General features: G+C 44.7%; 388 protein-coding genes, 6 tRNA genes and 1 pseudogene (1 of these 395 cut by a window edge). 189 read left to right on the forward strand and 206 right to left on the reverse strand.

Annotated features, from left to right (window positions below; genetic code table 11):
* From DXN04_RS22440 to DXN04_RS22485, 10 genes are all read right to left on the reverse strand, one after another.
* A protein-coding gene (locus DXN04_RS22440; protein ID WP_116855645.1) for a SusC/RagA family TonB-linked outer membrane protein crosses the window boundary here: on the reverse strand, positions 1-319 show its 5' portion. It extends 2,822 nt beyond the left edge of the window; 319 of the gene's 3,141 nt are visible here — the first part of the coding sequence; it begins with the start codon at positions 317-319; the stop codon falls past the left edge of the window.
* 35 nt (positions 320-354) lie between these two features.
* On the reverse strand, positions 355-2,109 hold the full coding sequence (locus tag DXN04_RS22445; RefSeq protein ID WP_116855646.1) for a RagB/SusD family nutrient uptake outer membrane protein: 1,755 nt from the start codon (positions 2,107-2,109) through the stop codon (positions 355-357).
* A gap of 13 nt (positions 2,110-2,122) precedes the next feature.
* Positions 2,123-5,200 (reverse strand): SusC/RagA family TonB-linked outer membrane protein, encoded by a 3,078-nt coding sequence (locus tag DXN04_RS22450; protein WP_158569107.1) that lies wholly within the window; start codon positions 5,198-5,200, stop codon positions 2,123-2,125.
* Positions 5,201-5,202: 2 nt separating this feature from the next.
* The gene (locus DXN04_RS22455) at positions 5,203-6,219 is read right to left on the reverse strand and encodes a DUF4961 domain-containing protein (RefSeq protein ID WP_158569108.1); all 1,017 of its coding nucleotides are present in this window, start codon (positions 6,217-6,219) and stop codon (positions 5,203-5,205) included.
* A gap of 7 nt (positions 6,220-6,226) precedes the next feature.
* Entirely contained in the window at positions 6,227-6,649 is a 423-nt protein-coding gene (locus DXN04_RS22460; protein WP_116855649.1) for a DUF5004 domain-containing protein, read from the reverse strand.
* Positions 6,650-6,667: 18 nt separating this feature from the next.
* On the reverse strand, positions 6,668-8,449 hold the full coding sequence (locus DXN04_RS22465; protein ID WP_116855650.1) for a RagB/SusD family nutrient uptake outer membrane protein: 1,782 nt from the start codon (positions 8,447-8,449) through the stop codon (positions 6,668-6,670).
* 207 nt (positions 8,450-8,656) lie between these two features.
* A complete protein-coding gene (locus tag DXN04_RS22470) occupies positions 8,657-9,469 on the reverse strand; it encodes an alpha/beta hydrolase (protein WP_116856004.1) in 813 nt (270 codons plus the stop codon).
* Positions 9,470-9,476: 7 nt separating this feature from the next.
* The gene (locus DXN04_RS22475) at positions 9,477-10,862 is read right to left on the reverse strand and encodes an SGNH/GDSL hydrolase family protein (protein WP_116855651.1); all 1,386 of its coding nucleotides are present in this window, start codon (positions 10,860-10,862) and stop codon (positions 9,477-9,479) included.
* Between the two features lie 11 nt (positions 10,863-10,873).
* On the reverse strand, positions 10,874-13,117 hold the full coding sequence (locus DXN04_RS22480) for a GH92 family glycosyl hydrolase (protein ID WP_116855652.1): 2,244 nt from the start codon (positions 13,115-13,117) through the stop codon (positions 10,874-10,876).
* Entirely contained in the window at positions 13,114-15,291 is a 2,178-nt protein-coding gene (locus tag DXN04_RS22485; RefSeq protein ID WP_116855653.1) for a glycoside hydrolase family 38 C-terminal domain-containing protein, read from the reverse strand. The genes DXN04_RS22480 and DXN04_RS22485 overlap by 4 nt, the downstream gene beginning before the upstream one ends.
* Positions 15,292-15,489: 198 nt before the next feature.
* On the opposite strand from DXN04_RS22485, the gene DXN04_RS22490 reads away from it, so the two are divergent.
* Complete coding sequence (locus DXN04_RS22490) at positions 15,490-17,991, forward strand: glycoside hydrolase family 2 protein (RefSeq protein ID WP_116855654.1); 2,502 nt, start codon at positions 15,490-15,492, stop codon at positions 17,989-17,991.
* 172 nt (positions 17,992-18,163) lie between these two features.
* Here the strand turns inward: DXN04_RS22490 and DXN04_RS22495 are convergent, their stop codons facing one another.
* Genes DXN04_RS22495 through DXN04_RS22505 form a run of 3 tightly spaced genes read right to left on the reverse strand, consistent with a single transcriptional unit; the run spans position 18,164 to position 20,949 of the window.
* Positions 18,164-18,994, reverse strand: coding sequence for a DUF1444 family protein (locus DXN04_RS22495; RefSeq protein WP_116855655.1), 831 nt, complete (start codon positions 18,992-18,994; stop codon positions 18,164-18,166).
* Positions 18,995-19,018: 24 nt separating this feature from the next.
* Entirely contained in the window at positions 19,019-19,843 is an 825-nt protein-coding gene (locus DXN04_RS22500; RefSeq protein WP_116855656.1) for a DUF1444 family protein, read from the reverse strand.
* 8 nt (positions 19,844-19,851) lie between these two features.
* Entirely contained in the window at positions 19,852-20,949 is a 1,098-nt protein-coding gene (locus DXN04_RS22505) for a DUF695 domain-containing protein (protein ID WP_116855657.1), read from the reverse strand.
* A gap of 303 nt (positions 20,950-21,252) precedes the next feature.
* Here DXN04_RS22505 and DXN04_RS22510 point away from each other — a divergent pair, with 303 nt between their 5' ends.
* Positions 21,253-22,125: an ATP-grasp domain-containing protein gene (locus DXN04_RS22510; protein ID WP_116855658.1), complete on the forward strand. Its 873-nt coding sequence runs from the start codon at positions 21,253-21,255 to the stop codon at positions 22,123-22,125.
* Between the two features lie 67 nt (positions 22,126-22,192).
* Here DXN04_RS22510 and DXN04_RS22515 read toward each other — a convergent pair whose 3' ends face one another.
* The gene (locus DXN04_RS22515) at positions 22,193-24,115 is read right to left on the reverse strand and encodes an outer membrane beta-barrel family protein (RefSeq protein WP_116855659.1); all 1,923 of its coding nucleotides are present in this window, start codon (positions 24,113-24,115) and stop codon (positions 22,193-22,195) included.
* 6 nt (positions 24,116-24,121) lie between these two features.
* The gene (locus tag DXN04_RS22520; RefSeq protein ID WP_116855660.1) at positions 24,122-24,442 is read right to left on the reverse strand and encodes a DUF6249 domain-containing protein; all 321 of its coding nucleotides are present in this window, start codon (positions 24,440-24,442) and stop codon (positions 24,122-24,124) included.
* Between the two features lie 114 nt (positions 24,443-24,556).
* On the opposite strand from DXN04_RS22520, the gene DXN04_RS22525 reads away from it, so the two are divergent.
* Both DXN04_RS22525 and DXN04_RS22530 read left to right on the forward strand, forming a co-directional pair.
* Positions 24,557-25,090 carry an RNA polymerase sigma factor gene (locus DXN04_RS22525; protein WP_116855661.1) on the forward strand — a complete coding sequence of 178 codons (534 nt, stop codon included), beginning with the start codon at positions 24,557-24,559 and terminating at the stop codon, positions 25,088-25,090.
* Positions 25,087-25,416: a hypothetical protein gene (locus tag DXN04_RS22530; RefSeq protein WP_116855662.1), complete on the forward strand. Its 330-nt coding sequence runs from the start codon at positions 25,087-25,089 to the stop codon at positions 25,414-25,416. Before DXN04_RS22525 ends, DXN04_RS22530 begins: the two co-directional genes overlap by 4 nt.
* Here the strand turns inward: DXN04_RS22530 and DXN04_RS22535 are convergent.
* Together DXN04_RS22535 and DXN04_RS22540 are read right to left on the reverse strand one after the other, a co-directional pair.
* Complete coding sequence (locus tag DXN04_RS22535; protein WP_116855663.1) at positions 25,387-25,737, reverse strand: response regulator; 351 nt, start codon at positions 25,735-25,737, stop codon at positions 25,387-25,389. The two genes, DXN04_RS22530 and DXN04_RS22535, sit on opposite strands and share 30 nt — an antisense overlap.
* Positions 25,738-25,891: 154 nt before the next feature.
* Positions 25,892-26,596, reverse strand: coding sequence for a DUF4198 domain-containing protein (locus DXN04_RS22540; RefSeq protein ID WP_116855664.1), 705 nt, complete (start codon positions 26,594-26,596; stop codon positions 25,892-25,894).
* A 171-nt stretch (positions 26,597-26,767) separates the two neighbouring features.
* Between DXN04_RS22540 and DXN04_RS22545 the strand changes: the two genes are divergently transcribed.
* The 8 genes from DXN04_RS22545 (at position 26,768) to DXN04_RS22580 (ending at position 39,277) form a co-directional block, all read left to right on the forward strand.
* Positions 26,768-27,838 carry a FecR family protein gene (locus tag DXN04_RS22545; protein WP_116855665.1) on the forward strand — a complete coding sequence of 357 codons (1,071 nt, stop codon included), beginning with the start codon at positions 26,768-26,770 and terminating at the stop codon, positions 27,836-27,838.
* Positions 27,839-28,031: 193 nt separating this feature from the next.
* Entirely contained in the window at positions 28,032-31,379 is a 3,348-nt protein-coding gene (locus DXN04_RS22550) for a SusC/RagA family TonB-linked outer membrane protein (protein WP_116855666.1), read from the forward strand.
* A gap of 5 nt (positions 31,380-31,384) precedes the next feature.
* The gene (locus DXN04_RS22555) at positions 31,385-32,833 is read left to right on the forward strand and encodes a RagB/SusD family nutrient uptake outer membrane protein (RefSeq protein ID WP_116855667.1); all 1,449 of its coding nucleotides are present in this window, start codon (positions 31,385-31,387) and stop codon (positions 32,831-32,833) included.
* Complete coding sequence (locus DXN04_RS22560) at positions 32,808-33,659, forward strand: DUF4843 domain-containing protein (protein WP_158569109.1); 852 nt, start codon at positions 32,808-32,810, stop codon at positions 33,657-33,659. Before DXN04_RS22555 ends, DXN04_RS22560 begins: the two co-directional genes overlap by 26 nt.
* Position 33,660: 1 nt before the next feature.
* On the forward strand, positions 33,661-35,079 hold the full coding sequence (locus tag DXN04_RS22565; RefSeq protein ID WP_116855669.1) for a PKD-like family lipoprotein: 1,419 nt from the start codon (positions 33,661-33,663) through the stop codon (positions 35,077-35,079).
* Positions 35,080-35,097: 18 nt separating this feature from the next.
* On the forward strand, positions 35,098-36,207 hold the full coding sequence (locus tag DXN04_RS22570) for a TlpA disulfide reductase family protein (RefSeq protein ID WP_116855670.1): 1,110 nt from the start codon (positions 35,098-35,100) through the stop codon (positions 36,205-36,207).
* 116 nt (positions 36,208-36,323) lie between these two features.
* On the forward strand, positions 36,324-36,911 hold the full coding sequence (locus DXN04_RS22575) for an RNA polymerase sigma factor (protein WP_158569110.1): 588 nt from the start codon (positions 36,324-36,326) through the stop codon (positions 36,909-36,911).
* A 245-nt stretch (positions 36,912-37,156) separates the two neighbouring features.
* Positions 37,157-39,277, forward strand: coding sequence for a cellulase family glycosylhydrolase (locus tag DXN04_RS22580; RefSeq protein ID WP_116855672.1), 2,121 nt, complete (start codon positions 37,157-37,159; stop codon positions 39,275-39,277).
* An 82-nt stretch (positions 39,278-39,359) separates the two neighbouring features.
* On the opposite strand, the gene DXN04_RS22585 is transcribed toward DXN04_RS22580, so the two are convergent.
* The 3 genes from DXN04_RS22585 to DXN04_RS22595 form a co-directional block, all read right to left on the reverse strand.
* A complete protein-coding gene (locus DXN04_RS22585; protein WP_116855673.1) occupies positions 39,360-39,605 on the reverse strand; it encodes a hypothetical protein in 246 nt (81 codons plus the stop codon).
* Between the two features lie 10 nt (positions 39,606-39,615).
* Positions 39,616-40,182 (reverse strand): DUF6934 family protein, encoded by a 567-nt coding sequence (locus DXN04_RS22590; protein WP_116855674.1) that lies wholly within the window; start codon positions 40,180-40,182, stop codon positions 39,616-39,618.
* Between the two features lie 277 nt (positions 40,183-40,459).
* Entirely contained in the window at positions 40,460-42,277 is a 1,818-nt protein-coding gene (locus DXN04_RS22595; RefSeq protein ID WP_116855675.1) for a sulfatase family protein, read from the reverse strand.
* 154 nt (positions 42,278-42,431) lie between these two features.
* Between DXN04_RS22595 and DXN04_RS22600 the strand changes: the two genes are divergently transcribed.
* Positions 42,432-44,789, forward strand: a complete 2,358-nt coding sequence (locus DXN04_RS22600) for an ABC transporter permease (RefSeq protein WP_116855676.1) — start codon at positions 42,432-42,434, stop codon at positions 44,787-44,789.
* Positions 44,790-44,802: 13 nt separating this feature from the next.
* Positions 44,803-47,163 carry an ABC transporter permease gene (locus tag DXN04_RS22605; RefSeq protein WP_116855677.1) on the forward strand — a complete coding sequence of 787 codons (2,361 nt, stop codon included), beginning with the start codon at positions 44,803-44,805 and terminating at the stop codon, positions 47,161-47,163.
* On the opposite strand, the gene DXN04_RS22610 is transcribed toward DXN04_RS22605, so the two are convergent.
* The 3 genes from DXN04_RS22610 to DXN04_RS22620 all read right to left on the reverse strand — a co-directional run bounded on the left by DXN04_RS22610 (position 47,160) and on the right by DXN04_RS22620 (position 50,680).
* On the reverse strand, positions 47,160-47,627 hold the full coding sequence (locus DXN04_RS22610; protein WP_116855678.1) for a hypothetical protein: 468 nt from the start codon (positions 47,625-47,627) through the stop codon (positions 47,160-47,162). The genes DXN04_RS22605 and DXN04_RS22610 overlap by 4 nt on opposite strands.
* 96 nt (positions 47,628-47,723) lie before the next feature.
* The gene (gene ppsA / locus DXN04_RS22615; RefSeq protein WP_116855679.1) at positions 47,724-50,237 is read right to left on the reverse strand and encodes a phosphoenolpyruvate synthase; all 2,514 of its coding nucleotides are present in this window, start codon (positions 50,235-50,237) and stop codon (positions 47,724-47,726) included.
* Positions 50,234-50,680 carry a MarR family winged helix-turn-helix transcriptional regulator gene (locus DXN04_RS22620; RefSeq protein WP_116855680.1) on the reverse strand — a complete coding sequence of 149 codons (447 nt, stop codon included), beginning with the start codon at positions 50,678-50,680 and terminating at the stop codon, positions 50,234-50,236. Before DXN04_RS22620 ends, ppsA begins: the two co-directional genes overlap by 4 nt.
* 222 nt (positions 50,681-50,902) lie before the next feature.
* Between DXN04_RS22620 and DXN04_RS22625 the strand changes: the two genes are divergently transcribed.
* Both DXN04_RS22625 and DXN04_RS22630 read left to right on the forward strand, forming a co-directional pair.
* The gene (locus DXN04_RS22625; protein ID WP_116855681.1) at positions 50,903-51,583 is read left to right on the forward strand and encodes a hypothetical protein; all 681 of its coding nucleotides are present in this window, start codon (positions 50,903-50,905) and stop codon (positions 51,581-51,583) included.
* A 52-nt stretch (positions 51,584-51,635) separates the two neighbouring features.
* Positions 51,636-52,193 (forward strand): hypothetical protein, encoded by a 558-nt coding sequence (locus tag DXN04_RS22630; protein ID WP_116855682.1) that lies wholly within the window; start codon positions 51,636-51,638, stop codon positions 52,191-52,193.
* 136 nt (positions 52,194-52,329) lie between these two features.
* On the opposite strand, the gene DXN04_RS22635 is transcribed toward DXN04_RS22630, so the two are convergent.
* From DXN04_RS22635 to DXN04_RS22645, 3 genes are all read right to left on the reverse strand, one after another.
* Positions 52,330-52,402: transfer RNA gene (locus DXN04_RS22635), tRNA-Lys, on the reverse strand.
* An 80-nt stretch (positions 52,403-52,482) separates the two neighbouring features.
* Positions 52,483-54,906, reverse strand: a complete 2,424-nt coding sequence (locus DXN04_RS22640; protein ID WP_116855683.1) for a penicillin acylase family protein — start codon at positions 54,904-54,906, stop codon at positions 52,483-52,485.
* 311 nt (positions 54,907-55,217) lie between these two features.
* A complete protein-coding gene (locus tag DXN04_RS22645) occupies positions 55,218-56,327 on the reverse strand; it encodes an aminotransferase class I/II-fold pyridoxal phosphate-dependent enzyme (RefSeq protein WP_116855684.1) in 1,110 nt (369 codons plus the stop codon).
* Between the two features lie 56 nt (positions 56,328-56,383).
* Here DXN04_RS22645 and miaE point away from each other — a divergent pair, with 56 nt between their 5' ends.
* Positions 56,384-56,980, forward strand: coding sequence for a tRNA-(ms[2]io[6]A)-hydroxylase (miaE, locus tag DXN04_RS22650; protein ID WP_116855685.1), 597 nt, complete (start codon positions 56,384-56,386; stop codon positions 56,978-56,980).
* A 27-nt stretch (positions 56,981-57,007) separates the two neighbouring features.
* On the opposite strand, the gene DXN04_RS22655 is transcribed toward miaE, so the two are convergent.
* Positions 57,008-57,436, reverse strand: a complete 429-nt coding sequence (locus DXN04_RS22655; RefSeq protein WP_147320036.1) for a hypothetical protein — start codon at positions 57,434-57,436, stop codon at positions 57,008-57,010.
* Positions 57,437-57,454: 18 nt separating this feature from the next.
* Positions 57,455-59,695 carry a patatin-like phospholipase family protein gene (locus tag DXN04_RS22660; protein ID WP_116855687.1) on the reverse strand — a complete coding sequence of 747 codons (2,241 nt, stop codon included), beginning with the start codon at positions 59,693-59,695 and terminating at the stop codon, positions 57,455-57,457.
* 204 nt (positions 59,696-59,899) lie between these two features.
* Between DXN04_RS22660 and DXN04_RS22665 the strand changes: the two genes are divergently transcribed.
* On the forward strand, positions 59,900-61,384 hold the full coding sequence (locus DXN04_RS22665) for an MFS transporter (RefSeq protein ID WP_116855688.1): 1,485 nt from the start codon (positions 59,900-59,902) through the stop codon (positions 61,382-61,384).
* Positions 61,385-61,426: 42 nt separating this feature from the next.
* Here DXN04_RS22665 and DXN04_RS22670 read toward each other — a convergent pair whose 3' ends face one another.
* The 10 genes from DXN04_RS22670 to DXN04_RS22715 all read right to left on the reverse strand — a co-directional run bounded on the left by DXN04_RS22670 (position 61,427) and on the right by DXN04_RS22715 (position 70,595).
* Complete coding sequence (locus DXN04_RS22670; RefSeq protein ID WP_116855689.1) at positions 61,427-62,410, reverse strand: GSCFA domain-containing protein; 984 nt, start codon at positions 62,408-62,410, stop codon at positions 61,427-61,429.
* Positions 62,411-62,414: 4 nt separating this feature from the next.
* Positions 62,415-63,260, reverse strand: a complete 846-nt coding sequence (locus tag DXN04_RS22675; protein WP_116855690.1) for a hydroxymethylglutaryl-CoA lyase — start codon at positions 63,258-63,260, stop codon at positions 62,415-62,417.
* 25 nt (positions 63,261-63,285) lie between these two features.
* Complete coding sequence (gene rlmB / locus DXN04_RS22680) at positions 63,286-64,074, reverse strand: 23S rRNA (guanosine(2251)-2'-O)-methyltransferase RlmB (RefSeq protein WP_116855691.1); 789 nt, start codon at positions 64,072-64,074, stop codon at positions 63,286-63,288.
* Between the two features lie 60 nt (positions 64,075-64,134).
* Positions 64,135-64,692, reverse strand: a complete 558-nt coding sequence (locus tag DXN04_RS22685; protein ID WP_116855692.1) for an NUDIX domain-containing protein — start codon at positions 64,690-64,692, stop codon at positions 64,135-64,137.
* Positions 64,693-64,994: 302 nt separating this feature from the next.
* Positions 64,995-65,948, reverse strand: coding sequence for a GNAT family N-acetyltransferase (locus DXN04_RS22690; protein ID WP_116855693.1), 954 nt, complete (start codon positions 65,946-65,948; stop codon positions 64,995-64,997).
* A complete protein-coding gene (locus DXN04_RS22695; RefSeq protein ID WP_116855694.1) occupies positions 65,932-66,846 on the reverse strand; it encodes an EamA family transporter in 915 nt (304 codons plus the stop codon). Before DXN04_RS22695 ends, DXN04_RS22690 begins: the two co-directional genes overlap by 17 nt.
* A 124-nt stretch (positions 66,847-66,970) precedes the next feature.
* Positions 66,971-68,368, reverse strand: coding sequence for a pyridoxal phosphate-dependent decarboxylase family protein (locus DXN04_RS22700; RefSeq protein ID WP_116855695.1), 1,398 nt, complete (start codon positions 68,366-68,368; stop codon positions 66,971-66,973).
* Between the two features lie 219 nt (positions 68,369-68,587).
* A complete protein-coding gene (locus DXN04_RS22705) occupies positions 68,588-69,091 on the reverse strand; it encodes a methylated-DNA--[protein]-cysteine S-methyltransferase (RefSeq protein ID WP_116856005.1) in 504 nt (167 codons plus the stop codon).
* 32 nt (positions 69,092-69,123) lie between these two features.
* Complete coding sequence (locus DXN04_RS22710) at positions 69,124-70,008, reverse strand: DNA-3-methyladenine glycosylase family protein (RefSeq protein WP_116855696.1); 885 nt, start codon at positions 70,006-70,008, stop codon at positions 69,124-69,126.
* 56 nt (positions 70,009-70,064) lie between these two features.
* Positions 70,065-70,595: an ArsR/SmtB family transcription factor gene (locus tag DXN04_RS22715; protein WP_116855697.1), complete on the reverse strand. Its 531-nt coding sequence runs from the start codon at positions 70,593-70,595 to the stop codon at positions 70,065-70,067.
* Between the two features lie 140 nt (positions 70,596-70,735).
* Here DXN04_RS22715 and DXN04_RS22720 point away from each other — a divergent pair, with 140 nt between their 5' ends.
* A complete protein-coding gene (locus tag DXN04_RS22720; protein WP_116855698.1) occupies positions 70,736-72,166 on the forward strand; it encodes an aminotransferase-like domain-containing protein in 1,431 nt (476 codons plus the stop codon).
* A 96-nt stretch (positions 72,167-72,262) separates the two neighbouring features.
* Here the strand turns inward: DXN04_RS22720 and DXN04_RS22725 are convergent, their stop codons facing one another.
* On the reverse strand, positions 72,263-72,532 hold the full coding sequence (locus DXN04_RS22725) for an ArsR/SmtB family transcription factor (RefSeq protein ID WP_116855699.1): 270 nt from the start codon (positions 72,530-72,532) through the stop codon (positions 72,263-72,265).
* A 220-nt stretch (positions 72,533-72,752) separates the two neighbouring features.
* Here DXN04_RS22725 and DXN04_RS22730 point away from each other — a divergent pair, with 220 nt between their 5' ends.
* A complete protein-coding gene (locus tag DXN04_RS22730) occupies positions 72,753-74,198 on the forward strand; it encodes an aminotransferase-like domain-containing protein (protein ID WP_158569111.1) in 1,446 nt (481 codons plus the stop codon).
* 131 nt (positions 74,199-74,329) lie between these two features.
* On the opposite strand, the gene DXN04_RS22735 is transcribed toward DXN04_RS22730, so the two are convergent.
* Positions 74,330-74,947 (reverse strand): MarR family winged helix-turn-helix transcriptional regulator, encoded by a 618-nt coding sequence (locus DXN04_RS22735; RefSeq protein ID WP_158569112.1) that lies wholly within the window; start codon positions 74,945-74,947, stop codon positions 74,330-74,332.
* A gap of 265 nt (positions 74,948-75,212) precedes the next feature.
* On the opposite strand from DXN04_RS22735, the gene DXN04_RS22740 reads away from it, so the two are divergent.
* The 7 genes from DXN04_RS22740 to DXN04_RS22770 all read left to right on the forward strand — a co-directional run bounded on the left by DXN04_RS22740 (position 75,213) and on the right by DXN04_RS22770 (position 80,461).
* Positions 75,213-75,731, forward strand: coding sequence for a hypothetical protein (locus tag DXN04_RS22740; RefSeq protein ID WP_116855702.1), 519 nt, complete (start codon positions 75,213-75,215; stop codon positions 75,729-75,731).
* The gene (locus DXN04_RS22745; RefSeq protein WP_116855703.1) at positions 75,732-76,394 is read left to right on the forward strand and encodes a hypothetical protein; all 663 of its coding nucleotides are present in this window, start codon (positions 75,732-75,734) and stop codon (positions 76,392-76,394) included.
* A gap of 15 nt (positions 76,395-76,409) precedes the next feature.
* Entirely contained in the window at positions 76,410-77,150 is a 741-nt protein-coding gene (locus DXN04_RS22750; protein ID WP_116855704.1) for a sensor histidine kinase, read from the forward strand.
* A gap of 141 nt (positions 77,151-77,291) precedes the next feature.
* A complete protein-coding gene (locus tag DXN04_RS22755) occupies positions 77,292-77,957 on the forward strand; it encodes a response regulator transcription factor (protein WP_116855705.1) in 666 nt (221 codons plus the stop codon).
* 195 nt (positions 77,958-78,152) lie between these two features.
* Complete coding sequence (locus tag DXN04_RS22760; RefSeq protein WP_116855706.1) at positions 78,153-78,731, forward strand: histidine phosphatase family protein; 579 nt, start codon at positions 78,153-78,155, stop codon at positions 78,729-78,731.
* A gap of 42 nt (positions 78,732-78,773) precedes the next feature.
* A complete protein-coding gene (locus DXN04_RS22765; protein WP_116855707.1) occupies positions 78,774-79,550 on the forward strand; it encodes an alpha/beta fold hydrolase in 777 nt (258 codons plus the stop codon).
* A gap of 80 nt (positions 79,551-79,630) precedes the next feature.
* Positions 79,631-80,461, forward strand: a complete 831-nt coding sequence (locus DXN04_RS22770) for an AraC family transcriptional regulator (RefSeq protein ID WP_116855708.1) — start codon at positions 79,631-79,633, stop codon at positions 80,459-80,461.
* Between the two features lie 44 nt (positions 80,462-80,505).
* Here DXN04_RS22770 and DXN04_RS22775 read toward each other — a convergent pair whose 3' ends face one another.
* Together DXN04_RS22775 and DXN04_RS22780 are read right to left on the reverse strand one after the other, a co-directional pair.
* Positions 80,506-81,309: a siderophore-interacting protein gene (locus DXN04_RS22775; RefSeq protein WP_116855709.1), complete on the reverse strand. Its 804-nt coding sequence runs from the start codon at positions 81,307-81,309 to the stop codon at positions 80,506-80,508.
* 181 nt (positions 81,310-81,490) lie between these two features.
* Complete coding sequence (locus DXN04_RS22780; protein WP_116855710.1) at positions 81,491-82,084, reverse strand: NAD(P)H-dependent oxidoreductase; 594 nt, start codon at positions 82,082-82,084, stop codon at positions 81,491-81,493.
* A gap of 90 nt (positions 82,085-82,174) precedes the next feature.
* Between DXN04_RS22780 and DXN04_RS22785 the strand changes: the two genes are divergently transcribed.
* The 7 genes from DXN04_RS22785 (at position 82,175) to DXN04_RS22815 (ending at position 87,653) form a co-directional block, all read left to right on the forward strand.
* Positions 82,175-83,080 (forward strand): LysR family transcriptional regulator, encoded by a 906-nt coding sequence (locus DXN04_RS22785; RefSeq protein ID WP_116855711.1) that lies wholly within the window; start codon positions 82,175-82,177, stop codon positions 83,078-83,080.
* Between the two features lie 25 nt (positions 83,081-83,105).
* Positions 83,106-83,633: a DinB family protein gene (locus DXN04_RS22790; RefSeq protein WP_116855712.1), complete on the forward strand. Its 528-nt coding sequence runs from the start codon at positions 83,106-83,108 to the stop codon at positions 83,631-83,633.
* Positions 83,634-83,867: 234 nt separating this feature from the next.
* The gene (locus DXN04_RS22795) at positions 83,868-84,746 is read left to right on the forward strand and encodes an AraC family transcriptional regulator (protein WP_116855713.1); all 879 of its coding nucleotides are present in this window, start codon (positions 83,868-83,870) and stop codon (positions 84,744-84,746) included.
* A gap of 275 nt (positions 84,747-85,021) precedes the next feature.
* Entirely contained in the window at positions 85,022-85,573 is a 552-nt protein-coding gene (locus DXN04_RS22800) for a phage tail protein (RefSeq protein ID WP_116855714.1), read from the forward strand.
* A 33-nt stretch (positions 85,574-85,606) separates the two neighbouring features.
* Positions 85,607-86,152, forward strand: coding sequence for a phage tail protein (locus DXN04_RS22805; RefSeq protein ID WP_116855715.1), 546 nt, complete (start codon positions 85,607-85,609; stop codon positions 86,150-86,152).
* Between the two features lie 29 nt (positions 86,153-86,181).
* Complete coding sequence (locus DXN04_RS22810; protein ID WP_116855716.1) at positions 86,182-86,757, forward strand: phage tail protein; 576 nt, start codon at positions 86,182-86,184, stop codon at positions 86,755-86,757.
* Positions 86,758-86,762: 5 nt separating this feature from the next.
* Entirely contained in the window at positions 86,763-87,653 is an 891-nt protein-coding gene (locus DXN04_RS22815) for a methionyl-tRNA formyltransferase (RefSeq protein WP_116855717.1), read from the forward strand.
* A gap of 15 nt (positions 87,654-87,668) precedes the next feature.
* Here the strand turns inward: DXN04_RS22815 and DXN04_RS35645 are convergent, their stop codons facing one another.
* The 4 genes from DXN04_RS35645 to DXN04_RS22830 are packed head-to-tail and all read right to left on the reverse strand — an operon-like array spanning position 87,669 to position 90,959.
* Positions 87,669-87,794, reverse strand: coding sequence for a hypothetical protein (locus tag DXN04_RS35645; RefSeq protein ID WP_262512515.1), 126 nt, complete (start codon positions 87,792-87,794; stop codon positions 87,669-87,671).
* Between the two features lie 19 nt (positions 87,795-87,813).
* On the reverse strand, positions 87,814-89,637 hold the full coding sequence (locus DXN04_RS22820) for an asparagine synthase-related protein (protein WP_116855718.1): 1,824 nt from the start codon (positions 89,635-89,637) through the stop codon (positions 87,814-87,816).
* Between the two features lie 3 nt (positions 89,638-89,640).
* Complete coding sequence (locus DXN04_RS22825; RefSeq protein WP_116855719.1) at positions 89,641-90,060, reverse strand: lasso peptide biosynthesis B2 protein; 420 nt, start codon at positions 90,058-90,060, stop codon at positions 89,641-89,643.
* Positions 90,057-90,959 carry a phosphoenolpyruvate carboxykinase (ATP) gene (locus DXN04_RS22830; RefSeq protein ID WP_116855720.1) on the reverse strand — a complete coding sequence of 301 codons (903 nt, stop codon included), beginning with the start codon at positions 90,957-90,959 and terminating at the stop codon, positions 90,057-90,059. Before DXN04_RS22830 ends, DXN04_RS22825 begins: the two co-directional genes overlap by 4 nt.
* An 83-nt stretch (positions 90,960-91,042) precedes the next feature.
* On the opposite strand from DXN04_RS22830, the gene DXN04_RS22835 reads away from it, so the two are divergent.
* The 3 genes from DXN04_RS22835 (at position 91,043) to DXN04_RS22845 (ending at position 93,285) form a co-directional block, all read left to right on the forward strand.
* Positions 91,043-91,318 (forward strand): PqqD family protein, encoded by a 276-nt coding sequence (locus DXN04_RS22835; RefSeq protein WP_116855721.1) that lies wholly within the window; start codon positions 91,043-91,045, stop codon positions 91,316-91,318.
* Complete coding sequence (locus DXN04_RS22840) at positions 91,318-92,466, forward strand: nucleotidyltransferase family protein (protein ID WP_116855722.1); 1,149 nt, start codon at positions 91,318-91,320, stop codon at positions 92,464-92,466. The genes DXN04_RS22835 and DXN04_RS22840 overlap by 1 nt, the downstream gene beginning before the upstream one ends.
* A gap of 93 nt (positions 92,467-92,559) precedes the next feature.
* Positions 92,560-93,285, forward strand: coding sequence for an SDR family oxidoreductase (locus DXN04_RS22845; RefSeq protein WP_116855723.1), 726 nt, complete (start codon positions 92,560-92,562; stop codon positions 93,283-93,285).
* Between the two features lie 39 nt (positions 93,286-93,324).
* On the opposite strand, the gene DXN04_RS22850 is transcribed toward DXN04_RS22845, so the two are convergent.
* Entirely contained in the window at positions 93,325-94,263 is a 939-nt protein-coding gene (locus tag DXN04_RS22850) for a helix-turn-helix transcriptional regulator (protein ID WP_158569113.1), read from the reverse strand.
* Between the two features lie 64 nt (positions 94,264-94,327).
* On the opposite strand from DXN04_RS22850, the gene DXN04_RS22855 reads away from it, so the two are divergent.
* Positions 94,328-95,860, forward strand: a complete 1,533-nt coding sequence (locus DXN04_RS22855; RefSeq protein WP_116855724.1) for an FAD-dependent oxidoreductase — start codon at positions 94,328-94,330, stop codon at positions 95,858-95,860.
* Between the two features lie 11 nt (positions 95,861-95,871).
* Here the strand turns inward: DXN04_RS22855 and DXN04_RS22860 are convergent, their stop codons facing one another.
* The 3 genes from DXN04_RS22860 to DXN04_RS22870 form a co-directional block, all read right to left on the reverse strand.
* A complete protein-coding gene (locus DXN04_RS22860; protein WP_116855725.1) occupies positions 95,872-96,114 on the reverse strand; it encodes an Atu4866 domain-containing protein in 243 nt (80 codons plus the stop codon).
* Positions 96,115-96,207: 93 nt separating this feature from the next.
* Entirely contained in the window at positions 96,208-96,687 is a 480-nt protein-coding gene (locus tag DXN04_RS22865; RefSeq protein WP_116855726.1) for an SRPBCC family protein, read from the reverse strand.
* 240 nt (positions 96,688-96,927) lie between these two features.
* The gene (locus DXN04_RS22870) at positions 96,928-98,496 is read right to left on the reverse strand and encodes a hypothetical protein (protein WP_147320037.1); all 1,569 of its coding nucleotides are present in this window, start codon (positions 98,494-98,496) and stop codon (positions 96,928-96,930) included.
* Positions 98,497-98,626: 130 nt separating this feature from the next.
* Between DXN04_RS22870 and DXN04_RS22875 the strand changes: the two genes are divergently transcribed.
* The 10 genes from DXN04_RS22875 (at position 98,627) to DXN04_RS22920 (ending at position 108,000) form a co-directional block, all read left to right on the forward strand.
* The gene (locus DXN04_RS22875; RefSeq protein WP_116855728.1) at positions 98,627-99,445 is read left to right on the forward strand and encodes an SDR family NAD(P)-dependent oxidoreductase; all 819 of its coding nucleotides are present in this window, start codon (positions 98,627-98,629) and stop codon (positions 99,443-99,445) included.
* Between the two features lie 136 nt (positions 99,446-99,581).
* Positions 99,582-100,460: a helix-turn-helix domain-containing protein gene (locus tag DXN04_RS22880; RefSeq protein WP_116855729.1), complete on the forward strand. Its 879-nt coding sequence runs from the start codon at positions 99,582-99,584 to the stop codon at positions 100,458-100,460.
* 108 nt (positions 100,461-100,568) lie between these two features.
* Positions 100,569-102,020, forward strand: coding sequence for a family 43 glycosylhydrolase (locus DXN04_RS22885; protein WP_116855730.1), 1,452 nt, complete (start codon positions 100,569-100,571; stop codon positions 102,018-102,020).
* A gap of 221 nt (positions 102,021-102,241) precedes the next feature.
* A complete protein-coding gene (locus tag DXN04_RS22890; protein ID WP_116855731.1) occupies positions 102,242-103,408 on the forward strand; it encodes a hypothetical protein in 1,167 nt (388 codons plus the stop codon).
* 3 nt (positions 103,409-103,411) lie between these two features.
* Complete coding sequence (locus DXN04_RS22895; RefSeq protein WP_116855732.1) at positions 103,412-104,158, forward strand: hypothetical protein; 747 nt, start codon at positions 103,412-103,414, stop codon at positions 104,156-104,158.
* Between the two features lie 161 nt (positions 104,159-104,319).
* Positions 104,320-104,856, forward strand: a complete 537-nt coding sequence (locus tag DXN04_RS22900; RefSeq protein ID WP_116855733.1) for an LOG family protein — start codon at positions 104,320-104,322, stop codon at positions 104,854-104,856.
* Between the two features lie 110 nt (positions 104,857-104,966).
* Entirely contained in the window at positions 104,967-105,860 is an 894-nt protein-coding gene (locus tag DXN04_RS22905; RefSeq protein ID WP_116855734.1) for an SDR family NAD(P)-dependent oxidoreductase, read from the forward strand.
* A complete protein-coding gene (locus DXN04_RS22910; protein ID WP_116855735.1) occupies positions 105,847-106,620 on the forward strand; it encodes an AraC family transcriptional regulator in 774 nt (257 codons plus the stop codon). Before DXN04_RS22905 ends, DXN04_RS22910 begins: the two co-directional genes overlap by 14 nt.
* 82 nt (positions 106,621-106,702) lie before the next feature.
* The gene (locus tag DXN04_RS22915; RefSeq protein ID WP_116855736.1) at positions 106,703-107,428 is read left to right on the forward strand and encodes an alpha/beta fold hydrolase; all 726 of its coding nucleotides are present in this window, start codon (positions 106,703-106,705) and stop codon (positions 107,426-107,428) included.
* Positions 107,398-108,000: a Crp/Fnr family transcriptional regulator gene (locus DXN04_RS22920; protein WP_116855737.1), complete on the forward strand. Its 603-nt coding sequence runs from the start codon at positions 107,398-107,400 to the stop codon at positions 107,998-108,000. Before DXN04_RS22915 ends, DXN04_RS22920 begins: the two co-directional genes overlap by 31 nt.
* A gap of 150 nt (positions 108,001-108,150) precedes the next feature.
* Here DXN04_RS22920 and DXN04_RS22925 read toward each other — a convergent pair whose 3' ends face one another.
* The 3 genes from DXN04_RS22925 to DXN04_RS22935 form a co-directional block, all read right to left on the reverse strand.
* A complete protein-coding gene (locus tag DXN04_RS22925; protein WP_233525664.1) occupies positions 108,151-109,113 on the reverse strand; it encodes a helix-turn-helix domain-containing protein in 963 nt (320 codons plus the stop codon).
* Between the two features lie 6 nt (positions 109,114-109,119).
* Positions 109,120-109,950 carry an SDR family NAD(P)-dependent oxidoreductase gene (locus DXN04_RS22930; RefSeq protein WP_116855738.1) on the reverse strand — a complete coding sequence of 277 codons (831 nt, stop codon included), beginning with the start codon at positions 109,948-109,950 and terminating at the stop codon, positions 109,120-109,122.
* A gap of 250 nt (positions 109,951-110,200) precedes the next feature.
* Positions 110,201-110,959, reverse strand: coding sequence for an SDR family NAD(P)-dependent oxidoreductase (locus tag DXN04_RS22935; protein ID WP_116855739.1), 759 nt, complete (start codon positions 110,957-110,959; stop codon positions 110,201-110,203).
* A gap of 170 nt (positions 110,960-111,129) precedes the next feature.
* On the opposite strand from DXN04_RS22935, the gene DXN04_RS22940 reads away from it, so the two are divergent.
* Together DXN04_RS22940 and DXN04_RS22945 are read left to right on the forward strand one after the other, a co-directional pair.
* Complete coding sequence (locus DXN04_RS22940; RefSeq protein ID WP_116855740.1) at positions 111,130-112,473, forward strand: TRAFs-binding domain-containing protein; 1,344 nt, start codon at positions 111,130-111,132, stop codon at positions 112,471-112,473.
* Positions 112,474-112,688: 215 nt separating this feature from the next.
* On the forward strand, positions 112,689-113,360 hold the full coding sequence (locus DXN04_RS22945) for a DsbA family oxidoreductase (RefSeq protein WP_116855741.1): 672 nt from the start codon (positions 112,689-112,691) through the stop codon (positions 113,358-113,360).
* On the opposite strand, the gene DXN04_RS22950 is transcribed toward DXN04_RS22945, so the two are convergent.
* The 4 genes from DXN04_RS22950 to DXN04_RS22965 form a co-directional block, all read right to left on the reverse strand.
* A complete protein-coding gene (locus DXN04_RS22950; protein WP_158569114.1) occupies positions 113,357-113,683 on the reverse strand; it encodes a toll/interleukin-1 receptor domain-containing protein in 327 nt (108 codons plus the stop codon). The genes DXN04_RS22945 and DXN04_RS22950 overlap by 4 nt on opposite strands.
* A gap of 183 nt (positions 113,684-113,866) precedes the next feature.
* On the reverse strand, positions 113,867-114,712 hold the full coding sequence (locus DXN04_RS22955; RefSeq protein WP_116855743.1) for a helix-turn-helix domain-containing protein: 846 nt from the start codon (positions 114,710-114,712) through the stop codon (positions 113,867-113,869).
* A gap of 6 nt (positions 114,713-114,718) precedes the next feature.
* The gene (locus tag DXN04_RS22960; protein WP_116855744.1) at positions 114,719-115,534 is read right to left on the reverse strand and encodes an oxidoreductase; all 816 of its coding nucleotides are present in this window, start codon (positions 115,532-115,534) and stop codon (positions 114,719-114,721) included.
* A gap of 220 nt (positions 115,535-115,754) precedes the next feature.
* Positions 115,755-116,153 carry a response regulator gene (locus DXN04_RS22965; RefSeq protein ID WP_116855745.1) on the reverse strand — a complete coding sequence of 133 codons (399 nt, stop codon included), beginning with the start codon at positions 116,151-116,153 and terminating at the stop codon, positions 115,755-115,757.
* A 219-nt stretch (positions 116,154-116,372) separates the two neighbouring features.
* On the opposite strand from DXN04_RS22965, the gene DXN04_RS22970 reads away from it, so the two are divergent.
* From DXN04_RS22970 to DXN04_RS22980, 3 genes are all read left to right on the forward strand, one after another.
* Positions 116,373-117,356: an aldo/keto reductase gene (locus DXN04_RS22970; RefSeq protein WP_116855746.1), complete on the forward strand. Its 984-nt coding sequence runs from the start codon at positions 116,373-116,375 to the stop codon at positions 117,354-117,356.
* Between the two features lie 115 nt (positions 117,357-117,471).
* A complete protein-coding gene (locus DXN04_RS22975; RefSeq protein ID WP_233525676.1) occupies positions 117,472-118,275 on the forward strand; it encodes an aldo/keto reductase in 804 nt (267 codons plus the stop codon).
* 378 nt (positions 118,276-118,653) lie between these two features.
* Positions 118,654-120,501: a glycoside hydrolase family 97 protein gene (locus DXN04_RS22980; RefSeq protein ID WP_199415113.1), complete on the forward strand. Its 1,848-nt coding sequence runs from the start codon at positions 118,654-118,656 to the stop codon at positions 120,499-120,501.
* Between the two features lie 97 nt (positions 120,502-120,598).
* On the opposite strand, the gene DXN04_RS22985 is transcribed toward DXN04_RS22980, so the two are convergent.
* Together DXN04_RS22985 and DXN04_RS22995 are read right to left on the reverse strand one after the other, a co-directional pair.
* Positions 120,599-121,858: an SGNH/GDSL hydrolase family protein gene (locus DXN04_RS22985; RefSeq protein ID WP_116855748.1), complete on the reverse strand. Its 1,260-nt coding sequence runs from the start codon at positions 121,856-121,858 to the stop codon at positions 120,599-120,601.
* A 543-nt stretch (positions 121,859-122,401) separates the two neighbouring features.
* Positions 122,402-123,214 carry a helix-turn-helix domain-containing protein gene (locus DXN04_RS22995; protein WP_158569115.1) on the reverse strand — a complete coding sequence of 271 codons (813 nt, stop codon included), beginning with the start codon at positions 123,212-123,214 and terminating at the stop codon, positions 122,402-122,404.
* Positions 123,215-123,286: 72 nt separating this feature from the next.
* On the opposite strand from DXN04_RS22995, the gene DXN04_RS23000 reads away from it, so the two are divergent.
* A complete protein-coding gene (locus DXN04_RS23000; RefSeq protein ID WP_116855751.1) occupies positions 123,287-124,534 on the forward strand; it encodes a S41 family peptidase in 1,248 nt (415 codons plus the stop codon).
* Positions 124,535-124,697: 163 nt separating this feature from the next.
* Here DXN04_RS23000 and DXN04_RS23005 read toward each other — a convergent pair whose 3' ends face one another.
* The gene (locus DXN04_RS23005) at positions 124,698-125,453 is read right to left on the reverse strand and encodes an alpha/beta fold hydrolase (protein WP_116855752.1); all 756 of its coding nucleotides are present in this window, start codon (positions 125,451-125,453) and stop codon (positions 124,698-124,700) included.
* Positions 125,454-125,561: 108 nt separating this feature from the next.
* Between DXN04_RS23005 and DXN04_RS23010 the strand changes: the two genes are divergently transcribed.
* Positions 125,562-125,909, forward strand: coding sequence for a winged helix-turn-helix transcriptional regulator (locus DXN04_RS23010; protein ID WP_116856009.1), 348 nt, complete (start codon positions 125,562-125,564; stop codon positions 125,907-125,909).
* Positions 125,910-126,304: 395 nt separating this feature from the next.
* Here the strand turns inward: DXN04_RS23010 and DXN04_RS23015 are convergent, their stop codons facing one another.
* On the reverse strand, positions 126,305-126,658 hold the full coding sequence (locus tag DXN04_RS23015; protein WP_116855753.1) for a winged helix-turn-helix transcriptional regulator: 354 nt from the start codon (positions 126,656-126,658) through the stop codon (positions 126,305-126,307).
* Positions 126,659-126,778: 120 nt separating this feature from the next.
* On the opposite strand from DXN04_RS23015, the gene DXN04_RS23020 reads away from it, so the two are divergent.
* From DXN04_RS23020 to DXN04_RS23050, 7 genes are all read left to right on the forward strand, one after another.
* On the forward strand, positions 126,779-127,810 hold the full coding sequence (locus DXN04_RS23020; protein ID WP_199415114.1) for an NADP-dependent oxidoreductase: 1,032 nt from the start codon (positions 126,779-126,781) through the stop codon (positions 127,808-127,810).
* Between the two features lie 11 nt (positions 127,811-127,821).
* Positions 127,822-128,262: a nuclear transport factor 2 family protein gene (locus DXN04_RS23025; RefSeq protein WP_116855754.1), complete on the forward strand. Its 441-nt coding sequence runs from the start codon at positions 127,822-127,824 to the stop codon at positions 128,260-128,262.
* Between the two features lie 739 nt (positions 128,263-129,001).
* Complete coding sequence (locus DXN04_RS23030; RefSeq protein WP_116855755.1) at positions 129,002-129,445, forward strand: cold shock domain-containing protein; 444 nt, start codon at positions 129,002-129,004, stop codon at positions 129,443-129,445.
* 231 nt (positions 129,446-129,676) lie between these two features.
* Positions 129,677-129,877, forward strand: a complete 201-nt coding sequence (locus DXN04_RS35865; protein WP_158569116.1) for a hypothetical protein — start codon at positions 129,677-129,679, stop codon at positions 129,875-129,877.
* 123 nt (positions 129,878-130,000) lie between these two features.
* Positions 130,001-130,237 (forward strand): RNA recognition motif domain-containing protein, encoded by a 237-nt coding sequence (locus DXN04_RS23040; protein ID WP_116855757.1) that lies wholly within the window; start codon positions 130,001-130,003, stop codon positions 130,235-130,237.
* Positions 130,238-130,264: 27 nt separating this feature from the next.
* The gene (locus tag DXN04_RS23045) at positions 130,265-130,537 is read left to right on the forward strand and encodes an RNA recognition motif domain-containing protein (protein ID WP_116855758.1); all 273 of its coding nucleotides are present in this window, start codon (positions 130,265-130,267) and stop codon (positions 130,535-130,537) included.
* Between the two features lie 10 nt (positions 130,538-130,547).
* Positions 130,548-130,739 carry a cold-shock protein gene (locus DXN04_RS23050; RefSeq protein WP_116855759.1) on the forward strand — a complete coding sequence of 64 codons (192 nt, stop codon included), beginning with the start codon at positions 130,548-130,550 and terminating at the stop codon, positions 130,737-130,739.
* A 158-nt stretch (positions 130,740-130,897) separates the two neighbouring features.
* Here the strand turns inward: DXN04_RS23050 and DXN04_RS23055 are convergent, their stop codons facing one another.
* From DXN04_RS23055 to DXN04_RS23075, 5 genes are all read right to left on the reverse strand, one after another.
* Positions 130,898-136,345: an Ig-like domain-containing protein gene (locus tag DXN04_RS23055; RefSeq protein ID WP_116855760.1), complete on the reverse strand. Its 5,448-nt coding sequence runs from the start codon at positions 136,343-136,345 to the stop codon at positions 130,898-130,900.
* A gap of 201 nt (positions 136,346-136,546) precedes the next feature.
* Positions 136,547-138,148: a RagB/SusD family nutrient uptake outer membrane protein gene (locus DXN04_RS23060; protein WP_116855761.1), complete on the reverse strand. Its 1,602-nt coding sequence runs from the start codon at positions 138,146-138,148 to the stop codon at positions 136,547-136,549.
* A gap of 17 nt (positions 138,149-138,165) precedes the next feature.
* Complete coding sequence (locus tag DXN04_RS23065) at positions 138,166-141,324, reverse strand: SusC/RagA family TonB-linked outer membrane protein (protein WP_158569117.1); 3,159 nt, start codon at positions 141,322-141,324, stop codon at positions 138,166-138,168.
* A gap of 86 nt (positions 141,325-141,410) precedes the next feature.
* Complete coding sequence (locus DXN04_RS23070; RefSeq protein ID WP_116855763.1) at positions 141,411-142,460, reverse strand: FecR family protein; 1,050 nt, start codon at positions 142,458-142,460, stop codon at positions 141,411-141,413.
* 68 nt (positions 142,461-142,528) lie between these two features.
* Positions 142,529-143,083, reverse strand: a complete 555-nt coding sequence (locus DXN04_RS23075; protein WP_158569118.1) for a sigma-70 family RNA polymerase sigma factor — start codon at positions 143,081-143,083, stop codon at positions 142,529-142,531.
* Between the two features lie 305 nt (positions 143,084-143,388).
* On the opposite strand from DXN04_RS23075, the gene DXN04_RS23080 reads away from it, so the two are divergent.
* Positions 143,389-146,004, forward strand: coding sequence for a M4 family metallopeptidase (locus DXN04_RS23080; protein ID WP_116855765.1), 2,616 nt, complete (start codon positions 143,389-143,391; stop codon positions 146,002-146,004).
* Positions 146,005-146,178: 174 nt separating this feature from the next.
* On the opposite strand, the pseudogene DXN04_RS23085 reads toward DXN04_RS23080, so the two are convergent.
* A pseudogene (locus DXN04_RS23085) lies at positions 146,179-146,307 on the reverse strand (helix-turn-helix domain-containing protein); the annotation flags it as partial.
* 264 nt (positions 146,308-146,571) lie between these two features.
* On the opposite strand from DXN04_RS23085, the gene DXN04_RS23090 reads away from it, so the two are divergent.
* From DXN04_RS23090 to DXN04_RS23100, 3 genes are all read left to right on the forward strand, one after another.
* A complete protein-coding gene (locus tag DXN04_RS23090; RefSeq protein WP_116855766.1) occupies positions 146,572-146,832 on the forward strand; it encodes a winged helix-turn-helix transcriptional regulator in 261 nt (86 codons plus the stop codon).
* 280 nt (positions 146,833-147,112) lie between these two features.
* Positions 147,113-147,874: an SDR family NAD(P)-dependent oxidoreductase gene (locus DXN04_RS23095; RefSeq protein ID WP_116855767.1), complete on the forward strand. Its 762-nt coding sequence runs from the start codon at positions 147,113-147,115 to the stop codon at positions 147,872-147,874.
* 79 nt (positions 147,875-147,953) lie between these two features.
* The gene (locus tag DXN04_RS23100) at positions 147,954-148,865 is read left to right on the forward strand and encodes a helix-turn-helix domain-containing protein (RefSeq protein ID WP_116855768.1); all 912 of its coding nucleotides are present in this window, start codon (positions 147,954-147,956) and stop codon (positions 148,863-148,865) included.
* Positions 148,866-149,150: 285 nt separating this feature from the next.
* Here the strand turns inward: DXN04_RS23100 and DXN04_RS23105 are convergent, their stop codons facing one another.
* Positions 149,151-149,915, reverse strand: coding sequence for an SDR family NAD(P)-dependent oxidoreductase (locus tag DXN04_RS23105; RefSeq protein ID WP_116855769.1), 765 nt, complete (start codon positions 149,913-149,915; stop codon positions 149,151-149,153).
* Between the two features lie 43 nt (positions 149,916-149,958).
* On the opposite strand from DXN04_RS23105, the gene DXN04_RS23110 reads away from it, so the two are divergent.
* On the forward strand, positions 149,959-150,381 hold the full coding sequence (locus DXN04_RS23110) for a winged helix-turn-helix transcriptional regulator (protein WP_233525665.1): 423 nt from the start codon (positions 149,959-149,961) through the stop codon (positions 150,379-150,381).
* Positions 150,382-150,488: 107 nt separating this feature from the next.
* Here DXN04_RS23110 and DXN04_RS23115 read toward each other — a convergent pair whose 3' ends face one another.
* Together DXN04_RS23115 and DXN04_RS23120 are read right to left on the reverse strand one after the other, a co-directional pair.
* Complete coding sequence (locus DXN04_RS23115; protein WP_116855770.1) at positions 150,489-151,448, reverse strand: polysaccharide deacetylase family protein; 960 nt, start codon at positions 151,446-151,448, stop codon at positions 150,489-150,491.
* Between the two features lie 4 nt (positions 151,449-151,452).
* Positions 151,453-151,851, reverse strand: coding sequence for a DoxX family protein (locus DXN04_RS23120; protein ID WP_233525666.1), 399 nt, complete (start codon positions 151,849-151,851; stop codon positions 151,453-151,455).
* 78 nt (positions 151,852-151,929) lie between these two features.
* On the opposite strand from DXN04_RS23120, the gene DXN04_RS23125 reads away from it, so the two are divergent.
* From DXN04_RS23125 to DXN04_RS23155, 8 genes are all read left to right on the forward strand, one after another.
* Positions 151,930-152,763, forward strand: coding sequence for an AraC family transcriptional regulator (locus tag DXN04_RS23125; protein ID WP_116855771.1), 834 nt, complete (start codon positions 151,930-151,932; stop codon positions 152,761-152,763).
* A gap of 148 nt (positions 152,764-152,911) precedes the next feature.
* Positions 152,912-154,570 (forward strand): serine hydrolase domain-containing protein, encoded by a 1,659-nt coding sequence (locus DXN04_RS23130; RefSeq protein ID WP_116855772.1) that lies wholly within the window; start codon positions 152,912-152,914, stop codon positions 154,568-154,570.
* A 953-nt stretch (positions 154,571-155,523) separates the two neighbouring features.
* Positions 155,524-155,682, forward strand: a complete 159-nt coding sequence (locus tag DXN04_RS34875; protein WP_158569119.1) for a type 1 glutamine amidotransferase family protein — start codon at positions 155,524-155,526, stop codon at positions 155,680-155,682.
* A 110-nt stretch (positions 155,683-155,792) separates the two neighbouring features.
* Positions 155,793-156,974, forward strand: a complete 1,182-nt coding sequence (locus DXN04_RS23140; RefSeq protein WP_116855774.1) for an alpha/beta hydrolase-fold protein — start codon at positions 155,793-155,795, stop codon at positions 156,972-156,974.
* Positions 156,958-157,203: a hypothetical protein gene (locus DXN04_RS34620; RefSeq protein WP_147320038.1), complete on the forward strand. Its 246-nt coding sequence runs from the start codon at positions 156,958-156,960 to the stop codon at positions 157,201-157,203. The genes DXN04_RS23140 and DXN04_RS34620 overlap by 17 nt, the downstream gene beginning before the upstream one ends.
* 12 nt (positions 157,204-157,215) lie before the next feature.
* Positions 157,216-157,776 carry an SMI1/KNR4 family protein gene (locus DXN04_RS23145; protein ID WP_116855775.1) on the forward strand — a complete coding sequence of 187 codons (561 nt, stop codon included), beginning with the start codon at positions 157,216-157,218 and terminating at the stop codon, positions 157,774-157,776.
* A gap of 128 nt (positions 157,777-157,904) precedes the next feature.
* Positions 157,905-158,471 carry a Crp/Fnr family transcriptional regulator gene (locus DXN04_RS23150; protein ID WP_116855776.1) on the forward strand — a complete coding sequence of 189 codons (567 nt, stop codon included), beginning with the start codon at positions 157,905-157,907 and terminating at the stop codon, positions 158,469-158,471.
* 58 nt (positions 158,472-158,529) lie between these two features.
* The gene (locus DXN04_RS23155; protein ID WP_116855777.1) at positions 158,530-158,904 is read left to right on the forward strand and encodes a VOC family protein; all 375 of its coding nucleotides are present in this window, start codon (positions 158,530-158,532) and stop codon (positions 158,902-158,904) included.
* A 727-nt stretch (positions 158,905-159,631) separates the two neighbouring features.
* On the opposite strand, the gene DXN04_RS23160 is transcribed toward DXN04_RS23155, so the two are convergent.
* Positions 159,632-159,716: transfer RNA gene (locus tag DXN04_RS23160), tRNA-Ser, on the reverse strand.
* Positions 159,717-159,864: 148 nt separating this feature from the next.
* On the opposite strand from DXN04_RS23160, the gene DXN04_RS23165 reads away from it, so the two are divergent.
* From DXN04_RS23165 to DXN04_RS35230, 3 genes are read left to right on the forward strand one after another with little or no spacing between them, the layout of a single operon-like run.
* Positions 159,865-161,898: a T9SS type B sorting domain-containing protein gene (locus DXN04_RS23165; RefSeq protein WP_116855778.1), complete on the forward strand. Its 2,034-nt coding sequence runs from the start codon at positions 159,865-159,867 to the stop codon at positions 161,896-161,898.
* A 27-nt stretch (positions 161,899-161,925) separates the two neighbouring features.
* Positions 161,926-163,632, forward strand: coding sequence for an amidohydrolase family protein (locus DXN04_RS23170; protein ID WP_116855779.1), 1,707 nt, complete (start codon positions 161,926-161,928; stop codon positions 163,630-163,632).
* Positions 163,633-163,691: 59 nt separating this feature from the next.
* On the forward strand, positions 163,692-163,817 hold the full coding sequence (locus DXN04_RS35230; protein WP_199415115.1) for a class I lanthipeptide: 126 nt from the start codon (positions 163,692-163,694) through the stop codon (positions 163,815-163,817).
* A 481-nt stretch (positions 163,818-164,298) separates the two neighbouring features.
* On the opposite strand, the gene DXN04_RS23175 is transcribed toward DXN04_RS35230, so the two are convergent.
* Positions 164,299-164,535: a hypothetical protein gene (locus DXN04_RS23175; protein ID WP_116855780.1), complete on the reverse strand. Its 237-nt coding sequence runs from the start codon at positions 164,533-164,535 to the stop codon at positions 164,299-164,301.
* Positions 164,536-164,662: 127 nt separating this feature from the next.
* Between DXN04_RS23175 and DXN04_RS23180 the strand changes: the two genes are divergently transcribed.
* Complete coding sequence (locus tag DXN04_RS23180) at positions 164,663-164,914, forward strand: hypothetical protein (RefSeq protein WP_116855781.1); 252 nt, start codon at positions 164,663-164,665, stop codon at positions 164,912-164,914.
* A gap of 153 nt (positions 164,915-165,067) precedes the next feature.
* Here DXN04_RS23180 and DXN04_RS23185 read toward each other — a convergent pair whose 3' ends face one another.
* Positions 165,068-165,478: a hypothetical protein gene (locus tag DXN04_RS23185; RefSeq protein WP_116855782.1), complete on the reverse strand. Its 411-nt coding sequence runs from the start codon at positions 165,476-165,478 to the stop codon at positions 165,068-165,070.
* Between the two features lie 54 nt (positions 165,479-165,532).
* Here DXN04_RS23185 and DXN04_RS23190 point away from each other — a divergent pair, with 54 nt between their 5' ends.
* Positions 165,533-166,015 carry a GNAT family N-acetyltransferase gene (locus tag DXN04_RS23190; protein ID WP_199415116.1) on the forward strand — a complete coding sequence of 161 codons (483 nt, stop codon included), beginning with the start codon at positions 165,533-165,535 and terminating at the stop codon, positions 166,013-166,015.
* Between the two features lie 122 nt (positions 166,016-166,137).
* Here the strand turns inward: DXN04_RS23190 and DXN04_RS23195 are convergent, their stop codons facing one another.
* The 4 genes from DXN04_RS23195 to DXN04_RS23210 all read right to left on the reverse strand — a co-directional run bounded on the left by DXN04_RS23195 (position 166,138) and on the right by DXN04_RS23210 (position 169,114).
* Positions 166,138-166,377: a hypothetical protein gene (locus tag DXN04_RS23195; RefSeq protein WP_147320039.1), complete on the reverse strand. Its 240-nt coding sequence runs from the start codon at positions 166,375-166,377 to the stop codon at positions 166,138-166,140.
* A 7-nt stretch (positions 166,378-166,384) separates the two neighbouring features.
* Positions 166,385-167,881, reverse strand: coding sequence for a S8 family serine peptidase (locus DXN04_RS23200; RefSeq protein WP_116855785.1), 1,497 nt, complete (start codon positions 167,879-167,881; stop codon positions 166,385-166,387).
* A gap of 184 nt (positions 167,882-168,065) precedes the next feature.
* On the reverse strand, positions 168,066-168,278 hold the full coding sequence (locus tag DXN04_RS23205; RefSeq protein ID WP_116855786.1) for a hypothetical protein: 213 nt from the start codon (positions 168,276-168,278) through the stop codon (positions 168,066-168,068).
* The gene (locus DXN04_RS23210) at positions 168,269-169,114 is read right to left on the reverse strand and encodes an AraC family transcriptional regulator (protein WP_116855787.1); all 846 of its coding nucleotides are present in this window, start codon (positions 169,112-169,114) and stop codon (positions 168,269-168,271) included. The genes DXN04_RS23205 and DXN04_RS23210 overlap by 10 nt, the downstream gene beginning before the upstream one ends.
* Before the next feature lie 353 nt (positions 169,115-169,467).
* On the opposite strand from DXN04_RS23210, the gene DXN04_RS35445 reads away from it, so the two are divergent.
* Together DXN04_RS35445 and DXN04_RS23220 are read left to right on the forward strand one after the other, a co-directional pair.
* Positions 169,468-171,366, forward strand: a complete 1,899-nt coding sequence (locus DXN04_RS35445) for a sigma 54-interacting transcriptional regulator (RefSeq protein ID WP_158569120.1) — start codon at positions 169,468-169,470, stop codon at positions 171,364-171,366.
* Positions 171,367-171,506: 140 nt separating this feature from the next.
* Positions 171,507-172,406, forward strand: coding sequence for a helix-turn-helix domain-containing protein (locus DXN04_RS23220; protein WP_116855789.1), 900 nt, complete (start codon positions 171,507-171,509; stop codon positions 172,404-172,406).
* Positions 172,407-172,485: 79 nt separating this feature from the next.
* Here DXN04_RS23220 and DXN04_RS23225 read toward each other — a convergent pair whose 3' ends face one another.
* The gene (locus DXN04_RS23225) at positions 172,486-173,547 is read right to left on the reverse strand and encodes an alpha/beta hydrolase (protein ID WP_233525667.1); all 1,062 of its coding nucleotides are present in this window, start codon (positions 173,545-173,547) and stop codon (positions 172,486-172,488) included.
* 283 nt (positions 173,548-173,830) lie between these two features.
* Here DXN04_RS23225 and DXN04_RS23230 point away from each other — a divergent pair, with 283 nt between their 5' ends.
* On the forward strand, positions 173,831-174,292 hold the full coding sequence (locus DXN04_RS23230; RefSeq protein ID WP_116855790.1) for a GNAT family N-acetyltransferase: 462 nt from the start codon (positions 173,831-173,833) through the stop codon (positions 174,290-174,292).
* Between the two features lie 190 nt (positions 174,293-174,482).
* Here DXN04_RS23230 and DXN04_RS23235 read toward each other — a convergent pair whose 3' ends face one another.
* The 7 genes from DXN04_RS23235 to DXN04_RS23265 all read right to left on the reverse strand — a co-directional run bounded on the left by DXN04_RS23235 (position 174,483) and on the right by DXN04_RS23265 (position 185,287).
* The gene (locus DXN04_RS23235; protein WP_116855791.1) at positions 174,483-174,956 is read right to left on the reverse strand and encodes an RICIN domain-containing protein; all 474 of its coding nucleotides are present in this window, start codon (positions 174,954-174,956) and stop codon (positions 174,483-174,485) included.
* A gap of 242 nt (positions 174,957-175,198) precedes the next feature.
* A complete protein-coding gene (locus DXN04_RS23240) occupies positions 175,199-176,614 on the reverse strand; it encodes an efflux transporter outer membrane subunit (RefSeq protein ID WP_116855792.1) in 1,416 nt (471 codons plus the stop codon).
* Between the two features lie 22 nt (positions 176,615-176,636).
* Entirely contained in the window at positions 176,637-179,804 is a 3,168-nt protein-coding gene (locus tag DXN04_RS23245; protein ID WP_116855793.1) for an efflux RND transporter permease subunit, read from the reverse strand.
* Between the two features lie 51 nt (positions 179,805-179,855).
* Entirely contained in the window at positions 179,856-181,043 is a 1,188-nt protein-coding gene (locus DXN04_RS23250; RefSeq protein ID WP_116855794.1) for an efflux RND transporter periplasmic adaptor subunit, read from the reverse strand.
* A gap of 386 nt (positions 181,044-181,429) precedes the next feature.
* Positions 181,430-182,311 (reverse strand): helix-turn-helix domain-containing protein, encoded by an 882-nt coding sequence (locus tag DXN04_RS23255; protein ID WP_116855795.1) that lies wholly within the window; start codon positions 182,309-182,311, stop codon positions 181,430-181,432.
* A gap of 321 nt (positions 182,312-182,632) precedes the next feature.
* A complete protein-coding gene (locus tag DXN04_RS23260; protein WP_116855796.1) occupies positions 182,633-183,067 on the reverse strand; it encodes a MarR family winged helix-turn-helix transcriptional regulator in 435 nt (144 codons plus the stop codon).
* 96 nt (positions 183,068-183,163) lie between these two features.
* Complete coding sequence (locus tag DXN04_RS23265; RefSeq protein ID WP_116855797.1) at positions 183,164-185,287, reverse strand: endonuclease MutS2; 2,124 nt, start codon at positions 185,285-185,287, stop codon at positions 183,164-183,166.
* A gap of 184 nt (positions 185,288-185,471) precedes the next feature.
* On the opposite strand from DXN04_RS23265, the gene msrA reads away from it, so the two are divergent.
* The 3 genes from msrA (at position 185,472) to DXN04_RS23280 (ending at position 188,000) form a co-directional block, all read left to right on the forward strand.
* Positions 185,472-186,128, forward strand: a complete 657-nt coding sequence (gene msrA / locus DXN04_RS23270) for a peptide-methionine (S)-S-oxide reductase MsrA (protein ID WP_116855798.1) — start codon at positions 185,472-185,474, stop codon at positions 186,126-186,128.
* Between the two features lie 114 nt (positions 186,129-186,242).
* Positions 186,243-186,923: a hypothetical protein gene (locus tag DXN04_RS23275; protein WP_116855799.1), complete on the forward strand. Its 681-nt coding sequence runs from the start codon at positions 186,243-186,245 to the stop codon at positions 186,921-186,923.
* 27 nt (positions 186,924-186,950) lie between these two features.
* Positions 186,951-188,000: an SGNH/GDSL hydrolase family protein gene (locus DXN04_RS23280; RefSeq protein WP_199415117.1), complete on the forward strand. Its 1,050-nt coding sequence runs from the start codon at positions 186,951-186,953 to the stop codon at positions 187,998-188,000.
* 130 nt (positions 188,001-188,130) lie between these two features.
* Here DXN04_RS23280 and DXN04_RS23285 read toward each other — a convergent pair whose 3' ends face one another.
* On the reverse strand, positions 188,131-188,352 hold the full coding sequence (locus tag DXN04_RS23285; RefSeq protein ID WP_116855800.1) for a hypothetical protein: 222 nt from the start codon (positions 188,350-188,352) through the stop codon (positions 188,131-188,133).
* A 92-nt stretch (positions 188,353-188,444) separates the two neighbouring features.
* On the opposite strand from DXN04_RS23285, the gene DXN04_RS23290 reads away from it, so the two are divergent.
* The gene (locus DXN04_RS23290; protein WP_233525668.1) at positions 188,445-188,864 is read left to right on the forward strand and encodes a hypothetical protein; all 420 of its coding nucleotides are present in this window, start codon (positions 188,445-188,447) and stop codon (positions 188,862-188,864) included.
* Positions 188,865-188,952: 88 nt separating this feature from the next.
* On the opposite strand, the gene DXN04_RS23295 is transcribed toward DXN04_RS23290, so the two are convergent.
* The 11 genes from DXN04_RS23295 to DXN04_RS23345 form a co-directional block, all read right to left on the reverse strand.
* Positions 188,953-189,978, reverse strand: a complete 1,026-nt coding sequence (locus DXN04_RS23295; protein ID WP_116855801.1) for a family 43 glycosylhydrolase — start codon at positions 189,976-189,978, stop codon at positions 188,953-188,955.
* A 66-nt stretch (positions 189,979-190,044) separates the two neighbouring features.
* Positions 190,045-191,547, reverse strand: a complete 1,503-nt coding sequence (locus DXN04_RS23300; RefSeq protein ID WP_116855802.1) for a SusD/RagB family nutrient-binding outer membrane lipoprotein — start codon at positions 191,545-191,547, stop codon at positions 190,045-190,047.
* Between the two features lie 3 nt (positions 191,548-191,550).
* Positions 191,551-194,706, reverse strand: a complete 3,156-nt coding sequence (locus tag DXN04_RS23305) for a SusC/RagA family TonB-linked outer membrane protein (RefSeq protein WP_116855803.1) — start codon at positions 194,704-194,706, stop codon at positions 191,551-191,553.
* Between the two features lie 33 nt (positions 194,707-194,739).
* Positions 194,740-195,735, reverse strand: a complete 996-nt coding sequence (locus DXN04_RS23310; RefSeq protein WP_116855804.1) for a FecR family protein — start codon at positions 195,733-195,735, stop codon at positions 194,740-194,742.
* A gap of 46 nt (positions 195,736-195,781) precedes the next feature.
* Positions 195,782-196,339, reverse strand: coding sequence for a sigma-70 family RNA polymerase sigma factor (locus DXN04_RS23315; RefSeq protein WP_147320040.1), 558 nt, complete (start codon positions 196,337-196,339; stop codon positions 195,782-195,784).
* 189 nt (positions 196,340-196,528) lie between these two features.
* Positions 196,529-197,287 carry an ethanolamine ammonia-lyase subunit EutC gene (gene eutC, locus DXN04_RS23320; RefSeq protein WP_116855806.1) on the reverse strand — a complete coding sequence of 253 codons (759 nt, stop codon included), beginning with the start codon at positions 197,285-197,287 and terminating at the stop codon, positions 196,529-196,531.
* Positions 197,284-198,654, reverse strand: coding sequence for an ethanolamine ammonia-lyase subunit EutB (locus DXN04_RS23325; protein WP_116855807.1), 1,371 nt, complete (start codon positions 198,652-198,654; stop codon positions 197,284-197,286). The genes eutC and DXN04_RS23325 overlap by 4 nt, the downstream gene beginning before the upstream one ends.
* Positions 198,651-199,967 (reverse strand): ethanolamine permease, encoded by a 1,317-nt coding sequence (eat, locus tag DXN04_RS23330; protein WP_116855808.1) that lies wholly within the window; start codon positions 199,965-199,967, stop codon positions 198,651-198,653. The genes DXN04_RS23325 and eat overlap by 4 nt, the downstream gene beginning before the upstream one ends.
* A 128-nt stretch (positions 199,968-200,095) precedes the next feature.
* On the reverse strand, positions 200,096-203,293 hold the full coding sequence (locus tag DXN04_RS23335) for a S41 family peptidase (protein ID WP_116855809.1): 3,198 nt from the start codon (positions 203,291-203,293) through the stop codon (positions 200,096-200,098).
* Between the two features lie 88 nt (positions 203,294-203,381).
* Complete coding sequence (locus DXN04_RS23340) at positions 203,382-203,834, reverse strand: GNAT family N-acetyltransferase (RefSeq protein ID WP_116855810.1); 453 nt, start codon at positions 203,832-203,834, stop codon at positions 203,382-203,384.
* The gene (locus DXN04_RS23345) at positions 203,806-205,266 is read right to left on the reverse strand and encodes an amino acid permease (RefSeq protein ID WP_116855811.1); all 1,461 of its coding nucleotides are present in this window, start codon (positions 205,264-205,266) and stop codon (positions 203,806-203,808) included. The genes DXN04_RS23340 and DXN04_RS23345 overlap by 29 nt, the downstream gene beginning before the upstream one ends.
* A gap of 349 nt (positions 205,267-205,615) precedes the next feature.
* Here DXN04_RS23345 and DXN04_RS23350 point away from each other — a divergent pair, with 349 nt between their 5' ends.
* Together DXN04_RS23350 and DXN04_RS23355 are read left to right on the forward strand one after the other, a co-directional pair.
* A complete protein-coding gene (locus DXN04_RS23350) occupies positions 205,616-206,662 on the forward strand; it encodes an AI-2E family transporter (protein WP_116855812.1) in 1,047 nt (348 codons plus the stop codon).
* A gap of 68 nt (positions 206,663-206,730) precedes the next feature.
* Positions 206,731-207,225: a DinB family protein gene (locus DXN04_RS23355; protein WP_116855813.1), complete on the forward strand. Its 495-nt coding sequence runs from the start codon at positions 206,731-206,733 to the stop codon at positions 207,223-207,225.
* A gap of 60 nt (positions 207,226-207,285) precedes the next feature.
* On the opposite strand, the gene DXN04_RS23360 is transcribed toward DXN04_RS23355, so the two are convergent.
* The 3 genes from DXN04_RS23360 to DXN04_RS23370 form a co-directional block, all read right to left on the reverse strand.
* A complete protein-coding gene (locus DXN04_RS23360) occupies positions 207,286-207,822 on the reverse strand; it encodes a DUF1877 family protein (protein WP_158569121.1) in 537 nt (178 codons plus the stop codon).
* Between the two features lie 165 nt (positions 207,823-207,987).
* Positions 207,988-209,913: an alpha-L-fucosidase gene (locus DXN04_RS23365; RefSeq protein ID WP_116856017.1), complete on the reverse strand. Its 1,926-nt coding sequence runs from the start codon at positions 209,911-209,913 to the stop codon at positions 207,988-207,990.
* Positions 209,914-210,070: 157 nt separating this feature from the next.
* A complete protein-coding gene (locus tag DXN04_RS23370) occupies positions 210,071-213,295 on the reverse strand; it encodes a TonB-dependent receptor (protein WP_116855815.1) in 3,225 nt (1,074 codons plus the stop codon).
* Between the two features lie 295 nt (positions 213,296-213,590).
* Between DXN04_RS23370 and DXN04_RS23375 the strand changes: the two genes are divergently transcribed.
* Positions 213,591-215,774 carry a catalase gene (locus tag DXN04_RS23375; protein ID WP_116855816.1) on the forward strand — a complete coding sequence of 728 codons (2,184 nt, stop codon included), beginning with the start codon at positions 213,591-213,593 and terminating at the stop codon, positions 215,772-215,774.
* A gap of 46 nt (positions 215,775-215,820) precedes the next feature.
* Here DXN04_RS23375 and DXN04_RS23380 read toward each other — a convergent pair whose 3' ends face one another.
* Positions 215,821-217,230, reverse strand: a complete 1,410-nt coding sequence (locus DXN04_RS23380; RefSeq protein WP_116855817.1) for an MmgE/PrpD family protein — start codon at positions 217,228-217,230, stop codon at positions 215,821-215,823.
* Positions 217,231-217,407: 177 nt separating this feature from the next.
* Here DXN04_RS23380 and DXN04_RS23385 point away from each other — a divergent pair, with 177 nt between their 5' ends.
* The 6 genes from DXN04_RS23385 to DXN04_RS23410 are packed head-to-tail and all read left to right on the forward strand — an operon-like array spanning position 217,408 to position 222,126.
* Complete coding sequence (locus DXN04_RS23385) at positions 217,408-218,274, forward strand: STAS domain-containing protein (RefSeq protein WP_116855818.1); 867 nt, start codon at positions 217,408-217,410, stop codon at positions 218,272-218,274.
* 26 nt (positions 218,275-218,300) lie between these two features.
* On the forward strand, positions 218,301-218,678 hold the full coding sequence (locus DXN04_RS23390; RefSeq protein ID WP_233525669.1) for an STAS domain-containing protein: 378 nt from the start codon (positions 218,301-218,303) through the stop codon (positions 218,676-218,678).
* Positions 218,659-219,072 (forward strand): anti-sigma regulatory factor, encoded by a 414-nt coding sequence (locus DXN04_RS23395; protein WP_116855820.1) that lies wholly within the window; start codon positions 218,659-218,661, stop codon positions 219,070-219,072. The genes DXN04_RS23390 and DXN04_RS23395 overlap by 20 nt, the downstream gene beginning before the upstream one ends.
* Positions 219,065-220,075, forward strand: coding sequence for an ATP-binding SpoIIE family protein phosphatase (locus tag DXN04_RS23400; RefSeq protein WP_116855821.1), 1,011 nt, complete (start codon positions 219,065-219,067; stop codon positions 220,073-220,075). The genes DXN04_RS23395 and DXN04_RS23400 overlap by 8 nt, the downstream gene beginning before the upstream one ends.
* Before the next feature lie 4 nt (positions 220,076-220,079).
* Positions 220,080-221,708, forward strand: coding sequence for an ATP-binding protein (locus tag DXN04_RS23405; RefSeq protein WP_116855822.1), 1,629 nt, complete (start codon positions 220,080-220,082; stop codon positions 221,706-221,708).
* Positions 221,709-221,718: 10 nt separating this feature from the next.
* A complete protein-coding gene (locus DXN04_RS23410) occupies positions 221,719-222,126 on the forward strand; it encodes a response regulator (protein ID WP_116855823.1) in 408 nt (135 codons plus the stop codon).
* Here DXN04_RS23410 and DXN04_RS23415 read toward each other — a convergent pair.
* Together DXN04_RS23415 and DXN04_RS23420 are read right to left on the reverse strand one after the other, a co-directional pair.
* On the reverse strand, positions 222,123-223,481 hold the full coding sequence (locus tag DXN04_RS23415; RefSeq protein ID WP_116855824.1) for an alpha/beta hydrolase family protein: 1,359 nt from the start codon (positions 223,479-223,481) through the stop codon (positions 222,123-222,125). The genes DXN04_RS23410 and DXN04_RS23415 overlap by 4 nt on opposite strands.
* An 18-nt stretch (positions 223,482-223,499) precedes the next feature.
* A complete protein-coding gene (locus DXN04_RS23420) occupies positions 223,500-225,389 on the reverse strand; it encodes an alpha-L-arabinofuranosidase C-terminal domain-containing protein (RefSeq protein ID WP_116855825.1) in 1,890 nt (629 codons plus the stop codon).
* Between the two features lie 177 nt (positions 225,390-225,566).
* On the opposite strand from DXN04_RS23420, the gene DXN04_RS23425 reads away from it, so the two are divergent.
* The 3 genes from DXN04_RS23425 (at position 225,567) to DXN04_RS23435 (ending at position 228,020) form a co-directional block, all read left to right on the forward strand.
* Positions 225,567-226,289, forward strand: a complete 723-nt coding sequence (locus tag DXN04_RS23425; RefSeq protein WP_116855826.1) for a hypothetical protein — start codon at positions 225,567-225,569, stop codon at positions 226,287-226,289.
* A gap of 614 nt (positions 226,290-226,903) precedes the next feature.
* Complete coding sequence (locus DXN04_RS23430; protein WP_116855827.1) at positions 226,904-227,137, forward strand: helix-turn-helix domain-containing protein; 234 nt, start codon at positions 226,904-226,906, stop codon at positions 227,135-227,137.
* Positions 227,138-227,681: 544 nt separating this feature from the next.
* Complete coding sequence (locus DXN04_RS23435) at positions 227,682-228,020, forward strand: hypothetical protein (protein ID WP_116855828.1); 339 nt, start codon at positions 227,682-227,684, stop codon at positions 228,018-228,020.
* Positions 228,021-228,098: 78 nt separating this feature from the next.
* Here DXN04_RS23435 and DXN04_RS23440 read toward each other — a convergent pair whose 3' ends face one another.
* Positions 228,099-229,505: a serine hydrolase domain-containing protein gene (locus DXN04_RS23440; protein ID WP_116855829.1), complete on the reverse strand. Its 1,407-nt coding sequence runs from the start codon at positions 229,503-229,505 to the stop codon at positions 228,099-228,101.
* Positions 229,506-229,633: 128 nt separating this feature from the next.
* Positions 229,634-229,864 carry a WGR domain-containing protein gene (locus DXN04_RS23445; protein WP_116855830.1) on the reverse strand — a complete coding sequence of 77 codons (231 nt, stop codon included), beginning with the start codon at positions 229,862-229,864 and terminating at the stop codon, positions 229,634-229,636.
* 157 nt (positions 229,865-230,021) lie between these two features.
* On the opposite strand from DXN04_RS23445, the gene DXN04_RS23450 reads away from it, so the two are divergent.
* On the forward strand, positions 230,022-231,839 hold the full coding sequence (locus DXN04_RS23450; RefSeq protein WP_147320041.1) for a helix-turn-helix transcriptional regulator: 1,818 nt from the start codon (positions 230,022-230,024) through the stop codon (positions 231,837-231,839).
* An 85-nt stretch (positions 231,840-231,924) separates the two neighbouring features.
* Here the strand turns inward: DXN04_RS23450 and DXN04_RS23455 are convergent, their stop codons facing one another.
* Complete coding sequence (locus tag DXN04_RS23455; protein WP_116855832.1) at positions 231,925-234,225, reverse strand: alpha-L-rhamnosidase-related protein; 2,301 nt, start codon at positions 234,223-234,225, stop codon at positions 231,925-231,927.
* Between the two features lie 186 nt (positions 234,226-234,411).
* Here DXN04_RS23455 and DXN04_RS23460 point away from each other — a divergent pair, with 186 nt between their 5' ends.
* Complete coding sequence (locus tag DXN04_RS23460; protein ID WP_116855833.1) at positions 234,412-235,200, forward strand: Cof-type HAD-IIB family hydrolase; 789 nt, start codon at positions 234,412-234,414, stop codon at positions 235,198-235,200.
* Here the strand turns inward: DXN04_RS23460 and DXN04_RS23465 are convergent.
* Positions 235,190-236,074, reverse strand: a complete 885-nt coding sequence (locus DXN04_RS23465; RefSeq protein ID WP_116855834.1) for an AraC family transcriptional regulator — start codon at positions 236,072-236,074, stop codon at positions 235,190-235,192. The two genes, DXN04_RS23460 and DXN04_RS23465, sit on opposite strands and share 11 nt — an antisense overlap.
* A gap of 89 nt (positions 236,075-236,163) precedes the next feature.
* Here DXN04_RS23465 and DXN04_RS23470 point away from each other — a divergent pair, with 89 nt between their 5' ends.
* The 7 genes from DXN04_RS23470 (at position 236,164) to DXN04_RS23500 (ending at position 243,734) form a co-directional block, all read left to right on the forward strand.
* Positions 236,164-236,898 (forward strand): SDR family NAD(P)-dependent oxidoreductase, encoded by a 735-nt coding sequence (locus DXN04_RS23470; protein WP_116855835.1) that lies wholly within the window; start codon positions 236,164-236,166, stop codon positions 236,896-236,898.
* 300 nt (positions 236,899-237,198) lie between these two features.
* Complete coding sequence (locus DXN04_RS23475; protein WP_116855836.1) at positions 237,199-238,053, forward strand: helix-turn-helix domain-containing protein; 855 nt, start codon at positions 237,199-237,201, stop codon at positions 238,051-238,053.
* A 78-nt stretch (positions 238,054-238,131) separates the two neighbouring features.
* Positions 238,132-239,199: an HlyD family secretion protein gene (locus tag DXN04_RS23480; protein ID WP_116855837.1), complete on the forward strand. Its 1,068-nt coding sequence runs from the start codon at positions 238,132-238,134 to the stop codon at positions 239,197-239,199.
* Between the two features lies 1 nt (position 239,200).
* Positions 239,201-240,760, forward strand: a complete 1,560-nt coding sequence (locus DXN04_RS23485) for a DHA2 family efflux MFS transporter permease subunit (RefSeq protein ID WP_116855838.1) — start codon at positions 239,201-239,203, stop codon at positions 240,758-240,760.
* 16 nt (positions 240,761-240,776) lie between these two features.
* The gene (locus DXN04_RS23490) at positions 240,777-242,075 is read left to right on the forward strand and encodes a TolC family protein (RefSeq protein WP_116855839.1); all 1,299 of its coding nucleotides are present in this window, start codon (positions 240,777-240,779) and stop codon (positions 242,073-242,075) included.
* Positions 242,076-242,078: 3 nt separating this feature from the next.
* The gene (locus DXN04_RS23495) at positions 242,079-242,777 is read left to right on the forward strand and encodes a siderophore-interacting protein (protein ID WP_116855840.1); all 699 of its coding nucleotides are present in this window, start codon (positions 242,079-242,081) and stop codon (positions 242,775-242,777) included.
* Positions 242,778-242,924: 147 nt separating this feature from the next.
* Entirely contained in the window at positions 242,925-243,734 is an 810-nt protein-coding gene (locus tag DXN04_RS23500; protein WP_116855841.1) for a helix-turn-helix domain-containing protein, read from the forward strand.
* A 61-nt stretch (positions 243,735-243,795) separates the two neighbouring features.
* Here the strand turns inward: DXN04_RS23500 and DXN04_RS23505 are convergent, their stop codons facing one another.
* On the reverse strand, positions 243,796-244,587 hold the full coding sequence (locus tag DXN04_RS23505; protein ID WP_116855842.1) for an HAD family hydrolase: 792 nt from the start codon (positions 244,585-244,587) through the stop codon (positions 243,796-243,798).
* 112 nt (positions 244,588-244,699) lie between these two features.
* Here DXN04_RS23505 and DXN04_RS23510 point away from each other — a divergent pair, with 112 nt between their 5' ends.
* Together DXN04_RS23510 and DXN04_RS23515 are read left to right on the forward strand one after the other, a co-directional pair.
* The gene (locus DXN04_RS23510) at positions 244,700-245,086 is read left to right on the forward strand and encodes a VOC family protein (protein ID WP_116855843.1); all 387 of its coding nucleotides are present in this window, start codon (positions 244,700-244,702) and stop codon (positions 245,084-245,086) included.
* 228 nt (positions 245,087-245,314) lie between these two features.
* A complete protein-coding gene (locus DXN04_RS23515) occupies positions 245,315-247,264 on the forward strand; it encodes a glycoside hydrolase family 97 protein (RefSeq protein ID WP_199415119.1) in 1,950 nt (649 codons plus the stop codon).
* Between the two features lie 79 nt (positions 247,265-247,343).
* Here the strand turns inward: DXN04_RS23515 and DXN04_RS23520 are convergent, their stop codons facing one another.
* Positions 247,344-248,126 (reverse strand): AraC family transcriptional regulator, encoded by a 783-nt coding sequence (locus DXN04_RS23520; RefSeq protein WP_116856018.1) that lies wholly within the window; start codon positions 248,124-248,126, stop codon positions 247,344-247,346.
* An 88-nt stretch (positions 248,127-248,214) separates the two neighbouring features.
* Between DXN04_RS23520 and DXN04_RS23525 the strand changes: the two genes are divergently transcribed.
* The 3 genes from DXN04_RS23525 to DXN04_RS23535 are packed head-to-tail and all read left to right on the forward strand — an operon-like array spanning position 248,215 to position 252,131.
* Entirely contained in the window at positions 248,215-249,513 is a 1,299-nt protein-coding gene (locus DXN04_RS23525) for a TolC family protein (protein ID WP_199415120.1), read from the forward strand.
* Positions 249,514-249,525: 12 nt separating this feature from the next.
* Positions 249,526-250,569: an HlyD family secretion protein gene (locus tag DXN04_RS23530; protein ID WP_116855846.1), complete on the forward strand. Its 1,044-nt coding sequence runs from the start codon at positions 249,526-249,528 to the stop codon at positions 250,567-250,569.
* Positions 250,570-250,574: 5 nt separating this feature from the next.
* Complete coding sequence (locus DXN04_RS23535) at positions 250,575-252,131, forward strand: MFS transporter (protein WP_116855847.1); 1,557 nt, start codon at positions 250,575-250,577, stop codon at positions 252,129-252,131.
* An 18-nt stretch (positions 252,132-252,149) separates the two neighbouring features.
* On the opposite strand, the gene DXN04_RS23540 is transcribed toward DXN04_RS23535, so the two are convergent.
* The 5 genes from DXN04_RS23540 to DXN04_RS23560 form a co-directional block, all read right to left on the reverse strand.
* Complete coding sequence (locus DXN04_RS23540; protein WP_116855848.1) at positions 252,150-252,740, reverse strand: TetR/AcrR family transcriptional regulator; 591 nt, start codon at positions 252,738-252,740, stop codon at positions 252,150-252,152.
* A gap of 135 nt (positions 252,741-252,875) precedes the next feature.
* Positions 252,876-253,820, reverse strand: coding sequence for a c-type cytochrome (locus DXN04_RS23545; RefSeq protein ID WP_116855849.1), 945 nt, complete (start codon positions 253,818-253,820; stop codon positions 252,876-252,878).
* On the reverse strand, positions 253,807-254,127 hold the full coding sequence (locus tag DXN04_RS23550; protein WP_116855850.1) for a DUF3817 domain-containing protein: 321 nt from the start codon (positions 254,125-254,127) through the stop codon (positions 253,807-253,809). Before DXN04_RS23550 ends, DXN04_RS23545 begins: the two co-directional genes overlap by 14 nt.
* A 15-nt stretch (positions 254,128-254,142) precedes the next feature.
* Positions 254,143-254,607: a hypothetical protein gene (locus DXN04_RS23555; RefSeq protein WP_116856019.1), complete on the reverse strand. Its 465-nt coding sequence runs from the start codon at positions 254,605-254,607 to the stop codon at positions 254,143-254,145.
* A 132-nt stretch (positions 254,608-254,739) separates the two neighbouring features.
* The gene (locus tag DXN04_RS23560) at positions 254,740-255,792 is read right to left on the reverse strand and encodes a beta-ketoacyl-ACP synthase III (RefSeq protein ID WP_116855851.1); all 1,053 of its coding nucleotides are present in this window, start codon (positions 255,790-255,792) and stop codon (positions 254,740-254,742) included.
* 282 nt (positions 255,793-256,074) lie between these two features.
* Between DXN04_RS23560 and DXN04_RS23565 the strand changes: the two genes are divergently transcribed.
* The gene (locus DXN04_RS23565; protein ID WP_116855852.1) at positions 256,075-257,886 is read left to right on the forward strand and encodes a glycoside hydrolase family 2 protein; all 1,812 of its coding nucleotides are present in this window, start codon (positions 256,075-256,077) and stop codon (positions 257,884-257,886) included.
* 131 nt (positions 257,887-258,017) lie between these two features.
* Here DXN04_RS23565 and DXN04_RS23570 read toward each other — a convergent pair whose 3' ends face one another.
* The 3 genes from DXN04_RS23570 to DXN04_RS23580 all read right to left on the reverse strand — a co-directional run bounded on the left by DXN04_RS23570 (position 258,018) and on the right by DXN04_RS23580 (position 262,690).
* Positions 258,018-258,674 (reverse strand): ExbD/TolR family protein, encoded by a 657-nt coding sequence (locus tag DXN04_RS23570; RefSeq protein WP_116855853.1) that lies wholly within the window; start codon positions 258,672-258,674, stop codon positions 258,018-258,020.
* 150 nt (positions 258,675-258,824) lie between these two features.
* Positions 258,825-259,736 (reverse strand): AraC family transcriptional regulator, encoded by a 912-nt coding sequence (locus DXN04_RS23575; RefSeq protein ID WP_116855854.1) that lies wholly within the window; start codon positions 259,734-259,736, stop codon positions 258,825-258,827.
* Between the two features lie 83 nt (positions 259,737-259,819).
* Positions 259,820-262,690 carry an AsmA family protein gene (locus tag DXN04_RS23580; RefSeq protein WP_199415121.1) on the reverse strand — a complete coding sequence of 957 codons (2,871 nt, stop codon included), beginning with the start codon at positions 262,688-262,690 and terminating at the stop codon, positions 259,820-259,822.
* Positions 262,691-263,025: 335 nt separating this feature from the next.
* Here DXN04_RS23580 and DXN04_RS23585 point away from each other — a divergent pair, with 335 nt between their 5' ends.
* Positions 263,026-263,229 (forward strand): DUF2188 domain-containing protein, encoded by a 204-nt coding sequence (locus DXN04_RS23585; RefSeq protein WP_116855856.1) that lies wholly within the window; start codon positions 263,026-263,028, stop codon positions 263,227-263,229.
* A gap of 149 nt (positions 263,230-263,378) precedes the next feature.
* Here the strand turns inward: DXN04_RS23585 and DXN04_RS35870 are convergent, their stop codons facing one another.
* Both DXN04_RS35870 and DXN04_RS35245 read right to left on the reverse strand, forming a co-directional pair.
* Complete coding sequence (locus DXN04_RS35870) at positions 263,379-263,483, reverse strand: fasciclin domain-containing protein (protein ID WP_394337844.1); 105 nt, start codon at positions 263,481-263,483, stop codon at positions 263,379-263,381.
* Positions 263,477-263,731: a fasciclin domain-containing protein gene (locus tag DXN04_RS35245; RefSeq protein ID WP_199415123.1), complete on the reverse strand. Its 255-nt coding sequence runs from the start codon at positions 263,729-263,731 to the stop codon at positions 263,477-263,479. The genes DXN04_RS35870 and DXN04_RS35245 overlap by 7 nt, the downstream gene beginning before the upstream one ends.
* A gap of 172 nt (positions 263,732-263,903) precedes the next feature.
* Here DXN04_RS35245 and DXN04_RS23595 point away from each other — a divergent pair, with 172 nt between their 5' ends.
* From DXN04_RS23595 to DXN04_RS23605, 3 genes are read left to right on the forward strand one after another with little or no spacing between them, the layout of a single operon-like run.
* Positions 263,904-264,422, forward strand: coding sequence for a hypothetical protein (locus DXN04_RS23595; RefSeq protein ID WP_199415124.1), 519 nt, complete (start codon positions 263,904-263,906; stop codon positions 264,420-264,422).
* Positions 264,423-264,433: 11 nt separating this feature from the next.
* On the forward strand, positions 264,434-265,624 hold the full coding sequence (locus DXN04_RS23600; protein ID WP_116855857.1) for a chromate transporter: 1,191 nt from the start codon (positions 264,434-264,436) through the stop codon (positions 265,622-265,624).
* On the forward strand, positions 265,621-266,346 hold the full coding sequence (locus DXN04_RS23605) for a superoxide dismutase (protein WP_116855858.1): 726 nt from the start codon (positions 265,621-265,623) through the stop codon (positions 266,344-266,346). The genes DXN04_RS23600 and DXN04_RS23605 overlap by 4 nt, the downstream gene beginning before the upstream one ends.
* Before the next feature lie 28 nt (positions 266,347-266,374).
* Here the strand turns inward: DXN04_RS23605 and DXN04_RS23610 are convergent, their stop codons facing one another.
* A complete protein-coding gene (locus DXN04_RS23610; protein WP_116855859.1) occupies positions 266,375-267,934 on the reverse strand; it encodes a DHA2 family efflux MFS transporter permease subunit in 1,560 nt (519 codons plus the stop codon).
* Between the two features lie 85 nt (positions 267,935-268,019).
* The gene (locus DXN04_RS23615; RefSeq protein WP_116855860.1) at positions 268,020-269,036 is read right to left on the reverse strand and encodes an MsnO8 family LLM class oxidoreductase; all 1,017 of its coding nucleotides are present in this window, start codon (positions 269,034-269,036) and stop codon (positions 268,020-268,022) included.
* Between the two features lie 96 nt (positions 269,037-269,132).
* Here DXN04_RS23615 and DXN04_RS23620 point away from each other — a divergent pair, with 96 nt between their 5' ends.
* Entirely contained in the window at positions 269,133-269,480 is a 348-nt protein-coding gene (locus DXN04_RS23620) for a winged helix-turn-helix transcriptional regulator (protein ID WP_199415125.1), read from the forward strand.
* A 272-nt stretch (positions 269,481-269,752) separates the two neighbouring features.
* On the opposite strand, the gene DXN04_RS23625 is transcribed toward DXN04_RS23620, so the two are convergent.
* The 3 genes from DXN04_RS23625 to DXN04_RS23635 form a co-directional block, all read right to left on the reverse strand.
* Positions 269,753-270,319, reverse strand: coding sequence for a pyridoxamine 5'-phosphate oxidase family protein (locus DXN04_RS23625; RefSeq protein ID WP_116855861.1), 567 nt, complete (start codon positions 270,317-270,319; stop codon positions 269,753-269,755).
* Positions 270,320-270,573: 254 nt separating this feature from the next.
* Complete coding sequence (locus DXN04_RS23630; RefSeq protein ID WP_233525670.1) at positions 270,574-271,128, reverse strand: DUF4172 domain-containing protein; 555 nt, start codon at positions 271,126-271,128, stop codon at positions 270,574-270,576.
* A 93-nt stretch (positions 271,129-271,221) separates the two neighbouring features.
* On the reverse strand, positions 271,222-272,325 hold the full coding sequence (locus DXN04_RS23635) for a hypothetical protein (RefSeq protein ID WP_116855863.1): 1,104 nt from the start codon (positions 272,323-272,325) through the stop codon (positions 271,222-271,224).
* Positions 272,326-272,451: 126 nt separating this feature from the next.
* On the opposite strand from DXN04_RS23635, the gene DXN04_RS34880 reads away from it, so the two are divergent.
* On the forward strand, positions 272,452-272,604 hold the full coding sequence (locus DXN04_RS34880) for a hypothetical protein (RefSeq protein WP_158569122.1): 153 nt from the start codon (positions 272,452-272,454) through the stop codon (positions 272,602-272,604).
* Positions 272,605-273,173: 569 nt separating this feature from the next.
* Here the strand turns inward: DXN04_RS34880 and DXN04_RS23640 are convergent.
* Positions 273,174-273,247, reverse strand: a tRNA-Arg gene (locus DXN04_RS23640).
* 104 nt (positions 273,248-273,351) lie between these two features.
* Between DXN04_RS23640 and ung the strand changes: the two genes are divergently transcribed.
* Positions 273,352-274,023, forward strand: a complete 672-nt coding sequence (gene ung, locus DXN04_RS23645; protein WP_116855864.1) for a uracil-DNA glycosylase — start codon at positions 273,352-273,354, stop codon at positions 274,021-274,023.
* 350 nt (positions 274,024-274,373) lie between these two features.
* A complete protein-coding gene (locus DXN04_RS23650; protein WP_116855865.1) occupies positions 274,374-275,123 on the forward strand; it encodes a lysophospholipid acyltransferase family protein in 750 nt (249 codons plus the stop codon).
* A gap of 90 nt (positions 275,124-275,213) precedes the next feature.
* Here the strand turns inward: DXN04_RS23650 and DXN04_RS23655 are convergent, their stop codons facing one another.
* Entirely contained in the window at positions 275,214-277,946 is a 2,733-nt protein-coding gene (locus tag DXN04_RS23655) for a putative LPS assembly protein LptD (protein WP_147320042.1), read from the reverse strand.
* A gap of 330 nt (positions 277,947-278,276) precedes the next feature.
* On the opposite strand from DXN04_RS23655, the gene DXN04_RS23660 reads away from it, so the two are divergent.
* The 3 genes from DXN04_RS23660 to DXN04_RS23670 all read left to right on the forward strand — a co-directional run bounded on the left by DXN04_RS23660 (position 278,277) and on the right by DXN04_RS23670 (position 283,124).
* A complete protein-coding gene (locus tag DXN04_RS23660) occupies positions 278,277-279,857 on the forward strand; it encodes an N-acetylmuramoyl-L-alanine amidase family protein (protein WP_116855867.1) in 1,581 nt (526 codons plus the stop codon).
* A gap of 202 nt (positions 279,858-280,059) precedes the next feature.
* Complete coding sequence (locus DXN04_RS23665) at positions 280,060-281,058, forward strand: MlaD family protein (RefSeq protein ID WP_116855868.1); 999 nt, start codon at positions 280,060-280,062, stop codon at positions 281,056-281,058.
* An 8-nt stretch (positions 281,059-281,066) separates the two neighbouring features.
* Positions 281,067-283,124, forward strand: a complete 2,058-nt coding sequence (locus DXN04_RS23670) for an OstA-like protein (protein ID WP_158569123.1) — start codon at positions 281,067-281,069, stop codon at positions 283,122-283,124.
* On the opposite strand, the gene DXN04_RS23675 is transcribed toward DXN04_RS23670, so the two are convergent.
* On the reverse strand, positions 283,121-283,393 hold the full coding sequence (locus DXN04_RS23675) for a hypothetical protein (protein ID WP_147320043.1): 273 nt from the start codon (positions 283,391-283,393) through the stop codon (positions 283,121-283,123). The genes DXN04_RS23670 and DXN04_RS23675 overlap by 4 nt on opposite strands.
* Before the next feature lie 49 nt (positions 283,394-283,442).
* Here DXN04_RS23675 and DXN04_RS35875 point away from each other — a divergent pair, with 49 nt between their 5' ends.
* The 7 genes from DXN04_RS35875 to DXN04_RS23710 all read left to right on the forward strand — a co-directional run bounded on the left by DXN04_RS35875 (position 283,443) and on the right by DXN04_RS23710 (position 289,991).
* Positions 283,443-283,616: a Na+/H+ antiporter NhaA gene (locus DXN04_RS35875; RefSeq protein WP_116855871.1), complete on the forward strand. Its 174-nt coding sequence runs from the start codon at positions 283,443-283,445 to the stop codon at positions 283,614-283,616.
* Positions 283,617-283,678: 62 nt separating this feature from the next.
* Positions 283,679-284,137, forward strand: a complete 459-nt coding sequence (locus DXN04_RS23685; protein ID WP_116855872.1) for a hypothetical protein — start codon at positions 283,679-283,681, stop codon at positions 284,135-284,137.
* A gap of 64 nt (positions 284,138-284,201) precedes the next feature.
* Complete coding sequence (locus DXN04_RS23690) at positions 284,202-284,714, forward strand: hypothetical protein (protein WP_116855873.1); 513 nt, start codon at positions 284,202-284,204, stop codon at positions 284,712-284,714.
* A 69-nt stretch (positions 284,715-284,783) separates the two neighbouring features.
* Complete coding sequence (locus DXN04_RS23695; protein ID WP_116855874.1) at positions 284,784-286,298, forward strand: NAD(P)H-hydrate dehydratase; 1,515 nt, start codon at positions 284,784-284,786, stop codon at positions 286,296-286,298.
* A 133-nt stretch (positions 286,299-286,431) separates the two neighbouring features.
* Positions 286,432-288,645: a sodium-translocating pyrophosphatase gene (locus DXN04_RS23700; RefSeq protein WP_116855875.1), complete on the forward strand. Its 2,214-nt coding sequence runs from the start codon at positions 286,432-286,434 to the stop codon at positions 288,643-288,645.
* A 246-nt stretch (positions 288,646-288,891) separates the two neighbouring features.
* Positions 288,892-289,305 carry an RrF2 family transcriptional regulator gene (locus tag DXN04_RS23705; protein ID WP_116855876.1) on the forward strand — a complete coding sequence of 138 codons (414 nt, stop codon included), beginning with the start codon at positions 288,892-288,894 and terminating at the stop codon, positions 289,303-289,305.
* 56 nt (positions 289,306-289,361) lie between these two features.
* Positions 289,362-289,991 carry an NAD(P)-dependent oxidoreductase gene (locus DXN04_RS23710; RefSeq protein WP_116855877.1) on the forward strand — a complete coding sequence of 210 codons (630 nt, stop codon included), beginning with the start codon at positions 289,362-289,364 and terminating at the stop codon, positions 289,989-289,991.
* Between the two features lie 19 nt (positions 289,992-290,010).
* Here DXN04_RS23710 and DXN04_RS23715 read toward each other — a convergent pair whose 3' ends face one another.
* The gene (locus DXN04_RS23715; RefSeq protein WP_116855878.1) at positions 290,011-291,009 is read right to left on the reverse strand and encodes a helix-turn-helix transcriptional regulator; all 999 of its coding nucleotides are present in this window, start codon (positions 291,007-291,009) and stop codon (positions 290,011-290,013) included.
* A gap of 94 nt (positions 291,010-291,103) precedes the next feature.
* Here DXN04_RS23715 and DXN04_RS23720 point away from each other — a divergent pair, with 94 nt between their 5' ends.
* The 7 genes from DXN04_RS23720 to DXN04_RS23750 all read left to right on the forward strand — a co-directional run bounded on the left by DXN04_RS23720 (position 291,104) and on the right by DXN04_RS23750 (position 299,424).
* Positions 291,104-291,319, forward strand: coding sequence for a hypothetical protein (locus DXN04_RS23720; protein WP_116855879.1), 216 nt, complete (start codon positions 291,104-291,106; stop codon positions 291,317-291,319).
* 145 nt (positions 291,320-291,464) lie between these two features.
* Complete coding sequence (locus tag DXN04_RS23725; RefSeq protein WP_116855880.1) at positions 291,465-293,843, forward strand: TonB-dependent receptor; 2,379 nt, start codon at positions 291,465-291,467, stop codon at positions 293,841-293,843.
* Between the two features lie 5 nt (positions 293,844-293,848).
* A complete protein-coding gene (locus DXN04_RS23730; protein ID WP_116855881.1) occupies positions 293,849-294,727 on the forward strand; it encodes a DUF4249 domain-containing protein in 879 nt (292 codons plus the stop codon).
* Positions 294,728-294,829: 102 nt separating this feature from the next.
* The gene (locus DXN04_RS23735; RefSeq protein ID WP_116855882.1) at positions 294,830-295,465 is read left to right on the forward strand and encodes a hypothetical protein; all 636 of its coding nucleotides are present in this window, start codon (positions 294,830-294,832) and stop codon (positions 295,463-295,465) included.
* 289 nt (positions 295,466-295,754) lie between these two features.
* A complete protein-coding gene (locus DXN04_RS23740; RefSeq protein ID WP_116855883.1) occupies positions 295,755-296,147 on the forward strand; it encodes a BlaI/MecI/CopY family transcriptional regulator in 393 nt (130 codons plus the stop codon).
* A gap of 11 nt (positions 296,148-296,158) precedes the next feature.
* Positions 296,159-298,171: a M56 family metallopeptidase gene (locus DXN04_RS23745; protein WP_116855884.1), complete on the forward strand. Its 2,013-nt coding sequence runs from the start codon at positions 296,159-296,161 to the stop codon at positions 298,169-298,171.
* A 119-nt stretch (positions 298,172-298,290) separates the two neighbouring features.
* Positions 298,291-299,424 carry a C1 family peptidase gene (locus tag DXN04_RS23750; RefSeq protein ID WP_116855885.1) on the forward strand — a complete coding sequence of 378 codons (1,134 nt, stop codon included), beginning with the start codon at positions 298,291-298,293 and terminating at the stop codon, positions 299,422-299,424.
* 111 nt (positions 299,425-299,535) lie between these two features.
* Here DXN04_RS23750 and DXN04_RS23755 read toward each other — a convergent pair whose 3' ends face one another.
* From DXN04_RS23755 to DXN04_RS23820, 14 genes are all read right to left on the reverse strand, one after another.
* On the reverse strand, positions 299,536-299,814 hold the full coding sequence (locus tag DXN04_RS23755; RefSeq protein WP_116855886.1) for an acylphosphatase: 279 nt from the start codon (positions 299,812-299,814) through the stop codon (positions 299,536-299,538).
* Positions 299,815-300,104: 290 nt separating this feature from the next.
* Positions 300,105-300,716, reverse strand: coding sequence for a 2'-5' RNA ligase family protein (locus DXN04_RS23760; protein WP_116855887.1), 612 nt, complete (start codon positions 300,714-300,716; stop codon positions 300,105-300,107).
* A gap of 213 nt (positions 300,717-300,929) precedes the next feature.
* Positions 300,930-301,691 carry a triose-phosphate isomerase gene (tpiA, locus tag DXN04_RS23765; protein ID WP_116855888.1) on the reverse strand — a complete coding sequence of 254 codons (762 nt, stop codon included), beginning with the start codon at positions 301,689-301,691 and terminating at the stop codon, positions 300,930-300,932.
* Between the two features lie 31 nt (positions 301,692-301,722).
* Positions 301,723-302,892 carry a putative sugar nucleotidyl transferase gene (locus DXN04_RS23770; RefSeq protein ID WP_116855889.1) on the reverse strand — a complete coding sequence of 390 codons (1,170 nt, stop codon included), beginning with the start codon at positions 302,890-302,892 and terminating at the stop codon, positions 301,723-301,725.
* Between the two features lie 72 nt (positions 302,893-302,964).
* Positions 302,965-303,216 (reverse strand): type B 50S ribosomal protein L31, encoded by a 252-nt coding sequence (locus DXN04_RS23775; RefSeq protein WP_072357075.1) that lies wholly within the window; start codon positions 303,214-303,216, stop codon positions 302,965-302,967.
* A 159-nt stretch (positions 303,217-303,375) separates the two neighbouring features.
* On the reverse strand, positions 303,376-303,867 hold the full coding sequence (locus DXN04_RS23780) for a YajQ family cyclic di-GMP-binding protein (protein WP_116855890.1): 492 nt from the start codon (positions 303,865-303,867) through the stop codon (positions 303,376-303,378).
* A 171-nt stretch (positions 303,868-304,038) separates the two neighbouring features.
* A complete protein-coding gene (locus tag DXN04_RS23785; RefSeq protein WP_158569124.1) occupies positions 304,039-304,755 on the reverse strand; it encodes a head GIN domain-containing protein in 717 nt (238 codons plus the stop codon).
* A gap of 34 nt (positions 304,756-304,789) precedes the next feature.
* Entirely contained in the window at positions 304,790-305,875 is a 1,086-nt protein-coding gene (locus tag DXN04_RS23790; protein WP_147320045.1) for a hypothetical protein, read from the reverse strand.
* Entirely contained in the window at positions 305,859-306,410 is a 552-nt protein-coding gene (locus tag DXN04_RS23795) for a hypothetical protein (protein WP_116855893.1), read from the reverse strand. Before DXN04_RS23795 ends, DXN04_RS23790 begins: the two co-directional genes overlap by 17 nt.
* Entirely contained in the window at positions 306,410-306,979 is a 570-nt protein-coding gene (locus tag DXN04_RS23800) for an RNA polymerase sigma factor (RefSeq protein ID WP_116855894.1), read from the reverse strand. Before DXN04_RS23800 ends, DXN04_RS23795 begins: the two co-directional genes overlap by 1 nt.
* A 174-nt stretch (positions 306,980-307,153) precedes the next feature.
* Positions 307,154-309,601, reverse strand: coding sequence for an outer membrane beta-barrel family protein (locus DXN04_RS23805; protein WP_116855895.1), 2,448 nt, complete (start codon positions 309,599-309,601; stop codon positions 307,154-307,156).
* Between the two features lie 267 nt (positions 309,602-309,868).
* Positions 309,869-310,297 carry a hemerythrin domain-containing protein gene (locus tag DXN04_RS23810; protein ID WP_116855896.1) on the reverse strand — a complete coding sequence of 143 codons (429 nt, stop codon included), beginning with the start codon at positions 310,295-310,297 and terminating at the stop codon, positions 309,869-309,871.
* Between the two features lie 2 nt (positions 310,298-310,299).
* Positions 310,300-311,598, reverse strand: coding sequence for a prolipoprotein diacylglyceryl transferase (locus DXN04_RS23815; protein ID WP_116855897.1), 1,299 nt, complete (start codon positions 311,596-311,598; stop codon positions 310,300-310,302).
* 191 nt (positions 311,599-311,789) lie between these two features.
* A complete protein-coding gene (locus DXN04_RS23820; protein ID WP_072356791.1) occupies positions 311,790-312,203 on the reverse strand; it encodes a BrxA/BrxB family bacilliredoxin in 414 nt (137 codons plus the stop codon).
* A 232-nt stretch (positions 312,204-312,435) separates the two neighbouring features.
* Between DXN04_RS23820 and DXN04_RS23825 the strand changes: the two genes are divergently transcribed.
* Both DXN04_RS23825 and DXN04_RS23830 read left to right on the forward strand, forming a co-directional pair.
* Positions 312,436-312,903, forward strand: coding sequence for an Hsp20/alpha crystallin family protein (locus tag DXN04_RS23825; RefSeq protein ID WP_116855898.1), 468 nt, complete (start codon positions 312,436-312,438; stop codon positions 312,901-312,903).
* 122 nt (positions 312,904-313,025) lie between these two features.
* Positions 313,026-313,865: a hypothetical protein gene (locus DXN04_RS23830; RefSeq protein WP_147320046.1), complete on the forward strand. Its 840-nt coding sequence runs from the start codon at positions 313,026-313,028 to the stop codon at positions 313,863-313,865.
* Between the two features lie 445 nt (positions 313,866-314,310).
* On the opposite strand, the gene DXN04_RS23835 is transcribed toward DXN04_RS23830, so the two are convergent.
* On the reverse strand, positions 314,311-315,708 hold the full coding sequence (locus DXN04_RS23835; protein ID WP_116855900.1) for a type III PLP-dependent enzyme domain-containing protein: 1,398 nt from the start codon (positions 315,706-315,708) through the stop codon (positions 314,311-314,313).
* 235 nt (positions 315,709-315,943) lie between these two features.
* On the reverse strand, positions 315,944-316,576 hold the full coding sequence (locus DXN04_RS23840; protein WP_116855901.1) for a WbqC family protein: 633 nt from the start codon (positions 316,574-316,576) through the stop codon (positions 315,944-315,946).
* 326 nt (positions 316,577-316,902) lie between these two features.
* On the opposite strand from DXN04_RS23840, the gene DXN04_RS23845 reads away from it, so the two are divergent.
* Positions 316,903-317,358, forward strand: a complete 456-nt coding sequence (locus DXN04_RS23845; protein ID WP_116855902.1) for an LEA type 2 family protein — start codon at positions 316,903-316,905, stop codon at positions 317,356-317,358.
* Between the two features lie 68 nt (positions 317,359-317,426).
* Here the strand turns inward: DXN04_RS23845 and DXN04_RS23850 are convergent, their stop codons facing one another.
* Positions 317,427-317,804 (reverse strand): heavy-metal-associated domain-containing protein, encoded by a 378-nt coding sequence (locus tag DXN04_RS23850; RefSeq protein WP_116855903.1) that lies wholly within the window; start codon positions 317,802-317,804, stop codon positions 317,427-317,429.
* A 39-nt stretch (positions 317,805-317,843) separates the two neighbouring features.
* Positions 317,844-318,482 carry an orotate phosphoribosyltransferase gene (gene pyrE / locus DXN04_RS23855; protein WP_116855904.1) on the reverse strand — a complete coding sequence of 213 codons (639 nt, stop codon included), beginning with the start codon at positions 318,480-318,482 and terminating at the stop codon, positions 317,844-317,846.
* Positions 318,483-318,650: 168 nt separating this feature from the next.
* On the opposite strand from pyrE, the gene DXN04_RS35650 reads away from it, so the two are divergent.
* Positions 318,651-319,277: an NUDIX hydrolase gene (locus DXN04_RS35650; protein WP_116855905.1), complete on the forward strand. Its 627-nt coding sequence runs from the start codon at positions 318,651-318,653 to the stop codon at positions 319,275-319,277.
* 29 nt (positions 319,278-319,306) lie between these two features.
* Here the strand turns inward: DXN04_RS35650 and DXN04_RS23865 are convergent, their stop codons facing one another.
* The 8 genes from DXN04_RS23865 to DXN04_RS23900 all read right to left on the reverse strand — a co-directional run bounded on the left by DXN04_RS23865 (position 319,307) and on the right by DXN04_RS23900 (position 324,945).
* Positions 319,307-319,738, reverse strand: a complete 432-nt coding sequence (locus DXN04_RS23865) for a hotdog fold thioesterase (protein ID WP_116855906.1) — start codon at positions 319,736-319,738, stop codon at positions 319,307-319,309.
* Positions 319,739-319,756: 18 nt separating this feature from the next.
* Positions 319,757-320,227, reverse strand: coding sequence for a pantetheine-phosphate adenylyltransferase (gene coaD / locus DXN04_RS23870; protein ID WP_116855907.1), 471 nt, complete (start codon positions 320,225-320,227; stop codon positions 319,757-319,759).
* A 7-nt stretch (positions 320,228-320,234) separates the two neighbouring features.
* Positions 320,235-320,786: an RsmD family RNA methyltransferase gene (locus tag DXN04_RS23875; protein WP_116855908.1), complete on the reverse strand. Its 552-nt coding sequence runs from the start codon at positions 320,784-320,786 to the stop codon at positions 320,235-320,237.
* A complete protein-coding gene (locus DXN04_RS23880) occupies positions 320,777-321,652 on the reverse strand; it encodes a DUF3822 family protein (RefSeq protein ID WP_116855909.1) in 876 nt (291 codons plus the stop codon). The genes DXN04_RS23875 and DXN04_RS23880 overlap by 10 nt, the downstream gene beginning before the upstream one ends.
* Positions 321,653-321,721: 69 nt before the next feature.
* Positions 321,722-322,477 carry a tetratricopeptide repeat protein gene (locus tag DXN04_RS23885; protein ID WP_116855910.1) on the reverse strand — a complete coding sequence of 252 codons (756 nt, stop codon included), beginning with the start codon at positions 322,475-322,477 and terminating at the stop codon, positions 321,722-321,724.
* An 80-nt stretch (positions 322,478-322,557) separates the two neighbouring features.
* The gene (locus tag DXN04_RS23890; protein ID WP_158569125.1) at positions 322,558-322,941 is read right to left on the reverse strand and encodes a dihydroneopterin aldolase; all 384 of its coding nucleotides are present in this window, start codon (positions 322,939-322,941) and stop codon (positions 322,558-322,560) included.
* A gap of 25 nt (positions 322,942-322,966) precedes the next feature.
* Positions 322,967-323,920 (reverse strand): thioredoxin-disulfide reductase, encoded by a 954-nt coding sequence (gene trxB / locus DXN04_RS23895; protein WP_116855912.1) that lies wholly within the window; start codon positions 323,918-323,920, stop codon positions 322,967-322,969.
* Between the two features lie 167 nt (positions 323,921-324,087).
* On the reverse strand, positions 324,088-324,945 hold the full coding sequence (locus DXN04_RS23900; protein ID WP_012793808.1) for a sigma-70 family RNA polymerase sigma factor: 858 nt from the start codon (positions 324,943-324,945) through the stop codon (positions 324,088-324,090).
* Positions 324,946-325,270: 325 nt separating this feature from the next.
* Between DXN04_RS23900 and DXN04_RS23905 the strand changes: the two genes are divergently transcribed.
* The 3 genes from DXN04_RS23905 to DXN04_RS23915 are packed head-to-tail and all read left to right on the forward strand — an operon-like array spanning position 325,271 to position 329,546.
* Entirely contained in the window at positions 325,271-326,296 is a 1,026-nt protein-coding gene (locus tag DXN04_RS23905; RefSeq protein WP_116855913.1) for a threonine aldolase family protein, read from the forward strand.
* 45 nt (positions 326,297-326,341) lie between these two features.
* Positions 326,342-328,993, forward strand: coding sequence for a valine--tRNA ligase (locus DXN04_RS23910; RefSeq protein ID WP_116855914.1), 2,652 nt, complete (start codon positions 326,342-326,344; stop codon positions 328,991-328,993).
* Positions 328,994-329,051: 58 nt separating this feature from the next.
* On the forward strand, positions 329,052-329,546 hold the full coding sequence (locus tag DXN04_RS23915) for a hypothetical protein (protein ID WP_147320047.1): 495 nt from the start codon (positions 329,052-329,054) through the stop codon (positions 329,544-329,546).
* A gap of 37 nt (positions 329,547-329,583) precedes the next feature.
* Here DXN04_RS23915 and DXN04_RS23920 read toward each other — a convergent pair whose 3' ends face one another.
* From DXN04_RS23920 to DXN04_RS23930, 3 genes are all read right to left on the reverse strand, one after another.
* Entirely contained in the window at positions 329,584-332,373 is a 2,790-nt protein-coding gene (locus DXN04_RS23920) for a TolB-like translocation protein (protein ID WP_116855916.1), read from the reverse strand.
* A 202-nt stretch (positions 332,374-332,575) separates the two neighbouring features.
* The gene (locus DXN04_RS23925; RefSeq protein WP_116855917.1) at positions 332,576-334,006 is read right to left on the reverse strand and encodes an L-serine ammonia-lyase; all 1,431 of its coding nucleotides are present in this window, start codon (positions 334,004-334,006) and stop codon (positions 332,576-332,578) included.
* 146 nt (positions 334,007-334,152) lie between these two features.
* Entirely contained in the window at positions 334,153-334,638 is a 486-nt protein-coding gene (locus DXN04_RS23930; RefSeq protein WP_116855918.1) for an FKBP-type peptidyl-prolyl cis-trans isomerase, read from the reverse strand.
* Positions 334,639-334,803: 165 nt separating this feature from the next.
* Between DXN04_RS23930 and DXN04_RS23935 the strand changes: the two genes are divergently transcribed.
* A complete protein-coding gene (locus tag DXN04_RS23935) occupies positions 334,804-335,589 on the forward strand; it encodes a 2OG-Fe(II) oxygenase (protein WP_116855919.1) in 786 nt (261 codons plus the stop codon).
* A gap of 38 nt (positions 335,590-335,627) precedes the next feature.
* On the opposite strand, the gene DXN04_RS23940 is transcribed toward DXN04_RS23935, so the two are convergent.
* From DXN04_RS23940 to DXN04_RS23950, 3 genes are all read right to left on the reverse strand, one after another.
* Positions 335,628-336,755 (reverse strand): hypothetical protein, encoded by a 1,128-nt coding sequence (locus DXN04_RS23940; protein WP_116855920.1) that lies wholly within the window; start codon positions 336,753-336,755, stop codon positions 335,628-335,630.
* 150 nt (positions 336,756-336,905) lie between these two features.
* A complete protein-coding gene (gene groL, locus DXN04_RS23945; protein ID WP_116855921.1) occupies positions 336,906-338,540 on the reverse strand; it encodes a chaperonin GroEL in 1,635 nt (544 codons plus the stop codon).
* Positions 338,541-338,594: 54 nt separating this feature from the next.
* A complete protein-coding gene (locus DXN04_RS23950; protein WP_072356767.1) occupies positions 338,595-338,876 on the reverse strand; it encodes a co-chaperone GroES in 282 nt (93 codons plus the stop codon).
* A gap of 355 nt (positions 338,877-339,231) precedes the next feature.
* On the opposite strand from DXN04_RS23950, the gene nusB reads away from it, so the two are divergent.
* The 6 genes from nusB (at position 339,232) to DXN04_RS23980 (ending at position 345,685) form a co-directional block, all read left to right on the forward strand.
* Positions 339,232-340,128: a transcription antitermination factor NusB gene (nusB, locus tag DXN04_RS23955; protein WP_233525671.1), complete on the forward strand. Its 897-nt coding sequence runs from the start codon at positions 339,232-339,234 to the stop codon at positions 340,126-340,128.
* A gap of 14 nt (positions 340,129-340,142) precedes the next feature.
* Entirely contained in the window at positions 340,143-340,577 is a 435-nt protein-coding gene (locus DXN04_RS23960) for a DUF1573 domain-containing protein (protein ID WP_116855923.1), read from the forward strand.
* A gap of 41 nt (positions 340,578-340,618) precedes the next feature.
* A complete protein-coding gene (gene yajC / locus DXN04_RS23965) occupies positions 340,619-340,966 on the forward strand; it encodes a preprotein translocase subunit YajC (RefSeq protein ID WP_233525672.1) in 348 nt (115 codons plus the stop codon).
* Positions 340,967-341,039: 73 nt separating this feature from the next.
* On the forward strand, positions 341,040-341,636 hold the full coding sequence (gene coaE, locus DXN04_RS23970; protein WP_116855925.1) for a dephospho-CoA kinase: 597 nt from the start codon (positions 341,040-341,042) through the stop codon (positions 341,634-341,636).
* An 81-nt stretch (positions 341,637-341,717) separates the two neighbouring features.
* Complete coding sequence (locus DXN04_RS23975; protein ID WP_116855926.1) at positions 341,718-344,564, forward strand: DEAD/DEAH box helicase; 2,847 nt, start codon at positions 341,718-341,720, stop codon at positions 344,562-344,564.
* 26 nt (positions 344,565-344,590) lie between these two features.
* On the forward strand, positions 344,591-345,685 hold the full coding sequence (locus tag DXN04_RS23980) for a glycoside hydrolase family 5 protein (protein ID WP_116855927.1): 1,095 nt from the start codon (positions 344,591-344,593) through the stop codon (positions 345,683-345,685).
* A 170-nt stretch (positions 345,686-345,855) separates the two neighbouring features.
* Here DXN04_RS23980 and DXN04_RS23985 read toward each other — a convergent pair whose 3' ends face one another.
* On the reverse strand, positions 345,856-345,981 hold the full coding sequence (locus tag DXN04_RS23985; RefSeq protein WP_116855928.1) for an alanyl-tRNA synthetase: 126 nt from the start codon (positions 345,979-345,981) through the stop codon (positions 345,856-345,858).
* Between the two features lie 134 nt (positions 345,982-346,115).
* Positions 346,116-349,313 (reverse strand): protein translocase subunit SecDF, encoded by a 3,198-nt coding sequence (gene secDF / locus DXN04_RS23990; protein WP_116855929.1) that lies wholly within the window; start codon positions 349,311-349,313, stop codon positions 346,116-346,118.
* Between the two features lie 256 nt (positions 349,314-349,569).
* On the opposite strand from secDF, the gene DXN04_RS23995 reads away from it, so the two are divergent.
* The 5 genes from DXN04_RS23995 to DXN04_RS24015 all read left to right on the forward strand — a co-directional run bounded on the left by DXN04_RS23995 (position 349,570) and on the right by DXN04_RS24015 (position 355,147).
* Entirely contained in the window at positions 349,570-350,754 is a 1,185-nt protein-coding gene (locus DXN04_RS23995) for a serine hydrolase (RefSeq protein ID WP_158569126.1), read from the forward strand.
* A 40-nt stretch (positions 350,755-350,794) separates the two neighbouring features.
* A complete protein-coding gene (locus DXN04_RS24000; RefSeq protein WP_116855931.1) occupies positions 350,795-351,511 on the forward strand; it encodes a DUF4397 domain-containing protein in 717 nt (238 codons plus the stop codon).
* A 56-nt stretch (positions 351,512-351,567) separates the two neighbouring features.
* Complete coding sequence (locus DXN04_RS24005; protein WP_116855932.1) at positions 351,568-353,187, forward strand: S8 family peptidase; 1,620 nt, start codon at positions 351,568-351,570, stop codon at positions 353,185-353,187.
* A gap of 103 nt (positions 353,188-353,290) precedes the next feature.
* On the forward strand, positions 353,291-354,490 hold the full coding sequence (locus DXN04_RS24010) for a pyridoxal phosphate-dependent aminotransferase (protein WP_116855933.1): 1,200 nt from the start codon (positions 353,291-353,293) through the stop codon (positions 354,488-354,490).
* 135 nt (positions 354,491-354,625) lie between these two features.
* Positions 354,626-355,147, forward strand: coding sequence for a DUF7935 family protein (locus DXN04_RS24015; protein WP_449384899.1), 522 nt, complete (start codon positions 354,626-354,628; stop codon positions 355,145-355,147).
* Positions 355,148-355,267: 120 nt separating this feature from the next.
* Here the strand turns inward: DXN04_RS24015 and DXN04_RS24020 are convergent, their stop codons facing one another.
* Complete coding sequence (locus DXN04_RS24020; RefSeq protein ID WP_116855935.1) at positions 355,268-356,194, reverse strand: peptidoglycan DD-metalloendopeptidase family protein; 927 nt, start codon at positions 356,192-356,194, stop codon at positions 355,268-355,270.
* A 123-nt stretch (positions 356,195-356,317) separates the two neighbouring features.
* On the opposite strand from DXN04_RS24020, the gene DXN04_RS24025 reads away from it, so the two are divergent.
* Together DXN04_RS24025 and DXN04_RS24030 are read left to right on the forward strand one after the other, a co-directional pair.
* A complete protein-coding gene (locus tag DXN04_RS24025) occupies positions 356,318-357,865 on the forward strand; it encodes an acyl-CoA mutase large subunit family protein (RefSeq protein ID WP_116855936.1) in 1,548 nt (515 codons plus the stop codon).
* 106 nt (positions 357,866-357,971) lie between these two features.
* Positions 357,972-358,868, forward strand: a complete 897-nt coding sequence (locus DXN04_RS24030) for a class I SAM-dependent methyltransferase (protein WP_116855937.1) — start codon at positions 357,972-357,974, stop codon at positions 358,866-358,868.
* Positions 358,869-358,957: 89 nt separating this feature from the next.
* Here the strand turns inward: DXN04_RS24030 and DXN04_RS24035 are convergent, their stop codons facing one another.
* Positions 358,958-359,788, reverse strand: coding sequence for a M57 family metalloprotease (locus tag DXN04_RS24035; RefSeq protein WP_116855938.1), 831 nt, complete (start codon positions 359,786-359,788; stop codon positions 358,958-358,960).
* A gap of 466 nt (positions 359,789-360,254) precedes the next feature.
* Here DXN04_RS24035 and DXN04_RS24040 point away from each other — a divergent pair, with 466 nt between their 5' ends.
* Entirely contained in the window at positions 360,255-363,014 is a 2,760-nt protein-coding gene (locus DXN04_RS24040; RefSeq protein WP_116855939.1) for a S8 family peptidase, read from the forward strand.
* A 71-nt stretch (positions 363,015-363,085) separates the two neighbouring features.
* Here DXN04_RS24040 and lpdA read toward each other — a convergent pair whose 3' ends face one another.
* The 7 genes from lpdA to DXN04_RS24075 all read right to left on the reverse strand — a co-directional run bounded on the left by lpdA (position 363,086) and on the right by DXN04_RS24075 (position 371,297).
* Positions 363,086-364,492 carry a dihydrolipoyl dehydrogenase gene (gene lpdA / locus DXN04_RS24045; protein ID WP_116855940.1) on the reverse strand — a complete coding sequence of 469 codons (1,407 nt, stop codon included), beginning with the start codon at positions 364,490-364,492 and terminating at the stop codon, positions 363,086-363,088.
* Positions 364,493-364,675: 183 nt separating this feature from the next.
* A complete protein-coding gene (locus tag DXN04_RS24050) occupies positions 364,676-365,347 on the reverse strand; it encodes a LolA family protein (protein ID WP_116855941.1) in 672 nt (223 codons plus the stop codon).
* A 108-nt stretch (positions 365,348-365,455) separates the two neighbouring features.
* Positions 365,456-368,053 (reverse strand): FtsK/SpoIIIE family DNA translocase, encoded by a 2,598-nt coding sequence (locus DXN04_RS24055; protein WP_116855942.1) that lies wholly within the window; start codon positions 368,051-368,053, stop codon positions 365,456-365,458.
* A gap of 253 nt (positions 368,054-368,306) precedes the next feature.
* On the reverse strand, positions 368,307-369,743 hold the full coding sequence (locus DXN04_RS24060) for an alpha/beta hydrolase family protein (protein WP_116855943.1): 1,437 nt from the start codon (positions 369,741-369,743) through the stop codon (positions 368,307-368,309).
* 8 nt (positions 369,744-369,751) lie between these two features.
* The gene (locus DXN04_RS24065) at positions 369,752-370,153 is read right to left on the reverse strand and encodes a DUF423 domain-containing protein (RefSeq protein WP_116855944.1); all 402 of its coding nucleotides are present in this window, start codon (positions 370,151-370,153) and stop codon (positions 369,752-369,754) included.
* Entirely contained in the window at positions 370,146-370,655 is a 510-nt protein-coding gene (locus DXN04_RS24070) for a shikimate kinase (RefSeq protein WP_116855945.1), read from the reverse strand. The genes DXN04_RS24065 and DXN04_RS24070 overlap by 8 nt, the downstream gene beginning before the upstream one ends.
* Positions 370,656-370,682: 27 nt before the next feature.
* Positions 370,683-371,297, reverse strand: a complete 615-nt coding sequence (locus tag DXN04_RS24075; RefSeq protein ID WP_116855946.1) for a 4'-phosphopantetheinyl transferase family protein — start codon at positions 371,295-371,297, stop codon at positions 370,683-370,685.
* A gap of 33 nt (positions 371,298-371,330) precedes the next feature.
* Between DXN04_RS24075 and dcd the strand changes: the two genes are divergently transcribed.
* Entirely contained in the window at positions 371,331-371,867 is a 537-nt protein-coding gene (gene dcd, locus DXN04_RS24080; RefSeq protein WP_116855947.1) for a dCTP deaminase, read from the forward strand.
* Positions 371,868-371,966: 99 nt separating this feature from the next.
* Here the strand turns inward: dcd and DXN04_RS24085 are convergent, their stop codons facing one another.
* From DXN04_RS24085 to DXN04_RS24105, 5 genes are all read right to left on the reverse strand, one after another.
* Complete coding sequence (locus DXN04_RS24085; RefSeq protein WP_116855948.1) at positions 371,967-373,928, reverse strand: c-type cytochrome; 1,962 nt, start codon at positions 373,926-373,928, stop codon at positions 371,967-371,969.
* Between the two features lie 28 nt (positions 373,929-373,956).
* A complete protein-coding gene (locus DXN04_RS24090; protein WP_116855949.1) occupies positions 373,957-375,411 on the reverse strand; it encodes a 3-keto-disaccharide hydrolase in 1,455 nt (484 codons plus the stop codon).
* Positions 375,412-375,786: 375 nt separating this feature from the next.
* A complete protein-coding gene (locus DXN04_RS24095) occupies positions 375,787-376,431 on the reverse strand; it encodes an START domain-containing protein (RefSeq protein WP_116855950.1) in 645 nt (214 codons plus the stop codon).
* A 189-nt stretch (positions 376,432-376,620) separates the two neighbouring features.
* On the reverse strand, positions 376,621-377,727 hold the full coding sequence (locus DXN04_RS24100; RefSeq protein ID WP_116855951.1) for an AAA family ATPase: 1,107 nt from the start codon (positions 377,725-377,727) through the stop codon (positions 376,621-376,623).
* The gene (locus tag DXN04_RS24105) at positions 377,711-378,421 is read right to left on the reverse strand and encodes an RNA ligase family protein (RefSeq protein WP_116855952.1); all 711 of its coding nucleotides are present in this window, start codon (positions 378,419-378,421) and stop codon (positions 377,711-377,713) included. The genes DXN04_RS24100 and DXN04_RS24105 overlap by 17 nt, the downstream gene beginning before the upstream one ends.
* A gap of 215 nt (positions 378,422-378,636) precedes the next feature.
* On the opposite strand from DXN04_RS24105, the gene DXN04_RS34885 reads away from it, so the two are divergent.
* On the forward strand, positions 378,637-378,810 hold the full coding sequence (locus DXN04_RS34885) for a hypothetical protein (protein WP_158569127.1): 174 nt from the start codon (positions 378,637-378,639) through the stop codon (positions 378,808-378,810).
* Positions 378,811-378,916: 106 nt separating this feature from the next.
* Here DXN04_RS34885 and DXN04_RS24110 read toward each other — a convergent pair whose 3' ends face one another.
* Positions 378,917-379,759 (reverse strand): 3-keto-disaccharide hydrolase, encoded by an 843-nt coding sequence (locus DXN04_RS24110; RefSeq protein ID WP_116856022.1) that lies wholly within the window; start codon positions 379,757-379,759, stop codon positions 378,917-378,919.
* Positions 379,760-379,862: 103 nt separating this feature from the next.
* Between DXN04_RS24110 and DXN04_RS24115 the strand changes: the two genes are divergently transcribed.
* The 3 genes from DXN04_RS24115 to DXN04_RS24125 all read left to right on the forward strand — a co-directional run bounded on the left by DXN04_RS24115 (position 379,863) and on the right by DXN04_RS24125 (position 381,729).
* Positions 379,863-380,492, forward strand: a complete 630-nt coding sequence (locus DXN04_RS24115) for a hypothetical protein (RefSeq protein WP_147320049.1) — start codon at positions 379,863-379,865, stop codon at positions 380,490-380,492.
* A 107-nt stretch (positions 380,493-380,599) separates the two neighbouring features.
* Complete coding sequence (locus DXN04_RS24120) at positions 380,600-381,328, forward strand: SRPBCC family protein (protein ID WP_116855954.1); 729 nt, start codon at positions 380,600-380,602, stop codon at positions 381,326-381,328.
* A 98-nt stretch (positions 381,329-381,426) separates the two neighbouring features.
* Entirely contained in the window at positions 381,427-381,729 is a 303-nt protein-coding gene (locus DXN04_RS24125) for a YtxH domain-containing protein (RefSeq protein ID WP_116855955.1), read from the forward strand.
* Positions 381,730-381,887: 158 nt separating this feature from the next.
* On the opposite strand, the gene DXN04_RS24130 is transcribed toward DXN04_RS24125, so the two are convergent.
* Genes DXN04_RS24130 through DXN04_RS24145 form a run of 4 tightly spaced genes read right to left on the reverse strand, consistent with a single transcriptional unit; the run spans position 381,888 to position 385,219 of the window.
* Entirely contained in the window at positions 381,888-383,129 is a 1,242-nt protein-coding gene (locus DXN04_RS24130) for a peroxiredoxin family protein (RefSeq protein WP_116855956.1), read from the reverse strand.
* A gap of 39 nt (positions 383,130-383,168) precedes the next feature.
* The gene (locus DXN04_RS24135; protein ID WP_116855957.1) at positions 383,169-383,846 is read right to left on the reverse strand and encodes a YggS family pyridoxal phosphate-dependent enzyme; all 678 of its coding nucleotides are present in this window, start codon (positions 383,844-383,846) and stop codon (positions 383,169-383,171) included.
* Positions 383,847-383,870: 24 nt separating this feature from the next.
* Positions 383,871-384,068, reverse strand: a complete 198-nt coding sequence (locus DXN04_RS24140; protein WP_116855958.1) for a hypothetical protein — start codon at positions 384,066-384,068, stop codon at positions 383,871-383,873.
* An 11-nt stretch (positions 384,069-384,079) separates the two neighbouring features.
* A complete protein-coding gene (locus DXN04_RS24145; protein WP_116855959.1) occupies positions 384,080-385,219 on the reverse strand; it encodes an acyl-CoA dehydrogenase in 1,140 nt (379 codons plus the stop codon).
* Positions 385,220-385,459: 240 nt separating this feature from the next.
* Between DXN04_RS24145 and DXN04_RS24150 the strand changes: the two genes are divergently transcribed.
* On the forward strand, positions 385,460-386,407 hold the full coding sequence (locus DXN04_RS24150) for an arginase (RefSeq protein ID WP_116855960.1): 948 nt from the start codon (positions 385,460-385,462) through the stop codon (positions 386,405-386,407).
* A 39-nt stretch (positions 386,408-386,446) separates the two neighbouring features.
* Here the strand turns inward: DXN04_RS24150 and DXN04_RS24155 are convergent, their stop codons facing one another.
* Together DXN04_RS24155 and DXN04_RS24160 are read right to left on the reverse strand one after the other, a co-directional pair.
* Complete coding sequence (locus tag DXN04_RS24155; protein WP_116856023.1) at positions 386,447-389,062, reverse strand: MGH1-like glycoside hydrolase domain-containing protein; 2,616 nt, start codon at positions 389,060-389,062, stop codon at positions 386,447-386,449.
* A 16-nt stretch (positions 389,063-389,078) separates the two neighbouring features.
* Positions 389,079-390,164 carry a DUF3810 domain-containing protein gene (locus tag DXN04_RS24160; protein ID WP_116855961.1) on the reverse strand — a complete coding sequence of 362 codons (1,086 nt, stop codon included), beginning with the start codon at positions 390,162-390,164 and terminating at the stop codon, positions 389,079-389,081.
* Positions 390,165-390,181: 17 nt separating this feature from the next.
* On the opposite strand from DXN04_RS24160, the gene DXN04_RS24165 reads away from it, so the two are divergent.
* A complete protein-coding gene (locus tag DXN04_RS24165; protein WP_116855962.1) occupies positions 390,182-391,060 on the forward strand; it encodes a fructosamine kinase family protein in 879 nt (292 codons plus the stop codon).
* Here DXN04_RS24165 and DXN04_RS24170 read toward each other — a convergent pair whose 3' ends face one another.
* Positions 391,061-393,070, reverse strand: a complete 2,010-nt coding sequence (locus tag DXN04_RS24170; RefSeq protein WP_116855963.1) for a response regulator — start codon at positions 393,068-393,070, stop codon at positions 391,061-391,063. It abuts the gene before it with no gap.
* A gap of 191 nt (positions 393,071-393,261) precedes the next feature.
* On the opposite strand from DXN04_RS24170, the gene DXN04_RS24175 reads away from it, so the two are divergent.
* The 3 genes from DXN04_RS24175 (at position 393,262) to plsX (ending at position 395,039) form a co-directional block, all read left to right on the forward strand.
* Positions 393,262-393,795 carry a YceD family protein gene (locus DXN04_RS24175; RefSeq protein ID WP_116855964.1) on the forward strand — a complete coding sequence of 178 codons (534 nt, stop codon included), beginning with the start codon at positions 393,262-393,264 and terminating at the stop codon, positions 393,793-393,795.
* Between the two features lie 65 nt (positions 393,796-393,860).
* Complete coding sequence (gene rpmF / locus DXN04_RS24180; protein WP_072356725.1) at positions 393,861-394,055, forward strand: 50S ribosomal protein L32; 195 nt, start codon at positions 393,861-393,863, stop codon at positions 394,053-394,055.
* A gap of 42 nt (positions 394,056-394,097) precedes the next feature.
* Positions 394,098-395,039, forward strand: a complete 942-nt coding sequence (gene plsX / locus DXN04_RS24185) for a phosphate acyltransferase PlsX (protein ID WP_116855965.1) — start codon at positions 394,098-394,100, stop codon at positions 395,037-395,039.
* A 116-nt stretch (positions 395,040-395,155) separates the two neighbouring features.
* Here plsX and DXN04_RS24190 read toward each other — a convergent pair whose 3' ends face one another.
* Both DXN04_RS24190 and mazG read right to left on the reverse strand, forming a co-directional pair.
* Positions 395,156-398,932, reverse strand: a complete 3,777-nt coding sequence (locus DXN04_RS24190; RefSeq protein ID WP_116855966.1) for a sensor histidine kinase — start codon at positions 398,930-398,932, stop codon at positions 395,156-395,158.
* Positions 398,926-399,687, reverse strand: a complete 762-nt coding sequence (mazG, locus tag DXN04_RS24195; protein ID WP_116855967.1) for a nucleoside triphosphate pyrophosphohydrolase — start codon at positions 399,685-399,687, stop codon at positions 398,926-398,928. The genes DXN04_RS24190 and mazG overlap by 7 nt, the downstream gene beginning before the upstream one ends.
* A 162-nt stretch (positions 399,688-399,849) precedes the next feature.
* Between mazG and DXN04_RS24200 the strand changes: the two genes are divergently transcribed.
* Positions 399,850-402,111, forward strand: coding sequence for a Tex family protein (locus tag DXN04_RS24200; protein WP_116855968.1), 2,262 nt, complete (start codon positions 399,850-399,852; stop codon positions 402,109-402,111).
* A 55-nt stretch (positions 402,112-402,166) separates the two neighbouring features.
* Here DXN04_RS24200 and DXN04_RS24205 read toward each other — a convergent pair whose 3' ends face one another.
* Genes DXN04_RS24205 through DXN04_RS24215 form a run of 3 tightly spaced genes read right to left on the reverse strand, consistent with a single transcriptional unit; the run spans position 402,167 to position 404,440 of the window.
* Positions 402,167-402,685, reverse strand: coding sequence for a hypothetical protein (locus DXN04_RS24205; protein ID WP_147320050.1), 519 nt, complete (start codon positions 402,683-402,685; stop codon positions 402,167-402,169).
* Positions 402,686-402,719: 34 nt separating this feature from the next.
* Entirely contained in the window at positions 402,720-403,499 is a 780-nt protein-coding gene (locus tag DXN04_RS24210) for an enoyl-CoA hydratase-related protein (protein ID WP_116855970.1), read from the reverse strand.
* Between the two features lie 8 nt (positions 403,500-403,507).
* On the reverse strand, positions 403,508-404,440 hold the full coding sequence (locus tag DXN04_RS24215; protein WP_116855971.1) for a DUF3667 domain-containing protein: 933 nt from the start codon (positions 404,438-404,440) through the stop codon (positions 403,508-403,510).
* Between the two features lie 144 nt (positions 404,441-404,584).
* Here DXN04_RS24215 and DXN04_RS24220 point away from each other — a divergent pair, with 144 nt between their 5' ends.
* From DXN04_RS24220 to DXN04_RS24240, 5 genes are all read left to right on the forward strand, one after another.
* Positions 404,585-405,436, forward strand: a complete 852-nt coding sequence (locus DXN04_RS24220; protein ID WP_116855972.1) for an RHS repeat domain-containing protein — start codon at positions 404,585-404,587, stop codon at positions 405,434-405,436.
* Between the two features lie 201 nt (positions 405,437-405,637).
* Positions 405,638-405,710: transfer RNA gene (locus DXN04_RS24225), tRNA-Gly, on the forward strand.
* A 52-nt stretch (positions 405,711-405,762) separates the two neighbouring features.
* A tRNA-Leu gene (locus DXN04_RS24230) sits at positions 405,763-405,848 on the forward strand.
* A 251-nt stretch (positions 405,849-406,099) separates the two neighbouring features.
* A complete protein-coding gene (locus tag DXN04_RS24235; RefSeq protein ID WP_116855973.1) occupies positions 406,100-406,879 on the forward strand; it encodes a caspase family protein in 780 nt (259 codons plus the stop codon).
* 190 nt (positions 406,880-407,069) lie between these two features.
* On the forward strand, positions 407,070-408,422 hold the full coding sequence (locus DXN04_RS24240; protein ID WP_116855974.1) for a hypothetical protein: 1,353 nt from the start codon (positions 407,070-407,072) through the stop codon (positions 408,420-408,422).
* 136 nt (positions 408,423-408,558) lie between these two features.
* On the opposite strand, the gene DXN04_RS24245 is transcribed toward DXN04_RS24240, so the two are convergent.
* Complete coding sequence (locus DXN04_RS24245) at positions 408,559-409,410, reverse strand: DUF6759 domain-containing protein (RefSeq protein WP_116855975.1); 852 nt, start codon at positions 409,408-409,410, stop codon at positions 408,559-408,561.
* A gap of 288 nt (positions 409,411-409,698) precedes the next feature.
* On the opposite strand from DXN04_RS24245, the gene DXN04_RS35250 reads away from it, so the two are divergent.
* Positions 409,699-409,860, forward strand: coding sequence for a hypothetical protein (locus tag DXN04_RS35250; RefSeq protein ID WP_199415126.1), 162 nt, complete (start codon positions 409,699-409,701; stop codon positions 409,858-409,860).
* 71 nt (positions 409,861-409,931) lie between these two features.
* On the opposite strand, the gene DXN04_RS24250 is transcribed toward DXN04_RS35250, so the two are convergent.
* The 4 genes from DXN04_RS24250 to DXN04_RS24265 form a co-directional block, all read right to left on the reverse strand.
* Positions 409,932-410,720 carry a Fic family protein gene (locus tag DXN04_RS24250; RefSeq protein ID WP_116855976.1) on the reverse strand — a complete coding sequence of 263 codons (789 nt, stop codon included), beginning with the start codon at positions 410,718-410,720 and terminating at the stop codon, positions 409,932-409,934.
* Positions 410,720-410,956, reverse strand: coding sequence for a hypothetical protein (locus DXN04_RS24255; RefSeq protein WP_116855977.1), 237 nt, complete (start codon positions 410,954-410,956; stop codon positions 410,720-410,722). The genes DXN04_RS24250 and DXN04_RS24255 overlap by 1 nt, the downstream gene beginning before the upstream one ends.
* A gap of 275 nt (positions 410,957-411,231) precedes the next feature.
* Positions 411,232-411,765, reverse strand: a complete 534-nt coding sequence (locus DXN04_RS24260) for a dihydrofolate reductase family protein (RefSeq protein WP_116855978.1) — start codon at positions 411,763-411,765, stop codon at positions 411,232-411,234.
* A 72-nt stretch (positions 411,766-411,837) separates the two neighbouring features.
* Entirely contained in the window at positions 411,838-412,572 is a 735-nt protein-coding gene (locus DXN04_RS24265) for a helix-turn-helix transcriptional regulator (protein ID WP_116855979.1), read from the reverse strand.
* A gap of 443 nt (positions 412,573-413,015) precedes the next feature.
* Between DXN04_RS24265 and DXN04_RS24275 the strand changes: the two genes are divergently transcribed.
* The 3 genes from DXN04_RS24275 (at position 413,016) to DXN04_RS24285 (ending at position 416,609) form a co-directional block, all read left to right on the forward strand.
* The gene (locus tag DXN04_RS24275) at positions 413,016-414,047 is read left to right on the forward strand and encodes a hypothetical protein (protein WP_116855981.1); all 1,032 of its coding nucleotides are present in this window, start codon (positions 413,016-413,018) and stop codon (positions 414,045-414,047) included.
* A gap of 283 nt (positions 414,048-414,330) precedes the next feature.
* Entirely contained in the window at positions 414,331-415,110 is a 780-nt protein-coding gene (locus DXN04_RS24280) for an SMI1/KNR4 family protein (protein WP_116855982.1), read from the forward strand.
* Between the two features lie 155 nt (positions 415,111-415,265).
* The gene (locus tag DXN04_RS24285; RefSeq protein ID WP_116855983.1) at positions 415,266-416,609 is read left to right on the forward strand and encodes a thioredoxin domain-containing protein; all 1,344 of its coding nucleotides are present in this window, start codon (positions 415,266-415,268) and stop codon (positions 416,607-416,609) included.
* A 114-nt stretch (positions 416,610-416,723) separates the two neighbouring features.
* Here the strand turns inward: DXN04_RS24285 and DXN04_RS24290 are convergent, their stop codons facing one another.
* A complete protein-coding gene (locus tag DXN04_RS24290) occupies positions 416,724-417,563 on the reverse strand; it encodes an SGNH/GDSL hydrolase family protein (RefSeq protein ID WP_116855984.1) in 840 nt (279 codons plus the stop codon).
* A 269-nt stretch (positions 417,564-417,832) separates the two neighbouring features.
* Here DXN04_RS24290 and DXN04_RS24295 point away from each other — a divergent pair, with 269 nt between their 5' ends.
* From DXN04_RS24295 to DXN04_RS24305, 3 genes are read left to right on the forward strand one after another with little or no spacing between them, the layout of a single operon-like run.
* Positions 417,833-418,306, forward strand: a complete 474-nt coding sequence (locus DXN04_RS24295; protein ID WP_116855985.1) for a Panacea domain-containing protein — start codon at positions 417,833-417,835, stop codon at positions 418,304-418,306.
* Between the two features lie 2 nt (positions 418,307-418,308).
* On the forward strand, positions 418,309-418,761 hold the full coding sequence (locus tag DXN04_RS24300) for a hypothetical protein (protein WP_116855986.1): 453 nt from the start codon (positions 418,309-418,311) through the stop codon (positions 418,759-418,761).
* Positions 418,762-418,790: 29 nt separating this feature from the next.
* Positions 418,791-419,846, forward strand: coding sequence for a hypothetical protein (locus tag DXN04_RS24305; RefSeq protein ID WP_116855987.1), 1,056 nt, complete (start codon positions 418,791-418,793; stop codon positions 419,844-419,846).
* 163 nt (positions 419,847-420,009) lie between these two features.
* Here DXN04_RS24305 and DXN04_RS24310 read toward each other — a convergent pair whose 3' ends face one another.
* The 10 genes from DXN04_RS24310 to DXN04_RS24355 all read right to left on the reverse strand — a co-directional run bounded on the left by DXN04_RS24310 (position 420,010) and on the right by DXN04_RS24355 (position 438,977).
* The gene (locus DXN04_RS24310) at positions 420,010-420,693 is read right to left on the reverse strand and encodes a porin family protein (protein WP_116855988.1); all 684 of its coding nucleotides are present in this window, start codon (positions 420,691-420,693) and stop codon (positions 420,010-420,012) included.
* A gap of 3 nt (positions 420,694-420,696) precedes the next feature.
* Positions 420,697-421,416 (reverse strand): outer membrane beta-barrel protein, encoded by a 720-nt coding sequence (locus tag DXN04_RS24315; protein WP_116855989.1) that lies wholly within the window; start codon positions 421,414-421,416, stop codon positions 420,697-420,699.
* 343 nt (positions 421,417-421,759) lie between these two features.
* Positions 421,760-423,718 (reverse strand): alpha/beta hydrolase-fold protein, encoded by a 1,959-nt coding sequence (locus DXN04_RS24320; RefSeq protein ID WP_116855990.1) that lies wholly within the window; start codon positions 423,716-423,718, stop codon positions 421,760-421,762.
* A 114-nt stretch (positions 423,719-423,832) separates the two neighbouring features.
* Complete coding sequence (locus DXN04_RS24325) at positions 423,833-424,846, reverse strand: non-reducing end alpha-L-arabinofuranosidase family hydrolase (RefSeq protein WP_116855991.1); 1,014 nt, start codon at positions 424,844-424,846, stop codon at positions 423,833-423,835.
* A 29-nt stretch (positions 424,847-424,875) separates the two neighbouring features.
* On the reverse strand, positions 424,876-426,123 hold the full coding sequence (locus DXN04_RS24330; protein WP_116855992.1) for a glycoside hydrolase: 1,248 nt from the start codon (positions 426,121-426,123) through the stop codon (positions 424,876-424,878).
* Between the two features lie 218 nt (positions 426,124-426,341).
* Positions 426,342-428,126 carry a RagB/SusD family nutrient uptake outer membrane protein gene (locus tag DXN04_RS24335; protein ID WP_116855993.1) on the reverse strand — a complete coding sequence of 595 codons (1,785 nt, stop codon included), beginning with the start codon at positions 428,124-428,126 and terminating at the stop codon, positions 426,342-426,344.
* 18 nt (positions 428,127-428,144) lie between these two features.
* Complete coding sequence (locus DXN04_RS24340; protein WP_158569133.1) at positions 428,145-431,312, reverse strand: SusC/RagA family TonB-linked outer membrane protein; 3,168 nt, start codon at positions 431,310-431,312, stop codon at positions 428,145-428,147.
* A gap of 221 nt (positions 431,313-431,533) precedes the next feature.
* Positions 431,534-432,661, reverse strand: coding sequence for an endo-1,4-beta-xylanase (locus DXN04_RS24345; RefSeq protein WP_116855995.1), 1,128 nt, complete (start codon positions 432,659-432,661; stop codon positions 431,534-431,536).
* Between the two features lie 252 nt (positions 432,662-432,913).
* Complete coding sequence (locus tag DXN04_RS24350; protein WP_116855996.1) at positions 432,914-437,002, reverse strand: hybrid sensor histidine kinase/response regulator transcription factor; 4,089 nt, start codon at positions 437,000-437,002, stop codon at positions 432,914-432,916.
* A 172-nt stretch (positions 437,003-437,174) separates the two neighbouring features.
* Positions 437,175-438,977, reverse strand: coding sequence for a 3'-5' exonuclease (locus tag DXN04_RS24355; protein WP_116855997.1), 1,803 nt, complete (start codon positions 438,975-438,977; stop codon positions 437,175-437,177).
* Between the two features lie 92 nt (positions 438,978-439,069).
* Here DXN04_RS24355 and DXN04_RS24360 point away from each other — a divergent pair, with 92 nt between their 5' ends.
* Positions 439,070-440,959: a family 16 glycoside hydrolase gene (locus DXN04_RS24360; protein WP_116855998.1), complete on the forward strand. Its 1,890-nt coding sequence runs from the start codon at positions 439,070-439,072 to the stop codon at positions 440,957-440,959.
* Here the strand turns inward: DXN04_RS24360 and DXN04_RS24365 are convergent.
* Positions 440,952-442,550, reverse strand: a complete 1,599-nt coding sequence (locus DXN04_RS24365) for a DUF6377 domain-containing protein (protein WP_116855999.1) — start codon at positions 442,548-442,550, stop codon at positions 440,952-440,954. The genes DXN04_RS24360 and DXN04_RS24365 overlap by 8 nt on opposite strands.
* A 222-nt stretch (positions 442,551-442,772) precedes the next feature.
* Here DXN04_RS24365 and DXN04_RS24370 point away from each other — a divergent pair, with 222 nt between their 5' ends.
* From DXN04_RS24370 to DXN04_RS24385, 4 genes are all read left to right on the forward strand, one after another.
* Positions 442,773-445,760 (forward strand): SusC/RagA family TonB-linked outer membrane protein, encoded by a 2,988-nt coding sequence (locus tag DXN04_RS24370; RefSeq protein ID WP_116856024.1) that lies wholly within the window; start codon positions 442,773-442,775, stop codon positions 445,758-445,760.
* 10 nt (positions 445,761-445,770) lie between these two features.
* On the forward strand, positions 445,771-447,501 hold the full coding sequence (locus DXN04_RS24375) for a RagB/SusD family nutrient uptake outer membrane protein (RefSeq protein ID WP_116856000.1): 1,731 nt from the start codon (positions 445,771-445,773) through the stop codon (positions 447,499-447,501).
* A 22-nt stretch (positions 447,502-447,523) separates the two neighbouring features.
* Complete coding sequence (locus DXN04_RS24380) at positions 447,524-449,656, forward strand: TIM-barrel domain-containing protein (protein ID WP_116856001.1); 2,133 nt, start codon at positions 447,524-447,526, stop codon at positions 449,654-449,656.
* Between the two features lie 167 nt (positions 449,657-449,823).
* Positions 449,824-449,896, forward strand: a tRNA-Gly gene (locus DXN04_RS24385).
* The last annotated feature ends 168 nt before the right edge of the window (positions 449,897-450,064 follow it).

Raw genomic sequence — 450,064 nt, forward strand, 5'->3', positions numbered from 1 at the left:
CCACCTCATCCAATGCCTGGTTATCTGAAGCCAATGATATATCGATGCCCTCATTCTTGCCGGCGACACTCAGCTCCCGGGTCACATACCCCAGGTAGCGAAATATAAGCACATTGGAAGAACCTTTCAGTGTGAGTTTGAATTTACCGGCTGCATCGGTGATCGTACCATTTGTGGGCACTCCTTTTTCAGCCACCGTTACCCCCGGCAATGGTCCCTGGATATCCCGCACTGCGCCGGATACCACCCGGTGCTGCGCCAGCAAAACCCCGGGGAGTAAATTTATAACTATACAAATCAGCAGTATTATTTTCCGCATGTCTGATTGTTTGTAATTTTTAAGAATTGAGTAGCTTACCATCCCGGGTTTTGTTTCATAGCCGGGTTCTTCGCCACTTCATTATAAGGGATGGGATACAGGTATTGTTTGTCTTTGAACACCGTGGTCAGGATATTCACATAATTATAAGTATAAGCCACCCCATTCTTAACGATAGAGATCCCCGTACGTGGCTGGTTCATGACAGTACCCGCTATCTTCCAGCGACGAATATCAAAGTAACGGTGCTCTTCAAAGGCGAACTCAATTCTCCATTCATTCTGTATAACTGCCCTCATTTCTGCCTGCGTCATGTTGGGTGCCAGACCATAGTTGCCATCATCCCCTGCCGCAATACCTGCCCTTGCCCTGATAGCATGCAACTGGTCGTATACATCGGACTGTGGTGCCGCTTCTACTTCGTTGCGTGCTTCCGCATAGGCCAGCAGGATCTCTGCATAGCGCATGACTACCCAGTCAGAAGGATGATTGCTATAGGTGGTGGCCGCTTCAAAGTCACCCATGAACTTGCGCATGTAGTAGCCACTTTCTGTTTGTTGCAAAGAGGAATTTGGCTTGCTCTTTCCGCCCTCATAAGTATCTACTGTACTGCTCAACCAGGTAGCACCATTGTAAAAGATCGTCGCATCAAAACGGGGATCACGCTTTACATCGTTCAGTAAGCTATAAGGATCAGCAGCGAGATAGCCGGAAGCAGGGTCCGTAATAGGCAGGCCATTCTGCATAGGGAATGCATTCACCAATTCCTGGGTAGGACTGGTATTCCCGGTACCACCCGCCTGGAAACCAATAGGACCATTCCTGGTTTCAATACCTGTAGAGTTATTGCCCGGACGGATAAAGATCAACTCACTGTTATTCTGATCCAGGAAAATATGTTTGAATGAAGGCAGGAGCGAATAAACACCCAGGTTCATTACATCCTGTGCTGCCTGTGCAGCCAGTGACCAGCGGTTTACATCATAGTTGGTATAACCGGTCAGGGCATTGCCACTCTCAACGTTTCCACCATTGAAGAGCGGACTTGCAGCAAGTAACAATGTTTTTGCCTTCAGTGCCAGCGCAGCACCTTTTGTAGCACGATAGTTATCCCCGCCTGATAAGGGTGCTGAGATCAGGCTATCCTTGATCGCATCGCATTCACTTACGATATAGCTGATACAATCAGCAAAGGTATTACGGGGAATTTCGAGGTTGTCTTCGATGTTGTAGACTTTATCTCCCAGCAATGGTACACCCCCATAGCGTCTTACCAGTTCAAAGTAAAAGTACGCTCTCAGGAAACGGGCTTCGCATCTCCATACCTGTGCAGTGGTCGCACCATTGGACAAACCACCTTTTACAGGGACTACACCAATACCATTGATAAAGATATTGGCATTGCGGATGCCTGCCCAGAATGCATCCGGCACGCCGGAGCTGGTAGGTGCCTGGGAGAGGTTTGTACCCTCCCAGTAATTCTCTGCACCGGGAAAGTTGAAAGAAGTTACCGCATCGGTAGCAATCAGGGTAACAGGGATATTACTACCTGTCTGAGAAGACACCGCATCGTCAGCAGCTGCATCGAGGTAGTCACCACCTGCACGGTTATGTCCATTCTTCACAATGGCATAAATACCATACAGGTAAGATTGTGCATTCACACCCGCAGAATCCAGCGGATCGAAGACATAGTTGCCTGTCACTTTATCTACCGGGAACTGCTCGTACTTTTTGCAGCCACCTATGATGACCGCGAGTAAGAGTATTTTATGAATATAATTTTTCATGGCTCAATCTCTTTTATAACTTAATACTAACACCAGTGCTTACTACCCTTTGCAGCGGATAACTGTAAGGTTGTACCTCTGGATCCATGCCTTTAAATCCTGCGATGGTAAAGAGGTTTTCACCATCCACGAATATTTTGAGGCCGGAGATGCGGATTCTCTTCAGCAGACTATAAGGCAGTGAATACCCGATTTCTGCATTCTTAAGTCTTACGTAGTTACCATTCTTCAGGTAGAAGGTAGAGAACATGGTATTGTTGTTCGTAGCGGATACTGCCAGTCTGGATAAAGTCGCTTCATTGGCAGTTTCCGGTGTCCAGCGGCCCGTTGCATTTTCATACACCTGGCCATTGGTGGTGTTATAATCCATACCGAAATGAGTCACGGCATTGTTCAGTGCACTGATCTGCCTGTTGCCTACTCCCTGTATGAGGAAACTAAAATTGAATCCCTTGTAATTACCCCCCAGGGTGATACCGAAGAAAGCCAGTGGTTTGGTACCACCGATGGTAGACTGGTCAAATGCATCAATGACCCCATCCCCATTCAGATCTTTGTACTTGATATCTCCGGGTTGCGGAGTATAACCGGCAATGTGTGCACTACCGGCGGCATCTTCTGCATTCTGGTAGAGGCCTAGTGAGGTATAGCCATAAAATGTACCTGATACCGGCAAACCTGTTCTCCTGTTCCAGGCATAAGGAGTAGCCAGTTCATCGTTGTAGATGATCTTAGAGTAAGCCAGGTTACCATTTGTAGTCACGAAGTAGTTAAAATTGCCCAGGTGATTATTGTAGGTAAGTGACAGTTCAAAACCATGGTACTGGTTCTTACCGATATTCTCCAGGGGATAACCTGTACCCAGCAATGCAATAGAATTACCACGGTAGCCCAGGATATCTGAATACACATCATGGTAGTAATCTGCTGCCAGCAATAAGTGATTCCGGAAGAAAGAGATGTCCGTACCTACATCAAACTTATTTCCTTTTTCCCAGGTGATATAAGGATTGGCCAGGGAACCTTCATACTGATAATATACGGTGGTATAACCGGTACCTACCTGGTAGTTTTTACTATTGTTATTGGAAGAGTAGGTTTGAGAATAAGCGTAGTATAAAGATGCATTCAGATCAATATTGGCATTACCTGTTTTCGCATAAGTGGCTCTCCATTTCCAGCCACTGATCCATGGCAGGTTTTCTTTGATGAAGTCCTCATTGCCCATTTCCCAGCCCAGGCCTCCACCGTAAAATAATCCCCAGCGCTTGCCATCAGGATAACGGTTATTGCCGCTACCTATCAGGGTGGCGTTCACAAAGTATTTTTTGTTGTAATCATACCCTATTCTGCCACCCGCATTGGTAGTGGTAGATGCCAGGTCATAGTTGGCTACGACAGACTTACGGTCATACATCAGCTGCGCATCCACATTGCTCTTTTCGAAGGTCCTGTTGTAGTTCAGGCTACCCTGTGCATATGACTGACGGGAAGTAAATACAGTACGGAAAGCATTGTTCTGTGAGGTAGTGGTACCATAGATCACATAAGCGCTGTCTATATAACCGTAAGATGGATTCTGTAAACTCCTGTCCAGCGCGGTGATAGACTGGTAGGCCAGGTTGCCCTTTATCTTGAAGGTCAAACCCTTCAACACGCTATTCAGGTTATAATTCAGGTCTAAATTCGCAAGAATGTCATTCGTGTTATTCTGGGTGTAGCCGGAATACTGTGCTCTTGACAGGAGGTTGTTGCTGTACGGACCACCATTCCCACCTATGTTGTTCCCACCAAAGGTACCATTGCGGTTGTAGATGGGATAGGCATTATTAGGCGTAGAGAAGAGCGCATTCAGCAGGCCATTGTAATCATTACCAGGCTCACGGGTGTTCTGTACACGACCGAACAATTGCAGGTCTACATTCAGGTTCTGGTTCACCTGTACCCCGATGTCGGAGTTGATGACATAACGTTTCAGACTATTGTTCGTGCTGTAAGAGATATCCGGACTTGTTTTGAAAATCCCCTCCTGGTCAAAGTAACTGAGAGATACAGAATAGCGGGCTACGTTGGTACCACCATTCACATTCAGTTTGTAATTGGAGATCGGTGTGTAATCTTTCAGAATAGTCTTGAACCAGTTGATATCAGGATGACCATAAGGATCGGTATGATTCTTATAAGCATTGAAATCTTCTGCGCTGTACAGGGCTGGCTTACCATCATTCATCAGCGTTTCGTTCAGCAGGTAAGCGTATTGATAAGCAGGCAATGGTTTGGGTAAGCCTATTGACTGCTGCATCCCTGTCTGCGCGGTGAAAGTGATATGCGGGCGGCCCATCTCCCCTCTCCGGGTAGTGACCAGCATTACCGGGCGGGAACTGTTATTGCCTAATAATAAGGTAGACAAACCATCTTTCAATATAGAAATAGACTCGATGGACTCAGGATCGATAGAAGATATTTCTCTTTGTACCCCGTCAATCACAGTCACCGGCGTTTGCCCGCGTACACTCAGGCTAATCTCAGAGTTATCAGTAGAGCGGTTATTATTGGAAGAAGCATTCACAAGTGTTTGTCCGATGATGGCGGAAGAAGAGATCTCACTAACATTGAAAGAAGTGAACCCGCTGTTTTGTTTGGTATACACACCTGCCAGCTGGCCGGGAAAAGCGTATACATATAAGGATGCAGGTGTAGTAGTCAGCTGTTTGGTATAGATGGTAGACACGGAACCCAGTACTTTGGAGCGGTCTACTTTTTCATACAGCATGTCTATCTGCTGCGGAGATTTTAAGAAGGCATCCGTCAGCTGCACCGTCATTTCGGCACTGGCTTTCAGCTCACGGGTATAGTAGTCTTTCCACAGGAACACAAGCACGGTACCGGGAGGGGTCTCTACATGAAACTCCCCGTTTGCATCAGTAAATACTTCTTTCTTTGTATCCTTCACCATGACCTTTACGCCGGCCATAGGTTCGCTGAATTCATTGACAACAGTGCCATTGATGCCGGACTTCTTTGTGTCCTGTGCAAAGATCTTTTGTTGCGTTATGGCAAACAGGCAGATCAGGCAAAATATGTAGCGCATAATCATCCACATTTAAATTTGTAAGTGAAAGGAGCAGTGGTGTTACCATATCCCACCTGTTTGGTGCCGGTCTTATCTGTGATGAAATAAGTCATGTTGGTAAGGGTCTGGTTATCGCTGATACCGAAGAATGAGCGGGGCCAGATCGTAATTTCATAGCGGCCACTCCCAACACCTTCCATCAGTGTTTTAGCAGTCTGTTCGCAGATGGTAATTGTCTGACCATCGTTGGTAGTGCCGGTAGCACAGAGGTACACTTCATCACTGCCGGAGAGTGCTGTCTCAGTTACATTAGAGTCGAATGAGATGGTGACCAGGTCATTGTCCAGCGACTTTGGCGGAGAGATTGTAGTGAGTTGAGGATTGCAGAAGTCAACCAGGTCGCCGCTGCCACCCGTTACGGTAAAGCAGTCGCCTATGTACTGGTTGTAATATTCTGCAGTAGGACCATAGCCTTCATCGAAATAGGTATCGGAGGTAAAGCCATTGGTGGTATTCGCTACTACATAAGCGAGTTTTACAACAGTTGGATTATCATCAGCACCTACTTTCAGGTTGATGAAAATGGAACCGGTGATCTTGTCGCCATTGGCATAGGTAAAGGGATTATCGCTTTGCATGACCACCCATTCCATATCGTCGATCAGGTTGCCGGCGATGCCAAAGGTAGCTCTCATATAATCAGGCCAGTTCTTGCCATCTCCGTGAGCAGCAAGCGTAGTGAGTGGTACCATGGTGAAGGAGCCATCGCCCTTGCTGCTCTTGTAGGTAGCGGTCATATTCTGTGTACCTTTCCAGCCTTTGGGCATCAGTACACCGAGTATCAGGCGGTCGCTACCCCCGGAGTTGCAGGATTCATCAATATCCAGTTGGATGGGAACTACATCACCTACCTTGGCGGACGCAGGGATGGTAACTTTAGAAATCTTTATATGACAGAAGCTGAAGACTATGCCGATAAGGAGTAATGCGGACAGCATCCAGATCTTACGTCCTTTGATATTTAAACGTGGAAGCATAAAATTATCAGTTATCTTTTTCCAGTGTGTAGATATATGCATTCAGATCACAGCCAGGCACGAAAGTGAGATTCAGCTGCCGGATACCTGCCGTAGTGATGTAATTGAAAGAAGTGGCGACAGCCGTTCCTCCCTGCGGTGTGAACGTGATCTTGAACGGATAGGCAGGATCATCCAGGGAATAGGTGCCGTTTGTATTCACGAGGAAAGGAATTTTGTTTACGATGGTATAGTTACCGGCAGAATCGAACTTCACGCGGAATTGTGTGAAGTCAAATGCGCTGGTGATATCAGTACCGTTCCTGGTAGCTTTCAGGACCTTCCAGCTGCCGGAGATGTTTTTAGGCGCTTCGCCTACGGGAGAGATCTCTTCCACCTTGCAGGCGTACAGCAGCAGACAAAAGGTTGTAAGAATAAAATAACATTTCATACATGGAATGATTAAAGATTAGTAACCCGGATTCTGTACCAGTTCTGAAGATTTACCTGTTTCAGATAAAGGGAATGGCCACAGGTACATAGCAGGACGGAAATTGTGTTTGGTCACATTGAAAACCTTGTAGCTTACAGTGCCATTAGCACGGTCTACTTCCATGCCCTGTGATTGAATATTTTCCGTCTGCGGAGCAATCTTCCATCTTCTTACATCCCAGAAACGATGGCCTTCGTAAGCAAGTTCTATCCGTCTTTCATTTTGAATATAGGTCCTCATTTCTGACTGGGAAAGGCCTGAAGGAAGCTGATAGGGATCCAGGCCGGCACGCTCACGGATAGCTTCAACAGCCGCATATACATTGCCGGTAGGCCCTTCGAATTCATTGGCAGCTTCGGCATAGTTGAGCAGAATTTCAGCATATCGCATCAGGGGCTGCACCCTGTCGGAACCATGGTTGATCGTAGCTGCGATGGCTTCAGGATCCAGCATCTTGTTGTTGTAATAACCCGTAAGTGTACCCTGGTGAACGGCATCCTGGCCAGTAGAAACACCATTATAGGTGCCCACATAAATATTTACAGGAGCCGAACCGTTTGTCTGACCATTGCTGGTACGTACCAGCAATACCGTTTGATCGTGGATAATGCTGTAATCCAACCGCGGATCACGGTTCTTGTAAGGATCATTCGGATCATAACCGGAAGATGGATCAGTAATGAGTTTACCATTCTTCATAGGAAAGGCATCCACCAATCCCTGGTAAGGGAAAGAACCCTGGCCATTACTACCTCTTGACGGGGGCAGGAACAGGTTTTCGAAGTCACTGTTGCCCGTAGGGCGCATGAGCTGGAAAATGTATTCCGTGTTCACACGCTGTGGGAACAGGCCCTGGAAACCGTAACCCGGACTGCTGGTCTGATAATCATTTTTGGTGTTCAGTGTATAGGTGCCCAGTGTGATCACAGCCTGTGCTGCATCTTCAGCCAGTTTCCAGCGGTTCATGTCAGCTGTAGGATAACCTACCAGGGCTGGATCTACACTTACACCACCACCTGGCCCCGCATCGGCCGGTAAGGTAGTACCATTAAATAAAGGGCTGGCTGCATACAACAAGATCCTTGCTTTCAATGCCAGGCAGGCACCTTTGGAGGCGCGGCCATAGTTGAGACCGGATTGTGTAACAGGCAGAATAGAACCGGCAGCATCCAATTCGGAGAGAATGTAGTTCACACATTCCTCGTAGGTGCTCCTTTTTGCCACAATAGGCTTATCATAGGATAGTAAAGTATCGCCTACAAGCGGTACACCCGCATAGTGTTGTACAAGTATGGCATAATACCAGGCACGCAGGAAACGGGCTTCCGCGATCATCTGTGTTTTATATGCCTGTCGCAAGGGTGCATTGCCAATGTTCTTCAGCAGTACATTGACAGCACGGATCTGTGAATAGCAGGTTTTGTAAGGCTCTTCTCCAATAATACCTGCGTTGACAGTCCCCGTGGCAAACTGCGTAGCTGGTGTGGAAAAGGCGTGAGAAGGCTCGGCTTCATCACAGGCAGCTTCCAGTCCGCCACATGTAATGAAGTTGTAGGAGAAGCGGCTAAGACTTGCGCTCAGTCCTACATTGGAGTAAATGTTGGCAAGGAATCCCACAGTCCTGGAACTATCGCCAAATACACTTTTTTCATCCAGGTTCGTGGTAGTGGTGGCTGCCAGAAATCCTTCCTTTCTGCAGGAAGAATATATGAGAGCTGTTGCCATTAGTATAAAAACGGGAATACAGCGTTTTATCATAAATGGGCGTAATTTATTTGTATCAGAATAATTGTAGTGATAACGTGGTATAGTTTCTTATGGTTCACTCTTTTAATCAGTTAAACCGATTTAGCAAAATAAAAACGTGAAATCCTTATCCCCCTCTTTTTCTTAGTCCTGTTCTGGTTGATTATTTGTTATGCCACTAAAGTACAATTGTTAAACCGGTTTAGCAAATTAAAATTGTTATTTTTTCTTATTGAAATAATTATGGAAGAACAATGCCTGATATTGAATAGAATTGGACCAGTATTCCCATGTATGCCCACCGGGTCTTACGGTATAATCGTGTGGAATATTCCGCTCCAGCAGCTTTTCATGAAGCCTGTCATTACAATTATGGAAAAAGTCTTCCGATCCGCAATCGATGGTAAGCTCCAGTAAATTCGGCGTGAGGAGGTAAAGCATGTTAATCACACTGTTTTGCTCCCAGCGCTCCGGGCTTTCACTATATTTGCCGAGCAGTTTTTCCAGGTCCCAGTTCAGGGGAAAGGGACGCAGATCTACTCCCCCGCTCATACTCCCTGCAGCACCAAAGGTATTGGGATGGCGGAAAGCAAGGAATAAGGCACCGTGTCCTCCCATACTGAGGCCCGTAATTGCCCTGCCACTTCGATTGGCTATGGTGGAATAGTGCTGATCAATCCAGTTGATCAGCTCTGTTCCAACATAAGTTTCATACTTAGATCCTTTCTTCACTTCACTATCAATGTACCAGCTGCCAAAGTCCCCATCAGGGCACACTATGATCATATGATACTGATCTGTCAGCGTGGCAAATGCCGGATCCTTTGTAATCCAGTCACTGTAGTTGCCACTATATCCGTGTAACAGGTACAATACCGGGTAGTGCTGACTGCTGCTATAATCAGACGGGGTAACGACCACCGCCTTGATTTCCTTGTGCATCGACGCACTGTAGGTATGTACAGTATCTACTTTTGCAGCTGACAGCCGAGTCGTGCTCAGTATAAAAAGTAACGATAAGAGATGTCTCATATTCAGGTTATCTTGCTGCAACAAGGGTTACTTTGTGCAACTGAGGTTTATTGATTTCGTAAATTTTATTGATCAGTACATCCTGCTCCTGTTGCCATACCTCACGTAAGGATTTGTAGCGTGAGCGGGTATAGTTATCCCTGTTACCTGCCACAAAAATGTTGCTGGCAGCAAAGGCATTCACGGAGTCCATAGCAGCATTGTTATCTTTGTACAGCAGGCCTTTACCTTTCAGGAAATCGTAGTTCATCCAGGCATACATCCTGGTCCTTCTTTCAATCTCCCAACGCTCTTCGTTCATTTCACGGATTTGAATCGCCTGCTGGTATTCCGGGGTACGGGTGTTTTCTGCCAGGTTGATTCCGGCACCGAGTTCACTGGCATCGTAGGCACCTACCTCTTCGCCATCCATAAGCAGCTTGTATTTACCGGCTTTCAAACCGCTTACCTGCAGTATTTCCTGGTTAAACTCTTTATTGAAAGGCACCACTTTCAGTGCATCGGCTTGTTTGTGCAACTGGCCCCAGCCACGTGGAATGGTATCCAATGGATAAGGCAGAGACTGTGCAAGGTAATTGAAGCTCACCCCATCCGCAGTAGTCGTTACCTTGCTAATCTGGCAGTTGGTAGCGGTTTTCACCTGTTTGCCTGCTGCATCTACATGAATCACTGCAACGGGTTTGTTCTCCAGCCCCTGCGCTTTCAGGAACAGGTAAGCCATGACCATATGCCCATCGTTGTCAGGATGAATACGATCACTGGGAGTAAGGCTGAAAGTGGAATCCTTCTGTTGCTCACGTTGATTGATACTCATCATCGGATGGTAAAAATCTACGAAAGCCCAGCCATTCTTCTTCGCCGCCTGCTCCTGGAAAGCGACTATTTCTGTCAGGGCCTCGGTTTTATTAGGAAATCGGTTCTTATCGTTGAACTTAGAAGTGTAATCATATGGAGAACCACCGATAAAGATCTTCCTGATATCGGACCTTTGCTTCAGTTTTTCTTCAATTTTGCCATAATATTTGTAGGAGTTGGCAATTCGTTGCTGCATGGTATCCTTACCATCTGCACGGTACCATTCAAAATATCCTGAATCGTTCATACCCCAGGTCAATGTGAGCACGGTGGGTTTCTTCGACAATACATCCTCATCAAAACGCTCATAGATCTGCTGCGCCACATCTCCGCCAATCCCTGCATTCACACAGGTGATCCTCCTTTCAGGGAAATGCGTCATGTAATACAACCAGATATAGGAATGGTAGTGTCCCCCATCTGTGATACTATTGCCAACGAATACAACACGGTCCCCTTTCTGAAAAGGTGCCGCCTGTCGTTGCGCGCTCGCCGTCATTGCACCGGCAGCCATGAACAGAATCAGTAATTTCTTCATGTGGATTTTAGTTATTTAGTGATACCCCATTGCTCATTGGGAGATGGGCCCATTACAAGTTCCAGTACGCCTCCTTTTACAAGCTCCTTATAGTCGATATGACATTGGTTAAAGGGCTTTCCGTTCAGGCGGGCGCGCTGTATGTAAATATTTTCAGGTGAATTGTTTATAGCTTTAATGGTAAAATTGCCAATGACAGCCTTGTCAAATACAGGACTGGTGATTTCCTGGCGGGTATCGCCCGGGCATACCGGATGAATCCCAATGGCAGCCAGCACATACCAGGCAGACATCTGGCCTACATCTTCATTACCTACCAGGCCCTCTACCCCATCGTGGTAAGCACGGCGGCAAATAGCCCTGGTCCATTTCTGTGTGAGCCATGGTTTATTCAACCTGTTGAAAAGGAAAGGCACATGGTGCACCGGTTCATTGGCATGATTGTAATAGTCATTCCACATCATGTTGTCAGGTGTCTTATCAAAGAAGGATTCCAGGTCGTTTACAACCTTGTCCCTGCCCCCCATGAGTGTGACCATCCCATCTACATCCTGTGGTACGAACCATCCCTGCTGATAAGGGTTTGCTTCAATACAACCATACCATTGTTTCAACCGGCCCTCTGCCGGCCATGGCTGCCAGTTCCCATCTTTATTTTTGGGTCTGAACCATCCTTTCTCTGTATCGAAAATGTTTTTATACGCAGCACCGTCCGCAGCATATTTTTCGTGTAGCCAGCTGGCCAGCTGCCCTACACACCAATCAGTATAAGCATATTCCAGGGTATAGGCGATACTCAGGTCCCCGGGCGTGTAGCCCAGTTCACTGTTGCCAAAACGTTTTTGAGAGTTCACAGAGAGCTGGTAGGCCTCCTTCACATTGTATTTACGGATCCCCTTTGCATACGCATCCGTGATCACTGATATAGCCGGGTTACCGATCATACAACCGGAATAGGCATTCAGCAGTTCCCATCGTTCCAGGTAATCCTTATTCTTCTCTTTCGCCAGGGTCACAAGAGAATTGATCAGGTCATTGATGAGTGAAGGATTGATGATCGTCTGCAGCGGCATCTGGCTCCGGAACACATCCCAGCCACTAAACACAGAGCGCTTATGGAAAGTGCCGCCGGTATGAACCTGCCCATCTCCACCGGTATATTTACCATCTACATCTTCTACAATGCGGGGATCAATCATGGTATGATAGAGGGCAGTATAAAATACTTTCTTTTCTTCGGCAGTGCCACCGGATACCATTATTTTAGAGAGTGCCTTGTCCCAGCTGGCATGTGCACGGCTCCTGACCCCATCGAAACTCCAGTTTGTGATTTCATGTTTCAGGTTATTTTCCGCCCCCGCCATGCTGACGAAGGAGATGCCTGCTTTCATCAGGACCTGTTCACCAGCTTTCGTATCAAATTCAGTATAGAAGCCCAGGTGCTTCCCCTCTTTCTCTTTGATCTTTGGCAGTACCTCTGCTTTGGCCACCTGCTGCTGATATTTGTCACTGCTTACATCCTCCAGTTTGCGGGCCCAGCTATCGGGAATATCAGCGCTCCATACGCCATAGTTGCGGAGTGGCTTGCTGAATACAGCATAGAAGTATACGGTATAATCGGCATGACCTTCGCCATTCCCCCAGCCACCTCCATCGGGGGTGCATTGCATCCAGCCGCTGAAAGTGCTGTCATTGACAACTTTGACATATTGTTTGGTAGAAGTCCCTCCTACCCTGCGGGCAAGATCGATTTGAATACGGGACTGATCATTAGCAGGAAAGGTAAAGCGGAGCATACCACTGTGCGGGCCAGCCGTCATCTCTGCCTGGATATGATTATTCAATTCTACGGAATAGAACCCCGCAGCCGCCTTTTCTGTTGATTTGATATAGGGAGCCCGGTAACCGTCTTTACTGGTCTTTAAAGGCCCCAAAGAGGGCATTACGAGGAAATTACCCAGATCTCCATTCCAGCCTATACCGCTCATCTGGGTAAAGGCAAAACCTTCGATGCTGGTATGCTCATAACTATAACCTGAGCCATTGTCTCCACCTGTAATAGTATTAGGGCTTACCTGCACCATGCCATAAGGAGTCGTAGCACCGGGAAAAGTTTTTCCCAGGCCATGATAAATACCTGCTGCACCTACACTGGTACTGGCACCGATGAATGGATTGACATAATCAGCAGGAGACTGGGCCATGGTCCTGCCGGCAATTAAAAAGAGTATGAGTACCTGCCTGAGTTGCATCATTGTGGATTTATTGAAAGTGTACGAATAGCAAAACGCGGTAAATCTACTACTACGTCCTTATTGTTCATAATTGCTTTCGTGTTCCCATTTAATTCTATTAGTTCAGCGCCGGCGATTGCCTTTTTGAAAACAAGGCGGGCCCGCGTTGGTTTGGTAGACGGATTGTAAAGCCTGACGATCAGATGCCCATCTTTCCAGGTCATAGAGCTTACCTGCACCGGGGCACCTGCTAATTGAAAGATTGAATTATAATCCGCCAAAGGATCATTCCACAGGTTATTTTCAGCAGGAATATTGCCCGCTTCCCAGTTACCCTTATGTGGTACAATCGCGTAATTCACCGTGGTGGGACCATCTATAGTATAGTTCCTGCCCCAGAGGCCCATTCCGGAATACTGGATATTGAGTCCTAAAGGGAAACTGCTCCCATGCGTATAACTGGTGGTATGATCAGAGAACAGGGCCATTCCATACTGCCCATCGGTGATATCCACCCAGTTCAGGATGACATTGTTTTTGATACTATCCCAGCTATTGAAAAAGGTATTGTCCAGTTGGCTTTCTGTCACATCAAAAGGAGCATCTTTGGAAACATGCACATGCTTTAATGTAGAGGGGAATACCACCAAAAGATTACTACTGTCATTATAAAAAGGCTTTTCCCGCATTTCCCATTTATATGCACTTTTCATGGGTTGACCGATTCCTGTATTTTCCTTCCAGTCAATGCGGAGTTCAAAATCAATCTTAGGGTCGCCTTTCGCAATCCTGATAGTTTGTGTAAAAGGTGTACCTGCAATCAGGCCCTGCATTTCCAGCCCGTTTGCTAACCTGGTAGTACGCACCTTTGATTCCATGGAAGAATGCCTACCGCCCTTATCATAAAAATTACCACGCAACTCGTTGAAGCCATTCATGGCAAATGATTTATTGAGCTTTTTTGCAAACAAACCAGTGATCACACCACCATGAACTGTATCAATAGTAATCCGGTACATATCATTTTCCAGCTGGTATCCATTTTTGATACGGGTAATGCTGGCCTTATCCTGTTTGTCACTACCTGGTGCTATCAGGCTGTCACAAATATGATTTGTCTGTGCTGTCCACTTACGAACCTTATCTGCCCAGGTATCTCCCGGGTTTCCATTGTATGGAACAATCCAGCAATCATGATGCTCTGCCAGCAGCAAGGTACGCCATGCAGCATCAAATGCTGCCTGTGGCCATTGCATACTCCCATTCCATACAGCCATGGCAACCAGCCTCTCTGTCTGTAGAATTTTATTTTCCGCTGCACGCACCTGTTGCGCGATCCTTTGCGTGACCTGCGAACCCCATACCAGGTTGACCAGCAGATCTTCCTGTGATACCTGCCAGCGGGTAGCGCTATCATTATTCACTACCTGCTCAAAATAATTACGCCACGTAGTATACCTCGCCTTAGTCCCCATAAAAGGCCCATTCTTCCAGCCCGCATCCTGCAGGGTCATACCAACAGGATGTAAAATGCCATTCTCCTTTGCACTTTCTAAATAAGCAGGACTATTATTCCACGCGATCGTTTGCCAGGTAGATTCATTGGACAGCGCTTCTCCGGCATAGCGGGGAGATGTGAGGATTGCACTGCCATCCGGACCTGTCCAGTATACCTTTTCACCGCCATGCGCACGGGTATAACCACCAAAGCAGGTATTCGGATTCTTTAAAGAAGCATATCTGAAACCAAAAGAAGTAAGGATCTGTGGTAAAGCACTTGTGAAACAAGGCTCCTCGGATGAATAAGTGGTAAATTCAGCTTTGGGAAAATACGTTTTCAGCTGCTGCATACCATATTGAAACTGCCTGATAATGCTTTCGCCGGAAACGTTGTATAAGTATGCCTGTGCGTAAGAAGGATTTACGTATTCAATCCTACCTGCGTCGAAGAACTTTCTAAAATCATTAAATGCCGAAGAATCAACCTGGATAGCACGTGCCCAGGTTTCCGGTTCAATTTCTATATTAATATTCCAATCCGGGTGCTGTGCCAGCTGATCGGCCATGAAGCGGGTATTCCAGTCGGGATAATGCCCCCAGATGCCCCCGTGGTAGCCATCGATATACCAGGCCTGCTGCGCAAAGGCAGTTCCACATATAAACCATGCCAGTAGCAGGGATAAGGTACTTTTCATAAACGTGAAATTCGCTAAACTGATTTAGCAAATAAAGAATAAAAGAAATTAACCCGCAATAATATTAACATATTATTTTTATTGTAATACTTATAAATCTATTTATTATATATTTAAGAAAATCACCTAAACCGGTTTAGCAAATATTTTTTATTCTCATTGCTAAACCCTAATCTTTGTGGAAATATTTTACCACTTATGAAATCAATTGCATTGTTGCTATTATTCCATGTTACTGGTACAATTCTATATGGTCAGCAACTTCACTGGAAAATTAGCCCGCAGGCAGATACTAAAGAGCAGGCCGCGGATATTGCCACAACAGGATTCAACGATAAAGACTGGGTGCCCGGCATCGTTCCCGGCACCGTATTTTATGCCTATGTAAAAGCAGGAAAAGAATCGGATCCGGATTATGCGGAAAACATTTATAAGGTGGATAAGTCGAAGTATAATCGTCCTTTCTGGTACAGGACTGAATTCGCCTCACCCCGCCTTCAGAAAAATCAGCGTGTATGGCTGAAATTTAATGGTATTAATAAATATGCCAGCATCTATCTCAATGGTAAACTGTTAGGCAGTACACATGGCCATATACAGCGAGGTAGCTTTGATGTCACAGATCTGTTAAAGGGTAAAAACGCCATTGCCGTATTAGTGGCACCTCCCAGGTGGGACCCCGACCACGATCATCCGCTGGCCAACTGGGAAAGCCCTACCTATATCTGTAGCGGCAGCTGGGACTGGATGCCGGCAGTACCCGGTTTGAACAGTGGAATCACAGACACCGTAGCGCTGACTATCAGCGGCCCTGTCAGCATCTCAGATCCATGGGTACGGGCTGTCATGCCGGATACCACCCAGGCCACTATTCACATTGCCGCACAGCTGACAAACTCCTCTCCTGTTGCCATCAGTGGCACTTTAAAAGCAGTGATCACACCTGGTAATATTACCATCAGTTCCAACAGGATAACACTGTCCCCTGGCAGTCAGCAGAACATTTCCTTACCACAGCAACTGCTGTTACATCCCCGTCTCTGGTGGCCAAATGGTTACGGTGACCAGTTCCTCTATTCCTGTAAACTGTCTTTCGAAACAGCCACTCCTGTTATACAACAATTCGGGATCCGGAAAGTAACCAGCGATACCACATCCTTAAATGGCCCGATGCGCCTGTACATCAACAACGTACCCATCTTTGTGAAAGGTGGCAACTGGGGTATGTCTGATTACATGTTGAAAGTAAGAGGCAGGGATTATGAACCACGCATCCGTATGCACGCAGACATGCATTTCAACATGATCCGCAACTGGACAGGCGAAGTGACTGACGAAGCTTTCTATAAATATTGCGATCAATACGGTATCATGGTGTGGGATGATTTCTGGCTGAATAATATCGGGGGGATTGATAGTCTGCCGATGTTCTCAGACAACGTAGCCGAAAAGCTCAAAAAGCTCCGCAACCATCCATCTATCGTGATCTGGTGTGGGGCGAACGAAGGTACTCCCGGCAGCAATGCACATGGCGATATCAGCAATGCCATCACCGCTGCCATCAAACAATATGATGCTGATGATAAACTCTACCTGCCCCGTTCCAACGCCAGTGTAGACAATCCTAACTTCTCCATCCATGGTAGCAGTAAAACCCTTTCCGGCAGCGGCATCTGGGCCAATGTGGATCCTAAGGTTTACTTCACGGACCCACACAATGGCTACCTCTTCTCCAACAACAGCTGGGGTATGCGTAGTGAACTAGGTACTGCCACTTTCGTCAATGCGGAAAGCTTTAAGAAATTTATGCCAAAGGAATTTTGGGTCGCACCTACTCCAGAAGCTGTGAACAGCAAGGATAATATGTGGGCCAGGCATTTCTTCTGTACTGATTTTGCGCTGGGTGGTGGCGCTGACCCGGTAAAGTATATCAATGATATCAATAAGAAATACGGTCAGGCGAACTCCCTGGAAGATTTTTGTAAGAAAGCACAACTGCTGAACCTGGAAACAATGAAAGCCATGTTCGAAGGCTGGAATGACCATATGTGGAATGATGCCTCCGGTATGTTGATCTGGATGAGCCAATCAGCTTATCCGACGATGATCTGGCAGACCTACGACTATTATTATGATCTGACCGGCGCATACTTCGGTGCCAAATCCGCCTGCGAGCCCCTGCATGTACAGTGGAACCCCGCCAGCAAAATGGTGAAGGTGATTAATAACCTGAACTATGCCTTGCATGACTATACCGTTGAAGCCAGCATTTATAACAGTAAGGGAGAACGCATCTCCAACAAGAAAGCAGGTGTAAATGTAGCGGCCAATAATATCAGTGATGTGTTCACCACGATGGAAGATTCTACAGGCTTGTCTTTCCTTCGCCTGCAATTGTATAAGGGGAAACAGTTATGCTCAAAGAATGAGTATATAGTCGGAGACTATACCTTGTTGAATAAGCTCCCGGGGTCAAAACAAGCGCTTTCCATTACAAAGAAAGACGCACACACTTTTATCTTAAAAAACAAATCGACACAGGCACCTGCCGTTGGGATCCGCCTACAGCTGCAGGACAGCAAAGGCAATCAGATCCTGCCTGCCATCATCAGTGATTCCTACTTCTCATTGATGCCCGGCGAAGAGAAAACAATTCAGACAGATGTGGCAGGAACCTTAGTCGCCACACCTTACAATTAATATAAAAGAGCTTGTATCAACAGCCATTTGAAGGCATTGAGAATTAAAAAACAAAATTCTCTCCGCCAGGTAGCCGGATTAATTCCCGGCACTTTTACTCTTGATACAAGCTCTTTTTTCTTTGAAAATAGTTTTCATTCTCCTTGGCGGATTCCCTCTTTCATGCATGTTTTCATTGGTACTTCTCAAATCGTTCTCCATTCCACCTGAACAGTTCCTTTGAAACAGGCTGTACGCCTCCCATATGAACACTCTTCAATTCCTTCTTTACCCATGCAATCCCTTCGGCATCTTCGCTCCCGGCTATATACAGGTAATCAGGATAAGGAATCGCCATAATGATATCTCCCTTTACATCCACATACTCCTTCATCCATAACTGGGGGAATAAAATCATAGCTGCTTCATACTGTGCTTCCGTGGTAAACAAATATGCCTTCCCGGATTTGCTGTTGCCCTTATGGATTTTAGGCAAGGTGGCGGTATAAAAGTTCTTAACAGCCAGGGCTTTCAGACTGTCTTTCGTAATCTGCAGACTTTCAAAAGCCGCATTTGTGATGTAACTAAAGCCTTCGCTGCTGTTCACTGCATACAAAATGACCATTTGATCATTGTATGGCTCATATACCAGGGGGAACGCCTGATCTTTTGCTCCCTGGCTGAGACAGCTGGCAGGCTTTATGACCGGGATCACCTTTGCAGGATCAATCTTTGTACCCTGGTCAGTAATGAGGCCGGTCGCAGCAATAAAATGCTGCACAGCACTATCTGCCTTGTCCGGTGCCGACATATATTCCTTGTAGAATGCGGACAGGCTCACATTGTCTCTCTTGCCACTGTTCTCTATAAAAAGGGTTTGCTTGTTTAAAACTGTCACATACAATGCCGGGCATTTTGATATCAACGCAATCCTGCATTTAGCTGCAAAATCCGCCTTCGACAGGAGGCTGGAATTGCAGGAAATGGCCAGCATACAGGATAGGGATAATAATAAAAAACGCATAGGTCAAATTTGACCGGCAAGGTATCAATACTTTTCAAATGTTGACCCGTTCCAACGGAACAGATGATCAGAAACAGTATAATTGCCTGTAGCATAACTTTCTGATGCATAGCGTTTTAGCGTATCCAAGCCCGCTTTATTCCGGCTACCGGTGATGAAGATCAGGTCTCGGTTGGGAATGGCAACCACAAAATCGCCGTCTACCGGGCAGTCATCCATCCATAAAGCAGGCAATAAGATCAGGCTCGCCTCATAATTCCCACCGGCACCGAGCATATACCGTCCATCTTTGCTATACTTTTCTATTTCGGGTACCTGCCTGTAGAAATTTGCCAGGGCCAGTTCATGTAAACTATCAGCAGTGATCCCAATGCTGTCAAAATCCTTTTTTGTCAGGTATTTAAAGCCCTCTGGCAGGTCTTCGGCATAAACGATGACCAATTGATCGTTGTAGGCTCTTGTTGCCATTTCAATAGATTGATGGCCCTTTTTCAACTGGTCGATATAGTCAACCGGTTTTATAATGGGTATAATTGAAGAAAGCTCCATCTTCTTCTTCTCCCCGTATAACAGGGTGGATGGCGCTATAAACTGCTCCAGCACTTTTGAGAGGGAATCAGGTTCCAGCTGGTAAGACCTGTAAGCATTATCCAGGTAAAAGATGTAGTTGCCTTCTTTTGTTTCGGAGGTGATACTTAAATCCTTATTTAGCACAAATGATACTTTGGGATGTTTTGCCTGGAGCGCCTTTAGATAAGCATGTGCAAACTCATCCTTATTCAACACATGATTTTTAGCATTGCAGGAGGCAAATATGATTGCCAGCAGTAGTACTACGATTATTCGCATATGGTGTATTATTCTATTTCTTCTACGTTCCAGTTTTCCAGTCTGAAGATATCCAGCGACTGCCAGTATTTATCCTTATACACATCCCACTCAATCTCTATTTGCTGTTCATATTTTTTACTGACAACATCCGCTGCCTTTACCGGGCCACGGAATTCCCGGCAGGTAAAATAGATACTGCGCCGGTTCTCAGACGTAACACGACCAATATCCATAAAATCACCTCCTGCTAATAATGTCCTGATTTCCTCCTCGATGGTTTCCATAAGGACCATGGTCTTTTCCCCGGGCAGACCTGCATTGTCATCATCAGGGTATTTAAGAATGTATTCCAGTATCCAGGGATAAGAGGCCGGGTATTCATATTGCATTGCACCTGCATTCACCACCAGCAGCATAGGGATGCCATTGGGATCTTCTGCTGTCAGCCCGGAATAACTATCTCTTTCCTTATCAAAATTAACCCCATCGTACTTCTCTACAAACTCCTTCTCACGCCAGTCTATATACGCTTTCAGTTTATATATAGGAATCAGCTCCTTTTCAGCGTCTTCCCTACCTGCTATTTCTATAGCATCTATCACGGTGGCGGACTTGATCTCCCCCAGGTAACTATCAAGAAAGATGTATACCCCCATTACCATCTGCTCCCTTTCTTCGGGTGTATATTGGTCGTGTACCACTGTAATGCTGATCTTGTCGGGATATTGAGGATCTTCATTTGCATAAAAGAACAGGGTCTGGTAGTCAAACCGGAGATCCCCCATGCCAATGGATTGTGACTCCGTCAGGGTAGCCGGTTTGGCGGCCAGGAAATTCCACCCCGGAATAGCCGGGGCAGCAGCTACCAGGTCTTCAATGAAAGGTATATTCTTTATTTTACCATCAGCTGTCAGAATTAATTCTGCAGTGCCCTTGTGCATACCTGCCAGGAAAAAATACCCCTCCCGGATTTTTGATAAGCGTTCAGCCAGTGGGTCAAACAGCTTCTCCTGGATGTCGCCTTTTTCCTGTAGTACCTTAAAAAAGTCCCTTTCATGCTTTTTGAACCAACTCCAGAAATCGGTATTGGGGTTGGGTTGTTTCAGAAAATCAAATAGTCCCATGGGGTCACGAATCTTTTAATTAAGGCGAAAGTTAGTGTTTTGTCGGCAGAATAGCTACACCGGCTTCTTCGGTTGAACCCGGGATGGTCGCACACCAACCGGCAGCCGGGGTGAAATTGATAAAATGATTAAATTTGCGCCGCACTATAAGAAAGCATCCGCAATGTACCGGCTGCGATTTCAATTAATTAAATCATTGAGGTGGTATCAAATGTAATTGCCAGGCATTGAGCATTTAAAAAAAACATAGGTTTCTCTGTCGGGAATTACATTTCATACATCCTCTGCATAACAGGACCAAAAATGAAGATTGCATACATTACCTATGCCGGAGAGATCAGGTATTCCGCCGCCAATGGTTTCAATGAGATGAGTGATTTATTACCCTTCCTGCAAAATAAAGGTTTGGATATTGAGGCCGCTATCTGGGACGATCCTACGGTAGACTGGACCAAATACGATGTAGCCATATTGAAGACCCCATGGGATTACCACCAGAAGATTGATGCCTTCAAAACCTGGCTGGATAAGATCGAATCTCTAAATGTCCGCCTGCTGAATGACTACAAAATCGTGCGCTGGAACCTGGATAAACATTACCTGCAGGAGATCATTGCAGATGGCTTTGATGTGATTCCTTCAGCGTTCCTGCCCCAGGGATGGAAAGGTGATCTGCTACCTTTGTTCGAATCCTTAAAAACCAGTTCAATCATTATCAAGCCCTGCATCAGTGGGGGTAGTAAAAACACCATTGTCGTGCACAGGCAGGATGCGGCCGCCAGTATTGACAAGGTAGCCACTTTGCTGACTGAGGGCGACTACATTGTACAACCCCTGATGCAGGAAGTACAGAACGGTGAATGGTCTTATATCTTCTTTGATGACACTTACAGTCATACCATCCTGAAAAAGCCCAAAGCAGGCGATTTTAGGGTACAGCAGATCTATGGAGGTACTATTGACACCCTTTATCCCGGTCCGGAAGAAATAGCTCATGCTGCCACTTATGTAGAGAAATATGCCAAAGGCTGCCTGTATGTGCGTGTAGACGGCTTAATGGTGAATGGTCATTTTGTATTGATGGAACTGGAACTGATAGAACCCTTCCTGTATTTGTCATACGGAGAAAATGCCGTGGAGCAATATTATCAGGCTATATTGTCCCAAATAAACTAGCACTCATTTCATAATTACCCTTCGATCCCTGACCATTAATTACAAACACGCCTATATGAAATGATTGTTAGATACCCTTTCCATTTGACAGGTCGTTATTATTAATGGTAGTCTTACTCTTATTGATATGACCTGTCAATTTTCCAAAGCTATAATTCATGGTTATATTAAATGACCTGAAGTAATTCTGCGTATTACTTACCTGGTAAAAGTTACTACCGGTAGTATGCGAAATGCTATGCCTGTACTTTGTAAAAGGATTACTCACACCGGCATGCAGGGTTAACTTACCTGCCAGCAGGGATTTGCTGAGGGCAAAAGACGAGGCCACCATCCCATTCGATGTGCCCTGTAAACCTGTAGGGTTCTTACTTAAGAGCGTACCATCCACGTTGGCCTTCCACCCTTTTTCAAAATTATATACAGTAGAAATATTCAGGGCATATGTCAGCAATTCCTGCTTTCCTATCCAGAAGTAAATGACATTCCCATTCATATTTAAACTTAAATGCGATGTAAGCGTAAAACCGGCATAGACAAATGCACTCAGGCCGGCTATATCCCCCGCGTTTGCAAAAGTACTGGTCGTGACCATGGTACTGGAATCATAAGTAGTTACAGGCATATCAGCATTGTGTAACCAGGTATAATCGAGTCCGGCCATTTTGCCACCGATATTATATCCTGCACTTACTGAGTGCACAATCACTGGCATCAATGATGGGTTGCCGGTAAATATGAAGTACGGATTCTGCCTGTCTACAAATGGATTCAGCCTGTTGATACCAGGGCGTTTCATGCGTTGGGAAAACCCGGCGTTGAATTGATGTTGGTTTTTAAATGTCTTGCTCACACTGATATTCGGGAAGAAATTATTGTAAGACCTTGTATCGGTAATTGTACGTTCCCATCGCAGGCCACTCTGGAAGCTCCAGCTTCCAAGGCTAAACTGATATGCATGATAGGCCGCCAGTACCTGCTGGGTATAATCAAAGTCATCGCTCCTGCTGTCTCTGAAAATTCCTTTTACGCCAGCCTCAATGGTTATCCCCGACAAGGGGTATACATAATCAAGCTGCAGCGTATTTTCATGAGCCGACAGCTCATTCGTATTGAGCGAATTATCAAGTTCACCTTCAGTAATACTATGGCGGAAAGAGATAGTCAACACCCTGTATCTATTCCGCCTCCCGCTCAGCTGGTAATCCACTACCGCATCCATGCCACTATTCAGGTTACGGTTGGTGCTCTTACCTACATCCGAAATCCATTTATTGCCCAGCATCCGGCTCTTGTTTATATTGAACCTGGCACTAACAAGATTAAGACTATCCGGCTCAAAACTCCCTTCCAGGCCCAGGTAAGCTGAGCGCCCATGAGACTTTTCCTGGCTTTCCTGGTTCAGCACACTGCCGGTGATGACATTGGTGCTTACAGGGTTCCAGGTATAATTGCCTCCTGTAAAGACAGAGCATCCTATTTTTCCCTGCTTCCAGGTAAACGAGGTGCCTGCTCCTGGTCCGCCAACAGGCCACTTGCCTGAAAGGTTCACATTCCCCTTAAATTCATCCTTTATCCTGGGTATGGTAACAATGTTAATCACTCCTCCTGCTCCTTCCGCATCAAACCTCGCCGGCGGCACAGTATACACTTCAATACGGGCAATGGTGGATGCAGGCATGCTTTTCAGGATGGTCTTCAGATCCCGGTCAAACATAGCAGAGGGCTTTCCATTGATCAGGACCCTGAAATCGTCATTCCCTTTCAGGGTCAGTTTATCATCGGCATTTACGGAGAGATAAGGGATCTTTCGCATCAGGTGCAGCAGATCAACAGAGGTATGCTCAGGGTCGGCCTGTACATCATACAGGATCATGCCGGCCTTTTGTTTGATCACAGGTTTATCGGCTTTCACTGCTATTTCCTTTAATTGATGGACAGAGGTATCCTGTTGGAAGAACATTCCAATCAAAAAGAGTGTAGTAAGCATGGGAGGTTAAGCGCTTCTGCGGGAAATGAGATAGTAAATAATCAGGCTGATGCCGCTAAATAAAAAGACCATAGAGAGGTAGCTGGTGTTCTTCTCGACACCCATCGCTTTCAATTGTGCACCGGCCAGGATGCCCAGGGCGATGCCTACTGCCAGCAGGCCATATTTCAGGGACTGCCCTTCTTTAATAAACATAGAGGCATCTGCTCCTTTTTCCAGAATATTCATTCGCTCCCTGTGCCGGGATACCAGGTAGATATAGGCAATCCCAAATATAGCAGCAAATGCAGCTAAAGAAACAATACAATCCCTTGTTATTTCATTCATATTCCGTTAGTTTTATTGCTGCCTATATGAGCATCTGGTCAACCATTTGGTTACAAATTTCTGGTTTTTTATTTTTTTTGTAACCAAATAAAGGGAATACGCCACTAATAGGATATGACGATCAATAATGAGCAGATATATATTAACCGGATCAGGGACGGGGACTCTTCTGCATTTTCCTTTATTGTGGACAAATACAAGAATATGGCTTATACCATAGCGCTAAAAATGATCCGGGACCCGGCAGCAGCAGAAGATGCTACACAGGAGAGTTTCATCAAAGCCTACGAAGCCATAGATACCTACAAAGGAAATGCGAAATTCTCTACATGGCTCTATACGATCGTCTATAGAACCTGCCTCTCCATTCTCAAACAAAAGAAAACACTGCCCCTGGATGATGAGGAATACAACAACAGGATGGATGATCAGCCCCCCGCGCTGGAGGCCAGTGAGCAATCAAAGTATATTTCCAGGGCGATCAGTGAACTCCCGGCAACCGAGGCCATCGTGATCACCCTTTATTATATGAACGGGAACTCGGTCAGGGAAATCAGTAAAATTACCGGTCTGTCAATGCCCAATGTCAAGATCCAGTTGTATAGAGCAAGGAAGAAACTGGAACACAAACTAGCAGGATTATTATGAAACTAGATAAACTTTTAAAAACAGTGGAACAGGATCAGCCCTCTGCTGATTTCACCAGGAAGGTAATGAACGCCTTGCCGCAAAGGAAAAAAACGCAGCCACTCATCAGTAAAAAAACGGGTTGGACAATTGCTGCAGGTATTGCGGCCTGCATAGGTTTGCTTTTAATTACAAATACACCTTCTACAACCCACCAAAGCTGGATGAGTCAGATCTTCGCCTTATTGCATTCTGATTACTTCCTCGTCATCCCTATTGTGCTGGCCGTTAGTCTTATATTGTGCCTGGATTATTCGCTACAGATATTGAGAAATCGTTTCTCTTAGTGTCTTCAATAAAAATGGCTTAATAATAGCGCCTGCTGCCCCTACTTCGGCTGCTGCTTCCTTTACTTCCGGGTATGCAGACATAATCAATACAGGTACTTCTTTATAGGTGTCATCACCTTTTATAAAGCGGCAAAGCTCAATTCCATTCGTGCCTGAAATATTCCTGTCTAATACAAAGAGATCCGGAGCTGTTACTTCTTTTTGTAAAATGGCCTGGCCTGTCGCATACATCTGTATCTCATAGTTCTCCATTGATAGCGCCAAGGCAAATGCATCCCGGATGGGTTCGTCATCCTCTATCAGGATTATTTTTTTCATGCCTGTGTCTTTGCCCACAAGGTCTTTAAAAACTTTGGTTTATTTGTCAATCTCATCCTGGCCCGTACATTTTAGGCAGTTACTAAACGAAAATAAAATAAAAATGGCCTGGACCATTCCAGACCATTTCAATAATCAAACTGCCATGTGTGATTTATTTCTTTACATTGATACTATGCGTTACAATGTGTACAACTGATTTATAAGGCTTGTCATGATGCGTACCTGCTGATTTCTCTGTATAAGAAGCTTCCAGGAGGTATTGCCCTGCCTGTAATGGAGTAAAACCAGCTACCCCGTTTGTACCGCTTTTCAATTCCTTCACCCATCCGTCAGCTGAGATGACTTCTACTTTAGCATCTGCCAGTGGCGCTTTATTTTTATATACTGTCACGGGCACACTGCCAAAGCCTTTCGGCTCCTCCGCAGCAGGTACTATTGACAATAAAGTACCGCCTGCCAGTTGGGAGGCACTCTCCTTACCTACTACCACCGTAGCAGTCGCATAGTATTCTATCTTTGTTTCTCCGTATATTGTCTCCACGGTATGACTGATCGTTAAGGTATAAGTACCTTCTGCAGCAGGTGTAAACTGGCCATTCAGGCTTCGGCCGTCTGCCTTGAGGTTAATTTCCTCGCGGGCACCTGCAGGGGTGATCACAAACAATTTAACATCCTTCATATTGCTGAACCAGTTGCTGACAGAGTCTCTTTCATTTGCGGCATATTCTCCCAGAAAGACCCGTACCTCCTGTGGCTTGTTCTTAGTGCCTTTCAGGGCGGTTTCAATCCAGACTGCATGGGCAGATGCCAAAAAAGCGCACAACAGAAGCGCAATACTGAGGGTGATCTTCTTCATTTTGAGTGAAATTTTGCCGCAAAATGCATAAATCCGGATGGATGAGGTACGCTAATCGGAAATTTCATTTACGCAAAAGGGAAATTTGTGCGCCCACAGACCAGAAAAAAAATTTTTAAAAACCTATATGACCTTTTCAACCCTTTCTTGTCTTTAAAATATACCACCATAATGAAGGAAAATCAATCACTAATCGAACTACTGGAGAAATATCAGGCGGGGACAATATCTGAAGAAGAAAAATCGAGGCTGGAATCCTGGTATAATCAGGAGGCTGCCGCAAAAACAGCTTCTATAGATAATGATGACGTACAGGAAAGCCTGCAACGCATCAGGGCCGGCTTGCCCCTGCCAAAGCAGGTGAGCATCTGGCCGCGATTGACTGCTGCCGCAGCTGTGCTATTATTGGCGGGAGCTACCCTGCTCTATTTTACACATAAACCAGCAGAGCATGTACTGGCCAGCAAAGCAGCGCCTGACATCCATCCCGGTGGTAACCGTGCTATCCTGCAACTGGCCTCCGGCCAGCAAATAGCGCTAAACGGCCAGCAGCAAGGTATTGTAGTCAAAGGGAAACAGGTACTATATAAAGATGGGAATGAGGTCACCAACGCTGTAGCAACCAACACTATTCAATATATGCAACTGATCACCCCAAGGGGTGGTCAATACCAGATTACTCTGCCGGATGGCACCCAGGTATGGCTCAATTCCGCCAGCAAGCTGACGTATCCGGATCATTTCGAGGGGGAAAAACGACAAGTGGAATTGGATGGTGAAGCCTACTTCGCTGTCAGCAAGGGCACACAACCCTTTATTGTTAAGAGCCGTGGACAGGAAGTGTATGTATTGGGTACAGAATTTAATATCATGGCCTATGCCGACGAACACGACATTCAGACTGCCCTGGTATCCGGTGCGGTGAAGGTAAACGAAACCCTGCTTAAACCAGGTTTTGAAGCTCATTATTCACCTGAAGGTATCCAGGTAGTACAATCAGATCTGCAAGTAGTAACAGCCTGGAAAAACGGCCTTTTTTACTTCAGGGATGCCAGTTTACAAACCGTCATGAAACAGCTGCAACGCTGGTATGATATAGAAGTTACCTATCAATCAAATCGAAAAGGAGATGAATTTAATGGACAAATACCGCGGGACAAACCGCTGCAAAAGGTTTTGGAGATTTTAAAACTTTCAGGGATCAACTTTAAAATGGATGGCCGACAATTAATCGTATACTAACTTATTAAACATGAACATCGTATCTCGCCCGCCGTGATAAATATTTTATTTATCTGATTTCTCGCGTACCACAACGAAGAAAAAAGCTGGTAAGTGCAGCAACACCTACCAGCGGAAAACAATGCCTTGCTATCCCGCATGTCGAAGGGCCGGATAGCGACTGGCTATGCTTTTATTAAAATCAACCAAAAGTATGCTTTTTAATCTTTGGGCTAAAAACTTTATTAGCCGGAAATCGCTGTGTGCCAGCGTTTCACTAGTCCTGGTACTCATTTTTTTAGGTAGTCAGGCTTTTTCACAGGTCACTATCTCAGCCAAAAACATTCCTCTCGATCAGGCATTCGACCAACTTAGTAAACAGACAGGCTATACTTTCTTTTACAACAACAAAGACATCCGCAAACTTGGGAAAGTAGATGTAGCATTTAAAAACGTAAGCCTGGAAACAGCTATGGGACAACTGTTAAAAGGCCTGCCGCTCAACTGGCATATCGTAGACAAAACAGTCGTAATCAGGGGCACTACACCTACCCCCGTTCAGGATACACTGAAAGAAATAACAGGTATCGTCCGCAACCGGCTCAATGAACCGCTGCCCCGTGTAAGCATCCGGGTACAAAATGAAGTCTACCAAACTAATAATGAGGGGGAGTTCAAAATAAAAATGGTAGATGAAAATACACCCATCTCCTTTAGCTTCATCGGTTATCAGTCCGCCGTATACAGAGCCGGACAGGCTAAAAACGGCCGGCTCAATGTCGTACTCGATGATTCTAAAATCGGACTGAACGAAGTAGTCGTAAACGGTTACCAGGAAATACACCGCGACAACTATACAGGTACTGCTGTAGTAGTAAGCGGGGAAAAACTGAAGGAACTAAGTCCGCAAAACCTCCTGCAGGGTATGCAAATGGTGGATCCCTCCTTCAAGATCCTCAACAACAATTTCAATGGTTCCAACCCGAATAGTATGCCGGTGATCAATGTGAGAGGCTCCTCTGCCCTGCCCACGGGTAGTGATGGCATACTGAGAAGGGATAATATTACCAGCTCTGTAAACCTGCCGGCATTTATCCTGGATGGCTATGAAGTAAGCCTGGAAAAAGTATTTGACCTGGATATGAACCGCATCGCCTCTGTCACCCTGCTCAAAGATGCGGCAGCTACTGCCATCTATGGCTCCCGTGCGGCAAACGGTGTCCTGGTCATTACTACCAAAGTTCCTGCCAATGGGAAACTGCAGGTTACCTACAATCATGAAACCAATGTCAATGGCCCGGATCTTACAGATTATCATGTATTAAATGCCAGCCAGAAATTAAATTACGAAGTGCAGGCCGGTGTTTATGATGCTAACCAACAAAATGTACCACAGGATGCCCTGGATGAACTCTACTACGAGAAATTAAAAAATGTAGCAGGTGGTGTGAACACCTATTGGCTCTCCCAACCCCTGCGCACAGCAGTTGGTCAGAAGCATGGCGTTTACCTGCAGGGCGGTGCCGAGCATTTCAGGTATGGCATCGATCTCCGCTACCAGACACGCCCCGGTGTTATGAAAGGATCCTCCCGTGATCAATATTCCGGTGGTATGAACTTTAGCTATAACCTGAGTAACCGGATCAAATTTCAGAATGAACTCACCATCACACAGGTAAAGGCAAAGGAATCGCCCTATGGCAGTTTTTCAGATTATGTAAAAACCAACCCTTACTACCGCCTTACTGACGATAACGGGAATATGCTGCGTGAACTGGAAACATGGAGTGACAGGAATGGCAGCGGCGGTGCCTATCAATACGACCATGTGCTGAATCCAATGTATAATTCTACCCTCAGCAGTTTTAATAATAATAACTATACAGAGATCATCGACAACTTTGCCGCTGAATTCGAAATTGCCAAAGGCCTGCGCGTAAGGGGACAAATGAGCATGACCAGCCGGCAAACAAATGGTGACAATTTTCTCTCTCCCCTGGCAAATGAGTTCTACTTCTATGCCGCCTCCGAAACTGATCAGAAAGGTTCCTATACCAGCAGTAAAACAAAAGAAACTTACTGGGATGGAAATATCCGTCTGAACTATGTAAAGCAACTGCAGGATCATAGTATTAACCTGGTAGCAGGTGCCAATATCAGGACCGAACTGTCCGACTATTCATCTTTTACAGCTATTGGATTTCCTAATGACCGCTTTACCAGCGTAGGCTTTGCCAAGGGATATGCCGATGGTGCTCATCCCAGCAGCGATATCCAAAAGTCAAGGTTGTTCGGCGACTTTATCAGCACTAACTATTCTTATAAAGACAGGTACCTGATGGATGCCACTGTTCGTACAGATGGCTCTTCCAAATTTGGTACGGACAACAGGCTGGCTCCTTTCTGGTCCCTGGGTGTGGGATGGAACCTGCACAAAGAAGCCTGGTTCGACAACTCTGCCATCAGCCAGTTAAGACTCCGCTTTACCACAGGTCTCACCGGTTCTGTACAATTCAGTCCCTATTTATCCCGCACTACCTATACCTACAACCAGGACAACTGGTATTCATCCGGCATCGGGGCTACTGTCAACAATTACGGGAATAATAACCTGGGCTGGCAGAAAACCCGGAGCACAGATTTTGGCTTTGACCTGGGATTGTTTCACGACAGGATCTTCCTCTCTCCCCGTATTTACTATAAGCTCACGAAAGACCTGCTCGCTGATATCAGCATCGCCCCTTCTACCGGCTTCGGCTCATACAAGGAGAACCTGGGCGATATGGAGAACCGGGGCGTTGAACTCAGTCTGCGTGCTGTCGTAGTACAAAATAAAGACTGGGGGGTAAACATCTATGCCAACCTCGTACACAACACGAACAAAATCGTTCGTATTTCCAATTCCCTGGAAGCATACAATGATAAGGTAAACCAGGAACAGGCAAACAACCCTAATTACAAAGGCGTACCATTGCTCCGCTACAAAGAAGGACAATCCTATGATGCTATTTATGCTGTTCGCTCACTGGGCATTGATCCTGAAAACGGGAAAGAGGTTTTCCTGAAAAGGGATGGAACACTCACCTATCAATGGGATGCACGCGATGTAAGAGTGGTAGGTGATGCTACCCCGTTTGCCCAGGGTTCATTCGGAGGCACATTTCACTACAGGAAATTCATGATGAGCCTGAACTTCCAGACAGAGTTTGGCGGCGATATTTACAACCAGACCCTGGTAGACAGGGTTGAAAATGCCAACCCACGCTATAATGTAGACAGCCGCGTGCTTGCTGAGAAATGGAAGAAACCCGGTGACAGAACATTTTACAAAAGCATCACCGACTGGGGCCAGACACAGGTATCCTCCCGCTTCATTCAACCAAACAATGTATTGTCGCTACAATCTGTTTACTGCTCCTATGACCTGCGTATAGTAAAGAGAATGGTACGACTGGGAATGACCGCGAATGACATCCTCCGCTGGTCATCAGTAGAACAGGAAAGAGGGATTGATTATCCCTTTGCTCGAAGTGTCACCTTTTCATTACAAGCTCAATTCTGATTATCATGCGATTAATAATTACAACACTTATACTGGCGCTGACATTTACTTCCTGTAAAAAATGGCTGGATATTCAACCGGAGAGTGAGATCTCTGACGAGGTCCTGTATTCAACCCAGGAAGGTTTCCAGGAAGCACTGATAGGGGTATATTCAAAATGCACCGAAGAGGGGCTTTATGGCAGGGAACTAACGGCAGGCACGCCCGAAGTACTGGCACAGAACTATACCCTCACAGACAACGATGCATATTATTACCTGAAGACAAGCAAATACCTCTACACGGATGCTGACTTCATCTCCAGGAAAGACAACATCTGGCAGGGACTTTACAACGCCATTGCCAATTGTAACTTACTGTTATCCAATATTGACAGCAAGCAAAAGATCTTTACCGGAAATAACTATGCACTGATCAAAGGTGAAGCACTGGCACTGAGGGCTTACCTGCATTTCGATCTGCTGCGCATGTTTGCACCGGTTTCACCTGCAGCAAAAGGTATCCCTTATGTAACAAAATATTCAAAGGACATTACTCCCTTATCAACAGTGGGTGCAGTGCTGGACTCAGTTATCAATGACCTGGGCAAGGCAAAAGAACTGTTGGCAATAGATCCTATTATCAGCAAAGCGTATATCATAGGCTACCCTACACAAACCGACACAACGCTGAATACGGAAGAAAGTAATCCTCAACTGTTCCTGCAAAACCGCCGCCACCGCCTGAACTATTATGCGGTATGTGGTACCCTGGCCAGGGTCTATCTCTATAAGAATGACAAGGCCAATGCACTCACCAATGCACTGGAAGTGATCAATTCCAAAAAATTCCCATGGACGAATAACACCGATTTCCTGGCCGTGGATGATGATAAAAAAGATCGTATTCTTTATAAGGAATTATTATTCGGCTGGTATATTCCAACATTGGCGAAGAGCTATAAGAATGGATTTTTCCTGACTGGTACCAGTGGCATCCACCTCTCTGAAAATGCAGGCCAGTCTATTTATGAAACCGGTGGCGCAGGTGCAGATGATCTGCGCTATAAAGAATGGTTTGTATCCAGCAGCGGATCTACTTCCAATACTCTGAACATTACCAAGTACCTCCATAATACGGATAATACCGCCACAGATGCGAACCTGCATTATATGATGGCACCTGCAATCCGCCTGAGTGAAATGTACTACATCGCAGCTGAATGCAGCAACAATGTAGACTACCTGAATACAGTACGTACCCACCGCGGTATTGGTAGTCCTGTCACCGGCGACCTGATTACCGCATTACTGAAAGAATGCCGCAAAGAATGGTATGGCGAAGGACAGATCTTTTACATGTACAAGCGCCTGAATCATGACATTGCCAACCAAAACGGGGGCAATATTCCGGCATCAGACAACATATTTGTATTACCACTTCCAAACGATGAAATACTTTATGGCGGAAGATAAAAAAGACTACACCATGAAAGGAATCTATATCATTCTCCTGATGAGTCTCTTTGCAGCATGTAAGAAAGCAGAAGAATTACATTATGACCATGCTGCCAATATTCATTTTAATTTAATCGGTAATGATAAGGATAGTATCGTATATACATTTGCCTATACACCTACCCTTTCACAGGATACTATCTATCTGCCCGTACAATTGGCGGGGATCCAGGTAGATAAGGACCGGACCTACAATGCCTATGTGGAAACAGACTCCTCCACCGCGAAAGCAGGTGTGCACTTTGAGCCACTGAAATCAGGCTATCTATTGCCTGCTAATACAGGCGTGGCACTCCTTCCTGTGATCATTTACAACGTAGCTGACCTGGTAAATGAATCTGTATCGCTCATGATCAAACTCAAAGGTACCAATGACCTGGGTATTGAAATACCAACAGGGGATGATGGCAAAAGCCTGCTAAAAGCGAAGATCGTTTTCTCAGCTATGCTGGAAAAACCTAACTGGTGGGACATGTGGCTGGGCAGCTATTATTCCCGTACCAAACACCAGCTCTTCCTGATTGTAACAGGTGTCACCAGTCTTACGACGGCAGGAATCGATGCCCCCCGTAATCTTTACCTGGCAAACCTGCTGACCACCATGCTCAATGATCCATTTAAATGGGTGGCGAATAATCCTGCCAAAGGCTACATCCTGGAGCCCAGTGGCGATAATTATTATTTCTACAATCCGGAAAACCCGGCCAGGAAGATGCTGCTGCGTAAAAATGCAGCTGCCGGTAAATATTATTTCATTGACGAAAACGGCGAGGAGGTAAACTAATATGAAAAATCATCTCACAGCAATCATCTGTTTTCTGCTCCTGACAGCATGTTACAAAGACAAGGGCAATTATGATATCAATATGCCCCCGGCGCCCACTGTCAGCGGACTCGATTCCGTTTATAGTGCAGTGGTGGGCGATAGCCTGATCATTACACCAAAAGTGAGCATCGAAAGCAACGATTCTCTGGTACTGGAATGGCGTATCAGCGCACCGGAAGTAAAATCGGGTTTCCTGTATTATACCGGCCCTTCCCTGCGTATGCTATTTTCCTTACAGGCCAACTTATATACCGCCCGCCTGACTGTATATAACAAGAAAAATGGTATCCGGTATTTTTATCCGTTCGAGATCCAGGGGATGACTGACTTTACCGCCGGTACAACGGTGCTGAGCATCGAAAATGGTGTAACAAAATTATCATTCATTACACCGGGAGGCGTATTAAAACCGAATATCTATGAAACGGTGAATGGGCATAGTCTGCCGCCTGATCCTATGAATTTGTTTTATATGAAGGACCAGCTGCAGGGAAATATGGCCCTGGGTTACTGGATCATTTGTAAAAACGGTGGGGTAAGACTGAATGTAAGCACCCTGCAGGATGACCCTACCTATCCTAATACACTGGCGGCTAATTTCTTTGCTCCACCAGATAGCATCGTAGTAGGATCTGCCCAGGAGGGTAACAGGGCATTCCTGACGGGTGTCATCAATGATAAGTTCTATGCCGGGTATACACTCACCTGGAACCAGGCCGCTATCTATGGCATGTTTGGAGATTATGCGACAGGTAGCTACAACCTGGCACCTTCCTTTATCTCCAGCTTTATCAATGGCCAGTACTCCTACATCGCATTTGAAAAAGATAAACAGCAGTTTGTACGCATCAGCGGTACTCCCTATTTCTATGGTACACAGTATACAACTACCAGTACCACTGCCTTTGATCCTACCAATGTAGGTATGTCACTCATACACATGGAGCAGATCAACAGCGGAGATTGCTTTGCTTACTGCAAAGGGAGTGATGGTGTTGTATATGAATTGAAATTTACAGTGAGTTTCACCACCAGTCCATACACATTCACCCCGGTACATAAGCGGGCCTTTATACAACAGGCGCTGATCAATGAAAGTACCAAATGGCAGGCGGCAATCAATGGCGTACTCTATATCGCATCCGGCGAAAAAGTATACCGCTATAATCCACTTAACCAGGAAGTACGTGCATTGGAGACGACTTTCGGCGGCAATGCAGTTTCTATGATCAAGCTTTCTGACAACCAGGATACGCTGATCGCAGGAGCAGGCAACTCTCTCTATTACATGGATATCAGCACTGGTAAATACGGTGTGCTCTCAAAAACAATAACAGGTATTCCCGGCCAGCCAGTAGACATGGCATGGCGACCATAAATTTAAAATCATTCCAACATGCATAAATTCATATTTACCCTGCTGCTGCCTGTAATTGGCGTAGCACAACAAAAAAGTTTTAATATCCAGGGTACAGCCCCAACTACTAAAAATGGTTGCAAAGTATACCTGAATTATCAAGCTGACGGCAAGCTGATCTTAGATTCTACCGTAGTAAAAAACGGGGCGTTTTCATTCAAAGGTGGTGTAGGTGAATTGTCTTATGCCCGCATGGTCTTCGATCACGAAAACAAAGGAAGCTACTGGGTCCTGAATATGGGAGACCGCTTCTATTTCTACCTGGCGAATGAAAACTACAAAGTGGCCGTAAAGGATTCACTGAAGAAAGCAGTAATCACCGGTTCTCCTACCCAAAAGGCCTATGCCGCCTACCTGTCAAAAATAGGTGGTGGGTTTATGAATATTATCGATTCTGCCAACCAGGAAATGAGTGCCGCGGATACCGCTGCGATTCCGGCTATCAGGAAAAAGTACGACAGCAAATTTGCTGCAATGCGGGAAAAAGAGAGAAAATTCATAAACGAAAATCCAAATTCCTACTTTTCCATCATCGCACTGACCGATGTGGCGAACAGGGCACCGATGAGCGAAGTGGAATCCCTGTTCAACAGCCTGGGCGAGAAAGTACGCAATACTACCCCTGGTAAGGAAATGAAGTCAAGGATCGTAGCGACCCATACCATCCAGGTAGGCCTCGCAGCCCCCGACTTTGAGCAACCTGACGTAAACGGTAAGGCGGTAAAACTCTCCGATTTCCGTGGTAAGTACGTACTGGTCGACTTCTGGGCCAGCTGGTGCCACCCCTGCAGGGAGGAGAATCCTAACCTGAAAAAGGCATATGGAGCACTGAAAGACAAGGGCCTGGAAGTACTGGCAGTATCGCTGGATGACAAGCAAACCCGGAATGCCTGGATCAAGGCCATTGAAACAGACGGCCTGCCATGGGTGCATGTTTCAGACCTGAAAGGCTGGCAGAACCAGGTGGCGGTATTATATGGCATACGAGCCGTACCGCAGAATTACCTCGTTGATCCTGAAGGCAAAATCGTTGCCCAGAACCTGAGAGGTCCGGAACTGACCTCCAGACTGGCTGCCTATATACATTAAATGTCCTCGCAATTCCCCTATTTCACAGGTGTATCATATTAATCTATGATACACCTTTTTTTTTATCATTATTTTTTATACTTTTCTTTCGACCTTGTTCATCTAACATTTTATACTTGGCAAAACCGGACATTTCGCTAACATTACTACCAGACAATCAACTGCTGCAATTACTTGCAGCAGGAAGCCAGGCGAGCTATACCGTCATTTATGCCCGGTATAGTGAAGTACTGTTCAGGCATGCCTGCCATATGCTGGAAGACCGGGCAGAGGCGGAGGATGTGATCCAGGAAGTGTTTCTCATGCTGTGGACCAAGAGAGCGGAAGTGGCCGGTACTAAAACATTGTCCGCCTACCTTTACACCAGCGTACGCAACCGTATCTTAAACCACCTTACACATCAGAAAGTAGTAGATAAGTACCTGGATAGCATGCGTACTTATGCAGAAGCAGGGGGATATACTGCTGACGAACAATTGCGGGAAAAGGAACTGGCTGCGGTCATTGAAAAGGAGATTGAGGCGATGCAGCCTAAAATGAGGGAGATCTTCCTGATGAGCCGTAATGAACAACTGTCACATAAATCAATCGGGGAGCTGCTAAATATTTCTGATAAAACCGTGAAACAACAGGTATATAAGGCCGTGAAACAACTGAAAGGCAGGGTGGAAAATTTCCTGAAAGTAATCCCTTTACTGCTTTAAACCCTTCCCAGGACCTCGTAGATCATCACCCGCTTACATACTTTCCCGTCGTCCACCCTTTGCGCGGTCAAAATTACGCTATATTTGACCCCATTCCTATGTGCGTTTTTTCTGTCCCTATCATTTAAAAACCACATGAAAACTGAATCAGGCCTATCCTATGCAGGTTTTTTTCCTCCCATATCATTAAAACCCGCATCAGACGCTAAAGGATAGCCTATGTCTATCAAAATAACCTAATCAAAATGAAAAAAACAGCTATCTTATTGATTAACCTGCTCTTAGCAGTTTATTGCTCCGCCCAAACCCCTGTTTCCATCAATGGCCAGTTGAAAGTAATTGGTACCAAACTCTGTAACAGGAATGGTTACCCCATTCAACTCAGAGGTATGAGTACCCACGGCATCCAATGGTATGCCGGTTGTATCACCGATGCATCGCTGGACACGCTCAAAAGCGACTGGGGTGCGGACATCGTTCGCATTGCCATGTATGTACAGGAAGGTGGTTACGAAACCAATCCTTCTTACTACACCTCCCTCGTTAAAAGCTATGTTGACAAGGTCACTGCCCGTGGCCTCTACGCCCTTATCGACTTTCATATTCTTAGCCCCGGCGATCCTAATTACAACACTGACAGGGCGAAAACTTTTTTTACCGACATTGCCAATACCTACAAAAACTACAACAACGTATTGTATGAGATCTGCAATGAACCAAACGGTGTAAGCTGGGCTACTATTAAGAACTATGCAGACCAGGTCATTCCCTTAATCAGGGCGATCGATGATGATGCGGTCATTTGTGTAGGCACCAGGGGCTGGTCTTCACTGGGTCTTTCAGAAGGCAGTACTTCACAGGAGATCCTGAACAACCCGCTCTCCTATGCGAACGTGATGTATAGTTTCCACTTCTATGCCAGGAGCCACCAGGATTATTACATCAATCATCTCGACTGGGCATCTGATCGCCTTCCTATCTTCGTGACAGAATTCGGTACACAGGAAGCAACCGGTGATGGTCCTAATGACCTCACGATGAGTCAGCGCTACCTGGATCTTTGCAAAAACAAGAAGATCAGCTGGACAAACTGGAACTTCAGTGATAATCCTTACAGTGGCGCAGTATGGAATAGCGGTACCTGCTCAGGAAATACCTGGACGACCAGTCAGCTGAAAGAAGCCGGTGTATTCATTCGCAACAATATGCGTACAGCCGATGATTTTGGTTCCGGCAATAATAACGGAACAAATATCGCCCTTGGCAAAACAGTGACAGTTTCCTCAACCGAAGTCGCTGCCACCTCTCTCGTTGCTGCCAATGCAGTAGACGGTAATGCCACTACCCGCTGGGCAAGCGCTGCTGGTTCCGACCCGCAATGGATCACGGTTGACCTGGGGAATACCTATAGCATTTCAGCTATAAAGATCAATTGGGAAGCTGCTTATGGCAAGAACTTCCTCGTGCAGGTCTCTGCCGATAATGCTAACTGGACGACGCTGAAAGATGTGCAGGGCAATACCTCGCTGAGCAATGAATATACAGGACTGAGTGGCACTGGCCGTTTTATCCGTGTGTATGGAACTGTACGGGGTACCATTTACGGCTATTCAATCTATGAACTGGAAGTGTATGGTACACTTGCCAATACTGCTAACCTGGCATTGAATAAAACAGTCACTACTTCTTCAGTAGAAGCAGCCGGCCTGGAAGGCAATTATGCAGTAGATGGCAATACGGCTACCAGGTGGTCTGCCACACTCTATGCGGACCCGCAATGGATCACGGTCGACCTGGGTAATACTTACCTTGTATCCGAAGTAAAACTAAGCTGGGAAGCGGCTTATGCAAAAGACTACCTGGTCCAGGTATCTGCAGACAATACTAACTGGATCACGGTAAAAACAATTTCAGGTAATACAAGCCTGGTAAATGATCATACCGGCTTATCAGCAAGCGGCAGGTATGTTCGTATCTATGGTACTGCCCGTGGATCTGCTTATGGTTATTCTATCTATGAACTGGAAGTGTATGGTACCGGTAACAGTGCAAAACAAACAGTAAGTACCAGTAGCAAGGTGTATGGTACCGACAGCATTGCAAAACAGGCTGTAAGCAGCAGCAGCAAATTGCAGGATATCATCATCTACCCTGTTCCTGCACACGACCAGGTGATGATTACGCTTCCTGCAAGTGAGCAGAAAACCTACATCAGCCTGGGCGATATGAACGGTACAAAATACCGTAGCATTGCTACCAGCGAAAGCACTTATAATATGGATATCAGCAAACTGCCTGCTGGCATCTATTTCATCATGATCCAACAGGGAGATCAGCGAACAATCAGGAAAATCGTAAAACAATAAACGAAAACGGCCACGCACTGGTATGCCCTCAAAAAAGCCCACCCTTTTAGGTGCACTTCTCACTGCGTGGCCATTTTCATTTTCAATCCTGCGCTGTCAAATCCAGCTCTGGGAAATCCTCCGCTGTCAAAACCACCCTTTGCATTATCCCATCTTTAAAAATGAAGCCTCTATCACCCGGCTTTAGCTTGCGCTTTTTTTTAAAACAAGGTAATGGAGGATTTTTTTTCCACTCCCTGAATTCCTCAAATTCTTTGATGAATCCTTCCAGGTTCTCCTCCATATACTTCCTGACATACTCCTGGATGCTTTCTTTTTGTTCTTCCATAACTAACTGTTTATTGTGTTTTTAATTTAAAAACGATGTAATTGTACAAATTGTCAACCGGAATATTCAGCTCCCTGCTTAACTTTACCGTTTCCGGGTAAATTTTATTAAAATCAAATGGACTGTCGTATTCCATCGAAGCAGGACAGTTCAACCGTACGTATAAATTCACCCCACAAACGTCAAAGTCCCGGTTTAGCTGGTCAAATTCCCACATAATTATTGCATATCGCAAATAATCCCTGGTATCATCATTGCTGTTCATGCCTATACTACGATCAGGATAAAATTTTAAATATTCCAGCATGAAACGCATAATCGATGAAAAGATCAATCGATAATCCGCATATACAAATTCCGAGCGGTTATCAATCCGGCCTTTATTATCTACAGGTCCAAATTTTAAATCATAAACATTCTCTATCAAATCATGCGCTGTTCCACTAATCTCGACCCGCATATTAACCATTCTTCCATCATACAAAGCAGCCTTAAATTCTAAAACAGCTGCTTCCCCAATTGCAGACGCACCTTTATCGTAATGGGCATCAAGATTACTTCTTTCAAATTGTGACATTTTTTATGGTTTTACATTAAACAATGAATGAATGCAGGAACTTATCTCCAATCTGCCCGGATAGTAAAAACAAAAAACACCCATGGCACGGATTACTCCGTACCCCAGGTGTTATGTAATAATTTATCGCAGGAAAAATATTATCGACTGATAACTATGCTTAAGTTACAGCAAAACTTTTAAACAAAAAAAATCATATATATTAATCAAAAACCAGGGAAATTCGCTCAGCACCCGTAATCAGCATTATTATTTTCAAAATGATCTATCTCCATTTCTATTCATTCATCGTAAACCTCAAATCCGTTATCGCCCCCTCAAATGTCTGCAACTTTCCTCCCAGCTCCTCTCCCTGCACCTTTCCACAAGTCACATAGCCCCCCTTTATCTTCATCAGGTTTTCCTTCACCTGTGCCGTCAATATAACGTTATTATCAAACTGAATTTCCAATGCGCCCTTCTCCGACAACTTACACACCAACTGCCCCTCTTTCGCCGTCAGCACCTCACTATGCAAGTCTGTACCATCTCCCATCACTACTCCTATTCTTCCCTCATATGCATACAATTTAAAATTCCCAAAATAATCACACACTACTCCCCCCTTATCAATCCCGCCCAAATACGCCGTCACGACCAGCACCTCTGGTGTCCATAACTTTTTATTGAAAGAAAGATCCGCTGCACTCCCATATTGCTTTATGGTATAACTCCTGTCAAAAAACACGGGCAATGTCCCGGACAAGATCATCTCCTCCGTCTCTCCCTGCCGCTTCAATTCCTTATCCAGCAAATCCCTTAACGCTGATGTCCGCATACCGGTGTCCACCAGGTTCTCAAACTCATCCCGATCATTATTCAAATCATATACCTCCTCCGGCGGATGATAACTATACCTGTCCAACAAAAACTTCGCTTTCGCATTCGTCTTTGCCGCAGCTACCCAGGTATCAAAATAATAAGCATTCCGCTCCACCTTATCAATATGCGTGATAAACTGTACACCAGGATGATAATTCCTGATATAATGAAAACCTTCCGCCGTAATCACCGTTCTCGCCGGCGTATAATTATACCAGAAATGCGGCTCCATCGATGTTTCCGCAAAAATATAGGCATGATGCGCGTTCTTCTTGCCTAACAATACATTCTTAAATGACTCCCCATCCAGGCTATCAATCGCTTTCCCTCCTCCCAGGTCTACCATTGTAGGTGTCAGATCGACCAGTGAGACCAGCGCATCAGATACTTCCCCGGCCTTCACCATCCCCGGCCATCTCACAATCAATGGTACCCTTAATCCCTGGTCATACACTGACCACTTCGCCGATGGAAACTGTGCTCCCTGATCGGATATAAACAGCATGACTGTATTCTTTTTCTGGCCGGCCTTATCTATTGCCACCATTACCTCTCCCAGCAAACTATCTGCTGCTTCGATACTTTGGTAATACGATGCCAGCGCATTTCTCGTCGCTTTTGTATCCACCAGGTAGTCGGGTAACTTCAATTTGTCCGGATCAAAACGCCTGTTCGGGAACCAGGGCACATGCGGTACCCAGGGCGCGACTATCAAACAAATCGGCTGCTGCCCTTTTTCTTTGAAATGACTTTCTATCATATGCACCGTCTCCTTCTTTCTATCCAATCTTGTCTCTATAGGAGCATATTGACCAAACTCCTCTCCTATCCGTTCAAATGGAAAATTGTGCAAAGGAAACACATCCGTCTTTCCTGAAATAACTACCCTATACCCCAGTTCATGCAGGTACTGTGGTAAATTTGGGGTATTCGGCTTTACCGTAAAATGATTCATCTGCGCCCCATTGTGAAAAGGATACATCCCTGTAAACATCACACTTCTTGATGGCGTACAGATCGGCGATGCCGCATATGCCCTGTTAAAACGCATCCCCTCTGAAGCAAGGGCATTCATATGCGGAGTCCGCACATCCACATTACCATAACAACCTACATCCTGCTGATTCAGGTCATCGCAAATAAAAAGCACTATATTAGGCTTACTCTGGGCTAAAACGGAAGATGCCTTCAGTAAAAGGCAGATCAGTAGCGTTTTTAAACGTGGGTAAAACATAAGCCTAAAATATAAAAATATGTATCATTATTGTACAGTATTTGTCCGCAAGCGGACAATTCCCCTGCAAATTTTCACTATAATGACCTAATATTTAACGCTTTATGTTCCGGCATTACCTTTGACACGGACGGTACAGATTGAATTAATCACTATGTTTAAAAATTACTTCAAAATTGCATGCAGGAGTCTGTTGAGAACAAAAACGTTCTCTTTTATTAATATCACCGGACTTGTAATGGGCATGTCCTGCTGCATGCTGATCTGCCTCTGGCTCTACAATGAAGTAAGCTTTGACAGGTTCCACCAGCACCGCGAAACTATCTACCAGGTCTATAACCGTGCTCCAATAGACGGCAAAATTTTTTGCTGGAACTATACGCCTAAACCGCTCGCTGCTGCTCTTCGGCAGGACTATCCAGGCGTAGCCAATACCTGCCGTACCAGTACAAATACCTTTGTAACGGCAGCAGGTGACAAAAAGATCTCTTCAAAAGGAATGTTCGTCGATACATCCTTCCTCAACATATTTACCTTCCCCTTACTAAAAGGTAATAAGACCACCGCACTGAATGATCCTCATAGTGTGCTGCTCACCGAAAAGATGGCGAACAAAATGTTTGGCACTACTGACGTAATCGATCGCCTCATTACTATCAATGACGAGCCTTATAAAGTAAGCGGGGTACTCAAAAACCCACCCATCAACAGCACTTTTGAATTTGACTACCTGCTCTCCTGGATGTACCTGCAAAGTATCGGACAGGATGACCAGTTCTGGGGCAATAACAGCATATCTACCTTTGTACAACTGGCACCCAATGTTAGTGAAACTGAAATGGATGCCCGTATTAAAGAAGTTACGATCAAACATTCCAAAGGAGAATTGCCGATAGAGGTCTTCCTGCACCCGATGACCAAATGGCATTTGTTCTCCAAATTTGAAGAAGGAAAGATCACAGGTGGCCGTATTGAAATAGTCCGCCTGTTCGGCTTCATCGCTGCATTCATACTGCTCATCGCCTGTATCAATTTCATGAACCTCAGTACCGCACGCAGTGAAAAACGTGCGAAAGAAGTAGGAATCCGCAAAGTAGTCGGTGCCATGCGGCAATCCCTGATCAGCCAGTTCCTGGTAGAGTCAATCCTGCTCACCACTATTGCCGGTATCCTGTCTGTCATACTTGTATCCCTGGCATTACCTGTGTTCAACCACATGATCGACCAGGCACTCACACTTCCTTATACAAGTCCTGTGTTCTGGAGCCTGGTAGCAGGATTTATTCTTTTCACCGGACTCCTGGCGGGTAGTTATCCTGCATTCTTTCTTTCCTCCTTTAGTCCCGCCGGCATCTTCAGGGCTTCCTTCAAAAAACTGAAGGGCAATGTAAGTCCCCGTAAAATACTGGTGGTACTGCAATTCTGTATTTCCACTATCCTGATCATCGCTACAGTTATTATCGTACGGCAACTGGATTATGCACGCAACAGGAATGCCGGCTTCACAGGAGGTTTACTGATGTATCATGAACTTAACAAGGAGATCGTTAAAAACCGCGCCCTGATAGAAAGTGAATTACTATCATCCGGTTTAGCTACATCTGTTAGTGAGACCGATTCCAAACTCACAGAACAATATAGTTCTACCTGGGGCATCTTCTGGAAGGGCAAGCCCGAAGGGGATAATACGCTCTTTGAAAGAAAAGCCGAAGATGGGGGATTAGTAAAAACTGCAGGACTTAAATTGATCATGGGCCGTGATATTGATTTAGTAAAGTACCCTACTGACTCATCAGCGATGCTGATCAATGAAACTGCCGCTAAAATAATGGGCTTCAAAAATCCCATTGGTGAAACTGTTAGAGACAATGACAGGGAATACCATGTAATAGGTGTATTTGGTGATATCCTCTTTGGTTCTCCCTTTGAAAACAGTAAACCTGTGCTCTTAACGGGGCCAAAATCTTCCTACATGAATAACCTGCATGTGAAGTTATCTCCCGCCACTGATGTAGTCAGACAAATACAGGAAGTAGAAAAGATCTTTACAAAATATTGCCCCAGCTACCCCTTCGAATATCATTTTGTGAATGAGGATTATGCTAAGAAATTCCAGGACATGCAGCGCGTGGCAAGATTAACCACCCTGTTTGCCTTGCTGACTATCTTCATTTCCTGCCTCGGTTTATTTGGCCTGGCCAGCTACATCGCGGAAGGCAGGGTTAAAGAAATTGGCATCCGCAAAGTATTGGGTGCTTCTGCGATGAAGATCATGACATTGCTGACGAAAGACTTCCTGGTACTGGTCGCTATATCACTGGCTATTTCAGCACCCCTCGCCTGGTACGGCATGCACAAATGGCTGCAGGGATATGCTTACAGGATCAGTATTGACTGGTGGATCTTCGCTGGCGCTGGTGTGATCGTAATGCTAATATCATTGATAACAACCGGCTATCATGCATACAGGGCAACGCTGACCAACCCCGTAAAAAGCCTGAGAGCAGATTGAAAAACTCATTGTTATGTTCAAAAGTTACTTTAAAATAGCATGCAGGAACCTGCTGCGAACCAGGACCTTTTCACTGATCAATATCACAGGATTAGTACTGGGTATCGGATGCTCTATGCTGATATGCTTATGGATCTACAATGAAGTAAGCTATGACAAGTTCCATGAGCATAAAGATTATCTATACCAGGCCTGGAACAGGGGTACCTACGACAATAAACTGCAATGCTGGAATGCAGTTCCTAAGCCACTGGCAGCAGCACTAAAGAATGAATATGCAGGGATTGTCAATACCTGCCGCACAGACTCCCGCTGGTTTGTCACCAAGGTCGGTGATAAGAGATTGTCTACAAATGCACTTGTAGTAGATCCCTCCTTCCTCTCCATGTTCAGCTTTCCACTCATAAGGGGAAATGTAAAGACAGCACTCAGCGATGTATTCTCCATCGTCATCACGGAGAAGATGGCAGCTAAAATGTTTGGAACAGCCGACCCGATGGATCAGATCATCACGATCAACAATGATCGCTTTAGGGTAACAGGGATCTTAAAAGATCTGCCATTAAACAGTACCTTCAAATTTGAATACCTGCTGCCATGGAATTATTACATTTACCTGGGAGGCAATGATGATCAGTCCTGGACCAACAACTCGGTAAGTGTATTCGTCCAGCTTACACCTAATACGACAGCAGCTGCCATCAATCAGCAAATAAAAGATATTACAAACAAACATACCGGCGGCAGGGAACAGACAGAAGTGTTCCTGCACCCGATGAGCAAATGGCATTTGTATTCAAAATTTGAAAACGGCCAGATCACCGGCGGTCGTATTGAAATAGTAAGGTTGTTCGGCATCATCGCCGCTTTTATACTCCTGATTGCCTGTATTAATTTCATGAACCTCAGTACAGCGCGTAGTGAAAAGCGTGCGAAAGAAGTCGGCATCCGCAAGGCAGTCGGTGCACAGAAACAATCCCTGGTATTTCAGTTCCTGCTGGAGTCGGTACTATTGGTCAGCATCGCCGGCATCATAGCAGTAATAGCTGTATTCCTTTTATTGCCCGTCTTCAATTTACTCATCAACCAGGAGCTGGTTTTACCGGTTCGCAACTGGATCTTCTGGCTCACACTGGTGGGCTTCATTTTGCTGACAGGTCTACTTGCAGGGAGCTATCCTGCCTTCTTCCTTTCTTCATTTCACCCTGCGGGCATCTTCAGACGGACATTTAAAAAAGGGAGAGGTACCATTAATCATCGAAAGGTCCTGGTAGTATTACAATTCTGTATTGCTATCACACTAATTATATCTACGATAGTGGTAGTCCGCCAATTACAGTATGCGCGTAACAGGAATGCGGGGTATAATGGCGAAAAACTGATGTATCACTGGACAAATACGGAGTTGGATAAAAATTTCCAGTCCCTGAAGCAGGAGCTGTTGTCCAAAGGGATTGCCATCTCGGTGACCCGTACGGCATCGCAGTTGACAGAGCCCTTCAGTTCATCCACTACTGTATCATGGAGAGGGAAAGATCCTGCTAACAATACGGATTTTGAACGTGGTGCGCAGGATGAAGGTTTAATACGTACAGCAGGTATGACATTAGTACAGGGCCGGGATCTTGACCTGGGCAGGTTCCCGGGCGACTCAACGGCAGTAATTATCAATGAATCTGCCATGAAAGCGATGGGATTCAAAGAACCGATTGGAGAAGTGATCCATGAGTTTAATACAGATTACCGGGTGGTAGGAGTATTTAAAGATTACATCTATGGTTCTCCTTATGAACATACACATCCTATGATCATAGTTGGCGCAAAAAATATGTACTTCAACGTGATTCATATGCGGCTGGCAGCAGGCGGGGATATGGTGAAACAGGTACAGGAGGTAGAAAAGCTCTTTGCAAAATACAATGCCAGTTATCCATTCGAATATCATTTTGTAGATAAAGATTACGAAGTGAAATTCCTGGATATGACGATCGTAGCACGACTGACCACCTTGTTTGCTGTACTGACAGTACTGATATCCTGCCTGGGTTTATTTGGACTGGCCAGTTATATGGCAGAAGAGCGGATCAAGGAAATTGGGATTCGTAAGGTACTGGGTGCTTCGGTAGTAAGAATTATCAGTTTGCTGACGAAAGATTTCCTTGTACTGGTAGGCATTGCACTCCTGGTAGCGGCACCTCTGGCCTGGTACGCGATGCATGAATGGCTGCAGCGATATGCTTACAGAACGATGATCGAATGGTGGGTGTTTGTAGGCACTGGTTTGCTGGTAATTGTTATCTCGCTGCTGACCACCGGCTACCATGCATGTAAGGCGGCACTGACGAATCCTGTAAAGAGTCTTAAGGCTGACTAAAATAAAGAAAGAATGGTTCTTTCTTCTTTGTTAAAAAGGAAGGTATCCCCTTCCTTTTTCCCTTGCAGTAATTTGGCTAAGGGTGATAAGGGAGATAGGAAAAAGATGGTCTCTTCATTGATTGTTTGTTTGCCTAAGCCTGCCGCGATGAAAAAGGATGTTCCTTTACATTTGATGTAGGCACCGGCCTGGGCGCTGGTGTAGATTTTCTCAGTGTTTACTTTTTGCAGCCTGTCAAGTTCTGATTTGTTTTCTTCCTGCTGGCGGGCATGCATGTCTTTTTCCAGGTGCCCCATGGCCCGGCCGGTTTCGTATTTATCGCCTGCGGAGCTTTTCTCTTCATTGTTGGCGGCCTCCTGCGCATTGGCGATCATTTGCTTGTTTAATTCAATTCGTTTGTTGATTACTGCTAACCCTGCCTGCTTTAAAGTAGTTTTAAAAGCAATCATTTCCTGGCTCGTCATAATTATTCAAATATTATTGTTTACCAGCACTCATTTCATAATTACCCGTCATCATTGACTATCGATTACAAACACCCATTTATGAAATGAGTTCTATTATTTTCCATTTTCACTACTCAGTATTTCTATAAATCCCTCACTGCCGTTCACCCGGATCCGCATCCCGTCTTTAATAATCTTCGTTGCATTGGCAACTCCCACCACTGCCGGCAGTCCATACTCCCTGGCGATAACTGCCCCATGCGTCATCAAACCGCCTATTTCCGTCACCAACCCTTTGATTGATACAAATAGCGGTGTCCAGCTGGGATCAGTAAAAGTCGTGACCAATATATCTCCCTCTTCCAGGTCTGCGTCTTCCATCTTCAGGATTACCCTGGCCCTTCCCTCTATGATGCCCGCGGAAACAGCTAATCCAACAAGGGCATTGGCAGGAAGATTTTCCAGTTTATAAACACTGCTGATGATCTCCCCGTCAGAAGTCATCACTCTTGGTGGTGTCAACTTTTCAAAGATCTTAAATTCTTCTTTACGTGTATCGATCAATTGATCATCCAGCTGATGCGTACGCACTACTTCCCGCAGTTCATCAAAAGTGAGGTAATAAATATCTTCTTTCTCCCGGATCACGCCTGCCTGCACCAGTAACTCCGCTTCTTTTAAGATCGCCTGTTTATATATAAAATACCGGCAGATCTTAGCATACTTCGGGAACTCCCTGTAACCGATAAAATTCCGGATCAGGCTGATTTTTTCTTTTGTTTCCGCAGCCTGTTCCGAATTCAGGCGGGATAATAAATCTCTGGCTTTATTCTCAGCTTCCAGTTTGCCTTTCTCAAATTTACGCCGGCTCTCGCCCGGTGCAAAGTTCCGGATATTGCTCAGGATCAGTGGTGCCAGCATGGCCGGTTGCTCACTCCAGCGGGTTTTCGTAATATCAATTTCTCCTACACAGCGCATGCCATACCTGTCAAGGTAATCAGTAATCGCTTTCCAGGCCGTAGGATTTAACTGCTTTAATTCAGCTAAAAAATCCTGTTCATGAGCCTCCTGTAAAAAAGCAATGACTTCCGGGAATGGCCGCATCGCATCAGCGACATCGAGCAATGCCAATCCCATTTCTGACGTAATATTATTCGGTACAGATTGAGAAATAATATCGGCTACACCTTTTTCACCCAGCCATTCGAACATTTTCTCATTGACCCAGGCAGAGGTCTCCATCCCGGCCATAATGACGGCTAAACTTTGTTGGTTAGAGAGGTTTCTTTTTAAGGTTTCCAGGTCATGCTGAATGAAATCAAACAAGGCGACTCCCTGCTGCGTTTGGATAGAGTTCCTTAATTCATCTATAGATGCCCTGGCCGCCTGAATCAACTCTGCTACAATTGCCGGATCATTTTCAACTTTCGTTTGAGGGCGGGGAGGCATCGTATCCGCTGATGGTTTGATAAAACCTTCCCGTTCAACTATCGTGATAAGTGCATCCCTGAACAAAGGATCATATTTCCCAAAGGTACCTATCAGCATTTCCCTGCTGGCAGGCGCTGATAAATGCGGGGCCACATCGATGTACAGGCGGCCTCCCGCTGTACACATGCGGGCAGGAGTGGTCATTAAGAAGAAAGATAATCCCAGGGGCTTCATGGCATCGGTCATCATCTGGTTATGCCCGACAGAAAGGTAGACATGATTTTCCTGGTCATCGGACACCGGAATGGGATATAAGGTCGTAATCGGCCGGCTCTGTACAATATAAAACTCCCCGTTTGCCAGGCACCATTCAATATCCTGTGGCTGGCCAAAATAAGCCTCTATTTTACGTCCAAGAGCATTTAGTGATATACATTGCTCATCGGTCAGAACAGGCGCATTTTGCCTGTCTTTATCAATTTCCTGTTGGATCGTTCCTCCTGTTTCGGCAGCTACAACCTGTAAATGCTTATCAGCAATCTTTTTTTCAATTATTATCCCCTCTTTCACCTTATAATTATCCGCATTCACAAGCCCACCTACCAGTGCCTCTCCCAGTCCGAAACCGGCATCAATAGACAACACTTTTCTATGGCCTGTCACAGGGTCTGCGGTAAACAGGATGCCGGATGCTTCCGGGAACACCATTTTCTGAATAATCACCGACAGGTATACTTTGGTATGATCAAAGCCATGTTGCTCCCGGTACACAACAGCCCTCTCTGTAAACAGGGATGCCCAGCACTGACTGATATGTGTAATGAGCTGGTCCTTTTTGATATTCAGGTAGGAATCCTGCTGCCCTGCAAAGGATGCCGTGGGCAGATCCTCCGCTGTGGCACTGGAGCGTACCGCATAGGTACTTTCTTCACTTAATAAGGAAACAGCCTTTACAACCTGTTCCGGCACGGGCACACCTTGAATAGCGGCCCTGATCTTTGCAGCCGAAGCAGCAATATTGTCTTTATCAATCCGTATTGATATGTGCGCAATGATGTCTTTATATACATCTGTTGTAATACAATATCCTTCCGGCACCTGGATCCCTTCTATCCTGGAAAGTGCTCCCAGCCTGGCACCCTTGCCTCCAACCAATGGCAGTTGAGTATGATCTATTTCCTTAAAATCCAGTATCATAATTTATCAGTTGTCTCATTCATAATCTCAATCGCACCGGAAAAATACTTTTCAAGTACTTTCAGTTCTTTATTGTTGAAGGAAGCAATCAGTTTTTCAGACTGACTGCGGTACTGCCTGTACAAAGGCTCCAGCAAAGCCATGATCTTTTTGGTATCCGGTACGATCATCACCTTTCTTCTATCCTCTTCCGCCAATTGCCTTTTGACCAGCTTCTTCTTTTCCAGCCTGTCTATCAAGCCGGTTACCGCACCGGTAGTCAGCCCGGAAAGCCCGGCCAACTCACCGGCTGTCATTTCGCCTTTCTGTAATAAAAAGCCCAGGTACTTATGATCAGTACCTGATAGCCCCGCCTTCCGGCCAATAGCCTCATGCATTTGAATGGAGGTGTAGGCATATGCCTGACTGAGTCTCCTGATCTGGGTGACGACATCCGTATCCATAAATATATCTTATTCGGTAAATATCTTAGTTGCTAAGATAATATTTTTTCAAATAAAAATTTCATGAAAGAGGGAATTCAGCAGGGAGAATGAAAACTATTTTCAAAAAAAAGGCACTACTTTTTATGTATGCACAGTTAAACCAAATCTGAGCTAACAACCCGGTCTCTTAGAAGATCCTAAAAAATTATCGTAATTTTCTCCCAAACCTATGCCTGAGGAATGAACTATAAAATTATCAAGGACGAAGCTGTACTGCGTGCATTTATTGATTGGTTGCCGGTACTGGAAGATAGTGAAGTCTACTATGTATCCCTGCTTGCCAGAAGCAAATATTCAGCTGCTATCAAGTCGGATAAACAACAATTGAAACGCTTCACCAGCCGGAAAGAGGATCTGTTTAGCAAAATCTGGCAACTGGAATGCCCGGTGGGGGCATACACACACAAAGGTGAGCCTGTTCCACAGGAAGCCCTGGCTATCTATATCACCCCGAACCCAAGAAGTATGTATGATGCCCTGTTCGGATCGCTGACGGCCCTGGCAAAAACAATACAGCACCAGAACAAGTCTGCAAACCCTCACCAGGAAGTGATGAATGAAATTCAAAAATCCAAAAGCAGGAGTTGTTTTGTGGATTTTGATTTTGATTATAAGGATGAGAATTTTGGAGAGGAATTAAAGGCGAAGATCTTTGAGCGGATCGGTCATTCTGCTAAGGTGAGCTTTGTGGAGACCAGGGGCGGTTTTCATGTATTGATTGACCCGACTACCGTGGAGGTGCCTTTCAGGAAACGCTGGTACCAAAGTATTATGGAGCTACCCTATGTAGATCAATCCGGCGATCAGCTGATTCCTGTGCCGGGATGTGTACAGGGTGGCTTTATGCCTGTACTTTTATAAATGAAAGAATAAGTTTTAGAAAAACATTCATCAGTAACCCAAACAATGATTTATGAACTCATTTTTTAAATCCCTGCCTGTCATTGCAGCAATAACATGTTTTGCCTGCAAGGCCCCATCACACGTATACGAGTTGCATAAAATGAAAGACTTTAATATCGGAGCAGCAAGTGCCTTTGTCAACCAGGTCCGGCGTCTGCAGCCTATTGATAATATCTCCATCCTCGACACAAGGTATGACGGCAACGAGTTCAATGTAAATCTGCAAAACATCTTTTTAGACACCACCCAGGCGGACCAGGCCAATTATTATAATTACAGGAGGAGAGCGGCGGAAATAAATGTTCCTGCAGATAGCCTGTATAGTTGCCTGCAACTGTTTGACAAAGCAGGTGTGAATGAATTTGTCAGGAATAAAGACTTTTTTCTTTTCAGGGTGGTTGTAGGCTTCACGACCAACAAGGGCTATTTGTATACGGAAAATGAAAAGGCAAAAAGTGGAGATACTTTAATAGCCACATCTGCCAGGAACAGGGGCTATGAATACAAAGTGATCTTGCAAAAGCAATTGGATAAGCATTGGTTTGAATACTATGAAGCACCGATGTAAAGGGGAAGCGATGGATCAAATTGAATTCCTGCGGAAGCCTGAAAATTTTCCAGGTGCTGCTAAAGTTAGCTGAAGAAATGACAAACAATGACTACAAATAAAAAGCCCGACTTCGCTGAGAAGCCGGGCTTTTCTGTGATCCCGTTGGGACTCGAACCCAAGACCCATACATTAAAAGTGTATTGCTCTACCAACTGAGCTACGGAATCATTCCCTTTCTTCGTGATTGGGAGTGCAAAGATAGGAATTAATTAATTTCTTCCAAATCCAAACGCAATTATTTTTTAAATTAATTTAAAATCATCCTGTACTTCACCGCCGGATCCTCCCGCTGGTCGGGCTTAAACAGATGCAGCAGGTAATATTTTCCATTCACCCAATCCTGCACTGCATTATCATAATACGGACTACCCGGGTTCCCGCTTTCCCCGCCAGGATAGATCCCATAAGCTTCTACAGGATCTCCCATCTGCACAATCATTCTCCAGGATGGCCCGTGATTTTCTTTGATACAATTCACGATATGCCGGCCACCGCCTGTATACAAGTGATATGCACCAAACGGAACAATACTACGGGTGATGTGCCTGATGTCAGTACCACGGTAACGCCCCCACTCTAATTTATTTTTCCCTTCCAGCATTTTTGCGGTGTCCGCTGCCTTGGCCAGGGCTGCGTACATCAGGCCGGACAAAGTTTCTTTTTCCGGTGTGTTGATATTGTCTATGAAGTGAAAGGCTGTATCCTTAATTAATAAATTCAGGGTTGTTTTTTCCCATGGCATTTGATAGGCATCTTCTCCGAACTGTGCCATATCATCATTCCATATCTCGCTTTGCAAATTGTTCCAGACTAACTGAAACACTGTAGCAGCCTTGCTATCAGCAGTGCTTTGCTGGTTCCACGATGTAAGGAGTGCCCAGTAGTTTTGTTGATCAGGTGTCAACGATGCCTTGTTCAGGTGCGCACCAAATACCGGAAGCGCAGCCCTTGCCAGCAGGTTGGTGTAGTCATTTTGTAAGGCCATCATATCCTGGATAGTGATCTGGCTGTCAGCCGCCAGTACCTCATTGATACGCTTGCCGCGGAACAGGTCATAACCCCCGACGAAATTATAAGGATAGGTATCATCTGTCGGATTTTGATTGGCAGAACTAACAAAACCTCTTGCCGGATTATGTAAATGTGGCAATTCGTTTTGAGGAATATACCCCTGCCATGCAAAGGTACTGTCATCGCCAGGCATAACAAATTTCCCCTGGTCTTTCCAGCGCAAAGGATACTTTCCATTATGCCAGATGGCGATATCGCCGGCCCTCGAAGCAAAGGCAAAGTTCTGCGCAGGACATTGGTAGTCTTTGATCGCAGCGAGGTAATCGTCGTAATTCTTTGCCCTGTTGAGGAGCAGGAAAGTACGCAGCTCATTCGAAGGATCATGGGCTTTCCAGCGCATGGCCAGGAACTGGAATTCTTCTTTCTGGTGCTCAGGGAATGTGTTATCATATGCGACGGGACCCCATACGGTATATGCCACCGTGTCGTAGAAAGGTTTTTGGCCCCTGATGTTGATTTTTTCTATGCGAAGGTCTGCATCCCGATATGCTCCCTTGAACAAATATTGCTTACGGCCATTGCGGAACTGCAATTTGTAGAAGTCTTTTACATCTTCTTCCCCATTGGTCACACCCCAGGCAATGTCGTTATTGAAACCAATGATTACTCCCGGTGCACCAGGCAATGAAGCGCCATAGGTATTCATTTGCGGCGTATGGAGTTGAATTTCGTACCAGAGTGAAGGCAGACTCAGACCCAGGTGTGGATCATTACAAAGGATCGGTGCCCCCGAGCGGGTTTTGGAACCTGCGACTGCCCAGTTGTTACTGCCATTGTCCGGATCAGGTTTTTCCTCTTTGAACTTTTGTAAAATTCCCGCCAGTTTGATGATGCTATCCGGCGGAGGTACCGCCTTCAGCGTAGCCGGATCGAATTGTGTGTTTTTAGGCACGATCGGGTCCAGGCTATCATTGAAATCAGGATACATCAGGTTGAAATCCTTCAGGCTGAAGAGGCGGCGGGCATTGGTGTATTCCAGGTCTTCAGCTTCACCGGCCAGGTCGTTTGCCATCAGTTTGAGCAATATGGCGGACTTCAGGGTGGTCCATGCCTCTGGTTTGTAATCCAGGAGCTTATATTCTATAGGCAGTGATGCCTTGCTCAATGAGGCGATATAAGTATTTACACCGGCAGCGTAGGATTCCACAGCTGTTTTGGTGAGGGGATCCTTTTCCATTTCCTTCAATGCAACCTCTGCACTGTAGATCATACCACGACGGCGTTGCATCCTGTCGTAATCCAGCATTTTAGGGCCTAAGATTTCGGACAGGCGGCCAGAGGCGGCAAAGATCTGCAGCTCCATTTGCCAGAGACGATCACGGGCATGTATAAAACCTTCTATATAGTAAGCATCCGCTTCATTCTCTGCAAAAATATGAGGCACCATACGGTCATCCAGCCATACTTCGGCTTTACCTGTAAGTCCAGGGAGGTCGATGGTTTCATTATAGTCTTTGCTGATAGGGGTAGCGTTTTGCCAGAACCCTTCCTGGGGGCTGAGTAAAGGGCCTACAGGAGGCAGGGCACCCCATTTCTGGGACAAAGCGAAAATGAGTACGGCGGTTATTCCGGTCGAAATGGCGAATGGTAGAATTCTCATAGCAAGGAAGTGAATAGCTAATATACAGAATTCTGGGAGCAGCGAACCGCAAAGCCATCGAAAGGCGCTTAATTTTTTAAAAAGAGCGAGGGTATTGTCGATCCTTGCCGGATTTAACCCTCAGATAGGGGTAACCTGCTAATAAACCGGCTATGATCCGCAGGTAAGCCGCCTCTTTTAGAATGCAGGTTATTGGCGGATTATATGCGGGTTATCTGCGGGTTATCTACGGGTTATCTCCCTTAGAAAGCGCAAGGAGAGCCAAAGTTGACCCTTTTGAGCCAACTAAACCCAATAGCATCAGCTATTTACTACTTAGTCAGGACGGCTATACACCTGTCCACTTCCTCTTCTGTGTTGAAACTATGCAATACGATCCGCAGGCGCTCCCCGCCTTTTGGCACGGTGGGGTGTAAAATAGCCCTCACATCCAGACCTTCACCCTGCAGGCGTGCCGCCAAATCGCGGGCAGCGGTGTTTCCGGGGCTCAAAACGACCTGGATAGGCGTTTCGCCAGGCAATGTATCCAGCGCAGCCACTCCCTCCCGGAAACGGGCGATTAAGGCCGATAAATGAGCTCTTGCCTCCTGCATGTAAGGGAACAGATCGTAACTGGCCATGATAGCTGCCATCGCGGTAGGCGGCAGGGCCGTGGTATAGATAAATGAGCGGGAAAAATTGATGAGAAAATCGCGTAAATGAGCGGACCCCAACACCACTGCGCCATGACAACCTACTGCCTTGCCAAAAGTGTGTACCCTGGCAAAACATTGCCCCTGCAATCCCAGGTGCTGTACCAGGCCTTCCCCTTTGGCCCCCACTACACCGGTAGCATGGGCCTCGTCCACCACCAGGTAGGCCCCTGCCCTTTCACAAATGGATGTAATGGCGGATAAAGGCGCAAAATCACCATCCATGGAGTACACTGACTCTACCGCTACAAATACATTGCCGCCAGCATTGGCCAGCTTCTTCTCCAGGTCCTGGGGATCATTGTGCAGGAATGAAAATGCCTGTGCTTTTGAAAGGCGGATGCCATCGCGGATACTTGCGTGAATCAGGGAATCATAAATGATTGTATCTCCTTTCTGAGGCACTGCACTAAACAAACCGAGATTGGCATCGTAGCCGGAATTGTAAATCAGGCCAGCGGCACTCTGGTGAAAGGCGGCCAGCATGGATTCGGTTTCTTCTACCCAGGCATAATTGCCGGCAAGCAAGCGGGAACCGGTGCTACCATGTGCAAAAGGACGGGCTGCCAGGAGCTGGTGCACCGCTTCCTGCATGGCCATACTCTTTGCCAGGCCCAGGTAATCGTTGGAACAAAAGTCTACCATACCGGGAGCCGGCAGGCGTAATTGCCGGAAGGCATGCTGTTCTTTGCGCGCTGCGAGTTGCGTTAAAAGAAAATCTTCTTTCATCTTTCAAAGCTAAGTAACTTTGCGGACGATAATTAATGAAAAGCAACTTAACGCGCATGAGTAAAGTATCCATCCTCGGACTTCATCTTCCTTCTGACCCACGTTGGGTAAACCTGGCCGCTATTTCTCTGGAAGAAGTGCTGACTGACCATGCTTTTTGTGAGCAAAAAGCTGCAACTTCCTGTATTTCGCTCATCCAGCGTTATCCGCACAGGGACAGGCTGGTACAGGAACTGGCTCCGATCGTGACGGAAGAATGGGGACATTTCAGGCAGGTATTGGCGGAGATGAGGAAACGTGGTTTCCAGTTAGGAAAACAACGAAAGGATTTATACGTAAATGAACTGATGCTGCACCAAAATAAAGGCGGAGACCCGGATACAGTTTTCCTGGATCGCCTGCTGACCTTCGCGCTGATTGAGGCGCGTAGCTGCGAACGTTTCAGATTGCTGAGTGAAGGGCTGGAAGATGAATACCTGCGGGAGTTTTATCGGAAATTTATGATTTCTGAGGCGGGGCATTATCGCCTGTTTATAGACCTGGCTAATGAATATCTGCCGGAAGAAAGGGTGAAGACACGCTGGCAGGAATGGTTGAATATAGAGGCGGATATTATGGATAAGATGGAGGTGAGAGGAGATAGAATGCATTAGCATATAAAAAAGAGTGCGGCAGGATGATCATCCTGCCGCACTCTTTTTTATCAGATTTCTGCCCTTGAAACTTAGCTGGCAAAGCCAGTAAATAATCACTGCAATGAATAACATCAGGCCTACATACCATCCCATGTAAGGATCGTTTCCCAAACCATCATTTTCCGATATATACGTGTTATTTTGTGCATTATAATATATGGGAATCTGCTCTCCAATTTTAAAATTGATGCTGCAGCCAGGGCATATAGTAACTTTTTGTATGCCCCCATTATGTCTAAAACTTACAGTACCATTCCGTTTTGAAGAAGGAGCATATACATCAGTTATATTGACAAGCACCCGATTCTCTTCCTTAATTGTTTCATTACGGTTTTGAACCTTCCTATAAGCAGAACGCATTGCAAGAAAGGAGATGATAACAATTATCAGCGTTGTAATTAATCTTTGGTACATGCTGGCGGTATCTCTTTATTAAAAATTAAACCCAATATTGACATAAAAACGTAAACGGCCATCCTGGTCGCAATACATCATCGTCCCTTCTATAGGCCCCATGAACGTGGAGTAGCCGGCAGAAATACCGTAGCCACTCAGGTAATTATACCGCTGATTCACATCCCCCATAAAATCATACACTGCTGCACCTACTCTTGGTGTGGTAAAGATATTCTTAGTGACTTCATACTGGTAAGCCAGTTGCAGCGTAGCTGCTGATGATGTATTGACCTCCCCTTCGAGGATCCCGACAAATGGTAATTGGTTGCGCAGTACGTTCGCAAGTCCCCCGATCAGAAATGCATTGATCGGGCCTTGCCTGTGATTAAAGTTCACACCGCCACCCGCCTGTATTTGCAAAGCACCCCGGTAGCCAAAAGGAATATGATACTTTGCCTGTAACATCGCCCGCTGGTAATCGGCAAAACTGAAATTGGTAGAATCCAGTGGTTGTTGCACCCCATCGCGGAAGGCTCTGAAACCCGGGTTTTCATTATAGATCCAGCCTGCTTCGAATTGCAGGTCCAGCCCTTTGCGCGGGTAGATTTTCCTGTCGAGCGAGTTGATGCCCGCATATAAGTAGCTGTTCAACTGCGTGCTGTTGCCCCGGATCTCCTGCTCCTCTGAATAGCGGGGGTTCAGGTTCTGGAATTCCCAGCGCGTGCCGACACCAATTGCCATAATACTATTCAGCGTATACTGGAAATGGATGTCTGTACTTAGATATTTACTATGATAATCCTGCTTTGCTTTCAGGTTTTCATATTGTGTCATGGAGTTATCTTCGAAGTAGAAACCCAGGCCCACGCCAAAGTTCCTGTCATGCCCGGTGTATTTAAAGTACTCTGCCTGTACCCGTGGATTTTCGCTGATAGCAGCTGTTACAAATGCGCGGGAGTTAGGTACGATAAAGTTGCGCTGGGTAATATTCACGATTGCGCTGGCATTTGTAAAACTGTTATAGCTCAGTGCGAACTTCACATACGTGAGCGGGTTCTCTTCCACATTTACGTTCATGATGGTCTGGCGCTTGCCATCCGGCACCAGGTCGTAAGTGATCATTTTATAGAAGCGGGTACCGAATACATTCAGTACGGCTTCTTTGATATGCTGGGAGGTATAGCAGCCACCGGTTTTGAGACCAAGCCGGCCTAAAAAGAATTTCTCATCCGAGTGTTTGAGGCCATTTACATGGATCGCTGTCAACTCGATATCGGCCGTGAATGGCAGGCGGTCTTTTTCGAAAGGCGGCAAGGGATACAGTTCCTGCAGGGAATCTGCGAGGTGCTTGAAGATAGGGTACATCTCCCTGCCTTTGCGTTTACCAATTTCGATGATGGAATCAATACTCCCAAAGCTGGCAGCACTGTAGTTTTCCAGTTTATGCTGGATGAAGATATCGCAGAGTTGTTTTTCGTCTTTGAAGTCGTCCGCATCTTTGTAGAAACCTAGTTGCTGAATCACATCCAGGGGTGTCTGTAACTGATCTGATTTGCGGAGCCCTTCTGATACATTGGAGCCGATGACGATGTCCGCTCCCATTTCCTTGGCAGTGATCACGGGGAAGTTCCTTACCACGCCTCCATCTACCAGTTTACGGTCCCCGATATTAATGGCCGTGAAAATAGATGGAATGGCCATGCTGGCACGGATAGCAGTAACTATGTCGCCTGTATCGAGGGTGACAATGGCACCATTTGATACATCGGTAGCGATACATTTGAAAGGAATATTGAATTGAGAAAAATCCCTGGTACCATTGGCCGGCCAGCACATACGGGCGAGTTCCAGCCATAGCTGTTCACCAGCAATAACCCCGGAGGCGAGTTTAGGCTTGCTGTATTCAAAAGGAATTTCGATAATGTATTTATTATACTCTTTCTTTTCTTCGTAAGAGATGTCGGTGAGTACGGGTTGGTTGGTAAAGAGGTTGTTCCAGTCGAGTTCCCTGGCCATTTTCTCGATGGCGCTACCGGAATAGCCCATGGAATAAAGGGCTCCCACGATGCTGCCCATACTGGTGCCGGTGAGGTAGTCTATTTTCAGTCCTGCGCTGTCGATGGCTTCAAGGATGCCGATGTGGGCCAGGCCTTTGGCACCGCCGCCGCTGAGGGTAAGTCCGATTTTGGGACGGCCCGCCCCTGACTGCTGTGCAAAGATGACGGCAGGCAAAAAAACGATCCCTAACCAACAAACAAATACCCTTCTGAAACGCATATATCTTGACGGTGTAAATCCTTAATTGACCCGAAGGTAGCTGAATAAGTTTAAAATAAAAGTGACTTTACCCCATAGCGGGGATCTGTCCAAAATCTACGGCATAAGTGCGTCTTCTAAAAATATAATATTTACGTTTTTTTTATTATTTTATACAACTATTTGTAGCATTTCAAACTATTAGGACTACATATATTCTCACGTATGAATAAACACACGACCGCGCACAACATCTGGCAGGTGATCCTGGCCTCTTCGGCTGGTACCCTGATAGAATGGTATGATTTCTACATCTTTGGCAGCCTGTCTGCAATTATTGCTGAGAAATTCTTTCCCCCCAGCAATCCTGATCTTGCCTACATTATGACACTGGCCACTTTTGCGGTGGGATTTGTAGTCAGGCCTTTTGGAGCGATTGTGTTCGGAAGACTGGGGGATATTGTCGGCAGGAAGTATACTTTCCTGCTCACACTACTCATAATGGGTGGGTCTACATTTGCGATAGGCCTGGTACCCGGCTATGCGGCTATCGGGGTACTGGCACCGATAATTGTATTGCTGCTAAGGCTCTTACAGGGATTGGCGCTGGGGGGTGAATATGGAGGTGCGGCTACTTACGTGGCAGAGCATTCGGCGCATGATAAACGAGGGTATTATACCAGCTTTATACAGACGACGGCTACCCTGGGATTGTTTGTATCCCTGGCGGTGATCCTGATTACCAGGAGCAGTATGACAACAGAACAGTTTAATGACTGGGGCTGGCGGGTGCCGTTCTGGTTGTCCGTATTGCTGGTACTGATGTCTTATTATATCAGGATCAGGTTGCAGGAATCGCCCGAATTTGCGCAGTTGAAGGCGGAGGGAAAGACGGCGAAAAATCCGATCAAAGAGAGTTTTGGGAAGAAGGAGAACCTGAAAGTGGTGTTGCTGGCATTGTTTGGTGCGGCCATGGGACAAGGTGTGATCTGGTATACCGGGCAATTCTATGCTTTGTCGTTTTTGCAGAAGACGATGAATATTGAGTTTGTGCAGTCGAATATTATTATCGCGGTTGCGTTGGTGTTGGGTACACCGTTCTTTATTTATTTTGGAAGATTGTCGGATAAGATCGGGAGAAAGAAGATTATGATGACGGGGATGCTGATAGCGGCATTGTCGTATTACCCGATTTATGCGGGGATGGATAGGATTGGGAATATAAGTTTGAAGACGGAGCTGAAGGCGAAGTATACGATAGAAAATACGATGTCGAGAAATGAGAAGATGCAGAATGTAGAGAAGACGGTGAGGACGAAGATGTATGATGACGACACAAAGGTGAGAGAGGTGGTGGTGAATACGGACGGGAAGGAGGAAAAGAAGACGGAGGTGGTAGTGGGCACTGCTGGCTTGATCCAGCTAGTGTTGCTGGTGTGGGTGCAGGTGATATTCGTGACGATGGTATATGGGCCGATAGCGGCGTTCCTGGTGGAATTGTTCCCTGCGAGGATCAGGTATACTTCTATGAGTTTGCCTTATCATTTGGGGAATGGGGTATTTGGCGGCCTGTTGCCGACGGTGGCAACGATATTGGTGACGGAGACGAAGAATCACCTGGCGGGCTTAGTGTATCCGATTGGGGTGGCGCTGATTTGCTTTGTGATTGGGGTGGTGTTTATAAAGGATAATATGATTTCGAAGGAATAAGTTTTTCAGGAAGCGTTTCCGGGTCTTCAGACCCGGAAACGCTTATTTTGCCTGGGAACTAAAGCGATTGAGAAGGTGCTGCAGTGGCAAAGCCGGGTGCTGTTGCATCAGTTGCTCCACCTTCTTTATATAAGTATTAATAAATTGCTGGTGCTGTTTGCCTTCCGGGTTGAAAGGACGATGCGCTGCCGCCCTGTTCAGTTCAGCAAGCTGCGTGAGCAGTGACTGGTCAGCAGTGGCGAGACCTGCCTTGATGAAATGTTCCCAGACATAGTCGATGGCCATTTCATTCGGGTGTACAAGGTCTTCTTTGTAAAAGCGGTAATCCCGCAAGTCATCCACCACCAGTTCGTACGCAGGGAAATAAAAGAGGCGGTCGAATTTATTGACCATATGATGTACCGCCTGTAAGAGGATCGCCTTGCTCAGGTTATTCTCCACTACCCCATCTCTTACATATCTCACCGGACTGATTGTAAATAAGATCTTCACTTTCCTGTTCCTGAAAAACAGGCGATGCATTGCATTGTCCAGGGCAGAAATAATATCCTGTGCCGTCAGCATTTTTTTATAAAAAGCCGATGCTGGTGCCTTATGACAATTGCCCACTACCTTTCCGCTTTCCTGCAAGGTGTAGGTGTGTGCAGAACCCAGGGTGATCATTAACCAGTCCAGCTCTTCCAGTCTTTGGGTGGCCGCTTCCTGTTGGGCGTTGATGCCTGCCAGTACTTTATCGGGATCTACACCGGAAAAACGGCTGTGGTGATCCCAGCTATGCCAGAGGTCTCCCTGCTGGAAGAGGTCTTCGTGGGTATAAATCTTATTGTCAAGGTACGTGTGAATCGATTGTGTGATACTGACAGGATTGTACAATATGCCATGCGGATTGACAAGTGCATCGAAGTAATGCCCCTGCAGGCGCGCGCCTATTTCTTCTGCAAAGCAGGACCCCATGAGCAATAAGCGATCTGAATATTGCAGGGGCGCCGGAAAAGGCGTAACCGGAAATGTAAGGCGAAAGTTCATGGTACTAATAGAAAATGCGATCTGCTATACGCTGGGCGGTTTCTAAAGCCGCCAGGTCGAGTTGTAAAGGCTCATGCTGTTTCAGGCAGAATTCCAGCAGGCGCTCAGTGGCGAGGTTGCCTACCAGTTCATCTTTAGCCATGGGACAGCCTCCGATCCCTTTGATCGCGCTATCAAATCGGCGACATCCTTCGGTATAGGCAGCGGCTACTTTCTCCTCCCAGTTGTGGGGAGCAGAATGGAAATGCGCGCCAAACTCCACGACAGGATATGCTTTTATGAGTGTGGAAAATAGTTGTGTAATGATTTCAGGTGTGGCCACACCTACGGTATCAGCCAGTGAAATGGTGACGATATCCATTTCGACCAGTTTTTCGACCCATTCCAGGGCGATGGCAGCATCGTATGGGTCACCATAAGGATTGCCGAAGCCCATGGAAATATAGATGACCAGTTGCTTGCTGTTTTTGATACAGAGCTCCTGCATGGTATCTACGAGTTCCAGTGAATCGGCAATCGTTTTGTTGGTATTGCGTAACTGAAATGTCTCTGAGATGGAGAACGGGTACCCCAGGTAAGCGATTTCTTCATGCACCACGGCTTCTTCAGCCCCTCTCTGGTTTGCGACAATTGCCAACAGGCGACTTTTGGTAGCGGAGAGGTCCAGTTGTGACAGGACTTCTCTGGTATCGGCCATTTGTGGAATGGCTTTGGGAGATACAAAGCTGCCAAAGTCTATCGTATTGAAACCAACGCGAAGCAGGGCGTTCAGGTAGTTTACCTTATCGGCGGTGTCGATGGACCGGTGCCAGCCCTGCATTGCGTCGCGGGGACATTCAATGAGTTTCATGGTGGATGATGTTATGATATTGAGTTTAGATGCCTCTCTGCTTCATCGCTTCGTACAGGATAATCCCTGCTGCCACTGATACATTAAAAGATTCAAAATTGCCGCTCATCGGGATGCGGAACTGAACGTCCGTCGCCTTCAGGAGAGCAGGATAAACGCCTTTATCTTCCGATCCCATAATCACTGCCACCGGTTCATTCAGGGGCAGGTCATAGAGTTTGGCTTCGGCTTCCATTTCACTGGCTACGACCTTAATACCATTCAGGTGTAAGGTATCGATCGCTTTCAGGAGACTATTTACACGGCAGATGGAGATTTTCTCCAGTGCACCTGCCGAGGATTTGATGGCTTCTTCATTGAGTGCTGCGATCCCTTTGTCAGGGATGATGATGGCCTGCGCGCCGCAGCATACTGCACTACGGGCAATAGCGCCGATGTTCCTGACATCTGTAATACCATCCAGGATGAGGAACAGGGGTGTTTCGCCCGAGTCGGTCACGTGAGAGATCACATCCTGGAGGTCAAGGTAGCTGATATGCCCTGTAATGGCAATACAGCCCTGGTGATTTGCCTGGGTAAGGCTGTTCAGCTTTTCTGTCGGTACCAGGTTGATGGGAATATTATATTGTGCAGCCAGGCTTTTGATCTGGGGGATAATGTCCCCGCTGGCAGTGCGTAACAGGTAAATGCGCTCGATGGCTTTCCCGGCCTGGATGGCCTCTACTACCGGCTGCCGCCCTATTACCATGGCCGAGGCCTTAGGCCGGGGCGCATGCTGCCGGAAACCGGCAGGCTTATGTCTTCTGTGTTCCATTGCCGCAAAGATAAAGATTTACGGCTGGTGTTCCAGCGGGTGAGGGAGAATCAACAAAAACTATAACTCCCCTTCCAGCTGCATCAGCCTTATCTTCAGGATGGCTGCTATCGACAGGGAATCCGTTATCTCATGCCGCTTTACCATCTGGTATGCTTCTTCGAAGGGAATCTTCCGGATATGCAGTTGCTCCGTCTCCTCCGGTTCTGCTTCGCGCTGCTCCAGCTCACGAGCCAGGTAAACGACACCGGCTTCATCTGAAACAGAATTGGACAGGTGCATTTTGATAATCGGCTCCCAGCTATGGGCAATGAGTCCTGTCTCTTCCAGCAGCTCTCTTTTGGCAGATGCCAGGGGATCGGTACCCAGGGGGCCACCGCCTTCGGGAATCTCCCAGGAGAAGGCATCGATGGCAAAGCGAAACTGACCTACCAGGTAGATATTTCCATCTTTGTCGTAAGGAATGACACCTATGGCAGCATTTTTAAAATGAACTACGCCGTAGATGCCTCTGCCGCCGGAGGGGTTCAGCACCTGGTTTTCGGTCACGCTGATCCAGGGATTGTCGTATTCTACTTTGCTGGACAGTACTGTCCATGGGTTATGATTCAGATCCATAATGTACAAATGTAAGATTTGTGACAAGGATTGTGCCGGGCCCGTGGGTAAAAGTAAAATGGGGGTAATTTAAAAAGGACGGGGGCTGATTAAAGGGAACGAATGGAGAAAAGCGGCATTGCATGCATGAAAATGAGAGAGTAGGTAGCACTCATTTCACAGATAGGTGGTTATAATTGATAGTCAGGGTTGAGGGGTAATTATGAAATGAGTTCCGGTTATAAAAAAAACGTCCCGCGCAAAGGCGGGACGATGTCAACCAGATGAACGGCGGTAAATACCTTTGATCATCATACCTAAATCTAAATCGTATCTTTTTTCAGATTGAATAATTCGTTTATTTGCGATAAGTGGTGCTTCATATGTATTAGATAATCTTCGATCAGGTAACGCAGTGTCACCGGCTCGTTTTCGTTTACTTTAACTGTATGCTGCAAGACTTCTGTTGGTATAGTCCGTATCGTTAGTACAAGGTGCTGATTAAAAACGGACCACAATTTAATTAAATTCTGCCAGTTCATGAACTGCCATGCCTGTCCCTTTGTCCAAAATTCCTGATCATATCCCGGAATTTCCAACAAAGATATCTGTTGCGCGCGTATTATCCGAACGTTATTATTAATTGCTGAATCGACCAGGTGTCCCAATATTTCTTTTATACTCCATTTACCTCTCCTTAAGCGCACTGCCGCTTCCCGGTCGCTAATGCCTGAGAGCAGCTGTTCCCAGCCGGTGACAAGGCTTGCCAGCTCCGTGGCCACTGCATACTGCGGGCTTTCTTTACCAAAGGTATATTCCATCTTAATGTTGCTGCGTTGGTATCTCCCCTCTTCTACAGGAATTTCCCTGAAGCCGAATTTTTCATACATATTTAACGCAGGTACCAGGATCGTATTGGAATATAACACTACTTTTTTATATCCCTGTTCTTCAGCCAGGCGCATTATTTCTTTTACCAGCTGCCAACCTATCTTGTACCCCTGAAACTTTTCATCCACTGCCAGTTTCGTCATTTCCGTAGTTGCTGCATCTATGGGTTTCAGGGCGACAGTTCCCACTATTTCATCTCCTGCTGCCGCAAAGATGATTGTACCGCCTTTACCCAGTATATACTTATCTGCCTGTTGCAGAGACTCAGCATCCGCAGGCTCGAAAGTGAAATACTTTTCTATCCAATGCCTGTTCAGTCTCTCAAAGTGTGGTAAGAGGGCAGGCTCACAGCCTATCAGCCGGATTGTATCAATTGCTGTGTTCATACTTCCTTTTATTTTTATTGACGGATACATTTACCATATAGACACCGGCCAGGGTAACGAGGCAGGATAAGGCGGTTGTCCAGTTGAGTTGTTCTTTTAAGATCAGCCAGCCCAGTGTAACGGCTACGATCGGATTGATATAAGCGTATACTGATGCCAGTGAGGTAGGCAGGTTATTGAGGGCAAAGACATAGGATGAATAACCTACGATAGAGCCGATAAAGACCAGGTACAGGAGGCTTTCCCACAACTCAATGTTCATGGATGATGCTGAAATGCTATACCCCATGAGTGACACTGTGATGAGCATAACGATGCCGCTGAAGAACATCTGGAATCCTGCACCATAGAGGAAGTTTACTTTTAATGCCCAGCGGGCGGTGAGTACAGAACCAATGGCCCAGCTGATGCAGGCGATGAGGGTCAGGAAGATCCCGAGTCTGAACGCCGGGTTGGTAAGACTTGAGAGGTAGTTATAAAAGATGCCCGCTACCCCCAGTAACCCGATGATCATCCCAATGATTAATAAGGGTGACAGGCGGGTACGCTGTACCATAAAATAACTGAAGATGGTAATCCAGATGGGTACGGTGGCTACGACGATGGCACAGAGTCCGCTGGGAATATATTGCATGGCCCAGGTAATGAGGCCGTTGCTGAGGCAGAGCATCATGACACCTATTACGAATAGGCGGGAAAGCACAATCTTGTCGGGCAGGCGGTATCCTTTGAGCAGGAAATAGCTGATGAGGATGATGCCGGCTGCGGTTTGGCGAAGGCCTGCCAGCATAAGACCGTGCATGTGCCGAACGCCTACGCTGGATGCGAGGTAGGTGGTACCCCAGAAAAAACTGACCATGGCCAGGGCAATATAGGCGTTTGTGTTAGACTTTTTCATTGTGTGCGATGTTTTGAAATCAGATTAAAGCGGTTATTGCCCTTATGGGTTGAGATTGTCGGAAGATTTCTGTTAATAATATTATGGCCTGGTAGAAAAGGCATTCAATAAATGTAATCCTGCGTTAATGGACTGAAATGAGCTGCGACATCTCCTCCCACACCAGATCCACATCTTCCGCTGTTGTACGCCAGTTCACCAAAGCTGCCCGGATACCGGGTATTCCCTGGTAAACCGTAGGTGTCATCACCACCTTCCCGTTTTCATTCATGGTTTGCAGGAATTGCTTTATAGCCGCCGGCAGCTCCCCGGCAGGTACATTGAGTGTAAAGCATGCTACACAAAGGTTTACAGGCGCCAATAAACGGAAAGTATCGCTGGCTTCAATCAATGCACCCAGTTTCTTCGTAAGCCGCACATTATTCTCTACTATATCCGCATAGCCATTTGCACCATACGCCATGAGGGTATGCCATGCCGGCAAAGCTCTCAGGCGGCGGGAGTTTTCAGGCGTATAATTGCTATATACAAAAAACTCATCGGGGTCAGGCAGGTAGCTGGCACCTACATTTCTGAAAGCGGCCATTTGCAGTTTGGGATGACGGGTAAAGATCATAGCGGAATCGTAAGGTACGTTCAGCCATTTGTGTGCATCGATGGTGATGCTGTCTGCCACTTCCCAGCCCTGCAATAAATTGCGATACGCAGGATGGCAGGCGGCAAATCCACCGAAGGCAGCGTCTACATGGAGGTAGAAACCATATTGCTGTTTGAGTACTGCAAGTGATTGCAGGTCATCGAAGTCCACCGTATTCACTGTACCTGCGGCAGCAACGAAGATCAAAGGTTCCCCGGTGTGAGCTTCGAGGTAGGCGGTGAGTGCGGTAAGATCTACTGATTCCCTGCCGGGCAGGGAAGGAATCTTTACCAGCGCGTTGCGGCCTATGCCCAGCATGGCCATAGATTTCACGGTACTGGAGTGTGGGGTACAGGAAAGAATTTTTATACCGGGCAATGCGGCGATGCCTTCCTGCGCCACGTCTGTACCATACCTGTTGCCCAGCCACTGGCGGGCGATAGCGAGGCCTGAAAAATTGGACATGGTGGCACCGGAAGTGAATACGCCGGTATATGCATCCGGCAAACCGAAGAGTTGACGGAGAAAAGAAATGGTTTCTCCTTCTATATAGAAAGATGCGCCGTCTTTGTTGGCGGCATTCATGTCATATACGGATGTTAACCAGTCACCGGCGATGGCTGCAGGTGTAGCGCCACCGGTCACGAAGCCCCAGTAACGTGCACCGGCGTTGCCGGCGAGCATGTGTTCGTAGCGGGTTTTGAAGATGTTCAGCGCCTGGGAAGCACCGACACCCTGTTTGGGCAGGGATAATGGCGTAAAGGCACCTTTCGCCACATCGACGGGCAATTTGTCTATACCGGCCAGGAAGGCCGAGCTGATATCTTTGGTCTGTTGGAGCAGTTGATCCATTTGCTGGAGGTCCTGAAAGAGTGTTTCATTCATGGCGGTAGGTTTGAGACCACAAAAATGAAATAAAAAGACAATAAAAAACAGATTCAGTTTTCCGAATTTCGACCAGATCAGATGGATAAGGGGTCATTACAACCGGGTAAAATGGTTGATTGTTACCCGGATCTGAAGGGCTTTATTTTAGAAAAAAAGGTTGATGGTAAGCCGAATCTGAAGGGTTTTATATTTTAAAAAAAAGAAGCCGCTGTCCTGTTAGAACAACTGCCCCTGTTGTCCAAACCTGTATTTCATTTCATGTTCCAACAACCACTTCTTCCGCCAAAGGCCTCCCGCATACCCGGTCAATGTTCCATCGCTCCCGATCACCCTGTGACAAGGCACTACCACCCACAGCTGGTTACGCCCGTTCGTGGTACCTACCGCACGAATCGCCTTTGGATTATTCAGGTCTTTTGCCAGCTGTAAGTAAGTAGTGGTCTGCCCGTAAGGAATAGTGAGCAATTTGTCCCACACGGACTGCTGGAAGGCTGTTCCCACCTGTGCAACCGGAATTGTGAAATTGCGAAGACTGCCCGCAAAGTAGGCTTCCGTTTCAGCTACACATTGCAGGAATACATCGGGTAGTTCCGTCTTGTGTAGCAAAGGCAGATCGGTTTTATCATTGTCCCGGATGCTGAGTGCATTGATGGTTGTATCTGTTCCAGCGATGAGCAGACTGCCTACGGGTGTCGGGGTAAAGTAGTGGTACTGTTCCATATTGGTTAATAGCGTTTTTGAATAAGATTGATTTACTGCTGTAAGGATCTCCATAAATAAAAGGTAGCATAAGCAGCATGCTGCTGCCAGTGCTGTGTATATTCCTTTATCTCAGCCAGTGAAGGCTTTACGGCCAGTTGCAATTGTTGTTTCAATGCATTGTGTAGTCCGGCATCTTCCAGTGGCAAGGCTTGCCAGTAACGGCTGAATTTCATCAGTACGTAATTGGCCGACCAGTTACCAATTCCTTTGAAGGAGATGAGGTATTCGCGGGCGGCGGTGTAATCGAGTGATTGCAACTGTGTAAGACTAAGGCGTTCTTCGGCCATTGCCTTTGCGATAGAGATGATGTAATCAGCCTTGCTGCGGGAGAACTGCATGTCAGTGAGTGCGGCAGGTTCCAGTGCAGCAATGGTAGCCGGCTGTGGATATACGTAGTAGGTTTTGCCGAGGGAGGTAATAGCATCTCCGTAAGCATGGATCAAACGTTGTTTGAGTGTATATGCAAAAGAGAGATTGATTTGTTGTCCGGTGATGGTCCAGGTGAGGGCTTCGAACAGTTCGGGAATGCCGATGAGCCGGAGGCCTTTGTATTGCTGAATAAGGGGCGAGAGAATTTTATCCTTTTTTGCGAAGGTGTAAAACTCATTGAGGTCTGCATCGAGGTGCAGCCAATGGCTGATGTAGTTCTTAAGACAGGCAGGATCTGCGGCTGTGTTGGTTGTTACCTGCAAACCCTGTTTTTTGGGAGCATCTGTGATCGTAGTGAGCACAGGGGTATTGTTCACCACAATTACTTTGCGGAGGGTATTACCTTCTACTTCATGCAGGCATTCCTTATCAGAACGACTGAGGAAAACGAGGCATTCATCGAAGGAAAAATTAGCGTGATCGGTAACTGGTATGGTAAATTTCATCAGCGCGTTCTATTATTATTGAGTACTTCGGCAAATAATGGCTGCCCATCGTGATGCTATGGCTTACATCGCTTACAGGCCCTGTAACCATTCTTCAGTGCATCGTCCTTATTATCATAAAAGATCACATTGTCCGGCCTGGGATTGGCAGAACAGGAAGGTTTGCAGAAGATGCCCGTGGTTTTTACAGCCGTATAAAATACCCCGTCAAAGGTTTTATCCTTACTGAGCAGGGCCTGCAGCATAACGGGCTGCGTCAGGGGCATTCCCTTTTTGTATGCAGTATCGTCCAGGAATACCCCGTGATCATTATCAATTGAATGCGCTCCCCATTGAAGATAGGCATCCACCCAGTCTTTAAAGGCATAGAAAGCAGATTTGCTGAGATAGCCGTAGCGCTCGCGGCCTGCCTGGTAAATGCGGATCCAGCCGGTATCTTCCAATAACTGCAAGTGCTTGGAGACCGCCTGGCGGCTGATATGACCGAAGTGATCATTGATCTGGTTTATATTGAGAGGGGCTTTGCGCAGGAGTTCGAGCACTTCTCTTCTGAGGGGGTCGGCAATTCCTTTAAACAACTCATCCATTTGAGCAACTTTTTAGTTGCACTAAATTATGCAATTTTTTAGTTGCGCAAAATAATTCTTCCAATTATTATCCACTTGAAAAGATTAAAAGCAAACAGTTCAATTTTCCGTACATTTGACCATATCAGAATATTCTTTCCATGCTAAAAACTGCTGATCATCTTTACCTGCAGATTGCAGATAATTTAGAGCAACTCATTACCAGGCAGGTGTTGAAAATGGGAGATAAACTCCCTTCTGTGCGTAATCTCAGTGAAGAAAAAGGCGTGAGCATGAGCACGGCCTTCCAGGCTTATTATCACCTGGAAAGCAAGGGCATGATTGAATCCAGGCCTAAGTCAGGATATTATGTCACCTTTTGTCCGCGGCGCATGCCGGAAATACCGAAGCAAACGGAGGCTGTCAAAAAGCCATCGGAAGTAACGGTGCATGAAATGATTTCCCGGATGTATTTACACAATTCCAATCCGGAAATCTTAAAGTTTTCATCTGCGGTATTTCCTGTAGCGCAGTTACCTACCGCGAAGATGACGAAGGCAATGGTGCAGGCCATTCATAGACTGCCCAATGGGGGCCTGATGTATGATACGCTACAGGGCAATGAGGACCTGCGCAGGCAAATTGCCCGGATGTCTATTGGCTGGGGGGGTGCGGTGACGGAAGATGATATTGTTATAGCGGCGGGTTGCTCTGATGCTTTATCACTTTGTCTTTCGGCGGTGACTCAACCGGGGGATACGATTGCCGTGGAAAGTCCGACGTACTATGGTTCTTTGCAACTGGCAGAAAACCTGGGACTAAAAGTGCTGGAGATTCCTACCCATCCCCTGACAGGTGTAGACTTAGAATACCTGAATAAGGCGATTCCTAAGTTTAAGATCAGGGCTTGTCTTTTTGTGACGAACTTCACCAATCCTCTTGGGGCCTGTATGCCGGATAGTCATAAGCAGGAACTGGTAAGGATATTAGAAAAATATGATATACCGCTGATTGAGGATGACATTTATGGTGATATGTACTTTGGCAAGGAAAGGCCGGGTGTATGTAAAACCTTTGATAAAAATGGGTTAGTGCTGTTGTGCAATTCATTTTCGAAGTCACTGGCCCCGGGATATAGGGTGGGCTGGACCCTGCCGGGGCGATATAAAGAAAAAGTTTTACGTATTAAACGTAACCGTGCTATTTCCTCTCCTTCCCTGCCGAGTGCTGCCATTGCGTGTTTTCTGGAGAATGGGCGTTATGAGTACCATTTAAGGAGCATGCGGCAGGCCTTGCATACACAATTTATGCGTCACCTGCAGGCTATTTCAGATTATTTCCCGGAAGACACCTGTGTAACCCGCCCTGGCGGGGGATTTGTATGCTGGATAGAGCTGAATCCAAAGATCAATGCCTTTGAATTATATGAACAGTCTTTGAAGCACAAGGTCATTTTTGCCCCGGGCCGGATCTTCTCCCTGCAGGACAGGTACAATAACTGCCTGAGAATTAGTTATAATAATGCATGGAGTAAAACGGTGGAAGACGGGTTAAAGACGATTGGCAAGCTGGCAAGAAAGCTAATGGTTTAAGGCATTAACTGGCAAGAAAGCTAATGGTTTAAAGCATTAATTGGCAAGAAAGCTAATGGCTTAAGGCATTAAAAAGTAAGTTATTGGCCTGAGGCATTAACTCAATTGTGAAAAAAAGGTAGAAAGATACTTCATCATCTCCTTATTAATTGTCAATTGTACGTTTCTTCCGGTCTTATCATATATTAATATACCGCTGTCTACCAATATCTTAATATGGTGGGAAACCGTGGGTTGGGACAAGCCAGTCAGCTCTGTGATATCACAACACTGTATAGCAGGCTGCCTGGAAGCCGCCAGCAGTATGGACAAACGGTGTTTATCGGCAATTGCATTTGCTGCTTTCTCTATCATTACTGCATCCATTAGGTAAAAGTATGATAAATCTGCCAAAAGACAGGAGCTGCCTGTGTATCACTTTCATTTACCCTTTAAAAGCGTATTCAATCTCCCCGGGCTTACCTATAGCAAAGCACGGGGGTATTGGGCCCTGGAAAAAAACTTTTAAAAAGCCCCCCAAAATTACAAATCGTTAACAACCGTAACTTTTTCTACTGCGTATATGGTAGAACACCTTAAGCCAACCATGAAGCATCATAGTCAGGTACATCTACAATTGTCAGTGAATAGTGAGGTTCCGATTTATCAACAGATCAAATCTTACATCATTAACGAAATCAAGCGGGGGCGACTGTTGCCCGGCGCTCAGTTACCAGGTAGCCGCGTTCTTGCACAGCAATTACGTGTGAACCGGAACACCGTCATTCTCGCGTATGAGCATTTAGCCGCTGACGGCTGGATTGCCACTCAATATAAGAGTGGTACACGGATCAGTGATCCCATTCCCCAGGAGCTGGTGCCCTCAGGTTTCCCTGAGGCAGATGCCAAACCTGCGCTGGACATCACTTTCCGAAAGTTTGATCCACCACAGCCCTTACCTTATAATAATGGTACATTCGATACCGTATTCGACGATGGTCAACCAGATGGACGTCTTTCGCCAATACCGGAACTCACCCGCGAGGTGAGGAAGATCCTGCACCAGCAAACGAGCAAATCGCACCTGAAGAATTACAACGAAAGGGGCAATGAGCAACTGTTGCAGGAAATTAACCTGGTATTGAACAACGACAGGGGGCTTGCTGCGGTACCTGAGAATATATGTGTTACACACGGGCACCAGGATTCCCTGTTTCTCGTAGCGCAGACACTGATCTTCCCGGGTGATCATGTGGCTGTAGAGCATCCGGGCTATCAGCCTGCATGGGATGCTTTCAGGCTCACGGGCGCTCATCTTCATTATATTCCTGTTGATGAACATGGGATTGACGTAGAGGCACTGGCAGTAGTATGTCAGCATACTTCGCTCAAAGCCGTGTACATCACACCGCATCACCAGTATCCGACTACGACTACCCTGCCGGCAGCAAGAAGGCAGCAGTTGCTGACACTGAGTGAGCAATATCAATTTATGATCATTGAAGATGATTATGATCATAATTATCACTTCGATGCACAACCGGTATTGCCGGTAGCTGGTATGCCGCATGCAGACAATGTGGTGTATATCGGTAGTGTAGCGCCTTCTATCCCCCTGAGTTTTGTGTATGGCCCGGTTGAGTTTATCCATTCACTGGCTTCGTGCCAGATGGTGGTGAGTCAGCAACGGGATCGCCTGCTGGAACAAGGGATGGCCAACCTGATGGCTGAGGGCGAGATCAGGAGGTACCTGCAGCAGTCACACGCTACGTACAAAAAGCGACTGGCATTGTTTTCGGGGATCCTGGAAGTGAATTTTAACGGGATTGCGGATTTCACCGTTCCCAAAGGCGGCCTGGCTATCTGGATGCAACTGCATCAGCCGGTTCAGGTATCCCAGTTGTATGCAGCGGGGATCTATATTGTAAATCCATATAGTTTTTATGCGCCGCAATTTACCGGGCAGACAGGGCTAAGACTTGGATTTGCATCGCTGGAAGAGCATGCGATTGTAAAGGGCTTAGATAAGTTAGCGAAAATCTTACAACGATAAAGCCTCTTCTACCTTTGGTTTGAAGGAATGCGTTCAGATTGGCTTCCTGTACAACTTTATATCGATACGCCCTCTTATACTTGGATATGGAGATTAACCGGAAAAGGCAGTGTCACTGCCTTTTTCTTTTTTTATGACAAGGAAGAATGGTACATACAGTCTATCTGTAATTCTGCCGAAGTAAGTGCCTTATTCAGGAACAGGCAATTATGCTGTCTCTTTTTATTCCCCTGGTAGTGGGCACAGGTATAGCACATTCTTTGTAAGCCCCCACTCTCTTTATTCATCAGTCCTGCTATCATTGCAAACAGGGTTTGATAGAGATTATTCTTTTCAAAACCAGGACGTTTTTCCAACACTTCAGTTAATGGTGCTGCATATTCCTCAGCTTTGGACAGGAGTTCCTGGCCGGCTTCCGTGGGAGACATGGAGAAACTACGTCTGTCACGTTTGTCAGGTTGCATATTCAGTAAACCTTTTGAGACAAGGGAGGCGACTGCATCGCTGATGGTAGGCCGGCTTAGTTGTAATTCGGTGGCGATGTGTGCCACTTTGTTCAGTTCTGCGGGATGGTAGCCTATGAAAAGCAGGATCTGTAACTGAAGGGGGGTGAGTCCCAGGGTACGCGCCTGCTCCCATTGAAGGGCTTTCAGCATGTCGCTGAGCCGCTGTAAAGATAATACAAGTCTGGCATCCAGGCTATGAAGCTGCTGTTCCGGACTAAAGTTGGATGGTTTTTTCTGTGGCATGTAAGGGTGCAAAAGTAAAGTGGTTAAAATTGAGAGATAAGGTCCAGATAGAACTATTTTTAACGCAAAGTGGTTTGGTGGGAATGTGGTTATGTATGAGAGAAAATAGATACCCGTTCGCCCTGGCGGCTTAGGTGCCGGGGGACACAGCCTGTAGTCAGTAGAATAAGTTATATTTACCATTGTAACATAGGTATTTATACGCTTTTCTTTATCACCCCATTCTTCTAGCTTGCATTATCAATCATTATAAAACCGCTTATTTATGAAGCACCACAAATCCATCCGTATCTTTACGCCGGTTTTACTACTGCTATGTTTTAGCAGGTGTACCCCCAGGAACCCCGACAATTTTAAGATTCCGCTGGATAAAGCGCGCGCCAGCCGTCATGTGATTTCCCTGCAGGAAGCTGAGAACCTGACGAATGGATTTCAGCGTGGTAAAAAAGAATTGCAGGCACGCCTGCAGGGCAATTATCTGGATAGTGCCTTCAACCTTCCTGATGCTGAAATGTTTAACCGGGATGCGATTGCTGCCCTGCTCAATGCCAAAGGAGCAGATGGGATCCGCATTTACCTGGGCAGGGATGAAAAAGGCCAGGTAAGGCTGGTGCTGCTGCCGGTAGATCGCAAAGGTAATGATATCCATACCACCCTTGTAAGCCGTGAAACCGCCCTCAATGTACCGGGGATCCAATCAGCCAACGCTCAGGGCAACCTGCAGGCAATGGAAAGCGGTCAACGTTGTCCTCCACTTTGTAAAGATGTCGTACAACCCAAATAAATGAATAATCTAGGTGCATTCTTTGTCAGCCAGATTGTAATTATTCCATTAGTGATAGGGCTGATACGCTTCAACAAAACTGTATCGAGCTATCAGCCCTTCCTCCTTTTGCTTGCCCTGGCTTTCATTTCGGAATCTATCAGCTTTATATGCATTGAAGTATTGAACACCAGCAATGCTATCCCTTTCAACCTTTATGGGCTGGCAGAATGTATGGTTGTACTGTATCAGTTTTATGTATGGGGTTTTCTCAAGCGGAAATTCCGGCTCTATATCGTACTGGTCACCGGTCTCACGCTGGGTTGGGTGACGGAAAACCTCCTATTTGCACAGATTGAAAATTTCAGTCCCGTTTTCAGGGTGACATATGCTTTTATTGCCGTGCTGCTTAGCATCAATGAAATCAATTACCTGATTGTACAGGACAACAAGAACCTCCTGCGCAATTCGCGCTTTCTCATCTGCATGGGGTTTATTATCATTTTTATTTACCAGATCATCTATGAAGCCTCTTTCTTTGTGGGATCAGACACGATATTGACACTGAAGATTGTTTTTATGTTCAATTATATCAATGCTTTTGTAAATTTGATCTACGTGCTCGCTGTGTTGTTTATCCCCGTCAAGACTGCATATTACTTTAAGAAACACTTTGAAGCGTAGCATCACTATTGCCCCATGGATGATAAGATCTTTTATACGACCGTATTTATTTCACTGCTGATAGCGGTCATTATTATATTTTTTGTCGTCTCCATTATTCTTTACCATCGCCGGTATATACAGCTGCAAAGAGAGCGGATTGTAGCGGAAATCACGATCCTGGAAAATGAACGTAAACGTATTGCTGCTGACCTGCATGACAGTATGGGTCCCCTCCTTTCTACCATCAAGTTGAACATCAACAGCATCCAGGTGAATGATGAGCATGACAAAATGGTGATTGCAAAATCGGGCACTTACATTGATGAAGTGATCAGGGGTTTGCGGCAAATCTCTCACAACCTGCTGCCAGCTACGCTGGAAAGAAAAGGGCTGGCGGATGCGCTGCATGAGTTTATCAGGCAGGTGAGTGTGAAAGCGCAACTGGATATACGATTTCATACTTCCGGTCAGATCAGTATACCGCCGGAGAAAGAGATTCATGTATTCCGGATTATACAGGAGATTACGCATAATACCCTGAAGCATGCTAAAGCGACACAGTTGCAGATCGTACTGAGCCGGGAGGATGGGTTCTTCCTGGTGCTGGTGAAGGAGAATGGGATAGGATTTGATGTGAGAAAGGTCAAAGCGGAATCGACAGGGTTAGGGATGAAAAGTCTGGCGATCAGGACGGATATTCTGAATGGGAACTTGTCGATTGAATCGGCACCGGGACAAGGAACTAATTATTTCATCAGGATTCCGGTGGGATGAGTAAGGCATGATGCATTAAAGCCTGGTAAAGAGTGATAAGGGGCTGAGGAAATGGTGAATGAACAATTTCATTAAAATTCCCGCAGGATGATGTAATTTTACCCTCATACCGATACCATTACCCCAAAAGATTCAACTAACATGTACGACATCCGATTAGTGATAGCCGATGATCACGAGATATTCCGCGATGGCCTGGCACTGATGCTTTCCAGACAACCCAATATTAATCTGGTAGGTCAGGCAGGCGATGGCAGGGAATTGCTGGAACTATTGGCAACAACGGAAGTGGATGTGGTCATGACTGACCTGAAGATGCCCCTGATGGATGGTATTACCGCTACCCGCACTTTATTGCAACGCTATCCCCATGTCAGGATTATTGCCCTTTCTATGTTTGACGAAGAAGAGCTGATTGTGGAAATGCTGGAAGCAGGAGCCAAAGGTTACCTGCTTAAAAATGCTGACAAACAGGAGATTATTGAAGCGATTACCAGTGTTTTTGATGATAAGATTTTTTATTGCAGGCAGACGAGTTCCAAGCTGGCGGCAATGATTGTAAAAAGTAGGTTCAACCCTTACCGTGATGCACCACCGATAACTTTTACAGACAGGGAAAAAGAGATTATCAGGCTGATTTGCCTGCAGTACACGGCGCAGCAGATCGGGGAGAAAATCTTTTTGAGTAAAAGAACGGTGGAAGGGCATCGTACAAGGATCCTGGAGAAGATGAATGTGAAGAATACGGCGGGTGTGGTGGTGTTTGCCTTGAAGAATAACCTGATCAGCGAAGCGGAATTGTTGTAAAAGCCACTTTCCTCTTAATACTCATTTCATTATTACGCCTCAATCATTGACTATTAATATTAATTATAAATACTCATTTATGAAATGAGTCCTGATAAATTATCACCCAATACGCCTTCAGCTGATTCTGAACGCCCCCTATTGTAAAAGCCCCCCTCCTTGATTACATTTGTGTCCTATCAACAATAAGGACCTATGACACGTATCACGATCATCCGACACGGGAGTACTTCATGGAACAAGCAAGGCAGAATGCAGGGCAGCACAGATATACCGCTGGATGAAGAAGGTATCGAACAGGCCCGGAAACTGGGAGCTAAACTGGCCACTGAACAAGGCTGGGACCTTATTTTCACCAGCCACCTGTCCAGGGCTAAAAAGACCGGGGAAATCATTGCGGAAGCCATCGGCCTTTCTCCTGTATTGACAGACGAAAGACTCCGGGAAGTTTCCGGGGGCCTGACAGAAGGCACGGTGGAAGAAGACAGGATAGCCAAATGGGGACCTGACTGGCGACAACTGGACCTGGGCATTGAAGCCCCTGATGCAGTACATGAAAGAGGGGTCTCCTTTATGAAGGACCTGCTGGAAGAACATGCCGGCAAACAGATTCTCATTGTGAGTCATGGAAGCTTTATCCGTCACATGCTCCGCCACCTGACACCGGATTTTGTGTTGACCGAACACCTGCAGAATACAGGGGTATCAAGGTTTGTAGTGGAAGATACAAAATGGTCCTGCGACCTGTACAATTGTACGAAGCACCTGGATTAAGAGATTTATCCTATATTGAGCCCTACACCCAATTCCCCCGTTATGCAAGCTACTACTTCCGGGTACGCGCCCGCCAATGGTTTAGACCTCTATTACGAAATTTATGGCAGTGGAGAGCCGCTGGTTTTGATTCACGGCGGTGGATCGACTATTGAAAGCAATTTTGGTTATTTCATACCCCTGCTGGCGGCTGACAGGCAGATTATTGCCATGGAGCTGCAGGCACACGGGCATACTAAAGACAGGGGTACACCTACTTCTTTTGAGCAGGATGCTGATGATGTAGCTGCATTGCTGGCATTTTTAAAGATCCCGCAGGCGGAGATCCTGGGCTTTAGCAATGGCGGGAATACCGCGATGCAATTGGCAGCACGCCATCCGCAGCTGGTTAAAAAACTGGTGATAGCATCCTCATTTTTCAAAAGGGAGGGCCTGTTTAAAGGATTCTTTGATTTTATGAATACGGCAAGTCTGGCGAATATGCCCATGGGACTGCAGGAGGCATACCTGGCGATCAATAATGATCGTGCTGCGCTGGAGATCATGCATAATCGTGACCGGGACAGGATGATAGCATTTACAGACTGGCCGGATGAGATGCTGCGGAATATTACGGTGCCTACCCTGATTATTGGAGGGGACCAGGATGTAATGACCCCGGAGCACTTTGTGGAGATGTTCAGGTTATTTCCGAATGCACAGCTGGCGATCCTGCCGGGCGGGCATGGAGGCTATCTCGGAGAGGTAACGCAAAGGCATTTGTCAGGTGAGCAGCCGGAAATAGCGGCGAAGCTGATTTTAACGTTTTTGAAGGGCTGAGGATCAACCCTGTTTTTGAAGCGCCGAGGATAAGCCCTGTTTTTGACATTTCCTTTCTCATTGTTATGTAACTTGCAGGCATGATCAAGTACAGGCAATTTGAACCGGTAATCATTGAGACAAGGGAAATCCTGACAGAAGCATATACTACTCATAGCCACACCTATCATGAATTCTTCCTGATCCGGTCCGGAACAGGCAAACATATATTCCGCAACCAGGAGGTTTCTTTCCAAAAAGGAGACCTCTTTTTTATTGCGCCAGGTGAGCCACATTCCTTCGTTATTCCCCGTGCAGCTAAAGCGACCCTGATCAAATACAGTGATGACCTGCGCTCTCTCCTGAAGACCTATGTCAACAAATGGGATATTGACGGCGTAGTCATGGCCAGTGCCAAATCGCCACTGAATGCATTCATTTCTTTGAGCACTGAAGACAAGGTGATTGTGACCCATATCTTCAATGCGCTGGAAGCCATGAAAGACCAGACGATGCTGAATGAACAACTCATCCTGCACCAGCTGGTTTCCCTTATTGTGATCATGGAACGGAATCTTACTGACAGGCGTTATCCTAATTCTGACAAACTTATTGTAGACCAGATGGTCAAGCATATCCATAAGCATATGAAGCAGCCATTGCTGCTGACTTCACAGCACATGTCGGCGTTGTTCAACATTCCCGTTACTTATATCGGCACCTATTTTAAGCGGCATATGGGGCAGTCATTGAAGGCATATATCAATGAGTGCAGGATGGTGATGATAGGGCGCATGATCAGGAAGAATGATGTTCCGATTTCAGTGATCAGCCATGACTTTGGGTTTACGGATGAAAGCCATTTCCTGAAAACGTTTAAGAAGTTTTACCAGATGAGTCCTACGGCCTATAAGAAAGCGGCGTTATCGTAATGGACGGTGGTTCCGGAATGACAATTTTACAGAGAACAGGGGATCTAACTTTTCATCGTTGCTGAGCGCTCCATCATAGACCGGTCCTCTGTTTCCCCGTGTTTCCAGTAAGCATAAGCCTGCCAGTTTTCCCGCTTTATACCGTGGTGCTTACGGAGTTTATCCTGTATTTCATTGACTGCTTTGTGTTCTGCAAAAGTATAGAGATATGCACCTGTGTTCAACTTGTCAGCAATAGTATCAAATGCCGCCGGTAAATTGGAACGCTCACCGGGATGGGCATTAAACAACCAGGTCACACCAATAGCAGCAGGTTTATTTAATGGTAATACATCGGCTTTCTCATGCACTTCTATATAGGCATGCCCTTTTGCAGCGGGATCTAATTTCTCCAGCAAGGCACTAATCACAGGCAATGCACTATGATCTCCAAAGAAATAATATTCATCGGCAGGCTTCATTAATTTTTTCCTGCCTGCTTTCATCAGCACACCCAGTTCATCGCCAGGTGCGGCATTCATCGCCCATGCAGCAGCAGGTCCGGGGTTTTCATGTACAACGAAGTCAATCGCCATCTCCCCTTTTTCTGCATTGAATGAGCGCATGGTATAGGTTCTTATCACCTGGTTAGGATAATCAAACAGGCCGCGTGTAGCCATATCTGGTAATTCAATACGTACTGATTTATTTTTTGGGAGGATGATCTTGTTGTTGTCGCCGGTTTCGGCTTGCTGGTAGATCAGGATATCATCGCCAGTAAGGATGATGCGGATGTAATGAGGGCTTAGTTGTTCCCTGCGCTTAACTTTCAGGATGGCCCGCATGAGGCTGTTGGGATCGGTTTGCATTGTTGATTAATTTTCAACAAAATTCCGGATAGTGTGGCAGGTATTTTGGTAAATTTTAAATAAACGCTGGTAAATATTTATTATCCTGGGAAAATAAAGAGGTGGTATTCAAAAGTAAATGGGCTACTAACTTTCAGAAATATACACATCATTTCTAAAAGCCAGCAGCCACCATAAAATTTTAGTTTTTAAATACTTTTTCCAGGTGTGCGTTATACCTGTTCAGATCTGTATTGATATCTGCATTCTTCTCTACGTCATGAAAGTGCAGGCTCTCCAGGGGAGTCATACCTGTAAATGCGTTCATGCGATGGAAGCCAAAGAGCACGCCTTCATCCACAGACTTTTCCTGGAAGAATTCACCAGGCAGGGTGAAGGCAGTAGCCGGCGCATTCCAGGAGGTAGTGAGCAGGTATTTACGACCCTGCAGCATCCCACCTGTACCGTAATTGACAGCAGGGTTTTCTGCTTTACGGCCATCACTGCGATAGATGCCTTTGCCCTGGCCGGCAGTAAACACTACATCAAGGTACTTCTTGAACCCATGTGGTAATCCAAACCACCATACTGGTGTATGATAGATGACTGTATCTGCCCAGACGAAGTTTTCCACTTCCTTTTCCGGAACGTAGTCACTGTTGATATCGGTGTAACGTACTTCATATCCTTCCTTCGCGCCAAAGAATGCCTGTGTGGCATCTGCTATTGTTTTATTAAAGCGGCCGCCGGAGTGACCGAATACCTGTCCGCCATTTATTACGAAGATCTTTTTCATTGTCATTTTCGATTTACAATGCAAAACTAGGACGAGGCTATCTACTATTAAAATAATATAAATTATACCTTTGCATCATAATTCTGATAGATGGTAAATCTTGAATGGTTCCGAACCTTTAAAACTATATATGAGACTGGTAGTCTCACAGGCGCTGCAGAAGCGCTATACGTGTCGCAGCCGGGGATCAGCCTGCACCTCAGTTCGCTGGAAGCGTATGTCGGGCATAAGTTATTCGACCGCAGTTCCCGTAAACTGATTGCTACTGAGCGGGGGAAGCTGCTGTACAATTATATTCTCGAGGCCCTGAATAAACTGGAGGTAGCAGAGCAACACTTTCATCGCAGTACGGAAGCAGAGCGGCCTACGGTGAGTGTGGGGATGTGTTTTGAGACGTTTCAGTTTACGCTGGAGCCGTACCTGCCTACCTTGCCTTTTAATGTGATCATTAAGTTCGGGGAGTACCCTGAAATGCTGAGTGACCTGGATGCGGGAATCCTGGACCTGATTATCACGCCGCAGAAGGGTGATTATCCGCAATTGCGTTACGAGCCTTTTTTCAAGGAAAGGATCGTGGTGGTGGCTGGGGCAAAGACCAATACCGGCAGGTTTAAAAAACTGCTAAAAAAGGGCGATAAACAGGAAATACAGGACTGGCTGAAATCGCAAACCTGGTATGGTACGACGGGAGATATGGAGCACCTGAGGCGATTCTGGTTCAATAATTTTGACAAGCGCCCGGATTTTAAGCCTAATTATATTGTACCAAATATCTGTTCCATCTTACGTTGCCTGAGTGTAGGTGAAGGCATTGCCGTAGTACCGGATTTTCTGGCCCAAAAAGAGCTGAACGAGGAAAAGATAAGGGTGATATGGGAAGGCAGTAAGATCCATGAAAATACGCTCTATTTTGGCACCAGGAAGAAGAGCATCTACGAGCAGGAGATTGCAAAGGTAAAGGAGATCTTTTTGCGTGAAATGGTAAAAGGTGATTAAATTCGGTTTCTAAAACCTGTAATTCATGAAAGTAGCAACGATGTACCTCCTTGCGGTATTGCTGAGCGCCACCAGCATTGCCAAAGCACAGACGCAAAACGAAGCGCTCGTCAAAGAATGGGAAAGGGCGAAAGCTTACACAAAAGAGTACCTGGATGCGATGCCGGAGAAAGATTTCGGGCTGAAACCTACCCCAGAGATGCGTTCTTTTGCCGACCAGTTTCTACACCTTACAGATGCGAACTACGCCTTCATTGCTGCGGCCAGCGGACAGAAGAGCCCAGTAAATCCCGGTGATTCAGAAAAATCTACTGACAAGTCCAAAGCGGCAGTTACCAAAGCGGTGATGGACGGGTATGATTTTGCGATTGCGAGCATTCAAAAGATTCCTGCTTCGCAGCTGAATGACAAGATAAGTCTGTTTGGGAAATTTGAATTAACGAAACAACAGGCCATTGAGAAAGCGTTTGAGCACCAGACGCATCACAGGGGTCAGGCCACGGTTTATCTCAGGCTGGCCGGGGTAAAACCACCACAGGAAAAATTGATCTGATGAAATTAAAGAGGTTGAATCAGTAAAATCACCACAGGAGAAATTGATCTGATGAAATTAAAGAGGTTGTATCAAAAGTAAAATTCCCGGAATTTAATCCGGGTACCTGAAGGAGAGAATTTTTGTTTATGTAATTCTCAATGTCTTCAGATTACTTTTGATTCAGCCTCTTTTTAGTTACAAAAAGTTGAGGGGTATATACGGAAACAGCATTGGAAGATTTAATTTTAGGGCATGAATACGCTGCCAGTACCTGTTTATACTTTAGAGCAGGATGAGTTTATGAGTAACGGTCAATTTAAGGTCTATCACTTTGAAGGCGATTTTCCTGACCGCTCGGAATTGTTGATCCCTCACCGTAAGGACCATTACCTGATCGCCTTTATCCGGAAGGCGGGCAGCCGGCAATGGATTGATATGAATTCTTTTGAACTGAAGGAACATACGGTCTACTTTTTCGGACCGCACCAGGTGATTGTGAAGGAAGAGATCAAACAACTGTGGAGTACAGGCATTGCCTTTACAAAAGAGTTCCTGTCACTACATGGCAACAGTGCTTTATTACAGCTACCCCTGATCGTAAATCCTTATAATGGATATGCGCTGGAGCTAACGGCCACTGATATCATTTTCATCGAAGAATTATTACAAAAGATCATTGCGGAGTACAGGCAAAAGGGGGACTGGCAGCAGCGGATGCTGAGTGCTTACCTGACCGTGTTGCTGACATACCTGAGCAGGCTTTATACAGCCCAATACAAAGGCGATGAGCTCAGCAATGAACAGCAATTATTAAAACGCTTCCAGGCAAAGATTGATGAATTCTATCAGCAATACCATGAAGTGAATGATTACGCATCAATGCTTAATATTTCTGCGGGTCACTTAAGTGATGTGATAAAGAGTCAAAGTGGCAAGCCTGCTATCAAGCATATTCATGATCGTTTGATCATGGAAGCAAGGCGCTTGCTCTTCCATACAGATCATCCACTGAAGGACATTTCGTTTCATCTTGGCTTTTCGGATACTTCTTATTTCAACCGATTTTTCAAACGTGAAACCGGCCTTACTCCTGCCGCTTACCGGGACCAAACGAGGGCGATATACCCTTAAGCATTAAGGTCCAATAATTCAAAATATATTTTTTGCGTTTAGGGTCATTTTGTAACTTCATCGAAGAAGGAAAAGGATGTCGTGTAGCCGGCATTTAAAATTAACAATGATTGAATAAATAATTTTTAGATTTTAAACTTTTCCTATCTTCGAACTGTTATAATTGTTTGTAAACGATCTTAATTTTTTTTTAATCCCTTAAAATAATTCAATCCCAAACACCACGTTTTATTTAGAAACCCTTTTTTATAACCACGTATTTAATCATTAACATTATGGATGGTTTCATCGGCGAAATCAGGGCATTTGGCTTTAATTTCGTGCCCACAGGTTGGCTTCCATGTGACGGGAGCACCATTTCAATTTCATCCCAGCCTACCCTCTTCGCCATTATCGGTACCCAATTTGGGGGAAACGGCACAAGTACTTTCATGCTGCCTGATTTAAGAGGCGTATCTGCTGTCGGCGTAAATGTGCAACAGTCAGGATACAACGTTCCAGGTATTACAGGGGGAACGGAAACAGTTACACTTACGACCAACACTATTCCGGCGCATAACCACCTTGTCGGAGCCGTGACGCGTTCCAGCGCTGCACAGGTATCAGCGGCTACGAATGTTCCGGGATCTGGTTCTTACCTCACCAATGCCTATTCTTCAGGACTTAGTCAGGGTATTATTGCTTATGCTGATACTGCAGGAACAAGCGCTCTCAACCCCCAGAGCATTAGCCTCAGTGGCGGAACTCAGGCACACAATAATATGTCGCCCAACCTGGCTATGACTTATTGTATTTGTGTAGAGGGGATATTTCCACAACACCCCTGATTTATTATTTTTTTACCCCAATTCAATTATCTTATGGAAAATTATCTCGGAGAGATCCGTGCGTTTAGTTTTGGGCAAGCCCCCATAGGCTGGTTACCCTGCAGCGGACAACTCTTACCTATTGCTCAGAACCAGGCCTTGTTTGCATTGCTCGGCATCTATTATGGCGGAAACGGCACCACTAATTTCCAGTTGCCTAACTTAAACGGAAGAACTATTATTGGCACAGGTACCAGTAAGAGTGGTACCAATTATCCTATTGGTCAGGCGGGTGGTGCAGAAACTGTAACCTTGACCCTTAACCAGTTGCCACAACACAATCACCTGGTGCGCACCAATAATGTTTATGATCTGGGTAGCCCTTCTACCAACTTCTTAGGGAATCCGAATATAAAAGGTACATCACCTGTCAGTAACAAAGCCAATGTCAATTTATATTCCCCGAATCCTGGTACCCTGACACAAATGGGCCCTTGTATTAGTTCTGCAGGTAGTAACCAGGCCCATGAAAACAGGCAGCCCTACCTGGTGGTAAATTATTGCATTGCCACACGTGGCATCTTCCCATCCAGGCAATAGCATTTCCCAATAACCTCAAAAAATAATTTATGGATAATTACATTGGAGAGATAAGAATTTTTGCCGGCAATTATGCTCCGGTAGGCTGGTCATTCTGTAATGGCAGCCTGCTTTCGATTTCTGTTAACCAGGCATTGTTCGCACTTATTGGCACAACATATGGTGGCGATGGCATTAATACTTTTGCCTTACCTGATCTGCGTCAGCGAATCGGTTATCACCAAGGCACCCTACAGGGAGGAAGTACCTATACCCTTGGGCAACAATCAGGCGTTGCAAATGTAACCCTGCTTTCTTCACAAATGCCTTCCCATACCCACAACCTGGTGGCAAGCAGCGACAATGCGACTACCGGGGATCCTACCAATGCATTCCTTGCGAATACAAATGGTACTACCAGTACTCCTCCACCTCCTACCCCCTACCCTGATGTAAAATTGTATACGACTTTACCATTGCCATCAGGACCTACAGCGCCGAATGTGACCCTTGATGCTGCTACTTTATCTGTTACGGGCGGCACATTACCGCACGATAATATGATGCCTTATGTAACCATTAATTATATCATCGCGCTGGAGGGTATATTCCCCAGCTTCTCATAACTGGTATGACTATAGGAATTATTACAAGCAGTGATCAGTTTCTATCACTGGCGTACACACTTGCAAATAACAATTTGCAGGTGTGTATCTATTATGCCCAGGGGCAGGATGCTTATGTAAACCAGAAGGTGCAGGCACTTGCAGCACGTTTTCAATTAGTATGCGGCCAACAGCAGGAAGATGTATATAACTGGCTGGAGCAGGTAAAACCCGGTATTGTGTTTGTATATGGCTATCCATTTTTACTGGATGTAGCAAAATTTTCTATTCCTGTATTTAATATACATGCAGGGGCGCTTCCCGCTTTCAGGGGACCGGTGCCGGTATTCTGGCAGTTGAAAATGGGAATGCCACAGCTATGCCTCAGTATCCATGTATTAAGTTCAAGGTTTGATGCAGGTACTGTAGTTTGGACGAAGCAGATTGCTGATCAGCCCCATTATACCTATGCACTGGTGCACCAGATCTTTAGTCAGCTGGTGGTGGAGGGCGTATATTATATTTTAAATGCGGTGCTTTCAGGAAAGTCACTGGATCCGGTACCGGCTCAGGGGAAGGGAGCCTATCAAAAGCGCCCCCAGGCAAAGGATGTGCAGATTGACTGGAGCAGGATGCCGGCCAAGGAAATATGTAACCTGATCAGGGCCTGTAATCCATGGAATAAGGGTGCGGCGGCGAATATGAATAACCAGCAGATTAAGATCATGGATGGTTTAGTGACCGGGCAAACGACGACTTTGCCCCCAGGCAGCGTGGTCAATGAAGGAACACAATTGTGGATAGCTGCTGCAGATGGGCAGTTCGTCCAGGTCAATATGCTGCTACTGGAAGACATGTTTATACCGGCGTACCAGGCTGCTTATTATGGAATTAAAAAAGGACTCATTTTGCAATGAGTCCTTTCTTTCTAATCAGGCGCTTATCTCTGATCCGAAATCAAAACCGGCAGCACCGCCTCCGAGGGTAATGTCGTTTACTTCGTAAACTTTCAAATCTGGTGCTGTCCATACTGGTTTTTGGGTTGTTTGTTCGTTCATGATTGTTTGATTTAAATGATTAGGGTATCAAAAATCCTTTTTGGGCCAGTTCAGCCAATATTTCGCTGGCTATTACTGATTGATTTGTTCTGAGGATAGCCATGTCTTTTCTGTTTGTGTGATTTAATGTTAGTCCATCCCTGGATAGATAACGCTGGAATGCCAGGATATGTTTATCCGAAGCTCCTATTTCCCGGATGTAATCTCCATGTTTGTGTACACGGGAAATATAATCGGGGGAATACATGCCCTTGTCTCTTCTCCACAGTACTTCGTCTGGCACAATGCCCTGCATGGCATGCCGGATAAAACTTCTTTTGTATCCTCCTTTTACGTACAGGTGGGCCGGCACATCAATCATGAATTCCATGATTTTTTTGTCCAGCAATGGAACGGCGCTTTGCATGCCAAACCGTTCATTGCGTTTTGCAAGCATCGCAGGGAATATGCCTGTTCTGCCACTGCGGAGATTGCCACACATATGAGCGGTGATATCATCTACTCCGTTAAAGGATAATCCTGTCTTATATCTCTGGAAAAACTGATGCTGCAGGAAAGGGGCTTCTACTGGTTCCGGTTTTCCCTTTTTCCTTGCCTGCACAACTACTTCTCTTTTGATGATATCGGGTATTTTCTTTTTTTCTTTATGAGAGAACTGCCTGATTAATTTCCAGGCAGTGAGCAGGTGTCCGCTTTTTACCAGGTTGCAGATAACAGGATTACCTTTCCATGATACCCAATGATCTCCGCCGAAGCCGGTATAGAGCAGGCCTACCTGTTTTTCCTTTGCAGCTTCCAGTATTGCATGGTCCATGTAGTAAAACACGTTGGGGAATGTTTCATCCCTTTCAAAGGCTGCAACAATGCCATCAAAAGGACTATAGGAGTTAGCTGTTACATATGTCTGGATCAGATTCGGGCAATGGTTGCCAATCAGTTCTATATATCTTCGTTCATCATCTTCTTCGGGGTGGTGTTTTTCAGGTAGGATGGAAGAAAATGCATAAAGTGCCTGGTTTTTTTGCTGCAATATTTTGGAAAGGATGCAGGCAATGGTTGATGAATCGAGGCCTCCACTCAGGGTGATGCCAACAGGTTTATCGGTACGGAGCCGGTTGCTTACGGCTTCATAAATGAGTTCCTGCAGGCATTCCTGCCAGTCCTGATCCTTTTTAAATTTATACCTGCCGCCGATGGGTTCCCAGTATTTGCGGATGGTCATCATGCCATTGGCTAATACCAGGGTATTGCCACCGCATAAGGTCCAAACGTCGGAATCGTAGGTAGCGGCGGGGCAGGATTGACGAAAGTAGTATTCAATCAGGCTTACTTCGTTAAACCTTGCGGGGGATGGTTTGAATGCTTCAACGCCTTTCTGTTCGCTACAGAATATAAAGACTTCGGGGGAATCGTAATAATAGAGTGCACGGAAACCAATATGGTCTGTAGCCAGGAAGCATTGTTGCGTGACTTTATTCCAGATGCAGAAGGCGAACTCACCTTCCAGGTGAGTGACACATTCTTCCTTCCATTTTTTCCAGGCATGCAGGAGCAATACGATATCGGTACAGTTGGCCGGTGCGCCGGTTTGCTGCAACAGGTAATGCCTGTTATCAAGGCGAATGTCTGCAGTAATCACAAGGTCTTCAGTCAGCAGCGGCATGCTTTGCCTTCGTTCTGCCTCATTCATGGCTAATTTGAATTGGGCCAGGGCAACGTATGGTGCTGACCATACTTCTATTCCGTCGATCGCCCTGTGTTGCAAAACTTTACTGATAAGTTGAACTGTGCCTGGTGGCAGCAGGTTGCGGCTTTTATTGATGATCCCGAATATTGCACTCATAGTTCAACTTTTGAAACAAGCAATAACAGTAAATTGTTCTAAATGTTTATTTCCGGTTACGATATAGTGGCCGCATTGTAACCAGGCATGTGCATTGAAGTTACCTTGCTGTTTGTTTTTGCTGACTCCAAAAAAGACAATGCTTTTCATCCGGCGGATTTTAAGCATAAATTTTCCTGCAAGGGCCTGTTCAAAACATTCGGTACGCCAGGGAGATTTGCGGCCTGCCAGGCGGATGGCTGTGCCTATACGGAGCAGTAGATCATCCTGGACCTCTTGCAGGCCTTCATGATCCGGGGAAGGAAGAATTTTCTTACCTAGGATGGGAGCTAGTTTTCTGAAGGGTAATAATAAGAGCATTGTTCTGGCAAGAGCCAGCCACAACCATGCTTCAGTGAACATTCTCATGTCTGTTTTATTCATATAAGCGAGCTTACATGCGAGAGCAAATCATCAGGGGCGCAATTTGCAGGTCTGGCTACCAGGTAGACAGCAGCATTTTGCAGGAGTTGCGTGATGGTCCTGAATTTTAGCACGCGCATTTTGGGGGAATTGAAAAAAGAAGGTTTATAGATATGTGCTACTACGGCTTCAAAGGCTTTGCCACCGCTGAGCTGTTCGGTTGAAAACTGGTTATTGTCACTTATTTCTAACAGGATAATTTTATTGATGGGATATTGATTAGGGTCAAAGTCATCGTGGAAGAAGAAGCCATATTTTTCCATGCCTGGCATGATGGGGAAAGAACGGTCTTCGTATGCTAATGCCTGCATACTTTGCTCCCAGAGTTTGATCATTGGGTAAGATGCAATGCCATGTGTAGGTGAATTGTCCCGATTGGCAAGCACGACTATGTCATCACTGAAAAGACGGTATTGCTTATTCATCAGGCCCGCCAGTGTAGTAGACTTCCCGGCACCGGAACGGCCGGCAATGAGGGTGAGTTTGCCATCGATCAGTATGGAGCCGGTATGCATGGGAATAATGTGCCTTTGTTGTAAGATGCCTGCCATGCCAGCATTGAGTACGAACAGGCGCAGGACTTGTGTTTCAACTTCATCATTGTCCGGCTGGATGATAATGGTATCTCCCCCACTTACATAATAACTCCCTATACCCTGTACCGTGAAGAGTAATTCCCGGTCATTGATGGTATACGAAATTCTGCCTGTGCTGAATGAAAAGCCATCCGGAGGATCGGGCATCGGGCCCATCCGGATGTTTACCTGAGCCTGCTCAAACGTGGAATCAGCAACTAGTTCAGGAAAGGGTATTTCAGATATTATCTTAAAACCAAAGCCCCAATAATTGTAATCAGACATGTGGAACGTTCGCAATTATAGTTATTTGAGATAATGCAATAATACTTATTTTTACAAAATAACCCTCTTTCAAAATAATTTACATGACACAACATGATATAGTCCACCGTAATGAAAAACAATTTATGATCAGTAATCTCGGGAATGAAATTGTATTAATGGATATCCAGCAGGGGCATTATATTAATGTGAACCCGGTAGGCAGTGTGATCTGGAATAAGCTGGCAGTTCCCATCATGGTGAAAGACCTGATTCACTCACTGGTAGAAGAGTATGGAGTATCTACCGCACAGTGTGAGGATGACACCCTGAAATTTTTGCAAAAATTGCAGCAGCATCATATGCTTAATGTACAATAATGCAGATTGAAGCAATCAGTAAGGCCAATTCCCCGGAAATAGCCTGCGTGGTTTTATGCTGCAGGATATTTATAAAGACGGCTTCGGCTGAGGAGCTGGAGCAGTTTGTGCAGGCACATGAGATGGATTGGGACGAGGTGTATAAGTATGCTGCTTTTCACCGGGTACGACCTATCCTATATAAGGTCCTGGATAATTGTAAAATTCCTGCACCCGTCCTTGGCAGGTTTCGCAATTATTGTCGGGCATTATCTGTTTTTGCTTTTGAAAGGCAGGTAGAATCTGCAAGGATTCAGCAGGTCTTAGGGCAGCAGGGAATTGTGGTTAGAATGTACAAAGGCCTGGATTTTACAAAGCTGGTGTATGGTGGGGATATCGGTATGCGTGAATTCACGGATATGGATATGATGATTGATTCCAGGCAGTTGCCAGAGCTGGCAAAAGTGATGACTGCGGAGGGATATGAATGTAGTCAGATTGAATATTTACGACGCTTTCCTGAGCATTATGTAGCCAACAAAAAGGACATTTGCTTTTACAAGCGAAGTCCCATGGGGAAATTATTTGGATTTGAGTTTCATCATCGACCGGGAAATTTCCTGATGGATCAATCTATTGGGTTTAGGGAGTTGCTTGGGCAGGATTATCTGCATCATTCCGCTCCGTTTTCGCAGGAGCAATATTACAGGCTGATGTTGTTAAATCATGGTGCCAGTGATTATTTCCCGAATTTAAGATCCCTGGTGGATATGGCGCTGTTGTCACAAAAAGGCATTGGGAGTGTGCCGGAGCAATTACGGCGTGTAGAGCGGCTATCGCAGGAATTATCAATGCGCCTGCTGGATGGTCCGGCAGCGGCGACTCCAGCCGATAATGTGGTCATGCGATGTGCAACACGGATTACTAAATTGCAGCTAACTGTTACCCTCCGTTCTGTTTGGGAGAGAAGATATATGCATATCAGGTTTAGTGCTTCTTTTTCTGATACCTTTCGCATGGCGATGAAATTTTTGCATTACTTAATGTTGCCAAATGAACTGGATATTAACGGTGTTCAGTTATTTTCATTTAAGTTATATTATTTAGCTAAAATGGTCAGATGTGTAAATTTTCCGGGAAGATTTAAGAAGGTTTTTAGCAGGGTCTGATCATAAACCGGAAAATGTACCATGAAAACCGTTGGATGTGTTCCTGCCGCGGGGGTGGCGGACTGTAATTTTGTGCCTGTTAAATTATTAATTATGAAAATAGTATTGATAACAGGAGCAAATAAGAGTATAGGTTTTGAAACGGCAAAGCAATTATTGGAGCAGGGGTATTATGTATACCTTGGCTGCAGGGATATGGAGAAAGGTCAGCAGGCGGTGAAACAGCTGCAGGCCTGGGGCCTGGACCGGGTAGAGCCATTGCTGATCGATGTGGATAATTTAGCCTCTATACAGGCAGCAAGAACTAAGGTAAAGGCATTGGATGTGTTGATTAATAATGCAGGGATTAGCGGAGGGATGCCGAAGAGTAGTACGGAGACCGAGATTGGAGTATACAGGGAAGTGTTTGAGACCAATTTCTTTGGCGTGGTGGAGGTGACACAGGCATTTATAGATTTATTAAAGCAGTCAGCCGAGCCGCGTATTGTGAACGTGACTTCGGGGCTGGGGTCGCTGACCTGCCAGAGTGATCCGAATTATGTGCATTATAAGGTGAAGCCGGTGACCTATGTGGCATCTAAGGCGGCGTTGAATGCGTATACAATTGTGCTGGCTTATGAGCTGCGGGATACGGCGTTCAAGGTGAATGCGGTGGATCCTTGTTATACGGCTACGGATTTTAATAATCATAGTGGACCGGGTACTGTGCAGGATGCGGCGGCAAGAGTGGTGAAGGCTGCGATGATGGGTCCGGATGGGGCGACCGGGCAGTTCTTCAGTGACGATAATGCACCGGAGACGGGGATTAGTCCATGGTAATTTATAGAGAGCCGTCTCTTTTCCGGGAGGCGGCTTTTACTATTTTCTCAGGGAATTTGGCGTAATACCGAATTTCTTTTTAAATGCGCGTTGAAAATGCTGGGAATGTGTATACCCTAATTCATAGGCAATTTCAGAGATGGTTTTCTCTGTTTCTTTGATCAGTTTTTGTGCCTGTTCCAATCTTAGGTTCAATGCATAGTTCAATACAGAGGTTCCATAGAGCTGTTTAAAACCGGCTTTCAATTTATATTCGTTTAGCTGTGCTTCATTTGCCAGCTGCTCCAGGGAAGGTGGCTCCTGATACGATCGGGCTAAGATGCCGGCTGCATAATGCAGTTTCTCTATATCGGAATTTCTCAGTTTCAGACCACTGTGGTCTTTGGGGGTATGCAGCATTGACTCCCATTGCAGGCAAAATAATTCATTGACTACACTTTCAAAATAGAGCTTTTGTAACCGGGCTTGTTTAGGTGATTCCCAGAGATGATTGAGGATATGCGCGATCCTGTCAGCGAAACGATGATCGGGCGATTGGTGGAAGAGGGCTTTGCCTGCCGCCAGTTGAGTAGCCACATGGGAAAACTCAGGCAGGTATTCATGGAACAAGAAGAGCGCCTTGTCAATAGGCATGAGAATACTGATAATGCGATACTCCCCCTTCCCCATCAGTTGATTTTCCTCAAGTGTATCCGGATTAAAGAGGAAGCTATGGCTGCCCTGTGCGAGCACTCTTTTTTCGAACAAACCGACTTGCGTTTGTAAAATATTCCCTTTGACAACGAATGTAAACTCGGCCCATCCCGGACTATTGTAATGCTTCCATGAAGGAGTAGCTGCTACAGTAGTCATCGCGGCATCTGAAATGATAAAATCAGTGCCTTTATAAATTTGTAATACCCCGCTCCTGGCCCCAATTTGCCCTTCTATCTTTTTGTATTCAAACGTTTTTAGCTGTTGCAGCAGTTCATGGTACATTTTAATCCGTTTTGTGCACAATACATGGTGGTCTTCTTCCTGAAATTTGCATAAAAATAGATAAATGAAACAAGATAGCACACAGGTCATCATTGTAGGTGGTGGTATTACGGGCCTGACAGCCGCATTGTATTTAGGGCAACAGGGAGTCAGTTTCATTCTGATAGAAAAGCACAGGGGCACTTCTATACATCCCCGTGCAAGGACAATTGACACCAGGACTATGGAATTGTACAGGGGACTGGGACTGAGCGAAGCCCTGCGGGAGGGTGGTAAAGCACTGGCACCTGCCTGGGGAATACTGAGAGGTACGAACCTGGTGGAGACACTGGCGACTACTCAATCTGATGTGATCGGGAAGGCGAATTTTCCAAAGACCTTTGCTGCGATGAAAGCATTGGCAGAGAAATCACCGGAAAGTGTGTGCAGGTGTACCCAGGATATCAGTGAAGCAATTATTTATGCCAGGGCAGTGCAGCATGGGCTGGATCTACGATTCAATCATGAGCTGCAGGCATTTCAGCAGGATACGGACCGGGTGGAAGTGCTGGTAAAAAACAGGGAAACGGAGGAAGTATATGCGATACATGCACAATATATGATTGCGGCAGATGGTGCGAATAGTTTTGTAAGAAAACAACTGGACATTCCATGCACCGGGCATGGTGCCTGGATGGATCTCCTTAATATCTATTTTGAGGCTGATCTGGGCGCTTTGGTCAAAGGACGGGAGTTTAGTCAGTTCCTGGTAGATACGCCTGAAATCACCGGCTTTTTACTGGCTATTAACAATACTGACCGATGGACCTTCCACTTACATCGCCCTAAGGAGCAGGCGATAGAAGAGATCCTTCGGAAAGTGATTGGGATACCTGATTTAAAAGTAACTGTGCTGAGTACCCTGCCCTGGCAATTGACGGTGCGGATTGCAGCGCAATTAAGGGTGAACAGGATTTTTATTGCCGGCGACGCTGCGCATACCATGACGCCTTATGCGGGCAAAGGGGCCAGTGCAGGGGTCCAGGATGTACATAACCTGGCCTGGAAACTGGCGGCTGTTCTCAGGCATCAGGCGGGAGATGCGCTATTGGATACTTATCAAACAGAGCGACAGCCGGTAGGAGCCTTCTATGCGAATTTATCAGGAGAAATGGCGGGCAGGAATGGGCTGATTGATGAATCGAAGCTGTTGCAATATGGGGAGAAACTACTGGGGTTGCCGGATTACGGGTACCAGTCTACAGCGGTTGTGAGACCATCCGATGCTGCATTTAACTTCTTTAAAGGGGAGCCTGGCACCTGTATTCCCCATATGTGGCTGGATGAAGCACGTACACAATCAACGCTGGACTGGATAAAGGGTCAGTTTGTACTGGTGGCGAACGGGCATTTTGAATATTGGGACTCTGCGTGTAAAATGGCACCTGGGGTACGGCTGGTAAGACTGCCGGCGAATGAGGAATGGATGTCATTGACCCAGACTACGCCTACGGATGCCTTATTGATAAGACCTGATGATTTTGTAGCGGCCAGGCTGAATATTCTGCAACCATACCAGCAGTTGTCAGCAACCTTGTTAAAAGTTTGCGGAGCTTAGGTCCGCAAACTTTATTTTTCCCTGTAGAAAATGTATCCTCCGTGATGTAAGGTATCTTCATCTACGAATTTACCATCTGCTGTAAAGCCGGTATCATCCCAGTAGTCGATATGATCACCTTTGATTTCATAGCGACCGGTGTAGGCGCTTTGCCTGTTACCGCGTGCTTCATCATATCTGCCATTTGGCAGGAGTTCTTGCCTGATGTACTTATCAGCAGTCATCCACATACCCAGGTATTTTTGATTATCCATCGTGTTATAATTTGATAAAGCAAAATTAGCCTGTGGGGGTGGGTGGATGATTGCGTGGGGGAAACAAATACTTACAAAATTCAAACAGGCTGATTAGGCGAGCAGTTGATCCAGTGTTTCGTAAGTGGCTTTCATGCCATCTTCCATACCCATTTCGAGGATTTGTTCCAGGTCAGCCAGGGATTTGAAAGTAAGTACACTCTGCACAAGGGTCCTGTCACCCTGATCGGTGAAGGTGATGGTCCAGTCGGCACCGGGGATGTCTGTATTAATGTTTCCTTCTTCATCACAAAAGGCATCGGCGTATTGGAGTTCCTGGATGGGATGGATGGTTTTGTATTGGGTCATGCCCCAGTATTCGGTGCCGTTGGGTTCTACCATGGCGTAATGCCAGTGTCCGCCTTCACGGAAGTCCATGGATTTAGTCCGGGTGCTCATGGGAGGTGGCGCAAACCACTGTTCCAATAATTCGCTTCGGGTGTAGTGATCCCAGAGGCGTGCGTGGTCGGCCAGGAACTCACGTTGGATGGTCAGGGTGTTATTTCCCCTGTCAGGGGTGTAATTGAATAACATGATGAGGTAGTTTTATTTATTAATTGCGACAATGTTTGCGTCTGCCAGATCTTTCTTTTTGTCTACTAAGTGAATGCTGCAGCTAACAGGTATCTCACATGGGTTAGACTAAAGGTAATTATATCTAAGATATCATGGGAATTTACAAAATGTTGTTATAATTTTTCATTTTTGGGCAGAAAGGAATTATTGGTATGGGTCATATACCTATTGTTGTACACAACCCTGAATGGAGCGAGGTTATAGGGGATAGTGTTTTTGGGGCAATATTTCACCCTTTTCATTAAATCTCAGGCAGGGGTAACGATTATCTGTCCGGAGTGGCTGTCCCATTAGCTTTTCTACTGTAGCATAATAACACAGTATTGTATGATCCGGCAGTAATACCCACCTGGACTCCCCGCCATCATGCGTTTCGAGGATGAAGATGATTCCCTGTTCAATAAAATCCCGGGGGAAGCGATAATTGCATCCGCAGTGATGGTATTCAAAATTTCGTTTAGAATACAGTGGGTCATAATATGGAGCGGCTTCATCTTTTTTCACATCATCGTCATACTGAGCCCATTTTTCGGGGGATGAATTGATAGCGTTTATATTGTATTCATTTATAGGTTTGCTATCAAAGAAGAGAATGTTTAACTGGTCATTCGGGTGTGTAACAAGATAGTGCTTTATAAAACTATTTGATTGTACCCTTCCGACTACGTTTTTATATGCTGCTAAAACGGAGTCCCTGCTGTAGAGGGTTGCTCCTGTTTTAGAAAGGATTAATTCAATACTAACATTCGGCAACATCAGGTTATTATGAAGCATTACCTGCATTTTATTACCATTTCCCCAATATGCCCCATAGCCAATGATTCTATCAACAGAATTAATCTGAAAAGTGGGTTTTAATTCATCCATCTCCTTATCATAACTGTATCTTTCCTGTTGATTCAATGTCCTGCTGTTAGTTTCTATAATACTGTTGGCCATCCGGGTCAGGAGATTTTTCCCGGTGACAGGTGGGAATATTTTATCATCCCGTTTGAGAAGTTTCACAATGTTACGATCGAGGCCATAGTCAAAAAACTGCCGTCCATTCTCATCAGTCCAGGGAGAATAAGTGCCCCATACTACTTTCTTAGAACTTAGCTGGTTGACAATTTTACCATTGAAATAACAGGTGATAATATATTGAATGCGGGAGGAATGATGCATGTCATAATTCGTTCCCTCCACCAGATAGTCTTCCAGTTCCTTTTGGTAATTCCTGATGCTGGTAAGTTCCGAAAAAATAAATGATCGCTGTACTTCATTCCAATGATACTCTGCTGTGAACTTTGTGAGCTGAAGGACTTGCTCAGGATTTGCTTTAATCCAGGGCGTATCAATACCAAAACGTTGAAGGCTGACAATGTTATCTTCGGAATGGTGGATGCTATTCATCAGTTTTTTGACCCATGACAATGGAATGACCCTTTTTTCTTCCAAAGGTTTTATTTTTTCTTCATTATGTCTAAGGCTGTTTGTATCAATCCGGTGTCCTTTATATTTTACATATTTTTCAGGCGGATCGGCAAAAAGCGGCAGGAGTATTTTTGCAGGGAAATTAATGGGATGTCTTTCTACATATTTGTTGCCTTCCTTTACTAATAAAAACCGCATGTCAACACGGACGGAATCATCAGTGGTCTCTCTGGTCCAGCCTGTGTTCAAATGGCAATAACTGGTAATTACGATGCTATCGGGCAGGGTTTGTGCGCCTGCACTGTAGAAGATAAACAATAAAGGAAGGAAGTAAAATTGAGGCAGGGATTTCATGCATTTGAACATTTCTCATCCTAAGGTAGCCATTCCTGCCAATATGTAAAAATGTATAAAAACTTCCTACATCCGTATAAAATCGTCTTCCGCCACTGCCCTAGTTTTGTGTTATCAAATAACAAAACAAATGGCAAAGACAATATTCATTACCGGGGCTTCCCGTGGTTTTGGTAAATTATGGGCAGCAGCATTTTTAGAGAAAGGGCATAAAGTAGTTGCAACAGCGCGAGATCTGCGATCACTGGATGATCTTGTAAATAAATACGGCACCAACATCCTTCCTTTACAACTGGATGTCAATGACCGTGCAGCAGATTTTGCGGCCATCGCCCAGGCAAAGCAACATTTTGGCAGTATTGATGTGCTGATTAATAATGCAGGCTATGGTTTGTTTGGCAGTATTGAAGAAACTACCGAGCAACAGGCGCGGGAGCAAATGGAGACGAACTTCTTTGGGCTACTCTGGCTCACACAGGCCGTACTGCCGGTAATGCGTGCACAGGGACATGGCCACATCATCCAGCTTTCCAGTGTACTAGGCCTGGTCACCGTACCGATTTTAGGGTTATATAATGCTTCAAAGTTTGCCGTAGAAGGTCTCAGCGAATCCCTGGCACAGGAAGTAAAGGCATTTGGCATCAACGTTACCCTGGTGGAACCTAACCAGTTCGCTACAGACTGGGGCAGTGCTTCTGCTGCAGTGACCACACCTATGCCTGAATATGACGGTGCAAGAGCCTGGCTACAGGCAGCAGCATCAGAAGATAAGATTGGTATTCCGGAAGCGACAGTTCCTGCGATTTTACAACTGATCGACAGTGAAAATCCTCCATTACGTCTTTTGTTGGGCAAGCAGGGGCATCCCTGGACGAGACAGGTGTATGAGGGCCGTTTTGCGGAGTGGGATGCATGGCAGGAAATTGCTGCCGCCGCTCATGGTAAATAAGCCTATCTTTGACTTGAGGTTGTATCAAAAGTAATTTGATGAAATTTGGCATTCGATAAAACGAATTTCCTTCACCAGGGGTCCGAATTAAATCAGGAAATTTACTTTTGATACAACTTTTTCTAACTTCTATTTTATGCAGCACTTCAGCAGCCTCGCAGATATGCATCGTTTTAACGGCATCGACTTGCCGGAGAACCCGCTTTTTAGCGCTATACGATGTGTGAATTCATGTAACCTGGGTGACAGGGAATTTACGTCCGACTTCTATATGATCGCCCTGAAAAAACTGAAATCGGGCGTGATCCTGTATGGACGTACCAGGTATGACCATGATACAGGTAGCATGTCTTTTTACAAACCAAGACAGGTGGTTGAATTTAACAACCTGCAATTTGAGGAAGACTCGTTTCTCCTGTTTATTCATGAGGACTACCTCCATGGGCATAAACTGCATAACGAAATCAATAGCTATGGCTATTTTGATTATGAAATAAATGAAGCCCTGCACCTCTCGCCCAGGGAGGAACAGATCATGTGGGATCTCTATTATAAAATAGAAGGAGAATACCTGAACAATACGGATGAATATAGCAGAGATATCATTTTGACACATATTGATTCAATGCTGAAATATTCACAGCGTTTTTACAAGCGACAATTTATTAACCGGGCAAAGCTTTCCGGCAAAACAGTATCTGCGTTCCAGGAAGTGATGACTAAATATTTCAAAGAAGGTCAGGGGTTGCCGACTGTAAGTACGCTGGCTGCACAGCTGAATATATCTCCCAGGTACCTGAGTGACCTGCTGAAACAGGAAACGGGGAAGACGGCGATGGAGAATATTCATATTTACCTGATCAATGAGGCCAAGAACAGGCTGAAGACCCATCAGCAAAATATATCGGAGATTGCATATGAGCTTGGATTTGAGAACGTACCATACTTTTCCAGGTTATTCAAAAAAGAAACGGGCATCAGTCCCAACCAGTTTAAAAAACAGCTGATTAATTAAAGAATTTAATTAAATTTATTGTTAATCCTACCCCTACTATTGCTGCTTTTTACAGCGCTTAGAACCTGGCGCTTTTATTTTTTTTTGAACCCTATAAATTGAAAACCCATGGGAAATTCCACAAAATTGCTATTGTATGCAATTGTACTCAGCGTTTGTATCGGTGCCTGTAAGGACGATAACAAACTCAGTCGGCCCGCAGCGCTGGCCGCATCCTCCACAAGTGCAAGTTTAGTTGCTTCGGCCGCCCTTGATCTGATGAGCGGCAATCCTATTTTACCGGTTCCTACTGCCGATCCGGACATCCTGTATGCGAATGGCAAATATTACATTTACACGACTGCTACCGGCCCGAACAACAGCCAGTTTCATGCCTACTCCTCTGCTGATTTACTCAGCTGGAATGATGAGGGTGTGGTATTGGACCTGAATAATGTAAGCTGGGCGCATACCGGTGGCTGGGCCCCCTGTGTTGTAGCCCGTAATGGTAACTTTTACATGTACTTTACGGCTGCCAAGCAGATAGGGGTTGCCGTGAGTACGAGTCCTACCGGCCCTTTTACTGACAGAGGCAGTGCGCTGGCTACCGGCGATGGCACGGACCCTATTGATCCGATGGCCTTCATTGATACGGATGGGCAGGCTTACCTGTACTGGGGTAATACGACCTTTAACGTGCAGCCATTGAATGCAGATATGATCTCGCTGACCGGCACCCGTACCCATGACAAGCCATCCAACTATTTCGAGGCTCCCTACATGCTGAAGCGGAATGGTGTTTACTACCTGATGTATTCTATCAATGACTACAGGAATGACGACTACCATGTGGAATACGCTACATCCGGTACGCCTATCGGCCCCTGGACGACCAAAGGGCGAATTACATCTCCGACCGGGAATATAAAAGGCCCGGGACATAATGCTGTGATCCGGAAAGCGGGATGTAGTGATGAGTACTATTTTGTATATCACCGCAGAACAAGTACGAATGTAGATGAAAGACAAGTGGCGATTGACAGGATGTTTTTTGATGGTTCCGGTAATATTCAGCCTGTACGTATCACGACTTCAGGAGTGATAAAATACGATGGTATTTGCTATGCACCCAATCCTGTTGCAGATGGTACTTATGCGATCAGGTGTAAGGTCAATACCACCACAGGAGCAGGTTTATATCTCGATATACCGGGGTGCTCCGCCGACAATGCGGATGTAAAGACCTGGACAAGGACCGCTTGTGACGGACAAAAATGGACGCTCACCTACCAGAACAATGGTTTCTATAAGATCATTTCCGCATTGCCTAATCATAAATCACTGGATCTGAATTCCTGTGGTCTGGACAGGGGTACCAATATTATGGTATGGGACCAGTTGTCAAATGATTGCCAGTTGTGGAAAATAGAGGCATTGGGTAATGGGTATTACAGGATCTGGGCGAAAGGAAGTAATAACGTGATGGACCTGGCGAATAGCGATCCGACACCGGGAGCGGATATCAGGTCATGGACATGGAATGGAGCAGATGCACAGCAGTTTAGTTTTGAGGCACCGTGATATCAATTATTATACGCCTCCAGGTTTAGCGACCTGGAGGCCTTAAGGAACCCTGATCAACAGCAGGAAATCTTCGGTGTTGTGGTTAAAAACACCGTTTAGCCTGGTAGAAAGAATTGAGCGCATTGGGATCATTTCAACGATGTTTTTATTAAGCAGGAGAAACAAATATCAATAAAAGAATATATCTTCATTGTTTGTTGTCAAAAACCCTGATACCTATGTTCGAAAACCAGATTACCACCAGCAGAAATGTGCTCGTTGTATTACAGAAAGAAATGAATGCAGAAACCCGCTATTTAACAGATCATTTTTGTGGGGAAGTAGTTTATAGTCTTGCCGAAGTGCCTGAAGGCAAGAGAATTTATGTTTGTGGGGATGTTTCAGGCATCCATGATACCTCTTTTTTAGTTATAAAAGAGCTCTCCGATAATTATGAGGGACATGGTACCCTTATTACCCTGGGCGAAGTACCGATTGTGATCAGTAAGGCTGGTGTGTTTTTCAGGAAGTTCTTTCCGGAGGATGATTACTTTAACAGAATTAAATCAGAACATGCATTCCAGGAACTGACAGAATCCAATAAGCCATCAAAAGCATTGAGGAAAGGCATCTACCTAACCAACATTACAAGGGATGAAAAGGAGGTGCTGCATTATCGCCTATTGAGGTGCTCCAGTAATTTAACCGGGCCTACTGATAATTTCAGGACGACTGACCATAAAATTATAAATGCACTGAATGAAGCCGTCAAATATGTATTTGAAGAGAAGACGGAATTGAATCATGTATTGGCACAGATCTACGAAAATAAAATAACAGGGGAAAAGGAAGTGAAGTCAAGGATTAAGGCGCATTCTGACAAAACGAAGGATATGCCTAAAGAGGGATTGATCGTCTTTTGTACATTTTATGACGGTACTGATCTGGATCAGTTTAAGGTGCCTGACACTGACAGGTATGACAGGTGCCATAAGAAAGTCAGCGCTTTCACAAAGTTGCATTTTAAGTTAAAGAATACGGTGGAAGATGCATCTTTGGATAAGGAATTCAGTGTAACATTATACCCTAATTCAGTGTTTATGATCCCACTTTCTACTAATCGATTATATACACATGAGATCAGGCCTTCTGTGCTGGGTGCGGACGTTATTCCGACCAGGCTGGGTTATGTGGTGCGGTGTTCAAACATGGAGGCGCAGTATATGGATAAGCAGGTGTATATTAAGGAGAATGGAGAACTCATTAAGTTGGAATTGATGACGGAGGATGGGCAGTATGATCTGAAAGGTTCGTATTATGAGGAGAATATTTCAGAGAAAAGTATTCAATATGGGAAAGTACATTTTAGTATGAATGCGGGAGATTATGAAAAACCTATTTATTAAGCAATGTTTTCGAAAATCACACTGGATATAAAGGAGAATTTATTTAATGAGTTGTTGGAATCGGTCAATTTTGATGCAGTGGCGAAAGGGAGAATGGGGAATCACCTGGTAAAGGAAGATGAACAGGGGGTACCGATTGTACGAACAACTACAAAGTATAATAAGGCGGCCAATACTTTTTCTGATCTGCATTGCAGGCTGGTTGATTGTATTAATGCCACATTGGAGGGGATACCTGTACAGCATTTTAATAATGCGCTGACAGAGGTGTATGACCGTACTTATACTAAGATGGGGTTTCATTCTGACCAGGCTTTGGATTTGGATCCTCATTCATATATAGGTGTCTTTTCCTGTTATGAAAGGCCAGCCGAACATGTGCGGCAATTAATTGTGCAGGATAAGGTAAGTGGGGAGGAGTCAGCGTATGCCATGACGCATAATTCTGTCGTATTGTTTTCGGTAGAGAACAATACAAGGTTCCTGCATAAAATTGTATTGGACGGAGCAGCTAATTCCAATAACAGGTGGCTGGGGATTACATTCCGGGTTTCAAAGACGTATATACAATTTGAGGGGGATGTGGCCCGGTTTGCGGATGGAGAGGTATTGACATTGGCTACTGATGTGCAGGAGAAGGAGTTTTACAGGTTGCGGGGTGAAGAGAACAGGAGTTTGGGATTCAGGTATCCGGAGCTGCGGTATACAATTAATAAGGCGGATATGATAAGGCCTGAAAAATTTAAATAGATGGAACATTCCGGGAGTTGGGAAATAGGGAATGGGGCCAACCCGGCTTTATTATAAGGATATGCAATTAAGCGCTTGATGGAAAGAGGGAATGAGGAGTTGAAAAAGATGATTGAAAGCGCATTTTACCATATTGGTGAAAGAAATTTTTACATTTGCGGATGATTTCAACATTCAAATCTGCCGCTGTATTTTGCGGTTCTAAACCCGGCTTGCATCCTCTTTTCGCACAACATGCATCTACACTTGGGAAGTTGTTGGCCCTGCACAGGGTTACCCTCATTTATGGGGGTGGTAATACAGGACTGATGGGCATAGTAGCAAATGAAGTACTGGATAATGAGGGAGAAGCCATTGGAGTGATGCCGGATCTTTTAATTCAAAGAGAATTCAGGCATGATAAGTTAACCCAGTTCCATATTGTGGAAGACATGCACGCAAGGAAGAAGTTGATGTACAGTTTATCGGAAGCGGTGATCATTCTGCCCGGTGGCATTGGCACTTTTGACGAGATGATAGAGGTAATGGCCTGGAATAGCCTGAGCATTCATAATAAGAAAATCTATGTCATTAATTCAGATGGATTCTTTGATCTGTTTATACAGCAAATGTACAAATTGCAGGAGCATGGATTTTTATATTCGGATGTATCGGCTGCATTTGAGGTAGTGAGTTCCCCTGAGATGATTTTCAAATGAATTTCATAAACGACAAATTGAGATGGACCTTTTACAACAGTAAATCTGGACTTTTCAGGAAAGCGAGTTGAAAATTTTACAGGCAATTTTGTACTGTAAAATTTTTAGCAATGGAAAAACACAAGGCATACATTATTACAGGGCCTACCTCCGGAATTGGATTAGCTACTGCATTGGAACTTGCAAAACACGGTACGCTGATACTCGTGGGCAGGAACAGGGAAAAGCTTGAGAGTGTGCAGAAGCAAACAGGGAATGCTATACCGGTGGTGTGTGATCTTTCGGATCTGACGAGTGTAAAAAGTGCGGCCAGGGAAATTATTGGTCTGCAAGTTCCTATCGCAGGATTGTTGAATAATGCCGGAATGATGTCTTCTAAAGCGGCAAAGAATGCGCAGGGCTGGGACCTGACATATGCTACTAACCACCTCGGGCCATTTGCACTGACAGAAGCATTGGTGCCACATCTTCCTGATGGGTGTAATGTTGTTTTTATTGCTTCGGCTATTGAAGATCCTGCGCGTAAGCCTGTAAAAATGATGGGGATGAAAGGAGGTCGTTATATCTCTGCTGCTGCGAGTGCAGCCGGGAAATGGAAAGAAGGCGGGACTAAAATGCCGGGTATTGATGCATATGCCACTTCCAAACAGTGTATCTTAGCAGCAGCCCTGGCTTTTGCAAGGGAAAATCCAAGATTACACTTCAATGCCATAGAGCCGGGTATAACAAGAGGAACAGGATTGGGTGCGGCGGATGTGAATGCTTTCGTTCATTTCCTTTTTGGCCATTTGATGGCGATCATTCCTCCTTTTTCAAGGTATAGCAGTACGCCTGCCAGGTCGGCAAAAGTAATCTGCAAAGTACTGACCGATCTATCCGGCAAATCAGGGCTTTATTATAATGAAAAAGGGGTACCCATGCGAGGGTCTGATGAAGTGATGGATCCAATATTCCAAGACCGGGTTGTGGCTGAAACAAGAGCCTTATTACATGAAAAAAGCTAAGGACATTTCACCTGAACATTTCATTGCAGAACATTTCTTTGTGTATACCATCAAGGGAACAATGAACCTGTTTGACGGCAATGAACATCGTGCACTACAGGCCGGGGATAGCTGTATAGCGCGCAAAAACCGCCTGGGGCGAATTCATAATGTAAGGGAAAATGATGAACTGGAAAAAGTGATCATTGCCTTTGACGAGAAATTCCTGCAGTCGTTCCAGGAAAAACATAAGCTCAGGGCGGCTAAGTTTAAGCCTGTAAATACCTTTATACAGCTTAAGCAACATCCCCTCCTACCCTATTATATTGATTCTCTACAACCCTATTATAAGCATGGAAATTTGCTGGCACCTTTTGGCGAGGTGAAACGCGAAGAACTATTACTGATCCTGCTGAAAAGTCAGCCCGAATTAGCAGGATTATTCTTTGATTACGGAATGCCTGGTAAGATAAACATTGAAGCATTCATGAGCAGGAACTATCAATTCAATATCAGTATTGAGCGTTTTGCTTTTCTTACGGGGCGTAGTTTATCTGCTTTTAAAAGAGATTTCAAGCAGGCATTCAATGAATCGCCCGGTCGCTGGCTGGTATTGAAACGATTACAGGAAGCTTATTTTCTTATTGAGAAAAAACATAAAAAGCCGTCGGAGATTTATCTTGATTTGGGGTTTGAAACCCTGTCTCACTTTTCCTATGCGTTCAAGGCACATTTTGGGCTTACACCTACCGCACTGCTTGCACGGAGGGGTGGACAATAGTTTGTGACACTGGACAATAATTTGTGACCCTGGTCACGGCAGTAAAAAATCCCTGTATTTACTTTTGTTTCAAATTGTAGATATGAAACAAAGTATGGTTTTACTTCATGGCTTGTTTGGTCAATTGAGCAACTGGGATGATGTTGTTGAACAATTCGGGCAATCCTACGATATGCATGTTCCATCACTGCCTATCTATGACACGCCAAAGGATGAGCCCCTCCTCTTCTTACTGGAATATGTTGAGCATTACATGGAGGCAAACAGGCTGAGGGACATCATCCTGGTTGGTAATTCACTGGGAGGTCATATCGCGGTCTTATATGCTGCCCGGCATACGCATAATGTTCAAAGGCTGATCTTAACGGGGAGTTCAGGTTTGTATGAAAACACGAATATGGGCAGTTTTCCAAAAAGAAGTACGGCAGCTTATATTCAGGCGCGGGTTGAATACACCTTTTACGATCCCGCTGTAGCTACGGCAGCATTGGTTGCACAGGTGTTAAGTATTACTACAGATCCTCAAAAGTGCCTGGGGGTTCTCCGGGTAGCCAAATCTGCGCAGCGGCATTATGTAGCTGATCTTTTACCACAAATAACTGCGCCAACTTTATTAATTTGGGGGCGTGAAGACAGGATCACCCCTATGCAGGTAGCTAAGGAATTTGAACACCTGATTCCGGATACCCAGCTGGTGGTGATTGATGCATGTGGGCATGCGCCCATGATGGAAAAGCCGTATGACTTTAACTTTGCCTTGCAACAATATTTAAATTTATGCCATTACCATCCTACTACCAAAGGCTAATCAAGAAATACCCGCAGGTCTCGGTCGAAGAGTGGCAATTGCTCGATCAACTGGCGACTGTGCGGCATATCAAAAAAGGGGAGCATTTTCTGCGGGTGGGAAAAGTAGCACGTAATGCGGCGTTCATCTTATGCGGGCATTTTAAATATAGCTTTACCGGTGATGATGGTAGTGAGAAGATCCTGAAATTCGGCTTTACGGATGATTTTCTCACCAATTGTCAGAGTTTTAATAATAATAAGCCTTCTTACCTGAACATTACGGCCCTGGAGGATGCTGTGATCCTGAGATTTAATATTAACAACGTTCGACCTTTGTATGACCTGCATTGCAGTATACTGCATGTAAATATCCAGGTATACCAGGATATCATGGAAGAACAGGCGGAACATCAATACATACTTTCACTCAAAAGTCCACTGGAGCGGTATCGCTTCCTGATGCGCAACCGTCCACTGATCATACAGAAGATCTCCCTGACGAATATTGCCAGGTACCTCTTTACCAGCAGGGAGGCCCTGAGCCGGGCAAGGGTAATGATGACCAAAAACCTGGGGGGCTCGCTTACCTGATTCATTACCCGGGCATTACTTACTTATCATTTCATCACTACCTTTTTAACCAAATTGAAGAGAAAGTGAAATTGAAAATAAGCGTCATGGCGGTTTTCATTGTCTTACTAACAGGCAAGAAATATTATTCTCCTATTCTTGAAATGACAGCTAGTTAAATGACTGCCTGAACTGCAATGGAGAAATCTTTGCTTTTACCTTGAAAAACTTGCTGAAAGATTGGGAGTGCTCGAAACCCAGCTGGTAAGCGATTTCAGATGCAGACAGGTTCGTGGTGGATAATAGTTCCTTCGCTTTTTCAAACAGTTTCTCCTGGATCAGTTGTTGTGCATTCTGGCCGATGAGGGAACGCAGCATATCACTCAGATAACCTGTAGAAAGATTTAATTGCTCCGCAAGGTATTGAACGGTAGGTAATCCCGGTGTATCATTCTCAAAGTAGTTATTCAACAATTCTTCTACACGTTGTAATAAATCGTTGTGCACGACCTTGCGGGTGATGAACTGACGCTTATAAAAACGATTTGCGTAGTTCAGTAATAACTCGATGTGGGAGATGATTACATCCTGGCTAAAATCGTCTATCCTGCTATTGAGCTCAGTGTCGATCATGGTAAAGATGCTATGGATGGTCTGCTTTTCTTCTTCTGAAAGGTGTAATGCCTCGTTAGTAGAATAAGAAAAGAAGCCATATTGCCTGATCTTTTTGGCAATGGGGTAGTTTAACAGGAAATCGGGGTGGATCAGTAATACGTAATCGGAACAGGTGGCAGCGTGTTCGTCATTGCCACCGATGATCTGACCCGGGGCGGCGAACAGCAGCCCTCCTTCATCAAAATCATAGTAGCTCTGGCCGTAACGTATTTTTCCGCTCAGTTTGGGTTTATAAGAGATCTTATAATATTTCAGTACATGGGTGCCTAATGGTGCGTGTTCCATCAGGCTATTGCGCCCATTGAACAGACTTACCAGGGGATGCTTCGGGGCAGGTAAGCCTGCCATGCGGTGCATTTCAGTCAGCGAGTCCGGGTGATGGAATGAAGGTCCTTCTTTTTTCATATTCTTTTGCATTAAAGAATGATAACCGGCACAAAGGTCGGTTATCATTCTCATATTATCTTATTTTGATTCTCCCTGTGCGGCCACAGAGATGTCATTCCAGGCTTCCCAGGTGGCGATGCGTTCTGCATAGGCTGCGCGTACATCCGGCAGATTGTGACTACCCAGGTTAAAGCGCAGCGGCGGATTTTCTGCATCCACGATTTTGAAGAGGGCGGCTGGTGTAGCATCCGGATTACCTCTTTCCATGCCCCTTAACTGGCCGAAAAACTGCTGTTTAAAATCATCATAGATGTCTAGTCCCGCAGCAAATTTTAAGGAGTCCTGGCTACCGAATTCCGTAGCATAAGCGCCGGGCTCTAAAATTGTCACTTTGATTCCGAACTGGCTTACTTCTTTTGAAAGACTTTCGTGCAGTGCTTCAAATGCCCATTTGGATGAACAGTAATTACCGATTACGGGCATTGCCAAATGACCGAGTCCGCTGGAGGTGCCTAGTATGTGCCCTCCACCCTGTGCTCTCAGCAAAGGCAAAGCAGCCTTAATGACGGCCAGGGGGCCGAATACGTTCGTGTCGTAAAGTGCCTGCATATCTTCCGCACTTGCTTCTTCGATGGTACCTACCAGGGAATATCCTGCATTATTGAGTACGATATCAAGTCTGCCGAAATGGGAATGGGCCTGGGAAACAGCTTTTTTCACCTGCTCCGGATTTGTAACATCCAGTTCCAACGTTAACACATTTTCGCCATACTTATCTTTGAAGTCAGCGATGCTGGAGAGCTTTCTTGCTGTAGCTGCGACCTTATCCCCACGCTGAAGTGCTGCTTCTGTCCAAACTCTTCCGAATCCACGGGATGCCCCTGTAATAAACCATATTTTACCTGCCATGTTGTTGATGTTTTTAATTATAGAACAAAGATCGGCAGGTATCGTTTAGGGGGTGTAGCTTTATCAGGGGACTTTGTAGCCAAATCAAAAATCTGGTATTTTTTGTGTTTAAATCGGGAAGAGCTTGTAGCAAAAGTAATTTGAACGGATTGAGGGTTAGAAAAATTCTCTCCATCCATTGAATCCGGGTGATTTTACACTTTTGATTTGATGCAAGCGATCTAAATGTGCCATAAAGTGTAGCTGGAGCTTACCACGGAATGTTTAAATTTTCCCAGCGGGTATAGGTGCCACTGGGGCCATCGGGGCCAAGTAAGGCAATCCTGACCACCTCCCTGGAGCCATCTTCGATGGTCTCAGTTCCCTGGAAATTATTCAGCGCTGTCTTTGTGAATTCTGGTGATACCAGGTTTACCTTGATACCATCATTCTCATGCTCGATCATCATAGCAAGGGCCATGATATTCATCGCACTTTTAGAGCCGGCATATGCCGGGCTGAACATCTTCCTGTATGGGAAAGAGGGGTCAGCATTTAAGGTGAGAGAACCGGCACTGCTTGAAACATTTACAATACGGGCATCGGCAGAGCGTCTTAACAAAGGCAGCATGGCCTGGTAGACAGCGAGGGCACCAAATACGTTTGTTTCCCAGATGGCGCGAACTTCGTCAAGAGAGACAGTGCTGGTACCATATAAAGATGCATAATTTTCAAGCGTTACATCATTTCTGTCTGATCTTGAGATGGCAGCGTTATTTACGAGCAGATCCAGGCGGCCGAATTCAGTACGGATCCGTTCCGCAGCAGCGGCGATAGAAGCGGCATCGGTGACATCAAGCTGGATGGCAATGCCACCTACTTCCTGAGCGGCGGCCTGGCCACGTTCAAAGTTACGTGCGCCCAGCAATACTGTAACGCCATTTGCTGCCAGTTCTTTAGCTACCTGTTTACCTACGCCCTGGTTGGCACCGGTTACGAGGGCGATTCTTTTGTGAGCAGTATTTGTCATAGTTCAGTTTTTTAGTAGTACAAAGGTCAATGTAAGGCGGGTGATGGGTGTAGGTAAATTGGGGGAATTTGTAGGCGAAATGGGGGTGTGAGGGATGAAAAATACAAACTAGTTGGTATTGTCTGCCAGTTGAATTAGGGGGATCTTTAGTATAAGTAATATTTCTTATAATGAAACCATTGTGCTTTGTCATCATGCCTTTCAACAGGAAAAAAGATGCTGAAGGAAACGAGATTGATTTTAATGCAATATATGACACTTTAATTGTGCCTGCCATCGAAGCGGCAGGTATGCAGGCGATCAGAGCTGATGAGGAGACGGTAGACGGCATTATTCACAAACCTATGTATGAGCGCCTGATTCTTTGTGACTACGCAGTGGCAGACCTTACCACGTCCAATGCCAATGTGCTTTATGAACTGGGCATCCGGCATGCCGTAAAACCGCATACAACGATTAATATCTATGCGAATGGGTCTCCATTGCCCTTTGATGTAAATTCGGTTCGTTGCATGCCCTATTCTTATGATAAGAAAAAAGGACTTACAAAGCCGAAAGAGGATATGGAGAGCCTGACAGGGAAATTGAAAACAGCTAAGAAGAGAAAGGATACTGATAGCCCTATTTACCAGTTGGTAGACGGTATATCATTTCAAAACAGCGTAGCGCATCAAAAAACAGATATATTCCGCGACCAGGTGGAATATAATGTGGAGATGAAGAAAAAGCTAAAAAAAATAAGAAGCAATAAAAAGTACAGTACTGCACAGATACTGGAGGAGCTGGACAAAATTGAAATAGATCCGGAAAACGAGGAAGCAGGTGTATTAATTGATTTCATGATTTCTTACCGCTCTTTGGGAGCCTATCCCAGAATGATCGCTTTTATAGAAAACATGCCCAGCCATGTCAAAAACACAGTCATGGTACAGGAACAATTGGGTTTTGCCTATAATAGAACCGGTGAAAAGGAAGAGGCCATAAGGGTGCTTGAAGGGGTATTAAAACAAAATGGTCCCAGTAGTGAAACATATGGGATCTTAGGAAGGGTTTATAAAGATCTCTATGATGCCGCGATTATTGATCAAAATATAGCAAAGGCCAAAGGGTACCTGGATAAAGCCATTGAGACCTATCAGAAAGGCATGGAGGCAGACTGGCGGGATGCGTACCCTGGAACAAATTTATTGACTTTATTGTACGTAAAAGGAGACTTTGAGAAAATCCAGTCACTGGCATGTGTGGTAGAATATGCAGTACAAAGAAAACTGGCTAAATCTGAAGATTACTGGGATTATGCTACGCTGGTAGAAATAGCGCTGGTGACAGGAAATGAAAGAAAGGCGCTTGAGAATTTTGAGAAAGCGATCGTTTGTGACAAGGATTTGTGGATGCTGGAGACTACTGTAAATACGCTGGACCGGATGCTGAAGGTGGCTCAGAAGCGAAAAGAAAAAGCCACGCTGATAAAAAAGGTATTAAAGCTCTTCAATGAGCAGATTAAGAAATGGTGATATGATTAATAATTAGCTCCCACATCAAACCACCTGTTTTATTTTACGGGACGTTCGACGGATGGAATTCTGATTTACAGTTTTTTATGATGAACCGGGAACACTTTTTTAAGGGGCGGGTAGTCACCTGGAGGTAAGTGCTTACATTTGGTAACTAAATGTAGATAATTTTGTAGCCTGGAGAATAGTTATTACCAGTCATTTAAAAAGTTAATATGAAAGTAGAAATCTGGAGCGATATTATGTGCCCATTTTGTTATATCGGGAAGCGGAATTTTGAAGCTGCATTGAATAATTTTCCGAATAAAGAATTGATTGAAGTAGAGTGGAAGAGTTTTCAGCTGGATCCGACTATCCCGGAAAAGCTACCCCAACAGGCATCTATTTATGAGTATGTGGCGGAACGAAAAGGAATGAGTTATGAGCAATCCAGAGAATTACATCAACAGGTAATTCAATATGCGAATAGCGTAGGGCTTACATATAACTTTGATAAGGCCATCGTGGCAAATTCGCTCAATGCTCATCGGATTATACAATTTGCGAAGACGAAAGGTTTGGGTGACCAAGCAGAGGAGCGGTTCTTTTATGCTTACTTCACAGAAGGGAAAAACTTAGGTGATATTAGCACGCTGAAGGAATTGGGCAAGGAAATCGGGTTGGCGGAAGCGGAGGTGGATGAAGCACTGACAAACCCGGTGTATGTACAAAAGGTGCATAGTGAAGTCAATGATGCGCAGGCATTGGGGCTGAGAGGGGTTCCATTTTTTGTAATTAACCGCAAATATGGGATTGCGGGTGCGCAACAGCCTGCTGAAATAGGGAGAGCACTGGAAAAGGCGTTTGGAGAATGGCAGCAGGAACATGCTTCCTCAACTAAAATTTAATCATTATTAACAAAATTTCTGCCTTTCAACTTTTCAGGAATTGCTTCATTAGGAAAACGGCAATTACTAAATGAGCAATTCCTGAACGATTCAAGTTTACACCATTCACTCTGAACGGAATATGGGGACATGATGAGAATACAGGCATCAGTGCGTTTTAGTGCACGGATAATTTTTTCAGGGAATACATCGCCGATCTTTATTGTGCTTTTATCGAAGAACGTATGGTAGCCTGCCTGGTTGAGAGCAGCATTGAGCGTTCTTGCAAATGCCTCGTCTTCCCGGGCATAACTGATGAATAATCGGGGTCTTAATGCAAACATAAAATGGGATATCATCAAATTTATTACGATATTGATAAAATAAAAAAAAGAACTTTAGCGCCCAGGACCATTCTCTTGTAGTATCTTTCAGCCGCTTGTTTGAGGCTAAACCAATGGAGTTTAGAAAGTCGTTTAAAAATTAACTATTTGACGATATTTATTTTGGCAGGAAGAGAGATGCATTCACTTCCCGGGATTTTTGACTACCTGCTGGAAACCCTGTTCGGTTAACTCGGTTGGAGTCAGGCCATATTGTTTTTTGAATGCGAAGGAAAAGTGAGACAGGTTTTCAAAGCCCACTTCAAGATATACATCTGACGGGCGTTGCCTTTTCTTTGAGATCAGGTAATGGGCTTGCTCTAAACGCTTTTGCTGGAGCCACTTTTCCGGTGTTGTGTCGAAGATTTTTGTAAAATCTCTTTTAAAGGTTGAAAGGCTGCGTCCTGTGAGTTTAGCAAACGACAGTAAGGGAATGTTATACTTATAATTGTGGTTCATAAACGTTTCCAGGTCTATCTTGTGTGGCTCCTGGAAATCAAACAGGAAATTCTGAAAGAGGTCTCCTGCCTGAAGTAACAGCTCAATTGCTTCCAGTGTTTTAAGTTCCGCAATCTTTGCTGTCAGGTTCTTCGGGTTGTCAAGATATGGTAACAATGAATCAAAGAAACCTTTTAAAAATACGTTTCCTGTCAGGTCGATCAAAGCTTTATCTTTATAGGTGCTTTGCCTGGGAATGTTATTTTTTACTGCATATTGGTGTAAAGTGTTTTGGTCAATAAACAGGCAGATTAATGAAGGTGCTTGTCCATTTTGATCCGCTTTTTTCAGTTTTTTGAATAACTGGTTTCTACGCATAAGACAGATGGCACCTTTTTTCATGACGAATGCTCCTTCGTTTGAGAAATAATACGATTCCCCTGAGAGCATTATCCCTAAAGCGTGGTCGGGAAAATAATGTTCGCTACTTTGAACTTTTTGATAGCCACAGGCATACAGGACATTATGTTGAAGAAAAATATTGTTTTCCATTGTTTGTTATTTTATCTGGCTCATTATTAATTTATCCATCAGCTTATCGGATAAAAGCTTACTTAAGATAAATAATGCCCTTGAATTCATATCCTTCACCGTATACCTGGTTTTTGGCTGTGCTGCTTCGATCCCTTTTTTTACGAGATTCGCTATAACTATAGGTTCTGCGAGACCAGTGGATAATTTGGTAAATGCTTTATGTGTTTTAGCTGCAAGTTCTTTGTAAGCTGTATGTCCTGATACCTTCATTAAACTATCTGTAGCGATAGTTCCCCATTCCGATTTAGTAGCTCCTGGTTCAACCACTATGACATCGATACCGAATTGCCGGACTTCAATACGCATACTATCGCTCAATGCTTCCAATGCAAACTTGCTTGCATGATACCACCCACCTAATGGAAATGCAATTTTACCACCTACTGACGAGATATTTACTATTTTACCATATTTATTTTCCCGCATTTTGGGTAACACCAGCTGGGCCAGGCGCATGGCACCAAACACATTTACTTCCAGCTGATAGCGGGCATCTGCAATGGGTACGTCCTCTATTGCACCTTCCAAACCAAAGCCTGCATTGTTTATTAAAATGTCAATGCGCCCTGCTTCATCCAGAATCCGGCTGATCACGTCCCTGATACTTTCATCTTTTGTAACGTCTAATACAAGAGGTTTGATTCCATAGGATTCAAGATCCTGCATTTTTTCCATCCTGCGTGCAGCGCCATACACATTGTAGCCATTTTGTGCTAAGAGGATAGCCGTAGATTTACCAATTCCAGCCGAAGCTCCGGTAACTAAAACTACTTTTTTCATTGCTATAAATTTTATGGAGCAAAGATAATTGGGGATCGTGGCCGGGTGGTTTGTTGAAAAGTCCAGTTTTGTATGCTGAAAGGGTCAAGGCTGGGGCCTGATAATGCAAAAAAGGCTTCCAGATTTACATCTAAAAGCCTTAAATATTTTGAATTTAACGGAATTGCTTATGAGCCGGGAGTGGAATGCCTTCTCATCTACATCGCTATGGAAGGAATGTTTAGGATGCTGAAGTAACTGCTTCTTCTGTACCCAATAACTCATTAACCGCCTGGTGCAATTGCGAGCGGGTAAATGGTTTTCTGAGAAAAGCATCCGCACCATTTTCCAATGCTACATCCTGAGCGGCCGCATCAACACCGGAAATCATAATCACCTTGGTGGCTGGATGTTCTTTTTTTACAAAACTAAGGAAGTCAATGCCAAAACCGTCAGGCAGGCGATTGTCCAGTAATATTAAAGATGGTGATTCCTGTAGAAGATATTCCTCAGCTTTGGCAATGCTTTGTACATGTTCTACTTCCATATCTTTTCCGTCGAGAAGTATGTTTAAAAGCAGGCACAGGTCACCTTCGTCATCAATGATCAATACTTTGCGGGGAGTAGTTTTATTTGTCATACTTGCATTTTTAATGTGATAGCTAATTAAAAAAGCATGCCAAATATAAACAGAGGGGAAATTTACCTCCTGCCACCCGGCGGGCGCTACAACACCAGGTACAGCCCAATTCTTTTTATGCCTGGCATTCCTAATCAGTAATATTGGTAGGGAACTCCGTAATTTGTATACAAGATGCCCCGCCCTTTCTCTACACTTTTGCAGTAGAAAACATACAATATGAAAACACGACAATTAGGAACCTCGGGGTTAGAAGTATCCGAACTTGGTTTTGGCTGCATGGGGTTGAGCCATGGTTATGGTCCGGCAACCAATGAAAACGATGCCATTGCACTCATTCAAAAAGCTTATGAATCGGGCATTACTTTTTTTGATACGGCGGAAGTGTATGGACAGGGAGCCAATGAACAATTGCTGGGAAAAGCATTGCGTGGTGTACGTGATAAAGTGATCTTTGCTACCAAATTTGGTTTTAACAACGGCAGGAATACAGATGGTTTGGATAGTCGCCCGGAACGTATCAGGCAGGTGGCAGAAAACTCACTGCGGTATCTGCAAACCGATTATATCGACTTGTTCTATCAACACCGCGTGGACACGAATGTGCCTATTGAAGACGTAGCGGGAACCGTAAAAGATTTGATTGCTGAAGGCAAAGTAAAACACTTCGGTATGAGTGAGGCCGGCGTGCAAAGTATAAGAAGAGCACATGCCGTACAACCTGTAGCTGCCCTGCAGAGCGAGTACTCTATGTTCTGGCGGGAACCTGAAAAAGAAATTATTCCATTGCTTGAAGAACTGGGTATTGGCTTCGTGCCGTTTAGCCCTTTGGGCAAAGGATTTTTAACAGGTAAGATGAATGCGAACACGGAATTTGAAAAGTCCGATTGGAGAAATGTCATTCCCCGTTTTTCCAAAGAAAACCGCGAAGCGAATCAAAGCATTGTAGACCTGGTCATAAAGATTGCAGAAGCACATAATGCAAGACCGGCACAGATTGCGTTGGCATGGTTGCTGGCAAAAAAGCCGTGGATTGTACCGATTCCCGGTACTACAAAAATGGCTCGCCTGGAAGAAAATATAGGTGGTGTAAATATTACTTTAAGCGATGATGATTTAGTAAATATTAATAAGGCTTTGGATAATATCAGTCTCCAGGGAGAACGCTATCCCGCAAGCCTGGCCGGACTGCAAGGTAAGTAGGTCATCCGGGATTTTCCCGGATGGCGAAAGCCTATGGCCTTCGGTTGTGTTCAATTTGCATTTAGGTTAATAATTTTTGTACTGGGGTTAAAAGGAAAAATTTTGGATATAAGTGATGAACATTACATTAAATAACGGCATAGAGATGCCGCTGCTTGGTTTTGGCACTTACCTGCTTCGGGATGGAGTAGCGTGTGAGCATGCTGTGTTGAATGCTTTAAGTACTGGCTACAGGCTGATTGACACGGCTGCGGCATACAATAATGAAGAATCGGTGGGCAGAGCGATTAAAAAAAGTAATGTCAAACGGGAAGAGATCTTTGTGACTACGAAATTTTTGCCGGCAGATGACTCCGCGCATGAAAAAGCAAAGCGTTCATTTGAAGCATCCTTAAAGAAATTGGGTCTTGACTATATTGATCTGTACCTGATTCATATTCCGCAGGGGGATGTCAATTCCTCCTGGAAGGCAATGGAAGAATTATATAAAGAGGGTAAAGTAAGGGCGATAGGTGTAAGTAATTTCAATATGGATCAGGTGCAGCATTTATTGAAGCAGCATCGTGTGGTGCCAGCAGTCAATCAGGTGGAGACGCACCCATTTTGCCAAAGGACAGCAATGCAGGAAGGTTTGAAATCTCAGGGGATCCGGTTGGAGTCATGGGCACCTTTTGCGCAGGGTAGAAACGAGCTTTTTAATAATGAACTTTTAAAGGCGATATCAAGCAAGTATAATAAGAGCATCGCCCAGGTGGTGTTACGATGGTTGATTCAAAAAGAAGTGGTGGTTATTCCGAAATCGGCGAATATGAAAAGGATCAGGGAGAATTTCAATGTATTTGATTTTGAGTTGACTTTGAGTGATATGACAAGTATAGAATCGTTGGATAGAGGTAGAGGGTTAATTTATCACGTTTGAAAGAGTAGCAGGGCAATAAAGATTCCATAGATCTTTTTCATAGAAGAAGAGGGGTTTAAGAATTGACATTCGTCATTTATAAGGTTTTAAAACGGCTGTAAGGAGGATTATTGGCATTTTTGAAGATATTTTCGCTGACAATATAAATAGCATGACGGACAATAGATAAGTGACCAATAGTAAAAAGAGACATGCATTATTCCAGCAACTTTGATTGGGAAAAGGCGGGCTTGAGTGGACGAATCATTTATTTCCCGGTTCTTGTTGCAATTCAGTTCATCATTGATTACTTTAGCCACGTTTTCAGTCCGTTTTTATCTTCAATGTTACATGATGAAATATATTAAACAGGGTCTCTTAGCTTTACTTTTATGCGGTATGGGGATAGTTACCGTACGTGCTAATGGAAAAGAAAAAACTGTCCAGATCAAAAGTCCTCATAAACAGGTTGCTGTTAATGTGTTTGTTGAAAATGACAGACTTTCTTATACTGTTCTATATGCAAACGAAAAAGTAATTGATGTATCTCCATTGGGTCTTACTGTGGACAGTGTGGATCTGGGGTATAAGACTCACATCACTGGCGCTGGCAAATTTAGTTCGTTAAATGAAAAATATTCTGTTTTTGGGAATCACTCATCAGTTATTAATAATGCCAATGAAGCCAGTATTCCATGTGAAGCCGGAGGCAGGCAATTCAATCTCATTATAAGGGTATATGATGACGGGGTGGCATTACGTTACACGATTCCAGCTGGAACAAAATATATAGAAGGTGAATCGACCTCCTGGAATCTTCCTGAAAGTACATCCAAAATTGCATGGTCCGGTTTTAGTCAATCTTATGAGGCCTTTAGTCATGTAACCCAGTTAAGTGAAATTCCGGAAAATCAGCCTATCATGGGGCCACTTACCTTTGAGGTATCTGGCAAATACTTGTCTATATCTGAGGCTGATTGTATTAACTTTTCAGATATGTCATTTATGAGAAGGGATCATTTATTAAAAGCATATTTTCCCTTTGCAAAAAATGGGTGGAAGGTTGAACACTTAACGGATAATGGTCCTGCTGTTCCTGATGGCTCCTATAAAGGACAAAAGGTAAGCCCATGGAGGACAACTATCATTGCAAAAAATTTGAATGACCTGATTAACTCTGATCTGTTGACGAATGTTTGCCCGGCACCACAGCAGGGACGTGATTTTTCCTGGGTAAAACCGGGCAGGTGTTTATGGCAATGGTGGAGTGTAGGTGCACCGAAATTTGAAGATCAGGCCAACTGGTACGATGCGGCTGCCAGGTTAAAATGGGAGTACTACCTGGTAGATGATGGCTGGCGGGATTGGAGAAAAGATGGGAAAGACCAATGGACCTTATTAAAAGAGGTGATTGACTATGGAAAGAAAGTGGGTGTACAATCAATTGTTTGGGTTGATTCAAAGGAATGTAGAAATGCTGTAGATCGGCGCAAATATCTTGAAAGAATAAAGGCCTTAGGTGCTGTAGGTATTAAAATTGACTTTATTCCTGATGCGACGGCCGATATGATGCAATGGTATGCAGGCACGATGGAAGATTGTGCTGAACTAAAGTTATTGCTCAATTTTCATGGTAGTGTAAAGCCTACAGGATTGAGGCGTACTTATCCGAATGATATTACAAGAGAGGCTGTTCGGGGCAATGAATACCAGATATCAAGGTATAGCAGGGTAATGCCTTTTCAGCATTACGTGTGCCTGCCATTTACCCGCCTGATGGCAGGGCCTGCGGATATTACACCTGTTATCTTAAACCCGGAGGAATTGAAGAGCAAGCAATATACCTGGGCGAATGAATTTGCTCAGGCGATTGTTTTCTTATCTCCGGTAACGCATTTCTGTGATCAATATAAATTTTATCTTGAAAGCCCGATGTTTGATCTGTTTCAGACTATTCCTACTGTCTGGGATGAAACTAAGGTATTGTCTTGTACCAGTATGGGGGAGGTTGTTGGTTTTGCGCGTCGTAAAGGGAATACATGGTGGATTGGAGTGATGAATGGCGAAACTGGGAGAATGGTAAAAATTCCGCTGTCATTCCTGTCAAAAATGACGGAGGGTACTCTTATTTATGATACACAATCTAATACGGCTGTTGACAGGGAGAAGAGGACCTTATCTCCTCATGATACCTTAAGCGTTAAACTGGCTCCGGGAGGAGGGTTTGTTGCACGGATAGGTCTATAAGATCAGGAACAGGTCGTTTTTCATCCTATAGTAATTGATGGTTTTCTGTGGCAGCATATGTTTGCAAATAGGCGGCATTTTGAGAACGTGATTCTCATTACCTGAACAAAGACAGGTTTATTCCATCGCCCATTAAACGATAACCCAGTTCGTTAGGATGAAGAAAATCATTCGCTCCGGCTTGTACCTCATATTGTAAAATGTCTTTGTCATTGGGATCTCTCATCAACTGATCAAAGTCGATGACTGCATCGAAATGGTTTGGGCTCCGGATCCATTCGTTGACCTTGTTGCGAGCGGAATTTTTGTAGCTCCCATAATAGAAGCTTTTTTTGAAAGGCATGATGGTGGCACCGTACACCTTTATTCCTTTGGCGTGCGCCTGATCTATGAATTGTTGATAAGCGGCAATGAGATTTTGTGCTATGTCATCAGCAGATAAACTGTCCCGTGCACCGCCAAGGTCGTTAATTCCTTCGGCCAGAATAAGCCATCTGACACCTTGCTGATCAAGTACATCATGTTTGAAACGTAGCAATCCGGTAGGTCCTAATCCCCCTTTAAGAATGGCATTACCACCGATGCCCATATTGATTACACCTACCTGGTCCGTAGCTGGATTTTTTAGCAAATTCTCTGATAATATATCGGGCCAGCGATTTTGTTTATTGGTTCCAGAACCGCGTCCATCAGCGATTGAATCACCGAAAACGACAACTGATCCCGTTTTATTTGTGGCTGCTACTTCAATTCCTGCAATAATGTACCAATGATCAATATTGATTATATCCGTGGAGGTCTCACCGGGTTTGACAGGGTTGCCGGCAAACAGATAAGAGGTAGTTCGGGAGCCGCCATGCCCTGTAAGAATGGAAGGGGCTTCGCCAAAAGAAATAGTGATAGCGATTCTGGCCCTTGGCTTTAGCCCAAACGATTTGGGGTCGGAATAAATTTCTGTACCTGCTTGCAAAATAACTTCCTTTTTCCCTTTGAAGGTTAACCATGCGATGGTTGACGTTTCAATCGCACTGCTATCTTTCGCAAGTGCAATCTGTACCGATCTGATCCTGAGCGGGCTATTTCCAAATTTATTGGAGAACTTCAGTCTTAGCTTATCAGCACCGATTGAGACGCAGACAATCTGTCTTAAGACATGGTTGGCAATTCCTGGTTTCGGGGGCATATCCTTAGGTTGTATTTCCAAAAGTGCCGTTCCCCAGGTACCTACCCATTTCGTGTTGTCTTCTTTTTGATGTTGGCTAACGGGAGGATTAGCTGATACAGAAATAACATACAGCAACAATAGTGTTATCCAAATAAATTGTAGGATTCCGAGGGTTTGATATCGTTTTGTCATGATAAATAATCAATATTTGATCGTTAACGTGGTCAGGTAGAATTGTTTTGATTAATATGTAATCGACAATTTTGATTTAAAAGATGGAAAGTGCTTAATTTAATCAACAAACAAGGGTTCATGCTACCAGGGGCCGGTCATTGTTTGTGCGATAGTTATTTTTACATACGAAATAAGTTTCGTTCTGATGAAATTAATAAAATTATCTATAACCTCCCCCTCCTACCCTCTTTCTTTTTTAACTGCGTAATGAAAATGAGATCGGGTTATTTTAAAGGGACCATAAATATTTATTTCTAAAAATAATTTGGTTACAAGTGAAACGGGGTGCGGCTGGCAATTATAGCCCCGGTGATCATCGCGGATCGTTTCATCACTCACATCTTTCCCTGTACTGTGCAAAGAGATTTTTATAGATATCCGGACCTCAAGATTCAGATATCTATATTTTTTTTATTGATGATAGCTTTTAATTCCACCAAAGACATGCCTGTCAATCTGGATTATCAGGGGGCAACTTTCTAACCAGTTTATGGATAATATCTAAATAAGATCAATGAAATGTTCCGTCATCGGATTCATTTCATTAAAATACACTCCTGGTGCCGCCCCGACAACCTTCCTGAAATCCTTATTAAAATGTGCCTGGTCATTATATCCCAGGTCATACAGGATATTATTATAATTCAGGCGGGAAGATTTATATCGTTTACTAAATGTTTTAATCCTGATAATGCCTGCATATTGTTTGGGGCTCATGCCTACAAGATCAACAAATTTTCTCCTGAAATTTCTTTCGCTCATCAGGTGGGCATGATGTAAAATGCCAATGTCTATGTTCCCACCCGCGGCGTGAATATTATTTACTGCATGCAATATATTATCGAGATGATATTCCTGTTGGCGCTGTGCGATATGTTTTATGAGGAGCTGCTCAAGCACTTGATGTCTGGCTATTTCCGTAGGCAATGTTACTAGCTGTTCCAGCAAAAAATTGATATCTTTTCCAAAGATATCCGCGGCATCGAATGTGGAGGCTTTTATATGCTCCAGGCTGTCTTTCACAAAAAAATGTGCTGTGCCGGGCTGGAATACAACGCCTACCAGGTGAACTTTCCCTGCATAACTAATAAAACTCCTGTCCGGGTAGAGTCCTGTCAACGATACACCCGGCATGTGCTGAAATTGTACACCGTCACGGGATAAACTTACGGCATCACCTAAATTAAAAACAAGGTCCAGTGTACCATCGGGCAGGCGACGATGGATATTATTGCTGCCCTCATCGTCAAGGACAGAATAAAAACATTGGACATACTTAGCCAGGAAAAGAGGGCTGGTTTTGATGATACCCATAAAAGATTGGCCGATTTGTACAAACAAATATATAGCATTAAATTCTAACATTGTGCCTGATAAAAAATCAATATGAAGGCATTAGCATACCTATTATTATTAATGGCTGCACCTGCTATGGCGCAGAATTTTGGGAAGAGTGAAAAATCCAGGATCATTGATTCCGTTTCCCGGAAGTTAAGAACGCTGTATGTATATCCGGAGGTGGCAGAAAAGATGGCTAAGCAGCTATATACGAACAATGGGAATGGTCAATACGAAAATATTAAAGACCCTGTTGCATTTGCCGACCGGTTGACGACTGACCTGATAGGGGTTAGTCATGACAAGCACCTGCGTGTATATTTTGATCCCCGTCCTGTGGAAAAGCACCCGGTGATGGAAGATAACCCCGAGGTATCCCGGGCGAAAAACTTTGGCTTTAAAGAGTTGAAGATCCTTGATGGGAACATTGGCTATCTCAACCTGAGCTATTTTGAGGACCCAGGCAAAGGTGGTGCAACAGCCGCTGCGGCCATGAGTTTCCTCAGTAATGCAGATGCTGTTATCATAGATCTGCGCAATAATGGAGGCGGTTCTACAGATATGGTGCAGTTGCTGGCCAGTTACTTCTTTGAGGGGGAACCCAGGCCGCTGACAGATATTTACTGGCGGCCGACCAATAGTCTTGTACAATATAAAACGCTTCCTTATGTGCAGGGAAAGCAGTTGCCTAAAGCAGCTATCTACCTGCTGACGAGTCAGCGTACTTTTTCTGCGGCGGAAGACTTCAGTTATAGTTTGCAGAACCTGAAACGCGTCACCATCATTGGGGAAACTACAGGAGGTGGGGCTCATCCTGTAGAGCAGGTGGAGTTGAGTGAGCACTTCTTTATTATTGTTCCGGAGGGTAGGTCTATCAGTAGCATTACGAAAACTGACTGGGAAGGTACGGGAGTAAAACCTGATTTTGAAGTAGCGGCAAAAGATGCTTTATTGACTGCACATTTAAAAGTGTTGAGCAAGGCAGCGGCTGATAATTTTCCGGCGCAATGGGCGCTAATGGATATAAAGGCGAAGATTAATCCGGTAGCGTTATCTGAAGAGAGTTTGAAAGCGTATACAGGTACTTATGGAGAAAGGGTGATTTCTTTGGAGAATGGGCAGTTGTATTATGCAAAGGCAGGGGGGGCTAAAAGTCGTTTGATTCCGATGGATAAGGACTTGTTTTCCATGGAGGATAAAGATTATTTGAGGATTAGGTTTGAGCGGAAGAATGGAGAGATAACAGCGTTTACGAGGTTATTCGAGGATGGGTCAGCGGAGGTGAGTAGTAAATAATGTGGGAGAGGCTTGTTGACGGCTTTAAGATCCTGATTTTATTATAATGTAATCATGGCTTATGGTTTAACTATAAGCCATGATTATATTTTATGGTCAACTTCATGATCCGCTGCTATAGTGGACAGGATGCCACATCGCATCGTTTAACTATAATCATTTCTTAATTTTCACCAATAACGGATTCCAATTTATTCACCAGGTTTTCCGGCTGCTCCCGCATAGCATAGTGGCCTCCTTCTAAGGTATAAATTTTCCAATTTCTTGACCTGGCCCTGGAAATACCCATCTTGTCTATTACCGGGCTAACTGCTCCGTCTTTTGTCATCGCAATAAAAACTGCCGGTATTTTTTTTACTAAGGGGTTGCTGATTTTTATCGGCTCCGTAAAAGTTTTTAAGGGTTGTGGCACATCGTAAGGCGGATTGGGGGTTGGTGGATATGGTGGTACTATAAAATCACCCTTAATATTTGGTTTCATCATCATATCCCAAAGCCCACCTGCCTTTGCCAATTCCTCAGCGCTCTCACCATCATTTGGAACCATTGCGTCAAGATAAACCAACTCCTTAATGCGGTCAGGCATTTGCTCTGCTACACCTGAAATGACCATGCCTGCATAGCTATGGCCTACTAAAATAATGTTATGAAGATTTTCAAACTTAATCAGGTTTACTATATCGGCGATATAGGTACTAAGATTGATATTGGCATTGGACGAGTTTACACGTTCACCAAGCCCGGTCAGTGTAGGGCGGTATACTATTTCTCCCCTGGTCCTTAAAATAGCATCCACTTTCGAATAGTCCCAGCCCCCATCGAATGCACCAGGGACAAATAGGAAAACCCGGGGTTGGCGCGACTGTCCTAAACAAATTGTATTGACGGAGATAAAAAATAAGAGCAGTAATTTTTTCATGTTCTTTTATTATTAAGGGGCAAATTAATTACATTTGGTTCCGAAATTTTAGTTGTTACCCATGGGTAAGTAGTTACTTTTGGGTAAGTACTTTTAATAATGATGCCCATGAAAACAACAGGAACTGATTGTCAATATGAAATGATCGCGGCACAAGATGCGCTGGAATTAATTCAAGGAAAATGGCGAATTCCCATTGTTCTTTCTATCGTATATGGTAATAAAAGATTTGGCGAAATACGAAGAGCGGTTTCAAATATATCCCCCAAAATGTTATCGCAGGAATTAAAGGCACTGGAGGAAAATAAAATAATTACCCGCCAGCTTTACGACACTATGCCCATCACGGTTGAATACTCACTTACCCCACTTGGTGCATCCATGAGGCAACTCTTAGTAGAATTATTAAATTGGGGGACCTGTTTCAGGAAAGCATTGATCGATAAAAATAATTGAATTCATTCGTTTTGATTGATAAAAATACGCGTATTAAAATGTGTATTTGTAAGACTACTTACAGAAGGCGATGAATAAAAGTTTGAGTGGGTAGCGTCTTAATCATTGCAATTCAAAGGATCTTGTTAAAAGCATTATGCGCTTTATGGTGTATAAATTGGGTGGGTGAAAAAGGCAGGAATTCTTTATATTTATACAGGTACGGAGCGTATGGCAATCGTTTAAAGCAAAATATGACTGTTCCCTTGCCTAATCCACTTTAAATAAGTTATTATAAAGAAAATTCTTCCATTTGTTTTAGTTGTTTTTTTGTTATCATGTAATCGCATTCAGCGTGGTTTTTCCCGTTGAGGCTTTTTTTGGTGTGTAAAGTTGTGCTATTAATTTTTCAAACCCTATATTGTTTTTACCTGTTCCTTTTCTATCTGTTTATCTCCCCAATCTTTTAAATATTGAATAAAAGGAATAAGCTCCTGTCCTACCTCTGTCAATGTATATTCTACTTTGGGCGGGACTTCGTGGTATACTTTCCGCTGGATTAAATTGTCGGCTTCCAGTTCTCTTAAAGTTTGTGTCAGCATTTTGGTCGTAATGTCGGGCATCGTCCGGCTCAATTCGCCGTAACGTAAAATGGAATGTTCGTGGAGATACCATAAAATCCTGCCTTTGTATTTACCTCCAATGCGCTTAAAAGCATAATCTACGGAACAGGTCGTTTCCTCCGGGCAAGTTTTTTCCTTCTTTTTCATTTTTTATATTATTGATTATCAACTATACATTACTTTGGGTATGTAGGATACAAAAAAGTACATACTTGCTACAAATATACTGTCATTTTAATTTTGTCACTCGATTAAATACTATTTAAAATGAGTACTGAAAAGAAAAATAACAGACCGACAGTGATGAAAGCAATAAGACAACATGAATTTGGCGGACCAGAGGTGCTTCGGTATGAAGATGCGCCCGTTCCGGAAGTCGGAAAAGGAGAAGTACTGGTAAAAGTGAAAGCGATCGGGTTAAACCCTCCTGATTGGTATTTACGTGACGGGTACAAAATGTTACCTCCGGAATGGCAACCCGAAGTGCCGTTTCCTATCATCCTGGGGACGGATATTTCGGGGGTTGTGGTTGAAGTTGCGGAAGGTGTAAAGGAGTTTGCTGTGGGCGATGAGGTGTATGCTATGGTACGGTTCCCCAGTTACGGAGATAGCCGGGTGTACGCGGAATATGTAAATGTAGCGGTTTCGGACCTGGCATTGAAACCTAAAAACATTGATTTTGTTGAAGCCGCCGCTGCACCGATGTCATTGCTTACGGCCTGGCAGTTCCTGATTGAACTTGGGCATAACGAACCTAATCCACTGCAGCCTAACCGGCACGAACCGGTACCGCTTTGGGGTAAAAAAGTAATGGTAAACGGTGCTGGCGGCGGCGTTGGACATTTTGCTGTACAGTTGGCCAAATGGAAAGACGCACATGTGATTGCTGTTGCTTCTGGAAAACAGGAGCGCGTTCTGCGTGAACTTGGTGCTGATGAATTTATTGACTATACTAAAGTAAATGCTGATGAAATTGTGTCTGATGTAGACCTGGTAGTTGATTGCGTTGGTGGCCCTGCGACAGGACGTTTTTTGAAAACACTTAAAAAAGGAGGTGCTTTATTCCCGATTTTTCCATTGGGTTTTTCCGGTGCAGCGGAGGCAGAAAAATTAGGTGTTAAGGTATCTGCAACACAGGTGCGCTCCAATGGTGCACAACTGTCTGAACTGGCCGGCTTGATTGATAATGGTACTATCAAAGTGGTCATAGACAGTGTTTTTCCTTTAGCCGATGCCCGTAAAGCACACGAAAGAGCGGCGAAAGGAAATATACAGGGAAAAATTGCATTGACTGTTTAATAGACGAAACTATGGATCATAAGGAATTAGCAGACACGATTGCTTTAAGAGCACTCATTGATAAAATCTCGATGCTTGGGGATAAAAAGGATTTTGTACATCAAACGGAATTGTTTTCCGAAAATGCCATTTCTGAAACGGTGGCGGGAGGCAAAATCATTTTAAAACTGGAAGGGAGAAAAGAAATGGCAGAGGCATTTGAAAAGTTTCTCAAGGATTTTGACACGGTTTATCATTTCAATGGGCAACAAACGGTTAGGATAAATGGAGATACTGCAACCGGATCCTGTTATTGTTTTATTACGTTGATAGGTGATGAAAATGGCAAAAAAATAAAAACTACGGTAGGTGCTACTTATGAGGACGAGTATATTCGGGTGAATGGTCAATGGCTTGTCTCCAAAAGAGTAGGTAATTTCAATTGGCAGGATAAAGCAGCAATCAATTACTGAAAAAGGTTGGTGAGGGGAAAGATAAAGTTTATCAGCAATCTGATGGACGGTGGGCTTACTGTAACTTGAAGTCCGGATGGATGTTACTCATCCATCCGCAGACTTCGGTACTTTGGTCTTTTTAACGCTTCGCTATACGATAAGCCTGGCATGGAATAAAGAACGCCTTAATACGGGGGCGTAATAAGTTTATAATAAGGGCCAAGAGAGAGGATGAGCGTGTCCTCTGAAATGTTTTATTTTTTTATCCGCGTAATATCTGTTACCTTCACGACTTATGGCGTAAGTCTTGCTTCTCTGATTTGTATCGTTTCACCCTTTCTTCTCAGTCTTCGCTTTTCCGGTTGCCAGATGTTCCGACAAATAATTATGGAAAATCTTTTCCTTTAATGGGGTTGTGCCGATTGCTATCTTAACATGACATGAGCACTGCCATTCTTTTTGTTTCCCGGATACAATGTTCATAATGCGCAGTTATGGTGCCGTAATCATATTGCTCATCATATTTAAATACCAAACAGGCCGCTACGATACAGTTGCCTGGTAATAATGTGTTGTTTTAGCTCATTATTACACCACCGCTAAAATATTAGGGTGGCTAAATGGTATTTAACGATTATGCAGAAGCAGGTTACCTGAAAAACATCCAGAACCTGATAGGTTTCGTGGTACCTGTATTAAAAGTACCTGCTCACCTGCACTAATAAAGTTTACTCATTTCTAAAGAATATCAATATACATGGCCGAAACATTTTTAAAAAAGGAACTGGAAAAGAAAAAAGCAAAAGAACGGAAGGAGAAAGTCGAGAAGATGCAGCTGCGCAAGCTCAACAACAAGAAAGGGAAAAGCCTGGATGAAATGATGGCGTACCTGGATGAAAACGGGAACCTGACTTCCCGGCCGCCGGATATGCGTAACCGTATAGAAATAGACACTGCGGATATTATACTTGGGGCAGCACCGCAAGGCAGGGAACATGACGTACAACGGTCCGGTTTTGTACTGTCTTTTGATGAAGTTAAAGGATATGGATTTATCAGCGACAGCCAAAGTAAAGAGAGCATTTTTGTACATAGCAATAATATTTCGCAATTGCTGAAAAAAGGAAATAAGGTCAGTTACGAATTGCAAAAAGGGCCTAAGGGCTTTAGTGCTGTAAATGTACAGGTGTTAAGAAAATAATAAACACAGGCGGTACAAAAAGCACAATGCTTTGTAGCGCCTGTATACTTTCCTCTCTTGCCGGATTGTCAATACCCGCAGTTTTTCTACAGCAATATATTTATGAATTATACGAATTAGATAAGGGATTATACAATATTATTACGTACCTTCATGGGGATATTGGTTTTCTGCCATAGCCCTCTCTGAACTGCAATCGTCTCCGCTTCCTTTTCAGTTTTTGCGTCTCAGTTGCCATTTTATATTTTTTCAAACAGCAATTATGAACATTTTCATAAGGAACCTGCGTCGCATTACATCAATGAAACAATTACTGATCTTTTCGCAGAATTCGGGGCGGTCAAATCCGTAAAAATCATTACCGATAATTTCACAAACCACCCCGGAAGGTTTGCTTTGTTGAAATGGCAGAAAAGGTTATTGAAAAGCTAAATCATACCAGTGTGTAAATGCAATCTATAGTCGTGAACGATGCACGTCTCAAAACGGCAACTCCACATCTGTGCGGTCGCACGAGAAACTAACTATTCATCAGCAAGCTATAAAACATTCTTCATGAAAATATATATCGGGAATTTACACCTAAAGGCATCAGAAACAGAACTGACCAAGCTTTTTGAAGCATTTGGCAATGTTCATTCAGCAGGTATAATAATGGACAAAAAAAACGGCCAATCAAGGGGTTTTGGATTTGTGCTGATGGAATCTCAGGAGGGAGGAATGAAAGCGATACATGCGCTTAACCAGCTAAATTATAAGAATCAGTACCTGGAAGTAAGTGAAGCTATGTAAACCAGGTATGCAAAAGTTAAAGTCACCATGAAAATATTCATAGGCAATTTGGGAAAAGAAATTGCATCACCAGATCTTTTCCAACTGTTTTCAAAGTTTGGTAAAGTAATGTGGGCAGATATTGCCAAAGACGGTAATAATGATCCCCGTGGATTTGGGTATGTTTATATGCATACAGCAACAGCAGGAGACAGTGCCATTGCTGCACTGAACAAGAAAAAATTCATGCAGCAGTACCTTTCGGTAAGCGAGGCGCTAGGGAACGAAAAAACTATAGGAAAAACAATTTTTTATCAATAAATCAATAACAATGCAAGAAGGTACAGTAAAATTCTTCAACGCTACTAAAGGTTTTGGCTTTATTACGCCTGCTGATGGAAGCAAAGACATCTTTGTTCATGTAACGGGCCTGAGTGATGAGATCGGTGAGAACGACAGGGTGTCTTATGAAGTACAAAACGGCCAAAAGGGATTAAATGCGGTGAACGTTCGCGTTCTTTAAACCACTATAATTTATTTTTCAGCTCTGCGCATGCGCAGAGCTTTTTTTTTGACCGCATGATCCGGTTTTGCCTTCGAATATTTATGGCCTCCCCTATCTATACAAAAAAAAGCTGCCTCATTTATTTATGAGGCAGCTTTTCAACATTTAAATATTGCTTAGTATTTCACAACTTTCATCGTTTTGTTTTGAGTGCCTTGCCTGATATTTATATAATAAATACCCGGTTTCAGATCCTGGCCAAGTTCGTAATTAACGCCGGCATTTATTCTTGTAGAATAAACCGGGCTACCACTGTTATTAACAATAGTAAGAAACGCTGCTGCTTTTGAGGAAGATGTCAGTTTTATCTTAAACACGCTGTTGGAAGGATTTGGATATACTTCTGTTGCAAAATCCATTTTAACAGGGGTGTTTAATTTATTGCTGGTTATTGCAATCGTGTTTTGATTTGCAGTCACACTTTGCACCGTATCTCCTGGTTGTAAGGTCCGCACCTCAATAGCCGCTATTGAGCCACTGTAAGGATCATATAAGCCTTTTTTAGGGTAAAAAGTTACCTGTATCAAACCGGCGTTGTCTGCTGTTGCCTTTATAGTCTTGATAACAGCGGTATTCAACCGGTTACCTGCGGCCTGGTAGATGTTAAAGTCCGTAAGGCTATCAAGGCCATTGGTAGCTTTTACGCTGAAAATTCTGTTATTCTTTTCCGTATCATGTGGTTCAACGAAGTGTAACCGGATGGCATACATAGTGTTAGGAGTTAGGCCACGCAGGTAATAGCGCATTTGGGTGATATTGTCTTTGAAGATGCGTATATATTCATATACCTGGGGAGGAGCGGGATCGGTTACATACGATAGATCTACCTGTGAAGTCACTCGTTGTACCCATGTATAACCTGCATGCCATAGATTATTAGGACCGGTAGGGCCTTCAGGAACATATTGCGCAAAGGTGGTATTGGCATAAGGACCGGCAGGTGTTACGGTGGTGCCTGCATTGATACCATAAACTGCCGATTTATTTGTCTTTAAAACTTCTATGCAATAATCATCTACCCATACAGTGCCGAATCCTACCTTGGATATCCAATAAGTAAGTCCTGTTGCACTGTCTGGTACATTGATTGTATCTCTTATCTGGGCCCAGTTTTCCCGGTATGCAATCACATTATCAATCTGTTTTGAATATACGGTACCAGTAGCACTGTCCTGGCTATTTACAAATCCAATACCATATCCAGCCCACCATGGGTAACCGGTGGCATCCTTTTCTACTTTCACCCATTGGGTAAACACGATGACGCTACCACCTCTTACCGGGATGGAACCTTTTATGTTCAAGGCGGTGCTTGCTGTTGTAGCACCGAGTGTCACGGCTTTATCACCGGAATGGCCTTTTCCGCTAACAGCGTATGCAGCGCCTACAGTAGCAACGGATTCTTTGTAGGAGATCCAGTTAATAAGACCGCTTTCAAAACCATTATTCGGAATTCCTCCACATGAATCAAACGGTACCACTGTTACGGGTAAGGTGGCTGAGACACCGGAGTTATCGAGGGTGTTGACAGTAATCGTCAGGGTGCCGGGTTTGATGGCAGTGACAAGACCTGTACTGTCAACTGTAGCTAACGATGCATTTGAACTACTCCAGGTTACTCTTTTAATCGAGGTATTGGCCGGCTGGAAGGTGACTTTTACCCGCAGCGTATCCATTGCCCCAATAATGGCGTTGGATGGTTGTAATGTAAGGTTAGTGGCCTGTACATTGGCTACATGAATATTGGCTTGTGCAACAATAGCCGGATTGTCTGCTGCGGTGGCGGTTACGATTACGTCTCCTTGTTTGATACCACTGATAGTGCCACTACTGTTCACCTGGGCTATGGTTGTATCTGAGGATGTCCATAACACTTCTTTATTGCTGGCTTTTGCCGGGTTGAAGATGGCATTCAGCTGGAAGGTTGATCCTACAAATACATTCACGGAAGTAGTATCAAGTGTTAGTGACGAAACAGGGATATAGATAACCGTATAGGTTTTGGCAGCCACAAAATTGCTCTCAACAGATGTAGCGGTGATAGTCACTGTGCCGGCAGCTTTTCCTGTTACCACTCCATTCAGGTCTACAGTAGCTATGGCATCATTGGAAGACTTATATACCAGGTTCCGGTTGGTGGCATTGGCTGGTGTGGTGGTCAGCTTCAGCGTGTCCTTATAGCCAACATAGAGATTGCTGCTGTCTGAATAGACACTGATTCCTTGTAATGGAATGATAGAAGCTTCCAGCGCGGCTATAGAAGCGCTGTAAGGATCATTGGGGCCAGCTTTGGGAATGAATTGCACCGTGATTACACCGGCGTTGTCAGCTTTTGCCTGAAGGGTACGTGTTATCACGGTATTCAGCTTATTGCCTGCGGACTGGTAGATGTTGAAATTCATAAGGCTGTCGCCGCTGGTTCTCACGTTAAAGATCCGGGTGGCTTTGTCTGCGTCGCTGGGCTCAACAAAGTGCAGGCGGAGCGCATAGTTGGCATTCGGAATCAGGTTACGGAAATAATAACGCAGCTGGGTCGTATTAATTTTGCCAATGCGCATATACTCATATACCTGCCTGGGAGCAGGCGATGTTACCTGGCTAAGGTCCATCGTGGCCGCATTACGGACGATCCAGGTGTACCCTGCATGCCAGAGTTTATCGGTGCCGGTTGGCCCTTCGGGTATATATTGGCCAATTGTTATATTCTGATAGGGTGTTGGCTGACTTCCCGCGGGGGCCGTGGTACCTGCGTTGATGGCAGTCACAATGGTGTTCACAATCAGTTGCGAGGTTCTGGACGAGCCTCCGTCTGCTGCGGAGACGGTGAGTGTAGTAGTGCCGAGTTTTAAGCCGGTCACCATACCGTTTGCATCCACTTTTGCGATTGTACTATCCGCCACCGACCAGTTCAGGGTTTTATTTGTGGTGTTGGCAGGCATAATTATAGCCACTATCTGCTGGGGTGTATTCATAGTACCATACAATATACTGTCCGTCGTAATACCGGTAGATATAACCGGAGGGATGACGACAATTTGCCGGGTGCTTATTTTCCCACCATCAACCGATGTGACGGTAATTGTGGCGGTGCCTGCGTTTACTCCGCTCACGTTGCCATAAGCGTCCACTTTAGCGACTGAGGTATCGGAGGAGCTCCAGGTGACGGACGGGTTGGTGGGATAGGCGGGCGTGATTTTTACGTTCAACTTTACAGAGAATCCTCTTGTAAGGGTATCTGATCCGGAATTGACTATTTCTACAGACTGCACAGGACCGGCCACCGGGGAGCCAAAATAGATACCATTTCCACTGATGGCAACAAACATTCTTCCTTTGTTGTCTGCCGTAATATTCTGCACGATACCTGGCACCCGATCTGAGATAGTCGTCCAGGTACGACCGGTATCGTCAGAGCGGAAGGCACCGTGTGTAATGCCGTTAATAGGAAGGAGCTGGCTTGTAGCATATAAAGCCACGTGTGCACCTGCAGTTGTATCAGACATGGTGGCGGCTATCCATTTGGGTTTAAATGATGCTCCACCTACCTTACTGAATGTTTTGCCAGTGTCAGAGGTATGATAAAGGGCGCTGTATTCAGGATGTGAATCATCGTAAAATGCTATCCAGACATCGCCTGTTTTCCCCGGCGTAACATCAATATTGGAGGTAGTGGCATAGGAAGAACCATTTGGGTTACTGCCGGCATTTGCGGTAAGGCCGGTAGCAGTTGTTTTTTGGAATGATTTTCCACCATTGGTACTGACATAAAACGCACCGCGGTCCCAGATATAGAAATAATCGCCGTTCACCTTATCCGCTACGAGATGGTTTTCCCCTGGATAGAGGGTCCACTGCACCCCTGAGGGTAAGATGCCCGAAGAAACACCGGTGGATTTTGTCCATGTAGTGCCAAGATCTTCTGACCAGTAGACATTACCTGGACCATTCGCATCTATCTGGGTAAGCCAGACGATATTCCTGCGATTGGCTGACACGGCCACACGCCCGCGCAGACCAGGTGATTTTGGAAATATAGTATAGGTATCGCCACCATCGGTGGAGTAACCTGCGTGTGATAGATTGACGTCATAAGTTTCCGCGCCGTCGCAGCCAACACGAACAACGAAATTAGGGTCGGTATACTGGAAAGCTACCGCCTGCATATTAAACGCGGTATTAATACCATTGTGTAACGCAGTATTGGAAAGGGCACCCTGGTTCAATGGCTCAGTAAGGGAACGGTGGTGAGCGCCTCCTACATCAGCGGTAGCAGTGAGCAAGAGGTTCTTACCACCTGGCGGCGCCACCATAGGTCCTGTTACCATGATCTCTTCAAGGCCTACTACGCGGATCTTCCAGTTGGAAACAGGGGCAAAGATATTATCTGTACTCAGTACGTCCAGCATATCGTTGATCCATACTCTGTCCGGGTAAAAAGGATCCCAGGTAAATGCAGCTGCGTTATGCCCAGGTGAATTGTAGTATAACCCGTCATTCGCTGAGTGTGGCGCTTCAGAATTATCGCGGGTGATCTTTCCTTGTGAGTAATAGCCTGGGGCTCCGCCACGCCTTGAAATATAATAAGGATTTTTTTGCCAGAGTCCCCGGGTACTTACAACAATATCATCCGAATTAGCGGGATTCACGGCCACTTTTGAGAAGTATTGGTTGGCATTATCTAAAATTACAGGAGACACGTCCTGCCAGCTGCCGGCTTTGTATTTGAACACACCCTTTTTAACACTACTGGAGCCGGCAGATACATACAGGGTTCCATCTGTATGAATCGTCGCCTGACCGGGAGCCTGTGGACTGTTACTCATTAGCGTAAAAGAGGCTCCGCCATCTTCTGATACCCATACACCGGTGTACCGGCCAATGTAAATCCGTTTCGTGACATGCTGACCATTCACCACAACTGTACCAGCGCCTGGGTCGAAAAGAATGAATGCACAGGCACCCGACGTACTGACAGCGTTTACCTGCAACCAGCTTGTACCGGCATTTTCCGTTTTCCAGGCGCCATTCTGATCTGTAACAACCCATACAATGTTGCTATTGGAAGGATCGACCTGTATACGGTTTGCATATTGTTGTGTACTGTTCGGGTGTACGACAATCGGAACATGGAGATCCGTCCATGAGTCACCCCTGTCCGTACTCTTCAGGATAGTACCAACAGCACTTGAACCCTTGCCAGGTGCAGGGCCTGCGCTATTCTCCACCGTAGCATACAGAATATTACCTGTAGCATCGTTTGGGTCAACGGCAAGGCTACCGCAACGCTGGTTGACTTCCCAATTCCAGTAGTTGTCCGGTATTTTTTTAAATAACATTAAATGCTCCCATTTCTGCAGGTCCTTATTCCATCGGTAAGGAGTGCCTACATCAGTGGTAATAAAATAAAGGTCGGGCACCTTAGGGTGCGCTACAAAAGAAGGTACCGATCCGGAACCACCTATCCGCACCTGGTTCCAGGTGTACAATTGCGCGTGTACACCTTGCAAAGCGGCCAGGCAAAAAATTGTTAACAGCAATGTGTAGTAGACTTTTTTCGTCTTCATAATAGTGGAATTATTAAGGATTGATTTAGATGGTCTTCATATATTTCATCTGTTACATCATTTCATAGCAACGTATACGAATGTTTGTCAGGGAACAAACATAGGTTACCAATGGACCATGCCTGGTCTTTAAGACCACAACCTGATCATCATTATCTTTTCATACTATGTTTCCTTGCGTCGGTTAACCTTTAAAGGGTATCAGTTCCAGCCATTTTTAATGTCTTTGGCCACATTAGGATTGTAATTTTTTTCTACATCGGGAATAGGGAACAGCAGGTGTTTATCAAGGAATGGTTGTGTGCCACTTCCGGGTTCAACAGCTTTTTCCGCATTGATAGTTTGCTTGATAATTCCCCATCTCAGCAGGTCGAAATATCGGCATTGTTCTCCACACAATTCAAGCTGGCGTTCGCGCATTAATATTTTCATGGCATTGGTCTGATCTCCCAGATTTGCATACAAAACGGCATGAGAACGGGAGCGTACACTGTCGATCAGCGCAAGTGGGGCATCGCCTGTATTACCCTGCTGTATATAAGCTTCGGCCAACATTAGCATCACGTCTGCCAGGCGGATCACCTGCCCGTTGATAGGACTTTTAGGATCACCATATTTTTCCACGAGATTGTAATATTCGTATTTCTTCCAGCGATAGTCACCCTGTGGATCGCTAGCGTCAAAAGGAAAATTCTTTGCACCGGCAGCACATTGCTGGCAGTACATGGTGTCTCCTCCTGAAGCGGCAGTGCCATAGAAGGTGGATCTGGCACGTGGGTCAGTATATGAATTGCCTGTTAGCGGGTCAGGATAGGTAAATGCTTTCACAGCGGAATTGCTGATGTATACGTTCTTCCAGTCATTCCAGCCATATTCCATAGCGCGGCCACTATGTGTTTGTTTTCCTACTTGTTCTGCACCATTTCCAAACATATAGTAGGGGGATCCAATGGCCCAGTCGGTCCACTGCTGATTCATGATCTGAAAGATATTTTCTGGTGTGTTCTGATTCACCGTGCTGAAAACATTATCAAATGAGGGATCGAGTTTATAGGTATACGGTGTATTCATCAGCTTTTCGAAGGAAGATTGTGCAAGCCCCCATTTCTTCTGGTAAAGATAAACCTTGCCGAGCAGCGCTATTACTGCACCTTTGGTTGCCCTGCCTAATTCTACGGCAGGATATACAACGGGCAATTCTGTAGTTTCCTCCGCTTCTGTCAGATCTTTCTCTATCTGCTTCCATACGTCAGCAGCTGGACTACGGGATAAATAGTTATTTTGAATCGTCGTTTGATAATCGATATATAACGGTACATCTCCCCACAAGGTTACTAAATGGAAATACGCATATGCCCTGAGAAACTTAACCTCTGCCAGGTATTGATTCAGTTTCGCCCGGTCTGAGGTGGCTGTAGGATTCCAGGCCGCTGCCCGGTCTATCACCAGGTTAGTGCGGAATATCATCCGGTAGAGGGAACTCCATAATGCACTCAGATCTGCGTTGTTGGTACCAAAACTATAATCGCCCAGTTCCTGCTCTGCACCGAGCAGAAAGCTGGCACGCTTTGCTTCATTCCCCATCAGGTCAAAAATGTAGTAATATTCTCTGGCCCACAATCCAGGATGTAGCAGGGTAGCGTAACTGGCAATAGTTGCCTGGTTCAGCGCTCCGATGTTGGTGAAATAGGTATCATATGCATAAGCACTCTGGTCTACCAGGTCGAGACGCGATTTTTTACATCCGGAAAAAGTCGTTATCAGCCCGGCTATCAGTAATAATTGATGTATATATTTCTTCATAAAATCACTTTTAGAAATTAAAACCCTAATTGAATACCTGCCAGGAAAGTTCTTGGTTGTGGTACCTGCCCCTGGTCAATACCGCGTGCAAACAGGTAGTCGCCCGCTATTTCCGGATCGTATCCGGTATACCTGGTGATGGTAAACAGGTTTTGTGCTGCAATGTAAATGCGGAGCGATTTAACTGAGGCTTTAGTGAGATTGTTTAATATCGGTAAAGGCGCATTGTATCCGATAGTAATGTTCCGTAAACGCAGGTAACTTCCATCTTCCAGCCACCAGTCGGATGGACGGAGATTTCCGTTGCCTGTTACATTCTGACCTATTCTGGGCAAAGCAGCTACATCGCCGGGCTTACGCCACCTATCCAGGATGTCAGTGCCGGCATTGTGTCCTGTAGACATAAAGCTGGTATTTAGTTTTAAGCCATTGAGCAGTTTTAGTCCGGCAATACCTGACAATACCAGGTTCAGGTCAAAGTTTCTAAAAGTGATACCGGCATTGATCCCGTAAATGTATTTTGGCATAGCATTGCCTAATATTTCCTGGTCTTTTGCAGTAAGCACGCCATCGCCGTCAATATCTTTATAAATAAAGTCACCCGGCAACAAACCATCCTGGTACTTTGTTCCTGGTTTGCCTGTTTTTTTTGCAGCCGCATTGTTGAGCTCAGTTATTTCTCCATCATCCCTGGCCACATGATCATGCCGGTAACCATAGAAGGAACCGATAGCACTGCCTGCTGCTGTATAAGTGGTGGCGGGTACTGGCGTAAAGGCACCAGCCTGGATAGGGGCTGAAAATTGATCACCTAACGATAACACTTCGTTGTGGTTAACAGCTCCGTTTACACTCACATTGAAACTGAAATTGTCATTGATCTTATCTTTATACCCGACGGTCAACTCAAAACCTTTATTTCGGGCATCTGCTGCATTGACTGTTTTACGGGGCTGGGTACCCGTGAGACTTATACCTATACTGGCTGGCAGGAAAGTTGTTACAAGCAGTCCGGTACTTTTGCGGTCATACCAGTCAGCTTCAACGGTGAGGCGGTTTTGTATGAAGGCCAGTTCGATGCCTACATCTGTTTGATTAGTTTGTTCCCATTTTAAATCCGGGTTGCTTACTGTTGTGAGGGTAGTCCCGGATACGAATGTTTCCGTACTGCCAAGGGAGTACACCAATGCGCCGCCGGGTGTACCCTGGTAGGTTTTTGCGGTATTCAGGAAATTGGGAATATTGTTGTTACCGGTTTGTCCCCAACTTGTGCGTAGTTTTCCATCCGATAATACAGGGAATACATTTTTAATAAATGGTTCTTCTGAAAAGCGCCAGGATAAACCAACGGCAGCGAAATTACCGTAACGGTTGTTAGGTCCAAAGTTAGATGCACCATCGCTTCTATAACTGGTGTTCAGTATATACTTATCATTATAAGTATAGTTCAACCTGCCGTAGTAAGATATCAGGGAAGGGCGTGAGTAGTTTGAATAACTATTGGTAACGGATTGGGAAGAAGCCACGCCCACATTGGTGATATTGTCATTCGGTTGCCCGGTACCTCTAATGGAAGAGCCGTTCGTGATTCCCGGATCAATATAGCTTTGCCCCGCGATCATAGATAACTGGTGTTTGCCGGATTGCCTGTCGAACGACAGGTAGTTTTCAATCATGTAGTAGGAGTTTTCCGTAAAAGTCAGCATGGCCTGGCGGGCCTGGTTCAGGAAATTTGAAGCCTGGTACTGTTTCTGATAGCTGTTACTCCGGCTGGAGTTCACTTCTGCTGCAAACTGTGAACGGAATTTTAATCCATTGATGATACGTATTTCTGCTGATAGTTGAGGAAAGAAGGCCAGTGATTTACTGCTTTGGCTTTTCATGGCAATCTCCTGTAATGGGTTGGTGGCATTGCTGAAGTCATCAATATTAGAGAGAATAGAATATCCACCCTGGACAGATGGGTCCAGGATAGGTTTATAAGGGGCATATTGTATGGCATTAACGATATTGGCGTAGTTGCCCTGGCCTGTATATTGCCGGACAATAATATTCTGTGTAAACCGGAACCTGCCAAGCGTTTCTTCGAGCGCCACACGTGCCTGGAATCTCTTATTGGTAGCATTCGTTAATATTGCCTGCTGATTGATATAGGTAGCAGAAACGCTATAGTTTACTTTTTCTCCACCGCCGCGGATGTTCAGGTCATTTTCTGATACCAGGGCATTACGGAAAATGGCATCCTGCCAGTCGGTACTATCCTGTAAAACAGTTCCTGTGTTAAACTTCGCCGGCAACACAGTATTTTTGGTAGCAGCGAGATCTCTCAACGCGTCCACATATTGGGCTGTATTGAGCAGGTCCATTCGTTTCCAGGCCCTGGCAATACCCCATTGCGAGGTAAAGCTGATGCGTGGAGGGCCGGTCTTTCCTTTTTTAGTGGTGATAATCACTACACCATTGGCGGCTGCGGAGCCATAGATAGCTGTGGAAGATGCATCTTTAAGGATGGTGATACTTTCTATATCCTGGGCATTGAGTGTATTAAAAAGGTTTTTGGTGCCCTGGATACCATCCACTACATAGAGAGGATTGATATCGGTGAAGCTTCCGGTACCCCTGATAATGATCTGGGCATCTGCACCGGCACCACCATTGCTTTGTAGTACCTGTACGCCGGCGGCTTTACCGATGATTAATTGCGATGGGTTGGTGGCAGTTACCGCACCGGCTTCTTTCACAGTTACTACGTTGAAGGCACCCACCACATCTTTCTTTTTGGCATTACCATAGCCGATAACAACAATGTCATTTAGCGCCGATACACTTTTGACTAAACGTATTGAAAAGGTGAGAGTAGCGCCTGGTTTCAGGAGCACGTTATTCAGCCGATGGGTTTCAAAACCCATGTAAGAAACGGTGAAAGAGTATTTTCCATCAAGGGGTAATCCGGAAAAATGAAATACGCCATTGCTGTCAGTTACCACACCAGCGGTATACTTTGTTGTTTCATTGAGTGTAACTACGGAGGCATTGGGAAGAAGGTCTCCCTGATCTGTACGCACAGTGCCTGTCACCTGCACGCGATTTTGTGCGCGGATGTTCATTGAAACGGCTGCCACCAAAAACATTGATAGCAGAAACAAACGCCATTTGGGTCGATAGAAAATCTTCATAACTGGAACGTGTTTTTTAAGTGCATGGCATAATAAGCCAGGGCCGCTAAAAGCGTCCATTTGTGGGATAGCACTATGTTGGTGAATTATTTCCTCTTAATTATAAATCCGCTATCATTCCTGATCAGTTTCAGATTATTGGGAAGCGTCAAATCAGTAAGGATCGTTTCGAGTGAATCCTTTCGTTCAAATTTACCATCGAAGTAAATATCCATTACATCTGAGGGGTAATAGTAGATAGCTATTCCATAGTAATTGCTTAATTGATCCAATACCTGCGACATTGGTTGATTATTAAATTTATACCAGTCCGGTTTCGTATAAGTTGTGCTATCGCTGCCAGCTCTTACTAAAATATCCGCATCCCTGGTTTTGAAGTTAAACACAAAAGTTTTCCCTGTTTTGCGGTAGTAATTGAGTTCTTTCCCAGGAGTAAGTACAATATCGTTGATGACTTTTTTATTATTGATTGCGCCTTGCACCAGTACTTTCCCACTGTTGAGTCTTATGACGATCATCTCTTCGCCCGGGATCGCTTTTACATGAAAAAAGGTGCCCAACGCAGTCGTATAAAGTTCATCGCTGTATACTACGAAGGGATGTAATTTATCAGGCGCTACCCTAAAATCTGCTTCTCCTGTCAGGTAAATGTTCCTGTTTTCCTTGAATTCCTTATTATATATTATGGTTGCTGCCGGCAACAGCCTAACAACAGAACCATCCGGTAATGGGATGGACATGGTTTTACGGCTGGTGTTTGTGGTCAGTTGCTGTTGTCCGGATGGTATCTTTACGGTCATTCCGGTAATAAAGGTAGCCGCTTTTTGATTGTCACGGCGGAGGATTAATACGGTGCCACCCACTAATACGCCAACTGTTAATGCAGCAACGGCCAGTCGTTTAGCCCATTTCTTCCAGTGATGAGCAGATACAGTCTGTTGATGAATATTTTTCAGCCATTTCCGGGAAACGATTTCCGGGAATGGCCGGTCCTCCTGTAATTGCAGGAATTCCTTTTCCGGCAGGTATGTCTCCTGCATATCAGGATGTTCCTGCAGGTAATGCGCCACCATGCGGGCTTCCTCCGGCGTGCATTGATTGTTGAAGAACCGTTTTAATAATTCATCATTTATCATATTATATACGGCTGATACATAGTAATACGTTTGTGACACGCCAACTACGTAGTGTGATTCAAAATATTTTAAAACCTGCTAAGCCAGGCCAGGAGAGAGAGCATAGGTCCGAGATAATGTCTTATCTGTTTAATGGCCTGGAAAATATGTGTTTCTACCGTCCTGGATGATAAGGAAAGTTCGTCTGCTATCTGTTGGTAACTCATGCCCTTAAAGCGACTCATTTCGAATACCTTGCGACGCATTGGTGGCATTTTTTTCAAGGCATTCGCCAACTTCGCCTGTAATTCTTTTTCCTCTATTTTCCCCCAAAGGTCATCCAGAGGCAGCGTATACTTGTCTATTACATGGATGACCTTTTCTTTGTAAACTGCTTCCTTACGGAGAAGATCGATCAGGGTAGTACGGGCAATGCGGAACAGTTGTAACTCTATGGTGAGATCATCTGCGAGATTTTCCCGGTAGTTCCAGCATTTGATAAATGTAAGCTGCGTGACCTCCTCTGCAATGAAAGAAGACCTGGTCTTTTGGAGCACAAAGTAGAAGATCCTTTTGTGCCATGAATAATAGACTTCATTAAACACCAAAAGATTACCTTGTTTCAAAGCAGCTATAGTATTCAAAACGTGGAGATTTACTAAAGCAATTAAATAAATAAATGCGGAAATTCCTAGAGGTGCAGTCTATAGTTCAATAGTCGGTTTATGCTGTGCCCGGTACAGAAAAGGAGAAAACTTACCGACCACTGGTAAAACGAAACAAGACAGCTTTAATTGTTTATTTTTTCTTATCTTGTAGTAAATATCAAGGGACAATATAACGAACCCGTTATTCTTTAATAATAACCCTAATTACCTTTTAGTACATGTTAACTTTTTATAAAACCCACATCCGCTGATTTTTATTAACCAATAATTGCTTTCATCACATGAAAAAGACACTCCTCTTTTTTATAGGCTTTTTACTGCCTATAACTTACAGTTATGCCCAAACCCCTAAGACCAATGACACGCTTTCTATTTCAAAAGATATTCATGGTAGAATATCAGCACTATCATTTAAAAAGGATTCTCTTAACCAGAGAAGAATGGCTAATGACAAGGACTTCTTAAATAAGATTACTGGTATCCGGACAGGCATTGATGAGTTCAGGCTGATCAATTCAACTGTCGACAAGCAAAATATTACGCACAGAAAATACCAGCTTTATTACAAAAACGTAAAAATAGAATATGCTCAATTTATGACTCATGGAAGTGAAAGTTTACAATCATTGAATGGGACAATGGAAAGTATTCCTGATCTGAATGTGTCACCCGGAGTCGATGCTACTCAGGCAATTCAACTTGCGATGGGTTATGTGAAGGCGGATCAATATGCCTGGCAGGATTCTTCATTGGTGCAGTATACCAGAAAAACAAATCCGGGTATAAATCTTCAGCCTGTGCCTGAATTACTGATTACAAGGTTCGGTATTAACAATAAGGATTCATTCTGTCTGGCATGGAAGGTCAACATTACATCCCTGAAACCCACTCTTAAAACAGGAAATGTATACATCAACGCCAGTAATGGCAGTGTTGTAAAGTTTGTATCTGGCATATGCAATTTCAGCACGCCTACCCAGTTTCCCAACACTAACAGGCAGGCTGCAGCTGTTTCGACAACCGGCCAGTTCAGGACCAATGCCCCTGGCTATGTAGAAACGCTATATTCGGGTGTACAGGGAGTCGTTACAGACAGCTATTCAGGAGGATTTAGATTAGCAGAGGTAAGAAATGGAGTATCTATTCATACGTTCAACCTGAATCTGAATTATAACCCGGTTAACCTTACCGAATTTTCAGACAACGATAATGTTTGGGGAGCCTCAGAACATTCAGCAGACCGGCAGGCATTCGATATACATTGGGCCGTTGAAAACCTGCTTGACTATTACAGCACTGTATTGAACAGGAATAGTATGGATAATAATGGTATAGCCCTTCGCACTTATGCTCATTGGGGGACTATAGACAATTCCCCGTATACTGCATCAATAGTAAATGCCGCATATATTGGGTCTTTTGATGCTACTTTTTTTGGAGATGGCGGTTTGAGTGGAGGTGTCACATATACTCCCCTGACGAGTTCTGATATTGTATATCATGAACTCAAGCATATGGATATTAACCACCTATCAATGTTGGAATATGCAGGTGAAAGTGGTGCCCTCAATGAAAGCCTGGCTGATATTAATGGTGCGGTGATTGAATTCTGGAAATCGCCCAATAAAATACGCTGGTCTATGGGGGAAGAAGTAGTGAGTCCTGCTACAAGATTTCTAAATGCACCCAACAATTCCGGATCAGGTCATCAGCCAGATACAAAATCAGGTACCTACTATATTGATCCTACCGGATGTAACCCTTCTAATACAAACGATAATTGCTATGTACATACTAATAGTGGTGTAATTAATTATTGGTTTTACCTGCTTAGCGAGGGGGGCAGTGGTACCAATGATTTAAATAATAGTTTTAATGTTACGGGCATAGGTATTGAAAAAGCTGCCGCCATTGTACATCAGGCTGAATATCACCATCTCCTGGCAAACACACAATTCTCAGACTGGAGAGACCAGGTGATTGCATCTACCCGGGAATTATATCCAGGTGGTTGCGAAGAAATACAGGTAACAAATGCTTTTTATGCGGTAGGTATTGGTAGTGCCTATGTTTATCCAACCATGACTTTAGGTAATACTGCTATTTGCGGAAGTACGACCGCTGCTCTGAGTTCTGTTCCAAATAACAGCACGGTGACATGGTCCGTTACACCAGCTTTGGTGACATTAAGCGCAACGAGTGGGGCTGCTATAACTGTTACACCTGCATCCACTACAGCTGGTACAGTAACATTGACGGCACAGGTCACGTTACCATGTGGAACTTCTTTTAATGTGACAAAAAGTGTAAAAGTAAATGCACCTACATTAACCGGTTCTTTAGTCAGGCGCGCGTCGACGGGTGTATCATGTGGTTGGGATGTGTATATTAGCCTACCGGCAGGAGCTGATTATGTAGAACAACAGTTTGGTGGTGCGTGGGTACCGGTTGTTACTAAATATAACTCATCTACTGGCGGATATGAATGTATACTGGATAATGCATTGCCTGGTCCGGCAACTTATAGTTTTACTATACGGGCGGTAAATGGTTGTGGTACTTCGGCTGCTGTAACGAAGACCATTAATTTACAGGCACGTCCCGGTAATTGTGCTTCAAGGCTGGCAAATCTGACGGATAGTACGAACAAAAATCTTCCGGGTACATTAGTTTATCCTAATCCGGCTAATGGCAAGGTGACTGTATCTGTAAATGCTGATGATGTTATACAGGCTATTGAGGTGTATAGTTTCCAGGGGAGTTTGGTACAGCGGATTAATAAGCCGGGATCGAATAGTGTAAGTGTTGATTTTTCGGGTAAGGCTTCCGGAACTTATATAATCAGGATAATTAGTAATAAACAGGATGTAGATAGAAAAGTCGTGATTCAACATTAAGTTGTATAAAGAGGAAAGCCTGCAATTTCTGCAGGCTTTCCTGTTTTCATTACTTTTAGCGGCTGTTTTGATAAGAAGATTGGATAAAGGCGAAGGTATAAGGGTTTTGCTTTTTAGCGGAGAAAGAGGGATAAATATAGAGATGGCGGAAATTTAAAGAGTTATCAACTTGAATCAGCTACACGATTGCCTGAAGGCTAAAGGCGACCAACATGTTTTGCTTTTGAAAAGTCTGCTGAAAGCCTGTGAATGTTCAAAACCAAGTTCATAAGCGATTTCACTGATGGAAAGATCTGTTGTGGAGAAGTAAGCGTTTTTGACAATGTTGTAACCGAAAATGAAAAAACAAAAAGGGATATTTAAATGCGGCTACCCGAAAAATTATTTTTAAGTTGTTATGCCCATTAATCACTTATCTTTAAAACCACACACTCCGTACTACGAATATTTGCGGCCAAGGCCATTGTTGTTTCAAAGTCATTAAAAGAAATATAAGCGGCTTAATGTTATTGATATTCAACTATACTTCTATCATTATTTAAATGCCGTTTCGCTCTAAGGCATGTCATGGAACGTAAAGTGGCTTGGCGGATAGCCATATTGCTTCTTAAAAGCCCTAAACGGTATTCCGATCTTTTGCGGGATATCAATGGTATTTCAGGAAAGGTACTTAGCAGGGAGTTAAAGGAAATGGAGGCTAACCAGCTGGTTAAGAGATCGGTTAGCAACACGCAATCTAATGCCGTTTTTTATGAACTGACGGAATATGGGGAGACCACAAAGTCGATCATCGCTGTCCTTGCGGAATGGGGAGAAGCACAGCGGTAGGTTATTATTAATAACAAAAATATTGATAAATAGTAATTTTCATGACCGGGTGGAAGTAGAAACAGTCACCGGGAAAAAGTTAGCCACTACCCTACGATCTTTCGAAAGCAGTCTTGTTTTGTTTGCCTCAAGCCTCCTTAATAATTGGATATTTTTTGATCTAATTGCCGCCATGCCATTAGCGGTTTCATCTTAATACGACAATATGACCAAGGATTTTGTTACAACTATCCTTGATTCTGTTAAACCTGAGCTTTGCCTAATACTGACTTTTGTTCTTATGGAAGATCAAAATCAGCAACAACTAATCGCATTGGTTACCGGTGCCAACCAGGGCGTAGGTAATGAAATTGCAAAAGCCCTGGCTGCTAACGGCTACATCGTTTATATGGGTTCCCGTAAACCGGAGAACGGGGAAAGCGCTGCAGCAGCGATCGGTGTTCAGGCCAGAGCGGTCCAACTCGATGTTACCCGGGAGGAAAGCATCCGCGCCGCTATTGCTAAAATAACTAAGGAATATGGCCGCCTTGACCTTTTGGTGAATAACGCGGGTATCTCACATGGCGGAACAGCGCCCTTAAGCCCGGAAAAAATGATGGCTACCGGTCGGGCAGTGAACGTCTCGCTGGATGAAGTACGCACCGTTTGGGAAACCAATGTATTCGGTGTGATTGCCGTAACCCAGGCGGCTTTGCCCTTGCTGCGCAGATCACCGGCAGCTCGCATCGTTAACGTATCCAGCGGATTAGGCTCCTTAACGTGGATATCCGATCCGGAATGCTGGGCCAGGGAACACTTTGGTATCGTATACGCCGCTTCAAAAACTGCCTTAAATGCGGTAACACTGGCTTTTGCCTTAGAACTCGAAAAAGAAGGCATTAAAGTGAATGCAACCAGCCCGGGATACACTGCTACGGCCCTCAATAATTTCCAGGGTACCGACAGCCTGGAAGTAGGCTCACGTGAACCGATTCGCGTCGCGCTGGAAACGGATGGCCCGACCGGAGGGTTTACCGGCCCTAGAGGCAAGCTACCCTGGTAGACCTGTATTTTTGAAACATGCTCAATATGACCGGTGGCTAAAGCAGGTGCCGGTCATATTATTTACTTTTAATTAAAAAATGAAAAAGCCTAAAGTTCCTATTATTAGTTCGATCAACGAGGTTCACCGTCTGCTGGACCTGCCGGGACCCAAACATCCCCTCATCTCGTTGTTCGATACGCGTGATGAACGGATCAACCTCAGCCGCCTGCCGGTCAGTTATGTGACTACGCTTTATAAGATATCCTTTATTGAAAAACTGGGTGGCAAGTTCAGATATGGGCAGGGCTACTATGATTTTGATGAAGGCAGTATGGTTTTTACCGCGCCTAAGCAGGTAATGGGCAGCATGTCCATGTACCAGGGGAACGAAGGATATTCACTTATTTTTCACCAGGATTTTTTGCAGGGCTTTCCGCTCGCTGCCAAGATCCGGCAGTATGGGTTCTTTTCTTATTCTTCAAATGAGGCGCTTCACCTTTCCGAGCAGGAAAGAGCCATCGTTTCCTCAATTTTCAAGATCATCGAAGAAGAACTGAACAGTCGTATCGACGCTTTCAGCCAGGAAGTTGTAATCGCGCAGATCGAGCTATTACTGGCATATGCCAAACGCTTTTATAAACGACAGTTCCTGACCCGGCAAGCTGCTACCAGCGACCTGCTTCAGCAGTTCGAGGCGGCACTCAATAGCTATTTCCAGAAAGAAAAGCCGGTTGATCAGGGCTTCCCTACCGTACAATACCTGGCAGACCAACTGAATTACACGCCAAACTACCTGAGTGATTTGCTGCGCTCGCTCACCGGGCTAAGTGCGCAACAGCACATTCATGAGCAGCTTATCGAAAGATCCAAGGAACTGCTTGCGACCACAACGCTGACAGTCAGCGAAGTGGCCTATCGTTTAGGGTTTGAACATCCACAATCTTTCAGCCGCCTGTTTAAGACTAAAACGCAGTTAACGCCTGCGCAGTTCAAATCTTCATTGATTTGATATGTACGGGAGATGAATGCGTACAGTATCAATTAGGCTTAGGTTCTGGCTATTGTAGGCTTCCGTAAGAGATTCCAGGGCATGATGCTTTGCGGTTGTGATAAAACAGCTTCCGTCAAAGAGAAGGTAGTTGCTTTAAGCAATGCCGTTGGTTACAACCAAATCGTAAAGTAAAAGGGGGACGGGGATATTATTTCCTGCTGTCCGAATGGATGGATGACCAGGGTCATGTCGTTATGGTAACTCTGCGGAGACAAACTTCCCGACATTGACAACCGACAAAAATTACTGACTTTTCAATATCTTTTTACTGATTTTATCAGCCATATTCAAGACACTGCTATTTGGTAAAAGTCTGTTGAACAGTTTAAGAATAGTAACATTCGGGTCGGGCGAAAATTCTGTTTTACCTTTGTTTATAGCGTTAATTACTTTATCTGCAAAGTCCTGAACATTCGTACCTTTTGAAGTGAATCCTAATTGTTTGGGCATTTCAGTATCCACCTGAGACGGCAGAATTTCAACGACTTTAAAATTTGTTCCTTTCAGTTGTTGCCGTATTATTTTTGTGAATACGCTTAAACCCGACTTAGACGTTGAATACAAGCCTAAAGCAGGAAAAGGGAAAATTGCAATAGACGAAGTAACATTGACAATTAAGTTATTTGCCGACTTGTTTGCCTGATTGACGAACTGTTGTGTGACAGCGATAGCACCTGACAAGTTTGTGTTTATTTTTTCAAAAATCCGGGCAGACGACAAAGTTGATTTGGTAAGGTCCCATTGTTCAACGACACCTGCGTTATTGAACAAAACGTCTACAACAATTCCGTCTGTTTTTATTCTTTTAAAAAGTTCATCGATTTCATTGGGGACAGACACATCGGCAACGTAATATGACACATTTTTATTTGCAGCAACGACCTTTTTTAGTTTCTCTTCATTTCTTCCGCATATAATTATTTTGTTGTCATTTGACAACTTGCTTGTAAGTGTTTCGCCAATTCCTGAACCACCACCTGTAATTAAAATTGTTTTTCCTGTCAACATAAATTTTCGTTTTGAGTTGCAATGTAAACTCAACGATATATTTTTGCAAGTAGTTACAAGAAAGTATACTAATAACCTAAAAGTTATTGTTATTGATAATCAGAAAAGTAAAACGAAAATAAAAATGAAAAAATGTGTGAATAACTTAGCATCATTGCAATTTATCTTGCAGGTTTTGGGTGGAAAATGGAAATTGCATATTCTCTCAATATTATATTTCGGAAAGAAACGATTTAAAGAATTGGAAAGAGAAATAGACGGCATTTCGGCTAAAATGCTGATTAAAGAATTGAAAGACTTAGAAGCTGCTGGTATTGTAAACCGGCAAACAATTAATACTGTTCCAATTACTGTTGAATATAGTTTGACAACAGACGGCTTAACAATGAAACCCTTGCTTGAACAGATGAACGAATGGGCGGTAAAATTTCAACAGACGACATCAAAAAAAAGTGCAGGCTATTGACAACTAAGTGTCGAAGGGTGCGAAGCGCCAACGATGGGCGTTATACAAAAAAAGGCGGGAGATAATGAATGTCTTATACATTTGTCTGATTTGTTGAATTATTTTATTTATTCCCTTATGGTCGTTTTATCTTCCAATGCCATACGAGCAATTTCATCCTTGCGTTTAAAGCTTACGCCCTGGTGTTTTTTCATATAAGTGAATAACTCCTTCGCTGCCTGAACCATTTGAGGGGTACCACCGATACGGTCGTGGAAGCTGATGGACATTTGCCTTCTGCGTTTTTCTGATTCCTCATACATTTGATCAAATTCCATTTTTACCTGGTTTACAAATTGGTCAACTGAGAAATTCTTACCTTCTATCAACAGAATGTCGTTACAACGCAACGTATAGGGAACAGTTACAAAATCTTTATCGTTTACAGTCTGAATGAACGGCTCGTCTCTACTCAAATCATCAATGTGGTATAAAAAGCCTAATTCCTGTAAAATCTTTAATGTATTTTCACCCCTGCGCAGCCAATTGGCATTATAACCGATTGCATCGAAACCAGTGATTTTCCTGATAGCATCTACACCGTCTTTGATAAACTTTTTCTCTTCGTTATAAGGCATTGTATATTGTGTGGCCCAATTCATTCCATGTGCAGCAGCCTCGTGGCCACGGTCTACAATCTCTTTGGCCAGCGACGGGTTTTTAAGCACGGCACTGCCTACCATATGCGATGTGATTTTTACCCCAAGTTTATCCCAGTTGTCCAGCATCCGTGGAATACCTTCTTTATAACCATACTGATACCAGGTTTCTGCCGGAAGGTCTTTATACCCTTTCTGCATATTTTGTGGGAAAGGGCTTTCTGCATTTTCTGGTTGCCCACCGGCCTCAAACTGCATCGAAACCGATATTACCAATCTTGACCCATCCAACCATTTCGACTGTTGCGGTTGTGGTTTTGTACCTGCTTGTTTTGATTGTGATATTGCTGATAGTGGTAGCATGCTTCCTACAATTCCTGCTGTGGTGAGCAAGCTGCCCTGCTTTATAAAAGTTCTTCTACCTGTCATTATATTATTTTTTAAAGATGATGTGGTCTAATGAAAAAGTGTTTACGGCAATAAATTGATAAAGCACAATGAGTATTACGGCGTGAATTATCTGTGATGGCAACGCTTCCCAATTCTCTATCAGGCAAGTACCCAACATTAATAGTAACATTACCGCGACACCTGCAATAAAAGTCTTTTGAGAAAACAAGCCTAAAATGAGAAGGATGCCAATTGTAAACTCAGCTATGGGCAATGCATAACTAAAAGGCCTTACCAAGCTTTGTGGCAACATTGATTTTGAAAAACTGCCGGTCATCCATTGGCTAAAAGCAGCAAGTTTTGGTAACCTTACCAGGCCGTGTCCGAAAAAGCTGATGCCTGCCACTAAGCGCAGCATTAAATAAGATAAATCGTTCATCATTAAAATTTTCATCAAATTTCAATAAATGCAGGAGATTAAACAGGTATATTTACAGGATATTTTTGTAAAAATACAGGTATGAATGTGCAGAATTTATATAGCTCCTATGAATTGGAACTACTTGAAACGCAGGATTATGAAGCAAAACCACACCGAAATACATTTTTCGAGATGGTTTTTGTGTTGGATGGAACCGGATTGCAGATTATCAATGAACATCAGTTGCCCTATGCTCCAGACAAATTATTCCTAATATTTCCGCAGGATACGCACAGTTTTAATATAGATGCTTTTAGCCGTTTCTTCTTCATCAGGTTTAGTAATGATTATATTAAAACGCAAAACAATCAAAATATTCGTGAGCTGGAATATATTTTCAATAGCCACAACCATCTACCGGGCTGCATTCTCAAAACGGTTACTGACAAGCCTTTTATCCGTGCTACTGTAGAGGCACTCATTCGTGAAAAGGAAAACAATTCACCACAAAAGGAGCAAATTATTCAGCAATTGATCAACACAATTATAAGCTATGCTGCCCGTAACCTTACTTTGCAGGAGAAAGAAGTATTTGAAGGTAAAATTTCGGGAATTATGCCTGTGATCAATTACCTGCATCAGCATATTTTCGAGCCGGAAAAATTAAAAGTAAATTGTGTAGCCGGCGTATTTAATCTTTCGCCTAAATATATGGGTGAGTATTTTAAAAAGCATACTGGTGAAAGCCTGCAACAATATATTATGCTTTACAAATTAAAGCTGATTGAAAGCCGGTTATTACTGACGGATATGCGCATCAGTGAAATTGCTGAAGAATTTGGCTTTACAGATCAAAGCCACTTCAACCGGATCTTTAAAAGTTATAAAGGGACTACTCCCTCTTCGTACAGGAAGAAAGCCATCACTGGGTAGCCAGAGGTCTTGAATTTTGATAATTAATATATTAAATATTTATTATTCGGCACACTCATTTCCCAATAGAATTCTTTATAAGCAACTTTATATTTATTCTACGTCTTTACTTTATTAAGCTATCTCAGTGAATTATAAAACTAATTTCATGAAGTATAAGCTGATCTTTGGGGGACTACTGACCTTTTTTTGCGGTATTATAACAGAGGGGTATTCACAGGTAAAAACACCTATACAGACCCTCATTGCTGGATTGGACTCAATCCGCGTCGAATTAAAAATACCAGGTATGGCTGCGGCCTTTATGAAAGGAGACACTATCCTTTTTGAAGAAGGCTTCGGATATGCAGATCTTGAAAACCACATCAAGGCAACGGCAAATACCTCTTTCCGGGTAGCATCCATTACTAAAACTTTTACTTCTACACTTGTTATGCAGCAAGTAGAAAGGAAGAATTTAAGTTTGGAAACACCTATATCGGTTTATGGTATAAATCTCGACAACAACCAGATTACCGTAAAGAACTTATTGACACATACCTCTGAAGGTGAACCAGGCGCACATTATCAATATAATGGGTATAGATTTGGGAAATTAACACCTATTATTGAAAAGGCTTCCGGAATTCCTTTTTATCAGCTGTTAATGGAGAATATAGTAACTCCTCTCAAAATGTCGTCAACAGCTCCGGGAATCTCCCTTTACGCTTATTTCACGTTTACCCGGCAGGATAAAAGCATGATCCCTTATTTTGAAAAAGCCATTAACCAACTGGCAAAACCTTATGCTCTTAATGATAAAGGTGAAATCGTTGCATCACAATACTTTGATGAATTTGGCGCTTTTGGCGGATTGATCTCAACAGTAAAAGATCTGCTGAAATACTCTGCGGCTATAGATATAAACCAGTTTGTAACAGCAGGCACTCAAAAGGAGATTTTTACTGCCAATAAGCTTAAAAATGGAGAGACATCCCCTTATGGTCTTGGATGGTTTACACAAACTTACCGGGGAATTGACTTTTACTGGCATTACGGACAAACCCAGGGTGAATCAGGATTATTTATAAAAGTACCTTCCCTGAAATTGACAATGGTGGTACTTACTAATATAGATAAACTCAGTCAGCCTTTTCCACTGGCTGATGGAGATCTCTTTATGTCACCGGTAGGACAATTGTTTTATAAATATTGCATTAATAAAGACCGTGATTTTATCCGCCTTGACTATCATCTTCCTGTACAAACTATCCGGAAAAGTCTAACTACAGCCAATTCTACCTACAAAGATTTTTATAGTAAGGAGCTGGTAACCCAGGCTACCATGGCTCTCCTAAATGGCGATACAATAAGGGCAAGGCAATTTTATGAAATTTATGCAGATCTTAATTTTAATCACACAGACACATTACCCTCAGGAGAGATAATTGCTGCTATTCAAAATGCAAATATTAATCAGGACCTTAAAAAGAAGTTCACACTTTCAAAACCTACGCGACTAAGAGTATATGGCGTGGGAGAAAATTGTTCGGGAGATTTTAGCTCATGGTGTGACTATGGATGGATTGAAGATGCTTCGGGCAAAATGATCTGGCAGATGCAGGGACAAGCAGCGAAACATGCTGGTGGGGCACTTAAAAACCAGAAGATAGATCAGGAAATCACCCTACCTGCCGGCAGCTATTTTTTACGGTATAAATCAGATGCAGGACATGCTTTTAACAACTGGGATTCGCCACCACCGGATAACTTTTTTTGGGGAATTATTCTTTTTAATATAAGTGTAAAACCACTTTATCAAAAGTAATGTGATTGGTTTCAATATAATAGCGACTATATAGCTAATAGCTCGCAAGGCAAAGTTGGACGAGGAATGACCGTAAAAATGCAAATGGCGATAGTTGAAAAGAAGGCCGGAGAAAGCATATTGTTAGGGAAAGTTAACTTAGAGGTGTATGATAAAAATGTCCCCCTATCAACAGGAAAGATTCAATGTTTCTGAGCAATTAGATAAATGCACTAAAGCCATTTGGAACCTGCCTAAAGGTATATCCCGGGAATTATCATTTTCCCGCAAGCTCAGTACAGCATGGGCTCCGGAGGCATAAAAGTTACAAAAGCTAATATTCCCCAAAGGAATGCACTACGCATTGGAAATATTCAAGCAACGTTATCCAAAAGTAAATTTAATTAAAAACCAACCTGGAAGAAATAGGTATGAGTTCATGTAACCTGACGCGCCTGTTTAAGCATGCAACAGGTGTTACAGTTGGTCAATAACTAAACAGCCTTCGCAGGGAGCGTGCGTCTCAACTAATAAAAGAGGGGCATCCCCGGCAGGCAATTGCAGATCAGTGTGGTTTGAAAAGGGTACTCAATTGCGTTCGCTGCTTAAAGAAGGTAACTAACTACCCTTGATGTTGTCCTGATATTGTGCATACCTGTCCTTTTAAAGTCATGGGCCATAAATACCTTTGCTCAAAAATCCATGAAAAATTCAAGACAAGTTATATTATTGCTGATTCTAATAATTTTGAGCACAAACGGTTTCCCGCAAGGAAAGACTGCCTTCTATTGCCTGCCATGCAATAACGATTGCGATACTACAGCGTATACTTCACCGGGTAAATGCACTCATTTCGGGATGACACTTGTTGAGGAGCGTAACGAAGCACATCGTAAAAATACCTCTTCCAAACATTTATTGGTATTGTTTTACTTACAGGACGGTATGGAAGCATGCGTAAATCATTTCCCAAAATGAAAGTGCTATCCGACGTACGCTTTGTAGACAATGACCGCGCGATGACAACTGCCGGAATCTCTGCTGGTATTGACGGTGCACTCCATTTGGTTGCCAAAATACATGATAAAGCGGAAGCTAAACGCATAGCTGCCTTTATTAAATATGATAAGTGATTACCCAATGCAGATTTGGTAGTCCATGCAAAAAAACAGGTAGCGGAATCGCTAAACGATCTATTCTGTATATTTATTTACGATAACAAAAAAAAATACTTAACGGCTTCATGAAACATACGGTAATCGCAATTATATTTTTATTTATAAATACAACGCTGAACGCCCAAGCTAAGGACAGTTTAATTACTATCGGGAAAACGTACTCGGTCTATTCGAAAATCCTAAAAGAGAAGCGTACTTATTCTGTCTATTTACCGCCTTCATATCAACGAAACCCTACCAAAAAGTATTTTGTAGCTTACGTGTTGGATGGAGGGAGGAACAAATTTCTTGAAGTAGCCGGGATTGCGCAGTCGATGAACTCAATACCCGATCTGAAAATGCAGATTCCCGAATTGATCATTGTTTCTATAGAAAACACCGACCGAACAAGGGACTTTACACCAACGCATTCCCTGAATTATTTAGATGCAGAAAACATAGCTGCTTTTAACAGTAGCGGGGGAGCTAACGCATTTAAAGCGTTTATTGAAAAAGAGCTGATACCTCAAATAGATAGTTCGTACAGGACCTTATCTAAAAACCTGATCATTGGCCACTCGCTGGGTGGCCTGTTTGCGATTCACTGTCTTTTGGAATCGCCCGGACTATTTAATTTTTATATTCTCATCGATCCCTCTTGGTTTTGGGATCATAACTATATCGGAAAAAGGACCAGAGAAGTTTTACAAACAAAAACCGAGCTGCAAGGACGCGTGTATATTGCTTTAGCTAATAATTTTCAGGAAGATAACAGGCACTATAAATGGGGAAACGAATTTTATGAATTGCTGAAAAATAATACTTCGGAGGCGTTGGATGTTAAACTGCGGTATTTTGAAGATGAGAAACATTTGACGGTTCCCGTACCTGCAACCTATTATGGTCTTCGTTATATTTTTGAGGGGTTTGAATTGGATATCAATGAAGTTTGTAAGAATCCCGATCTGATTAATAAGCATGATATGGAGATATCCAGGAAGATGGGATTAGCATTTAAGTCAGATGAGGGCTTTGTAAATATCCTCGGATATATTGCACTACATGACAGGAATATTCCGGATGTTGCAGTCGCTATTTTTGAAATAAATGCAAAGAACTATCCCTCATCAGTTAACGTTTGGGATAGTTTAGCTGACGCTTACCTTGTAAAAGGTTTTAAAGAAAAAGCTAAAGCATGCTACGAAAAGATATTAGCACTTCAACCTAATAATGTGGACGCTAAGAGAAAACTTGAAAAAGTCAGATAATAAGTTAGAAAATTATGCTATAGTGACGGCTGGATTGAAGAAAGGAAAACACATCTTAATTGTTCCTGTGTCTGACCATCAGAGTACTGAACCGATACCGGAAGCTGACATATCGGGATGGTTTTTGACTTATGTAATTGAATCAATTTTAAGTAAATTTAATCCACCAATTTTATTACCTCTTGTTATGCCAGAAGGAAATTGGCCTCAAGCGCCGGCTTTGCAATAAACAATAAGATTTATGGGCATAAAAAAATTACTAGACAGAATTGTCAATTTTTATATTGATAGGGGAATTTATGATATGTCTGCTTTAAATAGCGGGCTTACCTTAGAAGAGATTCATGATAAAATAACATCATTAGGAATTAACTTTCCTCAGGATTTGTATGAACTTTACAATTGGAGGAATGGGTTTAATGTTTATGAACCTGGGTTTGATTTGTGGCCATCAGTATCGTTTTTGCCGTTAGAGAAAGCAATAAAAGACTATACAAGTGTCACAAAGAATATGTATGACAATTTGTTTACCGTTTTTCTTGAAAACGATAGTGATCGCTATATGGTGAACCTGGCTTCAGGTGACGATTATGGCAAGATATTCTACGATTGCCCTCCTATTACCCTCACCGAATATCCAGTGTCGATTTTCGATTCATTAGAAAAAGCGCTAGTTACCCAATTAGAATGCCTTGAAAAAGGAATTTATATATTTGATGATGGGAGATTTGTGGCGACTGACGAAATAGTAGATGTTATTAAAAATCATAACCCAAATTCAGACTTCTATAAGTATGAATAGGTCAAACCTATACTACTATCCAATTCGTTGTATGTTAATTTGGCAAACTAGAACTCCTTTCTTAAAAAGGTATTTGTAGTTGATGATTAATATTAGAATAATTATGAAATGCGTTCTAATTAAAACATATGATTTCAGAAATATTACACACAACCGGTAATTACGAGGATTGGGAGGCATCCCTCTTTCAAAAAGTGACAAGGATACTGAATCTCGAAAAAGGAGAAACAGTCTTAAATGAAGGCCAGGTAGCGCGCTCACTTTATTACATACTTCAGGGTGCAGTATACCAATTTAGAAGTGGTGATGACGCGCTGCAAATTATTGACCTTCATACACACGGTAATTGGTTTTTTAATTACAGCAGCTTTGTTAACCAGGAACCCTCACAGTTGACTATAGCGGCATATACCGACAGCACGGTTTTGGAACTGGACATTGAAGCGGTACATTACCTTATTGGCAGGTCAAACTTATTCCTGCAACTAAACAAGATAATGATGGCCCCGGTAGCAAGGTTGAATTTTTTCGACGATTCCCTGACACCATTGGAGAAGTATACTTTTGTAATGGAGCGTGCATCGGGCCTTGTGCAGGCCTTTCCCTTAAAGTTTATCGCATCTTACCTGAAGATTGCCCCCGAAACGCTTAGCCGCGTAAGGTTGCAATGGGCCAGGGGCACCAACGCTTCTTGATTTCAGTCAAGCTGTCGTCCCGTGCTGATTATTTAACTTTGTGCGAAATAAGCATGCTATGAAATATAACGCCAAAGCCATCAGGCCCTTTATAGGCTCACGGGATTTTAAACGTTCCGCTGATTTCTACCGCGACCTCGGGTTCGAAGAGGTAGTGCTGTCACCAGGATTTTCTCTTTTTAAAATTGCCGGCCTCGGATTTTATCTTCAAAACGCATATGTAAAAGATTGGGTTGACAACACGATGGTCTTTTTGGAAGTGGATGATGTCGCTGCTTTTTGGGATGAACTTTCTGCTCTGCGGTTAGCTGAAAAATATCCTGGAGTTAAACTTGTGCCTATCAAAACTGAACATTGGGGCAGAGAATGTTTTTTATACGACCCTTCAGGCGTACTCTGGCACTTCGGAGAGTTTTTCAGCCCTGAGAGGTGAGAAAAATGTCTTTCATAACCACGGGTAAGCGAATTCACGATAAGCGCTATCCTTAATTCTCTTTCATTTAGCGCATCATGCTCTACTTCATCAAGGTGCATTTCAAATTTAGCGAAGGGATTGGATAAAATGTATTTCGTTTTTACCTCTTCCAGCACAATCTTTTTCATATTGGAAATGTATTTACAGGCAGTATAATTACAGCATGTTCTGACTGACATGAGGTAAAAATAAAGTCATTTATAAAATCATAGTCCAGTTCAGATAAGAGGATGTCCTGCCGGTCGTACTTCTATTTGATGGAATCACAGGTATGATTATATGCGGTATCGAACTGTTCACGGGGCCATCTGCGGCTTTGCCATTTTCGACGAGAATATTTATTGCTATACGGATAACGTTCCCGTTTTTTAGCGGAGAAAGAGGGATTCGAACCCCGGACCTGTTACAGTCAAAATAATTTAAGTCATGACCGGCAATTTTGGTCTCAAATATTCCAGACATGAAAAAGGCCTTCAGATTATTCATCTGAAGGCCTTGAATCTTTTGCTAAACGTTCCCGTTTTTTAGCGGAGAAAGAGGGATTCGAACCCCCGGACCTGTTACAGTCAAAATAATTTAAGTCATGACCGGCAATTTCGGTCTCAAATATTCCAGATATGAAAAAGGCCTTCAGATTATTCATCTGAAGGCCTTTAATCTTTTGCTAAACGTTCCCGTTTTTTAGCGGAGAAAGAGGGATTCGAACCCCCGGACCTGTTACAGTCAACGGTTTTCAAGACCGCCGCATTCGACCGCTCTGCCATTTCTCCGCTGCAAAAGTAGGAAACTGGATTAATTTTCAAAAAAAAATTTTCACCGCCTCCCCCCTCCCCAGTGAAAATCCAACCGCAGTCTGCATTTGCAAAGAAAAAAAACCTATTTTTAAGAGCTAAATTGTTTACCCGGACGCCTTAAAACATGCTATTGAAGAAATTTTTCCTGTACCTAATCACGGTACTGGCCTTATTGAAAACCGCTACAGCGCAAAACTGTACCTCTATCGGCCAGACTCCCTCTACCGCCTTCCCGGTATGTGGTACGAAATCTTTTATTCAAAAATCCGTCCCCGTCTGTGAAACGCACGATATTCCCGGACCAAATTGTAATATCCCCGGCGATGGCACCCACACGGATGTCAATCCCTATTGGTATAAATTTACCTGCTATACCTCAGGAACGCTCGGGTTTACCATCACACCCAATACATTATCAGACGATTACGACTGGCAACTGTTCGATATCACCAACAAAACGCCGGATGCCGTCTTCTCAAATAAGTCTTTATATGTCTGTATGAACTGGTCTGGCGAAGGGGGGATCACAGGTGCTTCCGCTGCCGGTACCTCCCTCGATGTATGCGGTGGCCCCGGCCAACCCTTATTCAGTAAGATGCCGACCATCACCAAAGGGCATGAATACCTCCTGCTAATCAGTCACTTCGATGGGGATTCCCAGAGCGGCTACAGTCTCGCCTTTGATGGTGGTACTGCAGACATTACCGATCCTGCAGTTCCTGAACTGCTTTCAGCCACCTATCGTTGTATCAACAATACCATCAAAGTCGCCATTTCCAGGAAAGTGGCCTGCTCCACCCTGGCTGCTGATGGTAGTGACTTTACCTTTGTGACACCCGGCGGCTACCAGATAACCGGTGCCTCCAGCACACAATGCGGCGTTGGATTCGACTTCGATACCCTTACCCTCACCCTCAATTCCACGCCCCCTCCCGGCGATTATATCATTGCTGCCCAGTTGGGTACTGATGGCAATACGCTTGCCAATACCTGTGGCAACCCGGTATCTGTAGGCGATACCCTGCACTTCAGGATCGGCGCTCCCCCTGTTATTACCGTCATCTCTGAAGGTGTGACCGGCTGTGCGCCCAATGAGCTTAAAATAGCTTTATCATCCGATGTCCGATGCAGTTCTATTTCCCCAAACGGGAGTGACTTCTCTATCACCGGACCAGAAGCTATCAGCATCACTGCTGCCTATGGCCTTTGTGACAGCGATAACCTGACAGATACCGTGGTCGTACAACTCTCCCACCCTATTTATAACAAAGGCGATTATACCGTCACCCTCAAATCCGGCACGGATGGCAACGTGCTGGTAGGTGAATGCGGACAACCGGTACAACAGTATGCCCAGGCCGTTATCTTTCATACAGCCGATACCGTAAACGCTGACTTTTCATATACTTCCGAAATTAATTGTAAGATCAATACCGTCGATTTTATCCACGATGGCGATCATGATGTCAACAGCTGGCAATGGACCTTTGGAGACAGCACCACCGCTACCACACAGGAAGTTGAGAAAGTGTACAACACCTATGGTATTAAAACCGCATCATTGATCGTATCCAATGGCGTTTGTAGCGATACAGCTTTCGATAGTATTAACTTTGAGCAAACCCTGAATGCTGATTTTTTTGTAGATCCGGGGCCTTACTGTCCGCTGGATGTTGTAATGCCGAAAGATAGCAGCTATGGCAATATTATCCGTTACTTCTGGGATTATGGCAACGGCGTTACCAGCATCAGCCCTTCCGGGGAGCCACAACAATACTTCCCGACCAGCAAAGAACAACAATACCTGATTCGGCTGATTGTGGAGGATGAACTCCATTGTAAGGATACCGCTGATCATTACATCACTGCTGTAACCAGTTGTTATATAGATGTGCCGACTGCATTTTCCCCTAACAATGACGGCGTGAATGATTATCTTTATCCTTTGAATGCTTACAAAGCAATTGACCTGTATTTTGCTGTCTACAACCGTATTGGACAACTTGTATTTGAAACTACCGACTGGACCAGGCGCTGGGACGGGAATGTAAAAGGTGAACCGGCTGACATTGGTACCTATGTGTGGATGCTCAGATATACAATGAAAGATTCCGGAAAGAAGATTTTCAGGAAAGGGACAAGCACCCTGATAAGATAATAAGCATAACCTAAATTAAAATTTACGATGAAGAGCCCTTGTTTGCTGCTGGCAGCACTATGCCTGACTATGTCCGCAGCTGCCCAGACTATTTGCATTGCCCATGTGAACATGATAGATGTGAAAAAGAATATGACCCTGGCAGACCAAACCATCATCATCGACAATGATCGCATAGTCGCCACCGGTCCCGCAAATAAAGTTAAAATCGCCGCCGATGCCACCATCATTGACGGAACCGGCAAATACCTCATGCCGGGGATGACAGATGCACACATTCACTTCTTCCAGAGTGGCGGTTTGTACACACGCCCTGATGCCATGAATCTCACAACGTATTATCCTTACCAAAAAGACCAGGAGTATGTAAAAACACACCTCAGCGACCTGCTGGCAAGATATCTTGCCTGTGGCATTACTACCGTTTATGATGTGGGTGGCCCTATGGCAAACTTTGAAATCAGGGACATGGCGAATCATGACTCCGCAGCACCCAATGCCTGGGTAACCGGGCCACTGGTTTCTACCTACCTTCCCCAGAGACTGGACGAAAAAGACCCGCCAATTGTAAAAGTTACCTCTCCTGATGAAGCAAAAGCCCTGGTGCAGAAAGAGCTGCCTTACAAACCCGATTTTATAAAGATCTGGTACATTGTATACCAAGGCCATAAAGCCGACAGCACCCTGCCGATCATCAAGGCCGCCATTGAAGAAAGTCATGCCAACGGCCTCAAAGTAGCGGTGCACGCCACCCAATATGAAACGGCTAAACTCGCCGTTGAAGCAGGCGCTGATATTCTCGTACACAGTGTAGATGATAAGGTAATGGACGCAGGCATGTTAAAACTCCTGAAGGATAAACATGTGCTGTATATTCCTACACTGAAGGTGATGAAAGGATATTACCGGGCAATGACTCAAATGCAACCCTTTACGACCCATGACCTGGCTTATAGTGATCCTTTCATGCTGGGTACGCTAACCGACCTTCAACATATGCCAGGTGCCTATGATTACAAGGGTGCCCGGGGATTTATTCATATGCCGGATAAAGCGGATACCATCATGGCGACTAATCTAAAACTGGCACAGCAGGCAGGTGTATTGGTAGCTGCCGGCACTGATGCGGGTAATATTGGAACGATGCATGCCGCTTCCTTCCTGGACGACCTGCTGGCTATGCAACAAGCTGGTTTAAGCAATAGCGAGATTATCAGGGATGCGACCCTGAATGCAGCCATCGGTTTTGGAAAGGAAAAAGATTTTGGCAGTATTGAAAAAGGAAAGATTGCAGACCTGATCCTGCTTGAAAAGGATCCATTGAAAGACCTGCAGGCATTGGGAGAAGTATCACTGACTATTCATAATGGCAGGATCTTTAAAAAAGAGAATTTACTCCCTGTGACTCCAGAGATCCTGGCTCAACAACAACTGAATGCTTACAATGCAGGCAACCTGGAAGCATTCCTGGCACCTTATAGCGATAGTGTCAGGATTTATGACCAGACAAGCGGCCAGTTATTACTGCAGGGAAAAGAAGCGATGCGAAATAGCTATGGAAAACTTTTTAAAGCAGCGCCGGAATTGCATTGCCAGGTGGTAAAAAGAATTGTATCAGGAAATACAGTCGTAGATGAGGAACGGGTGACTGGTATGAATGATAAAGTGCTGACTGCCGTGGTGATCTATACCATTGATCATAATAAAATAACAAAGGTTGCAATGGCAATGTAATCGTATTGCAGTGAGATGCGCTAATTTGACTGCTTTAAAACCATCAAAATAACACATTTATGAAAAAGCAACAGTCAAAAAAGCTGAGCCTGCAGAAAATCCGGATTGCAAATCTGAATGCAACAAATGACAAGAAAGTAGCACCGACTACGACCGTTTATTTAAGCATCAAAAATCTTTGCTGAGAAATTAATTTATTGAAAGAAAACTGTGTGAGGTTGGCAAAATGCCAACCTCATTTTTATGTAAGGTAAGGTGTAATTTATTGTTTGCAGATTTTACCCGTTATATTTGGAAATGAAAAAAGGAAAAGCCCGTCATCCTGGTAAGATACGGCGGGCTGTTTCCTTATTACTCATCCTGGGCTAGCGCCCAGAAAAATTTATATCTATGGCTAAAAAAAGAGCCAAATTATCATCCCCACAGTGGGACTATCTGTTCATTTTTCTAAAACTATTACCTATTATTATTGATGTATTCTATAAACATCATTGGTAGTAGCCTGCGCCTGGGACCTTGGTTCCGGGCGCTTTCATTTCTGTTAACAAAGATAACAAAATGAAATTATTATTCTCATTTATAAACAACTACTCTCATAATTAAACCCTGTTTATCAATAACAGCCTTCGGAAGGCAAATGGAGCAGACAGACATTCAAGAAAACCCCTATTTATTCTTCATTTCTTCGATCATTTTCTCTGCCAGATTAATCAGCGCTTCATTATAATATTTATTCTCTTTATCGAACGCTGCCCAAATCGTATTTCTGTGATATGGTCTGCCATCTTCTCTTACTTCCCCACTACGTTCTTCTATGGCCTTAAGACTGATCCGGTAGTTTTTCAGTTTAGCCCGGATGATTCCCTTTTTTGCTTTTTGCTGGCGGGTTGTTAATACAGTCATGTGTAATATTTATATTTGCCCGGTTGCACAGTGTTATACACTGTGCAACCGGGCAAATAACTATTAAATAATATAAACAGAAACACTGTGAAAATACAGTTTTTCTGGGAAATTGAAAATACAACAAATGAGCGTAAATGAAATTACGATTAGGTTTATAGACCTATATAAAATTTTAAAAAAGAACAGGAAGCTGCCTACCAATAAAGTTTTAGCTGATCAATTAGATTATGGCACAGGAAATTCGATAACTGAAATTACAAAAGGAAGACAAAACATCAAGATTGAAGCATTACAGAAATTCTGTAAAATATATGGGCCGGAAAATGGCTTTTCAATAGAGTATTTTATAAGAAGTGAAGTAAATCAGCAGAAGTAAGGAGCCAGGTAAGACATCTTAGAACATGTTCTCTTTATATTTTGAGGCTTATGATAATGCTAACAGATACTTATAGTGAAGTTCCAGAGCTTATATTGATAACTATATTATCAGGATCAAAACAAGCAAGATTCATTGCCGACCATTACCGTGTTACAATACCTCCAACTCCTCCGCCGTCAGGTCATAAAACAAATTCTGCAACTGGTGCACATGCACCAGCGGTCTTCCATAAGGCACCAAACCGACCGGTGATTCTGTCAGCAACTGGAATGAATACCCCTCATCCCGGATATAAATACTATCCTTGTGCGTATACTTATATGAATACACGTTAATATCCTCTCCATACTCCTTCTCCCCTCTCACGAAGCCCAGGGCATTTAATTGATCCGCGTCCAGTTTTAGCGGATTCACTTTTGCCAGCGGCAACTTACTCTTAGGCAGGCAGGAATTATAAACATACCCTTCCAATATGCCTTCAATCTTAAAGGCAGTTTCGTTCATGTACAAATCATAGTACCAAACCAGGTTTCCCACACGGATGTCAATATCTGCTATCATTATGCAATGATAGGGATTTTGACTATTTTACCCATCTACAAATATTAATTATTGATGCTCACGATCAGAACTATTGAACAAAGAGACAACAGCGCACTGGCAAAAATTATCAGGGACATCTTCATCGAGTTCGACGCACCTAAGATCGGAACTGTTTATGATGATCCAAACACAGATCAATTGTATGAAGTGTTCCAGCACCCAAAAAGTACCTATTACCTTGCCGAAGAAAATGGAGATGTATTGGGAGGCTGTGGACTTTACCCAACTGATGGATTGCCTGAAGGATGTGCTGAATTAGTAAAATTTTATCTTTCACCTGCAGCCAGGGGAAAAGGATTAGGAAGAGTCTTGATGGAGCAGGCCATTGCTGCTGCACCAGGACTGGGTTATAAGCAGATCTATTTAGAGACATTTGACCAGCTGGCCACAGCTGTAGGTATGTATGAGAAAGCGGGGTTCAGGAAACTGGATCGACCAATGGGCAATTCCGGCCATTATAATACCACCCTGTGGATGATAATGGATGTAAGATAAAAATGAAAAAGTTGAATCAAAAGTAAACTGAAAGCATTGAAAATTACATAAACAAAAATTCTCTCCATCATGTACCCGGAATAAAATCCGGCAATGTTACTTTTGATTCAACCTCTTTCATTTTATTCTTTAGTACGTTTTTTTGTATCCGGCACTTTATATTTCTTCTCAGGTGTCAGGGACCAATCCGCCTCAAACTTACACCGCACATTTTCCAGCTCACCATCACTCACATCCAGTAGCGCTGCATGTGGCAGTAAACTACCATCAATTATACTTACACCACAAATATGTAAGGTCTCCTTCACCACCTGCGGATCAGGCATTCCACTACCCTTGTATTGCAATATATAGTTTGCCATAACCAAATTATTTATCTTCCAATAACATACCTTTTCCTTCATAATTCGCCCCAAATCCAAGCGATTGAATCTTCGTTGAAAGGTACTTCAGCATTTCATCCGCCCTGGCAGAAGCCCTTGGCAAGGCCATGATCTCAGGATTACCTGCCAATAGACGAGCCGCCATACCTACCGCCGCAGGGCAGGCCATACTGGTACCATCCATGATTGCATACAGATCATCCGGAAAGGTAGAGATAATTCCAACACCAGGAGCAGTCAGATCGGTTTCCGCACCGATATTTGAAAAATCAGCTATAAAATTGGCCTTATCCGTACCATAAGGAGATTTCACGATACCTGTTTGTACTGTATTTTTTGGAAAAGTATTCTTACGCCCCATCGCCGATACTGCTACTGACAAACTATAATTGGCAGGGAAACTTACCGTCCCCCTGTCATCATTCCCATTCGCACAAAAACACAGGATGCCCGCATTATAAGCCTGTTTGATATAACTACTGATCCCTTCATCAGTTTCTGATTCACCCAGACTCATATTGATAATATCACATTCATCCTGTATGGCCTGTGCCAAAGCTTTCATGATATAAAAGTTCGATGCATCGGCCTCCTTCGGGAATACCCTGTAACTATAAATCTCAACACCTGCAGCCAGTCCATATACCCCGCCATAGGCACTTACAATGCCGGCTACATGGGTACCATGACCTTCGCCATTGTCCTTGAAATCAGTGGGATCTTCATTCGCCACGCAATTTAAGCCACCACTTACCACCAGGTCTTTGTGCGGGCCCACACCTGTATCGATAATCCCGACGCGAAGCTTCTGCGTGATTTTTGGCCACTGGGGTGTATCATAAAAATGACGCAGGGAATCAGTGTAACCTGGATCTATTTTTTGCAGTTTGATAGAGAGACTGGTAGCGGAAAATTTTGTCTTGTAATACCCCCAGTACGTATGCTCAGGATACACATAGATGCGCTCAATATTTTTAGATGCCAGGGTCAGGGAGAGCTTCCCCTTTGCATTCGTATTCCCGGAATCTCCCGTTCTGCTTTCAAAATCAGTAAAAGCCACAATGTAGATGCCGGCAACCGGATTGCCATCTGTATCCGTTACAGTCAGATCCAGTTTTTTGGTCGTCTTCGTCTTCTTTGCCTTCTGTTGGATAGACTCCCTATATACCTGCGCTTTCTTATAGAATTTCTCCTTTATAATACGCAGTCCCGGATAGGAGAATCGGAAATCAGCAAGTTCTTCCTGGCTTAATTGTACAAGCTTGGCACCATTGTCCTGAATAGAGTCTATGACTTTCACAGGAATTTTCTTTGCAGACTTTTCAGGTCCACGGGTTTTCAGGCTAACGGCTTCCCTGCTTACAGCGGGTTCTAATACTGCGGTCAGGAAGTTCTTAACTTTAGGATTGGTGTCGGCAGTGGTCTGAGTTTCTGTGACAGGCAGTAAAATATAATTACCAGTCTTTGATTTGCTCTTTGCCATAACAGGTAGTTTAATGAGTAAATGGAATTCCTTTAATGGTATATTCAGTTCATACTATGAATTTACTAAACAAAAAGCGAATCGCCGCTGCCCTAAATGCAGCAGGACGATCCGCTATAATCCTGTAGCTGGTAAATCTTCCCTGGTATTATATCTCCAGCACTAATAAAATATCGTTAATCTTTTAATGGTTAATATACAGGCAATGTTGTAGCACTTTCAAGTCATTTTTTTTAGCATAAGCCAGCAGTTGATGCAGCAATTTCCGCCACTGCCCATTGCCGTCAAATACAATGAGTGTTTTGTTATTGATACGCACCAGGATTTCCGCGATGCGTTTACCTTTTTCGTCGATATAAAATACCCCATTGCCGTCTTTATCAATCTCTACCGCCACTGTTGCAAGACCTCCTTTTTGTAATTGGAGAAACTAAGGCCTGAAAAGTTCTTAAAGAATTTACTAAAATGAGCGATATCGTCAAAGCCCAGCTGATGTGCGATTTCCTTCATGCTTGCACCTGAATAGGCCGCCTGTCGCTTAGCCTCAAGGACCACCCTTTGGCGGATGTGATGACTGGCCGGAAAACCGGATACTTTCTTTACCATTTCATTCAGATGATTAGGAGTTACGGCTAACTCACCCGCATAGTCAGCCACCAGTTTACAACTCATGTATTTCTGGTCCACAATGCTGAAAAAGCGACTCACCAGATCGGTTCTTTTGCCCTGGAAATTCCGAATGCCATCCGGTGCATACTGACGGGTGAGATAGATGAGAAAAATGTTGAGAAAGCCTCTCAGAATTTCTGAACGGAGTAACAAATAGTTGTCATACTCCTTCAGCATTTTAATAACCATATCTTCCATTTCCAACCTGGTATTTTCATCCACTTTTAGCACCCATGAATGATAGGGTGCTCCTGCCTGAAAAATGAGGGATTTGTTTTCCACCGGCATCAGCAAAAACTCTGCGCTAAATGAAATCACATAACCTTTTGTATTTGCTTCAGGCAAAAACTGATGGATCTGCCCGGGCCGCAGACAATAAACATGACCGGGAACAATGTCGCGGGTTTCAAGGTCCACGCAGAAAGAGCCGGCTCCCTGCTGTACCCAGACAATTTCAAAACCCTGATGACGATGTGGCTTCTTGTCGTGTAAGCGGCCATTTTGTTGTAACCATTCCATAGTACGAACTTCAAAGAGGGGGGAATTATAAACCATCCTGGACATAAGGGTGTAGTTAATTGGGTTTCAAAAAAATAGTACGGTTTGCATTGCGGGCTATGAAAACAAATCATATACCACCCCATTAAATGGTTGTAAAACAATTAATTGATTTTTTTATCTCACGTGATTTTTTACTTTATTTAGTGAATTCACATTTTCAATTCACTCCATTTAGTGAGCCCCCTGTCCCTGAAATTTTCATTACTTTCACTCTACCGGATGACATCATGAGAAGCCAGACCAGCAAAGCTGCTTTAGACGACATTGACGCCATAAATCGACACATTACGAACATTAGCAATACAGTTACGCCAGTCAGCAGCAGAAGGCAATTAATGAATAGTATACAAATGGAGATGCGCAAAATCATTGATTTTGACTCGTCCTATATTGCTGTTTATAACCAGGATTACCTTTCCTGTACCTGCTGCACGGAGAACCTGCTGCCACAGGTAGCTGCCGGTATTCCCTCTGCACAGGCACTCCCCTGTACCGGCCCGGTCAAGCATTCCAAACCATTTACTTTCAGGTTTGATGAAGCGGGTAATGCCTTGTACGGACAATTGCCACTCGCGGCTATACACAGGGATAAGGGCTTTAAAACAGCCTGTATTATTCCCCTCATCATGCAGGGCGTATTAATGGGCTATCTCATGATCGCATCCCTGCATGATGATCATTTTCATCCTGCTCATTTAAGCATTTTTGAAAAAGTAGCCGGGCCTATTGCTACCGGAGTTTCCAATGTGTTGCTTTATGAAAAACTCCTGGTAGCCAGGGAGGAGAAAAACCAACTGTTAGCTATCAGCGAGGCCATGGCCACAGTCCGGGACAAAGATGCCCTTTTTAAAATGATGATAGACCGGATTCAGCCAATCCTTGGTTTTGATAGGGGGGCACAGATCTATACGATCAGTCAGGACAAGGCAACTGTTTTCTTTCCTGACGATTTTGCAAGCGATCCGGCCTTCCAGGAGATCGCAGCTTACGGGTTTCCCATCATAGGTTCCCCATTGGAAACGGTGCTGGCTACAGGGGAGATTTTCCCGATATATCGTGAATCCCCTTATAAAGATGCTTTAATAATAAGGATGATGGACCGCCTGCAGATCAATAGTGGGATCATGGCTCCCCTGCGGATAGGTGGTACCATTATCGGGAGTTTCCAGGTCTTCAGTTCAGGCAGGGAAGCATTAACCAAAGAACAATACCCGTTGTTTCAGGGCATTGCAGACCAGGTGGCACTGGCAGTACAGCACATCTCCCTGCAGGGCGAAGCACCGGTACCGCCTTCTCATTTCGAAGAAATCATCAGCAGGAGCAAAAAGCTCCTGGAGATCTTCCGGAATATCCAGTTGGTGAGCCGGACAGATACCACTGTATTGTTGCTGGGCGAAACCGGCACCGGCAAGGAACTCTTTGCCAAAGCCATTCACAACCTTTCTGCGCGGAAAGGGAAAACCCTGATCAAACTAAACTGTGCCGCCCTACCTGCACATCTGATAGAAAGTGAATTGTTCGGGCATGAACGTGGCGCTTTTACGGGTGCGATCGACAGGCGGATCGGGAAGTTCGAAATCGCAGATGGCAGCACCCTTTTTCTCGATGAAATAGGTGAATTACCGCTGGAACTACAGGCAAAACTGCTCAGGGCATTGCAGGAAAAAGAAATCGAAAGACTGGGCAGTAATAAGGTGATTAAGACAAATGTGCGGATCATCGCGGCAACTAACCGTGACCTTCAAAAGGAAGTCGCAGCAGGCCGGTTCAGGTCTGACCTGTATTTCAGACTGAACGTATTCCCTATCCTCCTACCGCCACTGCGGGAACGAAAAGAAGATATTCCCCTGCTGGCCAATCATTTCCTGCGAAAAATGGAGGAAAAACTAGGCCGGGAATTCCGGGGCATGAGCACTAAGGTGATCCAGGAACTCACCAATTATAGCTGGCCGGGAAATATCCGTGAACTGGAACATGTGATTGAACGCAGCGCTATTGTAACCAAAGGCAAGGTAATGACCAGTCTGCACCTGCCTCCTTTCCCGGAAGAATCTCCTTCTGCCGGGGTACAGCAATGGTCACTGAAAACCTGGAAGGAACATGAAAAAGAATATATCCTGCAGGCCCTTAATTTATGCAATGGCAGGGTGAGTGGGGCAAAAGGAGCGGCAAAGATCCTGGACATCCCCCCTACTACCCTGGAATCGAAAATGAGGAAATTAGGGATCCGGAAACAGCATTTTCCCATGGAATGAACAACGGTATATCGTACCAATTTTAACAATATAACGATATATCGTCAATTTCAAAAACAGGAATTTGACACAATCTACTGATTTACAAACACATACTCTTAGGCACAGGATATGAAGCCTTTAGGCAAACCATAGCTATCATGAAGTATCCTGAATATTTTCCCCTGCAGGAATTTAAACACAAGGAAGCAGATCTTCCTTTTGAGATTCATCCCTTCAACTGGGAGGATGAATCTGTCAGAACGCACAATGCCCTGCCTCACCGACAGAACTTTATTGAGATCATCTGGGTGACCAAAGGTCACAGCACCCTGATTGTTGATATGCAGAAACATGAAATGCCGGCTAACAGCGTATACTGTATTACCTCCGGACAAATCCACCAGCTGATCGGGAATGAACATACTGAAGGGTACATTTATCAGTTCACGGAAGACTTCCTGTATATGGGGGAGCATGAGTTTGACCTGATGTATCATTCGGGCTTATTCCAGGCGTTTTCGCGATCGGCAGGCATTGAAGTAGATAGCCAGATAGCGGTGGAAATGGAAGAGATTACCCTGAAAATGATGCGGGAAGCGGATAATTTGTATTTGCTGCGGACAGAGTTGATGCGCAGGTACCTGAAGATCTTCCTGATTTACCTGACAAGACAGTTGCGTGGAACACTGCAGACGACGATTCAGACGAGGAACATTGAATTGGTGGAGAAGTTTAAGAATATGGTGGAGGCGATGTTTAAGACTAAGAAGAAAGTTGCGGATTTTGCAAGAGAGCTGTCCGTAACCCCGAATTACCTGAATGAAATTGTGAAGAAAATTACGGGATATCCGGCGAGTCATCATATCCGGCAAAGAATTGTATTGGAAGCAAAGCGACAGGCTGCATATTCTGATGTGTGCATGAAGGAAGTGGCTTGGAACCTGGGCTTTTCTGATATCGCACATTTTAGCAAGTTTTTTAAAAATTCTACCGGCACAAACTTCTCTGATTTTAAGAAAGAGTGCCTGGTTTTTGCCACCACAACCAATGATATTTAGTACAGACCACATCGCTTTTACATGGGTAAAAGCGATGTGGTCTGAGTGCTTTGGCCAATGGCCGGATTTAAAATGAATATTATTTTAAAGAAGCTTTGATAAATGCACCTGCCTGCAACATTGCAACCTTTGTACTCGGCACTGTCGCCAGTGGATTCAGTAGCCCCCAGTCGTGAATGGTAGTGGAATATTCTACGAGTGTAGTCATTACACCTGCTTCATCTAGTTTACGTGCGTACGCAGCACCTTCGTCATGCAGTACATCGTTGCCTGCCACCATTACCAGTGCTGGTGGCAATCCCTGCAACTGCGCTGTAGTAGCCTGTAATGGAGAAGCATAAATTTCCTTACGCTTAGCGGCATCAGGCAGGTAGTTATCCCAGAACCACACCATCATCGATTTGGTGAGGAAACGGTCAGTCGCATATTTGTTATAAGATGCTGTTTCGAAGTTAGCATCTGTCACTGGCCAGAACATCAGCTGGAACTTAATTTCGGGTCCTTTCTTATCTTTGGCCATAAGGGCGACAACAGCAGTCATGTTACCACCTACGCTATTCCCGGCAATACCCAGTTTCTTACCATCAACATTGATTTCTTTACCATGCTCAGCGACCCATTTTGTAGCTGCATATGCCTGGTTGATGGCAACCGGGTACTTTGCTTCAGGAGATGGCGTATAATTAACAAATACCGCCACGGCACCAGAACCTACTACCAGATCACGAACCAGGCGCTGGTGTGTAGGGAAATCACCTAAGACCCATCCACCACCATGAAAGAACATGAATACAGGTAACTGACCTTTTACGCCTGCAGGACGAACGATGTTCAGTTGAATGGATTGACCATCTTCAGTAATTGTCTTTTCTGACACTTCGATACCAGACAGATCTACTTTTACAGAATTTTGTGCACCTGTCAGTACTGCGCGCGCGTCTTTTGGAGAGAGCGTTTCAAGAGGAGCTCCGCCACTGGAATTGAGAGCATGCAGAAAACTTTTCACACGGGTTTCAATGGCGGGGTCTTTGTCCGGATTAACCGGTGTAATGGTTTGTGCGCTCATGTTCATTGTTTTGAATGTAAGGGCTGTCATTAGCAGGAATGCAGCTGTTTTGTTCACCAGATTGATTTGTTTCACTTGTAGCTATTTAAATTGTAACAATACGTACAAAGCTAGGCCTGTATTGGGCGGAAGTCAATTGATAAATGCGGTATACCCTTGTACATTTCACTGTGGTGAAAATAACCAGTATCTGTACAGTGCTTTCGATAATTTATACAACAGTTGCGATAATGTGGCAATTGGTTATGGAGGCTCCCGGTCCTAGCTTTGATCAAATATTGCCTCCTGAATATCCAGAATCCACGTTTAGGTTAAATCGCTTCAGCATATAGTTAAAGCTTTTTTAAAAAATTAGATCATGAATACTTCATATAGATTAGCGCGGCTGATGGATGCTGAAGAACTCACCATAATGTCGATGGAACTATACTCTGAAATTAACAGCCGCAAAGACTTTACGGACAATAAGATTGTGGCCACACTCCGTTTCTATGAGCAACATAGCGATATGGGAGAAGTATTGATGATTGAATGTGACGGTGGCCTGGCGGGCTACTCCATTATATTCAGATTCTGGAGTCATGAATATGGGGGGCTGATGCTGGGTGTGGACGAGTTGTATATCAAGAAAAAGTATCGCAGATTAGGGACGGCAAGGCAGTTCATCGATATGCTGATTACGACGGAACGAAGCCATCCCCAGTTTGCGGGTATTGAGCTGGAAGCCCATATTAATAATACACTGGCAAATAAATTGTTTGCTTCAGTTGGCATTCCTCACAATGATAATGCGCATTACATAAAGCTGCTAAAGAAGTAAATCCCATAATCTGTACAAGTTATTCCTTTTAAATGCCATTGCAGGAATGTGGCAGGATGAGCATCTTTGTAGTACTTTTTAAATACGGATTAACCCGGAATTTTATCAAGTTGGCATTGGTTATCATCCGGCTGTTTCTGTCAAGGAATGGCCTCCTTTTTAATATCATTTTTGTTAAGAAATCTTCCATTTACATGGTCGGATGCTGCTCCACCAGGATCCAGGATTGGGATTTCAGGTCTTTCTTCTTCGCTGCCAATACAATATTATCTTCGCCTTGTGTAATGTACAACTCCGTTCCTTTCACCCGGATCAGGTAAGTGTTTTTCTCACCCGGCAGCAATTCATATTGCTGGTCTGCAATAGGCTGTTCTTCCAGGGTTACTCCTTCCGATGCTGCAGTTTTTGCCTGCAATGTCTTGCCGGAAAAAAGGTTTTTCAGCTGGTAGGTCTGACCTTCCACATTCCTGAAATCCCAGGTTACACATTTCCAGTTTACAGGAGAATAAGGAACGATGGGGGTTCCATTGGCGGTGTTTGCATCTTTAATACGGAGTACCATGCCGGAGGCTACGTTTTTAATAGCATAAGTTCCATGAATGGTTTGAGCAGACGTGGTGACAGTGGCAATAATGATGGCCAAAGTACAGAATAAGCTTTTCATGACAGATGGATTTTTCTATACCAAATATATAAAAAAGGCAGCGCCATACGGGGATATGGCGCTGCGGGTTAACAACAATTTATCTACCTATTACAACTGTTATTTATTATGACTAATTAGGACTGATTTCGGATTTGTGATTCGTGTATGAATTCCAGGTGTTTCAAAAATCAAGCAGTTCCCACGTCTTGTTTATTGTAAGGCGCGGGAACCCGTAAGGGGCCAGCAGCAGGATAACCATTTTACTGCCATCCACCACCTAAACTTCTATACAATTCCACACCTGCACTTAACTGCTGCCTGGTAATATCTGCCTGGGTCAGCTCAGCCTGCAATGAATTACCCTGTGCGGTTATTACTTCCAGGTAGTTAGCCATACCGCTACGGAACAATAACTGCGCATGACGGGTAGCCAGTTGGGTTGTTTCCACCTGCCGGGAAGCGATGGTCTGCTGTAATTTCAGCTTATCCAGTTTCACCAGTGAATTGCTCACTTCTCCTACTGCTTCCAATGCCAGCTGACGGAAACGGATCACTGCCTCTTCGCGCTGGATCTTTGCTACTTCCAGCTGAGTTTTCAGCTGTCTGTGCTGAAACAATGGCTGTGTCAGCCCGGCACCTGCCACACCAAACAATGAGGCCGGCAATGTAAACCAATCACTTGCTTTAAAAGCATTCAATCCTCCTGTTGCAGTGATGGTCAATGTAGGATACATGCTTCCCTGTGCCACTCCTACCTTTGCATTCGCAGCCACCAGTGCCATCTCTCCTGCTCTCACATCAGGACGCTTACTGATCATATTGGCAGGAATACCTACTGGCAATGCATCACGCATCAGGGTTGTGTTCAGTCGCTGGTTACGTGCTATAGTACCCGGCAGTTCACCAGTGAGGATCCGCAGGGTATTCTCCTGTATGGCCAATGCCTGCTCTAATTGAGGCACCAGCAATGCGGCTGTCTGCTGTTGGGCGATAGCCTGTTGAACACCCAGCTCTGTCACATCGCCCGCTGTCTTTTGCAGACGGATCATCTGTACAATTGTATCGCTCAGCGCCAGGCTGTTCTTAGCGGTCTGTAATTGCGCATCAAGCATCAGCAGATTATAATATGCATTGGCAATATCTGATACGAGGGTAGTTTGCACGGCATGTGCACCTTCGTAGCTTTCCAGATAGCTGGCCAGTGCCGCTTCTTTTTGTCTCCTGATCTTACCCCACACATCTATCTCCCAGGATACCGCTGCATTCAATGAATAATCTTCGATATGATCTGTACCCAGGAATGTTTTCAGACTTGTTCCATTCAAACTGTTATTTGAAGGGTTTGTTGTATTTGCTGTTACATTCAGGCTGGCAGTTGGCAACCAGGCTACCTTAGCTGCTTTTAGATATGCATCTGCTTCTTCTATCCGCTTCACGGCCAACTGTAAGTCATAGTTACCATTCAGCCCTGCGCTGATCAGTCTTTGTAAGGTCGTATCTGCAAAGAACTCCTTCCATGGCATAGCAGCAATGCTGGTATCCGAAGGGGCTTTGTCGTCGAATTGCTGCGGCAGTACCAGGGCAGGCTGTTTGTAGTCACGGCCCACCCGGCAGGCTGCCAGAATTGCACTTATAGCAATGAAGACGATTAAGACACTGATATATTTTTTAGTCATCACTTTTTTTACTTTAATTATTTTAATACTCTGCTGCTGTCGTCAGGTCTTCCTGTCTTACAGGTTTGCCACTGATGCGCTCCTGTATATATTGGAAGATGATGAACAGCACTGGTATCACGAAGATGCCGAGCAATACACCTGTCAACATTCCGCCTGCTGCTCCAAAACTGATGGAGCGGTTACCCTGTGCAGATGAACCCGTTGCTCTCATGAGTGGGGTCAGACCTGCGATGAATGCGAAGGATGTCATGAGGATCGGGCGCAGACGTAATTTAGCTGCTTCCAGTGCCGATGCCAGCAATCCCATTCCGCTCTTTCGCCGCTGCACGGCATATTCCACAATCAGGATGGCATTTTTAGCGAGCAAACCAATCAGCATAATCAAACCTACCTGTACATAGATATTGTTGTCGATACCTGCTATATTGATGAAGGCAAATACACCGAAGATACCCAGTGGAATAGAAAGGATTACTGAGAATGGCAGAATGTAACTTTCATATTGTGCTGAAAGCAGGAAGTATACGAAGATGAGACACAGCAGGAAGATAATACCTGCCTGGCCACCGGCTGCAATTTCTTCTTTGGTCATACCCACCCACTCGTAGGAGTAACCTCTTGGCAGGTATTGCGCCGCTACTTCTTCCACTGCCCTGATCGCATCACCGGAGCTATAACCCGGTTTCGGCTGACCATTAATAGATACTGCGTTGAAGAGGTTATTGCGGGTTACTGTTTCCGGGCCATATACTCTTTCCAGTTTTACCACGGAATTCATTGGCACCATTTCGCCTGTTTCATTCTTTACATACACTTCATCGAGTGAAGAAGGTTCTGCACGCGCAGGCACATCTGCCTGTACAATCACACGGTAATATTTACCAAAGCGGTTGAAGTCTGACGCATAAGTGCTACCATAATATACCTGCAGGGTTTGCAGGATGTCTGATACTTTTACACCCAGCTGTTTCGCTTTGCTCTCGTCAATCTGTACACTGTACTGAGGGTTACCGGCATTGAAGGTAGTGAAGGCAAAAGCAATCTCCTTACGCTTCATCAGTTCACCGATGAAACCATAAGAGGTATTCGCCAGTTTATCCAGTGGTCCACCGCTACGGTCCTGCAAAATTACTTCGAAACCATCTACGTTACTGAAACCTGGTACAGTCGGCATGTTGAACATGAAGATATTGGCTTCAGGAATTCCTGCCAGTGCGCCCTGCATCATGCCCATTACGGCTTTGAGGTCTTTCACCTGTCCACGCTGTTGGAATGGCTTAAGTTTTACGAAACCTACACCATATGCGGAACTATAGGAACTAGTGATGATGTTGAAACCGGATATGCTCAGGTAAGCGTTTACTGACTGGAAGTCGTGCATGATCTTTTCGACCTTGCCTACTACTTCTCTTGTGCGCTGTAAGGAGGCACCAGGAGGCATGGTTACGGAATATACCACGAAGCCATTGTCTTCAGTAGGAATAAACCCTGTAGGCGTACGTTTTACCAGGTATACCGTTACTGCGGTAATGATGGCCAGGCCACCTATTGCAATCCATTTACGTCTTACCAGGAAACGGAGACTATTAATATATTTAGCGGTTACTGCATTGAAACCGGTATTGAATGCATTGAAGAAACGACTACCAAAACCCATTGCTACGTGCTTTGGCTGATGTTCATCTCCGTGATGCTTATTCTTCAATAAGAGGGCACAAAGTGCAGGACTCAGGGTCAACGCATTCAATGCAGAGATCAGGATGGCGATAGCCAGCGTAAAGGCGAACTGACGATAGAATACCCCTGCAGGGCCCTGCATGAAGCCAACGGGTACGAATACCGCAGCCATAACGAGGGTGATAGAGATGATTGCACCTGATATTTCCTGCATACTGGTGATAGTTGCATTGCGGGGCGACATATTGATGCGCTCCATTTTTGCGTGCACCGCCTCGACGACGACGATGGCATCATCCACCACGATACCGATAGCCAGTACCAGTGCAAAGAGGGTGAGCAGGTTGATGGTAAAACCAAATAGCTGCATGAAGAAGAAGGTACCTATGATTGCTACCGGCACTGCGATAGCAGGAATCAGTGTAGAACGGAAATCCTGTAAGAAGATGAATACAACGATAAATACCAGTATAAATGCTTCCAGCAGGGTATGTTTTACCTGATCGATAGATTCATCCAGGTATTCCTTGGTGCTGTAGATATTGAAGTATTCCACGCCTTTGGGGAATTGCAGGGATGCTTTTTTCATCAGGGCATTGGCAGCTACCTGGATATCATTTGCGTTTGAACCGGCAGTCTGATAGATAGCTATACCAATACCGTATCTCCCATTCACCTTGGTGTCACTGCTATATGTAAAGGAACCGAACTCCACCCTGGCCACGTCTTTCAGGCGTAGCAGGGAACCATCTGCGTTTGCTTTCAGCACCATGTTCTCATAGTCTTGATGCTGGTTCAGTTTTCCTTTGTATTTCAATACATACTCAAATGCCCTGTCACTGCTTTCACCGAAACGGCCTGGAGCAGCTTCGATATTCTGCTCATGGATAGAGTTGAGTACATCCTGTGGAGAAAGGTTGTTGGCAGCCAGGCGATCAGGATGCAGCCAGATACGCATAGAGTAATCTTTAGCACCGAATACCATGGCCTGACCTACCCCTGTGATACGTTGTAATTCAGGAATGATGTTGATCTTTGCATAGTTCTGCAGGAATTTTTCATCATACTCTGGTGTATTGCTCATCAGGTTCACCACCATAATCATACTGTTCTGTTTCTTCTCTGTGGTGATACCTGCGCTTACTACTTCTGAGGGTAGCAGGGCGGTTGCTTTCGAAACGCGGTTCTGCACGTTTACAGCGGCCAAATCCGGGTTTGTGCCCAGTTTAAAGTATACGCTCAGGGTCATGGAGCCGTCGTTGTTGGATGTGGAGGTCATGTAAGTCATGTTCTCCACACCGTTCACGGCTTCTTCGATTGGCGTAGCTACGGAACGGGCGACTACTTCGGCGTTAGCGCCGGGGTAGGATGCTGTTACGGCCACGCAGGGAGGGGCGATGTCCGGGAACTGTGTAACCGGTAAGGTTAGTAGTGATAAGATTCCCAATAGTACCAGCAGGATGGAGACCACCGTTGCGAGTACAGGCCTTTCTATAAATCTTCTTAACATAATTTTTTTTTGTTTTTTTTAAAATGGAAAATGCTTAAAAAAGCTTTCCACTTACAATGGCTTAACCTTCAGCAGGCTATCCAAACTTATTGGCTGTGGGGTAATTACCGCGCCATCCTGCAATCTTCCTAATCCTGCATATACAATACTTTCGCCGGCCTGCAGTCCTTTTTCCACAAAGTAGTAAGCACCATTTTTACCGGAGATGGTAATTGGTTTGCTCGCTACTTTATTGCTGTCGCCTACTGTGAATACAAATACTTTGTCCTGCAGCTCAAAAGTCGCTTCCTGTGGCACCAGCAGTGCAGCAGAAAGTTGTTCCGGAATACGTACTTTACCGGTATTTCCAGAGCGGAGCAGACCAGCACTATTGGGGAATGAAGCACGGAAGCTCACTGCACCCATAGTTTTGTCGAACTGACCTTCCATAGTTTCTACATGACCTTTTTCGGAATAGATGCTATTGTCAGGCAGTACCAGTTCTACAGCAGGTAATTGTTTTACTTTGTCAGCGACGGTATTACCAGCTATTTTATTTTTGAATTTGAGAAAGTCGATTTCACTCATGGAGAAATAAGCATACACTTCATTTACATCTGATAATAATGTAAGTGGCTGTGTTTCTCCACGACCCACCAGGCTACCGGTTTTGAAAGGAATACGACCGATGTAACCACTTACCGGAGCGGTGATGAGGGTATATCCTACATTGATGCGGGCATTGCTAACATTGGCCTGTGCCTGTGCTACGTTGGCCTTTGCGGCCTGGTAAGCAGCGTTGGCAGTTTTCAGCTGAACGTCCGATACCACATTGTTTTGCACGAGTGGTGTAAGGCGGTTTACTTCAACCAGTGCTTTTTCTTCATTGGCCTGTGCGGCTAATAAGAGTGCAGATGCATTGCTGAGTTGTTCCTGGTAAGGGCGGTCGTTGATACGGAATAAAGGCTGGCCCGCTTTTACATAGGCACCTTCATCAACAAAGATTTTGTCGAGGTATCCATCTACCTGAGGGCGGATTTCAACGTTTACCTTTCCTTCTAAAGTTGCGTTGTACTCGCGGTAAGTAGTAGCAGGAACGGCAGCTACTTTCAACACTGGCAGTACGGCTGCCGGCTGACCTGCATTTTCCGGCTTTGCAGAAGAAGAGGCACATGATGAAAGGAACGCAACAATGATGATACTATAAAGAAGACCCACTGGTCCATGTTTTTTGTGCGCTTGTTGTAATAAGTAATTCATAAAAATTGTTCGTTTTAAAAAAAGTATGGCAATAGCGTGCCACGCCGCCAGTGGCGGAAAATCAGGCAAAAAATCTCCCCGCCCGCTATTTACGGGTACCCAGGCAAAAAACCTCCCATTACGGTTGTTACCGGTTATTTAAATAACGACAGCCATCGGAGATAGAAAGATCAGCCCTCCCGCCTGTACCGGGAAGCCAGATAACAAAGTTTTTGATTGGTTACTGCTAAGAGAAACTTATGAACAGGTTAGCAGGAGAAATTTAGATACTTCATGTGCTAGTGGTTTTTAAGGACAACATTGTTTCAACGTCATCATGTTATGATTATTATAACCTTACAAAAGTACAATGAGAATCAAGGATGTTCATTAAACTAATCGCGGTATTAATTGTACTTTTCCCGGATACTCTTTTGGAAGGTCGCAGGCGTATATCCCGTATGTTTTTTAAAGAAACGATTGAAATAGCCATCGTCCTCAAACTTAAGCTCCCACGCTATTTCCTTGATTGTATGTTCTCCGTAAAACAACAATCGTTTCGCCTCCATAATCCGCTTCTCGTCAATTATCTGCTTGGCAGTTTTACCCAACACAGCTTTAATTGTATCATTCAGATGACCCGGGGTTACGTACAACATATCCGCATAATGCGCTACCTGCGTTTTGTCCTTATAATGTACATCAGACAATTCGTCAAACTGACGAACAATGCGGTTCGGCAGCGTGTCCGTTTGCATCGCAGCAATGTCACGTTGTGGTAAACGGGAAATAGCGGCTATCAGGGAATGCAGCAAATTGCGGATAATCAGTTCGCGCAATGGCTGGCTGGATTCCATCTCTTTCAGCATGAGCCTTGCGAATCCCATAAGGTCTTTCAGTTGAGTATCTGTCAGCTCAATCACAGGTGTACCACACACACATCCCCAGCAGATAGGACTACCTAATCCGGTTTCATTCACCAGAAATTCCTGGGAAAAAATGATATTAACGACCTCGCATAAACTATCCCCGGTGTGCTGATGCACCTGATCAGGATACAACATCACGACTGCAGGACCCTTGACAGTGTATTTTTCAAAGTCAATGTATTGAGTTGTTTCGCCTGATAGCACCAGCGTAATACTGAAATGCTTACGGCGGTGCGGTTCTTTCAGATCTTCTGGTTGTACCAGGTAGGTAGTTCGGTTGATAAAAAACCCTTTCAAAGGATTTTGTAAATCAGCGCAATCGTCAACATTATAAACTGGTATGACTACATTAGTCTTCATATCACATTCAGTTTAGTCGTTAAAAAGAGGAGGGCTCAGTTGTAAAAGTTCAGAGGCTTGCCATTCTAGCTACAGAAAAGGCATGGATTAATTAGTCGGCAGGATTGTAATCAGTAGATGATTAGCAGATGATATCTATTACATAGTGCGACAAAAATATACTTTACATTTCATTTTTCATCGAACTATTTTTACATGATAAATATATTTATATCTGCGATTATAATTAGCCGGCTAATTAAATAAGTAAAAAATAATATTTTTTACCCCATTATTACCTCATGAATTAAGCAGTCTCCCTGCATGAAATACGTAAAAATGTTATTTCTTCAGATTTTCCAATACCTGCATGAGCAGTCGTTTTAAGATAATCTTTTCTTCCGTACTTAGTCCTTCTACCATTTGTTGTTCCAATTGGTTCCAGGTTTGTTCTGTGATATTCATAGCGGCTTCCTTACCTTTTTCAGTAAGGGAGACGCGGACTGCGCGTTGGTCTGTACAGCATTTTTCTTTTACCAGGAAGCCATTTTTTTCGAGACGGTCAGCCATCCGGGTGACGGTAACGGGCGTGACTTCCATATTAGTAGTCAAATCACTGAGCATGATGCCGTTGTGACATAGGACCTGCTGGAGGAAGATCTCCTGGCCCGCATGCAGATTGTATGCGGCAAGCATTTGATTCCCCTTGTTCCTGTGCGCTTTTCCGATTTGTACCAACAGGTGACCCAGGGTACTGCACATAAGCGGTTTGTTCATGAGGCAAATATAATAATTAGCCGGCTAAATAAAAGGATATTCAAAAAAAAACGCCTTTACATATAGTAAAAGCGTTTTTTTTATGAAATTATCAAATTACCTGGCTGCCGGTTCCTTTTCCTTTGGCCTTTCCTTTACCAAGATCAGATCCGCCAGCGGCACATTCATAGGGATATTTCCCAATTTCACGATCCCGCGCTTATCCCTGATCTCGATGAGCTTGCCCACCTGACCATTGGTTTTGATCTTTACCAGGTCATTCAGCTGCAAATCGCTGCCTATTACTTCCTGGAATTTATCCTGCACCTTCTTCTCCAGCTTGTCATTAATTGCCTTCTCACGCTTCCTGAACAGCAAGGCCTCCGCCTGCTTCATCACCTTCTGCTTATCATCAGAACGCTTCCACTCTATCACTATCTGCTTCATCTTGCGCTCCATATCCTTCAGATAGGCCAGTTCGTCCTCCTTAATTTTATTCTGGAGTTTCAGCATGCCGAACTGCTGGTTCTTCCTTTCTTTGTCAGAAAGCACCTCATACTCGCGCTTCAGGCGCTCGTTTTCACGCAGTAACTGCTGTAATTCCTTCTCTTTCGCTTCCACTTTCTGCAGATCCTGTTCTGCCTTGTTCAGGAGCTTATCCAGCTGGAAGTGGCCTTCATCCACCAAATTCCTGGCCCTGTTGATCAGGGAAGGATGCAGACCGATCCGCTGTGCAATCGAGAATGTATACGAGCTACCCGGCTTACCTACAATCAGTTTGTACATCGGCGACAGGTTTTGCTCATCAAAGCCCATCGCACCGTTAATGATCCCTTTCACTTTGTTTGCCATTACCTTCAGGTTCAGGTAGTGGGTCGTTACAATACCAAAGGCATGCTTCTTCGCCAGTTCCTCCATGATCACCTCCGCAAAGGCACCACCCAGGTTCGGGTCAGAACCACCTCCCAGCTCATCGATAAAGAAGAGGGTCTTACCGTTCGCATTCTCTATGAAATATTTCATGTTCTTCAGGTGCGAACTATAGGTACTCAACTCAAACTCGAGCGACTGGGTATCCCCGATATGAATCATCAGTTGCCTGAAAATACCAATCTGGGAACTTGGGTGTACCGGAACAAGCAGCCCTGCCTGCAGCATCAGCTGAATCAGCCCGACTGTTTTCATGGTTACCGTTTTACCACCGGCATTCGGACCACTGATCACCAGGATATGATTATTGTTGTCCAGCGTGAGATTGATGGGAATAGTCGGTTTCGTATTGCGGCGGTTGTACAACAGCAACAAGGGGTGATACGCATCTACCAGGTGGAGTTGCGCACCTGGTGTGAGCATGGGGTAATTACCATCCATATCCAGGGCCAGCTTGGCTTTTGCACGGATAAAGTCGTAAGTACCGAGTATGATGTGGTAGTTGTTCAACAGCGCTGAATGTTTAGAAAGATCGGCCGTCAGGGTACGCAAAATCTTGTACACCTCACGGTTCTCATCCCTTTCCAGGGCCGCCACATCGTTATTCAGTTCAATGGTTTCTTCCGGCTCTACGAATGCGGTACGGCGGGTATCGGACTCCCCGTGAAGAATACCTTTTACCATACGCTTGTTCTCCGCATAGATAGCCACTACCCTTCTGCCATTCAGAAAAGCTTCACCAGTATCCGCGAGATAACCCAGTTTACTGAGTTTAGACAAACTACGGTCGAATACACGACGCAGTTCATTCCGCTTGCGGAACAGGGACATACGGATCCTGGACAACTCCGGAGTCGCGTTATCCCTGACCATTCCTGCCTCATCCAGAATTTCATCGATGATCAGGATGATCTTCTTTTCGTAGTGGGTATGTGTGATCACCTCGAACAGACCTGCATAAGTAACACGCCTGTCATGATCAAAAAAGCGCACTATGCTGCCCATGCTTTCGGCCAGCTTGCGCAATTGCATTACCTGCTCGCCGCTCAAAACGGCTCCCTGGATGCCCAGAAGGCGCAGTTCATTTTTCAGGTTCAGTACATAATCGTTGGGAAAATGTTCCTGCAGCAGGGTGAGCTGCTTATATTCGTGCGCCTGCTGTAATGCCGTTTTTACGTAGTCTATGTGGGTATGTAAACGCAGTTCCTGCGCCATTTCTTTACCCAGCTCCGTCTTACAATGTTCCTCCAACAAGGCCTGTACCTTGTCGAATTCCAGCTGTACTAACGCTGAATCGGGAAAATACTTCATCTTATATTTAATTCCATACAAAGCCTGTGGTTACATAGCACAGGCGGTTAAAATTGGCTTTTAGCCTTCAAAAAGAATGTTAAAGTTAATTAACTTGGCGATCTGTTACATCAACATTATCGTAATTTAACTTGTTAGGGGTCGAAGTCGTTATACGTACAAAACTACTCCAAACGATAAAAACATGCGAAGATACTCATTATTAAGCTGTTTGCTTGCAATAACCTTTGTAGCCTGTGCCCAGAGCAAACAATCGAAAGAAAAAGTTCCAGGAGATCTCTCAGTTCCCAAAAACGCAAAAGTCGAAACTGCGACCTTTGGCGGTGGCTGTTTCTGGTGTACGGAAGCACAGTTCCAGTACCTGGATGGGGTGTTGAAAGTAGAGTCAGGTTTTTCCGGTGGTACCGTGGCCAACCCCAGTTATGAGGAGGTATGTACAGGCACTACAGGCCATGCCGAGGTGATCCAGGTAACTTATGACCCGGCCAAAGTTTCTTACGAAGAATTACTGCAGGCTTTCTGGACTGCCCACGACCCCACCCAACTGAACAGGCAGGGGAATGATGTCGGCACCCAATACCGGTCCGTGATCTTCTACCACAATGAAGATCAGCACAAACTGGCCCAGGAGTATAAAGAGAAACTGGATAAGTCAGGGGCATATGATAAGCCGGTGGTCACCGAGATAGCACCGTTTACAAAGTTCTACAAAGCGGAGGATTATCACCAGGATTATTATAAGGAGAATGGTTCCCAGCCTTATTGTCACTTTGTAATAGCACCCAAACTGGAGAAATTTAAGAAGGTTTTCAAGGATAAACTCAAACCTGGTTCTAACTGATTGCAGAAAAACGCTTTGTCATGATGACAAAGCGTTTTTTGTTAACAGGAAAAATTTTAATTATACATATTAAAAAATTTATTATATTGCTATAGTACAATCCCAACCTATGCTATGAATCACGTTACTACTCAATCCCTGTTCACACTGATCCGCCGCGATGCTGTTTTAATTTCATTTCTGGAAACCGGTACCATATCCAAAGGAGAACGATTCCTGAACGATCCCAGATACAATGAACCAGCATTACTCCAAATCATCGCCCCTCATTTTGAACCTGTCTTTACTGCTGCAGTGATTACCGCCCTGCAAATGAAGGATACCCAAATGATGCGGGACCTGATGGCGAATCCGCTCCTGCTCGACGATTGTCACCAATCCAGGAGCTACACGGCCATCCTGCAATTCCTGAATGAACGGGAAAGCCAGTTACTCTCCGTAAGACACCAATTGCAGCTGGCACAACCTGTTGATGCCCTGGCATTGGAAGCCACGGCAGACATCGTGTATATCTGCCTGCTCAATTTACTCCCGGATGAATTCCATTCTTTCCGCACAGAATATTGTAAAGAGGTGATAAAGACCGCCCGCATACTGGCGAAGAAACATCATAAGATGGCCATTATTATGCTTTCCAATATCCTGGAACTGAAATGTGATATTCCTTCACACCTGCAGGCGGAAAAACTTTACAATGAATTACAGGCAGAAATACCTGAACTGAGCAGACAAATTCCCGCCGCACGTACCTCCATCTGGGTGGCTATCGGTAGCCTATATTCTAAGTTATTTTAGTATTTTTCGCAGAGATTTACTGCTGCTATGATAAACCGTATTTTATTTTCGCTGCTTCTTCTATGCAGCCTGCAAACCTTTGCCCAGGAGACAATTGACTTCAGAGCCAATCACCCTTATATCCAATACACCGGTAGATTTGTAAAGCCCAGTTTTGTGAGATATCGCTTCTGGCAACCGGGCGTTTATATCCGCGCAAAATTCAACGGTACTTATTGTAATATCATCATTGAAGACGAGGAAAGATATAACCAGCACAATTACCTGGCTATCCAGATTGATGACCAACCGCCCAGACGAATTGAGACAAAAAGTGCCCACAATGTGATCCAGGCCGCAGTCAACCTGCCCGAGGGCGACCACATGATCACTATCTGTAAGAATACAGAAGCGGGCATTGGCTACCTGGATTTTCTCGGATTTCAGTGTAAAAAGTTATTGCCAATTACTTCTACCCCTTCACGGAGACTTGAATTTATTGGTAATTCTATCACCTGCGGAACGGGTAGTGACCAGTCTTCATTTCCTTGCGGACAGGGACAATGGTATGATCAGCACAATGCTTACATGAGTTATGGTCCGCTGACAGCCCGTAGCCTGGATGCACAGTGGATGCTGTCTTCCGTATCAGGCATCGGGTTGATTCACAGCTGCTGCGATATGAAAATTACCATGCCCCAGGTCTTTGATAAGATCAATATGCGGGATGATTCATTGAAATGGGATTTCCAGAAATATCAGCCACATGTTTTGACAATTTGCCTGGGCCAGAATGACGGCAGCCAGGATGCAGCTACGTTTTGCAACGCCTACGTTAAGTTTATCCGCACACTGAGAGGATACTATCCGAATACAAGCATCGTATTGCTGAGTAGCCCCATGGCTGATGCAGACCTGAGTGCAGTTTTAAAAACCTATATCAAAAAAGTAGTAGCCAGCTGCGGAGATAAGAATGTGTCTTATTTTTTCTTTTCAAAAAGATATCATGGCGGCTGTGGCGATCATCCTACATTGGAGGAACATAAGCTGATTGCCGGGGAACTGACTGCTTACATCAAAAAATTAAAAGGATGGTAAAAAAATAATAAAGGCAGGCTATGCGGGAATAATACTATTTTATTTGACCTGTATAAATGTACAAAGGTCACTTCGAGGTCGCTTAGACCTTGAAATGACCTTTTAGAAATACGTGTTACTATTTGAATGACTAAGCCATATGCTCCTGAATCATATGATTCATCTTCTTATGGGTTTTACGCAAATGTTTTTTTGCAAACCGACGACCTTCGTCTACCTTGTTACCTAGCTCCCCGGCTGATTCATTCAGATTATCCAGCAATTGTTCTGCACGGCTTCTGTTAGTCAGATAAAGGATTACTCCTGCTGCTGCTGCACCTACGATAGAGGCTGCTATTAATGCCTTTTTCATATCTCAACTTTTTTGGTTCCCTACAGATAATACAAGAGTTATACCAATTGATGCCAGATTATTTATTTTTGCGTCTTCAATCAAAATCAAAAATGCCTGAAACCACCCTTACACAGGAAAAGAATCCTGTCTATAGCATTCCCCTAAAATACCGGAAGATGGAGAACTTACATATCGTATTCTGGTTGCTCAAAGATATCAGCTGGTGCATGGTATGGCCACTGCTGGGGATTATCATGATTTTTCCTACCCTGATCATTTCTATTGTGATTGCATGGCGTACACGGCAGTTTATGTCAGAGCTGTGCCATAACCTGGCAATTACGGTTTGGATTGCGGCCAACTCCTATTGGATGATCAGTGAGTTTATGCATTTTGATACAGAGATCCTCTTTGGCAGTATTACTTACAAGCACCTGGCCCTGATCCCTTTCCTTACGGGGGTACTCATCCTGGCTTACTATTATTTTTATCATAAGCCAAAACATCCGGAAGAGCAGGAGACGATGTGATGAACCTAAAAGTTGTATCAATTTAGTATTCAAGAAAAAAATCCCTCTCCATCAGGAATCCGGATTAAGTCGCGGAGATTTTACATGCTTACCTGGCAGGAAGATAGAAATCAAATGGCGCATCTCTGTCACAGGTAAGCGTACCATTTTCAAATTTTAGTTCCGCTACTTCAATACTTGAACGTCGGATGGAATAAGGTTGAATGCCGTCTTCATTCACAGGACTCTCGCTATGTACCTTTCTGCCCGGGTGAGTAAAGTAGATTACATATGCCTGATCTCCTGTCACTACCACATCACCATGTGCGCCGGTAGGTGTATCGTCTTTGCGCTTTCCGGGAACATCCAGGATCAATCCCTGCCTGGTCCAGGTATTCAGGTCGTCGGAGCGGTATACACGCATACCATGCCATTCGTCTGTGACCATCCAGTAGTAGTCTTTAAAGCGGAACACTTTAGGACCCTCATGGCCATTGCCGCCGATGGCAGGCGTTGTAGTGGTGTAGGTCCATTTATTGAGATCCTTGCTGCTGGCCATCATGGTATGAGAGCCATGATCTTCATCTTTGTACCAGATGCGCCAGGTTTTGTCAGGAAGCTGGTACAAAGTAGGATCAATTACTTTTTCTGAGGTGAGCTGGGGGAATCCTTCAAACTTCCAGTCCCACATATCTTTGCTGGTATAGTGTGCAATGCGGGCATGTCCTCCCCAATTGCTGCGAACGCCCTGAATGTAGGCAACGAACATGTGGTAGCTACCGTTGTAGTATACGACATCGGGTGCCCAGAAGGTGTTTTCACCCTTTTCGAATTCAAGGTTTAATGCGCCCCTGTAGACCCAGGTATGACCATTGTCTTTTGATTCAGCAATGCCGATTTTGCTGCCATAGCAGTAGGCGACGTTTTCAGCATCTACACTGGCACGGCGCTGGGTATAAAGCATCCACCAGGCTTTTTCTTTGTCATTCCAGATGAGGGTGGGATCTGCTGCGCCATCGAAGATGGGATCACGGTAAAGAGGTGCCGGTGCCTGGTGTACAGGTTTTGATTGGGCCTTGCAGCCAATGAGAGGAAGACCTGTGGCAAGGAGTAAGGTGATATAAAGTTTATACATAGTGGAATGCATGATTATAAGTGTGCGAATTACAAATAATTCGGGAGATATTAAAATGAATACCGCCTATTTGTTCCACCATACCGGCTGCATCCAGTCATTGCTCCCTCCTATCCTGGCTATCGCGGCCTGATAATTTACCGGATTTGACAATGCCTCTGTAGCCGGATAAAATAATCTCTTTGGCAAATGCCCACCTGTTTCTGATTCTCCATCCACATCTAGCACCGGATTCAATTCCGGGTATCCCGTTCTCCGCATATTCGCATATGCCTCATAAGCATTCGGAAATAAAGCCACCCATTTCTGCATACTGATCGCTTCAATAGCATGATCAGCAGGTAATGTATGTGCTGCTACAAAACTATCAATCTCATCAGCTGGCAAAGGCAGCATACCCGGATACATTTCCAGCTGATGCATTGCCGCTCTCAATCCCGCCTGGTAATGGCTATTCGCATCCTCTCCAATCCATCCTCTTACCGCAGCTTCTGCCAGTAACAATTCTACTTCTGCATATCCCAGATGCAACCATGATCCTCCCTGCTGATAGAAAGGCGCATTAATGTGACAATATTTATTGGCCTGCCCTACCACTTCCCCGTTTTCACCTACAAAATCCTTCCAGTCCTCCCACCAGTACAAACCCGGTTGAATGGGCAAATAATTGGTTACACTGTCCGTATTCACGAAAAACATTCCCAGTCGGGGATCATTCTCAGCCTTAAGATAATTAACAAAGGTCGTAGTGCCGATTGTATACTTATAAGCCGCCTCCTCCTGCAATGCCTGTGCATAACCATTCCCCCGCAGATCAGGATAGCTGTAATCTTCATGAATCATCCGAAAATTATCATCATTACTTTGCATCACGCCTCCATTATAAGCTGCAGCCACCTGTGCTCTTGCTAATTCAGGATCAGCAGCAGATAAGCGCATCGCCAGACGCAATTGAAGCGAACGGGCCATGCGCTTCCACTTAGTAAGATTCCCATTGTATACAATATCATTGGTGATGACCGGCTGCCTGTCATCAAACTGATCGATGGCTGCTTCTAATTCAATAAAAAAATCTTTGTAAATAGCCGCCTGTTCATCATATAGCGGGGTATAAATTTTATCATAATAAGCCAGCCCTGCCTGAAAATAAGGAATGTCACCATATGCATCCGTCAGCAATGAAAAAATATAGACTTTCAGGATCCTTGCCGCCGCTACATAATTTACCTGTGTACTATCATCCTGATGCTGCTTTAGTAAATCTGCCAGTTGCTTAATGCACTTGCCATAATAATTGGACCACATCAATCCGTTATAAAATTCATCTCTCACGTATTTTCCTCCTGTCCGCATACCATATGTACCACCTACATATTGCACCATCGGCTGAAAAATATATAGATTAGGATAGCCCATTTCCCTGCCCCCATCCAGCAGATAAGCTGCCGCGGTCAGTTGCTCTCCTGCCGCAATGGTGCTACCGTTTACAGGGTCTGTATTAATAACTCCAAAGTTCGTTGTACAACCACTACTCAATATGATGACCAGGCAATAATTGTAAAATTTCATGTCTTAAAATTTTGCATGCAGGGTGAAACCATAGGAACGACGGGTAGGCAATGATCCATATTCAAAGCCCTGTCCGTCTCCATTATTATAACTGGATTCGGGATCTATATTCGGTACATGTTTGCTTAATGTCAGCAGGTTGCGGGCGATCACAGACGCAGATACATTTTTCAATATCTTATACCCCAGCGTAAGTTCACGGATCTTGACCATACTGGCATCGTACATGAACGGCTCCGGGATATTCTCCGTCACCCTCGTCCAGTAAGTTTCAGGATTTACATATCCTTCCACTTCCTGGTATTGGGGCCTGTTTTGGCCGACGATCTTTACTCCTTTGATGTGTAGTCCGCCGGTAGGTACCCAGTCTGCAGACGACACACCTGCTGCCACTCTTTCACGCTCCGACCTTGCCCAGCCTTCACGCCCTTCCAGCGTTCCTTTTTGCTGCCCATTCTGATATGCCAGTAAGTTGGTCATAGAAAAGATTTTACCACCCTGCCTGATGTCCAGTAATACAGCGCAGGACCATCTGCGGTAAGTAAATGAGTTTGTGATGCCTCCTATCCAGTTGTATTGTGCATTACCTAAGTTGTAATCAGCAGAAGTATATTGTGGTAAATAATTATTATCCAGGATCAGTCTTCCTTTATTATCCCGAAGGAACTTCCTGCCGGTGATCATGCCATATGCCGCACCTGCTTTTGCTATGATACTGGCATTGCCCCAGCGGGCAGCAGCAAGGGTATAATAATCGGAAACCAGTGAGCTGAGTGAAATGATCTTATTCCTGTTCTGCGCAAAATTTACATTCACCTGCCAGGTGAAATCCTTATTACATACAGGCCTGGTACCCAATGCAATTTCCAGTCCTTCATTGGAAACATTGCCTGAGTTTATTACCGCACTTGTATAACCGCTCGTTGGTGAGATCGGCGCATTCAGGATCTGGTTACGTGTGTTGGAATGATACCAGGTCAGGTCTAATTGAATACGGTTATTAAAAAACACGAGGTTTAATCCTGTTTCATAAGAACGCGTAAGACTAGGCTTCAGATTTTCATAAGGTACCTTGTCCGTAGCTACTCCTCCAATGAGATACCCACCCACACTGGGTATATTCGGATTGGCGGCATAAGTCAGTGCCGTCTGATAAGGGGCAACAGCATCTGTACCTGTCTGCGCAATGCTGGCCCTCAGTTTTCCAAATGACAGGATGCTGCGGGAAGGCAGTAATGAAGAAAAGACAAAACTGGCCGAAGCAGAAGGGTAAAAATATGCATTGTGCCCTGCGGATAATGTAGAAGACCAGTCATTGCGCCCAGTAAGGTCCAGGTATAGAAAATCATCATAGCCCAATGTGACCGCAGCATACACCGAGTTGATCCGCTTTCTGTACAATTGATGACTGCCCAGTTGTGTCTTAAAGTTACTATAGTCTTTGCCCCCTCTTATTATCATCTCCCTGCCTGTTGCATTGCGCACATCTTCCTTGTAATCCATTCTATTAGTACCTGCATTTACCTCCAGCGAAACCTTATTCCATTGTTTATGATAATTCACTAAAAGGTCCGAGTTGGTTTCCTGCAAGTTCCGGTGCAGCAGCACGATACCACCCGTGGTATAATAGGGCGTGGAATACTGCATAAACTCAGTAAAATTAAAACGGGAATAATCAGTACCTGTACGCCCCTGAATATATAATCCGGGCCACAATTCGTATTTCAATAACAGGAACCCGTTAAAGCGGCGTTGCGTGCTATTATTAGGTTGTTCATGGATAGCCCAGTAGGGATTTACCTGGTAGGCATTGTTATTCCAGTTGATATAATCGCCACTCACAGGATCTTTATAAGCCTTTAACCAGTTGATATCAATATTAGGAGCAATCCCACTCAATACATATCCGATATTATTAGGATTGTCAGAAAGTGCAGGGCGGTTAAATACATCTTCTGAAAGATAAGTACCCTTTGCATCCAGGGTGAATTTTGAAGAGAGTCTTGCAGTACCTCTCAGCGATAGGTGGTTTCGGTTTAGCTTACTGAGCGGGATAATATCGTTTTCTCTCACATTGGTATAAGCAGCACGTAACTGAGCCTTCTCACTGCCTGTAGACAATGCAATTGAATTAGCCAGGGTCAGTCCTTTACGAAAGAATTTACTGATCGCATGACTGGCATTTACATAAGGCAGCTTCCTCCCGTCCCAGATGACGACGCTGCTATCCTTATTCATTTTAGGCCCCCAGCTTTCCTGTGCATCTACCCTGGCGGTGGAAATATCTTTTGGTAATAAGCCATCCTGCCCGCTTCCGTATTCATGCTGAAAGTCGTAATTGTCATTCAGGCTTTCCACCAGCACATTCGAAGTATATTCCACTGAAAAACCCTTTGCACCTTTTTTGGTGGTGATAAGCATGACACCATTTGCAGCACGGCTACCATACAATGCAGAAGCAGATCCGCCTTTTAAAATGGAGATGCTGGCTATCTCTTCGGGATTGATGATGGAACTACCATCACCCAGATCATAGCCTCCATATTTATCCGCCTGGCCAGGCGATGAATTATTAATGGGAATGCCATCTATTACAAACATAGGCGAATTATCTCCTCCAATGATTTTCAAACCTCTCAGGGTAACTTTTGTAGCCCCTCCTACACCGCTGTTGACCGGGCTGATATTCAATCCGCTTACTTTTCCTGCCAGGGCATTTACGGGATTGGTCGTAAAGGTTTGCGGCCCCAGGTCAGCATAGGCGTAGCCTAAAGAGCGTTGTTGCCTGCTGATGCCCAATGCCGTCACTACTACCGGATTGATGTCAATAACCCGGGGTGGCATTACGGGTATTGGAGTCCCCTTTTTAAGGATGATAATCTGCTTGCCTATAGTTCGTAGTTCGTAGAGAGAAGAAGGGAAAATAACGCCTAAAATCGTTGGCAAAGACACATTATCCCAGTGTATTGTGATCCGTTCATCCACATCGATGACTTCATTCCTGTAAGCAAATAATACCCCTGCCTGTTTTTCGATGAGATGGAGTACGGAGATGATGGGTTCATTTACTACATGAATAGTTAGTTTGTCCTGCGCTTCCACGCAGTGGCACACGAGGAGGAAGAGGGTGAGTAAACAGCAAATGGCTTTGGTTTTCATAATAGGTGTAACAGTGATCAGTAGGGCTGACCGCTATTGCTCCAATATCGCATTGAGTACCTGCTGTACTTCACTCGCTGACATGTTTTGGAAGTTGGCTGTGATTTTTTTCTTCCTGAATGTGCTGTCTGGCAATGTAATGTTCACCTGGTAATACTCAGACAATGCAGTCGCCACTGTACCGGCTTCTTCGTTGGTAAAGGACAGTCTGGGCTGAAGTAGCTTACCGGCCCCCGACACCTGGGCGGCAAGGCCTTTGGTCAGGATGAGGGTATCAGTGTGGGTAGTAAGGCGGACTTTACCATACTCCACAACTACTTCTTCTGTTGTGCCACTGACATTTACATTAAATGAGGTACCGAGTACTGTGACCGTGGAGCGTGGCAGCTGTACAATAAATGTACGCTTTTCATCCGGTGAAATTGAAAAATATGCTTCGCCCTGAGTAAGGGAGACGCGGCGCTGCAGGAATGATGGATCATATTCCAGGATGGTACCTGGCTGGAGCCGGATGGTAGAACCATCGGGCAGTGTGATTGTTTTTATGCCATTTGCCTGAATTGTAATAGGTTGTAGGGTAGAATGCCAGATGAAATAGCTGGCGATGAGAAACAGGGGCAGACAAGCGGCAGCCATCCATTTGTATCTTATCAAAGCAGTCTTCCCTTTGTCCGGGTGTAAAACGGTTTCTTTCCCGGCCGGATTTGTCAATTCTCCTTCTGCTCCCAAAAATGGAGCAGTAACGCCGGGTGCTTCTTCCCGTGTACTGCTCGCAATTTCCCTCTTTAATTCAACAACGTGAGCTGATGGGTCAGAAATTTCCCGGGACAGGGCCTGCCATCCCTCCTCCATATTAAATGGTGCCGGAGGCATGTTGGCTGCTGCATCCCATACCTGCTTCAGTTCAGCATAAAGCGTACGGTTTGCGGCAGATTGCTGTAGCCATTGCCCCAGTGCGGCCTGTTTCTCTGTGTTTGCAGGGTCTGACAGGCAGTCGATTATAAATTCCCTTGTATCATCAACACTCATGATTGTATATTAATTAAGACAATTCAGGAAGGAGGTACTTTGATTGTTACTGATCTTTTTTTTCACCCAGCAGGTGGAGGCGAAGGTATTTTAGTGCGACCGAGAGCTGAAAGTACACAGTATTGAGTGTAATGTTCAGTTTTTCAGCGATTTCTAAAGGTTCCAGGCCATGTACCCTGCTGAGCAGGAAGATCTCTTTACAACGGGGAGCAAGGCCCTGGACGAGTTGCAATATCTCTTTTTGTAACAGGATATAGTCAGCAGTTTCGTACAGCGAGGCAGGATCGGCCTGCCATTGCAGGATGTCTTCACTGATATGCTTTGACTGACGTTTTAACTCGTTGATTGCCCGGTTGGTAACGGCACGAAAAAGGTAGTGGCGTACATTGCCGGTGATGGTGAGGGTGCTGCCTTTTTCCCAGAGATGTACAAAGAGATTGTGTACGAGGTCTTTGGCTAAGGATTCATCTTTTACCCATCGGTAGGCAAGCAGGAAAAGGTCTTCACTGTAAGTGAGATAGAGCTGCTTAAAGACTTCCATGTTCCGGTCGCGGAGGCCTTCAGTTGCGGTTTCGGCAGAGATTTCAGTTCCGTACCAGGTCATTTTGATTGTGTCTGGCGGGTAAAATATTAATATTTTTTGATAAAATACAATTGGCAGGCGATTTTGAGAAATAGCCTGCGGCAGCAAGGAAAAATGGTTTTTATGCTAAAAAGAATTTCAACTATTGTGAACTGGCCTGCGGCAGCAGGAAAATCTACCTTTCTTAAATAAAATTTCTGCAACAATCATTCACTCCAACAATCCCGCATTATCCTTCAACCCCACTCCCGTCAACCGCAACCTCAGTGCCTCCTGTATCAGATACAAGATCTTCCGGCCCGCCGCCTCATATTGCAGCCCTTCCTGCCTGATATTCGAAATACAATTCCTCGCCTCATCTGTTGTACCGGGCTTCGCTCCATATGTAATATACGCCCCCATACTATCCGCCGCACTCAATCCCGGCCGCTCTCCTATCAGCATCAAAGTCACCTTCGCCTGCAGGATGTCGCCTACTTCATCGCCACTCGCCACCCTTCCCTGTTGCACCATACAAATTGGGGCTAAGGAAAGCCCCGCCCCTTTCAACAAAGGAATCAACACCTCCAGCAATGGCTGTGTATGCACATTCATGGCTGTAGCAGAAAGCCCATCTGCCAGTATAATAACCACATCTTTTTGCAAAAATGCTTCGTCAGCAGCCCTCAATGCTGTAATGCTCTCTGCATCCAGTTGCCTCCCCTTATCAGGCCGCTGCAAATACTCATAGCGATCTGCGGCCTTACTGTGCAACAATAAGACCGGCAAATAAAAGGAATGCAGTTGCTCCTGCAATGCGTTCACTGCCAGGGCAGAATACACCGCATCCCGCGCATGTGCATGCGCCAACCTGAAATTCAATACCTCCCGCAATGGAATGGCGGTCCCTGTTCTGCCCAATGCAATCCTCGCCGTTGTAAAAGCCTTCAGCGATGCCCAGGGATCCTGTTGTATCAGCTCCTGACTCATACGTATTTTAATAAGTGATGTGTGTTGCCTACCGGCAATAATCCCCCTTCCTGGTTCATAATCCCCTGCCGCTGCAACCACTGATCAAACTCAGGCGAAGGCTTTAATCCCAACACCTTCCTTGCATATAATGCATCATGAAAAGAAGTAGACTGATAATTCAACATAATATCATCCGCACCAGGCACGCCCATTATAAAATTCACACCCGCTACACCCAGTAATGTCAACAGGTTATCCATATCATCCTGGTCCGCCTCTGCATGATTTGTATAACAAATATCCACGCCCATCGGCAAGCCCAGAAGCTTCCCGCAAAAATGATCTTCCAATGCCGCCCGGATGATCTGCTTGCCATCAAACAAATATTCAGGCCCGATAAACCCCACCACTGTATTCACCAGCAAAGGTGAAAATTTACGCGCCACGGCATAGGCCCTCACTTCACATGTTTGCTGATCTACGCCGCCATGAGCATTTGCAGACAATGCACTCCCCTGCCCTGTTTCAAAGTACATCAGGTTATTCCCTACTGTACCACGCTGCAGCGATAAACCAGCCTCATATGCCTCCTGCAATAAAGATAGATTGATCCCGAAACTGCTATTTGTCTGCTCCGTTCCGCCTATGGACTGAAACACCAGATCTACCGGCGCACTTTGCATGATCTGCAATGCCGTCGTCACATGACAAAGCACACAGGATTGCGTCGGAATCTCAAATTGCTCCCGCAACTGATCCAGCATTTTTAACAGGGTGATCGTTGCCTGCGGACTATCTGTAGCCGGATTAATACCTATCACGGCATCCCCACTTCCATATAATAATCCATCTACAATACTGGCTGCAATCCCTTTGGGATCATCCGTATTATGATTAGGCTGCAGGCGCACTGAAAGATGCCCTTTCAAACCAATTGTATTTCTAAACCTGGTCACCACCTCACACTTCTTCGCTACACTGATCAGGTCCTGGTTCCGCATTAACTTCGAAACAGCAGCCACCATTTCCGGGCTTATACCGGGGGCTAATTGCTGTAAGGTTAACGTATCTGCCTGATCACTCAGCAGCCAGTCGCGAAACTGCCCCACCGTAAAATGACTCACTGGGGCAAATGCATGCACATCATGCGTATCAATGATTAATCGTGAGATCTCATCCTGCTCATAAGGAATCACCAGCTCCTGCAGGAAAGTCTTCAATGGCACATCAGCCAGTGCCATCTGCGCAGCCACCCTCTCCTCCGCACTATCCGCACATAGCCCTGCCAGCGCATCTCCGGAACGGAAAGGTGTCGCCCTCGCCAATAAGGTACGCAGATCACGAAACTCGTAAGTTCTATGCTGAAATGTATGCCGATAACTCATGAAACCAGGTTTATAACCGCCGAATGCTTATGCCTGCCCATCCCTATAAATATACCCAATGCTATCCCCAATCCTCCGAAAAAGATTAAACTTAACATTGGATACGTATAAATAATGGCAATGAGTGAAACCACCGAAAGGAACAAGGCGATTCCCGGAAACCAGGGGTAAAAAGGCGCTTTATAAGGCCGTTCAAGGCCCGGCTCCTTATCTCTCAGAATAAATAAACTGGTCATACTCAGGATATACATCACAATCGCCCCCATCACTGACAGGATCACCAACTGATCCGTCTTGCCCATATATAAGGCCAGCACCCCCAAAAGGCCACCTACTATCAAAGCGGTGACAGGCACTCTCCTACGTGGACTTAAGGTGGACATGAAGCCCGGTAAATATCCTGCCCTACCCAATGCAAACAACTGCCTGGAATAACTGATAATGATCCCGTTAAATGAAGCAATCAGCCCGAACAAACCAATTCCCGCAAAAAGCTTCGTGATCCCATTCTGCTTCCCTAAGACCACCCCAATTGCCTCCGGCAAAGGATAATCTATGGCCGAAAGGGATTTCCAGTCCGTGATCCCACCAGTGAACACCATCACCGCTATCGCCAGCAACATCAATGTAAGGATGGCCGAAATATAGCCTTTCGGAATATTGCGGTGCGGATCCTTCACTTCTTCCGCAACCATCGCAATCCCTTCTATACATACATATAACCAGATTGCAAAAGGCAATGCATTGAAGACGCCACTCCAGCCAAAAGGCATTGAATCATGCAGAAAATTGGCTGTTTTAAAAGATGGACCTACTATGCCCAGGTATATTAATAATTCCACTACTGCAAGTAAGGTAATGATCAATGAAAACAAGGCTGATTCCTTGATACCCAGGAGGTTCACAACCGTCAAAATGATATAGAAAGCCAGCCCGCTGCCCAATACCGGCAGGGACGGATGTAAAAAGTGCAGGTAATTACCCAGCGCCAGTGCAATAGCCGGCGTAGCGAGCAGGAACTCTACTGCCGTAGCATAGCCCGCTATCAGGCCCCCGATCGGACCCATAGCCCTGTGCGTATAAGTAAACGGCCCGCCAGCCTGCGGGATGGAGGTAGTCAGCTCCGTAAAACTGAAAATAAACGTAATATACAGCAGGGTAATGACCAGCGTAGCGATCAGAAAACCAATAGTACCGGCTACTCCCCAGCCATAATTCCATCCGAAGTACTCCCCGGATATGACAAGACCAACACCAATAGCCCATAAATGAATGGGCCTGATCACTTTTTTTAACGATTGTGAAGACGACATAACAGAACACTACCTTTTTTAGATGTAAAAAGAATGTTCCCAAATCCCTGAAGTGCGCTTAAGATACAAATAAAAAATGGGACCAGGTATAAGCCCGGCCCCATAATACTTAAATAAAAAAACGACGACTATTTAATTTCCTGCAGCATTTCCTTCACAGCCGCTTCCAGCTGGGCATCCCTGCCACTCATCTCTTCCTCATATCTCAATGGCACCCTGATATCAGGCTCTACCTGCAGGTTCTCGGTAGGACGGCCTTCTTTACCAATCGTAGCGATCATTGGAATACCAAAGATGATAGACTGATCAATCTGTCTTTCCCACCATACCGCAGTACCTGTACCGGCTACCGGCATACCTATCAGCTTGCCCAGGCCATTCTGTTTGTAGATGTATGGGAAGATGAAGGCATCACTGTAGTTACCTTCACTCATAATCACACAGCTGGGGCGTGTCCATCTGTCCGCCGGCTCAGCACCTTCTACCTTTTCCATTTGTGGTGCAAATTGCAGGTACGCCTTACCACTCAGGAAAGTATTCAGGTCATTGTGCAACCATCCGCCTCCATTGAAACGGGTATCCACGATCAGTGCCTGTTTACCCCTGTTCCGGCCCATAACTGCATCGTATACAGAACGGTAACTGGCATCATTCATCGCCTCCACATGCACATAACCAACTTTGCCATCACTCAGTTTATCTACCATTTTCTGCATGCGGGTCACCCAGCGCTTGTACATCAATGGATTTTCTTCACCGCTGGTAAATGGTATAACGGTTTCATCCCAACGCTGTTGCGTAGCAGGGTCATATACGCTTAACAATACATTATCTCCTGTCTTACGGTTCAGTAAGATCGCCCAGTCCGCATCAGGGGTCACGCTTTCCCCATCAATCTTTTCGATGATTACACCTTTCCTGATCTTACTCTTCGCCTTGTCTGAAGGACCACCCACCAGTACTTCATCTACTTTCAGACCATTGCCGGTGAAGGTTTCATCATACAGCAATCCCAGCGAAGCAGTAGCATCTCCCTCCGGTGCAGAAGGATAATAGCGGCCACCTGTATGAGATGCATTCAGTTCTCCCAGCAGTTCACTCAGGATCTCCTGGAAGTCGTAGTTATCACTGATATGTGGCAGGAAACGCGCATAGTTCTTTGCGTACATTTCCCAGTCTACATTATGCAGTTTAGGATCGTAAAATTTATCTTTTACTTCTTTCCATGCATGTTCATAGATATAAGCTCTTTCTGCAGCAGGGTTCCAGTTGAACTCAGTACTGATGCTGACAGGGGTAATTTTGCCGGAACCAGCATCCACTTTTACTACACTACCTTTGTTGCTTACAAAGAGCGTATTGCCATCCTTGCTCAATACGATATCGCCTGAAGAACCACCCAGCTTGGCCAGGATCTTCGTTTCCCCGGTACGTGGCTCTGTTACCCACAGGTCATAGCCTTTCTCGAAAGAAGCCATGTAATACAGTTTGCTGGCATCCTTGCTCAATACATAATCACCAATGCTGGCACTGTTGATTGTAAGCCTTACTTTCCTGTTCTCGAGGTTTTCGAAGTCTGGCTTGAAAGGCGATTTGGAAGAGGTATCTTTTTTGGTAGCTGCCGTATCATCTTTCAGCAGGTTGAATTCATCCTTAGATAATTTGAAACGATCGTAAGCCGCCTGATCCAGGAATACCGCGTAAATATCTTTTTCCTTGCTGCCTTGTTTCGCCAGTGAACGGCGGCCTGCAGCGTTACTCAGGTACAGGAGCATCTTGCCATCCGGGGAGAACTTACTGCTCTCTTCCCCAAATCCGCTCATCACAGGGAAAACTGTTTTGCCATTGCCATCGGCAGGGATGATGGCAGCATTGCTTACATCAAAATAACCCTGCTGATCTTCCGTCACAATATATTTACCATCAGGACTCCAGGCAAATTCCCAGTCCTCATCAGAATAAGAGTGGTTACGGCCTTTAGGCAGGATAGTGCGGCTCTTTTTGGCAGCCAGGTTATATACCTTCAGGATATTCCGGTCTTCCACATAAGCGATTTCTTTTCCATCAGGAGAAAATACAGGCTGGAATTCTACCGCAGCAGTCGCTACCAGGGGTTCTTCTTTTACCAGGGTCGCATTGAAGAAGTAATTCTCTTCCGGTCTTTCCAGCGTTGCTTTATACAGGTTCCAGTTACCATCACGCTCTGCACCATACACGAGGGTCTTGCCATCAGGTGACCAGCTCAGTCCACGTTCCTGTGTAGGCGTATTCGTAATGCGGCGGGTCATATTGTTTTCCACGCTGCTTACAAATACTTCACCTCTTGCAATGAAGGCCATCTGCTTACCATCCGGGCTCATTCTGAACTGGGTGATGTTGCCACTTACAGGCAGGTGTTTTACCACTGCTGCACGGCCATCATTCAGTACCTGGATAGCGAGTTTCTTAGGCTCCTTACCTTCCTGGTAAGTGTAGATTTCACCATTATAAGAGAAGCAAAGGGTATTATTATTTGCGATAGACAGATGACGTACAGGATGCTTGTCAAAATGAGTAAGCTGTTTCATTTCGCCCCTGGTGGTCAAAGAAGCTTTGAACAGGTTTTGTGAAATGCCTCCCTTCTCACTCAGGTAATACAGCTGGTCATTAGCGCCCAGTACTGGTTCCCTGTCCTCCCCTTCATAAGTAGAAAGTTGCTGATAAGATTTATTCTTTACATCGTACACCCAGATATCCCGGGTTACGCTGCTGGTATGGTGTTTACGCAAAGGGTCTTCATATCCTTTCCTGTCCTGGAATACGATCAGGTCTCCTTTGGCAGAATAGTGGGCATTGTCTGCCCCTGCTGAACTTACCAATATTGACCGGCCACCTGTAACGGGTACCGTATAGAGGTTGTTGAACAGCCTTACACTAAAGCGGATATCCGATGCAGGTGCATTGCGTGGGCTGCCAAATAAGACCTGTTTGTTGTCAGGTGTAAAATCGTAAGGATAATCAGGCGCACTGTTGTAAGTGAGGCGTACAGGGTTGCCACCTGTAGCCGGTATTACATAGACATCGAAGTTCCCGTTACGGTCACTGGCAAAAGCAATTTGCTTACCGTCGTGACTCCATACCGGCATCATGTCGTGTGCTTCGTGGATGGTGAGTGGTACGGCAATGCCCCCATTTACATCTACTTTGTAAATATCTCCTTTATACCCGAATGCAATGGTCTTTCCATCAGGGGAGATAGCGGGATAACGTAGCCATAGTGCATTTTCCTGGGCATGTGACGCGAAGGCCATGCAGCAGGCTGAAAAAGCAAGCAGTAATTTTTTCATATAAAATGGCGATTCAGATTGTTGTTTACACTTAAAGATAATAAATGAAACACTGTTGCCATTAAATAAAGGATAAAAGGTAACAGGCCTACAGCAAGGGTTTCTGCAGGCATACACTGTTCTCCATCTGCTCGTAGGGAGGGTAGTTGTCCATAAAGGTATACCCGGACTTTTGATAGAGGGCAATGGCTTCCGGCTGACGAATGCCGGTTTCCAATACGGCTCGTGTAAAACCCTGGGAGACCGCCCAGGTTTCCAGTTCTTTCAGTATAGCATAAGCAATGCCCTGGCCCCGGTGAGAAGGGTGTACGAACATGCGCTTTACTTCTATTGTATGGTCATCAAAAGGTCGAAAACAGGCACAACCTACCGGCAGGGCATCGACATATGCCACTACAACGGTAGGTATGTTTTTAACTTTATCGAGGACTTCATAATCCTGCTGGATCTCAGGATACCTTAACCACAGATCTTTGTCAAGGGCTATAATCAGTTCCTGGAAGACAGGATCATCACTGTTCGTTCTTTTGAGTAGTAGCATAAGCCCCTAATTTACTATTCTTTTTACCATATCCAAAGTATACGATAAAACCTAAGAGCAGCCATACGATAAGACGGATCCAGGTGTCCAGGGGCAGGGAAAACATCATGACCAGGCAGGTAATAATGCCCAGTATAGGTACTACCGGTACCCATGGGGTTTTGAAAGCACGGGGAATATCCGGTTGCTTTTTTCGCAGGATCAGGATGCCTAAGCATACCATCACAAATGCCAGCAATGTACCAATGCTGCACATCTCTCCTACTACTGAAATAGGTACCAGGCCTGCGAAAAGACTGATGAAGATACAGAGGACAATATTGGATTTGAATGGTGTGGCAAAACGCTTGTGCAGCTGGGAAAATACAGGTGGCAATAAACCATCTTTACTCATGGAATAGAATACCCTGGATTGCCCGAGGAGATCGACCAGGATCACGGAAGTATACCCTACGAGGATCGCCCCGATCACCGCCAGGAAAAGATTCTTATAAGGCGTATGTGCAATCGCTACTGCTACCGGTGCAGGGTTGTCTTTGAACTCTGTATAATGCGCCATTCCTGTCATCACATACCCAAACAATACAAAGAGAATCGTACATACGATGAGTGAACCTAAAATGCCGATTGGCATATTCTTCTTTGGATTGCGGGTTTCCTGCGCCATCGTGGCTACAATATCGAAACCAATAAATACAAAGAATACCACACCTGCTCCTCTCAGGATTCCACTCCAGCCAAAGGAACCAAATTCACCCGTGTTCGCAGGAATAAATGGTTTGTAATTTTCCGGCTGAATATACTTCCAGCCCAGTGCAATGAATACCAGTACCACACCTACTTTCAGGGCCACTACGATGGCGTTGAACAGGGCTGAACTTTTGGTACCGCGTATAATAATAGAAGTAATCGCTACTATAATCAATACCGCAGGCAGATTAATAAATCCATGAACGATACTATGATCGGCCAGTTTTATTTTTTCAAATGGTGAAGCCACCAGTTGAGGCGGAATATGAATATTATATGTACTGAGAAACTTAACAAGATAACGCGACCAGCTGATGGCTACAGTAGAGGCACCTACAGAATATTCCAGCACCAGGTCCCAGCCAATAATCCATGCCCATAGCTCTCCGAGCGTAGCATAAGCATAGGTGTAAGCACTGCCGGCTACAGGTACCATGCTGGCCATTTCGGCATAGCAGAGCGCGCTGAATGCACAACCCACTGCCGCTAAGATGAAGGAGAGAATAACTGCCGGCCCCGTGTTGTTCGCCGCAGCAATACCGGTGAGGGAAAAAAGCCCTGCACCAATGATAACGCCAATACCGATGGCAATGAGGTTGAGCCCTCCCAGACTACGTTTTAAAGTATTGCTGCCACTCTGGGCAGCTTCCTGTTGCAGGCTGGCTATTGATTTTCTTATCACAGGTATGATTTAGTTGTGGCTGCAAAGGTAAGATATTGCAATTACTCTACAAAACAACTAGACTTAAACCATCCCCTTACCTTATTTACCGTTTATAAAGTTTCCGCGTTCTTTAACATGGCATTAACTGATAAAAAATGTCTGAGTTGTAAATTCGCTGTACTAAAATTATTATTTCATAGGTATAGGGATATCAGACAGCTGCTCTTTTAAGGGTGGCTTTATTTTTTTTAAACCTTTCCCATTCATTACTGTTACATTAACAGTAAATCCCTTTATGAAATAAGGAGACTGCGGTGCGGCATACTTTGGCATTCATTATGTTCACTATATTCCAAAAGTTAATATTATGAAAAGCGTTAAACTGGCCTTCTATGCCCGCCTGGCCCTGATCTTACATGCGCTTATCCTGACGCTGCTACTGATGCATTTTGGAAAAACAGTCATTATTCCCCTGTTTTTTGCCCTGCTTATTTCCTTTGCTTTACTCCCTGTGTGCAGACAACTGGAACGGTGGGGCCTGCACCGTGGCCTCTCCGCCGCTATTTCAGTCATGCTTTTCGTAATCCTGATAGGTTCTTTTATAGATGTATTGAGTCACCAGGTGGTGAACTTTACCCATAATCTGCCCGAACTGCAAAAACGTTTTTCGGAAAGTCTGGTTGATGTGAGACAATGGCTGCTCAATACTTATCATATCGATTACCAGCAGCAAACTGACTACCTCAGAAAATCGACCAGTGGTCTGCAGTCTACAGCCATGAGTTCACTGGGTGCCACTTTCATTGGCGTAGCTGAAGTATTCATTCTCACCATCTTCTTCCTCATCTTTACCTTCTTCATGCTGTATCACCGCCGCCTGTTCAAGCGCTTTGTTACAGCCCTCTTTCCGCAGGAAGAAATGCCAAAGGTGGAAGAAGTACTGGCCAGTGCCCGCAAGATGATCAACAGGTACATTATAGGACTCCTCACGGAAATGTTTATACTGATTCTCTTATTGGTGTCCACACTGGCCATCCTGGGTATTAAATATGCCCTGCTGATCAGTGTAATGGCTGCACTGTTGAACGTAATACCCTATCTGGGTATCTATACTGCTATGACCATCAGTATGTTCATCACTTTTGCCAATGGAGAGCCTTCACAGGCAATGACAGTAGGTATTGTTTTCATAGTAGCACATTTCCTGGATGCAAATGTCATTCTGCCCCGTGTGGTAGGCGGCAATGTAAAGCTCAATCCATTGATTACCATCATTGCCGTGCTGACCGGCAAACTGGTTTGGGGTATTCCGGGCATGTTCCTGTTTATACCCCTGGCTGCCATTATCCGTATTATCAGTGAAAAAGTAGATTCCCTGCAACCATGGGCCATTCTCATGGGGGAGGAAAAATAATTCCGGGGCTACTGACATACTGTTGTCACCTGGCCATTCTTACTTTGTTATAACAAAACAAACCTAACATGAAAGAAACATCCACCACCCTGGCAACAGACACGTTTATGACCCCGGCTCAATTGCTGAAACACTGGCAATTGCACCGTAACCTGACACGCAAGATGATCAATACCTTCCCTGAGGATAAAATCTTTAGTTATTCGGTGGGTGGCATGCGCCCATTTGCTGAACTGGCAATGGAATTTATTGGCATGGCGGTACCAACCCTGACAGGCATTATCACGGAGAAATGGGAACAATTCAAGCATGAAGAAGCGCCCGCTACAAAGCAGGATCTCCTTGACCTTTGGGATGAGCAAACTGAAATCATTGACACCCTGTGGCCAAAGATTTCTGCTGAGAGATTTAACGACGTTGTGTTAGCCTTTGGACAGTGGGAAATGCCAGTGTACCTGCTGGTATTGTATGTAGTTGACAATGAAATACACCATCGCGGACAAGGGTATGTATACCTGCGTTCACTCGGAATTGAGCCGCCTGCTTTCTGGGACAGGGAATAACATATTGTGCCCCATTCTAAAATCTGATGAAAAGCTCCTGCTGCATGGCAGGGGCTTTTTTTAGTCTACAAGGCTAACGATATAAGCACCCTGCTCTTTCGCTTTTTCATAGATAGCTTTCAGCGCCAGCAGTTCTGTAGCCATATGCTGCGCATTGAAGGTCGCACCTTCTCTTTCATCGTCAGTCCATACCTGGCCGGGTTCAATGTCATGCTCATTCAGCTCTGTATGGTCAAACAATGCAATAATGTTTCCCGGTTCGATGGATGACAGCAGATCTGCTATCTCTGATACGGTAGCCGGATCATTGAAATACAAAGGTTGCTTGTCAAAATCAAAATCATCAGGAAGCGTATCGATATCGATGTTTTCGAAGTCGATCTCCTCTCCTATATAAGCCTCCGGGTAAAAGATCTGTCTTACAATGGAAATATCTTCTGGTCTGCTACCCTTGGTAATCAGAAATAGTAAACCCTCGAAGGATTTCTCAAAAGTTGTTTTTTCAGCGGCGATGTTGGCCACCGGATATTCAGGATTGTCTCCAATTTTGGAAAATTCGTTCCTGTCCACGAGAAATAGTGTAGCACTTTGTCCCATAAGAGCGTTTAAGGATTCCGCAAATTTATTTGAAGATATTAACATCTGCCAAAAAAAGCAAAAAGGATATTTAAGTGGGGTAAAGAACAAGCCCCAACACTCCTGCATCTGTCAGAAGCGTTGGGGCTTGAAAGGCAGGCCTGCGGCCGGCCAAAAGCATTCATTTTATTTTATAATGCCCACTTCAGCGATGCCCACATACTGCTTGCCATCCTTAGCAGGCAACACATGCAGCGGCTCAAACCTGAAATATCTTGCATTTACCGGCTTGTCCAGGTCTATACGCTGCTCAATCGGGTTCGCCTTGATATTTGAAAACTCACCCTCTTTCTGAAGTGTCCAGGTCTTACCATCATCACTGGTATAGATCTTATATTTGTCTACCAGGCCCTTATCTTTCACTGGCACATAGTTGAAGCCTGCGATCCTGGCAGGAAACTGCATATCCACGATCACTCCCTTAGGAGCTGTTTTCTTAAAAGTACCCATATCCATCTGTACAGCACTGGCTGCATCCCCGTCAATAGCTGCAGAGAATTTAGTATTGTGTGCTTTCCACTGGGCCTTGTCTACGATCAGATCCTGCCTGGTTGTTGCTGCCTTTGCTGCCGGTGCCTTAAACAGGGCGACATCACTGAGACAGATACTCGCAGCACCCTTTGTAATACGGATCCTTACCTTGTCGGTAGTCACCATCCGATCACTACGGATCAGGCGGGAGTAGCCAATAGCGGTACCTTTCTTCAGTTCTGTCCACTGACCATTCTCCCACACATCTACAGCCCAGTCGTCAATACGCTGACCCAGTTTTATATTTTCGCGAAGACGGATCACATTGAAGGTTTTGCTGCCTGCCAGGTTCAATACCAGCTCACCGGTATTTACTCCGTCTTTTGTACCCCAATAAGTATATGGATCATTGTCCAGTACATTCTCAGCAGCATATGCCTTATCCTCACTTCTTACATCGCTGGCCTGCACAGTTGCGCCTGCTGCGTAGTTTACACTGTACATCTGCCTGATGATATCGCCGAAGCCTTTCAGGGAAGCCAGGTCAATTTCGTTTACCAGCCCCCGTTGATCAGGCGGTATGTTCAGCAACATGGTGGTACCATGGCCTACGGATGCAAAGTAATGGTTCAGGAGATCCTCAGGCGTTTTTACTTTGTTATCTTCAGTTGCATGGTAGAACCATCCCGGACGAATAGAGAAATTTGTTTCTGCGGGCATCCATTGTTTACCATTGCGGGTGCCATTCAACCCCAGTTCATATAATACCTGTCCGGGTGCTGCAACAGCTGAATCTTTATCACCAATTGGGGTGTAAGTAGCCCAGCAGGGATCGCCGGAGAAACCTGTCTCAGTTCCTACCCAACGTACATCAGGCCCGACATCACTCATAATGACAGCATTTGGCTGCAATTGTTTTTCCAGTCCCCAGGTTTCAGGCCAGTTATAGTAAGTATAACGGTCAATTTTTACTTCTTTGCGTGCACCGCCATAATAGCCATCGCCACCATTCGCACCATCATGCCAGATTTCGAATACCGGGCCGTAGTTGGTCAGCAATTCTTTCATCTGCTCGCGGTAGATGCGTACATAATCCTGTGTACCATAGGCAGCATTATTTCTATCCCATGGAGACAGGTATACGCCAAATTTAATTCCCTGTTTCTTACAGGCATCAGCAAATTCTTTTACCATATCGCCCTGGCCATTTTTCCATGGGCTCTTTGAAATGTTGTGGAAAGTGGTCCTGGTAGGCCAGAGACAGAAACCATCGTGGTGTTTACAGGTCAGGATCAAACCCGTTAAACCTGCTGCTTTGATCCCCGATACGATTTGATCTGCATTAAAATTGGTAGGATTAAAGATCTTCTCATCCTCATCGCCATAACCCCATTCCTTGTTCGTGAAGGTATTGACAGTGAAATGCACAAAAGCGTACATATCCATGGCCTGCCATTCTACCTGTGGTGCGGAAGGCAATACGCCGTATGGTGCGGGTGCACTTACCTGTGCATTGCTACAGCTGGCCCCCATCATCAGCATGGCTAATGCCAGTCCGGTGCTGCCGATAAATTTCTTCATGTAGTATTGTTTTTTGTTAGACCTGTGTTCACATGAGCTATAAAAATAGGTGGTTTTATCAAGGAAAGAAATTATGCGGAAAATAGTATTACCTATACTCAAAATAATATGAGGGCCCGCATATGCAGGCCCTCATTACAATTCAAATCCGGATCAGTTAAAAGATATATCTCAGCCCCAGCTGCATCTGCCACCTGGATGGCAAATCAGGACTGGTGGTAAATGTCTGTGTTTGCCCGGGGTCGAACTGGTAAATGGCCTTGCCATCAGTGTCCTTGCCGGTATAAGCCAATGGCTGGTAGTAACCGGTGGTGCTGGCGTATTTACGTAGTCCCCATTTACTGCTGATCAGGTTTCCGAGGTTCACGATATCAAGACTTACCTGGATCGTGCTGGTATGCTCCTTTCCCTTAAAATTGAAATCCTGGAGGAGACGAAGATCCAGCTGGCTAAACCAGGGAGTCATACCATCGTATTTGCCGGTATACTGCCCCCTGTGAGTGCGCAGGTATTTATCCTGCTGGATGAATTTTTCCAGTGCCGCACCCTGCGCTGCCGCATCCTGAACATTTCCATTTGCATCTGTGAGGGCAGCAAAATTCATCTTGCTGATTTCTGACTGTGTCGGTACATACAGCAGGTCATTGGCTGCAGAGCCATCATTGTTTACATCCCCGCCATATACATAGGAGTAGCGGTTGCCGCTTGTCCAGTTGCTGAAGAACGAAATAGTGGTTGCATATTTCCCTTTGCCGTATTCAAACTTCTTGATACCGGCCAGTGTAAACCGATGGGTATTGCCATATAGGGAATGAGATTCCTTCGCTTTGTTCGCATTACCCAATACAGGATTACGATCAAAAGCATCCCCTGAAATCTCTGCAGAAATAGAACTTGCATCTTTTGCGATCAGGTAGTTATAGCCAAACATCAGGAAATAACCTTTGCCAAACGTTTGCTGTGCCTGGAAAGAAGCATTGAAGGAATAGCCGATCTTTGTATTTGTAAATACATAGGTGGCGGTATTGCCTTTGTCTGCCGCCTGGTATACTTCCCTGGTATCACCGGTACCTGAGTTCAACACACCTGTAGGTGTGCCCAGACCATAATCTCTTACCATCATGGAATTCAGGTCTTTTGAATAAGACAGGTCACCAGTCAGGATCGTTCCGCCGGCCAGTTTATAATCCAGGCCCAGGTTAGAGCGCCAGATTTGCGGCCACTTGAAGTTGCGTGCCGTTACATCATAATACCCGGTGAATGGATTCCCGATCTGGTTACCCACCCATACAAAAGGAAAACGCCCCGTGAATAAGCCGGTTCCACCACGCAGCTGAACGGTTTTATCACCATTGATATCCCAGTTGAAACCTAATCTTGGAGAGACTAAAATTTTACCGCTGGGCATGCGGGTATTATCAATCGTCTGACCCGGACCATTCTTCACCGGATTGCCATTTTCATCAAATAAAGTGAGGTTGTCAGTGTTTGGTACTGTAGGTGATCCTTCTACAAAAGTGCCTGCGAATGTACCGTCTGCATTGATGTTCGGGCTTTTATAACTGGCCTTGGACGGATAATAGAGGGCCTTGTCAAAGCGTACACCATAAGTGAGTTTGAAATTGGAAGCAGGGTTCCATTCATCCTGTGCATAGGCAGAAGCCTGACCTACAGTAAGGTAATACCAGGTCCACTGATCAGCCGCAGCCCGGTTCTTTGCATAAGATACGTTTGCATCATAGCCACCGGCAGCAGCAGAAGTAAGGAAATCATTGATGTCTACACCTGAGAAGAGGGTGAAGCCAAATCCTGTCAGGTTGAAGGAATTGCCGAATTTAAACTGCTCGTAGGATGCACCGATAGTAATGGTATGCTTCGGCAGGATGATATTGAAGTTGTTAGTCAGCTGCAGGGCATCCTGGTTCAGCACATTATTAATAGAGAAAGGCTCATACCCTGCCACAATATACGGCACACCATATTTCGTGATATTTAAGGCGGGGAATGGAGAAGAAAATGGATTACGGTTATCTCTGAATATGGTATATACAGCCCTGAACTTATTGGCATAGGTATCATTGAAGTTGGATTTCAATTCCAGGCCAAAGGAATGCAGTTTATTCACCATTTCATACCCTGAATTCCGGAATTGCAGGGTGATGGCATCCGGCCCGCGGCGGTTGATGGCGTTGGGGTGGGCCGGCTTTTCCTGTGAACCATCCAGACCATTATACGTAAAGGCCAGTGAATGTTTGTTGTTGATGACCCAGTCTATTTTTGCGAGCCATTTATAATTACTTCTTTTCAGGTTATAATGTTCGTAAGGGCCAGTGTTGTAACCATATTTTGTACTCAGGAGCTCACTTACGGCCTGCAGGTCCGATGCCAGCACACGGGAAGTGGTGATGTCACCGGCATTAGCAGCAGTTTGTGCCACATAAGCACTGGCTTCATCCTTTCTTTGTTCTGATTCGAAGTTGATGAAATAAAACAGTTTGTTCTTTTTAATAGCACCTCCCAGAGAGAAGCCAGCCTGGAAAGATTCCAGGGTAGGCACCTTAAATTTCTGTCCATCTATTTTATTGCCGGACAAGGCATCATTACGATAGAAAGCGTAAACCGTACCACTGAATTTGTTGCTACCGCTCCTGGTCACTGTGTTCACACCGGCACCTGTAAACCCTGACTGGGTCACATCATAAGGTGCGATGTTGATTTGAATCTGATCAATGGCATCGAGGGAGATGGGCTGGGCATTTGTCTGTCCGCCGGGTGTAGGCGCATCCAGACCAAATGGGTTGTTGAATACCGCTCCATCCAGGGAAAAGTTGTTGTACTGCCCGTTTCTGCCTGCAAAGGAAATTCCATTGTAGGTGGGAGAAGCTGAGGGTGTAAGACGCAGGTAATCGTCCGCCGACCTGGAGATAGTAGGCAGCTGACGGATCTGGGTGCTGGAAATGTTGGTAGATGCACCCGTACGCTGGTCATTAAAAATGGTGGACCGGCCACTCACCACGACTTCGCTCAGTGTACCCGCGGCTTCTGATAAGCGCAGATCCAGGGAGGTCGTTTGACCCAGGTTGAGGAATACCCCGGTAGCAGTTTTGGTGGCGTAACCTGTAAAAGATACGACTACTGTGTAAGGTCCGCCCACACGGAGATTGGGTACAAGAAAGCTACCATCTGATTTGGTGATCAACCCTTTGTTGATACCAGCATCAGACCAGGTCACCTGTACGGTGGCACCAGGCAGGGCCTCCCCTGCTTCGGTTTTTATTACACCGCTCAGACTTGCTGTTGTAACCTGGGCAAACACACTACTTAACGAAATACAGGCAATGAATAAGCTCAAAAGGAGCTTGCGTAGACTTGGTTGATACATCTTTATGATATTGGTGTTTATGGCTAACCTTCAAAGAACAGTACAATACAATCGGTCTTCTCAAACAACTTGCTATACAATTTACCATAAAAACTGCACAGTTCCTCGGGGTTTTCTGCAAAAAATTTAGGGAAAGCACCTATTTATAATATATAAATATATTTAGTATATATATACAATTGACACATTATGCTGAATCATGGAAACAGTGGATAAAATGTAAAACCCTTCTCTCCTATTACTTTACGGCCTCAGGCACCATACTTGTGCGCCCTGTTTAATTAAACCTGATAACATGACGGATAAAAAACCACTTGCGAAAAACTCCCCCAAAAACAACACCGGGAAGCAGGCATCTTCTGAAACTGCCAAAACCATTGACCTACAGCCGCAAACTATTGACGCAACTGATCAGACCATGAATACAAACCAGGGTACACTGATCAATGACGATATGAACACCCTCAAAGCCGGAGACCGTGGCCCTTCCCTGCTGGAAGACTTTATCTTCCGCGAAAAAATGACCCACTTCGATCATGAACGTATCCCGGAACGGGTGGTTCATGCACGTGGTGTAGGCGCACATGGTGTATTCCGGGTCTACGAATCTCAGGCTGATCTCACGAAAGCAGGATTCCTGAATGACCCCTCCAGGGAAACACCCGTATTCGTCCGTTTCTCCACTGTAGCGGGCAACAGGGGTTCTACAGACCTCGCCCGCGATGTAAGAGGATTTGCCGTAAAATTTTATACACAGGAAGGGAATTTCGATTTAGTGGGCAATAATATGCCGGTGTTCTTTATACAGGATGCCATGAAATTTCCAGACCTGATCCATGCTGCAAAACCAGAACCTGACAATGAAATACCGCAGGCAGCTACCGCTCATGATACCTTCTGGGATTTTATCTCGCTGATGCCCGAGAGCACCCATATGATTATGTGGGCCATGAGTGATCGCGCTATCCCCCGCAGCCTGCGCATGATGGAGGGATTCGGGGTACATACCTTCCGCTTTATAAATGAAGCCGGGCAGTCACACTTCGTCAAGTTTCACTGGAAGCCCTTGCTGGGTGTACATTCCGTAGCATGGAATGAAGCCCTGAAAATCTCAGGTATGGACCCGGATTTTCATCGCCGGGACCTCTGGAATGCCATTGAAAGCGGCAACTATCCTGAATGGGAATTAGGTATACAGGTGGTAGCGGAAGCCGATGAACATAAATTTGACTTTGACCTTTTGGATCCTACCAAGATCATCCCGGAAGAATCTGTACCGGTGCAAAGGATCGGCAGACTCACGCTCAACCGCAATACTGACAATTATTTTGCAGAAACAGAACAGGTAGCTTTTCATGTGGGGAATATTGTTCCAGGTATCGATTTTACGGATGATCCATTGATGCAGGGCCGCCTTTTTTCTTATACTGATACACAACTCATCCGCTTAGGAGGGCCTAATTTTCATGAAATTCCTATCAACAGGCCCATCGTACCTGTTTATAATAACCAGCGGGATGGATTTATGAGACAGACCATTAATAAAGGAAAAGCGAATTATAGTCCGAACTCCCTGGGCGGCGGTTGCCCCTACCAGGCTATGATAAAAAATGGTGGTTTCAATTCCTTTCCGGAAAGGGTGGATGCGAATAAGGTAAGACAGCGCAGCCGGAGCTTTATGGACCATTTTAGCCAGGCAAAATTATTCTGGTATAGCCAGAGTGATTATGAAAAGAATCACATTATCGATGCCCTGAGTTTTGAATTGGGCAAGGTACAATCCAAAGTGGTAAGGGAAAGGATGCTACGTACACTGGCACACGTAAATGATCGACTTGCATCAGCCGTGGCATTTGCCCTGGGATTGCCGGTACCTGAAGGTCCGGTGGTGAATGAAGGCAGGCCTGCCGATGGAAATCCTAAGCATTACGAAAGCATCGTCCGGGAACCGGATGTAAAATTCTCTGCCGCACTGAGTATGGCTAATACCATCAAAGATAATATTCTCACAAGGCAGATAGCGGTGCTGGCATCGAACGGGGTCAGTGCTACCAGCCTGAACACCGTCAAAAAACAACTGAGTGGTGCAGGTGCAATCGTAGAAGTGATTGCACCCAGGCAGGGGTTTATTCAAACTGCTGAAGGAGATGCCATTGAAGTGGATAAGAGTTTCCTCACCACGGCATCTGTATTATATGATGCGGTGTATGTACCGGGTGGTGCCAATAGTGTAATTGCATTGGAGCAGGAACCTGATGCCATTCATTTCCTGAATGAGGCCTGGCGGCATTGTAAAGCGATTGCATTTGATGCAGATGCGGAGCCTATCCTGAAGGCGACCTATTTTGGACAGCAGGCAGCACCGACTGAGGGGCTGATTATTAATAATGATGCGAATCTGCTGGCAGATCAGTTTATACAAGCGGTGCAGCAGCATCGTTTCTGGGATAGAGAGCTTACACGAAAAGTCCCGGCTTAATGTTTGATGAACAAAACGCTTTTGCATCAGGCAAAAGCGTTTTGTTTTATTTTATCTGAGCTAACAAATCTGTTAATCTGCTAACCGGCTCATTTTCTAAATTGGCAATTACCGCAATCAGGTCATTTCGCATTGCACCATCCGTGGTATCTTTTCCCAATAAATGGAATTTGTTCACAACATCCTCCCAGTCCAGTGGTCTTGTATAAAATCCTTTGTAGTCCTCTTTCTTTTCTTCGATCACCTTCCCGTCTTTTAAATGAATGGAGATCTTCGCCGGCATCTTTTCAGGGTAAGGGGCAGTGTAAGGATCCAATACTTCCGCTACTTTGCGGGGGGCTTTCAATGGCAACCCGGTATCCACATATACATGTTCCATCAATGCCTGCACATCCGGCCGCCGGATGCGTTCAGGTAATAATTGCGCAGGCAGCACTTCTCCATCCAGCATAGCGACTGCAAGCAGGTAAGGCAGACTATGATCTGCCTGTTCTTTGGTTTGCACAAGTTTACGGTCGCCATAGCGCCCGCCTCCGACTATATTATAGGCTGTGAGAAAGATGGTGGCGTCTATGCGCTTTACATCTTCTGCCCGGATATTATGTTTACACCTAAGATCCAGCAATGCTTCAATGGCAGATTGGGTATGTACCTCTGCGTTGTAACTTTTGAGAATACAATGTTCAATCCTGGAAAAATCGCCTGCCTCACAGTTAAATTCCGGGTCCATCTCAAATTCGTCTTTAAAACCCATAGGCCCTTCGAAATAGCTGACAGGCCCTGTTACACCTTCTTTTGCCAGCAGTATCGTGTTGGTACAACCCAATGCTACAAGAGAAGAGGCATATCCCTTCCATTCGTAAGTATATGAAGCTCTCGTCGTTACTGTAGTATTGAAAGTGCTGCCGGTGATGCCGATGGCGTGTGCTGCCTGTTCCAGGGTAAGACCGTACAGGGGGCCAAGGGCAGCTGTCAGGGACATGGCCAGCAAGGCGGTATGGTCAATGCCCTTGGCCATGAGCGGCATCTGGTCAATGAGCGTACATTCCAGCTGGTAACCAATAGCCATAGCCGTAAAAAAGTCACGGCCACTGGCATTGATTGCCTGGCAGGCCGCCAGAATTCCACCTATATTATCACTGGGATGGCAGGTTGCATGTTTGCCAAGATAATTGTCCATATAGTCGGGATACCGTACCAGTAATGTATACAACTGTGCAGCCCGGTCCACACTTGTACTCCCCAAAACAGGGACAGCGAGGGGGCCATTGGCCTGCAGAAATTTTATTTGCCGAAATAATTTTTCTACAGTCGGGGCCTTCATGGAATACAACATAGATCCCATTGCATCCAGCAAATGTTTTTTCAATTGCTCTATGGTAGCGGGTTTCAATTGCTCATATGCGGAGAAGAAAGAAAATCGGGCTATACGTTCTGTCATATTTAGTGCTGGCATAAATACCTTTTTACATGTGGAATTCCAAATTCCCTATCAATTAGCATGCCTATTGCTATGATCTTTGGTTTTACGATATCGCTTTTATGAAATGAAGTCACCACAATAATTTATAGTCAATTATTAAGATTGGCGGAACAGCAAATAAACTATACATTTAATTTCTAAATATCAACAATGGGAACAGACATAGCCAAACTTCTTCAGAAAAAGCAGAAAAGGATCCTTGAGAACTGGATGACCACACAGCTTTCCAACATTAGCCTCAGAGAAGACCTGATGAGCAACGATGAACTGAGAGAACAATCTGCCGAATTTTTAGACACACTTTTAAAAGTATTAACTGAAAAAAACCTCGGCAATGTAGAATCTTCCGATTTTGAACCTGTTCACGAATTGTTGGCTGGCATATCTCTTTCCCGTGCTAAACAAGGCTTCACTCCTGCTGAAACCGGCGTTTACATTTTCAGTTTAAAAGAGGCGTTGCTAACGTCTTTACAGACAGATATCAAAGAAGATCCGGCTTTCCTGCTCGATGCAGTAATCAGGATCAGCAGACTGATGGATTATCTCTGTATTACTGCTTTTGAAACCTTTATCAAAGGCAGAGAAGAGGTGATCCTTCGTCAGACAGACGAAATTGCTGAAATTTCTACTCCTGTGATCCGTGTATGGGATGGCATTCTCGCCCTGCCTATTATCGGGACCCTGGATAGTGCCCGTACACAGGTGGTGATGGAAAGCCTGCTGCAGGAGATTGTAGCAAGCAGCAGTACAATTGCCATTCTTGACATCTCCGGTGTAGCTGCTGTAGACTCACTGGTGGCACAGCACCTGATCAAAACAGTGGCTGCTACGCGCCTGATGGGTGCTGAATGCATCATCAGTGGTATCCGCCCTGAAATTGCACAAACTGTAGTTCACTTAGGTATAGATCTCTCCAACATAATCACTAAGGCAACCCTGGCCAGTGCATTAAAGCAAGCTTTTACCATGTTGAAACTGAATGTAAAAAAAGTAGAAACCATTAAATCAGGTATTTAAATATGGATCGTATTCCTATTCTGCGAATGGGTCGCCTGCTTCTGGTGACTATACAGATAGATCTTTACGACAGGTTAGCTACCAATCTGGAGACGGACCTGGTCCAAATGGTCAATAAGACTGAAGCAAAGGGTGTATTAATAGATATCTCCGCATTATCCATAGTCGATTCTTTTATGGGGCGTATTCTCGGCAACATTGGTTCCATGTCCAAAATTATGGATGCGGAAACTGTTGTCGTGGGTATGCAGCCGGCAGTCGCCATCACTTTGATTGAACTTGGGTTAGAACTCAAAGGCGTACACACGGCTTTGAATGTGGAAAAAGGTATGGAATTGTTAAAAGAAAAAATAGGCAATTATGATGAGGACCTAACCGAAGACGATGAAGATAGTACTGAATAAGGACCGTATGCTAATCGAAAGAGAACAGGATGTGATTCTCTTCAGGAATCGGGTGAAGGAGTATGCAGTAAAAATTGGAATGAGTCTTGTAAACCAAACCAAATTAATCACCGCAGCCAGTGAGCTCGTACGCAATATGTTGAAATATGCAAATGGCGGTATGGTGCTCATCGAGGTGCTCAGCCAGGGCAGAGATAGTGGTATCCGCCTTGTTTTTACAGACAAAGGACCCGGTATCAAAGATATCGCCCTGGCTATGAAAGATGGCTACTCCACCGGCAAAAGCCTGGGGATTGGCCTTCCAGGCACTAAGCGCCTGGTCAATGAATTTGATATTAAAAGTACAGTGGGCGAAGGCACTACTGTTTCAATTATTAAGTGGAAGAATGGATAATCACATACATCTGGCGCTCAATGCATCTGACAGGAGCTATTTTGCCATTCTGAAAAAAGAAATCCATGCCATGGCTGTAGCAGGTGGCCTCTCCGAAAAGCGGATTGCGGAACTCGATATTATCGTGGCAGAAATAGTAACGAACCTTGTTAAGCATGCTGGTGGCGGTCAGGTACTTGCCAAACTCATCGAAGAAAACGGAAAACAGGGAATTGAAATTATCAGCATAGACAACGGCCCCGGTATGTCGGATGTAACCCGGATGGTAGCAGACGGCGTATCTACCAAAAATACACTGGGGCATGGATTAGGGGCCATGAAAAGACTCTCTGATGTATTCCAGATTTACTCGCTCAAAAACTGGGGTACCATCATCCTGGTCAGGGTATTCAATAAGGCACCTTCTTCCAAAGCATTCAAGACAGAAATCAGATCCGTCATCATTCCTAAACCGGGTGAAACAGCAAGCGGAGATGATTTCTTTTCTATTGTAGATAAAGACTACGTCAAATTGTTTCTTGGAGATGGTCTTGGCCATGGCCCCGAGGCAGCAAAAGCCATGCAGGTCGCCGGAGCAGCCTTTATGGAATGCCCATACACCGACCCGGTAGAGATCATCCGGTATATAAATGTAGCTGTGAAACGTACACGGGGTATGGTTGGTACGGTGGCAGTCTTTGACCTGGCTTCCAGGAAATGGCGTATTTGCGGCGTGGGAAACATTATTACCAAAGTTTGCAGTGCCGGTAACAGCAAAAATTACCTGACCTACAATGGTATCATAGGCCTCAATGTACCCAATACCCTTAGTGCGCAGGAAATACCTTACGAAGATGGTCAATACGTTTTGATGACCAGCGATGGTCTTAAAACAAGATGGGATACGCTAAAGTATACCTCCATCATGCGATACGATCTTTCTATCTTATGTGCTTCACTCATTAAAGACTTTGCCCGCCTCACAGACGATATGTCTGCCGTGGCCTGTAAAATAAACTTGTAATCTCATGCACGAACTTGCCCGGGTGACCCTTGAGAACGAAATGGATCTCATACTTGCGCATAAACGCTCCATGAAACTGGCAGAACTGGCAGGCCTGTCTCTGTCTGCGCAGACTACTTTTGCTACTGCCGTTTCAGAAGTATCAAGAAACGCTATAGATAGTGGCAAAGGTGGCTGCCTTATTCTCAGTGTAGAGAGCGACCTCCGTGAGAAGTATATTGTAGCAGGTCTGAAGAATGAGATCTCAGAAAAGAACACACCCCGGGAAGGACTTGAACACGCAAAAAAACTCGTCAATAAGTATAAGGTATCTACTGACGGTTCTATTGAACTGTTCTATACTATCTCCCCTCCTTTCCGTATCGATATACAAAAGCTGGATGAATGGCGTAGCCTTTTCCGCAACGAACCTCCTATCTCTCCGTATGAGGAACTGAAACGGAAGAATGAACAGCTGCAGGAACTGTCAGAAAGAGTGAAGAAAAGTGAGGACCAGTATAGGGTACTCACCAACTCCCTCCCACTCATGATCTTTAGCCTGGATGATCAGGCACAGCTACTTTACGCCAATGATTGGTTGCTGCAATATACAGGTCAGAACCTGAACAGCCTCAACCACAGCAAATGGAAAAGCGTTGTACACGAAGAAGATTACGATGCCTTTTGCCTGTTGCTGAAAAACAATATTACCAAAGGCGCTACAACCATCAAAATCCAGGCAAGGCTGTTGAATAAAAACAGTGACGATTATCTCTGGCACCAGATCTCGCTCGCCCCCCTGAATACCGAAAAGGAAGAAAGGATTACCCGCATCGGGTATATGGTAGACATCCATGCGCAGAAAACTGTAGAAGAAACGCTGAAGGATAACTACGAACTGAAACAGGCGGAAAAGAAACTGAAAGACAACCAGCTTATACTGGAACAGTATATTGAAGAATTAAACCGCAGCAACCTTGAATTACAACAATTTGCGTTCGTTGCTTCCCATGACCTGCAGGAGCCTGTGCGCAAGCTGCTCTTCTATAGCGACTACCTCCTCAACAAATACCAGTCTTCCTTTGATGAAAAGAGCCTGCATTTCCTAAACAGTATCCAGGGCGCCAGCCGCAGAATGCGCTCCCTGATCCAGGACCTGCTACTCTTTTCCCAGATCAATAAGGAACAGATCCAATTCCAGGAGATAGACCTGAACACCGTAGCCTCCGATGCCTGCCAGGACCTGGAAATTGCCATCGAGGAAAAAAAGGCGGCACTCAACATCGGGACATTGCCCAAAATGTATGGTGATGAACGGATGATGCGCCAGCTCTTTGGCAATATTATCAGCAATTCACTGAAGTATAGTAAGGAAACGCAGACACCTGAATTAAATATTTCCTGCAGGCAGGAAAATGGGCATATAGAACTCATTTTCAGGGATAATGGAATAGGATTTGATGAGAAATATTTACCTAAAATGTTCACCCTCTTCCAGCGTTTACATACCCGTCAGGCGTATGAAGGCACAGGCCTGGGACTGGCCATTTGCAGAAAGATCGTAGAAATGCACCAGGGGAAAATATGGGCTACTTCAGAAGAAGGTATAGGTGCAACTTTTTTTGTTTCTTTGCCGCTACACCCGGTTATTTAATCACTGTATTATGAAATGTGGAAAAATCCTGGTTATTGATGATGACTCTGAAGATATGGTAATTATCAGAGAAGCCATGGAAATGATTAATGCTGACAATATCATGCTCTTTGCTGAGAACGGCGAAACGGCATTGCAATTGCTGGATACACGGTTTAGCGCTGAACATATTGTACCCTGCCTGATTGTACTCGATCTGAACATGCCCAAAATGAACGGCACACAGACACTGGAAAATCTGAAAGCAGATGATCGCTTCAGAAATATTCCGGTCATTATTTATTCTACCTCTATCAATCCCTTTGAAAAGGCAAAATGTGTCTCACTGGGTGCACATGCCTATATCACCAAACCGGTATCACTCAAAGAAAGCCTGGAGACCGCAAAGGTATTCCTGGATTTCTGTTCTGCAGACTAATGTGAGGCATTCCATAGCTTTTCCAGTTGTGCAAATCCGTGAATAGCATGTGGGGGCAGTTTCTCTCCTTTTTCTCCAAACACATACATCGCGACAACTTGTTCAATCGTTATTTTGGTTTCGTCTGCAGCATTCCTGTTTAATTTCAGGTACTGCGCCATAAAATCATATACTGCCTTACGTTTGTTAACGCCAAAGTCATGACCTTCAGCTGGCAGATGTACATTAGAGACCTTGCTGAACTGATCGTAATAGCTATAAATCTTTTGCAGGTAAGGGTAATCGTGTTCCGGCATTTTATCCGTCCAGTCGCCCCCGTCACTCACTAATAATTGTGGCCTGGGAGCTGCCATCGCAGCAATTTCTACATTGTCGGTTCTGTTACCGCAACCATGAACCGGCATCCCGCTTTCGCAGGGACAACCTCCATAGAAATAAGAACTGATGGCGACTACAGGTGCACTCACTTTGATCCGGTCGTCAAGAGCCGTCATCAATACCGTATGACTCCCCGCTCCTGAACCACCTGTGATGCCTACCCTGCTGGTATCAGCATCAGGCAACGACAATAAATAATCAAGAATCCGGATACTGCCAAGTACCTGTATACTCATCGCTAAACTGCGACGGTGATCTGCTTCGTCAAATTGTAATTGTGATTCCCCCCAGGCAAAGAGATCATAACTGAATGCCATGGCCCCCATCCGTGCAAGCGCGGCACAGCGATACTGACAATCGGGCCGATATCTTTGATCTTTCCAATGCCCGTCAGGATTGAGAATCACGGGAATCCTGCCCTTGCTCCCGGCAGGTGCATATAGTGAACCATTGACATAAACACCGGGTAATATTTCTATCGCAATATTCCGGACAGTATATCCATCAAATTTTCTTACTGGTGTGATGATGGGTGCAGATGCCGGTTTGGCTGGCAGAGGAGACAATTGCAATGCCTGCAGGATACAGGGCTTCAATAATGCCTTCCGCGCTTCCCATTCCTGTTCATTGTGGTATTGTGCTGCAATTCTGTCCAGCTCCGCCCAGCCCTCGGCTACCGGCCAGCGGTAATATTCAAAAGTAGTGAGGCGGTATTGCTTCTCTTTTTCCTTTCTTACTTTCAGATCGAGTGGGGCCAATACTTTCTCCAGCGTCGTTTCCGCATCAGGGCGATAACGCCAGTCTGCATAAGTCACATACCTGCCTGCTACTTCTGCATCTGTATACCTGATTTTGATACCAAAACGATTCTGGATATCGACCAGCACATCCTGCAAGGGTTTTTTATATCCGCTGTCGGAGTTTTGCTGCGCATAGGCACATTGTACCAGCAACAGGCAGAATAACAATCTTATCATGAGTCACCTCCGCTATTATTATTTCTTATGCAGTCGTATCACCTGCATGCTCAGTGCATCCAGTGTAAGACTACTCTTTGTAAATTCCGTTTCAACTGAAACAGGTACTCCCCCCTCTTCCTTCAGCAAAATCACCTGCGCCTTTGGCTGCAATGCACCTAATGCTTTCAGGTTTACATTTACCTTTGCATCTGTAGCACCTGCATTTACAAGCTTCACAATCACATCGCCCGTCTTGCTGTCCTTCACCACAGATGCTGCAAGTGTAGAATCTTTCTTACGGTCGAATGTCACCACATCACTGATATATACATCTCCTGAATTAGAAGAAAACAACTGCTGTACATAGTAGTTCACGGTTGGATACACGCCTGTATTATCGAAATAAATCAGGTCAGGATTCCAGTTCGTATTCCCCTTCTTTGCCAGCAGTGGTGCGTAGGAAGCCATGTGTACTACATCGCCGTTTCTTTCCAGGCTGGTCATGTAGGTCGCTTCTGAGATCGCATTGATGAATTTATTGCCCCTGGAAGCATATTCACCGATATATACTTTTGCTTTTTTACGATCGTACTTATCGTAGCGCTGATTGTTTTTCAGGAACCATTCAGGTTCATTGTAATAGTGTTCATCTACTACCGGTACTTTCAGTTTATTGACGATGGCCCAGCCTTTTTCATAGTCTTCTCCCTCTGAAGACGGGCCTGCTGTCCCGATGACAGTTATTTCAGGATGCTTTGCTTTTACCGCATTATAGATCATAGTAAAGCGGGCTTCGAAATCCGGTGTCATTTTATCTTCATTACCAATGCCCAGGTATTGCAGGTGGAAGGGCTCCGGATGCCCTGCTGCGGCGCGCTTAGCACCCCATACGGAAGTAGCAGGACCATTTGCATATTCTACCAGGTCCAGCACATCCTGGATATAGGCCTGCATGTCCGCCATAGGAATTCCCTTCTGTCCTGTACTACCAATTACCCAGGTGCCACCGGAATTCTGGCAGCTGACACCTGCAGCCAGGATAGGCACTGGTTTGGCACCGATATCTTCACAGAACTGGAAGTATTCAAAATATCCCAATCCTGCTGATTGGTGATAGTTCCAGATGTTGCGCTGGTCCACGCGCGCCTCCAAAGGACCGATGGTGTTTTTCCAGTTGTAGATATTTGCAATCCCATCTCCGTGTACCAGGCATCCGCCGGGGAAACGCATAAATTTCGGATGCAGGTCCGCAATCGCCTGGCTCAGATCCGGTCTCATACCATTGGTTCTGTCCTTGAATGTTTTCTTTGGAAAGAGCGATACCTGGTCAATTGCCAGTTTGCCAGTACCTTTTGCGATGATCACCAGACAGGCGCTGTCATCACTTTTATTCACCGTAATACCGGCAGCGTATTGTTGCCAGTTTTTATTTGTAACATCAAAAGTGGTTTCACCGTAGATGTCTCCTTTCCTGTTGCGGATACTGACTGTTACCGGTATTGCATTGCCGGCAAGCAGGGCGGCAAACAGCGATACATCGTACTGTTCACCTTCTTTCACCGGGATGCCGTTGAAACCATAGTTCGTCAATCCAAGACCTTCCTGCCCGACATCCTGGATGTCTAATACGACATAATGCGTGTTGTTTTCGTTGAGTGGCGACTTCGTTTCCACTGATAGTTTTCCATAAGCATATCCCCTGGGTGTATACTCCCATGCAGTCATTGGATGCCATCCTTTGTGATCTGATCCTGTATATTCAAATGAGCGGTTCTGGATGAGTTCTGCATACAATCCCCCGTCAGCAGAATAGCTGATGTCTTCAAAGAAGATACCGAATAGATCAGGGCTGATAGCCTTCTGGCGTTGGGCAAAAGTGGCCGTGGAATAAAGGGCGATGATAATTGTAAATAATGAACGTTGCATATAAATTGTAATCTACGTTAATGTTAAGATACAACTACGATTTATTAAATGAGTATAAAAATCTTTAAATATCATTTCCTTTTTGAATACAGCATCCTTTTCAAGTAATTATTCTTCGCAAAAGCCTACATTTATTTACTAACATTTTTAGTATTTTGTGCTAAATTATTTAGTTTTGTGCAAGTAGAAATAGAACAAATTTTCGAAGGTGCTTACTTCTTACAACAGGGAAAAAAGATTAGGATAAAGGGCCCGGATTTAGCAAACATCCTGCAAGTTATCGACACACTGGAACCAATACTGATAGAACGTGCAGAATTGTCGCTTTTACGCTTCAACACGATGGATAGAAGCAAGGGCACTGTACTCCGTACTACGGCTATTGGTGGCAAGTTTTGGCTGAAGCCTGGCATAGGAGGAAAATGGTTTGTAGGTGTAGACGAAGTCCTGACTTCTGCTTACATCTATTACATTCATCAGCTACAACGGCTCTTCTTTTCCCTCTTTGAAGAACATCTCAGGTATCCCGGCGACGAAATAACGCCAGCGGGCAAATCTGCGAAAAAAAACTACTACTATAAACCTCAGCACCAGGTTAATTCAATCGTAGTAGAAGCCAATCATCCGCGCATAAAAAAAGGCTTTTCCAGGAAAGCAATCCTGGAGCCTGTGCCGGATGAATTGTATTACCTCACCTCAGATATGCGGCTCCTGATCCGATCTAAAAGATTAGGATACGCCATCTGGGAAGTAGGAGAAAGTCCGTCCCTCTTTGTACACAACGGCAGACCCTGGGGACTCAAACTGGCCGCAGGCAAAACAGTGACGGAAGAGGATACAGCAAAGGCAGGAAAGTGGCTGCTGGGGCATCTGATAGGGAATGAAGTGAATTTCACATAAAGAGCGTATGAAGTGCATTTAACACAGGAAGTAACAATAGTGAGAACTTTACCTAAGCAATAGCAATATGGTAGACAGTACCTGGATTATAACGAAGCAATCTTTATATAAGCAACAAGCCGGATGAACACAAAATAACAAAGGGTATGACGACGAAATAATAAAGGGTATGACGACAAAATAACAAAGGGAATTACAAAGGAGATAACAAAGGGACTTACAAACAAACGACCGGTATTACAACACATCATCACACAGCACCCTCAGGCTGTAAACTCAAAATAACCAGAAAATCTACGTCAAATATGAACCATTCAACATCTCAGTAATAGCTGAAACAAACCGTATTAAGCTCGTTCCTAAGCTGCCCTCCTGTCAACGCAAGAGGGTGATCAGCATGCATTGTTCCTAAACGACAAAACTGCACTTATCCCGTGCAGCAGCTATAGCTATGCCATCTCCACACTTGTGTCAGTTAGGAGTGCTCCATACACCGGAGCACCCCTAACTGCGCGGGTGGCTTGCTTGCAGCTTACGAGCGTTTGAATTTTTTTCCCGAAAGTAGTCGATCGACAACTTTTTATTCTCCAAAATGTGACCATTTTTCACCCGGAATGTCTGAACTAAAAGTAATATTAAAAGAGCTCGGCGGAAAGATCAAAGCGATTCGTAAGCAAAAAAGAATGACCCAGCTGGATCTCGAAGTTTCTTCAGGTGTACATGCCGGAGATATTTCGAAAATAGAAAATGGTATGAAAAATCCCGCTGCGACTACCCTCATTAAACTGGCCTCCGCTCTCGAAGTTGAGCTGAATGAATTCTATCCCATCAAGAGGAGTGAAAATTAATTGTCTTGCTGACAATCCCCTATACTATTAAGTCTTTCCCTCAACCCGGTCTTTCCCATGACCGTTAAACCCCGCTGTTGTCTTTGACAGCAGCGGGGTTTCTTTTCACTCAGCTTTTTATTACAACCTGGTCAGCTCAGGCAGTAATTCATTTTGCATTTTTTTCGCGCAAGATAGTCGCCGATGTGTGTGAGGAATAGTTGTGAGACAGGCGATATCCGGAAGGTCTTTACTATTCAGACAGGTTATAGCAATGGCCAGGTAGAGACCCGCCGCTGATACGCATGTTCTCATTTTGCAACTGAAATGATTTCAAAAATATTTTAATTTTCCAGAGAGCAATAAACATTGGAAAAATTTCAATAAAATGATTCTTTGGTTCTCATCATCGAAAAATTCCTGATTTTTTTTATTGAAATGTTCAAAAGGAGTTCTAATTTTTCACCGTGAAACGATCAAATCGTTCCCCAAACAACCATTCAAAAAACTTGCTAAAAAATATTTTTAAACCTCATTGTTAATCAGCATAAACCCCTGTTCTGACATGAATCGAAAGCGGTCAAAACCAGTTCAACTGGAACAGCCCGAAATGGGCTTAAAGAAAGGACAAGACATCCGGTATGCAAATGCCCTCTCAGAAATGTTCTGGACGGTAAACAGTATTCCTGTAGACGCACGGGAATTGATCTGTAATCAATGCGACTGGAGCGTCCCCACCTTCTACAGAAAATTACGGGCTGCCACTCGCCCTGCGGGGACGACGAACAGCAAAGTACGCGGCGTAAGCAGTGCGGAATTAGCCAGCATTAAAGCAATTTATTTGCAGGTTTTTGAAGACACATTAGCGAAGTTAAAAGCCATTCAGGTAAAGGATTCAAAGTAATTCTGTCTCCTTATCCAATCGTACCCGTGACGCTTTTTCATACCGCTGCTGCAGGGCATACAGCAGCGGTATTTCTTTTTATTTTTTCAGATTACCGACAATCTGTACACCGACAGCGTCCGCAAAATTCACAGAATTTACCAGTAGTACAAGCGCTGTATTGCTGGCAGTGTCGGCCATCAGGAAGGAACGGCAACCGCCAGTACCACCGTTGTGAAATATTAATTCATCTTTGTGCTGGAAGCGGAACCAGGCCAAACCTATTTTGGTAGTGCCATCGTCGAAAGTGGGCCGATGTGCCAGTGCAATTGCCTGGTGTAAAGGATCCTTTCCCTGTTCCAGCTGAAGCTTCGCATACTTCAACAGATCTGCCGTATTAGATTTGATCGCACCTGCACTTTTCAAACTGTTAAAGTCCCAGACATCCACAGGTTTCAATGCACCGTCATATCCCTGGGCAGCTGCAGCATCCACAGTGATGCCGGTATAATTCATTTTCAGTGGACCTGTGATATATTTTGATAACAGCGCTGCATAGCTCATACCATACACCCTTTCCAGCAACACACCCAGTAAACCAAATCCGAAATTACTATAAGCAAACACTTTACCTGGCGCAGTTGATGGTGTAGCCGTTTTCAGGTAACTAAACAGGTGTACCAGGTCATAGTTTTCGTAGGGCTGTTCATTTCTTTTCAGATCCAGGTTGGATGGCAATGTAGGAAAGCCGGAGGTATGACTGGCCAGGTGTTTGAACGTAATGCCCTTCAATGCAGGATTAGCAGCGACGGAATCAGGAAGAAAGGAAGTAATAGGTTGATCCAGGCTTACTTTTTTCTGGATAATAGCCATGGCTAGCAGGGTGCCTGTAAACGTCTTGGAGATAGACCCAATTTCATAAACAAGCTTGTTGTCAGGCAATGTATCCGCATCCAGCCTGGGAAGCCCATAGTTATAATAAAAATCCTGTCCCTTATAATGAACGCCTGCACAAAGCGATACATTCCCTTTTTGATTGATGTAGGGCCTTACAGCAGCTTCTACAATACTATCAAGATGGCTTTTTAATGGATTGTCAGAAAGCACAGTTGCCTTGTACGCTGCTTCACTTTCTTTTGGGACCGGTCTAAAAAGGAATCCATCCAACTTATCCTTTTCATCTAAAATTGAAAAAACGTTCAGTGGTACTATGCTTTGGGCAGTATAAAGATTTGTACCCTCCCGACTTTCGACAAACCTGAGATCCCGGAAAGGAACGTAAGCCTGGATATTCGTTTTATAAATATTACGCCATACCTCCGGGGTGAAATCTACTTTGGCTTTCTCACCCCAGAGATTATAAGCGCTGTCAATTTTGGCTTCATTCAGGTAACGTATCATCAGGCGGGTGATACTGTCTGTTTTTTTCTCTGACTGGGTTGTCTGGGCCGGAAGCGTATGGGCAAACAACAACAATACAAATAGGTAAAGAGGGGTGTGTCTCATATAAGTTTTTAAATTAGCAGAACTAACTTAATACTTTTTAGCGGGAATATAAAAATTCCGGATGCCTGCGCTTAGCTGTAAACAAAGCACAGGCACCCGGGAAAATGCAAATCCATCATCGGAAACATCTACAGGCTATACTCATCTCCTAAACGAAAATAATAAGCATCGTCCTCTTTCTTTTCCTTCGTCAGTCGATCAAATTCTTTTGCTGCCGTCCCGGCATCCTGGTATACTTTTTCCGTAGCAATACCTTGTGTGCCTTTTTGTCCTGATCTTGTTCTCACTATTCTATCCTCCAAAGTGATTTCTAAAAAGCACGATACATTTTCGTCCTGGTATTCAAAATACTGCATCATTTTTACCCTCGTGATTTTATCTTCTTATATTATATTTATACCCACTTGTGTGTCCTCAAAAATAGTTATAGCGGGCAGCGAAAATGAAAATCTGGTATCTACAAATGCTCTACATGGGCTAAAAAATGCCAACTACAAACACCCTACAAAAACACATATGTCGCAGTTAATCAATAAGATATCCATATCCGTTATTGTAATCATCCTCCAGGTGCTGTCTTGTGCCGCCCATACCCCTGCTGATTCTCTCAGCGCAGTTTTAGCTCAAAAAAATATTACACCCGAACAAAAAGTAATGACCCTGAGCCTCCTTGCAAGGGCTACATCCATTACAGAAAATAAGCATGCGATAGCGCTCGGATTACAGGCTGTAGCACTTAGCCGGCATCTTCCGGATGCGCAATACACGGCCATTTCTTATGCCACATTGGCACAAATCTATATCCAGGCAAATGATATTACCCGCTCTGCAGCGGTGGTGGATAGTGCGGTATATTATGCGGGCAAAACAGAAAGTCAGCTGGCAAAAGGGATCGCCTGGTACCGGAAATGCTGGATGGAGAATATCAAAGGAGATGAGAAAAATGCCCTCCTCAGTGGCCAGCAGGCGTTAAAATACCTTGAAAAAGCAGGGTCAGCCTATTACCAGTCTGCCGTATATTATGTTATGGCCAGCATTTATGCTAACCAGGAAGATGGTCCCCTGCATAAGAAATATGGACAGTTATGCCTGCGGGCTGCGCTCATAGATATGGACTATGATAATATCCTCGTTGCTTACCAGACATTGGGCACCTACTGGCAGTATTATCATATGGCACATACCAGCGATCAGGCATCGCTGGACTCAGCTATTTATTACAACAGGTTATCACTTGCTACCTATTTAAATCATAAAGACCGCATCATCTTCCATAGCACGGTGGCCATTATGGCCCTGAACCTGGCGGATCTCTATGCACAAAACTTTCCACCCTCCTACAGGGATACGGTGTTTAAATACCTGGACTTTGCACAGAAAATCGGTGTTGAAACCCATCACCTGGAGGTTATTTCCAATTGTTATGGCATGAAGAGTGATTATGAAGCCGCCGCTGGTCACTATGAGGCGGCGGAAGATCTGCTGCAGAAAGGCCTGGCTATCCTGGATACAGACAGTTCAAAAACCCTGGCGACCAGGATCCAGTTCATGTCTGCCCTGGCTGCACTTGCGGAGAAAAGGGGTAAGTATAAAGATGCCCTGCACTACCAGCAGCAGTTTGCAACCTTGTATACGCAGCTCTACAATGAAGAAAAGCTGAACATCACCAAGGAGCTGGAAGCAAAGTACCAGGCAGAGAAAACAGCCACCGCACTTAAGAACATGGAGCAGACAGCCAGTTTGCACAAGAAACTGGGCTACCTCTATATAGGCCTTGCCCTGGCCCTGCTCACGGCAGCCATCTTCCTCTTCCGTTCCTATCATTTCCGGCTGAAACAACTGGGCATGGAGACAAGACTCAAAGATGAAGAAGCTATGCGCCTGATTGCTGAGCAGCAACTGATGCAGGAAAGACAAGAGCGATTACAGAAAGACCTGCTGGCAGGTACCCTGCAGGTAGAACAGAAAAATGCCCTGGTACAAACCTTGCAGCAGAAGATCGCAGCGCATACCAGTAATAAATCTGTGCTTACACAGATCAACCGGCTCATCGATCACGATAAAAGACTGGATGAATCCCTGGCAGAAGACAAAGCTGATTTTGAAAATGTGAGCCAGGAGGTTTTTGAAAAACTGAAAGAGCGATCAGCAAATTCACTCTCCAGGCTGGACCTGAAGCATTGTGCGTATATCTATATAGGTCTCACCAACAAAGAAGTATCACAGCGACTGGGTATTGCACCCAAGAGTATCCTGATGGCGCGTTATCGCATCAAATTAAAACTGGGCCTGGGAAAGGAGGAGGAACTGGATGAATACATCCGCTCCCTCTAACTGGCTTCAGATGACCTGACCTGGTGCCAGCACGGTTGTTGCACACCAGATCAGATCATGCTTTCAGCCTATGGCCTTTGTCAGCCTACGCCTGCAACCTGATTTTATTATCACCTGCTTTGACGGGATAAGATTTCCCTTTCCAGATGAATTGCCCAGTGGTATGGGCAGGCAACTGCACCTCCATATTCCATTGTCCTGCTTTATATTCATAGCTCACACTGACCTTGCCGAAAGGGTGTGGAATTTCGCCACTTACGGCTTTCAGTGCTCCCAGGTGTGGCTCAATCTTTATCCTGCTAAAACCGGGTGCATCGCTGTCGATGCCTAACACTGTTCTGAAAAATTCAATATTCGGACTACTTCCCCATGCATGGCAATCAGAACGGGAATAACCAACATCAGAATACTCTGCCCAGGTAGTGAGTCCCATGGCAATATTCTCTTTCCAGATGCCGAGCCAGTTATAGTAATCATCTCCCAAACCGGCTTTTACCAGTGCCTGGTGCAGGTAGTATTTAAAGTAGATGGAGCACTGGGTAAGTGTTGTATCGTGCAGCAGCTTTTTGCCCAATGCAGGCAGGTCTGCTTTATTTACAAGACCAGTAAGGATGGCGAGTGAATTGGCATGTTGAGAGAAGTGGTCTTTCTCTTTTGTATCTGCGAACAAGCCTTTGCCGGCATCCCAGTATTTCTGTTGGATTGTCTTCGTGAGCTGTGCGATTTTCTGATTGTACAATGGAGAAGGATCCATTTGTGCAGCCCACTGATAAGCCCATAATAACTGCAAGTCTACAATCGCAGAACTGCCATCCCTGCCTTTGGGCGGTGCCCCTACAAACCAGTCTTTGCCGGTGGCCCAGTCCACAAAATTCCAGTAAGGGGTGTTGGCAAGAGAGCCGTCTGCCTGCTGGTATTTGCTGAAGAAGGCCAGTACACCTCTCATACCCGGCAGCTTATCTTTGATGAAATCATTGTCATGCCTGTACATGAAATAATCATACAGCATCCCAATGTACCACAAGGAGAATGTAGAAATAACCTGTGTCGTATGGCTTGGATAGCGGCTAAGGGTCACTCCTTCGGGTAAACGGGATTGATCCATCAGGTCAAGTGCATGACGGGCCAGCCTGTCGTCACCACTATAATAATAAGAAACCATCGCCTGAATGCGGGTATCCCCAATGTATTGCAACTGCTCGTAAAATGGGCAATCCGTATAGGTTTCGAAAGCATTGAGCCTGGCAGTGCGCCAGCCGATCTCGAGGATTTTAGGTATGGTGGTATCAGCTGATTTAAATATGGCGGTCTGCTTGAACGGATAGCCGGTAAAGGTGCCGTAGAGACTATCGATCACCAGCGGTACATCCCTGGTATGTACCGCTATTTTGATATACCTGAAAGTACGGAAATTGAAAGGAGTAAAAGTTTGGCCTTGCTGACCATTGCTGGTGAGGCTGTCTTTCACGCCATAAAAGTCTTTTCCTTCTACATCATTCCTGTTACTCTTATGACTGCCATAAGGCTCCCGGTGGTCATACAAGGCCTCGGCATAACTGAGGGAAAGCCCTGCATCCTTACCGCCACTGAAATAAATGGTGGGATAAGCATTGGTTTCGTAGGTCTGATCGAGTAAGATGGTAGCGGTAGTATTGGCCGGAATGGTAGCAGGCAGGGAAGCCCCTTTGCGAATCACTGTAATAGGCTGATAAGTCAGCTCTCTCGCAGGAATGGTAGCTGGCACCAGCATGTAACCAAAACCATCGCCAGCGCCTTTTAAATTGCCCTGGAACAGGCTGCCGGCTGCCGGCCATGCACTATCATCAAAATCCTTTGCCTGCCAGTTGGAGATGGTCTTATTCATATCCACGATTTGGCCATTGGTAGCGGCAAAGAAACCCCATAAAGGAGAAAAGGCTTTGTCCTGCACACACTTCCAGGAATCGTTGGTATTTAAGATTTCTTCCGCAGGCGTTTTCCCCTGGATAATGAATGCGGTCCTTAAGGTCATCTGCCATTCGGGGCGGTACTCTGCTTCGTTCCAGACGATGGCAGCCACGCTGTTCTTCCCTTTGTTAAGATAGGGAGCCAGGTCAATCGTTTCATAGTACCAGTTGTAAAAATCTCCCTTAGCAGGACCGATGTTTACGAGTTGCCCGTTGACGTACAGTTTATACCTGTTATCGGCAGAGGCGTGGATAATGAAGCTGCCAGGTTTTTCAGGCAGCTCAATGGCTTTCCTGAAGTAGTAGACACCATAACTTTTGCCATTGTCAAACGGCGCTTTCAGGCCTATCCACTGGGCGTTCCAGGGACGGGTATCCTGACTAAAACATAGATTACTGAAGAACACAGTAAGGGAGAATAAGGTATAAAGCAGCTTCATAACGTGAATTTTACTAAATCAATTTAGCACTTATCTATTTAACAGGTGTCCTAGTCTTTCATAGTGATAACAGCAAAGGGTAAATGACGGCTCTATTAATTGGACTACGCTTAATTTTTCATTTTGGACCAGTAAAATGCAGTTCGATTTAAGTAATTTTACCGATTCAACCTGAAACAAGGCGACATGGATAAAGGTACAACTGTTAAAGCCGTTTTTTTTGATATTGATGGTACACTCTTCAGTTCCAGAACGAGGAGCATTCCTGCATCAACTATCCGCGCGCTTAAACATCTCCGTGAGCGTGGCATCAGGGTATTCATTGCCACCGGCCGCTCCATCAATGCCATCAGCCATGTGCAGCACCTTGATTTTGACGGTTACATTACTTTTAATGGTGGCTGTTGTGTAGCAAAAGACAATAGTGTGTTGTTCAAACAGGCACTGGATCCGCAGGATATACAGCAATTGCTGCACTATACCAGCAATCAGCCTATGAATTTTTCCCTCATGTACTTGGATTGTCATTTTGTAAACCAGGCGACTCCTGAAATCATCGATATGTACGCTTACCTGAATCTGCCCGTACCGCCGCTGGTAGACAGGAATAACCCTGACATCTGCAACATCCTGCAGGCAAATATCTTACTGAATGTGGAAGATGAACTGGAGTTCATGAATAAGATCATGCCCAATAGCATCGCTACCCGCTGGGCACCACACTCTGCCGATATCAATCCAAAAGGTATCAGTAAAAAAGTGGGGGTCGAAGTTTTCTGCGAGCATTTCGGGTTTCATATATCAGAAACCATGTCTTTTGGGGATGGCGGTAATGATATTGAAATGCTGAAGCATACTGCTATTGGCGTTGCCATGGGGAATGCTACGGATGATGTAAAGGCCGCGGCAGACTATGTAACGGATGATATTGATAACGATGGCATCTGGAATGCCATCCGGCACTTTAAGATTTAGCCCTGTACCTGGCAGGGGTACTCCCCGTTTTGGTTTTGAAAATTTTATTGAAAGCTGCTGCTGACTGGTATCCAATCTTCTCAGCCACATCTACCCTATTCATACCTGCGGACAACATTTCTTTCGCCCTGTTGATGCGCCAGTTCGTCAGGTAGGTCAGGGGTGTTTCACCTACCAGTTCCTTAAACCTGTTGAAGAAAAGTGTTCTCGACATGCCTACCCTTTTCCCAAGTGCTTCTGCCGTCCAATCTACTGAGGGCTGATTATGCATGAGCTCCAGCGCCTGGCTGATCTGGGGATCTGCCAGTGCGGACATAAATCCTTTCTCTGCCTTGTCCTGTTCCAGGTAAGCCCTGATAACGCTGATAAACAACATTTCTGCCAGGCCTTTCAACATGACCTGTGTACCGGGTTTATTTACACTCAGCTCCGTTTGTAGGAGGAAACCCATATGCGTTAAAAATTGCTGGTTCTTAATACCGAAACTACTGATGTGTAATAAAGGAGGCAGGTCCTTGATAAATGGATGTTGCTGCTCTTCATCAAATGTAAAATGCCCCGCCGCCACGATTGTATCATCGCCGGCAAAGAGGCCGGGCGACTGCATATATTGGGCAAGCGTCAATAAGGGAGCAGTCGCATTACTGGCAATCCAATGCCGGGCACCATGGGGAATGACAACAATATCTCCCTCCTCCATGGTCAGGGGCTCACGGCCATGCAACCCTATCACACAGCTCCCCTTTGATACCCGCCAGAAGTAGGCATTGCCCTCAGGTATTACATCCAGGCCCCAATCCCCGCTCAGGCAGTTTTGTGAGCAGACAATGGCTTCCAGTTTCGATGCCTTCAATATTGAACTTAGTGCATCCATAAAATGTACGATTGCGCAAAATTAATGAACTTTTAGATACCGACAGTTCAGAGCCCCCCTCCTAGTTTTGCAGTATAAACATTAGGATCATGAAAAAACTAGCAGGAAAAGTAGCCGTAATTACCGGCGCGACTTCAGGAATGGGCCTTGCCACCGCCAGGTTGTTTGTGGAAGAGGGAGCATATGTATTCATCACGGGCCGCCGGCAGGATGTACTGGATAATGCGGTAAAGGAAATCGGTAGCAATGTAAGGGGTGTGGTGGCTGACTCCGGTAAATTATCCGATCTGGATCATCTTTTCGAGGTGGTTAAAAATGAAAAGGGGCATATCGATATTTTATTTGCCAGTGCGGGAGCAGTAGATGCCGCCCCATTAGGACACATTAGTGAGGAGCATTTTGATTATCAGTTCAATGTGAATGCAAAAGGTACCTTCTTCACGGTACAGAAAGCCTTGCCCCTGTTCAGGGATGGCGGTTCCATCATCATGACAGGTACGGTGGTAGCCGAAAGAGGGGGAGCCTACCTGAGTATCTATAGTGCAAGCAAGATGGTGCTGAATTCCTTTGCCAAAAGCTGGGCACCTGAACTGGGTCCACGGGGCATCCGGGTCAATGTCATCCATCCCGGCCTGATCGATACCCCTTTATCTGCACAATTACCTCCGGAACAACTGGCTTCTTACCGGAAAGGGAATGCCCTGGGCCGGGCAGGCCTTGCGACAGAAATTGCGGGAACGGCCCTGTTCCTGGCTTCCGATGATGCCGGTTATATCAATGGTCAGGCGATCTCCGTGGACGGAGGAGACCTGGGCGTTCGCTAGTCCAGGACCCTGTCAACCAGTACCTGGTCATAATGCTGCGCCTATACCATAAGGGTACTAAAAGGTCACCATAAGGTCACCAAGAGGTCACTTGTATATCGATTGGATATTGAGGTGACCTTATGGTGACCTTCTAGTGACCTTATGGCGACCTTTTAGTATACGGTTAGTTACGAAGACACTTACCGCTTCCCTGACGTTTGCAAGGGGTATTTTGAACACCAGCTCCCCTGAATCGTCCATAGTTACCCCGGATTTGTCTATGTCCTCATTATACCGGTCATCGTAGCTTTATGCCCTATGAAGCAAAAGCCAGCCATACCAGTACACCACTTCCGGGAAAGAGCGGACAAGAACTTTGAGATGTCCTCGATTGCTAATATGAAATACATCTCTCACTGGGACCAGGCACATCGTGACGACAACTACCTGCTATTCCTTCAACTGGAAGGGCATAGCAGGCTCTTTGTAGACTTCCAGGAAGTGAATATTACAGGCTGTGCGGTGTATTGCCTGCTACCCGGGCAGGTACATTATGGCATGTCCATGCAGGATGCGGATGCCTGGGTGCTGGGGATGGATTCTATCCGCATTAAAGAAAATCACAGAGCGGCCCTGACGGAATTCAGCATCAGGAACCAGCCGGTTCCATTAGATCCTTACAAGGGAGGTTTAATCAGGGATAGCTTCACCCTGCTGGGAAAACTCAGCACTGAATACCATGACGATGCGGATGATCACACCCTCAATTCCATGCTGGATGTATGTATTGGCCAGTTTGTTGCCGCCTGCCAGCGGGATAAGTTGCTGGCGGAACAGACTGCACTCCGGCCGCTGCTCATTACCAGGCAATTCAGGAGTTTATTGATGATCAGCTTCCGGGATATGAAAAGCCCGTCTGAATATGCTGCTGCACTCAACATTTCTCCCTCCTACCTGAACGAGTCCGTAAAAGAAACTACCGGGCACCCCGTCAGCTATTGGATTCAACAGGAAATCATGCTGGAAGCAAAGCGCATGCTCTTCTATACAAACAGTACGGTGAAAGAGATCGCTCACCTGTTGGGTTACACAGATACCTTTTATTTCACCAGGTTATTTACAAAGACGACGGGGATGCCTCCCCTTCAATTTCGCAGTAACTCCCGCAAATAGTCCAGACATTCCCTCTATTGGTTCATTGTTTCCCCCTATGTTCCTTCCGTCCTTTGTGATGATAAATCACAACAAAAAATGGAAGAGAAAAAGACTAAAACCAAATTGCTCATCGGGGCCCCGCTCGTGCTACTCGCGCTTGGCTATGGCATCAATGCCTATATCAGTAGCAGGGCTTATGAAAGCACGGACAATGCGCAGTTAGACGGAGACCTGCTGCCTGTGAGAGCAGGGATCACCGGCTATATTGCAGCAATCAGGTTCAGCGATAACCAGGAAGTAAAAAAAGGAGATACACTCCTTGTATTTGAAACGGCCGAATTAAAGGCAGATACCAGCCGTATTGCTGCAGAACTTGAAAATGCGCGGCTGAATGTAGCCGTTTCAAAAGGAATGGCAGTAGCAAGTCTTCAGAACGCCCATGCAGCGATGTTCGAATCGCAATCCAACACCCAGAACATTGCATCCACCAAAGCTACTTACGACAAGGCGCTAACGGATTTTAACCGCGCCAAACAATTGCTCGCCATCAAAGCGATTACACAGACTGATTATGAACACATCTCTACACAGGTAGATATAAGCAAAGCTGCTTACCTGAAAGCAAAAGCATTGGAACAATCCGCTGCAAGTAATAGTACCAGCCTGAAAACACGGGCCCTCACTGAAGAGAAACAGGTATCAGTAGCACAGAATATCATTCTTCAAAAACAGGCAGCACTGGATGCAGCAAGGGAACGTTTGCGGCATGCTTATGTCATTGCCCCATTTGATGGTATCGTTACTAAGCGCAATGTACAAACGGGGCAGTTTATCAACGCAGGACAGGCCTTGTGTGCTGTCATCAATCACAGGGAATTCTGGGTTACAGCCAATTTCAAGGAGACGCAGCTGAACAGGATCAGGCCGGGGCAGAAAGTAAGCGTGTCTGTAGATGCGTACGAAGGTGTGCAGTTAACAGGAATTATAGATTCTTACGGCGGTGCTACCGGGGCCCGCTTTGCACTGGTGCCACCTGATAATGCTACCGGCAACTTTATTAAAATCGCACAGCGCTTCCCGGTGAGAATAAAGCTGGACCCGCAGCCGATAAAGGAGCCATTATATCCGGGTCTGAGTGTATTTGTCAAAGTAAAAGTGAACTGATATGACTGCGGAAACTCAATATCCTACCGGGGCAGCCAGGTGGATCCTGGTGCTCACCTGTGTAGCATGTGCAGTAATGGAACTGATCGACAGCACGATTGTGAATGTTTCGCTCAGGGAAATCAGCGGGAATATTGGTGCCAGTGTGACTGAAATAGGCTGGGTATCTACCGCCTATGGTATTGGCAACGTGATTGTGATTCCACTGTCTGGCATGCTTGCAAACCTTATCGGGCGCAGGCTGTATTTCACCAGTTCTGTTGTGGTCTTTACACTGACCTCTTTGTTATGCGGCCTGTCTTCCAACCTCTGGGTGCTGGTATTGTGGCGACTGATCCAGGGTGTGGCAGGAGGTGGCTTATTGTCTACAGCCATGTCCATTGTATTAGGCGCATTTCCACCGGAGCAGGCAAAGACTGGCTTTCTCACGTTCGCACTTGGTATCATGATAGGTCCCATTTTCGGACCTGTATTGGGCGGTTTTATTACAGACACGCTGTCATGGCACTGGATTTTCTTTGTGAATGTGCCATTGGGTATAATTGGGGCGGTCTTGTCCTGGAAGTATATTACTGATCTGCCGGATGCTGTGAGGCCCCCGAAGATAGACTGGGCAGGCATTGCGTTTATAGCACTCGCACTTGGTTCCCTGCAGTATGTATTGGAAGAAGGTTCTATTCACGATTGGTTTGATAGTGCGGAGATACGAACTTTTTTTGCCATCTCGATCTGTTCTTTCATTGCCTTTGTATGGAGAGAGCTGACTACAGACCATCCGGCAGTAGAGCTTCGTTTATATAAAAATTATAACCTGGTACTGGGTAACCTGATTGGGATGATGTATGGTATTATGGCGAATGGCACCTTGTTCATCTTCCCCCTGCTTGCGCAGGTATCATTGGGCTGGACGGCTACACAAACAGGCGCATTCCTGATCTCCGGCGGTGTAGTGGGAGCAATAGGCATGATCCTTGGCAAAAAGCTGTTTGCAAATGCGAATATCAAGACACCGATGATTGCGGGACTAATTATTGTAATCATCTCCCTGATACCCATGGCATTTACCTCTCCTGATTCTACCAGGGACAATTTCTTCTGGCCATTCATTGTACGGAACCTGGGCGTGGCATTGGTAGCACCCAATATGATCGGCATAGCAGTAGGCACATTGCGAGGCAAAGACCTGGCACAGGCAACCGGGTTATCGACCATGACCAGGCAGCTGGGTGGTGCGATTGGTGTGGCGCTGATCAGCATTTATACCACCAGGAATAGTGCCTTTGTGCGGAGCAATCTTGTTGGCCACATTACAACATACAATACCGTCACCCAGGAAAGAGTGGACGGGATGACACAACACTTTATCAGTGCAGGTTTTGCCACTGACGAAGCGAATAAGGCGGCACACCAGATGCTGGATGCCAGCGTGAGCAGTCAGCAGACATTGCTGAGTTATAATCATGGCTTCATGACCTTTGCATTTCTCTTTGCGCTTTGTATTCCTGTGATCATGCTGATCAAAACTCCCAAAGGAAACAATGCGGCGGCCGATGCACATTAATTAATTACATACAATAATGAAAAAAAATATTCTCCTGATAGTGCTACTGCTAGTTGCGGCTAACAGTGATGCACAGACTCCCCTTACCTTGTCGCGGACAGAGGCGATTCAACTGGCTTTGAAAAACCGCTTTGATGTGAAAGCAAATCAATTTGACGTGGCAATAGCGACGAGTAAGCTCAGGCAAAGTACAAACAAATGGCTACCGGACATCAGTGCTGATGGGCAGGTGAAATATAGTCCGCAGTTGCAGAACACCGTTATTCCAGGAGGAGTGCTGCCGGGCTATGAAGAAAGTACCTTAGTGCCATTGATGGTAAAAAATGAAACTGTTTTTGGTTTAAATGTAACGCAGCCTGTATTCAATGCCGCTATAAAGAATGACAAGCAATTAGCCAGGGTAGCACTCTCCCTGGAGGAAGAAAGGAACCATGCAGCCAAGATTGAAATCATGCTCCAGGTCAGTCGTGCCTACCTGGATGTACAGTTAAAAGGATTGCAGCAGCGGGTGGCGGCTGATATAGCGGAGCGTAACCGCGAATATGAAACGATTGCAAGGGGTATGTATAATAACGGTACCCTGATTGAAAACCACTACCTGCGGGCAAGACTGGATCATGAGAATGCGGAGCAATTGTATAAGCAGGCCACGCAGAATTATGAATTGAGTGTAATGCATCTTCGTTACCAGCTGAATATAACTGATACGGTTGCTTTTGTGCTTAGTGATTCGCTGGATGCTGTTCTGGACAATACTCCCAGGGGCGAGCGGACAGAGATGGTGCAGTTAAAACTACAACAGGAGGTAAATACACTTTATCTGAAAAAGTATCAACAGGAACTGCTGCCTTCTTTGTCCTTTACTGCAAATTATTCACAGCAGTTTCTATCTGACAGGTTCAATTATGGAAGGGCTAAGTGGTGGAGTCCATTCAGTTATGTAGCACTCAACCTGCATGTTCCTATTTCATCTCATGTGAAAAATAAAGCTGTAATGACGGAGTACCGGCACAGGATCAGTCAGCACGCCTTGCTCCTTGAACAGCGACAGTCAGACATCAACTATGAAGTACAGCAGGCGCGGTCTTTACTGGCGAATGCTATACTGAATCAGAAAAATGCGAAGGATAGTTATGAATTGTCAAAAATAATCTTTCACAATCAGCAGGAACAATACAGATTAGGGGCCTTTGATTACAGTGCGCTGCTGGATACGGAGAAGAGTTTGAGTACGACTGAGCGGAATTATATTCAAAGTGCGTATGAATTAATGCTGGCGCAGATCCAGTTACAAAAAGCAACTAATAATTTTTGAGTTATGCCAAATGTACCTAAATGGATGGCGGACCAGATGGAGCACCTGCTGCCTTCAAAATTTATGGATATCGAGGTGGGTGCAATCACCACTTACAGTACAGGATTTAAGAAAATAACATTTCTGGCGGATCTGTCTGAGGTGGATACTTTCCCCGGCAGTTCGATCAATTTCCGGGTGAGTCCTACAGCAATCAGGCATTATACACCGGTGGATTTCGACAAGGAAAAGGGCTGTTTTGATGTATATTTTCACATACACGGCAGGGGCCCGGGAAGTTTACTGGCCGATCAGCTGCAAGCCGGAGATCGCCTGAAGGTATCCGTGCCCGGTGGCAGGAAATTATATGATCAAAATAAACAGGATCATTTTTTCTTTGGAGATGAAACGAGTTTTGGATTGTATCTCAGCTTGCTCAGGGAGATCAGGAAAAACAAGGGCAGGGCGTTCGGCATCTTTGAGCTGGATGAGGCGAATCGTTCCATAGTGGAAGATTACGACCTGGAGGTAGTGCCAAAAAATTCCGATGCTGCGCTGGCAGCACTAAGCAGGCACATTGCTGATTATAGAGCGGCTATCTTTTACCTGACGGGGAATGCAGCAGCTGCACAGCGGTTCAGGGCTGAATTGAAAAAGTATGAGATTTCTTCGAAGCAGATCAAGTTGCAGGGATACTGGGCGGAAGGCAGTGTCGGATTGTGAGCCGTTCAGGCAAATTATTTGAGCTGTATGGGATATATGCAATTTAAAATAAGGACCGAGCTTTGTCGTCTGCATAAAGAACAGGTGGTAAATGTACAGCAAGCGCTGTAGTATTTACCGGCAGCAATAATTTTGTAATTTCATAGCATGAAGGATCCGACCGAAATACTTTCCGGAGTCATTTTTTACGCCCATCTCAGCACCCAAAAAAAAGAGACGGGTGCATTCCTGACCCATAATACGCTTATCCTGATGGTATCCGGACAATTGACGATTGAGACCAGCAGCCAGAAAATAACCTTGCAAAAAGGTGATATGATGCTGGTGGGAAAGAACCAGCTGGGGCAGTTGACCAAAACGCCTTCGGAGGAAGGTAGTTATGAATCGATCGTTATTATTTTACAGGAAGACCTGCTCAGAACGATCGCGCTGGAAGAGAAAATAGAGATCAGGCAGAAATATAGTGGCTCCCCATTTGTGATGATCCCGCCGAATGATTTCATGCAGGGATATTTTCAATCGGTGATTCCGTATGTGCGTAACCCGGACGAAAAGATCACGATAGCGATGGGGATGCTGAAAGTAAGAGAGGTTGTCACCTTGTTAGTACATGCGGTGCCTGCGTTGAATAACCTCTTGTTCGATTTTTCAGCACCTTATAAGATCGATCTTAAGGCATTTATGCTGCATCATTATCATTACAATGTGCCGGTAGAAAAATTTGCGGAGTTGACGGGAAGGAGCCTGGCCGCGTTTAAGCGGGATTTTAAGAAAGTGTTTGATGCGGCACCCAGGCAATGGCTGCTGGAAAAAAGGTTGTTAGAAGCGCGTCACCTGATAGCGAAAAAGAACAAGAAGCCTTCGGCCATCTATCTTGATTTGGGGTTTGAAAGTCTTTCTCATTTTTCCCGCACTTTTAAAAAGATGTTTGGTAAAGCGCCTTCGGAATATGCATAATTCAAAATAGCAGGTCCGCATTGGGCCTGCTACTTTGAATTATGTACTGAAGTACGGCATGCTATGCATTGAAGCAAAGTGCTTCTATCACATCCAGCACACCGCCTTCATTATTATCTTTCTTTGTAATGAAACTGGCTGTTTCTTTAATTACAGGATGTGCATTCTTCATGGCATAGCTATATTTAGCATTTTTCATCATCTCATAATCATTCATGAAATCGCCGAATGCCAGGGTTTCCTCCGCACTGATGTTGTTGATGGCCTGCAGCATCTTCAGGGCTTCACCTTTATTGGCATCCTTGCGGGTGACATCGACCCAGAGCGCACCACCGAGAGTTACCTTCAGGCGGTCTGCAAAAGGTTTATAATGTGGGTAGCTATGTAGTTCGGCACCAGGTAAATCGAGAACGGACATTTTCAGGATGGGATCTTCTACCTTTGTGAGATCATCTACAATCTTAATATTCTTTTGGAAAACCAGGACTCTGTCCAGCAGCACTTTATCTTCACTCTCCAGGTACCAGAAATCTTTCCCGCAAAGTACGGGATAGGTATTCTCAACAGCGCGGGAGGTATTAACCAACCCGGCAATTTCTTCGTGGGGCAGGGCTTTGGACATGATTTCCTTTTTATCATACATGATAAAACTACCATTGTCCGAGATGGCGTATACATGGCCCATTAAAGGTTTGAAATTTTCAGTGATGCTGAAATGTGGTCTACCGGTGGCAATGCCGAGCTTTACTCCTTTCTTTAACAGTCGGGTGGCGATGTCCCAAAAACGCTCTGGTACCTGGTGCTGATCATTCAGTAAGGTTCCGTCGAGGTCTGTTACTACTAATTTAATCATGGGGCAAATTTACTATCTATTATTTATCTCTTCCAGGAATTCTGAAAACTTCCTTATCCCATCAGGCCCCTCTATGAGAATTGGTTACCTTTAAGCCATCAATGGGATGCATATGGAAATTAACAGACTGGACCACCTGGTCCTTACCGTCAAAGATGTAGCACATACCTGTAATTTTTACCGGGATGTATTAGGAATGGAAGTGGTCACATTCGGCAACAACCGTAAGGCTTTACTATTCGGCCACCAGAAGATCAACCTTCATGAAAAAGGTCATGAAATTGACCCCAAAGCAGCATCTCCTACCTGCGGATCAGGTGATCTTTGCTTTATAGCCAATACGCCGGTGGAACAGGTACTGGAAGAACTGCAGGCTAAAAACATCGCGGTACTGGAAGGAGGCATTGTAGAAAGAACCGGGGCTACCGGCAAAATACGATCAGTGTATTTCCGGGATCCGGACAATAACCTGCTGGAAGTAAGCAATTATATCCTGTAGATGCCACTAATTTTAAATAAATGTCAAAATAACACCTATTTTTACCCGGGGGGGTACTTATTATGCCGGCGTTTAGTATATTTACGTCAATGACGGCTTTTATCAAAAGCATTGCTTTGTACCGGATACAGGTCCCGGCGGCTATTTCAAAAGATATCATGCCTGATCAGAACAGGGTCAGTGATTTCCGTATGGGGAATTAAATGAAACGTCAACAAATTCCATGATATGTCAAAACGAATGTTACTATTCCTCTTCATGTCTGCATTTGCAGGTACTGAAGCCTTTTCCCAGAAAAATGATGTGCTTGTAAAAAGCCCGGACAAACTGCTGTCTGTAAATGTACAGCTCCGGGAAGGGAAAGCTTTTTATAGTGTCTCTTATGCAGGCAGGTCGATACTGGAGCCCTCTCCATTAGGGCTGGTGAGTGATCTGGGGGATTTTTCCCAACAGCTGCAGTGGGCTGGTAATAAAAGAAAAACGATCCGGGAGCAATACGTGCTGGACAGGGGTAAGGTGAGCAAGGTAGATTATAATGCCAATGAACTGCGCTGTGCATTTTTGAATGCCGGCAGGGATACGATTGAAGTATTGTTCAGGGTCAGCAACCGGGATGTGGCTTTCTCTTATCTTATTCCTCAGAATGGAAAGGGAGCGGTAGCCTGTACGGTAGAAAGGGAAGTAACAGGTTTTGATTTTCCCGCAGCAACGACCACATTTATCACACAACAGGCCTTGCCGATGACTGGCTGGATGAGGTCCAAGCCTTCTTATGAGGAACCGTATTCCATCGAAGAAGCGGTGGGTGTTCCTTCACAAAATAAGGTAGGCTATACCTTCCCGGCATTGTTTCATGTGGGCGGTCAGGCCTGGGCATTGGTATCAGAAACGGGTGTGGCAGACAATTATGTAGGTACCCGTCTCAGTGAGGGCACTGCTGATGGATTATATACCATTGCATTTCCGCAAAACGGCGAAAATAACGGGCAGGGAGCAGCAAGTGCCACAGCTCCCCTTCCCTTCCAGACATCCTGGAAGACCATTACTGTAGGCAAAGACCTTCGTCCTGTGGTAGCGTCAACCGTGGCTACTGATGTAGTAAAGCCCCTGGTAAAGTCCGAAAAGGTCTTTTCTCCGGGAAGGGCTACCTGGAGCTGGATCATCTGGCAGGACAGCAGTGCGAATTACAATGACCAGGTGACATATATTGACCTGGCAGCTAACCTCAAAGCGGAGTATGTACTGATCGATGCATTGTGGGATAAACTGACAGGGAAAGAGAAAATGGCCGAATTAGCCCGTTATGCCGCCTCTAAAGGAGTTGGATTGCTTCTTTGGTATAACAGCAACGGATCATGGAATGATGCGCCATATACGCCTAAAAACCGCATGAATGACCGAACTGTGCGCAGGGAGGAAATGGCATGGTTGCAAAAGATAGGTATTAAGGGCCTGAAAGTAGATTTCTTTGGCGGTGATAAACAGGTGACCATGCAGCTATACCACGATATCCTGGTAGATGCTGCAGAATTTGGACTGGTGGTTAATTTCCATGGCGCGACCCTGCCAAGGGGCTGGGAAAGAATGTATCCGAACTGGGTAAGCAGCGAAGCGGTGCTGGCATCGGAGAACCTGGTATTCCAGCAGTCTTTCTGTGATAATTATCCGCAGACGGCTACTATCTATCCGTTTACCCGCAATGCGGTGGCACCGATGGATTTTGGACCTGTGTTCCTGAATAAACGCCTGAGCCGTACCCAACAGAAAGGATCTATCCGGCGTACTACTGATGCGTTTGAAATGGCGACGGCGGTGTTGTTCTTCTCCCCTGTACAGCATTGGGGCCTGACACCTGATAACCTGGCAGGCGAGCCGGAGTACCTGCTGGACTTTATCAGGAATGTGCCCACTACCTGGGATGAGACCAGATTGATTGACGGGTATCCCGGCAAGTATTGTGTAATCGCAAGGCGTAAGGGCAGTAAATGGTATGTGGCTGCGGTGAATGGAGAACCGCAGGAGAAAACCCTGACGATCCAGTTACCGATGCTGGCAAATAAAGAGGTGTCCGTTATTAAGGATGGTGAAGGACAATCATCCGTATTACAAAAGCAGAAAATAGGTACGAGTGTCACCATAACTTTGAAGAAAGCTGGTGGCGCGGTACTCTTTAATTAAACAGACCATACGCTTTTATTCTATAGATCGAAACAGGCAGGCGGATCGCCTGCCTGTTTCGTTTTCGGTTTTAACTTCCTTACAACATAGATTTAAATTCCGTCGGCCGCATATTCGTTAATTGCCGGAAGGTATTGCTGAAAGCAGAAATATTGGAATAGCCTACCTCATAAGTGATTTCACTGATGCTCATATCTGTATCTTTCAGCAATTCCATAGACCGGATAATCCGCAGCATTTTTACATATTGGACAAAGGAAATCTGTAGCTTTTGCTGAAAGAGGCGTGTCAGGCTCCTTACACTCATACTTGAATGATCTGCCACCAATTCAAGGGTTAGGGGTTCGCCCAGGTTCGCCCTGATAAAGGTGATAATTGTATTGAGTTTCGGATCGTCTGTGGTCGGTAACTGGATGGAGAATTTCTTTAGATCTTCCTTTGGCAGCAGGTGTTTCAATGTGAGCAGAAATTCATACTCCCAGGAACCGGGAACAAAATCACCTTGCCAGTCTTTGCTAAAAGCCAGCATCTCAGCCAATAATTTGCTGACGGGATAGATCCCTAATTCATCGTAGAATGGATGCACTGTATCATTAGGAAAATAGATATTGATGATATGTACATCCTGCGAATTAAACATCAGGTTGTGCGCATACCATTTTGGTACCCAGAGGTAATGGTTTAATGGAATATAATAATCTTTTTCTTTTGTCTGCAAATGTACGATCCCGCCAAACACCAATAGCAGTTGCCCTTTTTCATGTTTATGTGCAGGTAATTTTTGTTCAACCTGCCGTCTCATCACTAATATAGATGCAGGGTCGCCATCTACTTTCTTCGCTAGTTCTTTCAGGTAGTCCATGTGGCCAAAATTAACAAATCTTAGGCTGATTATATAAAATGAATGGATCGCCCTCCAGATAACTTTGCCTGTATAAAAATACATGACCATGAAACGATTGTTAGGTTTCATGCTATTTTCAATCACAAGTGCCCTGCATGCGCAGGTACGGGACAGTAATGAGGTATTGTCACTGGAAAAAGTATGGAACATAGTAGATAAAGATAACAGCCAGCTCAGGCTATCGGGCTTAATAGAAGATCAGACTGATATAGACCTTCAGATCGCAAAAGACAAACGGATCCCGGAGCTTTCCGCCAATGCGAATTTTGCCCGCAATACCAGTTTCCCTCTATACACACATGGATTTTTTTCTGCACCGGATTACATTCCGACCTCCAGGTATGGCTATGGATTTGGGTACTCGCTGAATGTAAATGTATTTAATGGAGGCAGGGACCAAAGGAATATCCAGCTGAAAAAAGAAGAAACCAGGAAAGCGCAGCATGAATATACGCTGCAGCAAAGCAACGTGCGGTATGCGGTAGCTGTTGCTTATTATGACTTGTATAAATTTTTACAGTTTAGAGATTTTCTGGCGGCAGAAATCAGTTCAGAAAAGAAGCAGTTGGCCACTATTGAAAGTATGCACCGGAACGGCACGGTATTAAAAAGCGATATACTCAGAACCAATGTAAAACTATCCCAGCTGGAGCTCAGCTATTCGGATGTTGAAAAGAAAATAGCCATTGCCGGGCAAAGGTTGAATATTTTCATGGGCAGGGATAAAGATACGCCTGTGGAAATAGCCTGGCAGGAAGACCTTGCTGTGGCAGCAACTGAAACTGACACCAGCCTGGAACGCTCTCCTGCATACATGATTGCTCTCAGCAATGTACATTCGAGCCAGATCAATATGCGGCAGGCGAAAGCCGATCGATTACCCAAAATATCCCTCTTTTCTTATTATGATTACTCTTATCCGCAAATGGCCTTTTACCCTTATTCCCGCGACTTATATGGGTTTGGGCGTACGGGTGTAAAGGTTAGCATGCCTGTGGAAAACCTGTATAAGAGTAAGCACACCATTGCCAGGGCACGCAATAGTTACCAGCAGGAAACAATGAAATTGAATATTAAGAGAGATGAACTGACACTGGATATACGGGATGCTTACCTGCAGGAACAGCAGGCGCTCGAAAGCGTAAAAACAGCAGAACAAAATATCCTGCAGAGCACTGAAAGTGTACGTGTAATCAGGAGTAGCTATATGAACCAGGAATCATTGCTCACTGACCTGCTGGATGCGGAAAACATCCTGCTTGAAGCAAAATTCTCTTTAACATCTGCAAAAGTAAATGTACAACTCAGCCACATCAGGCTATTGGTTAAGACCGGAATTCTTTAATGTAAATAGTATATGAGTAAGAATAAAATTGATCGCATCGTAGTAAGTGCTACACAATACTCAGGCATCCTCCTCCTGGCAGGGATCATCATCTGGGCGGGTAAATATTTCTGGGAAGGGCGTAAATATGAACAGACAAATGATGCACAGATAGATGCCTACCTCTCCCCTGTCAATGTAAAAATCGGTGGCTATATAAAGAAAATATACTATCGTGACAACCAGCGGGTACATAAGGGGGACACCCTGGTATGGATTGAGCCGGATGAATATGGATTGAAAAAGGATGCTGCCGACGGGGAACTAATGAGTGCCCGGGCCAAACTGGAAATCCTGGATGCCAATGAAGAGACGCAGCGGAAAAACATAGAGGTAATACGTGCACGCCTCTCCGGGGCACAGGCAAAGCTGGAACAGCAGCAGCGGGAGTTTGAAAGGTATGAGAATATGTTGAAAGAGGCTTCTACTACCCGGCAGAAATTTGAGAATGTAAAAGCAGCACTGATCATTAACCAGTCAGGTTTTGAAGAAACAAAAGCGACACTCAGTGCCGCAGAATCAAAGCTGAATGATCTCCTGGCGGAACGTACTGCTATCCATGCGGAGATTAAGATCAGGGAAGCACTATTGGCAAGACAGGAACTGGATGTTCAATATACCATCGTAACAGCGCCATTTGACGGGCAGCTGGGCAGGAAAACCATCCAGGAAGGGCAGCTGGTGCAGCCAGGACAAACACTGGCATTCCTGACAAATGAAAGCGAAGAAAAATGGGTGGTAGCCAATTTTAAGGAAACACAGATAGGTGCATTCCGCATTGGCCAGAAGGCGAAAGTAGAAGTAGATGCTTTTCCCGGGGAGAGTTTCGAGGGAACTATAGAATCGAGATCACCTACTACAGGTTCCAGGTACTCACTCTTGCCGCCGGATAATGCTACCGGCAACTTTGTAAAGGTGATACAACGTATCCCGGTAAGAATCAAACTGAGTGATACGAAGGAGAAGCTGGCCAAGCTCTCTGCGGGCATGAATGCGAATGTTTACATTTTAAAATAAAAGAGATGTCAGCGATCTTTAAACACTGGGTACCTGAATGGCTGGCGAGGACCGTGATTTTTTCGGTGTTGATGTCCTCTCTTTTGGGTTTTGGCCTTTATTACAGCAATGCGGAAAGTGCCATCGGGTACTATGGAATAGAGCCGGGAGATGTGCAATTTTCAGTGGTACTGATGTATGCAGCAGGGGTTGGTTTCCTGGCGCTGGACTTCCGGATTGTAAAATATATTAAGTCCAGGAAATACCTGTTAATGGGCCTGGCATTGAATGCAATAAGTTACCTGATATGCTTTTATACAAAAAACTGGGCGCTTTTCCTGATTTGCAGATTTGTGCAGGGGGTGGTGTGCTCTACGCTGTGCAGCATTACCCTGAATATGATTTTTCCACGATTGCAGGCTACGAGAGCGAGGGTAATAGGATACACGGTATTCTATGGCGGATTACAGATTTCCATTCCTATCTGTGCTATTTACTGTACGGCTATGCTGCACTATTATGAGTTCAACTGGCTATTCTACGGACTCAATCTGCTGCAATTGCCGGTGATGCTTGGAGTACTCATCACGATGAATGCGCATGGGCGGTTTCAGAAGAAGATTCCCCTTTACCAGGTGGACTGGACAGGTTATTTATATTATACGGCGTTCTGTATATTGATTGGATATGTGCTTGTGTACGGGCAGCAGTTAAACTGGCTGGATAGTCCTTTGATAGTTGCCGCATGTATTATTTGTGCAGTATTGATCATATTATTTGTAATGAGGGAAAACCGGATTAAACGCCCGCTCATAGATCTCAGGGTTTTCAGGAGTACGAAATTTATAGTAGGGCTCCTGCTGCTGCTGGCTTTCTATATTTTCAAAGGAGTGACCGGGCTGGCTTACGGATATGTAGGTACTATTCTGGGTACAGACCCGCTGCATGTGGTACCTATATGGATCGCCAATATAGCGGGGATTTGTTTAAGCATGTTTATAACGGCGAGGTTGATCCTGATGGGTGTTCCTGTGGTAAGGATCATTTTCGCCGGATTCCTGATGCTGCTGGTATTCTATGTATACATGCTGCTGATGGTTTCTGTGACTGGCGATACCCATGATTTTATCCTGCCATTGTTTATTCATGGGGCGGCGACGGGTGTTTTATTTGTACCCTGTGTGGTTTACACGGCTTCGAATGTGCCGCCGAAACTCATCTTTAATGTGGCGTTTGTGGGGATCTTTGCAAGGTTTACAGGTTTTTGTATCAGCATTGCTGTTAATAACTATGTACCCTTGCAGGCAAGGGCTATGGCAAGAGAAAGGATGAGAGCATCCATTACAGATGTCAATCCACAGTTGCCGCTGACATTGAATCAGATTCAGCAGGCTTACGGGAGTGATGCGTATATGGGTAAGACATTGACGAATGCAGGCTTTGATCATCTCTTAAAGACACAGATAACTGCCAGGTCTATCAGGGACTATTATGATATGATGTTGATAGGGTTGCTAATTTTCCTCCTGGTATTTATTTTTTCAGGAGCTGCATTTTTAAAAAGGAGGCCTGATAATGGATAATTATCAGGCCTCAAATTATTATTTTAACGAATCGAGGTAATACTTTAGCTGTTTTAGGAACAGTGTATACGGACTCTTGCTATTCTCCAGTTTTCCAAAATTACGGATCCCCCAGTAACCTGACATCACGAACATGGTGACCTGTTTCGCATTGACATCCTTCCTGACAGTGCCGTTCTTCCGGCCCCGTTCAATGGCGGAAACCATTATTTTGATCCACTCGTGTGTCAGCTCATTGAGGGCTTCATTGAAGTCAGCATTCCAGGGGCTCATTTCAGCAGCGAAGTTGGCTACAGGACACCCGAATTCTACTTTGAGAAAGGGATCTTCCATCAGCAGGTGATGAATCAGGCCATAAATAGCATCCAGCGGCGGTGCATCCGTTTTCAGGGGATCAATGAAACTCTTCGCAAGCGTAGGTTTCATCAGTTCATTGATGATTGCGATTCCCATTTCATCTTTGTTTTTGAAATGGTAGTAGAATGCCCCCTTGGTCACTTTGGTGGTAGCGATGATATCGTCAACACTGGTGGTTTTGTACCCTTTGACATAGATCAGCTCAAATGCTTTCTCTAGAATATTCATCCGCGTTGCCGCTGCCTTTTTCATCTGGATCTGTTTGTTTTACCCTGAAATATAAATCGACCGGCTCCTGGCTTTCAAACCCCTTCTATTCAGGAACCTGATCATTGATTATACAATTTCGGATTTAATTTCTGTACGTAAAAAAAACAGCCGGATTTTTCAATTTGCCTGTAAGCTCCTGATATATTGCTTTACCAGCTGGAGTCCTTCCTGGTGCACAATGGTAGTTCCAATCTTAGGCATATGGAGCTCCCCCATTGTCGTCATCCTGATGATCATATTCTGCTTATTGAATTCAATCCCGGTCTGGTTGTAGGGGGTAAAATACCCCAACATCAAAGAGGTATTAGCTGCCATCCCTGTAGAAGAATGACAATGGGCACAATTGATCTCAAGATAAGCACGGGCCCTGGCCGTAATGGAAACTGAAGTGTCGTTATAGTCAGGCAGGACCGAAATGGAACGCACATCAGCAGGTGCAAGGATGTCTTTATGCATGAGATAGCTCAACTGGTTTTGCCTGATCCCCTCTCTGTTTACAATGATATTTAAGTTGGCTGCTTTGGGTCCTATCGGGCTGAGATCATGTCCCGATCTGTGGCAGGAGGCACAGTCGGCCTGTGCCGGGATCCGGTATGCAATTGTCCTGTTCTTGCCTAAAGTGACAGGCACAGTGGCCCCCTCATTCAAGAGCCTGGCATCCTGCTGATCTTCATTCCAGCGATAGGTGGCTGCATTCCATTTATTGTGCTGCAGCAGGAGCAGGCGGGTTTCGATGATTTGTCTGCTACTGTCTTTTGTGTAATAAAATGTTTTGGCAATGATAGTACCATCGGGAAAGACGGGCAGACTATCACCCTGCAGGATGATCTTTGTGCCGGCAGGTATTTTCAGGAGGCGTTGCTTTTCAGCATAGTCTGTAAACAGTGTGGAAGCAATCTCTATTGTGGTCACTCCGGCTGCCGGTACCAATGCTGTTTTAAAGAGTCCATATTCCGACAACTTATCTTTGAAGGTGATGTTGTTGCTGATTACCTGTGAGGCGTTGTTACAGGCCATCATCATCAGCACAACAACCACAGCGATATACTTACCTTGTTTCATTGTTTGCCGTAGGTGCCAGGATATACTTATCGATATAAAAGGTACCGAATGGAATAATGCAGCCGAGTAACACCTTCCAGGAGGTTTCGGAAAATTTCCAGCGGTAGGTTACGCCTACACTGAGAGTGGTAAAGACGAATAAGGTAAAGAGTAATCCATGAATGGGTCCCATTACTTTTACCATAGCTGGCTGACCTGCCCAATATTTTAATGGTACGGCGATAAAGAGCAATATGATCAGGGAGATTCCTTCCAGGAATGAGATGATCCTTAGACGACCAATGGGTGTCTTGAAAAGATGTAGCATAAGTTTGATTAGGTTTTAGAATGATCGGAAATAAGGCCGGTTAGCCAAGGGCGAAAACGGCCATGGTATAGCGATCAATATGATCAGTAGTGCGATTGAAAACCATACCAGTATTGTTTGAAACTTCTTTTTGTCCGTCTCCATCCGCTTTGCCTTCGCGGAACCTATTGTCATAATAACAATAGCAATTACCATCAGTATGATGTGTATGTAGCGAAAGAAGGTATGCTCACTCACGATCTCATGGGAGGATGCATCCACTACATTGTATTTGACGATAGGACTTATTATATAGAGGTAAAGGCCAAGCATTAACTGGATGTGCCCGAGGGTGGCGGTAAGATGCCTGACGGTATTGTTCAGCGGAGAAAAAACCTTGCCTGCGCGAAGCCCATTTACTGCCATAACAATTGCATAGACAAGGCTGATGAGCACAAGATAACGGTTTGCTGAGTGTAAAAATAAAAAGGTCTGATGCATTGCTATTTTATTGACAAGGCAAAAGTAAATAAAAAACATACTAGTTAGTATGTTTTTAAAATTTTTCTTTTTGGGGCAATAAAAAAAGGCAGCGTCACCGCTGCCTTCTACTATTAAAACATCAAACTATTCTTAGATACTCATTGGTGCGCTTTCGGGCAAAGCACATTCAAACTTTTCCTTTTTTGCGCAGAGTTGTCCCCATTTCAAACAGGTAGCGCCCCACGAAAATCCGGCACCGAATGTGGTGATCAGTAAATTCTGACCGGGTTGGAAATCTTCTGCAAAGTCCCACAACACGAGGGGCACAGTAGCGGAAGTCGTATTCCCGTATTTTTCTATGTTGATTTTAACTTTTTCGAATGGGATATTGAGTCTTTCGCTGACAGCCTGGATAATTCTTTTATTAGCCTGGTGAGGAATGACCCAATCAATTTCTTCTACATCCATGTCATTGAGATGCAGGGCTTCGCTGGAGGCTGAGGCCATAGATTCAACTGCATTTTTGAACACCAGGGCACCATTTTGTTTGATATAGTGCGCTCTTTCCTGTACGGTTTCGTTGGTAGCAGGGAACCTGGATCCGCCGGCTTTTACCAGCAGGGAATCTGTGCCACTTCCATCAGTCTTCATCACGCTTTCCATCACGCCATAATCTTCAGTAGTTGGCTCGAGCAAAACTGCTCCTGCGCCATCGCCAAAGAGGATGCAGCTGTTACGGTCTTTATAGTCAACGATAGAGCTCATTTTGTCGGCCCCGACTACGATGACTTTTTTGTACCTGCCACTTTCGATCAGGCTTGCCCCGGTGGTGAGGCCGAATAAAAAGCCGCTGCAGGCGCCATTGAGGTCAAAACCGAAGGCATTGATAAGACCGCTTTTTTTACAGACGAGGCTACTGGCGGGAGACAGTAAATGGTCGGGCGTAGCGGTGGCCAGGATGACCGCTTCAATTTCTTCAGGTTTAACCTTATAGTTATCGAGTAAGTTTCGAATAGCTGATGCTGCCAGATCTGAGGTAGCCTCATCCTCTGCATTTGCAATACGTCGTTCTTCTATGCCTGTGCGCTGTTTGATCCATTCATCGGAAGTATCCACAATTGTCGATAAAAACTGGTTGGTCAGTATTGTCGAGGGTACATAGCCTCCTAGTGCGCTGATGGTAGCTCTGATCTCCTTTCTCATTTACATTAAATCTATCACAGAAAATTTGGGATGCAAAGGTAACTTAAAGTAAAAGTAGTTGAGTTTTTTTTTCATCAAATTTAGGACCGGCGAGTCAAACTCATTGATTTTAATTATTTATATATGAATTTTATTGTTTAAAACGTGGATTTTGACCCAGATTGGGGAGCGGAAAACTGGTTATTTGGGGCAGAATTCTCATTTCGGGTAAAATACTTGCTTCAGGCAAGGTACCATATGTAGCTATTTTATGTATTTTGTCTCCAGCCTAAACATGCTGTAATGAGAACAAAGTACTGCCTGCTTTTATTAATATTCCACGGTCTCTTCTTATCAACATCATTAGCCCAGACCGCAAAATTGCCAACACGATGGACGAAAGCCGCGATGTCGGCCACGACCCCTTTTCCTGAATATCCACGGCCGCAGCTGGAGCGGAAGGACTGGATGTGTTTAAATGGGAAATGGGACTACATTGGTGGCGAAAAGGTGGCCAGCGCCCTTAACCCGGCTAAGCCAATAAGCTTTGGGGACAAGGCAGAGAAAATCCTGGTGCCTTATTGCCCGGAGTCTGTGCTTTCCGGCATTGAGCGTAAGCAGGAAATCAATATGTGGTATCGCCGCACATTTGACATTCCTCTTGCCTGGAAAGGTAAGCAGGTGATTGCCAACTTCGAGGCGGTAGATCATGATGCTACGGTATTTGTGAACGGGGAAAAAGCCGGGTCTCACGCCGGCGGCTATAGTTCCTTTCATATCAACATCACCAGGTGGTTGAAGGCAGGGAGCAATACGATCATCGTAGCTGCACATGATCCTAATGATGGAAGAACGCCTTCGGGTAAAAATGGCCCGCGGGGTGATTATACTTTTACTTCAGGGATCTGGCAAAGTGTATGGCTGGAACCGGTGAGTGAGCATTATATCAGAAACATCCGGCTCTTGCCTGACCTGGCAAACAGCAGGCTGGAAGTATTTGTAGATGCAGATAATGCGCAAGTGAGGGCCACTGCATTGGACGGGGGAAAAGCGGTGTCTGAAATTACCGGCCGCGCAGGTACGAAAATCTATGTGCCCCTTAAAGATCCTAAACTATGGTCTCCCACCAGTCCTTTTCTATATGATCTGAAAATAACACTGAGTGACAGCAAGGGCAAGATCACTGATGAGGTCAGCAGTTATTTTGGTATGCGGGATATTCGACTCGGCAAGGTGGATGGAGTGGTACGACCACTGCTGAATAAGCAGTTTGTGATGCAGATTGGATTGCTGGACCAGGGATATTGGCCGGATGGTATCCTGACAGCGCCTACAGAGGAAGCATTGAAGTTTGATATTGAATTTACAAAAAAGGCGGGCTTCAATTTAATCAGGAAGCATATGAAGACGGAGCCGAAGCGATTTTATTATTGGGCGGATAAACTGGGCTTGTTAGTCTGGCAGGATATGCCGGCGATCTGGTATCAGCATGAAGATACAGCCAATGCGAGAAGCACTTTCAGGAAAGAACTGACGGCTATGATGGATGATCTGTACAACGCTCCATCTATCATTACCTGGGTGCCTTTCAATGAAAACTGGGGGGCATTTGATGTAAGGGAAATCACTGACTGGGTAAAGCAGCTCGATCCTTCAAGACTGGTAAATGGCAATTCCGGCTTTAATAATAATCCGGGGTATCAGCAGGCTGCAGGAGATCCGGGGAATGGAGATTTTGTAGATACGCACATTTATGTCGGTCCATACGGAGCATCTGTACCCGATGAAAAGAGGGCGGCCTCCCTGGGAGAATTTGGGGGTGTCGGATTGTTTGTACGGGGCCATATGTGGCCGGTGGAAAATAATGCATATGATTATGCGCCGACAAAGGAAGCGCTGACGGACAGATATGTATTGCTCATGGACCAGGTAGAACAGCTGATGAGGTATAAAGGGCTCAGTATTGCGATTTATACACAGACGACTGATGTGGAACATGAAGTGAATGGGATGCTGACTTATGACAGGGAGGTTGAAAAGATGAACATTGCAAGAGTGAAGGAAGCAAATGAAGCGGTGATTAAAGCGGGCAACTCATTGCCGGCACACCCTTAAGTTGCGGAAAATAAATAGAGGATGTACCAAAAGTAAAATTTCCTGGATTTAATCCGTGGACCTGATGGAGAGTATTTTATTTATGTAATGCTCAATGCCTTCAGATTACTTTTGATACAACCTCTCTTCTACTAATGCCTGGCAAGGGCTGCCCTTTCCTGTGCCGCTGCTGTTCCTTCAGGTGCAGCTTCCAGGTTGGTAACCAGATTAACATGCTGAATGTTTTTCTGTTTAAATGTTTCAAGGACTCTCTTCACCACCGGATAGGGCGTTTCATTGTCTGCCTTGATACAATATTTCAATTGCTTAATATTGCTGGTTTGCGCCGCACGGCCGTATTCAATCCAGGACACTAATTCATTATTAGTAGAATCGGTTGGAATTCCTTTTTCCATGGGGGATCCTTTTCTATCATTGGACTTGAGGGAAAGATAGGCTTTCAGGTGTTGAAAATCTGTTCCTACTGAAGCTCCCATTGTAAAGTTAATCATCTGGGATTCTGACAATCCCAGTTTAAACTGATCATTGAGATCCTGAATTAACTTTTGACGTTGTGGTTGTCCCTGCATGTCAAAAAATACCCGACCGTTTTTATCGATACTGATTAATATTACATCTGCATCTGGTAACAGGGCAGTGTTAATTGAAGAAGGTGTAACGATTGCAACAGGTTCATCCGGTTTGAAAGTGGTGGTCATGATAAAGAAATTAAGGAGTAGAAACACCACGTCGCACATCGCAGTCATATCAACTGATGTAGATTTCCTGGCTAATTTAGCTCTGGCCATAATATTGATTTTTGAATTTTAATGCATGGAGGTTCCATTACCGGATCTGGTCCCGTATTCATGACATTTTCTATTGCAAGTTGCAAATTGAAGTGCGGGCAACCAATAGACATATTACGCCAGTATATGTCTATTTCACGCCCACAGGTATCAGGACCATAACAGGCCTCTGTATTCGCTGGGGCTTATTCCTGTGGCTCTTTTGAAGAATTTACTAAAGAAGAACTGATCGCTGAATGCCAGTTCACCGGCAATTTTACTGATGGGGTCAGACAGGTTACTTAACATGATTTTGGCTTCTGCTATGACCATTTGGGTAATGACTTCACTGGTTGATTTGCCCAGGATTTCCTTTACACATTTAGTGAGGTATTTAGGAGTGACGTTTAGTTTTTCAGCATAGAAGTCTACCTCCCTCCTGTTCTTAAAGTGTGTGGTGAGTTCAGCATAGAATTTCTTGACCAGGACTTCTTTGCTATTCAATTGAATCTGTTTGCCAGAGAATTTTTTATGGATCACGGAGGCTATTTCGAAGAAGAGGACTTTGAACAGGTTAATCAGCAGTTCACCAATAAAAGGGTGGTCTTTGGGCAAATTATTCTTAATGGAGAGCTGGTCCATGATGGTTTTAATGTTGTGTACCTCTTCGGGCAGGAGTGCATGAACGGGCATGTGTTGCCTGGTGTATACGCCAAATCCATCCATATATTTTTTATTCAGGGCGGCTTCGGTGAGGAGGGTGATGGTGAAGTCGATAGCGGTGAATGCGCATTTCCGGAAATCGTTCAGGAATTCGGCGATGACATTCGGGGCGAAGAGTAAGAGTGAATTGGCAGGGATGTCGTATTCGACAAGATTTAATCTCATTTTGAGTATACCACTGGTGACCAGGATGACGGTATAATGGTCTAAACGAAATGGGATGGAGATTTCTGGTTCTATCCGGAGATTCTCATTGTTGAAGATATTAAATTCCCTACTATGTTTGCTATCGGCAGCGAGCATGATCTCTTCTATTGTATATACCCTGATTGCGTTTGACCTGGGAGTCCCCTTTTTCATGCTGCCAAAGTAATTATTTAAACCATATTTTTAATAGATGTATATTAGAAAAAGGGGGCATCTTTTTATAGATGCCCCCTTTTTTATGTTTTCTTAACGTCTTTGTCTACTTGTTTTTGTGCTTTCTCTGCTTCTTTCTTCTGTTCTTTGATCTCTTTGCGTTGTTCTTTTTGAGACTTCCTGGTAGCACGTTTCTCTTCGCGGACGACTGTATTTACCTTCCTGTTGTATACTGCCTGCAAAATCTCCTGGCCTTTCCTGGTGAAGAACCTGATTTTCGGCTGCTCACTGGTTCCGGTTACTGCCACAGGAATACCTATTAAGCCGGCAGGCGGCAGTCCTATTCTTACTATGATGTTCAATAACCCGTTAATACTTGCAGTGCCGCTGATGGAGGGTCTGAGAATAAATACCTTGAAAGTAAATTTATCGATGTGGATCAGGTTATCTTTAATATGCGTTTCAATATTGACTCCTTTCATATCGGGATTATTGAAGGCATCGGATCCCACGTTATCGCCAATTACTGAGAGCATTTTAATATTTTTCACGGCTACATCCCGGAGGTTGATCACTCCTCCCCCTTCCAGGGAAGGATAAATCGGGTTCATGTTCTCATCAAAATCACCTTTCAGCTTGTAATCCAGGGATACAATTCCGCTGACACTTTTAGCCGAAGTAGCCAGTTCCCGCACCATATCGATTTCTTTGTAAGCTCTCTGGACATCGAAGTCCTGCACCTTGTAAGCGACATCAAAATTGGCAGTTATGGGCGATTCGTTCTGGTAACGGGCTGCTATTTCCATTCTGCTGCCAATAATATTGAAGGAGGTGCTGTCCAGGTAAACCTGGCCATCTTTGATAGCGGCCGTACCATTCAGTTGGTCGATATCCAGACCTTTAAAGTTTACTTTTGTTGCAGTGGCATGCAGGGACACGTCGAGATTTTCAGGTACGATTACTACACCGCTGCTTTTAGGGTTCTCGGCTTTGGCGTATTCAAGTTCCAGTGATTTATCTTCATTATCGCCATTCTTCAAGGCCATAAATTCATCCACCAGAATGTATTTGGAATGCAAGTCAAAGTTGCCATGCAGGGTTCCTTTGCGTTCGATAAAATAGTTGATGGTATTGAGCAGGTAGCCATCCAGGGAGAAATCAGATTTTCCGTAAGTGGCATAAAACTTCCTGAACCACATTTTTTCATTTTCAAATTCGAAGTTTCCTTCTTTCAGGAAAAATGATTTGGGCAGGTATGATGTGGTAGCTTTTATATTCTTCAGGATGAGTGTGCCCCTGTTGTCAAGTTTGTCGTACTGTCCGGTAGTGGCATAACTTTCCCGGCCATTCAAAGATAGATCAGCTGTGATTATTCCGCTTACATCTACCCCTTTTCTTGCAAAAACCTGGTAGATGTTGCCTACATTCAATACACCTTCTGCCCTTACTTTGTAAAGCAGATCTTCAAAGTTCTGCAAGTCGGCGGTAATGAATACCGGGTTGCCTTCGAAGTCAAATTGGAAAGGAGCGATTTTTACACCAAGGCCGGCGAAGGTACTATCTGCATTGTTGATGTTTGCTGTCAGGTTGATATTCTTTATGGGGTTTGGATAATAGGTTGTTTTTAACCAGCCGTCTTTCAGGTTAATAAATCCATCAGTTTTAGGGAATAGTTTTTTATCCATGCTGAAGGTACCGTTTGCATGGATATTGGCAGTCATCAAACCGGTCATGTCAACCTGTTTTAACCCTAAAGCCTTGTCCAGGATCTGGAGGTCAACAGTCCCATTCACATTGGCGTTCACATTCATTTCGCTCAGACCTTTGGTTTTTATTACGGCCCGGAACTTGTCTTTTTTTCCAAGATCGAAGTTGAGTGTTTTCAGATCCAGTGTCATTTGTTCCAAATCTAATGAGGGCAGGTCGATATTGAGGTCTACATTCAGGTTAGTCATAGGCACGGGTGCTTTGCCGCTGGAAATGGTGCCATTTTTTACCAGCAAAAATGCTTTAAAATCCGGCTTCCTGTTCCTGGGTTCACTGAATGTTCCTTTCAGGCTGAAGAAGAGATCGCTGTTACCTTCCAGTTTGGTATCATTGGCCCAATCAAGGTACTGGGGAGGGAGTACAGAAATCATATCACGGATGGTGGTCTTTTTCGAAGCGGCTTTGATATCGATATCATACCCGTCTTTGAGGATGCTTACGAAGCCGGTGAATTTCAAGGGGAGGTTATTAATCCTTAATTCATTCTTTCTTAGTACGAATGTCAAGGCATGGGTATTGATTCTTGTGATCAGGTCAGCGTGCAGGGATTTTTGTTTGGCGTAATAAATCCTGTCGAGGCTGAAGTCTAACTTGTCGATATTGAGATCGGTGTTGAGATCAAAGATATCTTCGCTTAATCCACCTTTTCCTGTGTAGTTAAGGCCTTTGGCATCTACTAAGATTTTGGCGGAGTGATCGTCATACCTGATATGCCAGTTTCTGAATTTAATCAGGTCGAGTTTAATAGATGCACCTTTACTGGTGGTATCTTTTGGTGTATCAGAGGGTGTGGGGACATAGACGTTGTAGTTTGCCTGTCCTTTGCTATTAACGAATACGTTTGCATAAGCGTCTGTCACATAGATTTCATCTATTTTGACTTCACCGTCGAAGATGAGGTTTTTGAGGTTGATACCGGCGGCAACTTCTTTTGCGGAGAGCAGGGTGTCTTGTTGAAAAGGTTTGGAGCCCAGCAAGAGGACTTCATCAACAGATACAGTAAGTGAGGGAAAATGGCGGAAGAAGGTAAGGTGGGTCTTCTTATAATCGAGTTTGCCTGCCAGGCGTTTATTGGCGAATATTTTCACCTGTTCGGCGATAGTGCCGGGGAAAAGGATGGGGATGATGAACATGAGGAAGAGAATAGACAAGATGAAAATTCCTATCCATTTGAAGGTCTTAAGCATTATTGTTTTAATTTTTTCCATACGTTGTTATAATTAGATGATCGCTTTGCTCAATGTTTTATTGAGGAGTTCAATGCACAGTTAGGGTGATATAGGTAATGGATATTGTAATTGCCCACATGATAATGCGTATCGCTGATTTACTTTTAGTGTATGCAAGTTTCCTGCCACTGGCGAGATTTGCTGTAAAGGCAGTGCTATGGAGGGGATTAGCTGAATGATTGTTTATTGGGGGCATACCGCAGAACGTGGTACTTTACCTACATATAAAGCTGTTGTGGCCGTTTAATAGATGGCAAAAAATTTGACGGGTATTTAAGAAAAAGGAGGTTATTATGCCCTGGTATAATGGAGATTATCCACCATCCTATAAAAATCAGCCGAAAGAGATCAGAGATAAGGCGACGGAAATTGCTAATGAGGTATTGAGAACGACGGGCAATGAGGGGGAGGCAATAGCTACGGGCCTTAAGCAGGCGAGGATTTTCTTTGCGAAGAAAAAGAAAGAGGAAACAAGGCGAAAAAACAGCGGGGGATAAAGTTTGCTTATGTAGCATCTGAAAATAAACGAGCTTGCCTCAAGTAGGCAAACCCGTTTATTTTGTTTTCTGATTTAAACAGGTTTTTCAATAATGAATGCTGAATGGCCCTGACTTATTTATATCCATCTTCTTCCTACCTACAGTTATTATTTGTGCATTAATACGTGATCAATCACGTGGATCACTCCATTACTCTGGTGAACATCTTTTATAGTCACGGTAGCCATTCCACCCCTTTCATCATTCAACACCAGCTATTTCCCTGCATCCATGCCCCACAATTTACCCCCTGTACGGTTGTTAATTCTGGTTTACTGTTTCCTTCTTTTATTTTTTCTGCGAGTGCTTTGCTATCCAGATTACCCGCTACAACGTGAATGGTTTTGTTCTCTGGTTTGAGCAATGTTTCAACTGCACCTTTAGGCAGTTTATCAAAGGCTTTGTTTGTCGGTGCAAAAACTGTTAATGGACCGGGGCCGGCCTTGAAGGGTTTCGGCAAGACCAGCGGCTTTTACGCGCTTTTTTAAGCAGCAAACAGGCGAAACCCCGTCAGGGTACAAAAAAAAGTTGCAAAAAGGTAAAAAGGATACTAAAAGTTAATTCTGTTCTATTTCCTTCAGTTACATCTTAATAGCATTGCACATTATAAGTTTTTACTAATGCAATGTTACATGAGCATGGGAAATTGCCAGTATCTCTTTAGCGTTTTATGCGCGATTGTCTTTGTTGGTAGCGCCAATGCACAAGCGCCTGCTGCCGTATATCCTAAAATAACTGGTTATGTAGGGGTCATTCATCCCATAGTTTCCTTTAGTAAGGAAGGCACACATACCAATTTCGACGGGGCGTATGTTGGCGGACTGCCTACAGGTATCAATATCTGGAAAAGCTCCAAAATCGGGTTTTCATTTGAAGTCGTGCCTTTTATCCGGGCCGCTGATGGTGCCAGTAAAATGAATAACTTCTTATTTCATCCCGGCTTACTGGTGTCGCTCGGGCACGGTTTCGTACTTGCCAACCGTTTGGCTTTTGAAACATCCGGCAGGTATGGTGTTACTCCTGTATTAAACAAGGTCATTTTAAAAAAGAAGGACTACAGCTACTTTATTGCCCTTCCTGTCCCTGCACGTTTTGGTAATAACCAGCCAGCTGCCGTTGGTGTAGGATTTCAGTTTGGTATATCGTTTTAAACACGCAAACAATGGAAAATAGCAACAAAGCAATATATAGTCTCCGGGAGCTGGTAATATACTTCCTGAAACTGGGTACCTGGGGCTTTGGTGGCCCGGTGGCGCTGGCAGGTTATATGCACCGCGATCTTGTAGAAAGGAAAAACTGGATTAGCGAAGAAGATTACCGGGAAGGGCTGGCGCTGGCGCAACTGGCTCCTGGACCTTTGGCTGCGCAACTAGGCATTTATATGGGGTATGTACATTACCGGCTACTGGGGGCAACACTTGCGGGCCTGGCATTCGTGCTGCCGTCTTTTATCATGGTAGTAATACTCGGTTTTGCATATACCCAATGGCAGGGCATTCCTCAGATGCAGGCTGTATTCTATGGCGTGGGAGCTGCTGTAATAGGAATTATTGGAATGAGCTCTTATAAGCTCACCCGTAAAAGCATAGGTGCTGATAAGCTGTTATGGGGCATATATCTTCTTCTGTTATCCTATACGGTATGGCGGGAGGAGGAAAATGTGCTGCTGTTTTTGGGTGCTGGGATATTTTACTGGCTTTTAAAATCGCCGCCAAAATCTTTGTTTTTTTTCAGAGGGAATTCCGGTGCGTCCAATGCCATCAGTTTTCCGATTTTACTGAATATTTCTATCCCTGGTTCCAGTAAAACACTTGGGCAATTATTCCTGTATTTCACCAAAGCAGGTGCTTTTGTATTTGGTAGTGGCCTGGCTATTGTGCCATTTTTATACGGTGGTGTGGTGAAAGAATACGGCTGGTTAAATGAACAGGAATTTATGGATGCGGTAGCGGTTGCCATGATAACCCCTGGCCCGGTGGTGATTACGGTAGGCTTTATCGGTTTTCTGGTAGCTGGTTTTCCAGGTGCTTCGGTAGCTGCATTTGCGACCTTTTTTCCTTGTTTTATTTTCACTGTCCTACCTGCACCTTATTTCAGGAAATACGGTAAGCATCCGGGCATTAAAGCGTTTGTGGACGGGGTTACGGCGGCGGCAGTCGGGGCCATATCCGGCGCTGTAATCGTACTGGGCAAACGGTCACTTACCGATATTTCTACGGTGTGTATAGCAATTCTAACATTATTGGTATTGTGGTGTTATAAAAAGATCCCGGAACCGCTACTGATACTTGTGGCGGCTGTAATAGGCTTATTATTGAATCGGTTATGTAATCAATACAAACTTTTACGATGAACAGAAAACAATTTCTTAAAGGTACTGTAATAGCAGGCGGAGCCAGTTTATTACAGACGGGAAATGTGTTTGCCTCCGCGACGATGGCAGATGTAGTACCGGATAAGCTGGTGGATTCCAGGGGCCAGTTTATACTAAACCCGCTTCCATATAGTAAAACCTTTCTGGAGCCTTACATGGACACAGAGACGCTGCATCTGCACCATGATTTTCACCATGGTGGTGCTGTGAAAGGAGCCAATAAGGATATGCTGATGATTGAAAAGGCGATTGCTGACAATAACCTGGAAACGGTGGATTTCTGGACGAAAAAACTGTCTTATCATTTCGGTAGTCACTTGTTGCACACTATCTTTTGGACAAACCTCAGCAACAAAAAGACAGAACCGGGTGGCCAGTTATTGAAACAAATAGAAACAAGCTTTGGCAGCTATGAGCGGTTAAAAGGTTATATCGCCGCCACTGCTAAAAATATAGATGGCAACGGATGGGGGGTATTGGCTTACCAACCTTATACCAAGGGCTTATCTGTAATTCAGTGTGAAAACCATGAAAAGCTGCAGCAATGGGGAGCGGTGCCACTGTTGGTAATTGATGTGTGGGAGCATGCCTATTACCTGAAATACAAAAATAAGCGGCAGGATTTTGTCGATACGCTTTTTAATATTATTAACTGGGATAATGTAGCGGATAGATTGAATGGGGCGGTTAAGATTAGTTGATGGGAAGCCGGTATAAGTACCGGCTTTTTTAATGGTCTGCCACCGTTACACTACTTTTTTGTAATGCTTTTCTCTTTTTTTTTATCGTAATAATAACCAATGTAACACAACAAGCATTCATCAAAGCAATCAGTGCAAATGCATCCGTATAACTCAATAGATAAGTTTGCCTTATCATGGTGCCCTCCAATGCTGCCAGTGCCTGCTTTGTCGCATCATAATAACCTGCCCCATGAGCGATGAAGTTGTGTGTCAACGCACTTAATCGTTGTGTTGTGAAATAATCTCCAACCGTAATATGCGACACAAGATCATTCCGATGTGTCGCAGCACGGTGAGTGATATAAGTGTTGATCAATGCAATACCGAATGATCCACCCAACTGCCGCATCATATTATTCAGTGCAGCACCCTGGGGTATATCTGCTGGCTTTAATTCTGATATCGCCAACACTGTAAGCGGTACAATCAACAAGGAAGCACCTATTCCACGAAAGATAAGTGGCATGAAGAAATAATCACTGCCCACTTCCAGGTTTGATTGTGAGAGAAGGAATCCAAAAATAGCCGAAGACAAAAAACCACTAATAACTAAGTATTGTGGACGCACGCCAGATTGCATCATCCTGCCAAGAAACGGGGAAAAACATGCTGCCAGTAAAGTGCCAGGTAACAACATTAACCCAGTCTGAAAGGCAGAATAACCTATAAGCCTTTGTGCAAAGAGTGGAAATACAAAGACGTTTCCAAAAAGTCCAAATCCCAAAATAAAAGTCATAATTGCTGAGAGAGCCAGCGTAGGGCTTTTTAATACCCGCAGATCAATGACCGGATGCTTTACAGTAAGTTCCCACCAGATAAATATGTAAATACATAAAAAGGCAACAACACTCAGTACAATGATGTAGTTTGCAGAAAACCAATCTTCTGTTTCACCCCTTTCCAGTACTACCTGCAACGCACCTACTCCAATGGCTAGTAAAACAACTCCTAACCAATCGATTTTTTTCCCTTCCCTTGAAGGCTGAGAAGGTTTTAAATACATAAAGGACAATATCGCTGCCATAACACCAATCGGGATATTCACATAAAAAATATACTGCCAGGAAAAATTATCGACTATATACCCCCCTAAAACAGGCCCGATGGAAGGTCCGATTATAATTCCCAGGCTGAAGATACCGCTTGCCAGCGCTCGCTCTGTCGGCGCAAATGTATCATACAAAATAGCCTGAGATGTGGATAATAACGCGCCACCACCTATGCCCTGCAAAAAACGAAAGACAACCAGCGACCACAGATTGGTAGACATTCCACACAATGCTGACGTAACAGTGAATAAGATGATTGAACCTATGTAATACTGTTTTCTTCCGATCGTTTGTGCCAGAAAACTTGTCATCGGTATGATTATAACATTGGCGATGGCATAGGAAGTGATCACCCAGGCAGTGTCTTCCAGGGATGCGCCAAGATTTCCGCTCATTGTATTGAGAGATACATTTACTATAGTAGTGTCTATCAGTTCGATGATGGTTGAGACGATGATAGTGATAACAATTATCCATTTTCTGAAACCTGTTTCCATACTAAATTTTGTAAGTAGGCATTGATAACTTTTAATGTTTAGATGATCTCCTGTCGCTAGCGGGAATAGTTTGGGACCTATTCAATTAGTCCTGAAAACATTTCGTTAATAGTTCAAGGCTTTTTAGTTTACTTGTATGATCAGATGTCATCATCCTGATCATGATCTCCTCTGCGCCAAATGCGGATTTTATTATTTTTAATTCCTGCGCAACTGTTTCAGCCTTTCCTACAATGAACTGAGGAAGATCTACCGGGTTAACCAAGCGTTCCATAAGGGTTGAACCTTCCAGTGCTTTTATCGCATCCTTTTCGGAAAGCAAGGTATCGCCTAATATTCCTTTCGTCCTGGCCTGCTTATAGAAATACTGCATGGGTGCAGAAAACTCAATTGCTAAGTGGTCTGTTTCCTGCGCAAAAACAGCCAATCCCAGGATTAATTTTGGTTCTTTGTGTCCATAGCTTTTATCCGTAGACCTGAAATGCTGCATATACTGTTGGGTAATACTAAAAGCACCCTGCGGGTTGAAAAAACCTGCGAAGGAATAAGCCAGGCCCATTCGTGCAGCAGCTTCTGCGCTCCAGCCACTTGAGCCCAGTAAATACACATTTGGAAGTGCTCCATCATTGTACACTTTGACCTGGTTAAAAGGATGATCTGAAGGGAATCCGTTGCTAAGCCAGCACAGTAGCTCTGTTAGCTGATCCATTGAATCGTCCGGATATTGAAATACAGAACGGTTTCGTTGTAATGCAAGATCGGTCTGTTTTCCTGTGGTTGCCCTGCCAATACCCAGATCTATCCGCCCGCTATACAATTCGGATAAGGTGGCGAAGGTTTCCGCGACTTTAAATGGACTGTAGTGATTCAGCAAAACGCCGCCAGCGCCCACATGTATGTGTCGTGTATTTTCAGCAACAGCTGCAATTAAGACTTCAGGAGATCTTCCGGCAACAAGTTTATGACTATGATGCTCTGCAAGCCATATCCGTTGAAAACCCAGCTCCTCAATTACCTTTGCTGTCTCTATGGTATCTTTTAACGCCTGTTTTCTATCTCCCTGGTAAGGTGTTGTGGAAAGGTCTACTAAGGAAAGTTTCATGATGCGATGTTTTATTTTACTTGCAAAGCTGCATACATTACTTTACTTTTGGAAGTAGTTAACATAATGTCCACTAGGAACAAAAAGTAAAGCTTTATGGAGAATCAAGCACTTTCCAGAGAAAAAAAAGAAAAGATTTTTTTAACTGAGCCCTGTCATGTGGGAAAAGCGATGGGTATTATTAAAGGGCGGTGGTCTTTTCCTATTATTAGGGCACTTATGAACGGCACTATGCGTTTTAAAGAGTTGGAACGAAATGTATCCAGTATTAATACGCGGATGCTTGTAAAGGAGCTAAAAGAAATGGAGGCTGAAGGGTTGGTGATTCGAAAGGCTTATGCAACTGTGCCTCCTACTGTTGAATACTCGCTGACTGAAAAAGGGCAGGCGTTAAAACCGGTTATTGTGGAAATTGAGAAGTGGGCTGAAAAGTTTTTGCAATAGGTAACAATGAAATATTCTTTTTAGGGCAAGACCAAAATCTGGCAAATGCATGGATCGAATTTGTGCACTGGGCACCAAGTTACGGGACTTGTCGTTGGCGAGAAAATTAGCTTGCAGCTAGTGTTAATCCGGAGATAAACCGCGATTCAATCAAACTGCAGGGTTATGAATTTTTAGGGGTATGACTTATTGGACCAGATAAGTGCGTTGGCAAACTGTGGCGGGGTTACAACAAAACGAAAACCATGATACTATATTTCGTTATCATGAAATTAATCTTCCCCTTTCGTTCCCACTGCCAACGCAGTTGGCAAACCATCCAGACTACTTAAATTCTTCTCCTGCTTATACAGCTCCAATCCTTCCACACCCTTATTCTCCGCCCACTTCTTTGCTTGCTCCCGCTCTCCTACATAATCATAAAAAGGTACACCAAAACCACAGGAAGTTGAAACCTCATAAATATCAGCAACAATAATCTGGCGAACACCTAAAGGTAAAATAAAACAGGCAGATAGCTCATCCCACTCTTTATCACCAGGTAATACTGTATACCCCTTCCCGTATAGCCGCAAAATATTAGGCGCACCTTCAAAAGCACAAAACATAAAAGTGATGCGTCCATTCTCAAGAATATGTGCAGATGTCTCATTACCGCTACCAACAATATCCATATAAGCGACTCTCTTATCCGACAATACTCTGAAACTATCAAGTCCTTTGGGAGACAGGTTTACATGTCCCTCGCCGCTAAGGGGGGCCGTAGCCACAAAAAACATCTTTTGCTGACTAATGAACTTAGTATGGTGGTCATTAATTGCATCAAAAAACTTTGCCATTTAATTTCATTTACGATAAAGATATTAATTACTTTTATTTGTCTTAATATTTGCCTTAAAGGAAATTGTTTTCAGGGGTTCATGGGAATAACACTTATTTTTTGAAGAAATGCGAGCAATAGATGTGTTTAGTGAAAACTCATAAATAATGATCAAAAGCATAGTATTATTGATATGGCAAGGTCTTATTAGAGCTGGTGTTTTGTTTGTTCAATGAAACAACCTACTCCTATTTATTTCCAGAAACCAGATCATTATTTAATAAATACCCAGGCATCCTTTGCATTTTTGCGCCAGGCACCTACAACTACCTTATACATACCATTGTAACCGGTAGGGAACATGGAAGCCTGCCAACCAAATAAGCGGTCAGTTGTTAATGGTCTGTCATAGTGCTGAGTGGCATCAATCATCATTTCAACTATCCCTTCCACATTTCGGTCTGAGGGAATAAGTCCCGCCACTTCAATTCCTAATCGACGGGCGATTGATGAGCGTATCTGATCACGATTAAGGTACTCTCCTTCTATTTCACTGGATTTTAATACATCTATTGTTATGGTTTGCAATGTAGCCTCATCCTGTAGATTGCATCCCAGGCCTTCCATACTGCCTAATAATCTTCCTTGTCGATATCTTACGCCAGCCAGTAGATCAGCAAATGCTCCTGCATCCCATTGGAAGTGAGGCCAACCTTTTAATTGGTGTATGTATCTCAGGTTCATTATGGAGTGCTTTTTATTCAAAGTAGCAAAAAGCGGGCTAATCTCCGCATGGTTTGCGGAGATTGTTTTTATTATTCTCCGCATGGTTTGCGGATTAATGATAGAATAATCTCCGCATGAGCATTTGTAGGGCTACATTGTCTGTATTTTTCATGACGACAAGGAACCCCATAAAATTTAGAAAAAGGACTTTATTAGTGGAAACAGAAATGTGATCCCTCCTATTAACGTGCTTATTACCTGATTTTGTGATGATATTGGGTCAATAGATAGTATTTCTTTTATTCTTATTGTTTGTTCCGGAGTTAGACTATTACCAGCAGCCCTTTGCAAATAATTAGTACGTAATCTGAGTTGATAATGCTTCGAAATGATAAGCGGAAATGAGATAATTAACCATAATAATCCCCACAATATATGGGTCATTATTGCTTGTGGCAGATATCTATAATCATGGCTTTCACTTATAGTTGACCAAAAATAATAAGTATAATAACCAAATGCCAATGCCAAAAAGAAAGATGCAAGCTGCCACTCCATATAACGTTTTCGTAGCTGATCATACACTGACATGATATAAGATTCTGACAGAATGTATCTGGATTTGAATCTAGCTATTAAGTGATTCGTATATGAGAACCATTTACAAACGATGTAAGTAAGTATGACCAGATAAATTAGTACCTGTACTTCCTGCACAAAAAAACCCAATCTGCTTATATCGTAATTATTTACAGAAAAGACATGGCGATCAATATTACCAAGTGACGTATTCCTCATCCATGTTGGCCATCGGGCCATTAATATTAAAAGAAAAAGTATAAGAACATACATGCTTCTTTTTAACTTAAATCTGAAATTCAAAGGGAAAAGCAGCAGAAGCATTGAACCTAAATATGCCAGGGGAAACAGGATAAGCACCTTGTTCCTAGGATAGAAAGGTGCTATTATAATGGGTGAATGTATTTTGTTGTGTAGTTCATCTAAATTTGAAATTTCAGTAATGATACTATCCAAGCAGGCATGATTTTCTAATATTGCAGAATCTTTAAGATTTGACAATAAAGAGTCACGCCGATTGGCTATCTGGTAATTGACTTGCTTGTAGAGCTCATATTGCTTCTTATTATTTGGTTTTAACTTTGATACAACATCTTCTTCCGAAAAAGAATGATTATAGTGCATCACAATTCCAGGAATAAAAACACCGAGTAAGATGGAAACAATTATGGTACTTATGACTTTGAGTATTATATTTTGCATTTCTTGGAACAGTTTCATTCTATATTGTTGCGATCATTGCTGCCTGGTACTATATCAAATCCGACCTGTGACGAATATTGATCGTGATGCAGGTAACTCCACCTTGAATGGTGCCGGCCTTTATTCCAAATAATATCCATTGCGGTGCAAGTGGGGGCGACACGTTATAAAGTGGCTGTGGCCAGGGCGGAGATTGACTTTGAAGCGGAGACCTATGTGAATAGTGTAGCGAATGCACCGCTGGTATTATCTGCTGCTTTGATCCCTAATAAGGGAAACCGTTTTTCCTGGCTGTAAAAGCCCCTTTGGGCGAAAATGCTCCAGGGAATAATTTTTCGGGATCAAAGCGAATTCAGCCTGGAAGGGAAAGAAGCAATTACTTATTACCTGGGAGGTATTAAAGGATAATGACTATAAGAAGCACGTGTTTCCTGAAGTTATTTCAATAACCGCTTTAAAATACAACCAGGGTGAAACACGGTATAGATGGAAAGTCAGGGACTGGTTTCGTGCTTACTAAATGCAATTCCAGGTGGAATAGCTCTTTTACTAGCTGTTGTCTCCCTGGTAGATCCGTTATTCTCTTAATACCGCCTTTTATTATTTTGAAATAGCCGTTAAGCCACCTTTCAGCAACAGTTGGATCCTAGAATCTATATTCGATACGCCAATTTTTTTAACGAAGCACGAGTAATATTCCAGTTTTCAGGGAATACATTTAAGTCGCTGTAACGACATCCATTTGGTAGGAGGTTCATCTTGATCTACTTTTCAGTGCTAACGAAATCGCTAACTGTTTATAAAAAGTTACAAGACTAATGAGAGTGGGAGAAAAAGAAAGCCTTACTGGATAAGGCTTTCACTTGTGAACCGGATTGGATTCGAACCAATGACCTGCTGCTTAGAAGGCAGCTGCTCTATCCAGCTGAGCTACCGATCCGTTTTCCAAATTTACCGTATATTTACCGTTTCATTTGGGAGTGCAAATCTAGTGAAAATTCCTTTTATAAAACAAATTTTTGCCATTCAAAATTAAAAAAAAGTATGGACGTTAAAATTGAAGCAAGTTGGAAAGACGTTTTAAAAGATGAATTCCAGAAATCTTATTTTGAACAAATCGCTCTCCATCTCAAGCAGGAGAAGGCTTTAAACCGCACCATTTACCCTCCCGGCAACCTGATTTTCAATGCGTTCGACAAAACTCCGTTCGATAAAGTGAAAGTAGTATTATTAGGTCAGGACCCTTATCATGGCCCAGGACAGGCACATGGTTTATGCTTTTCAGTACAGGATGGCGTAAAACCTCCTCCTTCTCTTGTAAACATTTTTAAAGAACTTCATGCCGACCTCGGCCTGCCAATTCCGCAAAGTGGGAACCTCACCAAATGGGCGGATCATGGCGTGCTTCTTCTCAATGCCTTCCTTACCGTACGTGCCAATGAACCAGCTTCGCATTCTAAAGCCGGATGGGAAAACTTTACTGATGCAGTAATCAGAAAGGTGTCTGAGCTTAAAAAAGACGTTGTTTTTATCCTTTGGGGAAGATTTGCGCAGGATAAACAAGTGCTGATTGACGCGACGAAACACCATATCCTGAAAGCCGCTCACCCCTCTCCTTTTAGTGCTGATAAAGGGTTCTTTGGCTGCCGCCATTTTTCAAAGTCCAATGAACTGCTGGTGAAGGCTGGTATTGAACCGGTGGATTGGCGACTGTAATTTTTAGCTTTACTTTTTCAATATAAAATTATCTGCCGTGGTTCTTTTTTCGCAAGAGAGCCATGGCAGATGATATTCCCTGGCGTTAACCTACTGTTTCATGTAAAGAAAATTTAGAGAGAGATAATATTCACTATCCAGGGTGAATGTGTAATACCCCAAATAAAAACTGCCATCACTTAAATGAATAACGTTTATACTTACACGTACCTGGTACCTATAGGGGTAAGTTAAAACAGTGAGTCCAATGCGTGTGATGCACACATACTCCCGGGCTATCAGAAAATTTTGAAAATTGCATGTGTGAAAAAAATTATATTTATACTCTAAACCGGGACAAAATATATTCTATGAACTGGCTCAAAAATCTGGTCGGCAGAATCTATGCTTTATATGTACTGATCATCTTCATCATATTTATGCTGATCTTCCTGCTCCCAATGTGGTTGGTTTCTTTCTACTCCCTGCGCATCCGCTTACGCAAATTTGTCAAATTAGGCCGCCTCTGGTGCCGTCTTATGATGCCATTGATAGGTTGTCCTGTCCGCACCATAGGCCGCGAAAATTTCGGCCCCGGACAGGCTTATATCATCGTGTGCAATCACAACTCCTTCATAGATATTCCCGCTACCTACGCCGGCATACCTGGTACGCATAAAAGCCTTGCTAAAAAAGAAATGGTGAAAACCCCCATCTTCGGTATCATGTACAAGATCGGAAGCGTGCTGGTGGACCGTAAAGACCCCGCCAGCCGTAAACAGAGTTTTGTGGAAATGAAGGAGGTGCTGAAAAATGGTATCCATATGCTGCTATATCCTGAAGGCACACGCAATAAAACCGGCCAGCCCCTGAAGGAATTTTATGACGGTGCCTTTTCGCTTGCTATTGATACCCAGCAACCTATTTTACCAACGGTGATATGGGGAACCAGGAAAATTCTTCCTAACGATAAACCGTTTTTTGCCTGGCCACATGCGGTAAAAATGGAGTTTCTGCCGCCGGTGTCTACGATTGGATATGATATTGAGGATGTGGAGGAGTTGAAGGCAAAAGTGTTTAAGATCATGTGGGATCGTTACCAGGAGGAAGAAAAATCTTAAAAACTTACAAGTTATAAATGCGTTCAAAAGTCTTGATAATATAAAAGCCGGCCCTTAACAGGCCGGCCTTTATATTATATTTTATATTCGCTATAGATCGTAGAACGTTCGTGATCGATTGATTCGAAGGTCTCTCAATATACCCGCCTTCGGACTGATCGTTATACTAAATTGCCTGTAAGTACCTATCGGAATCAGGTTAATCGACATCTGCCAACAGTGCAGGTCACGGGAGATATACATATTTGTATACCCCAGCTGGTTATTGATAAAGTCATAACCACTGTTGATACCCAATTTCCATTTTGGTGTCAGACTGAAATCCCCGCTAAATGTCAGATACTGGGTAAATGTCTTGACCACACCGCCCGAATCTGCTGAGATTGTATTGCTATAAGTTAAGCTATAACTCAAATCCAGCTTCCAGGGAATATCAAAGTCCACATATTCACCCGGATTCCTTTTCACCGCCTGCAATTGTCGCTGTTGCGCCTGGAATGCCGCATCTGTGCTTTCTGCATTCTCTATATTATCCAGCTGGTCCTGCTTGGCCTTGGCCTTTTTATCCGGCGAGGTCAGGGAAGTACTCAGGGCAATCGTGGCATTTGACAAACGGCCCGGGCTAAACTTGCCTGTGTTCCATACATACTTATCTATCTTTTTACCCCTGTTATATACATAAGGGTCTATATTACCACTGGCTGTGATGTTGATCTTATCAAAGAGGTTTGTACGGGCATAGAGACTGAAAGTAGACAATTTGAAGCTGTCCGCCAGGAAGTTATAGGAGCCATTGAAACCAAAACCATCCAGGATCTTGACCTTTTTCTCCTTATTCGCGGAGGTATCCTTTTTCGAGAACACCTTCATTTCCAGGTTGTTATCCAATCCAAAGGAAATGGACCCTGCCCTTCCCTCCGAAGGCACCCCGACCGAGGAACTGGTAAAGAAAGAGGCACGCTGGGAAGCACTGTCTCTATTATAAAAAAGATTGTAATAAGCATTACTGGCCAGATCAGGTTGTGCACTGATACTCAGCGTAGGACGCATTACGTGGCGGATCGCCTTTATCTTAGACCCTTTCGGGAACAAATACATACCATATACTGCTGTTGACAGGGAGATACTTGCACTTGCCTGGCGCGCGGCAAAGAAGCCCTGGGTATAAATGGTATCCAGACCTCCCAGTGAGTCTACACTAACACGCTTATTGGGATTCCACCTGCGTTCCGTCTTCTTGGTATACCAATATTCTGCATAACTGATACCCGGAGACAGGGTAAAGTTTTTAAACACAGGGATGGTAAAGGAGATCGGAATATTTTGTTTCATACCAGACTGCAAGGCATCCCACATTTTGGCTTTACCAAACACGGAATCCTTGAAACTCACACTGTTAGCCAAAGTTGCAGTATAGCCAATACCCAGTTTGTGATACCATTTCGACTTACCCACCAGTTCCTTTGGCTGGAACGGATACTGCGTATTCATGGAGAATGTTGCATTCGGGAAAGAGATCTGCACATCGCGGGTAGTCAGGTTCTGAGAGTGTGTCAGGCCGGATGTAAAGTTGAACGGCTTGCCCTGCCAGGTCTTCGAAAAGCTGATGGAGGAACTGGTGGTATTGTTTACGCGGGTCGCATAATCGTATACGTTGTAGGTATTATAACTGGCTGTACCGAAGGTCACGTTGGCACCAAAGTTAACACCGGGCCTGGCCTTGCTGTCCATACTGTGGTTCCAGGTCACCCTGAAGTCACGAGAGCGGCTAAACTCAGATTTTACAGAAGGGTCGCCGAAGCGGGTATTGGCAAAGCTCAGGGTCATACCACCATTGTAATGGTAGCGTTTCCTGTAGGTAGGACTGGCAGTGAGAGACCAGCTACCATAAGAGTAGATGTCTCCCCGCATGGTAAGATCAAAGTGCTCTCCCAGGCCTAAATAGTAACCCCCATTTTCCAGACCCATCCCTTTCTGGGCGTTCACCACATAGCCTGGAACCAGGATACCGGAGCGCTGCCCCTGGGTGATCGGGAAGATGGCAAAAGGAATGAATAATGGGGTGGGGATACCTTCGATCTCCAGGTTCGCAGGACCGGAAATAACCAGCTTGTCAGGAATTACCTTGATCTTGCGGGCTCTGAACTGGAAGTGTGGCGTATCCAGGTTACAGGTAGTATAACCGTTTTTGAAACCAAAGATACTGTTATCCGGCAGGCGTTTGGTCTGTTCGCTATGCACATAGCCTTCGCCGTACTGGGATTTGGTATTATAAATCTTTGCTTTTTTGGTTTCCATGGCAAAGCGCAGGGTATCGGAGTCGAACTCCTGTCCACCGTCTTTGAAGTGCGGGCGGCCAAAGGGCTTTCCGGCAGTATCCAGGGCGGTAGTGGCTTCCATGATACCTGTAGATTGCAGGTATGTCATACGTTCGGCCGTAATCTCCATGGTTTTATACCTGGTATTTGCAGTACCATACATATAAAACTTCTTATCAGGGATTACCAGGATGATAGAATCCTTTGCTTTGTAGGCGACAGGAGCATCCAGGCTATCCTTGGAGAGCTTGGGTCCATGCAGGCTATCCACCCCTGTGGAGTCGGTAGTCATGCCTAATGTATCTATCCGGGCCGGGGCCTCTGTATCATTTTTTGCAGGTTCCGGCGTTTTTAAAGCAGGAGTCGTTGTATCCGGTCCTTTCGGCACGGTATCTGCGAAAATATTATAGGACACAGCGAAGCTGGACCTCGGCGAGGCTAAACTGGTAAATATTACAGGAACGGCAATTAATATTCCTGCAAATACCAGGTATATCTGTCTCAAAAACTTTTTATAATTATTTTTGTAACTCGGGTGCATGTGTTAAGTGGGCACAAACCTACAAGTTTTTGTACAAATTATTGTCAATTGTAAAATGAAAAAGAGTGCTGCTTGATATTATTTAACACCTTATATTACGACGAAAGATGGATTTTAAACGATGAATTACTTAAGAAAAACCAAGAACTCCCTGTAAACAACTGACTGTGGGAGGAACCGGACAATACAAATTTTCAGTGTGGACCCCGGCCCCGTTGGAAAAATTTCGATTGTAATTCGCAATTATTTCTTTATTATGACTAACGCCCATTAAATTAAAATAAAAACTGAGTCATGCGCTGGAACCGATTTTGGATTTTTTTATGTTGTGCAACATTTTTTGGAAGTTTATTTCTTTACGCCAGGAACAAACCTGAACCAGCAGGCAAAAAACAAAATCCGCCCTTAAGAACTATCATTATCGATCCGGGGCATAGTGCGACTACGCCCGGAGCGAAAGGAAGTTTTTCCACGGAGGAGCAGGTAACGCTGGATGTAGCCCTTAAACTGGGCAAGCTGATCGAAGCCAATATGAAAGATGTACGTGTGGTGTATACAAGGAAGACACCCGCGGCACTGGCTGGCTCGCTGAAGGCAGACCTTAATGAGAGAGCCAATATTGCCAACAGGGAAAAGGGAGACCTTTTTATTTCTATTCACTGTAATTCTGCAGGACCTACTCATAAAGTAACAGGCTACAAAACGGTCATGGTGAAGAAAGGAAAGAAAAAAGTGGCCACAAAGAGACCTATTTATTCTACCTCTCCCAGCACTGCAGAAGGTACTGAGACCTATGTATGGGCTACCGGAAAGAACAATGCGAAGACAGAATCGCTGCGTGAAAGCTCCGTAATCATGCTGGATGCTGAATCTGAAGGCGCTGGTTCCGTACTGGATATGTCCGATCCTGAAACCTTCATTTTGCTGAACACCCTGCGAAATGCTTATTTTGACCAGAGTCTCCGCCTCTCTTCCCTGATCGAGGATCAGTTTACAGAGGTAGGCCGCATCAGCCGTGGTGCCCGTCAGCGTGATGAAAAAGGGATCTGGGTACTCCAGGCTACCGCTATGCCGAGTGTATTGGTGGAACTTGGTTTCATATCCAACCCACAGGAAGAGAAGTACCTGAACTCAGAAGATGGTCAGCAGGAAATGGCCCTTTGTATCTTTAAAGCGATCAAAAAGTACAAAGAGGAACTGAACCGCTATGATGGTGGCCGTTCAGGTGGCGAGCAGTCTACCCTGCAAAACAATGCTGCCACCACCAAAACCAAATCGGTGTACAAACAGTCTGTAGCAGGTAATACCTCGGTTCAACCAGGCAAACAATCTTTTGATGTACAGTTGCTGGTAACTGAAAAGACCTATGGTAGGGGTGCTACCATCTTTAATGGTATGCACGGTACCATCAGGAAGTATTCGTATGTAAAGGACAGTAAGAAATTAAATAAATACATCTGGGAGAATTTCCGGACTGAAGCTGAAGCCAAAGCTGCGTTGCAAAAAGCAAAGCAGCTTGGCTTTCGCCAGGCCTTCGTGATCAATAAAGATGCGTCTGTAGGTAGTTCAAAATCAACGCCTCCCGTACAGCTGGCTAAAACCAAGTCGGTTAGCAGCGGAACTGATTATAAATATAATATCCAGCTCCTGGTTACAGATAAGAAGTATGCCCGTTCGGCCCCCATCTTCAACAAACTGAATGGTTATATTAAGAAACAATCTGTGGCTATTAATAATAAGACGCTCAATAAATATGTATGGGGCACTTTCTCCAGCCTCAGTGAAGCAAGGTCTGCGCTCTCCAGGGCTAAAAAAGCCGGTTTCTGGAACGCCTTTATAATGGACCCCGAGCAAAACAGCCTCGCTCAGCGTTAACTCCCCCTCCCCTCTTTAGCGTTTTTAACCCCGCGTACCTTTCCCCGACTTTTTTCCCAAACTGATCATTTCCAATACTTCACATTATATTTACGTTTTTAAATATTAGTTAAAACAGGTGTGGTATTTGCAATTGAAAATCAGGAATTGATTGCCCGCATCCTTTTTTGATTATTTTTGCAAGAACGTATAACGTATTCACATGCTTAAAGTATCGAACGAAACTAAGGTTGGCATCCTGGCGGCAGTAGCCATCGCAATGCTGATTTTAGGTTTTAATTTGTTAAAAGGTAAAAGCCTTTTTTCGCATAGCAAGACTATTTATGCCGTATATACACAGGTAAATGGCCTCCAACCTTCCAGTGCCGTACAGGTAAACGGCCTCGTAGTAGGTAATGTGGCCAACCTGGACGTGATGGATAAAAACGCAGGTCGCATCCTGGTAACGCTGATTATCAAGAAGAGAATTGATATTCCGCGTAATTCTGTTGCCCGCATCACTGGTGACCTGTTGGGTACCAAGACTGTACAGATTGATTTCGGTAACGCGAACGATTACCTGAATGATGGCGATACTGTGTATGCTGCCGTAGATGGTTCCGTGACCGATGCCCTGAAAGAACAGCTTAACCCATTGGTACAGAAGCTGGAAGGAACGCTGGGATCCGTAGATTCCGTGCTGATGACTGTGAACTCCATCTTTGACACCACCACCAAAGGTAACCTCAGGGAAGCCATTGCTCACCTGAATGCCACTATGGGTAACTTTACCCGGACTTCCGCATCCCTGAACGGCATGCTGGATCCTAAACATGGTAATGTGTCTGCCACTTTCGATAACCTGCAGTCACTCACTGCCAACCTGAAAGCAAACAATGACAAGATCACCGCTATTCTGGCCAATGCAGAAAAAACAACTGCGGCCCTGTCTAACGGTCAACTGGATAAGACACTGCAGGAACTGCAGCAAATGGCGACACGCCTGAACGAAACAATTGCAAAACTGAATAGTACCGATGGTACTGCAGGTATGTTGCTGAACGATAAGAAGGTGTATGTGAACCTGCAGAATTCATTGAATAGCCTGAATAAATTGTTGGAAGACCTTCGCGTAAATCCAAAAAGGTATGTACACTTTTCTTTGTTCGGTAAGAAATCCAAACCTCAGCCCATACCATCAGATACTGCTACGGCACAATGATTTTAAACATGCAGCATTTAGCTAAAGTCGGGCTTATCCTTGCCGGGATCTGCCTTGGTAGTATATTCTCTGCCAAAGCACAGGATACCCTTCGGCAAAAGACTGATACCGGGAAAGTGATCCACATCATAGACGCTGAAACATTGAATGTAATCACGAAGAATGGGGTTTCGCTGAACCGATTTATAGATCATGTTATTTTCCGCCAGGGAAATACATTGTTCTTTTGTGATAGTACATTTATTGATAAGGCGACCAATGTACTGGATGCCTATGGTCATATTCATATTAACCAGGCAGACAGTATTCATATCTATGGAGATTACCTCCATTATGAAGGAGAGACCAGACTGGCTACGATGCGTGACAATGCCCGCCTTACGGATGGTAAGGTCACCATATCCGGACCGGAGCTGCAATATGACATGAATGCCCGTATTGGTACCTATACCAAAGGTGGTAAACTCGTAAACGGCTCCAGTGTGCTTACCAGCCAGGAAGCTTTTTACTATGCCGATACAAAAGACGTTTATTTCAAAAAGAATGTACTCCTCGTAGATCCGGAGTATACCCTGACTACCGATACGCTCTTATATAATACTATCTCCAAAGTGGCTACTATCGTAGCTCCTACTACGATCAATGATGGCAAGACCATTATGTACACCACATCGGGAGAATACAATACGGAAAGCGGCGAAGGTAACTTCGACAGCCGCCCTACTATTGAAGACAGTGCGACCACCGTCACTGCGGACAGGATCATTATGGACAAGAAAACCGGGATGGCTTATGCCTACGGAAACATGGTGTATAGAGATACCGCGCAGCATATGAGTCTCCTTTCCAACTACGGTACCGTGAACCAGGCAAAGAAAACCATCCTGGCTACACAACATCCTCTCATGATCCTGGAAGGAAAAACGGATACACTTTACCTTTCAGCAGATACTTTGTATTCCGCCATCCTGGGCAAGGATAGTATCAATGTACGGAAGCCGCTGAAGGACACAATTGCTATTGTTCATGAAAAGGTGGCGGAGAAAGGAATGCCTGATCTGGCTAAGGCAGATAGTATAGCCAGGGCATTGCCTGACAGCACAGCGAAAGCATTGTCAGATAGTATACAGTCGGTAGCGAAAGTGGATAGTGTAGCTGCTAAAGCAATAGCACAACAAGTGCCGCCGACACCAACTCAGGCGAATGGCAATCCTCCTTTCCTGGATTTAAAAAGCGATACTACCGGTAAGAAGTTCCAGGAACGCCTGCAAAAAGCCAATGGTCTGGCTGAACGTGAACGTGATAGTCTGATGAATGTATCAGATACTGCTACGCTGGCAGCAGTGAATCCTGCACTGTCAAAAGAAGTAAGGGATAGCCTGGTAAAGGCAGGTCCGGATGCATTGCAGAATAAACCGGATACCAGCAAGGTGAAAGATACTACAGAAATCAGGTACATCATGGCCTGGCACAATGTAAGGATCTACTCTGATTCTTTACAAGGTGTGGCAGACAGCGTATATTATTCTACAAAGGATTCGATCTTCCGCTTCTACCGCAACCCGGTATTGTGGGCCAACAGCACGCAGCTGAGCGGAGATACCATTCACCTATATACGAAAAATCAAACTGCTGATAAAATTTACCTGACACAGAATAGCCTGATTGTAAAAGAAGTGAGCGAAGACCTGTATGACCAGATCAAAGGAAACTTCATCACCGGTTACTTTAAAAATCAGAACCTCGACTGGATGCATGTAGATGGTAACGCAGAAAGTATTTATTATGTACAGGATGATGATGGCTCTATTATCAGTGTAAACAAAACGCTGAGTGGGGTGATCAATATGTACTTCCTGGAAGGACAGCTGCATCATGTGAACTTCATTAAGGATCCTGAAGGTACGATGTATCCATTCGGACAGCGACCTATCGACCAGATGAAATTGCCTAATTTCAAATGGGACATCAAGCGCAGACCGAAATCGAAATATGAGCTGATGGGTGGCGTGAAAGAAAAGGAACCCGAAACAGATACAACGGAAGTAAGCACTACTTTACCTTAATTTAAATCATGATCAAACGGCTCCCCGCTCAATTTACAACTTCTTAAATCGGGAATTGTATTGATCATGTGTACCATAACATCCCTGCTACCGGCTAATTCTTCTAACAGAGAGAGCTGGTTGCAGGGATGATCTTTTTCGGCGCAGGCTATCATTGATGGGTTGAGGGTCATTACAACAAGCAAATGGATGTCGTATTTCAATGCCCGCTGATATAGCATTCTCATTGGAATCATCATGCAAACCATTGGACATCTTTTTCTTTTCATTAATAGCAGTTAAGACACGTATTGTAGCATTGCCTGCTCAAAGTAACTGGTGGCTATTGTCAGGTGTCGGCTTACTGGCGGAGGCATTGGATCTACGATGTCTATTTTAATAGCGACTTTGGAATATACAGATCTTAAATGGCAGGTATACAGCAGGATAGCAGTAATGATAGCTTCACTGATCGCCGGCGGGGGAGGATATTTTTATTTACCTAAAAGATAGCTGTCTCTTCAGCGCAATATTCCGTATCTTGGCACCGTTATTGCGAAGCATTGCAAATAACAATGAAAAGGATCTTATTCATAGCCTTGCTCCTGGGGTTGTACTTTAGTAACACAATGGCCCAAACAAAAGGCAATCCGCAATTAGGTTTGCGTGCCGGTTTACCATTTGGAGCTACAGTACGATACTTTTTCGACGATGCCAACGCAATTGAAGGCATCGCAGGAGCTTATTCTAAAACTTATACTGTCACCGGATTATACGAACATCATTTTGACCTTTCGGCGTTGACCACGCAGGGATTTGCATGGTTTATCGGCGGTGGGGCACATATGGGTAGCCGGACGGTGTCAGGAAGTACGAAGTTCATAGGTGGAGTAGATGGCATTGCGGGTATAGATTATACATTTCCTGCTATTCCGCTAAACCTGAGTTTAGACTGGAAGCCTGCAGTTCATTTTAATACTGATGACGACCTGACTGATTTTGCCATATCCATCAGGTATACGTTCGGGAAATAGTTTATTGGAAACACCTTTATAAAATTATTGAAACAACCTTTTTTTCTTAAAACCAAAAACAGATATGAAACAACTTGTGTTATTATTCAGCCTGTGTACTGTAATGGCATTTCAGGCTAATGCACAACGTCGCGGTAGCGCTTCAGACTACGAAAACGCCGTAGGCGTAAGAGTGAACCCTTGGGTCGTAGGTGCAACATTCCAGCACTTCTTTACTGAAAATCATGCTTTTGAGGCACTGGCCTTTACCAATTACAACCGTCGTACAAATGTAAATTTCACGGCATTGTATGAGTACCATTTTGACCTGGGTGATACCCCATTGCGTATGTATGCAGGTGGTGGTGTACACTTAGGTATTTACGACCGCTGGGATTACGATCGTGACCGTTATTATAAGCATGGCGATGGTTCTTATGCATCTCCTGGTATCGATGGTATCATTGGTCTGGAATACAAATTCAAGAAAATTCCGCTGGTGATCAGTGGTGACCTGAAGCCATACGTTAACTTCGTAGGTGGTACTCACCACATTGGCGAAGAGATCGGTGGTGCTTCTGCCAGGTTCACCTTCTAAGAGGATAAACATTATTTAGAAAACGCTTCTGTCTCCACGACAGAAGCGTTTTCTTTTTATATTTAAAGTATGAAGATTTTCACGGCACAACAGATTCGCGAAGCAGATGCATATACTATTCAGCACTTGCCCATCAGCAGCCTGGACCTGATGGAAAGAGCCGCTGGTGCATGTACCAGCTGGATTTGCAAACACTTCATGCCGAATACCTCGGTATATATATACTGCGGTATGGGCAACAATGGCGGAGATGGGCTTGCCATTACACGCCTGCTCAGGAACAGGGGTTACAATGCGCATGCATATGTATTGCACCATAGTGAGAAAGCTTCTGCTGATCATGCGGCGAACAGGGAAGCTTTGCTGCAAAAATATCCGGAAGCACTGCATGATCTCCCCAATACGACATCTATACAGGAGCCACCTGCGAATGTGCTGATTGTAGATGCCATTCTGGGTACGGGACTCAGCAGGCCGGCAGATGGCTGGATTGCAGGCATTATCCATCAATTGCAGGCTTTGTATGCTGCCCATACTATCATTGCCATCGACCTGCCTTCTGGAATGCAGGCAGATAGCTCTTCCCTGAATACGCCAGTTGTGAAAGCGCATCATACACTGAGTTTTGAATTTTATAAGCTTGCCTTTTTATTTCCTGAAAATGCAGGTATCAGCGGCGAGGTACATATTTTGCCAATTGGGCTGCATCCTGATTATATTGAGCAGACTCCTACCCCATTTCACATTAGTGAGGAATCGCTGATTAGAACAATCTACAAACCCCGCTCCCCATTTGCACACAAAGGCACCTATGGCCATGCCCTGCTTGTAGCTGGTAGTGAAGGGAAAATGGGCGCAGCGATACTGAGCGCCAAATCCTGCCTGAGAGCGGGAGTCGGATTATTATCCTGTCATGTTCCAAAATGCGGGTATACGATTATCCAGATAGCTGTTCCTCCTGCTATGTGTATTGTAGATGAGCAATACGATCACAGTTCCGGCTTCCAGACGGATCCATCCAAATACAAGGTGATTGGGATCGGGCCCGGCATCGGTACAGCTGCAGGTACGGCCTGGGCACTTGAAAGACTCCTTGAACAATATCGTCAACCGATGGTACTGGATGCTGATGCCCTCAATATTATAGCTGCCACACCGGGTTTAATTGACAAGGTACCCAAGGGTAGTTTGCTCACCCCACATCCTAAAGAGTTTGAGCGCCTCTTTGGTAAGACAGCCAACAACAGGGAGCAATTACAGGTTTTATCTCACAACGCGGTTGAAAAAGGTCTCTGTATACTCTTAAAAGGGCGCTATACAGCGATGGCGTTTCCTGATGGCAGCATTTATTTTAATACAACCGGTAATCCGGGTATGGCAACAGGGGGTAGCGGAGATGTGTTGACGGGTATTCTGACCTCACTTTTATCACAGGGATACAATTCAAAAGATGCGATGTTAATGGGTGTGTATATTCATGGTCTGGCTGGTGACTATGCCGCTGAAACCCTTTCCCAGGAAGCATTGACACCAGAGGACATAATTGACTATCTCGGCAAATCCTTTCTGCGCCTGCGTGCATGAAGCACTACATCAACATACACCCCAAAAAACCTAGAATTAACGGCTTTTTCATATCAGTTACTTATCTATTTCCCATCAGACAATTCGTAATGGAATAAAGTTTATATTTATAGAATTGTAAAAAATCACGTATATGAATATCGTTTACCTCGTTCCATGTTTTGGCTTGCTTGCCCTGCTATTTACTGCTGTCCGCAGTGCCTGGGTATCCCGTCAGGATGCCGGCAATGAAAGGATGACAGAAATAGCCCGCTACATAGCAGAAGGGGCAATGGCTTTCCTGAAGGCTGAATACAAGATCCTTACCTATTTTGTAATTATTGCCGCTATCCTCCTGGGGATCATGGGGGCATCTCATGAAAACTCTGACTGGACTATTGCCCTTGCATTTATCATTGGCGCTGTATTCTCCGCTACAGCTGGTTTCATTGGAATGAGAATCGCAACGAAAGCAAATGTACGTACCGCTCAGGCTGCACGTACCAGCCTGTCACAAGCCCTCAAGGTTTCCTTTACCGGTGGATCAGTAATGGGTATGGGTGTTGCCGGTCTGGCTGTTTTAGGCCTCGGTTCCCTGTTCATTATCCTGAAATCATATTTTGGTGCGATACCTAACACCAATGAGATGATTAAAACCATCGAAGTATTGACCGGCTTCTCACTGGGTGCGGAGAGCATTGCGCTGTTTGCACGTGTGGGAGGTGGTATTTATACAAAAGCTGCGGATGTAGGCGCTGACCTGGTAGGTAAGGTGGAAGCCGGCATTCCGGAAGATGATCCGCGTAATCCTGCTACTATTGCGGATAACGTAGGTGACAACGTAGGTGACGTAGCCGGTATGGGTGCTGACCTCTTTGGATCTTATGTAGCGACTGTACTGGCAACAATGGTATTGGGCAGCGAAATTATTTCCAATGACAAATTTGGTGGTCTTGGACCGATCCTGCTGCCGATGATGATCGCAGGTTTTGGTATCGTATTTTCCATCATTGCAACCGTCTTTGTAAGGATCTCTGACAGCGCAGGTCTGAGCACCAGTACGGTACAGAAGGCGCTGAACATGGGTAACTGGGGGTCTATTGTACTCTCTGCTATCGCAAGTGCAGCGTTGGTTTACTGGATCCTGCCTGAGGGTTCAATCTACCTGAAACGTGATTATTTACCCGGAACAAATGAGTTACGTGAAGGTACCAAAGCGATTACACAGGGTGGTGTAGTAGGAGCGATTTTCGTGGGTCTGGCTGTGGGAACGCTGATGAGTATCATCACTGAATATTATACAGCGATGGGCAAGCGCCCGGTGCTTTCTATCATCCGTCAGTCTTCAACTGGTCATGCTACAAATGTGATTGGTGGTCTGGCTGTGGGTATGGAGTCTACCATGCTGCCTATTCTTGTACTGGCAGCAGGGATTTATGGATCTTATGCCTGTGCAGGGCTCTATGGCGTAGCGATTGCTGCTGCCGGTATGATGGCCACTACAGCGATGCAGCTGGCGATCGATGCTTTTGGCCCTATTGCTGATAACGCGGGTGGTATCGCTGAAATGAGTGAACTCCCTAAAGAAGTAAGAGAGAAGACCGATATCCTGGATGCGGTAGGAAATACGACAGCAGCTACCGGTAAAGGTTTCGCTATTGCCTCTGCCGCACTGACAGCGCTGGCATTGTTTGCAGCGTTTGTAGGTGTGGCCAGGATCAATGGTATTGATATTTATAAGGCGAATGTACTGGCTGGTCTGTTCATTGGTGCGATGATTCCGTTTATTTTCTCCTCCCTGGCTATCAGGGCTGTGGGTGAGGCGGCAATGAGCATGGTGGAAGAAGTAAGAAGACAGTTCAGAACAATTCCGGGGATTATGGAAGGTACCGGCAAACCTGAGTATGATAAGTGTGTGGCGATTTCAACACAGGCTTCTATCAAGAAGATGATGGTGCCTGGTGCAATTGCGCTGATCACTCCTATCGTGGTAGGGTTCGTATTTGGTCCGGAAGTATTGGGTGGATTCCTGGCAGGAGCTACAGTAAGTGGTGTACTGATGGGGATCTTCCAGAACAATGCCGGTGGGGCCTGGGATAATGCGAAGAAGAGTTTTGAAAAAGGGGTGGTTATCAATGGGGAGACTTTTTACAAGAAGTCAGAACCACACAAGGCATCTGTAACCGGTGATACTGTAGGTGATCCGTTTAAAGATACTTCAGGTCCTTCCATGAACATCCTGATCAAGCTGATGTCTATTGTGAGTCTGGTGATAGCGCCTACATTGGCAGAGCTACATCATACCGGGCAGCCGGAGACTGCGAAAAAGCAACAAGTGAAGGTTGAGCAGGTAATAGCTAAGAAGTAATTAATTTTTTTTGAAAGGCCCCGGCTACTTAGCCGGGGCTTTTTTATTTATAGGGCAGTCGAAGAAGCATCGAACAAGCGTCGAAGAAGCGTCGAACAAGCGTCGAAGAAGCGTCGAACAAGCGTCGAAGAAGCATCGAAGAAGCGTCGAACAAGCGTCGAACAAGCGTCGAAGAAAGATGAAGAAATTTATTTGCTAAAATGGAAAAACTCCCTACCTTTGTACTGTAATCATTTTACTTACAGTATGGTCAAAAGTAAGTTTGCAATATCGGTTCACATTCTCAGCCTGCTCAGTCTTTCTGAGTCAGAATGGTTGTCGAGCGATATTATTGCACGCTCACTTAACACGAACCCAGCGCTGGTGCGAAAGGAACTGGCTGCCCTGAAAGAGGCTGGCCTGGTAGAAGGCAAAGAGGGCAAAAATGGGGGTAGTCGTCTGACCAAGCCAGCAAACAATATCTATTTGTCCGATGTTTTCCAGATAGTAAAGGAAAACCACATCTTCGGCTTCTCCCCTAACCTGCCAAATCCTGTATGCCTGGTAGGCAGAAATATTAATGGGGCACTGGAAGGTCTGTTCGAGACCATTGACCAGGCTGTATATGAGAAGCTGAAAGATACCACACTGGCGGAATTCAGTGCCCGGTTAGTGTCTTGATTTTTTTTACCTAAAACTGTAACAATTTTAATAACAATAAATAAAAACTTAATACCATGAAGATTACTATTATAGGTGCGTCCGGCTTTATCGGCGGCGCTTTATTGGCAGAGGCACTGGAAAGAGGCCATGAAGTAACTGCTATTGTGCGTAATCCTGAGAAAATTACTGTTTCAAACCCTAAGCTGACTGTAAAGCAGGGAGATGTTGCGGATGCTGATAAACTCGCTGAACTGATCAAAGGTAGTGAAGCTGTGGTGAGTTCTTTCAATGCATTTGATACACCTACTTACATGAACATGATCCATGGTCTTGTAAATGGTGTCAGAAAAGCCGGTATCAAGCGTGTATTGGTAGTAAGTGGTGCCGGTAGCCTGGAAGTAGCTCCGGGTCTGCAATTGCTGGATACCCCTGAATTCCCTGCAGAGTGGAAGGGTATTGCGACTGCGGCAAGGGAAGGTTTTTATTGGCTGAGGGAGCAGAATGACCTGGATTGGACGGCAATGAGTCCAGCGGCATACATCTTCCCTGGCGAACGTACAGGTAAATTCCGCCTGGGTAAGGATACCCTGGTAACTGATGCAGAAGGTAACAGCAAGATTTCAAATAAGGACTATGCAGTGGCGTTGATTGATGAATTGGAGAAGAACCAGCATGTGAAGGCAAGGTTTACTGCTGCTTACTAAAAATATATAAGGGGGCTGATCAGAGCCCCCTTAATTTTACCGGGCTGACCCCGAATTTCTTTCTGAAAGCAGTACTGAAGTGCTGTACTGACGAAAATCCCAGTTGCTCCGCTATCTCTGTCACTGACTGCGCTGCCTGCTGTAGTAATCGCCGCGCATGCTCCATTTTATGATCATTCAGGTATCCAAACACGGTATTATCAAACACCTGTCTGAACCCATTTTTCAGTTTAAATTCATTCAATCCGGCTGCTCTTGATAATTCTGTCAGGGAGGGTGGTTCCTGCATTTGTTGCAAGAGCAGGTCTCTTGCGTAGAAAATCCTTTCCCTGTCGGTAGCAGACAAGCGATGTTTTTTATCCCGGGCTTCATCTGCCTGCTCCTGCTGTTCACATTGCAGGGCCAGTAATTCTATCACCTTGGATTGGAGATAGAGTTTTTTATGCCCGCCCTGGAACTGGCAATTCCTGATTTCATCCAGGATCATCAGCATACGGGTGGTGATGGGATGGTTACTCCTTTTATTCAGGATAATTGGCTTATTGCCGGCTACGTTGTTTGCCAGCGTATCCAGGATCCGGCCGTTGTTGTCCGCCAGTTGCAGGAAACGTTCTTTGCTGAAGTTCATTCCCACTACGGCCAGGCCTTCCTGTTTGACGATGTGGGCATTCTCCACCCCTACCGGATTAAAATACAGGTTATGCTCAAGGGATGCAAATAGCCGCTGCCGTTCAAGGCCTACGTTGGTATTAAAGTGACCCCGCACCATAAAAAAGAGAGAGACAGCCGGCACCGCTTCTGTGGCATTCACATGAAGGTTCTCGTACACAGAGGCATCGCCGGAGAAAATATGGTAACCGTCAAAAAAGGTTTCCCGGAATACCGCCTCTCCGAAATGGTATTTGATTTCCTGCGTCTCTTCTACCAGCCTGGTAGAGACGAGTTTTTCCTGCAGGTCATCCCCCATCTCCTCTTCGAGCAATAATTCATTGATATCATTCCTGATCTGGACACCCATAATAATCCGTTAAATATAAAATTTAATCCTTTTCGTGTAACAGTTAACCAGACGATGTGATTCACCTTTGCACAAAACTAAATATTATAATTACATGATTGGAATTTTCAAAACAAATATCAATACAGACCTGGATAAGTTGAAAGTCATTTCAGCTATCCATCAGGAGTTTCCAATCCAAGCCTGCACTGTAGATATTGAAGATTGCGATAAAGTATTAAGGGTTGTGGGCCAGGGTATTCCTGTGAATGAAGATGCAATTATTTTTCTTTTACAACGCATGGGTTATCAATGTGATATATTAGAATAGCGAATATTTTTTAAAATTTCTTTGCCAACCTATAGGGGTAACCCCAATATCCCACGTCATATACTCGTCATAGATACTAAGCGTGTTTAAATTACAACAAGCGCACTTACAACATTTGTAAAATTTATAACTATCAAATCCTTTTATGAAGACAAGGCTAGTAAAGCTACTGTCCATTGGCATCCTTTTGCTTTGGGCGCTACAAACGAATGCGCAGCAACGGTTTACATTAAGCGGATATGTAAAAGACCAGCAAAACGGTGAAAGCCTGATAGGCATCTCCGTTTCCAAAGCGGGAACAGGCCTTGGCACTGTCACCAATGAATATGGTTTTTATTCCCTCACCCTGCCAGCCGGCGAGCATGACATTCAGTTTTCCTATGTAGGGTATACACCCATTAAGATGCATATTTCCCTGAAAGGAAACCAGAATCTTGACATCAAACTGGATAAGTCAAGCAGTCAGCTGAACACAGTCACTGTAATCGGCGATAAAAAAGAGAAGGCGGTCAACACACTGAATACCAGCATCAACCGTCTGGACATAGCCCAGATTAAGAAGATGCCAACTTTTATGGGTGAAGTAGATGTACTGCGTTCTATTCAGACCCTGCCAGGCGTACAAACCGTAGGTGAAGGAGCCAGCGGCTTCAACGTACGTGGTGGTGCGGCAGATGAGAACCTGATCCTGCTGGATGAGGCGCCGGTATACAACTCTACCCATATGCTCGGATTCTTTTCTGTATTCAACCCTGATGCGGTTAAAAGCGTAAACCTCATTAAAGGTGGTTTTCCGGCTGAATACGGTGGTCGTACTTCTTCTGTACTCGATATACGCATGAAAGACGGAAATAACCAAAATATGGCTGTAAATGGCGGTATCAGCAATGTATTCAGTCGTCTCTCCATTGAGGCCCCAATCGTGAAAGATCAATCTTCCTTTATCGTGGCTGCCCGCCGTTCTTATATCGACATTCTCATGAAGCCTTTCCTGAGTGGGGATATGAAGGACACCAAACTGAATTTCTATGATATCACTGCCAAGGCAAACTTCAAACTGAACAAAACCAATACCCTCTTTGTAAGCGGCTACCTGGGAAGAGACGTTTTCGGTTTCGGAACAGATGTGAATATGAACTGGGGAAATAAAACTGCTACTGTAAGATGGAATCACGTGTTTAACAACAGGCTGTTCCTGAACCTGACTACTTTTTATAGTAACTATGACTACAGTCTTAAGTTTAACAACGGTTCTACCAAAAACGAGAGTGATAATTACCAGGCTTATAACTGGACTTCCAATATTATTAACTACGGGGTGAAACCAGGTTTTACTTACTATGTGAATACTAAGAACAGTGTGCACTTCGGGGTACAGGGTATCTACTATACATTCAAACCGGGTAAGGGTGTAAGTCAGGATGGTGAAAACACCAATATAAAGAACCTGACTTTACAACATGGTCTGGAAGCAGCCGCTTACATCGATCATGAGTGGAAGCCAAGTAAGAAATTTGGGGTACAATATGGTCTCCGCTTATCTCAATACGACTTCCTGGGTAACAGTACCGCGTATTTCTACAACGATACTACACCAGGTATCCGTAAAACACTGACAGGCAGCAAGACTTATGGCAGCAACGAGGTGATTAAGGCTTACCACTACCTGGAACCAAGAATTAATATTCGTTATGGTATCAATGATAACAATGCAGTGAAAGCATCTTACAGCCGGACTACGCAGTATATGCACCAATTGTCGAATACTGCCTCTCCTACTCCACTCGATATCTGGACACCAAGTACAAACAACGTGGAACCACAGGTTGCTGATCAGTACACATTGGGTTATGCATATGATGCAACAAATGGCAAGTATGAAATTTCTGCTGAAGTGTTCTACAAAAATATGGCACACCAGCTGGATTATATTGACAATGCCAATCTGCAGCTGAACCAGTACATTGAGGCCGACCTGCTACCCAGCAAGAGCCGTTCTTATGGTCTGGAAGTAATGGCGAAGAAAGAAATTGGTACGACTACAGGCTGGATCAGTTATACCCTGTCAAAATCTGAACGTAAGACTGATGGTATTAACCAGAATGAATGGTTCCTGAATCGCTACGACCGTACACATAATGTGAACGTGGTAGTGACACATGAAATCAACAAGCGTACTTCTTTCTCTGCTAACTGGGTGTATGCTACAGGTACGCCAACCACCTATGCAGACAGCCGCCTGGAATACCAGGGATGGGATATACCATACAACAGTACTGACAAACGAAATACTTACCGCATGCCAGCCTTCCACCGTCTGGATGTATCCCTGACACTGAAAGGTAAGCAACTGCGCCGCTGGAAAGGTGAATGGGTGTTCTCGCTGTACAATGTATATGCACGCCGCAATGCTTACAGCATCTACTTCCAGCAGAATGAAGACGACAAGAACAAGAGAGAAGCTATTCGCCTGTCTATCATTGGTTCTGTCATCCCAGGTATTACTTACAACTTTAAATTTTAACTGTCATGAAGAAGAAATTTTTCCGACTCTCAATATTAGCAGCTTTCATTACAGGGTTTAGTGCCTGTACAGATGTAATCGACCTGGATGTTCCGGAGGGTACCTCTTATCCCGTGCTGGATGCGTGGATTACTAATGAACCGGGTACACAGTACATTAGGTTTACCAAGTCTGTTTCTTATACATCAACGGGTGCTACGCCTATCATCAGTGATGCGACGATCACACTGTATGATGAAACTACCGGAGATGTCTATCCTTTTGTATTTGCAGATTCTGTGTATAAATGTGATCCTGCCAACGGCCAGATAGGTCAACTGAATCATACATACCGCCTGCGGGTGGAATACGCTTCAAATATTTATGAAGCGACTGATACCATTAAGCCGGTAGCAACGATTGACAAAATCGACTACAAGTACAAAGAAAAAGGTGATGATGGGGTAAGCAAGGAAGGTTACTATGTAAGATTTTATGCTACAGATATGGCAGGGCAGACGGATTACACCTGGATCAGGTCTTACAGAAACAATATGGAAAAAGCGAATATCCTGGAAGATAACTATGTGATAGATGGTGGATTTTCGGAAGGTTTGTCTGACGGGCAGGAGTTTCCGCAGTTCGTTGGTGAAAGTGTAAATGATGATGAGCATCCTTACCTGAAAGGGGATCTGGCGATTGTGAAACTGCGTTCACTGAGCTATCCCAGCTACTTCTGGGTAACATCTGTACAAACACAGATGCAATCAGGTGGATTATTCGCTACTGTACTGGCCAATGTAGGCACTAACCTCAAGAATGTCACTGACGGTGGCAGCAAAAGTAAGATTCTGGGATGGTTTGGAACCTCCGCTGTAAGCTCGGCTACGATTACCACGAATTAATTTCCAATTATTATAAAGGAGAGGGTCAGTAAGGCTAATTCAACACAACTTTACTGCCCGCTCTCCTCCTCTTCTCTCTCACTTTTCTTTAAACTAAATTTTATGAAAAAAGCGCTGTTGGCGCTGCTGGTACTGACATCAGTACAGCAGGCCTGGGCTCAGACTGCCCAGACGGAAACCTTATTCTCTAAAAAGTCTGTTTCTTCAAAAATTGGTGCGTATGGCGTGCCTGCGGCCAATTTAACATCGATTGGTAATAATTTCGCTGTTATGACCGGAGGTTATGGCGGTGTACTGTTAAACAGGAAGTGGATGTTTGGTGCAGGGGCGTATTCGCTGGCGAACAATATTACTTCTACGTATGCACCCAGTGCTACCACGGGCTATAAACAATATCTGAATTTCTGGTATACCGGCCTGGCTGTAGAATATACCCACAATACTGATAAGCTCATTCACTGGACAGCAGGTACACTGGTAGGAGGCGGCGCTGTATCCAGGAGGAATAAAGCGAATTTTGACTGGGATGATGATGACAAACATTATCATTCTTATGACAGGAGCGGATTGTTTGTGGCAGAACCATTTGCCAATATAGAGTTAAATGTAACCAGCTACCTGAGGCTGGACCTGGGAGCGACTTACCGCTTAGTACTGGGCTCTAATACACCAAATATTTCAAACGGAGATCTGAGCATGGCTTCATTCCATTTTGGGATCAAAGCCGGTAAATTCTAAAAGATACTTGTGCCAGGCATTGCTATCTGTTCTGTCTTGCTGTAATGGGTGGCCGAAGGATGGCATGCCTGTTTTAGAGTGTTTACCCATTTTTTCAATAAGCCACGGGTATGGCCCCTTTCTTCCGGAAGGGGCCTCTTTATTCAATGATATCTCATTGGTTATGAAAATGTTATTACGTCCTTCCAGGTTTTTCTTTTTACTTTTCCCAAAATAAACTTTGCAATTACGAAAAGTGTCGTACATTTACTTACGAAGATATTCGTAGATCAATAATCATTGTAAATAAATGAGCACAGCAAAAAATAACAAACCGACGGAAAGTGAACTGGAGATTCTTGGAATCCTGTGGGAGAAAGGTGCCGCTACGGTAAGGGATGTGCACGATGAGCTGTCAAAAAGCAAGGATGCCGGGTATACTACTACCCTGAAGCTGATGCAGATTATGCATGAAAAAGGCTATTTAAACAGGGATGCCAGCAGCAAGACGCATGTATATACTGCTGCGATTTCACAGGAAAATACCCAGCAACAATTGCTGAATAAAATGATTGATACCGTATTTAATGGTTCTGCTTCCCAGTTAGTCATGCAGGCCCTTGGTCATCATACATCTTCGAAAGAAGAACTGGATAAGATCAGACAGTACCTGAATGATATAGAAGACCAGCAAAAAAGGTAAACACAATTTTTATGACAGCACAATTTGTTCTCCCGACTATTCTGATCCAGGCATTCGGATGGGCGCTTTTACATTCCCTGTGGCAGGGCTTCCTGATCTTTGCCTGCCTGCGGATAGTACTCTATGTGTGGGCGCATATGAGTGCCAGGATCAAGTATAACCTGTCGTACCTGTCGCTGACAGGCATCTTTGCCTGGTTCTGTATTACACTCTGGCAACAGGTGAGTGCTGCATTACGTGTGCGCCAGGCTACCTGGGTTATGATTGAAACGGGCGTGCGACAAAAGCACCTGGATATGCCTGAGATCTATCATAGCCAGGCTACGCTCAGGCACTTCATTCCCCAGTTGGAAATGTGGTTCCCTGGACTGGTCGCGCTGTATGTAACGGGAGTTGCTGTCATGAGTATTAAATTAATTATGGATCTGGTGCAACTGAAACAGATCCGACAAAAACAGGTGCTGCCTATAGATGCAGTATGGGAGAAGCACCTGGGGCGGCTGACTGCCCAGTTACGGATTCCCCGTAAGGTGCAGTTGCTGATCTCCACACACATTCAGGTGCCTGTAATGATAGGCTTCCTGAAACCCCTGATCCTGCTGCCTGTAGCAATGTTCAATAACCTGACTGCAGAACAGCTGGAAGCCATTCTCCTGCATGAGTTGGCACACATCAAACGCAATGATTATCTACTCAATATCTTCCAATCAATTGTTGAAACAATTCTATTTTTTAATCCTTTCATCTGGTGGATTACTAAAAACATCCGGCTGGAAAGGGAACACTGTTGCGACGACCTTGTTATTGCAAGTCAGGTGCAACCCCTGCAATATGCCAAAGCGCTTGTAGCATTAGAAGAATACCGGTTAACAGTTAATGCACTTGCCATGGCAGCGGCAGATAATAAACAACATCTATTTCACCGCATTAAACGCATCATGGAAATGAAAACTAAAAACATTAATTATACTCAAAAACTGTTGGCCGTACTGATTATCGCCGTTAGCCTTGTTGCCATCGCATGGTTGAATCCTATACAGGCCAGGGCAAAGAAGACCAGCAGGAAAACACCGGCACCTGTACTGACAAAGATCTCCCACACGCTGCTGGGTGATACTACAAAGCCTAAAACCAATGCTCGTACTGAAGAAGAAAATGCTGAAGATTTGGACCAGGAAGCTATTACTGCCGAAGCAAAAGCAGCTGCAGCAGAGGCAATGGCAAACATTGACTGGGAGGATGTAAATAATGAGGTGTCTACTGCCATGAAAGAAGTGAACTGGGAAGATATCAACAGGGAGGTTGAAAATGCCATGAAAAACGTAGACTGGAAGCAAATCAATAAGGATATTGAAACTGCTATGAAAAACGTTGACTGGAACCAGATGAACAAAGATGTTGATAATGCGATGAAGAATATCAATTGGAAACAGATTAATAAAGATATCCGTACAAATGTAAACTCTGATGTCAATGTAAATATCGATACCAATGGGATCCAGGAAAGTATCCGTATCGGCATGGATGCAGCCCGCTCAGCCATGAAAGATGTCGCGATTCCTGCTGCGCAGATGGGTATGGAAGCTGCCAGAAATGCGATGAATAGCCAGGAAGTAAAAGAAGCCATCCGAAAAGGTATGGAGGAAGGCCGGATTCAAACGCAAAAAGCTATGCAGGAAGCCCGCCAGGAAATGGCGATGGCAATGGCTAATGCAAAGGTGGAAATGAAAAAGCAAAAGGAAGCCATGCAGCAACAAAGAATGGCCATGGCAAAGCAACGCGAAGATATGGCGCATGCCAAAGCTGATGGCAAGTACAGGGAAATGCTTGATAAAATGGCCGCTGATAAGCTCATCGATGCACAAAAGGGGTATAAAATCGAGAAAAAAGACGGTGATCTTTATATCAATGATGTAAAGCAATCTGCTGATGTAGCTGACAAGTATAAAACCTACCTCAAAGCCGCTAAGAAACTGTCAATTCTTGGTAAGGAAGATAACCTGACTATCAGTGTAGAAGAATAAGATCATATTGGGCTTTCCGCCAAAGTCCGTCATTTATACAGCGCTACTGCCGTTCCTACGGCAGTGGCGTTTTTATTTCATAGTTCCCCCTTATCTTTATGTACTAAACCAACCACAGGATGAAGAAGATCTCTCAGGTTATACTGACGATGTTATTGGCTACGGGAGCTGTAGCACAGGAAAACATTAAACCGATACAGGAATTTACTGTACTGAAAAATAATGCCGCCACGCCGGTAAAGGACCAGGGTCAAACCGGTACCTGCTGGTGCTTTTCTTCTACAGCGGTAGTAGAATCTGAGTGCCTGAGAAAAGGTCTGCCTTCGCTGGATCTTTCCGAGATGTACATTGTGCGTAATATTTACCTGGAAAAGGCTAAGAATTATATTCACAGGCAGGGCTTTACCCGCTTTGATGAAGGTGGTCTGGCGCATGATTTCATTCACGCTGCTGCGATTTATGGCCTGGTGCCTGAGAACGTCTATAGCGGTCTGAAAGATGGCGTTACCAAGCATGATCATAGTGCAATGGTGGAAGAAATGAAGACCTACCTGGATAGTTTGCTGAAGGTAAAGAGACCACTGCCTGATAACTGGACTGCCCATGTAAGCAGTATCCTGGACAAGCACCTGGGTGCGCCTCCGACATCATTCAGCTACAATGGCAAGAATTATACTCCGGTAACTTTTGCTAAAGAAGTGGTGAAGTTTTCACCTGATGATTATGTAAACCTGACTTCTTTTACGGATCATCCTTACTATGCACCTTTTATTGTGCAGGTACCTGATAACTATTCTAATGGCGCGTATTATAACCTGCCACTCGATGAACTGGTGAGTGTAGCAAAAGCTACTGTGAATAAAGGATATACCGTACTGTGGGATACAGATATGAGTAACAGGGGATGGATGGTGAACAGGGGTTATGGCTTGTATCCTACTGAGGATTCACTGTTGAAAAAGGTTCCGTTCAATCCTGATCTAAGTGAGAAGGTGGCAACTGCGGAAGACAGACAACGCTTGTATGAGGAGCTGGTGACAGAAGATGATCACCTGATGCAGATTACAGGACTGGGTAAGACGGCTGGGGGTAAGGAGTTTTTCATTGTGAAGAATTCATGGGGACCAAAGGCCGGACCTTTTGAGGGATATATGCATGTGTCCATTCCTTATTTTGCGATGAATACAATTACGATGGTAGTACCGAAGGCGGTGCTGGATAAGGCGCTGATGAGTAAACTGGCTGTAAAGTAATTAATATATTATCATAATGAAAGCCGCTCCTGTCCTAAGACCGGAGCGGCTTTTTTATTGCTGGCATTGGTTGCAAAAGGCAATATGTTTATCGGTATAGTGATTGAAAAGTTATTGATGCGAGACTTCGAAGGATTTGAAGTCCTGTACTACTCCCGGTTCGATTGTAATGCCAGTTACCTTGGCAAGCGGTGGTCCCTGGCGGCACCAGGCGATGAAAGCTTCCATTGGCGCTTCCTCCCCTTCTGCTGCAATCCAGACACTACCATCCGGCAGATTTTTGACCTGTCCTTTGATATCAAGCCCATCCGCGGTCCGTTTGGTATTAGTTCTGAAGAAGACACCCTGCACTTTGCCTTTTACAATAATGACTTTGTGTATCTTTTGCATTGTTATGCTGTTACGGTTGTAAAATATGTGTTGTGAACATATTAAATCTACGAACAGTCGGGGGGAATTTAAAATTAATCTGCCGGGTGCCTGCAGGACCTGACGAATAGCAGTTTTGGGGGTGGTTGAGAGCGGTTGGGGATGGTGATAATGATCATTTGACGGATGGAGATCATTTTTATCATTAGTAGAATGAATGAGCCGAAAGACATTTTTTGGCAGCAGTATGCATAGCATCTTTTTACAGCAACCAATACTCCAATGTCCGGCGTTCCATGCTTTCCCCTTAATTACGCTGCGTAATTAAACAAGGTATGCTCATTCCCACGCAGTGCCTCATCGCCAAAGAAGAATTCCTTCACTGTCTCGTATTGACCGCCTGCTGCTGGTTTCCGTAATAATGTGAAACTCTTGCACTGAAAGCTGCGTACGAATACCTGGTTGTAAAAATGATCGTATACCAGATCAAATTCACGGGTATTCATTCCCCTGGCTATCGTGATATGTGGTTTATATGGAGTTGATTTAATATCGAATTCCTGTAGGATCTTTTTATGCAACTCTACGATAGGCTTAGGATTCGCCACATTGATAAAGATCGTGCGCTTATCCTGTTGCTGCTCAAAGTGATCGAAACGGGAAGTATATAAGGTAAAACCTGATTGTTTGCCGGCTATATTATCTAACAGGTTGACAAAGTCATCTTCAAAGCGCACTGGAAATACAGAGCGGAAAAGACTGATATTAGCCTGTGAGAATTGGGTATTACTGATACCCAGCTCCTGTGCTACCATCCGCTTTAAAGCCATTACATCATTGTTGATATGAGTACCGGGATTAACTACTAATAAGTAGTCATACAATGATTCCTGTTCAGGAATAACGTTATTATTTGTAATCATAACCAAATAAGTTTTGAACTTAAAGTGTATTGGTTATTTGAATATTGACATTACAAATATAGAATCTTTATTTTAATAATGCTAATTTATTTAGTATTTTTTGCTAATAATTTTTGTTTAATACTAAAAAGTATAGCAGCCGCAGGCACAAAAAAACCGGTACAGCAGCCAATAATGGCTACCATACCGGAGTAAAATAAATATGTGATTGGCTTATGCCAGTGCTTTAATGATGGCTACGAAGTCAGCAGCGACCAAAGATGCTCCACCGATCAGACCACCGTCCACATCAGGGCAGGAGAACAGCTCAACAGCATTGGAAGGCTTAGCGCTACCACCATACAGGATAGAGATGTTCAGTGCAGCTTCACGACCGTATTTGGCAGCAATCTGCGCTCTGATGAATGCGTGCATGTCCTGTGCCTGTGCTGCGCTGGCAGTCAGACCAGTACCGATCGCCCAGATTGGTTCATAAGCGATTACAACATTCTTCAGTTGTTCAGCTGTCAGGTGATACAGGCTTTCTTCCAGTTGTTTTGCAACATATTCATTCTGGGTTTCAGCTTTTCTCACTTCCAGCGGCTCACCGCAACAGAAAAGAGGTTTTAAACCATTTGCCAGTGCCAGGTCAATCTTTTTAGCCAGTACTGCGTTGCTTTCCTGGAAGTATTCTCTTCTTTCAGAGTGACCCAGGATTACGTAGTCTACGCCTACAGACTGCAGCATTTCAGCTGATACCTCACCAGTATAAGCACCGGATTTTTCTGACGCACTGTTCTGTGATGCCAGGAAGAAACCAGGATTGTTCTTTATTAACGCTTTTGCTTTCACCAGATAAGGGAAAGGAGTCGCAAATACTACTTCCTGTCCTTCCTGCAGATGCAGACCTGCCGCCAGTACGTCATTGATCAGTTGCTCACCCTGCGCCAGGGTCAGGTTCATTTTCCAGTTTCCTGCAACGATTTTTTTTCTCATGTTTATCGCTATTGTTAATGATATATTGAATCTAAGATTTCACGTTTGCATATACAGCCTTCAGTAGCCGCTCTTCTACCTCTCCCAGTTGTTGCCCTTTGAATTGCATCCACTGCCGCGCATCCCTCAAAGCTTCCTGTTCCCTATACGGTTCAGGGTGTACCCCACCCCAGGAAAAGGAAGGAACGAACTTAGGCGGGAATTCGCCTCCAAAGATATTACACGAAACCCCAATTACAGTACCTGTGTTAAACATTGTACCGATACCGCTCCGGCTGTAATCGCCCATAATCAGGCCGCACTTGGTTCCGGCGGGGATGGCTTCATTCCTGGCTTCGATCCATACGCGCACTGTGCTGGCATTATTCTTCAGGTTTGAGTTAGTTGTATTACCACCCAGGTTGCACCATTCGCCCAGCACAGCATCTCCCAGGTAACCATCATGGCCTTTGTTGGAATAACCCAGCATCACCACATTTTTTATTTCTCCCCCTCCCACACTGCCAGGGCCGAGGGTGGTCGCACCATATATTTTAGTGCCCATCTTCAGTACTGCTCCTTCACAAAGGGCCAGGGGACCTCTGATCAGGCATCCTTCCATCACTTCTGCTCCTTCTGCAATATAAATAGGTCCGGTCTTTCCGTTCAGGATGCTGTGTTCTACCACAGCGCCCGGCTCCAGGAAGATGTTTTCAGCACCGCTTACCTGGTTTGAACCGGGTATAGGAGCAGAAGTACGACCTTTCGTGAGCAGGGAGAAGTCCTGCCGCAAAGCACCATCATTTAATCGAAAAATATCCCATGGATACGTCAGCTGCTGTACTGATTCCTGATAGTTTAGCCGGTTACTATTGCCTTCCTGCTGCAAATCGCAGCCAGCTACTGCCCTGGCCAGCAATATATTATCGAGGTACAGCTCCTGCCCTGTTTCCAGGGCCTGGATAGCCTTTACCAGTTGATTATCAGGCAATAAATGGCCATTGATCAGCACACATTGGTCCTCGGAAGTAATTGTTTGAAGGGGAAATTTTTCCTGCAGATAAGGAAGGGTCAGGAAGCTGGCGCTGGCATTAAGCCACCTCTCCCATTTTTCTCTTATGGTAAGTATCCCTACACGGATGGCCGCTACCGGCCGGGTATGAGTGAAAGGGTACAACAAATCGCGTGCAGGAGTGTCAAAAAGAATATAACGCCGCTCCATAAGGGGATAAAAATAGAAAATCCCATCGAAAAAGTCGATGGGATTCTCATTAAATTATTTGACAGGCCTGTACTAGGCTTTCTTACCGTAGCGTTTGTTGAATTTGTCGATACGACCTGCTGTATCCACCAGCACGTTCTTTCCAGTGTAGAAAGGATGTGAAGTATTGGAAATTTCAAGCTTGATCACTGGATATTCGTTACCATCTTCCCACTTGATAGTTTCTTTTGTAGGAGCGGTAGACTTGCTCAAGAAAGTATGTCCATTAGACATATCTTTGAATATTACAAACCTGTAATTTTCCGGATGGATTCCCTGTTTCATCAGAATTTTAGTTTTCTTTTTTTTTACCAGATGCAACCGTGCATATTCATTCTTCTACAATCGATGAACGCCAATGCCAGGTGTCATACCAATATTTATAATACAGGCTGCAAAGGTAATTATTTATTTTAAATTTCCAGACTTTTAGACTGATTTTTTTTAATCTTTCATGTTCACATATTGGAGTGGTATGTTCAGGTTGCCTGTTCTCAGCAATTGTATAACCTCCTGAAGATCATCTCTCTTTTTACCGGTTACGCGAACGATGTCGTCCATGATGGCCGCCTGTACTTTAGCACCGGAGTCCTTGATCATCTTCACGATCTTTTTGGAATCTTCCTGTTTGATGCCGTTGCGTACGGTAATATCTTTTTTTACCACTTTACCGCTTTGGTAATGTGCTTTTGTCAGGTCATAGATATTAGCATCCAGGCCCTGCTTGATAGTACGGTTAAGCAGCACATCGATTACCTGGTCCAGTTTCATTTCGCTCTCCACTTCAATAGCCAGACTCAGGTCTTTTTTATTGAGCTCAATATTGACATGAGAGCCTTTGAAATCGTACCTGTTGGTGATTTCTTTATTTACCGTATTTATTGCGTTGTCAAGTGTCTGTGTATCCACTTTGCTAACAATATCAAAGGATGGCATAATTGAGTAATTTTTTTGTGACAGAAGGCAAATATAAATATGAATTAGGAAATAGCGGCCATTGTGGCCCATAAAAAGAAAAACCCCGGGACGTTTCCCGGGGTAATTCCCTTCCTAGGCAGGGAACAGTGTCACTTGAATCTACAAGCGACCAACAACTCTCTTACTTTATCAGTCTATCTTCGTCACCTTTGAAGAGCCTGAAGAAGACTGGTTAATGGAAGGATTACCTTTGTAACGTACTTTGGCACCGCCTGACACGCTGATGTCCAGTTTCTTTTCTGCATTCACTGCCAGATCACCGCTACCGGACACTCCTACGTCTACTGTTTCAGAGTTTAAGGCTAATGCATCGACACTTGCTGATCCTGAAATACCATATTCAACTTTGGTAACGGTTCCTCTCAGATTAATCTTGGTTGAACCGGACACTCCTACTTCCAGCTTTTCAGCTTTCAGATCCATATCTATTATTACACTACCACTAATTGCCAGTTCTACCTTATCCCCTTTCAGTGTACCCTTGCTATAGAAGCCACCAGAACCGCTTGCAGCCAGGGATTTCACTTCTGCCATACTTACATTCACTGTAATTTTCTGTGATGGTTTTACATCATATCCTTTTTTCCAATGCAATTGCAATTCGCCGTTTTCTACTTCTGATACGATGTAAGGCAATATATTATCGTCTGCTTCAATCTCAATGGTTCCACCTGAACCTGGGGTGATATAGATATTGAAACTACCTGAAGCTGCAATGCTTTTGAAGGAGGCTGCAGATCTTGTTTCTTTCTTAATGGTGCCGCTACCTTTTACATGTTCTCTCTGTGCAAATGCTGTCACACTGGCGAACATGAGCATGAGGAATGCTATAGCTGTTGTTTTCATAATAGTGTTATTTAAAAGTTTATAAGGGATGGAATTAGTTTGTACCGAATGAAACGTCACTGTATACACCATTTATGACCAGTGACGGCGACTGCTCACTGCCGTTTGCAGAGATTGCAGTATAGGTGGTGTTGGAAGCTTTCTTCACTGTGCTTTCGTTTTTCATAGCCAGCCCACTGTTGTGTACGTCGCCGCTATGAAGGACGAATTTAAACTGCAAAGCTATGCGGGAAGACATCCCCTGTAACTTTATATCGGCATAGGTAAGCCCTATTGATCCTCCTTTGAAATTATTGCCGATATTCTTTACTTTCAGGTCTCCATACACCAGCTTTGCACTGATTTCGGATTGTAAATCGCCGATTGTAAAATCTGAATAATTGCAGGTGATATTCAGTGAATTCGTCTTTGCTACTTTGTAATCATCATAGTTAGACTTTGAATCCAGCAGTTCTACTGTGCCCAGTTCATATTCTGAGTAATTGGATCGGGTATATATTGAACCGACATTGTCACATTTCAGATTGGAATAATTAGCACGAACGGTCAGTGCATCTGCTTTCCCGATGCGGCCTTTATCACAATAATTCATGTTCAGCGTTAAAGACTTTTGTACTTCTTTAATATCGTAGGTACAATAATTCAGTCCCATTGTAGTGGGAAAACTCAGCACATCTGTCAACACATCTCCAAAGCTATTATCCAGGTCCAGCTTGCGCAGGTTTTCAGGCACGTATACTTCATAGTCAATATTGACATAGTCTTTGCTATCTCTCTTTGCCCCCCAGTTAAATAGTTTACCAGTTCCTAAGGGATGATAACTGGTTTGCAGCGAAATCTCTCCGTTTGCATTGTTCTCATCAATGTCCACCATGTTCGCGGAGTTCTGCGCTTCTGAAGGATTTTTTCCAAAACCGGTGATGGTGATAGTTGCTTTCACGTGGTTCTGCTTCCAGGTATGAATGATGATCTTGCCATATTTATTAGATATGGACAATACTGAATTACTTCCATTCGCATACTCTTTCGCAATTACACGTTTGAATTCACTGTCCCCTTTTTTTCCAAATGCCATTATTGGCAATAACAGTAGTAGTAATATTTTACATTTCGCTTTCATAGTTTGACTGCTTTGGCTTAACGGGCTGTTTCTCTCTCAACTCATCAAGTATTTTATCAAGAAGGTCCAGCTTCAACTGATAATAGCGGACCATGGCTGCTTTAATTCTTTCATTTCCCGGGTTCTGCACCAGTTCTGTTTCCAATACCTTGTAGGTATCGTTTCGTAGTTCCAGTTCCTTGCGGGCAGCGCTATCCAGTCCCAGCACGGCTGGCGGATAGGCTTTGATTTCAGAGAGGCGCTTTTCTATCTGGGAAGTATAGTACATACCGGCTTCCTGCAACTCTGGCGAAACGGTGGCTACCTGCGCCTGTTTCTTCATTTGCAGAAACTGGAAGATGACAATCGTGTTCACCACCAGTACCAGTACTGCTGCTACTTTGAGCCAATTGCGCCCCAACATTTGCAACACTTTTCCTTTTTTCTTTGGTGCCAGCTCCTTCTCCAGTTTATCCCATAAAGCAGGTCTGGGTCCGGGCTGCTCAAATTCTGAACGGTGTTGCCTGATAAAATCCTCAAAACTCTGTTCTGGCATCAGCGTATTGCATTTTTTTGTTTAATGATCTGTCGCACTTTATCTTTTGCACGCATGTACTGCGTTTTCACAGTAGACTCCGATATATCCAGCATGGCAGCTATCTCCTTGTGGGAGTACTCTTCAAAGATGTAGAGGTTTAGCACAGTACGGTAACCGTGTGGTAAGTCCTGTATGGCATCTTTGATAGCGGAAACTGTCCAGGCGAAGCTATCTTCGTCCATTCCTGCTTTCTCTTCTGCGACTTCTATATTGTCCACTTCTTCGAAATACACTTTCTTTTTGCGCAGGTGGCTCAGGCAGTGATTAACCACTATCCGCTTGATCCAGGCCGTAACACTACCCGCATTTTCCAGGCGTTCAATGTTCCGGAAGATCTGCATAAAGGCCTCCTGCAGTGTATCTTCAGCATCAGCCGTATTACCGGTCATACGCAAACAGATATTATACATTGCTTCTGAATAAGCATTGTACAGCTCGCGGAACGCGCGAACCTCTCCCTTTTTGCACTGGGCTACCAGGTGATCTGTTATTATAGTCTGATTCAAGTTGTTGGCTGATGCTTGCATAATAAAGACAATATTTTTAAAAAAGGTTGCACCGCTGATGGGATTTTTTTGGGGAAATTTGAATTAAAAGCAGTCAAATAATTAGCAATCAAACGATTAGGAGTTGAAAAAAAGGACGTAACCTCGGGGCTACGTCCTATCCATCCTTATATGTACCTAAAAAACAGGCCGGTGTTAGTTGCTCTTCACACGGTTTTGTTCATCTTCCAGGCCGGTCTTGTGGTTGCGGGCAGCCTTAATATTCATGTTACCGAAGCGATAGCTGAATGCGAGGCGGACCTGTCTTGATTCCCATTTGGAATCGACTGACATAAAGCGGCCGGCGTTGGTGAATGTTCCGCGGAAGCGCTGCTGATTGAATACGTCATTTATTGTCAGCTTCAGATTACCTTTCTTATGCAGGATGGATTTGGATAATCCACAATCGAGTGCATACATAGGTTTCATTTTCATCAAACCCTCATCTGCGATCTGAGAAGACAGGTAGAAGAAAGTAGCTTCAGCTGTGATACCGTAAGGCAGCGTGAAAGTATGCTGGGTACGGCCCATGAAACCACCTGATTCCACATTGACCAGGTTATTGTCTACTACTGTTGAATACTTTGCATACAGTCCCTGGAGGTAAGTATAGCTGTTCCACCACTTCGTGATCGGGAAAGGCATAGAGATACTAAAGGTGAAGTTGTCAGACTTTGCAATGTTCAGGTACCGGTAGCGAAGGATGGATGTATCGCCGGTTGCCGGATCCTTTTCTGACTCTGCCACCTGTGTCATTTTATTGGAAGCATGTGCATATGCCACTGAAGTAGTCAGGAATTGTTTGAAGGTATGGCTTACTTCAAAGTTATTGCTGTAAGACGGCTTCAGGTAAGGGTTTCCTGCAATCTTGGTATATCTGTCCAGGTAAAATTCGAAGGGGTTAAGGTCTTCGTAATCCGGGCGCTGTATACGGCGGCTGTAGGAAATGCCCAGCTGATGGTCTTTGGCTACATTGTAACTCATGAACACACTTGGGAACAGGTTGAAGTAAGTAGTATCTGTCACCTTGGAAATGGTTACTGAGTTACCTTCGATGTGTGACAATTCACCACGCAAACCAGCCTGCAGCGTGAGTTTCCTGAACTGCTTAGAGAAGTTGATATAACCGGCATTTACATTTTCCTTATAGATAAAATGGTTGGAGCGGTTATAGTCATACACCCAGTTGTTAAAGCGTAAAGAGTCAAAACGCGCATCGTTATCAGATTTTACAAAACTGAGTTTCAGTCCTGCTTCCAGTTTGGCCTGGTGTTTCAAAGGATTGACATAATCAGCTTTGAAGGTTTTGATTTCGATTGTAGAAGGCTGCATGTTGCGGGTAGTATCGCCATGTACAAAATCTTTACCGGTGACATCATATACGTTTGAGAAGGTATTCAATCGTTTGCTGTCGTGGTTACGGGCATAGTCCAGATCGATGTTCAGTTCTTTGCCAGAAGTATCCAGGATACCTTTATAATTTATGTTATAGGCCATCCTGTTCCAGTCCCCAGGGTTTCTTGAATCTGTGCGCAGAGTGGAATCTACAATACCACCGCTACCGATCATGGTTACAGAATTGGAAGGCATGCTATAGTTTCTCAAAGCTGCATCGACCATCACTCCGATCGTGTGATTCTTGTTGATGAAATAGTCAACGCCTACTTTGGCACCGTTATAATCAGAGGACTGGTTGTGGGTGTTCCTGTTATCAAACACATTTACTTTACCTTCTGCAGGATAGCTACGATACAATAACAAGGTCTGGTTGTTCTGGCGGTGGTTGTAGTTGTAAGAACCAAACACGTTGTACTTAGCGTTGCGGTGGTTCAGGTTCAGGCTACCATTATATTTAGGAGTAGCGCCGTAGCCACCGCCGAGAGTAATGCTACCATTAGTACCAACGGTATTGTTCTTTTTCAGTTTGATGTTGATGATCCCGGCGTTGCCCGCTGCGTCGTATTTGGCGGAAGGATTGGTGATCAGTTCTATTTGCTCAATATTGCTACTGGGCATACTTTTCAGCAGCGCGGCAACGTCCTGGGAACTCATGTTGGTGAGTTTTCCATCAATCATGATAACAACACCGTTTTTACCTTTCAGGCTGATATTGTCATCTTTATCTATAGTGATACCTGGTGATTTTTCCAATACTTCCATTGCATTGGCGCCAGCTCCTACTACACTGTTTTCAACGTTTACAACCATCTTGTCTACGCGCTGTTCTACGAATGGCTTTTTACCAGTCACGTTTACGGCTTTCAGGTTGCGGGTATCAGTAGTCAGGGAGAGGGCATTCACTTTTACAGGTGCATTTTTTACTTCGAATGGCTGGCTATACGCTTTAGTCATACCTACATAAGCAGCAGCTACGAGGTATTTCCCTTCTTTTACAGGTTCGATTTCATATTTACCATTTATATCTGCGATTGCTCCTTTTACGAGGGAAGAATCGGAAGCTTTTAACAAGGTGATGGTGGCAAACTCTACCGGCTTATTACCGGTTTGAACTACCTGGCCGGACACTTTTCCTGAACCAGGAGTCTGGGCATAAGTGGCAACACCCAGGGTCATGATTGATAAAAGAATAGCTACTGTCTTCATATAAGGCGGATTAAGGATTTCTAAGTTTCTGTTTTTTAGCTAGTTAAATAATATAGAACCTTTATTAATCTAGTTCCTTTGTTTATCAACTACAGTGTAAAGGTAGGTAGTTTGCATTGCATAGTACATAACTTTACATAAACGGTAATCAGGTAGGGATGATTGGTAAATTTGTTTTAAAAGAAGACGCGGCAGGTATAAAAAGGTTGCAAAAAAAAATCGCTTCTACTCAGGTAGAAGCGATTTTATAATGAAGTAGGATCAGTATTACCATTTGATGCTTTCGAGTACATCGGGCAGTTCCTGTTGTACTTTTTCGAAGAAAACTCTTTCTTCTTTGCGGATATGTTCTTCGAGGCTACGTGCCAACAGATCCAAAGCATCTATCATATCTTTTTCTTCTGTTACGGTAAGGGCGCTGTACATGCGGGAGATGGACGAATGTTCCTGGTTTAATTCTTCCAGGAGACCATCTATTTCCGGGTCTTTACCCTGGCACAGCTCAAAGAGATATTCTTCTTTCTGAATGTGTGGCACCATTACTTCCTGAAATACTTTTACGATATAAGCCAGTTTTGCATCAGTTTCGAGTGGAAAGCCTTCATAGGGAGCAGCATCTTTCTTAAGATACCGGCATACGAATAATAAACGCTGGTGCTCCTGCGAGAGGGGCACTAAAGTAGAATGACGTTGCATGATCAGGATATGGTTTTAGCCGAATTATAAAGTTTACGGCAATACCAGATCAACACAGCTCCGCCTATTACCATGAGTGAAGAAATGATTTCTGCCTGGGTAGGATGAAATCCGAAAATATCATATTTAGTGTTCACTCTAATCTTCTCAATAAAGAATCGCTCGATACCATTCAGCATCAGGTAAATGCCGAAGACCATACCAGGTACTTTTATCTTTTTGCGGATACTCCATAATAATGCAAACAAAAGCAGGCAGGCAATGATTTCATACAGGGCTGTGGGATACACAGATATTGGCAGCACGCTGCAATATCTGCCGGTACAACCAGGCATCAGTACCCCTTCGTTAATTACATTGTGCGGATAGCCATACGCAAAGAACCAGTCAGGCAGGAAACTGAGGCCCTGTGGTTTGGCAAAGGCTGCATGAGGAATGTGTTCCAGGCCACCGTACTGGCGGGCGAAGAATTGCTCATTGGCTTTGAGCACTTCCTGGAACCTGGAAGGATCCACCTGGGTCACACGACCGGTAGTATCTGTTACATAGGCACTGTTGTAAATACCCCAGTCACCATCCCCGGAAAAATGACACCCCATACGACCAACGCCATAAGCCAGCATAAGACCAGGGGCAGCACTGTCTATCAGTTGCAATACATCAATCTTCTTATTGCGGGCATACCGGATAATGACAATACTCGCCACAATCAGACCACCGTAGAAAGTGAGGCCACTGAAGGAAAGCAGGGAACCGACAGGATCCTGTACAAAGTCGCCCCAGTTCTCCAGGTTATGAAAAATCTTTGCGCCAATCAGGCCAGCTACAGCAGCCATTACAGTAAAATCAGGTACACGCTGATAAGGATGTATCAGCTCAGTTACCGTCACTTCTTTTTCGGCTTTGGCTTTCTGGCCGCTTCTATATTTAAGGTAAGCAACAGCAGCACCAACGATGATACCACCAATGAAGCTGCCTCTGGCAGACATCACGAAAGACTGAAGGTCCTGGGAAACAGCGTCCCAGTCGGCTACAATCCCAATTATTTTAAATCCAAGAATAAAACCAATTACACCATTAATAATAATGTCAGTGGTAGTTACAGGTTTACCTTTTGTAATTTTTTCTGGAACAGCTTTCAATAATCCCAGTCGCTCTCTCCTTTTCAACTCACTGGTCAGGGTATAGGCGGCTGCAAGGAATGCAATAGCAACAAAGAAACCAAAGGTCTGAAACAGTTTAAGAAAGGGAAGTTCTAAACCCAACAGATCCTTGAATGCGTAATATAAATTAGGATACATAGCCAAAAAAAAATTGGTGATCTGAGTTTTCCTATGAACAAAGCCGAATTAGTCAGGAAGGAAAATCAAACCACCAAAGTAAGCTGTAAAAATCACAAATTCCAAATCATATTTACGTTTAATGTGAAATGCCTGACACAAAAATCAAATATATTTAGCGCCAGGCATTCTACATCTTACATAAGCAGATCTTAACAATATTGTTCGAAAGCGTCGACCAGGTTTGCTGCAATCATTTGTGCAGGACGACCTTCAATCATGTGACGCTCGATGAAATGCACCAGCTGTCCATCTTTAAACAGTGCGATAGCAGGTGAAGACGGAGGGTAAGGCAGCAGGTGAGTACGGATCTGCTGGATAGCTGCTGTATCAAAACCTGCAAAGCTTGTAGTCAGCCTGTCTGGCTTCTTCTCGCTGTGCGCAACAGCCATCAATACACCCGGACGTGCACTACCAGCTGAACAACCACATACAGAGTTGATCATCACCAGTGTAGTACCAGCACCTTTTAATGTTTCATCTACCTGATCAGGTGTCAGCAATTCTTCAAAACCGTTATCTGTTAACTCTGCCTTCATTGGCATTACTAATGCTGCTGGATACATATGAGTATAATTTTTTTGTTCGTCAATTTTTACAAAGTTACACAATCAGCAGATAAATAGAAAAACTTGAATGAATATGACTTTTTGACCGATACCAAACTTAAAACAAGACATTTTGTCTCTACAAAATACCTCATTACTAGCAAAATAGCAGTTTTTATGCCATGGTATTCCATTTGATTATACCTAACCGTTCAAATTTTTAAAACAAAACATTAAAACTCATAAAACCATGACATACGTAAAATTTAATCAGCATCCTGCAGCAAAAGCATTTGGCGGTTTAGTAGAAGACATTTTTAATAATAGTGGATTTAAGCAAGCCCTGAAAGACGACTTTTTAACCAACGACTTTTTCGGTGCACATCCGCCGGTAAATATTTATGAAGCCAAAGATGGTTATACCATCGAACTCCTGGTACCAGGTTGGGCAAAAGAAGAAATTAAGATCAATGTAGAGAACAAGGCCCTGACCATCAGTGCTGAAAAAGCAGAAAAAACTGCAGAAAATAAGGACGAAGCTCCAAAACAAACCCGTAAGGAATTTGGTATCCGCTCTTCTTTCAAACGTTCCTTCAACATCAACGAACAGGTTGATGCCGAAAAGATCCAGGCCAAATATGAGAATGGTATTCTCAAACTGGTACTGCCTAAGAAAGAAACTATACAAGCCGCTGCCAAAGCGATTGTTGTGGAATAAGGATTAAACGTAATAGCTATAAATCCCCTCTGTATTTACGGAGGGGATTTTTTATAATTCACACAAACGTTTAAGAGTTATACTGTTTTTATGGGATAATTTGCCATACAACCATATGGCCTATGCCTCAACTATTTAAAAGTATATGTTCCCTGGCGGAAAAAATATACGTCACTACAGAAAATGCAGTGATAGGCAACGCTTTACAGGTTACTATCAACACGCGACTACAGTGCAGACTCAAGCTGATTTTTGATTATCTCTTCTTCCATATACTATTACTCATACCAAAATTGTTGATAGCGCTTTATTATCAGAATAGCACGGACCTGTTACTCCTATCAGTATATATATTAATATTACCCGGCGGGATGCTTCTTTTGAAAAACGGGGTATCCCCCAAAAAGGTGAGTGTGTTGGTTGCTTTAACCACCCTGTTACTGCCCATGGCTTCCTCCTTCTTTAATAACCAGGATGTATCTCCGAAATATACCATGACCTGGCTGCTCAGCCTGTTGTTCTGCTATATTTCTGTGAACAGGAGGACCACCCTATTACTGGGTGCATTATTATGCGTTTACCTTGGCCTGGTATCCTGGATTAAAACCCATCACCTCGCGTTCCCGGTTTCTGATGGATATATACCCGAACAACTGTCTCCTTTTATGGCCTTGTATGCCGGTATGTATATATTATTCCTGATGCGGGTGTTTGGTAAACACTACCGCAATATATTTATGCTGGAACATGAGCAGACCCTGCAAAAACAGAAACAGCATTCTTCCCTGCTCAACCAGCACCTGACTAAACAGTTTATTATACTGAAAGGATTGAGCCGCTCGGGTAAATCCAAATACCTGGATGGGAACAAGGAATTGCTGGAAGCCTGCCTGGTGGAGATTGAAAAACAGTGCGAAAGTGCCATTGATTACCTGGATAATGGGAAATTGCCAGAAAGCTGAGTACGCAGACTACACGTCTGTGTGAGCATTGCGAAATGAATGCAGGTGTGGTTTTAACCTGATTTGGCAAAACCGGACCTATAAACAGGTTAAAAAATTACAACTTTCGGGTATTTTTCTACACTTCTTACCAGACTATCTTTGTATCATCATAGAACAGGAACACTATTCTCCTGATACACCACAACGTTTATTTGTCTTATTCTTCCCTATACGAACGAACCTTATATCCCTACTTGTCTTATTTTCCTTTATGCTTTTGATGATAAACCTATGCCATGGAATAGGCTCTTCTAAATTGCTGGGGGAGCCTTTTTTTTATTTTCAGACAATTAATGGAAAAAATAGATGGCCTGCGGCCAGCTTTACAACTGGAATAGATTCTTTAAAAAAATAACCCCGCGAAAAATCGCGGGGTGTTTCAGTGGATTACTAACCCATTTTTTTAATAACCCAAAATCTTCAGCATACTCTGGGCAGTTTGTTCCTTAGCATAAAGCCAGTCTTTCAGCTGCCCATTTTTATCATATCCAATAATCACGTGCTTTGGTGACGGGATAAGGCAGTGCTTGATACCACCATATCCACTAAGTTGATCCTGGTAAGCGCCGGTATGGAAGAACCCGATATACAGCGGCTCCCCTTCAGACACTTTTGGCAGAAACACTGCATTGATATGTTCTTCAGATGTATAGAAGTCATATCCATCACAGGTCAGCCCTCCCAGGTGCACTTCCTGATATTCCTGTTCCCACTTATTAATGGGTAGCATGAGAAATTTCTCCCCTATGCCCCAGGTGTCAGGCAGTGTGGTAATAAAAGAACTGTCGATCATATACCAGATTTCACGGTCGTTCTGCATCTTCTCTCCTACTACGCTGTAAATCACAGCACCACTTTCACCTACTGTGAACGAACCGAATTCGGTATAGATATCCGGAACCGGCACCTTGTTCTTTTTACAAACACTCTTGATGGTCGCTACGATCTCGTTCACCATGTAATTATAATCGTAGTCAAAACCCAGGGAGTGCTTAATAGGAAAACCACCTCCTATATTAATACTGTCGAGTTCAGGTGAAATTTTCTTAAGCTGGCAGTACAGTTGCAATACTCTGTTGAACTGGCTCCAGTAATAAACGTCATCCTTGATCCCTTTATTCATGAAGAAGTGCAGCATTTTCAGCTCGAACTTCTCATTGCCTTTCAGCTTGTCGATATAAAATTCCAGCACATCGCGGGAACGAATACCCAGACGGGAAGTATAAAAATCAAAGGTTGGTTCCTCTTCCGCCGCAATACGCAGACCTAATTTTACTCTTTCCTTTGTCCGGATAAACTTCTGGTAATCCTCCAGCTCCTCTTTATTGTCCAGAACCGGAATTACATTTTTAAACCCGGTGTTGACCAACTTGGAAATCGCCTTTGTGTAAGCTTTGGTTTTGTAACCATTACAGATCACTTTGGTCTCCTTGGTAATCTTTTTCCTTTCATACAACTTGGTAATAATATCAATGTCGTATGCAAAAGAAGTCTCAATGTGTATCCCGTGTTTCAGGGTCTCTTCCATTATAAAGGAAAAGTGAGAACTTTTGGTACAGTAACAATAGTAATAATTACCATCGTACCTGTTTTTCTTGATTGCGTCCTGGAACATTTTCTTGGCCTTGTTAATCTGCATACCAATTTTTGGCAGATAGGTCAATTTGAAAGGTGTCCCGTACTTATCAATCAACGCTTTGATATTCACCCCATTAAATTCCAGGTAGCTATCCTGTACATCAAACCCTTCCTGGGGAAACTCGAAGGTTTGGTTGACGAGATCTGTGTAGGTGCTGTTCATTTAAACCTGCGATACATGTTTAAGGATTAGTAAAAAGCAATCACAACCCTCGCTGGAAAACTCCTGGTTTACACACCTACGTCAGTTCTTAAAAGCCCAGCAAAATTGGTTGCAAAGCTAAATATTTTGTCCAATTGGCCGGACAAAAAGTTTCTTTTTTTTTTAAACGGTTAGATATTAAGCTAAATCTAACGTTTTCAATATGTTAAATACTTTTATATATGTGGTTTTTTCCTTATTTTAATAACGCTAGCGTACGTTTTCCCTCGCAAAAAATAAGGTCCAGAATGCTGAGATTTGGCAGGAAGCCGACCCTGTCCTGGAACACCTGGGTATATTCCACCAGGTCAGTTTTGGCATTTTCTGTGCCGGGTACCATAAGATCCCGGGCATCGGTCAGGTTGGCATCGGTATATTGCTTACTATATTCAGTAGTATAGGTAGTAGGGAAGGATAAGCCAATCGTCTTGTTAGCCCATTCGAAGCAGGCCTCATTCCAATCCATCAGGTACTCAAAAGGACGTTCGTACAGCTGACCCAGCTCTTCCTCATAATATTCAAACCAGGGTGAACGACGGTAAGCGGAAACCAATGTCTTCCAGTGCTGTGCCTGCCAGTTTTCTTCGTTGCTGATCTTTACATCCTTCATCACCGTTCTTTGGTTTTTTCCCCGGGACAGGGGAACACTTAACAATATGCTTCCGTTAGGTCCGGCAATGTAACAACGGTTCCTAAAACTGAGTTTTTGGTAGTGTTCATACTTCTCAATCAATAATTCATCATGATTGATTAAAGTCTTATAGAAGAATAAGTTCGGAAAGTATTGAGATTCAATTAATAGCGTTTTTCTGTTTGCATCAGCTGCCATGTTGTCAAATTTTGGAATTATAGACCGGAATGCACTTCACTTAAGTAGTAGAGACGCTTATGAATAATTATCTAACAATTAATTGTAAGTAATTGTAAAACAGCTCATAGCATTCTCAAAAATATGCTAGTATAATTAGCATTTTCGCACTTAGCGTAAAATTCAGGAAACTGCAAATTTACTAAATAGATTAGTAGGTTTTGCATTCATTTTCAGCGGAGTTTTGCTTCAAGTAAAATTTGAAGCGGAGAGATATTTAGAATACGTTAAATCGTCTTTTGAGGGGGAGAAAATGCATTAACTTTGGCGAAATCCATTTAGACATCATGAAGTATTTACGTCTTTCGGTCATCGTTTTCCTCATCTGGGGAATGGCAAGCTCCTGTGGAAAGTTCAAAGATCTCGAGTTTGTAAGAGTAGCCGGCATTAATCTCGACAACCTCGGTTTTCAAAAGAGCATTGTACGGATGACGTTGGCATATTACAATCCAAACGGATTTAACCTGAAACTCAAAGACGCAAATTTCGATCTCTTCTTTGACGATACCCAGGTTGGCCATTCCATCCAGGATACCATGATCATGATTCCTGCAAAGGATACATTTTACTTCCCGGTAAAACTGGAAGTGAATATGGAAAATGTATTTAAGAATGCTCTTGGCGCACTCATGAATAAGGAAGTGACTATCAAGGCTTCGGGAAATTGTAAAGTTGGTAAGGGGGGCGTTTTTCTGCCTTTTCCAATAAAATGCGAGACAAAACAGCCGCTTAACTTCTTTTAGTTCTGACAGCAAAGAAAATAAAAAAAGCCACATTCACGGTGGCTTTTTTTGTATCTACTTACTAACGCTTAATTTTTCTTTTTGTCCGGAGTACCACCATCTTCTGGTTTTTTGCAGCAGGTAGGCAGTTTTTTGTAAGATTCTTCGTTAGCCGTCACATTATCCGCATCATAACCAGCGTTTGCAATAGCAGTCTTCACATTTTCGATATTAGTACGATCACTGTAAAATTTTACAGTAGTTTCTCCTTTTTTGAAATCTACTTTGGAAGATTGCACACCTTCTTCGCCTGACAGGTATCTTTCGATGCGGTTTTTGCACTGTTCGCAACGTACAGTCGGAGTAGCGATTTTCGCTGTCACCAATGTACCTTTCTTTGTCTGGGCCATGGCTGTCATTCCAAAGCAACCCAGCATTAATACCATTACTAATCTAACAATACGCATGTTTTACGTTTTATAGTCCTAATATAGCAAAAACTTTGCTTATTTACCGGTCCATTGATCAGGAGCGCTTCTCCAGGCTTCCAGCAGGGCCAGATCGTCTCCGGATACCACACCTTTCTCAGCAGCCAGCTCGATCAGGGCACCGTAGTTGCTCAGGGAGTAAAAAGGTACGCCGGCAGCCTCGAATGCCTTCACAGCTACATCAAAACCATAGTTGAAGATGGAAACCATACCGATTACCTCCCCTCCTGCTGCACGGATGGCATTTACAGCTTCCAGGCTGCTTTTGCCGGTAGAGATCAGGTCTTCTACTACTACCACTGGCTGGCCTGGCTGCAGTACACCTTCTATCAGGTTACCCATACCATGTTCCTTTGCCTTGGCTCTTACGTAGATAAAAGGCAGTTTCAGCTGGTCAGCTACCAGTGCTCCCAGGGGGATACCGCCGGTGGCTACGCCTGCCAGTACTGCCGCTTCCGGAAATGTTTCAAATACCACGTTGCACAGCTCCGATTTCACGTAGTCACGCACGTAAGGGTAAGAGAGGATTTTGCGGTTGTCGCAATAAATTGGTGATTTCCAACCGGATGCCCAGGTAAATGGGGCTGCCGGACTTAACTTAACGGCTTGGATCTGGAGCAGTTTTTCTGCTACCTGTTTTTCGCTGATCTTACTCATAATTCGCAAAATTGCGTGAATTTTAGTAAAAAAAAACCAAATTCTATTTTAAAAAATCCAAATACAGTTGTGAAAATCCAAATACAGCTGTGAAAACATAATATTAAGCGATTCATTACCCTATTGAGTCCCTTAATATAATTCCCCTGTTTCCTTTATTTTTGCCCCATGCAAAAGGATACTGTTATTTACCTCAACGAACGGCCGCTGTTCATCCTTGCCACCCATCAGGCCATACCGGCCGAATACAAGGAAGCAGCCCTGTTCCCGGAACCAGATACAAATACAATAGAAGAAACCCTGCAGGCCCTGGAAACAGGAAAATTCCCTTCTGCCATCTTCATACACCCGGACCCGCATGAACTACTGGAAACCGTCAAGAGTTACTTCACCGTACTCGTTGCTGGCGGAGGCCTCATCACCAACCCGGAAAAAGAAGTGCTCCTGATGTTCAGAAATGACAAATGGGACCTGCCCAAAGGAAAACTCGATGAAGGAGAAAGTCTCGAAACCTGCGCTTTAAGAGAAGTAAGGGAAGAAACAGGCCTCCATAACGTGCACATCGAACACAAAATCACTGAAACCTTTCACTATTATACTTACAAGGAAAAGAAAATATTAAAACACACCTACTGGTATAAAATGAAGTTTACCGGTACGGAACTGACCATCCCACAAATTGAAGAAGGCATTGTCGATATTCAATGGATCAAACCGGAGCACCTGGGCAAATACCTAAAGTTCTCCTACCTGAATATTATTGCTGTGTTTAAGCAGGAAGGTTATGCTGTATAAAAGTAAAAAGACGGGCCTGGCCCGTCTTTTTACTTTATATCTCTGATCGCTACCGTGAGGCGACTGATACAAATCAACTTATTGTGTTCATCACAGATCTTGATATCCCACACATGGGTGGTCCCTCCCAGGTGCAAAGGCCGCGCTATTGCATGCACATAGCCCTCTTTAATACCCCGTACATGGTTGGCATTAATGTCCAGTCCTACACAAAACTGTTTTTCAGGATCTATTATCAGTGCAGAAGCCACACTACCCACCGTTTCTGCCAGCGCCACGGAAGCGCCTCCATGCAATAAACCGTAAGGCTGACGTGTGCGCTCATTCACCGGCATCATCATCCGCAGATAGTCAGGCCCAATTTCTGTAAACTCCATTCCAAGAAAGGCCGCCATCGTATTCGCCCCATTCTCATTCAACTGGTCCAGGGATACATTTAAGGAACGCCAGATCGGTTTCATTGCTATGCTGATTAATAGTTAACGATTAATATGTTTTAATACCTGCTCAGGCAAAAGTGGTGTTGGATCTCCCCCATACTTCAGCACATCCCGTACCAACGAAGAAGCAATTGTAGAGTATTTAGGAGTACAACTCAAAAATACGGTCTCCAGCTTATTGTCCATCATCCTGTTTACATCTGCAATGGCCTTTTCATATTCAAAATCCACAACTCCGCGGATTCCTCTTAATATGAACCGGGCACCGATCTCCTCGCAGAACTTAGCGGTAAGACCGGCATATGTCAGCACTTTCACTTTTGGAGTCCGGGCATAAATATCCTTAATCCACTGTACACGTTGTTCAAGGCTGAACATGGGTGTCTTGCTGGAATTAGTGCCTATGCCGATCACAATCTCATCGAACAGGTCCAGAGCACGATCTATTATATCAGTATGGCCCAGGGTAATGGGGTCAAAGCTACCTGGAAATAAAGCAATGCGTTGCATGTTGAAATTATTTCTTCAGTTCCGGCCGGTTGATGAAGATGGAGAAAATGGTAGTACCATAGTTCCTTTCATCCCGGTAATATGGATATGATTTGTAATTATTGCGGGGAGTATGTTCCAGCACAAACCATCCTTCCGGCTCCAGCAGTTCCTTTTCAAATACAAGGATAGGCAGCTGGTCGATGGTAGTCAGTGCATATGGAGGTCCGGCGAAGATGAAGTTATACTTTTCCGTACACTGTTTCAGGTATTGGAACACATCCATTTTGAACAGCTTCAGGGGAACATTCAGTTCCTTTGCTGTCTTTTGAATAAACGCTGCCATCTCATTGTCCTTCTCCACGATTGTCAGGTCTTCTACGCCACGGGAGTTCAGCTCATAACTGATGCTACCGGTGCCACCGAAGATATCCAGTGTCTTCAGCGAAGGCAGGTCCAGGTTATTTTCAATGATATTGAACAGGCCACCTTTTGCAATGTCCGTGGTGGGCCTGGTATGAGGCATGTTTGCGGGTGGCTGAAATCGTAATCCCCCCTTCTCTCCTCCAATTATACGCATAATGCCAGGGAATAAAGATTGTTGAAGTAATAGCCAGGAATCTCTTCCATTTTATTAATGTACCAGAAACCGGTAAGTCTTGGTACCCATTCCAGTTTAGGAACAAAGCGGCGCAGTTCCTCGTAAATCTGGGAATCCTGGGTGACTGGCCCGCCAACTTTTACCTTTACCTGGGATTCGTCCAGTCCTGTCTGGCGAATGGTATTGATCAGGTGATATACCACATCCAGACCGGTTTGGGAATTCATTTCCTGTTGTAAAAGCAGTTTGCCGAAGCGGTAAACAGTCAAAGTAAATTTATGTTGCTGAATATCAAGGTAAATGATCCCATTCAGCTCTAAATAGTCGTTGTCGAACCGGTAGCCTTTCAGCAAACCGGTATTCACATGCGAGAATTTGTCAGTAGAGAATTCTTTGCGCAGGAATCCGAAAAGGTCCTTATCTACAGAGTAGACATTGACCATTTGCTGATCGGAAATAGTGTCTGCCATTACAAGTTCCTGGGCCTGTTCAGGATAGATCAGGTGCAGGTAGTCTTTTTTGATGGCAGGGTCAAAATGCATTTCGGGTACCAGGGTGCTGTTGCCCCCATCGAATGCCAGCAATACATCACTGAAGTTGGTAAAAAGCAGCTTATCTGTATCAAACACCTGTTCGATCACCTCGATATCCGCTATCGTGGCTTTCTGGGGCGCGAAGCGGTACGACTTCAGGGCCAGGAATTTCCTGGCAGCCGGATTATATACCACATAATTAAAAGAGCCCTTCCCCACCAATACCAGCAGCTGACAGGTAGTGAGGTCTGTTTCAAGCAGCGATGCATCATCCGCGGCAAAAGCAGGATGTATGTTATACGTCACAGACATTAGTAATACATTAGATATGGCACAATATTAACCAAAAATAGCGACTTTTACCCCTATGTAATTAACTGGCTACTGCATCTCATCGAGCATTTTCTTGCATTCCGCCTTATAATTAGCATCGTCCAGGTAGATATTCCTCAGGCCCACAGCTTTCTTCAGCACTTCAATGCATTTATCCTGTTCATCATTTTGCTTATAGGCTCTGGCCAAATCAAGATAATTTAACACAATGGAGGGGTCCAGTTTCCGACACTTTTCATAATTATCAATGGCCTCCTGCAGGGAGCCTTCCGGCAAACCACCAAAGAGCAGCTTTGCGGCAGTCTTTTCCAGGGTGCTCAGGTTGAGCATTTCAATATTCCATTTCCCAAGGATATAGTATGCCTTTGCGTAGTTGGGATTGAACTTAATGGCCAGTTCGGCATAGCGCTTTACTTCCCTGGCAGCGGTCACTTTTTCTTTAGCACCTGCTATCAGGGCCTGGCGGCCCATAGCCATTGCCATTACATAATTGGCATCTGCATTTTCCGGTGCCAGTCTTATCGCCTGCTCCGCATACGTCCTTGCATCGGTGTAATCCTTTAATCGCTCTTCCTTATCTGTTGTGCGATAGCCTTCACGGCTACAGATCTCGCTGGCAGCAACAAGGGCGGTCAGATTATCAGGTTGTATTTTCAGCACATCTTTGTAAAGGCTCAGTGCCGGCGCCTCTTTCATTTGCTTTTCTAACGCTTTGGCCTGATCTATCATTTCATCGGCCGTTTGTCCATACACAATCCCCTGCATGAGTAATACAAAAGCAAGTACCAGTGCTTTATTCAACATAGGAAGGAGTTTTTCATATATATTATAATAACTAAATTTAATACAATCTTCAGAAATTTTCCATAGTTGAGAAGAATAAACTAGTAAGTCTTTTCGAGAGAAACGATAGAATTACGTACGGAAGCACCCATGGGAGGGTTCATTTTGCGCAGGGAAATGACTGTTTTCTGTACTTCCGGGTATTTGAGCTTAATGGCATCGGTAATAGCGTACACCACCTGTTCCAGCAGGGGTTGTGGAATTTCCATAATGGGCCTGATCACATTCAGTAAGCCCTGGTAGTTAACTGTCTCAGAAATCTTGTCAATTGGAGAGGTACCCGGAATGGTGACATATACGTCAATAATAAAGTCGTTTCCGATGATCTTTTCCTCGGGGTAAAGACCATGGAAAGCATGAAAATGTACCTGTTCAAGTCCTATTGTCAGCATGGAAGAAAATAGAAAAACCAACCAGACTTGCATCCGGTTGGTTTGGAGAATAATATGATTAAGCCTGGTGCTCTTTAGCAGATAAATATCTTTCTGCATCCAGTGCCGCCATACAACCACTACCTGCAGCGGTTACTGCCTGGCGGTAGATCTTATCCTGTACGTCGCCACAAGCGAATACGCCTTCCAGGTTAGTTCTGGAAGAACCAGGAACAGTTTTGATATAACCCTGCTCATCCAGCTCCAGGTAATCCCTGAAGATGTCGGAGTTAGGCTGGTGACCGATCGCTACGAAGAATGCGCTGACAGGGATTGTCTGCTCTTCATTCTTTGCGGTATTCAGCAGTTTCACTGCTTCTACCTTGTTATCACCCAATACTTCCTGAGTTTCAGAGTTCCAGTATACCATGATATTAGATGTCTTGAGTACACGGTCCTGCATAATCTTGGAAGCCCTCATTTCATGACGGCGCACGATCATGTGTACATTGGAGCACATTTTGGACAGGTACAGTGCTTCTTCGGCAGCGGTATCACCGGCACCTACAATCGCAACTTCTTTACCACGGAAGAAGAATCCATCACATACAGCGCAGGCAGAAACACCGCTACCGTTCAGACGCTGTTCGGAAGGGAGGCCCAGCCATTTTGCAGAAGCACCGGTGGCGATGATTACTGCATCGGCAGTAATCACTTTGGATTCATCGATAGTAATTTTATAAGGCTGGCTGCTGAAATCCACGGAAGTGGCGAGGCCATAACGGATATCAGCACCCATGCGTGTAGCCTGTTTTTCAAAGTCAACCATCATTTCAGGTCCCTGAATACCTTCAGGATAACCCGGATAGTTTTCTACTTCAGTCGTAATTGTCAATTGACCACCAGGTTGAATACCCTGGTAGAGCACTGGCTTCAGGTTTGCGCGGGCCGAGTAAATGGCAGCGGTATAACCTGCCGGGCCGGAACCTATGATCAATAAATGCACATGCTCTTGCTGTTGATTAGTTTCCATACTTGCTATGTAAATTAATAAAGTGTGGCTCGAAATTCATTTGACTTGCAAAAGTACACTTCCTTGTATAATAAAAAACACCGGCTATAAAAATTACAGCCGGTGCAGTTATAGACATAATAGATTTATAATATTGATGACAGAGGTCCTCTGTGCACACTTCACTATTATCCCAGATAAGATTTGAGTGCTCCGCTGTAGCGGGCCTTTTGCAGCCTCTTGATGGCGCGTTCTTTAATTTGACGAATCCTTTCTTTAGTAAGGTCGTACTTCTGACCGATTTGCTCGATCGTTGCTCCATTTTCCCCATCCAGACCAAAATACGCATTCACAATTTCAGCTTCACGCGGGCTGAGTGATTTCAGCACACGACGGATCTCTTCACGAAGTGAATCACGCATTACATCATCATCAGTGATATCGCCACCTTCCAGCAGGTCACCCATGGCTACGTCCTCTGCCTCGTGTACTGGTGCATCGAGAGACATGTGACGGGTATTGCTTTGGAAGATATTGTTGATTTCTGATTCAGACATTTCCAGGATCTCTGCTAACTCCTCTGTTGATGGCTCTCTCTCGTTTTCCTGCTCAAATGCCATGTAGGCTTTGTTCGCTTTATTGTAAGTGCCGATCTTATTTTGCGGCAGACGTACCAGACGTCCTTGTTCTGCTAAAGCTTGCAGGATGGATTGACGAATCCACCACACAGCATAGGAGATGAATTTAAAACCTTTCGTTTCATCGAACCTTTGCGCAGCTTTGATCAACCCTAAATTGCCCTCATTAATGAGGTCGCTCAGGCTTAAGCCCTGGTGCTGATATTGCTTTGCAACTGATACAACGAAACGCAGGTTTCCTGTAGTTAAACGTTCAAGAGCCTTTTGGTCGCCCATTTTGATACGTTGCGCCAATACAGTCTCTTCCTCAGGTGTTAACAAAGGGATCTTTGAAATTTCCTGCAGGTATTTTTCTACCGCCTGCGAATCACGGTTCGTGATCTGGGTGGCAATTTTAAGTTGCCTCATATTGAAAGTGTATTAGTTTATAAATTAGATAACACGAGAAGATTTATTTTGTTGAAATTTGTAAAATATATATCTTACAAAATATTCCCACTCCTCATACTATCGTTATAACAAATTAGCCTGCAAAGATCGTGCTAATCCCCCACACTGCCAAATTCTTCTTTTGCCGCACTATTCGTATAACAAAGTACTTTATATAAACGAAATTTTATAGCCCTTTATTAGGTATTTTTAATGGTTTATATAAATTTTAACGTTTGAAAAAGAATATCATTCAAATTAATAACTTCACTAATTTATTCTTCAATCGTTTGCAAAATCTTCAATGATGATTATCGACTTCAGGAGTGACACTTTTACCCGCCCGACACCCGCCATGCTTGATGCCATGTACACTGCAGCCACCGGAGATGATGTATACGGAGAGGACCCTTCAGTAAATGCATTAGAAGCCATCATGGCAGCCTATTTTGGAAAAGAAGCTGCCCTCTTCTGCCCTACCGGCACCATGAGCAACCAGATCGCCATCAATGTACACACGAAACCCGGCGATGAGGTGATTCACAGCAATTTAGCACACATTTATATCTACGAAGGCGGTGGTATCGCTGCCACTTCCGGTGCCCAAAGCCGCCCCCTGGAAGGTGACAGAGGCATGTTCTCTGCCACAGACGTATTGGCAGCCATTAACCCGGATGATGTACATAAAGCCGCCACCAGCCTTGTTTGCATTGAAAACACCATGAACCGTGGCGGTGGATGCTGCTATGACATCCAGGAAATGATCAAAATCAGGGAAGTTTGCCTGCAAAACGGACTCAAGCTCCACCTGGACGGAGCCCGGCTCTTCAACGCCCTGGTAGCCACCGGGGAAAAGCCTGCCATTTACGGGGAATTATTTGACAGTCTGTCAGTATGCCTGAACAAAGGAATGGGATGCCCCATGGGATCTGTTTTAATTGGCAGCGCCGATTTTATCCGCAAAGCACGCCGCGTACGCAAAAGACTCGGTGGCGGTATGCGCCAGGCTGGCTTCATGGCCGCTACCGGTATTTATGCCATGGAACACCATATTGACAGACTCGCCCAGGATCACCTGCACGCCAAAGATATTGCCCAGGCCCTGCTCGAAAAAACTTTCGTCGGCCACATGCTGCCTGTAGAAACCAACATTATCAGCTTTGATGTGACGGGTGACGAATGGACACCCCGTTATTTTTGCGATTACCTTAAAAATGAAGGAATTCTGGCTAATCCTGTAGCTGACAACATTGTCAGGATGGTCACCCACCTCGATATCACCCCTGCTATGGTAGCAAAAACCTGCGCTGTAATAGCCGAAATGGAATAATCTCTTATTTTTGCACACTCTTATATAATTAGATATATCGATAGCATGGAACTTTCTAAAAATTATACGCCTGCTGCTGCCGAAGGCAAGTGGTACCAACATTGGATGGATAAAGGGTATTTCCGTAGTAAACCGGACAACCGCCCTCCTTTTACAGTTGTAATACCTCCGCCAAACGTCACCGGGGTCCTGCATATGGGCCATACCCTGAACGAAACTGTACAGGATATCCTGGTACGCCGTGCCCGTATGAGTGGCTATAATGCCTGCTGGGTGCCAGGTTCCGACCATGCTTCCATTGCCACAGAAGCGAAAGTGGTAAACATGCTCAAAACTGAAAAGGGCATCGAAAAATCCCAGCTCACCCGTGAGGAATTCCTGAAACATGCCTTCGAGTGGAAGGAGAAATATGGCGGTATCATCTACAGCCAGATCAAGAAACTCGGTTGCTCCTGCGATTGGGATCGTGTCACCTTTACCATGGATGACCACTACTATGAAGCAGTTATCAAGGTATTCGTAGACCTCTATAATAAAGGTAAAATATACAGGGGTGCCCGTATGATCAACTGGGACCCTAAAGCCAAAACCGCACTCAGTGACGAAGAAGTATTGTACAAAGACCTGCAGGGTAAACTGTACCATGTACAATATGCACTGGAAGATGGAGACGGTAACCTCACCGGCGAATCTATCACCATCGCTACCCAACGTCCTGAAACCATCATGGGTGATACCGCTATCTGCGTAAACCCTGATGATGAGCGTTACAAACACCTGATAGGTCACTTCGCAATAGTACCACTGGTAAACCGTCGTGTACCTATCATCTTCGATACTTACGTTGATAAGGAATTTGGTACCGGTGCACTGAAAGTAACGCCTGCTCACGATATCAATGACTATAACCTGGGCCTGAAACACAACCTCGAAGTAGTGGATACCCTCAATGATGATGGTACCCTCAGCGCCGCTGCCGGTGTATTCGTCGGGGAAGATCGCTTCAAGGCACGTAAACTGGTAGTAGCTGCCCTCGCTGAACAAGGCCTGCTGGTTAAGGAACAGGAATACACTACCCGCCTCGGTTACAGCGAACGTAACCCTGACACCGTAGTAGAACCACGTATCAGTACCCAGTGGTTTGTGAAGATGGCAGAACTGGCAAAGCCAGCCCTGGATGCAGTTGTAAACGGTGATGTAAAAATCCACCCCGGCGATCGCTTCCTCGCTACTTACAAATACTGGATGGAAAATGTAAAGGACTGGTGTATCTCCCGTCAGCTCTGGTGGGGTCAGCGCATTCCTTCTTACTATGCGCCGGATGGTACCTTCGAAGTAGCTACCAGCCTTGACAAGGCGGTTGCGCAGTTTAAGGCCAGGGGCGTAGATCTGAAAGCCGAAGACCTGCGTCAGGACGATGACTGCCTCGATACATGGTTCTCCAGCTGGCTCTGGCCAATGGAAGTATTCAATGGCGTTTCCAACCCAGGCAACGAAGAGATCAATTACTACTACCCTACCAATGTATTGGTTACCGGTCAGGATATCATCTTCTTCTGGGTAGCCCGTATGATCATGGCGGGTATGGAATACAAAAACGAAAAGCCTTTCGGCGATGTATACTTCACCGGTATGGTGCGTGATAAACTGGGCCGTAAGATGAGTAAGCAGCTGGGTAACTCCCCTGACCTGCTGGAACTCATTGACCGTTTCGGTGCTGATGCCGTTCGTTTCGGTATCATGATCGCTTCTCCTGCCGGTAATGACCTGCTGTTTGACGATTCAAGCTGTGAACAGGGACGTAACTTCAATAACAAGATCTGGAATGCCCTGAAACTGGTGAAGATGTGGGAAGGACGCGTTGCTGAAGGTGCCAGCTCCAGCGAAGAAGCTCACTTTGCGGTTAACTGGTTTGAAAACAGACTGAATGAAGTGAAGGCACAGGTAATCGATCTGTTCAAGGATTTCAAACTCAGCGAAGCCCTGAACCTGATCTGTAACCACCTGATCTGGAATGACTTCTGTAGCTGGTACCTGGAATGGGTGAAGCCTGGTTTCGAACAGCCAATCGACGCGGCGATCTATAAAAAGACCGTTTACTTCTTCGAAGAACTGATGCACTTAGCACATCCCTTCCTGCCATTCGTAACAGAAGAGATCTATCAGTTGCTCGCTACCCGCGAAGCCGGCGATGACCTGGTCATCAAACAGTATGCAGCACCTTCAGCTGTCGATGCTAACATCCTGGCCCAGGGTGAACTGGCAAAAGAAGTAATCACCAGCATCCGCGACGCACGTGCGAAAAACCAGATCAAACCAAAAGATCCGATTGCACTGCACATCGATACTGCCCAACAGAAAGCCTTCAAACAGATTGAAGACATGCTGATCAAGCAGGTAAATGCGAAAGCGATCAACTATGTGAATGCTCCTGTAAGTGGCTGCATCGCGCTGGTAATACAGAAAGACAAGTTCTACCTGGAAACAGAAAATGAACTCGATCCTGCTGCACAGAAAGAAGCATTGCTGAAAGACCTGGCCTATAACCAGGGCTTCCTGGCCTCTGTAGACAAGAAGCTGAGCAATGAAAAATTTGTGCAGAATGCCAAACCGGAAGCCGTTGAACTTGAACGTAAAAAGAAGGCAGATGCCGAGGCAAAAATTGCCGCCATTACGGAAAGTTTGAAATCATTATAATTTTAGACATCGCCCGGACGTTAACTCTCCGGGCGATTTTTTTATACCCTTCAGTACTATGCGCAAACACCTTATACTATCCGGCATTCTCGTTGTCATGTCTGCTTTCTCACTGTATGCTCAGTCAGGAAAACCAAAGGCTGCACCTGCCAAAAAACCGGCAGCTGCCCCTGGTACTACCATCACAAAATTGCGCTTCAGAAGTACCTGGGGCATCTTCCTGAGTGATAGTATTCCCCGTCCGGAGATCGCAAAGTTGCTGGATTCTGCTCTTGTAGTGAGAGATGAGAAGAATAACAAATACCCCGTAGTATCTTTCGATTTTACTTATGAGAATAAGGAATTTTACCTGAATGATACCACCGGCAAACCGGGCATCTATACAGAGTATGTAGGCGATAGCTTTAAAGGCGATAAACTGCCGGCACTGTGGGTGACAAGGATTAAGGAACTGCTGGATAAAGGAGAAGTTTTCTACTTCGATAATATTATCGTGAATTATACTGGCGATAAATTGTACCGGGCACCGAAACTGAAATTTATAGTAAGATAAAAAAAGAGGCCTTCTGATCAGAAGGCCTCTTTTTTTATTAGTAGTTAAATAACTGCTGGATCGGAATAATAAAGGTAAACCGGTCCTTCGCATTATCTGCCGGATCCTTGTCAAACAAGTGACTATACCTGAACCCAAATGAGAAAGGCAATACATTCCCAATCCTGGTATCAAAGAACACCTCCGTACCTGCCGATGTATACTTATTATGAGAATTATTGAGATAGTTATACGCCTTGCTGTAATCGTAGAATAAGTTAGCCCGCACACGCATAAAATACAACATCTGTCCAAAACCCCAGTCAGGATAAGCAATCGGAAAATGATAGTTCAACCCCAGCTTATACACCCATTTATAATACGGTGTATTGTAGCCTCTTGCATAAGCAAAATTGTCAGTGAAGGAATAATTCCGCATGGTATCCCGCTGCTGGAAAGCCGCCTGCAGGACCAGGTTATGATTCTGGCTCAGCCCCGGTAAATACAGGTCAAAGCGGCCATAGAACTGCTCTGCAAAGAGATTATCCAGCGAATGATTATAAGAGAGCAACAGGTACTGACCAAAATGTGTAAACAGGTTCTGCGTCGCCTTCTTCCGCGCATTATAAAACACAAAGGAATTACCCAGGTATTGCAATGAAGGGTGCAGGAACTTGAAATTTCCCTGCGGATAACGCTCCAGGTAGTGATACATGGAGGAGAAGGAAATACTACGGCTATACATTCCCCTTGACAATGTCAATGGTATCGTAATGCCGCCATGTACATCCATTTCATTCCAGTATAAACGGCCCCTGTTTGCATATAAATCTGAGCGGTTAAATGTATAGGTAGCGCCGCCCTGTAAATAAGGGAACAGCGCACCATAAATGAAGTTGCCACTCAGTGCAGAACTTCCTTCATTTCTGTTGTATGTATATCCTAAAGTTGTTGATGCTGTATTCAGGATATTGTCACCATAGATCGTCAGACTATAATCAGGATCATCGAAGGTAGGCAACCAGCTGTGCAGGTTGATCAGCTTCGTGCTCTTCCTGTATTTTGTAATCCTGTAATCCTTGTCAGGCACTGTAGAAAGGATATCTCCGCCTTCCTGGAAATCAGGTTGCAGCCATTTGCTATGATAGTTCACATTAGGATCTATAGGTTTCCAGGTGATGCTATCTGTATATAACTGGTAGCCCCTGGAGGTAAATCCACTGAATACAATGCCACGGTCTTCTACTGTTCCATGCAGTACACCATTATCATGATTACTTACCTGGTGAATCTGCTTGTCAGCCAGGGTGAGCGCATAAATATTATCTACATCTTTATAGCTGGCTGTGTAGTAAATAGTATCATGCTGCACATTTGGAATGCTCAGCATGTTGAAGCTGAAAGGTGTCAGCAATTCCGTTTCGCCACTGCCGATAGATTGTCTGATCAGGGCCATCTCTCCTTTCGCATTACGCACCGCACTGATGATGCTCTGTTCATCTGCAGAGAATTTTGGATAGGTATAATACCAGTTTTGCGGGTTAGGCAGGGTGGCAATCACCTTTCCATCCGCCGCGTCCAGCAGTTGCAAACCAAATACCTGTGACGACAATGTATAAGCTGCTATAATCTTTGTACCGTCTGCATTGATATCAGGTGAGAAATAACGGGTGCCTTTGGTCAGGGTCTTCTTCTTTCCGGTCTCCCTGTCATACAGTTTGATCACAGAGTAATCTTTCCAGCCCCAGCGTGGATCGTAGCGGGCTTCCGTCCATACCAGGCGGCCATTCTTATACCCGAAATAATCATCGAATTGTATACCCGGTCTCGTTAGTAAGGTCTGACTACCGGTGCTGTCTATTACATAAAATCCAGGCACTGTTTTGTAAGAATCTTTGTAAACGATCCACTGCCCGGGTCTGATGGTATAGATGTATTTGTAGTTAGTCACCGTACGCGGAGCTTTGATCAGTGTTGCACCCGGAACTGCAGAATCCTTTGCATAGTTATTCCATTCTGCCTGGTATTCATCCAACATCCTGTGATAGAAGCCGACTACATTCTGCCCTGTATGTTTCTTCATACTACGGCTCATGGGATAAAACAATCCCCTATACCGCACGGCATCTGTTGTAATATCTTTCCAGAACATACGACCATAATGTTCCCGGCCGTACATACTCATAAGATAACCCAGGGGATAGTGGTTTGGCGTATAGTCTACATAAGAGCCATTACGCATTTTCATGAAAGAGTAGTTCCTCTTTTCGAGAGACAAAGCCCTGAAGCCGTCGAAGAATGAAGGCAATCTGCCCCTACCCTGTTTACTGAGTGCTGTTTCCATAGTCACAGCATCTCCTTCCCAGAACCAGTTTGGTACAGCAATGCTGGTTGCTGCTGCCAAACCCATTTGTCCGAAGATATACGAAACTACTTTAGATGCTCCCTGATCGAAGTTGCTGTTCTGTAAGACGTGTCTGTACTCATGAATAGACAATTGCTCTTCCCATTTCAGGGATCCCAGGTCAGGATTAGGTGGAGGTGTGAGGTAAAACTCTGAACGGAAAGGGCCCAGTGCCACATAGCCATTGGATTCCAGGGTCTGGTTCTGCAGGACAATGTTCACTTTCATCTTTTTGTTACCAATAGAACCACGGGTATTTGCATCCAGGTAATTTACTATATTGGCCACCCGGCGACCTTCTTTCTCAAGGCCTGCAGGGAAAATGACACGAACAGTATCTGTGTTGATCTGGTGCCACTTCAATGAAGGTGGATTTCCGCCAAATACCTGCGCGAACAAGCTGGCAGGAAAAAGTAACAGCAGGAGATATGCGAATAATCTCATAACATTTGTAGGTATAGCCTGACAATATACATAATTATTGCGGTACGCCATGAGACCTTTCGTTGAGATGAGATCAGGTGTAGTCGAATCAAAAAAGAAACAGGTTGTATCAAAAGTAATTTGATGCATTTAGCATTCAATAAGAGAAAGGCTCTCTATCTGACGCTAAAAATTTTCTTTTGATACAACCTCTTTAATATTATCAGCATTCGGGCAGACTAATCGGAATATTCACTGCCAGTCCGCCATCTGATGTTTCCTTATACTTACTGTTCATATCCAATGCTGTCTCCCACATAGTTTTAACCACCGCATCCAGGGATACCTTTGCCAGTTCAGGATTACTCTGCAGTGCAAGCTGTGAGGCCGTAATAGCCTTGATGGCACCCATGGTATTCCTTTCTATACAAGGTACCTGTACCAGGCCGCCGATAGGATCGCAGGTCAGGCCCAGGTGGTGTTCCATGGCTATTTCCGCTGCCATGAGAACCTGTCGCTGGGATCCTCCCATACATTCAGTCAGCGCTGCTGCTGCCATAGCAGAAGAAACGCCTATCTCTGCCTGGCAACCACCCATAGCGGCAGAGATGGTAGAACGTTTTTTAAAGATGCTACCTATTTCGGAAGCTGTCAATATAAACTGGAGGATCTTGTCTTCATAATAGCCATCACAGAAAGTGATGAAATACTGTAATACGGCAGGAATCACCCCTGCTGCACCATTGGTAGGTGCTGTTACCACTCGGCCAAAACTTGCATTCTCCTCGTTCACCGCAAGGGCAAAACAGCTTACCCAGTCCAGCGTATAGGCAAAGTGATTACCACCCTGGCGGATAGCCTGGATCCAGCTATCATAGTCTGTATAGGTATTTCCTTTCAGTAATTTTTTATTGAGCGAGGCTGCTCTGCGGGCTACTTTCAGACCGCCAGGCAGTTCTCCTGATGTATGGCAGCCCCTGAAAATACATTCCTTCATCACCCGCCATATGTTCAATACTCCTTCGCGGGTAGCAGCTTCTGATCTCCAGGCGAGTTCATTTTCCATTACTAATTCTGAAATGGAATATCCTGTTTTAATACAGAATTGCAGCAGCTGACGGGCCGTATCGATAGGGAATGGTAAATCTACCTGCGATGCAGCACCTGCTACTTCTCCTTCTTTCACCACAAAGCCACCACCGATTGAATAATAGGTAGTCGCCTGCTGGTTACCATCTTCGAAAGTCACCAGGAAGGTAAGGGCATTCGGATGGAAAGGCAGGGATTCTTCGTAGAGGAAATTGATATCTTCCAACGGATCGAATGTGACCAACTTTTCGCCGCCGACCAACATTGTCTTACTGCGACGGATATCATCCATTTTCTCATTGATCTTATTCACATCGAAGGTCACCGGGTCATCGCCACACAAGCCCAGCTGTACGGCAATATCTGTACCGTGCCCATGACCGGTTTTGGCCAGGGAACCATAGAGTAAAACACTGACATGCTGTACTTCGGAAATTGAACGGCCGGCTGCCCTGAGTTCGGCCAGGAATTGTAATGCTGCCCGCCAGGGGCCTAAGGTATGGGAACTGGAAGGACCTACGCCTATCTTGAAAATATCAAAAACGGAAATGCATTCGTGTGCCACTGGTAGTAGTAATTTCACCAAAAATAATGCATTCCTGTGTATTGCCTCCTGTTGAATTTTGTTAAAAAAGATCCGCCGATAATTGCTGATTATTTGGAAAAAGCAATGATCGACGGAAAATGATGGCCTTGTTTCAGGCTATATAATTACTTAAAATCTACCAGCTGCACCGTGCACACCAGAACGGTATTAGCCGGGATGATATTGCCTACGGCTACATCGCCAAATCCAAGTCTGCTGGGAATGATCATAAAGATGGTACCGCCCTTTCCTATTTTACGAAGGCCAATTTGCCAGCCGGCGATATGATCTTTTAGTTGACGGCCATCGAAATCAGTAGAACCAAAACTGGCATCCAGCAGGGAATCTTTCAGATTACTGCGGGTATATATAAGGGTAGGTATTGAATTAAGGGTCATGATCCGGGTGGAGTCGCCTCCCTCAATGATTTTGTAGTACAACCCATTAGCATCCCTTTTCATTTCCAGACCATGGGCAGAGATATAAGACTGAATAGCGTAATCCTGTGAGCTGATGGAGCCCGGATCATTCGATATCAGGTCATTGTCTGACGATGCTGAACAGGCAGTTAGGCACAATAAAAAAAGGATAGATTGTAAAAATAACTTCATGCTTATATAACGCGAAATGCTGAGTTAAAGTTACAAACCTTGTCGGTAAAAGAAGAGCTGGCAGGGATGAAAAATGAGAATTGGCAGAAAAGGGTTCCCCGCCCTGAAATGACCTAAGGGTATTGGTATCGGGCAATTGTCTACTGAAATATAAACAACTTTTCAATGAACTACTATAAGCCTGACACCACTCAATTGCAAGCTATTGCCAAGCAAAACCGGGAAAAGTATACTACTGCCGCACCATTTCCTCACATTTACCTGGATGATCTGTTTCCGGAACAGGCGCTGGAGACAATCCTGGAAGAGTTTCCCGGCACCAGGCAGGCCAACTGGCAACAATTTGATAACAATAAAGAAGTAAAACTGGCTGCAAAAAATGAACAGGATTTCGGCGACTTTACCCGTCATTTTATTCATATGCTCAATTCAAGGTCTTTCCTTGACTTCCTGGAAACCCTCACCGGTATCAGTGGATTAATCCCTGACCCTTACCTGGAAGGTGGCGGTCTGCATATGATTAAACGGGGTGGTATGCTAAAATTGCATGCTGACTTCAATAAGCATCCTGTAACCGGTCTTGACAGGAGGTTGAACGTACTTGTTTATTTAAATAAGGAATGGGAAGAATCTTATGGCGGGCACCTGGAATTGTGGGATAAAAATATGGAAAAAGCCATGGTAAAGATCCTGCCTGTCTTCAACAGGATGGCGGTTTTTTCAACTACCTCTCACTCCTATCACGGGCATCCTGATCCCTTAAACTGTCCTGAAGACCGTACCCGCAGGTCTATTGCCCTTTATTATTATACCAATGGCAGACCTGCCGAAGAAGTAAGCGCCAGCCATAGTACCATCTTCAAATTAAGAAAGGAAGATGGCAAAAGCAGTTTCAAACAAAAATTAAAAGAATGGGTACCGCCTATTCTATTGAAAGCACTGACAAAATAAAAATATAGCCTGTAGCGCTGAACCGGCAGTGCTACAGGTTATCTTCTCCTTAAATTATAGAATAAAGAAACCCGGGCCCCTATCCAGCTTGTCTGCTCCGCATTATTGCCTCCGGAGCTGATGTTGGTATGGTATAGTTGCCTGCCATAGGCAAAATAATGCGTTTCGGGACTTACCTTGTTCACTGTAGAATCATTCGTCTTTTTCAATGTTGAATAATTCAGTTCCAACTGCAGATGCAGGCGGGGATTAATTGCCCTGGACCAGGACAGGCCAAATGAATTCAGGCGTTCGTGGATCTTACCTTTCTGCGGAAAGGTATCAATAGACGTTCTTGAGAGTGTACCGGTGGTAAACTCAGCATGCAGGGCAGCATCTTCGTTCAATGGGACACGCAGACCGGCTCCATATCTTAACCGGGTTCCTTTGGATGAAAAACCCCAGGTACCGATCCCGTACACATATTGAATACCTGCTTTTACACTGGCGCTCAGATATACCATATCGTTTGCAGTGATACCCACTTCTGCCAGTGGTGAGAACCAGTCAGGCAGCTCTATCTGTCTTCTTTCTCTGCTGACTTTTTGGGTTATGCTATTAGTACCTGCCGCTTTCAGGTCCCTGTTTGTTACATGTCCTGGTTTTACATGCACGGCTGGTAGCGGTATGTGGTAATCAGTGTAAAGGGGTTTTATCACCCATGCAGGATTGCTGATTGCAGGCAGGTTTTCAGACCTGGTTACAGCAGTTTTGACAGTGGGCTTCACTATCTTTTTTGCAGGCTTTGCTATTTGTGCAGGATCAGGCTTTAGCGTCCGTGCGCTATCTGCTTTCCTGACAGGCTTGTAGTCTGTAAATAAAATATGGTCGCCAAGTATTTTATAATTCAAGCCGGCCTGTTCCTGCACTGCTTTCATCACATCTTCCAGCTTCCATTTCCCGGGTTTCAGGTGTACGTATTTTTTCAGCGAGGTATTCTGCATATTCAGAGAATACTCCACCCCTGTCTGGGCGGCAATAGCCCTGGCCAGGCTGGGGATGTCCATTGAGGAGCGGGTTACAGTGATTACACGTTGAGTTAACTGCGCATATAGCGGTAGATGAGACAGGATTATTACAGTACAGAAGAGCAGGCGATAAAGCAGCTGCCGTAAGGTTTCTTTCATCAGCGGAAGATAATTATTGGTATCCCTGGGTAGACAATCGTGAGGAGAGCTTACCCTTATCGAAAGGTAAAAATATTTTAGGTGGTGTATAAAAACAAGAAAGCCGTCTCAAATAAATGAGACGGCTTTCTCTTATAATAATTACCAAAATTAGTAATCCATACCCATACCGTGGCCACCTGGCATAGCAGGAGCTGCGGATTTAGGTTCTGGTTTGTCTGCAATTACACACTCAGTGGTCAGCAGCATACCAGCGATAGAAGATGCGTTCTCCAGTGCGATACGGGTTACCTTAGCAGGGTCGATTACACCAGCAGCCAGCAGGTTTTCATAAACTTCAGTGCGTGCATTGAAGCCATAGTCACCTTTACCTTCTTTCACTTTCTGAACTACGATAGAACCTTCGATACCTGCGTTAGCAGTGATCTGGCGCAGAGGCTCTTCAATCGCACGTTTTACGATTGCGATACCAGTCTGCTCGTCTTCGTTATCACCTTTCAGTTTTTCCAGGGATTCGATAGAGCGGATGTAAGCAACACCACCACCCGGAACGATACCTTCTTCAACAGCAGCGCGGGTAGCGTGCAGGGCATCGTCAACACGGTCTTTCTTCTCTTTCATTTCAACTTCGGTAGCAGCACCTACGTACAGTACAGCAACACCGCCGCTCAGCTTAGCCAGACGTTCCTGCAGTTTTTCACGATCGTAGTCAGAAGTAGTTACCTCGATCTGAGCTTTGATCTGATTGATGCGAGCCTGGATAGCTTCTTTTTCACCTCTACCACCTACAACGGTAGTATTGTCTTTATCGATAGTTACGGATTCTGCACGACCGAGGTAGCTCAGGTCAGCATTTTCCAGTTTGTAACCTTGTTCTTCGCTGATTACGATACCACCGGTCAGGGTAGCGATATCCTGCAGCATTTCTTTTCTTCTGTCACCGAAACCTGGCGCTTTTACAGCAGCAACTTTCAGCTGACCACGCAGTTTGTTTACAACCAGGGTAGCCAGTGCTTCACCTTCCAGATCTTCAGAGATGATCAGCAGTTGCTGGCCGTTCTGAACGATTTTTTCCAGGATGTGCAGGATGTCCTTCAGGGTACTGATCTTCTTGTCGTAGATCAGGATGTAAGGGTTCTGCAGCTCAGCGTGCATTTTCTCGCTGTTGGTGATGAAGTATGGAGACAGGTAACCACGGTCGAACTGCATACCTTCTACTACTTCTACGGTAGTATCGGTACCTTTCGCTTCTTCAACAGTGATAACACCATCTTTGGTTACTTTGCTCATCGCTTCAGCGATCAGTTTACCAATGGTAAAGTCGTTGTTAGCAGAGATAGCAGCAACCTGTTCGATTTTCTGAATGTCGTTACCAACTTTTTCAGACTGGCCTGCCAGGTTTTCAACGATCGCTTTTACAGCTTTGTCGATACCACGTTTCAGATCCATTGGGTTTGCACCCGCAGCTACGTTTTTCAGACCTTCAGCGATGATAGCCTGTGCCAGAACAGTAGCAGTAGTTGTACCGTCACCAGCGATATCTGCGGTTTTGGAAGCAACTTCCTTTACCATCTGGGCACCCATGTTCTCAATTGGGTCTTCCAGTTCAATTTCTTTAGCCACGCTTACACCGTCTTTAGTCAGACCGGGTGCGCCAAATTTCTTTTCAATAACTACGTTACGACCTTTGGGGCCCAGGGTTACTTTAACAGCATCTGCCAGGATATCAACACCCTTCTTCATTTTGTTGCGGGCCTCGATGTTAAAGAATATTTGCTTTGCCATAATAGCTTGTAATTTTTAAAAATTTACGGTTTGTTTTGTGTGTGCGCTAATTGATTAAACAATTGCTAAAATGTCAGACTCACGCATGATTAAGTAATCGCCGCCTTCAATGCTGATCTCTGTACCGGAATATTTACCATACAGTACAGTATCACCAACTTTAACAGTAACCGGCTCATCTTTTTTACCGGGACCAGCTGCTACTACGGTACCTCTCTGTGGTTTTTCTTTCGCAGTATCCGGGATGATGATACCACCAGCGGTCTTTTCTTCTGCTGCTGCGGGTTTCACAATCACCCTGTCAGCTAAGGGTTTAATACTTAAATCTTTTGCCATATAATATACTTTTTAAAAAGATAAGATGATTTTCTGCTCCTAGGCCCTCGATAATTGTGCCAAGGCCCCGTTCGGGTCATTTTTTCAGGAACTCCTGTTTTTCCTCCCGTGGTTGTCTGACAAAAATGCCAATTTTTCAGCAGAAACTGACAAAACATTCTAAAATGTGGGTAACTAGCAGATTAAAAGCCTATTAGGCTGCCCTAAGGTACAGTGCTTTTTATTCTCCCCAATCAGACTGTTACGTAAAAAGTAAGCCCCTATGTTCAATTACCCTTTTTTTTCAATAGCTTTGCGCCCTCATACAGTTCTTGATTATAAGATGATTAGCAGAAGAAATATCCGGGTAAAGGTCATGCAAACCCTTTATGCCCTGGAAACGATGGAGCCAGGTACTATTAAACCAGGTACGGCTACCAGCTTACTGAACGAGAAGCTGGACCAGACCAGTCAGATCTTTACCTATTTACTTTATTGCCTTACCCAGGTAGCGCAATATGCGGAAATAGACGCACAACAACGTGCATCCAAGCATCTTCCCTCAGCCGAAGACCTGACCGTAAACACCAAAATTGCAGGCAACGAATTCATTTTCCAGATTATTAATGACAAAGGATTCCAGGTAAACCTGGAGACCTGGAAGCTGAAACACCTACCAGAACAGGATATGCTGCGCAAGCTCTACAATACCCTTGTAGCGTCAGACATCTACCAGGAATACATTAAGGAGCCTTCCCGCAATAAAAAGACTGAAAAAGAAATTATAGAGTACATCTATAAGGAAATCCTCTCTCAAAGTGAGCTTTTCCTCCAGCATATGGAAGATACCTTCCTCCACTGGGGCGATGATGCAGAGATGATGTCCCTGCTGATTGCCAATTACATGCACAAACCACACCTGTTCAATTTCCTTCAGCTCATCAGCAGAGAAAAACTGGAATATGCCAAAGAACTCCTGCTGACCGTACTGGATAAGAAAGAATACAGCCTGGAACTGATCAAGCCAAAACTGCAGAACTGGGATCCTGAACGTATTGCCGCTGTAGATATGCTGCTCATGGAAATGGGCGTTTGCGAGTTCCTTTTCTTCCCGACCATCCCTACCAAGGTAACTATCAACGAATATATTGACCTTGCCAAGGCTTACAGTACGCCCCAGAGCGGGCAGTTTGTAAACGGCATACTGGACAATATTCTGAAAGACCTGGATGCGGCTAATCAGATAAAGAAAGTAGACCGTAACAAAAAATAGCTAATTTTGAGCCTATGAAGAAGGTATTCTATCTGCTCGCCTGTAGTACCCTCCTCCTGGGAGCATGCGGCGGAAACAAAAAAAGCAGCGAAAAAGGTGCCGGTACTACCGTAACCGAGGTAAAAACAGGCACGCCCGCCATCGCATTTGAAGAAATGGAACACGGCTTCGGCAATGTGGTAGAGGGCGAAAAAGTAGAATATTCCTTCAAATTCACAAACACTGGCGATGCGCCCCTGATCATTTCAGACGCCAGCTCCAGCTGTGGCTGCACCGTCCCCGACTGGCCTAAAGAGCCAATCCAGGCAGGAAAAAGCAGCTATATAAAAGTAGTGTTCAACAGCGCAGGCAAGTCCGGCTTCACTGCAAAACAGATCGTGCTCCATGCTAATACCAATCCATCATTGGTACAAGGACCCAAGATCATTTGCACAGTGGTAAAACAATAAACTAACAACAACAAATACAAACATTTACGATGTACACAAACATGCTTAACATTTTACTGATGGGAGCTCCGGGTGGAGCCCAGGGCGGTAACGGAGGTATGGTGCAGCTGCTGTTTTTTGGTGGTATGATCCTGGTGATGTGGTTATTCATGATCCGTCCTCAGACAAAAAAAGCTAAAGCACAGAAAGATTTTATCTCCAACCTCAGAGAAGGTGATAAAGTTGTTACCATCGCCGGTATCCACGGTAAGATCAATAAATTCTTCCCTGAAAACAATACCGTAAAGATCGAAGTTAGCGCAGGTACCTACCTGACTATCGAACGCTCTGCGATTTCCATGGAATATACTTCTGCTCAGCAGAAAGCTGCTGAAGCACCTGCTAAATAATGCTGTATCCGAAAGGATGACAGGTCCCAAATTCCTTTACCGGAGTTTGGGATTTTTTTTGATCTTTGGACATATGTTAAAAATAGGTATTACAGGAGGCATCGGCTCCGGCAAGAGTACAGTATGCAAGGTTTTCTCCCTGCTGGGTATCCCCGTTTACTATGCGGACGATGCCGCCAAAGAAATCATGCATACCGACGCTCTCCTCAAAGCCAGCATTAAAGAACACTTCGGGGAAGAGATGTACGATGAAAACGGCCAGCTTCAACGCGCAGCCCTGGGCAAAATTGTCTTCAATGACAAAGACAAACTGGAACTGCTCAATTCCCTCGTACACCCCGCCACCATCCGTCACAGCGAAGAATGGGCCGACAGGCAACAAGCTCCCTATATCATCAAGGAAGCCGCCCTCCTGTTCGAATCCGGTTCCTTCGCCTACCTGGACAGAATTATCGGCGTTACTGCCCCTCAGCCCCTGCGGATACTCAGGGTCATGAAGCGCGACAACGTATCCCGCGAGGATGTGCTGGCACGTATGTACAAACAGATCGAAGAACCCATCAAAATGAAATTGTGTGACGATGTCATTCACAATGATGAACAACAGATGGTCATACCTCAGGTGCTCGCCCTCCATGCTAAATTGCTGGAACTGGCAGCTGCCAAATAAATAACCTAAAGACTCATTTATCCGATGACCTGCAAGCAGGATTTTACAAAATTACAATGAGTTACTAACTAAAATATCTGCATGGGGAAAACCGTCAATTCGTCCAAAGCTACACCCGTACTGCTCCTGGAGCTGCAAAGTAATCATCCGGAACCGATTAAAATCAGCGCCGGTTTATTGAAAGAAGATGCCGGAGGCCGTACCTGTCAGCGAATGCCCCTGCACGATAAAAAATCCCTGTCCATATTCAATACCCTCCCTGCCGGCGTTCAACACCTGCTGGCCCCCTGTACACAGGAAGCCATGCTGTACAAAGAACTGCAGCTGAAAGAAAAATTCAGGGAAGCACCTGTAAGATCACAAACCTTACAACAATATGTGCAGGAAGGTATGCAGCAATACATCTATCATACCTTACAGCAATTACGCCCCCTCACACCCGTATTGCCCTGGTATACGATGATTACTGACGATAGCATGCTCATGAAACATACACGGCCCGCTACCGTCAATAATTATACGCCCACGCTCTCCTTTGAGCTGGTACAGGGTGATGACGGCGTGATCCGCATGGTGGCATTCGTCAATATCAACAACCAGCCTTTCCCCCTCTCCGGTTTTGAACACTATGGCTTCTTACTGCGCAGCCGTGGAGAACTCTTTATATTATCACCCGCCAGCGCCAATGCCATCGCAAAATTCTCCGGTGGGTATGTCGAAGCTATTCCAGGGGAGGAAGGCGCTTTTCTGCAGGAAGTAGTGATGCCGCTGAGCGAACAATTCCCGGTCAATAAAAGCATCCTGCTGGACAAAGAAGTAATCGATGTCTCCCCTTCCTGCAACATCTGGCTCAGTGAACTGAACAAATCTTTTCTCGTACTCACGCCGCAATGGCAGTACGGAGATTTTACTATCGATGATTCGCCGGATGCAATCGTACTGCGCACGGAAGGAGATACACAATTCGAAATCAAAAGACATCCTGAAGAAGAAAAAGAAATCATCGCCTTCATCCGCTCCCTGCATGCACGCTTTGCCCAGCAGCGCAACGGCTATTTCTATCTACCCTTTGCAGATGCAGAAAAGAACCAGTGGTTTGTAAAATGCTACCGCAAACTCACCGATCGTAATATCGGCGTATATGGTATGGATCAACTACAGCATTTCAGGTACAATACCAATGTGCCTGTCATGGATATCAACTGGAGCGGCGAAGACAAAGATGCCTTTGACCTGGAAATAAAGATCCGCTACGGCGATATCCCGGTGGCATTGACAGACCTGCAAAAGGCACTCCAGCACAAGCAACCACACTTATTACTGAAAGATGGCACCATCGGAGTAATACCCGATGAATGGCTGCATAAATATGACCTGCTCTGGAAACTGGGCCAGGTACAAAAAGACAAGCTGAAACTCTCCCGCCTGCATTTCACCATTGCACAGGAGCTGCTGCAGGGTAATCAATCTGAAGATACCTTACAACGCCTTCAGCGGCTACAGGCCCAGCCAGGTGCACATTTCCCTGTGCCTGCGGCTATACAGGCAAAACTGCGTAATTATCAACAGGCAGGCTTTGAGTGGATGTGTCTTCTCGATGCCATGCGCTGGGGAGGCTGCCTGGCAGATGATATGGGTCTGGGTAAAACACTGCAGACCATTACCTTTTTACAACACCTCACAGATAAATACCCGGGGGAAACACACCTGGTAGTATGCCCCACTTCCCTGATTTATAACTGGGAAAGTGAGCTGAAAAAGTTTGCCCCGACACTGCGATACATCGTTTATCATGGCAATAACCGCCAGTTTACACCTACAGGCTATGACCTGGTCATCACCAGCTATGGCACCATACGAAGTGACCAGGAGATCTTTGCCAGTCATGTATTTGGCTATGTTGTACTGGATGAAAGCCAGGTGATCAAGAATCCGACCTCCCAGACCACCAGGGCCCTGCAGGTGTTACAATCACGCAACCGCCTGATCCTGAGTGGTACACCTATTCAGAACAATACGATGGACCTGTATGCACAAATGAACTTTGCTAATCCGGGCCTGTTGGGCAACCAGGCATTTTTCCGTGCTGAATTTGCCATGCCGATTGACAAATATTCAGATGCTGAAAAAGCAGGACAACTACGCCGGCTCATATACCCCTTTCTCTTAAGGCGTACCAAGGAACAGATAGCCCAGGATCTGCCGGACAAGACCGAGATCATTATGTGGTGTGAAATGGGCGATGAGCAGCGACAGGCATACAACAGGATCCGCGATCTGTACAAAGAGAAAGTTTTCAACCGCATCCAGGAGCAGGGAATTGCAGCTAGCACGATTTATGTACTGGAAGGTCTGACACGGCTACGGCAGATCTGTAATGCCCCTCAGCTGGTGGAATCAGAATCGCATATTCCTCATTCTGTAAAACTGGATGAGCTGATGCGCGAGATCAGTGAAAACACCGGTGCTCACAAGGTATTGGTCTTCTCACAGTTCACCGGCATGCTTCAACTCATTGCAAAAGCTATGGAGCAGGAAGGACTGAAATTCCTTTATCTGGACGGTAGTACAAAGGCGGAGAACAGGCAGCAACTGGTAAATCAGTTCCAGGAAGAAGAGGAAATGCGGGTGTTCCTGATCAGTCTTAAAGCTGGTGGGGTGGGCCTGACACTGACAGCGGCCGATTATGTATACCTGGTAGATCCATGGTGGAATCCGGCCGCAGAGCAGCAGGCTATAGACCGTACACACCGTATAGGACAGCAGAATAAGGTGTTTGCCTACAAGATGATCTGTAAGGATAGTGTGGAAGAAAAAATCCTTGCATTACAGCAACGGAAAAAGATGATCGCAGATGACCTGATCAGTGAAGATACCGGTTTTGTCAAGAAGCTGACCGAAGATGATGTGGCGTTTTTGTTCAGTTAACGAAATTAATTTCCGAAATTTGTGATATGTTAAATAACTCCAGGTCAATTATCATGCTTATGGTGGCGCTCTTTGCCACTTCCCTGACGGTTCACGCCCAGCAACCGGTACCTCCGAAATTCCCTGAAGGATTTAATATTCAGAAAGGGGTAAATATTGGATACTGGCTGTCGGATGCCAGTGGTCGTAATGGAACAGCCCAGGTTGATTTTTTTGGTGAGAAAGACGTAATTTATCTGGCTCAGAAAGGTTTTGATCATTTACGTATACCCATCGACGAAGGTGAACTCTGGAACTACAAAAATGATAAATACGATGATGCATTTAAATATATACACGCTGCTATCGGCTGGTGTAAAGCCAATAAACTCCGTGTGATCATCGACCTGCATACCTTGAAAGGGCACCGCCTGTGGAGTAGTGATGATGAGCAGGACCGTTTTATTGCCATGTGGAAAGAACTGGCATTGGAACTGAAAAAATACCCGGCAAACCTGGTAGCGTATGAATTGCTGAGTGATCCGATTGCAGATAGTGCTGCAGAGTGGAATGAGCTGCTGGCCAAAACGATTAAAGCCATCCGTGAAATAGATCCTAAGAGAGTCATTGTAGTAAGTAGCAACCAGAGTGGCAGTTACAGTACATTTTCACAGCTGAAATTGCCGGAGGGAGAAAATCATATTATTCTCAATTTCCACTACTACGAGCCGGTCTACTTTACACATTATCGCTATAAAGACAGCAGGCAGCAGGACTATGGTGGGCCGGTTCATTACCCCGGTGCAACCATCACAGCCAGGGAGCTGAACGAGCAACCGGCTACAATCAGGAATTTGCTGGCCGGTAGTACACAGGATTATAATGAGGATGTAATAGCCGATCAGATAGCTACAGTAGCCAAAGTAGCGAAGAAGTTCAAAGTGCCTTTGATCTGTGGGGAATGGGGCTGTACGAACCTGGTGCCGAGGAAAGATAGAATGAGGTGGTATAAGGATATGAAGAAGGTGCTGGATAAGAATGCAATACCATGGACAGTATGGACGTATAAAGGAGATTTTGGCATCATGCAGGGGGATGGAAGCGAGGATGAAAAATTACTCAAACTACTCACCAAAGAATAAAAGAATTAAAACGGTTTTGTCAGACGACAAAACCGTTTTTTATTTAAGGTCATTAGCATGCCCTGAAAACTGAGAAAATGGCCCTATTCATATAAACACCGGACTGTGTATGGAAAATGGCTTTAATCGCTTCTTAAGGGCCTTTTTCCTGATCCAAATTTAATCTACCACTACTTTACGATCCAATATGCCAGCGCCAACCATACCAGTCCTTTCACCAGGAAGAACAGGAAACCCCAGATACCGACCCTTCTGATCCACTTTACCCAAGACTTTTTTTCAGTTGCTATTGCCATAAGTAACTTATTTACCTGCAAAATACCGCAAGGTATTTATAAGTCCACATTGCTTTTATCTATAGCCGGATAGAAAGCAAAAAGCCCCTCGGTTACACCGAAGGGCTCTTGTTTATCAAACATTTAATTGAACACTATTTCTTAACAGCTGTGCCAGCTAAGCCTTTTTTCTCTGCATCTTTTACAGGAATCGCTTCGCTTTCATTTGCCAGCTCATTCTTCTTGTCGAAGTCCACCAGAACCGGTGCAGCTACGAAGATTGAAGAATAAGTACCTGTGATCACACCGATCAGCATCGCGAATGCGAAACCACGGGTTACTTCACCACCGAAGATGAAGAGGATCAGGATGGTCAGGAATACTGTCAGAGATGTCATGACTGTACGGCTCAGGGTATCGTTGATCGCCTTGTTGATGATGGTGTCTCTTGACTGACCCTTCATCTGACCACCACGGAAGTATTCGCGGATTCGGTCGAATACGATCACCGTATCGTTCATGGAGAAACCTATTACCGTTAGGATTGCCGCAATGAAGTGCTGGTCAACTTCCAGTGGGAACGGAACGATATCGCGGCAGTAAGAGAATACAGCCAGTGTTACCATCACGTCGTGCAACAGGGAGAAGATTGTACCTATTGAATACTGCCATTTGTTGAAACGCAGCAGGATGTAAAGGAAGATCACTACCAGGGACAGGATCGTTGCCTTCACCGCACCTGCACGCAGGTCATCAGAGATGGTTGGAGATACTGTCTGTGAAGCTACAATGTAACGAGGTGAATTGAACACTTCGTAAGTTACTGATGGATCATAGAATTTCTTCAGACCATTGTACAGTTTCTCAGTTACTTCCTTATCAACTTCAGGGCTCTGTTCGTTGATTCTATAGTTGGTAGTAATGTTCAGCTGGTTTGTGTTACCGATAGTTTTCACATACGGCTCTGAATTGAATTCTTTCTCCAGGATGGTACGTACCTCTTCGGTCTGCATTGGCTGTTCGAAGCGAACAGTGAAGCTACGGCCACCATCAAAGTCAACACCGTGACGGAAACCATGGAAGAAGGAAGATGCACCCAGCAGGATCATGATACCAGAGATCACATAAGCATACTTTCTCTTACCTACGAAGTCAAAAGCAGCATGCTTGAAGATCTTCTTGGAGATCGGAGTGAAATATTCGAAGTGACGTTTCTTATTGGTATAGTAGTCAGTTACGATACGGGAGATCATGATACCACAGAACAGGGACAGTAACAGACCGATGATCTGAGTGGTAGCAAAGCCCAGTACCGGACCTAAACCGAAGTAGAACAGGATAATTGCTGTGAGCAGGGAGGTGATGTGACCATCCAGTACAGGAGCATAAGATCTTTTATAACCGAATTCCACCGCCTGTTGGTAAGTTCTGCCATGTACCAGCTCGTCCTTAATACGTTCGAAGATGATTACGTTTGTATCCACGGCCATACCTACAGTCAATACCAGACCCGCGATACCAGGCATCGTCAGCGTCGCACCCAGCGAAGCGAGAATACCGAAGGTGAACAGCAGGTTCAGGATCAGGGCGATGTTTGCAACGATACCGGCAGTATTATAATATACCAGCATCAGTACGAAGATCACGATGAAGGAGATGATGAAGGATTTAGCACCGGCTGCGATTGATTCAGCACCCAGGGTTGGTCCGACAATCTGTTCCTGTACGATCTTAGCCGGAGCTGGCATTTTACCAGACTTCAGGATATTCGCAAGGTCTTTCGCCTCTTCAACGGTAAAGCTACCGGTGATTTGGGAGTGACCACCAGGGATCTCATTGATAATAGAAGGAGCTGTGTAAACGATGCTATCCAGTACTACGGCAACGTAGTTCAGGTTAGCACGGCTTTCGTCAACACCACCTTTAGGAGCGAGTTCACCGGTCAGCTTTTTCCATTCTCTCGCACCTACGTTGTCCATAGACATGCTGATTTCAGCATTACCATTCTGGTCGTAGTCCTGTTTAGCGTCTACTACCCTTTCACCGCTTACGCGGGGAGTTGGGTTAGCAGGGTTGATTTTCAGGGCGAAAACGTCCAGCGGACCGTGTTTGTCAACTTTATTTTCAGGACCGAAAGCAAATACCAGGTCCTTAGGCATTACGTTTCTTACAGCTGGCAGTTTCAGGTAAGCTTTGAAAGCAGCAGTGTCGGAAGGCATGATTCTACCAACTACAGCGGAAGGTAAAGGCTGACCGTCCTGGGTGATCTGCGGGTGCAGAATAGCGAACAGCGGGTTAGTTTTCAGGAACTCCTTCTCTGCATCAGCCATCAGCTTAGCGGAGTCTACTTTACCACCTTTACCTTTTGCAGCAGAATCGCCCATGAAAGCAGCCAGGCTGCCATCTTTGGAAGTATCTCCGGCAGCAGCAGTAGCAGCAGCTGGTTTAGCAGCAGCGGCAGCAGCTGAATCAACAGCTGGATTACCGGCAGTTGCATTTTTCAATGCATCGTTCATTTTCACGAGCACGTTATTCACGAAGTCAGCATCGTTTCTGTAAGTTTCGCGGAACTCCAGGTTTGCACTCGCCTGCAGGTATTTCCTTACACGGTCAGGGTTGTCTACCCCAGCCAGTTCTACGGAGATGATACCTTTACTTTCGTCCAGGCTGATGTTTGGAGACGCTACCCCGAACTTGTCAATACGTTTTTGCAGTACGAGGTAAGTATTTTTAATTGCAGCACCTGCTTCGCGACGGATAACTTTCAGTACATCGTCGTTAGAAGTGTTGAAATTGATGTCTTTTTGATAAGCGTTGGCAAAAATGGTTGCCAGGCGACCCTGAGGTGCCACTTTTGCATACTCCTGTCCGAACAATGTTACAAAATCCGACTGGCTGGACTTCTTGGCAGCTGCAGCATTCTCCAGTGCTCTGTTGAAATCCTTGTCTGTCGAATGACCGCTCAGTGAACGGATCACATCTTCCACGCTCACATCGAGCACTACGTTCATACCTCCCTGGAGGTCAAGACCAAGATTCAGCTCTCTTTCCTTGGCTTTGGTATAGGTTATGTACCAGGGAAAACCCGCGATCTGTTGATTGCTGGTGCTATCCAGGATTCTTTGTCTTCTTGCTTTGATCAGATCAGTCAGTGTATCCTGATAAAAAGCGCGTGCCTCTTTATCGTTCTTGTACTTTTCTTCAGGCGTTTGGTTCGTCTTCAAGACGTCCGTTTTGGCTTGCAGGTCTACCTTGCTCTCGTAGCTGCGTACCAGAAACGTGAAAGACAAGTAATACACAGAGATAAGGATCAATGCACCGGCAAAAAATCTAACCAGTCCTTTAAGTTGCATATTGTTTCGGGTTTATAAAAAATTTTTAAGAGTTGCAAAGATAGAATTTAAATTGATATATTAAAGCCGGAGAAACTCAGAAAAGGAAAAAGGTGGAAAATATTGGTTCTCAACTCTTAAACCGGAGTTTTTTACCCTTTTTTAGTCTTCTCTAATGTGTGCCAATGCTTTTCTATCTGGTTGATAACTCTACTTTGCTGGCTGCAATACTAATAAAAATATGGAAACCACCAATTACCCACCCCCTAACTCTTTTTTGGAATCTTTATTAAAATCGCAGGCAAGCCGCCTTGGCCCTGTATTTTCTGATCCTGAACGATATCGCTTACAGATTATTTATACCAGGATCGACCGGGATGACCAAAATCAGCCTCACTGCACCGATTTTAGCTATAGACTGGACCCAAATGCATATTTTTACCCGGCCTCTACCGTAAAACTGGCAGCTGCCGCCCTCGCTCTTGAAAAGCTAAATGACCTTGCTATCCGGGGCCTGAACCGTCATACCATTATGCTCACCGATAGTCTGCCCGGTGCCACCCCCGCCGCCTTCACAGATGCCTCCTCCCCTTCCGGACTGCCCTCTATAGGTAATTATATAAAGAAGATCCTGCTGGTCAGCGACAACGATGCTTTTAACAGGCTCTATGAATTTATCGGCCAGGAGTCCTTTAATAAAAATCTCTGGTCCAAAGGCTATCCCGGGGCCCAGGTCCTCCACCGGGTAGGAGTCTCCGGTATTTCCCCCGAAAATAACCGGTATACCAACGCCATCACCTTTCGGCAGGGTCGGAAAATCATTCATCAGCAACCTGTTCAATATAGCCTCCTCACCTTTTCTCCCAGGAAAGATGAAATAGGGAAGGCCTATTATAATGAACAAAATAAATTAGTACAGGCGCCAATGGATGCTTCCCACAAAAACAGGATCTACCTGTCCGATCTGCATAATATTCTAAAAAGCATTATTTTTCCTGACCTTGTAACAAAATCTCAACGTTTCCGTTTAAAGGAGGACGACTATGGATTTTTATACCACTGTATGTCAGCGCAACCGCAGGAATCGGAGCGACCAACATACGATCCGGCAGTGTTTCATCATAACTATGTGAAGTTTCTGTTGTTTGGTGCAGAGAAAAACAACCGTATCAGTGGTGATGTACGCAGCTTTAACAAACCTGGATGGGCTTATGGCACCTTGACAGACGTAGCCTATATAGCGGACTTTAGCCACCAGGTAGAATTTATGTTATCTACAACTGTGTATGTAAACGACAATAATGGAATCTTGTCCGACGAAAATTACCAGTTCAAACAGATAGGCGAACCTTTCATGCAGGCTTTAGGTGAGCTTATTTATAATTATGAACGCCAGCGACAGCGGGCCTTTCGCCCTGACCTGTCCAGGTTCAGAATTGACTATTCCAACAAGAATTTTTAAAAAAACCAAGTTCTAATTCTATATTAAACAAGTGAGTGAAATGGTAACAAGTAAACGTTTAGGGGCAGTAGCGGCCCTTCTTGCAATGGTAACAGGGTTTACCTCATGTTTGAAAACTGAAAACACAACTCCTTCAAGACCCGTAGCAGCTTTCGTGGTGATCAATGGTATCAGCAGCGGTGCCAAACTGGATTTCTACGACAACTCTACAAAAATTAAGGACAGCGTATCTACCGGCTTTGCAGGCTACAACTACCAGGCATATGGCGGCACACATATCTTTGAACTGAAAAGATATGCTACCGGCACTACCGTGGTATCTACCAGTGCTGCTACCTACGATTCACTGAACTATTACACCCTGGTGGCATACGGTGACTCTACCTCCCCTGTGTTCTACCCCATCAAGGATACTGAATTCAGCGGTGCAAACAACGCCAACCTGAATATCCGTTTCTGGAACTTATCTTCCAACATCGGCCCGGTTGACCTGTACCTGAACTCTACCAAAGTGGATAGCAACGTGACCTACTCCCTGTCAAGACCTACTGCTGTGTTCAAGGCACTGACTACGGTTTCCACTGCTACTTCCATCACTGTAAAGAAGGCAGGTACTTCAACAGTTGTAGCAACTAACAATTCATCTACTACCCAGCTGACAACAGGTGGTGTATACACCATCTTCCTGACTGGCGATGTCAATACTACCACTGGTTCCCTGGCTCCTTATGTAGGTTATATCAAGAGCTACTATTAATAGAAAAACCCGTTTCTGTCAGTGACAGAAGCGGGTTTTTACCCTATCTTAGCCCTATGAGGCTAACTATCCTGTTCATTTTCCTGCTATCCTATACTTTTAGTAAGGCCCAGACTTCGCGCTATATTATCCAGTTACGCGATAAAGCACACAGTACCTGGTCGCTCAGCCAGCCCTCTCAATTGCTGAGTACCAAAGCCCTTGAACGCAGAACCAGGCAACACCTTTCTTTAGACAGCACAGACCTGCCGGTATCTTCTTCTTACCGGGATAGCATTGTTGCTGCCGGCAACGTAAAGATCCTTTATACTTCCCGCTGGTTTAACCAGGTCATCATACAAACATCTGACACCCTTGCCCTGAGAAAAATTCAATCCTTTCCCTTTGTCGTCAATACCCGCAGCGAAGGCCGGAAATCTGCCGCCCGCAAGGCGACACCTGTTCCCGAAAAAATTAGTGGAGATGAAACTTATGGTGGGGCAAAACCGCAAATGGAACTGCATCATGCACAATTCCTGCATGACAATAATTATAAAGGACAGCAAATGATCATCGCTGTCATTGACAATGGTTTCCCCTCCGTCGATGTAAACAGGGCTTTTACTACAACCAGGATCATCAGCACCTGGGATTTTGTAAATGCTGCCGCTAACGTATACGCCTATGGTGATCATGGTGCGCAAGTACTTTCCATTCTTGCTGCCAATCTGCCAAATGAAATGATAGGATCAGCACCGGATGCGGCTTACATACTCCTGCGCACAGAAGAACAGGAATGGGAAAAACCCATTGAAGAAAATAACTGGGTAGCTGCTGCCGAATATGCAGATAGTGCAGGGGCAGATCTCATCTCCTCCTCTCTTGGATACAATACCTTTGATGATCCTGTTTATGACCATACTTACGCAGAGCTGGACGGGAAAACAACTATCATCGCCCGTGCAGCCGCCATGGCGGCTGCGAAGGGAATGATCACGGTAGTGGCGGCAGGCAATGAAGGTACGACTGACTGGCATTTTCTGCTTACACCTGCTGATGCAGATAGTATTCTGACAGTGGGTGCAGTAAACGCTGAAGGCGATTATGCTGCCTTCAGCAGCCATGGCCCTACTTCAGATGGCCGAATCAAACCAGATGTAGTATCCCTTGGGCAGGGTGGTCAGATTGTATTGCCAAACGGTACCCTCACCCTGGCGAGTGGTACTTCCTTTGCAGCACCGGTGATAGCAGGTCTCAGCGCTTGTTTATGGCAGGCATTCCCAAACAGCACTAATGTACAGGTAATCAATGCTATCAGGGCCAGCAGTAGCCAGTATTCGACACCGGACAATAACAAAGGTTATGGCATACCGAACTTTAGTACGGCATTCAATATCCTGCAAGCCAGCACCTTATCGGCCGACAGCTCGCAATTGCAGCACAGTTGGCTGAAAGCAATTCCCAACCCTTTCAGCAGTGGCATCAAAGCGTTTGTGCATGTAAATGCCGGGCAGCAGGTAGAACTGGCCCTCTATGACAACAATGGCCGCAGGATCAGGACCACGAAATTTACTGCTGATACTGATTATTATTACTACTCCTGGCCAGCCCACTTCTCCTCATTACCTGCTGGTATATACTATTTAAGAGGCCAGAAAGGCAGGGAAAAGGCTGTGGTGAAGCTCCTAAAAAGATAAGTATTTCCGTTCCTCCTAATTAGGATCACAGATTTCTTCCGTCATCAGTTATAAAATTATTGTAGGTTTGTTGCTGGTCGCGCACCTACTAAACATTTTTGTTATGAAGCATTTGGAATTAGCAGAAAGGCTGTCAAGAATCTCTGAGCCACAAACGATCAAAATGGCTAAGCTGAGCCGTGAGTTGAAAGCGCAGGGTATAGACATCGTAGATCTGAGTATTGGCGAACCTGATTTTGATACGCCTGCCCACATCAGGGAGGCAGCAAAAAAAGCCATCGACGAAGGCTTTACGCATTACACACCAGTAGCTGGTATTGCAGATTTGCGTGCGGCAGTGGTGAAGAAACTGCAACGTGATAACAACCTGGAATACCTGCCCGAGCAGATTGTGGTATCGACTGGTGCCAAACAAAGCATTGCCAATGCAGTGCTGAGTGTAATCAATCCTGGTGACGAGGTCATTATCCCTACACCGTATTGGGTCACTTATTCAGAATTAGTAAAACTCTGTCAGGGTAAGGTTGTGTTTGTACCCTGCGGTATTGAGAATAAATTCAAGATCACTCCAGCGCAACTGAAAGCGGCGATTACGCCAAAGACTAAGTTGTTCATGTTCTCCTCACCCTGCAATCCTACCGGGTCTGTATATAGTAAAGAAGAACTGAAAGCACTGGCTGATGTATTTGCTAAACATCCGGGAATCTATGTATTGGCTGATGAGATTTACGAATACATCAACTATGTAGGTAAGCACGAAAGCATTGCACAATTCGAAGGCATGAAAGACCGCACCATTATTATCAATGGTCTGAGTAAGGGCTTTGCTATGACCGGATGGCGTTTGGGATACCTGGCGGCACCGCCTGCAGTAGCGAAGGCTGCTGAAAATATCCAGAGCCAGTTCACCTCCGCTACCTGTTCTATTACACAAAAGGCGGCAGTAGCAGCACTGAATGGTCCGAAAGATTCTGCTGACGAGATGCTGGCAGAGTTCACAAAAAGAAGGGCATTCGTATTCGAACAGATGAGCCAGATGCCGGGCCTGAAACTGATCAACCCGGATGGTGCATTTTATATGTTTCCCGATGTAAGCAGCTTCTTTGGCAAGTCTTACGACGGCGAAGTGGTAAACAATGCCGATGATCTGTGTATGTACCTCTTACACAAGGCAAATGTGACTTTCGTGACAGGTTCTGCCTTCCAGCAGCCAAATGCGATCCGTATTTCTTATGCTGCTTCTATGGAGAAGCTGCAGGAGGGTATGAAGCGTTTGAAAGCAGGTCTGGAAAAACTAGCATAATTAATTCATTTTCTATAGAAAAAGCTTTTGCCGGATTGGCAAAAGCTTTTTTTTGCCGCTATATCTGCACATTTTTATTTATATATTTGCACCTGCAAACAACCGTTGTACATGGGTAATATCTCAACGCAAAGCATGCTTTTTATTGTATTAGGCATCGGCATCTTAACTATTCTATATATGACCTTAAGGGATATGTTCCTGAAACCTAAAGAAAAGGAGGCAACACCTGCCACCACAGCTCCTGTGTCGGAAAAGCGCAGCAGCGACGCAGCTGTACTGCCCCTGCAATTACAAGCCTATGAAAGAATGGCATTGCTGGTAGACCGCATCAACCTGCAAAACCTGATCAGCCGTGTATATCAGCCAGGTCTTGGTGCTACAGACATGCAGGTAGGCCTGATTCACACGATCAAAGCTGAATTTGACCACAATGTAACACAGCAGATCTACGTTTCACCACTTGCCTGGGAAGCTGTAAAAACACTGAAAGAACAAACCATCACGATCATCAACCAGGTAGCCAGTCAGCTCCCTGCCGAAGCCAGCGCGATGGATCTCAATAAACAGATTCTGGAAGTATTCCTCCAGGCCGAATCTTCACCTGCCGAAATGACCGCGCAGATTGTGAATGCCGAAGCCCGCAAATTATTCTAACAAAAAGAAGGTTGTACCAAAAGTAATTTGATGGCAATTAGAATTTAATCAAAGAAAATTCTCTCCATCAGGGATCCGGATTACACCCCGGAAATTTACTTTTGATACGACCTTTTTTTATTATTCCTGTACCATCATCACTCTTCGTGGCCGGATTACCTCATAGAGTAAATAGCCCTTTCCATTAAAGTGTATATATAATGGCGGCCCCTGATACCATGGCAGCCCCGGTACTTTCTTATGTGCCTGGATGTGCAGGTGTGGTTCCGTACTAAATCCTGAATTGCCCACACAGCCCATTGGCTGTCCTTTCTTAATCACTTCCCCGTCGTGCACGATCACGCTCCCCTCTTTCATATGTCCTAAAAAGATGAAACTGTTGGTCGTTTCGATAATCACCTGGTTGGTATTATTAGGACCACGGCTCATATCCGGCGGAATATTATCCGGGTTATTGCCGTAGGCTTTTAACACCCGGCCATCGCAGGGACTATATAAGGTATCGCCAAATATTTCATAATCCGACAACTTTTTACTGAAGATCTTATTGGCACGCCTGCCATCCGGCTTAAGTTTTACGATATCCATGGCGTAAATAGCCCCTCTCAGGCTATAATGAAACAGGTTCGTAGGCAATCCCTTCCCGCCCTGCAGCACGAAGTATCGTCCGGTCTTCATGGGGAAAGACAATTCAATCGTTTCCGGTTTGCCGGTGGTGCCGGTAAAATAAAGGATACTCAACAGGGATAAACCTGCACCGAAAAGTAAATTGAAGATGATCTGCCAGGTCCTGGATGCCCGCTTCCCCCTTTTCCGGCGGAGAAAGCCAATAATCAGGGCCAGCAGGAGACTGATGCCAAAGACATACTTTGCTTCGATAGTCAGGTATACCCAGGTGCCATAGAGATAAATAAATACTCCCAGGGATAATCCGGCAAAAAGACGTGACCAGTTGTGGCGGAATAGGGCTGCAGCAGCAGTATAAGTAAAGAAAATGCTGAACAGGGCCAGGGCAAAAGTGAGTAATAACAGTGCGTAAATAAACATAGCTTATTCGGTAAATCTTTCAGGAACGGTCCTGCAAATTATCAAAATTTGGTCTTCGCGGAATACGGTAATAATTATGTAACATTGTCTATCATACATCATTATTCCACGAACACGCATATTATGGAAAATATCATCAAAACAGATGCCGGTATTATCATTGAGCCAGTATATACCCAACCGGTATCCATGGATGAGTTGCCCGGACAATTTCCCTTCACAAGAGGTGTACATGCCAGCATGTACCGCGACAAACTCTGGACCATGCGGCAGTATGCGGGTTTCAGTACTGCAGAAGCATCGAACCAGCGCTACCATTATTTACTCAGTCAGGGGGTAATGGGGCTGAGTGTTGCCTTTGATCTGCCTACACAGATCGGGTATGATTCAGATCATGCCATGTCCGAAGGGGAAGTAGGCAAGGTAGGTGTGGCCATTGATTCACTGGAAGATATGGAAAGGCTCTTTGCCGGGATCAAACTGGAGGACATATCGACCAGTATGACCATCAACGCAACAGGATTTATCTTACTTGCTTTGTACGTGGCCCTTGCTAAAAAGCAGGGAGCGGATCTGCATAAAATATCGGGGACTATTCAGAATGATATCCTCAAGGAATACGCTGCGAGAGGCACCTTTATATATCCGCCCAAGCCATCCATGCGCCTGATTACAGACATCTTTGCCTGGTGCAGTACCGAGGTACCCAAATGGAATACGATTTCCATTTCAGGCTATCATATCCGTGAGGCAGGAGCCAATGCGGTGCAGGAACTGGCCTTTACGCTGGCTAACGGTAAGGCCTATCTAAAAGCCGCCATTGAAAAAGGGCTGGCCATCAATGTCTTTGCCAGGAGGTTGTCTTTCTTTTTCAATGCACATAATCACCTCTTTGAGGAGGTGGCCAAGTTCAGGGCAGCCAGGAGGATGTGGGCCAATATGACAAAGGAACTGGGGGCGACAGACCCCAAAGCGCAAATGCTGCGTTTTCATACACAAACGGGGGGCAGTACCCTGACAGCACAACAGCCTCATAATAATATTGTACGTGTTGCGGTGCAAACCCTGGCAGCAACACTGGGAGGTACACAATCATTGCATACGAATGGCTATGATGAGGCATTGTCACTGCCTACGGAGGAAGCTGCACGCATTGCACTGCGTACCCAGCAGATTGTGGGCTATGAAAGTGGAGTGGCTGATACCGTGGACCCCCTGGCAGGTTCCTATTATGTAGAGGCCCTGACGAATGAAGTGGAGGCAAAAGCCTGGGAACTGATCCATCGTATCGATGCAATGGGTGGGGCGGTAAGTGCGATAGAACAGGGTTTTGTGCAGGATGAGATTGCGAAAAGTGCTTACTTATACCAGCAGGAAATAGAACGGGGCGAAAAGATAATAGTGGGGGTCAACAAGTTTACGGTAAAGGAAGAAGGCACACCCGAGATCTTCAGGATAGATGATAGTATCAGGCAGGTACAAACGGAAAGATTGCAATCGCTCAGGAGCAGAAGGGACAACGTAGCGGTACAGGCTATTTTGAACAGGCTGGAAGCAGCAGCGCATACAGAGGAGAACCTGATGCCGATAGTGGTGGAGGCTGTGGAAACTTTGTGTACGCTGGGTGAAATAGCAGACACCTTAAGAAAAGTATTCGGCGAATATAAATAACTACGAAAACTTAGCCGGCCGCAGGCCTTCTCCAAGCGGCCCCGAAAAAATCGCTTACGCCTACGGTATAAGCGATTTTTTCGTTTTGTTTTCTGTATTTTTGGCCATGTCTTTTATCTACCATAACACCTGTCCGGTATGTGGAGCCGCAACTTCACATAAAGTACTGACAGCCAAAGATTACACCGTTTCAAAAGAAACCTTCGATATTATACATTGCGGACATTGCAGCGTACGTTACACACAGAACGTTCCTGACAATGCCAACATCGGTCGCTATTATCAATCGCAGGAATACATCTCCCACTCAGAAACCCGCCAGGGTCTCATCAACCGTTTATACCACAGCGTGAGGAAAATCACCCTGCGCAGTAAACAAAACTGGGTAAAGGCAGCAACAGGTCTTAAACAAGGTTCCATTCTCGACATTGGTTGTGGTACCGGCTCCTTCCTTCACTTCATGCAACAGGGCGGCTGGGAGATCACTGGTCTTGAACCGGATGATACTGCCCGTCAGAACGCAAAGACATTATACAATATCGAACCCCGCCCATCAGCAGATCTCTTCACACTGCCTGCCGGGCAATTCGATGCTATCACCATGTGGCATGTACTGGAACATGTACATACCTTACATGACTATATCCGCCAGATCCGTACATTACTGAAACCGGAAGGCGCACTGCTCATCGCGGTACCTAACTACACCTCTCCCGATGCAGAGCATTATGCTGAACACTGGGCAGCATACGATGTGCCCCGGCACCTGTATCACTTCTCTCCTGCTGCTATGAAAGTATTGCTGAAGCAACATAAGATCAGGGTAGTGAAAAAACACCCGATGGTATTTGATGGATTTTATGTGAGTCTGCTGAGTGAGAAATATAAGACAGGTGGCAACGGCCTTTTCAAGGGTTTTTGGAATGGTTTTATTTCATGGAGGAAAGGCCTGAAGGAAGTAGACAGATGTAGTTCTGTCGTGTATGAATGTAAAGCAGAATAATCTGTTCAATATATTGTAAGCCGGTAGCAATTACGCTACCGGCTTTTTTTTGCTCATGCATCAGCTAATAAGAATATCTTTCTTATTAATTAATACAAGTAGTTCAATGCGATAATATCGTTCGCGTTGAAGGTACGGTTGCCACCATTGGAGCAAGACAGCATCCATGAATTGGCATCAGCACCTGTTGGCGTACCTGGAATCCAGATAGCACCAACACTTGAAGCACCTTCGTTGGTAGCAGAACCACCACAGCTGTAAGAACGATCGAAGTAATCAGTATGACGGAAACCAATACAGTGACCGATTTCATGCTGGATTACGGAACCTACATACAATACGTTTGGATTGCTGCCATAAGCCTGAGAGTTGGTATTCATCAGGATAGAGCTGTAAGGATTACCACTGTTGGTTGGGAAACCTGAAGAACCCAGGGTGATGTAACCACCGCTAGGGCCCTCGTTAAAACCAGAGATAGTAATGTTTGCAGTACCGCTGGTGATGCGGGTGAAAGTAATGGCCAGACCCAGGCGGTTGTAACGGGCAATAGCAGTATCAGTACCTGCTACATAAGCGCTACCAAGGCTGCTTGCAACCTTGACCTTGATAGTACGTGGTGTACCTGTTACCAGGTTAGTAGTGCGATATTGTTCTGAACTTGCTACACGCAGCACAGGGCCGGTGTATTTAGCATTCAGATCTTCTTCAGTGAGGCGGATATCACCTTCTACAATGTAATCATTGCCGAATTTGTGAACATCAGCAGCGCTAAAACCGAGTGCTTCGATCTTTGCGAGGGTTTCAGTAGAAATAGCATCGGCAGATTTAGTGCTGTTTACATTATCTTTTTTACAGGACACAGTGGCTACTGCGATGCCTGCCATCAGACACAATAAGGCGTTGAATGAATGTTTACGCATACATTTAGATTTGGGTTTGGGTTTCAGGAAAATGAAGATATTATTAGCTGATTCGCTGATGAAAAACAGACGTATTCATCATCAGTAAATACAGCTAACGACAGATAATAACTCGTGCTTACAATTGCTGCACTACACGTGCATCATGCATGTTTAAATTGTTTACTGCTAAACCATAATTTTAGTGCTCATAAAGTGATGCGGGTAAAAGATACGGTATGGCAAGATCCGCGTCCTCTCCGGGTTTTCAATGATTATTTGATTCCTTTGGTTAACGCCATTATATGGCTGTTTACTTCATCTCTGGTATCAATTGCCTCGACGTTTAGATTTTAGTTGCTCGGGTCCAATATTACAACTTTCCATGAAACCAAAAAAAATTTTTCTTGCCCTGTGAATCAAACTTATGAATGAATTACATTAGTTTTATTTGAAGCAACGAGCAACCTGTCAACCCAAAATCTTTATGAGAGCAACCCTGGTTTTGTTACACTTATTAGTATGCCAATCATTATCAGCAGGCGCACAGGACTTACCGGATCAGGTAGCCCTGAGGTACGCCAGCAGGGAACCTGCGGAGACTGTCTCGCGTAAACATACAGCCTATTACCTCGTAAAGTTCCGTGAATATCCCGGTGAATCACTGCATGATTATGGGGTAGTAAAATCATTGAGCCAGGTACATTTTATAATTAAGAAGACAAATTTCGATAGCTGCTTACAACAGCGCGTTGTATACGTGCTACCTGCCAGTGCTAACTGGAAAGCAAGTACGAATGTATTGAACTTATTGTCCCAAAAAGATAGCGTCAGCATCATTGTCACTGCCAGTGCTGCGCCGGCGTATTGCCGTATACTGCGACAGACCGGAACCAATTACATGGTATCTGTTCTTACTAAAGACTGGGATCATTTTATTCAGCAGTCTTTTATCTCCTTTGCTGATGTACAGCGAAAGGCATTTCCAGAACAAAGAATTAATTCCGCAGATCTTTCTGCGAATGCAATCAATACTGCTCAACAGGCTTACCCTGCTATCAGGGGTACTGATATTACAGTATCCTTGAAAGAAGATTTATTTGACACGACAGATCTTGACCTTGTTGGAAGATGCCTGATGAATGAAAATGCATCGGCGGATTTTTCTTCGCATGCAACTATAATGGCTACCATGATAGCGGGTGCAGGGAATAACGGGGAAAAGGGATTAGGCGCTGCACCACAGGCAGTGCTATGCCCTGCGAATTATACTTATAGTTTACTGCCGGAGGATAGTGCGTATATGCATGCTTATAATGTATCTATACAGAATCATTCCTATGGTACAGGAATAGAAAATTATTATGGTGCAGAGGCGGTAGCATATGATGAAGAAGTATTTCATTCAGATACTGTGCTGCATGTATTCTCTTCAGGTAATGTGGGTACCACCGGTGATACTACCGGGATTTATGCTAACCTGAATGGTTTTGCAAACCTGACGGGCACCTTTAAGCAGGCAAAAAATGTACTGGTTGTAGGTGCTACTGACGATTCCTTGCATGTACCCGGAATCAGTTCGAAAGGGCCCGCATATGATGGGCGGATCAAACCTGAATTAGTAGCGTTTGGAATAGATGGTTCTTCAGGATCAGCCGCATTGACAAGCGGTGTTTCCGCACTCTTACAACAGGCATATAAACAGGTATATCATACCATGCCTTCGGCTGCATTGATAAAGGCAATTCTGATTAACAGTGCCAGTGGAAACGCTATCAGCTATAGCGCTGGTTTTGGTAGTCTCCATGCATTGCATGCGCTACAGGCACTGGAACAGCAACATTTTTTACGCGGCACAGATCATGGAACATTCACGATACAGGTACCCGCCGGTGTGCAAAAATTAAAAGTAAGCCTGGTATGGAACGATCCTCCTGCAGCAGCAAATGCAGTGAGGGCGCTGGTCAATGACCTGGACCTGACAGTACATGTAAATGGGAGTGTTTATTTTCCCTGGGTATTATCTGCTGCGCCTGTATCAGATTCCCTGGCTGCAGCCCCGCATCGCGGCCGTGATAGTCTGAATAATGTAGAACAGGTTACAATAGACAATCCGGCTGCAGGTGCGGTACAGATCCAGGTAGCTGCGCATCATTTAGAGGTACCTGATCAGGCTTTTTATATTGCTTACAGCTATGAGTTCAAAAACTCGTTTGAATGGCAAAATCCGGGAGCTAAAGAGGTAATAGTTGCCGGTAACCCGGTGCCCATTCCCTTACGATGGCGTTCGAATATAACAGCGAAAGGAGATTTGTCCTGCAGTTATGATAAAGGAGTAAGCTGGCAAAACATCGCAACTCAATTAAATACCGGTACAGGCTTATATTATTGGACCATTCCGGATACTTTCTGCACTGCATTGTTAAAATATACAACGCCGGATACCTCCTTTGTGAGTGATACATTTTATCTCTCGCCACGCCTTTCTTTACAGACAGGTTATGATTGCGGAGACAGTGCGATGATCTTCTGGAACAAGCTGCAAAATGCAGGGGCTTATCAGCTGTATAATATGGGTAATACTTATCTTCTCCCCTACACGCAAACTGTAGATACCTTTCTTTCGCTTTCTGCTGCTGCCGGTTCTGCTTATTATGCGGTGAGTCCATTGCATGCTGAGGGATGGGCAGGATTAAAAAGCTATGCCACCAATTACCAGTTGCAAGGCACGGGGTGTTATTTCAAAAGTCTGCTGGCGAATGAAACATCATCCGGAAATGTATCATTGGTGTTAACCTTAGGTACTACCTGGCATATCAGTGAAGTGTACTGGGAGCGATTATCAGGAAAGGATTACGTGACCATTGGCAGCAGTACTGTCAGCACTGCTACCTCTTATACAACCGAAGATGAAAATGCACCGGAGGGACTGCTTTATTACAGGGTCAGGCTCGTAACTGATAATGGAACCCAACTCTACTCCGACCCTGTGGCCGTTTACCTGCTGAAACAGCATGCACACCTGATCTTTCCAAATCCTGCCACCACGGTGGTGAACGTAGTCAACAAAAGTATGAGCAACATGCAGCTGCAGTTGTTTGATATCAGTGGCAGACTGGTCATGACTAAAACCCTGTCTAACCTGCAGGAAACGGTGTCTGTCGAACAATTATCGCCGGGTGTCTATACCTGCGTATTATATGATGATGGCAGGAAGGTGTTCTCTACCAAGCTGGTAAAACTCTAATGGTCCTGATGGAAATGCAAAAGGGCCAGAGCGATGCTCCGGCCCTTTATATATAGCGCTAATACCTTCTATTACAGGTGGATCGCCTCACCATAAGCCACCTCGATCGCATCTTTTACAGATTCGCTCATAGTTGGGTGCGGATGGATTGAATCCAGTACTTCCTGGTAAGTAGTTTCCAGCTTACGTGCAGTTACTGTCTGCGCAATGATTTCAGTTACATTCGCACCGATCATATGCGTACCCAGCCACTCGCCGTACTTGGCATCGAAGATCACCTTGATAAAGCCTTCGTTTGCACCGGCAGCAGTTGCTTTACCTGACGCAGAGAATGGGAATTTACCAACTTTCACTTCGTAACCAGCTTCTTTCGCTGCTTTCTCAGTATAACCTACAGAAGCGATTTCTGGTGCGCAATAAGTACAACCAGGAATGTTCATATAGTCGATAGGCTCAGGTTTGTGAGCATATTTCTTTTCATTGTAACCGATCGCTTCGATACAAACGATACCTTCCTTAGAAGCTACGTGTGCCAGTGCCTGACCAGGAACCATGTCACCAATGGCGAAAATGCCTGGTACATTTGTCTGATAGTATTTGTCTACCAGTACGCGACCCTTGTCGGTTTTGATACCCAGTGCTTCCAGACCCAGGTTTTCGATGTTTGCCTGAATACCTACAGCACTCAGTACAACATCTGCTTCCAGGCTGATCTCACCGGTTGCGGTCTTAACTTTCGCTTTCACGCCCTCACCGTTTGCTTCTACAGCTTCAACAGATGCATTGGTCATGATTTCGATACCTTTCTTCTTGTAGATTTTCTCCAGTTCTTTAGAGATATCTTCGTCTTCAACCGGAACGATGCGCGGCATGAATTCAACGATAGTCACCTTAGTACCCAGGGTAGCGTAGAAATAAGCAAACTCAACGCCGATAGCGCCGGAACCTACTACGATCATGGATTTAGGTTGTTTAGGCAGTACCATTGCCTCACGGTATCCGATTACTTTCTTACCATCAATTTTCAGGTTAGGCAGTTCGCGGGCACGAGCACCGGTAGCCAGTACGATGTACTTAGCGTCGTGTACTACAGCTTTACCGTCCTTATCTGTAACTTCTACCTGACCTTTAGCTTTCAGCTTACCAGTACCCAGCAGAACATCAATTTTGTTTTTCTTCATCAGGAACTGCACACCCTTGCTCATCTTGTCTGCAACACCACGGCTGCGCTTGATAACTGCATCAAAATCAGCGCTGCTTTCTCCTGCATTGATTCCATAGGCCTTGGCATGCTGTATGTATTCCAGTACCTGTGCAGACTTCAACAATGCCTTAGTAGGGATACAACCCCAGTTCAAGCAAATACCGCCCAGGTTCTCCCTTTCAACGATTGCCGTCTTAAATCCCAGCTGAGAAGCACGGATAGCCGCCACATATCCACCGGGGCCACTACCAATTACGATTACGTCGTATGCCATAATGCTTAATTTTAATTAAAACTTGCCAAAGGTAGTAAAAAAAAGCGCAATTGCTAGTATGCTTATAAACAGGAGTAAAACAGTTGGCACGCTGAGCTACAAAAAAAGCCCGGCCAAAAATAGCCAGGCTTTTCTTTTCTTCTTAATCGAAGATCCATCAATATTTTGCCGGTATCCGCTTTTCTATCGCAGATCCACCACTTCTACCCCTGGATACTTCTTAGGATCGAAACTAAATGTCGCATCCGTCAGGTTCGTATTAGGCGTGAAATTGGTAATCTCGTATGTATAACGGTTCCCGTTCTTTTCAAACATTTTCATCCTTGAAATGTTCTGATTTTTCTTGTCAATTGACACAATTACCTTGAAAACATTCTTGGACTTGTCGGTTGGTGTCATCTCAATATTCTGGTACACCTTACCTTTTTCAGTAGTTTCTGCATCCAAACGGTACAGATAATCCTTATCATAGAAGTTTGTGAACAACTTAGCAGGTGTGAGCTGTGTGCTACCCTGATCTACGTTATTGATTGTCACCTCATTAGCATCTTTCTGGTAGGTCCAGCTAGTTTTGTTATCGCTAATGATCTCCTGGCCTTCCAGGTTCACTTTATACTTGCTTCCTTTTACATATACAGTCCCTTTCTTGGAATCTGTCACGCTGTTGTTGCCGCCTTCTACTTTCAATACGAAGTTAGCTACAACAGTCTTGAAGGTTGAAAACTTCTTGCTCACATTATCCAGGATCACCTTTGCTTTCGGGTCATTCGCACCCAGGCTGCCTGTTTTTGTCTGAGCCATGCCGCTCATTGCTACACTCCCTGCCAACATGCTCATGAATAAAATTTTCCTCATTACGGTAAGTTTTTTTATTGTTGTAGTAGTAAAAACAAATGTTATGCCGGGACATGCCCGGATTGTTAAGATTGTGCCAAAAAGGCGGAAATTGCACCTTACGTGTGATTAGAATCCCCCTCCTAAATCATTGAGAATCATTTCCAGGTCCGTCTCGGTCTTCACATTCACCTCTCTTGCCTTACTTCCCAGGTTGGGCCCTACTATACCGGCTGCCTCCAGCTGATCCATGAGCCTGCCCGCCCTGTTATACCCCAGTTTCATCCTGCGCTGCAGCAAAGACGTAGACCCCTGCTGGTTTTGCACGATCACCCTGGCAGCCTCTTCGAACAGTGGATCCCTGTCCTGCAGGTTCACTTCCTTCCCTTCCAGATCCTTCTCATCCACATATTCCGGCAGGAGGTAGGCCTCGGGATAAGACCGCTGTTCTCCAATGAATTCGGCTACTCTTTCTACTTCCGGTGTATCCACAAATGCACATTGCAGGCGCACCAGTTCCCCGCCCAGTGATACCAGCATATCCCCCTGACCAATCAGCTGCTCTGCACCACCTATATCCAGGATAGTACGGGAGTCAATCTTGGAGGAGACTTTGAATGCAATACGTGCCGGGAAGTTGGCTTTGATGGTACCTGTGATAATGTTCACTGAAGGGCGCTGGGTAGCGATGATCAGGTGAATACCTACTGCACGGGCCAGCTGGGCCAGGCGTGCTATCGGCATTTCTACCTCCTTACCTGCTGTCATGATCAGATCTGCAAACTCATCGATCACCAGTACTACGAATGGCAGGTAACGGTGCCCTCTCTGGGGGTTTAGCCTGCGCTGTATAAATTTACTGTTATACTCACGGATATTACGCGTACCTGCTTCTTTAAGCAGGTCATAACGCAGGTCCATTTCTATACACAGGGCATTGAGGGTATGAATAACCTTCTTGGTATCGGTGATAATCGCATCTTCTTCGCCCGGTAATTTTGCCAGGAAGTGCTTCTCGATTAGTTTATAGAGAGAGAGCTCCACCTTCTTAGGGTCTACCAGGATAAACTTCAGCTGTGAAGGATGCTTTTTGTACAGGAGGGAAACCAATAAGGTATTGATCCCCACAGATTTACCCTGGCCGGTAGCACCCGCCATGAGCAGGTGAGGCATTTTGGCCAGATCGGCAATGAAGTTTTCGTTATCAATCTTTTTACCGATAGCGATTGGCAGGTCCATGTTGCTCTGCTGGAACTTCTCAGAAGCCAGCAGGTTACGCAGGGATACCATGCTCTTTTTCACATTCGGTACCTCAATACCAATGGTACCCTTTCCGGGAATCGGCGCTATGATACGGATACCGAGCGCTGACAAACTCAGGGCAATATCATCTTCCAGGTTCTTGATACGTGAGATACGTACACCGGCAGCCGGTACTATTTCGTACAGGGTGACGGTCGGACCTACCGTAGCACTGATTTTCTGGATGGAAATATCGTAGTTCTTAAGGGTGCTGATGATCTGGTCTTTGTTGCGATCCAGTTCTGCAGCATCCTGCACCACCTTTTCGGTATTATGGTTGTCAAGCAGTTCGAGAGACGGATGTTTGTAATCACGCAGATCCAGGGAAGGATCATAAGGATCCAGCTGTGCTGCTTCGCCTACAGAACCTGTGGTTTCTGCCAGCTCTTCTTCCGGTTCATCCTTACTTGGCTTGATTTCCCAGGCTACATCTAAAGGTGCATTATTCTTCCTGTTGCGGGCATTGGTTTGCTCCACCGTTTCTTCAATATACAATAACGGACCTGCATCCTCTTCTTCCTCTTCTATCTCCTCTTCAATTTCTTCCTCTTCCATCACCTGGGGCACCACTGCCAGCGGCAATTCTTTTTCCACCAGCTGCATGTCTTCCATTTCCGGTTCTTCAAGGGTAGGTACTATTACAGCGGTACCATTTTCTTTCAGTCCATTTTTACGTTTTGGATCTTTCTTCGCAGGAGCTACGGATACTTCCACATCATCAACTGCCCCATCCGGCATACCGGCCAGCTGTGGTTTAGGTGGTTTTGGCTTGCGCAACACCCATTTGAAATCCAGGTTGTACTTCCAGATAGACCATGCGAGACCAGCTACCATGAGGAGTAAAGCTGCACCTGCAGTACCGAGGAAACCAGAGATCCACTTGCTTACGCCATCGCCCATAGCGCCCCCCCATGCAAAATCTGCAGCCGCAAGTCCGGCTATAAAAGCAGCAGCAGTGCTGAGGTACAGTAAACCAAAGAGAATATATTTAACATTGCGCCATACCCTGAATACCCGGCGGCCTACGATGAAGTTGACACCGAGAATAAAGAAGAGGAAACAAAAAAGATAGGAAGCGACACCAAATCCTTTGTAAAAAAACCAGTGGGAAACGAATGCTCCCAGACGACCCAGCAGGTTCTCTACCTTTACAGCTTCATTGTCCATGAGGAGAATGTTGGCGCTGTAACGGAATACCTTATCCTGGTCCTCCTGCCAGGTGAAGAGGTAGGAGGTAAATGCAATAAAACAGTAGAGGGACAATAAAAGGGATATCACCCCCAATACTTTGTGGGTGCGCTCATCTTTTACCAGCTCCTTTACTTTTACCTCTGCTTCTTTTTCCTGTTTCAATACGTTGGGGTCATTAGCACGAGGAGGTTTCTTGCTTTCTGGTTTTTCAGTTTTCAGTTTGTTCTTAGACATATTCTATTGCGCTCCAAAATTAAGGCCACAGGTTGATATATTAAGAATTAATTTTCATATATACCTGAAAATAGCCATGCTATTGACCTGCAGCTGTATGTAAATTTATCCTTTTGGGGGCTTCGCCGCTGCGATGCTAGGTTTTGCATAGCGAACTTCCATTATGCCCCCGCCGGTTTACCATGACAATTTCAGGCAAAAAAAATGGTTTTGCCGCTAAGCAAAACCATTTCTATCAATTTTATTTAATCATTTATTTTTTCTCCGCTTCTTCATACAGTTTTGTCAACCACTTTATCATCGCTTCCATTACCGAAGGCCTGATTGTTTCATCCAGGGTGCCATACTCCTCTATCCTACAGGTAGTACATTGCTGGAACAAATGATTGAGTCCGGGAATGTTCCACATCGTCAGCATTTCATTTCCACCAGCTTTGAGTCCTTCCTGGATTCCTTTCAGGTTGCTGTCAGGTTCCGTTTCCACATCTTTAAGTCCATTTAATGCCAGCACCGGACATTTGATCTTTGCAAGGTAAGGACCCGGATCAAATTTCAGTAATGACAGGGCTCTTGGCCGGGTGTCTGCGGCATATACTTCCCGTATAAACTGCTGTTTGCCAGCTATGTTCGTACTATCTCCAAAACGGTTGTAGATATGCCCCAGGTAAGTAGCGGCAATCGTCTTCCGGGACAGTGTATCCTTTTGATTGACCAGCACTTTCAGGTAGGGCTGGTAATAATCTTTATAATCCCTGATCCGTTCTTTTGAATCACCATAGGAAGCTGCCGTCGTTGTCATCCTGTTCAGGTATTGGGTTTGCCCGTCTACTCCAGGTGCCGCCATCAGCATCAGGTAAGCGATCATCCTGTCACTGGCAGCCACCATTTCAGCAACCGCACCACCTTCACCATATCCCAACAATCCAATTCCCAATGAATCAATATCATTCCTGCTTCTAAGGTAGTCAAGCGCCGCCTGCACATCGTTGGCCAGGTTGCCCACACTGGCAGAGTCATAATTCCCGGTACTATTCCCTACTCCCCGCTGGTCAAAACGGAAGGTCGCAATTCCTCGCCTTACAAAATAATCTGCCAGCACGGCAAAGGGACGATGGCCAAACATTTCATTGTCCCTGTCCGGATGTCCGGCACCGGGAATAAGTATGATTACTTTAAAAGGATCTTTTCCTTTGCTACCTGGTCTGGTCAGTGTGCCACCCAGGAGCACTTTATCAATCTTATTTACAAATTTAATATCCTCTGTATCGTAGGCTACCGGCCCCTTAGGCGTTTGCGGACGTTCTATCTCCAGGTCATCTTCCTTCACTTCCTTACGGGAGAAGTAAATGCTCACCCTGTTGTTCAGCTGGTAAAAGAATCCATTGTAGGTATTCCGGTTCGTCCATGCACCCATGAATACCACGCCGATGCGGGGGATGGAGAATTTAAGACTATCGCTGGTCAGGGCTACGGTATCTGTAAGCACAGGCGCATCTTCTTCGTCAGGATTCACCATCTGCCCGGTCCACTCACCATTTTCATTGGTAAATGTGAGTACCAGGCGTTGCTTCTGCCCCTGCGGGGTCTTCAGAATTCCATACCACTTTCCGCTGATGTCAGGACCGGATTGTGCAAATACAAACCCTCCCAGGAATATACCCAGGCAGGTCAAAACCACAGATCTAAGCATACGTTCTTTTATTTCTTAATAACCGCCAGTAACAGGCAAACCCATCCAGCGATGAAGAATACCCCGCCGATCGGTGTCAGGATACCGATGATGGAAGGAAAATCTATTTTTCCGAATCCTTTTAGTGTTAACAGATAGAGTGAACCGGAGAACAGGATCACGCCTGTGACAAAGCAGCGTCCGGCCCATTGTGTAAGGGAACCAGGAAAATGCGCATACAGCAGTGCTACTGCTATCAATGCAAAAGCATGGTAAAACTGATAAGTAATTCCGGTCTTATACGCTCTTTCCAATGTCGTCTTCATAGCGTCTGTAGTCGCCATATCGTATAACTTATGTGCGCCGAATGCGCCCAGGATTACACCTAATATGCCAAATACCGTTGCCCAGATTAAAAAGCCCTTATGCATTATCGTTCAGTCTTTTGGTAAATGTATCTAATGTTACGTTATCAGTTTCAGCTATTGTAATTTGTGCCTGTTGATAGAACGGCTGTCTTTCGGCCAGTTTTTTCTCTACGAATGCGAGGATTTCGTCATCCGGCAGATCAGCGATGAGCGGACGTTTGGCTTTTTTACGCTTCAGCCGGTCAACGATCACAGGCAATTCGGGGTTCAGCCAGATCGTAGTTCCTCTTTCGTTCATCACATCCATATTATCCTGGAAGCAGGGCACTCCTCCCCCGCAGGAAATGAGGAAATTATCGGCTTCTGACAGCTCACGCAGCCAGAAACTTTCCTTTTGCCGGAAATAATCTTCTCCTTTGGTGGCGAAGATATCACTGATGGACATTTCTTCGGATTCTACAATTACATCGTCCAGGTCATAGAATGGTAACTTAAGATGCTCGGCCAGCTGTTTTCCCCAATAGGATTTACCGGCACCCATAAAACCTAATAAAAAGATCTTCAAGCAGTGTATATTTAAAAAGTTAATGCATTAAATGGTCCAGGATAGGCACAGGCCGTCCGCAATAAGATATTGCAAAGATAACCGTGCTTTTTTATCTGCTTTGTTAAAATTACAGCGCATATACCCATATAATTGATATGGAAATGGCTCTAACTGCATATTTTCTTTAAAATCAACCTTTCCCAGTCCATACCATTTAAAAACAGCCTCTTTGGCGCTCCAGCAGATAGTCTTATGGGCCAGGGCATTGGCCGGATCAATGAATTCCCGCTCTGCAGGTGAGAGGAATTTATGGCTTACTTTCTCAATTTTGTCATTCATGCGCTCGATATCCACGCCAACTGCTCCCTCCTGGCTCACGATGGCAGCTACAAAATCGCCGCAGTGAGAGATGGAGAAATGCAAACTATTGCAGGATAAGATAGGTTTCCGGCTTTCCATGATCTGGATACTATCCAAAGGAAAGCCCGGAAATAATTCCGTGAGCAGGTAACGGCCTGCAAAATGCTGCAGGCGTTTGTGCGGATGATGAATGGCGGGCGATATGTTCACCCTTTTCCTGAAGAAGGTTTCGTCCTCTCCGATCTGCCATACTCCCAGCCGGCTGCCGGGAGATATTTGTATCGTACGTATTAATGGCATATCTTGCCAAATTAATACTAATTAACCAAATATATGATCCTGTCTGACAAAAGGATATTGGAGGAAATTGAGAAAGGCACTATTGTCATTTCACCCTACGACCGGAAGTATCTCGGCACCAACTCTTACGATGTACACCTTGGCAAGTATATGGCTACGTATAAAGACCGTGTACTGGATGCCCGCTCCCACAACGAAATTGAACATTTTGAAATACCGGAAGAAGGGTATGTATTACAACCGGGAACGCTGTACCTGGGTGTGACGGAAGAATATACGGAGACACATGCACATGTGCCTTTCCTGGAAGGGAAGTCGAGCACCGGAAGATTGGGGATTGATATTCATGCTACAGCCGGTAAGGGTGATGTGGGTTTTTGTAATACATGGACACTGGAGATCAGCTGTGCGCAGCCTGTGAGAATTTATGCAGGAATGCCGATCGGACAGTTGATTTATTTCGTGGTGGAAGGTGATGTGGAAACGTTCTATAACAAGAAAGGGAATGCGAAGTATAATGCAAGAACGGTGAAGCCGGTGGAGAGTATGATGTGGAAGAATCAGTTTTAGAATTGAATTGATTTCATTTAAATAAAAAACGCTTTTGCCGATGGCAAAAGCGTTTTTGTTTGTGGGTATCTATGCCCTGCGGCAGGCAATTGCAGATTTTTATTTTAAACTATTGATCCATGCTGCAATTTTCAGCGCATCAGCCTTGGGTACCTGCGGCATCGGCGGCATTTCTGTCGCGTACTCCGGCCAGTTCTGTGGCTTTGGATTTGCAATCAGTTTTAAGATCTGATCGCTGCTATATTTTCTCTTTGCAATCTCTTTATATGCCGGACCTACCTGGCGCTTTTCAGCATTGTGACAGGCAAGACAAGTGTATTTAGCCAGCAAAGGTTTTACTTCTTCGAAAGTAGGTGCTTTCTTTACTGCTGCAGCAGCACCAGCGCTTGTAGCGGCTGTAGTTTTCGCGGCAGTAGTTTTGGCAGCGGTAGCAGCAGCTGGTTTTGCAGCAGCTTTTACCTTTTCTGAATTGTAAGTGCTTGCCTGCGCAAGAGGCAATTTTGCACCCTGTGGAATATGATGGAGGGTGTAATAACCATTGTTGTGAATCAGCGAATAGAAATGCTCTTTCTCTCTCACACCATCCAGTACAATGTTGTGTACATAATCCAGACGCAGACTATCTACTATAATCCTTGCCTTTAATCCGTCTTCAGAAACCTTCACGCCGCGTACAGGACACTGACCCATGTTTACCATCGGGCTACCATACACTGCATGATATTTATAGGTGAAGTTTTCAACATGGTAAGAAGCCAGATCTTCTGCAGATTTCTTATCTACCGGCAATGTGAATTCAATTTCAAAACCATCAGGCATTGCCTTGATCGTTTTCATTTCAAACGGCATCTTTTCATTCCACACCAGTCTCTGTAAACCTTCATTTGCCTCACCGGCAGAACCCCATCCACGGTTGGTTTCACCAACGAATAAAGTATTTCCGTCCTTAGCCCATGCCATTCTGAGTACACCAGACTGGAAACCCTGGCGGAAGTCGAACGATACGCCCTGGTATTCGCCTTCTACTTTCTCCATCACTACACGCATGATCTTACTCTGTCCCTGATCGCCTACCAGCAACTGGCCGGCAAAGGGACCGAAGCTACCTTCAGGGATCTGTACGATTTCAGAGTTTGAAATACCCTGGATACCATGTGGCAGAATTACTGCCGGCAGTTGTAAGTCCGGAATCTCTTTCTTTACATCCATCAGTGTGACGAATTTTTCATTCACCACATTTTCAGGTTTGATATAGCGGCCTTCTGCATTTTTCACACGACGGCCATCTACCAGTGAGAAGAATTGTTTCTCGGTTACTTTCACAGGAGAATTTGGTTCCTGTGACCAGCGCAGACCTGCAGGATGCCCGATGAAGGCACCTTTCTTCACCTGCCATACACCACCTGAGCCTACCCAGTCGCCCTGGTTCTCAGAGTAGAACAATTCGCCGTTGATCATACCCAGTCCGCATGGAGAGCGAAAACCTGTAGCATAAGGTTCCATATGACCATCTTCAAAGATGTGCATCATCCAGCCTCTCCAGGGAACACGGCTTTCGCCTCTCCACCATTCTTCATCACCAAATGCAACGTTGCCGGATACGAAGAAAGATCCGTCCGGAGCCAGTTTAGGGCCGAAGCTATATTCATGATAATGCCCGGAAAGCGGCCATGCATATACGGTTTCGTATACATCTGCCTTTCCGTCCATATTGGTATCCATGAGTTTTGTGAGTTCCCCGCGTTGTGCGCAATACAGGGCACCGTCTTTATATACCAGGCCCAGGATTTCGTGCAGGCCGCCGGCAAATTTTGTCCAGTACGGGTTGCGGCTATCCGGAGCATGTACTACCCAGACATCGCCTCTGCGGGTAGATACACCCAGGTCGCCATTAGGTAATACACAAAGCCCACCTACTTCCAGCAGGATGCCTTCGGGGGCTTTCATTTTTAAGATCTTAAAGTAGTCTTCTTCTTTCGGCGTTTCCTGTGCCTGTGTGGCCATCGAGGTGAGGGCCAGCATCATGCCGCAAAGCATTGCCTTTTTAAATATGTTCTTCATGTGCAGGATTCAAAAGATTAATGAACGATTAGAAAATGATGGCATAGCTCAGCTTAGTGTGAATAGGAATAATCATTTCCTTTCCTTCAGCTGCATCACGGATGATGGGCTTTTCATTGCCGGTATCTTCCAGTTGCAGATAACAGGCTTTGCCATCTACGATGTACAGATCTTTTGAAACAGGTTCAATTGTGCTACCTGCTACAATCTTTGCATACAGTCCATCTACAGGATTTGCGACAGTGATGACGCGATGTACACCATGACCTTCGGAGAGCACGCGTATTTCATCGCTTACAGCAGTGCCATAGATCAGGTATTTGAAAGTTGGGCGGTCTTTGTCGTCGAGTACATAACCTTTCGGGCGGTAAGCGGTGCCCGTAGTATCTGTCAGCCATGCTGCCTGCGCGTTGGCAAGTCTGGCGAGGGTAAAGGAAGGTTTACCTAAAGTTTGCACGGTGCCACGTGGGCGGGATGTTCCATTACCTCTGTCATGCCACATAGGGGTTGCGTCGAGGAAACCACCTCTCCATACCTGCGCCAGAGCGCCTCTGTCCATGTCGTAGGTATAATGCACCTGTTCAGGGCTACCTACGTTTACGGCGTGTACGATACGGAAATTGGGTACATCCATAAAGCTGCGGAGGGTGGTGTTTACGTTGGCATCTACGTAGATAGGATCGACATTGTCGCGGCGGTTATTGGCATTTTGTGTTTCGGAGGCAGCTTCTCTTTTTTTGATGCTGATGTTCCTGAAGGCAACGGCACCGTGATCGCCCTGCAGGCGGAGCGGGCCGGTCGCACTTTCTCTGCCACCTTCCATAGCGCCGCGGGTAGCGCCCAGGAGTTCTACATCTTCATGAATGACGGTGCCATTCAGGGTGATGAGGAGCATTCTGGCATTTGAGATTTTCTTGCCATTGGCATCGAAGCGGGGAGCCTGGAAAGATACTTTCAGGTGTTGCCAGAGGCCGGGTGCACGGCTTACATTGTAACGGGGTGCATGGCCTTCGTAGCCCTGGAGTCCCGAGGGGCGGCTATCTTCCCAGCGTTCGTAAATACCACCGTTATCACCTGCGGTAGGGTTGGTTTTGCCCCAGCTATCCAGCAGCTGGATTTCATACCTGCCCTCGAGGTATACGCCTGAATTGGAACCTGGTGCCATCATATAGTCCAGTTCCAGGTCTATGTCTCCATATTCCGCATTCGTGAAGAGGTCCTGACCCGGGTGTTTCTTGTCGGGTAAATTTAAAAGAACACCGGTGCCAGGGGAAAAACTCAGTTCATGAGGTTTATCCAGTGCGGCGGCAGCGTCAGTGACGATGCTCCAGCTGGGCCCTGGGTCATGAAACGAGGATAAGTCCTGTAGTGGCAGACTGCCGGACTGCCCGGATGCTGGGTTGACAACAGCTATTCCCATACCGCAAAGGCAAAGGAAGCCCATCAAAGACCGGCTTGCATGATTTTTCGATCTAAGTACCATAACGTTACAATAAAATTGTGTCAAAAGAAGTGAAATTTTAGCGTTGAGACCTTTTGACGATATGCAATATAGAAATTGAATTTGGGAGAAGCAAGGCCTTGGGTATGAATGGTGATGGATGGGGTTAATGTTGTATGTAGGAAGCATAGGGTTTGCTGAGGGGTAAAATAGAGTAGGGCTTCGATACTAATAGGGCATTATAAGGCCACCAAAAGGTCACTTCATTATCACAGGGATATTGAGGTGACCTTTTGGTGATCTTATGGTGGCCTTATAGCAACGAAGCGCAGTCGAAGCTTAATCGGGGATGTGTCGAAGAAGCGTCGAACAGAACGTGGACTTAAGGTGGACCCAGGAAGCGCTAAAACGCTCCTTTTATTCCTTAATAAATGCTAAATGGAGATTTTTGTAGGCTGGTTTCGCCAGCTGTACTTTCAATTTTTTGAAGGTTTCCATTGGCCCTTTCGTAGCGAAGAGGTTGACTAACCATACAGGGATGGAACCACCGGGATCAGTTTCCAGTGTATAGTCGATATACACCATATTATTTTGCAAAGGAGTGAGCACCCATTTGCCATAGGAATTACGCACCCTGATAATGTCTTTCTTTTCAGGCACGTAATCATGCACTACCGGCCCGTCGATGGTCACCACTTTTGTTTTTGCATCCTGGGTAGTAATCAGGTGGGCAACAAAGTCGCGGTTGGTAATAGGCCAGGGAAGTTCAACTTCGGAATAGTAAAAAAGCTCGGAAGGGCTTACCTGTTTAATTAAGGAAGCCGATTTGGTACTGTACACCCAGTCTTTTGCCGAAGAGATATCCAGGATGATGGCTACCAGCTGGCTGAGGGTAGCCGGCACTGCAACTTTTACGCGAATAGCTTTTAAGTTGGAGTTTGCAGCTGTTTTTGTATAAATCTTAATCCCGTCCTTATCGTCTTTTAATTTCCAGTCATTCTGGGCGTAAGAAAAGAGGGATAACAGCATTGCCGCGCTAATGATCATTAAACGTTTCTTCATGTCTATGCCTTGGCCAAACGGTTGATAGCAAATTGGCCGGGTTGCTTGCAATTTACGGATTATATGATTTTGGGAAGTTGGGAAGGCACTTTCCTGAGTGATAGTACTACAATTTAGCAATACTATAACAATTGGTCAGGAAAGCGCCTTACCTATAGGCCTGCTTACAGCAGCTACCTAAGTAAGGTATCAGCACACTACATATACGACCTCATGTGCCTCTGTAAGATCCGGTACTTCCAGCTTATGTACCAGCCGTTGCATAACAGCTGCCGGTACAATGGCTTCCCTCGCACTGTTTTGCTTAAACAAAACTTTGTAAGGGACTTCAACATATATGACGATTATCTCCGCCATATATTGTAAGCACAATGAAATTAATTGTTCACGCATGGCGTGCGTGATATTCGTAGCATTCCAAACAAAACCCTGCTGGTTCCGCAGGTATACCCTTGCCTGTTCTTTCGCCTCCTGGATCACGCGTCCATTGCCTGACTTGTCAGTGGGTGCAATTTTCATACTTATCCTGATGGCATCCAGTGAAATTACCGGCCAGTTTTTAAAATGCTTTTGTACGTAAGTATCCTTGCCTGCCCCTGGCAAACCGCTCATGATGATCACCTTTGCTTTTGGCTGTTCAAAGGGTACATAGGTACGGTCTGCAGTTGCTTTTTGCAGGTAATGCATTCGTGCATGTGCATTTGAAAAACAGGGAGTCTGGCCCCAGCATTGCTGCTCTTTACAAAGTTCTTCAAAGCATTCTACTCTATACAATAGCTCCTGCTGATCCTGGCAAATTCTACCCAGTACATCTGCTTTTGCCAGCATGGCCAGCAATTGTGTATTTACCTGTAGGGCGGCTATGATCAATGCTTTCACCGGATCCGGTTTTTCAAACACCCACAGGGGCAGGCCATGAAAACGTACCAGTTTGGCAACCTGTTCCCGGATAGCAAATGGTGCGGGCAATTCTTTGTAAAGGATTTGCCTTGTCGTCATCTCACCTTTGCGTGCATGACCGGGAGAAACTACCGAGCCGTCAGGCAGGGTTTCCGTGGTTCCCGCCTTCTCCACGTCATGCAGTAATGCAGCAGCCCACAGGATCTCCTGTGTTTGTGCATCAAGTCCCTGGTATTCAGGTAAACTGATCAAGGCAGCAATGACCATCTGTGTATGCACAGCTACATTTCCTTCTGCATGATGACGTGCATCCTGCGGTGTATCGCGCATACGTTTTATCCAGTCATAATTTGCTTCTAAAAAATCCCATGATTTATTTTCACTGATAGTCCACATGTTGACCTCCTTCAAAATTTAAACGGGCACGTCGCCAGTTGCGCGTCCAGTGCACATCTGTTTTTACGTGTCCTTTTCTTACATACTTAAATACGTGTTCAGCAAATGAGGATACAGGATAGCTGCCTGCATCTCTTGTGACCACGCCTTCCATGGTGGCTGGCGCACCTGTGAATGCATCGTGCGCTGCAAAGGCACCGGGACCTTTGACGATGTCGAGCAGTTCACTTTCGAATGTTTGTTGGGATGCAGGTGTACTTAATTTTTTTATGACTGGTACAACCGGCAGGTCCAGCATTGCTGCGTAGAAGCAGGTTTCTTCCCAACTGAGCCATTGCCCGTTTTCTCTGACAGCAAATACATAAAAATGATGATCGAGATTGCTGTATGCGATGGAATGAATCGCGTATACATTTTCGAGGAATATTTCGAGATCACCCAGATCGTTTTTTATGAGGTGCCAGTAACGGCGCAGGCTCTCTGTCCAGGGAGATGTAGTAGGCGCCACGTGTGAGCGTGCGAAGACACCATGCCTGGAGAGACAATTATTTTCACCGTCTAACTTTTCCGTGTGTATGAGTGAGGGTATGGTGCTGATGTATTGCCAGTAATCATGCTTGATACGATCATCACTGGTGGTACCCGGTGAGAACGGAAAATGATAGGTACGGCCATATTTTTCTGAAATAGCCATGTTATTCAGGGTTTAGTAAAGACAAAGGTTTCACAGGCCATGCCTGCTTGGTGTGCAGGTGGCGGGAGGAGTGGTTAATATGCCTGTGAGATTACATGGCGCAAGGTTTGAATTGTTTTTTTATTGGGCGCAAAGATAAGGTTTTTTCGGAATATTGGCCTGGCATGCCCGGCACGCAATTTGATTTTTCATATGTGGAACTAAATGTTTACTATATGAAACGAATATTCATTCCATTGTTGTTGGGGATATTAGTTTGGGGGGCGAGTTGTGTGCCACCACGTAACGGCCCGCCAAGACCGCCAAAACCACCAAGACCGCCCCATGGAGCTATTCAGGTAGCATTGCCGGATACCGCGTTCAAAGCACCGGTGCTTGCTATACGGTAAAGAAAAGGGCCTGTATTAAAAGTAAATTTCCCACATGTAACAGGGATGTATAAGAGGATGTTTTCTCAATGCCTTTACTTTTGATACAAGCTCTTTTCTATATTAATTACTTTGTTCTGGTTTCTTCCTGCAGTTGATGGATGATAGCATCCAGTTTCTTAGGGTCTTTCATATATGGAGAGAGATCAAACAATTCTATTTTTCTAAAATCAGTTGGTGCGCTTTCACTCTGGATGGAGATGGTCCCTTCATGGAGTAAACGGCCTTCTTTCAACAGTGAAGGATCAGCGTCTTCCACGTTTCCACCGCCTACCTGTGGTTTATTGTAAACAATCACCGTATCGTTGAACACGATATGTTTTATCACGGAATCACCTAACACCAACGCCCCTACCCTTACCCATTGTTCTCCAGGATATGTTTTGGAAGTACTGGTATTACAATGCTCTGTAATGAGCTTTCCATTGATGACTACATTGGTACCTGGTGTACAGAGATTACCTGTTGGACGTGGATCTTTGCCATTACCACCTAACAACTGATTTTCCAGTGAGATGGGAAAATCCTGGTTCAGGCCCATGCTGGCAGCACTCTGGCCGTGCAGCATTAAGCCGTTGTTGCGCAGTGCCCATGCAGGACCACCTTTTACCTGTTCGCCTACGAAACGATATTCTGCGATCAGCAGGTATGCTGAGAAGTTCTTCCTGTAAAACATATGTCCATAGCGCTCTCCCCAATCTTTGTACTGGTCGTACCGCACTTCGAGAATACCATTTTCCACACGGAAGGTATTACCGAAATTATCATTCATTTTATGGCCTCTGATCTTTATATCCCAGTTCTTCAGGTCTTTACCATTGAAGAGTTGAATCCATCCTTTTTTCGATTTTTGCTGGGCCGTGCAGGCGAGGGACAAAAGCAGGCAAGCAGCAGTCAACAGTTTTTTCATAACTCTGTTTTTGATTTTAGAAGTATTAAGATATGTCATGTTGACAATATTTCATAATATGGCTTGGCATGTTATTGGGGCAATACTCATAAAATATGTTCGTATGAAAGTACTGTTTACTATCCTCCTTTTTCTCAGTTATCATTTTACTTTCGCACAGGATGCCTGGCAACAACCCCTGCAAAAAGTGTTGACCCAATTGGATACTGCTAAGAATTTTGGTACCTGGCAGCAAAATATAAGTGAGCTGGAAACTTTGTCCAAAGCACACCCGGGAGAATTCCTGTTACAATATTATGCGGGTTGGGCCTGCACGCAGTCAAGTTTTCAGGCACCAAAAGGACAAGCTGAGCCATTGACAGAAAAAGCGGAACCCTATGTGAAGAAAGCACTGGAAATGCAACCGGGAAACACAGAAGCACTCACATTAATGGCTTACTGGCTCTCGGCAAGAATTAATGCAAGTCCTACCCGGGGAGCCACGCTGGGTTCTGATAGCAAAGATTATTCAGATAAGGCCATTGCGGCGGATAGTACCAACCCGAGGGCCTATTTGCTGAAAGCATTGGTGGTCTACCACACGCCTTCCCTCTTTGGTGGGGGCAAGAAAAAAGCAGCGCCACTGGTTGCAGAAGCTGGCCAGCGATTTGCTGCATTTAAACCGGATAATGCACTGGCACCCCACTGGGGAAATGATATTTACCAACAACTCGCGGCAGACTATAAAGACTAGCAGTCTGTGAAATTCATTACTCAATCAAAATTTCTAATAACAATTGAATACCAATTACTTAAATCTTTAGCAGCATTTTAGTATTGTAAATTGTAAAAAGTGTTATTATGAGCAAGTATAATCATCCTTTGAATGGTCATGGCGAACCAAGAGCCACCGCTTTATACGAACACTCCAATGTACTGAATGTAAGTAAACCCGGGCGGATCGCTTCTATTGTAGGCGGTGCAATGATGACCACTGCCGCTATCAACCAGATAGGCAAGCACCCTATTCGTGGTTTGCTCAGACTGATTACGGGTGGTTACCTCCTGTACAGAGGTATTTCAGGCAATTGTCCTATTTCCGCGATGGCGGGCAGAAGCTCGTCCGACAAGCACAATAGTGCTATCAATATCCGCACGAAATTCATTGTAGACAAGCCCCGTTTTGAAGTGTACAATTTCTGGCGTTCTGTAGAGAACTTACCGCATTTTATGCGCCACCTTGCAGTAGTGACTGAAACAGATAGTCATCATTCTCACTGGGTTGCTACGGGTCCCGGCAAACTTGGCACCATTGAATGGGATGCTGAGATCATTAAAGATGAACCCGGTGAACTGATTGGTTGGCGCTCTGCTCCTGGATCTGACCTGGTGACTGCAGGCAAAATTACCTTTAGTGATGCGATTAGCGGAGGTACTGAAATGGAGGTGATCATTTCTTACCGCCCGCCTGCAGGCTATGTAGGCACTGGCCTGGCATGGATCCTGAACCCTGCCTTTGAAAGCATGATCAGGAAAGATATTCTGAGATTTAAGAATTATGTTGAAACAGGAGAAATCCAGACAATTTAAGATACGGTTTCACATTTTTTTCACATTCTACAGGCCGGTTCTGGCCTGATATTTGGCACACGATACATGCATTTTGTTTAACCTTATAAACTATTTTTATGAGCACAATGAAATTAATATACGGCGCATTGGCAGGATTGGCAGCAGGTGTTGCTATCGGAATTTTAACAGCACCGGATAGTGGTGAAGAAACAAGGAAAAAACTCAGAAGATCAGCTCATGATGTGAATAATCGTATCAGACGTATTGTTGGAAAAGGTGCAGATGGCTTGTCAGAGCTGAAATACATCTTCGAGAATGAGACGACTGGTCTGAAAGAAGATGTGAAGGAACGTGTACTGAAGATTATAGACGAAAGCAATCAGTCTTATACCAAGTTTAAGAAAGAGGCACTTTCGTAAGCGCATATAAACGGATGGCCACGCGAATAAAATAAAAGAGGTTGTATCAAAAGTAATATTCCCGGGATTAAATCCGGGTACCTGGTGGAGAGAATTTTCGTTTATGTAATTCTCAAGGCTTCAGATTACTTTTGATACAACCTCTTTTTATTTCGGGTTTATTTTTCTGCCAGGAGGGCATCGATGAGTTGATTAAACTCTTTTTTGAATGCCTCATAGTGTTCTCCTGTACCCGGACCTGAGAAACCGGTATGGACTTCTTTTACATTTCCTTTCTTATCAATGAAGATGGTAGTCGGAAACCCTTTGATCCCGGTTAACTGTGGCAATGTCTTCTCTGCTTTTTGGGGATCGCCGGGGGTCACGCCTGTGATTAATACCGGGTAAGTCACATCAAATCTTTTCAGGAAGCCGGTAAGCGCTTTCTGCGATGTTTTAAAATCAGTAGTTCTTTCATAAGAAAGACCGATCACTTCTACCCCACGGGCTTTATTTTCCTTGTACCAGGTACTGAGGAAACCAGTTTCATCCATACAATTCGGGCACCAGCTACCCATGAGTGTAATCACCACTACCTTTCCTGCAAAACGCTTATCATTTATACTTACTTTCTTCCCGTTCATATCAGGGAAGCTGAAATCGAGGCGGTTGTTCCCCGGTTTGGTAGTCGCCAGTGAACGTTCATCTGGTAATGCGGCTTTATCATCCCTGCGGGCTACCCACTGTTCTTTGCCTGCACCAATACCTGCATAGAAAACGCCATTTTCCAGGTAACCGTCTTTTACCTGTGCGGTGAAGTAATAAGCATGAGAGCCATCGAATGTAGAGAGTTTCAGGCTATCGCCGTCTACGATCCCTTCCAGGAAGCGGTAGTCGCCGGTAGATGTCAGGAATGTGCCTGTTACCTTGCTGCCATTTTGTTTGAACTCCCCTACTGCGTAGGAAGAATCTGCCTTATTGCTATTAAAGAACCAGGTGGCATAGCGCCCGGTGATATTCAGGCTGGGAGGAGTCTGCACATGAAAGCGTTCTTTCACATTATGTGCAGCGGTGAATGGAATGCTGACATCACCGGCAGGGAGGTGGCGTACCCATTTGCCTTCCAGGGAGCCATTATTGCTGATGGCTGCCTTGAATTCGGAATCGAAGAAAGGCATTTTGATGAATACTGAATCACCTTTCTGCTTTACATCGTCTACGAGCATGCGATCCTGCGCATTGAGGATATAGATGACTTTCTTACGTGCACTGTCTTTCACTTCAAAGTTAAACACGATTTCTGCGCCATCTGCACGGTGCAGGCTACCTTTCCAGGTGCCGTTTGGCAGGTCGTATTTTTCCAGGCTTTTACCGAATATAAATGCTGGCAGTACGGCCAGCAACCAACAATGCTTTGGCATAAGTTTAGTCTATTAGTTTTATGGAGTAAAGATAGGAAATTAATACCGGGCACCAAAAAGCATGCTGCCGATGCGGACCATGGTACTTCCTTCTTCGAGAGCAATGGTATAGTCGCCGCTCATACCGATAGACAATTCGGTAAGCTGCTCATCTCCGGGGGCGAAGCTGGCTTTTAGCTGTGCCTGGAGGTTTTTCAGGTGTCTGAATTCGGCCCTTACCTGTTCCATATTGTCGGTATTGGTCGCCATGCCCATGAAACCGGCAATGCGGACATTCCGGAACTTGTCTGGCTGCTCTTTCCACTGGGTGAGGAGTTCCTTTAATTCGGTCTCATCCAGGCCAAATTTCGTCTCTTCTTCCGCAATATGGACCTGGAGGAGGCAGCGGATGATGCGGTTATGTTTAGCGGCTTGTTTATTGATTTCTTCCAGCAGGCGCAGGCTGTCGACTGCGTGGATCATGGATACAAAGGGAGCAATATATTTTACCTTGTTCGACTGGAGGTGGCCGATGAAGTGCCATTCAATATCGGAAGGGAGGATAGGATGTTTTTCCTGTAGTTCCTGCACATAATTTTCGCCGAAGATACGCTGGCCTGCATCATACAGGGATTGTATGTCGGCAGCTGGTTTTACTTTGGAGACTGCAACGAGCCTGGCTTTGTGAGGAGCCAGTTCGGCAAGGATCCTGTTATAAGCGGGTAGATTTACTGACATGCCGCAAAGGTAATCATTGTGGCATTAAGACCCTCCACCGACTCTTTCCCTCTTTTCTCTCCGTTTATTCGATGCCGCATTCAATGATACCAGGATAATCATAAACGCTACTGCTGCCACCGAAGGGGCTATAAACCAGAAAGGCACTGATAGCGCCACGCTGATGATGGTGAGCTTCAGGAAATGGGAAAAATCGCTGGAGGTGTCTTTTTTATTTGACATAAAATTGGGTTTTAGCCAAGTATACTGCGCCCGATCACGATCCGCTGCACCTCACTGGTACCCTCATAGATTTGTGTGATCTTCGCATCCCTCATCAGGCGTTCTACATGGTACTCTTTCACATATCCATATCCGCCATGTACCTGCACCGCTTCTGTGGTCACCCACATTGCCGTTTCCGAGGCATACACTTTTGCCATGGAGCCGCTGAGGGTATAATCTTTATGCTGGTCTTTTTCCCAGGCGGCCCTGAAGCACAGCAGTCGTGCTGCTTCGATACGGGTAGCCATATCTGCCAGTTTGAACTGTATGGCCTGATGTTGACTGATTTCTTTACCGAAAGCCTTGCGTTGTTTGGAGTAGCTGACTGCTAATTCGTAAGCGCCGGAAGCGATGCCCAATGCCTGGGAAGCGATGCCGATACGGCCACCTGCCAAAGTTTTCATGGCGAATTTAAAGCCGAATCCATCTTCCCCTATCCTGTTTTGTTTAGGCACCTTTACGTCCTGGAACATGATGCTGTGGGTATCACTCCCCCTGATTCCCATTTTATTTTCTTTCGCTCCTACGCTTACGCCGGGACTGTTTTTCTCTACGATCAGGGCATTGATGCCTTTGCTGCCTTTGTCGGGGTGGGTCTGGGCGATTACAAGGTACACACTGGCACTGCTACCATTCGTGATCCAGTTTTTCGTACCATTGAGGAGGTAAAAATCACCCTTATCTTCGGCTGTGGTGCGTTGGGAGGTGGCATCGGAACCGGCTTCGGGCTCGCTGAGCAGGAAGGCCCCGGTGATTTCGCCTTTGGCAAGGGGTACCAGGTACTGTTGTTTCTGCTCTTCGGTGCCATAGTGTTCCAGGCCCCAGCAGACTAATGAATTATTTACGCTCATACAAACCGAGGTGGAAGCGTCTATTTTAGAGATTTCCTCCATAGCCAGTACATAGGAGATGGTGTCAAGGCCTGCGCCTCCATATTTTGGGTCTACCATCATTCCGAGAAATCCCAACTCTCCCAGTTTTTTGATCTGCGCTGCGGGGTAAATCTGTTTTTCGTCTCTTTCTATGACACCGGGTAAAAGTTCGTTTTGGGCAAAGTCCCGGGCAGCCTTTTGAATCATCAGGTGTTCTTCAGTGAGTTGAAAGTCCATGGAATTTACGTTTTGTTGGAGTTATTGATATGAACGAATTTATCGTTTTTATGCTTGGGATTTCTACATTTAATCTTTATCCATTTTTATGATGGAAACATTAAAGATTATTTGAAGATACCCCGTGCTTATTGGAATTATATTATGTTTTTATGCAGGTATGTATATACCTCCACAGTGCAGTTGGCCGGCCGTTCATTTAAAAACCATTAGCTTGCTAAACAGGAATAACATCCTTTTATGAAAAATATTAAGATCATTGAGGTGAAATCAGAGATTGGCGCGGGAACAAGAGGTGCCAGTCTGGGAGTGGAAGCGATCAAGATAGCTGCACTGGATTTTATGAGCAACTTTTTTGTGCATTTCCCTACTGAAACAATTGAGACTGAAAACAAACTGCTGTTTGAGCCGATAGAATCCCCTTATGCAAAAAGGATTAAAGGTACACTGGCCCTGTATGAAAGGATCAGTAAGAGTGTGTGTGAGACGGTGAAGGCGAATTGGTTCCCGGTGGTATTGTCCGGGGATCATAGTACGGCGGGAGCTACGATTGCGGGATTGAAAATGGCGAGGCCAAAGGCGAAGATCGGGGCGATTTGGATTGATGCGCATGCGGATCTGCATACACCGTATACAACACCATCAGGGAATATGCATGGCATGCCGGTGGCGATCTCTATTGCGGAGGATAACCTGGAGTGTAAGGTGCATGACCTGGATGATAATACGATCAAACAGTGGGAGGCGTTGAAGAATATCGGGGGCATATCACCGAAGGTATTGCCTGAGGATATCGTGTTCATTTCGCTGAGGGATTATGAAAAGGAAGAAGAGGCGCTGATAAAGCAGTATGGTATGAAGGTGATTACGACGAATGAAGTGCGGAGAAAAGGTGCGGAACAGGTGGCGAGAGCGGTGTTCAGGTATTTGAGTGATTGTGAGTATATCTATGTGTCGTTTGATGTGGATAGCCTGGATTCATCTATTTCCAAGGGAACGGGGACCCCGGTGACGAACGGCTTGAGAGAACGGGAGGTAGAGGATTTGATAGCGAAATTTATGCAGCATAGAAAGATTTGTTGTTTTGAGATTACGGAGGTGAATCCGACATTGGATAAGGAAAATTTAATGGCGGAGATTGCGTTTAATATATTGCAACGGAGTGTGAATGTATTGCTAATGAATTAGCGAAAAAAAGGCGTTTACTTCTCGGTAAACGCCTTTTTTTTATCTTGGATTCGTGTGCTTCATTCTTATTAAGTTAGCGACGAGACCTGTCCACCCCGTCTGGTGGGCAGCACCCAATCCCTTTCCACTATCTCCATGAAAGTATTCATGAAACTGCAATAAATCGGCAAAGTGCGGATCCTTCTGCAATTTTTCATTATTCCCAAATACGGGCCTGCGGCCATTCTCATCCTTACGGAATATTTTCAATAAACGATCTGCCAGGAAAGTTCCCACTTCTTTGAGAGAGTAATAACAACCGGATGATGTAGGATATTCTATACGGAAATCATCTGTGTAGAAGTAATGGAATTTGCGCAGACTTTCTATCAGCAGGAAGTTCATCTGAATCCATATAGGACCACGCCAGTTTGAGTTACCACCATAAGTGATGGTATCACTTTCTCCGGGTACATATTTTACGATCAGTTCTGTACCATTTTCTTTGAGGCGATAAGGATCTGTTTCGTATTTTTTGGATAGTGAGCGCACACCATATTCACCCAGGAACTCTGTTTCATCCAGCATACGATAGAGCAAACGCTTCATACGATGCCCACGCAGTAAACTCAGTAAATGTTTATTCTCTTTCCCTTCTTCATACCAGCGGGATACAAGTTGTGCTAAATCTGGCCTGTGGCGTAAGAACCACGACATGCGTTCCGCAAATACGGGGTTATTTTCCAGGGCTTCTTTTGAGATCACTTCTACTGCACAGAGAGGAATCAATCCAACCATACTCCTGAACTTCAGTTTCAGAATACGGTTATCAGGCGCACGCAACTGGTCATAGAAGAATTCATCCTCATCATCCCACAATCCACTATTGCCTGTACCCATACTGGCCATGGCACCGGCTATGTACATGAAGTGCTCAAAGAACTTGGTGGCCATGCCATTGTACACCTTGTTGTGATTACACAATTCCAGTGAGATGTGCAGCATATTCAACGCGTATGTCGCCATCCAGCTCGTGGCATCTGCCTGTTCTTCACGCACGCCGTTGGGCAATGGCAGACTTCTGTCGAATGCACCGATATTATCCAGACCGAGGAAACCACCTTCGAAGATGTTGCTGCCGCTACTATCTTTTCTATTGACCCACCAGGTGAAATTGATCAGTAATTTATGGAAGAGGGCTTCCAGGAAGTGATAGTCCTTCTCCCCTTTTATGGCTGCATCCTGCTTGAATACACGATATACAGCCCCGGCATGTACCGGTGGATTGACATCTCCAAAAGCCCATTCATAGGCAGGGAATTCGCCTGAAGGATGCATGTACCATTCTTCGGTCAACAGGAGCAGTTGCTGCTTTGCAAAATCAGGATCCACCATGGCCAGTGTGACACAATGGAAGGCTAAGTCCCAGGCTGCATACCAGGGGAATTCCCATTTATCAGGTACTGAAATGATATCTTCATTGACCAGGTGCTTCCACTCTTTATTACGGCCATTCCAGCGTTCGGCAGGTGGTGTGGGTTGTGACGGATCGCCTTCCAGCCAGCGCTGTACTTTATAATAATAAAACTGTTTATTCCACAGCATTCCTGCCAGTGCCTGCCGCTGGATCAGCTTTTCATCTTCGTCTTTGATCTCTGCCTGCAGTTCATCATAGTAGGCATTGGCATCAGCAACTTTTGCGGCAAACAGGTCTTCAAAGCCGGCAAAGGGTTGTTCTTTGGCTTTGTCTGTAAGTCTTAACCTGATGGTGTGGGTACCATGAGCAGGAATATTGAGCTCATAGTGCACAGCGGCCTTGGTGCCTTGTTTAGAAGGGTTGATGGTATCTGCACCATGTATGATATAATCGTTGATGCCATCTTTTGCATAAGGTGTGATGGCATCTACATTGTAGAGTTTTTTGTTGTTGGATTCATTCTCGCAAAACAACATTTCCTGTCCACCTTCCTGATACAGGTATTGCACCTGAAGTTTCTCATGCTCAAAGCGAATGGTCTGCGCATCTTCCTGCCACAAAGCGGGTTTATAGGGTCGGCGGCCCCATACCCAGGTATTCCGGAACCATACGGTTGGTAATACCGTGAGTGGTGCGTCGGTATTGCTCCTGTTATGAATGGTGATTTTGACAAGGATGTCATCCATGTCCTCTTTTGCATATTCTATGAAGATGTCGAAGTATTTGTCTTCGTTAAAGAGCCCGGTATCGATTAATTCGTATTCTTCTTCTGTCTTGCTCCTGCGGGCATTTTCCCGGATCAGTTGTTCGTAGGGGTATTCCTGCTGTACATACTTGTACAGCATCTTCATATAAGAGTGAGTGGGTGTGGCATCGAGGTAATAATAGAGTTCTTTTACATCTTCTCCATGATTGCCCTGTGCATTGTTCAGCCCGAAATAGCGTTCTTTCAGGATCGGGTCTTTTTTGTTCCAGAAGGCCAGTGAAAAACACAGGAGTTGTTTTTCATCGCAAATGCCGCCAATTCCTTCTTCTCCCCATCTCCAGGCCTTACTCCTTGCCATGTCGTGTGTGGTAAAATCCCATGAGCTGCCACTTCCACTATAATCCTCCCGTACAGTACCCCATTGTCTGTCACTCACATAAGAGCCCCATTTCTTCCAGCCCTGGATCTGAAGGCGTTGTTGTTCCTGATTCATCGTTTGCTGCTTTTGATCATTGAATATGGAAGTAGGCAACGAGCCATCCCACCACTTCGCTATAACTACGTATTCCTTTTTCCTGTTTGTTAGCCTTCAGGTACTGATCATAAATCATGGAAGTATAATCATCTACCGGGCCATTGTATTTGTGATAGAAATTTTTCAACTGGTGGTAATCTTCATGCACACCGGGAACGGCTTTCTGCCAGAGAGCCTTTGCCATGGTAGTATCCTGCCAGCGCAACTGCCGGATGCTATACATAAACATCTCGAAATTGGCCGCATAGCGGAAACGCACATCTTTTGCATGACCGGCTACCAGGTAGCCTATAAAATTGGCTTCTTCTTCCGCCCCATATCCCAATTGGTGTGCCACTTCATGACAGATGGTGAATGGATGCAGGAATCCGGGTGTCGTTACATTCACCTGTGCCTCGCCTGTAAATGGATTGAGGTAGCCGCCTACATTCATATAATTCATCCAGGTGCCATAGAGTGAAGTCTTGAGGCAGGGATGTGTATATTTCAATACCGGCCACTGCTGTGCTGCCTGATCATAGGCTACTACTGCCCGCTGAAACAGCTGTGCGCTATCTGCTCCCGGGTGGGTAGGGTGCAGGGTATCACCCATTTCTACCCGGTTAGCGTTTACCTGTTGCAACAATGTATCGGCCAGTTTGTATAACTGCGTTGTACCGTATTCATTTACTTCCAGTTGCATATCTTTTTCAAGAGAGAAGCGGTCATAGTTAAATCCCCACAGCACCAGGAAGGCCAGGTATAAGGTTGTAAGTGAACTGATTCCTTTTAGAAAATATAAAAAACTTTCTTTCCATTGGGTTTTGATCAGTTTATAACATAATTTTAACAAATAAATGCTACCGGTTATAACCCAGGCAGCATAAATTACGTCGCCAACGCTAAAGGGTATGGATCCCAATACCGCCCTTAATAAGTTACTTATCCAAAAGTAGAACCTATGAAAATAGTACCCTTCAAACCTATGGCTGAATGTGAACAGCCCTTTCAAAATGATGACGCACAAAATTGTTACCAAAATACGTACTCCTGTGTGCCTTATCTTTGCATTTGTATCCATACTAATCAGCGCGTAAAATGACAGATGAGATCTTACTGGGCGAACTTACAACAGCGCTATCCTGCCAGTCAGGAGTGAAAATACACATTAATTACGCAGAAAAAATATCCGGTGGAGATATTAACGAAACATATAAGCTCTCCACAACTGAAGGATCATTATTTCTGAAGATGAACGATGCGCATATTTATCCGGACATGTTCGTAAGAGAACTGAACGGACTCAATATACTCCGTAGTACCAATGCTATCACAGTACCGCGCCCCCTGGCCAGTGGTACTGTAGGAGACAAAGGGTTCCTGGTCACTGAATTTATGGAGAAAGGCGGGGTAACGCCTGACTTTTGGGAAAACTTCGGTGCGAGCCTGTCAAGAATACATCGCCAGACACAAACATATTATGGGTTTCCGGAGACCAATTACATTGGTACGCTCAAGCAATATAATACGCCTTACAGCAGCTGGCCGGTATTCTATGCCTTTAACCGCCTGCAGCCTCTTACCAGGGCAGCTTATGACCAGCAGGTAGTGGACAAGGGAATGGTGGTACAGATGGAGCACCTGTGGAAGCAGCTGCCAGGGATGTTCCCGGATGAAAAGCCTGCTTTGCTGCATGGTGACCTCTGGTCCGGCAACTTTATGGTGGGCAAGGATGGCAGGGCATGCATATACGACCCGGCGGTATATTATGGAAACAGGGAAATGGATCTGGCTATGACCAGGTTGTTTGGTGGTTTTGATACACGTTTTTACTACAGTTATCAGACCATGTATCCCCTGGCCGAAGGATGGCAATCCAGGATTGGTGTTTGCCAGTTATATCCGCTTATGGTTCATCTGCTCTTGTTCGGAGGTAGTTATTACAATAGTGTAAAGGAGATTCTTGACGAGTTCTGATTACTGGTAGATCTTCATTCTATCGTACTCTGCTGCTATAATCGGATAGAATTTTTCTACTTCTGCTGAGATATTTGCGAATAGTGCATCCACCTCTTCGGGGGGCAGGGATGTGTTTGTATTCAAAGTGTTTTCCAGGTTCTGCATACGGGCGCTGATCCACGTAAGGCCTACCATGGAGAAATTGGGTTTTAGTTTGTGCACCTGAAATTTCAGTTGTTCCCAGTCCCGTGCATCCACCAAAGCCTGGATTTTAACCTGTTCTTCCCTGATCGTTTTCAAGAATATTTCAAAGAGATCTGCCGCGTAGGAGATATTGTTCTCATACAGGGTATTGAGGTATTTTACATCCAGGTCCTTATGGAACTCAAATCCAGACATGTTGTTTGTTTCTTCCATTATAATTTCGGTTTCATCTTCATTCAGGTATTTGTTCAACACCTGTAATAATTGATCGGGGGTATAAGGTTTTGTTAGTATATCGGTGATCCCTGCCTGCCTGGCCTGTGTAAAGGTACTTTCCATGGCAAGTGCAGTGGTGGCTACCAGTGGGGTAGCAACGTTCGGTTTATCTTCATCTTCCCGGATCCTACCTGCCAGTTCCAATCCATTGAGGCCGGGAATCCGGATGTCGATCAGCACCAGGTCGTACTGCCTGGAGTTCAGGAAGTACAGGGCATCGGGACCATTGGTAGCCAGTTGGTGCTGAACGTTATATTTTTCCAGCAGGCTGTTAATATAACGAAGGTTCATGGCATTGTCCTCGATCACAAGTACACTTGATCCTGAGAAACTGGCCTGCCTGCGATGCGCACCTGCGCCTGGCGTAATGAGGGCAGACTTCCGGGTATCGATAAAGGGCAGGTTGAAGGAGAAGCAGGTATTGTAGCCGGCGGTTTCTTCTACACAAATGGAACCTCCCTGCAGCTCAATGAGTTGTTTGGAGATAGCCAGTCCCAGGCCGGTGCCGCCGTATTTTTCCCTGATTTCCTGTTCTGCCTGTTTATAGTTTTTAAAGATCAGGTCTAATTTGTCGTTGCTGATGCCGATGCCGGTATCGCAGACATAGAAGCGGATCCATATTTTATCGTCCTGCCAGCTTTCGGGGATGACGCGGATGGCGATTTCCCCTTCCGGAGTAAATTTCTCTGCATTTCCTAACAGGTTCATAAGGATTTGGTTCAATAGGGTATCGTCTCCGACCAGGCGATTCTGGATCCGGGGATCGATGGTAGCAGAAATTTTTACCGGGCGCTGACCGAGTTTGAGTTCAAAAGTATGTCGGAGGGATTGAACCAGGGCGGTGAGGTTAAACTCCCGCTGGTTGACCTGGAACTCCCCTGCTTCGATTCTTGAGATGTCGAGGATATCGGAAATCAGTCCCAGGAGGATATTGGAACTGTGTTTTAATATATTAATATAGTCCTGCTGGCGGGCATCCAGGTTTGTTTCTTCGAGCAGGTGGGTCATTCCGATGATGACATTGAGGGGGGTACGGATTTCGTGGCTCATGCTGGCCAGGAATTCTTTTTGTGCCCCCCGGGCCTCTTCTGCCTGCTGCCGGGCCTGTTCCAGGGTAGCCTGCTGGAGTTGCCGGCGGGACACGTCTGTGACCTGCCACATACTGCCATTGAAGACACCGTTGTGCCAGAGGGGCGTATAATTGAGCTCGAAGATGCGGCCATCGGTGAGCAGGAGTTCCTGTCCGAAATAAGGATTTTTTTGTTGCAGGAGGTCTTCTACGGTGGTGAGGAAGGCTTCGGGCTGCCGGGCTCCACGGGCCAGGTGCCGGGCGATGGTGGCAAAGGGCATGTCGGGCACCAGGTCGATGTCTTCTCCCGTATATTGTTGAAACACAGCGTTTACCCACACCAGGTTTTGCTCCGCATCGAGGAGTAGGATACCGGCATTAGTGTGCTGGAAATAAACGCTGATTGGCAGTGAAAATATATCCGGCGGCGAAATGCTTCGGGTAATGGGATGTTTTCTCGTACCTTTGATCCGGGCCATTGGTTATGAATGCAGGTGTATAGTGATGCGGATTTTGTACAGCACGAATATAATAATTAATTAATTGGTTTTCACTAATCTAACTATACAATCCTGATATTCGGGCCATTGTGAAAAGGCTAATGTAGGAAATTTTTGCATTTGCAAATATTTGGTTACCTTTGCATCCCTCTAAAAGTGAGGATTTTATTATGAAACAACTCCGTCAATTTGAAATTGCCTTTGTGGGGCTCAAACCCGGAGAGCATACATTTGAATACCAAGTTACGGATAGTTTTTTTGAAAACTACGGACCGCAGGATTTCAGCGACTGTAAAGCGACAGTGAAGCTGACTTTGGACAAGAAAAGTGATTTTTTCCTGTTAAAGTTTGAAATTGGTGGAACTGTAAGCGTAATTTGTGACCGTTGTGGGCAACCATTTAATCTTCAGCTCTGGGATGATTTCACCCAGGTGGTGAAGATGGTGGAGAATCCTGAAGAGATGGAAGGTGATGAGGATCCGGAAGTATCTTATATTTCGAGAACGGAATCGCACCTGAATGTCGGTGAATGGATTTATGAATTCATCAACCTGAGCATTCCTATGCAGAAGATACACCCGGATGTGGATGGCAAGAGCACATGTGATCCGAAGGTATTAGAGATGCTGGACCAGATGAACAAGCAATCTGGCGCTCAGGACAATCCAATTTGGAAAGACCTGGACAAATTCCGGAATAATTAATCCGGAGGTTTGAGGAAAAGATACTTATTGAAACATTAAACTAGGACAATTAAAAACTAAATACGATGCCAAATCCGAAACGCAGACATTCTCAGCAAAGATCAGCTAAGAGAAGGACGCATTACAAGGCCTTTGCGGATACTTTAAGCACAGATAGCGCAACTGGTGAAGTGCACCTGAGACATCGTGCTCACTGGGTAGAGAACAAACTGTACTACAGAGGAAAAGTTGTATTGGAAAAACAAAGCAGCGCTAAATAATTTTACTATTTTTACCCCGAGCAAAGACAAATTTAAACGTTCATGAGAATCGGGCTAGATATGATGGGCGGTGATTATGCCCCCGTCGAAGCAGTAAAAGGAGTAAAATTATTTTTAGATACTGTTGCAGCAGATGCACATCTGGTGCTGATTGGTGATGAGGCGGCCCTGGCACCCTTATTATCTGAAGCGCAGTTGGACCAATCAAAATATTCAGTTGTTCATTCATCTCAGGTAATTGGGATGAATGAACATCCTACCAAGGCGCTGAAGGAAAAGCAGCATTCTTCTATCAGTATCGGGTTTCACCTGTTACAGAGCGGGAAGATAGATGCGTTTATCAGTGCGGGTAATACTGGAGCTATGATGGTTGGTACCTTCTATTCCATTAAAGCAATTGAAGGGGTTCAGCGACCAACAATATCTACACCTGTGCCAAGATTGGACGGCTCTCTCGGGCTGTTACTTGACGTTGGTATCAATGCCGACTGTAAAGCTGAGAATCTGCTCCAATTTGCAATTCTCGGGTCTCTCTATTCCAGGCATATCCTGAATGTTAGTAATCCTACTGTAGGTCTGCTCAATATCGGAGAAGAGGAAGGTAAGGGTAATCTGCTGGCGCAAGCCACTTATCCTTTGCTGAAGGAACACCCGGAATTGAATTTCATTGGCAATGTGGAAGGTCGTGATGTACTGACTGGCAAGGCTGATGTCATTGTTTGTGAAGGTTTTACGGGGAATGTTGTACTCAAGATGGCTGAGTCACTGCACGATATTGCAGTACAGCGGAATATTAATGATGAGTACATGGACCGGTTTAACTTCCAGAGCTATGGCGGTACACCTGTATTAGGCGTATCAAAGCCGGTGATCATTGGTCATGGTATATCGAAAGATACTGCCTTTAAGAACATGATCGTGCTGGCACAACAAATGATCGAAACGAAACTGCTGGAGAAGATCCGTGAGAGTTTTGTGAAATAATTTACGTCCTATTAGAACTAAAAATTATTGATACCGGTCGTGAGGCCGGTATTTTTTTATGCCACATAAAAAATGGCATTCACCTTTGGTAAATGCCATTTTTCTGAAGTATTAAACTAAGATAAATTCGGTGTACTTTCCAGGGGCAACTTCACATAGAACGAAGTTCCAACCGTCAACTGCGTTTCAAACCAGATCTCTCCCCTCGCCTGCTCCACGATATTCTTACACATGGCCAGTCCTAAACCAGTTCCGGAATTCTTCGTTGTAAAATTCGGTACAAAGATTTTTGACTGGATTTCCGGCGGGATCCCATCACCGTTATCCGTTACACTTACCACTACCCAGCCGGGATCTACTTCCTCCATATTAATTGTGATCATGCCCTCCCGGTCTTCAGGTATGGCCTGTATTGCATTCTGCAGGAGGTTGGTAAACAACCTGTTCATCTGTGTCTTATCGGCAAATACATAAAATGCATGTCCCGGGTGATTGAACTGGATCTTGCTATGCTCGTGACTCTGATACAGCTCTTTCAATGAATGCAATACTTCATTCAGCATCAACACCTCGCTGTTCGCCTCCCCTATCCGCGCAAATGCGGAGAAGTCAGAAGCGATATTGGCCAGGTGTTCTATCTGCTCTACAAGGGTACGGGCTACATTGTGAGAGAGCTGTTTTACATTCGGCGCATCATTATCAATGGCGCGCTGTAAATACTGGATGCTCAGTTTCATTGGCGTGAGCGGGTTCTTGATCTCATGCGCTACCTGTCTCGCCATTTCTCTCCACGCGCCTTCACGCTCGCTCTTCGCTAATCTCGCTGCACTCACTTCCAGCTTTCGCACCATTTTATTGTATTCCTTCACCAGCGCACCAATTTCATCATCCTTCTCCCACGCTATTTCATCATTCTGCTGCCCTAAACTCACATGGCGCAGGCGCTCTGTAACCAGGGAGAATGATTTTGTAATTGAATTCGTAATGAACAGCGCCAGCAAGCCAGCGATCAAAAATATGAATGCATTGAAATTGATCAGCGCTACCAGGAAGTTGGAGATCTGTTGGTTCAGTTCCGTCTGTGTAGCAAAGTAAGGTACGTTCAGGTAAGCGAAGATTTCCCCGTTGTTGCGCAAAGGTGCGTAACCGGATAAATAGCCCATAGAACCGATCTTTTCTTTCTGGATCCACTGGATCTTTTGCTGGCGACCCAACTGCATATAAGCATCGGGGTTTATTTTCCTGGACAACAAGCCTTTCTCTGTGATCAGGGGCTGTGTTGTCACCTGCAGGTTTCCATCCCGGTCATAAATATTTATATCCAGTGCACGTTCATCTGCTATATCTCCGATTGATTCCGATAAACTGGATTGGAAAATCGGGTCATACAAATCCTCCAGGTCATCGAACATGCGCTGGTTGGCAAAGACTTTCTCCACTTCATGGGTTACTTCATTGATCGTATGGCTCAGGCGTTCTTTGTTCTCCCGCTCTGAGCGGTCGATGAAGAACAATACCGTGGTCAAACCAAGGATCACAAAGGCAAAGACGACAATGAAGATGATGGTACCGGTTACCTTTCTCCTGATATTGAAATTGACCAGTGATTTCAGGTTGCCGATGCGCATCCGCGCTTTTACCAGCAGGTCCAGGGCCCTGTAAATCGCGATGATCAGCAGGAACAGACAGAACATGTATGCAAAGAGCGTGATAAACTCTATAAAACTGCGGATCTCTTTGGCGACGATGACTACCTTTTCCTTGGAGGCTTTGTAGTACATAAGGGAGTAGTTATTCACCCTGCGCACTGTCACTTCATCGTTCGGAACATCTGAATCATACAACTTGACCGGGAAAGCATAATCATTGTTATTGCTGACCAGCTGGCCCTTGTCATAAATTGCATATGAATAGGCTGCGTTGGATTCCTTTTCGGGGTCATAAATCTCACCTGACACCAGCAATTCCGGGTACAGGCGCTGTGAATTGACCACCACTGGTGTCAATTCATACACAAGATACCCGGCCTTTTCGCCATTGCGGTAAAAGTCTTTCTGGCCGATATAGCTGTAGTCATTAAATCCCCTGGTATTATAGTAGAGATCATTGCCGATCAATTCTGACTCCACCAGCATTTTCCGGCTCAGGCCATAGAATGAACTGGTATCGCCCCCATAAATCGGCATTCCATTTTCATCGAAGGCATAGATGTCTACTTTGAACCGGCCCAGGTACCCTTTGAAATACTTTTGTTTCAGTTCATTTTCCAGGGTACTTCTTGGCATATTGCCGCCATTGTTCTGCTGGAAAAAGTATTGCAGCAACTCGTCGTGCTCCATCTGCTTTGTTACATCGGTGAGCAGCATTTCGAGGTAGGGATCTTTCTGTTTTGAGAGTTCTCTCGCCATTCTTTCACGCTGGCTCAGTTCCTTCTGGTCATTGTAATACACCAGAACTGCGGAGGTAGTGATTGTGAGCAGGAATAACCAGAACAGGAATGGTACGGTGGCCAGACTATTCTCAAACTTTACGGCCAGTACATCCAGCAGGATCACGTAGATGATCAGCCAGATCACCAGTGAAATGGAATAATGGATCTCAGGGTTATGAATCCTGAACACCAGCCAAACGATACCCACTATCGCCAGGAACACATACTTGGTACGATGCCTGAAACCGGTCAGCTCATTGAGCAGGGAATTGACGATTTGTGAAAAGAAGAGAAAGCTAAACGCGATGAAACCCAGGATGATGGCACCGATAATGCTATATTCGTTCAGGCTGAAAGGGTTCGCCACATCAAATGAAATGCGGGAGTCGATCACCAGGCTCTGAATGAGTTCGGATAAAAATTGTCCTACCACGTACATCACGTAACTGCTCAGGATGATCACCAGTCTTTGCTGCCATACATTCTTTACGGGCGGCGCTTTGATAGACTTGACATGCTGGCGGAAAAAAAGCAGTAACCAGAATGTGAGCGATACGTTGAGCAGGAGGTCGCCCAGCGAACGGAAGATCTCATCCTTTGCGTAGATGAGCGGTGTAAAGATATTGAGTGTTCGCAGGTTAAAGGGGAATGGATAGAGATAGCTCAGGAGCCTGAATATGATGACGACTGCAGCCAGGAAGATGAACCCGTTTATGGCGCTCTTTTGTCTGGCGATTGTAGCAGCAAACAGGTTAATGAAGATCAGTACACAGATACAGCCCATGACCCTGAGAATAACGCTCAGCAGGTTGGGTGGTTTGGTATCCATGGTCCTGTCATAGTTCAGGTAAAAAAGGATCAGGTTCCGGCTATTGAGCACGGGTATGCCCGGTGCCTTGACGTTGATGCTGTATTCCCGGCCCAGTGCAGGCTTGTCATAGAAGTGATTGACGAGATAGTTGTTCGAGATACTATACTCCATCATGACCGGGATGATCCCGACCATAAAGCGTTCGTGCCCAGCTTCAGGGCTAAACACGCGGCGGCATAGTACTTCGTAATATCCGTTCTTTAGTTTTACAAAGCGGCTGCCGTCTACGAGCGGTACCTGCCATTCTTCGGGCATGACAATATTGGTACTCCAGAACACGAGCCAGCGGCCGGCCTCACTGCTATCGTAGGCGAACACATAAAAGTCTTTTGTATCCAGACTTTTTATTTCCTTTTCGTTGTAGTTTCTTGAAAAAAGATGGTTCAGCAGGAACTGGTCTTTGATCAGTTTATCAAATGATGCTTCCCGCTGGGCGATACTCTTTTCCAGGCTGCGCTTCACGCCCATGGGGGAGGAATAGTAAGACCAGTAGTTACTAAACAGGAAGGAAAAGGTAAACAGCCAGGCTGCTACGATCAGTAAATATCCGTGACGGATGAAGAAAAGCCTTATTTCTTTAATGTCTAACATTTTTTCGCTTCGTTCCAGAGTTCATCCATTTCTCCCAGCGTCATTTCATCCAAAGTTTTGCCTTGTTCAGCTGCTTTTTTTTCGATGTACTGAAAGCGGCTGATAAATTTTTTATTGGTACGTTCCAGTGCATTTTCAGCATCTATCTTTAGGAACCGTGAGTAGTTAACCAGGGAAAAGAGTACATCTCCGAATTCGCCTTCGATTTCGTCGGCATTTCCGGTGGCGGCCACTTCTTCCAGTTCCTGTATTTCTTCTTTTACTTTTTCCCAGACCTGTTCCCTGGTATCCCATTCAAAGCCTACGGTTTTTGCTTTGGATTGCAGGCGCATAGCCTTGACCAGCGCAGGCAGGGATTGAGGAACACCACTGAGTACGGAGGTCTTGCCTTCTTTCAGTTTCAGTTTTTCCCAGTTTTGTTTTACCGTCTCTTCATCTTCAGCTTTCACATCGCCATAGATGTGAGGGTGGCGGGAAATGAGTTTTTCACAGATGCCGTTGATTACATCGATGATGGTAAACTGGCCTTGTTCAGACCCTATTTTAGCATAGAAAACGATATGGAGCAGCAGGTCGCCCAGTTCTTCCTTCATGGATTTCCAGTCGGAAGTGGTGATGGCATCTGCCAGTTCATATAATTCTTCAATAGATTGCTGACGCAGGGTGTGGATGGTTTGTTTTCTATCCCAGGGGCATTTTTCCCTGAGATCATCCATGATACTGAGTAGCCGTTCGAAGGCCGCGTTATTTTCCATTTGTCAAATATAAGGAATATGTCTCCGCTGCTAAATTCGGGCCGAAATTTGATGAGACCGGGCCGGCCATCATATGTTAATTTCTTTTTGTTGATGACAAAGGCATTTTAGTTACATTTGTCGGCCGGTTTTAATAACCGTAAAAAGACTAATTTTCGTTTCATGAATACCAAACACATTGCACTTATTTCGTCTGAATTGGGCATTTCAGCCCGTTCAGCTGAGAATACCATGAATTTGCTGGCAGAAGGGTCTACCGTGCCCTTTATCAGTCGCTACCGTAAGGAAGTGACAGGCAGCCTTGATGAGGTGCAGATAGGCCGTATCGAAGACCTGCAGAAACGTTACAAGGAAATTGATGAACGTCGTGCGTTCATTATCAAAACCATTACCGATCAGGAGAAAATGACTCCGGAACTGCTGGACAAACTGGAGAATACCTGGGTACTGACAGAACTGGAAGATATCTATCTGCCATATAAGCCCAAACGTAAGACCAGGGCTACTGTGGCGATCGAAAAAGGCCTGGAACCGCTGGCTAAAATGCTGTTTGAGCAACAGGAAGGTGTACCTCAAACCCTTGCAGAACAGTTCCTTAACGAGCAGGTAGCCTCTACGGAAGAAGCCCTGAAAGGTGCCCGTGATATCATGGCAGAGTGGATCAACGAAAATGCTGAGCTGCGTGACAAAATGCGTAAGCTCTTCACCCATACGTCTGTATTAACCTCCAAAGTGATTGAAGGTAAGGAAGAAGAAGGTAATAAATACAAGGATTACTTCGACTTCAATGAAGACTTCAGCAAAATTCCTTCTCACCGTGTACTGGCCATCCTGCGTGGAGAGGCTGAAGGTTTCCTGTACGGCACTATTGCGCCGAATGAGGAAGAGGCGATTGAGATCATGAATAAACAATTCATAACCACCAGGAATGCGGCTGCAGAGCAGATAGGAAAGGCGATCACCGATTCTTACAAGCGCCTGCTGCGTCCATCACTGGAAAATGAGTTCCGTGCGCTGGCGAAGGAAAGAGCGGACCAGGAAGCGATCGAGGTATTTGCAGAAAACCTGCGTCAGCTGTTGCTTGCTGCACCACTGGGACCTAAGGCAGTGATTGCTATTGACCCGGGTTACAGAACCGGTTGTAAGGTGGTAGCACTGGACAACCAGGGTAATATGCTGGATAACGATGTAATATATCCGCTGGAAAAGAATTATAAACGTGATGATGCGGAAGCCCTGTTGAAGAAATGGGCCGATCGCTATGATACTTCTGCTATCGCAGTGGGTAATGGTACTGCTGGCAGGGAGACAGAAGAATTTGTGAAGAAGATTGATTTTGGTAAAAAGATCAATGTATTCATGGTGAATGAGAGTGGTGCTTCGGTGTATTCAGCATCTGAGGTAGCGCGTGAGGAGTTCCCTGAATTTGATGTAACGGTGCGAGGTGCGGTATCTATTGGTCGCAGGTTGATTGATCCGCTGGCAGAGCTGGTGAAGATCGATCCCAAGGCGATTGGTGTAGGTCAGTATCAGCATGATGTGAACCAGTCACAGTTGAAACAGAGTCTGGACAGAGTGGTAGTAAGCTGTGTGAACAATGTGGGAGTGAACCTGAATACGGCATCCAAGCATTTGCTGGCGTATGTATCTGGTTTAGGGCCTTCACTGGCGGAGAACATTGTGAAATTCCGTAAGGAGAATGGTGCATTCAGCAACCGTTTGCAATTGAAGAAAGTAAGCCGCCTGGGTGAGAAGGCATTCGAACAGTGTGCGGGCTTCCTGCGCATTGAGAATGGCGATAACCCGCTGGATAATTCCGCTGTGCATCCTGAGCGTTATAAGTTGATTGAGACTATGGCTAGCAAGCAGAATTGTACGGTGCAGGACCTGATGGCGAAGGAAGATCTGCGTAAGGCGATCAATCCGAAGGAATATGTGAGTGAAGAAGTGGGTTTGCTGACGCTGGAAGACATTCTGAAGGAATTGGATAAGCCGAGCCGTGACCCGCGCGATGAGATTGCGATCTTTGAATATGCGGAAGGGATTAAGAGCATGGAGGACCTGAAAGTGGGGATGACATTGCCGGGTGTAGTAACGAATATTACAAACTTCGGTGCTTTTGTGGATGTAGGGGTAAAACAGGATGGCCTGGTGCATATTTCTCACCTGAGCAATAAGTATATCAGCAATCCGAATGAGGCGGTGAAGCTGAACCAGAAGGTGACGGTGACTGTGTTGGAAGTAGATCCGGGCCGTAAGCGGATCTCATTGTCTATGAAGACGAATGAGCCTGTGCAGCAGGGTGCCGGGCAGAGAAGGGAGAACAGGGACAGGAGGCCGGAGCCGGCTAAGAAGAGCGGAGCGCCTGCGCCGTTGAATGATTTCCAGGCTAAGCTGGCAGAATTAAAGAAGAAATTCAACTAATGATATGCTGGTAAGAAAAAGCCCATTCCTGTCGGAATGGGCTTTTTTTATGGGTTTAGTTACCGAATTTCTCTTTCCACTTCAGGAGTTTTTCGGGGTATATTGAATCCCGTGTCTCGCTAAACAGCTTTACAACCCCATTCACGGCCACACCTGCGTAGACTACATCATGCTTCATATCGATTGCGATTGCGGCTTCATCGGCCCCGCAATAGTGTTTACGGCAGCCCTGGTTGTACAGCACATCATTTTCTACTTCAATAGGAGGTGCTACATCAAAACGCTGGCGCAGGGTATTGTTATCATTCCCCAACAAAGATTTGAGCCGCGATTTGAGAGGTTCGTGTTGCAGCATATCCGTTTCCGTGATATACTTGCCGTCGTATTGTTCAAAATGCTTCCAGGAGGTCACTATCACCGGTTCAATCGCATCATTAGTGGTTATCATCGTGTCTGTCTCCGGTGCTGAAATATTGTCCTTCTTATCCCTTGCATTATTCATTGAGGGTTCCTTGCATCCGAAGATGCAGGCAGCCATTACGGTCATGGCTGTCACATGTTTGGTAAATGTCATGATTTCATTGTTCACGGCTTGTCTGTAGCCGCTATCATTTTCCTTTAAATACAGGTGTTCGTTTTTCTACGAAAGCCTGCATGCCTTCTTTTTGATCTTCGGAGGCAAACAGGAGGTAGAAATTCTTCCTTTCAAAATGTAAGCCTTCTTCCAGTGAGCTATCGAAGGCTTTCAGTACAGATTCTTTTGCCATGCGGACGGCGAGGGGACTCTGTGCTGCAATTTCTGTTGCTAACCGGAATGCTTCCTGCAAATATAATTCAACCGGAACGATACGGTTAATTAGTCCTGCATTTAATGCTTCTGTTGCGGTAATAAATTTTCCGGTCAGCACCATTTCCATGGCGAGGGCTTTGCCTACGGCCCTGGTGAGGCGTTGGGTTCCGCCTGCCCCGGGCATTACCCCGAGTTTGATTTCGGGTTGTCCGAAGCGGGCAGTTTCGCTGGCGATGATCATGTCGCAAAGCATAACGAGTTCACAGCCACCGCCTAAAGCAAAGCCGCTTACTGCTGCAATCAACGGCTTCTTTGTTTTTTTTATTGTATCCCAGGTGCTGAACTGATCGATATTATACATATCCATGGCACTTTTGTCTGCCATCTGTTTAATATCAGCGCCTGCCGCAAAAGCTTTATCATTTCCACTGATCACGATCACGCGTACACTATCGTCTGCGTCCAGTGATTTTAATGCGTCCTTCAGTTCTGTCATTAATTGCAGATTGAGGGCATTTAATTCTTTGGGGCGGTTCAATTGAATGTGCGCAACAAAGGGCGCTACCTGTTGGTGTATGATTATAAATTCTGGTTGCATGTCCTAATTTACGTCAAAAAGCTGATGATTATTGAAAACACGACGAAGACCAGCAAAAGGGAAAAGCTATATACTAATACCAGTGAAAAGGCCTTCCAGAAGGACTTGCCGCCATAGATTCTTTTCATTGACAGCATGAGGTAAATAAAGATGACGATAAGGCCGGATAGTGATATAAAATCTACGTTAAACAGCCAGTCGAGGATGGCGGTGAACAGGTAAAATATGAAAAAGAAGGAATGGAAATGCAGGGAAAAAATTGCGTGATCGGCATAGTACCATTTCTTTCTGCGGTGATAGATCCATTTGAGGTAAAGTGCGAACAGCGGGAGCAATACGAACATCATTTTGGGATAGTTGTGCTGGAAGCGTTCGTCTATTCCCTCCTCTCCTTTCTCTTTGCGTTCTTTTTGTTTAAAATACTGGCGGATGGCCTGCCTGGTGATAAAACCATCCCGTTCACTTTTGGGCAGGGCTTTCTGGGCATCGAGGTATTCATCTTCATTGTGGTATTTCTCCAGTTTATTCTTCCAGGCACCGGCGATGCTATCGGTGGGATCGGTGTTGCCTATGGTGTAGCTTTCAGTAGTGAGGACGGTTGCTTTTTCTGCTTTTTCCTTTTCTTCGTGGGTAAAGGTGAAATAGCAGAAGAAAAAGACGAAGGAGGTAAAGATGTAGAGCTTAATCGGGTTCACGTACCGGACCCTTTTGCCGGCGGTATATTCCTGGGTCAGGAATCCGGGTCGGAACAGGAGGTACTTGAGTGTGGTTAAGGTCTTTGAATCATAATGAATTACGTCGGCGAAGAAGTGGTGAAACAGGTGGCCGAAAGATTCGTGGGGGACAGTGTTTTCCTGTCCGCAATGTGTACAGTAGCGTTCCGGAACTTCTGTGCCGCAGTTGAGGCAGTTTTTTTCTGCCCTGATAGGTTGTGTTTTCAAATGGGTAAAGTGTTAGTCCTATAAATATAATTTTTTTTATCTGTTTTACGTTTTAGGGGAATAAAATGGGGTTGGCACTGGATTTCAACAATTTACAAATCCTTCATACGTATCATCCCCTAAATCATTATTTTTGCATTTAATATGTACGCGAGAAAAACTTTAATTGCTATAGCCATATTTTTGGGAGTCTGCACGGGGGCGCAGGCCCAGTTTTACTACCTGGATATTCTGAATACGAAGGCGACAGAGGAAAGCCAGGCTAATTACAAAAAAGCCAAGGTAGTGTCTCAGGTAGTAGCCAGTTTTGATGCTGAGGGGCGTAAGACGGATTATGACTTCAGGAGTGAGCGTGATTTTTCTGACAACTACCGGCAGCTGGTGACGGTAACGGCTTCGATCGCTACGGGTCGTTCCATCATGCGGACATATTTTAATACCAAAGGGCATCTGACCAAGATTATTGACAGTACCCGCAGTATTATTACTACGACCATCTATACCTACGATAAATATGATTCTTCCCATAATATTAAGGAGATCTATGTAAAAACAGAGGATCCGAAGAATAAGTATACGGTTTCGGAGACCCGGAGGTATGTGTATGATTCGCTGAACAGGCCGACGAGGATGATTCATTTCCGTGGGGAGAAACTGGAGGATTCGACGACGGTGAAGTTTGTGCTGGATAGTGCGGGGCATGTGGTAGAGGAGCAGGAAACGGGCAAAGGAAAGATTTATTATAAGTACAATGACCAGGGATTGTTGACGGATATATACCGGTATTATCCATCGAAACAGAAGATGTTGCCGGATTATGTATTTGATTATGATGCGAAGAACAGGATTGGAGCGACGACGACGGTGAATGTGCAGACGGGGGATTATATTATTTACAGGAATACGTATAATGAGATGGATCTGCTGGATGGTCAGGATGTGTATGGGAGGCAGAAAGTGCAGGTGGGAGTGGTCAGGTATAAATATAAATTTTAAAGATTTTTAGGAAAGGCTGCGGTATCGCAGTCTTTTTTATTTACTTTAATGTAGTGCTGGGCGTGGGTTTGAGAGGATGGAGGACAAATTTTAAAAAATAAGGATAAGATTTTTTTGTTTTTATAAAACAAATCCTATCTTTGCAATCCCAACGAAAAAACAACGGGTTGTTTCTGAGGGAAAAGAAGTTCTTTAAGATAAGCGGAAGTAGCTCATTTGGTAGAGCACGACCTTGCCAAGGTCGGGGTGGCCGGTTCGAGCCCGGTCTTCCGCTCCCTAAACAAGTTTCCAAATTGCTTGCAGTTTGGATTTTTTGTTTTGAGGATACCCGGGTGGTGGAATTGGTAGACACGCGGGACTTAAAATCCCGTTCCCAGCAATGGGAGTGTGGGTTCAACTCCCATCCCGGGTACAGATGGCGCTGGCGCGCTGAAATAGTTGATAAAGAAGGCATCGCAGTAGCGATGCCTTTTTTGTTTTTACTAATCCAACTTTTTAAAGATTTTAATAAAATCTCCCCATTCAATTATCAGGTTAAATGATTTGATAAATTTCTTCTCAAGTAAGGCTAAATCAGACAGTTTTTGGAAGGAGTAAAATAAACTAATACTTTTACTCCCTCTATTCCCCAAAAATCTTCTTTATAATTAAAAAAATAATACCATGTTTGGAAAAGTTAAACACATTGTTGTAATTCAAAGCCTTAAAGGTGAGAGGTTAACAGGGCAAGAACTTTATCAAGATACAATCAGGAGAAGAATAGATTTCAAGGGGTTGGATTTCACCCATAATTATCATGATGTGACTAGTAACTGTGAATTAAAGGAATTACTGAAGCAATATGCGGATCAAGCATCTGCATATAAAGATGGTATAGTCATTCACTTGGAGATGCATGGAGATCATCATCTGAAAGGATTATATCTAAGTAACGGAGACCTGATCACATGGGAAGAACTAGTCGATCTATTCAGAATTATCAACATCGGTACCCAAAATAATTTATATATTACTATGGGTACTTGTAATGGTCGATATCTGTATAAGGGGGCTAACCTTTTACAGAAATCACCCTATGCAGCCTTCATTTCCGCAAGTAAAGAAGTAACAAATGATCAAGTATTTGATGATTTTACCAAACTGTATGAAACCCTATTAGCTAATGGTAATCTTATTGATGCCTATTTGGAATTGGAAAAAGCAGGTACTGAGTTTTTTTACAAGGATTCAAGAACCGTAACAGAAGAAGCTATTGGAAATGTTATGGAAACACTACTTGGTAAAGCAAATCTGAAATCACAGGTAATAAACAATATGATTAAGGAGACAGAACGATTAACAGGTAAAAGGTTTACCCCGCAGGAGGCTGAAGCTGTATTTAAAGTTGCGATAATTAATATTTTAGAACAACAAAAATCAACATTTGATTTTAATAATCAATAACTAAAAATCAAGCACAAATAAATCACGAATTAGGTTAGATAATTGTCCTCTGCTGCGTAAAGATGAAGCTGGCGCTTCTAACTTAATTTAAAAGGCATCGATTTGCATCGATGCCTTTTTTGTTTACATCTTTTCGAAGATTAATGTTCCAGATTTATTACCTTAAGGCATTGAACGATATACCTAAACTATGATGAAGCGCTATTTATCCGGAATAATATTGCCGCTATTGTTCGCCGCCTGTAATAACAACGACGTATCAAATTTTCAAAAAGAACTCGCCACTCAAACAGATACGCTGGAATTTAGTAACCGGAACGATACTTTAATACAGGGAGCTAAAGGAACTGCTATCTTCTTTGAAAAAGAAAGCTTTGTATTGCCTGATGGCAACCTGCCCAAAGGTAGTGTTACCGTCTTATTAAAGGAATGTTACAGTTTCTCCGACATGATACGGGAAAACCTGTCCACCACATCCGGCAAAAATATACTGGCAACCAGAGGCATGATTTACATCAACGCCTTCGCTGATGACCAGGAGTTACAATTGAAACCTGGTAAAAAGTATATCATTCATTTTCCCAAAGACTCTATTGGCAGTCAAAAGCAGATGAATTTATTCTATGGAAAAAAGCAGGATGATAAGGTAGACTGGTCGCTGGATAGTAATACCCTGCTCAGGCCTACCGCCTTTATGAGTGGGTGGATGACCACCGGTTATCCAAACGCCGATACAACAAAAGAACCAGGATTCTACTTTAAAGAGAAAAGCTACGAGGATATTTATGGCTACTTTTACAAACATTTTGATTATACAAAACTTCAGCCGACAAAAGATATTTCGGATAAACAGTTCAGTGCAGACTTTATTGTAACAAAGACTGGTAATATATCAAACCTCAGGATAGTAGAAGAACGTCTTGATAGTAGTGGTCAGAGCCTTGTTGATAACAAAACAAAAGCAGACCCTTATCTTTATCAATACATCCTGCAAATACCGACCCTGGAACCTTTTTATGAGTTTGATGGTGATAAACCCGAGCCTATAAATGCGCCCTGTTCCTTTTATATCAATATAGGGCTCTATCCACCTGCTTACCGCAACAATGAAACATATAGCAGGTTGTTCAACCAGAAATACGCAGCTTTCAAAAATAAAACTATCCGGACAATGAATGATGCTGAAATGAATTATTACATTTTCAGTGCATCAAAATTAGGTTGGATCAATTGCGATTTCTTCTGGCAAACAAATGATGCGAAAATAAATTACATTGTAAAAGTTGATCCTGGCACTAAACCAAATATAAAATTGATATTCAAAGAGCAAAAAAGCATACTCAACGGAACGTTGGTAGAAGACAAATATATTTTCAGTAACATTCCTGCTAACCAACAAGTAAGAGTCGTATCTATTCTTTTTCAAAATGGCCATCCGCAGCTAGCGGTTAAAGAAACAACTACAATTGAAAAAGAGCTGGAACATTTAGAGTATAAAGATTTCTCAGTAGAAGAGCTGGAGAAAGAGGTAAATATTCAGTGATGATGATTTAATTCAGCTAAGAGTAGAAAATCCTTTATAAACAAGTTAGACAAATCCCGCATCCCGGGTACAACGCGGACGCGTTTAGAAGGCATCGACGAAGAGTCGATGCCTTTTTTGTTTATGATAAACATAACTAGTATTTGCTGCTGGTTATATAAAAAGTGGACCCATATTCGCCATGCAAGCTTTCATTTCCAGCATAGTTAGCTCCACATGCAGAAGCTGCTATTTTATAACTGCCACTAGGTAAATAAACGGTTTTATTTGCTCCAACGGGAATAATAATCAATTCTGCTTCGGGACCACTATAATAACGAACAGTAAGTTCGCATCCTGTATTGTTTGATATCTGTACCGACGAATTTGCAGAATAGTTATTATTGTATTGATTGAATGTTGGCATTTGCCCTGTTGCCTTATCACCGAAAATTTCATCTACTTCTAAGCGGATAATTTTTTTACGTATCGCTTCTGCATCCGGATAGTCTGGATAGCGATCTAAAAAATTCCTCCAACTATAGGAGGTATTTTGTGCTGTCGCTGCGTCAAATAACTTCTGCTTATCGAGTATGGCTAACTCTGCACGTCTTGAAATAGCCATAGTAATATAGTGACCATTGGGATATTTTGAAATGTATTTTTCACAATAAGAAATATCTTCCAATGTATTTGCCTGGCTCCACAATTCTTCTTCATCAATATCTGAAAGATATTTTTTTGCTTCTATTGCTAAGGGCATATCGGGATATTTTTCAACAAGCGTTTGAAATTTCATTCTTGCGTTTATAAAAAACCTGGCGTAATAAAATGTCTTTCCATCAGAAAGCAAATTTGGGGCACCAAACTTAATCCCTTCCAATTCTTCCATAAGCTTATCTCGTTCCTGTTCTATTTCATTTTTTTGAGATACTACCTTGTCATATTCACTTTGTGGTACACATGAATAAAGAATGGTGAAAATAAATATTAAGCTAATTTTCTTCATTAACTGGGATTTGAAGTGTATATATAAGAGGAGCAATAATTTATCTATAGAATTACATAAATGTATGAATAGATTATCTCATACGTATTATTGTTCTAATATTTCTACCTCAAATACCGGAATAATCCCCATTCCCCGATATATTTCTTCTCTTTAAATTTGAAATCAATATTGTAGCTACATATAATCTTTGAATATTCAAACCGGTATGAGCGATTGCCGGGGAAAAGCTCAGAGAGAAACAGATATCACTCTCAATTTGTTGATATCTATGAAAAATATATAATTATGCCAGTAGGAAGAACTGCAAAAACAGGTGAAATATGTCCTGAGAGCGGTGTATGGAAAGTAATGGGTACTCCTAGTACTACAGCGCCAATTGCTAAAGGCAACAAAATGCCTCCTTATGGAGGTAAAGCTGTTGTTTGGCAACTCATCCAACTAGCTTAATCTCAGCTAAAAATAAAAAAGCTTCCCTTACTGGGAAGCTTTTTCCAATATTGTAATAAATTTTTTGCGAACTAATTTCGTTGAAAAAATTCCAACTTAAGCTTAAGGCTTTCAATTAGCCTATCCGCCAAAAAATCCAGCATAGGACTGAAATCTGCATCCGATTGTTCAAAACGGTTCAAATACTCTTTTCTATCAACATCTTTGATGAAGATCGGCGGATATCCTTTCTTCAGTAAAATAAGATTCGTGAACAATCTGCCTATTCTCCCATTCCCATCATTAAAAGGATGTATTTTATTCAAAAACTGCTGATGAAAGAACGTGGCGATTGTCAATGGATGTGTTTCTATGTTCTCCTCATCAATATTAGCCAACCTGTTATTTATTTCACCAATCAGATCATCCATTGCTTTAGGCACTTCGGTCGGTAACAGATAAGAATGAATTTTACCGTTACTCCTGACTGTTACATTCTCAAAAATCTTAAACCTACCCGGGCTATAAAGACTATCATCAGTCCACTGTGCAAGATCCTTCATTAGCTCCTTATGCAAAGCTTTAATATTATCGACTGAAAAAGTTTCAGCACGATAATTCTTAAAAACGTTATCTAAGACTCTTTGATGATTAATCAAATCCAATAATTCACCAGGAATAGCATTTTGGGGCGTAACAAAATCTTTGAGGAGTTTGAGTGTTTGCCCATAGGTAAGCGTAACACCTTCTATTTTGTTAGAATTATAAGTGAAATCCACTTTAACTTTTTCCAGAAAGGCATCATCCCAATCCTGATCAATATTTAATGCAGCAATCTGCCTTTTCAGTAAATTGATTTCTTCAACTTTCTTTTCAATCATTATTTAAAATCAATCTCGTAATCAAATCCTTTAGATTGCAACTTTTGCAGCCACTTCTTATACAAGTTCTTTCCGACCACAACTTTACCATCTTTCAAATAAAGCGTCTCCCCTGCTATAAAATTCTCCAGATCATCTTTGAACTTTAATTCAAGATCGTCAAGAAATATAAATTCCTTTTGGGAGAGGGTCCATAATGTATTAAGTTTCTCAGAAATTGAAGCAAGCTGATACATAATCAGAAAATTCAGATTATTACAAAGTTAAGAAATTAAGGCTTTTACTCAACAAACACAAATCATATGAATTTCAACCACTTATGATTTTCCTAAAAACTCCAACCCTCCAAATTCCCCGAAATTTAATGTTAAATAATTAGATAATTGTTCCTCTCTGCGTACCGCTGGCGCGCTGAAATAATTGATTTAAAAGGCATCGCTCCCGCGATGCCTTTTACTTTTTGACGGAAGTAGAATACGGTTTATTGTTAACATTTTTACCTCCAACCCAATTATACTTTCCGCCTATAATGAAGTTGCACCAATCCCGTATCATACGTTTTTGCAGTAATGAATTCAAGTACCTGTTCAGGTCTTCCGTCTTTAAACAACCTTGTTCCGTTACCCAGTAGAACCGGGATAACCGAAATTATAAACTCGTCTATTAACTCATTCTTCAATAATTCGTTGATCACTTCTGCCCCACCATCACAATAAATATTTCTGCCACTCTCAGACTTTAATTGATGAACCAATTCTGTCAAATTGCCGGTATAGAAAATTGTTCTCCCTACCTGTGGTTTTTTATTCCTGGTAATTACATAAACATCCCTTTGTCCGTTGTCATAATGAGACGGGCCAATCTCTTTAAGTACATAGTCATATGTTTTTCGACCAATAATTAATGTGTCAATTGTGCCTGTAAATTCCGCATAACCATAATCCTCCCCTTCCTTTTCAACGAGTTTTAAGAAGCTGAGGTCATCATTAGGTTTTGCTATATACCCATCTAAACTTGTTGCAATGAAAAGTGAAATTTTTCGCATTTGCTTTTTAATTTATTGTTTGTACGAAGTTACTTTCGGACACCTATCTGCCCTTTGTAAAAATGCGACATTTTAAAGCAGTGATGGTGAAAACCCTGTATTTCGCTTAATTTCATTTGTAAGATGCGAATGGTCATAATAACCACATTCAAAAGCTATCTCAAGCAAACTCCGGCTGCCAGCTGATTTTCTGATAATGCTCAAAGCATGCTGAAAGCGAACTATATTAGCATATTCTTTTGGTGATAATCCAATGTGCTTTTTAAAGTTCCGTTCCAATTGTCTTACAGTGGTGAAATTTCTTTTTGAAAGTTCATGAATGCTAATTTGTCCGTTTGTTGAATGAATATCATTTATAGGTGATTCCAAAAGATTGTATTTGTTCTTTCTCCTATCAAGAAAAAATTGGTTCAGGTAATTGATTGGGGTTTTAACGATCTTATCAATATTAAATGAATTGCTTTTTTCAAACTCAACAGTATTGTCAATTAATTCCTTTTGGGAGGCATAACTGTAAAAATTAAAGAAAGTGGCAGGTTTCAGACAAATACCTAACAAATGTGTTTCGTTGTCAATAAAACTATCTTTGAATGAGGTCATTGCGCCAACAACATAAGTCTTCCCAAACTCCATACGGACCAGGCCATTATCCGTCAAACAGGTATTACCCAAATTCATCACCAGTCCGGCACAACCATCAGGAAAAGTTCGTTCCCATTGTCTATCTGATTCGTTCCCTTTTAACTCCCAATAGGAATGAATAAAGGAGGCTAATTCTTTGCAAGGTTTTATTTCTTTATACTCCATTGGTTCTAATGTAAGGGTGACAATATAGATTTTTTATACCATAGTCAACGCAACCTGGTTTAATAATTCGCCCATCCCGCATACAGGTGAAGATAGCGCTTCGAAATGGTTGATAGAAATGATATTGCTTCTGCGATGCCTTTTTGTACGCGTCTTTTGCTTTGACGGTATTAAGACGAACACTTAATACATTCATTATTACTCCCGTTCCAGGCATCGCAGACACATCCCACATTTAAATTTTAAGGAGCATCTTTTCTGTGAAAATCCAGATTAATCTTAATAACCCAAAACAAGGCATCTCAAAATAAATATAGCCGCTTTCTCTGTTTTTAAATTTCTACTCAAAAACATAGGTGAATGACTAAAATAATTTTTGAAAGTGATTATTTGATGATGCAACTTTGCAGTGTAATTTTTTAGTTAACCTTTAACCCTGTACTATGAATCGTAGCACCATCCTGCTTCTACTGTATGCTGCTTTTGCTTTAGCATCCTGTCAAAAGAAAGAAATCGAGAAACCGGGTATTAACAGTTTGATTGCCAGCAGTAATGCAGGCCCAATAACTGCTTTCTACCGATATTTTTACAAAGGCACCGGTAATAGCACTGATGCCAAAAAAATCTTTTCCGGAAATAGCGTCAATGGGTCTAACTGGACCTTCAGTGCGCTTAACAATCCTGGAGGAGGCGCGAATGGTAGTCCTGCGGCGACTGTCTTCAATGGGAATATCTATGTATTTCATAGAAGCGCGTTAAGTAATTACGTATATTATACCCGCAGCGCTGATTTAGGAGGTTCCTGGGCTACGGATGCAATGTTGGGGAATTACGCCGCAACATCAGGTGATCTTTCCGCTTGTACTTATGGAGGCAAAATGTTCCTTGCATATCCAGGCAACGATTTTCACCTGGGGAATAATACCACTACCATCCACTATTCTTACAGTTCAGATGGATCTAATTGGACTGAGGTAAATTTACCTTATACATCCTATGGCGATCCATACATATTTACTTTTCACTCCGTAATCTGTATCCTGTATACCAGCACCCTTTCGCCGGCTCCTGCTTTTACCATTTTAACTTCTGCAGATGGCATAAACTGGACAAAGGGCTCACAGCTGAATTTCGGATACTTCCGTTACGCTGCTGCAACGCCTATCAATTCAGTTAATCTTGGCAGCCCTCCTTCTGCTGTTATAGTTGGGATGGATCCGGATGGGCAGCTTAAAACTACCACGTCCAGTGACCTGGTTAACTGGACTACTCCAGTTAAGATCACAACAAGATCAGGTCAGCTCGCATATACCAGCAGAAGACCTGCTATCAGCGGCTCTTGTGGTGTGGTGATCTATAAGGCTAAAACCAATTCTAATATCATTTATGCTTTACCAGGAGGTTATGGGTATCTGGAATGGGCAAATGCAGTTGGCACTACTGATGAATCTCCATTTATGGTAGAAACGCCCTGAACTAATTGAATAAAAAAATGTGGATTTATACTTTGAAGAATACTCTTATAAATAGAAGAATCCTCTTAAATATTTATAGGCAGTCAGTGTCAACGCGGCAGATCTGCAATTTGTTGAAATTCAATAAATCTTGCGCGAAATCGCCAAGTAATTATCTTTCGCGGTGGATAATGTGGGCAGATCTGCAATATGAAACTCAATAAATCTTGCGTGGTGGACAACGCGGACACATTATAAAAGACATCGAATAAAAGGCATCGACAAATAGTCGGTGCCTTTTTGTATGTTAGCGCTGTCATTTTTTTGCATTTACCCCTCCCCTCTAGTTTATATGAAAGTTGATAACTCAATTGCATTCTTCGAAAAAATCAAGGCCATGACCGAAAAAGCCTGGGAAGAAATTGATCCTGCAGATGAATATGGTCCGAGGATTCCACCCGGGGCCAAATGGAACCGGGGCCTCACCGAAGAAGAATTGAAGCAATTCGAGCAAGACATGGGTTTTGAGTTCCCTTTACCCCTGCGTAATTTTTACCGGACTATGAATGGATTGGATAAAGTGGATACCTGGGTAGATGAGCATAACGTCCATCATTACTTTACTCCATTCTATGCCTATCCCCGGGATCTTGATCGTATTTATAGTATGATCAGCTGGATCTACGAAAGCACAGGAGTAAATTCTGAAATAGTGAAGGCCAGCGGTATTTCAAGGATTTTCCCGGTATGGCAACATCGCTTTATCATGATAGATAATCCAGGACATCCGATATTATCTATGCATGGATCAGACATTATATTTTATGGAGCTACGCTTGCCAGAAATTTCATTGCTGATCATTTTGATCATCGGTTTGGGAATGATGTAAGGCTTAAATTTCCTCCCATTCGGGGTTATTCATGGAAAGGATGGGTTGTTCCGTTTTGGTATCCGGGACCACGCTATCGCCGCCGAATGCTGCCAAGAACCACGCCGTATAAAGGTGTATTAACTAAACGTTTTGGAAAAATTAAACGGAAGATAATCATGGATAAGCTAGCCATGGGAAGAACTAAAGTGTAATGCAGGTAAAGCCCCTCCTCTCTTTTTCCGAAAAAATTAATATCTTACTGGTGCATTTGCCCGCAGTAATAAAGCACCGTGCTCATTACTATTTCCATTATTCACGTTATTACCAGGTCAACCACCTGCATTTATCAAACTAACTTCTTTAACCCATGAAAAAACTGCCATCTGCCATTAAAAGGAAATCCGCTCTCCTATTAATTGTCTTATTGATCCTTAGCTTCTCCCAACTTGAAGCTCAAGGGATTCAGTTTGCCAGCTCAGATCTTGCTACAGCTATCAATATGGCCAAACAGCAAAACAAACTCCTGTTTATTGATATGTATACTGACTGGTGTGGTCCCTGTAAAATGATGGAAAAAGAAATCTTTCCACTGGAAAAAGTGGGTCAGTTATACAATGAAAACTTCATATGCTGCAGGATCAACGCTGAAAAAACCGTAGGTCCGGATCTTGTAAAAAAGTATGAAGTAGAGGGATATCCTACATTTCTTTTTATCACTCCCGAGGGAGACCTGATTGCCAAAGGAATTGGTTACAAGGAAAGCCCTGATCCCTTCATTGAGTTAGGACGATCTGCTATTCATAAAAAAGAGATAAACTTTTCAGTCAGTAAGATGAGGGAGCGGTATGAAGACAATAAAAACAATAAAGAATTTCTGGCTACCTATATCCCGCAACTGGATAGTCTTGGTTTAAAAATCGAACTGGAATCTGTATTAAATCAATATTGTAAAATTCTCAAAACACCTTTGGATGCTGACTTTAACCTCCTGATCAAATACGTATTCAAAGTTAACTCAGGAGCTTTTGACTTTCTACTGGAAAACCAGGTGGCAGCTTATCAATATTTTAATCCGGATTCACTTTTCCCAAATGAAAAATATTCGAAACAGGTGCAGTTTGAAGGAATTTTCAATAACATTATTATAGAAGGCATGATGGATGCAATCGCTAAGAAGAACGTAGATGAATTCAACCAGGCTATTGCCAGGAGCAAAAAAATGGACCATCATTCACCCAAATTTCCACTTTCCATCTCTGCCTTCAGTGCTCAGTTTTATACCAGGATGCAGGATACTGTAGCTGCCATAAGGGAATTACATCATTTTTCTGACACCCTCTTACCTGCTATTTTGCCTGTGGCATCTTCACTGGATAGCCTGGAGGCCATTCAGCATCAAACTTCCAAAGGAAATTACCTGGCATACCTGGCTCACATCACAAATGTGACGGCGGATAAATTCCTGCGTTACAGCAAACTGAATAGTGACTTCCAGAAAGCACTCAGCTTAAGTCAGCAGTCATTAAAATTAAAGCCTAATGAACCTGAATATTTAAATACCAGTGCCAGGAGTTATTATTTATTAAAGAATAAAGCGCAGGCGATAAAAATTCAGCAACAAGCTATTGAATACAGTAAGGATAATAAATCAATAAATGAAAAGCTTGTATCGCAGCTGGCTGATATGCAGGCGGGGAAGGAAATTATTTAATTATAGATTCTGAAATAAAGAGAGGTTGTATCAAAAGTAAATTTACGGGATTTAATGGCAAGAATTTATTGTATATAATTCCAGTTACTTTTGATACAACCGCTATTTTATCTCTTAGAATTGGTAAGATTTTATCACCTTAGCAACCAGTTCTGCAATCACCGCACTACCTTTGTCTGAAGGGTGGATACCATCATAAGTCATATCCATCGCTCTTACCGGATAAGGATATTCATCCGCCTCATTAAACGGGATGTTTACATAATCAGGGTAAATATATTCCTTGTACTCATAAGTCTGCGGATCTCTCAGCCATTTAAACTTCACAGCCTGTCTTAAGCCCAGCCTACGCTCACGATAAAGATCCACTACATCCATCTTATCTGCTTTCGCTATTTCCTTTACCGCATTTGCAAAAGATTCCAGGCTTTGACCATTCTTATCTCTGTAAGATCCATAACCATTGATCCTGGAATTGAGAATATATACAAAATCGCCCCGCTGCATAGGTGTGATCAGGATAATATGAGCTTTGGGATTCAGGCCCCTGATTTTGTCAATAATCACCCTGAAGGCACCATTCAATGTGCCCGGCCCTGTATTGTTCAGGTAATCGTCCAGGGTACCGAGTTTTACACCTACCCACCAGTCGTTGGCACCGAGGAAGATGGTATATACATCTGAAGGCTTCAGGTCAAACTTGTCTAATTTTTGCGCAATCTCAACAGATGTCCAGTAATTATGTCCCTGATTGGTGTAGGTCAGGCCCGGAACTTCTTCTGTTACTCTCGTTATCCAACCTTTTTTAACACGATATTCGCTTTCATTCAGGTGATCATTTAAATATGTGAAGGAGTCACCGATGGCAGTCCAGGTGATTTCCCCGGGAGGTGTAAAAGAGCTCAGAAAAACAGGCAGAATAAGTAATAGGGGTACTAATTTAAACACTTTCATATCTACATTTTGACATATATACGAAACATATATGTTTATGGTTGTAAGCAAATTGTTAATAATATGTATGTCCACATTAACAATCAGAGGAGGACAAGCAGGTTATAAGCTACTGAAATCCAACTTATTCAATGAATTTTAGGAGAAATATCAGGACTTTATAATTTTAACTGGTGGTGGAGGGGGAAGGGAAAAAATTGGGGGGGAATGGGTGGGGAGATAAAAAGATACTAAAAAAATTAGTAAATTAGGGGAAAGAAAGAGGTATTATGGCTTATCCAGCGTCTTTAATCGCTCAAATTTTTGTTAACAAGGGAATAGAAGAAGGGAATCCTGTGACCCAGATGAAGCTCCAGAAAATGGTTTACTTTGCTCATGGATTGTATTTAGCAGCGTATAACAAAAAGCCGCTTATAAAAGAGACATTTCAGGCCTGGAAATTTGGCCCTGTAGTACCTGATATCTACCATACCTATAAGTTTTACGGAAGCACTCCCATTAACGATACAAAATGGATTTTAAGAAATGACTTAAATCCGGATGAAACCCGCTTAGATGATAGCGCCACCCAGATTATTGATTACACCTGGAATACCCTCAAAGGTATTAATGCCGTAAAGCTTTCTAACTGGACACACCAGGAAGGCTCCCCCTGGGCCAAACATTATGTGCCGGGTGTAAATGAGACATTCATTCCAAATGATGATATAGGAACTTATTTTGAACGTTTCATAACGAAATAAAAATGCCTCCAGCACAGTTTACTATCCAGGGAGTAGAACCTGCAATTGAAGGCGCTCCCTCCACCAACCCATCTAATACTTCACAAGCCCTTATAGAAGAAGAAACATATTTAGACCGGCAGCTCGAAAGGCAGATCCGGATGGAGACACTGGTTTCTCTCAGGGAAGGAAATAAAACCCGGGCCCAGAATAATGTGGAGAGGAAGAAGTATGCCGGATTTATCTTTCTGCTAACCTGTATCTGGGCTTGTCTGATCTTTGTTTTGATTTTCTTTGTGGGGTTTTCCGTTATGAAAATTTCAGATAGTATTATCATCACCCTGATTTCTTCTACTACAATCAATTTCTTTGGGTTTTTCTTTCTTGTGGTGAAGTATTTGTTTAATACAGGAAATGCCGGTGCGGCAAACGGTACAAGCCCACAGGAACCAGGTGGAAGACAAGCTTCTGAATAAGTAATTTCACAACCTTCAGATCCATTTTTATGAAAACAAAACAGGTCATTCCGTTAAATACCCCCATTTATAAAGTCATTCCACTCCCCCATTCCATCTGCCTGCTTTCTGGCAATACAATTATTACTGTTGACATCACAACCGGATATAAAGTCGTCCATACTATTAATGCGTTTGACATCATCCTGGACCTGGTCTATGAAAAAGGTCTTGTTTACCTCGCAGGCATTGGCAGCAGGCCATTAGTATACGACCTTAATGAAAAACGTATTGTACATGAGATAGGCATTAAAAATGAAAGCCCAACCGGACATTCAGCTATTATAAAAATAGAAGACCACCTTTATTGTGCGAATATCTACTCCGAAAAACTCGAAATCTATAAAGACAATACGCTTCTCCGCTCCTTCCACATCGGCCATTTTATTAAACAGCTCCTTTGGGATGACCATACCCGCACACTCATCATCGCAGCCGCCGAAAGTGAAGACTCAGGCTATCTTTTAGGCTACCGCATAGATGAACAAAATGAAATACACTGCCTGGATGTATACGTAGATTGCCACTTTTCTGTAAGTAATATCGGTTTCAATATTGATCACACTGAGCTATTGATTACAGGCGGTTTTCCTCCTATAAATATCCAGGTACAATCTTATCCCGATCTGGGTTTCAAAAAGGAAATCATGTCTGCGGAAGACTACAGCAAAGACCTGTTTGGCAACGAAACCGGGTATGCCTTTAACCTCCGTCATCAGTTCCTGAATCTGGAAGAATTACTTTTTCCATACAGCGGCGGCTCTCTCCTACTCATTAACTACAAAACCAGTGAATATCGCCAGCTGCTGGAAAACGGAGAAACCTGGATCTTCATTCAGTTCATCGAAAACGAGCTGGTCGGAGTGAGTGCAGAAGGCAATATATACCTCTTTGATCACGATTTTTTTGCCCCCTATACACCTGCTATGATAAACCCAATCGGCCCATCTGCTACATTCAATGAAATTGACTGCGAACAACCTTTATTTAAACGTTATACAATTGAACCAGGGGAAGATACGGAAGACCTGGTTCCAGGTCGATAAGTAATGTATATTTGAAAGACATTATTCCGAAATTCAGGACCTTGAAGAAGCCCGTACAGGACCGTAAAAGAAACAAATAAAACAACTCCATGGTCCCGGGATAAGATTTAAAAGAATTCAATCTACTAAAATTACAGCGCCATTTTTTGTTAAAACAAAGCTCTTATTTTCCCTTACCAAAGAAATACCCTACACTCACTCCTCCTGACCTGTTATACTGACCAACCTTATCCACATAATTATCTGTCAGTCCGAGGCTATAATTTACATTAACAAACAAACCATTTTTCAACTCGTATCCTGCTAAAAAATTAACGCCATAATTCATTGGCCGATAATAAATAAAATTTGCGTATTCCGATCTATTCGGATGGCTGTTGATCTCGATATCCGCTTTATAGCTGTTTTCATGTACCGTACCATCTTCCCGCTGTACATACGTCATATAGTAATCATAAGTACCCTTCAGTGCACGGGCAACATATGGTCCGGCCCCCACGTACAAACCATTGAATTTATACACCACATTCAATGGTAGTTCCAGGTAAGTAAGATGAGTCTCCTGCCTGTTATACACATCATTCTCTTTATACACCAATTCATACTTATTGCCCTTCTTACTCAGCAGGAGCTGCGGCTGAAAGTAAAGCCGGCCGGTAATTTTGGTCTCTGCAATTACACCTGCATGCCAGGTGGAAATAAATGAATTGGTAATTGTGGTAGCAGTCATCTTGCTATCCTCCTTAAATTTCGCCATGGAGTAGCCAGCTGTAATGCCAACTGAAACCTGGGAGAAGACCGGGAAAACCAATAAAGTAAAAGTAACAAACAGCAGAATTCTTTTCATATTTTAGGGTTGTTTATGATTAGACATCGCTTTGGCAGCGGATTTTTTAAAAAACCAACCTGCACTCAGCCCCCAATACCTATTCTTTACGCCACTATCTTTGCCATATACATTAGTCAATCCCAAACTATAATTCACATTCAAAAACAATCCGTTTTTAAATTCATAGCCACCAATAAAATTCGCTCCATAATCCATAGATCGCATATACAGGTTGTATGGTTTTATCCCCTTCTCACTGCTTTTAAATTCAATCTCTCCCTGGGTATTAAATTCTGAACTGGGTATTGTTAAATCATAAGATATATATGCAGACCTGTTATGGTACCTGCCTCCCAGTCCCCTGGCAATATAAGGCCCTGCTCCGGCATACCATCTATTGTATTTATAAACTACATTCAATGGCAACTGCAGATAAGTGGTATGTACTACTCCTTTGAAATAATTACGGTACGTTTCTGTATTCATATCAAATTCCGAAATTGCGCCCTGACGGCTGACCAGTAACTGTGGCTGGAGATATAAATTACCGTGCAACTTTGCCTCCGCGATTAAACCGGCATGCCATGCCGTAATAAAAGTGTTGGTCCTGTATTTACTACCTACTGTATGAGAATAGTGGAACCGGGATAATTTACCTCCACCTGTGATGCCGACGGAAATCTGGGAAAAAACGGGAATTGTTAATAGGTTAAACGCTACAATCAGGATAACTTGTTTCATTTGTAAAGGGCTATTTGACACGAATTTACATAAAAATTATGAACTGCATCTTTTGCCAGCAAGCTTGTTCCTGCATTGAATTGCCAGGCCTATACAAGATTTTCCAGTCAAAGGAAACAGCCTGACACCCTGATCAGACTACCTGCTTTTCGACTCGTTTTTCCACCTATAACGAAGATTGCAAACTAGCCATAAACAGAGGCTTGTACAGCGAGAAAATGGTTTGTATGTTTTTCGTCAGCAATAGAATATAATAAAGATACTGTAATTAAATCCGCGAAAACCAGGAAGAGAAATTCCGCCTGTAGCCATAATAAAGCAGCCCAAAGTTCCCCATCCTACATCACTCATGAAAAATCATACCGGCGAACTGCCGCAATGACCGCCTCCAGGTTTGCCATTCATGTGCAGTGCCGGGCGATTCATAATACACATGCTTTATACCAACTTTTTCCAACGCTTCATGAAATCCCCTGACTCCCTTATACATCCTTTCCGGTTCTGCGGTACCTATACTCAGATATACCAGCCTGACCTTTTCATTGAACGCAGCAGCATTTTCCCACGCCCCATTGAACATCTTCCTAATATCCACGTCTGGCTGCCGGAAAGCAGCACCGCTGAAACCACCGATATAAGAAAAAAGATCCAGATGCGTCATCGTTGTCTGGAAGGTCTGGAAGCCTCCCATGGACAACCCGGCCATGGCCCGGTACTTTCTATCTGTAAGCGTACGAAACGATGAATCAATCAGGGGGATTACTTCATTGACCAATACATCAGGAAAAACATTGCCGGACATGCCCGGAAGACCAGCGGGCTGACTGGCAACGGGTTGCCGGGGATCAATAGCATACCCCCTTTCCATGACTACGATCATGGGTACTGCTTTTTTTGATGCTATCAGGTTATCCATAATGATATTCATCTTACCCTGCCGTGGCCAACCAGTTTCGTCTTCCCCTCCCCCATGTTGCAGGTAAAGTACAGGATACTTTTTATTATTCTCCCGGTCATAACCAGGAGGCGTGTATACAAGTGCCGTCCTCCAGGAGCTGGTGATAGCTGAATAATATTCCACTGACCTTACCTGTCCATGAGGAACATTGCTGATCTTATAATAATCCCCATCCGGATCAGGGATATCTATTCCACTTGCCATACGTCCCATACCGTAGTAGGTCTGGCTGGATGGATCTACCACCGCTATGCCGTCAATGATCAATGAATAATAGTGAAAACCTACTGGTATAGTATCCGTCACTACCGTCCAGTAGCCCCCTGTATCTCTTTTCATATCATACTTCCTGCCTAAATCGATTTGTAAATGCTGCGCTTCCGGAGCTTTTATGCGGAACACCACACGATTATCAGGCATGATCTGCGGATATTTCTGACCCGGAATATTCGTGCTGGCAGGAGTGCCCTGGCCTGAATAGATATACTTCGAAAACAAGGATGTATCTACAGGCTTGAACAGCAATTGGGAAAACATATACAAACCGTTTTTCCATACCTTAAAATCATGAACACCGGGTTCTATGTAATAGATATGCGGCACTCCATTCTTAGCAAGATAGTCATGCGTACGGCGACTGATATTTATCAGCCGGTCATCTGCCCCACAGGAGATCCATAATAATTTAAGTTGTTTTGCTGCTTTGCCAGGATCGGGTACCAATTGTTCCGGAGCCTTGGTATTTGGTGCTGAAGAGAATCCTCCGACCCAGGCAAATTTATCCAGGTGACTCAATCCGAAATTCAGCGACTGTCCACCTCCCATTGACAATCCGGCGATGGCCCTGTCTTCCCTGTTAGTACGCACCGGGTATTTCTTTTCAATAAAAGGTATCAGGTCGTCCAGCAGGTCTTTTTCGAATCTTTCAAATGCCTGGATCTTATCCATTGCCATGATATCACCGGTGGCCCTGTCATCTCTCATAGCCCTGCCATTAGGTAGTACCACAATCATTGGCGTAAGCTTTCCCTGCGCGTAAAGGTTATCCAGGATCACCTGCGGCTTTCCGCCATTCAGCCATTCCTTTTCATCTCCGCCAATACCATGAAGCAGGTATAATACAGGATACTTTTTTCCGCGGGAAAAACCAGGGGGTGTATATACCAGGGCCTTTCTTTTTACACCAACCGTGTTGGAGAAATAACTAATCGTATCAATAGTACCGTGAGCAATCCCTGCACGCAGGGAATCAAAACCCGCTGGTGCCTGTTGAACAATTTCCTGGGAATAACCAGTCAATATAAACAGGCAAAAGAAAGCCGGCAATAAAAATAAATGCTTCATATGTGGATATTTACTACAATTGTATGGATGACAATAATACAGGATAAACAAGGCTCAATGTAGGCACTTTGGATGCTGCTATTTTGCGTTGTTTACCCTGTATATTATTGAATTTTACTGATAATTCCTGATCACTCCAAGATCGTATGGAATATTACCATAGTCGCCATAACTTCCATTCGGCACACCCTGGATCAATAGCTGACATCTGTCTATATTATCGATCTCCAATTTCTCGTCAGTACCGGAACGAATCGCTTCTACATGAGAGACCTGATCTGTCCATACTTCTGACAGGAACCGGAGATTATCCCTCGCTGCCCACTTCTCTGCGACCTGTGTCCAGGTACCTCCCAACGAACTGGCTGTCCACAGCTCCTGGTAACGGTTGATGTCTTCTACGATCATATAATACTTAGCATCTGCCTTGCTTTTATAAACATGCACTGCCTCAAATGTACTGGTAGCTGCTACAGTAGGCGCTTCCCAGTTATATGGGAAATTAGCCACGGTCGTTCTGCGTCTTTTGATAGTGCGTGACCCATCCTGGGCAGAATAAAAACAATATACGTAGGCACCATCAGAAATACACCAGAAATCAATACCATCAGTAAAGCCCATGCTTCTGACAGGTGTCCACAAACCGGGATTGCCAACATCTGTGGATGTCGAAAAGGAAGCTCCCAGCCCACTCTGGTAAATCAGGAACCACTTGCCCTTTGCCGGAAACCAGAATACCTGGGGTGCACAGAAATATGAACCCGCATTCAAGGCACTCATATAAGTACGACTGGCAGTTTTAAGACCGGCAATAGAACTGGCAGCCGCATATCCCATCCGCCAGAGCCCCCCGGTTCCTTTATCGCGACCTGTATAAAAGAGATGATATTTCCCACCGGAATAAACGATGGAAGGATCCTTCACCGCCAGATCGTCAAACGCTCCTGCAGGACCATCCAGGAAACATCTCGCATCTGCATACCAGGTAGGATTGGCTATTGCTGCGGCAGTTACCGCCACCCTGTTTTTACCCGTTAACCCACCTGCACCATCCAACGATTTTTTGGTGCATGAAGCACACATCAGCAGACATGTAAGCACCGCACCTATGTACTGTAACTGTTTCATAGTTGTAACAATTATGCTGAAAAATAGGATCAGTTCGAAACCAGGGTTGTTATGCTGGATGCTGGCAGATTAATGCCAAATGCATTGTTTGAAATACTCAGCGTACTTGCTGCAAGATTAGAGGAACTCGTTGTTACATAACGACTGAAACTACTAACTGTCACACCACTGATCGTGAATGGCTGATAGGTTACAGCTGAATTTGTATTGATAGCTACAATTACAATTTTTGATCCGTTCCTGTAAGCAGTTGTATATATACCGGTGCTGGGATTGGCTGCACATGCAATTTTACTATAACCCGGCCGTACATACCTGGCAAAATGCGCCATCACATATCCTACCTTGGTGATTGCACTATTCTCGTCAATCGGACCATAAAACCGGCGGATATACCACCATACATAGGCAGCCCAACCAGCAGTCATGCAATCATGAATTTCCTTAGCGGCATTCATAGCATTGGGCCAGTCGTTGCCACTGATAGAAGAATTTGTGTAATGCTCTGTCATCCATACTGATTTGCCGATGTTGCCTAAATTATAAGGTGTCTTACCATAAATGTGGCCGCTGACGAACAGTGTTTTGGATTTCGCAGTTGCATTACTCAGGTATGTATTGATAAAAGTCTGATCCATATTAAATGGTTCAGGTGCCATGATCGGAGCACCGCAGTTGTCACCATATGCCGCCACAAAGTTTGCCACTTCTGTAGCCGAAGCATGCATCCATTCTGATGCCAGGTAATTGGGTTCATTCCAGGGAGACAATGCATAGACACCTCCTACAGCCTGTGTGTAAGCCCGTAAATGTGCTGCAAAATCACTCCATGAACTTGCCTTCAGGTAAGCTCCATCCATCATGGAAGCAGGAGCATTCCAAACAGTAGCGATCACCCTTGCACCAAAACCTTTTGCAGCATCGATTGTTGCCTTTTCGGCGGCAAACTGGCTACTATTTGCAGGGACCATTACACGCAGAATACTCATCCCGATACCACTGCTGGTGGAAAAAGCCTTTGTTCGCTGATCTGCTGTTAAATCGCCTATCCAGATCGGCACACTCATTCCACCAAATCCCTGGATGGTTTGTTGATAAGTGTTAGCATCGATGGTTGCTGTCGCCATCACACTTACATCTGCTGCGGCTTTTAAATCACCGCTGTTATTGTCTACAGCAGATACATCTGTTGCCGCTTGTTTTGTACAGGAGCTAATCATTAAAATGAGGGAAAGGAAAGATACTCCCAGCTTGCTGAGAAAAGGGTTTGTTTTCATAGTTACATTGTTAGTTTAATCAAACTGTTTTTTCAAATGGCTGTTATCGGGGTTGTATCAAAAGTAAATCTGAAGGAATTGAGAATTCCATAAAAATAAATTCTCCCTGTCAGGTATCCGGATTAAATCCCTGGATTTTACCTTTGATACAACCTTTTCATACGCCGCTAAATGGGTGGGTTTTCTTTCATGGTTTTTCAATTTGATGGTTATACTTGTTAATTGCTATACCATGGGTTTTGAGGGAATGCAGGTCCTTCTGTGACCAGGTCTATCTGCTGCTGAGGGATAGGTCTCAGCATATGTTCGGCTACCACATTGGCAGCTGCTTCATCGTTATACTTTTGAACTCTTGCAACCAGTGTTTTGGTCCTTGAAAGATCATACCACCTATTACATTCTCCATACAGTTCACGGGTGCGCTCATCCAGGATAAAATCAAGTGTTACGTCTGCAGCTGTAATTGTCTGTGCAGCGATGGCCGCCGCATACTGATCATCAGTTTGCCCTGGTATGCGGGCTGCCCTTATCCTGAGCACATTCAACATATCTGCCGCCTGTTGCAATGTACCACCACCTTTCAGTGCAGCTTCTGCGGCGATGAGATATACTTCTGAAAAGCGGAACAGGATATAAGGTCTGTCTGAATAATCATTCATATCCGCTCTTGTTGAATCATCCCATTTTCTTAAAGATGGATACAGGAGACTGGTATAGGGTACGGTAGCACCTGGCAGGTAATCCGGTTCAAAAATAATTCCCTTAAAAGCCGCTCTTTCAGCAGGTGTCACAATCCTGTCCGCCATCCAGATGGCAGTGTCTACACCATTCACTAAGGTGCCTCTCGGGGTGGTTGCACCTGTAGTACCTTTTACAGATGCAGCTACACTATTGGATAACCAAATGGTTTGAAATGTACCGTTATACCTGGAGTCCGTAGCCCTGTTGGCGAAAGCAACATTTAGGACATAACGCATGTTAGGTCTTATTCTTTGCCATGGGCGACCATTCTGTACATCTCTTACACATACATAAGCACCTCCTGTAGCAGGATAGTTGGCATTCACTGTCGGATAATTCGGTCGGAAAAAAAAGTTGGATTTGTTTTCTTTCAGGTTAGATGCACCGGTACCCGTCTGTGAGTTCTCACCGAACTTCAGGTCTTTTGTATGATCAATGACCATAAGGGTCTCCCTTCCATATTCATTACCCTCCAGGAAACCCTGCGCAAATACAGGCCATAAATCAAGCCCATAAGCACTTTTATTATCGATGATGCTCTTTGCAGTGTTAAAGGCATCTGTAAAATCACTTCCCTTTGCTGCTGTTGACCAGCCTCTCCACAGGTAGGTTTTTGCAAGCAGGTACAGTGCTGTTGCTTTGAATGCTGGTTTACCCAATCCGGCGGCTGGCTGATCGGGAAGACTGGCAGCTGCATCCTTCAGATCGCTGATGATAGCATCATACACCTCAGCAATAGGCGCTCTGCTATCAGCTGATGAAACGTTGGTGTTGAATGTAAGATGCAAAGGCACATCCCCATAAGTTGTAAGCAGCTGGAAATAACAAAATGCCCGGAGGAATTTTGCCTGGGCCAGGAGCTGCGCTTTCTTTGTTTCATCCATGCCTGCTTCCGGTCCGAATTGCAAGACCCCGTTGGCGGTATTGATATCTATGTAAAGGGAATTCCAAAAACCGCTGTAATCGTTCGTATTACTCTTCATTAACAGGGAATAGGTAAAGTTGTGCTGCACATCTGCCGCCCCACCCCTGATCATCTCATCAGTACCTCCATTGAACAACTGCGTAAAAATCTGTGTGCCCCAATGACCGCGAAAAGACGAGTAAATACCGGCGACACCGCCCTCTAAGCCTTCCGGCGTTTTGAAATAGGCAGGATCGATTGTAGCCCGGGGTTGTTCTTCCAGGATCTTTTTACAACCTGCACACACTGTAAGTAATGACAATAAAAGTAGCCCGGATAATTTTATATTGAATTTCATAATAAGTTAATTTCAGGATTAAAATTTCACATTAACACCAAACATGTACTGCCTTGTAGGAGGTGTACCCATACCAACAGTGATCGCACGCGCTACTACCGGGGTGCCTCCCGCCGTAGATCCGACTGCGTTACCATTGCCATTACCTTCCGGATCTATACCCAGGCCATCCCGCACCAATGGTGCCCAGAGGATAAATGGATTCTGGACAGCCAGGTAAAGCCGCAATGAACTGAGCCCTATTTTACCGGTGATCTTTGACGGGAGGTTATATCCCAGGTTGATAGACCGGACCTTTATAAATGACCCGTCCCGGTAAGACAATGTGGAGGTATATTGTAATGCATCCCTGCTGGCATCAGGCTGGGGGAAATCATTGGTGGGGTTATCGGGTGTCCAGTAATTAACTTTATATTGGTTAACGCGTCCGTTCATAAAGAATGGATAGCCGGCTGCACCACCGTCAGCAGTCAGATAGGTAACTACCACAGTCTGCCCTATACGGCCAAAGGTCACAATGTTCAGATCGAAATTTTTGTAGGTAAACCTGTTATTGAAACCAAATACAAAATTGGGTTGAAAATTGCCTATTACCTGGCGATCCTCGGCACCAATAGTACCGTTGCCATCCACATCCTGAATTTTAATATCACCGGGGGCAGCACCATATTTAGCTGCCTGGTCTTTTTCGTTCAACTGCCAGATACCTGTTTTCTTCACGTCATAAATAACCGTCAGCGGTTGCCCTACATACCAACCATTCCCAACGTCCTGCTTTAATCCTGGTTGCAATGCAACAATCTTTTCTCTTGCCATGGAAAAGTTAAGATCTGTACTCCAGGTAAATCCGCTACGGCTTTTTACATTCAGGCTGCTAAGCGTGATTTCCAGCCCGTGTCCCGCTGTCTTTCCCTGGTTCACAAGCACTGAATTGGCCCCACTGCTCCTGGGTAATTCCTTGCTTAAAAGTATATCTCTTGTATTGACATTATAATATTCTACCGCACCACTTATACGGTTATCAAATAAGCCAAAGTCGATGCCTAAATTGTATCCCCTTGTAGATTCCCACGTCAGCTTCGGATTAGGCAAGGTATTGATAAGATACCCTGATACATAGTTTATATTGGCTGAGGTACCTGCCCCATAATTGTAAAAATTGGAAGAAAGACTACCTATCGTTGTATAGGGAGCAATGGTCTGGTTCGAACTCACCCCCCAGCCTGCACGAAGTTTGAGGTTATTGATCCATTTTACATCATGCATGAATGCTTCGTTGGCTATGTTCCAGCCTGCTGATAGGGCCGGATATGTAAACCACTGGTTACCGGGAGCCAGTACTGAAGCACCATCTGCACGCACGGTAGCGGTTAACATATACCTGTCATTATAGGTATAAAAGATTCGTCCCATATAGGACAACAATCCCCTGTTACTGTAACCGGAGGGATCCGCCGTGAGTGAATTCGCTAATTGCAAATTATAGTCCTGGATGTAGTCTGCCGGCACACCTTGCCCGTTGATTTGCTGACTCTGGTTGAAATTCTTTACTACTTCATGCAATGCTGTCACCTGGATTTTATGCTTTTCTGCAAAAGTCTTTTCGTAAGTAAGTGAATTATCGACGGTATAACTCCATGTCTCGTCGTTCGACTGACTAAGGGTAGCACCTGCTGTAGTTGTATTGGTATTAAATACGGTGCCGGGTCCATTATAGTTATTGTTCATGGTCTGGATCCAGTCAAGTGCCAGGCTGGACTTCAGTTTCAATCCTTTTATGATTTCCAGCTCTCCATATACATTCGTCAATGTTCTGAACCGGCGGGTGCGGGCTTTTATCTTATCATTATTCCCAATAGAAGTGAGAGGGCTTATCTGCTGCGCATCGTTGGATTGCTGTATGGCAGGTTGAAAATTTATACTTCCATCCTCATTGTAGGGAAGGTATAGCGGGCTCAGTCTCGTCGCCGCACCCAAAGCGCTGGTGTTGATACGATTGGCCCAGCTCATTGTATTGGTGGTAGTGAGACCAACTTTTAAACGTTCACTCATTTTGTGATCAATAGCGATATGAAAAGATCCCCTGTCGAATCGCTGATCCGGTATGATACCTGTTTCCCGGAATACACCGAACCCGAAGCTGTATAGTGTGGTTTCATTGCCACCCACTACGCTCACATTATGATCTGTGCGGATAGCGGTAGTTAGTAATAGTTTTTGCCAGTCAGTATTTACACCTTTGGCCAGGTTCTCCTGCTCGATGGGTGTTAGTGCATTGGGATTGGGATTATTGGGATTAGGCTGGCCCTGCCTGGCTGCATCCTTGAAGGCGGCATATTCCTGTCCGCTAAACAGTTTATAGGTATTCATAGCCTCCGACATGCCTATATAACCATCGTAACTGGTAACAGGTTTCCCCAGACGGCCTCTCCTTGTCGTAATGATAATCACCCCACCTGATCCACGGGAACCGTAAATGGCAGTAGCAGAAGCATCTTTCAGCACATCGATCGTACTGATATCATTAGGATTGATATCATTTATACTACCGCCGGAAAGTGGTATACCATCTACTACCACCAGGGGGCCATTCTGCGCATTATTAGCTGAAGCACCTGATGCCAGGGAGCGGTTTCCCCTGATCCTTATTTCACCGCCGGTGCCTATACTGGAACCATTGTTCACAATGTCAATCCCGGCCGCCCTTCCCTGAAGCTGGTTATATACGTTTGGACTCCCCAATTCCCGGAGTGTCTCTCCTTTTACAGATACCGTAGCCCCCGTTACATCCTTCTTTTTTGCCGTTCCATATCCAATTACCACCACCTGTTCCAGGTCGCTGACCGTGGGTTTCATCGAAACATTGATAGTTGTCTGCCGGTTCACATTTACCTCCCGGTTCATAAATCCTACTGAAGTAATGATTAAGATAGCGGTAGCAGGAGTGTTGATTTTATAATACCCTTCATCGTTACTGAGCACCCCCAATTTTGTGCCTTTCACCTGGATGCTGGCTCCGGGAATTACGTTGCCATCTTCGGCGGTAACGCGGCCGCTGACGGTAATTTGTTGTCCTACCCCATAAGAAGTGCCGCAAAAGAAAATAAATAACAGCATCGTTATCCTCAACAGCAGGCTGAATGAGGGCGACATCTTCTGCAAGTGATGTGTAAAAGAAAAATTCATAATCGTGGTTTTATTCAGTTTTTCTAAAAAATGGAATCCCCGCCCTGTATGCTGAGGGCACAGGGATCCTGATGCCATAAAAGGCATATTAAAATCTGTTCTACTGTCGTAGCAGGGAATAGGTTGATATTGCCATCAGTACCAGGTGTTTTCCTGATGGAAGGCTTTACTTCATCACATCGGTGCTTTACATGTCAGGGCTACAGTTGTATCAGTTGTCGTTATTTTGTTCCAGTACCGGGTTGAAGCGCTACTACTTTATTAAAAGCCATTTTTGGATTAAATTGTCTGTCAAACAACAAGGGATAATTTGTTCTGCCAGGCACCGGCCAGTTATTTAACCAGGAATCGCCATCATTGACACCCCAGAAGGTGACCCGGCTTATCTTATCTTTGTGCTTCAGGAAAAGCCGGAATAAGTTCTCATAATCCCCGGCCAGTTGTTCTTGTATACTGTCAGGCAGAGAACCGGCATAGGGGTTCAGCACACTGTTATACGCTTTCTGCTGGTTAACGTCTGCCCCTTCTACACCTTTGGGATCTGGCAACACACTGATGTCCAGTTCTGTGAACATTACATCAATTCCCAAAGCAGAGAATTCCAGGATGCTCTCTTCAATTTCTTTTAAAGGTACCTTGCCCAGGTGCCAGTGCCCCTGTATACCTACACCATCTATACGGGTGCCCGCTGCCTGTATTTTCCGGATGAGCGCTACCGCTCCTGCACGTTTTTTGGGCTGTTCTATGTTGTAATCGTTATAGTATAATTTTGTATGCGTGGCAGCCTTCCCCGCAAGTTGAAATGCCTCCACAACATAATCATCGCCAAGGTATTTCAGGAATAAGGATTTTCGCATCGTACCGTCCTCATTAAGGGCTTCATTCACTACATCCCAGGAATACACCTTCCCGTCATACCGGGAAGCAATAACACTGATATGGTCTTTAAAGAACTGATGCAGCGAATCCTTGTCACGCATCTGCAATACAAAGGCGGGTAACTGGCTATGCCATATCAGCGTATGCGCATTCACCTGCATATGGTGCTGCTGAGCATAAGAGATGATCTTATCTGCCTCTGCAAAATTATACCGGTCCCATTCCGGGTGAATCAACGCAGCCTTCATGTCATTTTCCGGTGTGAGGGTATTAAACTGCCCGGATATAAATGCAGTTGCCATGGGATCAGTCTCATTTATCTGGTGCCTGTTAAGGGCCGCACCCACCATAAAATCCTCTTTAAAAACGGTTTTCAGAGAAGGGATTTTGCCCGTAGAAAATGGGCTGTTACTACCTGTACAAATGCAACAGATAAATACTATAAGGACAAAGGAAATTATTTTATCCATAATGCCTGACTTTTAAGGTAGGGCGCTACTCATGTCTATGCCAGCAGTGCCAGCAGACAGGGGAGGTAACCAGGTAGCATCCTGCCAGATTTATTTGCTTTACTGGTCGTGGAAATCACTGGAGCGAATCTAGGATGACTGGCGCAGTATCAATAGCTTATTTGTTAAAATGAATAGCACAAATGTTTAAAGGTGCAATCATTGTCTCCTAAACAACACTTAATGCATAATATTAAATTTCATATATCGGCATTAAACTGACCTTTTCTTTTGGGCCTGGTATTCCGAAGGTAGCTGGTTAAATTTGGCTTTAAAAGCCCGGGCAAAATAATTAGGAGTAGAAAATCCAACAGCGTAACCAATCTGGGCAATTTTCATATCGCTGGTCTCCAGCAGGCAAGCCGCCTTATTTAGTTTTATAGAACGGATAAATTCAACCGGCGTTTCTCCGGTCAGCTGCACGACTTTATTATACAGGGAAGCCCTGCTCATAAAAAGATGCCTGCTTAATTCTTCCACGGTCAGACTGTCGTCGTTAATATTGTTTTCTATATACTGGGTTACTTTTACCAGGAACTTCTCATCTGCAGATTCGACATCGTCAACAGAAACCATGACATCTAACTGCCGTCTGTAGGTGTCTTTCAGACGTTTATTCAGTAATACCAGGTTCCTGATCCGGATATTTAATATATCAATATTAAAAGGCTTGGTAAGGTAGTCGCTGGCACCCGTTTCCAATCCTTTGATATGAAATGCATCCCCTGCAAGTGCAGTCAGGAGAATGACAGGGATATGGCTGGTTCTTTTATCGAACCTGACCTTCCGGCTCAACTGTATACCATCCATATAAGGCATATTGATGTCACTCACAATGACCTGTGGATGTGCTGACAGCGCTTTCTGCCACCCTTCTCTCCCATCTGCCGCCTCCACGACCTTATAAAATGGCTGCAGGTTGTCTTTCAGGTAATAACGGAAGTCTTTGTTGTCCTCCACCAGCAAAACAGTTAGTTTATCTGCAGCAGCCACTTCAGCATGCCGGCGGGATACAGGTCGGGTTTCTTCCGGGCTTGCCGGTTCACCGGGTATTTCTATATTCGGGAGTACTGGCTCTTCCATTTTTTCCAATGGTAAGAGCACGGTAAATGTGCTGCCTTTTCCGGGGATGCTCTCCACATTTATTAAGCCGCCATGCATTTTCACAAATTCAGCAGTTATAGAGAGCCCAATTCCACTCCCCTGGTTGAGAATAGCGGGATTCTCATCACCCTGGTAGAAGCGGTTAAAGATCTTTTCCTGCACTTCCGGTTTCATACCTACCCCAGTATCCGCCACCTTTATGATGATACCTCCATCGGGGTCCGCATCTACAGCCAGCGATATAGCACCCTCCTTCGGTGTAAACTTAAATGCATTGGAAAGCAGGTTAAACAACACCCGTTCCAGCTTATCCCTGTCAAAAGCGGTATAATAGCGGGAAATGGAGCTTGTAAACAGGAAGCTGATCTGCCTGTGCTCGGAGATATCTTTGAAGAGTTCTATTACTTCGGCTATAAAAGATATGATGTCCGCCCTGCTAAGGTCCAGTTTTGTTTCCTGCTCCTCCAGTTTTCGAAAATCCAAAAGCTGGTTTACCATGTTCAACAGTCTGCGTGCATTCCGTTTCACCAGGTTCAGTTGCTTCAGTTTTTCGGGAGCGGTTTCGTTATGGATGAGTTTATCCACCGGCCCTACAATGAGAGACACGGGTGTACGGAATTCGTGGCTCAGGTTCATCAGGTATTTGATCTTCACCTGTTCAAATTCACGTTGCCTTTCCGCTTCTTTTCGGTCCATTTCTATTGCCTGCCTGACCTGCAGCCTTTCCTGCTCCAGCGCAAACCGGGATTTCAGTCTGCGGATAGCGCGGTATCTCAGCCCCCACAAAAGGACAACGGCTGCTAACAAATAAAAAATGTAAGCATAGATGGTCAACCAGAAAGGTGGTCTTATGATAACATTGATGACAGCTTCTTCCGTATGCCATGCTCCATCGTCACAACTGGCCCTTACCCTGAACACATATTTACCTGGCCTTAAATTAGAAAACACAGCCATTCGTGATGTGCCTATATCATTCCAACCTTTATCAAATCCCTGCAGCATATAGGAATACCTGCTCTCCTGCGGAGCAGTATAATTCAAGGTGGCAAAATTGATAGTAAAGTGTTGTTTATAATCCAGCCGGATACAATCAGCTAAGGAAATATGTGATTGGATAGCAGCATGTTCCCCGGGAATCACGGAAATGTTGCCTATTTTGAGATCAGTCAATACAATGCGGGGAACAATTCTATTATAATTCAGCTGCCTTGGAATGAAGTAATTAAAGCCTTCCAGTCCACCGAAAAAAAGTTCGCCCTTCTCCGTCTTTAAACCGGCTCCCAGGCAAAAAGTACTACGCTGCAACCCATTATATTGATAATAATTCTTAAAGGTGCTGGTCGAAGGATCAAAACTACTGATCCCCTTATTACTGCTTACCCACACCTTTCCGGCATCATCTTCAAGGATCTTATAGATGACCGCGTTGGATAGTCCTTCCTGTTCTGCGTAACGTTGAAATTTCCCGGTTTTCGGATCAAAAAGGCACAAGCCGGCACTGTGAATACCTACCCAGATTCTGCCGCTTTGTCCGGCGCAGATGGTTTGAACGTTATTAGCAGGAAGCTCACTGTTTTTGGTGGTAAAAGTCCTGATTATTTTGCCTGATGCATCCAGCATGATTATACCTGCTCCAATGGTACCAATCCAGATATTGCCGGCTTTATCTTCTTCTATGGTTCTGATAAACCCCTTGTTTAAAACCGTAATGCTGTCCTTATTGTAGCAGATCACCCGATCAAAACGCCTGAACACACCAGATACCGGATCATAAACGTTCACTCCATTCCCGTTCGTTCCAATCCAGATATTTCCACGCCTGTCCTTTTTCAGACAAAAAATATCGTTGCCCGAAGGCTGACTGGCACTGTCTCCTTTTAAATAATGATGCACCTTTCCCGTTTGCATATTCAGTGTGTATATACCATGCATAAAAGTACCTATCCAGAGCAGGCCGTCGGCATGCTCGAGAGAAAGTACAGCCGGAGGTTTGATGTCCTGGTAGAAGCGTGGATGGCTGAACAGGCCGGTGTTCCTGTGAAACAGGTTAATGCCACCACCATCTGTGCCTACATAGATATCGCCATTAGCGTCTTCGGAGAAAGAGGTAACAATGGGAGCCGTCAATCCTTGTGGGTCGAAGGGGTTGCTTTCCCTGAGATTAAAAAAAGCCAGGTTCCTGTCGTATTTACTAATACCACCCTGGTATGTGCCGACCCAGTAAATACCATTGTTATCGATGTATATACTCCGCACTGATTTGCCCTGTAAACTATAACGGTTTCTGACATCATGTTCTATCCGCTGCGAGGTCTTCTTTTGCAGGTCGAAAATGTTCAATCCTTCCTCGGTTCCTACCCAGATCCTGTTTGCATTTTCCGCTGCCAAAGACCAGATGCAGTTGCTGCTCAGGGATTTCTTTTGCGTGTTGCTATGCTGATAAGTTCGGAAATGCCTGCCATCGGGAAGCAGCATAGACAAACCATGATCTTCTGTGCCGATCCACAGGTTGCCATTATGGTCTTCGGTCATCACTTTTATGGAATTGCCTGGTAAAGAAAGGGAGTCCGCCTCTTCGTGGCTAAAGTGCTTAAAGTTGTCAGCTCGTGGCTGGTACAGGTAGAGCCCTGCATTGCCCCCGATCCATAGCCGGTGCCTGCTATCTTCGAGTATACAGGTGATAATGTTTGATGCCAGTGAGCCTGGCTTGTCAGGATCCGCCATATAACGGACCACCTTACCGGTTCGCGGGTTCAACCTGAACAAACCGATGTAAGTTCCGATCCACACCTGCCCGGTATGATCACAGAATAGGGTTCGTGCCGTGTTATTGAATGTAAATTTGTAATTGATAAAGGCATCTTTCCTGCGATTATAGCAGGATAAGGTGTTATTGGTACCTATCCATAAATTGCCTGTACGATCCTCGTGCAATGCGAGTATCGAATTACCTCCCAAACTGGTTGAATCCCCTTCTTTATGCCTGTAAACAGAGAACGTAAGACCATCAAACCGATTCAGCCCATCATCTGTTCCAAACCACATGAAGCCATATTTATCTTTCAGAATAGTATTTACTGTGTTGGAAGACAAACCATTACTGGTTGTAAAGTTCACAAAGTTGAGGTCACTCTGTTGCGAAATAGCTACCTGTGGAACAAACAACAGGCATAATATATATAATATATATTTCACAATAACATGGAATTAAAAGGTCTCTGATAGATTAACAGGTAAAGTGTATCATTGACAATTTAACGAATTTAATGGCATGATGGCATAGGATAGAATATTTTTTATGCTGATTTCAATGCAGTGGGTTAAAACAACTGATTTGTCACTATAGGTATATAATAGATGAATATTTCTAATCCAGGTAATATCCTAACTTTTTCAATCGCTCCAGTACCTCTCCTTTCGTTCTGTCAAAATATACTGTGAGCCTGCTCACCGGCATCCCTTTTTCAAACATAATCTTCAACTCCTCATCCTGCCTCGACGTCCAGGGTTTGCCTGCTGCTTTCATGGCCTCCCGTTTTTTAATAAAGGTTTTGGCTTTATTATCTTCCGGCGTATGCTTGTTTAACCGTCTCAATGAAGACGACTTGATATTGTTATAAGGATTCCCCTCTGCCTTCACCTTCAGTACATTGATATACGGTGAACCAGGAAAGCCTGCCGGTACCAGGGTTTCCGGAATATTTAATTGTCCCTTGGTTCTTGTCACTGCCACATACAACAGGTTCACTTCTTCTATTAACCTGTCTACATCCGCCTCTTCTTTTTTATTCAATTCCTTCAGCTTCTCTTCTGCAATGAAATCGTTCACCAGGTACACGGTATCGTATTCCATGCCCTTGGCCCTATGTACGGTAGAAAACACCATCTCTGCCTTATGCCGCTGATCATCGGCCACATGCAAAGCTTTCAGTTTCTTCATTATTCCGAAGATCTCATTGCCATATTCTTTCACAATTTCGACCATGGTACCCAGCTGTACATCTTCCGTCTTTTCTATATACTCTTCCAGTTCTTCCATGTTCCTCATCGACTTCACCACCTTATCATTCACCCTGTCGATATTGCCGTTTTGCAGGTTCAATACATCGTAGAGTGAAGTACCATCATCTGCATAGGTATAAGAATTGATATTGCCCTCGAAGTAAATATGCTTCACCTTCGGATGATCTGTAATGAAATCTATCGCGTTCAACAATAAGCCCAGGTTCGTTCTTGCGATTGTAGCTGTCAGCTTGCCCGGCTTTACAGGTGTAGGTCTGCCGAAAATGGTCACTTTTTTGGTTTCTGCCAGGTGATTTTTCCAGAACAGGATCTCCGATGCCAGGTTTGCAACATCCTGCACATACCTGAAGCTTGTAGATAAACGTAGCAGGTCGAAATTGGCTTTCTCGAGTGAGTTTACCGCATGCCGCCAGCCATAAATCTGCTGGTGCACATCACCGACTATCACCTTTGTGCCCTCCTGTTTCAGGATCACATCCAGCATCACCCCAGAGGCATCCTGTGCCTCATCAAAAAGGATATAGTCGTAATAAAGTGTAGGATTGACCAGCTGAAATTTCTTCAAATAAAAATCGTGTGTGATTTCTATTTCACCGGTATTCATTTTATTCAACATGGCCCTGGTGCCATTCTCAATGATTGTATAAAACTTGGTAACAAAATCTATCGCTTCCTTGTCGGTCAGTGTTTCCAGGTAATTGAGTTCCACCACCTTAATCGTACTGCTATTGCAATAGTAAGACAGGAATTTGTTGATATGCGTGGCTATTACATACTCACTATGCTTGTCCCCATTCCCTTTCAGTCGCAGCAGGTCTACAATCTCCCCGTTCTTATAGCCTTGTCCCCTTACCTTGTAATTGTATTGGAACACAATCTGCTTGTATGCCAATGAATGCGCTGTTTCTACCCGTACATTTGACAGCCCTTTTGCTTCAAATTTACGCGTTGCCTCCAGTCTTACTGATTTATTGAATGCCAGGTAGAGTATGGATGGGTTACCAGGCCTGGATGCGGCATACTCTACAATAGTCGTAGTTTTACCGGATCCTGCAATGGCATTGATCCGGACACTCCCTTTTGACTGAATAACCGCAATTTGCTCCTTAGTTAATTTTACCGAAGAATAGCCATTCCTTTGTTCCATAACCGCGAATTTCCGGCTAAACCCTGATATAAAAAAGCAAAACCCTAATTAATATCATCCCCGGGCCAGCGGGAAATTCATATTTTTAAAAAATGAAACAGCTTCTTTCTATTTCCCTGATTGTCATGAACAGCCTTATCGCCTCATTCAATGACAATTTCGATGAGGGAAACCTTTCTAAATGGCAGGCTTACGGTAACTGGACTGTCCAAAATGGACAGCTTACCAATCCTACCGGCGGGAATATCTTTTACAAAGAAGGTACTTACTCCGACTTTACCTATGAAGCTGATGTAACTGTTGGTGAAAAGGAAGAAAAAGCAGGACTGTTGTTGCGTGCTACTAAAAACGATGCACTGGACTTCAAAGGATATTTCGTGGCTCTCCATCTCGTGCCTGAACGCGTACGCATAGAAATCAGGAAAGTAGATAAATACGATTACAAAGTACTCAGCGATGCAGAAGTATCCGGCGTAGTACCCGGCAAATCTTTCCATCTTAAAGTGGCCTGCAAAGGGCCTTATATCTGGGTGTTCTTAGAAGACATGCACACCCCGGTATTATGTGAATACGATACTTCCTTTACAAGCGGCGCTGTCGGCTTCAGGTCAGAAAAAGCCCACGCATATTTCGACAATGCAAAGCTGTCTCTCACCGTACCTGCATTAGCAAAACCACTGGTCAAAGACTGGTCGTACATCCGTGGTGCCGTGTATACCTCCTCCAATGCTGTCAATGCTACGCAAACGATGGAAGCGTTCAATCCTGAACTGATCAACAGAGAGCTCTTTTATGCTAAAACATACGGATTCAATACCATCGCCATTTACCTTCACTGGCTGCTATGGGATAAATATCATGACCAGTTCCTGCAAAACTTTGAGCAGTTCCTCAGCATTGCAGACAAGAACGGTTTGAAAGTTACTCCCATCCTCTTTGATCCTGACTGCGGTACCAGCACGCCTGCTCACCTGGCTCCCTACGATCCGCCGACTCCCGGCATTCACAATAGCCAGATGAACCGTAATCCCGGAGAAGATATCAAAGTCAATCACTACGACGCATACAAAGACACCTTAAAAGCCTATGCGCAAGCTGTGGTCAATGCACATAAAAACGATTCCCGGATCATCTTCTGGCAGGCATGTAATGAGCCCCTGAGAGGAGAAAGTTCTGATCGCCTCACCAAAGATGCCACTGAATGGATCAAAGCGACGGGCACCAGCATCCCCGTAACCTCCACAGGCAGCGGGTTCTTTGGACCTAAGTATTCCGACTTCTACACTTTCCACATGTACGGTGCTGACAGCGGCGATGATGGCGGGCCGGAACACCTGTGTACCGAGTGCTTAAACCGCCCGGCGCAAAACTTCCTTGAACTCGTGGACAACTTCGAAGCAAAGAAAACAGGGTTTATTATCTGGGACCTGATGATCGGCAGAGACAATTGCCGTTTCCCCTGGGGCAGCCCCTTACATGCTGCTGAACCAGCCATTCCATTCCACGGATTTATTTATCCCGATGGGCATCCATGGTCTGTAGCTGAAGCGAGAAGGTTGAAAGGAAGCAGCTTTGATCAGATACCTTTCTTCAAAGTGGAATATTATACAGGGCAATTCGATGAACTCAAAAAAGCCTCTCTCACACCTGCCATTGATTTTGACTTAGGCAATGAATCAGGAACAGGTTCTCCCGATGCCAGCGCAGGCATCCCTATAGATAGTTTTTCTATTCGCTGGGTGGGGAAATTCAGCACCACTGAAAATGGTGCCTATACATTTTATACTGATGGAGACAGGCTCCCCAGGGTATGGGTCAACAATCAACTGGTAGCCGATAAGCAATCCATCCGGTTAAAAGCCCATCAAAACAATATCATCCGGGTGGAATACATCCACTACGACGGCGATTCCAGACTACATTTGAATTGGTCAGGTCCTCATTTCAAAAAACAAACTTTCCTGCCCAATAAGGTTATTTAATAAACTTAATCTCCATAATTTTCTGCTCGAAATCATTCGGGGGCACCAATGCCCTCGACTTGATCCGGGTCTTATAAGTATACACTGTGCTTACACTATAATCCAGTATTTTCGCAATGGCCTCATGCTCATGAATACCCAGGCGCATCAGCGCAAAGATCCGGAGCGTGGCATTCAGTGTCTCGCCAGACTTAGGCCAGATCTGGTCCTCCGTTTTCAACAATGCATTAAAGGACGCTATAAAATTGGGGAACATGGTCAGGAATACTGTATCCAGCATGTTATACAAACTCTCCTTCTCTTCGTTGATCTGGATATCCTTCATCAGGTCATTCACCTCATTGTATTTTTTCAGCTTTATACTATGCAATGTATGCTGCCTAATTTTTTCCAGGGTCTCTATATAGGAGGAACAGGTTTTAAAAAACAAGCCGATCAGCTCTTCCTTTATTTTTGATGACTCCCAAAGCTGGGTATTCACATTTTCCAGTTGACTGTTTTTTTCTTTGATCAATGCTTCGCTGGCCTTGATCTGCAACATTTGCTTCCTGTAAATAAATAACAGGAAGAATAATACTACAGCCACTAAGAAAAAGATCAGGAAGCCAATCAGCAACTTGTCCCGCTGATGCTGCTTTTCGTCTATCACCTTACCAGCTACCAGTGGCAATAAGGACTCTATCTGCACGGCCCGGTTCCTGGCCCCGTAAAAGTTAGCATTGCGGGCAGCAGCCTGCATGAATATGTATGCATCATTTGTCTGGTTCATATGATATAGCTCCTGTGCCAACAGAAAAATCGCCAGCGTTTCTTTCGTAGATGAGCGGATATCACCTATTGCTGCCAATGTCAAAAACAGGATTCTGTCCTTGCCCTTATAGGCAGAACTAACATGGGTAGCTACCATCGCTACCCGGTGCGGTGTCAGGTGCTGCTGAATAATTAAATTGAAAAAATAATCAGGAGTTAAACTGCTATGCCGTAACGAATCCGGCAAAAACGCCAGGTTAATTTTCTTCTCAAATTCATTGTAAGGACTCACTACCTGCGCACTTTTAAAATCCCTGTCCGATTGCTCATAATACCCCTTTGAGAAAAAAGGATCATTGTCATAATCTGCTATGCTCTGATTCAACCGGGCCCGCATGGTCAGGTAATCACTCCATTGGTTCCTGGTAAAACCACTGGTATCAATCTTCCCGATCACATCGAATGCTTCCTTATAAAATCCTGAAAAATATAAAGAATACCCTAAATGGATCTCACTTTCTATCAACTGGTCCCTCCTATGATATCGCTCCGCCAGCTCAATCATCTTTTTCACATACACATATGCCGAATCAAATTTAAAGGAAGAATATTCTTCATATATTTTTGAAGTGATATCATACTGTGCATCAAAACTATTGCTGTCTGCCAGAAGCAATGAAGATCGCAATTGCCCTATCCGGTTTAACCTGGCGAGGTCATATGTACTTTCTTTCTTCAACTCTGATTTTAACACACCGATCAGGCTATCGACATCGATATGTTGAGCATACCCCTGTAAAAATGCCATTGCAAAAACGGCAATAAATATTATTCTCTTCATATATAAGTACTTTAAAAGTACATTTTTTGCCCCGAAACCCCTTAGATTTTTTACCCCCAAAAGGTAAGCAACAATTTGATTACCAATTATCTATTATTATAAACACCTAGATTTTTAAGGCCATGAACATTCACCCCACCCAAGTGGCCTTTTTACGCATTTATTTTGACCCGCTGCAGCGATATTAAAAAAAATCCACGTGAACTATTCAAGCACTCCGTTATGCTAAAAAACTTTTTACGACTTTTTATTTGTCTCATCTTTATCACGCTGGGGAATTCCACCTTTGCTCAAAACAGGGCGATTTCCGGCAAAGTGATTGATTCTACTACCAATGAGCCCCTGCCCGGGGTAACGATCAGGGTGGTTGGATCCAAAGCTGGCACCACTACTGATGCCAGCGGTTCATTTGTGCTATCTGTTACTACAAGCGACCAGGCACTTACTTTTACTTCTATTAACTACCTTACTAAAACCGTCCAGCTTTCGAATCAGAATACCTTGTTGGTAAAACTGGCAACTAATGTACAGGAATTGAAAGGTGTGGAAGTAGTCAGCGTCGGCTACGGTACCTTGAACAGGAAAGAAGTGTCAAGTGCCATCACCCATGTGAGCGCAAACGAACTCAAAGCCGTTGCCGGCAATAACCCGCTCATGTCCCTCCAGGGAAAAGTAGCAGGCCTGACCATTACTAATACTGCCACCGCCGACCCGAACTCCTCTCCCAGCATTCAGCTCCGGGGGGTTTCTTCACGCAGTGCAGGGCTTGGTCCACTTTACGTTATAAACGGGGTACCCGGCGGAAATATTGATAACATTAATCAGAACGACATCGAATCTATCGACGTACTTAAAGGTGGTGCAGCATCTGCCATCTACGGTACCCGCGGTAGCAACGGTGTGATCATCGTCACTACCAAAAAGGGTACAGGCGATTCAAAAATGATCTACAATGGCTATGTAAGCATGGATAGACTGACCATGACTCCCCGGGTGCTGACACCCGATGAGTTCCGTCACTATCGTGTCAACGCCAGTCCTGCCCAGGGAATCGATTACGGTGCGAATACGGACTGGATGAAAGCCGTGACCCGTAATCCGACATATGGTCAGAAACATACCCTGCAGATCTCCGGCGGTACTGCCAATGACAATTATTTTGCCTCTGCCGACTACCGGAATGCTAATGGTATTGACCTCCGTGCCTGGAAAAAGGAATATGGTGCCCGCCTGAACCTGAACCATATTTCAAAAAATGATGTCTATACCGTGTCCCTCAATGTGGCTCCCCGGTATATGAAGACCAGCAACTCTGATCAGGGCAACTTTAATAATGCTATTACACTCAATCCTACCCAACCTGTTTACGACAGTTCAGGTTATCATTATCTCAACACCGGTTTCTTTGCGAACAACCCGGTGGAAAATGCCCGCAAAATAAAAAGCCAGGCAGAGATCAGGGAACTGGATATGAGTGGTTCTGTAAGAGTAAACCTGTTAAAAAATCTCTATTCTACAGCGACGATTTCTACTATCAAGTCCTCTTATAAGAATATGTACTTCCGACCCTCTACCATGACATCTGTCGTGCATGCAGGGCAGACGACAAAAACCAACTACGCCTCCCAGGAGCAGGTGGACAACAACCAACAAAATATTGAATGGACGATCAACTATGCATTGAATCGTAAGCAGCACCATTTCAAATTACTGGGTGGTTATTCTTATAGCTATTTCAACTATCAGCAGTTCAGTGCCAACAACTGGGATTTTCCCTTTGATACATTTGAATGGAATAACCTGGGCTCTGGTACCTGGAATGGTGGCGGACAAGGCAATGGCCAGGGCGCTGTTTCCTCTACCCAAAACGATTCCAGGCTGGCTGCATTCTTTGGCAGGATCAACTACGATTACGACAACAAATACATCCTTACCGCCAGCCTTCGTCATGAAGGTTCCTCTAAATTCGGTGCTGATCATAAATGGGGAAATTTCCCCGCCGTATCTGTTGCATGGCGCATCTCTGACGAGAATTTCATGAAGGATAAAATCAGCTGGCTCAATGACCTGAAACTGAGAGCTGACTACGGTATCACCGGCAACCAGGACTTTGGTAATTACCTGTCTTTGCTCCTGTATAGTGGCTATGGCTACTTCACTTTCAATGGTGTTACTTACCAGGTGTATGGTCCGTCACAAAACGTAAATCCTAACCTCGGTTGGGAAAAAGCTATCAACTTCAACGCAGGCATTGATTTCGACATCCTTAACAGTCGCCTGGCGGGTTCCATCAACTACTATGTGCGTACCAACAAAGACCTGTTAGGCTATTACAATGTGCCACTGCCACCGAATCCGCAGTCACAGACATTTACCAATGTCGGTACCATGAAGAACTCTGGTATTGAAGTTCAGCTGACAGCACAAGTGATCAGGAAGAGCGATTTCAATTATAACGTATCCTTTACCACTGCGCTTAACAATAACAAATTCGTTTCCTTCTCCAACAAGGATCACCAGGGTAATCCCTACCTCGATGTGGCAGGCTTACCTGCTCCAGGTAGTCCGGGTACCATTCAGCGTGTACAGGAAGGTCATCGTATCGGTGATTTCTATATGCTGAAATCAGCTGGTGTGAATGAAAACGGTGCCTTGCTGGTATATAAAAAAGATGGAACCATCGTAACAGCTAACAATGCCAATGCTGATGACAAACAATTTGTAGGCAATGGTCTGCCAAAGTTCACCGGTTCTCTGGGCAATATGTTCACTTATAAAAACTGGGATCTGAACATCTTCTTCCGTGGCAACTTTGGCTATAAACTGTTCAACATGCAGGCCTTCTACATCGGTACACCTGCCACACAAACAGATGCCAATACCCTGAAGTCCGCTTATGAGCCAGGTAATAAATATGCAAAACTGACCAGCTCATCTACCTTATCACTGGCTTCCGATTACTTCCTGGAGTCCGGTTCCTTTGTTAAGATTGATAATGTGACACTGGGCTACACCCAAAAGGTTAAATCCAAATACCTGCAAGCACTCAGGGTCTATGCAGCCATCACCAACCTGCATACATTCACCAGCTTCAAAGGTGGTGACCCTGACCTGTATCCTGTAAACGGTATCTCTCCAGGTGTACAGGGCAACTTAGACTTCTATCCGGCTACAACTCAGTATTTGGGCGGCTTACAGGTAACCTTCTAAAAAGATAATCATGAAAAATAACTATATAGTAAAAGCTGCTCTGACCACTATGCTGATCTTTGGCAGCTGTACGAAACTGGATGAAACGGTATACGACAAGGTCGATGTGAATCAGTTTCTCACCAGGAGAGACGATGTGATCAGAGACTTCCTGCGTCCTTTTGAACATGCTTACTGGAGTATCCAGGGGAATGATATATATGCTGCCAGTGAAAACTCTACTGACGAAATAGCGACTTACAACAGGCAGGGTGACTGGCAGGATGGTAACTATTACGCACGCATGCACTACCATACCTGGACTACGCAGGACGGCTTTACCAGCGGTGCCTGGACAGCCTTCTACCAGGGTATAGTACTGGCTACCAACTCCCTGCAGGATATGGAAAGCATTGCTGATCCTACTAAACTCAATGTCACCACCACTGAACTTGCCGATTTCAAAGCAGAGCTGAGAACACTGCGGGCATGGTTTTACCTGCGTGCATTTGATTTCTATCGCAACATTGAAATTATCACTGACGTAAAACATACCACTACCGGCAATAAACAATCTACTCCCCAGGAAACCTTTGCATACATTGAGTCTGAATTAAAAGCCGCTATTCCTGATCTGCCTAAAAGAGTGGATCTGGGCAGCAATGGTATTGGCCGCTGGACACAGGCAGGTGCTGCCGCATTGCTGGTACGTTTGTACCTGAATGCACAGGCATATATCGGCCAGGATCACTATGCAGATTGTGCCGCTGTAGCACAGGATATCATCGATGGCAAGTATGGTGCCTATGCATTAGACACCCGCTGGGATGCGCCATTCGACTATACAAACAGTAGTGTCAACTCAGAGACCATCTACGGATTCCCATGCAGCCTGGCACGTACTCACTGGCAGTATGATGGTGGTATGTTTTTCTGGAGCATGACTTACGATGCAGCACCATTGTATTGTAAGTTCACTGACTTTGGCCAGGCGAATCCACGTTTTGCTTTGCAACCCGGCAGAGATGTGGACAGCGTGGAATACCCCTTTGCACTGGGTAAACCCTTTGTAAAGTTCCAGCGCTATCCTGACGACTACCGTCTTAAACTGTACAGGAACCTGGGCAACAGTACCCGTGAAGGCATGTTCCTCTTTGGCTACCTGCCTTACCAGCACGATGTGAATGGGGTAACAGTAACGGATACTGTTCGTGGTAACAAAGGTTCATATCCATTATTTATCCGTGACCAGGTAGGTTGGTTCCTGGATGCAAAACCAGGTACGAAAATTTCAGATAAAGAATCAGACATGGGCCATGCTGATCATAATTCTGGTATCTTTATGCTCAAATATCCGCTGTATCCTACTCCTGATGCCAACCGCATTACATCTGCCTATGCCGAAGTACGTTTATCAGAAATTTACTACTCCCTTGCAGAATGCAAATACAGGGCGGGCGACAAGGCTGCAGCGGCTACCCTGCTGAATGCTGTACGTAAGCGTAACTATCCCGCAGGATCCACCAGTCTGTATAAAACTGATGGTAGCCAGCTCACTGACCAGGAAATGCTGGATGAATGGGGCAGGGAATTCCTGGGAGAGAATCGCCGCCGTACAGACCTGGTTCGCTGGGGCGTATTTAACACCGGCACCTGGTGGGATAAACAACCTGACGGAGACAATCATACGGCCATCTTCCCTATCGGGAAAGACATTATGGGGGCGAATCCACAGCTAGTACAAAATCCCGGCTATGAATGATTTTTAATTAACAATAGAATAGATGTTAAAGGTTTCAACGTGCTTATTGTTCATGCTGCTTTGTTGTGCGGCACAGGCACAAAATATCAAAGTCCGGCAGTCGGGACTTGTAGGCAATTCAATTGTAGTGTTTATTCCGGAAGGCTTTGATGCATCGAAAACACCATCATTAATGCTGCAACGCGAGCCGGCTATCAAAGGCAAGCTCCCGGCTAACTGGAAGATCGTACCTGCATTTTCTAAAGGAGCCGCCACCGTACCATTAGATGGAGACATCAGTCTCTATGGAGGTGGAGAGGTGACTGGCCCATTGCTGAGAAATGGACAGACCATTAAACTCTGGAATACTGACAACGGCGCTTATGGAACTGATAGCGGCAAAAGGCTGTATCAGACGCATCCATGGGTAATAGGTGTAAGAAAAAACGGTACTGCTTTCGGGATCCTGTTTGAGAGTCAGTGGAAATCTACATTGACCACCAACTCCGACAAGGTATCATTCAATACCGAAGGTGGTACTCCCTTCCGGGTATTTGTGATCGACCGCTCCTCCCCACAGGAAGTGGTGAAAGGACTGGCGGAGCTGACAGGTACCATGGAAATGCCTCCCAGGTGGGCTTTGGGCTACCAGCAATGCAGGTTCTCCTACCTCTCAGACCAGCGGGTCAGGGAGATTGCCGATACCTTCCGTCTCAGGCAAATTCCATGTGATGTGATCTGGATGGATATCGATTATATGGATGGCTTCAGGGTCTTCACCTTCAATAAAGCCGCTTTTCCGAATCCTAAGCAGCTCAATGCTGATCTGCATGCAAAGAACTTCCGTTCTGTATTCATGATCGATCCGGGTGTAAAAGCTGATCCATCCTATGAGGTATATAAGTCTGGCAGTGCACAGGATGTATGGGTAAAGGATACGGCTGGCAATGAATACCATGGCAAGGTATGGCCCGGTGATTGTGCCTTTCCTGATTTTACCATTCCACGTACCAGGCAGTGGTGGGCAGGTTTGTATCGCAACTTCATGGCCAATGATATAGACGGGATCTGGAATGATATGAACGAACCTGCGGTGATGGATGGTAATTTAGGTACCATGCCTTTCAATACTCCTCACCGTGGTGGTGGCGGATTACCCGCAGGACCTCACCTGTTATATCACAATGCTTATGGCAGACTGATGGTACAGGCCACCCGCGAAGGTGTGATGGCGGCGAATCCTGATAAGCGGCCTTTCATCCTCACACGTGCTAACCTGCTGGGTGGACAGCGCTTTGCAGCTACCTGGACGGGCGATAACCTGGCAGCAACACCGTTTATGAAAGTATCAGTGCCCATGTCAATTACACTGGGTTTATCAGGCCAGCCATTCAGCGGACCGGATATCGGAGGTTTCCTGGAGAATACATCCGGCGAACTCTGGGCAGACTGGATTGGATTTGGTAACCTGTTGCCTTTTGCCAGGGGACATGCCTGTGCAGGTACGAATAACAAGGAGCCATGGCAATTTGGACCTGAGATTGAAAAAACCTCCCGCATTGCGCTGGAGCGCAGATACCGCCTGCTGCCATATTTGTATACCTTGTTCTATAGGGCACATCAGACAGGATTGCCAATTATGGAACCGGTATTCTTCAATGATCCTGCGGACAGCAGGTTGAGAGCAGAAGAGCAGGCATTCCTGCTGGGTGATGATCTCCTGGTGATTCCTTCCTTTGCTCAAAATCCGGCATTGCCAAAAGGTGTATGGGAACAATTGCAGTTGATAGATGGTGACAGTCAGGATCCACACCAGGCAAGATTGTTGCTCAAAGGAGGCAGTATCCTGCCTGTAGGTAAGAAGATCCAGTATACAAATGATAATTCACTGGAAGAACTGACATTGTTCATTTGCCTGGACAGTACAGGGAAGGCAAGTGGAGACTTGTATTGGGATGCTGGCGAAGGATGGGCCTTTAAGAAAGGAGGATATAGTGACCTGCACTTCCAGGCGAAAGAAGAGAAGGGCGTGACGAAGATCAGCCTGATGTCACGGAAAGGACAGTACGAGATAGATAAGGATGTTCATAGTGTAAAGGCGGTGGTGTTAAAGAATGGACAGCGATATGAAGGAGTGATACAGTTGAAAGGCGGAGAGATAAAAACAGCAAATTAAAAATTATACAAAGGCATCGACGCTTGTCGGTGCCTTTTTTTTGATATCAGGTGTGTAAGCTGCCAGGATTTATTCGTCAATATTATTGATGACATTTTTATACAAAATTTGTTTTTTATAAAATTTAATACATATCTTTGCAATCCCAAAACGGGAAAACAGCAAGTGCGGAAGTAGCTCATTTGGTAGAGCACGACCTTGCCAAGGTCGGGGTGGCCGGTTCGAGCCCGGTCTTCCGCTCACAGCAAAAAAGCCTGATAAGAATCCTTATCAGGCTTTTTTTATTACAGCTGCTCAAACAAATATCATATTTACTCCTCCCCATAATCAGGGATCAAGTTGAATTCTTGGGGGATTTGTTCGTTAAGCATAGATTTTAGATAACCTGAACAGAAAGAATTCTACATC

Source organism: Chitinophaga silvisoli (assembly GCF_003412465.1).
Classification (GTDB): domain Bacteria; phylum Bacteroidota; class Bacteroidia; order Chitinophagales; family Chitinophagaceae; genus Chitinophaga; species Chitinophaga silvisoli.

Bases quoted from the DNA above. Each gene is read 5' to 3' on its own strand.
- DXN04_RS22445 (WP_116855646.1), bottom strand. From the start codon at position 2,109: ATGAAAAATTATATTCATAAAATACTCTTACTCGCGGTCATCATAGGT.
- DXN04_RS22450 (WP_158569107.1), bottom strand. From the start codon at position 5,200: ATGCGCTACATATTTTGCCTGATCTGCCTGTTTGCCATAACGCAACAA.
- DXN04_RS22455 (WP_158569108.1), bottom strand. From the start codon at position 6,219: ATGCTTCCACGTTTAAATATCAAAGGACGTAAGATCTGGATGCTGTCC.
- DXN04_RS22460 (WP_116855649.1), bottom strand. From the start codon at position 6,649: ATGAAATGTTATTTTATTCTTACAACCTTTTGTCTGCTGCTGTACGCC.
- DXN04_RS22465 (WP_116855650.1), bottom strand. From the start codon at position 8,449: ATGATAAAACGCTGTATTCCCGTTTTTATACTAATGGCAACAGCTCTC.
- DXN04_RS22470 (WP_116856004.1), bottom strand. From the start codon at position 9,469: ATGAGACATCTCTTATCGTTACTTTTTATACTGAGCACGACTCGGCTG.
- DXN04_RS22475 (WP_116855651.1), bottom strand. From the start codon at position 10,862: ATGAAGAAATTACTGATTCTGTTCATGGCTGCCGGTGCAATGACGGCG.
- DXN04_RS22480 (WP_116855652.1), bottom strand. From the start codon at position 13,117: ATGATGCAACTCAGGCAGGTACTCATACTCTTTTTAATTGCCGGCAGG.
- DXN04_RS22485 (WP_116855653.1), bottom strand. From the start codon at position 15,291: ATGAAAAGTACCTTATCCCTGCTACTGGCATGGTTTATATGTGGAACT.
- DXN04_RS22490 (WP_116855654.1), top strand. From the start codon at position 15,490: ATGAAATCAATTGCATTGTTGCTATTATTCCATGTTACTGGTACAATT.
- DXN04_RS22495 (WP_116855655.1), bottom strand. From the start codon at position 18,994: ATGCGTTTTTTATTATTATCCCTATCCTGTATGCTGGCCATTTCCTGC.
- DXN04_RS22500 (WP_116855656.1), bottom strand. From the start codon at position 19,843: ATGCGAATAATCGTAGTACTACTGCTGGCAATCATATTTGCCTCCTGC.
- DXN04_RS22505 (WP_116855657.1), bottom strand. From the start codon at position 20,949: ATGGGACTATTTGATTTTCTGAAACAACCCAACCCCAATACCGATTTC.
- DXN04_RS22510 (WP_116855658.1), top strand. From the start codon at position 21,253: ATGAAGATTGCATACATTACCTATGCCGGAGAGATCAGGTATTCCGCC.
- DXN04_RS22515 (WP_116855659.1), bottom strand. From the start codon at position 24,115: ATGCTTACTACACTCTTTTTGATTGGAATGTTCTTCCAACAGGATACC.
- DXN04_RS22520 (WP_116855660.1), bottom strand. From the start codon at position 24,442: ATGAATGAAATAACAAGGGATTGTATTGTTTCTTTAGCTGCATTTGCT.
- DXN04_RS22525 (WP_116855661.1), top strand. From the start codon at position 24,557: ATGACGATCAATAATGAGCAGATATATATTAACCGGATCAGGGACGGG.
- DXN04_RS22530 (WP_116855662.1), top strand. From the start codon at position 25,087: ATGAAACTAGATAAACTTTTAAAAACAGTGGAACAGGATCAGCCCTCT.
- DXN04_RS22535 (WP_116855663.1), bottom strand. From the start codon at position 25,737: ATGAAAAAAATAATCCTGATAGAGGATGACGAACCCATCCGGGATGCA.
- DXN04_RS22540 (WP_116855664.1), bottom strand. From the start codon at position 26,596: ATGAAGAAGATCACCCTCAGTATTGCGCTTCTGTTGTGCGCTTTTTTG.
- DXN04_RS22545 (WP_116855665.1), top strand. From the start codon at position 26,768: ATGAAGGAAAATCAATCACTAATCGAACTACTGGAGAAATATCAGGCG.
- DXN04_RS22550 (WP_116855666.1), top strand. From the start codon at position 28,032: ATGCTTTTTAATCTTTGGGCTAAAAACTTTATTAGCCGGAAATCGCTG.
- DXN04_RS22555 (WP_116855667.1), top strand. From the start codon at position 31,385: ATGCGATTAATAATTACAACACTTATACTGGCGCTGACATTTACTTCC.
- DXN04_RS22560 (WP_158569109.1), top strand. From the start codon at position 32,808: ATGAAATACTTTATGGCGGAAGATAAAAAAGACTACACCATGAAAGGA.
- DXN04_RS22565 (WP_116855669.1), top strand. From the start codon at position 33,661: ATGAAAAATCATCTCACAGCAATCATCTGTTTTCTGCTCCTGACAGCA.
- DXN04_RS22570 (WP_116855670.1), top strand. From the start codon at position 35,098: ATGCATAAATTCATATTTACCCTGCTGCTGCCTGTAATTGGCGTAGCA.
- DXN04_RS22580 (WP_116855672.1), top strand. From the start codon at position 37,157: ATGAAAAAAACAGCTATCTTATTGATTAACCTGCTCTTAGCAGTTTAT.
- DXN04_RS22585 (WP_116855673.1), bottom strand. From the start codon at position 39,605: ATGGAAGAACAAAAAGAAAGCATCCAGGAGTATGTCAGGAAGTATATG.
- DXN04_RS22590 (WP_116855674.1), bottom strand. From the start codon at position 40,182: ATGTCACAATTTGAAAGAAGTAATCTTGATGCCCATTACGATAAAGGT.
- DXN04_RS22595 (WP_116855675.1), bottom strand. From the start codon at position 42,277: ATGTTTTACCCACGTTTAAAAACGCTACTGATCTGCCTTTTACTGAAG.
- DXN04_RS22600 (WP_116855676.1), top strand. From the start codon at position 42,432: ATGTTTAAAAATTACTTCAAAATTGCATGCAGGAGTCTGTTGAGAACA.
- DXN04_RS22605 (WP_116855677.1), top strand. From the start codon at position 44,803: ATGTTCAAAAGTTACTTTAAAATAGCATGCAGGAACCTGCTGCGAACC.
- DXN04_RS22610 (WP_116855678.1), bottom strand. From the start codon at position 47,627: ATGACGAGCCAGGAAATGATTGCTTTTAAAACTACTTTAAAGCAGGCA.
- ppsA (WP_116855679.1), bottom strand. From the start codon at position 50,237: ATGATACTGGATTTTAAGGAAATAGATCATACTCAACTGCCATTGGTT.
- DXN04_RS22620 (WP_116855680.1), bottom strand. From the start codon at position 50,680: ATGGATACGGATGTCGTCACCCAGATCAGGAGACTCAGTCAGGCATAT.
- DXN04_RS22625 (WP_116855681.1), top strand. From the start codon at position 50,903: ATGAACTATAAAATTATCAAGGACGAAGCTGTACTGCGTGCATTTATT.
- DXN04_RS22630 (WP_116855682.1), top strand. From the start codon at position 51,636: ATGAACTCATTTTTTAAATCCCTGCCTGTCATTGCAGCAATAACATGT.
- DXN04_RS22640 (WP_116855683.1), bottom strand. From the start codon at position 54,906: ATGAGAATTCTACCATTCGCCATTTCGACCGGAATAACCGCCGTACTC.
- DXN04_RS22645 (WP_116855684.1), bottom strand. From the start codon at position 56,327: ATGAAAGAAGATTTTCTTTTAACGCAACTCGCAGCGCGCAAAGAACAG.
- miaE (WP_116855685.1), top strand. From the start codon at position 56,384: ATGAGTAAAGTATCCATCCTCGGACTTCATCTTCCTTCTGACCCACGT.
- DXN04_RS22655 (WP_147320036.1), bottom strand. From the start codon at position 57,436: ATGTACCAAAGATTAATTACAACGCTGATAATTGTTATCATCTCCTTT.
- DXN04_RS22660 (WP_116855687.1), bottom strand. From the start codon at position 59,695: ATGCGTTTCAGAAGGGTATTTGTTTGTTGGTTAGGGATCGTTTTTTTG.
- DXN04_RS22665 (WP_116855688.1), top strand. From the start codon at position 59,900: ATGAATAAACACACGACCGCGCACAACATCTGGCAGGTGATCCTGGCC.
- DXN04_RS22670 (WP_116855689.1), bottom strand. From the start codon at position 62,410: ATGAACTTTCGCCTTACATTTCCGGTTACGCCTTTTCCGGCGCCCCTG.
- DXN04_RS22675 (WP_116855690.1), bottom strand. From the start codon at position 63,260: ATGAAACTCATTGAATGTCCCCGCGACGCAATGCAGGGCTGGCACCGG.
- rlmB (WP_116855691.1), bottom strand. From the start codon at position 64,074: ATGGAACACAGAAGACATAAGCCTGCCGGTTTCCGGCAGCATGCGCCC.
- DXN04_RS22685 (WP_116855692.1), bottom strand. From the start codon at position 64,692: ATGGATCTGAATCATAACCCATGGACAGTACTGTCCAGCAAAGTAGAA.
- DXN04_RS22690 (WP_116855693.1), bottom strand. From the start codon at position 65,948: ATGAACACAGCAATTGATACAATCCGGCTGATAGGCTGTGAGCCTGCC.
- DXN04_RS22695 (WP_116855694.1), bottom strand. From the start codon at position 66,846: ATGAAAAAGTCTAACACAAACGCCTATATTGCCCTGGCCATGGTCAGT.
- DXN04_RS22700 (WP_116855695.1), bottom strand. From the start codon at position 68,368: ATGAATGAAACACTCTTTCAGGACCTCCAGCAAATGGATCAACTGCTC.
- DXN04_RS22705 (WP_116856005.1), bottom strand. From the start codon at position 69,091: ATGGAACAGTACCACTACTTTACCCCGACACCCGTAGGCAGTCTGCTC.
- DXN04_RS22710 (WP_116855696.1), bottom strand. From the start codon at position 70,008: ATGAAATTTACCATACCAGTTACCGATCACGCTAATTTTTCCTTCGAT.
- DXN04_RS22715 (WP_116855697.1), bottom strand. From the start codon at position 70,595: ATGGATGAGTTGTTTAAAGGAATTGCCGACCCCCTCAGAAGAGAAGTG.
- DXN04_RS22720 (WP_116855698.1), top strand. From the start codon at position 70,736: ATGCTAAAAACTGCTGATCATCTTTACCTGCAGATTGCAGATAATTTA.
- DXN04_RS22725 (WP_116855699.1), bottom strand. From the start codon at position 72,532: ATGGATGCAGTAATGATAGAGAAAGCAGCAAATGCAATTGCCGATAAA.
- DXN04_RS22730 (WP_158569111.1), top strand. From the start codon at position 72,753: ATGAAGCATCATAGTCAGGTACATCTACAATTGTCAGTGAATAGTGAG.
- DXN04_RS22735 (WP_158569112.1), bottom strand. From the start codon at position 74,947: ATGCCACAGAAAAAACCATCCAACTTTAGTCCGGAACAGCAGCTTCAT.
- DXN04_RS22740 (WP_116855702.1), top strand. From the start codon at position 75,213: ATGAAGCACCACAAATCCATCCGTATCTTTACGCCGGTTTTACTACTG.
- DXN04_RS22745 (WP_116855703.1), top strand. From the start codon at position 75,732: ATGAATAATCTAGGTGCATTCTTTGTCAGCCAGATTGTAATTATTCCA.
- DXN04_RS22750 (WP_116855704.1), top strand. From the start codon at position 76,410: ATGGATGATAAGATCTTTTATACGACCGTATTTATTTCACTGCTGATA.
- DXN04_RS22755 (WP_116855705.1), top strand. From the start codon at position 77,292: ATGTACGACATCCGATTAGTGATAGCCGATGATCACGAGATATTCCGC.
- DXN04_RS22760 (WP_116855706.1), top strand. From the start codon at position 78,153: ATGACACGTATCACGATCATCCGACACGGGAGTACTTCATGGAACAAG.
- DXN04_RS22765 (WP_116855707.1), top strand. From the start codon at position 78,774: ATGCAAGCTACTACTTCCGGGTACGCGCCCGCCAATGGTTTAGACCTC.
- DXN04_RS22770 (WP_116855708.1), top strand. From the start codon at position 79,631: ATGATCAAGTACAGGCAATTTGAACCGGTAATCATTGAGACAAGGGAA.
- DXN04_RS22775 (WP_116855709.1), bottom strand. From the start codon at position 81,309: ATGCAAACCGATCCCAACAGCCTCATGCGGGCCATCCTGAAAGTTAAG.
- DXN04_RS22780 (WP_116855710.1), bottom strand. From the start codon at position 82,084: ATGAAAAAGATCTTCGTAATAAATGGCGGACAGGTATTCGGTCACTCC.
- DXN04_RS22785 (WP_116855711.1), top strand. From the start codon at position 82,175: ATGGTAAATCTTGAATGGTTCCGAACCTTTAAAACTATATATGAGACT.
- DXN04_RS22790 (WP_116855712.1), top strand. From the start codon at position 83,106: ATGAAAGTAGCAACGATGTACCTCCTTGCGGTATTGCTGAGCGCCACC.
- DXN04_RS22795 (WP_116855713.1), top strand. From the start codon at position 83,868: ATGAATACGCTGCCAGTACCTGTTTATACTTTAGAGCAGGATGAGTTT.
- DXN04_RS22800 (WP_116855714.1), top strand. From the start codon at position 85,022: ATGGATGGTTTCATCGGCGAAATCAGGGCATTTGGCTTTAATTTCGTG.
- DXN04_RS22805 (WP_116855715.1), top strand. From the start codon at position 85,607: ATGGAAAATTATCTCGGAGAGATCCGTGCGTTTAGTTTTGGGCAAGCC.
- DXN04_RS22810 (WP_116855716.1), top strand. From the start codon at position 86,182: ATGGATAATTACATTGGAGAGATAAGAATTTTTGCCGGCAATTATGCT.
- DXN04_RS22815 (WP_116855717.1), top strand. From the start codon at position 86,763: ATGACTATAGGAATTATTACAAGCAGTGATCAGTTTCTATCACTGGCG.
- DXN04_RS35645 (WP_262512515.1), bottom strand. From the start codon at position 87,794: ATGAACGAACAAACAACCCAAAAACCAGTATGGACAGCACCAGATTTG.
- DXN04_RS22820 (WP_116855718.1), bottom strand. From the start codon at position 89,637: ATGAGTGCAATATTCGGGATCATCAATAAAAGCCGCAACCTGCTGCCA.
- DXN04_RS22825 (WP_116855719.1), bottom strand. From the start codon at position 90,060: ATGAATAAAACAGACATGAGAATGTTCACTGAAGCATGGTTGTGGCTG.
- DXN04_RS22830 (WP_116855720.1), bottom strand. From the start codon at position 90,959: ATGTCTGATTACAATTATTGGGGCTTTGGTTTTAAGATAATATCTGAA.
- DXN04_RS22835 (WP_116855721.1), top strand. From the start codon at position 91,043: ATGACACAACATGATATAGTCCACCGTAATGAAAAACAATTTATGATC.
- DXN04_RS22840 (WP_116855722.1), top strand. From the start codon at position 91,318: ATGCAGATTGAAGCAATCAGTAAGGCCAATTCCCCGGAAATAGCCTGC.
- DXN04_RS22845 (WP_116855723.1), top strand. From the start codon at position 92,560: ATGAAAATAGTATTGATAACAGGAGCAAATAAGAGTATAGGTTTTGAA.
- DXN04_RS22850 (WP_158569113.1), bottom strand. From the start codon at position 94,263: ATGTACCATGAACTGCTGCAACAGCTAAAAACGTTTGAATACAAAAAG.
- DXN04_RS22855 (WP_116855724.1), top strand. From the start codon at position 94,328: ATGAAACAAGATAGCACACAGGTCATCATTGTAGGTGGTGGTATTACG.
- DXN04_RS22860 (WP_116855725.1), bottom strand. From the start codon at position 96,114: ATGGATAATCAAAAATACCTGGGTATGTGGATGACTGCTGATAAGTAC.
- DXN04_RS22865 (WP_116855726.1), bottom strand. From the start codon at position 96,687: ATGTTATTCAATTACACCCCTGACAGGGGAAATAACACCCTGACCATC.
- DXN04_RS22870 (WP_147320037.1), bottom strand. From the start codon at position 98,496: ATGAAATCCCTGCCTCAATTTTACTTCCTTCCTTTATTGTTTATCTTC.
- DXN04_RS22875 (WP_116855728.1), top strand. From the start codon at position 98,627: ATGGCAAAGACAATATTCATTACCGGGGCTTCCCGTGGTTTTGGTAAA.
- DXN04_RS22880 (WP_116855729.1), top strand. From the start codon at position 99,582: ATGCAGCACTTCAGCAGCCTCGCAGATATGCATCGTTTTAACGGCATC.
- DXN04_RS22885 (WP_116855730.1), top strand. From the start codon at position 100,569: ATGGGAAATTCCACAAAATTGCTATTGTATGCAATTGTACTCAGCGTT.
- DXN04_RS22890 (WP_116855731.1), top strand. From the start codon at position 102,242: ATGTTCGAAAACCAGATTACCACCAGCAGAAATGTGCTCGTTGTATTA.
- DXN04_RS22895 (WP_116855732.1), top strand. From the start codon at position 103,412: ATGTTTTCGAAAATCACACTGGATATAAAGGAGAATTTATTTAATGAG.
- DXN04_RS22900 (WP_116855733.1), top strand. From the start codon at position 104,320: ATGATTTCAACATTCAAATCTGCCGCTGTATTTTGCGGTTCTAAACCC.
- DXN04_RS22905 (WP_116855734.1), top strand. From the start codon at position 104,967: ATGGAAAAACACAAGGCATACATTATTACAGGGCCTACCTCCGGAATT.
- DXN04_RS22910 (WP_116855735.1), top strand. From the start codon at position 105,847: ATGAAAAAAGCTAAGGACATTTCACCTGAACATTTCATTGCAGAACAT.
- DXN04_RS22915 (WP_116855736.1), top strand. From the start codon at position 106,703: ATGAAACAAAGTATGGTTTTACTTCATGGCTTGTTTGGTCAATTGAGC.
- DXN04_RS22920 (WP_116855737.1), top strand. From the start codon at position 107,398: ATGCCATTACCATCCTACTACCAAAGGCTAATCAAGAAATACCCGCAG.
- DXN04_RS22925 (WP_233525664.1), bottom strand. From the start codon at position 109,113: ATGAGAATGATAACCGACCTTTGTGCCGGTTATCATTCTTTAATGCAA.
- DXN04_RS22930 (WP_116855738.1), bottom strand. From the start codon at position 109,950: ATGGCAGGTAAAATATGGTTTATTACAGGGGCATCCCGTGGATTCGGA.
- DXN04_RS22935 (WP_116855739.1), bottom strand. From the start codon at position 110,959: ATGACAAATACTGCTCACAAAAGAATCGCCCTCGTAACCGGTGCCAAC.
- DXN04_RS22940 (WP_116855740.1), top strand. From the start codon at position 111,130: ATGAAACCATTGTGCTTTGTCATCATGCCTTTCAACAGGAAAAAAGAT.
- DXN04_RS22945 (WP_116855741.1), top strand. From the start codon at position 112,689: ATGAAAGTAGAAATCTGGAGCGATATTATGTGCCCATTTTGTTATATC.
- DXN04_RS22950 (WP_158569114.1), bottom strand. From the start codon at position 113,683: ATGTTTGCATTAAGACCCCGATTATTCATCAGTTATGCCCGGGAAGAC.
- DXN04_RS22955 (WP_116855743.1), bottom strand. From the start codon at position 114,712: ATGGAAAACAATATTTTTCTTCAACATAATGTCCTGTATGCCTGTGGC.
- DXN04_RS22960 (WP_116855744.1), bottom strand. From the start codon at position 115,534: ATGAAAAAAGTAGTTTTAGTTACCGGAGCTTCGGCTGGAATTGGTAAA.
- DXN04_RS22965 (WP_116855745.1), bottom strand. From the start codon at position 116,153: ATGACAAATAAAACTACTCCCCGCAAAGTATTGATCATTGATGACGAA.
- DXN04_RS22970 (WP_116855746.1), top strand. From the start codon at position 116,373: ATGAAAACACGACAATTAGGAACCTCGGGGTTAGAAGTATCCGAACTT.
- DXN04_RS22975 (WP_233525676.1), top strand. From the start codon at position 117,472: ATGAACATTACATTAAATAACGGCATAGAGATGCCGCTGCTTGGTTTT.
- DXN04_RS22980 (WP_199415113.1), top strand. From the start codon at position 118,654: ATGGGGATAGTTACCGTACGTGCTAATGGAAAAGAAAAAACTGTCCAG.
- DXN04_RS22985 (WP_116855748.1), bottom strand. From the start codon at position 121,858: ATGACAAAACGATATCAAACCCTCGGAATCCTACAATTTATTTGGATA.
- DXN04_RS22995 (WP_158569115.1), bottom strand. From the start codon at position 123,214: ATGGGTATCATCAAAACCAGCCCTCTTTTCCTGGCTAAGTATGTCCAA.
- DXN04_RS23000 (WP_116855751.1), top strand. From the start codon at position 123,287: ATGAAGGCATTAGCATACCTATTATTATTAATGGCTGCACCTGCTATG.
- DXN04_RS23005 (WP_116855752.1), bottom strand. From the start codon at position 125,453: ATGAAAAAATTACTGCTCTTATTTTTTATCTCCGTCAATACAATTTGT.
- DXN04_RS23010 (WP_116856009.1), top strand. From the start codon at position 125,562: ATGAAAACAACAGGAACTGATTGTCAATATGAAATGATCGCGGCACAA.
- DXN04_RS23015 (WP_116855753.1), bottom strand. From the start codon at position 126,658: ATGAAAAAGAAGGAAAAAACTTGCCCGGAGGAAACGACCTGTTCCGTA.
- DXN04_RS23020 (WP_199415114.1), top strand. From the start codon at position 126,779: ATGAGTACTGAAAAGAAAAATAACAGACCGACAGTGATGAAAGCAATA.
- DXN04_RS23025 (WP_116855754.1), top strand. From the start codon at position 127,822: ATGGATCATAAGGAATTAGCAGACACGATTGCTTTAAGAGCACTCATT.
- DXN04_RS23030 (WP_116855755.1), top strand. From the start codon at position 129,002: ATGGCCGAAACATTTTTAAAAAAGGAACTGGAAAAGAAAAAAGCAAAA.
- DXN04_RS23040 (WP_116855757.1), top strand. From the start codon at position 130,001: ATGAAAATATATATCGGGAATTTACACCTAAAGGCATCAGAAACAGAA.
- DXN04_RS23045 (WP_116855758.1), top strand. From the start codon at position 130,265: ATGAAAATATTCATAGGCAATTTGGGAAAAGAAATTGCATCACCAGAT.
- DXN04_RS23050 (WP_116855759.1), top strand. From the start codon at position 130,548: ATGCAAGAAGGTACAGTAAAATTCTTCAACGCTACTAAAGGTTTTGGC.
- DXN04_RS23055 (WP_116855760.1), bottom strand. From the start codon at position 136,345: ATGAAGACGAAAAAAGTCTACTACACATTGCTGTTAACAATTTTTTGC.
- DXN04_RS23060 (WP_116855761.1), bottom strand. From the start codon at position 138,148: ATGAAGAAATATATACATCAATTATTACTGATAGCCGGGCTGATAACG.
- DXN04_RS23065 (WP_158569117.1), bottom strand. From the start codon at position 141,324: ATGAAGATTTTCTATCGACCCAAATGGCGTTTGTTTCTGCTATCAATG.
- DXN04_RS23070 (WP_116855763.1), bottom strand. From the start codon at position 142,460: ATGATAAATGATGAATTATTAAAACGGTTCTTCAACAATCAATGCACG.
- DXN04_RS23080 (WP_116855765.1), top strand. From the start codon at position 143,389: ATGAAAAAGACACTCCTCTTTTTTATAGGCTTTTTACTGCCTATAACT.
- DXN04_RS23090 (WP_116855766.1), top strand. From the start codon at position 146,572: ATGGAACGTAAAGTGGCTTGGCGGATAGCCATATTGCTTCTTAAAAGC.
- DXN04_RS23095 (WP_116855767.1), top strand. From the start codon at position 147,113: ATGGAAGATCAAAATCAGCAACAACTAATCGCATTGGTTACCGGTGCC.
- DXN04_RS23100 (WP_116855768.1), top strand. From the start codon at position 147,954: ATGAAAAAGCCTAAAGTTCCTATTATTAGTTCGATCAACGAGGTTCAC.
- DXN04_RS23105 (WP_116855769.1), bottom strand. From the start codon at position 149,915: ATGTTGACAGGAAAAACAATTTTAATTACAGGTGGTGGTTCAGGAATT.
- DXN04_RS23115 (WP_116855770.1), bottom strand. From the start codon at position 151,448: ATGACAGGTAGAAGAACTTTTATAAAGCAGGGCAGCTTGCTCACCACA.
- DXN04_RS23120 (WP_233525666.1), bottom strand. From the start codon at position 151,851: ATGATGAACGATTTATCTTATTTAATGCTGCGCTTAGTGGCAGGCATC.
- DXN04_RS23125 (WP_116855771.1), top strand. From the start codon at position 151,930: ATGAATGTGCAGAATTTATATAGCTCCTATGAATTGGAACTACTTGAA.
- DXN04_RS23130 (WP_116855772.1), top strand. From the start codon at position 152,912: ATGAAGTATAAGCTGATCTTTGGGGGACTACTGACCTTTTTTTGCGGT.
- DXN04_RS34875 (WP_158569119.1), top strand. From the start codon at position 155,524: ATGAAAGTGCTATCCGACGTACGCTTTGTAGACAATGACCGCGCGATG.
- DXN04_RS23140 (WP_116855774.1), top strand. From the start codon at position 155,793: ATGAAACATACGGTAATCGCAATTATATTTTTATTTATAAATACAACG.
- DXN04_RS23145 (WP_116855775.1), top strand. From the start codon at position 157,216: ATGGGCATAAAAAAATTACTAGACAGAATTGTCAATTTTTATATTGAT.
- DXN04_RS23150 (WP_116855776.1), top strand. From the start codon at position 157,905: ATGATTTCAGAAATATTACACACAACCGGTAATTACGAGGATTGGGAG.
- DXN04_RS23155 (WP_116855777.1), top strand. From the start codon at position 158,530: ATGAAATATAACGCCAAAGCCATCAGGCCCTTTATAGGCTCACGGGAT.
- DXN04_RS23165 (WP_116855778.1), top strand. From the start codon at position 159,865: ATGCTATTGAAGAAATTTTTCCTGTACCTAATCACGGTACTGGCCTTA.
- DXN04_RS23170 (WP_116855779.1), top strand. From the start codon at position 161,926: ATGAAGAGCCCTTGTTTGCTGCTGGCAGCACTATGCCTGACTATGTCC.
- DXN04_RS35230 (WP_199415115.1), top strand. From the start codon at position 163,692: ATGAAAAAGCAACAGTCAAAAAAGCTGAGCCTGCAGAAAATCCGGATT.
- DXN04_RS23175 (WP_116855780.1), bottom strand. From the start codon at position 164,535: ATGACTGTATTAACAACCCGCCAGCAAAAAGCAAAAAAGGGAATCATC.
- DXN04_RS23180 (WP_116855781.1), top strand. From the start codon at position 164,663: ATGAGCGTAAATGAAATTACGATTAGGTTTATAGACCTATATAAAATT.
- DXN04_RS23185 (WP_116855782.1), bottom strand. From the start codon at position 165,478: ATGATAGCAGATATTGACATCCGTGTGGGAAACCTGGTTTGGTACTAT.
- DXN04_RS23190 (WP_199415116.1), top strand. From the start codon at position 165,533: ATGCTCACGATCAGAACTATTGAACAAAGAGACAACAGCGCACTGGCA.
- DXN04_RS23195 (WP_147320039.1), bottom strand. From the start codon at position 166,377: ATGGCAAACTATATATTGCAATACAAGGGTAGTGGAATGCCTGATCCG.
- DXN04_RS23200 (WP_116855785.1), bottom strand. From the start codon at position 167,881: ATGGCAAAGAGCAAATCAAAGACTGGTAATTATATTTTACTGCCTGTC.
- DXN04_RS23210 (WP_116855787.1), bottom strand. From the start codon at position 169,114: ATGTCCAGGATGGTTTATAATTCCCCCCTCTTTGAAGTTCGTACTATG.
- DXN04_RS35445 (WP_158569120.1), top strand. From the start codon at position 169,468: ATGCGCAAAATCATTGATTTTGACTCGTCCTATATTGCTGTTTATAAC.
- DXN04_RS23220 (WP_116855789.1), top strand. From the start codon at position 171,507: ATGAAGTATCCTGAATATTTTCCCCTGCAGGAATTTAAACACAAGGAA.
- DXN04_RS23230 (WP_116855790.1), top strand. From the start codon at position 173,831: ATGAATACTTCATATAGATTAGCGCGGCTGATGGATGCTGAAGAACTC.
- DXN04_RS23235 (WP_116855791.1), bottom strand. From the start codon at position 174,956: ATGAAAAGCTTATTCTGTACTTTGGCCATCATTATTGCCACTGTCACC.
- DXN04_RS23240 (WP_116855792.1), bottom strand. From the start codon at position 176,614: ATGACTAAAAAATATATCAGTGTCTTAATCGTCTTCATTGCTATAAGT.
- DXN04_RS23245 (WP_116855793.1), bottom strand. From the start codon at position 179,804: ATGTTAAGAAGATTTATAGAAAGGCCTGTACTCGCAACGGTGGTCTCC.
- DXN04_RS23250 (WP_116855794.1), bottom strand. From the start codon at position 181,043: ATGAATTACTTATTACAACAAGCGCACAAAAAACATGGACCAGTGGGT.
- DXN04_RS23255 (WP_116855795.1), bottom strand. From the start codon at position 182,311: ATGAAGACTAATGTAGTCATACCAGTTTATAATGTTGACGATTGCGCT.
- DXN04_RS23260 (WP_116855796.1), bottom strand. From the start codon at position 183,067: ATGAACAAACCGCTTATGTGCAGTACCCTGGGTCACCTGTTGGTACAA.
- DXN04_RS23265 (WP_116855797.1), bottom strand. From the start codon at position 185,287: ATGAAGTATTTTCCCGATTCAGCGTTAGTACAGCTGGAATTCGACAAG.
- msrA (WP_116855798.1), top strand. From the start codon at position 185,472: ATGCGAAGATACTCATTATTAAGCTGTTTGCTTGCAATAACCTTTGTA.
- DXN04_RS23275 (WP_116855799.1), top strand. From the start codon at position 186,243: ATGAATCACGTTACTACTCAATCCCTGTTCACACTGATCCGCCGCGAT.
- DXN04_RS23280 (WP_199415117.1), top strand. From the start codon at position 186,951: ATGATAAACCGTATTTTATTTTCGCTGCTTCTTCTATGCAGCCTGCAA.
- DXN04_RS23285 (WP_116855800.1), bottom strand. From the start codon at position 188,352: ATGAAAAAGGCATTAATAGCAGCCTCTATCGTAGGTGCAGCAGCAGCA.
- DXN04_RS23290 (WP_233525668.1), top strand. From the start codon at position 188,445: ATGCCTGAAACCACCCTTACACAGGAAAAGAATCCTGTCTATAGCATT.
- DXN04_RS23295 (WP_116855801.1), bottom strand. From the start codon at position 189,978: ATGTATAAACTTTATATCACCTTACTCCTTGCCACAGGTCTTCCTCTC.
- DXN04_RS23300 (WP_116855802.1), bottom strand. From the start codon at position 191,547: ATGAAATTTTACAATTATTGCCTGGTCATCATATTGAGTAGTGGTTGT.
- DXN04_RS23305 (WP_116855803.1), bottom strand. From the start codon at position 194,706: ATGAAAACCAAAGCCATTTGCTGTTTACTCACCCTCTTCCTCCTCGTG.
- DXN04_RS23310 (WP_116855804.1), bottom strand. From the start codon at position 195,735: ATGAGTGTTGATGATACAAGGGAATTTATAATCGACTGCCTGTCAGAC.
- DXN04_RS23315 (WP_147320040.1), bottom strand. From the start codon at position 196,339: ATGACCTGGTACGGAACTGAAATCTCTGCCGAAACCGCAACTGAAGGC.
- eutC (WP_116855806.1), bottom strand. From the start codon at position 197,287: ATGAGTCAGGAGCTGATACAACAGGATCCCTGGGCATCGCTGAAGGCT.
- DXN04_RS23325 (WP_116855807.1), bottom strand. From the start codon at position 198,654: ATGAGTTATCGGCATACATTTCAGCATAGAACTTACGAGTTTCGTGAT.
- eat (WP_116855808.1), bottom strand. From the start codon at position 199,967: ATGTCGTCTTCACAATCGTTAAAAAAAGTGATCAGGCCCATTCATTTA.
- DXN04_RS23335 (WP_116855809.1), bottom strand. From the start codon at position 203,293: ATGAAAAAATTACTGCTTGCTTTTTCAGCCTGCTGCATGGCCTTCGCG.
- DXN04_RS23340 (WP_116855810.1), bottom strand. From the start codon at position 203,834: ATGCTACTACTCAAAAGAACGAACAGTGATGATCCTGTCTTCCAGGAA.
- DXN04_RS23350 (WP_116855812.1), top strand. From the start codon at position 205,616: ATGAAAAGCGTTAAACTGGCCTTCTATGCCCGCCTGGCCCTGATCTTA.
- DXN04_RS23355 (WP_116855813.1), top strand. From the start codon at position 206,731: ATGAAAGAAACATCCACCACCCTGGCAACAGACACGTTTATGACCCCG.
- DXN04_RS23360 (WP_158569121.1), bottom strand. From the start codon at position 207,822: ATGGGACAAAGTGCTACACTATTTCTCGTGGACAGGAACGAATTTTCC.
- DXN04_RS23365 (WP_116856017.1), bottom strand. From the start codon at position 209,913: ATGAAGAAATTTATCGGCAGCACCGGACTGGCATTAGCCATGCTGATG.
- DXN04_RS23370 (WP_116855815.1), bottom strand. From the start codon at position 213,295: ATGTATCAACCAAGTCTACGCAAGCTCCTTTTGAGCTTATTCATTGCC.
- DXN04_RS23375 (WP_116855816.1), top strand. From the start codon at position 213,591: ATGACGGATAAAAAACCACTTGCGAAAAACTCCCCCAAAAACAACACC.
- DXN04_RS23380 (WP_116855817.1), bottom strand. From the start codon at position 217,230: ATGCCAGCACTAAATATGACAGAACGTATAGCCCGATTTTCTTTCTTC.
- DXN04_RS23385 (WP_116855818.1), top strand. From the start codon at position 217,408: ATGGGAACAGACATAGCCAAACTTCTTCAGAAAAAGCAGAAAAGGATC.
- DXN04_RS23390 (WP_233525669.1), top strand. From the start codon at position 218,301: ATGGGTCGCCTGCTTCTGGTGACTATACAGATAGATCTTTACGACAGG.
- DXN04_RS23395 (WP_116855820.1), top strand. From the start codon at position 218,659: ATGAAGATAGTACTGAATAAGGACCGTATGCTAATCGAAAGAGAACAG.
- DXN04_RS23400 (WP_116855821.1), top strand. From the start codon at position 219,065: ATGGATAATCACATACATCTGGCGCTCAATGCATCTGACAGGAGCTAT.
- DXN04_RS23405 (WP_116855822.1), top strand. From the start codon at position 220,080: ATGCACGAACTTGCCCGGGTGACCCTTGAGAACGAAATGGATCTCATA.
- DXN04_RS23410 (WP_116855823.1), top strand. From the start codon at position 221,719: ATGAAATGTGGAAAAATCCTGGTTATTGATGATGACTCTGAAGATATG.
- DXN04_RS23415 (WP_116855824.1), bottom strand. From the start codon at position 223,481: ATGATAAGATTGTTATTCTGCCTGTTGCTGGTACAATGTGCCTATGCG.
- DXN04_RS23420 (WP_116855825.1), bottom strand. From the start codon at position 225,389: ATGCAACGTTCATTATTTACAATTATCATCGCCCTTTATTCCACGGCC.
- DXN04_RS23430 (WP_116855827.1), top strand. From the start codon at position 226,904: ATGTCTGAACTAAAAGTAATATTAAAAGAGCTCGGCGGAAAGATCAAA.
- DXN04_RS23435 (WP_116855828.1), top strand. From the start codon at position 227,682: ATGAATCGAAAGCGGTCAAAACCAGTTCAACTGGAACAGCCCGAAATG.
- DXN04_RS23440 (WP_116855829.1), bottom strand. From the start codon at position 229,505: ATGAGACACACCCCTCTTTACCTATTTGTATTGTTGTTGTTTGCCCAT.
- DXN04_RS23445 (WP_116855830.1), bottom strand. From the start codon at position 229,864: ATGATGCAGTATTTTGAATACCAGGACGAAAATGTATCGTGCTTTTTA.
- DXN04_RS23450 (WP_147320041.1), top strand. From the start codon at position 230,022: ATGTCGCAGTTAATCAATAAGATATCCATATCCGTTATTGTAATCATC.
- DXN04_RS23455 (WP_116855832.1), bottom strand. From the start codon at position 234,225: ATGAAGCTGCTTTATACCTTATTCTCCCTTACTGTGTTCTTCAGTAAT.
- DXN04_RS23460 (WP_116855833.1), top strand. From the start codon at position 234,412: ATGGATAAAGGTACAACTGTTAAAGCCGTTTTTTTTGATATTGATGGT.
- DXN04_RS23465 (WP_116855834.1), bottom strand. From the start codon at position 236,074: ATGGATGCACTAAGTTCAATATTGAAGGCATCGAAACTGGAAGCCATT.
- DXN04_RS23470 (WP_116855835.1), top strand. From the start codon at position 236,164: ATGAAAAAACTAGCAGGAAAAGTAGCCGTAATTACCGGCGCGACTTCA.
- DXN04_RS23475 (WP_116855836.1), top strand. From the start codon at position 237,199: ATGAAGCAAAAGCCAGCCATACCAGTACACCACTTCCGGGAAAGAGCG.
- DXN04_RS23480 (WP_116855837.1), top strand. From the start codon at position 238,132: ATGGAAGAGAAAAAGACTAAAACCAAATTGCTCATCGGGGCCCCGCTC.
- DXN04_RS23485 (WP_116855838.1), top strand. From the start codon at position 239,201: ATGACTGCGGAAACTCAATATCCTACCGGGGCAGCCAGGTGGATCCTG.
- DXN04_RS23490 (WP_116855839.1), top strand. From the start codon at position 240,777: ATGAAAAAAAATATTCTCCTGATAGTGCTACTGCTAGTTGCGGCTAAC.
- DXN04_RS23495 (WP_116855840.1), top strand. From the start codon at position 242,079: ATGCCAAATGTACCTAAATGGATGGCGGACCAGATGGAGCACCTGCTG.
- DXN04_RS23500 (WP_116855841.1), top strand. From the start codon at position 242,925: ATGAAGGATCCGACCGAAATACTTTCCGGAGTCATTTTTTACGCCCAT.
- DXN04_RS23505 (WP_116855842.1), bottom strand. From the start codon at position 244,587: ATGATTAAATTAGTAGTAACAGACCTCGACGGAACCTTACTGAATGAT.
- DXN04_RS23510 (WP_116855843.1), top strand. From the start codon at position 244,700: ATGGAAATTAACAGACTGGACCACCTGGTCCTTACCGTCAAAGATGTA.
- DXN04_RS23515 (WP_199415119.1), top strand. From the start codon at position 245,315: ATGTCAAAACGAATGTTACTATTCCTCTTCATGTCTGCATTTGCAGGT.
- DXN04_RS23520 (WP_116856018.1), bottom strand. From the start codon at position 248,126: ATGGACTACCTGAAAGAACTAGCGAAGAAAGTAGATGGCGACCCTGCA.
- DXN04_RS23525 (WP_199415120.1), top strand. From the start codon at position 248,215: ATGAAACGATTGTTAGGTTTCATGCTATTTTCAATCACAAGTGCCCTG.
- DXN04_RS23530 (WP_116855846.1), top strand. From the start codon at position 249,526: ATGAGTAAGAATAAAATTGATCGCATCGTAGTAAGTGCTACACAATAC.
- DXN04_RS23535 (WP_116855847.1), top strand. From the start codon at position 250,575: ATGTCAGCGATCTTTAAACACTGGGTACCTGAATGGCTGGCGAGGACC.
- DXN04_RS23540 (WP_116855848.1), bottom strand. From the start codon at position 252,740: ATGAAAAAGGCAGCGGCAACGCGGATGAATATTCTAGAGAAAGCATTT.
- DXN04_RS23545 (WP_116855849.1), bottom strand. From the start codon at position 253,820: ATGAAACAAGGTAAGTATATCGCTGTGGTTGTTGTGCTGATGATGATG.
- DXN04_RS23550 (WP_116855850.1), bottom strand. From the start codon at position 254,127: ATGCTACATCTTTTCAAGACACCCATTGGTCGTCTAAGGATCATCTCA.
- DXN04_RS23555 (WP_116856019.1), bottom strand. From the start codon at position 254,607: ATGCATCAGACCTTTTTATTTTTACACTCAGCAAACCGTTATCTTGTG.
- DXN04_RS23560 (WP_116855851.1), bottom strand. From the start codon at position 255,792: ATGAGAAAGGAGATCAGAGCTACCATCAGCGCACTAGGAGGCTATGTA.
- DXN04_RS23565 (WP_116855852.1), top strand. From the start codon at position 256,075: ATGAGAACAAAGTACTGCCTGCTTTTATTAATATTCCACGGTCTCTTC.
- DXN04_RS23570 (WP_116855853.1), bottom strand. From the start codon at position 258,674: ATGGCCAGAGCTAAATTAGCCAGGAAATCTACATCAGTTGATATGACT.
- DXN04_RS23575 (WP_116855854.1), bottom strand. From the start codon at position 259,736: ATGAAAAAGGGGACTCCCAGGTCAAACGCAATCAGGGTATATACAATA.
- DXN04_RS23580 (WP_199415121.1), bottom strand. From the start codon at position 262,690: ATGCTTAAGACCTTCAAATGGATAGGAATTTTCATCTTGTCTATTCTC.
- DXN04_RS23585 (WP_116855856.1), top strand. From the start codon at position 263,026: ATGCCCTGGTATAATGGAGATTATCCACCATCCTATAAAAATCAGCCG.
- DXN04_RS23595 (WP_199415124.1), top strand. From the start codon at position 263,904: ATGAGCATGGGAAATTGCCAGTATCTCTTTAGCGTTTTATGCGCGATT.
- DXN04_RS23600 (WP_116855857.1), top strand. From the start codon at position 264,434: ATGGAAAATAGCAACAAAGCAATATATAGTCTCCGGGAGCTGGTAATA.
- DXN04_RS23605 (WP_116855858.1), top strand. From the start codon at position 265,621: ATGAACAGAAAACAATTTCTTAAAGGTACTGTAATAGCAGGCGGAGCC.
- DXN04_RS23610 (WP_116855859.1), bottom strand. From the start codon at position 267,934: ATGGAAACAGGTTTCAGAAAATGGATAATTGTTATCACTATCATCGTC.
- DXN04_RS23615 (WP_116855860.1), bottom strand. From the start codon at position 269,036: ATGAAACTTTCCTTAGTAGACCTTTCCACAACACCTTACCAGGGAGAT.
- DXN04_RS23620 (WP_199415125.1), top strand. From the start codon at position 269,133: ATGGAGAATCAAGCACTTTCCAGAGAAAAAAAAGAAAAGATTTTTTTA.
- DXN04_RS23625 (WP_116855861.1), bottom strand. From the start codon at position 270,319: ATGGCAAAGTTTTTTGATGCAATTAATGACCACCATACTAAGTTCATT.
- DXN04_RS23630 (WP_233525670.1), bottom strand. From the start codon at position 271,128: ATGCGGAGAATAATAAAAACAATCTCCGCAAACCATGCGGAGATTAGC.
- DXN04_RS23635 (WP_116855863.1), bottom strand. From the start codon at position 272,325: ATGAAACTGTTCCAAGAAATGCAAAATATAATACTCAAAGTCATAAGT.
- ung (WP_116855864.1), top strand. From the start codon at position 273,352: ATGGACGTTAAAATTGAAGCAAGTTGGAAAGACGTTTTAAAAGATGAA.
- DXN04_RS23650 (WP_116855865.1), top strand. From the start codon at position 274,374: ATGAACTGGCTCAAAAATCTGGTCGGCAGAATCTATGCTTTATATGTA.
- DXN04_RS23660 (WP_116855867.1), top strand. From the start codon at position 278,277: ATGCGCTGGAACCGATTTTGGATTTTTTTATGTTGTGCAACATTTTTT.
- DXN04_RS23665 (WP_116855868.1), top strand. From the start codon at position 280,060: ATGCTTAAAGTATCGAACGAAACTAAGGTTGGCATCCTGGCGGCAGTA.
- DXN04_RS23670 (WP_158569123.1), top strand. From the start codon at position 281,067: ATGCAGCATTTAGCTAAAGTCGGGCTTATCCTTGCCGGGATCTGCCTT.
- DXN04_RS23675 (WP_147320043.1), bottom strand. From the start codon at position 283,393: ATGAAAAGAAAAAGATGTCCAATGGTTTGCATGATGATTCCAATGAGA.
- DXN04_RS23685 (WP_116855872.1), top strand. From the start codon at position 283,679: ATGAAAAGGATCTTATTCATAGCCTTGCTCCTGGGGTTGTACTTTAGT.
- DXN04_RS23690 (WP_116855873.1), top strand. From the start codon at position 284,202: ATGAAACAACTTGTGTTATTATTCAGCCTGTGTACTGTAATGGCATTT.
- DXN04_RS23695 (WP_116855874.1), top strand. From the start codon at position 284,784: ATGAAGATTTTCACGGCACAACAGATTCGCGAAGCAGATGCATATACT.
- DXN04_RS23700 (WP_116855875.1), top strand. From the start codon at position 286,432: ATGAATATCGTTTACCTCGTTCCATGTTTTGGCTTGCTTGCCCTGCTA.
- DXN04_RS23705 (WP_116855876.1), top strand. From the start codon at position 288,892: ATGGTCAAAAGTAAGTTTGCAATATCGGTTCACATTCTCAGCCTGCTC.
- DXN04_RS23710 (WP_116855877.1), top strand. From the start codon at position 289,362: ATGAAGATTACTATTATAGGTGCGTCCGGCTTTATCGGCGGCGCTTTA.
- DXN04_RS23715 (WP_116855878.1), bottom strand. From the start codon at position 291,009: ATGGGTGTCCAGATCAGGAATGATATCAATGAATTATTGCTCGAAGAG.
- DXN04_RS23720 (WP_116855879.1), top strand. From the start codon at position 291,104: ATGATTGGAATTTTCAAAACAAATATCAATACAGACCTGGATAAGTTG.
- DXN04_RS23725 (WP_116855880.1), top strand. From the start codon at position 291,465: ATGAAGACAAGGCTAGTAAAGCTACTGTCCATTGGCATCCTTTTGCTT.
- DXN04_RS23730 (WP_116855881.1), top strand. From the start codon at position 293,849: ATGAAGAAGAAATTTTTCCGACTCTCAATATTAGCAGCTTTCATTACA.
- DXN04_RS23735 (WP_116855882.1), top strand. From the start codon at position 294,830: ATGAAAAAAGCGCTGTTGGCGCTGCTGGTACTGACATCAGTACAGCAG.
- DXN04_RS23740 (WP_116855883.1), top strand. From the start codon at position 295,755: ATGAGCACAGCAAAAAATAACAAACCGACGGAAAGTGAACTGGAGATT.
- DXN04_RS23745 (WP_116855884.1), top strand. From the start codon at position 296,159: ATGACAGCACAATTTGTTCTCCCGACTATTCTGATCCAGGCATTCGGA.
- DXN04_RS23750 (WP_116855885.1), top strand. From the start codon at position 298,291: ATGAAGAAGATCTCTCAGGTTATACTGACGATGTTATTGGCTACGGGA.
- DXN04_RS23755 (WP_116855886.1), bottom strand. From the start codon at position 299,814: ATGCAAAAGATACACAAAGTCATTATTGTAAAAGGCAAAGTGCAGGGT.
- DXN04_RS23760 (WP_116855887.1), bottom strand. From the start codon at position 300,716: ATGATTACAAATAATAACGTTATTCCTGAACAGGAATCATTGTATGAC.
- tpiA (WP_116855888.1), bottom strand. From the start codon at position 301,691: ATGAGAAAAAAAATCGTTGCAGGAAACTGGAAAATGAACCTGACCCTG.
- DXN04_RS23770 (WP_116855889.1), bottom strand. From the start codon at position 302,892: ATGGAGCGGCGTTATATTCTTTTTGACACTCCTGCACGCGATTTGTTG.
- DXN04_RS23775 (WP_072357075.1), bottom strand. From the start codon at position 303,216: ATGAAACAGGGAATCCATCCGGAAAATTACAGGTTTGTAATATTCAAA.
- DXN04_RS23780 (WP_116855890.1), bottom strand. From the start codon at position 303,867: ATGCCATCCTTTGATATTGTTAGCAAAGTGGATACACAGACACTTGAC.
- DXN04_RS23785 (WP_158569124.1), bottom strand. From the start codon at position 304,755: ATGAAAACAACAGCTATAGCATTCCTCATGCTCATGTTCGCCAGTGTG.
- DXN04_RS23790 (WP_147320045.1), bottom strand. From the start codon at position 305,875: ATGAAAGCGAAATGTAAAATATTACTACTACTGTTATTGCCAATAATG.
- DXN04_RS23795 (WP_116855893.1), bottom strand. From the start codon at position 306,410: ATGCCAGAACAGAGTTTTGAGGATTTTATCAGGCAACACCGTTCAGAA.
- DXN04_RS23800 (WP_116855894.1), bottom strand. From the start codon at position 306,979: ATGCAAGCATCAGCCAACAACTTGAATCAGACTATAATAACAGATCAC.
- DXN04_RS23805 (WP_116855895.1), bottom strand. From the start codon at position 309,601: ATGAAGACAGTAGCTATTCTTTTATCAATCATGACCCTGGGTGTTGCC.
- DXN04_RS23810 (WP_116855896.1), bottom strand. From the start codon at position 310,297: ATGCAACGTCATTCTACTTTAGTGCCCCTCTCGCAGGAGCACCAGCGT.
- DXN04_RS23815 (WP_116855897.1), bottom strand. From the start codon at position 311,598: ATGTATCCTAATTTATATTACGCATTCAAGGATCTGTTGGGTTTAGAA.
- DXN04_RS23820 (WP_072356791.1), bottom strand. From the start codon at position 312,203: ATGTATCCAGCAGCATTAGTAATGCCAATGAAGGCAGAGTTAACAGAT.
- DXN04_RS23825 (WP_116855898.1), top strand. From the start codon at position 312,436: ATGACATACGTAAAATTTAATCAGCATCCTGCAGCAAAAGCATTTGGC.
- DXN04_RS23830 (WP_147320046.1), top strand. From the start codon at position 313,026: ATGCCTCAACTATTTAAAAGTATATGTTCCCTGGCGGAAAAAATATAC.
- DXN04_RS23835 (WP_116855900.1), bottom strand. From the start codon at position 315,708: ATGAACAGCACCTACACAGATCTCGTCAACCAAACCTTCGAGTTTCCC.
- DXN04_RS23840 (WP_116855901.1), bottom strand. From the start codon at position 316,576: ATGGCAGCTGATGCAAACAGAAAAACGCTATTAATTGAATCTCAATAC.
- DXN04_RS23845 (WP_116855902.1), top strand. From the start codon at position 316,903: ATGAAGTATTTACGTCTTTCGGTCATCGTTTTCCTCATCTGGGGAATG.
- DXN04_RS23850 (WP_116855903.1), bottom strand. From the start codon at position 317,804: ATGCGTATTGTTAGATTAGTAATGGTATTAATGCTGGGTTGCTTTGGA.
- pyrE (WP_116855904.1), bottom strand. From the start codon at position 318,482: ATGAGTAAGATCAGCGAAAAACAGGTAGCAGAAAAACTGCTCCAGATC.
- DXN04_RS35650 (WP_116855905.1), top strand. From the start codon at position 318,651: ATGCAAAAGGATACTGTTATTTACCTCAACGAACGGCCGCTGTTCATC.
- DXN04_RS23865 (WP_116855906.1), bottom strand. From the start codon at position 319,738: ATGAAACCGATCTGGCGTTCCTTAAATGTATCCCTGGACCAGTTGAAT.
- coaD (WP_116855907.1), bottom strand. From the start codon at position 320,227: ATGCAACGCATTGCTTTATTTCCAGGTAGCTTTGACCCCATTACCCTG.
- DXN04_RS23875 (WP_116855908.1), bottom strand. From the start codon at position 320,786: ATGCGTATAATTGGAGGAGAGAAGGGGGGATTACGATTTCAGCCACCC.
- DXN04_RS23880 (WP_116855909.1), bottom strand. From the start codon at position 321,652: ATGTCTGTGACGTATAACATACATCCTGCTTTTGCCGCGGATGATGCA.
- DXN04_RS23885 (WP_116855910.1), bottom strand. From the start codon at position 322,477: ATGTTGAATAAAGCACTGGTACTTGCTTTTGTATTACTCATGCAGGGG.
- DXN04_RS23890 (WP_158569125.1), bottom strand. From the start codon at position 322,941: ATGCAAGTCTGGTTGGTTTTTCTATTTTCTTCCATGCTGACAATAGGA.
- trxB (WP_116855912.1), bottom strand. From the start codon at position 323,920: ATGGAAACTAATCAACAGCAAGAGCATGTGCATTTATTGATCATAGGT.
- DXN04_RS23900 (WP_012793808.1), bottom strand. From the start codon at position 324,945: ATGAGGCAACTTAAAATTGCCACCCAGATCACGAACCGTGATTCGCAG.
- DXN04_RS23905 (WP_116855913.1), top strand. From the start codon at position 325,271: ATGATGATTATCGACTTCAGGAGTGACACTTTTACCCGCCCGACACCC.
- DXN04_RS23910 (WP_116855914.1), top strand. From the start codon at position 326,342: ATGGAACTTTCTAAAAATTATACGCCTGCTGCTGCCGAAGGCAAGTGG.
- DXN04_RS23915 (WP_147320047.1), top strand. From the start codon at position 329,052: ATGCGCAAACACCTTATACTATCCGGCATTCTCGTTGTCATGTCTGCT.
- DXN04_RS23920 (WP_116855916.1), bottom strand. From the start codon at position 332,373: ATGAGATTATTCGCATATCTCCTGCTGTTACTTTTTCCTGCCAGCTTG.
- DXN04_RS23930 (WP_116855918.1), bottom strand. From the start codon at position 334,638: ATGAAGTTATTTTTACAATCTATCCTTTTTTTATTGTGCCTAACTGCC.
- DXN04_RS23935 (WP_116855919.1), top strand. From the start codon at position 334,804: ATGAACTACTATAAGCCTGACACCACTCAATTGCAAGCTATTGCCAAG.
- DXN04_RS23940 (WP_116855920.1), bottom strand. From the start codon at position 336,755: ATGAAAGAAACCTTACGGCAGCTGCTTTATCGCCTGCTCTTCTGTACT.
- groL (WP_116855921.1), bottom strand. From the start codon at position 338,540: ATGGCAAAGCAAATATTCTTTAACATCGAGGCCCGCAACAAAATGAAG.
- DXN04_RS23950 (WP_072356767.1), bottom strand. From the start codon at position 338,876: ATGGCAAAAGATTTAAGTATTAAACCCTTAGCTGACAGGGTGATTGTG.
- nusB (WP_233525671.1), top strand. From the start codon at position 339,232: ATGCAAACCCTTTATGCCCTGGAAACGATGGAGCCAGGTACTATTAAA.
- DXN04_RS23960 (WP_116855923.1), top strand. From the start codon at position 340,143: ATGAAGAAGGTATTCTATCTGCTCGCCTGTAGTACCCTCCTCCTGGGA.
- yajC (WP_233525672.1), top strand. From the start codon at position 340,619: ATGCTTAACATTTTACTGATGGGAGCTCCGGGTGGAGCCCAGGGCGGT.
- coaE (WP_116855925.1), top strand. From the start codon at position 341,040: ATGTTAAAAATAGGTATTACAGGAGGCATCGGCTCCGGCAAGAGTACA.
- DXN04_RS23975 (WP_116855926.1), top strand. From the start codon at position 341,718: ATGGGGAAAACCGTCAATTCGTCCAAAGCTACACCCGTACTGCTCCTG.
- DXN04_RS23980 (WP_116855927.1), top strand. From the start codon at position 344,591: ATGTTAAATAACTCCAGGTCAATTATCATGCTTATGGTGGCGCTCTTT.
- DXN04_RS23985 (WP_116855928.1), bottom strand. From the start codon at position 345,981: ATGGCAATAGCAACTGAAAAAAAGTCTTGGGTAAAGTGGATCAGAAGG.
- secDF (WP_116855929.1), bottom strand. From the start codon at position 349,313: ATGCAACTTAAAGGACTGGTTAGATTTTTTGCCGGTGCATTGATCCTT.
- DXN04_RS24000 (WP_116855931.1), top strand. From the start codon at position 350,795: ATGGTAACAAGTAAACGTTTAGGGGCAGTAGCGGCCCTTCTTGCAATG.
- DXN04_RS24005 (WP_116855932.1), top strand. From the start codon at position 351,568: ATGAGGCTAACTATCCTGTTCATTTTCCTGCTATCCTATACTTTTAGT.
- DXN04_RS24010 (WP_116855933.1), top strand. From the start codon at position 353,291: ATGAAGCATTTGGAATTAGCAGAAAGGCTGTCAAGAATCTCTGAGCCA.
- DXN04_RS24015 (WP_449384899.1), top strand. From the start codon at position 354,626: ATGCTTTTTATTGTATTAGGCATCGGCATCTTAACTATTCTATATATG.
- DXN04_RS24020 (WP_116855935.1), bottom strand. From the start codon at position 356,194: ATGTTTATTTACGCACTGTTATTACTCACTTTTGCCCTGGCCCTGTTC.
- DXN04_RS24025 (WP_116855936.1), top strand. From the start codon at position 356,318: ATGGAAAATATCATCAAAACAGATGCCGGTATTATCATTGAGCCAGTA.
- DXN04_RS24030 (WP_116855937.1), top strand. From the start codon at position 357,972: ATGTCTTTTATCTACCATAACACCTGTCCGGTATGTGGAGCCGCAACT.
- DXN04_RS24035 (WP_116855938.1), bottom strand. From the start codon at position 359,788: ATGCGTAAACATTCATTCAACGCCTTATTGTGTCTGATGGCAGGCATC.
- DXN04_RS24040 (WP_116855939.1), top strand. From the start codon at position 360,255: ATGAGAGCAACCCTGGTTTTGTTACACTTATTAGTATGCCAATCATTA.
- lpdA (WP_116855940.1), bottom strand. From the start codon at position 364,492: ATGGCATACGACGTAATCGTAATTGGTAGTGGCCCCGGTGGATATGTG.
- DXN04_RS24050 (WP_116855941.1), bottom strand. From the start codon at position 365,347: ATGAGGAAAATTTTATTCATGAGCATGTTGGCAGGGAGTGTAGCAATG.
- DXN04_RS24055 (WP_116855942.1), bottom strand. From the start codon at position 368,053: ATGTCTAAGAACAAACTGAAAACTGAAAAACCAGAAAGCAAGAAACCT.
- DXN04_RS24060 (WP_116855943.1), bottom strand. From the start codon at position 369,743: ATGCTTAGATCTGTGGTTTTGACCTGCCTGGGTATATTCCTGGGAGGG.
- DXN04_RS24065 (WP_116855944.1), bottom strand. From the start codon at position 370,153: ATGCATAAGGGCTTTTTAATCTGGGCAACGGTATTTGGCATATTAGGT.
- DXN04_RS24075 (WP_116855946.1), bottom strand. From the start codon at position 371,297: ATGCCATTAATACGTACGATACAAATATCTCCCGGCAGCCGGCTGGGA.
- dcd (WP_116855947.1), top strand. From the start codon at position 371,331: ATGATCCTGTCTGACAAAAGGATATTGGAGGAAATTGAGAAAGGCACT.
- DXN04_RS24085 (WP_116855948.1), bottom strand. From the start codon at position 373,928: ATGAAGAACATATTTAAAAAGGCAATGCTTTGCGGCATGATGCTGGCC.
- DXN04_RS24090 (WP_116855949.1), bottom strand. From the start codon at position 375,411: ATGGTACTTAGATCGAAAAATCATGCAAGCCGGTCTTTGATGGGCTTC.
- DXN04_RS24095 (WP_116855950.1), bottom strand. From the start codon at position 376,431: ATGAAGAAACGTTTAATGATCATTAGCGCGGCAATGCTGTTATCCCTC.
- DXN04_RS24100 (WP_116855951.1), bottom strand. From the start codon at position 377,727: ATGTGGACTATCAGTGAAAATAAATCATGGGATTTTTTAGAAGCAAAT.
- DXN04_RS24105 (WP_116855952.1), bottom strand. From the start codon at position 378,421: ATGGCTATTTCAGAAAAATATGGCCGTACCTATCATTTTCCGTTCTCA.
- DXN04_RS34885 (WP_158569127.1), top strand. From the start codon at position 378,637: ATGAAACGAATATTCATTCCATTGTTGTTGGGGATATTAGTTTGGGGG.
- DXN04_RS24110 (WP_116856022.1), bottom strand. From the start codon at position 379,759: ATGAAAAAACTGTTGACTGCTGCTTGCCTGCTTTTGTCCCTCGCCTGC.
- DXN04_RS24115 (WP_147320049.1), top strand. From the start codon at position 379,863: ATGAAAGTACTGTTTACTATCCTCCTTTTTCTCAGTTATCATTTTACT.
- DXN04_RS24120 (WP_116855954.1), top strand. From the start codon at position 380,600: ATGAGCAAGTATAATCATCCTTTGAATGGTCATGGCGAACCAAGAGCC.
- DXN04_RS24125 (WP_116855955.1), top strand. From the start codon at position 381,427: ATGAGCACAATGAAATTAATATACGGCGCATTGGCAGGATTGGCAGCA.
- DXN04_RS24130 (WP_116855956.1), bottom strand. From the start codon at position 383,129: ATGCCAAAGCATTGTTGGTTGCTGGCCGTACTGCCAGCATTTATATTC.
- DXN04_RS24135 (WP_116855957.1), bottom strand. From the start codon at position 383,846: ATGTCAGTAAATCTACCCGCTTATAACAGGATCCTTGCCGAACTGGCT.
- DXN04_RS24140 (WP_116855958.1), bottom strand. From the start codon at position 384,068: ATGTCAAATAAAAAAGACACCTCCAGCGATTTTTCCCATTTCCTGAAG.
- DXN04_RS24145 (WP_116855959.1), bottom strand. From the start codon at position 385,219: ATGGACTTTCAACTCACTGAAGAACACCTGATGATTCAAAAGGCTGCC.
- DXN04_RS24150 (WP_116855960.1), top strand. From the start codon at position 385,460: ATGAAAAATATTAAGATCATTGAGGTGAAATCAGAGATTGGCGCGGGA.
- DXN04_RS24155 (WP_116856023.1), bottom strand. From the start codon at position 389,062: ATGAATCAGGAACAACAACGCCTTCAGATCCAGGGCTGGAAGAAATGG.
- DXN04_RS24160 (WP_116855961.1), bottom strand. From the start codon at position 390,164: ATGGATACAAATGCAAAGATAAGGCACACAGGAGTACGTATTTTGGTA.
- DXN04_RS24165 (WP_116855962.1), top strand. From the start codon at position 390,182: ATGACAGATGAGATCTTACTGGGCGAACTTACAACAGCGCTATCCTGC.
- DXN04_RS24170 (WP_116855963.1), bottom strand. From the start codon at position 393,070: ATGGCCCGGATCAAAGGTACGAGAAAACATCCCATTACCCGAAGCATT.
- DXN04_RS24175 (WP_116855964.1), top strand. From the start codon at position 393,262: ATGAAACAACTCCGTCAATTTGAAATTGCCTTTGTGGGGCTCAAACCC.
- rpmF (WP_072356725.1), top strand. From the start codon at position 393,861: ATGCCAAATCCGAAACGCAGACATTCTCAGCAAAGATCAGCTAAGAGA.
- plsX (WP_116855965.1), top strand. From the start codon at position 394,098: ATGAGAATCGGGCTAGATATGATGGGCGGTGATTATGCCCCCGTCGAA.
- DXN04_RS24190 (WP_116855966.1), bottom strand. From the start codon at position 398,932: ATGTTAGACATTAAAGAAATAAGGCTTTTCTTCATCCGTCACGGATAT.
- mazG (WP_116855967.1), bottom strand. From the start codon at position 399,687: ATGGAAAATAACGCGGCCTTCGAACGGCTACTCAGTATCATGGATGAT.
- DXN04_RS24200 (WP_116855968.1), top strand. From the start codon at position 399,850: ATGAATACCAAACACATTGCACTTATTTCGTCTGAATTGGGCATTTCA.
- DXN04_RS24205 (WP_147320050.1), bottom strand. From the start codon at position 402,685: ATGACATTTACCAAACATGTGACAGCCATGACCGTAATGGCTGCCTGC.
- DXN04_RS24210 (WP_116855970.1), bottom strand. From the start codon at position 403,499: ATGCAACCAGAATTTATAATCATACACCAACAGGTAGCGCCCTTTGTT.
- DXN04_RS24220 (WP_116855972.1), top strand. From the start codon at position 404,585: ATGTACGCGAGAAAAACTTTAATTGCTATAGCCATATTTTTGGGAGTC.
- DXN04_RS24235 (WP_116855973.1), top strand. From the start codon at position 406,100: ATGTTTGGAAAAGTTAAACACATTGTTGTAATTCAAAGCCTTAAAGGT.
- DXN04_RS24240 (WP_116855974.1), top strand. From the start codon at position 407,070: ATGATGAAGCGCTATTTATCCGGAATAATATTGCCGCTATTGTTCGCC.
- DXN04_RS24245 (WP_116855975.1), bottom strand. From the start codon at position 409,410: ATGAAGAAAATTAGCTTAATATTTATTTTCACCATTCTTTATTCATGT.
- DXN04_RS35250 (WP_199415126.1), top strand. From the start codon at position 409,699: ATGCCAGTAGGAAGAACTGCAAAAACAGGTGAAATATGTCCTGAGAGC.
- DXN04_RS24250 (WP_116855976.1), bottom strand. From the start codon at position 410,720: ATGATTGAAAAGAAAGTTGAAGAAATCAATTTACTGAAAAGGCAGATT.
- DXN04_RS24255 (WP_116855977.1), bottom strand. From the start codon at position 410,956: ATGTATCAGCTTGCTTCAATTTCTGAGAAACTTAATACATTATGGACC.
- DXN04_RS24260 (WP_116855978.1), bottom strand. From the start codon at position 411,765: ATGCGAAAAATTTCACTTTTCATTGCAACAAGTTTAGATGGGTATATA.
- DXN04_RS24265 (WP_116855979.1), bottom strand. From the start codon at position 412,572: ATGGAGTATAAAGAAATAAAACCTTGCAAAGAATTAGCCTCCTTTATT.
- DXN04_RS24275 (WP_116855981.1), top strand. From the start codon at position 413,016: ATGAATCGTAGCACCATCCTGCTTCTACTGTATGCTGCTTTTGCTTTA.
- DXN04_RS24280 (WP_116855982.1), top strand. From the start codon at position 414,331: ATGTTAGCGCTGTCATTTTTTTGCATTTACCCCTCCCCTCTAGTTTAT.
- DXN04_RS24285 (WP_116855983.1), top strand. From the start codon at position 415,266: ATGAAAAAACTGCCATCTGCCATTAAAAGGAAATCCGCTCTCCTATTA.
- DXN04_RS24290 (WP_116855984.1), bottom strand. From the start codon at position 417,563: ATGAAAGTGTTTAAATTAGTACCCCTATTACTTATTCTGCCTGTTTTT.
- DXN04_RS24295 (WP_116855985.1), top strand. From the start codon at position 417,833: ATGGCTTATCCAGCGTCTTTAATCGCTCAAATTTTTGTTAACAAGGGA.
- DXN04_RS24300 (WP_116855986.1), top strand. From the start codon at position 418,309: ATGCCTCCAGCACAGTTTACTATCCAGGGAGTAGAACCTGCAATTGAA.
- DXN04_RS24305 (WP_116855987.1), top strand. From the start codon at position 418,791: ATGAAAACAAAACAGGTCATTCCGTTAAATACCCCCATTTATAAAGTC.
- DXN04_RS24310 (WP_116855988.1), bottom strand. From the start codon at position 420,693: ATGAAAAGAATTCTGCTGTTTGTTACTTTTACTTTATTGGTTTTCCCG.
- DXN04_RS24315 (WP_116855989.1), bottom strand. From the start codon at position 421,416: ATGAAACAAGTTATCCTGATTGTAGCGTTTAACCTATTAACAATTCCC.
- DXN04_RS24320 (WP_116855990.1), bottom strand. From the start codon at position 423,718: ATGAAGCATTTATTTTTATTGCCGGCTTTCTTTTGCCTGTTTATATTG.
- DXN04_RS24325 (WP_116855991.1), bottom strand. From the start codon at position 424,846: ATGAAACAGTTACAGTACATAGGTGCGGTGCTTACATGTCTGCTGATG.
- DXN04_RS24330 (WP_116855992.1), bottom strand. From the start codon at position 426,123: ATGAAAACAAACCCTTTTCTCAGCAAGCTGGGAGTATCTTTCCTTTCC.
- DXN04_RS24335 (WP_116855993.1), bottom strand. From the start codon at position 428,126: ATGAAATTCAATATAAAATTATCCGGGCTACTTTTATTGTCATTACTT.
- DXN04_RS24340 (WP_158569133.1), bottom strand. From the start codon at position 431,312: ATGAATTTTTCTTTTACACATCACTTGCAGAAGATGTCGCCCTCATTC.
- DXN04_RS24345 (WP_116855995.1), bottom strand. From the start codon at position 432,661: ATGGATAAAATAATTTCCTTTGTCCTTATAGTATTTATCTGTTGCATT.
- DXN04_RS24355 (WP_116855997.1), bottom strand. From the start codon at position 438,977: ATGGAACAAAGGAATGGCTATTCTTCGGTAAAATTAACTAAGGAGCAA.
- DXN04_RS24360 (WP_116855998.1), top strand. From the start codon at position 439,070: ATGAAACAGCTTCTTTCTATTTCCCTGATTGTCATGAACAGCCTTATC.
- DXN04_RS24365 (WP_116855999.1), bottom strand. From the start codon at position 442,550: ATGAAGAGAATAATATTTATTGCCGTTTTTGCAATGGCATTTTTACAG.
- DXN04_RS24370 (WP_116856024.1), top strand. From the start codon at position 442,773: ATGCTAAAAAACTTTTTACGACTTTTTATTTGTCTCATCTTTATCACG.
- DXN04_RS24375 (WP_116856000.1), top strand. From the start codon at position 445,771: ATGAAAAATAACTATATAGTAAAAGCTGCTCTGACCACTATGCTGATC.
- DXN04_RS24380 (WP_116856001.1), top strand. From the start codon at position 447,524: ATGTTAAAGGTTTCAACGTGCTTATTGTTCATGCTGCTTTGTTGTGCG.